At 40.3% G+C, this 461,373-nt stretch carries 393 protein-coding genes, 8 tRNA genes, 3 rRNA genes, 1 other RNA gene, 1 pseudogene, 1 riboswitch and 1 other annotated feature (1 of these 408 running past the window's edge); of the genes and pseudogenes, 147 read left to right on the top strand and 259 right to left on the bottom strand.

Going from position 1 to position 461,373, the window contains the following annotated elements; all coding sequences use genetic code 11:
• On the bottom strand, positions 1 to 576 hold the full coding sequence (locus G3341_RS06205) for a YecA family protein (RefSeq protein ID WP_154624321.1): 576 nt from the start codon (positions 574 to 576) through the stop codon (positions 1 to 3).
• Between the two features lie 174 nt (positions 577 to 750).
• On the opposite strand from G3341_RS06205, the gene zapA reads away from it, so the two are divergent.
• The 3 genes from zapA (at position 751) to G3341_RS06190 (ending at position 2,106) form a co-directional block, all read left to right on the top strand.
• Complete coding sequence (gene zapA, locus G3341_RS06200; RefSeq protein ID WP_154624322.1) at positions 751 to 1,080, top strand: cell division protein ZapA; 330 nt, start codon at positions 751 to 753, stop codon at positions 1,078 to 1,080.
• Positions 1,081 to 1,191: 111 nt separating this feature from the next.
• A non-coding RNA gene (gene ssrS, locus G3341_RS06195) (6S RNA) lies at positions 1,192 to 1,373 on the top strand.
• 142 nt (positions 1,374 to 1,515) lie between these two features.
• Positions 1,516 to 2,106, top strand: coding sequence for a 5-formyltetrahydrofolate cyclo-ligase (locus tag G3341_RS06190; RefSeq protein WP_163860912.1), 591 nt, complete (start codon positions 1,516 to 1,518; stop codon positions 2,104 to 2,106).
• 40 nt (positions 2,107 to 2,146) lie between these two features.
• On the opposite strand, the gene serA is transcribed toward G3341_RS06190, so the two are convergent.
• Positions 2,147 to 3,397, bottom strand: a complete 1,251-nt coding sequence (gene serA / locus G3341_RS06185; RefSeq protein ID WP_154624324.1) for a phosphoglycerate dehydrogenase — start codon at positions 3,395 to 3,397, stop codon at positions 2,147 to 2,149.
• A gap of 381 nt (positions 3,398 to 3,778) precedes the next feature.
• Entirely contained in the window at positions 3,779 to 4,435 is a 657-nt protein-coding gene (gene rpiA / locus G3341_RS06180; RefSeq protein WP_154624325.1) for a ribose-5-phosphate isomerase RpiA, read from the bottom strand.
• A 192-nt stretch (positions 4,436 to 4,627) separates the two neighbouring features.
• Here rpiA and G3341_RS06175 point away from each other — a divergent pair, with 192 nt between their 5' ends.
• Positions 4,628 to 5,530, top strand: a complete 903-nt coding sequence (locus G3341_RS06175; protein ID WP_154624326.1) for a LysR family transcriptional regulator ArgP — start codon at positions 4,628 to 4,630, stop codon at positions 5,528 to 5,530.
• Here G3341_RS06175 and G3341_RS06170 read toward each other — a convergent pair.
• The 4 genes from G3341_RS06170 to G3341_RS06155 form a co-directional block, all read right to left on the bottom strand.
• Complete coding sequence (locus tag G3341_RS06170) at positions 5,527 to 6,261, bottom strand: oxidative stress defense protein (protein WP_163860911.1); 735 nt, start codon at positions 6,259 to 6,261, stop codon at positions 5,527 to 5,529. The two genes, G3341_RS06175 and G3341_RS06170, sit on opposite strands and share 4 nt — an antisense overlap.
• A 113-nt stretch (positions 6,262 to 6,374) precedes the next feature.
• Positions 6,375 to 6,995 carry an arginine exporter ArgO gene (argO, locus tag G3341_RS06165; RefSeq protein ID WP_154624327.1) on the bottom strand — a complete coding sequence of 207 codons (621 nt, stop codon included), beginning with the start codon at positions 6,993 to 6,995 and terminating at the stop codon, positions 6,375 to 6,377.
• A gap of 207 nt (positions 6,996 to 7,202) precedes the next feature.
• Positions 7,203 to 8,078, bottom strand: a complete 876-nt coding sequence (gene mscS / locus G3341_RS06160; protein WP_154622356.1) for a small-conductance mechanosensitive channel MscS — start codon at positions 8,076 to 8,078, stop codon at positions 7,203 to 7,205.
• Between the two features lie 147 nt (positions 8,079 to 8,225).
• Positions 8,226 to 8,597 (bottom strand): YacL family protein, encoded by a 372-nt coding sequence (locus tag G3341_RS06155; protein WP_154622355.1) that lies wholly within the window; start codon positions 8,595 to 8,597, stop codon positions 8,226 to 8,228.
• A 216-nt stretch (positions 8,598 to 8,813) separates the two neighbouring features.
• Here G3341_RS06155 and G3341_RS06150 point away from each other — a divergent pair, with 216 nt between their 5' ends.
• Positions 8,814 to 9,191: a VOC family protein gene (locus G3341_RS06150; protein WP_154622354.1), complete on the top strand. Its 378-nt coding sequence runs from the start codon at positions 8,814 to 8,816 to the stop codon at positions 9,189 to 9,191.
• A gap of 90 nt (positions 9,192 to 9,281) precedes the next feature.
• Here G3341_RS06150 and G3341_RS06145 read toward each other — a convergent pair whose 3' ends face one another.
• The 15 genes from G3341_RS06145 to nadC all read right to left on the bottom strand — a co-directional run bounded on the left by G3341_RS06145 (position 9,282) and on the right by nadC (position 29,435).
• Complete coding sequence (locus tag G3341_RS06145) at positions 9,282 to 9,638, bottom strand: helix-turn-helix domain-containing protein (RefSeq protein WP_154622353.1); 357 nt, start codon at positions 9,636 to 9,638, stop codon at positions 9,282 to 9,284.
• Positions 9,639 to 9,716: 78 nt separating this feature from the next.
• Positions 9,717 to 10,397, bottom strand: coding sequence for a fimbria/pilus chaperone family protein (locus G3341_RS06140; protein ID WP_163860910.1), 681 nt, complete (start codon positions 10,395 to 10,397; stop codon positions 9,717 to 9,719).
• 42 nt (positions 10,398 to 10,439) lie between these two features.
• Positions 10,440 to 12,866 (bottom strand): fimbria/pilus outer membrane usher protein, encoded by a 2,427-nt coding sequence (locus G3341_RS06135; protein WP_163860909.1) that lies wholly within the window; start codon positions 12,864 to 12,866, stop codon positions 10,440 to 10,442.
• A 36-nt stretch (positions 12,867 to 12,902) separates the two neighbouring features.
• Entirely contained in the window at positions 12,903 to 13,535 is a 633-nt protein-coding gene (locus G3341_RS06130; protein ID WP_154622350.1) for a hypothetical protein, read from the bottom strand.
• Between the two features lie 25 nt (positions 13,536 to 13,560).
• A complete protein-coding gene (locus tag G3341_RS06125; RefSeq protein WP_163860908.1) occupies positions 13,561 to 14,268 on the bottom strand; it encodes a type 1 fimbrial protein in 708 nt (235 codons plus the stop codon).
• Between the two features lie 65 nt (positions 14,269 to 14,333).
• Positions 14,334 to 14,972 (bottom strand): fimbrial protein, encoded by a 639-nt coding sequence (locus G3341_RS06120; RefSeq protein WP_163860907.1) that lies wholly within the window; start codon positions 14,970 to 14,972, stop codon positions 14,334 to 14,336.
• A 62-nt stretch (positions 14,973 to 15,034) separates the two neighbouring features.
• On the bottom strand, positions 15,035 to 15,667 hold the full coding sequence (locus G3341_RS06115) for a fimbrial protein (protein WP_163860906.1): 633 nt from the start codon (positions 15,665 to 15,667) through the stop codon (positions 15,035 to 15,037).
• Positions 15,668 to 16,565: 898 nt separating this feature from the next.
• On the bottom strand, positions 16,566 to 19,163 hold the full coding sequence (gene acnB, locus G3341_RS06110) for a bifunctional aconitate hydratase 2/2-methylisocitrate dehydratase (protein ID WP_163860905.1): 2,598 nt from the start codon (positions 19,161 to 19,163) through the stop codon (positions 16,566 to 16,568).
• 561 nt (positions 19,164 to 19,724) lie between these two features.
• A complete protein-coding gene (locus tag G3341_RS06105; protein ID WP_154625093.1) occupies positions 19,725 to 20,078 on the bottom strand; it encodes a VOC family protein in 354 nt (117 codons plus the stop codon).
• A 365-nt stretch (positions 20,079 to 20,443) separates the two neighbouring features.
• Complete coding sequence (gene lpdA, locus G3341_RS06100) at positions 20,444 to 21,871, bottom strand: dihydrolipoyl dehydrogenase (RefSeq protein WP_154625094.1); 1,428 nt, start codon at positions 21,869 to 21,871, stop codon at positions 20,444 to 20,446.
• Positions 21,872 to 22,075: 204 nt separating this feature from the next.
• Positions 22,076 to 23,941, bottom strand: a complete 1,866-nt coding sequence (gene aceF, locus G3341_RS06095) for a pyruvate dehydrogenase complex dihydrolipoyllysine-residue acetyltransferase (RefSeq protein ID WP_163860904.1) — start codon at positions 23,939 to 23,941, stop codon at positions 22,076 to 22,078.
• 13 nt (positions 23,942 to 23,954) lie between these two features.
• Positions 23,955 to 26,621 carry a pyruvate dehydrogenase (acetyl-transferring), homodimeric type gene (gene aceE, locus G3341_RS06090; protein WP_154625095.1) on the bottom strand — a complete coding sequence of 889 codons (2,667 nt, stop codon included), beginning with the start codon at positions 26,619 to 26,621 and terminating at the stop codon, positions 23,955 to 23,957.
• Positions 26,622 to 26,786: 165 nt separating this feature from the next.
• On the bottom strand, positions 26,787 to 27,557 hold the full coding sequence (pdhR, locus tag G3341_RS06085; protein WP_154625096.1) for a pyruvate dehydrogenase complex transcriptional repressor PdhR: 771 nt from the start codon (positions 27,555 to 27,557) through the stop codon (positions 26,787 to 26,789).
• Positions 27,558 to 28,169: 612 nt separating this feature from the next.
• Entirely contained in the window at positions 28,170 to 28,292 is a 123-nt protein-coding gene (locus tag G3341_RS20850) for a hypothetical protein (protein ID WP_255427773.1), read from the bottom strand.
• A 243-nt stretch (positions 28,293 to 28,535) separates the two neighbouring features.
• The gene (gene nadC / locus G3341_RS06080) at positions 28,536 to 29,435 is read right to left on the bottom strand and encodes a carboxylating nicotinate-nucleotide diphosphorylase (protein WP_163860903.1); all 900 of its coding nucleotides are present in this window, start codon (positions 29,433 to 29,435) and stop codon (positions 28,536 to 28,538) included.
• A 252-nt stretch (positions 29,436 to 29,687) separates the two neighbouring features.
• Here nadC and ampD point away from each other — a divergent pair, with 252 nt between their 5' ends.
• From ampD to yacG, 7 genes are all read left to right on the top strand, one after another.
• Entirely contained in the window at positions 29,688 to 30,236 is a 549-nt protein-coding gene (gene ampD, locus G3341_RS06075; protein WP_163860902.1) for a 1,6-anhydro-N-acetylmuramyl-L-alanine amidase AmpD, read from the top strand.
• A gap of 399 nt (positions 30,237 to 30,635) precedes the next feature.
• Positions 30,636 to 31,061: a prepilin peptidase-dependent pilin gene (ppdD, locus tag G3341_RS06070; protein WP_154635759.1), complete on the top strand. Its 426-nt coding sequence runs from the start codon at positions 30,636 to 30,638 to the stop codon at positions 31,059 to 31,061.
• A gap of 15 nt (positions 31,062 to 31,076) precedes the next feature.
• Positions 31,077 to 32,477: an ATPase, T2SS/T4P/T4SS family gene (locus tag G3341_RS06065; protein WP_163860901.1), complete on the top strand. Its 1,401-nt coding sequence runs from the start codon at positions 31,077 to 31,079 to the stop codon at positions 32,475 to 32,477.
• Positions 32,477 to 33,664 carry a type II secretion system F family protein gene (locus tag G3341_RS06060; RefSeq protein WP_154635761.1) on the top strand — a complete coding sequence of 396 codons (1,188 nt, stop codon included), beginning with the start codon at positions 32,477 to 32,479 and terminating at the stop codon, positions 33,662 to 33,664. Before G3341_RS06065 ends, G3341_RS06060 begins: the two co-directional genes overlap by 1 nt.
• 156 nt (positions 33,665 to 33,820) lie before the next feature.
• Complete coding sequence (gene coaE, locus G3341_RS06055) at positions 33,821 to 34,426, top strand: dephospho-CoA kinase (protein WP_154622666.1); 606 nt, start codon at positions 33,821 to 33,823, stop codon at positions 34,424 to 34,426.
• Positions 34,427 to 34,435: 9 nt separating this feature from the next.
• On the top strand, positions 34,436 to 35,194 hold the full coding sequence (zapD, locus tag G3341_RS06050; protein WP_154622667.1) for a cell division protein ZapD: 759 nt from the start codon (positions 34,436 to 34,438) through the stop codon (positions 35,192 to 35,194).
• Positions 35,195 to 35,211: 17 nt separating this feature from the next.
• The gene (gene yacG / locus G3341_RS06045; protein ID WP_154622668.1) at positions 35,212 to 35,409 is read left to right on the top strand and encodes a DNA gyrase inhibitor YacG; all 198 of its coding nucleotides are present in this window, start codon (positions 35,212 to 35,214) and stop codon (positions 35,407 to 35,409) included.
• Positions 35,410 to 35,646: 237 nt separating this feature from the next.
• Here yacG and mutT read toward each other — a convergent pair whose 3' ends face one another.
• From mutT to secM, 3 genes are all read right to left on the bottom strand, one after another.
• A complete protein-coding gene (gene mutT / locus G3341_RS06040) occupies positions 35,647 to 36,036 on the bottom strand; it encodes an 8-oxo-dGTP diphosphatase MutT (protein WP_163860900.1) in 390 nt (129 codons plus the stop codon).
• Between the two features lie 53 nt (positions 36,037 to 36,089).
• Positions 36,090 to 38,801, bottom strand: a complete 2,712-nt coding sequence (gene secA, locus G3341_RS06035; RefSeq protein WP_163860899.1) for a preprotein translocase subunit SecA — start codon at positions 38,799 to 38,801, stop codon at positions 36,090 to 36,092.
• Positions 38,802 to 38,903: 102 nt separating this feature from the next.
• On the bottom strand, positions 38,904 to 39,428 hold the full coding sequence (secM, locus tag G3341_RS06030) for a secA translation cis-regulator SecM (protein WP_154622671.1): 525 nt from the start codon (positions 39,426 to 39,428) through the stop codon (positions 38,904 to 38,906).
• A gap of 106 nt (positions 39,429 to 39,534) precedes the next feature.
• Between secM and G3341_RS06025 the strand changes: the two genes are divergently transcribed.
• Positions 39,535 to 40,056, top strand: a complete 522-nt coding sequence (locus tag G3341_RS06025) for a DUF721 domain-containing protein (protein ID WP_154622672.1) — start codon at positions 39,535 to 39,537, stop codon at positions 40,054 to 40,056.
• Positions 40,057 to 40,114: 58 nt separating this feature from the next.
• On the opposite strand, the gene lpxC is transcribed toward G3341_RS06025, so the two are convergent.
• The 21 genes from lpxC to leuO all read right to left on the bottom strand — a co-directional run bounded on the left by lpxC (position 40,115) and on the right by leuO (position 65,355).
• Entirely contained in the window at positions 40,115 to 41,032 is a 918-nt protein-coding gene (gene lpxC / locus G3341_RS06020; protein WP_163860898.1) for a UDP-3-O-acyl-N-acetylglucosamine deacetylase, read from the bottom strand.
• A 99-nt stretch (positions 41,033 to 41,131) separates the two neighbouring features.
• Complete coding sequence (ftsZ, locus tag G3341_RS06015; protein ID WP_154622674.1) at positions 41,132 to 42,301, bottom strand: cell division protein FtsZ; 1,170 nt, start codon at positions 42,299 to 42,301, stop codon at positions 41,132 to 41,134.
• Positions 42,302 to 42,357: 56 nt separating this feature from the next.
• On the bottom strand, positions 42,358 to 43,614 hold the full coding sequence (gene ftsA, locus G3341_RS06010; RefSeq protein WP_008910356.1) for a cell division protein FtsA: 1,257 nt from the start codon (positions 43,612 to 43,614) through the stop codon (positions 42,358 to 42,360).
• Positions 43,615 to 43,650: 36 nt separating this feature from the next.
• Positions 43,651 to 44,460, bottom strand: a complete 810-nt coding sequence (gene ftsQ, locus G3341_RS06005; protein WP_154622675.1) for a cell division protein FtsQ — start codon at positions 44,458 to 44,460, stop codon at positions 43,651 to 43,653.
• 1 nt (position 44,461) lies between these two features.
• The gene (locus G3341_RS06000; protein ID WP_163860897.1) at positions 44,462 to 45,382 is read right to left on the bottom strand and encodes a D-alanine--D-alanine ligase; all 921 of its coding nucleotides are present in this window, start codon (positions 45,380 to 45,382) and stop codon (positions 44,462 to 44,464) included.
• Positions 45,383 to 45,386: 4 nt separating this feature from the next.
• Complete coding sequence (gene murC, locus G3341_RS05995) at positions 45,387 to 46,805, bottom strand: UDP-N-acetylmuramate--L-alanine ligase (protein WP_230085795.1); 1,419 nt, start codon at positions 46,803 to 46,805, stop codon at positions 45,387 to 45,389.
• Positions 46,806 to 46,906: 101 nt separating this feature from the next.
• Entirely contained in the window at positions 46,907 to 47,980 is a 1,074-nt protein-coding gene (gene murG / locus G3341_RS05990) for an undecaprenyldiphospho-muramoylpentapeptide beta-N-acetylglucosaminyltransferase (protein WP_154622677.1), read from the bottom strand.
• Entirely contained in the window at positions 47,977 to 49,170 is a 1,194-nt protein-coding gene (gene ftsW / locus G3341_RS05985; RefSeq protein WP_154622678.1) for a cell division protein FtsW, read from the bottom strand. The genes murG and ftsW overlap by 4 nt, the downstream gene beginning before the upstream one ends.
• Positions 49,170 to 50,486: a UDP-N-acetylmuramoyl-L-alanine--D-glutamate ligase gene (gene murD / locus G3341_RS05980; RefSeq protein ID WP_231131800.1), complete on the bottom strand. Its 1,317-nt coding sequence runs from the start codon at positions 50,484 to 50,486 to the stop codon at positions 49,170 to 49,172. Before murD ends, ftsW begins: the two co-directional genes overlap by 1 nt.
• 10 nt (positions 50,487 to 50,496) lie before the next feature.
• Entirely contained in the window at positions 50,497 to 51,579 is a 1,083-nt protein-coding gene (gene mraY, locus G3341_RS05975) for a phospho-N-acetylmuramoyl-pentapeptide-transferase (protein ID WP_154622680.1), read from the bottom strand.
• Positions 51,573 to 52,946, bottom strand: a complete 1,374-nt coding sequence (murF, locus tag G3341_RS05970) for a UDP-N-acetylmuramoyl-tripeptide--D-alanyl-D-alanine ligase (RefSeq protein ID WP_163860894.1) — start codon at positions 52,944 to 52,946, stop codon at positions 51,573 to 51,575. Before murF ends, mraY begins: the two co-directional genes overlap by 7 nt.
• Entirely contained in the window at positions 52,943 to 54,430 is a 1,488-nt protein-coding gene (murE, locus tag G3341_RS05965; RefSeq protein ID WP_163860893.1) for a UDP-N-acetylmuramoyl-L-alanyl-D-glutamate--2,6-diaminopimelate ligase, read from the bottom strand. The genes murF and murE overlap by 4 nt, the downstream gene beginning before the upstream one ends.
• A complete protein-coding gene (gene ftsI / locus G3341_RS05960) occupies positions 54,417 to 56,183 on the bottom strand; it encodes a peptidoglycan glycosyltransferase FtsI (RefSeq protein WP_154622682.1) in 1,767 nt (588 codons plus the stop codon). The genes murE and ftsI overlap by 14 nt, the downstream gene beginning before the upstream one ends.
• 15 nt (positions 56,184 to 56,198) lie before the next feature.
• Positions 56,199 to 56,516: a cell division protein FtsL gene (gene ftsL / locus G3341_RS05955; RefSeq protein ID WP_154622683.1), complete on the bottom strand. Its 318-nt coding sequence runs from the start codon at positions 56,514 to 56,516 to the stop codon at positions 56,199 to 56,201.
• A gap of 2 nt (positions 56,517 to 56,518) precedes the next feature.
• Positions 56,519 to 57,469, bottom strand: a complete 951-nt coding sequence (rsmH, locus tag G3341_RS05950) for a 16S rRNA (cytosine(1402)-N(4))-methyltransferase RsmH (protein WP_154622684.1) — start codon at positions 57,467 to 57,469, stop codon at positions 56,519 to 56,521.
• Positions 57,470 to 57,471: 2 nt separating this feature from the next.
• A complete protein-coding gene (gene mraZ, locus G3341_RS05945) occupies positions 57,472 to 57,930 on the bottom strand; it encodes a division/cell wall cluster transcriptional repressor MraZ (protein ID WP_154622685.1) in 459 nt (152 codons plus the stop codon).
• A gap of 695 nt (positions 57,931 to 58,625) precedes the next feature.
• A complete protein-coding gene (gene cra / locus G3341_RS05940; RefSeq protein ID WP_163860892.1) occupies positions 58,626 to 59,639 on the bottom strand; it encodes a catabolite repressor/activator in 1,014 nt (337 codons plus the stop codon).
• Between the two features lie 164 nt (positions 59,640 to 59,803).
• Positions 59,804 to 60,295 (bottom strand): acetolactate synthase small subunit, encoded by a 492-nt coding sequence (gene ilvN, locus G3341_RS05935; RefSeq protein ID WP_068445711.1) that lies wholly within the window; start codon positions 60,293 to 60,295, stop codon positions 59,804 to 59,806.
• 2 nt (positions 60,296 to 60,297) lie between these two features.
• Positions 60,298 to 62,025, bottom strand: coding sequence for an acetolactate synthase 3 large subunit (gene ilvI / locus G3341_RS05930; protein ID WP_163860890.1), 1,728 nt, complete (start codon positions 62,023 to 62,025; stop codon positions 60,298 to 60,300).
• Between the two features lie 307 nt (positions 62,026 to 62,332).
• Positions 62,333 to 64,165 (bottom strand): AMP-dependent synthetase/ligase, encoded by a 1,833-nt coding sequence (locus G3341_RS05925; protein WP_154623206.1) that lies wholly within the window; start codon positions 64,163 to 64,165, stop codon positions 62,333 to 62,335.
• Between the two features lie 236 nt (positions 64,166 to 64,401).
• Complete coding sequence (gene leuO, locus G3341_RS05920; RefSeq protein WP_163860889.1) at positions 64,402 to 65,355, bottom strand: transcriptional regulator LeuO; 954 nt, start codon at positions 65,353 to 65,355, stop codon at positions 64,402 to 64,404.
• 884 nt (positions 65,356 to 66,239) lie between these two features.
• On the opposite strand from leuO, the gene leuA reads away from it, so the two are divergent.
• The 6 genes from leuA (at position 66,240) to mutH (ending at position 74,166) form a co-directional block, all read left to right on the top strand.
• Positions 66,240 to 67,820, top strand: a complete 1,581-nt coding sequence (gene leuA, locus G3341_RS05910; protein WP_163860888.1) for a 2-isopropylmalate synthase — start codon at positions 66,240 to 66,242, stop codon at positions 67,818 to 67,820.
• Between the two features lie 2 nt (positions 67,821 to 67,822).
• Positions 67,823 to 68,914: a 3-isopropylmalate dehydrogenase gene (gene leuB, locus G3341_RS05905; RefSeq protein ID WP_163860887.1), complete on the top strand. Its 1,092-nt coding sequence runs from the start codon at positions 67,823 to 67,825 to the stop codon at positions 68,912 to 68,914.
• Position 68,915: 1 nt separating this feature from the next.
• Complete coding sequence (gene leuC / locus G3341_RS05900; protein ID WP_163860886.1) at positions 68,916 to 70,319, top strand: 3-isopropylmalate dehydratase large subunit; 1,404 nt, start codon at positions 68,916 to 68,918, stop codon at positions 70,317 to 70,319.
• 13 nt (positions 70,320 to 70,332) lie between these two features.
• The gene (gene leuD / locus G3341_RS05895) at positions 70,333 to 70,935 is read left to right on the top strand and encodes a 3-isopropylmalate dehydratase small subunit (RefSeq protein ID WP_154622662.1); all 603 of its coding nucleotides are present in this window, start codon (positions 70,333 to 70,335) and stop codon (positions 70,933 to 70,935) included.
• 318 nt (positions 70,936 to 71,253) lie between these two features.
• Positions 71,254 to 72,933, top strand: coding sequence for an HTH-type transcriptional regulator SgrR (gene sgrR / locus G3341_RS05890; protein ID WP_154622661.1), 1,680 nt, complete (start codon positions 71,254 to 71,256; stop codon positions 72,931 to 72,933).
• Between the two features lie 549 nt (positions 72,934 to 73,482).
• On the top strand, positions 73,483 to 74,166 hold the full coding sequence (gene mutH, locus G3341_RS05885; protein WP_154622660.1) for a DNA mismatch repair endonuclease MutH: 684 nt from the start codon (positions 73,483 to 73,485) through the stop codon (positions 74,164 to 74,166).
• Positions 74,167 to 74,339: 173 nt separating this feature from the next.
• On the opposite strand, the gene G3341_RS05880 is transcribed toward mutH, so the two are convergent.
• The gene (locus G3341_RS05880; protein ID WP_154622659.1) at positions 74,340 to 74,579 is read right to left on the bottom strand and encodes a helix-hairpin-helix domain-containing protein; all 240 of its coding nucleotides are present in this window, start codon (positions 74,577 to 74,579) and stop codon (positions 74,340 to 74,342) included.
• Positions 74,580 to 74,763: 184 nt separating this feature from the next.
• Here G3341_RS05880 and G3341_RS05875 point away from each other — a divergent pair, with 184 nt between their 5' ends.
• The gene (locus tag G3341_RS05875) at positions 74,764 to 75,633 is read left to right on the top strand and encodes an alpha/beta fold hydrolase (protein ID WP_154635629.1); all 870 of its coding nucleotides are present in this window, start codon (positions 74,764 to 74,766) and stop codon (positions 75,631 to 75,633) included.
• 39 nt (positions 75,634 to 75,672) lie between these two features.
• On the opposite strand, the gene G3341_RS05870 is transcribed toward G3341_RS05875, so the two are convergent.
• From G3341_RS05870 to speA, 4 genes are all read right to left on the bottom strand, one after another.
• On the bottom strand, positions 75,673 to 76,578 hold the full coding sequence (locus G3341_RS05870) for a sphingomyelin phosphodiesterase (RefSeq protein WP_163860885.1): 906 nt from the start codon (positions 76,576 to 76,578) through the stop codon (positions 75,673 to 75,675).
• Between the two features lie 371 nt (positions 76,579 to 76,949).
• Positions 76,950 to 77,729, bottom strand: a complete 780-nt coding sequence (locus tag G3341_RS05865; RefSeq protein ID WP_154622995.1) for an acetoin reductase — start codon at positions 77,727 to 77,729, stop codon at positions 76,950 to 76,952.
• 461 nt (positions 77,730 to 78,190) lie between these two features.
• Positions 78,191 to 79,111 carry an agmatinase gene (speB, locus tag G3341_RS05860; protein ID WP_154622996.1) on the bottom strand — a complete coding sequence of 307 codons (921 nt, stop codon included), beginning with the start codon at positions 79,109 to 79,111 and terminating at the stop codon, positions 78,191 to 78,193.
• A gap of 104 nt (positions 79,112 to 79,215) precedes the next feature.
• The gene (gene speA / locus G3341_RS05855) at positions 79,216 to 81,120 is read right to left on the bottom strand and encodes a biosynthetic arginine decarboxylase (RefSeq protein ID WP_163860884.1); all 1,905 of its coding nucleotides are present in this window, start codon (positions 81,118 to 81,120) and stop codon (positions 79,216 to 79,218) included.
• Between the two features lie 643 nt (positions 81,121 to 81,763).
• Here speA and metK point away from each other — a divergent pair.
• Positions 81,764 to 82,918, top strand: coding sequence for a methionine adenosyltransferase (gene metK, locus G3341_RS05850; RefSeq protein ID WP_154622998.1), 1,155 nt, complete (start codon positions 81,764 to 81,766; stop codon positions 82,916 to 82,918).
• A 349-nt stretch (positions 82,919 to 83,267) separates the two neighbouring features.
• On the opposite strand, the gene G3341_RS05845 is transcribed toward metK, so the two are convergent.
• The 5 genes from G3341_RS05845 to G3341_RS05825 form a co-directional block, all read right to left on the bottom strand.
• Positions 83,268 to 84,182, bottom strand: a complete 915-nt coding sequence (locus G3341_RS05845) for a LysR family transcriptional regulator (RefSeq protein ID WP_154622999.1) — start codon at positions 84,180 to 84,182, stop codon at positions 83,268 to 83,270.
• Positions 84,183 to 84,493: 311 nt separating this feature from the next.
• The gene (locus G3341_RS05840; RefSeq protein ID WP_163860883.1) at positions 84,494 to 86,173 is read right to left on the bottom strand and encodes a glycosyl hydrolase family 18 protein; all 1,680 of its coding nucleotides are present in this window, start codon (positions 86,171 to 86,173) and stop codon (positions 84,494 to 84,496) included.
• Between the two features lie 611 nt (positions 86,174 to 86,784).
• Positions 86,785 to 87,192: a DUF6691 family protein gene (locus G3341_RS05835; protein WP_154623689.1), complete on the bottom strand. Its 408-nt coding sequence runs from the start codon at positions 87,190 to 87,192 to the stop codon at positions 86,785 to 86,787.
• Positions 87,193 to 87,196: 4 nt separating this feature from the next.
• Positions 87,197 to 87,634, bottom strand: a complete 438-nt coding sequence (locus G3341_RS05830) for a YeeE/YedE family protein (protein ID WP_163860882.1) — start codon at positions 87,632 to 87,634, stop codon at positions 87,197 to 87,199.
• Between the two features lie 2 nt (positions 87,635 to 87,636).
• Positions 87,637 to 87,963 (bottom strand): ArsR/SmtB family transcription factor, encoded by a 327-nt coding sequence (locus tag G3341_RS05825; protein WP_163860881.1) that lies wholly within the window; start codon positions 87,961 to 87,963, stop codon positions 87,637 to 87,639.
• A gap of 102 nt (positions 87,964 to 88,065) precedes the next feature.
• Here G3341_RS05825 and G3341_RS05820 point away from each other — a divergent pair, with 102 nt between their 5' ends.
• Complete coding sequence (locus G3341_RS05820; RefSeq protein WP_154622146.1) at positions 88,066 to 88,599, top strand: SprT family zinc-dependent metalloprotease; 534 nt, start codon at positions 88,066 to 88,068, stop codon at positions 88,597 to 88,599.
• Positions 88,600 to 88,628: 29 nt separating this feature from the next.
• Here G3341_RS05820 and G3341_RS05815 read toward each other — a convergent pair whose 3' ends face one another.
• Positions 88,629 to 89,699 (bottom strand): magnesium transporter, encoded by a 1,071-nt coding sequence (locus tag G3341_RS05815; RefSeq protein ID WP_163860880.1) that lies wholly within the window; start codon positions 89,697 to 89,699, stop codon positions 88,629 to 88,631.
• Between the two features lie 74 nt (positions 89,700 to 89,773).
• Positions 89,774 to 89,947, bottom strand: a riboswitch (M-box (ykoK) riboswitch).
• Positions 89,948 to 90,561: 614 nt separating this feature from the next.
• Between G3341_RS05815 and G3341_RS05810 the strand changes: the two genes are divergently transcribed.
• Positions 90,562 to 90,798: a HEAT repeat domain-containing protein gene (locus tag G3341_RS05810; protein ID WP_154635590.1), complete on the top strand. Its 237-nt coding sequence runs from the start codon at positions 90,562 to 90,564 to the stop codon at positions 90,796 to 90,798.
• A 147-nt stretch (positions 90,799 to 90,945) separates the two neighbouring features.
• On the opposite strand, the gene hcr is transcribed toward G3341_RS05810, so the two are convergent.
• Both hcr and hcp read right to left on the bottom strand, forming a co-directional pair.
• Complete coding sequence (hcr, locus tag G3341_RS05805; RefSeq protein ID WP_163860879.1) at positions 90,946 to 91,950, bottom strand: NADH oxidoreductase; 1,005 nt, start codon at positions 91,948 to 91,950, stop codon at positions 90,946 to 90,948.
• Between the two features lie 48 nt (positions 91,951 to 91,998).
• Positions 91,999 to 93,651 carry a hydroxylamine reductase gene (gene hcp / locus G3341_RS05800; protein WP_154624039.1) on the bottom strand — a complete coding sequence of 551 codons (1,653 nt, stop codon included), beginning with the start codon at positions 93,649 to 93,651 and terminating at the stop codon, positions 91,999 to 92,001.
• A 318-nt stretch (positions 93,652 to 93,969) separates the two neighbouring features.
• Between hcp and G3341_RS05795 the strand changes: the two genes are divergently transcribed.
• The gene (locus G3341_RS05795) at positions 93,970 to 95,067 is read left to right on the top strand and encodes a porin (protein WP_154624038.1); all 1,098 of its coding nucleotides are present in this window, start codon (positions 93,970 to 93,972) and stop codon (positions 95,065 to 95,067) included.
• A gap of 65 nt (positions 95,068 to 95,132) precedes the next feature.
• On the opposite strand, the gene G3341_RS05790 is transcribed toward G3341_RS05795, so the two are convergent.
• Genes G3341_RS05790 through G3341_RS05770 form a run of 5 tightly spaced genes read right to left on the bottom strand, consistent with a single transcriptional unit; the run spans position 95,133 to position 99,401 of the window.
• Positions 95,133 to 95,555, bottom strand: coding sequence for an NUDIX domain-containing protein (locus tag G3341_RS05790; RefSeq protein ID WP_154624037.1), 423 nt, complete (start codon positions 95,553 to 95,555; stop codon positions 95,133 to 95,135).
• Positions 95,556 to 95,570: 15 nt separating this feature from the next.
• Entirely contained in the window at positions 95,571 to 96,830 is a 1,260-nt protein-coding gene (locus G3341_RS05785; RefSeq protein ID WP_154635591.1) for an adenylosuccinate synthetase, read from the bottom strand.
• A 16-nt stretch (positions 96,831 to 96,846) separates the two neighbouring features.
• Positions 96,847 to 97,500, bottom strand: coding sequence for an HAD family hydrolase (locus G3341_RS05780; protein WP_163860878.1), 654 nt, complete (start codon positions 97,498 to 97,500; stop codon positions 96,847 to 96,849).
• A gap of 9 nt (positions 97,501 to 97,509) precedes the next feature.
• Positions 97,510 to 98,604 (bottom strand): phosphoribosyltransferase family protein, encoded by a 1,095-nt coding sequence (locus G3341_RS05775; protein WP_163860877.1) that lies wholly within the window; start codon positions 98,602 to 98,604, stop codon positions 97,510 to 97,512.
• An 11-nt stretch (positions 98,605 to 98,615) separates the two neighbouring features.
• Entirely contained in the window at positions 98,616 to 99,401 is a 786-nt protein-coding gene (locus tag G3341_RS05770; protein ID WP_154624034.1) for a HisA/HisF-related TIM barrel protein, read from the bottom strand.
• Positions 99,402 to 99,743: 342 nt separating this feature from the next.
• On the opposite strand from G3341_RS05770, the gene clcA reads away from it, so the two are divergent.
• Positions 99,744 to 101,150 (top strand): H(+)/Cl(-) exchange transporter ClcA, encoded by a 1,407-nt coding sequence (gene clcA / locus G3341_RS05765; protein WP_154624033.1) that lies wholly within the window; start codon positions 99,744 to 99,746, stop codon positions 101,148 to 101,150.
• Between the two features lie 48 nt (positions 101,151 to 101,198).
• Here clcA and tehB read toward each other — a convergent pair whose 3' ends face one another.
• From tehB to G3341_RS05740, 5 genes are all read right to left on the bottom strand, one after another.
• On the bottom strand, positions 101,199 to 102,086 hold the full coding sequence (tehB, locus tag G3341_RS05760) for an SAM-dependent methyltransferase TehB (protein ID WP_154624032.1): 888 nt from the start codon (positions 102,084 to 102,086) through the stop codon (positions 101,199 to 101,201).
• 114 nt (positions 102,087 to 102,200) lie between these two features.
• Positions 102,201 to 103,280 carry a linear amide C-N hydrolase gene (locus G3341_RS05755; RefSeq protein WP_154624031.1) on the bottom strand — a complete coding sequence of 360 codons (1,080 nt, stop codon included), beginning with the start codon at positions 103,278 to 103,280 and terminating at the stop codon, positions 102,201 to 102,203.
• Between the two features lie 354 nt (positions 103,281 to 103,634).
• Positions 103,635 to 104,441 (bottom strand): topoisomerase IV, encoded by an 807-nt coding sequence (locus G3341_RS05750; protein WP_163860876.1) that lies wholly within the window; start codon positions 104,439 to 104,441, stop codon positions 103,635 to 103,637.
• 202 nt (positions 104,442 to 104,643) lie between these two features.
• Positions 104,644 to 105,222, bottom strand: coding sequence for a YceI family protein (locus G3341_RS05745; protein ID WP_163860875.1), 579 nt, complete (start codon positions 105,220 to 105,222; stop codon positions 104,644 to 104,646).
• A 14-nt stretch (positions 105,223 to 105,236) separates the two neighbouring features.
• Positions 105,237 to 105,794, bottom strand: coding sequence for a cytochrome b (locus G3341_RS05740; protein ID WP_154622051.1), 558 nt, complete (start codon positions 105,792 to 105,794; stop codon positions 105,237 to 105,239).
• Between the two features lie 396 nt (positions 105,795 to 106,190).
• Between G3341_RS05740 and G3341_RS05735 the strand changes: the two genes are divergently transcribed.
• On the top strand, positions 106,191 to 106,829 hold the full coding sequence (locus G3341_RS05735; RefSeq protein WP_154635592.1) for a glutathione S-transferase family protein: 639 nt from the start codon (positions 106,191 to 106,193) through the stop codon (positions 106,827 to 106,829).
• A gap of 136 nt (positions 106,830 to 106,965) precedes the next feature.
• Here the strand turns inward: G3341_RS05735 and G3341_RS05730 are convergent, their stop codons facing one another.
• Positions 106,966 to 107,583, bottom strand: coding sequence for a malonate decarboxylase holo-ACP synthase (locus G3341_RS05730; protein ID WP_163860874.1), 618 nt, complete (start codon positions 107,581 to 107,583; stop codon positions 106,966 to 106,968).
• Positions 107,584 to 107,799: 216 nt separating this feature from the next.
• Between G3341_RS05730 and G3341_RS05725 the strand changes: the two genes are divergently transcribed.
• Positions 107,800 to 108,768 carry an FUSC family protein gene (locus G3341_RS05725; RefSeq protein WP_154623864.1) on the top strand — a complete coding sequence of 323 codons (969 nt, stop codon included), beginning with the start codon at positions 107,800 to 107,802 and terminating at the stop codon, positions 108,766 to 108,768.
• Positions 108,769 to 108,961: 193 nt separating this feature from the next.
• A complete protein-coding gene (locus tag G3341_RS05720) occupies positions 108,962 to 109,603 on the top strand; it encodes an NAD(P)-dependent oxidoreductase (protein WP_163860873.1) in 642 nt (213 codons plus the stop codon).
• Positions 109,604 to 109,652: 49 nt separating this feature from the next.
• Here G3341_RS05720 and G3341_RS05715 read toward each other — a convergent pair whose 3' ends face one another.
• The 11 genes from G3341_RS05715 to G3341_RS05665 all read right to left on the bottom strand — a co-directional run bounded on the left by G3341_RS05715 (position 109,653) and on the right by G3341_RS05665 (position 125,881).
• Positions 109,653 to 110,765 carry a class II histone deacetylase gene (locus tag G3341_RS05715; RefSeq protein WP_154623866.1) on the bottom strand — a complete coding sequence of 371 codons (1,113 nt, stop codon included), beginning with the start codon at positions 110,763 to 110,765 and terminating at the stop codon, positions 109,653 to 109,655.
• A gap of 350 nt (positions 110,766 to 111,115) precedes the next feature.
• Positions 111,116 to 111,955 (bottom strand): 5-deoxy-glucuronate isomerase, encoded by an 840-nt coding sequence (gene iolB, locus G3341_RS05710; RefSeq protein WP_154622771.1) that lies wholly within the window; start codon positions 111,953 to 111,955, stop codon positions 111,116 to 111,118.
• 142 nt (positions 111,956 to 112,097) lie between these two features.
• Entirely contained in the window at positions 112,098 to 112,991 is an 894-nt protein-coding gene (gene iolE, locus G3341_RS05705; RefSeq protein WP_154622770.1) for a myo-inosose-2 dehydratase, read from the bottom strand.
• A gap of 32 nt (positions 112,992 to 113,023) precedes the next feature.
• Entirely contained in the window at positions 113,024 to 114,928 is a 1,905-nt protein-coding gene (locus G3341_RS05700; RefSeq protein WP_154622769.1) for a bifunctional 5-dehydro-2-deoxygluconokinase/5-dehydro-2-deoxyphosphogluconate aldolase, read from the bottom strand.
• A gap of 20 nt (positions 114,929 to 114,948) precedes the next feature.
• Positions 114,949 to 116,082 (bottom strand): Gfo/Idh/MocA family protein, encoded by a 1,134-nt coding sequence (locus G3341_RS05695; RefSeq protein ID WP_154622768.1) that lies wholly within the window; start codon positions 116,080 to 116,082, stop codon positions 114,949 to 114,951.
• Between the two features lie 275 nt (positions 116,083 to 116,357).
• Positions 116,358 to 117,062, bottom strand: a complete 705-nt coding sequence (locus tag G3341_RS05690) for a 3'-5' exonuclease (RefSeq protein WP_154622714.1) — start codon at positions 117,060 to 117,062, stop codon at positions 116,358 to 116,360.
• Positions 117,059 to 118,930, bottom strand: coding sequence for a DUF294 nucleotidyltransferase-like domain-containing protein (locus G3341_RS05685; protein WP_163860872.1), 1,872 nt, complete (start codon positions 118,928 to 118,930; stop codon positions 117,059 to 117,061). Before G3341_RS05685 ends, G3341_RS05690 begins: the two co-directional genes overlap by 4 nt.
• 16 nt (positions 118,931 to 118,946) lie before the next feature.
• Entirely contained in the window at positions 118,947 to 120,635 is a 1,689-nt protein-coding gene (locus tag G3341_RS05680) for a solute:sodium symporter family transporter (protein ID WP_154622712.1), read from the bottom strand.
• 123 nt (positions 120,636 to 120,758) lie between these two features.
• Complete coding sequence (gene iolG, locus G3341_RS05675) at positions 120,759 to 121,745, bottom strand: inositol 2-dehydrogenase (RefSeq protein WP_154622711.1); 987 nt, start codon at positions 121,743 to 121,745, stop codon at positions 120,759 to 120,761.
• Between the two features lie 674 nt (positions 121,746 to 122,419).
• Positions 122,420 to 124,357, bottom strand: a complete 1,938-nt coding sequence (gene iolD, locus G3341_RS05670; protein ID WP_195848148.1) for a 3D-(3,5/4)-trihydroxycyclohexane-1,2-dione acylhydrolase (decyclizing) — start codon at positions 124,355 to 124,357, stop codon at positions 122,420 to 122,422.
• Between the two features lie 12 nt (positions 124,358 to 124,369).
• Positions 124,370 to 125,881, bottom strand: a complete 1,512-nt coding sequence (locus tag G3341_RS05665; RefSeq protein WP_154622709.1) for a CoA-acylating methylmalonate-semialdehyde dehydrogenase — start codon at positions 125,879 to 125,881, stop codon at positions 124,370 to 124,372.
• Positions 125,882 to 126,168: 287 nt separating this feature from the next.
• Between G3341_RS05665 and G3341_RS05660 the strand changes: the two genes are divergently transcribed.
• Both G3341_RS05660 and G3341_RS05655 read left to right on the top strand, forming a co-directional pair.
• Positions 126,169 to 127,005: a MurR/RpiR family transcriptional regulator gene (locus tag G3341_RS05660; protein ID WP_163860871.1), complete on the top strand. Its 837-nt coding sequence runs from the start codon at positions 126,169 to 126,171 to the stop codon at positions 127,003 to 127,005.
• 401 nt (positions 127,006 to 127,406) lie between these two features.
• Positions 127,407 to 128,399 carry a hypothetical protein gene (locus G3341_RS05655; RefSeq protein ID WP_163860870.1) on the top strand — a complete coding sequence of 331 codons (993 nt, stop codon included), beginning with the start codon at positions 127,407 to 127,409 and terminating at the stop codon, positions 128,397 to 128,399.
• Positions 128,400 to 128,661: 262 nt separating this feature from the next.
• Here the strand turns inward: G3341_RS05655 and G3341_RS05650 are convergent, their stop codons facing one another.
• A complete protein-coding gene (locus G3341_RS05650; protein WP_154635594.1) occupies positions 128,662 to 128,916 on the bottom strand; it encodes a helix-turn-helix domain-containing protein in 255 nt (84 codons plus the stop codon).
• 721 nt (positions 128,917 to 129,637) lie between these two features.
• On the opposite strand from G3341_RS05650, the gene glgC reads away from it, so the two are divergent.
• The 4 genes from glgC (at position 129,638) to G3341_RS05630 (ending at position 136,478) form a co-directional block, all read left to right on the top strand.
• Positions 129,638 to 130,924, top strand: coding sequence for a glucose-1-phosphate adenylyltransferase (gene glgC / locus G3341_RS05645; RefSeq protein ID WP_154621994.1), 1,287 nt, complete (start codon positions 129,638 to 129,640; stop codon positions 130,922 to 130,924).
• Between the two features lie 11 nt (positions 130,925 to 130,935).
• The gene (glgP, locus tag G3341_RS05640) at positions 130,936 to 133,389 is read left to right on the top strand and encodes a glycogen/starch/alpha-glucan family phosphorylase (RefSeq protein WP_163860869.1); all 2,454 of its coding nucleotides are present in this window, start codon (positions 130,936 to 130,938) and stop codon (positions 133,387 to 133,389) included.
• 209 nt (positions 133,390 to 133,598) lie between these two features.
• The gene (locus G3341_RS05635; RefSeq protein ID WP_163860868.1) at positions 133,599 to 134,486 is read left to right on the top strand and encodes a helix-turn-helix domain-containing protein; all 888 of its coding nucleotides are present in this window, start codon (positions 133,599 to 133,601) and stop codon (positions 134,484 to 134,486) included.
• Positions 134,487 to 135,098: 612 nt separating this feature from the next.
• Positions 135,099 to 136,478, top strand: a complete 1,380-nt coding sequence (locus G3341_RS05630) for a sugar porter family MFS transporter (RefSeq protein WP_154621996.1) — start codon at positions 135,099 to 135,101, stop codon at positions 136,476 to 136,478.
• A 217-nt stretch (positions 136,479 to 136,695) separates the two neighbouring features.
• Here G3341_RS05630 and G3341_RS05625 read toward each other — a convergent pair whose 3' ends face one another.
• The 20 genes from G3341_RS05625 to napF form a co-directional block, all read right to left on the bottom strand.
• Entirely contained in the window at positions 136,696 to 137,442 is a 747-nt protein-coding gene (locus G3341_RS05625; RefSeq protein ID WP_154621997.1) for an SDR family oxidoreductase, read from the bottom strand.
• A gap of 461 nt (positions 137,443 to 137,903) precedes the next feature.
• The gene (locus tag G3341_RS05620) at positions 137,904 to 139,946 is read right to left on the bottom strand and encodes a TonB-dependent copper receptor (RefSeq protein ID WP_163860867.1); all 2,043 of its coding nucleotides are present in this window, start codon (positions 139,944 to 139,946) and stop codon (positions 137,904 to 137,906) included.
• Between the two features lie 131 nt (positions 139,947 to 140,077).
• Positions 140,078 to 140,452, bottom strand: coding sequence for a DUF2946 domain-containing protein (locus G3341_RS05615; RefSeq protein ID WP_375097492.1), 375 nt, complete (start codon positions 140,450 to 140,452; stop codon positions 140,078 to 140,080).
• A gap of 265 nt (positions 140,453 to 140,717) precedes the next feature.
• On the bottom strand, positions 140,718 to 141,749 hold the full coding sequence (locus tag G3341_RS05610; RefSeq protein WP_154622001.1) for a phosphotriesterase family protein: 1,032 nt from the start codon (positions 141,747 to 141,749) through the stop codon (positions 140,718 to 140,720).
• A 1-nt stretch (position 141,750) separates the two neighbouring features.
• Positions 141,751 to 142,716, bottom strand: a complete 966-nt coding sequence (locus G3341_RS05605; RefSeq protein WP_154622002.1) for a DMT family transporter — start codon at positions 142,714 to 142,716, stop codon at positions 141,751 to 141,753.
• Between the two features lie 124 nt (positions 142,717 to 142,840).
• Positions 142,841 to 143,578: a glutamine amidotransferase gene (locus G3341_RS05600; protein WP_154623976.1), complete on the bottom strand. Its 738-nt coding sequence runs from the start codon at positions 143,576 to 143,578 to the stop codon at positions 142,841 to 142,843.
• 25 nt (positions 143,579 to 143,603) lie between these two features.
• Complete coding sequence (locus tag G3341_RS05595; RefSeq protein ID WP_154635595.1) at positions 143,604 to 144,824, bottom strand: PfkB family carbohydrate kinase; 1,221 nt, start codon at positions 144,822 to 144,824, stop codon at positions 143,604 to 143,606.
• 627 nt (positions 144,825 to 145,451) lie between these two features.
• A complete protein-coding gene (locus G3341_RS05590) occupies positions 145,452 to 146,522 on the bottom strand; it encodes a cytochrome c-type biogenesis protein CcmH (RefSeq protein ID WP_163860865.1) in 1,071 nt (356 codons plus the stop codon).
• Positions 146,519 to 147,076 (bottom strand): thiol:disulfide interchange protein DsbE, encoded by a 558-nt coding sequence (dsbE, locus tag G3341_RS05585; protein ID WP_163860864.1) that lies wholly within the window; start codon positions 147,074 to 147,076, stop codon positions 146,519 to 146,521. Before dsbE ends, G3341_RS05590 begins: the two co-directional genes overlap by 4 nt.
• Entirely contained in the window at positions 147,073 to 149,004 is a 1,932-nt protein-coding gene (locus tag G3341_RS05580; protein ID WP_163860863.1) for a heme lyase CcmF/NrfE family subunit, read from the bottom strand. The genes dsbE and G3341_RS05580 overlap by 4 nt, the downstream gene beginning before the upstream one ends.
• Positions 149,001 to 149,480 carry a cytochrome c maturation protein CcmE gene (gene ccmE, locus G3341_RS05575; protein ID WP_163860862.1) on the bottom strand — a complete coding sequence of 160 codons (480 nt, stop codon included), beginning with the start codon at positions 149,478 to 149,480 and terminating at the stop codon, positions 149,001 to 149,003. The genes G3341_RS05580 and ccmE overlap by 4 nt, the downstream gene beginning before the upstream one ends.
• Positions 149,477 to 149,689 carry a heme exporter protein CcmD gene (ccmD, locus tag G3341_RS05570; RefSeq protein WP_154623891.1) on the bottom strand — a complete coding sequence of 71 codons (213 nt, stop codon included), beginning with the start codon at positions 149,687 to 149,689 and terminating at the stop codon, positions 149,477 to 149,479. The genes ccmE and ccmD overlap by 4 nt, the downstream gene beginning before the upstream one ends.
• Positions 149,686 to 150,426 carry a heme ABC transporter permease gene (locus tag G3341_RS05565; RefSeq protein WP_154623890.1) on the bottom strand — a complete coding sequence of 247 codons (741 nt, stop codon included), beginning with the start codon at positions 150,424 to 150,426 and terminating at the stop codon, positions 149,686 to 149,688. Before G3341_RS05565 ends, ccmD begins: the two co-directional genes overlap by 4 nt.
• 192 nt (positions 150,427 to 150,618) lie before the next feature.
• Positions 150,619 to 151,221, bottom strand: a complete 603-nt coding sequence (gene napC / locus G3341_RS05560) for a cytochrome c-type protein NapC (protein WP_154623889.1) — start codon at positions 151,219 to 151,221, stop codon at positions 150,619 to 150,621.
• 9 nt (positions 151,222 to 151,230) lie between these two features.
• Positions 151,231 to 151,680 carry a nitrate reductase cytochrome c-type subunit gene (gene napB, locus G3341_RS05555; RefSeq protein WP_154623888.1) on the bottom strand — a complete coding sequence of 150 codons (450 nt, stop codon included), beginning with the start codon at positions 151,678 to 151,680 and terminating at the stop codon, positions 151,231 to 151,233.
• Positions 151,677 to 152,540: a quinol dehydrogenase ferredoxin subunit NapH gene (napH, locus tag G3341_RS05550; RefSeq protein ID WP_163860861.1), complete on the bottom strand. Its 864-nt coding sequence runs from the start codon at positions 152,538 to 152,540 to the stop codon at positions 151,677 to 151,679. Before napH ends, napB begins: the two co-directional genes overlap by 4 nt.
• On the bottom strand, positions 152,527 to 153,222 hold the full coding sequence (gene napG / locus G3341_RS05545; protein ID WP_154623886.1) for a ferredoxin-type protein NapG: 696 nt from the start codon (positions 153,220 to 153,222) through the stop codon (positions 152,527 to 152,529). Before napG ends, napH begins: the two co-directional genes overlap by 14 nt.
• Before the next feature lie 6 nt (positions 153,223 to 153,228).
• Positions 153,229 to 155,715: a nitrate reductase catalytic subunit NapA gene (gene napA, locus G3341_RS05540; protein ID WP_163863504.1), complete on the bottom strand. Its 2,487-nt coding sequence runs from the start codon at positions 155,713 to 155,715 to the stop codon at positions 153,229 to 153,231.
• Positions 155,696 to 155,974: a chaperone NapD gene (napD, locus tag G3341_RS05535; RefSeq protein WP_196713400.1), complete on the bottom strand. Its 279-nt coding sequence runs from the start codon at positions 155,972 to 155,974 to the stop codon at positions 155,696 to 155,698. The genes napA and napD overlap by 20 nt, the downstream gene beginning before the upstream one ends.
• Positions 155,964 to 156,455 carry a ferredoxin-type protein NapF gene (gene napF / locus G3341_RS05530; protein WP_154623884.1) on the bottom strand — a complete coding sequence of 164 codons (492 nt, stop codon included), beginning with the start codon at positions 156,453 to 156,455 and terminating at the stop codon, positions 155,964 to 155,966. The genes napD and napF overlap by 11 nt, the downstream gene beginning before the upstream one ends.
• 755 nt (positions 156,456 to 157,210) lie before the next feature.
• Here napF and nrfA point away from each other — a divergent pair.
• From nrfA to G3341_RS05495, 7 genes are all read left to right on the top strand, one after another.
• A complete protein-coding gene (gene nrfA / locus G3341_RS05525; protein WP_163860859.1) occupies positions 157,211 to 158,647 on the top strand; it encodes an ammonia-forming nitrite reductase cytochrome c552 subunit in 1,437 nt (478 codons plus the stop codon).
• A 45-nt stretch (positions 158,648 to 158,692) separates the two neighbouring features.
• A complete protein-coding gene (gene nrfB, locus G3341_RS05520; RefSeq protein WP_154622026.1) occupies positions 158,693 to 159,259 on the top strand; it encodes a cytochrome c nitrite reductase pentaheme subunit in 567 nt (188 codons plus the stop codon).
• Positions 159,256 to 159,927: a cytochrome c nitrite reductase Fe-S protein gene (nrfC, locus tag G3341_RS05515; RefSeq protein ID WP_154622025.1), complete on the top strand. Its 672-nt coding sequence runs from the start codon at positions 159,256 to 159,258 to the stop codon at positions 159,925 to 159,927. The genes nrfB and nrfC overlap by 4 nt, the downstream gene beginning before the upstream one ends.
• Entirely contained in the window at positions 159,924 to 160,880 is a 957-nt protein-coding gene (nrfD, locus tag G3341_RS05510) for a cytochrome c nitrite reductase subunit NrfD (RefSeq protein ID WP_163860858.1), read from the top strand. Before nrfC ends, nrfD begins: the two co-directional genes overlap by 4 nt.
• Before the next feature lie 31 nt (positions 160,881 to 160,911).
• Complete coding sequence (locus G3341_RS05505; protein WP_163860857.1) at positions 160,912 to 162,789, top strand: heme lyase CcmF/NrfE family subunit; 1,878 nt, start codon at positions 160,912 to 160,914, stop codon at positions 162,787 to 162,789.
• Positions 162,782 to 163,879 carry a heme lyase NrfEFG subunit NrfF gene (gene nrfF / locus G3341_RS20940; RefSeq protein ID WP_163860856.1) on the top strand — a complete coding sequence of 366 codons (1,098 nt, stop codon included), beginning with the start codon at positions 162,782 to 162,784 and terminating at the stop codon, positions 163,877 to 163,879. The genes G3341_RS05505 and nrfF overlap by 8 nt, the downstream gene beginning before the upstream one ends.
• Positions 163,880 to 164,117: 238 nt before the next feature.
• Positions 164,118 to 164,546, top strand: coding sequence for a hypothetical protein (locus G3341_RS05495; protein ID WP_163860855.1), 429 nt, complete (start codon positions 164,118 to 164,120; stop codon positions 164,544 to 164,546).
• A gap of 691 nt (positions 164,547 to 165,237) precedes the next feature.
• On the opposite strand, the gene ascB is transcribed toward G3341_RS05495, so the two are convergent.
• On the bottom strand, positions 165,238 to 166,668 hold the full coding sequence (gene ascB, locus G3341_RS05490) for a 6-phospho-beta-glucosidase (protein WP_163860854.1): 1,431 nt from the start codon (positions 166,666 to 166,668) through the stop codon (positions 165,238 to 165,240).
• A 492-nt stretch (positions 166,669 to 167,160) separates the two neighbouring features.
• On the bottom strand, positions 167,161 to 167,304 hold the full coding sequence (locus G3341_RS05485) for a hypothetical protein (RefSeq protein WP_154635554.1): 144 nt from the start codon (positions 167,302 to 167,304) through the stop codon (positions 167,161 to 167,163).
• Positions 167,305 to 169,013: 1,709 nt separating this feature from the next.
• On the opposite strand from G3341_RS05485, the gene uidA reads away from it, so the two are divergent.
• Complete coding sequence (gene uidA / locus G3341_RS05480; RefSeq protein WP_154622915.1) at positions 169,014 to 170,825, top strand: beta-glucuronidase; 1,812 nt, start codon at positions 169,014 to 169,016, stop codon at positions 170,823 to 170,825.
• Complete coding sequence (gene uidB / locus G3341_RS05475) at positions 170,822 to 172,222, top strand: glucuronide transporter (RefSeq protein ID WP_154622916.1); 1,401 nt, start codon at positions 170,822 to 170,824, stop codon at positions 172,220 to 172,222. The genes uidA and uidB overlap by 4 nt, the downstream gene beginning before the upstream one ends.
• A gap of 196 nt (positions 172,223 to 172,418) precedes the next feature.
• Here uidB and G3341_RS05470 read toward each other — a convergent pair whose 3' ends face one another.
• From G3341_RS05470 to G3341_RS05450, 5 genes are all read right to left on the bottom strand, one after another.
• A complete protein-coding gene (locus G3341_RS05470) occupies positions 172,419 to 173,834 on the bottom strand; it encodes an NAD(P)/FAD-dependent oxidoreductase (RefSeq protein WP_154635555.1) in 1,416 nt (471 codons plus the stop codon).
• A 1,124-nt stretch (positions 173,835 to 174,958) separates the two neighbouring features.
• On the bottom strand, positions 174,959 to 175,531 hold the full coding sequence (locus G3341_RS05465; RefSeq protein ID WP_154622038.1) for a hypothetical protein: 573 nt from the start codon (positions 175,529 to 175,531) through the stop codon (positions 174,959 to 174,961).
• 733 nt (positions 175,532 to 176,264) lie between these two features.
• The gene (locus G3341_RS05460) at positions 176,265 to 176,453 is read right to left on the bottom strand and encodes a hypothetical protein (RefSeq protein WP_154623000.1); all 189 of its coding nucleotides are present in this window, start codon (positions 176,451 to 176,453) and stop codon (positions 176,265 to 176,267) included.
• Positions 176,454 to 176,867: 414 nt separating this feature from the next.
• A complete protein-coding gene (locus tag G3341_RS05455; RefSeq protein ID WP_154635574.1) occupies positions 176,868 to 177,623 on the bottom strand; it encodes a YnfC family lipoprotein in 756 nt (251 codons plus the stop codon).
• Positions 177,624 to 178,155: 532 nt separating this feature from the next.
• Positions 178,156 to 178,232, bottom strand: a tRNA-Arg gene (locus G3341_RS05450).
• 187 nt (positions 178,233 to 178,419) lie between these two features.
• Here G3341_RS05450 and folD point away from each other — a divergent pair.
• Positions 178,420 to 179,277, top strand: coding sequence for a bifunctional methylenetetrahydrofolate dehydrogenase/methenyltetrahydrofolate cyclohydrolase FolD (gene folD / locus G3341_RS05445; RefSeq protein WP_154623451.1), 858 nt, complete (start codon positions 178,420 to 178,422; stop codon positions 179,275 to 179,277).
• 18 nt (positions 179,278 to 179,295) lie between these two features.
• Positions 179,296 to 179,508: a ribosome-associated protein YbcJ gene (ybcJ, locus tag G3341_RS05440; protein WP_154623452.1), complete on the top strand. Its 213-nt coding sequence runs from the start codon at positions 179,296 to 179,298 to the stop codon at positions 179,506 to 179,508.
• 263 nt (positions 179,509 to 179,771) lie between these two features.
• Here ybcJ and G3341_RS05435 read toward each other — a convergent pair whose 3' ends face one another.
• The 9 genes from G3341_RS05435 to cysS form a co-directional block, all read right to left on the bottom strand.
• Positions 179,772 to 180,887, bottom strand: coding sequence for a hypothetical protein (locus tag G3341_RS05435; RefSeq protein WP_244316483.1), 1,116 nt, complete (start codon positions 180,885 to 180,887; stop codon positions 179,772 to 179,774).
• 61 nt (positions 180,888 to 180,948) lie between these two features.
• Positions 180,949 to 183,546: a fimbria/pilus outer membrane usher protein gene (locus tag G3341_RS05430; RefSeq protein ID WP_167520912.1), complete on the bottom strand. Its 2,598-nt coding sequence runs from the start codon at positions 183,544 to 183,546 to the stop codon at positions 180,949 to 180,951.
• A 74-nt stretch (positions 183,547 to 183,620) separates the two neighbouring features.
• Positions 183,621 to 184,373, bottom strand: coding sequence for a fimbrial biogenesis chaperone (locus G3341_RS05425; RefSeq protein ID WP_163860852.1), 753 nt, complete (start codon positions 184,371 to 184,373; stop codon positions 183,621 to 183,623).
• Positions 184,373 to 185,101, bottom strand: a complete 729-nt coding sequence (locus G3341_RS05420; protein ID WP_154623456.1) for a fimbrial biogenesis chaperone — start codon at positions 185,099 to 185,101, stop codon at positions 184,373 to 184,375. The genes G3341_RS05425 and G3341_RS05420 overlap by 1 nt, the downstream gene beginning before the upstream one ends.
• Before the next feature lie 5 nt (positions 185,102 to 185,106).
• Positions 185,107 to 185,712: a fimbrial protein gene (locus G3341_RS05415; RefSeq protein ID WP_163860851.1), complete on the bottom strand. Its 606-nt coding sequence runs from the start codon at positions 185,710 to 185,712 to the stop codon at positions 185,107 to 185,109.
• A gap of 16 nt (positions 185,713 to 185,728) precedes the next feature.
• Positions 185,729 to 186,280, bottom strand: coding sequence for a fimbrial protein (locus G3341_RS05410; RefSeq protein WP_154623460.1), 552 nt, complete (start codon positions 186,278 to 186,280; stop codon positions 185,729 to 185,731).
• The gene (locus G3341_RS05405; RefSeq protein WP_163860850.1) at positions 186,264 to 186,989 is read right to left on the bottom strand and encodes a fimbrial biogenesis chaperone; all 726 of its coding nucleotides are present in this window, start codon (positions 186,987 to 186,989) and stop codon (positions 186,264 to 186,266) included. The genes G3341_RS05410 and G3341_RS05405 overlap by 17 nt, the downstream gene beginning before the upstream one ends.
• 69 nt (positions 186,990 to 187,058) lie before the next feature.
• A complete protein-coding gene (locus G3341_RS05400; protein ID WP_244316482.1) occupies positions 187,059 to 187,574 on the bottom strand; it encodes a fimbrial protein in 516 nt (171 codons plus the stop codon).
• 670 nt (positions 187,575 to 188,244) lie between these two features.
• Positions 188,245 to 189,633 carry a cysteine--tRNA ligase gene (gene cysS, locus G3341_RS05395; protein WP_154623281.1) on the bottom strand — a complete coding sequence of 463 codons (1,389 nt, stop codon included), beginning with the start codon at positions 189,631 to 189,633 and terminating at the stop codon, positions 188,245 to 188,247.
• Between the two features lie 411 nt (positions 189,634 to 190,044).
• Here cysS and ppiB point away from each other — a divergent pair, with 411 nt between their 5' ends.
• The 5 genes from ppiB to G3341_RS05370 all read left to right on the top strand — a co-directional run bounded on the left by ppiB (position 190,045) and on the right by G3341_RS05370 (position 194,371).
• On the top strand, positions 190,045 to 190,539 hold the full coding sequence (ppiB, locus tag G3341_RS05390; protein WP_163860848.1) for a peptidylprolyl isomerase B: 495 nt from the start codon (positions 190,045 to 190,047) through the stop codon (positions 190,537 to 190,539).
• A 13-nt stretch (positions 190,540 to 190,552) separates the two neighbouring features.
• On the top strand, positions 190,553 to 191,275 hold the full coding sequence (locus G3341_RS05385) for a UDP-2,3-diacylglucosamine diphosphatase (protein ID WP_154623279.1): 723 nt from the start codon (positions 190,553 to 190,555) through the stop codon (positions 191,273 to 191,275).
• Between the two features lie 159 nt (positions 191,276 to 191,434).
• Positions 191,435 to 191,941 (top strand): 5-(carboxyamino)imidazole ribonucleotide mutase, encoded by a 507-nt coding sequence (gene purE, locus G3341_RS05380; RefSeq protein ID WP_163860847.1) that lies wholly within the window; start codon positions 191,435 to 191,437, stop codon positions 191,939 to 191,941.
• Positions 191,938 to 193,020, top strand: a complete 1,083-nt coding sequence (purK, locus tag G3341_RS05375) for a 5-(carboxyamino)imidazole ribonucleotide synthase (protein ID WP_163860846.1) — start codon at positions 191,938 to 191,940, stop codon at positions 193,018 to 193,020. The genes purE and purK overlap by 4 nt, the downstream gene beginning before the upstream one ends.
• 97 nt (positions 193,021 to 193,117) lie before the next feature.
• Complete coding sequence (locus G3341_RS05370) at positions 193,118 to 194,371, top strand: MFS transporter (RefSeq protein WP_154623276.1); 1,254 nt, start codon at positions 193,118 to 193,120, stop codon at positions 194,369 to 194,371.
• Positions 194,372 to 194,458: 87 nt separating this feature from the next.
• Here G3341_RS05370 and G3341_RS05365 read toward each other — a convergent pair whose 3' ends face one another.
• The 3 genes from G3341_RS05365 to ybbA all read right to left on the bottom strand — a co-directional run bounded on the left by G3341_RS05365 (position 194,459) and on the right by ybbA (position 199,105).
• Entirely contained in the window at positions 194,459 to 195,823 is a 1,365-nt protein-coding gene (locus G3341_RS05365) for an esterase-like activity of phytase family protein (protein ID WP_163860845.1), read from the bottom strand.
• Positions 195,824 to 195,974: 151 nt separating this feature from the next.
• Positions 195,975 to 198,422 (bottom strand): putative ABC transporter permease subunit YbbP, encoded by a 2,448-nt coding sequence (gene ybbP / locus G3341_RS05360; protein ID WP_163860844.1) that lies wholly within the window; start codon positions 198,420 to 198,422, stop codon positions 195,975 to 195,977.
• Positions 198,419 to 199,105, bottom strand: coding sequence for a putative ABC transporter ATP-binding protein YbbA (ybbA, locus tag G3341_RS05355; protein ID WP_154623273.1), 687 nt, complete (start codon positions 199,103 to 199,105; stop codon positions 198,419 to 198,421). Before ybbA ends, ybbP begins: the two co-directional genes overlap by 4 nt.
• Between ybbA and tesA the strand changes: the two genes are divergently transcribed.
• The 5 genes from tesA to G3341_RS05330 all read left to right on the top strand — a co-directional run bounded on the left by tesA (position 199,076) and on the right by G3341_RS05330 (position 202,922).
• Positions 199,076 to 199,714 (top strand): multifunctional acyl-CoA thioesterase I/protease I/lysophospholipase L1, encoded by a 639-nt coding sequence (tesA, locus tag G3341_RS05350; RefSeq protein ID WP_195848160.1) that lies wholly within the window; start codon positions 199,076 to 199,078, stop codon positions 199,712 to 199,714. The genes ybbA and tesA overlap by 30 nt on opposite strands.
• 68 nt (positions 199,715 to 199,782) lie before the next feature.
• Positions 199,783 to 200,568, top strand: coding sequence for an SDR family oxidoreductase (locus tag G3341_RS05345; RefSeq protein ID WP_163860843.1), 786 nt, complete (start codon positions 199,783 to 199,785; stop codon positions 200,566 to 200,568).
• Between the two features lie 59 nt (positions 200,569 to 200,627).
• On the top strand, positions 200,628 to 201,485 hold the full coding sequence (locus G3341_RS05340; RefSeq protein ID WP_163860842.1) for a co-chaperone YbbN: 858 nt from the start codon (positions 200,628 to 200,630) through the stop codon (positions 201,483 to 201,485).
• A 13-nt stretch (positions 201,486 to 201,498) separates the two neighbouring features.
• On the top strand, positions 201,499 to 202,446 hold the full coding sequence (locus tag G3341_RS05335) for an SPFH domain-containing protein (protein WP_163860841.1): 948 nt from the start codon (positions 201,499 to 201,501) through the stop codon (positions 202,444 to 202,446).
• Positions 202,443 to 202,922 (top strand): NfeD family protein, encoded by a 480-nt coding sequence (locus G3341_RS05330; protein WP_154623268.1) that lies wholly within the window; start codon positions 202,443 to 202,445, stop codon positions 202,920 to 202,922. The genes G3341_RS05335 and G3341_RS05330 overlap by 4 nt, the downstream gene beginning before the upstream one ends.
• Here G3341_RS05330 and cueR read toward each other — a convergent pair.
• Positions 202,876 to 203,286, bottom strand: a complete 411-nt coding sequence (cueR, locus tag G3341_RS05325; protein WP_154623282.1) for a Cu(I)-responsive transcriptional regulator — start codon at positions 203,284 to 203,286, stop codon at positions 202,876 to 202,878. The genes G3341_RS05330 and cueR overlap by 47 nt on opposite strands.
• Positions 203,287 to 203,424: 138 nt before the next feature.
• Here cueR and copA point away from each other — a divergent pair, with 138 nt between their 5' ends.
• From copA to G3341_RS05300, 5 genes are all read left to right on the top strand, one after another.
• Entirely contained in the window at positions 203,425 to 206,373 is a 2,949-nt protein-coding gene (gene copA / locus G3341_RS05320; protein WP_163860840.1) for a copper-exporting P-type ATPase CopA, read from the top strand.
• Between the two features lie 202 nt (positions 206,374 to 206,575).
• Positions 206,576 to 207,376: a TraB/GumN family protein gene (locus G3341_RS05315; protein ID WP_154623266.1), complete on the top strand. Its 801-nt coding sequence runs from the start codon at positions 206,576 to 206,578 to the stop codon at positions 207,374 to 207,376.
• Between the two features lie 17 nt (positions 207,377 to 207,393).
• Positions 207,394 to 207,870: a Cys-tRNA(Pro)/Cys-tRNA(Cys) deacylase YbaK gene (gene ybaK / locus G3341_RS05310; protein ID WP_154623265.1), complete on the top strand. Its 477-nt coding sequence runs from the start codon at positions 207,394 to 207,396 to the stop codon at positions 207,868 to 207,870.
• Positions 207,871 to 208,300: 430 nt separating this feature from the next.
• Positions 208,301 to 209,395, top strand: coding sequence for a 3-oxoacyl-ACP synthase III family protein (locus G3341_RS05305; RefSeq protein ID WP_163860839.1), 1,095 nt, complete (start codon positions 208,301 to 208,303; stop codon positions 209,393 to 209,395).
• Positions 209,396 to 209,582: 187 nt separating this feature from the next.
• A complete protein-coding gene (locus G3341_RS05300; protein WP_154623470.1) occupies positions 209,583 to 210,368 on the top strand; it encodes a nucleotidyltransferase domain-containing protein in 786 nt (261 codons plus the stop codon).
• A gap of 64 nt (positions 210,369 to 210,432) precedes the next feature.
• Here the strand turns inward: G3341_RS05300 and ushA are convergent, their stop codons facing one another.
• A complete protein-coding gene (gene ushA, locus G3341_RS05295) occupies positions 210,433 to 212,100 on the bottom strand; it encodes a bifunctional UDP-sugar hydrolase/5'-nucleotidase UshA (protein ID WP_154635642.1) in 1,668 nt (555 codons plus the stop codon).
• Between the two features lie 262 nt (positions 212,101 to 212,362).
• On the opposite strand from ushA, the gene G3341_RS05290 reads away from it, so the two are divergent.
• On the top strand, positions 212,363 to 213,586 hold the full coding sequence (locus G3341_RS05290) for an MFS transporter (RefSeq protein ID WP_244316481.1): 1,224 nt from the start codon (positions 212,363 to 212,365) through the stop codon (positions 213,584 to 213,586).
• A gap of 262 nt (positions 213,587 to 213,848) precedes the next feature.
• A complete protein-coding gene (ybaL, locus tag G3341_RS05285) occupies positions 213,849 to 215,591 on the top strand; it encodes a YbaL family putative K(+) efflux transporter (protein WP_154635641.1) in 1,743 nt (580 codons plus the stop codon).
• 640 nt (positions 215,592 to 216,231) lie between these two features.
• Here the strand turns inward: ybaL and G3341_RS05280 are convergent.
• The 9 genes from G3341_RS05280 to apt form a co-directional block, all read right to left on the bottom strand.
• On the bottom strand, positions 216,232 to 217,545 hold the full coding sequence (locus G3341_RS05280; protein WP_163863500.1) for an inosine/guanosine kinase: 1,314 nt from the start codon (positions 217,543 to 217,545) through the stop codon (positions 216,232 to 216,234).
• 98 nt (positions 217,546 to 217,643) lie between these two features.
• Positions 217,644 to 218,771, bottom strand: a complete 1,128-nt coding sequence (gene wzz(fepE), locus G3341_RS05275) for an LPS O-antigen length regulator Wzz(fepE) (protein ID WP_154624233.1) — start codon at positions 218,769 to 218,771, stop codon at positions 217,644 to 217,646.
• Positions 218,772 to 218,889: 118 nt separating this feature from the next.
• Positions 218,890 to 219,861 carry a ferrochelatase gene (gene hemH / locus G3341_RS05270; RefSeq protein ID WP_163860838.1) on the bottom strand — a complete coding sequence of 324 codons (972 nt, stop codon included), beginning with the start codon at positions 219,859 to 219,861 and terminating at the stop codon, positions 218,890 to 218,892.
• Between the two features lie 127 nt (positions 219,862 to 219,988).
• Complete coding sequence (gene adk, locus G3341_RS05265) at positions 219,989 to 220,633, bottom strand: adenylate kinase (RefSeq protein WP_154623576.1); 645 nt, start codon at positions 220,631 to 220,633, stop codon at positions 219,989 to 219,991.
• A gap of 192 nt (positions 220,634 to 220,825) precedes the next feature.
• Complete coding sequence (gene htpG, locus G3341_RS05260) at positions 220,826 to 222,700, bottom strand: molecular chaperone HtpG (RefSeq protein WP_154623577.1); 1,875 nt, start codon at positions 222,698 to 222,700, stop codon at positions 220,826 to 220,828.
• A gap of 293 nt (positions 222,701 to 222,993) precedes the next feature.
• Positions 222,994 to 223,593 (bottom strand): recombination mediator RecR, encoded by a 600-nt coding sequence (recR, locus tag G3341_RS05255; protein ID WP_154623578.1) that lies wholly within the window; start codon positions 223,591 to 223,593, stop codon positions 222,994 to 222,996.
• A complete protein-coding gene (locus tag G3341_RS05250; RefSeq protein WP_154623579.1) occupies positions 223,593 to 223,922 on the bottom strand; it encodes a YbaB/EbfC family nucleoid-associated protein in 330 nt (109 codons plus the stop codon). Before G3341_RS05250 ends, recR begins: the two co-directional genes overlap by 1 nt.
• A 49-nt stretch (positions 223,923 to 223,971) precedes the next feature.
• Positions 223,972 to 225,909 (bottom strand): DNA polymerase III subunit gamma/tau, encoded by a 1,938-nt coding sequence (gene dnaX, locus G3341_RS05245; protein WP_163860837.1) that lies wholly within the window; start codon positions 225,907 to 225,909, stop codon positions 223,972 to 223,974.
• Positions 225,910 to 226,004: 95 nt separating this feature from the next.
• The gene (gene apt, locus G3341_RS05240) at positions 226,005 to 226,556 is read right to left on the bottom strand and encodes an adenine phosphoribosyltransferase (protein ID WP_154623581.1); all 552 of its coding nucleotides are present in this window, start codon (positions 226,554 to 226,556) and stop codon (positions 226,005 to 226,007) included.
• 145 nt (positions 226,557 to 226,701) lie between these two features.
• Between apt and priC the strand changes: the two genes are divergently transcribed.
• Positions 226,702 to 227,250, top strand: a complete 549-nt coding sequence (gene priC, locus G3341_RS05235) for a primosomal replication protein PriC (RefSeq protein ID WP_154623582.1) — start codon at positions 226,702 to 226,704, stop codon at positions 227,248 to 227,250.
• Between the two features lie 42 nt (positions 227,251 to 227,292).
• On the opposite strand, the gene G3341_RS05230 is transcribed toward priC, so the two are convergent.
• On the bottom strand, positions 227,293 to 228,270 hold the full coding sequence (locus tag G3341_RS05230; protein WP_163860836.1) for an FUSC family protein: 978 nt from the start codon (positions 228,268 to 228,270) through the stop codon (positions 227,293 to 227,295).
• Between the two features lie 376 nt (positions 228,271 to 228,646).
• Here G3341_RS05230 and G3341_RS05225 point away from each other — a divergent pair, with 376 nt between their 5' ends.
• Positions 228,647 to 228,817, top strand: coding sequence for a YbaM family protein (locus G3341_RS05225; RefSeq protein WP_154623392.1), 171 nt, complete (start codon positions 228,647 to 228,649; stop codon positions 228,815 to 228,817).
• 6 nt (positions 228,818 to 228,823) lie between these two features.
• Here G3341_RS05225 and mscK read toward each other — a convergent pair whose 3' ends face one another.
• The 3 genes from mscK to acrR all read right to left on the bottom strand — a co-directional run bounded on the left by mscK (position 228,824) and on the right by acrR (position 233,305).
• Complete coding sequence (gene mscK / locus G3341_RS05220; RefSeq protein WP_195848165.1) at positions 228,824 to 232,201, bottom strand: mechanosensitive channel MscK; 3,378 nt, start codon at positions 232,199 to 232,201, stop codon at positions 228,824 to 228,826.
• Positions 232,202 to 232,287: 86 nt separating this feature from the next.
• Complete coding sequence (locus tag G3341_RS05215) at positions 232,288 to 232,641, bottom strand: DsrE/DsrF/TusD sulfur relay family protein (RefSeq protein WP_154623394.1); 354 nt, start codon at positions 232,639 to 232,641, stop codon at positions 232,288 to 232,290.
• A gap of 13 nt (positions 232,642 to 232,654) precedes the next feature.
• Complete coding sequence (acrR, locus tag G3341_RS05210; protein WP_154623395.1) at positions 232,655 to 233,305, bottom strand: multidrug efflux transporter transcriptional repressor AcrR; 651 nt, start codon at positions 233,303 to 233,305, stop codon at positions 232,655 to 232,657.
• Between the two features lie 132 nt (positions 233,306 to 233,437).
• Between acrR and G3341_RS05205 the strand changes: the two genes are divergently transcribed.
• The 3 genes from G3341_RS05205 (at position 233,438) to G3341_RS05195 (ending at position 239,001) form a co-directional block, all read left to right on the top strand.
• Positions 233,438 to 234,625, top strand: a complete 1,188-nt coding sequence (locus G3341_RS05205; RefSeq protein WP_154623396.1) for an efflux RND transporter periplasmic adaptor subunit — start codon at positions 233,438 to 233,440, stop codon at positions 234,623 to 234,625.
• A gap of 15 nt (positions 234,626 to 234,640) precedes the next feature.
• Positions 234,641 to 237,802, top strand: coding sequence for an efflux RND transporter permease subunit (locus G3341_RS05200; protein WP_154623397.1), 3,162 nt, complete (start codon positions 234,641 to 234,643; stop codon positions 237,800 to 237,802).
• Positions 237,803 to 238,065: 263 nt separating this feature from the next.
• On the top strand, positions 238,066 to 239,001 hold the full coding sequence (locus G3341_RS05195; protein WP_163860835.1) for a filamentous hemagglutinin N-terminal domain-containing protein: 936 nt from the start codon (positions 238,066 to 238,068) through the stop codon (positions 238,999 to 239,001).
• Between the two features lie 115 nt (positions 239,002 to 239,116).
• Here the strand turns inward: G3341_RS05195 and G3341_RS05190 are convergent, their stop codons facing one another.
• From G3341_RS05190 to dgt, 8 genes are all read right to left on the bottom strand, one after another.
• Positions 239,117 to 240,502 carry an SLC13 family permease gene (locus G3341_RS05190; protein ID WP_154623399.1) on the bottom strand — a complete coding sequence of 462 codons (1,386 nt, stop codon included), beginning with the start codon at positions 240,500 to 240,502 and terminating at the stop codon, positions 239,117 to 239,119.
• A gap of 279 nt (positions 240,503 to 240,781) precedes the next feature.
• Positions 240,782 to 242,083 carry a phosphopyruvate hydratase gene (gene eno / locus G3341_RS05185; protein WP_163860834.1) on the bottom strand — a complete coding sequence of 434 codons (1,302 nt, stop codon included), beginning with the start codon at positions 242,081 to 242,083 and terminating at the stop codon, positions 240,782 to 240,784.
• A 62-nt stretch (positions 242,084 to 242,145) separates the two neighbouring features.
• A complete protein-coding gene (gene pyrG / locus G3341_RS05180; RefSeq protein WP_154623401.1) occupies positions 242,146 to 243,783 on the bottom strand; it encodes a glutamine hydrolyzing CTP synthase in 1,638 nt (545 codons plus the stop codon).
• A gap of 601 nt (positions 243,784 to 244,384) precedes the next feature.
• The gene (locus G3341_RS05175) at positions 244,385 to 244,546 is read right to left on the bottom strand and encodes a secretion ATPase (protein WP_154623402.1); all 162 of its coding nucleotides are present in this window, start codon (positions 244,544 to 244,546) and stop codon (positions 244,385 to 244,387) included.
• Between the two features lie 104 nt (positions 244,547 to 244,650).
• The gene (mazG, locus tag G3341_RS05170; RefSeq protein ID WP_154623403.1) at positions 244,651 to 245,445 is read right to left on the bottom strand and encodes a nucleoside triphosphate pyrophosphohydrolase; all 795 of its coding nucleotides are present in this window, start codon (positions 245,443 to 245,445) and stop codon (positions 244,651 to 244,653) included.
• A 77-nt stretch (positions 245,446 to 245,522) separates the two neighbouring features.
• Positions 245,523 to 247,760: a GTP diphosphokinase gene (gene relA, locus G3341_RS05165; RefSeq protein ID WP_154623404.1), complete on the bottom strand. Its 2,238-nt coding sequence runs from the start codon at positions 247,758 to 247,760 to the stop codon at positions 245,523 to 245,525.
• 16 nt (positions 247,761 to 247,776) lie between these two features.
• Positions 247,777 to 249,108, bottom strand: coding sequence for a 23S rRNA (uracil(1939)-C(5))-methyltransferase RlmD (gene rlmD / locus G3341_RS05160; RefSeq protein WP_163860833.1), 1,332 nt, complete (start codon positions 249,106 to 249,108; stop codon positions 247,777 to 247,779).
• Positions 249,109 to 249,364: 256 nt separating this feature from the next.
• Complete coding sequence (gene dgt, locus G3341_RS05155) at positions 249,365 to 250,888, bottom strand: dGTPase (protein ID WP_163860832.1); 1,524 nt, start codon at positions 250,886 to 250,888, stop codon at positions 249,365 to 249,367.
• Between the two features lie 121 nt (positions 250,889 to 251,009).
• Here dgt and mtnN point away from each other — a divergent pair, with 121 nt between their 5' ends.
• Together mtnN and btuF are read left to right on the top strand one after the other, a co-directional pair.
• A complete protein-coding gene (gene mtnN, locus G3341_RS05150; RefSeq protein WP_154623406.1) occupies positions 251,010 to 251,702 on the top strand; it encodes a 5'-methylthioadenosine/S-adenosylhomocysteine nucleosidase in 693 nt (230 codons plus the stop codon).
• A gap of 72 nt (positions 251,703 to 251,774) precedes the next feature.
• Complete coding sequence (gene btuF, locus G3341_RS05145) at positions 251,775 to 252,608, top strand: vitamin B12 ABC transporter substrate-binding protein BtuF (protein ID WP_154623407.1); 834 nt, start codon at positions 251,775 to 251,777, stop codon at positions 252,606 to 252,608.
• A gap of 34 nt (positions 252,609 to 252,642) precedes the next feature.
• Here btuF and erpA read toward each other — a convergent pair whose 3' ends face one another.
• Entirely contained in the window at positions 252,643 to 252,987 is a 345-nt protein-coding gene (gene erpA, locus G3341_RS05140) for an iron-sulfur cluster insertion protein ErpA (protein WP_154623408.1), read from the bottom strand.
• Positions 252,988 to 253,209: 222 nt separating this feature from the next.
• Here erpA and hemL point away from each other — a divergent pair, with 222 nt between their 5' ends.
• Entirely contained in the window at positions 253,210 to 254,499 is a 1,290-nt protein-coding gene (hemL, locus tag G3341_RS05135) for a glutamate-1-semialdehyde 2,1-aminomutase (RefSeq protein WP_154623409.1), read from the top strand.
• Between the two features lie 109 nt (positions 254,500 to 254,608).
• Here hemL and mrcB read toward each other — a convergent pair whose 3' ends face one another.
• Complete coding sequence (gene mrcB / locus G3341_RS05130) at positions 254,609 to 257,122, bottom strand: bifunctional glycosyl transferase/transpeptidase (protein WP_154623410.1); 2,514 nt, start codon at positions 257,120 to 257,122, stop codon at positions 254,609 to 254,611.
• Positions 257,123 to 257,493: 371 nt separating this feature from the next.
• Here mrcB and G3341_RS05125 point away from each other — a divergent pair.
• Positions 257,494 to 258,188: pseudogene (locus G3341_RS05125) on the top strand (beta-eliminating lyase-related protein).
• A gap of 26 nt (positions 258,189 to 258,214) precedes the next feature.
• Here the strand turns inward: G3341_RS05125 and hrpB are convergent.
• Positions 258,215 to 260,710, bottom strand: coding sequence for an ATP-dependent helicase HrpB (gene hrpB, locus G3341_RS05120; protein WP_163860831.1), 2,496 nt, complete (start codon positions 260,708 to 260,710; stop codon positions 258,215 to 258,217).
• A gap of 59 nt (positions 260,711 to 260,769) precedes the next feature.
• On the opposite strand from hrpB, the gene sfsA reads away from it, so the two are divergent.
• The 8 genes from sfsA to panD all read left to right on the top strand — a co-directional run bounded on the left by sfsA (position 260,770) and on the right by panD (position 267,411).
• Positions 260,770 to 261,480 carry a DNA/RNA nuclease SfsA gene (gene sfsA / locus G3341_RS05115; RefSeq protein ID WP_163860830.1) on the top strand — a complete coding sequence of 237 codons (711 nt, stop codon included), beginning with the start codon at positions 260,770 to 260,772 and terminating at the stop codon, positions 261,478 to 261,480.
• A 197-nt stretch (positions 261,481 to 261,677) separates the two neighbouring features.
• On the top strand, positions 261,678 to 262,133 hold the full coding sequence (gene dksA, locus G3341_RS05110) for an RNA polymerase-binding protein DksA (protein WP_004922522.1): 456 nt from the start codon (positions 261,678 to 261,680) through the stop codon (positions 262,131 to 262,133).
• Between the two features lie 62 nt (positions 262,134 to 262,195).
• Positions 262,196 to 263,086: a tRNA glutamyl-Q(34) synthetase GluQRS gene (gluQRS, locus tag G3341_RS05105; RefSeq protein WP_154622203.1), complete on the top strand. Its 891-nt coding sequence runs from the start codon at positions 262,196 to 262,198 to the stop codon at positions 263,084 to 263,086.
• A 307-nt stretch (positions 263,087 to 263,393) separates the two neighbouring features.
• Positions 263,394 to 264,743, top strand: a complete 1,350-nt coding sequence (pcnB, locus tag G3341_RS05100; RefSeq protein WP_208852759.1) for a polynucleotide adenylyltransferase PcnB — start codon at positions 263,394 to 263,396, stop codon at positions 264,741 to 264,743.
• A gap of 1 nt (position 264,744) precedes the next feature.
• Positions 264,745 to 265,236: a 2-amino-4-hydroxy-6-hydroxymethyldihydropteridine diphosphokinase gene (gene folK, locus G3341_RS05095; protein ID WP_154622204.1), complete on the top strand. Its 492-nt coding sequence runs from the start codon at positions 264,745 to 264,747 to the stop codon at positions 265,234 to 265,236.
• A gap of 58 nt (positions 265,237 to 265,294) precedes the next feature.
• On the top strand, positions 265,295 to 266,086 hold the full coding sequence (panB, locus tag G3341_RS05090; RefSeq protein ID WP_163860829.1) for a 3-methyl-2-oxobutanoate hydroxymethyltransferase: 792 nt from the start codon (positions 265,295 to 265,297) through the stop codon (positions 266,084 to 266,086).
• A gap of 33 nt (positions 266,087 to 266,119) precedes the next feature.
• A complete protein-coding gene (panC, locus tag G3341_RS05085) occupies positions 266,120 to 266,983 on the top strand; it encodes a pantoate--beta-alanine ligase (protein ID WP_154622206.1) in 864 nt (287 codons plus the stop codon).
• Between the two features lie 47 nt (positions 266,984 to 267,030).
• Positions 267,031 to 267,411 carry an aspartate 1-decarboxylase gene (panD, locus tag G3341_RS05080; RefSeq protein ID WP_154622207.1) on the top strand — a complete coding sequence of 127 codons (381 nt, stop codon included), beginning with the start codon at positions 267,031 to 267,033 and terminating at the stop codon, positions 267,409 to 267,411.
• Positions 267,412 to 267,477: 66 nt separating this feature from the next.
• Here panD and G3341_RS05075 read toward each other — a convergent pair whose 3' ends face one another.
• The 12 genes from G3341_RS05075 to G3341_RS05020 form a co-directional block, all read right to left on the bottom strand.
• Positions 267,478 to 268,521, bottom strand: coding sequence for a fimbrial protein (locus G3341_RS05075; protein ID WP_154622208.1), 1,044 nt, complete (start codon positions 268,519 to 268,521; stop codon positions 267,478 to 267,480).
• Between the two features lie 14 nt (positions 268,522 to 268,535).
• The gene (locus tag G3341_RS05070) at positions 268,536 to 271,031 is read right to left on the bottom strand and encodes a fimbria/pilus outer membrane usher protein (RefSeq protein ID WP_154635639.1); all 2,496 of its coding nucleotides are present in this window, start codon (positions 271,029 to 271,031) and stop codon (positions 268,536 to 268,538) included.
• Between the two features lie 27 nt (positions 271,032 to 271,058).
• Positions 271,059 to 271,733, bottom strand: a complete 675-nt coding sequence (locus tag G3341_RS05065) for a fimbrial biogenesis chaperone (protein ID WP_230086010.1) — start codon at positions 271,731 to 271,733, stop codon at positions 271,059 to 271,061.
• A gap of 70 nt (positions 271,734 to 271,803) precedes the next feature.
• Complete coding sequence (locus G3341_RS05060) at positions 271,804 to 272,379, bottom strand: fimbrial protein (RefSeq protein ID WP_154635637.1); 576 nt, start codon at positions 272,377 to 272,379, stop codon at positions 271,804 to 271,806.
• Positions 272,380 to 272,952: 573 nt separating this feature from the next.
• A complete protein-coding gene (locus G3341_RS05055) occupies positions 272,953 to 273,495 on the bottom strand; it encodes a fimbrial protein (RefSeq protein ID WP_154624215.1) in 543 nt (180 codons plus the stop codon).
• A 1-nt stretch (position 273,496) separates the two neighbouring features.
• Positions 273,497 to 274,048, bottom strand: coding sequence for a fimbrial protein (locus G3341_RS05050; RefSeq protein ID WP_154624216.1), 552 nt, complete (start codon positions 274,046 to 274,048; stop codon positions 273,497 to 273,499).
• A gap of 12 nt (positions 274,049 to 274,060) precedes the next feature.
• The gene (locus G3341_RS05045) at positions 274,061 to 275,125 is read right to left on the bottom strand and encodes a fimbrial protein (protein WP_154624217.1); all 1,065 of its coding nucleotides are present in this window, start codon (positions 275,123 to 275,125) and stop codon (positions 274,061 to 274,063) included.
• 10 nt (positions 275,126 to 275,135) lie between these two features.
• The gene (locus G3341_RS05040) at positions 275,136 to 277,706 is read right to left on the bottom strand and encodes a fimbria/pilus outer membrane usher protein (protein WP_163860828.1); all 2,571 of its coding nucleotides are present in this window, start codon (positions 277,704 to 277,706) and stop codon (positions 275,136 to 275,138) included.
• 33 nt (positions 277,707 to 277,739) lie between these two features.
• Positions 277,740 to 278,420, bottom strand: coding sequence for a fimbrial biogenesis chaperone (locus G3341_RS05035; RefSeq protein WP_154624219.1), 681 nt, complete (start codon positions 278,418 to 278,420; stop codon positions 277,740 to 277,742).
• A gap of 136 nt (positions 278,421 to 278,556) precedes the next feature.
• Positions 278,557 to 279,108 (bottom strand): fimbrial protein, encoded by a 552-nt coding sequence (locus tag G3341_RS05030; RefSeq protein WP_163860827.1) that lies wholly within the window; start codon positions 279,106 to 279,108, stop codon positions 278,557 to 278,559.
• A 758-nt stretch (positions 279,109 to 279,866) separates the two neighbouring features.
• Positions 279,867 to 280,637 (bottom strand): ABC transporter permease, encoded by a 771-nt coding sequence (locus G3341_RS05025; RefSeq protein ID WP_154622523.1) that lies wholly within the window; start codon positions 280,635 to 280,637, stop codon positions 279,867 to 279,869.
• Positions 280,634 to 281,575: an ABC transporter ATP-binding protein gene (locus G3341_RS05020; protein ID WP_154622524.1), complete on the bottom strand. Its 942-nt coding sequence runs from the start codon at positions 281,573 to 281,575 to the stop codon at positions 280,634 to 280,636. Before G3341_RS05020 ends, G3341_RS05025 begins: the two co-directional genes overlap by 4 nt.
• Positions 281,576 to 281,833: 258 nt before the next feature.
• On the opposite strand from G3341_RS05020, the gene can reads away from it, so the two are divergent.
• Positions 281,834 to 282,487 carry a carbonate dehydratase gene (gene can / locus G3341_RS05015; RefSeq protein ID WP_154622715.1) on the top strand — a complete coding sequence of 218 codons (654 nt, stop codon included), beginning with the start codon at positions 281,834 to 281,836 and terminating at the stop codon, positions 282,485 to 282,487.
• Positions 282,488 to 282,609: 122 nt separating this feature from the next.
• On the opposite strand, the gene hpt is transcribed toward can, so the two are convergent.
• Entirely contained in the window at positions 282,610 to 283,146 is a 537-nt protein-coding gene (gene hpt, locus G3341_RS05010) for a hypoxanthine phosphoribosyltransferase (protein ID WP_154622716.1), read from the bottom strand.
• A 357-nt stretch (positions 283,147 to 283,503) separates the two neighbouring features.
• Between hpt and G3341_RS05005 the strand changes: the two genes are divergently transcribed.
• Positions 283,504 to 284,040 (top strand): hypothetical protein, encoded by a 537-nt coding sequence (locus tag G3341_RS05005; protein ID WP_154622588.1) that lies wholly within the window; start codon positions 283,504 to 283,506, stop codon positions 284,038 to 284,040.
• 189 nt (positions 284,041 to 284,229) lie between these two features.
• On the opposite strand, the gene cueO is transcribed toward G3341_RS05005, so the two are convergent.
• The gene (gene cueO / locus G3341_RS05000; protein ID WP_163860826.1) at positions 284,230 to 285,852 is read right to left on the bottom strand and encodes a multicopper oxidase CueO; all 1,623 of its coding nucleotides are present in this window, start codon (positions 285,850 to 285,852) and stop codon (positions 284,230 to 284,232) included.
• Positions 285,853 to 286,099: 247 nt separating this feature from the next.
• Here cueO and G3341_RS04995 point away from each other — a divergent pair, with 247 nt between their 5' ends.
• Positions 286,100 to 286,447, top strand: coding sequence for a YacC family pilotin-like protein (locus G3341_RS04995; protein ID WP_154622590.1), 348 nt, complete (start codon positions 286,100 to 286,102; stop codon positions 286,445 to 286,447).
• 39 nt (positions 286,448 to 286,486) lie between these two features.
• On the opposite strand, the gene G3341_RS04990 is transcribed toward G3341_RS04995, so the two are convergent.
• Entirely contained in the window at positions 286,487 to 287,530 is a 1,044-nt protein-coding gene (locus tag G3341_RS04990; protein WP_163860825.1) for an AbrB family transcriptional regulator, read from the bottom strand.
• 149 nt (positions 287,531 to 287,679) lie between these two features.
• On the opposite strand from G3341_RS04990, the gene G3341_RS04985 reads away from it, so the two are divergent.
• Entirely contained in the window at positions 287,680 to 288,090 is a 411-nt protein-coding gene (locus tag G3341_RS04985) for a GNAT family N-acetyltransferase (RefSeq protein WP_154623568.1), read from the top strand.
• A gap of 71 nt (positions 288,091 to 288,161) precedes the next feature.
• On the opposite strand, the gene G3341_RS04980 is transcribed toward G3341_RS04985, so the two are convergent.
• Positions 288,162 to 288,794 (bottom strand): TetR/AcrR family transcriptional regulator, encoded by a 633-nt coding sequence (locus tag G3341_RS04980; protein WP_154623569.1) that lies wholly within the window; start codon positions 288,792 to 288,794, stop codon positions 288,162 to 288,164.
• Between the two features lie 316 nt (positions 288,795 to 289,110).
• On the opposite strand from G3341_RS04980, the gene G3341_RS04975 reads away from it, so the two are divergent.
• Both G3341_RS04975 and G3341_RS04970 read left to right on the top strand, forming a co-directional pair.
• On the top strand, positions 289,111 to 290,334 hold the full coding sequence (locus G3341_RS04975) for a Tm-1-like ATP-binding domain-containing protein (RefSeq protein ID WP_154623570.1): 1,224 nt from the start codon (positions 289,111 to 289,113) through the stop codon (positions 290,332 to 290,334).
• A gap of 10 nt (positions 290,335 to 290,344) precedes the next feature.
• Complete coding sequence (locus tag G3341_RS04970) at positions 290,345 to 291,172, top strand: phosphoenolpyruvate hydrolase family protein (protein WP_154623571.1); 828 nt, start codon at positions 290,345 to 290,347, stop codon at positions 291,170 to 291,172.
• A 184-nt stretch (positions 291,173 to 291,356) separates the two neighbouring features.
• Here G3341_RS04970 and G3341_RS04965 read toward each other — a convergent pair whose 3' ends face one another.
• Together G3341_RS04965 and G3341_RS04960 are read right to left on the bottom strand one after the other, a co-directional pair.
• Positions 291,357 to 292,061 carry a hypothetical protein gene (locus tag G3341_RS04965; protein ID WP_195848170.1) on the bottom strand — a complete coding sequence of 235 codons (705 nt, stop codon included), beginning with the start codon at positions 292,059 to 292,061 and terminating at the stop codon, positions 291,357 to 291,359.
• Between the two features lie 213 nt (positions 292,062 to 292,274).
• Positions 292,275 to 293,171, bottom strand: a complete 897-nt coding sequence (locus G3341_RS04960; RefSeq protein WP_163860824.1) for a diaminopimelate dehydrogenase — start codon at positions 293,169 to 293,171, stop codon at positions 292,275 to 292,277.
• Between the two features lie 208 nt (positions 293,172 to 293,379).
• On the opposite strand from G3341_RS04960, the gene G3341_RS04955 reads away from it, so the two are divergent.
• From G3341_RS04955 to G3341_RS04900, 12 genes are all read left to right on the top strand, one after another.
• Complete coding sequence (locus tag G3341_RS04955) at positions 293,380 to 294,726, top strand: MATE family efflux transporter (RefSeq protein ID WP_154623573.1); 1,347 nt, start codon at positions 293,380 to 293,382, stop codon at positions 294,724 to 294,726.
• 207 nt (positions 294,727 to 294,933) lie between these two features.
• The gene (locus G3341_RS04950) at positions 294,934 to 296,253 is read left to right on the top strand and encodes a serine dehydratase subunit alpha family protein (RefSeq protein ID WP_163860823.1); all 1,320 of its coding nucleotides are present in this window, start codon (positions 294,934 to 294,936) and stop codon (positions 296,251 to 296,253) included.
• Positions 296,254 to 297,012: 759 nt separating this feature from the next.
• A complete protein-coding gene (locus G3341_RS04945) occupies positions 297,013 to 297,387 on the top strand; it encodes a helix-turn-helix domain-containing protein (protein ID WP_163860822.1) in 375 nt (124 codons plus the stop codon).
• A gap of 121 nt (positions 297,388 to 297,508) precedes the next feature.
• A complete protein-coding gene (locus G3341_RS04940; protein WP_154622804.1) occupies positions 297,509 to 298,045 on the top strand; it encodes a fimbrial protein in 537 nt (178 codons plus the stop codon).
• Between the two features lie 67 nt (positions 298,046 to 298,112).
• Entirely contained in the window at positions 298,113 to 298,643 is a 531-nt protein-coding gene (locus G3341_RS04935; RefSeq protein ID WP_154622803.1) for a fimbrial protein, read from the top strand.
• Positions 298,644 to 298,806: 163 nt separating this feature from the next.
• On the top strand, positions 298,807 to 301,341 hold the full coding sequence (locus tag G3341_RS04930; protein ID WP_244316480.1) for an outer membrane usher protein: 2,535 nt from the start codon (positions 298,807 to 298,809) through the stop codon (positions 301,339 to 301,341).
• Positions 301,342 to 301,410: 69 nt separating this feature from the next.
• Entirely contained in the window at positions 301,411 to 302,211 is an 801-nt protein-coding gene (locus G3341_RS04925; RefSeq protein WP_163860820.1) for a fimbria/pilus periplasmic chaperone, read from the top strand.
• Between the two features lie 134 nt (positions 302,212 to 302,345).
• Positions 302,346 to 302,852 carry a fimbrial protein gene (locus G3341_RS04920; protein ID WP_163860819.1) on the top strand — a complete coding sequence of 169 codons (507 nt, stop codon included), beginning with the start codon at positions 302,346 to 302,348 and terminating at the stop codon, positions 302,850 to 302,852.
• Positions 302,818 to 303,363 (top strand): fimbrial protein, encoded by a 546-nt coding sequence (locus G3341_RS04915; RefSeq protein ID WP_231131787.1) that lies wholly within the window; start codon positions 302,818 to 302,820, stop codon positions 303,361 to 303,363. The genes G3341_RS04920 and G3341_RS04915 overlap by 35 nt, the downstream gene beginning before the upstream one ends.
• A gap of 7 nt (positions 303,364 to 303,370) precedes the next feature.
• Positions 303,371 to 303,868 carry a fimbrial protein gene (locus tag G3341_RS04910; protein ID WP_163860818.1) on the top strand — a complete coding sequence of 166 codons (498 nt, stop codon included), beginning with the start codon at positions 303,371 to 303,373 and terminating at the stop codon, positions 303,866 to 303,868.
• Between the two features lie 8 nt (positions 303,869 to 303,876).
• Positions 303,877 to 304,398, top strand: a complete 522-nt coding sequence (locus G3341_RS04905; RefSeq protein ID WP_154623901.1) for a fimbrial protein — start codon at positions 303,877 to 303,879, stop codon at positions 304,396 to 304,398.
• 63 nt (positions 304,399 to 304,461) lie between these two features.
• Positions 304,462 to 305,343, top strand: a complete 882-nt coding sequence (locus tag G3341_RS04900; protein WP_154635726.1) for a hypothetical protein — start codon at positions 304,462 to 304,464, stop codon at positions 305,341 to 305,343.
• A 45-nt stretch (positions 305,344 to 305,388) separates the two neighbouring features.
• Here G3341_RS04900 and yjiA read toward each other — a convergent pair whose 3' ends face one another.
• The 3 genes from yjiA to G3341_RS04885 all read right to left on the bottom strand — a co-directional run bounded on the left by yjiA (position 305,389) and on the right by G3341_RS04885 (position 308,808).
• Positions 305,389 to 306,360 carry a GTPase gene (gene yjiA, locus G3341_RS04895; RefSeq protein ID WP_154622263.1) on the bottom strand — a complete coding sequence of 324 codons (972 nt, stop codon included), beginning with the start codon at positions 306,358 to 306,360 and terminating at the stop codon, positions 305,389 to 305,391.
• A gap of 23 nt (positions 306,361 to 306,383) precedes the next feature.
• On the bottom strand, positions 306,384 to 306,587 hold the full coding sequence (locus tag G3341_RS04890; RefSeq protein ID WP_154622262.1) for a YbdD/YjiX family protein: 204 nt from the start codon (positions 306,585 to 306,587) through the stop codon (positions 306,384 to 306,386).
• A gap of 70 nt (positions 306,588 to 306,657) precedes the next feature.
• A complete protein-coding gene (locus tag G3341_RS04885) occupies positions 306,658 to 308,808 on the bottom strand; it encodes a carbon starvation CstA family protein (protein ID WP_154622261.1) in 2,151 nt (716 codons plus the stop codon).
• A gap of 66 nt (positions 308,809 to 308,874) precedes the next feature.
• Here G3341_RS04885 and G3341_RS20510 point away from each other — a divergent pair, with 66 nt between their 5' ends.
• Positions 308,875 to 309,030, top strand: coding sequence for a hypothetical protein (locus G3341_RS20510; RefSeq protein WP_196713438.1), 156 nt, complete (start codon positions 308,875 to 308,877; stop codon positions 309,028 to 309,030).
• 167 nt (positions 309,031 to 309,197) lie between these two features.
• Here the strand turns inward: G3341_RS20510 and G3341_RS04880 are convergent, their stop codons facing one another.
• Complete coding sequence (locus tag G3341_RS04880; RefSeq protein WP_154622260.1) at positions 309,198 to 309,668, bottom strand: WG repeat-containing protein; 471 nt, start codon at positions 309,666 to 309,668, stop codon at positions 309,198 to 309,200.
• Positions 309,669 to 310,005: 337 nt separating this feature from the next.
• Here G3341_RS04880 and G3341_RS04875 point away from each other — a divergent pair, with 337 nt between their 5' ends.
• Entirely contained in the window at positions 310,006 to 311,613 is a 1,608-nt protein-coding gene (locus G3341_RS04875) for a GMC family oxidoreductase (RefSeq protein ID WP_163860817.1), read from the top strand.
• Positions 311,614 to 311,663: 50 nt separating this feature from the next.
• On the opposite strand, the gene purT is transcribed toward G3341_RS04875, so the two are convergent.
• The 3 genes from purT to G3341_RS04860 form a co-directional block, all read right to left on the bottom strand.
• On the bottom strand, positions 311,664 to 312,842 hold the full coding sequence (gene purT / locus G3341_RS04870) for a formate-dependent phosphoribosylglycinamide formyltransferase (RefSeq protein WP_163860816.1): 1,179 nt from the start codon (positions 312,840 to 312,842) through the stop codon (positions 311,664 to 311,666).
• A gap of 100 nt (positions 312,843 to 312,942) precedes the next feature.
• Complete coding sequence (gene rarD / locus G3341_RS04865) at positions 312,943 to 313,869, bottom strand: EamA family transporter RarD (RefSeq protein ID WP_163860815.1); 927 nt, start codon at positions 313,867 to 313,869, stop codon at positions 312,943 to 312,945.
• A gap of 113 nt (positions 313,870 to 313,982) precedes the next feature.
• Positions 313,983 to 314,927, bottom strand: a complete 945-nt coding sequence (locus G3341_RS04860) for an aminoimidazole riboside kinase (protein WP_163860814.1) — start codon at positions 314,925 to 314,927, stop codon at positions 313,983 to 313,985.
• Between the two features lie 239 nt (positions 314,928 to 315,166).
• Between G3341_RS04860 and G3341_RS04855 the strand changes: the two genes are divergently transcribed.
• Positions 315,167 to 316,621: a glycoside hydrolase family 32 protein gene (locus G3341_RS04855; RefSeq protein WP_163860813.1), complete on the top strand. Its 1,455-nt coding sequence runs from the start codon at positions 315,167 to 315,169 to the stop codon at positions 316,619 to 316,621.
• Positions 316,622 to 316,664: 43 nt separating this feature from the next.
• Here the strand turns inward: G3341_RS04855 and G3341_RS04850 are convergent, their stop codons facing one another.
• Positions 316,665 to 317,660 carry a LacI family DNA-binding transcriptional regulator gene (locus G3341_RS04850; protein ID WP_163860812.1) on the bottom strand — a complete coding sequence of 332 codons (996 nt, stop codon included), beginning with the start codon at positions 317,658 to 317,660 and terminating at the stop codon, positions 316,665 to 316,667.
• A gap of 479 nt (positions 317,661 to 318,139) precedes the next feature.
• Here G3341_RS04850 and G3341_RS20635 point away from each other — a divergent pair, with 479 nt between their 5' ends.
• From G3341_RS20635 to dhaM, 3 genes are all read left to right on the top strand, one after another.
• The gene (locus G3341_RS20635) at positions 318,140 to 318,469 is read left to right on the top strand and encodes a hypothetical protein (RefSeq protein WP_244316479.1); all 330 of its coding nucleotides are present in this window, start codon (positions 318,140 to 318,142) and stop codon (positions 318,467 to 318,469) included.
• Positions 318,420 to 318,770 carry a response regulator transcription factor gene (locus G3341_RS20630; protein ID WP_244316478.1) on the top strand — a complete coding sequence of 117 codons (351 nt, stop codon included), beginning with the start codon at positions 318,420 to 318,422 and terminating at the stop codon, positions 318,768 to 318,770. Before G3341_RS20635 ends, G3341_RS20630 begins: the two co-directional genes overlap by 50 nt.
• A 672-nt stretch (positions 318,771 to 319,442) precedes the next feature.
• Positions 319,443 to 320,888 carry a dihydroxyacetone kinase phosphoryl donor subunit DhaM gene (gene dhaM / locus G3341_RS04840; RefSeq protein WP_163860811.1) on the top strand — a complete coding sequence of 482 codons (1,446 nt, stop codon included), beginning with the start codon at positions 319,443 to 319,445 and terminating at the stop codon, positions 320,886 to 320,888.
• 199 nt (positions 320,889 to 321,087) lie between these two features.
• On the opposite strand, the gene G3341_RS20935 is transcribed toward dhaM, so the two are convergent.
• Both G3341_RS20935 and rimO read right to left on the bottom strand, forming a co-directional pair.
• Positions 321,088 to 321,735, bottom strand: a complete 648-nt coding sequence (locus G3341_RS20935; protein ID WP_419555471.1) for a helix-turn-helix domain-containing protein — start codon at positions 321,733 to 321,735, stop codon at positions 321,088 to 321,090.
• A gap of 242 nt (positions 321,736 to 321,977) precedes the next feature.
• A complete protein-coding gene (gene rimO / locus G3341_RS04830) occupies positions 321,978 to 323,312 on the bottom strand; it encodes a 30S ribosomal protein S12 methylthiotransferase RimO (RefSeq protein WP_163860810.1) in 1,335 nt (444 codons plus the stop codon).
• Between the two features lie 236 nt (positions 323,313 to 323,548).
• Here rimO and G3341_RS04825 point away from each other — a divergent pair, with 236 nt between their 5' ends.
• Positions 323,549 to 324,505, top strand: a complete 957-nt coding sequence (locus tag G3341_RS04825) for a hypothetical protein (RefSeq protein WP_163860809.1) — start codon at positions 323,549 to 323,551, stop codon at positions 324,503 to 324,505.
• A gap of 557 nt (positions 324,506 to 325,062) precedes the next feature.
• On the top strand, positions 325,063 to 326,271 hold the full coding sequence (locus G3341_RS04820) for a retropepsin-like aspartic protease (protein ID WP_163860808.1): 1,209 nt from the start codon (positions 325,063 to 325,065) through the stop codon (positions 326,269 to 326,271).
• Between the two features lie 129 nt (positions 326,272 to 326,400).
• Here G3341_RS04820 and G3341_RS04815 read toward each other — a convergent pair whose 3' ends face one another.
• Entirely contained in the window at positions 326,401 to 327,330 is a 930-nt protein-coding gene (locus tag G3341_RS04815) for a haloacid dehalogenase-like hydrolase (RefSeq protein ID WP_154625016.1), read from the bottom strand.
• 263 nt (positions 327,331 to 327,593) lie between these two features.
• Between G3341_RS04815 and G3341_RS04810 the strand changes: the two genes are divergently transcribed.
• From G3341_RS04810 to G3341_RS04785, 6 genes are all read left to right on the top strand, one after another.
• Positions 327,594 to 328,151 carry an iron transporter gene (locus G3341_RS04810; RefSeq protein WP_154625015.1) on the top strand — a complete coding sequence of 186 codons (558 nt, stop codon included), beginning with the start codon at positions 327,594 to 327,596 and terminating at the stop codon, positions 328,149 to 328,151.
• Between the two features lie 210 nt (positions 328,152 to 328,361).
• Positions 328,362 to 328,697, top strand: coding sequence for a cupredoxin domain-containing protein (locus G3341_RS04805; protein ID WP_154625014.1), 336 nt, complete (start codon positions 328,362 to 328,364; stop codon positions 328,695 to 328,697).
• An 11-nt stretch (positions 328,698 to 328,708) separates the two neighbouring features.
• On the top strand, positions 328,709 to 329,542 hold the full coding sequence (locus G3341_RS04800) for an FTR1 family iron permease (RefSeq protein ID WP_163860807.1): 834 nt from the start codon (positions 328,709 to 328,711) through the stop codon (positions 329,540 to 329,542).
• Positions 329,535 to 330,437, top strand: a complete 903-nt coding sequence (locus G3341_RS04795; RefSeq protein ID WP_163860806.1) for an EfeM/EfeO family lipoprotein — start codon at positions 329,535 to 329,537, stop codon at positions 330,435 to 330,437. Before G3341_RS04800 ends, G3341_RS04795 begins: the two co-directional genes overlap by 8 nt.
• 11 nt (positions 330,438 to 330,448) lie before the next feature.
• Positions 330,449 to 331,723 carry an iron uptake transporter deferrochelatase/peroxidase subunit gene (efeB, locus tag G3341_RS04790; RefSeq protein WP_163860805.1) on the top strand — a complete coding sequence of 425 codons (1,275 nt, stop codon included), beginning with the start codon at positions 330,449 to 330,451 and terminating at the stop codon, positions 331,721 to 331,723.
• A gap of 257 nt (positions 331,724 to 331,980) precedes the next feature.
• Positions 331,981 to 334,377 carry a beta-N-acetylhexosaminidase gene (locus G3341_RS04785; RefSeq protein ID WP_163860804.1) on the top strand — a complete coding sequence of 799 codons (2,397 nt, stop codon included), beginning with the start codon at positions 331,981 to 331,983 and terminating at the stop codon, positions 334,375 to 334,377.
• Between the two features lie 74 nt (positions 334,378 to 334,451).
• Here G3341_RS04785 and G3341_RS04780 read toward each other — a convergent pair whose 3' ends face one another.
• Positions 334,452 to 335,189: a vWA domain-containing protein gene (locus G3341_RS04780; RefSeq protein WP_163860803.1), complete on the bottom strand. Its 738-nt coding sequence runs from the start codon at positions 335,187 to 335,189 to the stop codon at positions 334,452 to 334,454.
• A gap of 453 nt (positions 335,190 to 335,642) precedes the next feature.
• Between G3341_RS04780 and G3341_RS04775 the strand changes: the two genes are divergently transcribed.
• Entirely contained in the window at positions 335,643 to 336,158 is a 516-nt protein-coding gene (locus G3341_RS04775) for a DUF2165 family protein (RefSeq protein WP_163860802.1), read from the top strand.
• Here G3341_RS04775 and G3341_RS04770 read toward each other — a convergent pair.
• Entirely contained in the window at positions 336,155 to 337,084 is a 930-nt protein-coding gene (locus tag G3341_RS04770) for a LysR family transcriptional regulator (RefSeq protein ID WP_163860801.1), read from the bottom strand. The genes G3341_RS04775 and G3341_RS04770 overlap by 4 nt on opposite strands.
• Before the next feature lie 194 nt (positions 337,085 to 337,278).
• Between G3341_RS04770 and G3341_RS04765 the strand changes: the two genes are divergently transcribed.
• Together G3341_RS04765 and G3341_RS04760 are read left to right on the top strand one after the other, a co-directional pair.
• Complete coding sequence (locus tag G3341_RS04765; RefSeq protein WP_163860800.1) at positions 337,279 to 339,072, top strand: adenine deaminase; 1,794 nt, start codon at positions 337,279 to 337,281, stop codon at positions 339,070 to 339,072.
• 15 nt (positions 339,073 to 339,087) lie between these two features.
• Positions 339,088 to 340,431, top strand: coding sequence for an NCS2 family permease (locus G3341_RS04760; RefSeq protein WP_154623103.1), 1,344 nt, complete (start codon positions 339,088 to 339,090; stop codon positions 340,429 to 340,431).
• A 34-nt stretch (positions 340,432 to 340,465) separates the two neighbouring features.
• Here G3341_RS04760 and G3341_RS04755 read toward each other — a convergent pair whose 3' ends face one another.
• The 4 genes from G3341_RS04755 to G3341_RS04740 all read right to left on the bottom strand — a co-directional run bounded on the left by G3341_RS04755 (position 340,466) and on the right by G3341_RS04740 (position 343,699).
• Positions 340,466 to 340,669, bottom strand: a complete 204-nt coding sequence (locus G3341_RS04755; RefSeq protein WP_163860799.1) for a hypothetical protein — start codon at positions 340,667 to 340,669, stop codon at positions 340,466 to 340,468.
• Between the two features lie 65 nt (positions 340,670 to 340,734).
• Positions 340,735 to 341,886 (bottom strand): lactonase family protein, encoded by a 1,152-nt coding sequence (locus tag G3341_RS04750; protein ID WP_163860798.1) that lies wholly within the window; start codon positions 341,884 to 341,886, stop codon positions 340,735 to 340,737.
• 390 nt (positions 341,887 to 342,276) lie between these two features.
• On the bottom strand, positions 342,277 to 342,681 hold the full coding sequence (locus G3341_RS04745) for a RidA family protein (protein WP_154623109.1): 405 nt from the start codon (positions 342,679 to 342,681) through the stop codon (positions 342,277 to 342,279).
• Between the two features lie 85 nt (positions 342,682 to 342,766).
• Positions 342,767 to 343,699 carry a helix-turn-helix domain-containing protein gene (locus tag G3341_RS04740; protein ID WP_163860797.1) on the bottom strand — a complete coding sequence of 311 codons (933 nt, stop codon included), beginning with the start codon at positions 343,697 to 343,699 and terminating at the stop codon, positions 342,767 to 342,769.
• A gap of 88 nt (positions 343,700 to 343,787) precedes the next feature.
• Here G3341_RS04740 and G3341_RS04735 point away from each other — a divergent pair, with 88 nt between their 5' ends.
• Complete coding sequence (locus G3341_RS04735) at positions 343,788 to 344,378, top strand: TetR family transcriptional regulator (RefSeq protein ID WP_163860796.1); 591 nt, start codon at positions 343,788 to 343,790, stop codon at positions 344,376 to 344,378.
• A gap of 135 nt (positions 344,379 to 344,513) precedes the next feature.
• Here G3341_RS04735 and mdlC read toward each other — a convergent pair whose 3' ends face one another.
• Together mdlC and nfsB are read right to left on the bottom strand one after the other, a co-directional pair.
• Positions 344,514 to 346,145 (bottom strand): benzoylformate decarboxylase, encoded by a 1,632-nt coding sequence (gene mdlC / locus G3341_RS04730; RefSeq protein WP_163860795.1) that lies wholly within the window; start codon positions 346,143 to 346,145, stop codon positions 344,514 to 344,516.
• 581 nt (positions 346,146 to 346,726) lie between these two features.
• Positions 346,727 to 347,380 carry an oxygen-insensitive NAD(P)H nitroreductase gene (gene nfsB, locus G3341_RS04725; RefSeq protein WP_154623990.1) on the bottom strand — a complete coding sequence of 218 codons (654 nt, stop codon included), beginning with the start codon at positions 347,378 to 347,380 and terminating at the stop codon, positions 346,727 to 346,729.
• A 263-nt stretch (positions 347,381 to 347,643) separates the two neighbouring features.
• Between nfsB and G3341_RS04720 the strand changes: the two genes are divergently transcribed.
• A complete protein-coding gene (locus G3341_RS04720; RefSeq protein ID WP_244316477.1) occupies positions 347,644 to 347,850 on the top strand; it encodes a winged helix-turn-helix transcriptional regulator in 207 nt (68 codons plus the stop codon).
• Positions 347,851 to 347,910: 60 nt separating this feature from the next.
• Here the strand turns inward: G3341_RS04720 and tet are convergent, their stop codons facing one another.
• Positions 347,911 to 349,101, bottom strand: a complete 1,191-nt coding sequence (gene tet, locus G3341_RS04715) for a Tet(A)/Tet(B)/Tet(C) family tetracycline efflux MFS transporter (RefSeq protein ID WP_154623989.1) — start codon at positions 349,099 to 349,101, stop codon at positions 347,911 to 347,913.
• 82 nt (positions 349,102 to 349,183) lie between these two features.
• Here tet and tetR point away from each other — a divergent pair, with 82 nt between their 5' ends.
• Positions 349,184 to 349,807, top strand: coding sequence for a tetracycline resistance transcriptional repressor TetR (gene tetR / locus G3341_RS04710; RefSeq protein ID WP_154623988.1), 624 nt, complete (start codon positions 349,184 to 349,186; stop codon positions 349,805 to 349,807).
• On the opposite strand, the gene G3341_RS04705 is transcribed toward tetR, so the two are convergent.
• From G3341_RS04705 to G3341_RS04695, 3 genes are read right to left on the bottom strand one after another with little or no spacing between them, the layout of a single operon-like run.
• A complete protein-coding gene (locus tag G3341_RS04705; RefSeq protein WP_163860794.1) occupies positions 349,785 to 350,474 on the bottom strand; it encodes an ArsR/SmtB family transcription factor in 690 nt (229 codons plus the stop codon). The two genes, tetR and G3341_RS04705, sit on opposite strands and share 23 nt — an antisense overlap.
• A gap of 6 nt (positions 350,475 to 350,480) precedes the next feature.
• Positions 350,481 to 350,867, bottom strand: a complete 387-nt coding sequence (locus G3341_RS04700; RefSeq protein WP_154623986.1) for an amino acid-binding protein — start codon at positions 350,865 to 350,867, stop codon at positions 350,481 to 350,483.
• On the bottom strand, positions 350,860 to 351,180 hold the full coding sequence (locus G3341_RS04695) for an antibiotic biosynthesis monooxygenase family protein (RefSeq protein ID WP_163860793.1): 321 nt from the start codon (positions 351,178 to 351,180) through the stop codon (positions 350,860 to 350,862). The genes G3341_RS04700 and G3341_RS04695 overlap by 8 nt, the downstream gene beginning before the upstream one ends.
• A gap of 443 nt (positions 351,181 to 351,623) precedes the next feature.
• Between G3341_RS04695 and gltS the strand changes: the two genes are divergently transcribed.
• The 4 genes from gltS (at position 351,624) to G3341_RS04675 (ending at position 355,579) form a co-directional block, all read left to right on the top strand.
• The gene (gene gltS / locus G3341_RS04690; RefSeq protein ID WP_163860792.1) at positions 351,624 to 352,829 is read left to right on the top strand and encodes a sodium/glutamate symporter; all 1,206 of its coding nucleotides are present in this window, start codon (positions 351,624 to 351,626) and stop codon (positions 352,827 to 352,829) included.
• Positions 352,830 to 353,017: 188 nt separating this feature from the next.
• A complete protein-coding gene (locus G3341_RS04685; RefSeq protein ID WP_154623289.1) occupies positions 353,018 to 353,923 on the top strand; it encodes a LysR family transcriptional regulator in 906 nt (301 codons plus the stop codon).
• A gap of 56 nt (positions 353,924 to 353,979) precedes the next feature.
• Positions 353,980 to 355,221 carry a D-amino acid dehydrogenase gene (locus tag G3341_RS04680; protein WP_163860791.1) on the top strand — a complete coding sequence of 414 codons (1,242 nt, stop codon included), beginning with the start codon at positions 353,980 to 353,982 and terminating at the stop codon, positions 355,219 to 355,221.
• A gap of 7 nt (positions 355,222 to 355,228) precedes the next feature.
• On the top strand, positions 355,229 to 355,579 hold the full coding sequence (locus G3341_RS04675) for a RidA family protein (protein WP_154623291.1): 351 nt from the start codon (positions 355,229 to 355,231) through the stop codon (positions 355,577 to 355,579).
• 180 nt (positions 355,580 to 355,759) lie between these two features.
• Here the strand turns inward: G3341_RS04675 and G3341_RS04670 are convergent, their stop codons facing one another.
• Entirely contained in the window at positions 355,760 to 356,029 is a 270-nt protein-coding gene (locus G3341_RS04670) for a DUF1471 domain-containing protein (RefSeq protein ID WP_154635558.1), read from the bottom strand.
• Positions 356,030 to 356,307: 278 nt separating this feature from the next.
• Between G3341_RS04670 and G3341_RS04665 the strand changes: the two genes are divergently transcribed.
• The 3 genes from G3341_RS04665 (at position 356,308) to miaE (ending at position 361,680) form a co-directional block, all read left to right on the top strand.
• Positions 356,308 to 357,963 carry an alpha-keto acid decarboxylase family protein gene (locus tag G3341_RS04665; RefSeq protein ID WP_163860790.1) on the top strand — a complete coding sequence of 552 codons (1,656 nt, stop codon included), beginning with the start codon at positions 356,308 to 356,310 and terminating at the stop codon, positions 357,961 to 357,963.
• Positions 357,964 to 358,352: 389 nt separating this feature from the next.
• The gene (mutS, locus tag G3341_RS04660; protein WP_163860789.1) at positions 358,353 to 360,917 is read left to right on the top strand and encodes a DNA mismatch repair protein MutS; all 2,565 of its coding nucleotides are present in this window, start codon (positions 358,353 to 358,355) and stop codon (positions 360,915 to 360,917) included.
• 1 nt (position 360,918) lies between these two features.
• Complete coding sequence (miaE, locus tag G3341_RS04655) at positions 360,919 to 361,680, top strand: tRNA isopentenyl-2-thiomethyl-A-37 hydroxylase MiaE (RefSeq protein WP_163860788.1); 762 nt, start codon at positions 360,919 to 360,921, stop codon at positions 361,678 to 361,680.
• Between the two features lie 95 nt (positions 361,681 to 361,775).
• Here miaE and rpoS read toward each other — a convergent pair whose 3' ends face one another.
• From rpoS to cysG, 12 genes are all read right to left on the bottom strand, one after another.
• Positions 361,776 to 362,762 carry an RNA polymerase sigma factor RpoS gene (gene rpoS, locus G3341_RS04650; RefSeq protein WP_154622360.1) on the bottom strand — a complete coding sequence of 329 codons (987 nt, stop codon included), beginning with the start codon at positions 362,760 to 362,762 and terminating at the stop codon, positions 361,776 to 361,778.
• A gap of 54 nt (positions 362,763 to 362,816) precedes the next feature.
• Positions 362,817 to 363,887 carry a murein hydrolase activator NlpD gene (nlpD, locus tag G3341_RS04645; RefSeq protein ID WP_163860787.1) on the bottom strand — a complete coding sequence of 357 codons (1,071 nt, stop codon included), beginning with the start codon at positions 363,885 to 363,887 and terminating at the stop codon, positions 362,817 to 362,819.
• 354 nt (positions 363,888 to 364,241) lie between these two features.
• Positions 364,242 to 364,868, bottom strand: coding sequence for a protein-L-isoaspartate(D-aspartate) O-methyltransferase (locus G3341_RS04640; protein ID WP_154622362.1), 627 nt, complete (start codon positions 364,866 to 364,868; stop codon positions 364,242 to 364,244).
• Positions 364,865 to 365,626, bottom strand: a complete 762-nt coding sequence (surE, locus tag G3341_RS04635) for a 5'/3'-nucleotidase SurE (RefSeq protein WP_163860786.1) — start codon at positions 365,624 to 365,626, stop codon at positions 364,865 to 364,867. Before surE ends, G3341_RS04640 begins: the two co-directional genes overlap by 4 nt.
• Entirely contained in the window at positions 365,604 to 366,653 is a 1,050-nt protein-coding gene (gene truD, locus G3341_RS04630; RefSeq protein WP_163860785.1) for a tRNA pseudouridine(13) synthase TruD, read from the bottom strand. Before truD ends, surE begins: the two co-directional genes overlap by 23 nt.
• Positions 366,619 to 367,131 carry a 2-C-methyl-D-erythritol 2,4-cyclodiphosphate synthase gene (gene ispF / locus G3341_RS04625; protein WP_154622365.1) on the bottom strand — a complete coding sequence of 171 codons (513 nt, stop codon included), beginning with the start codon at positions 367,129 to 367,131 and terminating at the stop codon, positions 366,619 to 366,621. The genes truD and ispF overlap by 35 nt, the downstream gene beginning before the upstream one ends.
• A gap of 12 nt (positions 367,132 to 367,143) precedes the next feature.
• Positions 367,144 to 367,866: a 2-C-methyl-D-erythritol 4-phosphate cytidylyltransferase gene (ispD, locus tag G3341_RS04620; protein WP_154622366.1), complete on the bottom strand. Its 723-nt coding sequence runs from the start codon at positions 367,864 to 367,866 to the stop codon at positions 367,144 to 367,146.
• A gap of 65 nt (positions 367,867 to 367,931) precedes the next feature.
• Complete coding sequence (gene ftsB / locus G3341_RS04615) at positions 367,932 to 368,234, bottom strand: cell division protein FtsB (RefSeq protein WP_154622367.1); 303 nt, start codon at positions 368,232 to 368,234, stop codon at positions 367,932 to 367,934.
• A gap of 400 nt (positions 368,235 to 368,634) precedes the next feature.
• Entirely contained in the window at positions 368,635 to 369,240 is a 606-nt protein-coding gene (gene cysC, locus G3341_RS04610) for an adenylyl-sulfate kinase (RefSeq protein ID WP_163860784.1), read from the bottom strand.
• Positions 369,241 to 369,245: 5 nt separating this feature from the next.
• Complete coding sequence (cysN, locus tag G3341_RS04605; protein WP_163860783.1) at positions 369,246 to 370,688, bottom strand: sulfate adenylyltransferase subunit CysN; 1,443 nt, start codon at positions 370,686 to 370,688, stop codon at positions 369,246 to 369,248.
• 13 nt (positions 370,689 to 370,701) lie between these two features.
• On the bottom strand, positions 370,702 to 371,610 hold the full coding sequence (cysD, locus tag G3341_RS04600) for a sulfate adenylyltransferase subunit CysD (RefSeq protein ID WP_154622370.1): 909 nt from the start codon (positions 371,608 to 371,610) through the stop codon (positions 370,702 to 370,704).
• 12 nt (positions 371,611 to 371,622) lie between these two features.
• Positions 371,623 to 373,035: a siroheme synthase CysG gene (gene cysG, locus G3341_RS04595; protein ID WP_154622371.1), complete on the bottom strand. Its 1,413-nt coding sequence runs from the start codon at positions 373,033 to 373,035 to the stop codon at positions 371,623 to 371,625.
• A gap of 300 nt (positions 373,036 to 373,335) precedes the next feature.
• Here cysG and treR point away from each other — a divergent pair, with 300 nt between their 5' ends.
• The 5 genes from treR to G3341_RS04570 all read left to right on the top strand — a co-directional run bounded on the left by treR (position 373,336) and on the right by G3341_RS04570 (position 380,679).
• Positions 373,336 to 374,301, top strand: coding sequence for a trehalose operon repressor TreR (gene treR, locus G3341_RS04590; protein ID WP_154622372.1), 966 nt, complete (start codon positions 373,336 to 373,338; stop codon positions 374,299 to 374,301).
• A gap of 122 nt (positions 374,302 to 374,423) precedes the next feature.
• On the top strand, positions 374,424 to 375,845 hold the full coding sequence (gene treB / locus G3341_RS04585; RefSeq protein ID WP_163860782.1) for a PTS trehalose transporter subunit IIBC: 1,422 nt from the start codon (positions 374,424 to 374,426) through the stop codon (positions 375,843 to 375,845).
• Between the two features lie 25 nt (positions 375,846 to 375,870).
• Positions 375,871 to 378,594, top strand: coding sequence for a glycoside hydrolase family 65 protein (locus G3341_RS04580; protein WP_163860781.1), 2,724 nt, complete (start codon positions 375,871 to 375,873; stop codon positions 378,592 to 378,594).
• On the top strand, positions 378,587 to 379,234 hold the full coding sequence (gene pgmB / locus G3341_RS04575; RefSeq protein WP_154635561.1) for a beta-phosphoglucomutase: 648 nt from the start codon (positions 378,587 to 378,589) through the stop codon (positions 379,232 to 379,234). Before G3341_RS04580 ends, pgmB begins: the two co-directional genes overlap by 8 nt.
• A gap of 53 nt (positions 379,235 to 379,287) precedes the next feature.
• Entirely contained in the window at positions 379,288 to 380,679 is a 1,392-nt protein-coding gene (locus tag G3341_RS04570) for a carbohydrate porin (protein ID WP_163860780.1), read from the top strand.
• Positions 380,680 to 380,743: 64 nt separating this feature from the next.
• Here G3341_RS04570 and G3341_RS04565 read toward each other — a convergent pair whose 3' ends face one another.
• The 3 genes from G3341_RS04565 to cysJ are packed head-to-tail and all read right to left on the bottom strand — an operon-like array spanning position 380,744 to position 385,010.
• Complete coding sequence (locus tag G3341_RS04565; RefSeq protein WP_163860779.1) at positions 380,744 to 381,478, bottom strand: phosphoadenylyl-sulfate reductase; 735 nt, start codon at positions 381,476 to 381,478, stop codon at positions 380,744 to 380,746.
• Complete coding sequence (cysI, locus tag G3341_RS04560; RefSeq protein ID WP_163860778.1) at positions 381,475 to 383,205, bottom strand: assimilatory sulfite reductase (NADPH) hemoprotein subunit; 1,731 nt, start codon at positions 383,203 to 383,205, stop codon at positions 381,475 to 381,477. Before cysI ends, G3341_RS04565 begins: the two co-directional genes overlap by 4 nt.
• Positions 383,205 to 385,010 carry an NADPH-dependent assimilatory sulfite reductase flavoprotein subunit gene (gene cysJ / locus G3341_RS04555; protein WP_154623484.1) on the bottom strand — a complete coding sequence of 602 codons (1,806 nt, stop codon included), beginning with the start codon at positions 385,008 to 385,010 and terminating at the stop codon, positions 383,205 to 383,207. The genes cysI and cysJ overlap by 1 nt, the downstream gene beginning before the upstream one ends.
• Positions 385,011 to 385,247: 237 nt before the next feature.
• On the opposite strand from cysJ, the gene queD reads away from it, so the two are divergent.
• Positions 385,248 to 385,610, top strand: a complete 363-nt coding sequence (gene queD / locus G3341_RS04550; RefSeq protein ID WP_154623485.1) for a 6-carboxytetrahydropterin synthase QueD — start codon at positions 385,248 to 385,250, stop codon at positions 385,608 to 385,610.
• A 34-nt stretch (positions 385,611 to 385,644) separates the two neighbouring features.
• On the opposite strand, the gene queE is transcribed toward queD, so the two are convergent.
• Complete coding sequence (gene queE / locus G3341_RS04545; protein WP_154623486.1) at positions 385,645 to 386,316, bottom strand: 7-carboxy-7-deazaguanine synthase QueE; 672 nt, start codon at positions 386,314 to 386,316, stop codon at positions 385,645 to 385,647.
• A 284-nt stretch (positions 386,317 to 386,600) separates the two neighbouring features.
• Between queE and G3341_RS04540 the strand changes: the two genes are divergently transcribed.
• Complete coding sequence (locus tag G3341_RS04540) at positions 386,601 to 387,983, top strand: amino acid permease (protein WP_154623487.1); 1,383 nt, start codon at positions 386,601 to 386,603, stop codon at positions 387,981 to 387,983.
• 66 nt (positions 387,984 to 388,049) lie between these two features.
• Here G3341_RS04540 and megL read toward each other — a convergent pair whose 3' ends face one another.
• The 13 genes from megL to rluD form a co-directional block, all read right to left on the bottom strand.
• Positions 388,050 to 389,243, bottom strand: a complete 1,194-nt coding sequence (gene megL, locus G3341_RS04535; protein ID WP_163860777.1) for a methionine gamma-lyase — start codon at positions 389,241 to 389,243, stop codon at positions 388,050 to 388,052.
• Positions 389,244 to 389,258: 15 nt separating this feature from the next.
• Positions 389,259 to 389,651, bottom strand: a complete 393-nt coding sequence (locus tag G3341_RS04530; protein ID WP_154623490.1) for a hypothetical protein — start codon at positions 389,649 to 389,651, stop codon at positions 389,259 to 389,261.
• 13 nt (positions 389,652 to 389,664) lie between these two features.
• Entirely contained in the window at positions 389,665 to 390,852 is a 1,188-nt protein-coding gene (locus G3341_RS04525; protein WP_154635562.1) for an NAD(P)/FAD-dependent oxidoreductase, read from the bottom strand.
• 676 nt (positions 390,853 to 391,528) lie between these two features.
• Complete coding sequence (locus G3341_RS04520; RefSeq protein ID WP_163860776.1) at positions 391,529 to 392,317, bottom strand: endonuclease/exonuclease/phosphatase family protein; 789 nt, start codon at positions 392,315 to 392,317, stop codon at positions 391,529 to 391,531.
• A 292-nt stretch (positions 392,318 to 392,609) separates the two neighbouring features.
• A tRNA-Asp gene (locus G3341_RS04515) sits at positions 392,610 to 392,686 on the bottom strand.
• 55 nt (positions 392,687 to 392,741) lie between these two features.
• A 5S ribosomal RNA gene (gene rrf, locus G3341_RS04510) occupies positions 392,742 to 392,857 on the bottom strand.
• Between the two features lie 119 nt (positions 392,858 to 392,976).
• Positions 392,977 to 396,062: ribosomal RNA gene (locus G3341_RS04505) — 23S ribosomal RNA — on the bottom strand.
• Between the two features lie 330 nt (positions 396,063 to 396,392).
• Positions 396,393 to 396,468 (bottom strand) — tRNA-Ala (locus G3341_RS04500).
• A 132-nt stretch (positions 396,469 to 396,600) separates the two neighbouring features.
• Positions 396,601 to 396,677: transfer RNA gene (locus G3341_RS04495), tRNA-Ile, on the bottom strand.
• Between the two features lie 65 nt (positions 396,678 to 396,742).
• A 16S ribosomal RNA gene (locus tag G3341_RS04490) occupies positions 396,743 to 398,282 on the bottom strand.
• Together the 16S, 23S and 5S rRNA genes with 3 tRNA genes alongside form the textbook arrangement of a ribosomal RNA operon.
• Before the next feature lie 637 nt (positions 398,283 to 398,919).
• On the bottom strand, positions 398,920 to 401,493 hold the full coding sequence (clpB, locus tag G3341_RS04485) for an ATP-dependent chaperone ClpB (RefSeq protein WP_154624344.1): 2,574 nt from the start codon (positions 401,491 to 401,493) through the stop codon (positions 398,920 to 398,922).
• Between the two features lie 126 nt (positions 401,494 to 401,619).
• On the bottom strand, positions 401,620 to 402,354 hold the full coding sequence (yfiH, locus tag G3341_RS04480; protein WP_163860775.1) for a purine nucleoside phosphorylase YfiH: 735 nt from the start codon (positions 402,352 to 402,354) through the stop codon (positions 401,620 to 401,622).
• On the bottom strand, positions 402,354 to 403,331 hold the full coding sequence (rluD, locus tag G3341_RS04475; protein WP_154624346.1) for a 23S rRNA pseudouridine(1911/1915/1917) synthase RluD: 978 nt from the start codon (positions 403,329 to 403,331) through the stop codon (positions 402,354 to 402,356). The genes yfiH and rluD overlap by 1 nt, the downstream gene beginning before the upstream one ends.
• A 138-nt stretch (positions 403,332 to 403,469) precedes the next feature.
• Between rluD and bamD the strand changes: the two genes are divergently transcribed.
• The 3 genes from bamD to pheA all read left to right on the top strand — a co-directional run bounded on the left by bamD (position 403,470) and on the right by pheA (position 406,373).
• Positions 403,470 to 404,201, top strand: a complete 732-nt coding sequence (gene bamD / locus G3341_RS04470) for an outer membrane protein assembly factor BamD (RefSeq protein ID WP_154624350.1) — start codon at positions 403,470 to 403,472, stop codon at positions 404,199 to 404,201.
• Between the two features lie 373 nt (positions 404,202 to 404,574).
• Positions 404,575 to 404,904, top strand: a complete 330-nt coding sequence (raiA, locus tag G3341_RS04465; RefSeq protein ID WP_154624347.1) for a ribosome-associated translation inhibitor RaiA — start codon at positions 404,575 to 404,577, stop codon at positions 404,902 to 404,904.
• Positions 404,905 to 405,044: 140 nt separating this feature from the next.
• Positions 405,045 to 405,173, top strand: a sequence feature (Phe leader region).
• Positions 405,174 to 405,200: 27 nt separating this feature from the next.
• Entirely contained in the window at positions 405,201 to 406,373 is a 1,173-nt protein-coding gene (gene pheA, locus G3341_RS04460; RefSeq protein WP_167520911.1) for a bifunctional chorismate mutase/prephenate dehydratase, read from the top strand.
• A 109-nt stretch (positions 406,374 to 406,482) separates the two neighbouring features.
• On the opposite strand, the gene G3341_RS04455 is transcribed toward pheA, so the two are convergent.
• The 8 genes from G3341_RS04455 to ffh all read right to left on the bottom strand — a co-directional run bounded on the left by G3341_RS04455 (position 406,483) and on the right by ffh (position 414,548).
• On the bottom strand, positions 406,483 to 408,033 hold the full coding sequence (locus tag G3341_RS04455) for a methyl-accepting chemotaxis protein (protein WP_163860774.1): 1,551 nt from the start codon (positions 408,031 to 408,033) through the stop codon (positions 406,483 to 406,485).
• A 288-nt stretch (positions 408,034 to 408,321) separates the two neighbouring features.
• On the bottom strand, positions 408,322 to 409,443 hold the full coding sequence (tyrA, locus tag G3341_RS04450) for a bifunctional chorismate mutase/prephenate dehydrogenase (RefSeq protein WP_163860773.1): 1,122 nt from the start codon (positions 409,441 to 409,443) through the stop codon (positions 408,322 to 408,324).
• A gap of 14 nt (positions 409,444 to 409,457) precedes the next feature.
• Positions 409,458 to 410,552, bottom strand: coding sequence for a 3-deoxy-7-phosphoheptulonate synthase (locus G3341_RS04445; RefSeq protein WP_167520910.1), 1,095 nt, complete (start codon positions 410,550 to 410,552; stop codon positions 409,458 to 409,460).
• A 478-nt stretch (positions 410,553 to 411,030) separates the two neighbouring features.
• A complete protein-coding gene (gene rplS, locus G3341_RS04440) occupies positions 411,031 to 411,384 on the bottom strand; it encodes a 50S ribosomal protein L19 (protein ID WP_154625119.1) in 354 nt (117 codons plus the stop codon).
• Between the two features lie 47 nt (positions 411,385 to 411,431).
• Positions 411,432 to 412,196: a tRNA (guanosine(37)-N1)-methyltransferase TrmD gene (gene trmD, locus G3341_RS04435; protein ID WP_154625118.1), complete on the bottom strand. Its 765-nt coding sequence runs from the start codon at positions 412,194 to 412,196 to the stop codon at positions 411,432 to 411,434.
• Between the two features lie 38 nt (positions 412,197 to 412,234).
• The gene (rimM, locus tag G3341_RS04430; RefSeq protein WP_154625117.1) at positions 412,235 to 412,783 is read right to left on the bottom strand and encodes a ribosome maturation factor RimM; all 549 of its coding nucleotides are present in this window, start codon (positions 412,781 to 412,783) and stop codon (positions 412,235 to 412,237) included.
• Between the two features lie 18 nt (positions 412,784 to 412,801).
• Positions 412,802 to 413,050, bottom strand: a complete 249-nt coding sequence (gene rpsP, locus G3341_RS04425) for a 30S ribosomal protein S16 (RefSeq protein ID WP_154625116.1) — start codon at positions 413,048 to 413,050, stop codon at positions 412,802 to 412,804.
• 136 nt (positions 413,051 to 413,186) lie between these two features.
• A complete protein-coding gene (ffh, locus tag G3341_RS04420) occupies positions 413,187 to 414,548 on the bottom strand; it encodes a signal recognition particle protein (RefSeq protein WP_154625115.1) in 1,362 nt (453 codons plus the stop codon).
• 407 nt (positions 414,549 to 414,955) lie between these two features.
• Here ffh and G3341_RS04415 point away from each other — a divergent pair, with 407 nt between their 5' ends.
• Both G3341_RS04415 and G3341_RS04410 read left to right on the top strand, forming a co-directional pair.
• Entirely contained in the window at positions 414,956 to 415,747 is a 792-nt protein-coding gene (locus tag G3341_RS04415) for a cytochrome C assembly family protein (protein WP_154625114.1), read from the top strand.
• Between the two features lie 50 nt (positions 415,748 to 415,797).
• The gene (locus G3341_RS04410; RefSeq protein ID WP_163860772.1) at positions 415,798 to 417,087 is read left to right on the top strand and encodes a CNNM domain-containing protein; all 1,290 of its coding nucleotides are present in this window, start codon (positions 415,798 to 415,800) and stop codon (positions 417,085 to 417,087) included.
• A 74-nt stretch (positions 417,088 to 417,161) separates the two neighbouring features.
• Here the strand turns inward: G3341_RS04410 and luxS are convergent, their stop codons facing one another.
• The 18 genes from luxS to gpt all read right to left on the bottom strand — a co-directional run bounded on the left by luxS (position 417,162) and on the right by gpt (position 434,605).
• Positions 417,162 to 417,677: an S-ribosylhomocysteine lyase gene (gene luxS / locus G3341_RS04405; protein WP_154625112.1), complete on the bottom strand. Its 516-nt coding sequence runs from the start codon at positions 417,675 to 417,677 to the stop codon at positions 417,162 to 417,164.
• Positions 417,678 to 417,834: 157 nt separating this feature from the next.
• Positions 417,835 to 419,394, bottom strand: coding sequence for a glutamate--cysteine ligase (gene gshA, locus G3341_RS04400; RefSeq protein ID WP_154625111.1), 1,560 nt, complete (start codon positions 419,392 to 419,394; stop codon positions 417,835 to 417,837).
• A gap of 182 nt (positions 419,395 to 419,576) precedes the next feature.
• Positions 419,577 to 419,653, bottom strand: a tRNA-Arg gene (locus G3341_RS04395).
• Between the two features lie 89 nt (positions 419,654 to 419,742).
• A tRNA-Arg gene (locus tag G3341_RS04390) sits at positions 419,743 to 419,819 on the bottom strand.
• A gap of 97 nt (positions 419,820 to 419,916) precedes the next feature.
• A tRNA-Arg gene (locus G3341_RS04385) sits at positions 419,917 to 419,993 on the bottom strand.
• A 12-nt stretch (positions 419,994 to 420,005) separates the two neighbouring features.
• Positions 420,006 to 420,098, bottom strand: a tRNA-Ser gene (locus G3341_RS04380).
• 390 nt (positions 420,099 to 420,488) lie between these two features.
• Positions 420,489 to 420,674 (bottom strand): carbon storage regulator CsrA, encoded by a 186-nt coding sequence (csrA, locus tag G3341_RS04375; RefSeq protein ID WP_004264815.1) that lies wholly within the window; start codon positions 420,672 to 420,674, stop codon positions 420,489 to 420,491.
• Positions 420,675 to 420,900: 226 nt separating this feature from the next.
• Positions 420,901 to 423,528: an alanine--tRNA ligase gene (alaS, locus tag G3341_RS04370; RefSeq protein ID WP_154625110.1), complete on the bottom strand. Its 2,628-nt coding sequence runs from the start codon at positions 423,526 to 423,528 to the stop codon at positions 420,901 to 420,903.
• Between the two features lie 447 nt (positions 423,529 to 423,975).
• Positions 423,976 to 425,043, bottom strand: a complete 1,068-nt coding sequence (gene recA, locus G3341_RS04365; protein WP_154625109.1) for a recombinase RecA — start codon at positions 425,041 to 425,043, stop codon at positions 423,976 to 423,978.
• A 94-nt stretch (positions 425,044 to 425,137) separates the two neighbouring features.
• A complete protein-coding gene (gene pncC / locus G3341_RS04360) occupies positions 425,138 to 425,653 on the bottom strand; it encodes a nicotinamide-nucleotide amidase (RefSeq protein WP_163860771.1) in 516 nt (171 codons plus the stop codon).
• A 21-nt stretch (positions 425,654 to 425,674) separates the two neighbouring features.
• Positions 425,675 to 426,865 carry a lysophospholipid transporter LplT gene (lplT, locus tag G3341_RS04355; protein ID WP_154625107.1) on the bottom strand — a complete coding sequence of 397 codons (1,191 nt, stop codon included), beginning with the start codon at positions 426,863 to 426,865 and terminating at the stop codon, positions 425,675 to 425,677.
• Between the two features lie 4 nt (positions 426,866 to 426,869).
• The gene (gene aas / locus G3341_RS04350) at positions 426,870 to 429,014 is read right to left on the bottom strand and encodes a bifunctional acyl-ACP--phospholipid O-acyltransferase/long-chain-fatty-acid--ACP ligase (protein ID WP_154625106.1); all 2,145 of its coding nucleotides are present in this window, start codon (positions 429,012 to 429,014) and stop codon (positions 426,870 to 426,872) included.
• Between the two features lie 108 nt (positions 429,015 to 429,122).
• Positions 429,123 to 429,623: a shikimate kinase AroL gene (gene aroL / locus G3341_RS04345; RefSeq protein WP_154625105.1), complete on the bottom strand. Its 501-nt coding sequence runs from the start codon at positions 429,621 to 429,623 to the stop codon at positions 429,123 to 429,125.
• Between the two features lie 138 nt (positions 429,624 to 429,761).
• Positions 429,762 to 431,015, bottom strand: coding sequence for a glutamate-5-semialdehyde dehydrogenase (gene proA / locus G3341_RS04340; protein ID WP_163860770.1), 1,254 nt, complete (start codon positions 431,013 to 431,015; stop codon positions 429,762 to 429,764).
• Positions 431,016 to 431,017: 2 nt separating this feature from the next.
• On the bottom strand, positions 431,018 to 432,121 hold the full coding sequence (proB, locus tag G3341_RS04335) for a glutamate 5-kinase (protein WP_154625122.1): 1,104 nt from the start codon (positions 432,119 to 432,121) through the stop codon (positions 431,018 to 431,020).
• Between the two features lie 116 nt (positions 432,122 to 432,237).
• Positions 432,238 to 432,639, bottom strand: a complete 402-nt coding sequence (gene crl / locus G3341_RS04330) for a sigma factor-binding protein Crl (protein WP_163860769.1) — start codon at positions 432,637 to 432,639, stop codon at positions 432,238 to 432,240.
• A 70-nt stretch (positions 432,640 to 432,709) separates the two neighbouring features.
• Complete coding sequence (frsA, locus tag G3341_RS04325) at positions 432,710 to 433,960, bottom strand: esterase FrsA (RefSeq protein ID WP_154625102.1); 1,251 nt, start codon at positions 433,958 to 433,960, stop codon at positions 432,710 to 432,712.
• Between the two features lie 180 nt (positions 433,961 to 434,140).
• Positions 434,141 to 434,605 carry a xanthine phosphoribosyltransferase gene (gene gpt / locus G3341_RS04320; protein WP_154625101.1) on the bottom strand — a complete coding sequence of 155 codons (465 nt, stop codon included), beginning with the start codon at positions 434,603 to 434,605 and terminating at the stop codon, positions 434,141 to 434,143.
• Positions 434,606 to 434,867: 262 nt separating this feature from the next.
• On the opposite strand from gpt, the gene pepD reads away from it, so the two are divergent.
• Positions 434,868 to 436,328 carry a beta-Ala-His dipeptidase gene (gene pepD, locus G3341_RS04315; protein WP_163860768.1) on the top strand — a complete coding sequence of 487 codons (1,461 nt, stop codon included), beginning with the start codon at positions 434,868 to 434,870 and terminating at the stop codon, positions 436,326 to 436,328.
• Between the two features lie 45 nt (positions 436,329 to 436,373).
• On the opposite strand, the gene dinB is transcribed toward pepD, so the two are convergent.
• On the bottom strand, positions 436,374 to 437,429 hold the full coding sequence (dinB, locus tag G3341_RS04310) for a DNA polymerase IV (RefSeq protein ID WP_163860767.1): 1,056 nt from the start codon (positions 437,427 to 437,429) through the stop codon (positions 436,374 to 436,376).
• A 172-nt stretch (positions 437,430 to 437,601) separates the two neighbouring features.
• Between dinB and G3341_RS04305 the strand changes: the two genes are divergently transcribed.
• The 3 genes from G3341_RS04305 to G3341_RS04295 all read left to right on the top strand — a co-directional run bounded on the left by G3341_RS04305 (position 437,602) and on the right by G3341_RS04295 (position 441,452).
• A complete protein-coding gene (locus G3341_RS04305) occupies positions 437,602 to 439,908 on the top strand; it encodes a TonB-dependent hemoglobin/transferrin/lactoferrin family receptor (protein WP_163860766.1) in 2,307 nt (768 codons plus the stop codon).
• 78 nt (positions 439,909 to 439,986) lie between these two features.
• The gene (locus G3341_RS04300) at positions 439,987 to 440,517 is read left to right on the top strand and encodes an RNA polymerase sigma factor (RefSeq protein ID WP_163860765.1); all 531 of its coding nucleotides are present in this window, start codon (positions 439,987 to 439,989) and stop codon (positions 440,515 to 440,517) included.
• 23 nt (positions 440,518 to 440,540) lie between these two features.
• Complete coding sequence (locus G3341_RS04295) at positions 440,541 to 441,452, top strand: glycerophosphodiester phosphodiesterase family protein (RefSeq protein ID WP_154623955.1); 912 nt, start codon at positions 440,541 to 440,543, stop codon at positions 441,450 to 441,452.
• Between the two features lie 127 nt (positions 441,453 to 441,579).
• Here G3341_RS04295 and nqrM read toward each other — a convergent pair whose 3' ends face one another.
• The 9 genes from nqrM to G3341_RS04255 all read right to left on the bottom strand — a co-directional run bounded on the left by nqrM (position 441,580) and on the right by G3341_RS04255 (position 448,882).
• Positions 441,580 to 441,807 carry a (Na+)-NQR maturation NqrM gene (nqrM, locus tag G3341_RS04290; protein ID WP_004923200.1) on the bottom strand — a complete coding sequence of 76 codons (228 nt, stop codon included), beginning with the start codon at positions 441,805 to 441,807 and terminating at the stop codon, positions 441,580 to 441,582.
• A gap of 16 nt (positions 441,808 to 441,823) precedes the next feature.
• Positions 441,824 to 442,855, bottom strand: coding sequence for an FAD:protein FMN transferase (locus G3341_RS04285; protein WP_154623956.1), 1,032 nt, complete (start codon positions 442,853 to 442,855; stop codon positions 441,824 to 441,826).
• Entirely contained in the window at positions 442,849 to 442,980 is a 132-nt protein-coding gene (locus G3341_RS20845) for a hypothetical protein (protein ID WP_255427370.1), read from the bottom strand. Before G3341_RS20845 ends, G3341_RS04285 begins: the two co-directional genes overlap by 7 nt.
• A 63-nt stretch (positions 442,981 to 443,043) precedes the next feature.
• Positions 443,044 to 444,270: an NADH:ubiquinone reductase (Na(+)-transporting) subunit F gene (nqrF, locus tag G3341_RS04280; RefSeq protein WP_154623957.1), complete on the bottom strand. Its 1,227-nt coding sequence runs from the start codon at positions 444,268 to 444,270 to the stop codon at positions 443,044 to 443,046.
• A gap of 15 nt (positions 444,271 to 444,285) precedes the next feature.
• The gene (gene nqrE / locus G3341_RS04275; RefSeq protein ID WP_154623958.1) at positions 444,286 to 444,882 is read right to left on the bottom strand and encodes an NADH:ubiquinone reductase (Na(+)-transporting) subunit E; all 597 of its coding nucleotides are present in this window, start codon (positions 444,880 to 444,882) and stop codon (positions 444,286 to 444,288) included.
• A 4-nt stretch (positions 444,883 to 444,886) separates the two neighbouring features.
• Positions 444,887 to 445,516, bottom strand: a complete 630-nt coding sequence (locus G3341_RS04270) for an NADH:ubiquinone reductase (Na(+)-transporting) subunit D (protein WP_154623959.1) — start codon at positions 445,514 to 445,516, stop codon at positions 444,887 to 444,889.
• Entirely contained in the window at positions 445,509 to 446,303 is a 795-nt protein-coding gene (locus tag G3341_RS04265; RefSeq protein ID WP_163860764.1) for a Na(+)-translocating NADH-quinone reductase subunit C, read from the bottom strand. The genes G3341_RS04270 and G3341_RS04265 overlap by 8 nt, the downstream gene beginning before the upstream one ends.
• Positions 446,296 to 447,534, bottom strand: coding sequence for an NADH:ubiquinone reductase (Na(+)-transporting) subunit B (locus G3341_RS04260; RefSeq protein WP_154623961.1), 1,239 nt, complete (start codon positions 447,532 to 447,534; stop codon positions 446,296 to 446,298). Before G3341_RS04260 ends, G3341_RS04265 begins: the two co-directional genes overlap by 8 nt.
• Positions 447,535 to 447,538: 4 nt before the next feature.
• The gene (locus G3341_RS04255) at positions 447,539 to 448,882 is read right to left on the bottom strand and encodes a Na(+)-translocating NADH-quinone reductase subunit A (RefSeq protein WP_154623962.1); all 1,344 of its coding nucleotides are present in this window, start codon (positions 448,880 to 448,882) and stop codon (positions 447,539 to 447,541) included.
• Between the two features lie 417 nt (positions 448,883 to 449,299).
• On the opposite strand from G3341_RS04255, the gene G3341_RS04250 reads away from it, so the two are divergent.
• Positions 449,300 to 450,037, top strand: a complete 738-nt coding sequence (locus G3341_RS04250; RefSeq protein ID WP_163860763.1) for a L,D-transpeptidase family protein — start codon at positions 449,300 to 449,302, stop codon at positions 450,035 to 450,037.
• Here the strand turns inward: G3341_RS04250 and G3341_RS04245 are convergent.
• Complete coding sequence (locus tag G3341_RS04245; RefSeq protein ID WP_154623964.1) at positions 450,008 to 450,775, bottom strand: class II glutamine amidotransferase; 768 nt, start codon at positions 450,773 to 450,775, stop codon at positions 450,008 to 450,010. The two genes, G3341_RS04250 and G3341_RS04245, sit on opposite strands and share 30 nt — an antisense overlap.
• Positions 450,776 to 450,800: 25 nt before the next feature.
• Positions 450,801 to 451,379: a D-sedoheptulose 7-phosphate isomerase gene (gene lpcA / locus G3341_RS04240; protein ID WP_154623965.1), complete on the bottom strand. Its 579-nt coding sequence runs from the start codon at positions 451,377 to 451,379 to the stop codon at positions 450,801 to 450,803.
• Between the two features lie 347 nt (positions 451,380 to 451,726).
• On the opposite strand from lpcA, the gene fadE reads away from it, so the two are divergent.
• Together fadE and G3341_RS04230 are read left to right on the top strand one after the other, a co-directional pair.
• A complete protein-coding gene (gene fadE / locus G3341_RS04235) occupies positions 451,727 to 454,192 on the top strand; it encodes an acyl-CoA dehydrogenase FadE (RefSeq protein WP_154623966.1) in 2,466 nt (821 codons plus the stop codon).
• 251 nt (positions 454,193 to 454,443) lie between these two features.
• The gene (locus G3341_RS04230) at positions 454,444 to 454,797 is read left to right on the top strand and encodes a ribonuclease G (protein WP_154623967.1); all 354 of its coding nucleotides are present in this window, start codon (positions 454,444 to 454,446) and stop codon (positions 454,795 to 454,797) included.
• A 378-nt stretch (positions 454,798 to 455,175) separates the two neighbouring features.
• On the opposite strand, the gene lysA is transcribed toward G3341_RS04230, so the two are convergent.
• Positions 455,176 to 456,435: a diaminopimelate decarboxylase gene (lysA, locus tag G3341_RS04225; RefSeq protein WP_163860762.1), complete on the bottom strand. Its 1,260-nt coding sequence runs from the start codon at positions 456,433 to 456,435 to the stop codon at positions 455,176 to 455,178.
• A gap of 117 nt (positions 456,436 to 456,552) precedes the next feature.
• On the opposite strand from lysA, the gene G3341_RS04220 reads away from it, so the two are divergent.
• The gene (locus tag G3341_RS04220; RefSeq protein WP_154623969.1) at positions 456,553 to 457,488 is read left to right on the top strand and encodes a LysR family transcriptional regulator; all 936 of its coding nucleotides are present in this window, start codon (positions 456,553 to 456,555) and stop codon (positions 457,486 to 457,488) included.
• Here G3341_RS04220 and G3341_RS04215 read toward each other — a convergent pair.
• Positions 457,462 to 458,382 carry a LysR family transcriptional regulator gene (locus G3341_RS04215; protein ID WP_154623970.1) on the bottom strand — a complete coding sequence of 307 codons (921 nt, stop codon included), beginning with the start codon at positions 458,380 to 458,382 and terminating at the stop codon, positions 457,462 to 457,464. The two genes, G3341_RS04220 and G3341_RS04215, sit on opposite strands and share 27 nt — an antisense overlap.
• A gap of 122 nt (positions 458,383 to 458,504) precedes the next feature.
• On the opposite strand from G3341_RS04215, the gene G3341_RS04210 reads away from it, so the two are divergent.
• On the top strand, positions 458,505 to 459,377 hold the full coding sequence (locus G3341_RS04210) for an MBL fold metallo-hydrolase (RefSeq protein WP_154623971.1): 873 nt from the start codon (positions 458,505 to 458,507) through the stop codon (positions 459,375 to 459,377).
• A 68-nt stretch (positions 459,378 to 459,445) separates the two neighbouring features.
• Complete coding sequence (locus tag G3341_RS04205) at positions 459,446 to 460,090, top strand: DsbA family protein (protein ID WP_163860761.1); 645 nt, start codon at positions 459,446 to 459,448, stop codon at positions 460,088 to 460,090.
• Between the two features lie 28 nt (positions 460,091 to 460,118).
• Here G3341_RS04205 and G3341_RS04200 read toward each other — a convergent pair whose 3' ends face one another.
• Positions 460,119 to 460,934: a prepilin peptidase gene (locus G3341_RS04200; RefSeq protein ID WP_244316476.1), complete on the bottom strand. Its 816-nt coding sequence runs from the start codon at positions 460,932 to 460,934 to the stop codon at positions 460,119 to 460,121.
• 280 nt (positions 460,935 to 461,214) lie between these two features.
• Between G3341_RS04200 and rsmE the strand changes: the two genes are divergently transcribed.
• On the top strand, positions 461,215 to 461,373 hold the 5' end (the start) of the coding sequence (gene rsmE / locus G3341_RS04195; protein WP_154624088.1) for a 16S rRNA (uracil(1498)-N(3))-methyltransferase. Its footprint extends 573 nt past the window's final position; 159 of the gene's 732 nt are visible here — the first part of the coding sequence; it begins with the start codon at positions 461,215 to 461,217; its stop codon lies beyond the right edge, outside the window.

Here is a 461,373-nt window from a genome sequence, read left to right as displayed (position 1 = left end):
TTAATGAAGAATAGGTTTATTATTCGCCGCTGTTTGCACTTTTTTGCCTTCGGTGAAAGAGATATAGCAAAGCTGTACAGCGACTCTGACATACTCCACCACCTCTTCCAACGCCTGTTCAAGCTCTTCTTGGTCTTCATCCTCATCGTAACCAAGCATGCCGATATTACGTAAATCAGTGATCACTTCACTGACTTCTTTTTTATCCGCTAATTTAGGTTGCGCCACACCAATTCCTAGTAAGAAATGATTAACCCAACCCGCTAAAGCATCCGCATGATCAAATACAGACGCATTGTCATCAGGAAAAAGCATAGAAAAAGCAAATTCGCTTTCATCTAACACTTGAAAAGTCGTATCGTAGAGTTCACGTAGCGGTTGAGCAACCGCTTGAGGGAAGGCTAAACCGTCATTAGCCAAATCATGGACTAATGTCTGCCAGCCGCCATCGCGGCTACCACCGCAAATCAGCCCAGTAATTAAGCCATGAATTTCTGCGGCGGTAAGTGCGATAGAATATTGTTGGAGAAGATTGTCCAACGTTTCATAGTTTGGTAAAGATTTTTGTATAGACATCTGAATTCGTCATGTTAGCTAATCATTCATGATATGCTACCATCAAGGATGGTCGCTGTACCAGTAAGCTTTTGAACTGTATTTTGAATAAAGCAACCAATACTAGTGAAATAACATCTATTACTTTACGCCGAGCATTGTATTTGCGGCGAGTCCTATTCGTATGGAGGTATCATGTCCGCACAACCTGTTGACATTCAAATATTTGGGCGCTCAATGAGAGTCAACTGCCCTGTCGAACAAAAAGAAGCCCTGATTGCATCAGCCCAAGAACTTGAGCAACGCCTTCAAGATCTTAAAGATAGAAGTGGGGTCACCAACACAGAACAGCTTATTTTTATCGTTGCATTGAACGTGTGTCACGAATTAACACAAGAAAAGACAAAAACGCGTGATTATGCATATAATATGGAAGAGAAAATAAAAATGCTGCAACAAACCATTGAGCAAGCATTACATGATCAGGTGAAAATTACTGAGAGGCAGGTTATGCCTATCGGCTAAATTTGCTTAATAATCATACATTAGTATAAAAAAATAAACAAAAATGGGGTTGCTTTTTCAATCCAAACTCATACAATGAAGTACATAGAGTAACGATATGTACTCAAACAAATTTCTCTGAGATGCTCGTCAGTGGGTAAGTCCCCTGAGCCGATATTTCAAAAAAATAGAATGTGGTTATTGCGCTGGTGAGCACGCCTGATTCGCTCAGGAAGCCTAAAGGTTGCTAAACTGCGTTCACCTTGAACCAAGGGTTCAAGGGTTACAGCCTACAACGGCATCTTGGAGACCCTCATTTTTCTGTGACACTTCCCCCTGAGTTTACGTCTAGTACTACCATCTCGCGCTCATTACGCTATACTTCCAACGCTTACTCACAAATTTATCAACCCTTTAATAATAATAGCGTTAATAGCCTCTGAGGTTGCGGATCTTATGGAAGATAAGTTATCAGTCATGCGTCAACAAATTCGCCAATCCGTTCGTCAATTACGCCGACAGTTGACTCCAGAGCAACAACAACTGGCCGCGAAAAACATCGTACAGCAGACTTTATCTCACCCTAAAATAGCTCAAGCGCAGCACATTGCTTTGTTTCTTTCTTTCGATGGTGAGATCCATACCCAGCCCTTAATCGATGCACTCTGGCAACAGGATAAAAAAGTCTACCTGCCTGTATTACACCCCTTTAGCCGTCATCATCTGCTGTTTTTAAACTATGCGCCAACGACGCAATTAATCAAAAATAGATTTAACATCGATGAGCCACCACTCGATGTCACTCAAGTGCTACCTATCAATCAGTTAGATATCATGATGATCCCATTAGTTGCCTTTGATGAACAAGGCCAACGTTTAGGCATGGGGGGTGGCTTTTATGATAGAACCTTAGCTAACTGGCAACAGAAAGGCTTTTACCCCATTGGTTTGGCACACGATTGCCAGCGCGTTCCCTTGCTCCCTGTGGCACATTGGGATATCCCGCTACCTGAAATTATTACGCCCCAAAAAATATGGCACTGGTGATCCAGTGCCATCATGTGTATTCAATCTCGTTGGTTAACGATTAATATAATAATCGTGCGCGGATCGTTCCCGGCAATTGTTTCAATTTAACCAAGATATCGTCAGCGTGGTCAGGTTGTTGAGTGATAATATCAATAACAACGTAACCTACATTTCCTGAAGTACGTAAATACTGACCAACAACGTTAATATTATTTTCAGTAAATACTTGGTTAATGCTATTCATCATACCAGGACGGTTTTCGTGAATATGCAGTAAACGGTTAGTATCTTCTGTATGAACTGGCAGAGAAACTTCAGGGAAGTTCACCGCAGAAAGCGTCGAGCCATTGTCTGAATATTTCGCTAATTTACTTGCGACTTCTAGCCCAATATTTTCTTGCGCTTCTTCCGTTGAACCACCGATATGCGGAGTCAAAATCACATTATCAAATTTGATTAGCTCACTAATGAAGGGATCATTCGGATCATTATTAGCAGCAGGCTCAGTCGGGAAGACATCGACAGCGGCACCCGATAAATGTTTACTCTCAAGGGCATCGGCTAAAGCAGGAATATCAACGACTGTTCCGCGTGAAGCGTTAATGAAAATAGCCCCTGGCTTCATCAATTCAAACTGCTCTTTTGCAAACATATTCTTGGTGCTCGCTGTTTCAGGCACATGCAAGCTGACCACATCACTCATGTTCAATAGCTCAGCCATTGAGCGCACCTGTGTCGCGTTACCAAGAGGCAGTTTATTTTCGATATCATAAAAATAAACATCCATACCAATGCCTTCAGCCAATATACCTAGCTGAGTACCGATATGACCATAACCCACAATCCCTAGACGCTTACCGCGCGCTTCAAAACAACCTTTAGCTTGTTTTTCCCAAATACCGCGGTGCGCTTTCATGTTCGCTTCAGGTATGCGACGTAACAATAACAGTAATTGACCAAGCACCATCTCAGCGACAGAACGGGTATTTGAGAACGGTGCATTAAAAACTGGGATACCGCGTTTAGCCGCAGCATCTAAATCCACTTGGTTTGTACCGATACAAAAACAACCAACAGCAACCAATTTTTCAGCTGCTGCAAAAATGTCTTCAGTCAGATGAGTACGGGAACGAATACCAACAAAACGCGCATCTTTAATTGCTTCTTTTAATTCTTCGTCCGACAACGCACTTTTGTGATATTCAATGTTGGTATAACCTGCTGCTTTTAAATTATCAACCGCGCTTTGGTGAACCCCTTCCAATAGTAAAAATTTAATTTTGTCTTTTTCCAAAGATACTTTGACCATTTACCCTACCCTATCATGCTTAAGATTTGTAACAGATGAACTGACCGTGTACCAACATAGCAAAAAACGGCACAGTATCAATACAATCGTTTGCCTATCCCCTCTCACTAAACGCGATGAAAAAGAAGTAATATGGTAGAAAATCAGGGTGAGTAACACAAAATAAGGATTTTGCCTGCACTATAAGCATTAGTGTGAGATATATCACCAAAATAATCATAAATAAAAATTAGTGAAATTTTTTACGGGTCAGTGATACCGCTAAAATAGATAACAAAAATCCATGCCACATAAAAAAATAAGCCAACCACATAATGGCTGGCTTATCAGATTGACGGCTAGGTAAGGCGATGACAATCAAATCATGATTATCATGCTAATTTATTTAATGGTTTTAACACCGGCAGACGTTCCCATTAAAACAACATCAGCACCGCGATTTGCAAATAGGCCTACCGTTACAACGCCTGCTATCCCATTGATTTTATTTTCAAGAGCAACGGGGTCAACAATGCTAAGGTTGTGAACATCTAAAATAACATTACCATTATCTGTCACAACATTTTGACGATATTCAGGTGTTCCACCTAACTTAACAAGCTCTCTCGCAACATAGCTACGCGCCATCGGGATCACTTCAACAGGCAGTGGAAATTTGCCCAATACATCCACTTGTTTTGACTCATCAACAATACAAACAAATGTTTTAGAAATAGCTGCAACGATTTTTTCACGTGTTAAAGCCGCTCCACCACCTTTGATCATATTCATATGATGGTCAATTTCATCTGCACCATCAACATAAACATCCAGTGAGTCGACATCATTACAGTCAAGTACAGGGATACCTAATGATTTAAGCTTAGCGGTTGATGCTTCAGAACTTGATACCGCGCCTTCAATTTGGCCTTTCATGGTCGCCAGTGCATCAATAAAATGAGAAGCAGTAGAGCCTGTTCCAACCCCCACGATCGTACCCGGTTTTACGTATTCTAATGCTGCCCAACCTACTGCTTTTTTTAGTTCGTCCTGAGTCATGCCCATGCCTTCTATTATTTTTCACAAGTAAATAAAGTTTGTTGAATAAGCCTATTATATAACGGACCCTTAACAAGGTCAGCTTTGTTCGTTGTATTCTGTGATTCACACATTGTCATCAATATTACAGGAGTTCTGAAATAAAATATGGCATAGTGAGTAGTAGAATAACAACAAGGAGAATACCCCCTAATGAAGCGCCCTGATTACCGCGCGTTGCAAGCACTGGATGCTGTCATTCGTGAAAGAGGATTTGAGAGAGCGGCTCAAAAACTGTGTATTACACAATCTGCGGTTTCACAGCGGATCAAACAATTAGAAAATCTATTTGGTCAACCGCTACTCGTTCGAACAGTTCCGCCACATCCCACAGAGCAAGGGCAAAAGCTATTAGCCTTACTCCATCAGGTAGAATTACTCGAAGAACAGTGGCTAGGTGACGAAAATGGGGGTTCAACGCCACTATTACTTTCACTTGCGGTCAACGCCGACAGTTTGGCCACATGGCTATTACCAGCCCTGAATCCTGTTTTAGGTAACACCCCCATTCGCTTAAACATTCAAGTGGAAGATGAGACGCGCACACAAGAGCGTTTGAGACGAGGTGAAGTCGTGGGTGCTATCAGTATCCAACCTCAAGCACTACCGGGCTGTTTAGTTGATAAGCTAGGTGCTCTAGATTATATCTTTGTTGCCTCTCCCGATTTTGCTAGCAAATACTTCCCTGAAGGGGTCACACGTTCATCATTGCTTAAAGCACCAGCCGTTGCATTCGACCACCTTGATGACATGCACCAAGCTTTTGTTCAGCAGAATTTTGGCTTATCACCCGGTAGTGTGCCCTGTCATATAGTGAACTCATCAGAGGCATTCGTACAATTAGCAAAACAGGGCTCTACTTGCTGTATGATCCCACATTTGCAAATTGCCGATGAATTAAAAAATGGTGAACTGATAGATTTAACACCGGGCCTATGTCAGCGCCGGATGCTCTATTGGCATCGTTTTGCGCCTGAGAGCCGCACGATGAAGAAAGTCACTGACGCCCTGCTCAAAACAGGACGTCAAATGTTAAAACAAGAAGATGAACTTTAGCGTTTTAATTCAAAAACCACATCAACTTGGTCATTAAAATCAATACTCTGCTGCTCATAGGTTTCATTCACATCTCTCTCTGGGGCAGCAGAGAGTGCCATTTTACCTCTGTAATTCATCACTGGTGCAGGATATGGTACCGCATCTGGCGCTCGATAATTTACGCTATATACAGGCCCTAATTGAACATTGAAGCCTTTCGCTAACGCATTCGCTTGTTCAATCGCATTTTTAATGGCTTTTTCACGTGCTTCATCGCGATATTGTTGAGGGTTATTAACACCGAACTGTACCGCATTAATTTCATTAAGGCCCGCTTTTAACGCGCCATCAAGAAGTGTATTTAATTGATCAAGTTTCGTCACTTTCACTTCAACAGAGCGAACTGCGGTGTAACCGACAATCGATGATTTTTGCGAATCTTTATCATATTCATATTTAGGCTGAGTGCGCACATTCGCGGCATTGATATCTTTTTTCTCGATACCATTTTGTTTTAAAAATTCAAAATACTCAGCGACACGCTTATCAACACCAGCCTTCGCTGCCGCGGCATCCTTTTCGGTCACTTCAACATTGATATTTAATGTGGCCATATCGGGTGCCGCTTTAATTACCGCATTACCTGATGTTGTAATATGTGGCCCTTCAGGAAGCGGATTAGCTTGTGCAATAGCTGGAACCGCAACACCAGCCATCATGGCCGCAAGAACTAGAGACTTTAACTTCACAGGACCTCCTAATAAATAATAATAAGAAAGTTGTAGTGACACATTATCTAGTCTACAACCCTGCCTAAACCTTAACACATCCTATGTGAAATTATTTTCGGATTAATAAGAAATTACCAATAACTTATCCCCTGTCTCGCTAATTGAAATGCGATGAACCACATGACCAGCCCAACAAAGAGATTAATGACCCGCTGTGAACGAGGTTTTTTTAATACAGGAGAAAACCAAGCTGCTAATAGTGACAAGGCAAAAAACCAACTAAAAGATGCGGTCAATGCTCCCGCGGTAAACCAAGGTCGTAGCTGGCTTTCTAGCTGCCCTCCTACACTACCTAACACCACAAATGTATCTAAATAAACATGAGGATTTAGCCATGTGACAGCAAATAGCGTTACCACCACTCGCCAACGACTAATGACCTTATTTTCTGCTTGAATAACCACATCATCGTGACTGATAGCTGTCCGAAATGCACCATAACCATACCAAACCAGAAATACGACACCAGCCCAAGTGATCAATTGCATTAACATTTCGGACTGACTCAATAACGCGCTTCCACCAAATACCCCCGCGACAATTAAAACGGTATCACTTAAAGCGCATAAAAATGCACTCATGATATGATATTGCTTGCGACTTCCCTGCTGTAAAACGAATGCATTTTGTGGCCCAAGAGGAAGGATCATTGCAGCCCCCAATAAAGCGCCTTGAATATAAATAGTAAACATGCATAAATTCCTAATAATTATTCATATTTTATACACGCAAATTCTAGCGAGAAAAAATTATTAGTGAAAATTATTAATTCTTATCGAACATTAGAAAAATTTATTTGGATAAATGAGTCAAAAACCGCAAGAAAGGAAGGAGAAAAGGTGAAAAAAAATGAGCCAATCCAATGAATCAGCTCATTTCTAAATAGTCTGCTAATAATCTTATTCAGCAGAATCTTTTTTTACCGCCACTGGATTTTGTTGATGCACATGCACATCCATTTGTGGGAATGGAATACCAATATCGTGCTTATCGAGTGCACGTTTAAAATTCTCCATCAGATCCCAATAGACTGGCCACGTATCACCATTTTTAGCCCAAAAGCGGACTAAATAATTTAATGAAGAAGGCGCCATTTCATGCAGACGAATCGTCACACCCTTATCATGTAAAATACGGTCATCTGCTGCAACAATATCACCTAATACTTTTTTCACTAGGTCAATATCGGAATCATAAGCAACACCCACAATGATGTCGGTACGACGGTCAGGTTCGCGAGTTACGTTAATAATATTATCTGCAATAATTTTACCGTTTGGAATGACAATGATGCGGTCGTCCGCAGTTCTTAATGTGGTTGAGAAAATTTGCACATTTTGAACTGTCCCTTCTACCGCGCCGATTTGCACATATTCCCCCGCACGTAGTGGCCTAAAGACAACTAACAATACGCCAGCCGCAAAGTTACCCAGTGAATTTTGTAAAGCCAAACCAACCGCTAAACCTGCGGCACCCATAACCGCGATCACTGACGCTGTTTGAACACCAATTTTGCCAAGTACGGCAATGAAGGTAAACGCGATGATGGTATAACGCGCTATCGCAGATAAAAAATCACTCACAGTAGGGTCGATACCACGACCTACCATCACACGATGTAACCCACGCCCTACCCATTTCGCCACCATCAAACCAACAATAAGGATGATAATTGCGGAAACGATATTCACCGCATACTGAACTAACAGATCCTGATTAGCTGCAAACCAGTTGGTTGCGTCATTCAACGCCCCTGTAACATCATCAGTATTCATAGAGTCCTCTAAATTTAAATTAAATTACTTTGTATATGAAACAACCACATCTTCCAAACAGTTAATCCTATTCAGACGAATCATATCGCATCATTATTAAATAATAACGACAGTCTCCGAAATCAGACAATCAACCAAAATTAAAGTTTATTTCACTTTGTTTTCTAAAACAAATCGTCTGTATTCATTTAGCATGCTAATAAAGTCGTCAATACCACAAAAAGCGACACTTTCGTTATCATAATAACTCATGCCTTCTTCTAGTCCCTCGGTCTCAAAAGCTAATTGATTAGCACGGATCATCACTTCTTCATCATCCAATAATAATGTATATTCGTGACCGATCAGCTCCCACTGTTTTTCGCTTCCTTTGATTAATGCGTAATTAGCCTCTATTTCATCCAATAAGCTTAAATCACCTTTAACTTCTTCATTAAGCCAATGGCCAATCGCTTCATGATCCATCGAAAACTTTGCCGATATCTCACCTGTTATGTCTTGAAAAAATTGGTACTCCATAATACACCTCGAAGCAGACTCTATTATTTATAATTATACCTCTAGTTAGATATTATTGTGTCCTCTTCACTGCGCATAAAAAGAAAATTATCGACAAAATCGGCAACATTGATACATCTTTGAGCATATTGATATTAGACTAAAATCACTTTGATAACAGACAACCCATCTATTATCAAACAACAATCACCTATAAATAATGGTAGGAACTCACAGATGATTGACTATTTAGACCACCTCGTATTAACAACAACCGATCAAAATGCCTGCATTGACTTCTATACCTCAGTACTCGGAATGGAGCTCATCACCTTTGGTACACAGCGTTATGCGTTGCAATTTGGTCAGCAAAAAATCAATATTCATCAATATGGTAAAGAATTTGAGCCGAAAGCACACTTGCCCGTTCCTGGCTCTCTCGATTTATGCTTTATTAGCAAGACACCCATTGAACAGGTGATCAAACATATTGAGAAACAAGGGGTTAAAATTATTGATGGGCCAATTAAACGAACCGGAGCGATGGGGGAAATCTTATCGATTTATGTACGTGATCCAGATTTAAATCTTATCGAAATATCAAATTATATCTAATCGTGATTCGCTACCATGCCACATACAGTGTGGCATGATAAATCATATTGAATGTTTAACATTCGACTCGTCGTTATTAGAACAATTTATCTACTCTTTAGTTTTGAGAAAATATTGTTCTATTTCATCGTATGTTCCCAGCTTATTAAAAAGTGGCTTAAATTTAGTATAAGCTGGAAGATTATCTCTTTCTATTTGATAACGTAAATAAGCAAAAAAAGAATCGAGATCACACTCAAGGATATATAATATATGCAATAACGTATCGACAGATATCGTATTAATACCTCGTTCATAACGTGAGTATTGTTGTTGTGAAATACCCAACTTATTTGCCAGTTTGGTTCCTGACATAGTATTTTCTTTTCTTAACCTTTGAATCTCTCGACCAATAATTTGAGTAAAAAAATTTTTAGGTATCGAGCTATCTAAAATTGATTCATTCATATTATCACTTCCCTACTAAAGAGCTATAAATATCATCCTTTGATACCAACACTGATTAATCTAAAACATCATTATTAATTAGTGTTTCACTTTTACATTGACATCACTTTCAAGTTTAAATCCATAACGGCTTAACGGTGCTATTGTTATATCAGTAGCATTACCTGTTATATTGACTGCTTTATTTTCACCAGGTCTAATATAAAACTGACCTATAGAATAAGTATGGTTTCCAGGAATAACACTAAAAGAGGGTGACAATCTAATAACTTGTTTACCTTCATTTTTAAATATTAATTGCTCACCTTTTTGCGTAACAGAAAGTGCATCCCAAGGTGTCAAACTCACATTCATATTTTCAGGCATTACTAACATTGCAACATCTTGGCGAATAGGCATTTTAGCTGCATTTTCCCTTTTAGCACCTACACCTTGAAATGATGCTTTTAAAATAACTTCATCAGATAATTTAACGCCATTTTTCAAAATGAAATTAATTTGTTGGCTCTCATGAGGCTCAATACGAATGATAGGAGGCGTAATCATAATATCACCGGCCAGTTTCGTTGAGCCTTCAAGATCTTCAACTTTTGTGGATAATAAAATAGGTTCACTCCCTGTATTTTTAACGTTAAACACCTTTCTATTTTCACCCGCATCCAATATCACTGTCATTGTTTCCAACTGAAAACTGGCCATAACATTTGCGCTTATCATTAATAAGCAAACTGAACCTAAAACTGTAAGTAACTTCTTCATAAATAACCTCTACATAAAACTCATATTGAATTTAGTGATAACTTATTGGCATACGGCATCAGCTTCTTCATAAAGATTTTCAGGTGAAAAATGATCTGAGACGGTATAACTCACAATACAATCATCTGAATTCACTGAACGAAGAATTAATTCATCACCAATTTGTTCATTCGTTAAAAGCGCATTTCCATTACCCATCACCGTTCCAATATACTTTCCATTTTTATTGACAAGACTTGCGCCATTAGGTGCTTCTGAACCATCTTTTAGGGTAATACTAAGTAATAGTTGTCTCATTTCCGTTGCTTTGATCTCTTTTGTGATCACACTACCTTTAGCCACCGCAACATCAAATGTGGTTGTATCAAGTCGAATATTTAATGGTAAATCTTGCGTATCAAGCTGAACGGTTGTTTTCCTATTTGTTGGTAATGCTGAAATAGCAGCAGTTCCAAAATGGTTCGTTATCGTTGTTCCACTTCCTAACGCACTAATCTTAACATTTGGCTGATTTGGAATATAAACAATGCCAAATGTATTGCTTAAAGGTAATGGTGAAGTTGCAACTAACCCATTAGAATACGCAATCGAGCCTGAAGCCGATGACATAAATGAATAAACATCATTTTCTGTCATAGAGGCATTTAGTGACAGTTGTGAATATGCATTTCTATTACTCACGCTACCATTGATACGATTAGTATCACTACTGCGACCTGCTCCTAGGGAATAATTCCATCTATCATTTGGCCGATAATGGTAATTCGCCATCAGAGTGCTACGGTCATCATAATATTGGCTTTGTAAAGTGACATTCGAGCGCTTATTTATTGGTATCGATGCATTTAAGAAATAGCGCTCCCCTTGCTCACGGCTAGATTGAAAAGAGAAATTCAACGAAATATCATAAAATTTTCGCCCATAAGCAACTGTGTGACTGACCGAATCAGGTGTATTTCCATAATAATTGTTGTGGTTCAGGCTATAACTGAAACTTCCCCACGTCATATTACCCCAGCTAGCAAACAGAGAAGTCGATGACTGAAGTTCACCACTAAACCATGGCCAATCAAATCGCTCGTCTTCAATAATGGGGAGATCTTTTTGCACTGTATCATCCAACGTTGGATACTCATTACTACGATAGAGAAATGAAGTTCCTAATGATGCACCACCGCTGGAAACTGATGTATTAAAATCAATTTGGTTACCTTGCTTTTTATCATTACGGGACGCTGTCGCACTAATGCCACCACTAACCACCACGTCTGAACCGTACGACGTATTTGCTCCACCACTCATCGATTGATATTTATCTGAATAAAGCAACCCTGCTGAATAATCTATTTGCTTATACTGCGCACTTAATTCCAAGCTACCAATCAACGGTGTATCAACTTTTTGATCACGATTAACACGGCGATACTGACCAAGAGCAAATTGATAAGATAAAGGCGATAAATTATCGGTTGCTTGATTCGATGTCAGTACTTGATATCTCTGACGTTCACCATTGTCTTGAATAATAGTGACATCGACAGGCACACCACTACTAATATTATTAATTCTATTTAATTCAAATGGACCAGCCGGTACGATAGTTCGATAAAGCAGACGACCATTTTGCTGCACTTCCACTGTTGAGAGTGAATTTGCTACTCCTGTAATTGGAACAACCAAGCGGCTATTAAGCTGTAAGGCACTATCTGAATAAATTTGAACACCATTAATTGGAATACCAGAATAATAATGACCTACGCTATTTAACTGACCAACTTCGAATTGTGACTTTAATGACTCGATACTGCGCGACAGTACTGTCTCGTTAAACTGGTATTCTGAGTTTCCTTTACTTGATGAAAAGCTACTATTATTTCGTAGAACCCAATTATTCCAATTTGCGCCAGTCTCAAACTGCCCTTGATAAAAATTTTGATTATTAGTTCCATTAATCTTCATACCATAAATACGGTAATTATTGACTAAACCAAAACCTCCATAGGTCAACTCACTCCCCTGTAATTTAGGATCAAAGTTATCCTCAGAAACAATAATATCAATAATGAATTCATTTGGACGCATCACAACCTGTGAATCAGGATAAACATCCTGAAAAATATGACATCGCTCACCAAGATGAGTCGATTTTAGTCTCAATGTTTTCTGCAAACTTTCATCGATACAAAGGTTACCACTATCATCTATTTTAGCATTTACAGAATAGCTATTGCTCCCATTTAATTTTATTGTGACATCATGATTACCAGGAAGAAACTTACTCCCTTGCATAAAAAAATCAGCGACTTCTTCACCATAGCCAAGCGCTTTCAATGAATCAATATCAAAGTCTACTTTTGAATTCTTATTTAACTTATCGCTATTCGATGAATAAGAGGACTCATTATAAAATATGAATATCAATGCAATAAAAAAATAGTAACATCGTGTTTTTTTATTAGTATATAACATACATGCTCATTGTTTTATTAGATGATTATTAAAACATTAAATACCAAATGAAAAAATCAACTCAGCATTACCATCCAGTTCAGCGCCATTAACAATAGGCCCATCCGTTTCTTTTAACGAATTCAGTTTAGCTGAAACGGTAATGTCTACAGAAAACACTTTTCCTGAAGCTGGCGTATTTTCTCCCAGCAGCCAGCCATAAGTTTTATTTTTTTTCACGGTCATAGAAGATGCTTTAGAGGCAGACATATTTTCACTTAAGAACATATCAGCTCTTTCATTATCAACGCTGGCATGACTTAGTGTTAATTGATAATTACCTATTTTACCCTGCCTATTAACATGACCTAAGCCAAAATAGCTTTCATTATCCATACGTGAAGAATCATGGCGATTATCGACTATTTTAAGAAACAGACTTACCGGTGTATTACATAAAACCTGCCATGTTTTTTTTACTTCTGGAATTTCTGTTAACTCATTTAATTTAAAATAACTAGCATGAAGCTGTGAAAATTGATAATTTCCATCATTCGGTGGAATAATGTCACAACTTGGTGGTATCACAGTTTCAGCCGGAATATTTTGGGCATATATTCCCTGGGCTTTTACAAAAACACTCAAAAAGCACATAAAAAACAACGTTACTTTTAATGAAATTAAACGCATAGATACGTGCCTAGTTTATTTATAATTAGATGCCAAAGTTAAATGTAACCACAGCTTCAGCGTTATAATTTATGCCATCATTTAGATTAATATTGGCTTTAGATAAGTCAGTTCTTGAATTAATAAACGCACCACCTTGTTTAAATGATACGGAAAAGACTTTCCCAGGAACGAGTGATTCTTGAAATTCAGATGTATCAACAGTTTCCTTTGCTACATTAGCCCAGCCATAATATTCATCTTTGGTCAGTGTATTGTCTCTAATCCCAGAAGTGGGCTTTATATTGCTATAAAGGCGACGAGCATAAACAGCCTTGTTATCTACTTCTAGATCCTCAAGTAAAAAATACACTCCACCTAGGGCTTGAGGCTCCCCCACATTAAAACGGAAATAGATATGACCGTATGATGACTTTAACGGAGTAGCCGGTAAGTTTAAGCTTTGGTATGTATCATTCGCCATAAACGTTAAATAGGTTGTTGCGTCACATGTCACTGTTACCGTGTTTTTAACTAATGATTCGCTAGGGAATATATACATATCAGATACCGGTATGACATCAAGAGATAATTTTCCCATATCATAAATAATATCTGTTTTTTCCATCCCATTAACTAAACATGTTGGTGGCTTAATATCGCCATTAACTTTTAAGTTTGCATTAATATCACCATAACTCATGCCTGAAACTAATAATGGAAATAGTGTAATGCATTTTGTCAACTTATTCATGAATAAATCAATAACCTCAGTCACTTACATAATAGATAGAATACATAATTAACTTCAGCATTAGATTAAATAGAAAAACTAAACGCTAAAGTGGCATGGCCATCTAAAGACACATCACCAGAAAAATCCTTTAAAGCACCATTTAATACTGGTATTACTTCAAAATCAGCTGCAAAAATTTGCGCAGCAGCGAATTGTGCAAATTTAGATGCCCAAAATACTTTTTTTCCAACATAGACATCTAATTGCGAATCATTAAAACTATAACCAGATGCAATCCCGACTTTAGTTTCCTCAGCATCGCTATTTGCTTTCGTTGTCGCATTTTTCATCTTAATAGAATAATAACCAATGTTTTTGCTATTATCAGTACCATACTTACCTAAACCAAATAAATTACGAGTACCTTTAATTAAAACACTATCGCTACGATTATCTGTCGCCATAAAATTTAAAACTGTTGTAGCATCACAAATTATTTCAATACGTTTAGTTTCTGGTGCTAGATTTAAATTATCTATCGTAGGAAACATTTGTGGAGATACCGTAAATTTATATTCAATATCACTTTCATCTCCATTATTAATACTACACGTTGGTGGTTTTACTGTTCCCATAATTTTTAAATTTGCATCAACATCAGCATAGCTTGCACTTAAAAAAAATAATGGTAATAACGCTACATATTTCACTGAATTGTTCATCTTTATCCGTAACCTTATTCAGTAAGGTAGGCCCCACAAGGCCCACCTTTATCTATGTAAAATTAAATAGAAAAACCAAATGACAATGTTGTATGACCATCTAAAGATACATCACCAGAATAGTTCTTTAGTTCTGCACTTAATGTTGGTTTCACTTCAAAGTCAGCTGCAAAAATTTGTGCAGCTGCAGGTACCTGTGAGGCTAATCCCCAAGATGCTTTTCTATTTTTCACTACTGAAAGCTCAGTTGCATTATAGATTGTTCCAACTAACACACCTACTTTCTTTTCTGTTGCATCAGCATTTGCTTTGGTCGTTGCATTTTTCATAGCGATAGTATAAAAACCAATGTTTTTATCATTATCAGTACCATATTTACCTAAACCAAAGTTACCATTTCCTACCGTCATAACGCTATCACTACGATTATCTGTAGCATCAAAACTTAAATAGGTTGTTGCATCACAGACTATTTCAATTCTTTTAGATTCAGGAGGTAAAACTAAAGCACCAGTAGCAGGGAACATCTGTGGTGCAACATCAAATTTATATTCCACATCAATTTCATTTTGATTATTAATAGTACATGTCGGTGGTGTTATTGAACCTGTTACTTTTAAATTAGCAACTGGAGCAGATAAAGCTGCACATGAAACAGAAATTAACGACAATGCACACAAAGTTTTCTTAAACATTTTTTTGACCTTTAATTTAATATAAAAAAAATAAAAACAAAACCCTAGCTAATAATGAATATCAGCCATTAATAAGACTACATAATCAGTAATAAAAATTACTTTCATCCAATAAAGATTATATTCAGACGCTCATTAAATTTTAATAACAAATAAAACATCACTCTTTTTTAGATGGCTTATAAACAATGAAAATTTAATGAATAAGATTTATCTCACCTTCAAATTTATTAATTCCCCTACTGCTTCACAGATGCAAACATTATAGGCAATTTATACACTAATTCATATTACACCTAATAGACGTAAAACCTAGATAGACAGATACAAAAACAAATGTAACAAAAAATTTCATCATGAAAAACAGGACAATATACTACTTTCTTAATTTCACACGCCATCCCATCTAGTTTATAAAATTAAAAGTGACGTATTATGAATAAAAAAATAATATTAAACTCTTTATTTATTTTTATTTAACAGTTGTTAATATTTACTAACAAATTATACGCAAATGGAGTGTATAATTATCGATAAAAACATACATATATTTAAATTCAATATATTTAATTATATTTATCAATGAGATAGAAAGGTCATATATCATTACTTTATTTATCAGATGTGAGAGTAACATTATTATATTGACTATTTTAGTCATTCAAAATAAGACGGCATTTGTAATAACACTAACAATTTATTAAATTCATGTTCTTTATTATTTAATCGAATAATGATGAATTCTATAAATTTTATATTTATAAATTAACTTATCTAATAGGATAACTTCATCCTTTCTCTATTACTGCTGTACATAAAATAGGTAATTAATATCATTTTTAGAGTAAAAAAAAGCCCCGAAATAAATTCGAGGCTTTTACTTTCTTCCAGATGAAAACTACACGGCGGTTTGGAAAATCACGCCATCAGCCTTCTCGGTGTACTGTTCTAACTGATCAAAGTTTAAGTAACGATAAGTATCAGCAGCAGTCTCATCAACTTTATCCATAAACTGCAAGTACTCTGAAGGCGTTGGTAAGCGACCTAATAGAGACGCTACAGCGGCTAATTCAGCAGAGGCTAAGAATACATTAGCGCCTGTACCTAATCGGTTAGGGAAATTACGTGTTGAAGTTGATACAACTGTTGCACCATCGGCAACACGCGCTTGGTTCCCCATGCATAACGAGCAGCCAGGAACTTCGATACGCGCCCCGCTCTTACCAAACACACTGTAATAACCTTCTTCAGTTAATTGCGCTGCATCCATCTTAGTTGGCGGAGCAACCCATAGGCGTGTCGGTAACTGACCTTTATGCTGATCGAGCAATTTACCTGCTGCACGGAAATGGCCAATGTTAGTCATGCAAGAACCAATGAAGACTTCATCGATTTTTTCATTTTGCACATCAGACAGTAAGCGAGCATCATCAGGATCGTTCGGCGCACATAAAATTGGTTCTTTAATTTCATTAAGATCAATTTCAATCACCGCGGCATATTCAGCATCAGCATCAGCTTCTAACAATTGTGGATCAGCTAACCAACTTTCCATGCCTCTAATACGACGCTCAATCGTACGACGATCGCCATAACCTTCAGATATCATCCATTTCAATAGAACAATATTTGATTGCAGATATTCAATGATTGGCGCTTTATCCAGTTTAATCGTACAGCCCGCGGCAGAACGTTCAGCAGAGGCATCTGCTAGTTCAAAAGCTTGCTCGACTTTCAGCTCAGGTAAACCTTCAATTTCTAGAATACGGCCCGAGAAAATGTTTTTCTTACCTTTTTTCTCAACCGTCAATAAACCATCTTTGATTGCATATAGCGGGATCGCATGCACCAGATCACGCAAAGTGATCCCCGGCTGCATCTCACCTTTAAAACGCACCAATACTGACTCTGGCATATCAAGCGGCATGACGCCCGTTGCAGCAGCAAATGCCACTAGGCCAGAACCGGCAGGGAAAGAAATACCAATTGGGAAACGTGTATGTGAGTCACCACCTGTACCAACTGTATCAGGCAACAGCATACGGTTTAGCCATGAGTGGATGATACCATCCCCCGGACGTAAGGAAACACCACCACGGTTCATAATAAAATCAGGGAGCGTATGGTGAGTTGTCACATCGACAGGTTTTGGATAAGCCGCAGTATGACAGAATGACTGCATAACCAAATCAGCGGAGAAGCCTAGACATGCTAAATCTTTCAGCTCATCGCGAGTCATTGGACCCGTAGTATCTTGCGAGCCAACAGAAGTCATTTTCGGTTCACAGTATTCACCAGGGCGAATACCAGGACGACCACAAGCACGACCTACCATTTTTTGCGCTAAAGAGAAGCCACGATGACTTTGTGCAACAGATTTAGCATGACGGAATACTTTGGTCGGTTCTAAGCCGAGAGATTCACGGGCTTTGGCTGTCAAACCACGACCAATAATCAGAGGAATACGGCCACCAGCACGAACCTCATCAATTAAAACATCCGTTTTCAGTGCAAATGTTTCAAGTAATTCACCCGTTTCATGGTGACGAACTTCACCTTTATAAGGATAGATATCAATGACATCACCCATATTCAGCTTAGACACATCGACTTCGATCGGCAGTGCACCCGCATCTTCCATCGTGTTAAAGAAGATTGGGGCAATTTTGCCACCAAGTACCACGCCACCACCACGTTTGTTTGGTACAAATGGAATGTCGTCACCCATAAACCATAGCACTGAGTTAGTCGCTGACTTACGAGAGGAGCCCGTACCAACAACATCACCCACATAAGCTAAAGGAAAACCTTTCTCGCTCAAAGCTTCGATTTGTTTAATTGGACCAACATTACCCGCATCATCAGGTTCAATACCATCACGTGGGTTTTTCAACATTGCTAGCGCATGCAATGGAATATCTGGGCGTGACCAAGCATCTGGTGCAGGGGAAAGATCATCGGTGTTTGTTTCACCAGTTACCTTAAATACGGTCACGGTTAATTTTTCGGCGAGCTCTGGGCGCTCTAAGAACCATTCTGCATTTGCCCAAGATTCTATAACTTGTTTGGCGTATTCATTTCCGGCTTTCGCTTTTTCTTCAACATCATAGAAGTTATCAAACATCAGCAGAGTATGTGACAGTGCTTTAGCGGCTATTGGCGCAAGCTTCGCATCGTCTAACGCTTCAATGAGTGCATGAATATTGTATCCGCCCTGCATTGTACCAAGCAGCTCAATCGCTTTTTCAGGGGAGATAAGAGGTGAGGCGGTTTCGCCTTTCGCGATAGCCGCTAAAAAGCCGGCTTTAACATAAGCTGCTTCGTCAACACCAGGGGGCACACGGTTGGTCAGCAGGTCTAACAGGAAATCTTCTTCACCTTTAGGTGGGTTTTTCAGTAGTTCTACTAGTGCAGCTACTTGTGCAGCATCTAATGGCTTAGGGACAATCCCTTGAGCGGCACGCTCGGCTACGTGCTTACGGTAATCTTCTAGCACGACGTTCTCCTCGCTTCATTGTAATTTATATACCCGGCTGTCTGCACCATCTTGAAAAAACATCATCCGGTGCCAGGTCAGAGGAATTTGCTCGCATAATCTCAATGGCAGTAAAATTATGTCCAGCTTCGGGCACTCAGCATAGCAGAGTTTAAATAGAATGTTAATTCATTCACAAGAAAGCAACATACTTCTACTTACTTTAGGCCCTAATCATCTATTACAGGTTGTTTTTAGTTTAAGATTCTATAATCAGTCACAAAAAGCAGATATAAACTCTAGTTAATTCAAGGTGCAGCTAGGCGACCAGTGAATCAGTCGCAAGGCGCATCAAACCCCGATGACGAGCATGACAACACCTTAATTAAAAGCGCACAACTGGCAGTAGAGCCTATAGCCACACTTTTTATAATGCATTTATACCGTTAACGCACCCTCTTTTGTGTCCTTTTTCATTAGTTATCACAAATTATATCTTTTATCGTAATTTTATTTATCTCTCTAATTGATAAGGAAAATCATTACGATTGGTTATAATTTTTTTAACGGTTTTAATTGATTTTATTGCCCTTTTAAACCAATTAAATTACCAAACGGATCTTCAAGCTGACACATTCGGTTGTTACCATCGATTCGCATTGGTCCTCGGTATAGTTTCGCACCTAAAGTGATTAGATGTTTCATTGCAGCATCTAAAGATGCAGTTTGCCAATAAAGCACGGTTCCCCGCTTACCTTCTCTGACCTTTTCATCCGCTTGCACAATTTCAATGGTGAAATTCCCTATATGCAATAACGTAAAATCAAACTCAGGGAGATACTCGGCTACCGCTTGCGAAAAAGCTTGCTGGTACCAAGCTAAACCTACGGAAACATTAGGAACATGAATTAAAATTGCAGCGGGTATCAGTTTCATGGCATTTGCTTATTGATATACGTTATGAGGATTAATCTACACTCTAAATAATTCGAGGTGCAACTATGTGACTAGTGTGAGTGAGCGCAGTCAACAACGCTGCGACTTGAAGTATAAGCGTAATTAGCGCAAATAATGTAATATTTCATGAGCCAAATACGCATTATCATTAATATTGATTTATCTTTCACTCTTAAAGACGCTTTTTATTTAAGAAAACTATTTAAATGAATATGATAATCACCCCAAAAATATAACTATCTATATACAAAAGCAAAAAGCCAATGTGCTTCCACATTGGCTTCTATCTACTTTACTGATAAACAGCGAATTAAAAAGGCTGTTTACCAAAGCGACTTAAGAAATTATTTTTTCTTTTTCGCTTTAGCGTTTGGTAAGTCAGTAATGCTACCTTCGTAGATTTCTGCCGCCATACCAATTGATTCATACAGTGTTGGGTGAGCATGGATAGTTAATGCGATATCTTCTGCATCACAACCCATTTCAATTGCTAGGCCAATTTCACCTAACAGTTCGCCACCGTTAACACCAACAACCGCACCACCGATAACACGGTTAGATTGTTTGTCGAAAATCAGTTTGGTCATACCTTCTGAACAGTCTGAAGCAATTGCACGACCTGAAGCAGCCCAAGGGAATGTTGCGACTTCATAGCTGATGTTTTTCTCTTTCGCTTCTTTCTCTGTTAGACCTACCCATGCAACTTCTGGCTCAGTGTAAGCGATAGATGGGATAACTTTTGGATCGAAATAGTGTTTCAAGCCAGAGATAACTTCAGCTGCCACGTGCCCTTCATGAACACCTTTGTGTGCCAGCATTGGTTGACCAACGATGTCACCGATAGCAAAAATATGAGGAACATTCGTGCGCATTTGCTTATCGACATGGATGAAACCACGGTCATCAACTTCGACGCCAGCTTTACCTGCATCAAGGTTTTTACCATTTGGTACACGGCCGATTGCAACAAGCACAGCGTCATAACGTTGTGGTTCAGCAGGTGCTTTTTTACCTTCCATAGAAACATAGATGCCGTCTTCTCTTGCTTCAACAGCCGTCACTTTTGTTTCTAATAGTAAGTTGAATTTTTTACTAATTTGTTTGGTGAATACTTTAACCACATCTTTGTCAGCCGCTGGGATGACTTGGTCAAACATTTCAACAACATCAATTTGAGAACCCAGAGCATGATACACAGTCCCCATTTCCAGACCGATGATACCACCACCCATAACTAACAAACGCTCTGGAACTTCTTTCAGTTCTAGTGCATCCGTTGAATCCCAAATACGTGGATCTTCATGAGGAATAAATGGTAACTGAATAGGACGTGAACCCGCAGCTATGATCGCATTATCAAAGTTGATCGTTGTGCTACCGTTTTCGCCTTCAACAACCAGTGTGTTAGCACCAGTAAATTTACCAAGACCGTTAACAACGTTCACTTTACGGCCTTTTGCCATACCAGCCAAACCACCTGTCAGCTGATTAATAACTTTTTCTTTCCACAGGCGAACTTTGGAAATATCCGTTTTTGGCTCACCAAAAACAATACCATGTTCAGCGAGGGCTTTAGCCTCTTCAATCACTTTAGCTACATGCAATAGTGCTTTAGAAGGGATACAACCAACGTTCAAACAAACTCCACCCAGAGTTGAATAACGTTCAACTAAAACAGTATCTAAACCTAAGTCAGCGCAACGGAAAGCCGCAGAATACCCTGCAGGGCCTGCACCAAGTACCACTACTTGGGCTTTAATTTCAGTACTCATCATGACCTCTTTTTGTTTTGTCCAGCGGGCTGCCGAAAAAACGAATTATTCCACCGGAAAATACACACCGCGAGCAGTTTACAGAATTGTTAACATCCTGAAAAGGCTCATTACGTGACGTGACTCGCAACGTTTCGGATGAACAGTAAAAAATTCTGCCCCAGCCTAAATAAAACAGACCGGCCTATTAGCCGGTCTTATTTATTACATCACCAGTCGGCGAATATCGCTCATCAATTGACCTACTAAGGTGATAAAGCGAGCACCATCAGCACCGTCAATCACACGATGGTCGAATGAAAGTGACATTGGTAGCATTAAACGAGGTACAAACTCACTGCCATTCCATACTGGTTTCATGGAAGAGCGAGATAGCCCCATAATAGCTACTTCAGGCGCATTAACAATTGGTGCGAAACCAGTTGTTCCGATACCACCAAGGCTAGAAATCGTGAAGCATCCGCCCTGCATATCAGAAGCCGTCAATTTACCTGCACGTGCTTTCTTAGAAACTTCCATCAGTTCGCGAGAAAGTTCCATGATGCCTTTTTTGTTCACATCTTTGATAACAGGAACAACAAGACCGTTAGGTGTATCAACCGCAATACCAATGTTGATATATTTCTTCATGAATAGGCGTTGCCCATCTTCAGAAATAGAGCTATTGAAACGTGGCATTTCTTCAAGCGCACGAGCCACAGCTTTCATGATAAACACCAGTGGGGTAATTTTAACACCTAGCTGTTTCTTCTCTGCTTCTTTGTTCTGCTGCTTACGGAACTCTTCAACATCAGTAGTATCAACGTCTTCCATCAGCGTAACGTGAGGGATCATGACCCAGTTACGGCTCAGGTTAGCACCGGAGATTTTTTGGATACGGCCCAGTTCAACTTCTTCAACTTCACCAAACTTGCTGTAATCCACTTTTGGCCATGGCAGCATACCTGGCAGGCCACCACCCGCTGCGGCAGGCGCTTCAGCACGTTTGATCGCATCTTTAACGTAAGATTGCACATCTTCACGCAAAATACGACCTTTACGACCAGTACCTTTTACCTTAGCAAGGTTAACCCCAAACTCACGAGCTAAACGGCGAATAACTGGTGTCGCATGAACATAAGCCTCGTTTTCAACGAATTCATTCTTGCTATCAGCCGCTTTCGCTGGCGCTGCCGCAGGTGCCGGAGCCGATGATGCAGGAGCCGGAGCTGGAGCCGCAGAGGCTGCTGCCGCTGGTGCTGCACCTGCCACTTCAAAGGTCATGATCAGCGAGCCAGTTTTCACCTTATCACCTGTTGCGATCTTAATTTCTTTGACTGTACCTGCAAATGGCGCTGGTACTTCCATTGACGCTTTATCGCCTTCAACAGTGATGAGTGACTGTTCTTCTGTAACAGTATCGCCAACTTTAACCATGATTTCAGTGACTTCAACTTCATCACCACCGATATCTGGTACATTCACATCTTTAATTGCAGAAGCTGCTGGAGCAGGTGCAGATGCTGACGCTGCTGGTGCAGGTGCTGCCGCTGGTGCAGAACCGGCGACTTCAAAGACCATAATTAGCGACCCAGTTTTCACCTTATCACCTGTTGCGATCTTAATTTCTTTGACCGTACCTGCAAATGGAGCAGGAACTTCCATAGACGCTTTATCGCCTTCAACAGTGATGAGTGACTGTTCTTCTGTAACAGTATCGCCAACTTTAACCATGATTTCAGTGACTTCAACTTCATCACCACCAATATCAGGTACGGATACTTCTTTTAACTCAGCAGCAGCTGCCACCGCCGCTGGTGCAGCCGGAGCCTCAGCAGGAGCCGCTGGAACGGCACCTTCTGCTGATTCAAATACCATAATTAATTTACCGGTGGTAACTTTGTCACCAACTGCAATTTTAATTTCTTTAACCACACCCGCTTGTGGAGATGGTACTTCCATAGAAGCTTTATCACCTTCAACAGTGATAAGTGATTGCTCTGCTTCTACTTTATCACCAACTTTGACCATCACTTCGGTGACTTCAACTTCATCAGCACCGATATCAGGCACTTGGATTTCAATAGACATTGATTCTTACCTCTTATGCCAGACGTGGGTTAACTTTTTCTGGGTTGATGTTGTATTTTTTAATCGCTTCTTCAACGACGTTAACATCAATCTCACCACGTTTAGCCAATTCACCTAGCGCCGCAACGATTACATAAGATGTATCCACTTCAAAGTGGTGACGTAGGTTTTCACGGCTGTCAGAACGACCGAAACCATCAGTACCCAATACACGATAATCGCTTGCTGGGATGAAAGTACGAATCTGTTCTGCAAACAGTTTCATATAGTCAGTTGATGCAACAGCTGGCGCATCATTCATCACTTGAGCAACATAAGGTACACGTGGTGCTTCAGATGGGTGCAGCATATTCCAACGCTCACAATCTTGACCATCACGCGCCAACTCAGTGAACGAGGTTACGCTATAGATATCAGAACCGATACCGTATTCAGTCGACAGCACGTTAGCCGCTTCGCGAACATGGCGCATCATTGAACCAGAACCTAACAGCTGAACTTTACCTTTACTACCTTCAATTGAAGCCAGTTTATAGATACCTTTGCGGATACCTTCTTCAACACCTTCTGGCATCGCTGGCATATGATAGTTTTCATTCAGAGTCGTGATGTAATAGTACACGTTCTCTTGTTTCTCACCATACATACGCTCTAAACCGTCCTGCATAATGACTGCAACTTCATAGGCATAAGCAGGGTCATAAGAGATACAGTTAGGGATAGTCAGTGATTGAATATGGCTATGACCATCTTCGTGTTGTAAGCCTTCACCATTTAAAGTTGTACGGCCTGAAGTACCACCAATCAAGAAACCACGAGCTTGTTGGTCACCTGCTGCCCACAATAGGTCGCCGATACGTTGGAAACCAAACATGGAGTAGTAGATGTAGAATGGGATCATCGGCAGGTTATTCGTGCTGTAGGATGTTGCAGCCGCTAACCATGATGCACCTGCACCCAGTTCGTTAATTCCTTCTTGTAGGATCTGACCTTTAGAGTCTTCTTTATAGTAAGCCACTTGCTCACGATCCTGAGGCGTATACTGCTGACCTTTCGGGCTATAGATACCAATTTGACGGAACAGACCTTCCATACCGAAAGTCCGTGCTTCGTCAGCAATGATTGGAACTAAACGATCTTTGATAGAGTTGTTTTTCAACATCACGTTTAACGCACGAACAAATGCGATAGTGGTTGAAATTTCTTTTGATTGCTCTTCTAGCAATTGGCTGAAATCAGACAATGTAGGGATTTCTAATTTCTCATCAAAGTGAGTACGACGCGCTGGCAGATAACCACCTAATGCTTGACGACGCTCATGCAGATATTTGTATTCTTCAGAATCTTTTTCAAACGTAACATATGGCAGTTTTTCGAGTTGATCATCAGCCACTGGCACGTTGAACTGATCACGGAAGTGACGAACGCCATCCATGTTCATTTTTTTCACTTGGTGAGCAATGTTTTTACCTTCTGCTGTTTCACCCATACCATAACCTTTAATGGTTTGAGCTAAAATAACAGTTGGTTTACCTTTAGTTTCTGCTGCTTTTTTAAATGCGGCATAGACTTTCTTCGGATCATGACCACCACGGTTCAGAGCCCAAATCTCATCATCAGTCATGTCTTTAACTAATGCAGCTGTCTCTGGATAACGATTAAAGAAGTGCTCGCGAACGTATGCACCATCACGTGATTTAAAGGTCTGATAGTCACCATCAAGGGTTTCGTTCATCAATTGGACAAGTTTACCGCTAGTATCTTTACGTAGCAGCTCATCCCAACGATCACCCCACATAACCTTAATAACTTGCCAGCCAGCACCGCTAAAGATACCTTCTAGCTCATTAACAATTTTGCCGTTACCTGTTACAGGGCCATCTAAACGCTGCAAGTTACAGTTAATAACGAATACGAGGTTATCTAGCTTATCGCGAGTTGCGATAGTGATTGCACCTTTAGATTCTGGCTCATCCATCTCACCATCACCTAAGAATGCATAGACTCTTTGTGCAGAAGTATCTTTCAAACCGCGGTTATCAAGATATTTCAAGAATTTAGCTTGATAGATTGCGTTAATTGGACCAAGACCCATTGACACTGTTGGGAATTGCCAGAAATCAGGCATCAGTTTAGGGTGAGGATAAGAAGATAGACCTTTACCACCAATTTCTTGACGGAAATTGTTCATCTGCTCTTCAGTTAAGCGCCCTTCTAAGAATGCACGAGCGTAAATTCCTGGAGAAATATGACCTTGGAAGAAGACCAAATCCCCGCCATCATTATTGTTATGAGCGCGGAAGAAATGGTTAAAGCAAACTTCATATAAAGTCGCTGAAGACTGGTATGATGCCATATGGCCACCCAGTTCCAAATCTTTCTTAGAAGCACGCAGTACAGTCATCACTGCGTTCCAACGAATTGCGGAGCGAATACGGCGCTCCAAATCCATGTTACCAGGGTATGCAGGCTCGTCTTCAACAGCAATTGTGTTGATATAATCAGAACTACCAGATGCACCAGCAGCAATGTTTACACCGCCTTTACGCGCTTCGCTCAATACCTGTTCGATAATGAACTGAGCACGATCAACACCTTCTTCACGGATGACCGATTCAATCGCCTGTAGCCAGTCGCGAGTTTCAATCGGATCCACGTCATTTTTCAACATATCTGACATGGTGTATTCCTTATCTGTTATCTATTTTTTAATGTTTATGTGGAGCCTATCTTCGCGCTACTTTGCAGAAAATAGCGGGAAGATAGGCCCTGCTGTTGTTGCCGCTAGAACTCTCACAGAGAGTAGTCACAGTAATACAGACGCAGCAGTCAGTAATCTGCATTACTAATTTAATTCAGGATGTTGTTGCAACCGACGTAAAGAGCGTTCACGTCTTGTTTGTTCACGGCTAATATCCAAAAGTAACTCTTCAATAAATGCTAAATGACGATGAGAAGCTTCTCTTGCCTTCTCAGGTTCTCTTGCCATTATAGCGGAGAATATCTGAGCACGATGTTCACTAACTGCTTTATACATTTCTTTACGGGTATATAAAAACTCAAAGTTCTGACGAATATTCTGTTCCAACATCGGCACCATACAGCGTAATAAGTGCAGTATGACTACATTATGTGCTGCTTCTGTGACAATAAGTTGATATTGCAAAACCGCATTAGATTCCGCATCAATATCCCCACTTTGTTGAGCTTTTATGATCAATTCATAACTTTGTCGAATACGTTCTAAATCCTCATCAGTACCGCGTAATGCGGCATAATAAGCCGCTATACCTTCAAGGGCATGACGAGTTTCAAGAAGATCGAATTGAGATTCAGGATTACCGGTAAGGAGTTCGGTTAGTGGGTCACTAAAACTTTGCCACATTTGTTTTTGAACATACGTACCACCACCTTGACGGCGTGATAATAGCCCTTTGGCTTCGAGGGTTTGGATAGCTTCACGTACTGATGGCCGAGAAACGTCGAACTGTTTTGCCAGTTCACGCTCAGGAGGCAGCTTTTCGCCGGGGCGTAATGTCCCTTCGAAAATAAGATGCTCGAGGCGCTGCTCGATGACATCCGATAATTTTGGTTGGCGAATTTTACCGTAAGCCATAACCTGCCATGATCATTAGTGATTAATTATTGATTAGGTATCACTCAGTGTTAATTGGTAATACCAATTTCATTATGGATTAATAAAGTAACAAAGTATTCACTAACTGTCCATAAAGACCTTGCGCTAAATCATAAAATCCTGCAAATTTTAACAGATTTTTTTAAAATTTAGCATGTTTTGATAACCAATTCGCCTATCACAAACACGCCAATTTAACATTTATATCGAATTTATATGCTTAAACAAAGAAGCTGAAACGATATAGTTGCAGATATTTTGAATTTAAATTCATAAAAAATGAATATTCTCTTACTGCTCTCAATCAAAGCGATACGCGCAAGAAACATACATGAGTTGGAGTGAAGAATATCGCTAACTATTCATACTATTTGTTGTTTTACTCAATATAAGAGTTGTATGGATTCACTAAAATAGCAAAATTTAACCATACAAAAATCTACAAGCAACCCGATTACATCGTATTCAGACAAGAATGCAGCCCAAAGCGTAGCCGTGTCGTTATTTTAAGCTCTCTCCACATAGATAAGCCAAAATGTCGTTTAACACCCTGAAATAAATATGTACTCTGCTTATAACTTGGTCAGTCGGTTAACCGGTTGGTTGATTGGTTGATTGGTTGATTGGTTGATTGGTTGATTGGTTGATTGGTTGATTGGTTGATTGGTTGATTACAATAGAAATAAAATCAACATCGTCAACGCATTTTGTCATGCTCAATGTTCCTTCCCTAGAAAGTCACTTCAGTGCACCAGTAAAACAATCAGTCGGCACCGTCTCTATTAAATAACGATATAGAAATCGAGGCTCACTCAATGACACCAAAGCCAGAAAATAAGGCACTTTCTCGCTTTGGTCATTCTCTTACCTAGCCATCAAGGACGAGAGTTTTGCTGTATATACAGAAGGTTAAAACTCATAAATAGGTTAAATCTACTTCCATCTATCAGTGCTTACTTATTTTTCTTCCGCAAAACGCATCGATAGATCCATCGCTTTAATGTGTTTCGTGAGCGCACCGACAGAAATGAAATCAACGCCTGTTTCTGCAAACTCTTTGATCGTGTCTAATGTTACATCTCCTGACACTTCGAGGGCGGCTTTACCAGCCGTTAGCACCACGGCTTCTTTCATCATATTAACGGTAAAGTTATCGAGCATGATGATATCTGCATCTACTTTTAATGCTTGCAGTAATTCATCTAAATTTTCAACCTCAACTTCAATTGGCACTTCAGGATGAGCTTGTCGTGCCAACGTGACAGCTTTAGCTACTGAGCCAGCAGAAATAATATGGTTTTCTTTAATTAAATAAGCATCTGATAAACCAAGTCTATGGTTATATCCTCCTCCCATTAGCACTGCATATTTTAAAGCGCTTCTTAGCCCTGGAATAGTTTTACGCGTATCTAAGAGTTTTGCTTTAGTGCCTTCAAGTTGTGCCACATATTGCGCGGTGACCGTGGAAACTGAAGACAACGTTTGAATAAAATTTAAGGCCGTTCTTTCACCAGTCAATAGGACGTGCGAAGGGCCTGACATTTCACAAAGTAGCTGGTTTGGAACCACTTTATCACCATCATTAACATGCCATGTGATATCGATTTGCCCACCAAGCTGCTTAAATACTTCCTCTAACCATTTTTGACCACAAAACACACCATCTTCTCTCGTGATAATACGAGCAGTTGCGTGGGCTGCTGGCTGTAACAGTTGCCCCGTGATGTCTTGTCGAACATCTACAATTTGGCCAAGGTCTTCTTTTAATGCATGAGTGACCATAAAAGGAATATCAGTATTTAATTTTTCAAACAGTGCTTCACGTCTTTGATTTTCGTCATAACGCCTTGTCGCCATCAATAAACTCCAATACCTGTATTGTGCTATTCGCCATCTATCCTGTCACTTCAAGGCACATGGCATGTGTGATAAACCTATCTCTCGCTTAATCAACCAAATTACTTTAGCATCTTCTTCGCTTTAACAAAAAAACACGTTATTGAATACAAACATACAACTCGAATTATTCTATGTATATGCTAATCTTTCTTCCTCACAGCGATGTTTGCAAATGAAGAATAGATAGAAAGGAATACTATGGCACTGGATATGAAAATACATAATGGTTGGTTGCAAAATGTGACCCATATCCCGTCACCACATCATGATGAACGACCAGAAAATGTGTCCCCTTCTCTTTTGGTGATCCACAACATTAGCCTCCCGCCAGGGCAGTTTGGGGGGCCTTATATCAACCAACTTTTTACTGGAACACTTAATCCAACAGAGCATGCCTTTTTCGACGAAATTAAACACCTTCGTGTTTCTGCTCATTGTTTAATTCGCCGAGATGGCGAAATTATTCAATATGTTCCTTTTCATCTACGAGCGTGGCACGCAGGACAATCGAGTTATCAAGGTAAAGAAAAGTGTAATGATTTTTCTATTGGTATTGAACTAGAAGGTACTGATTTTGAACCTTTTACTACTGCACAGTACGATTCATTAACCAAACTCACGTGTTCTCTTATCACGCTATACCCTGAAATCAGGAACCACATCACGGGGCATAGCGATATCGCCCCCAATCGAAAGACAGATCCTGGACCTTATTTTGATTGGCAACGATTTAAAACACAGTTAGCCACACACTGTTAATAAACACTATTATGAATTAACATCTCGCGGCATCTTTTGCCGCTTTTATTTATCCACTGTTTTAATCGCACCATAGCGTTTTTCAAATTGGATCTATCACATATCTTGCTAATCTCGTTTAATCGCAATAAATAATAGAAATATATAATAAGGTTCCTATTATTTTTATAATCAACTTATCCTATTTATTCTTTATACATATTATAGCTATCATACTCGCTAATAAATAAAACATGTTATTTTCCATTCAATCTGTATTTGCGAGGCTCCTCCCAAGAAAATGTAATATGTGTCATTTTCAATTTTTCATTTACATAGCCTTTCGCAAAATGAATTTTATTGAATTAAATAATCATCCCTTCCATTTTAAAGTATCCCCTCACCCAACAAGGAGGCTATATGAATCAAAAAGGATTTTCTTTAATTGAAATCATGGTCGTTATTGCAATAATTTCCATATTAAGTGCTATTGCTATCCCCGGTTATCAAGGTTATATGCAAAAGGCCGCCATAACCGATGTATTGCAAACTATTTTACCTTATAAGAATAATATAGAGATCTGTGCCTTTAATAGAGGAACACTCGCAGCCTGTAATGCAGGGAGTGAAAATATCCCCAACAATATAAAAGGAAAATATATAAAAAATATAGATGTAGCATCCGGAGTGATAAATTTCACCGCAGACAAAAATCTCGACAGTTTATCCGTCACATTAACACCAACAGTCCCGACTGATAGCTCCCCCTTTCAATGGCAAGTCATATGTGAAAGCAGCAATGATAATAAATTAAAAACGTTATGTGAAAATACATTTGTATTCTGAAAAATAGGATAAATTATGATGACCACCAGGGAACAGGATTTTATATTCAAAGAGCTTAAAAGTGTCTGTGACAAACATTATATTATTATTGTAGATTATAATAATAAACGACTGTCTATCGGTGTACCTAAAAAACCTCATGATAATGTTCTTGCGACTTTACGTTTTATTGCTGGTGTGCCTGTATGTTATGATATATGGCCAAAAGAAAAAATTGACCACTACTTCAATAAAAAATATGCAGAGATTCAAGAACCAGAAACCGTATACCATAGCCAGGAAAAAGAACAATTAGCTATCACTTCTCCAGCCGTTGATTTTGCTGAAAATATGTTGAAAGCCGCAGTAAGAAAACGCGCTTCTGATATTCATATTGAACCGACAAAACAGGGGCTGAAAATCCGCCTACGCGTTGATGGTAAACTCTATTTTATTCCATCCCCACCATTAGAAATCAATAATGAAATTATTGCACGCATAAAAATACTAGCAAAATTAAATATTGCGGAAAAACGATTACCGCAAGATGGGCAAATGAATTGGTATTTTGATGGACACAACTACAGTATCCGTTTATCAACGATTCCAACGCTATATGGAGAAAAGTTGGTTCTACGAATACAGAATACTCAGCTAAAATATTCTATTGAACAAATTGGTATGAATAATCAGTTACTGGTCAGTTTAAAGAAAAAATTATTGCAGCCACAGGGGTTAATTCTCGTGACTGGGCCTACCGGTAGTGGAAAAACAGTCACACTCTACAGTTCATTAGAATATCTCAATCAATCTTCACGTAATATATCGACTATTGAAGACCCGATTGAAATCCCATTGTCAGGCATTAATCAAATACACGTTAATGATAAATATGGGCTAAGTTTTGCACATATATTACGCGCGTTACTTCGACAAGACCCAGATATTATTATGATCGGAGAAATTAGGGATGAGGAAACAGCCCAGATTGCAACCAGAGCTGCACAAACAGGGCACCTAGTATTATCGACTTTGCATACCAACTGCACGTTAAGTGCCATTGATAGAATGACTCAACTCGGGGTGAGTAAATCACAACTCAGTTCGTGTTTAAAAATGGTCATTGCACAAAGACTCGTACGTCGATTATGCCCTAACTGTAAAGTAAAACAGCCAAAGGTCGTGCAAATAAGTGAAAATATCTCAATTAAAGAATGGTCATCGGCTGGATGTGATCTCTGTTTTGCGGGTTTTATGGGAAGAACAGCAATCTATGAATATCTGGAACAAAATGTGCTTAGCCAAATTTTTCATTATGAAAAAAATCATACTAATCATTTTCAAACGCTTTTTCAAGATGGTTTAAATTTAATCGATAGCGGAGAAACAACGCTACAAGAGCTATATTCAGTCATCGGATATGGAGAGGAATTATAATGTTTATTTATTCCTATATCGCGTTATCTCATGAAAATAATCTTATTAAAGATACCATTATCTCTAGAAATAAAAAATCTGCATTTATTGAGTTACTCGAGTCTGAACACACGCCTATTCAAATCCGTTTTAGATCGTTATTCATTCTGAATAAGAGCAACATTCATTATCGCGTCCATTTTTTTTATCAATTAAATACGCTCCTCTCCTCTGGAATTAATTTATTGCAAAGCCTATATATTTTACAAAAAAATATAAAAGATCCATTGTGGAGAAAAATCATCGCATCAGCAATTTATGATTTAAAACGTGGGAATAATCTTTCCAATAATCTTGAGAAGCACCCGAACATATTCACTCCAACAATTATCAGTTTAGTAAAAGTAGCCGAAAAAACAGGAGATTATGAAAAAACCTTTAAAATTATCGCTACCATGCTAAAACACGATGCTGAAGCCCAAAAAAAGGTTATAAAGTCACTGAGATATCCGTTAATACTCGTGTTATTGTCAATTGTGTTAGTTTTTATTATGTTAATTTATGTACTACCTCAATTTGAAACTATTTATCATAGTTTTCAACATGAGTTACCAGCGATCACTAAATTAATGATAAGCATTTCTAATTTAATCACTCAGTATTTAGTTTATTTACTGCCGATTACCCTAATTTCCTTATCACTTATTTGGCGGTTTAATGCTTATTTTTCAATATTCATGGCGAGTTTACTGTTTTATATTCCCCCGATAAAAAAACTCATTGAAATAAATAATCTCAATATATTTTTTCTAACCTTATCCTCTACACTAGGCGCGGGACTGCCATTAACAGAATGTCTGAAATGCACAGCAGAGACGATCCATACACCAATCTATAAAAAAACTAGCTTATTGGTATATCAATCTGTGTTAAAAGGAGAATCATTGTCTAATGCCGTTAAACATAACTCTTTTTTCCCCGCAATAGTCTATCAATTGATTGCGGTGGCAGAAGAGTCAGGCCAACTACCTCACTTTTCACAATACTTATTTACTCATTTTTCAACTCAACATACCGCCCTCATGGAAAAATCACTCAAAAACTTAGAACCCATATTGCTCCTATTAATGGCCTTACTTGTTGGGAGCATAATGGTCGCAATGTACCTCCCTATATTTAATTTAGGAAATGTTATAACAACCATTTGATATAGTTAATTATAGGATAGCATTTTATCTATTTATGCTATAAAACTACCTACTGACGGTAAGTCCGGTAAGCTTACAGTGCGTATTATCTCCTGAGTGAAGACAAACAGGAGAAATCCGTGTAACCTATTATTTTTCAAAACAATGAATACGATTATGGCCTATATTGTTGCACTAACAGGAGGAATTGGTAGCGGAAAAACAACCGTTGCTAATCAATTTGCTAAGCTAGGGGTACCACTGGTCGATGCCGATATTATTGCTAGAAAGGTGGTAGAACCTAATTCGCCTGCTCTTGCAGCGATTAAAAACCGTTATGATGAAAACATTATTCAATCGGATGGTTCTCTCAATCGCCAGCATCTTAGGAAAATTATTTTTTCTAATGAATCTGAAAAACAATGGCTAAATGCCCTACTTCATCCCCTCATTCAGCAAGAGACACAAAGACAATTACAACAAATTACCAACCCTTATGTCATTTGGGTTGTTCCTTTATTATTTGAAAACAAGCTATCACACCTAGCGGATCGGGTTCTTGTCATTGATGTTACCCCTGAAGAACAAATTCAGCGCACAATGCAAAGAGATAATGTTAATCAAGAACATGTAGCTAATATTATGCAATCGCAAACTAGCAGAGAAAACCGCTTGTTACAAAGTGATGACATTATTACAAATCATGATGGTGAATCTGATATTGCTGAAAAGGTCGCTGCACTCCACGAAAAGTATATGACGCTAGCACAACAGAACAAATAGGAAATCAATATGAGTGAATCAAACACTGTAAACTTCGTCACTTACGAGTATCCATTGAATGAAAAAATTCGCTCATGGCTAAGGCTCGAAACACTGCTAAATCAAGTTTATGAACTTAGCCACATTACCTCCTATACATCCGGTATTGCTTTTTTCCGTTCCGTATCAGAATTAATAGAAATTCTTGATAGGGGCGAAGTGCGATCTGATATGATCAAAGAGCTTGAAAAGCAACGTAGACGTTTATCTGCTTGGTCCGATGCACCGAATGCAGACAATCAGCTTATTTCATCTCTACTTAACGACCTTGCAACTAAAGCCGCAAATATCACAACGGCACCTAGATTTGGTCAACAGCTAAGGAACGATAAAATCATTAGTATGGTTCGCCAACGATTAAGTATTCCCGGTGGATGTTGTAGTTTTGATCTCCCCACACTCCAATTGTGGTTACATATGCCGCAAGAACAGAAAGAGCAAGCTATTAGCGGTTGGCTTAAAAGCCTAGCCCCTTTGAAAGATACGTTAGATACAATCTTGAACCTTATCCGTCAAGCGGGCTCTTTTGAAATTAAAGAGTGTCACAATGGCTTTTATCAAGATAGTGTCGAAGATAAAGAGTTATTAAGGGTGAGGCTATCAAGCGATAAGCTGATTTTCCCTCAAATTTCAGGCCATAAAACACGATTTGCAATTCGTTTTCTTCACATTGACAGCGAAAATGGTATTGTACCCGCAATGATGACTTTTGAATTATCCTGCTGTTAATAAGGGGGAAGTAGTAAATGACGGAAAAAATTGAAGTTAATTGTCCAACATGCCAGAAAATTGTTATTTGGGGAGAAGAAAGCCCATTTAGGCCATTTTGCAGTAAGCGATGCCAACTTATCGATCTTGGTGAGTGGGCGGCTGAAGAAAAACGAATTGCCAGCCAAGGTGATATTTCTGACAGTGATAATTGGAGTGAACAACCTGAACATTAATAGCAACAAGCAAGATAGCTATTGCTGTTAATGACATGCCTTATATCCTGTTGTTAATAAATTAACGGGAATATAAGGCATTATGCGAATAACTCGCGCCATTTCACTTTAGCGTAAACCGCTTAATAAACGAAAGCTTACCTTACTTTTACTCACAGCCTGATTTTAATCACCCTCTTCTATCAGCACAGAAATGATGATTAATCCCCTCTTAACAGACGGTGAGTTCAGGGAAAATTATTTTAGCATATCAATAATAATACGATTCGCAGGTGGGAACTCACTAGCCACTAAATCTTTCTGATCGACCCAACGGCTTTTTTGTCCCTCTTTCCCATAAGGCTCATTTTCCCAACGAGAAACCATATAAAAGTAGAGAGTCACACGGCGTTCATCAAATTCATGTTCAACACAGTGAAAGAGCTCACATTCAGTGACAATTATCCCTACTTCCTCTTCTAACTCGCGAATTAACGCATCTTCAGGCTGTTCCCCGTGTTCTAATTTTCCGCCAGGGAATTCCCAAAAACCCGCCATATGAGTGCCACTTGGGCGCTCAGTAATAAATATTTTGTGGTCATCATTACGGATGATGCCAGCGGCAATATACAGATGTTTTTTTTCCATAATTTCTTCGTTAAAAAGGCGGGTTACCCCGCCTTGTGTGATGTGATATTAAATTACTTTAAGCGACCATGACATTGCTTATATTTTTTGCCTGAACCACAAGGACAAGGATCATTACGACCGATTTTATGGCCCTGTGTGGCTATCTGTGCTTCAGCTTCAGACATCAATGATTCAGCGCCGGCATCATGACTCAACTGCTGTTTTTTCGCTAAGCGTTCTGCTTCTTCTTTACGCTGTTGTTCTAAAGCTTCAACTTCTTCAGGTAAACGAACCTGAACTTTAGATAGTGTACTGATAACCTCGTATTTCAACGATTCAAGCATATTCGCAAACATGTTGAAAGATTCACGCTTATATTCTTGTTTTGGATCTTTCTGCGCGTAACCACGCAAATGGATACCTTGACGTAAATAATCCATCGAAGCCAAATGCTCTTTCCACAATGTATCTAACGTCTGTAGCATGACACCTTTTTCGAAATTACGCATCATTTCCGCGCCAACGATCTCTTCTTTTTTCTGATAGATTTCAATGGCTTTTTCCATAATACGCTCACGAAGAGTTTCTTCATGTAATTCAGGCTCTTTATCCAACCATTCTTTGATTGGTAAATCTAAATCGAAATCACTGACTAAGCGTTTTTGTAGCCCTTCAATGTCCCACATTTCTTCCAAAGATTGTGGTGGAATATAGGCATCAATAGTGGTCGTGAATACATCTTGACGAATGCTATCTACCGTTTCTTTAATATCACCACCGTCAAGCAGCTCATTACGCTGAGTATAAATAGCACGACGTTGGTCACTCGCTACATCATCATATTCAAGCAGCTGCTTACGAATATCAAAGTTACGGTTTTCAACTTTACGTTGCGCATTTGCAATAGCTTTCGTGACCCATGGGTGTTCAATCGCTTCACCCGGTTTCATGCCTAATTTACGCATCATGCCTGTGACACGATCAGAGGCAAAAATACGCATCAATGCATCTTCCATGGAGAGGTAGAAACGTGAAGAACCGGCATCACCTTGACGACCCGCACGACCTCGTAACTGGTTATCGATACGACGAGATTCATGACGTTCTGTACCGATGATATGTAAACCACCAGCAGCAAGTACCGCGTCATGACGCTCTTTCCAACGCGCCTTGATTTCATCAATTTGCTCTTGAGTTGGCGCTTCCAAAGCTGCAACCTCAGATTGCCAACTACCACCCAACATAATATCCGTACCACGACCAGCCATGTTAGTCGCGATAGTAACCGCTCCAGCTTGACCTGCGTTCGCAACAATATCCGCTTCTAAAGCATGGAATTTCGCGTTCAATACATTATGTTCAATTTTTGCTTTTCTCAATGCATTAGAAATCAGCTCTGATTTCTCAATTGAGATAGTCCCCACGAGCACGGGTTGACCGTTTTGTGTTCTTTCACGGATATCTTCAATAATCGCTGCGAATTTATCCTCTTCAGTCATATAGACTAAGTCAGGTAAATCCTTACGGATCATAGGACGGTTAGTTGGGATAACAATGGTATCTAATTTATAGATAGAGCTAAACTCAAATGCCTCGGTATCCGCGGTTCCCGTCATACCCGCCAGTTTTTCGTATAAGCGGAAATAGTTTTGGAAGGTAATTGATGCCAGTGTTTGGTTTTCATTTTGGATCTCAACACCTTCTTTTGCTTCCACCGCTTGGTGCAAGCCATCAGACCAACGGCGGCCTTCCATTGTACGGCCTGTATGTTCATCAACGATGATAACTTGACCGTCTTTAACAATATAATCCACATCCAGTGTAAATAACGCATGAGCGCGTAAGCCTGCCATCACGTGATGCATCAGCATAATGTTTGATGGAGAATACAGTGATTCACCTTCTTCCATTAAGCCTTCTTCCGTTAACAGTTGCTCAATCAGTACTAACCCACGCTCAGTCAGCGTGACCTGACGTGATTTCTCATCTACTGAGAAATGCCCTTCACCTTGGAAAGTGTCAGAGTCTTCCTTCTCTTGACGCACAAGTTTAGGAATTAATTTATCAACTTTTTTGTACAGTTCTGAGCTATCTTCAGCCGGACCAGAAATAATAAGTGGTGTACGCGCTTCATCGATAAGAATTGAGTCAACCTCATCCACCAATGCGTAGTGTAATTTACGCTGCACGCGCTCTTCTGGGCTAAATGCCATGTTGTCACGTAAGTAGTCAAAGCCGAATTCGTTGTTAGTACCATAAGTAATATCAGCCGCATAAGCTTCACGCTTAAGTCCTGCAGGCATACCTGGAAGGTTTATACCAACACTCAGGCCTAAAAATTCGAATAATGGACGGTTGTTTTCAGCATCACGTTTCGCCAAATAGTCGTTAACTGTAACAACGTGAACCCCTTTACCCGTTAATGCGTTCAAGTAAGCAGGGAGAGTCGCTGTCAGTGTTTTACCTTCACCAGTACGCATCTCAGCGATACAGCGCTCGTTCAAAACCATCCCACCAATCAGCTGTACATCAAAGTGACGCATACCAAAAACACGTTTACTGGCTTCTCGAACAGTTGCAAACGCTTCAGGAATGATGCTTTCAAGGCTTTCGTTTTTACTCAGACGCTCACGGAATTCTTGGGTTTTAGCTTTGAGTTCATCATCACTTAACTTTTCAAACTCCGGCTCAAGACGATTAATCTTTTCGACTTCTTTACGTAGACGGCGGAGGGTACGGTCATTACGACTACCAAAAACTTTGGTTAATAATTTTGTTAACATATTTATATATTCTCAGGTAATTCAGTTAATTACTAAACAATTAAATCATGTAATTTGCTTAGAACATAGTGCATATCTCAAGATCGACAATGTTATTGCTAATTAACTCATAAGAGGACCGGCACGGATCCCATGAACCTGAGCAACCCAAATTGCAGGTTGATATGCTACAAAATGTGGAAAAGCGTAGCGTTCCGGTTGGGTAACATTGTCACCCCATTGAAGTGAACGTTGTGCCAGCATGGCATACAACGTATCAAGCATGACTTGTGGAGCTAGTAGTGAACCTTTAGCTTCATCTTGTAAATTCGTATCGCCATCTTCAGTGTTTGAAAAAGCGAAAGTCAGTTGTCGAATGACATTCCTAACCGCATGTTGCTGCCAATAATTCACAGAATACGACGAGGACGGTGAAGAACGTTGGGGTTGTTGTTGTGCAAATAAGTTATCAAAAGCACTAACCGCTTGATTTTGGCGATTAACAGACGAATTAAACTGGGTTTGCTGAGCATCTGATAAGGCATTTAAAATCGCAGGCATGCCAATCCCTGTAGCGACAAGTCCTAATAGGAAATGAGACCACAAGTATCTTCTACCAAATTGTCGCCAAAGATTTAAAATGCCCATCAAAGTCTTATATTATGTTGCTGTTACACTATTTTTATTCAAGTTCGCGTTATACTACTCAAGCTATACTTAAGAATAAACCTAACACATTAGGCGGAGCCGAAAAATGAGAGATAGTCACCCACAAGCATTATTCGATGTCCTTGAGGAGTCACTCGCTAAAACGAGCAGCCCCCTATTAACTATTCAGCGTACTGCTAACGCGATTAATCGGCTTAACAAAGCTGTTAAAGGATTGCTCCCTAGCGAACTTAAGCCGATGTGCCGCGTTGCAAACTATCGTAACAGCATTTTGATTATCGAGGTTGCTAATGCAAGCTGGATGACCCGATTAAATTACGAAAAACTTAATCTACTTTCTGCATTACGAGGCTCTATTCTACCATCTTTATCTTCCATAGACATCAGAATCAATCCTACTCTTATGCGAAAAAAGACTGAAAATAGCTCACTGAATAATCAAACAGTTAAAAATATGCAAACTAGGAATGAACGGAGAATAAGTGCGGAAACGGCTAAGCATCTTTTACGTTTAGCAGAGAATAGTTCAAAAGATTTAAAACAGAGACTAGAGCGGCTGGCTGCGCTGGCCGGAGAGAGTACCAGCACAACCAACAGAAAAGATTAACGCTGACATTCACGTTTTATAACAACAACTGATTCAACTGTTTACCAACTTAACTTGATTAAGCGTAAGCCGTTGAAGGTGCTTTGAATGCCACGGGTAATTCAGCTTCATCTTCAAATGTCACCAAATCCCAAGCAGATTCTTTAGCCAGTACCGCTTGTAGAAGTTTGTTATTCAATGCATGACCAGATTTATAGGCAGTAAATGCACCAATAATATTATGTCCACACATGAATAGGTCACCGATAGCATCAAGTGTTTTGTGACGAACAAATTCATCTTCAAAACGCAAACCATCTTCGTTGAGGACACGATAGTCATCAACAACGATAGCACAATCGAAACTACCGCCTAAGCATAGGCCTTGAGATTGCAGATATTCAATATCACGCATAAAACCAAATGTACGCGCACGGCTAATTTGGCTAACAAAGGCTTCAGCAGAAAAATCGATTTTATAACGCTGCGTACTGCTATCAATAGCAGGGTGATTAAAATCGATAGTAAAATCAAGGCTAAAACCATTATATGGTGTGAATTCAGCCCATTTATCACCATCTTCTACACGCACTTTTTCTTTAATACGTACGAATTTTTTCGCACAATTCAGTTCTTCAATACCTGCATCTAGCAATAAGAAAACGAACGGTGCTGCACTGCCATCCATAATCGGGATTTCAGGCGCATTGACTTCAATAACAATGTTATCGATACCTAATCCTGCCAAAGCAGCATTCAGATGCTCTACGGTCGAAATACGCACGTTATCTTCATTAACTAAACAAGTACATAACATGGTATCACGGACAGACTTAGCATCAGCCGGAAAATCAACCGGAGGATTTAGGTCAGTACGACGGTAGATGACCCCGGTGTTTGCCGCCGCTGGACGCAGAGTAAGCGTGACTTTCTTGCCAGTATGTAAACCAACACCAGTCGCTTCAACTATACGTTTAAGTGTCCTTTGTTTGATCATCGTTTTTTTCTCGCAATGTTATCCGTCCTGCTGATTATCATACTAGATAACCAGCAGGAAAGTTTAGCACAAAAAGCGGAGAAACCAATATAATTAAAATTAATCGGCCTGTTTACGCAAAAATGCAGGAATATCCAAATAATCAGGTTCTTTATTTGTTTGCGTATTTTGGTCATTCACCGCTTTCGCCGCAGCTGGTTTTTCTTCTGTCAATGAAGACATAGAAGACATGCTACTTTGCATTTGCTGGTAGCGCTGTTCCATAGAAACCTGCTGTGACATTTTGTTATTGACCAGTGTAATTTCTGGACGCTTGTCCATCCCAATACCTGTTGCAACAACAGTAACACGTAGTTCATCATTCATCTCAGGGTCGAGTGATGTACCAATAACAACGGTCGCATTATCAGATGCGAATGCACGAATGGTATTACCGACCGTTTCAAACTCATCCAAACGCAGATCGAAACCAGCGGTAATGTTGACAAGAACGCCGCGCGCGCCAGAAAGGTCGATATCTTCTAGAAGTGGACTTGAAATAGCCATTTCAGCCGCTTCTTCAGCACGATCTTCACCACGAGCAACACCTGAACCCATCATTGCGTAGCCCATTTCTGACATAACAGTGCGTACGTCAGCAAAGTCCACGTTCATCAAGCCAGGGCGTGTGATCAGTTCTGCAATCCCTTGAACGGCACCTTTAAGGACATCGTTTGCAGCACCAAAAGCATCCAATAAAGAGATACCACGACCTAAGACTTTTAATAGTTTATCGTTCGGGATCGTAATCAATGAGTCAACATGTTTTGATAACTCAGTAATTCCCGATTCCGCAAATGCCATACGCTTTTTGCCTTCAAAATTGAAAGGCTTAGTCACGACGGCAACCGTTAGTATACCCAGCTCTTTAGCAACTTCAGCCACGACTGGAGCAGCACCTGTACCTGTACCACCACCCATACCGGCTGCAATGAAGACCATGTCTGCACCATCAAGTGCATTGCGTAAAGCTTCACGATCTTCTTCAGCGGCATTACGACCTACTTCAGGGTTTGCTCCTGCACCTAGGCCTTTAGTAATACCAGTACCAATCTGGATTGTTTGTCCGACTGCGGTTTTGCGCAGTGCCTGTGCGTCAGTATTGACGGCAAAAAACTCAACGCCTTCAATACGCTCACGCACCATGTGTTCAACGGCGTTACCGCCGCCGCCACCAACGCCGATGACTTTAATCACCGCATCGTTGGTTAGCTCCATTGGTTCAAACATAATGTCTCTCCGTTTTGTGCTTACTTCGAAGCTAATAATATGCTTCTGAATAAAAATTAAAATTCTTTTCTCAGCCAACCAGTGATTTTACTAAACCACCCTTTAACTGAAGCACGTTTTTCCGTTTCGGTATCATCGCCAAGATGGCTTTCTTTACCGTAATGCAGAAGCCCAACCGCAGTTGAATAGTATGGCTCCTGAGCATAATCCGTTAAGCCTGTTATATTGAGCGGGGTACCAATCCTGACTTGTGTATGGAAGACTTTTTGTGCACATTCGACGAGACCGTCTATTTGCGCAGCGCCTCCAGTAAGCACGATCCCCGCTGCCAAATGGTGTTTGACACCTTGTTGACGTAACTGTTCCTGTAAATTTAAAATTTCTTCGTTTACGAGGTTTAACAGCTCTGTATAGCGTGGTTCAATGACCTCCGCTAAAGTCTGACGTTGCAGACTTCTTGGTGGGCGTCCTCCCACGCTAGGTACTTCCACCGTTTCATCTTTGCTGACTATCGAACCGACAGCACAGCCATGACGAACTTTGATCGCTTCTGCATCACTTGGTGGAGTTCCAAAAGCATAAGCAATATCGCTGGTCACAACATTGCCTGCATAAGGAATCACTTTGGTATGACGTAATGCACCACCGGTGTACACCGCCATATCCATCGTGCCGCCGCCAATATCAACGACACAAACCCCCAACTCCCGCTCATCTTCCGTCAAAACAGAATAGCTAGCAGCAAGTCCAGCAAAAATTAACTGATCAACTTTCAGCCCACAACGTTCAACGGCTTTCACGATATTTTTTGCCATATCGTTGTGGCAAGTGATCAAATGAACTTTGGCTTGCATACGTACACCAGACAAACCAACAGGGTTCTTAATACCTTCTTGATAATCAATCGCGAATTCTTGCGGTATAACATGAAGAATGCGATGTTCATCGCGAACTCGGACTGATTTAGCGGTATGAACAACACTGTCAACATCTTCTTGTGTCACTTCTTCTTCCGACACAGGTACCATACCAATTTCATTTTGACAGCTAACATGCTTACCCGATAACGCAAGATAAACTGAAGAAATTTGGCAATCTGCCATCAGCTCAGCCTGATCAATCGCCCTTTGTACACATTTAACGACTGACTCCAGATCGTTAACGCCACCTTTGTCCATTCCACGAGATGGACAACTTCCCACCCCGATAATATTCACCATACCATCGGGCAGAATTTCGCCTACAAGGGCCGACACCTTGGAAGTCCCAATTTCAAGGCCTACAACTAATTTTCTGTCCGTCGTTTTGATCATTTGCTTCTGCCTAGTCTGAGTTATTAGCAATATTCATTATTGTAACTCCAGTGGTGCATCCACTAATAAAGGAGCCCACCCCACCGCAGCGCCACTGGTATAACGAAGATCGACATAATCAACACGTTTATCTGTGGTTTGCTGCAACAGCGGATAAAGTTCAAGGAAACGATTTAACCGCTCAAGTACATCTTTTTTTCCAAGTTCTATTCGAACATCATTATCTAAAATAAGTTGCCAAGCATGGCGTGCAGTCATAGAGACTGATTTCAATTTTAAATTTTGTTCTGCCAGTATTCTTTTAAATTCAACATACTCTTTGATAACTTCTTTTTGGCTACCTTGAGGGCCATAAAGTAACGCATAATCGCCTTTGTTACTCTCACTCGCGGGGAGGCTAAAAACTCGCCCTTCACTATCAACCATGTTCTGATCATTCCAACGAGCGTAAGGAACATATTCTACCAGATGAATCTTTAACTCATCAGGCCACTGTTTACGAACTGTGACTTGACGTATCCATGGCATAGCACTGATCTGATTTTGAATGGCATTGACATCCACGGTCATAAACGTGCCCGGTTGACCAAGTGCTAATATCGCTTTTCTGACATCATCATTCGTTGTGTAATGACGCTCCCCCGTCAGTACTAACTTTGACATTGGCAGCCTGTCCGCATCTTTCATCCAATTCATGACGGTCCAGCCACTCCAAATGATTGTTCCAACAACCATTAAGAAAAAAATCAACCCACCAAGAAATGCCCCATTACTTGGGCCTGAGTTTGGGTCATTGCTGCCATCATTATGCTTATGATGTCGAACATTTAATGCTGCCTGTGACATATCAGTTAGCCAATTCCAAAATACGTACCACCAACTGCGAAAAATCCATACCTGCTTGACGTGCGGCCATCGGAACTAAACTGTGGCTCGTCATGCCTGGTGAGGTATTCACCTCTAATAAATAGAACTGACCATCACTGTCTTGCATCACATCAACGCGTCCCCAACCACGACAACCAACAGCTTGATAAGCACGTACCGCCAATTGTGACAACGCAGCTTCTGATTTTTCATCTAAGCCGCTTGGGCAAAAATACTGTGTTTCATCTGAAAGATATTTCGCATCATAATCGTAAAATACCCCAGCAGGTTGAATACGAATAGAAGGGAGCGCTTGCTCACCAATCATCGCCACCGTAAATTCCGGCCCACTTAACCACTTTTCAATTAATACTGTTTCATCGAAACGAAATGCTAATTCCAACGCGGTTGATAAATCATCCATGTTATCAACTTTGCTCATCCCTACACTTGACCCTTCTAAGCTCGGTTTGACAATAAGGGGGAGTCCTAGATGTGACACTAATGTTGAAATTTTTGCTTCCGTCATCTGACTAAAGCTAAATTGACTCAATGAAACGTAAGGTGCGACCGATAAGCCTGCGCCTTCCCAAAGTTGTTTGGTTCTTAATTTGTCCATACTGAGAGCAGAAGCCATTACGCCACTCCCCGTATAAGGTAACCCTAAGAACTCCAACATCCCTTGTATAGTACCATCTTCACCACCACGACCATGAAGGGCGATAAATACTTTATCGAATCCTTTTTCCTTAAGTGTGATAACAGGAAAGTCTTTCGTATCAATTGGATGAGCGTCAACACCGGCCTGACGTAAACCCGCAAGTACTGCCTGCCCAGATTGCAGAGAGACTTCACGTTCAGCAGATGTACCGCCAAATAACACCGCAATTTTTTCGGCCATGAGTTTACTCCTCTGCCATTGGTGGCTGTAATTTTGTCTCGGCAAGATTACGGGCTATTTTACCAATATTTCCAGCACCTTGAACCAAAATTAAGTCATTAGGCTCCAGTGCTTGAGCGAGCAGTTGTGCGACTTGTTCAGGCTCTGCCACATAAATCGGGTCAAGTTGACCACGACCACGAATTGTTCGGCATAATGAACGGCTATCTGCACCGGGTACAGGTTTCTCCCCCGCTGGATACACTTCCAACATCAGTAACACATCAACTTGGTTGAGAACATGTGCAAAGTCGTCATATAAATCGCGAGTACGTGAATAGCGGTGTGGCTGAAAAACCATCACAATTCGCTTGTCAGGCCAACCCGCCCTTGCCGCTTTAATCGTCGCATCCACTTCAGTTGGGTGATGACCATAATCATCAACCAACATCACTTCCCCTTCTTTACCATTAACATGGCGTAATGAATAATTGCCTAAGAAATCAAAACGACGCCCTGTCCCCTGAAACTCTATAAGTGCAGAGAGAATATGCTGATCATCAATCCCTTCTTCCGTTGCTACCGCCACAGCGGCTGCCGCATTAAGGGCATTGTGTCGACCTGGTGCATTAAGAACCACCGTCAACTCAGGCATATTTTCACGGGCGATAGTAAAGAAGCCTTGATTACCTTTTTGTTCATACTTAACAATACGCACATCCGCATCGTCACTAAAACCATAAGTCGTCACATAACGGCTTACACGCGGTAATAAAGAGCGGATCACCGGATCATCAATACACATCACTGCACGACCATAAAATGGTAAGTTGTGCAAAAAGTTGATGAACGTATCTTTCAAGGTTTCAAAATTACCTTGATAAGTGTCCATATGGTCAGCTTCAATATTGGTCACTACCGCAACCAAAGGCTGCAAATGTAAAAATGATGCGTCACTCTCATCCGCTTCAGCAATCAGATAACGGCTACTTCCTAAACGAGCATGAGTCCCCGCAGATTTCACTAAACCCCCATTAACAAATGTTGGGTCTAAACCTGCTTGAGCATAAATTCCTGAAATCATAGCCGTCGTTGTCGTTTTACCATGCGTACCTGCGACAGCGATACCATGTCGATAACGCATTAATTCAGCCAGCATTTCAGCACGACGAATAACAGGAATACGCAACTCGTGTGCTGCCTGAATTTCTGGATTATCCGCAGAAATGGCCGTTGAAACGACAACAACACTCGCATCTTCAACATTTTCAGGGCGATGATTAAAATAAATCGTTGCTCCTAAAGCGGTCAGTTGCTGAGTCACTGCATTTGGCGCTAAATCAGAACCACTGATTTGATAACCTTCATTAGCCAGTACTTCGGCAATACCACCCATGCCAGCACCGCCGATACCGACAAAATGGATGTGCCGAACTCTTCTCATTTCAGGCACTGCTGTTCTTAATTTCGCCAACTGTTGTGTATTCACTCTATGTCTTCGCTTTTGTTAATTCTATATCAATGTCGTTTTATCGATGATCGCGGCTATTTAGCCACTTCACTAATCACCGCCGCGACTCGTTCGGTCGCATCGGTAATCGCACAAGAACGTGCTTTGATAGCCATCGATAATAATTCTTGTCGATCCCACTGCTCCAGCAGGCTAGCGACGTTATCCGCAGTAAACTGAGGTTGCTCAAGTATTTTGGCCGCCCCCGCTTTTTCTAACGGTAAAGCATTCCAATATTGCTGACGATCTTTATGTTGAAAAGGTACGAAAATAGCAGGTAACCCTGCCGCAGCGATTTCACTCACTGTTAAAGCACCTGAACGACAGATCACAATATCCGCCCATGCGTAAGCTTGAGCCATATCATCAATAAACTCAGTAACTTTATACTCGGAATTAACTGAATTTTTTAGCCTTTCATTATACAACGCTTCGGTAGATTCTTTACTTCCTTTTCCAGCTTGGTGCCAGATATTTAACTGTTTGCCGACTTTTTCAGCAACTTCAGGCATAATTTGATTCAAAATACGCGCGCCTTGACTCCCACCTACTACCAGTACGCGTATTCTCTCATCGCGATTCGATAATCTCTCTTCTGGCAATGGCAGTGCCAATACATCCTTACGAACTGGATTTCCAACAATAGGGGCATGCGGAAAAGCGCCCGGAAATGCCTGTAAAACACGTTTAGCTATTTTTGAAAGCCATTTATTGGTTAAACCGGCTATACCGTTTTGCTCGTGCAGAATGACGGGCACTCCCGATAACCATGCCGCAATTCCACCGGGACCAGAAACATAGCCCCCCATCCCCAGCACAGCATCGGGTCGATACTGCTTAATAATCGCTTTTGCTTGGCAAACTGCCTTGCCTATCCGCCAAGGCGCGGCCGCTAATGCCATAATGCCTTTACCTCGGAGCCCTGATATTCGGATAAACTCAATGTCGATGCCATGTTGCGGCACTAGTGTCGCTTCCATACGGTCGGCAGTACCTAGCCAGAGGATCTCCCAGCCTTGAGCCTGCAAATAATGCGCCACAGCTAAACCTGGGAAAACATGTCCCCCAGTCCCACCCGCCATGACCAGTAACCTTTTTGCTTGACTCATTTAGCACTCCTTACAAACGCCTGGGCTTTTTCCAGACGCGTTTCAAAATCTACACGTAATAATACTGCGATAGCCGCGGACATCACGAGCAAGCTCGACCCACCGTAGCTAATCAATGGTAAGGTTAACCCTTTAGTTGGCAACATACCTGCTGCTGCCCCTACGTTTACTAATGCCTGAAAAGTAAACCAAATACCGATTGAGCAAGCTAAATACCCAGCAAATAATTGGTTAGCTAGCAATGCACGACGACCAATCATCATCGCCCTAAATGCCAACATGAAAACCATCAGTAAAACCAAAACAACACCAACATACCCCAGCTCTTCCGCTAAAACGGAAAAAATAAAGTCAGTGTGAGCCTCTGGTAAATATTCAAGTTTTTGCACCGAATTACCCAGTCCCTGACCCAATAACTCACCTCTACCGAATGCCATCAACGATTGGGTTAGCTGATAACCACTTCCAAATGGGTCTTCCCATGGATTGAGAAATGATGTCACACGGCGCAAACGATAAGGTTCCAACCAAATCAAGGCGAGTACACCAACAACACAAGCGGCAATCCCAATAATAAAGGGGGCTAATCGTGCTCCAGCTAAGAATAGTAACCCTAATGTCGTAACGACGAGGACGATAACCGTTCCTAAATCCGGTTGTAACAGCAGTAATAACGCCATGATAATTAAAATACACATGGGTTTTACAAAGCCTAGAAAGCGAGTTCTTACTTCGTCTGATTTTCTCACTAAGTAGCTGGATACATAGCAAAATAGCGCGAATTTAGAAATTTCTGCTGGCTGAATTTTTACAATCCCAACATCAATCCAACGTGATGCACCGTTAACGGAGCTACCCGCTACCAGTACAACCGCTAACAGTAAAAGAGAAACCATCAACAACACAAAGCTGTATTTTTCCCAAACAGCCATGGAAACTCGCATCACGCCTAAAACTAAGATAAAGGCGACAGCTAAATACATGACATCACGTTTAGCAAAATAAAATGGGTCGTCAGTCAGTCTCTGCCCAACAGGCATCGATGCCGATGTCACCATAACAAAACCGATAGCGGCTAATCCCAAAGCCAGCCATACCAAGGTGCGATCGTAGAGTGTAGAGCCAGCGATGACACCCCCTTTCTCTCCAATCACCCAATTCTTCAAACGTAAAGCACCCGGTATCGTCATCAGCCTAGCTCCTTCGCTAACTGAGCAAAAATGGCACCTCGTTGCTCAAAATTCTTAAATTGATCGAGGCTTGCACATGCCGGTGAGAGTAAAACCATATCCCCTGATTTTAGATTCGGAGCTAAATAACGCATGCTCTGTTCCATTGTCTCAGTCAACACGGATTTTTCAGGTTCCAGCTGAGCTAGTGCTTTACCATCACGACCAAAGCAGTACAGGCGCACATTGTCCTGAGCAAGATAGGGCTTCAATGGTGTAAAATCTGCCGATTTACCATCGCCCCCAAGTAGAAGATGCAGTGTACCTTCTACTTTTAAGCCATTCAGTGCCGCTTCAGTGCTACCCACATTGGTTGCTTTGGAATCGTTAATCCAACGCACCCCGTTATTCAGTAACACCAGTTGGAAACGGTGCGTTAATCCTGCATAATTTTTCAGCACACTTAAACTTGCATGGCGAGCTATACCCGCGATATCAGCAAGAGCAAGAGCCGCTAATGCATTGGTATAATTGTGTTGTCCCGTTAAGTGCATGTCATCAACCTTGATCAGCACTTCATTTTTTGCGACCAATGTCCGCTGTTGTGTATCAAAATAATAATCGCCACTATCAACACCAAAGCTAATGCATGCTTCCTCATCGGTATGCTGTGGTAACGTCAATGGATCTTGAGCATTAACAATACAATTCAACGCATGATGATAGATACGTAACTTCGCTTCGCGGTACTGTGCTAGACCTAGCGGATAGCGATCCATATGGTCTTCAGTGACATTCAAAACTGTTGCTGCAAGGGCTTTTAAGCTGGATGTCGTCTCTAATTGAAAACTAGATAGCTCTAACACATACAGTTGGTGACCTTGATTTAACAAAGACAATGCTGGAATACCGATATTTCCGCCAACACCAACGGAGATACCCGCAGCTTGAGCCATTTCCCCCACCAAAGAGGTCACGGTGCTTTTTCCATTAGAGCCTGTGATCGCAATAACAGGCGCATCAACTTCGCGGCAGAACAATTCGATATCACCGACAATTTCAATACCGTTATTCGCCGCTTGCTGTAATTCAGGTGTCGCTAATGCAATACCGGGGCTGGCAACAATTAAGTCAGCCTCTTGCAACCATTGGTTGTTTAAACTACCGCGATGGCATTCCACCTCTTTCGGTAATTGTTCAACGCCCGGAGGAACAGCTCGGGTATCCATCACTCGCGGAATAACGCCGTGTGATAAGAAAAAGTGCACACAAGATAGGCCAGTTAACCCCAGCCCAATGATGACCACTTTTTTACCCTGATACTGTTTACCCTGCATACCTGCCATTTTAACGTACCTTCAGTGTTGCCAGTCCAATCAGTACCAGCATTAAGGAAATAATCCAAAAACGTACAATTACGCGTGGTTCCGGCCAACCTTTCAGTTCATAATGATGGTGAATTGGCGCCATACGGAATATACGTTGACCACGTAATTTGAAAGAACCCACCTGTAGGATGACGGATAATGTCTCAACAACAAAGACGCCTCCCATAATGACTAACAAGAACTCTTGGCGTAATAAAACGGCAATCGTACCGAGTGCACCACCAAGAGCAAGGGAGCCAACATCGCCCATAAAAACTTGCGCAGGATAAGTGTTAAACCATAGGAACCCGAGCCCCGCCCCCACTATCGCCGTACAAACAATAACTAATTCACCCGCATGTGGTAAAAATGGAATATTTAAGTAACTAGCAAAGTTGACGTTACCCGTTGCCCACGCCACTAATGCAAAACCGGCTGCCACGAAAACCGTTGGCATAATCGCTAATCCATCAAGGCCATCCGTTAAGTTAACCGCGTTACTGGTACCAACAATCACAAAATACGCCAACAAAATATACAGCAGCCCAAGTTGTGGCATGATGTCTTTAAAGAACGGCACCACTAATTGCGTTGCAGGGGTATCTTTCCCTACTGCGTACATTGAAAATGCAACCACAAGTGCAATCAGTGACTGCCAAAAATATTTCCAACGAGCAATCAACCCTCGGCTATTTTTTCTGACCACTTTCAAGTAATCATCCGCAAATCCGACAAGGCCATACCCGACTAACACGAGTAATACACACCAAACGTATGGGTTATCTAAACGCGCCCAGAGCAATACTGAGATGCTGATCGAAAACAGGATCAGTATTCCTCCCATTGTTGGCGTACCACGCTTACTAAAATGCGATTCAGGCCCAACATCACGTACAACCTGACCAATCTGCATTTTTTGTAAGTAAGTAATTAAACGTGGCCCCATCCATAACGCAATGGCAAGTGCTGTCAGCAAACCGACGATGGCTCTAAACGTCAAATATGAGAAGACGTTAAAGACAGAAAATTGATGCACCAATATTTCGGCAAGCCAGACTAACATGCAAAGCACTCCTTCAATGCATTCACTACATCTTCCATCGCGGAGCTGCGTGAACCTTTAACTAAAATAGAAACAACTTCATTCTGCTGTACTAGCGGAATCAGTCGGGTTAATAAGTCTTTTTTGAATGCAAAGTGCTCTCCACATTCACTGAATTGACTGATCATTTCGCTCAGCGTACCGACACTCAGTACTTTATCCAGACCTGCATCTTTTGCGGCTATACCAACTCGTTGATGACACTCTTTTGCATAATCGCCGAGTTCACCCATATCTCCGGCCACTAAAATGCGATAACCGGGCATTTTAGCTAAAACATGAATGGCTGCAATCATTGAGCCGTCATTGGCATTATAAGTGTCATCCAAGACAACTTTTGTCTCACTCAACTGCACTGGATATAAACGCCCCGGCACAGCTTGAGTTGTGGCTAGCCCCTGACGAATATCTTCCAGCGTTGCGCCCACTGAGATAGCCAAAGCACTAGCCGCCAAAACGTTAGCAATGTTATGCATGCCTGGCAGAGGTAAAGTGATAGCAACCTGTCCAACGGGTGTATGCAAAGTAAAATCGGTTGAAAGCTGCTTGACCTCAATGTCAGAAGGATAAAAATCCGCTTTATCTTGCGCTGTTAATGAATAACACCACACCGTTTGGCGTGGCTGAAACTGCCATTTGGCAGAACAACTATCAAGATTAACAATTGCGGTACCTTCATCCGGTAGACCTTGGTATATTTCACCTTTTGCCCTAGCAACGCCTTCAGGTGAGCCAAATCCAGCTAAATGAGCCGCGAACAAGTTATTCACAAGAGCAGTTTGCGGCTTAACGATATTCGTGGTGTACGCGATCTCATTAGGGTGATTCGCCCCCATTTCAATCACTGCATATTCATATTCGTGAGTTAGCCTAAACAACGTTAAAGGTACACCGATATCATTGTTTAAATTACCCGCGGTATACAGTGTTTTACCGCGTTGCGACAAAATAGAGGCCGTCATTTCTTTTACCGATGTTTTCCCCGACGACCCCGTTAAGCCAACCACTTTGGCTTGGCTTTGTTGGCGTACCCAAGCAGCAAGCTGCCCCATGGCCAGACGCGTATCTGCGACAACGACTTGAGGGCAATCAATATCAAGTTGACGCTCAACCAGCACAGCCGCTGCACCGCCTTCAGCCACTGAAGGCACAAAATCATGGGCATCGAAACGCTCACCTTTCAACGCAATAAATAAGCTGTTCTCGCCAATTTGGCGGCTATCCGTGCTCACATCGCTTAATACTCGTGTTCCTGCATCAACGCCATCGGCATGATACAGATATCCACCCGTGATAGCGGCGAGTTGAGACAACGTTAGCGGGATCATGCTACCACCCCCAATAATCTAGCGACCGTCAATCTATCTGAATAATCTAAGCGGCGATGACCGATAATTTGATAATCTTCATGGCCTTTCCCCGCAATAACAATAACGTCATCCACGTTAGCTTGCATGATAGAACTGGTCACGGCTTCAGCACGTCCCGGAATAGCCAGAACTCGGCTAGAGTCAAGAATGCCAGCCATAATGTCATTGATGATATCTAATGGCTCTTCGCTACGCGGGTTATCATCAGTAATGACAACATTGTCTGCCCACTCTTCAGCCGCCGCCCCCATTAATGGACGTTTACCTTTATCGCGATCCCCCCCGCAACCAAATACACACCATAATTTTCCTTTACAGTGTAAACGTGCCGCTGCTAATGCTTTCTCAAGCGCATCAGGGGTATGCGCATAATCAACCACCACCGTTGGTTTGTTCGGCGCACTAAAGACTTCCATACGACCACACACCGGCGATAAAGATGATGATGATTCCAAGAGTTGCGTTAATGGATAATCCATCATCAGCAATGTACTCATTGCTAACAACAAATTACTGACATTAAATGCCCCCATTAATGGACTTTCTAAGGTGCCGTTACCCCATGATGAGGTAAATTGAATGGTGGCTCCACGGTCGTGATACTCAACCGTTGTGGCTTGTAACCATGGCCCTTGCCACTGTTCAGGAATACGCTGTTCCATTGAAACAGCACAGGCTTTTGGTAAGCGTTGCAGCCATTTCAAACCGACATCATCGTCAGCATTAATAATTTGCGCTTTTGTTTGATGCGTGGAAAATAATAGCCACTTCGCGGCTTCGTAATTTTCCATATCACCGTGGTAATCTAAATGGTCACGGCTTAAATTAGTAAATACAGCGGCAGCAAACGGTAAGGCAGCAACACGACCTTGAACTAAGCCGTGTGAAGAAACTTCCATTGCGGTTAATGTCGCCTGACATTTTAATAATTGGGTTAATTCAACTTGGATATCCACTGCTGAACCCGTGGTATTTTCACTCGGCGCGACCTGTCCAAGTAGACCATTCCCTACAGTTCCCATCACCGCGCTGGTTTCACCCAACCCTTTTGCCCACTGAGCAATTAATTGTGTTGTCGTCGTTTTACCATTGGTTCCTGTCACACCAACCAACTTCATTTTTGCACCTGGATGCTGATAAAACTCCGCGGCCAATGCAGACAAACGATTATTCAGGTCATTCAAATAAATAACAGGAACCCCATGAACGTAACGAATTTCACCTTCATCCGCTTCGCCATTCGCTTCTGCGATGACAGCTGCAACACCTTGAGCGATCGCTTGGGAGATATAGTGCCTACCATCCGATTGATGGCCTTTAATTGCAATAAACAGATCACCAGCCGCTGCTTTACGGCTGTCTAACGTCATCTCATGTAGTGAGATATTTGCTGTGCTAACGCCAAATGGCGAAAGAAGATCACAAAGATTACGATCTGCCACTTTTAACCTCTTTTTTATTGATCACTATGTCGCTTTTATCATCTGCTTGTAATGCATCTGGCTCAACATTCATCATTCGCAAAACACCGCCCATGATGGAACCAAATACCGGTGCGGATACTGCACCACCATAATATTTACCCGCTTTAGGCTCATTGATAAGAACGACAAGGGCATAACGTGGGTTACTTGCAGGTGCAACACCTGCTGTATAGGCAATATATTGATTGATGTACCGCCCTTCAGGCCCGACTTTCTTCGCAGTACCTGTTTTAATCGCTATTCGATAACCTTTTATCGCAGCACGTGTTCCCCCGCCTCCCGGTAGAGCAACACTTTCCATCATATGAACCACTGTACGCATGGTTTGTTCTGGGAACACTCGGGTTCCTGGGACAGGTGGATCCACTTTGGTAATGGATAATGGGCGATATATTCCAAAGCTACCAATTGTTGCATAGGCACGGACTAATTGTAACGGAGTGACCATTTGTCCATACCCAAAAGAAAAGGTGGCCCTATCTAAATCAGACCACCGTGTTTTTTTACTTGGAAAGATGCCACTACTTTCCCCGACTAACCCCAGATTAGTCGGCTTGCCAAACCCAAAGCGGCTATACACATCCACCAGCTCTGTGGCAGGCATCGCTAACGCCAGTTTTGAAACACCCACGTTACTCGACTTCTGTAAAATACCCGTTATTGATAACTCCGCATAACGCGCAACGTCCTTAATTTCATGGCCATTGACGCGATATGGATAGGTATTCAGCACGGTATTTTCTTTGATAATTTTGTTGTTTAACGCACTCATGACAACAAGTGGTTTCACCGTCGAACCAGGCTCGAAAATATCGGTTATCGCGCGGTTACGCATGGCATCCATCGGAGTACCCGCTAAATTATTTGGGTTATAGGATGGACTATTAGCCATAGCTAAAATCTCACCGGTATGCACATCAACTAAAATAGCAACACCAGATTCAGCTTTATTCTCCTGTACGCCCTTAGTCAGTTCACGATAAACAATGGATTGAATACGCTCATCAATACTGAGCACGAGGTTATGCGCCGCTTGACTATCAACGGAGGAAACCGTTTCAATAACACGTCCATTACGATCTTTACGAACTGTTCGTTCACCTGGAGAGCCTTTTAACCAGCGCTCAAAGCTTTTTTCAACGCCTTCAATGCCTTCGCCATCAATATTGGTTACGCCAATTAAATGCGCGGTCACCGGACCTGAAGGGTAATAACGGCGAGATTCTTTACGTAGATAAATACCCGGTAATTTTAATTTTGTGATGTATTCACCAATAGAAGGGTTTACCTGACGAGCAAGATAGACAAAACGACCTTTTGGGTTCGCCGAAATTTTTGTTTTGATTTGTTCTAGTGGGATTTCAAGCGCATCCGCTAACGCTTTCCAATGTTCATCGTTATTGATCCCACCTTTTTCAAACACCACTTTGGGATCAGCCCAAATGGCATTCACAGGCACACTGACAGCAAGTTGGCGTCCTTCTCTATCACTGATCATTCCGCGTGCAGTAGAAACTTCCTGTACACGTAAAGAGCGCATATCGCCCTCTTTAACCAGTTTTTCAGGTGCGATGATTTGCAGATAAGCAACACGCACTAACAGCCCAGCTAAAGCTAGCAGGATACCGCCACACAGCAAAGCAAAACGCCAGCTCACAAAGCTGGTATTTTCTTCCTGTTTCTTGTTTTTAGCTGACTTAGGTGCTTTCATTCGTAACCTTATCTACTACTTAGAAACAATAATATTTTCTTGAGAAGGCTCAACGTGAACCATTTGTAATTTTTCCACAGATAAACGTTCAACTCGGCTATGGCTGGCTAACGCGTTTTCTTCTAGGATCAAATTACGCCATTCGATATCAAGTGCGTCCTTTTCTTCGTATAGCTTGTCTTTTTCCGCCGTCAGGAGACGTGTTTCATGCGCTGTCGTGACCACAAAGACAGCGCTGATAATAATGGCGGCTAGCAAAATCAATGGAATAATCCCATAACGGAAAAGGTCACGACCAATCACTTTTCCAAGACTATGCCTTTCAGGAACCATTTTTATGCCATCCTTTGTGCAAAACGTAGTACTGAACTACGTGCTCTAGGGTTTTCGTCAACTTCCGCGGCTGAAGGTTTCATCTTGCCCACTTCACGCAACTTAGCCGTACCCAGCGCTTTTATTTGAGCTTCCGTTAATGGGATCCCTGCGGGAACACTGGGCCCTTTGCTATTTTGACGAATAAACCGTTTTACTAATCTATCTTCCAAGGAGTGAAAACTAATCACTGAGAGACGCCCTTCGGGTGCTAGCACGGATACAGCCCCTTCCAATGCCTGCTCAATTTCTTCTAGCTCACTGTTAATATAAATACGTATGGCTTGGAAGCTGCGAGTTGCTGGATGCTTATGGCGCTCTTTGATTGGGCTTACTTGAGCGATCAATTCAGCTAGCTCACGTGTACGGGTCAACGGCGTCTCTTCTGGATTGTGGTTACGTTCAACAATCGCCCTAGCAATGCGTTTTGCGAAACGTTCTTCTCCAAATGTTTTCAACACCCACGCGATATCATCAGCTTGCGCAGACATGAGCCATTGATGTGCTGATTGTCCTTTAGTTGGATCCATTCGCATATCCAATGGCCCATCACGCATAAATGAAAAACCGCGTTCAGGATCATCTAATTGCGGTGATGAAACGCCTAAATCCAGCAATACGCCATCAATCTTGCCAACTAACCCTTCTTCCTCAACATATTCAGCGATTGCAGAAAATGGCCCATGTTTAATCATAAAGCGCGGGTCATTAATGAGTTGCGCTGCTTTAATGGCTTCAGGGTCGCGGTCAATCGCAATCAAGCGTCCTTGGTCATTTAACTGACTCAATATCAGCCTTGAGTGCCCCCCTCGCCCAAATGTTCCATCAATATATATGCCGTTTGGTTTGATATTTAGGCCATTTACTGCTTCATCAAGCAGTACTGTTACATGTTTAAATTGCTGTTGTGTCATGTTTATAGTGACAAATCCTGTAAGCGGGCTGACAGGGGTTCTTGGGTTTGTCGTTCAGCATTAATGTCTTCTTCCACTTGCTGATACCAAGTCTGTTCATCCCAAAGTTCAAATTTATTTATTTGGCCCACTAGCATGACCTCTTTTGTTAGCCCTGCGTGTTGACGTAGTGTGTTAGCTAACAAAAGACGTCCGGCACTGTCCATTTGGCATTCGCTGGCATGCCCTAATAAAAGCCGTTGTACTCTTCTTTCTACTGGGTTCATGGTTGAAAGCCGTGAGAGCTTCTCTTCAATAATTTCCCATTCAGGTAACGTGTAAAGTAATAGGCATGGCTGGTGGAGGTCGATAGTACATACCATCTGCCCCTTAGATTCCTCGCTCAACATTCCCCTATATCGGGTAGGCACGGTTAGACGCCCTTTGCTGTCGAGATTTACCAGTGTTGCCCCACGAAACATACCCAGTAAAACCTCTTTATTTCCTATTAACCCACTTTACCCCACAATTCTCCACTTATAAAGTTTACGAATGGTAGGAAAACGTTGTCAAGCCAGACACCTGTAGCTTTTGCTTTATTTACAGAACAATTCAGAAAAGATAAGAGAGGGTAAAATCGAGCGCAGAGATAAAATGAGGAATAACGGATTGATATAATTCATTTATTTTCAACAAAACAATAAATACAAGGTTAATTCTATTTTATTGATGAAAAAACACTCAAATGATGATATTTCCTATACCCGTCTCATTTTTAATCAGCCTACCTATAACCGATTCTTTACTTTTTAAATAACGGTAAATGCTAATTAACTACAAATATTATCAATAACGGCCCCGTAGAAAAATAAAAACAATAAATTTCAACATGTTAAAATACTGTTTTAATAGACAGTGTTATAACTCAAATATGCGTTCATATGACTTTTATTTATTTAACTGCCATTTCTTAAATTAAATTTTTTATTTTGTTTTCCTTGCGAGAGAAAATTAAATACATCCAGTTAAGAATAGTCCTAAAGTTAAATATTTACGTATTTTTAGCATCAAATAAAAAGCCCCTTTTGCATAGGGGCTAAGATAATAGCGATAAACGTGATCAATATCACTCTATATTCAACCAGACATTTTGTCTGGTTTTAATTATTTTTTATATTTATTGCTGTTTGCGGCCAAGACTACCACGACGGCAGAGATCACGACGGATACGAGTAATTCCTGCGTCTGGTTTTTGTTTTTCATCAAGGCTCGCCAACACCAATTCCAAGATTCGCTCAGCGATATCTCTGTGGCGCTGTGCCAATGATAAAACGGGGCATCCTAAGAAATCTAATAACTCGCTATCGCCAAATGTGGCAATCACCATGTCCTCCGGTAGACGACCATCACGTTTTAGCGCCACATCCAGTACTCCCTGTAGCAACGAAAATGACGTCGTGAATAACGCATCAGGCATGGAGTTACCTTTATCTAGCCAATCAGCAAAAACCTCAGCGGCAGAAGCCCTCTCATAACTATTTGCATACAGATAATTCACTTCACGGGAGTCGCCTTGCCAACCTTTCCTAAAACCTTGCTCACGAAGATAGCTTACTGATAACTCAGGTAAAGCCCCCAGATACAATACGGATTCTGCCGAGAATTTTCGTAATTCAGCAGAGATCATAAATGCATCTTCTTGGTCATCACCGACCACACTAATAAAGTGATCTTTTTCCAATGCTCTATCAAGGGCAATGATAGGCAAAGAACGGTTCGCCCAACGCTGATAGAAAGGATGCTCAGGAGGAAGCGCGGTTGAAACTATAATGGCATCAACCTGACGCTGTAAAAGATGCTCGACACAACGAATTTCGTTATCAGGCTGATCCTCGGAACACGCGATCAATAATTGATAACCACGTTGCCGTGCTTGACGTTCAAGATAATTAGCAATGCGAGTATAACTTGTGTTTTCGAGATCGGGGATCACTAGCCCTATCGAACGTGTTCTCCCTGCTCGTAGCCCTGCTGCTACAGCATTTGGATGGTAATTGTGCTCTCTGACAACAGCCATCACTTTTTCTACAGTTTTATCGCTGACTCGATACTGCTTGGCCTTGCCATTGATCACATAACTAGCCGTTGTGCGGGAAACCCCTGCTAAACGTGCTATTTCATCCAGTTTCACGTTAACCTCTTTGTGTTATCATATAAAACCAACTCATTGATTTTACTATTTATTTTTTACAGTCCCTGATTACCGCTGCAAGGCAAAAATAGCTGCCAACGGTCAGAGCCCCGAATCAATCGGGGCTCTATATGACTACATTCTACCTTTAGAAGACAAATTTTTCATCGCATAATTTTATCGCCTCGTGAAACTCCTACAATACCTGAACGTACAACTTCAACAATTTCAGCAACACCACGCACCGCTTCAATAAATGCATCCAGTTTATCGCTTGTTCCTGCTAGCTGAACGGTATAAAGCGTTGGTGTCACATCAACGATTTGTCCACGAAAAATATCGGAGCAGCGTTTGATTTCATCGCGGCCATAGCCTGAAGCCTGCAATTTTACTAACATGATTTCACGCTCTATATGTGCTGAAGCGGTAAGCTCGCTAACGCGAAGCACATCCACTAATTTATGCAGCTGTTTTTCTATCTGCTCAAGAACCTTCGCGTCCCCTTTCGTTTGAATGGTCATACGTGACAAGGTGGGGTCATCCGTGGGGGCTACGGTCAAACTTTCAATGTTGTAACCTCGTTGAGAAAACAGCCCAATCACACGGGACAATGCACCAGATTCGTTTTCGAGTAAAACTGATAAAATACGACGCATGCTCAGGTCCTCTCTGTTTTGCTCAGCCACATTTCATCCATTGCACCACCGCGGATCTGCATTGGGTAAACATGTTCAGTTTCATCAACATTGATATCAACAAACACTAGGCGTTGATTTTGGTTCACTTCAACCAAGGCTTGTTGCAATTTTTCTTCTAATTCATCAGGAGAATGGACCGCGATGCCAACATGACCATACGCTTCAGCCAGTTTAACGAAGTCAGGGAGCGATTCCATATAAGATTGAGAGTGGCGACCTTGATAAATCATATCTTGCCACTGTTTTACCATTCCTAAAAAGCCATTGTTTAAATTCAGTACGATAACAGGCAAGCCATACTGTAGCGCCGTAGATAGCTCTTGAATATTCATTTGAATACTGCCATCGCCTGTCACGCAAACAACCGTTGACTGTGGGTGTGCGAGCTTAACCCCTAAAGCCGCAGGTAAACCAAATCCCATCGTGCCTAATCCGCCTGAATTAATCCAACGACGCGGCTTATCAAATGGGTAATAAAGTGCCGCAAACATTTGATGCTGCCCAACGTCAGAAGTCACATAAGCCTCACCATGAGTTAAACGATAAATCGCTTCAATCGCCTGTTGAGGCTTCACTTTCTGGCTATTTTTTTCGTAATTGAGGCATTTTTTCTCACGCCAAGTTTCAATCTCTTTCCACCATGCCGCTAATGCTTGGCTATTTTGTGTCGCTGAGACTTGCTCTAATTGATTTAATATTTGCTGAAGCGTCAGTTTCGCATCCCCAACAATCGGGATATCCGTATTCACCGTTTTAGAGATCGAGGTGGGATCTACATCAATTTGAATAACCGTGGCATTTGGGCAATATTTTTCCAAATTGTTGGTCGTTCTATCATCAAAACGGACACCCACAGCAAAGATCACGTCAGAATTATGCATAACCTTATTCGCTTCATAGGTTCCATGCATACCAAGCATCCCTACAGAAAGATGATGCGTTTCTGGAAATGCACCAAGCCCCATCAGTGTTGATACAACAGGAAGCTGTAATTTTTCTGCTAATGCAATAATTTCCGGCGAGCAACTTGCATTAATAGCACCACCACCAACATAGAAAACCGGCTTCTCCGCCGCAATCAGTTTGGATAACGCTTTTTTAATTTGCCCTTTATGTCCTTGGAGAGTCGGATTATAAGAGCGTAGAGATACGGATTCCGGATAACGATAAGGGTATTTATGCGCTGGACTAACGGTATCTTTGGGTAAATCAATCACCACAGGGCCTGGCCGGCCACTTGACGCAATATAGAATGCTTTCTTGATGGTTTCAGGAATATCTTCTGCTTTTTTAACCAAAAAACTATGTTTTACAATAGGTCTGGATATCCCCACCATGTCACATTCTTGAAAAGCATCATTGCCAATAAGGGAGCTTGCAACTTGTCCTGATAGAACAACCAAGGGGATTGAATCCATGTATGCCGTCGCAATACCAGTAATCGCATTTGTCGCTCCGGGTCCTGACGTTACCAACACCACTCCAACATCGCCAGTTGAGCGTGCATAACCATCAGCCATATGAACTGCCGCTTGTTCATGGCGAACTAATATATGATCAATGCCTCCGACTGTATGCAGTGCATCATAGATATCTAAAACAGCACCACCTGGATAACCAAATACGTGCTTTACACCTTGGTCAATCAAAGACTTGACGACCATTTCTGCTCCCGACAACATCTCCATGAGTTTGCCCCCAGACTATTTTTATCCGTTAACAGAGGTATGACTGTCCTCTTATTGTGTATTGTCATTCCTGTCATAGTGATGACAACTATTAACATATCGTTGTGCTGGAGACGACGCAAACACCATTTCTTAAGCAAAAATGACAACATTCAACATCGTCTTTATCTTTTACGATAATTAGTTAAATTAACCAAGAAAATAAAAAAAAGTGGAAATTTTCACTATAAACAGATGAAAAAGAGTACAAAGAGAAGCCGGATATCATCAATATTCTATCCGGCTATATGAGATGGTGATAATTTAACTATTCGCGATACATTGATTCTATTTCTGAATGATAGCGTTCAGAAATAATTTTTCGACGTAGTTTTAGCGTAGGCGTTAGCTCACCTTTTTCCATAGAAAAATTCGCTGGGAGTAAGGTGAAACGTTTAACTTGATGAAAAGTTTCAATATTCTTCTGTAACTCTTTCAAGCGACTTTCAAATAAAGCCACAATGTTGGAGTCTCTTAATAGCTCTAGGCGATCACGATATTTTAAATTAATAGAACGGGCGTACTCTTCTAATGAATCATAACAAGGGACAATAAGCGCAGAAACGAATTTACGCGCATCCGCAATAACAGCAATATGTTCAATAAACTGGTCTTGCCCTAATACACCTTCAATCATTTGTGGTGCTATATATTTACCATTTGATGTTTTCATCAGGTCTTTCAAACGGTCAGTAATATACAGGTTACCTTTAGCATCAATTTCACCTGCATCCCCCGTTTTTAACCAGCCATCAACCGTGAATGCTTCATCAGTATCTTGAGGGCGATTGTAATACCCTTTCATTACGACAGGTCCTTTGACCTGAATTTCATTGTTATCGCCGATACGCACTTCTACAGAAGAAAGTGGTGTACCAATAGAACCTAATGGATAATGCCCTTCTTCCCAACAAGAGACTGTGGCACAGGTTTCGGTCATCCCATAACCGTATTTAATATTGATTCCTACAGCAAGGAAAAAGGCAATGACGTCATCATCCAAACGAGCCCCCGCCGCTGGCATGAATCGAATACGTCCGCCTAATAACTGACGCAGCTTAGTTAACACGAGCTTGTCGGCTAAATTAAATAGAGATTGATTGAATGCGGAAAGTTGCTCACCTCTAGCCAGTGATTGAGTTCTTTTATTGCCCTGTGCGATCGCCCATTTAAATAATAAGCGGCGCATAAGAGGGGCTTTGGCAACTTTACCCTGTACTGCACTATACACTTTCTCGTAAAAACGAGGGACTGCACACATCACTGTCGGTTTAACATCAGCAAGCGCTGCCCTAACCGCATTGGTATCCGTTAAATAAACATTACGTGCACCTGTGTGCATCACATAGAAGCTCCAAGCGCGCTCAAACACATGCGATAGAGGAAGAAAGCTTAAAGAAACATCCTCATCGGTCAGTTTTAAACGCTGGTCATGAAGGTAAAGTTGGGCGGCCATGTTGTAATAATCTAACATCACCCCTTTGGGTTCTCCTGTTGTGCCAGAAGTATAGATAATTGTGAACAGATCACTAAGATGATGGGCGGCAATACGTTGGTTTAATTCCTCTTGGTATTTAGGTTCAGCTTGGGCCATAAAATGAGCCAAATGCACTGAATCTACCCCACACTCTACCAACTCGACATCGTTATTAAGCACGACAATCGTGGTAAGTTGAGGACAAAAAGCCTTCAGTTGACAAGCAACATGATACTGTTCTTGCTCACCAACAAATAGAATTCGAATATTTGCATCATTAATAATATAAGCAGCCTGTTCTAGGCTACTTGTCGCATATAAAGGGACAGTAACGGCTTTTAGTTGTAGCACAGCAAGATCAACCAAAGACCAATTCATACTGTTATGCGCGAATAATCCAATATTTTCTTGTACCTCAACATTAAGGGCTAACAGACGGTGAGCAATCGCAGTCGAATGCGTTTCAACTTGTTGCCATGTGAGCTCACTTTGCTGTCCATTATGCCATTGACTGAAAGCTATCCGATTCGCTGAATCAGCGGCACTAAACCGACTGTGTAAGCGATTGACCAAATGGTATGGATATAGATTTTCAGTAATCAAAGTATGTTTCCTATAATACATGTGTTAACGGAAGACACTCGGTAAACACACGACGTGCTTCGCCAGTTAATTATTTCAGCTTACATCTGTTAGCTGAACAACTTGAGTGTATAGACGAAAGAGGATTGTGAAAAGGGGTAGAATGTAAATATTCTGCAAATGTTATATAGGTAGCATAACTCATCACAGAATTTCACCATGATGAGTTAGCGGTAAATAAAGCGATAATCACAATTTAAGCGAGTGATTCAAAAGCCTTAGGTCAACAAATCAGTGATCAGCTGACAAAATTGTGATTTCATCCATTGATGTCCTTTATCTCGAGCCGTCGATTCATGCCAAGTCAAATAGCAAGGACGAGTATTCTCTTGCCATGGCAATGCAACCATCTGTAATTGATGCTTGTAACTTGAGTTTTCAACCAGCCACTTCGGAACAATAGCCACCAATTCAGTTTGAGAAACGATATTTAAAACACTGTTCAAATCGGTTCCTTGGTAACTAATCGTGTGGGATAAATCCGTATTACTATAATAAAGTTGGCTGAAAGAACCTATATTATCCATTGACATTACCGCATGTTTTTCACTATTCAACAGACTTTGCGTCACATTATTCACAATACGAGGGTGATTTTTCGCGACAACGAGAACCAATTCATCATTAAATAAAACTTGTTGTTGATACTCGCTTTTTTCGAATTGATTATAACTCACCGAAAAATCAGTTTCTTGATATTTTAATTTATGTTCAATGTTATTATCTAAGAAACAATGAATATGGATATTAATATTAGGCGATATATCTTTAAATTTTTCGACGATAACTGCGGCTAAACGAATATCTAATGGAGAACAAATAGATAAATTGAATACTCGATCACTCAGTTTCGGGTCAAAACCTGCCCCCGGTAACTCATTATGCACTAGTTGTAGTGCTTGTCTAACAGGCCCAAAGAGCTGTTTAGCGCGGGAGGTCGGTTGTATTCCACGACCATACCGAACAAAAAGCTCATCATTAAACATTGATTTTAAACGAGATACAGCGTTACTCACGGCAGGTTGAGACATACCTAATACCTGCGCTGCCCGTGTGACATTTTGCATCTGCATGACCACATCAAAAACCGTCAATAAGTTAAGATCAACATTTCGCAAATTAATATCACAATTCTCTTTTTTAGCTGGTGAAACCGCATCAAAATCAGTCATTATTTACTCCAATAAAGATATCTATCATTTTTATTAATGAAAATAATCTTCTCCTAAATAAATAAGGATTTTATAAATTCATTAAATATTATTCTTCGAACAACTTATCAATGATAAGCTATTTCGCGTTCCCTGCATTTATTAAAACGACGCTTATATTATATTATCTATCAATGTAACAACACACTAAAGATGTTATAACAAAACGAAGGTATTCATCGACATAATGATTTTAAATTACGCATTTAAAATCGTTATTATTAACTTAAAAATAATAAAACAAATTTAAAAATAAATCATAATAAATATCATCAACAACCATAAAATGGTCTTATTATCAGATTAAATTTAAATTATTCATTTATTAAATAATTTGTTTAATAAAAACTATAATTAGAGCTTATTTTTATATCTAACGTTATAGTTTCCCCTATGACAAACTGTACAAAATTTAACCCAAACCATCAGTTTATGCTATATTTCCATCTAGTTATTTCATGAAAAGAATTTTACCCCTAACTTATCGATAAAATATAGAGAAAAACATCACTAAATATAGTGAAATTAGTCACAATCACTAACTATGGCTAATGATGCATAATTCTCCAAAATTGCCGGAAAAATCTAAAGTTGACAGCAAAGAAAAGATCACGTATCAATAAATACAGATTAGTTAAAAACCTATTTAGAGACTGTGAAAATGACAACTTCTATTCGCCTACTAAGCCTACTACTACTCGCATCCAATGTGCGCGGTATGCTTATGGACGGAAGATAAAAACTCACAGTCCAGAAACATAAAAAACCCGCGCCAGCCGCGGGTTTTTTTATGCCTGCCGGCATCGCAAAGCATAACGATAAAATCTGTATAAGAGGAACACAACATGAGCGATCAAGTCATTATCTTCGACACCACCTTACGTGATGGTGAGCAGGCATTACAGGCAAGTTTATCTGTAAAAGAAAAATTGCAAATCGCATTCGCATTAGAACGCCTCGGTGTTGATATTATTGAAGCTGGTTTTCCTGTTTCCTCCCCAGGTGATTTCGAATCGGTACAAACCATCGCGCGTGAAATTAAAAATAGTCGCATTTGCGCGTTAGCGCGTTGTGTTCAAAATGATATTGATGTTGCGGCAGAATCACTGAAAGTGGCTGAGGCATTTCGAATTCACATCTTTTTAGCGACCTCGAATTTGCATGTCCAAAAGAAATTAAATAAAACATTTGATGGTGTCATGGATATGGCTATCGATTCGATTAAACGCGCGAGACGCTACACCGATGATGTTGAATTTTCATGTGAGGATGCCGGACGTACCGATATTGATAATTTATGCCGTATCGTTGAATCAGCCATCAAAGCTGGCGCCACCACCATCAATATTCCAGATACCGTTGGTTACACAACGCCTTATCAATTCGGTGGCATTATCACCTCTTTATATGAACGCGTCCCAAATATTGATAAAGCGGTCATTTCTGTGCACTGCCATGACGATTTAGGTATGTCTGTTGCCAACTCGATTACGGCTATACAAGCAGGTGCTCGTCAAGTCGAGGGAACAATTAATGGATTAGGTGAACGTGCAGGTAACACCGCCTTAGAAGAAGTCATCATGGCCATCAAATTGCGCGAGCAAATGATGAATGTACATACCAATATCAATCACAAAGAAATCTACCGTACCAGCCAATTGGTCAGCCAATTATGCAATACCCCAATCCCTGCTAATAAAGCCGTGGTCGGTAGTAATGCATTTGCGCATTCATCGGGAATTCACCAAGATGGCGTGCTGAAAAATCGTGAAACCTATGAAATCATGACGCCTGAATCAATTGGCTTGAAAGCAATCCAATTAAACTTAACATCTCGTTCAGGCCGTGCAGCCGTTAAGCATAGAATGGAAGAAATGGGCTACCATGAAGGGAAAGATTTTAATTTAGATGAATTGTACACCGCTTTCCTGAACTTAGCCGATAAGAAAGGACAAGTGTTCGATTATGATTTAGAAGCGTTGGCATTCTTTGCTAACCAACAAGATGAAACGGATCACTTTGTCATGGATTATTTCAGTACCCAATCAGGCTCAAGTGTTGTTGCTACTGCCACCGTGAAAATGCGCTGTGGGGAAAGTGAAAAATCGGAAGCCGCAACAGGAAATGGCCCTGTTGATGCGATTTATCAAGCCATCAATAAAATTACCAATTATCCAATTAACTTAGTCTCTTATAAGTTGTCTGCAAAAGGACAAGGGGAAAATGCGTTGGGTCAAGTCGATATCGTTGTCGAATGCTTTAATCGTCGTTTTCACGGCATGGGCTTAGCAACCGATATTGTCGAATCGTCCGCCAAAGCGATGGTGCATGTGTTAAACAGCATTTGGCGCTCTGAACAAGTTGAAAAAGAAAAACAAAAAATATCTCAAAAAGAATCACAATCAAATACAAAGGAAGCTGTATAACAATGTCTAAGAGCTATCATATTGCCGTATTACCTGGAGATGGTATTGGACCAGAAGTCATGGCTCAAGCCAATAAAGTGTTGGATGCAATCCGCCAGCGTTTTGCATTATCTATCACAACCAAAGAGTATGACGTTGGCGGTATCGCAATTGACCGCCACGGCAAACCGCTACCTGAAGAAACTGTCGTAGGTTGTGAAAATGCAGACGCCGTTTTGTTTGGTTCCGTTGGTGGCCCTAAATGGGAAAACTTGCCACCAGATAGCCAACCCGAACGAGGAGCACTGCTGCCATTACGCAAACACTTTAAATTATTCAGTAACTTGCGCCCTGCCCGCTTGTATCAAGCGTTAGAGGCATTTTGTCCTCTGCGTGCCGATATCGCAGCCCAAGGTTTTGATATTCTCTGTGTACGTGAATTAACAGGCGGTATCTATTTTGGTCAGCCAAAAGGCCGTAAAGGTGAAGGGCAAGATGAATACGCTTTCGATACCGAAGTTTATCACCGTTATGAAATAGAACGTATCGCACGCATTGCTTTTGAGTCAGCACGGAAACGTCATCATAAAGTGACCTCAATTGATAAAGCTAACGTATTACAAAGTTCTGTTTTATGGCGAGAAGTTGTTAATCAAATCGCTAAAGAATACCCCGATGTCGCTGTTAGCCATATGTATATCGATAATGCAACAATGCAAATGATTAAAGCACCATCTCAATTTGATGTTGTTTTGTGTTCAAACTTGTTTGGTGACATTATTTCTGATGAGTGTGCCATGATCACTGGTTCAATGGGGATGTTACCATCGGCAAGCCTAAATGAAGATGGCTTTGGACTCTATGAGCCAGCAGGAGGTTCCGCGCCAGATATCGCAGGTAAAAATATCGCGAACCCAATCGCTCAAATTTTATCGGCAGCCATGCTGTTAAGATTCAGTTTAAATCAGAATGACGCCGCTGATGCCATCGAAAGAGCTGTGAATAAAGCGTTAGAAGAAGGCCATCGTACCGCAGATTTAGCCGGTGGTGGCAAGTCCGTCAGTACTAGTGAAATGGGTGACATTATCACCCGTTATATCACCGAAGGGGTGTAACATGGCCAAAACTTTATATCAGAAATTATATGATGCGCACGTTGTACGTGAAGTCGATAATGAGATACCCCTGATCTACATTGATCGTCATTTGGTTCATGAAGTGACATCACCTCAAGCCTTTGATGGCTTGAGAACCAAAAATCGTCCATTGCATCAACCAAGCAAAACCTTTGCAACCATGGATCATAACGTATCAACACAAACAAAAGATATTAACGCTTGTGGTGATATGGCACGTATCCAAATGCAAGAGTTGATGAAAAACTGCAAAGAGTTCGGTGTGACCTTATATGACCTTAACCATCCTTATCAAGGTATTGTTCACGTGATGGGGCCAGAACAAGGCATTACTTTACCGGGTATGACCATCGTGTGTGGGGACTCGCATACTGCAACTCATGGTGCATTTGGTGCATTGGCTTTCGGTATCGGTACTTCTGAAGTTGAGCATGTCATGGCGACCCAAACCTTGAAGCAAGCTCGCGCCAAAACCATGAAAATTGAAGTTATCGGTAAAGCACCGGTCGGCATTACAGCAAAAGACATCGTCTTAGCCATAATTGGTAAAACAGGCAGTGCTGGCGGTACAGGCTATATTGTCGAGTTTTGTGGTGAAGCAATTGAAAACCTCAGTATGGAAGGTCGTATGACCGTTTGTAATATGGCCATTGAGTTGGGGGCGAAGGCAGGTATTATCGCTCCAGATGAAACAACGTTTAGCTATATGGAAGGTCGTCAATTTGCCCCTAAAGGAAAAGAGTGGGATGAGGCTGTTGCGTACTGGAAAACCTTAAAAACCGATGAAGATGCGCAATTCGATAAAATCGTCACATTGCAAGCCAGTGAAATCGCGCCACAAGTCACTTGGGGAACGAATCCGGGTCAAGTTATTGCCATTAATGAACCAATACCTTCCCCAGAATCTTTCAGTGATCCTGTGGAACGGGCATCTGCTGAGAAAGCTTTAGCGTATATGGGGTTAAAGTCTGGTATCAAGCTGTCTGACGTAAAAATTGATAAAGTGTTTATTGGTTCTTGTACTAATTCACGTATCGAAGATTTACGTGCTGCGGCAGCTATTGCTAAAGGTAAAAAAGTGGCTTCTGGTGTTCAAGCGATCGTTGTTCCCGGTTCAGGCCCAGTTAAAGCTCAAGCGGAGCAAGAAGGGTTAGATAAAATCTTTATCGAAGCGGGTTTTGAATGGCGTTTACCTGGTTGCTCCATGTGCCTTGCAATGAATAATGACCGTTTGAACCCTGGTGAACGATGTGCATCAACCAGTAACCGAAATTTTGAAGGTCGCCAAGGTCGAGCTGGACGTACTCACTTAGTTAGCCCTGCAATGGCTGCGGCAGCGGCGATTAATGGTCATTTTGCGGATGTCCGCGATATTCACGCCTAAAGGAGCATTTATCATGGAAAAATTTATTACCCATACAGGCATTGTGGCCCCTTTAGATGCGGCGAATGTGGATACAGATGCGATTATTCCAAAACAGTTTTTGCAAAAAGTCACCCGTACAGGATTTGGACAACACCTGTTTAATGATTGGCGTTTTCTTGATGACGCCGGACAGCAACCAAACCCAGATTTTGTATTAAACAAGCCAGTGTTTAAAGGTGCGAGTATTCTACTCGCCCGCGAAAACTTTGGCTGTGGCTCCTCTAGAGAGCACGCGCCATGGGCCTTAACTGACTTTGGTATCCAGGTGGTTATTGCACCTAGTTTTGCTGATATTTTTTACGGTAACTCTTTCAATAACCAATTGTTACCAATAAAACTGAGCGATGCAGAAGTTGACGAAATGTTTAACTATGTGCAAAACAATGAAGGTTGCCAATTCACAGTTGACTTAGAGCAGCAAACGGTTCAAGCAGGCGATAAAACTTATCATTTTGAGATTGATAGTTTCCGTCGTCACTGCATGATGAATGGCCTTGATAGCATTGGTTTGACCTTGCAGCATGCTGATCAAATTAAGCAATATGAGCAGAAAATTCCTTCATTTATGCGCTAAGCATTAACAACCACTTTCTAAACGCCCACCTTCTGTGGGCGTTTTATCTTATAAATAGTGAATAAGCCTACCCCTACATCATGATTTACTCTAAAATCATCCTCATTATTATGTAGACTAAATCCAATAACAGTATTCAAAATAAAGGCAACAAAAAAAGCCGATAATGCTGCTATCGGCTGGTAAATTACCATTACTCAATAATTCTGGGAGTCAGCCTGCCAGTTAACAGGCCTAACGAGCTACTTACTGGTGTCTATTATCAAATGGATATTAGGAAATAAAAATTGATGTAATCATTGCCGGAGTTCCTCTTTTATGTCCAGTTCTCGCTTACAAACACAATTCGTCCGTCTTTGGCAACACTTTCAGGGTCAAGATAGTGAAACCACATTGCAACATATTGCCGATACACTGTTTTGCTCTCGACGCCACGTCCGCACTTTATTAAATAGTATGCAATCTCATGGGTGGCTCAGTTGGCAAGCCGAAGCAGGCAGAGGGAAACGTTCAACCTTACTCTTTCATGTTAATGGATTAGAGTTACAGCAAGCCCAAGCGGAGCGTTTGCTAAAAGAAGAAAGCATTGAAAAACTTGTTGCTTTAGTGGGAGATAAAGAAACAATCCGCCAAATGGTTCTCTCTGAATTAGAACGCAGTTATCGGCAAGGTAAGAATCTTTTACGCATCATCTACTACCGTGATTTCCCTAATTTGCTACCAGGAACCCCCATGAGGCGTTCTGAAATTCACTTAATGAGTCAGATATTTAATGGATTAACGCATATAAATGAGGAAAAAGGGGAAGTCGAAAATGGTATCGCTCATTATTGGCAAATGATAAATGACACCGAATGGCGTTTTTATTTAAGACCCAGTATTTACTTTCACCACGGTAGAGAGATGCTAGTCGATGATATTATTAGTTCATTGATGCGTTTACAGCAGTGCTGGCCATTATTTTCACATATTAAATCTGTCACCTCCCCTCTTCCCAATGTCATTGATATTCAATTAAGTGAAGTCGACAAGCAGCTACCTTTACTATTAGGAAGTCCTCATGCTGCCATTCTCCCCAAAGAGTGGGAGTCTTTTGACAATTTTGAGCAAATACCTATTGGTACAGGCCCTTTTTTGGTTGAAAAAAACTTACCGCAAAAACTGACAATCACTGCATTTGACCGCTATTTTGGCTACCGTGCACTACTTGATGAGGTCACTATTTGGGTCGTGCCTGAATTATCTGAGCAAATGGTGTGTACCACATTAAAGATGGACAGTGACAGCAAACCAAATGATTCGTTAGAAAGTCGTATGGAAGAAGGATGCTACTTTTTATTGATGGATCAACGCTCTGCCCTAGCGCAGCGTTGTGATATACGTCAATGGCTATGCAGTTTTTTAACACCAATCAATCTGCTCGCGCATTGTGAATCATTTTATCAGCGGCACTGGGCTCCCGCTTATGGGCTATTACTGCATTGGCATCATAGTCGCATGTTAACGCTATTACCTAAGCCAGCTGATTTAACCGAATTGACGGTCACTTTCTATCATCAACACCACGAGTTTTATGCTATCAGCCAAATAATGAAGCGTGTATTGAAAACGCAAGGTATCGAATTAAAAATAAACATTGTTAATTACCCTGAATGGTTCAATGGCACAGCAGAAAGTGATATTTGGCTTGCGACAGCCAACTTCTTTAAACCTCTCGAATTTTCAATTTTTGCTACTTTATATGAAATGCCATTATTTCGTGAATGTTTAGGCTCCCCCCTCAAAGAGGAGCTGTCAAATTGGCGACAACAATCACTTAATGTCGAAGCATGGTGTGAAAGCTTAGTTGATTCACAGATTTTTCATCCAATCTTCCATCATTGGCTAGAGCTTCAAGGACAAAAAACCATGCGTGGAGCAAGGATGAATACGTTCGGTTGGTTTGATTTTAAATCGGCATGGTTTCAACCTTCTGAGGATAATGCACAGAAATCATAAAAGTTATGAACACCATAGGTGAATAATAAGGATGTTATTCACTTTTTCTGTGGATATCCATGTGAACAACCCGATAGTAATCAGGGTATATCCTACAGGTCACTTCTTCAAGAAAATCCTCACGCATTACTAACTCATTTTAAAACAATAAGATACTTACATTCCATCCTGTTATCTCCTGTTTATGTTTTCGACTTTATTCATTAGGAGTTCAAATGAACAAAGATCAATCAATGTATGATTTATCCACAAGTAATGCGCTTAACTTAGGCAAGTTGTGTGATTAGGTTCAAAAAAACAGGTAAGTCAAGCCTGTAAATGCACACAGTAATTAAAGTTTTTCACAGTTATCCAATAAATCTGTGGATAACCTAGTGAATGATCCTGTGATTATTATGGGATGAACGTGAATAACCTATTTTTCATTAAAGATAATGTGGATAAGTCTTCTATTATTATCTTATATATCAATGCATTAATTATCTGGTGTAAAAAGTGATATACTTTCTCTACCCTGTGAACTTTTTTTGATTATTATTTAATCGCATTATGCCATTTTTACCGCCACCACCACCTGAAAATGAGTCTGTTTTAATGGCGAGAGCGCAAGCCCTTGCTGGTTATACGCTGGGCCAATTGGCTGAATATGCAGGATTACCAATCCCCCCTGATTTAAAGCGCGACAAAGGCTGGGTCGGCATGTTGCTAGAGTATTTTCTAGGGGCTAGTGCAGGAAGTAAGCCTGAACAAGATTTTGCTGAAATTGGCGTCGAATTAAAAACGATTCCTATCGATCGTCATGGTGTGCCACTGGAAACAACATTTGTTTCCGTTGCGCCTTTAACGGGTAATAGTGGGTTGACTTGGGAAAACAGCCATGTTTGTCGAAAACTGTCTCGGGTACTGTGGTTTCCTATTGAAGGAGAGCGCCAAATTCCTCTTGCACAGCGTCGTGTGGCGACGCCTTTACTATGGAGTCCCTCACCACTGGAAGAGCAATTACTACGTCAAGATTGGGAAGAATTGATGGATCTGATTGTTCTTGGGAAGGTTGAAACCATCACTGCACGGCATGGACAAGTGCTACAAATACGCCCTAAAGCCGCTAACAGTAAAGCATTAACAGAAGGAATTGGTGAGTTTGGGCAAACTATCATGACATTACCGAGAGGCTTTTATCTTAAGAAAGATTTTACAGCCCCTCTTCTCGCTAGGCATTTTCAACTCGGTTAAAAAGAAAATGTATATATGATGACACCGCTATCCGCGCTTACTCAAGATACGCCGGTAACAGCTCAAGCCAAGATAACTAAAGTCTCTATTTGTTATCAACACATTTTATCGTTCGCGAATACGGCTGGGATCACATTCGCTTATTCATCAATCAGGAGCCTTGAAACCACTCGCTATTTAGTGGCCATCTTAGCGGCGTTAATGGCTCCTTCCACTGCTTTCTTAGCCTGTGGGCTGTTTTTCCAACAGCTAGACCCTGTGAGTTCAGCGCCTAACCGCAAAATTTCCTCATAGGATGCTTCACTTAGCTGAGATAACGTCGAGAATCCCATTTGTTCTAATCGACTCATCACCGTCGGCCCTACCCCTTTTACCGCGAGTAAACACTGTTTGTCCGCTTCTGAAAACCCCATATTCGTTCCTAATTAAATGAGTAGCTTATCTTTTTTTTAATGAATAGCTTTGCAATATACCTCATTATTATTTTACTATTCTTTTATGGCTATTATTATTTCAATAAAATCTCCTATATCCTTTGTGTCACTCATCACATTTATGGTAGTACACCCTCGATTTAGCATAAGTTAGGAATTAGCAATGTATACTCGTCAGCTCACCACGACACGCCATAATTCACTCCAACTGCCTGATGGCCGTCATTTGAGTTGGTATGAGTCTGGGCCGAAAACCGGTTTTCCAGTTATTTTTTGTACTGGTGCAGGTATGAGTGGGACACTCGGTTTTGGCATTGAATTCCTCAACCGTTTTGGGCTGCGATTGATTGTGCCTGAACGAGCGGGTTTAGGGGACTCTTCCCAAGATCCACAAAAATCACTTTCTCGTTTTGCCGCAGATGTCGCTGTGTTGTTGCATTCTCAGCAAATTAAACATTACTCAGTGATTGGTTTTTCTCAAGGCGCTGTATTTGCCATGGCACTGGCTTTTTATGGCACTCCGAATGCATTATCCATCGTCTCAGGCCAAGACCAATTTGAACATCCAGCAACGAGAGAACGACTACGCTCTGATGTGATTAATATGCAAGAGCAAGCCATAAATAGCCCTGAAGCGCTCGCTGACTGGTTGAAAAAAAATGTCAGCGCACCATGGCTATTGGCATTTATTCTCAATTGTAGTGCTGAAATCGACCAACAGCTTTATCATGAAGCCACCTTTTTAGAAGCTTACACCGAATGTATGAACCGTGCTTTTGTACAAGGTAATTTAGGCTATGTTCAAGATTTACTGATTACGCTACAAGCATGGCCTTTCCAACCTGAACAGATCCAATGCCCTGTATCATTATGGTATGGCCAAAAAGATGAAAGTTCTGTGCACTCACCCGATTTTGGCCATATCCTTGCCACTCGCTTTCCTCATTGCCAACATTTCCTGTTTAAAAATGAAGGGGGTTCTCTATTATGGACCCAATCAGAAGCGATCTTAAAAAATTTAAAAGCTGAATAAGTAAATATAAATTAATAACTGGCTGAATGTTGAATATTATCATAATTCAATTTCAGCCACGACTGGATAATGGTCTGAATAATCATAATAAGCATTATTATTATAATAATAAGCTGTTTTCATTTTCACCTGTCTGGTTTGTTCTTTGATTGAAGCAACATTTTTTGCAAAAATATAATCTAAATGCCAACTCTCTTTTTCATCTGGATGCGCAGCTTTAATGATATCATTGCTTGTGACATCCCACGAAGGAGTCGATGAAACATATTCAGGTTCTCCCCAGCCAATAATATCCAAAGCTTGTATATATTCCCTTTGCGTATAATTGATATTAAGGTCACCCCCTAAGACGACGGCTAAATTCTCTTCTGAAGCGATGCTATTAGCCCAGTTGATTAACTGATTAAGCTGAGTTTTACGATGATCTGAAGGGGTTGTCATTATACAATAATGATCATCCGACTGCATATGTGTACCAATAACATTGACCTTACTGCCCTTAAAGTCAATAACGGCCCTCACTCCTCCTTTAGCACTAAAACGGTCAGCACCACAGCCCGAATCATCAAAAAGATGATATTCACGATAAATAATGGGATAACGAGAAGCAATAGCGATACCTGAGTTAACTTGCTGAATAATATCCCATGTTCCTTTTTTATTATTCCAACAATTATTCGAGTCACAATAAGCTAGGATAGATTCATTATATTGAGCCGCAACCGGTGTGTGATAAATAAACCCCAACTCTCTCATTCCTGAAAATAATTTCTTTTCAGAATCTTGGCTAAAAACCTCTTGAAAAATAACAATGTCAATATCAGAAAAAATATTATCTCTAATCATCGCATTAATTCTTGTATTTCTTGTTGATGCACCAATACTAAAAAGAGGAACATGCAATAAATAAGTATTAAATGTCATCACTTTAATTTTATTTGGCATAGTTTTTCCTATCATGTCATTGATTAATAATATATAAATTACATTATCATTTTAAAATAAAGGCTATTTCAGTAAACACATTGTGTTTGACAATGACGACAAGAGCTATGCTAAACCATATCAACAATAGCGAATAGATTATTTCTTATTGTATAACCAAAAGGATTTTATCAGTAATCGGAGCTAATTAAATAATTAGAATAATATTTAAGATATATAAAAGAGATGATAGCGAGAGGATAATATTGATGACAAGCGTTCATTACCCATATTTTCTTGTTGTACAATATAGCCATTGCGCCCTCCGCTATATTTATAGCTTCAGGCGCAATTTAGGCATGAGTTTATGTAAAAACTAATCGCACCACGGATTAGCGATAAACAATACCGCCATCAGTTAGGATTGATTGTCCAGTAATGTAGTCTGAGTCATCACTTGCTAAAAATGCGACCAAGCCCGCCACATCTTCTGGAGTTTGTGCTCGACCTAATGCAATACCTTCAACATATTTTTTATAGGTTTCACCTTTTGGTGCACCTGTAATTTCAGCAAAACGCTCATCAATTTCTACCCACATATCGGTACCCACAATACCTGGGCAATATGAGTTAACAGTAATGCCTGAGCTTGCATACTCTTTCGCTGCCGCTTGAGTTAATGCGCGCACTGCAAATTTAGTTGCAGAGTAAACACCTAGCATTGCAAAACCATCATGCCCTGCAATAGAAGAGGCATTAATAATTTTCCCCTTCTGTTTACGTTGTTGGAATTTCTCACTGGCTGCTTGGATCCCCCACATAACACCATCAACGTTAATTTTGAAAATTAAGTCCATGTCTTCTTGGCGTACATCGGCGAGAGGTTTAACTTGCGCAATCCCCGCATTATTAATCATGACATCGAAACCACCTAATTCAGCTTCAGCATGCGCCACTGCTGCAAACACTTCCTCACGTTTACTGACATCTGCTGCAAATGTTGTCGCTTTACGGCCTAATGCTTCAATTTCCTTCGCCACATCCGCTAGCTTATCTTTTTTAAGATCCACAAGTGCGATGTCGGCTCCCTCTTTCGCTAAACGTAATGCGATACCACGACCAATACCTTGTGCTGCGCCAGTAACCAAAATGACTTTATTATTCAGTGCCATGAGCTATCTCCCATTAGGATAGTTAAAATAAATGACTCTAACTAAACAATACGTTAGCAAGATTGCGAATAAGTTACAAAGTTATGATCTTAAACTGTTTTAGGTGAATATTGTAACAGATACAACTCTATTTGATTGATTATCACTCGCATTTGCAATAGAAATGACTACAAAAAACCAAATAATAATTAAATTGAGGTAGAAATACCCATTAAGGGGTATAGCAAAAAATGCTATTTATAAAAATCTGTTCAAATAACAAACTCTTTTTTAAGAAAAAAATAGGCTGACAAACCTATTATGTTTGGCGGCAAGTCGGATAGGTTTTGAAAATAAACGAGGATAATCAATTTATTGATTTTCGACTGACAACACAAAGTGGGAAAAATCACGCTTTTATCCCGCTTTGTCAACAACCTTAGGCTGCCCATATGGCAGCCTAATAATAAAGCAATGACGGCTTATTTTTTGGATGCTTGCAAGTACAGCATATCCAATGCAATAGAAGCCGCGGCTAATGCTGTGATTTCTGATTGGTCATAAGCAGGAGCCACTTCGACCAGATCCATACCAACAATATTTAAGGGTTGTAAACCACGCAGTAGTTTCAACGCGCGGTCAGATGTTAATCCCCCAACAACCGGTGTCCCTGTTCCCGGTGCAAATGCAGGATCAAGACAATCAATATCGAACGTCAAATAAACAGGCATATCACCAACAATTGATTTGATTTGTTCAATCATCTCATCAACACCACGGTCATTAACCTGAGCCGCATCAAGTACCGTAAACCCATTGTCGCTGTCATGTTCCGTACGAATACCAATTTGCACTGAACGAGTCGGGTCGATCAACCCCTCTTTCGGAGCATGATAGAACATCGTTCCATGGTCATACTGACTCCCATTACCATAAGTATCAGTATGTGCATCAAAGTGAACTAAGGCCATTTTGCCAAAGTGCTTTGCATGAGCACGCAGCAGAGGAAGCGTCACAAAGTGATCGCCACCAAACGTTAAACAACGCTTTCCAGCCGCGAGGAGTTTTTCAGTATGCGCTTGTAATTTATCGCACATATCCTGTGCATCACCAAAAGCAAAGACAACGTCACCACAATCAACAACGTTTAAACGCTCGGTTAGCTTAAAGTTCCATGGCCAGCGATGGCTTTCCCACGCTAGGTTTGTTGATACTTGGCGAATCGCTGCTGGCCCATGACGGCTTCCCGCACGGCCTGAAGTTGCCATATCAAAAGGAACACCGGTGATCACCCATTCAGCATCAGAGCTATATGGTTGAAAATTCAGTGGAAATCGTAAAAAGCCAAATGCGTTAGAAACCAGAGAGTTATCAATCTGGTTACCTAATGTGCTATTAATCATCACTCTTCCTCTATCAGCATTTGTAATCTGCAAATACTTTTATTATTTAGGCTCACGGGTAGCTTTACGCCACCCGTGATTAGCCACCGTTCATTTAACGCTAATTATTCGTCTTCTAAGTAAGTATAGCCATAGAGACCATTCTCAAACTCATCCACAAAATCTTTTTGTAGTTGTTCGCTTAGCCCAGTACCTTTAACTTGCTCGATAAAGCTTTCCAATAAGACTTCTGGTACTAGCTTGACGTATTGCAGCATATCCGCAACGGAATCCCCCTCTTCACTTTGCAGATAACGCACATTACCTTGGCTATCAACCCAAACGTCAATTGCCGCCGTATCCCCAAATAAGTTGTGCATATTTCCCAAAATTTCCTGATACGCACCTATCATAAAGAAGCCAATCATTGGTGGATTTTCTGGATCATATGCAGGCATTGGCATAGTTGTTTCAACGCCATCTCCGTCAACATAGTGATCAATAATACCATCTGAATCACAGGTGATATCCAATAACACCGCTCGACGGTCAAGTGGCTTATCTAAACCTTCAATGGGTAAAACGGGGAAAACTTGGTCAATCCCCCATGCATCAGGTAATGATTGGAATAGCGAAAAATTCACATAGAACTTATCGGCCATACGCTCCTGTAGTTCATCAATAATAGGGCGATGAGCGCGATTACTCGGATCCAGATCTTGCTGAATGCGACGACAAATATTTAAATAAAGTTCTTCAGCCCAAGCACGTTGAGTTAAATCCAAAACGCCATGCGCATATTGTGTATGTGCTTCTTGCAAATCGAATTGACTATCATGAAGCCATTCGCGCAATGAACGACTGTTTCCTTGATGCTGCATCGATTCCCACGTTTCCCACAACGAAATCAATGAGCGTGGCGCATCTTCATCTGGGGGAGATGTTTTCGTAAACTCGTTACGTTCAACCCCAATCACATTAGAAACCAAGACAGTATGATGAGCAGTCAGTGCGCGTCCTGATTCTGTGATCACCGTTGGATGAGGTAGGTCATATTCTTCACATGCATCACCAATTGCCCAAATCACATTATTGGCATATTCATTTAGACCATAATTCACTGAGCAATCTGACTGTGAGCGAGTGCCCTCATAGTCTACCCCTAATCCACCACCAACATCGAAACATTGAATTTTGACCCCTAAGCGGTGTAATTCAACATAAAAACGTGCTGACTCACGGACCCCTGTCGCAATATCACGAATATTGGCCATTTGCGAACCAAGATGGAAATGCAGCAGTTGTAAGCTTTCTAGGCGGTCGGCATTACGCAGGATTTCAACAAGCTGCAACACTTGTGTCGCTGCCAAGCCAAATTTAGATTTTTCCCCCCCACTGGCTTGCCATTTACCTGACCCTTGTGACGCTAAACGAGCACGTACCCCTAATCGAGGAGTCACATTCAAGCTTTCCGCTTCTTTAAGCACCATCTCAATTTCAGACATTTTCTCGATAACAAGATACACCTTGTGACCGAGTTTTTCCCCGATAAGCGCTAAACGAATATATTCACGGTCTTTGTAACCGTTACACACAATCACAGTACGGGTACGGCCGGCATTCGCTAATACCGCCATTAATTCGGCTTTCGAACCTGCTTCCAGTCCAAGAGGCTCTCCAGAATTCACTAATGACTCGATAACGCGACGCTGTTGGTTAACCTTAATCGGATATACCAAAAAGTAATCGCCTGTATAACCATAAGATTCACGAGCACGTTTAAACGCCGCATTAATTGAACGTAAACGGTGCTGTAAAATTTGAGGAAAGCAGAACAATGCGGGTAAACGCAAATGCTCTTGTTCCTCTTGAACTTGATAAACAAGTTCAGCTAAATCAATAGACGTGTCTGGGTTATCAGGATTAGGGCAAACACAGACATTTCCGCGCTCATTCACCTGATAGTAACCACCGCCCCAATACGCGATGTTGTACGTCTGGCGCATTTTGCGAGCGATATTATCATTCATAACAAACTCCTTTATGGAGGGGTGAGTGACGCTTTCTCCGGCCAGAAAGTCGCCCGTCATTAGACGTGGCACTGCTGGGCAGTTATGTCGGGGAAACAGCTATTACTCGGATTAATTAAAGTGCTTAGAACATCTAAACGGTGACAAATACGACCATTTGGCAGACAGTTACCGACTGGTAGCCAAAGGTGTACTAAGAAGATGATGGTAACTTCGAGAAGAAGTAAACAAAGGCAGGAAAGTAAACGCCAAAGACACGCGGCGATCCGCGTTCAGCTGTTGATTACTGTTATTCAGTAGATTATGGATCATTACCCATTAACCCCCAATATAACTGTTTAATCTTTATCAATAACGAAAAAGATAAACACTCCTGATCGATAGCAGGCACATTGTCTGCCTACTGGTGTATAACGGAAAATTTTTAACTAACCGTCACGGTCGCTGTTTATACATTGATTAGGCAGAAATTGCAAAACGTTATTGCCCTAATAGAAATAAAATTTGTCAGTAACGTCTTTTCACTCACTGTTTTTCTATCAAGAACAAAAACAGGTGGCACTTTTTTTGTTAAAATATTAAAATAGACGTCTAGATGTTAAAACATCCAATTACAATCAGCGAATTCTAAGGTATTAATCTCATGGCTACACATCTCTTTACTTCTGAATCTGTATCGGAAGGGCATCCTGATAAAATTGCCGATCAAATCTCTGATGCGGTTCTTGATGCGATTCTTGAGCAAGATCCAAAAGCTCGCGTTGCTTGCGAGACCTACGTCAAGACAGGTATGGTGATGGTTGGGGGAGAAATCACCACCAGCGCTTGGGTTGATATTGAAGAGATCACACGTAAAACCGTTCGCGAAATTGGTTATACCAGCTCAGACATGGGTTTTGATGCGAACTCGTGTGCGGTTTTAAGTGCGATTGGTAAACAATCACCAGATATCAACCAAGGTGTTGACCGTGCAGACCCATTAGAACAAGGTGCTGGTGACCAAGGTATTATGTTTGGTTATGCGACAAATGAAACTGACGTTCTTATGCCTGCACCAGTGACTTATGCTCACCGTTTGGTACAGCGCCAAGCTGAAGTCCGCAAAAATGGCACATTACCATGGTTGCGCCCAGATGCGAAAAGCCAAGTAACATTCCAATATGACGACAACAAAATTGTTGGTATTGATGCTGTTGTATTATCAACTCAGCATTCTGAAGACATCAAACAGCAAGATTTACATGAAGCGGTGATGGAAGAAATTATCAAACCCGTTCTTCCAACTGAATGGTTAGCTCCAACAACAAAATACTTTATCAACCCAACAGGTCGTTTTGTTATTGGTGGACCAATGGGTGACTGCGGTTTAACTGGCCGAAAAATTATCGTTGATACATACGGCGGTATGGCTCGTCATGGTGGTGGAGCATTCTCTGGTAAAGATCCCTCTAAAGTCGACCGTTCTGCTGCTTATGCGGCACGCTATGTTGCAAAAAACATTGTTGCAGCTGGTTTAGCGGATCGTTGTGAAATCCAAGTATCCTATGCAATTGGTGTGGCTGAGCCAACCTCTATCATGGTTGAAACATTTGGCACAGGTAAAGTTCCAGAGGCACAACTGGTTCTGTTAGTACGTGAATTTTTCGATTTACGCCCATACGGACTCATTCAAATGCTGGACTTGCTACACCCTATTTATCAGCAAACTGCATCATATGGTCACTTTGGTCGTTCTCAATTCCCTTGGGAAAAAACTGACAAAGCGGCTATTTTACGTGAAGCTGCCGGTTTGAAATAAAACAAAAGGCTCTGATAATAAAAATAGGCCCCACAATGCTGGGGTTTATTTTTTAACGCCAATATGTTCGATTATTTTGCTACTCATTGAAATGTAGATTTAATATTTACACACGGTGAATAACCCTAAAATATCCGCTCTCCTTCAATCTAGTCACTGTCACTCCGTATTAAGCATAGAATACCAGCTCAATTCAATAAATGAATTGAACTAATTTAGTAGAAAACTCAATAGTTCAATATCTAAATAATAAAATAAGCCAACCCTAGAGATAGGTTGTATCATAATAACTAGGGTAGCTCAGCATAACTCAGCCTCACAAACCGAAAAATATTTAATATATCTTCTATTATGATTTAGACAAATTTTCGACAAAACTTGATGTATCTATTTTTTTGATTAATCGCTCTTTCCACCAAGAGAAATTGCCCCCCTTACTTGAGGGATGCCAAGCTAACCAAATAAATTGATCATCTTTAGGTATTTCTACAGGCACAATAACGAGTTCTTGATTTTTTAACTCGTTCTTTATATGTAAGGGACAAATGAAACCATAACCAATCCCGCGTTTCAGTAATATTAATTTACTTTCTAAATCACAAACCAGTATTTGTCGCTCCAATGTCATTTCTTTTTCTTTATTAATTGATAACTCATGGCTACTATCCGCAATTTCCACATAAATATCATTGAGTAATTGTTTTCTAGTAATTATTTTCCTTTGTGATGCGAAAGGATGTGAAGGAGAGACACAAAGTGAAAAACTAATTTTGCCAAGGAGTTGAGTACTGGCTTTTATATTTTCAGGGATATAGCCTAGAGCAATGATAAAATCGGCTCTATTCTCTTTTAATGCATCCCATGCCCCCGTCATTGCCTCCCTTTGAATAGAAATATGAACATCTCCGTTCGTATTAATATAATCTCGAATATCTTGCACAAAGATATCGAGTGGTAAAAATTTTTCCACCACAATACGGATTTGATTATCAAGCGTGGGGATGTTCCTTACTCTATTTTCAAGATCTTGCATTGCATTTAAGATCCATGCGCCTTCTTGCAATAAAAACTCCCCTTCTTTAGTCAAACGCACTATAGGCCCATTACGGTGAAAAAGCTTCACATTCAAACGGCTTTCTATATTCAATACTTGATATGAAATTGCTGAAGGTGTTTTATGTAATACATCTGCGGCCGTTGAAAAGGATCCTGTTTTTTTGATAGTACTTATTATATTAATTGCATCCACGGATAATCTACTCATATAAGCTCCTATTAATTTAAAATAGCTAATACAATGATTTCAGCGCATGAATATTAAATTAATTCAGATATAGAACTATCATAATGTCGATAATAAACAATCAAGAAATATCCTAATCTATTTATTTAATAACAACCAACCTTTTTACTTGATATATAATTAATAAATAAAAACACAACAAAAAATATTGATTAGATAAAACAATTAAAAAACCCCAAAATATATATTTATTATCAATGAAAAAACTAACATTCAAACAATCACCAATATAGAGGGAAATATTCTCCCTCTATATTAAATCATACAATCACTTATTTAGAGAGACTATTACCTAAGCTAGAATTCATATTATTCAAAATATCACCATTATCTGCATCAATTTCCCATGCAAATAATCCGCCGAGTTTTTTATCTAAAACATATTTTCCTTTCGCTTGTACTGAGCGTTCATCATCAAACGTAATTAAATCGCCTGTTGATGCTTTAAATACATATGGAGCCTCCGCTACAGCATCATAGCTATATACCCATTCTCCACTCATATACTGATTTTTTATTTGGCGATAATCAACAACCCCATTTTCCCACGTTCCCGCTATTGGGCCTGTCGCTTTGCCCGTGAAAGGGTTACCCGCAGTATAGCCATTTACGCCAGTCCAACCTCGGCCATACATCGTTGCACCTACCACAATTTTCCCTGGATCAACACCTTGTGCTAATAATGCATTCACACCATTGACTGTTGTATATTCAGTATCAGGCCGCCAGCTTGATGCATTAAGAGCGGTTTGATAACCCAGTGTATTTAAATCAAAAGCACCGTAAAAGTCATAGCTCATCATAAAGAAATGATCGACTGATTTTTGTACCAACCCAAAATTAACTTTATCAATTTTCACTTTGGCCGCACTGATTGCGGAAGTTAATTGATATTGGCGTCCGGTTTCTTTTTCTAATTCATCCAACATAGCACGGAGTTCTTGCATCAGTAATAAATAGGTTTCACCATCCTTATCTGACGCTAATGTCACACTGGCTCCATTTGCACCGGGATATTCCCAGTCAATATCAACGCCATCAAAAAACTTCCATGTTTGTAGAAACTCTTTTACTGAACTGACAAAAGTATCCCGTTTCGTTTTATCTTTTAACGCATAAAATGGATCTGACAATGTCCATCCACCCACCGAAGGTAATATTTTTAAATCTGGATAAGCACGTTTGATTGCCATGAGTTGACCAAAATTCCCTTTATATGGATCAACAGTACCAGTTTGCCCTAATTGAAGGGCAGCCCATGGGTCATGAATACTAACCTTGTAATCCTCTCGACCAGAACATGATCTTTGTAACGACTCAAAGCTACCTTCAATTTCTTTTAAGCTATCATTAATTCCATTACCACCACACATAGGAATAAAAGCATATAAAATATGGGTTAGATTTTGTACGGGTATCTTATCAACTGGAAATTTCCGCCCGTAAACGCCCCACTCAACAAAATAGGCGGCAATAACTTTGCCTGAATTTTGTGTATAAGCTTTATTATTTTCTAATAACTGCGGCTTAAGCGGATCAAGATGGCTTCCATCGGTGTCTTTAACGATAATTTCTTTTGCATCACTTAGATTGCATTCATCTCCATTACATAACGCAACTTGTAATTGATATTTACCCCCCTTAGAAATTGAGATTGTAGCTTTACCTGATGCACCTGTGGATGCGCCACTCCATACTTCTTTACTATCTAAATAAACCTTAGCTGTCGTTCCATAATCACCATTCCATAGAGCCCAGCTCACTTCAACATCAACGGCAGTTTTTCTTGTCACCAACTTTTCATAAGCGGTCGCATCACTAGAAACAGTGACTAGACTGTAAACGCTCTCTCCCCACTGAATAGAGGGTTTACCCGGAAGGGCAGCATACGAAAATTGGCTAGCAAAATGACTTACAAGCATGGTAAGAAGTACTTTATATAGTTTAAGCATATCTAACTCCTCAATTTAGCCGGAAATACCAACTATTAATGCCTGTTGGTATCGCGTTTATTCCTACATTAATGGCAGATATGACATCACTGACTGATTCACAAAAAGCATTTGCAGAATCATAAACATTCCATACGGCAAGAATGACGCAATACTCAGTGCAGTCATCGGATACTTACGTGCCACAATTTGTACTTTTTAGCTCCGTTGTGTGATGAGCTGAAGTCAATAGACTCGGCATGGTAAAACAGTGGGATAACCATGAGCGAAAACAGATTGAGAAGCTATCAGTAATAATGAACATAAACAGTTTAAGGAAAGGACTTGCTGAAATTGCTTTTTCATAACCCACCTCTGATATTCACTTAAATAGATTTTTTTGAACAGTTCATTCATTTATGAAAGCGCTGTTCATTTATATTATTGTGTGTTTAACAAGGGTGTTTTATGAAAAGTTCAATAGGAAAAGTGAAATATTTATCATGATAAGTATATTTTTAAATAAGCTTATATTTATTTTCATATGATAAAAAAAGAAGGGGATCAAAAGTTAATAGATATTTTTAATTTACGAATAAAGGCATAAGCCCCGCTTGTCATGGGGCTTATATTTATTTTTTGGTTATTTGAAAAATAGACATTCCCGCTATCATTGCTAACGTGAAAACGATGCCTTGAGTTATCCCCATTCCCGTTAATAATAGTGCTGGTCCAGGACAAATACCCGCTAGCCCCCACCCCAATCCAAATAACACACTACCTATAATGAGTGGCTTATCAATTTTTTGATTTGTTGGGATCTGCATTGGACACGCTAATAAACTGACTTGGCGTTTTTTCGCGACAGCGAAGGCAATCGCACTCATTCCCATTGCAACAGCCATTGTCACTAACAACGATGGATCCCAATTTCCTGTAATATCTAAAAATCCCAGAATTTTTGCTGGATTTCCCATACCCGCTAATAATAATCCCAAGCCAAATAATAAACCTGAGATTAAGGCGATAACGATAGGCATACCTTTATCCTCTTAAATCAAAGAAATTTATCAGTGCCACTGTCGCAAATGCCACCAGCATAAAAGTCACCACCGCAACAATAGAGCGACGAGAAAACCTTGCCATGCCACAAATACCATGGCCACTTGTACATCCACTGCCCATTCTTGTACCAAACCCAACCAGTAATCCTGCAAGAATAATAATGGGTGTGCTTGTGGTAATAGTGACTTCAGGTGAAAAAAAGAAGAGAATAAATAAAGATGGAGCAATCATAATGCCTAATATAAATGCAACTTTCCAAGCCGTATCACCGGCGATAGGTTTCAATACTCCACTTAAAATGCCACTGATACCGGCAATCCTGCCATTTAAAAGAAGTAATAGTGAGACCGCGGCGCCGATCAATACTCCTCCTGCGGCGGCTGACCACGGAGTGAAATTAGCCCAATCAATAGACATTGTTATTTCTCCTGTACAGGACAATAAAGTTGATAGAGTGTATTTAGCAGTGTAAAAAGCTTTTCATCCGCAATAGCGTAATAAATACGCTTCCCCTCACGGCGTGTTACCACAAGGCCTTCATGACGTAACACCGTCAATTGTTGAGAAAGCGTGGGTTGTTGTATACCTAATGAGGCTTCTAACTCGCTCACACAGGCCTCTCCCTGCGTTAACTGACACAGCAGCAACAGCCGATCAGGGTTACCTAATGTTTTCAACAACGACGATGTTTGTATTGCGGCCTGCTTCATTGCAGAGAGCACGAGTTCTGAAGAATTATCGCTCATGATATACCTCTATATATTATATAATTAAACAATATATTATTTAATATAATGATAGTCAATAAGACTTGTTTCTCTAGGTCGGGTTATATTATTCTTGCCATCATGAAAACAGTACGCGTCCCTATCTATCTTCAACAGAAAGTCATGCATACACTGCGTGAAAAGCTTCACTTAGCACAACAAAAACTGGAAAAAACATTTCCAGAACCAACAGTTAACTATAAACAACGAGGCACAACGGCTGGCAGCGCATACTTAAAAGAATGGGAAATCCGCTTAAACTCAATCCTACTGATTGAAAATGGTGATCTCTTTATTGAGCAAGTCATTCCCCATGAATTAGCGCACTTATTAGTCTATCGCATGTTTGGCCGACAAGGTATTGCACCCCATGGCCATGAATGGAAATGGATGATGGAACAGATTTTGGAAGTTCCAGCGAATCGAACTCATCATTTTGCAGTTTCTTCAGTGAAAAGCCGAACTTTTACTTATTATTGTGCTTGTACGACATCACATGAATTAACGATCAGAAGGCATAATAAAGTTGTTAGAGGGGAGAATCAGTATTTGTGTCGAAAATGCGGTGAAGTCCTAAAACAGACTATTTCGTTGGTTGCGGCAGATGTTAAATAACACTGCCGCATCATATCGATGGTGTGTCTTTAGGCGAACTCCGTCATCACCAATTTGGCAATTTCAAAGTAAATAATTAAACCTGTTCCATCAATAAAAGTCGCAATAAATGGCGCTGATACAACAGCCGGATCCACTTTTAATTTCTTCAATACCATTGGGATAATAGAAGAAACAATCGCACTCCACATAGTAATTGCAACAATCGTTAAACTCACAACAATAGTGACTTCAGCCCCAACACCTAAAATCCAGGCCCTAATCAAAGCAGCGGCACCGATAGTTATTGCCACTAAAAACGATGTTGATACTTCTTTTTTCAGGACTGCACCTAGATTACGTAAGCTAACCTCACCTAATGCCATCGCTCTGACAAGCGTAGAAGTGATTTGTGTTCCGCTATTTCCCCCTGTTCCAATCAGTAATGGAATAAAGAAAGCAAGAGAGATTGCGGCTTCTAATTGCTCTTCAAAAGCTTTTAACACTGTGCCTGTATAAGCCTCTGCAACAAATAGCATCAATAGCCATACAACACGTTTACGCCATAATGTCACTGGGCTTGTTGCTAAATAAGGCTCTTCAAGTGGTGTTGTCGCACCTTGAAGTTGTGCATCTAACGTATTCTCATCTTCTATCAATTCAGCGATATCTTGAGGTCTTAAAACCCCCATCAATTTGCCAAATTGTACAACCGGTATCATGTCTAAACCACTATGATTAATCAAATCATAAACATCATGACGTGATTGCTCAGGAGAAACTGAAAAGTAGTTGTGACGCATAATATCAGACACAAGCAAATTTTCTTCAGCTGCTAATAATGATTTAACGGAAAGGATACCATTTAAATAATTTTCCTGATCCACAACGAACAAATACGTAGGAATTTGCTCACCCTCTAAATGTTCGATCAGATTTTTTTTCACGCAATCAACTGAATCTGCAATAGAAACAGGCAAATAAGATTGGCTCATATATGCACTGACAGTTGCGTCGTCAATTTTTGGTTGCTGAGTGTTGTTGGTATTCAGGCGTGCGCCTTTCATTGCGGACTGAGCGATTGCTACAGATCCCGCTTTGTTCTGGGTAGTGAATGTCATTTTATTAGTCCCTAGTTACTGTTGTTTACTCAAACAGTACTCACATAGGGGCGAAACCAGATGAGAGAATGCGATGGCTATCTCTACGTCTCGGTTTTAGCACTATACAACGTATCCAACACATATATTGGAAGTTACATGGGGATATACCTTCGGTCGATATATCCTGTCCTGATCTTGGGCGTCTCTCGACGTCGTCAGATCAGTAACCTGTGTTTGTATAGGAGCCTCGCCTAACGAGATACTGCACTTTTGATGCGACGCGAATTATAACCATAAGATGATTAATTACCACCCCGAAAATACGGTTAATTTCCGATGACCATAGCCTTGTTTAAGTTTTGTTTAGGTTTATGTATAACAACAATTCTTGGTGTTACAAAATGTAATCATTGATGTTTTTTTATTTTTTCTCCTAGTAAATAATACGCTATTTACTGCTATTGTTCATAATAACCAATAGAAATAGCACTTGAATAGTTATCTTCATAACCCCATAAGAATAAAGGCAAAAAAAATTTTCTTCGCTGTTTTATATTATTATGAGATGTTCGCTAAACGAATAAAACTGAACATATTAATTTAGCTCATTAGAATTTATTGAACGAAAATAAATAACAATAAAATCCATAATACAGGTAAATTTATTCAACGATAAATTTACTTACTTTAATTAACTAACTCAATCAAAGAAAATAAAAAAAATAAGAGAATGCACTTAATGCATTATTTAACTCGAAAAAAAGTCTCATTTTTGATGTTTTCAAAATAAAAACATTAAATAAACGATCAATTTGGAAGTTAATATATATAATTTTAATTTAAAATATCTTCAAGTTAATTAAAGAGTGAAGTTTTAATTATGGACAGAACTATTGTCGGTATGCTGACGAATCTAACATTTCGCGTTAATGATGAGATCAAAATCGCTGCAATAGCAGCTTTGGGAGATTATAAAGCAACGATTGAATACCAAGAAGCGATTGTTCGTATTATCAATCTTTGCCAAGACCCAAATAAAGAGATAGCCGTCTCAGCTATAAATGCATTAAGTAAATTATCGGTTTATTTTATGCCTGAAGGACCCGTTTTAAAGTAAACAAATTTAACGCTAATAAAAATTACATAGTGATTTTTATATAATAACTTATAACTACGTATGTATAGTTATTTAATAACTTGTCTATAAGTCACTGTCTCATTATTAGTGGGATATATAATGAGACAGTTCATTTAATTGTTTTATTTACGCAATCTCTGTATCGCCTTGTAATTGACAACTACAAGCCAAAACATACCCTGCGGCAATCTCTTCCTCTGTTAATGTCATCGTACTGGTCGTTGTATAATTTCCTGATAATACTTTTGTTTTACAACTCCCACAAACACCAGCGCGACAAGCAGCAATCACTGGTTGTTTATTTTGTTCTAAAGCCGATAACAAAGACGTTCCCACCGGAACCTTAAAATCAACCAAACGTTGACGAATTTTTAAGGTAATGGTCTCTTCACTGGCAATCGGTTCCGGTTCTAGCGAGAAGCGTTCCATGAAGAAGTGTTCAGGTGGCACACCTAACGTTTTTGCAAATTGCTGGGCATTTTTCATATAAGGTGTGGGCCCACACGTCATGACGATGCGAGAACAAATATCTGGCACTAATGCAGATAATTTTTCAAGGGTTAAACGCCCTTCCGCAACCCCTCCATGATCAGGAGATTCCTGCATAATACATAACTGTAATCGTGATGGATATTGTGCAATTAATTGTTGCCACTCATCCGCAAAAATAATTTGCTGCTCATCTCGCACATTAAATAAAACTTTTACGTTAGCTTGAGAGCGGTATGCCATTAACCAACGTACCATCGACATAATTGGCGTTACACCACAGCCAGCAGCTAACATCAAATATTGATCACTATTTAATTCAGCACAAGTAAACTCACCCTGCGCATCTGAAAGCCATAGATAATCACCTGGCTTCACCGAGCTCGTTAACCAACATGACCCCGTTCCTTGCTCTAATCGTCTGACCGTAATAGTAATAAAACGACTTTGTCCAGGGGTCGATGAAATCGTATAAGCACGCATGATTTCATCGCTATTTTTAATACTAACAAGAGCGTATTGTCCCGGAGAATAGGTATAAAAGTCGTGATTAATTAAATTAATCGTCCATACATCGGAAGTTTCTTGATGGATAGAATGTATCTGCATTCTATTTGGACATAAACTACTCGGCATTGTCATGGTATCACTCCAATTAGGGGAAATAAATTTCCCCTATCACACTTAATATTATGCAGGCAGAATTTCAGCTAGATCTTGTTCAACAGTCGTAATACTACGCATTCCAAATTTTTCATTCAGTATGTTTAATAGGTTTTCAGTTAAGAATCCTGGTGCTGTTGGGCCGGTATAGATATTTTTAACACCGAGCGATAATAGCGTTAATAAAATAACAATCGCTTTTTGCTCAAACCAAGATAGGATTAAACTCAACGGTAAGTCATTAACGCCACAACCTAATTTTTCTGCTAAGTTTACAGCAAGCATGATTGCGGAATATGCATCATTACATTGTCCAACATCTAATAAACGAGGTAAGCCTTCTAAAGTACCAAAATCTAATTTATTAAAACGATATTTACCGCACGCCAATGTGAGAATTAAGCAGTCTTCAGGTACACTACGCGCAAAATCAGTGTAGTAGCTACGCTCACCACGGCTACCATCACATCCCCCAACCAAAAATACGTGACGTAGTTTTTTCTGAGAAACAAGATCAATCACTGTATCAGCTGCACTCAATAATGTTTGACGCCCAAATCCAACCGTAATTTTGTGCTCAATTTCTGTGTATGGAAAACCATTCATGGCTAAAGCTTGGTTGATCATTTCAGAGAAATCATCACCGGTTAAATGTTTGGCTCCAGGCCAACCCACAATACTACGAGTCCAAATACGGTCTTTATATTGCCCAACATCTGGGTCAATAATGCAGTTTGAGGTCATCAGAACAGGACCTGGAAATTTAGCAAACTCGGTTTGCTGATTTTGCCAGCCACTACCATAATTACCGACAAGGTGTGAATATTTCTTCAGTTCCGGATAGCCATGTGCAGGTAACATTTCACCATGGGTATAGATATTAATACCTGTACCTTCGGTTTGCTCTAATAGCATTTTCAAATCTTTTAGATCATGCCCTGAAATAAGAATACATTTCCCCGCAACTGGGCGAACATTCACTTCTGTTGGCACTGGATGACCAAATTCTCCAGTTTCTCCAGCATCGAGAATTTCCATTACCTTAAAATTCATCATGCCAATAGCCATCGCATTATCAAGCAACTCATTCATATTTGCGGGTAACGTACCTAACCACGCCATAATTTCATGATATTGGCGATAGATATCATTATCATATTGGCCTAATACATGCGCATGCTCCATATAAGCCGCTGCACCTTTTAAACCATATAAACAAAGCATGCGTAAACCATGAATATCATCACCAACTTGTGCTTTATCAATATCAAGTGCAAAATCTTCAGCCTGTTTTTGCAATGCAATAATATCATTACCTTTAAGCTGAATATTAATTAAAGGATGGTTAAATACAATAGCACTATTTTTTGCTTGGCATTGCTTGATTAATTTATCTCTTAAATAAATAGCTTCTCGAGCATAACCAATAATACGTTCTGAATCGAAATTAACATTTGTCAATGTTGAGAAAAACGCTCTAGGCGCGAAACTATCTACGTCGTGATCAATAATACCTAATTCACGTGCTGTTACAGCGCTAGCAGAGAGACTTTGTAACACCGCAACTAATAAGTCTTGTAGATCTGACGTTTCTGCTGTTTTACCGCACATACCCTGTGCGTATGCACAGCCATTTCCAGCTGGAGTTCTAATTGTTTGTTCACATTGCACACAGTACATGTTCATTGCCTCATAAGTTGCATTTTATATACAACATTAAGATTAAACCTTTTTCGATAATAAGGAAGAGGGATTTGAAGCTTATCTGAAGGTTTATTGATCTATATTAATGTTTTCATTGAATGAGAACTATTTACATCTATCTGCCTAATAAAATAGGGAAAATTAGCCTTATTGCAGTGTACTCAATGTATATAGTGTCATTTTTAGTCTAATTAGTGCTTGCAAGATTTGATTTATTCACTTGATAATACCCTCGCTTAACTTGTTAGATAGGCAAAATTTCACTTATATAGTTATTGGGTTAAAGGATTAGTCATGAAAAAAAATAATATTATTACGATAGCGATCCCAGCGTTATTCGCTGCTGGTGTTGCTAATGCCGCTGAAGTCTATAATAAAGATGGCAATAAGCTCGATGTGTATGGTCAAATTGACGTTCGACACTATTTTGCAGATGCTAAAAGTGGTGAAGATGGGGATGATTCACGCGTTCGTTTAGGCTTTAAAGGTGATACTCAAATTACTGACCAACTCATTGGTTTTGGCCGTTTCGAATGGGAAACAACAACTCATAAAGCGGAATCGGATAACGAAAACCAGAATCGATTGGCCTATGCAGGATTGAAATTTGCCGACTTTGGTTCAGTGGACTATGGCCGCAATTATGGTGTGATCTATGATACGAATGCTTGGACCGATGTATTACCTCTGTGGGGAGCAGACACTATGGACCAAGAAGACACATATATGATGAGTCGTAACCGTAATTTATTAACCTATCGCAATAATAATGCATTTGGTTATATTGATGGTCTGAGTTTTGCTCTGCAATATCAAGGTAAAAATGGTGACCAAAACAAATCAACTGGCGACAGCTCATTAGATAATAATGGTGATGGTTACGGTTTTTCTACAGCCTATGAACTAGGTTGGGGTATATCTATCGGTGGGGGTTATTCGAACTCATCACGTACGCCAAGTCAAAAAAATGGTTCTGTCGGGGCAACGGGTAAACGTGCTGAAGCATGGAATATTGGTAGTAAATTAGAGCTTGATGAACTCTATTTAGCTGCAATGTATGGTCAAACCCTAAATACAACTCGCTTTGGTGGTGATGATTCTGAATCTATCGCAAATAAAACAGAGAACTTAGAAGTTGTTGCATTGTATTCATTCGATTTCGGTTTAACCCCTTCTCTTGGTTACAACCAATCTAAAGGTAAAAATCTCGGCACCTACGGTAGTCAAGATTTGGTGAAATATATTGCAGTTGGTGCTGCTTATGATTTCAACAAAAATATGACCGCTGTTATTGATTACAAAATCAATCTATTAAAAGATAAAGAATTTACTCGTGATTATGAGATCAATACTGATAATGTACTTGGCTTAGGTCTCATCTACCAGTTTTAAATTAAATAATTCACCCCCATTTTGATAATCATTATGGGGTGAATTCACAAGACTTCGGATTTTTATTAACGACAATCTATTGTTAATGGTGTATCCAAAATAATTTTTTGGTCCTGAGATAATGGAATTAACCAAGCTAAATTAGCAATTTTGTTTTTTGGTAATGACGCTGTGTGATGAACACTGACTTCTTCCTTCTCAACTGTCTTAACCTGAGTAAATTGTTCACTATAAGTAGAAAACATATATATACGATATTTATCAGGATTTGTAAGAATTAAAAAACATCGCCAATCGGATACGGCTGTTATTACCCCTGTTTCTTCCAAAAATTCGCGCCTCATAGCCTCCTCTGGGGTTTCTCCTTGATGTATTTTTCCGCCTACACCATTAAACTTCCCTTTTTGCCATTCTGGTTGACGTTTTTTTATCAGCACAACCTGAGTTGCATCTGGTGAATACATAAAACCAGTTACATAATTTATCATAATTTTCTTCTTAACTTAATGACAAATAATTGTTTTATCTCTATCGGCCCCATACGAAATGTAACGAATTTTTTTATTTGTATGCTCTTCAATAAATGATAAAAATAAACGTAATTCTACAGGCAATTCTAATCGGCTATGATAGTTCCCCTTTAATTGAGGCCAACCACGAAATGTATAATATATTGGTGTCACCTCTGATAAATTTAATAAAGCCGCTTCACAAGTAATAGGCTTATCTTTTTTCATATAATTTATAGCAATTTTAATTTCATCTACATTTGCTAATACATCCACATTTGTTATCGCTAATTCTGTTACACCATTAAGCTCAATAGCCTGTTTGATTAAATTCAGATCTAACCATCCGCAACGCCTTGGCCTCCCTGAAACCGTACCATACTCATTTCCACGTTCACGAATATTAATTGCTGCATCATCATGTAATTCGGTTGGGAATGGGCCATTACCAACTCTGATCATATAAGCTTTCATTACTCCTAAAACATGAATCGGTGAAGCAGGTATACCGATAATAGAAAAGCAACTTTGCACCAATGTTTGATAAGCAACGGTATAAGGATAGGAACCAAATGCATTATCCAAAAAGGTCGCTTGAGATGTTTCAAGCAAAACATCCTTATTATCTCCAAGCAATTGACGTATTTTTTTATCCGTAAAAGCAAGGTAAGGTTTAATATATTGACATTGTTCATATAAGCGTTCTACAACATCTTCAAACTCTAGCGTTAATGTGTCATTAAATACATATGTGATCTGTTTTTCCCTTAAATCCCACAGGAAAGCTAATTTTTCACGAAGTTTTATTTTATCAAGCGCATCATAGAGACGAATGCCATGCCGATTGGCTTTATCTTCAAAGCATGCACCGATCCCAAGCCCCACAGAACCAATCTTGCGACTTCCTTTGAATTTTTCGGATGCTTGATTCAATGAAGCATGAATCGGTAATACAATATGACATCGATAATCAATATAAATGGAGATATCTTGTCTAATTTGCTTAAGACGCTCTATTTCGCTAATTAAAATTTCAAGACTGATTAATGCCCCTTGGCAAATATACATATTTCCTTGATATAAGGTAGCGGGTAGCTGTGAAAATGACTGTCGTTGATTTTTTACTTGTACACAATGACCAGCATTGGCGCCGCCATTAAACCTTGCGATATGTTTTATTTTTCCCGCAAGATAATCAACAAACTTGCCTTTGCCTTCATCCCCAAACTGTAACCCAACCACTGAATACAACATTTATCCTCCTATCTATTTAAACAATATCTTCTGCTAAAATTGCAGCTCCTAAAAGCGAATCAACAAGATAGGCTCCTGTCTTAGCTAAATTCTCAGCGCAATGAGTCCCACCAGTATAAAGAATCGCTTTAGCTCCTACTTCAAAAGCAGATAATGCATCATCTGCGGCATCACCAACCACAACACACCGTGATGGTAAAATATTTAATTTTTTTATATGCAATGAAAGTTGTTCGGATTTTCCCTTTTTTAATAAAGGTAATGTCCGCCCTTCCACTAAATTAAAATATGAAGATACCTGTGTATCAAAAATACTTTGGTTAAGTTCGTCTTGTTCCATTAAAGAACAAACTGATTGAGTGAACTTGTTTTTATTTCTATATTGTAATGCTTCAATAGCCCCTCTAGATAAATAGGCCGTTCTAACATTGGGTTTATAATATTGGTTAAATACATTACCTATTGTTTGCCATTCCGATTTAGTCGGTTCTCTCCCCATCACATTATGATAAAAAATGTTCACCGGAACAGAGTAGTTCTCTCGATATTCATGTAAGCTTAACTCTTTAAAGCCTAACTGATTAAATACTTTATTTGCTGCAAGAAGAGAGATATGAACATCGTCTAAAAGCGTACCATTCCAATCCCATATTACATGTGACTTCCCCATAATTGTCCTTTATTGGTTATTGATCATGAAAAGTTCAAACTTGCTTTTCAGGTTTAATAAATATTTTTCTTCTGGAAGTATTTTTTCTAATAGCGAAATAATCGTCAGCGAATAATCTATCCAGTCGGCTGTTGTGATACGTGCCGTTTCCGTATGATATTTTTCTTTTTTCCTTAACAAATTTATTAATTCAAAATGTCGAAAACACCAAGGCGAAAGCTCAGTTAGCGTTTTAGGATTAAAGATATTCTCTGGATGCTGATAGACTTTTTTTCTAAAAAATTTTTCCCAATGTAACTCTGTTGCAAAAATTGAAATATCATTCATCGTGACTTGTTTGAGATATTTTTTAGCATGACTCAGGGTTCGCCCACTTCCACAATTATCATCCACTAAGAGTATCTTACCTGCCCCTTCCCAACTACGATAAAAGGGTATTTTCTTGTTTATATTAACCTCATCATAATGAGATAGCTTAATTATTCCTAAAGGCTTTTTTAAATAGCAAGATATGAGCGCAGAGCACCCTACTCCCCCTAATGCAATACCAACGATATAATCATATTGTTCAGTTAACCATAATGCAGATGTTAATGAAATAAAATGATTATCTCCCTCTATTTGTTCTCTTGGATACTTTAACCCTAAATTTGAATTTATACTGAGACTCTCCATTTCACCTAGATATTTAGGTAAATCAGTTCCCATGATGAAATTTATAATCACTGTCGCACACCAATCAATTGCTTTTATATATCCGTTAATAACATCCCTATCCTCATCATTATTACCAATAATAAAGTCTAACATTTTTAGCAGTTTAGAAAACATATGGTCAGCAATGACATACTTTATGACCTTCTCAGATTCAATATCTGGGACCATTAAATATTGATTTTTCAATTCCATTAATTGATAAATAATTTGATTACAATTCAATTTTTGATAATAAACTTCTCCTCGGCTATTAATGACACCATTTTCATAATAAAATAACTTTGGTAAATATCGATATGCTTTATAAAAGCGAGCATTAGTTACAGGAGAAATCAAACTGCCTAATAAGCTAATATTTTCCGCACTAACAGAAAATAACTGACTCATAAATAAGCTCTCTATTCAATATCGTGACTCTTGGTAGCCAATAATGCATTAGGTAAATCTATTAAGCCTATATGAAGCGCTTGACCAAGGATGACTCCTTCAATACCTTGCCTACGCATAGTCGATAATTTTTTAATATCATCAAGTGAAGCCACACCACCACCAGCGATAATCGGAGAAGCCGTTTTATTACAAACTTGCTGTAATAAATCAAAATTAGGAGAGGAAAGCATCCCACCTCTGTCAACGTCGGTTACAACATAACGTTGACAGCCTATTTTGTTCAGCCTTTCTAAAACGGGCCATAGCATTTTATTGATGATATTCCACCCTCGGCTTGTAAGATAATATTGTCCTTCTATTTGTTTAACATCCAATGCTATTGCGATCTTGTCGCCATATTCCATAAGCACCTTTTCGCACCAAGCTACATTTTCCAGCGCTGCCGTACCGATATTCACTCTTTGGCAACCTAAATTAAGTGCTCGAGATAATGTTTCATCGTCACGTATCCCCCCACAAATTTGCACTTGCGCATTCGCTTTAACAACGGCTTCCTTAATGGATTGATAATTGTCACCTTTACCAGCAGCCGCATCCAAATCAACCATATGAACGTATTTGGCGCCAGCATTTTGCCAGCGATTAACGACTTCAACTGGGGTTCCAAGGATCTTGTTATCAACTTGTGCTTTATTATAGTGTTTACCCTGCGTTATTTTAATTGCAGTCTGAGAAACCATTGCATAGCCAGATACAATATCGATTGAAGGATAAATATCTAAAAATTTAAGCATCGTTAAACCTAATTATTCGTCACTAACGGAGCTAAATATTAGCTTACTGATTATTTAAGTCACAATCTCAATAAAAATTAGAGCATTACTTATTATTATTACGCTTAAATAGCTTAAAGCACCCTCTATAAATAATTAGCTATTAATCTTCATAATCTTTTTCTTAATCATTCATAACTCATCATTATCCAATAGTTTAAATTAGAAAAATTTCGTTTGGTTTACGTTATCTTTTAAATAAAATACCTAACAATAAATTTATGGTATGGTTTAGCGAACTTACTGTTGTGCTAAAATAATCACTATTTGTTACTCATTACCAATATAGAGAGTCATAAAAAGATGTCCGAACAAAGTCCCATTAGCCAATCTGCAATGAAATATCGTTTTGGAATACTCAGACGATTGAAAGAGTCTAATAAGACACCAGTGACGATTTTACTTTTAGCCGCAGTCATTGGCGCATTTGTGGGCCTTATTGGTTCTTTGTTTGAATTAGGGACAACTTGGGTAAGCAACTACAGAAGTAGCACTGTTGGTGAACTGGTCACTGATAAATGGCTAATAATTCCAGCCATGTTTGCTGTATCTGCCATATTAGCGATGGTGGGATACTATTTAGTGAAAAAAATATCTCCGGAGTCTGGAGGCTCAGGTATCCCAGAAATCGAAGGGGCTTTGCAAGATTTACGCCCAGTCCGTTGGTGGAGAGTGATCCCCGTTAAATTTTTTGGTGGACTAGGGGCTTTAGGTTCCGGAATGGTACTGGGCCGTGAAGGCCCTACCGTACAACTGGGGGCTAATATAAGCCAAATGTTTTATGATATTTTTCGCGTTAAAAATAATGAGTCACGTCACACCCTATTAGCCGCAGGCGCAGCAGCTGGTTTATCAACAGCCTTTAATGCACCGCTTGCTGGTATTTTATTTGTCATTGAAGAAATGCGCCCACAATTTAAATACAGCCTGATCTCCATCAAAGCTGTCTTTATTGGCTCAATCACGTCTACGATTGTCTACCAGTTAATCAGTGGCCAAGCAGCGATTCTAAACATCGGACAATTTTCATCTGCCCCGCTAAACACGCTATGGCTTTATTTAGTCTTAGGGCTGTTGTTTGGTGTCGTGGGTATTTGTTTTAATAATTTTTTACTCTACCTGCAAACTAAGTTTCTCGCCTTCTATCAAAATAAAGTATCCCGCTTTGTATTAATGGGGGGGTTAATTGGTGGTAGCTGTGGTGCTATTGGCGTTTACGCGCCTGAAATTGTGGGTGGAGGCTTTTCAATGATCCATCAGATGATGGCGGGAAGCTTTACAATCTCCCTTTTAATTCTATTTTTTGCTTTACGCTTTCTAACATCAACGATCAGTTTTAGTTCTGGAGCCCCAGGAGGCATTTTTTCACCCTTACTCGCATTAGGCACACTTTTTGGTGGGATCTATGGTTACTGTGTTTTAGAAATTTTTCCTGATTATCAAATTGAAATAGGGACTTTTGCTATTGCGGGTATGGGAGCATTATTTGCAGCAACCGTTAGGGCACCATTAACAGGGCTAGTTCTTGTCCTTGAAATGACCAGTAATTATCAACTGATTTTACCGATGATTATTACTTGTTTAGGTGCAACTATGGTCGCACAACTACTCGGCGGTAGACCGCTTTATTCTGTTTTATTAGAAAGAACATTACAACGAAGTGCAGCAGAAAAATCAGAAGAGCAAACAAAAACGGTAAATCAAGCCTAACTCATTGGCGGGATGGTATACATCCCGCCATCATTAACCAATAAGCACTTATTTCTTTTTCGCGATTAAGGTAGCGAAATTGAGTTTAATACGCTGACCTTGTGCATCAGTTCTATGAAGATGACCTGGATCCTCATTATATTTTAGAATTTCCCAATCTTTATAATATCCGCTTAATTCCCCTGCTTTAAGAAAACATTTAAATGGAACTAAGTCTAAAGGTGCGTTCGGTGTTTCTACTGCACAGACAATGACATTAATACCGCCAGGTAATGTGTGAGCTTGCATATCGGCAATGATATCGGCTATGTTTTCACGCTGTAAAAACATTAAAACGACGGTTGAAACAATTAAGTCATAATCACCTTTGATTTGGTGGCTATTGATATCATAAATTGCGGTTTTAATGTTTTCTATACCCGCTTGTTTTTTCACAAAATCAATAGCTTGAATATGCTGTGGATTAATATCTACCGCAGTGACATCATAACCTTGCAGCGCAAGATAAAAACTATTACGACCTCTTCCTGAACCTAAGTCTAATGTTTTGCATGGTTGAGATAGTTTATTTTCACATAAAAATCTGACTTCAGAATGTGGGATAGTTAATCCGTGTTCTTTATAGAATTTAATGTCAGGATGGCACAAGAAAGAGAGTTGGCATTGCATATCATCACTACAGGATGAAATTCGATGCCAAACTTGTGGTTCAATTACGGGAGGTTGATTATCAACATCAAATGTGAATTTTTGCTCACTCCCATCATCAGCAAAAATAACAAAATCAAGTGAACCTTTTAGTACTTTCAGTTGCGCGTAAGTCTCTTCTTTTGTGTTGTGGCGCTCTTGGAACATGAGAGGCAGAGAAGCTTTATCCCATACCGGCATGGTTTTATAACAAACTAACTCGCTCATATCATCACCTTTAAGTTGCATATTAAATGCATCTTATAATGTTATTCGATTACCTGCAAAGGTTTCATAAGGTGATAATAGATAGCTTGATCAAAATCAACCTTCAGGACTCCCAGAAGGTTGATGACGATAAATTTAATAACCGAGTTGTTTCGCTGATAACCCTAAAAATTCAAAAGGCTTGCTATCCACATATTCATTGGTCGCATCACCTGAAAAAATATTGCTCTGCTCAACGCCAAGACTTAATTTTTTCACCTTGCCTGTTTCTGCTGAGAAATCAATTTTTTTAAGGTCGGTCCAGAATATATTTGGGGTTAATGCTGACTCAAAGAAATATAATTGACGCTTATGGTCAACCAGCGTTCTCCAGCGTGTCGATGAAATTTCAGGGGAGTTTTCAGTCGTTAATCCATATGGAACTGACACATTACGGATCACCCCAAACACGCTTGCTACAGCCTTATTAGGCGTGGTTTGTTGTGGGATAGCATTCACATAAAACTGTGCGCGTGCAAACCTATCTGCTGAACGGTTTGTGCCGGGTAGCATCACCGTACCACCAATGCCCTGCCAATATTCCTGCATAGCTAACTGTTTTTCATAGGTAGGAGAGTTGGTCATAACTTGGTAATTACGGCTATGATGAATAACTTGTTTACCATCAATGTACTCAATAATCGCGCTATCACCACTTGCATCAGACAAGGATAAATGTAATGTCGCCAAGCGATCCTGCCCTGGTACATTATCTGTCATGACTAATAATGGCGTTTTTTCCAATGCAGCGACTGCTTCAGCAACCGTAGCATAGTTATCTAGCATATATTGAGCCCATAATGAGATCGATAATGCCGGTTGTTTATCATTTGCTTGCGGATATTTTGATTCAGCTAACCATAATAAGTTAGCCACTAAACCTTTTTCATTAACCCCGTCTGTCGTTGAAATATCATAACCTGACGCGATCACGCTGCCATACTTTGATTTCCATTTGAGGGAGTTAGGTCCGGCAATACCATCCCTATCCATACCTCGTGGGAGGATCCATAAATTGGTTCCAATATCATATTTCCAATCCATCGTTCTAGCGGTCATGGTCTGCTGATCCTCACCCAAATAAACCACTCGAGTACAAGCTTGAGTCACGACTGAGGGAACATAAACCGCAGCCGCAGTGAGTAAGGCGACCATGCTTTTCTTAACAAATGACATCTTTCCTCCTAGATACAAAGACTTACCGCCGATAGATTTTAAACATATCATAGCCAAAAAATTGATGGATCAAATAAATAAAATATATCAACTGAACTCAATAACAATATTCACAAACTTAATGAATATAAAATGACACTCTGACGTTAAAAGTATAGAAGAATTACCGCGTAATCACACGGTTGATTCATCATTTGAAACACACAATAACAATTACATGCTATTTAGTCGCGGAAGTTAATTATGATGAGTGAGAAATATTTTCGGATAGAAAAAAGCATGCTAGAGAAGATAAATTGGTTGAAAACGCAATATCCCATCATTTTTTCATGGGATATTGCAATCCATAATCAACTAATTAGCGGCTGAAAATAGCGCTCGTAAAAAAGCAGCTTTTTTCTGATTGTCAGGTATAGCGAGAATTTGGTCGTAAAAACTCATCGTTATACGACAAGTCACTGCTGGCTGCTGTTTCGCTTTATCTAAATTTTCAAGCAATAATGTTTGATCGCCATATTTTGCAACAAGCTTTTTCTGAATGCCGTCCAAAATTGCAGCTTGTTCTTCACGTAAGACCATTGGCTGTTTGATGCCTGATTCAGTTGAAAGTAATAAATCATTAGTTGCTTCCAACTGTTTAAACAATACCGCATGACTTTTTGCTGGGGGAATTATCGCTGCCGAATCCCGTAAATATGGAAATAGAGAGTAGAAACATGTTTTCCCTGAAGGGTCAGTTTCTAACAACACATTCAAATAATCATTTACTTTACTCGTAAAGTTGATAACTGATTTATCTGAAGCATAAGGTATACGCTCAATAACTAACTGCATGACACTGCCAACGATCTGGTCAAATATATGGCGAGTCAGTAATTCATTCGATGGCTCATAGTCACGAACAATTTGTTCAAAACTTGAATACGCTTCTGGGCTTAATTTTTTAATTGTGCCAATGACAGGCATTTGTTTTTCAAGCTTAGCTAATGCCTCTACTTGAACAGCGCTTAATGGTGCCTCTAAAGAAGTTGTCTGAGCTTCAGCATCCGTTTGCGTCGATAATGTATTATTATCTTTACCTAACCAATAAAAACCGAGCGCAAATGCAATAAAAATAATAACAACAATCAATGCTGTTTTGCGTGAACTATTTGTCTTCAAGGGCCCCTACCTTTATAACAGTGCCTATAAATAAATAACCTTAATTGACTTATCTAAAATATTATTTTTTAAGTCAATTAATTATTAATACATTCTACCCCTTTATAAAGTGAATTAGCTATAGGAAAAAAGGAAATTACCTAGCTAAAAAAAAGCGCCCAGTGACAAAAGGACACTGAGCGCTTTTTAGCTGAAAAATTAATTACTTGTCTTGTACGCCCTCTACTGAAATCAGTAGTTCAGCTTCTTGGGACTTAGGTCCTAAATCAGATTTAATGTTAAAGTCTTTCAGCTTAATATTGCCTTGTGCTTCAAAACCTGCACGATATCCACCCCATGGGTCTTTACCTTCACCCATCAATTTTGCATCTAATGTAATGGGCTTTGTAACACCATTTAATGTGAAGTCGCCTGTGATCTTGTAAACATCACCTTTTTTCTTCACTTCAGTAGAAACAAATTTTGCTTCTGGGTATTTAGAGGCATTCAAGAAATCACCACTACGTAAGTGTTTATCACGTTCTGCATGGTTGGTATCGATACTGCCTGTTTTAATTGTTACTTCGACTTTATCTTTTGATGGGTCTTTCGCATCATAAGTAAAACTACCATCAAAATCCTTAAAGCTACCATATACCCAGCTATAGCCTAAATGTTGGATACGGAATTCGATAAATGCGTGCTGACCTTGCTTATCAAATTTATAGGTTTCCGCTAATGCAGAACCCGCTGTTAAAAATAATGCACCTGTTGCCAGACCAAGAACCGTTTTCTTCAACATAATTATCTCCACGTTTATTTATCGGGATTAAAACCCAACATTCTTTTTAAAGTAATATCACGGTCAAAAAAGTGATGCTTAAATGCCGCAAAAGCATGTAAAACTGATAACAAAACAACTGCCCAAGCTAAATATAGATGAATTTCACCCGCGGTATCGGCTTGCGTTGCCGCCCCAGTAAATAAAGCCGGCACATCAAACCAACCAAAAACACTTATTGGTTGACCATCCGCAGTAGAAATTAAATATCCACTTATCAAAATGCTAAACAAGATGATATAAATCAAAATTTGAGCAGTTGCAGAACTTATTTTGGTTAAACGGCTATAACTCTCAAGAGGTTTAGGTGGGGGAGAAATAAAACGCCAAACCACACGAAATGCCATAACAATAAATAATAAAATACCTATACTTTTATGAATTTCAGGTGCTTGATGATACCAGCTATCATAATAACCGAGAGTCACCATCCATAAACCCAATGCAAACATTCCATATACAACAATTGCAACTAACCAATGTATGAGCAGCGATAAATGCCCATAGCGAGTGGTACTATTTTTCCATTGCATAATTAATAACCCTACAAATTAAAAGGCGATCACTTTTTAATAACCTACTGTAATCATAAGGGGATTTAAAAATTATTCCTATCCCTAACTTAAACAAATATTTTGTTGAAGATATTCAAATACTATCAACATAATCATTGTTTTCTAAAAAAACATTTTTTGTCTAGCCTAAATAATTAATGTAAATAAAATTAACTTCAGTTTATGTAAATAATAGAAACCATTTATTTAATTACTCGTATCTAAGGTGACTTTTTTATTATAATTTTAATTCATAGCATATACTTTTAATATATAAGACTACTGTATTTATCTTTCTTTAAATTTTTTAACATGCTAATTTTAGGAGCCTTCTTAATTTCTATGACTCTTCGCTGATCATCCGGTAGGTATATTATGTATAAACTTTGGATTGCTAATAAAAATTATTCTTCGTGGTCACTCCGACCCTGGGTATTACTCAAAACTTTAGGTATCCCTTTCGAAGAAAACCTTTGCTATTTTGACATTGGAAGCGGTCACAATAGCTATGACAAATTTAAAGCATTCTCTCCCTCAGGCCTCGTCCCCTGCCTTATTGATGGAAAACAAACAGTTTGGGATTCCCTAGCGATTTGCGAATATGTGTATGAAGCGTATCCACAAGTATGGCCTAAAGATAAACACGCGCGGGCATGGGCGCGCAGTGCGAGTGCGGAAATGCATTCTGGATTTACCACCCTTCGTAAAGAATGCGCAATGAATCTTTCTCATCATGCCCCACTAGAAAAAATTTCCCGAGAACTACAAACAGATCTCAAGCGTCTCCAACAATTATGGCAAGAAGGCCTCACAACCTTTGGTGGGCCGTGGCTAGCCGGAGATCAATTTACTGCCGTAGATGCCTTTTATGCCCCCGTTGCGTTTAGAATTCGCAGTTATCAATTACCGATCAGCAATGCTGCTCAGCAATGGGTTGACCGTATGGTCGCATTATCGGCGATGCAAGAGTGGCTTCAAGCGGGATTAGCTGAACCTTTTGTAGAACATCTATGATACGTGCGTTTGGGCTGAAAACAGCCCAACTCACGACTTTCTATCGATTAGAAAAAAATCATCTGTACGAACATCAAAATTAATTTTTGCGCAACACGAACAAATAACAAGCATAATCAGTCTGTTATGCCATCAATTACAAATTATCATCCCATGGGTCCGCCGTTATGACTGCTCCTCGCGGTGTATGGAGTGTCACCTGTTCATTTTTAAACCATTCCGCTAATGAGAAGCCACCTTTTGGCGTTTCAATATGAATATCAATCCGACATAAAGGTGTATTCGCTTTAATCGCGAACTCAGCAAAATCTTCTTTTTTATGGCGTGTAGGACAACGGATTAATACGTCAAGATCACAATCGGCAAGCATGCTTTGAATGTCAGTCACTAATGTATAAGCACAGCTTCCGGTCACAGCCCACGCCCACGGCCAATTATGCTGTGAAAGTAATAACAGTACTTGTACAGGCGGTAATGCGATAAACATAGAACGTTGCAATTCACGGGAATTCGCAACTAATGATTCTACATTCATAATGTGAGTAATAGCTGACTTATCAATTTGCGTGATAAAGCGCTGACCCGGCTTTATTCCTCGAATTCCCACTGAAAGTTTTTCTTGAGCCGTTGCCTCTCTACGCACAACCAATGGTAGTTGCTTATTCCATTGAGAAATAACCCATTCAGGCAGTGATTCCTTCGGCAAATCATCAAGGCTACTGATCCAGACAAAATCATGGGGATTCACTTGCATCACTTATTCCTTATTTTCATAATAACGACATGCTCTGCCGTTATTATGCATTTTTTAGCATGCAAAAAATACCGTTAGCTTTATTTTGGCTGAAGTTTGCCTTTTGTCTGTGAATTCAAATGGATTGATTGATAGACAGCGTTTAACTAAGATCTGTGTTAGTATAAATTACCTTAATAAATAATAACTTACACTGCAAATTGTGAGCATCTTTTTATGAGAAAAATACCAGCGATTCATGACGGTCTCATGTTTAGTGGCTGTATGCTATTAAGTGCAGCAGTCGCTTTTGCTATTATGGATGTGCAAGCTTCTATGTGGGCCGCTTTCTCAACCTTATATGCATTTAACCTTTTTAATGCCGCGAAAGAGTACAAGAACTATTTCTATACCGCTTTTTGGCTTGCCATGATCATGGCTGCGATTTTTATCGGGGATACATTACGGTTAGGCACAGGTTTTTATATTTATCTCGCCATTTTTTCATTTATTTATTACCAGTTGTATGGCACGGATCCTGTGATGGATTTGACCATGAAATTTATGATTATCATGTCAACCATCGGCACTATTTTACCTGATATTTCAAAAAGCCTTGCGCTTGGTTTTTTAATCGGTAGTAGCGTCACTCTAATGACTTGTTATCTCTTAAGCCAAAAGATGCATCGTCACACTATCCTAACGGGCAGCCTTGTTGAACAAAACCTATTCACACTACGTAAGTATATCATTCCTAGATCAATGACTTACGCGATAGGTTTATTGCTTTCGTTAGCCATACCACGAATGTTAGATCTGGGCCATTTCTATTGGACGTTACTCACCTTTGTATTTGTTTTACATCCAAAATCACAAAGTATTATTCATATAACACTTCAGCGTGTAGCGGGAAGTTTACTTTCAGTTATTTTACTTTATTTTTTATTCAATACACCGCTAATGCCCTATATCGGCCTAATTTCCATCGTTGTTTTTGCATTTCTAATGCCGATGAGCTTCCATCACGGCTATACTTTTATGACTTTTATTGTAACCAGTTTAATTCTTTCGGTTCTCGAACAAGTCATCTATTGGCGGCATCCTGCATACGTGCTGCTCTTTGATAGAGTATTAGAAACCGCGCTAGGTGGTGCCATCGCCATTATCACGAGTATCGTCTTAAAACTATTTCGAGATGCCAAATAATGCGTTGCAAGACGGTCCGATTGCAACGCAATGAGATGCAAAGCGGCTCGTAATGTTCAGTAAATTGATAAGGGAATACCACTATAGTCATACAGAATGAGATATACTCAAAGAAAGCTACGTAGAAAATCTGTATCAATTATGGTTATAAAATGACTATAACTCATATTGTCAATCAATTGCGGGGCAAAAGATGAAAATATCAATTATTGGAGCAACAGGTTTTGTTGGTAAGCCATTGGTTGAAGAAGCACTGCTACGCCAACACCAAGTGACTGCCATTTCACGTCACAGTAATAGACTTCCACAACATGCCCATTTGATAACCTCTTCTGGTGACATTACTGATATTTCATGGCTAACAGCCCGACTGAAAGGACAGGATATTGTGATCAGTGCTTTTAATGGTGGCTGCCAAAATCCTAATCTATACCAAGATACCGTGATAGGTAATCAAGCTATTTTACAAGCGGTCAAGCTATCCGGTGTCAAGCGATTAATTGTTGTTGGCGGTGCCGGCAGTTTAGAGATAGCCCCCGGTATAGAATTGATTGATTCTCCCGATTTTCCTGAGGAAATTAAACCTGGTGCACAGGCTGTAAGAGAATTTAAGCAGGTACTACAGAATACGCCGGAACTGGATTGGACCTTTGTGTCTCCCGCGGCCATATTAGAATCAGGAGAGCGTACTCAAACATTTAGGCTTGCAGGTAACCAGTTGCTCATGAATGGTCATGTTCCAGCCAAAATTTCCGTTGAAGATCTGGCTGTTGCTATTCTTGATGAAGCAGAAAAGCCACAGTTTATTCATAAACAATTTACCGTCGCTTATTAATAAATAGGGGCTTTGCATCACATTAGCAAACAGCCCCTATCGAATAAGATTACAAACCAAATTTTTCTTTTAGTTTATCTAATTGTTGCTGTTGAAAGCGTTCAAATTCATCCCTTGGCTGCTGAAGACCAATAAAATCTAATAGCGGGTCAATCACCTCAGTACGGACGCCACTCATCTCTTCTATGACAGCTAAGCCACAAAATGGTACGTAAGCTTCTGAATAACCGCCTTCATGAACAATAACCAATTTTCCATCACACAGCCTATCCGCGGCATCCATCACAAGCTGTGTCATTTCTCGAAAGCTTTCACTATGAAGTTGCATTCTTGCTAACGGGTCCATTGCATTGGCATCATAACCACTGGCAACAATGATCAGTTCAGGCTTAAAGCGTTCTAAAGCAGGTATAACGATTTGCTTCATTGCATAAATATAGCTATTGTGGCCTGCCCCCGCTAACAATGGGATATTCAAATTGAATCCTTCGCCTTCACCGACCCCAATATCATCTTCACCGCTATACCCCGGAGGGAAACATCCATCTTGATGTAGCGAAATCGCTAATACATCGGCGCGATCCCAAAAAATATGCTGGGTCCCATTACCGTGGTGAACATCCCAATCAATCACAGCAACGCGTTCTATGTTAAAACGCTCTTTTGCATATTCAATTGCCAAGGGAATATTGGCAAGAAAACAGAAGCCCATTGATTCATCAGGTAGACAATGATGCCCCGGTGGACGAGAAAGGCTATAAGCATTATCCAACTCACCTTTCAGTACAGCTTCAACGGCTGCACAGGCTAACCCCACTGACAGTTTAGCGATTTCATAGCTTCCTGGACCTAATGGAGCCTCTTTACCCAATAAGCCACCGCCGTTATCACTCACCTGTTTGAAACGCGTTAAATATTCTTGAGGATGGATTTTGAGTAGGGTCTCTTCGCTCGCTGGCTCCGCAGAAGACAAAATAAGAGAGCGGCTTAGCCCTGAGACATCCATCAAGCTTTTTAGACGCCTTTTGGTTTCCGGTGATTCAGCATGAGAAGCGCCTGACGGAGGCTGAACCCAACCACCAACAGGCAATGTGGTTGCATGCAAACCAGTACTATGCCAAAAACAATGCTCATCAAAGAAAAAACCTGTTTTGCGCTTCATTCACACCTCACTCATTGTGTTTTTTGTTTACACAAAATTAACACAACGGAAACATTCGAACAGATTAATATATTAATAATGTGATTGACATTACAATTCAGATTCAACCATTGACATGCTTTATAACTGATTCAATAAGAAAAAATTATTTATTAATATGGTAATAAATAAAAAAGCCGGTAATACATTACCGGCAAATAGTAGATAACAGATTTTGGTTTTGGTACATACTCTAAAAATTCACATTGTCTCTAAATAACCGATCAAAGCGCGCTAATTCGTAGACCACATATACGGTATACCGTGCCTGTGAGAGGCTATTAACAAAACAAGCTAAACTCTCTGAGTTTTCACGACGACTTTTTATCACGATGTTTAGCAGCATACTCTTCACTATTAACCCAGCTATGGTCTTTTTCCCATGTAAATAACCATTTACGTGTCGGACCAGCCATAACGTTAAGATAATAGTTGTCGTAACCTGCCATTGTGGCCATTGGGTGATATCCTTTCGGCACCATGACGACATCTTTGTTGTAAACAGCCATACACTCATCTAACTCACGATCATCAGTGTAAACTCGCTGCATACAGAACCCTTGTGGCGGATTCAAACGATGGTAATAGGTTTCTTCTAGATACGTTTCTGCTGGCTCATTATCGGTATCATGTTTATGACTTGGATACGAACTTGTACATCCCTCATCGGTAAAGACTTCAACCACCAGTAAGCTATCAGCAGATTTATTATCAGGTAGGATGTTATGAACATAACGTTTGTTATTGCCATGGCCACGTTGCTCTGCACCAATGTCATCAGGCCCAATCAAACGTGTAGGATAAGTTCCTTTCCCTTTTGCTTGGCATACTGCTAGCTCTAGCGCCGTTTCTGCGGTTACTTCAACCGACTCTTGTGCTGTCACATAAACCGCATACGGCTTTTTGCGCTCAAAAGGATCCATACGGTCGCCAATATTTTCGAATGTCTGCTTTGGTGTTTTCACCGTTGCTTTACCCGCAACCAACACTAGACAAACTTCATTCTCAGATGCCGGCAAGGAAATAGATTCACCTTGTTTGAGTTCATACACATCAAAGTGCACATATCCCCAGTTAGCGGATTCAGGCGTAATATGCTGAGTACGCTTGTTTTCATCTGGAGAATGATACTTTGATAATAATTTTGACATATCGCTTACCTCGGCCTCTAAAACAAACTTTAAGCTGTGGAAGCTCAGTTACCCGAATCCTCGAAAATTATCGATTCATCGGGATAACTTCACTCTTCAATAACCTGTAACTCAAGTCATTGAGCTTCACTATGATGATTCGTTAGATCAGTCCTGCATCTTTAGCAAATTTATGCAGGTTGTTATAACCCATTGTTGCATATGTTAGTGGATGAGCAATAGCTGGGTCTTGTTCTGCTTCAACCACCAACCAACCATTTTCATATTGACTATTTTTCAATACTTTAAATACTGCTGGATAATCAACGCAACCATCTCCTGGTACAGTAAAGACACCCGCTAATACCGCATTCAAGAAACTGGTTTTACGATTTTTCACATCTTTAAGTACATCTGGACGAACGTCTTTGCAGTGAACGTGATTGATACGCTTAGCCCAACGCTTAGCAACTTCAACGGGATCAGCGCCAGCGAAAGTTAAGTGTCCAGTATCAAGCAGTAATCCCACTTCATCACCGGTGTGTTTCATTAGATTATCAACATCTTCTGCTGACTCAATCACTGTCCCCATGTGATGGTGGTAAGCAATTTGTACCCCTTGTGATAGGGTATATTTTGCAAATTCAGTCAATTTTTTACCGTATTCTTCCCACTTGTCCGCAGGGAATAAAGGGCGCATATGTACCGGTTTGTCTTGATCGCCGTGTATGCAATGAGTCACTTCTGCGAAGACCATCACTTTAGCCCCCAAATCACGGAGTAGTGCTAAGTGCCCTTGTACTGCTTCAATTTCTTCTTCCACGCTGCGAGTCAGTAATTCACCTGAATACCAGCCTGAAACCAATTTAAGGTCATGTTTTTCTAAAATTGGGCCCAGAATTTCAGCCTTACGCGGAAATTTATTACCCAATTCAAAACCTGCAAACCCTGCCTGACGGCCTTCAGTTAAACATGTTTCCAGTGGCGTTTCTGCGCCCAATGTTGGTAAATCATCATTGGTCCATGTCAAAGGGTTAATTCCGAGTTGGATTGCCATGATGAAGCTCCTGTGTATAGGTAAAAGTAAAATTATTTACGCTGACGCCATAGGGCGATCAGGTTGTGGTAATTTGATTTAATCGTCTGTACTAGCGCATCATCGTCCATTTCACCTTTCATCCATGCGAGAGAAGGTTTAGCAAATAATGTGCGACCCACTGCGAACCCTTTTACAACCGATTTGCCCGCAGCAGCATTGAAGCCGGCTTCTAATTCAGCTTGTGGTGCATCTAGACCCAATAGCACAACACCACGGCAATACGGATCACGTTCTTGGATCAATGCATCCACTTCATCCCAATTTTCAGCTTTCAATGGCGGTAATTTCCACCAGTCAGGTTTAATACCTAAGTTATAGAAGCGTTTGATTGCTCTGAGATAAAGTTCGTCATTACGTTCCATATCGGCTGGTAGAATGACTTCAAGTAGTAATTCATGACCTGATTGACAGCAAGCGCTATAGACCTCTTGAACGGTTTTTTCCTGCTCAAGGCGTAATGGATGATTATCTTCTGGGTGGAAGAAAACTAAACATTTCACGATATGCTCTTTTGGCCAACTAACTAGCTGTGAGCCAATATTACCGTGCTCTAAACATAGTGGTCTTGACGCGGGTAGTTCAATAGGACGCCCTATCCACCAACCGCGACCAGTCACATCATTCAGCACATCTTGGCCAAAAGTACTGTCACACAGTAGTCCTGCTTTGCCTTGCAAGTTAGCCTCTTCCGCCACTTCACAGCTTGCACGGAAAATCAATTTTTTCAGGTATGGAATACATGAAATATCAGCACCAGCAGCACGCGCCATATCGACAAATTGAATACGATGATCAAAAGCCATTACGCACAATTCTTCCCAGTGTGTGGCTCGCGTTGTCACACGATGTAAATGATTAAGCATCGGATCCAAGTCTGGTCGAGGTACAGCAGCGGCTCGTTCAAGATAGTTATCTAATTCAATTTTGCTTGGCATCGCTGGTGCACAACCATGACGAGAAACGACTAACGCCCCACAAGCATTCGCATAAGTACAGGCTTTTTCCCAACCTTCACCATTGAGATAACCACGCAATAACCCCGACATAAAGGCATCACCAGCCCCTAATACATTCAGGACTTCAACGCGTACACCTTTTACAGTAATTCCTTCATCCAAGGTTTCTGGGATCACATCGGTAAATACTGAGCATCCCAATGCGCCACGCTTACAGACTAATTCCGCCTTGGTTAGTTTTCGGATATTTTTTAATGCTTGGATGGTATCGGTCGAGCCGCCTGCAATGTGAAACTCTTCCTCGGTGCCAACAATCAAGTCAAATAGCGACAATACTTCTTGCAGCTGCTCGGTCACTTTGTCTGACTCAATAAAACGTGTCTCTCCGTCACCCAGTGAAGTCAATCCCCAAAGTACAGGGCGATAATCAATATCGATTGCGGTTTTCACGCCATTGCGTTTTGCATAGTCTAATGCTTTAAGGACCGCTGCACGGGTTTTAGGATGGGATAAGTGAGTCCCTGTGATAGCAAGGCAACGTGCTGAAGCAATATACTCTTCACTAAAGTCATCTGGCGTAATCGCCATGTCGGCACAGTTTTCGCGGTAAAAAATCAGAGGGAAAGTATCTTCATCTTTAATCCCTAAGATCACTAATCCTGTTAGCCTATCTTTATCGGTGATCAGGTGGCTGGTATCACAGCCTACACGTTGTAACTCTTCGCGAATGAAGCGTCCCATGTGCTCATCCCCAACACGGGCTAGCATCGATGATTTCAAACCTTGTATTGCCGTACCATACGCAACGTTCCCAGAAGATCCTCCGAGATACTTAGCAAAGCTACTCATATCCTCTAAGCGCGCACCAATTTGCTGTCCGTAAAGGTCAACGGCGATACGCCCCATGCAGATAACATCTAACTTCTTCTGCTTATCCATTAATTACCCCTTGAACAGAATTAATTGATTTCAGTGACTTTAACCCAGCGTTGTTCTTCATAAGAACGTGCGATAGCATCAAGAATACGCGACACTTTCCAGCCTTCCTCAAAGTCAGGCCACATATTTTCACCGGTCGCAACACCATCAATTAAATCGCGTACTTCAACTGTTTTTTGGTCATTAAATCCAATACCGTGCCCTGCACCATTACAAAACGGCGCATAATCCGGATGTTCTGGCCCAACTAAAATCGTTTTGAACCCTTGACGGTTTGCAGGCTCATCGTGACGATAGAGTTTCAGTTCAGCCATACGCTCTTGGGTAAAGGATAAGGTGCCTTTTGTGCCTGTTACCACATAAGTCAGCCCCATCTTACGCCCGGCCGCAATCCTCGATGTTTCAATCACGCCCATTGCACCACCAGCGAAACGCACCATGGCATGTGCTTGGTCTTCATTTTCAACATCAACCATCACTGAAGAACCTATTTTTTCTGGGCGTTTTTTAATTACTATTTCCATATCGCCACAGACTGTTTCAATATCGCCCACTAAGAATTGAGCCATATTGACAATATGAGCAGACAAATCCCCTAAAGCACCCAAACCGGCTTTTTCTTTAAAACAGTGCCAATGGATCGGTGCGGTTGGATCAGCCATGTAATCTTCATTATGTGTGCCATAAAAATGAATCACTTCCCCAATTTCACCATTAGCAATAATTTCTTTAGCTAACTGTGCAGTTGGGTTCTTCATATAGTTAAAGCCCACTAACGTTTTCACCCCTGCTTTTTCAGCCGCGGCAACCATTTCTTTGGCATCTTGAGAATTTAATGCGAGAGGCTTTTCGCAATAAACATGTTTGCCATGTTTAATCGCTTCCATTGCCATTTCTTTGTGTAAAAAGTTAGGAGAGCAAATATCAACAACATCAATATTTGGGTCGGCAACCAGTTTGCGCCAGTCATCGGTTGAACGATTAAAACCTAACTCTTTTGCGCGCGCTTCAGCTAATTCAGGGGTCACCTCTGCCACCATCTCGCGAACGAGTTTTCCTTTTAATGGAAATACGGTTGGTGCTTGCGCATAAGCTATTGCATGGGCACGGCCAATGTAGCCAGTACCAATCAGACCAATGCGGATTTCTTTCATTCTGTATTCTCCCTTCATGCAGCTCATCATTTATAGTGCAAGCTAGTTTGATGTCTGTGTCTGATGTTTTTATTTAATACTGATGTTATACGGAATATTTATTTCATTTTCAACATAACGAGAAATATTAATTTCATTATGTGATCTAGCCTGAGTTTTTTATGTAATCATCTAATTTATAAAGAAATAAAAATAAAACGCTTCGTTAAGAATGATATAAATGAAATAAAACAGCGTTGAAAATGAAATAAAAATTTCAAAAAAACAGATAAGCGCTACAGTGAACGCTTATAAAGTTGTTTAATAACAGGATGTTGAGAGGGATAAATGACTTTAGATTGGGCGAGAAATAATTCTGCGGTGGCAATCGCATCTGAAAGCGCATTGTGTGCGTCATAATCAGGCAACTGATAATGGTTTCTTAATGCCGATAAACTGAAATCATTTCGATTAATATTTTTATGGCTTAACACGCTTTTTTCGATATTCAGTGTATCAAACCAAATTAATGGTAATTCTTTTATATTTAATGCGTTAGAAAGAAAGGCTTGCTCTATGGCACCACCGTGCGCCAAAATGCATTTATCTTTTGCTTCATGTAAGAAAAAAGCGACAGCATGAGATAAAGAGATGCCACCACTTAATTGCTCTGGCGTTATATGGTTAATTACCGCAGTTTCCGCTTTAACAGGTTCCACATCATTCACATAATAATGTTGAGCACTTTTGAGGAGAATTTTATTCTCTGCAATAGTAACCATCCCAATACTCAAAATTCGATCTTTTGCGGGATCCAACCCTGTTGTTTCTAAATCAATGGAAAGAATTTTTTGTGTTTTTAATGGGCTATCATCAGTAGGTAAAGGTGCTTCCAGCACTTCCTGCAATAATGTGGGTAGCTGACGAGTACGTAATAATTTTGCTCGCCGACGCGCTAAACGGGTCAAAGGTTGATGATAGCACAACAATGAACCTATCATTTCATTATCCCTTTAGCATGATAACGTTGTTCCGCAGCTTCTTGAGTCCTCGCGATGATACGAAACGCATCTTTTAAGTGGTTTCGCTCAAATTGGGTGAGCCGTTGGGGAACGATTAAATTGGAGAGTACATCCCCAGCTAATAATGCCCTACGCTGGCAGCCAAATCTAACCTGATTGATAAATAAATATGCTTCAGTTAATTCTTGGCAGGAAGCAGCGCTAATAATGCCTGAATCTCGGGCAACTTCAAAGCGAGTCATTGTTGATGGTGTCAACACTCCCGCCTCTAATGAATATACGCGTGCCAATTCGACTAATAGGTTTACCGCTTGTTTTTTAATATTAAATACACTGTGGTTTTCGCCATTTTTGACCAACACAAACTGCCTAAACATGCCCAACGGTGGATTGATTCGCGTGGAGTTGGCAACTAGCATCGACAGTAATCGCTTATTACCTTTTAAATGAGATTCCGCGGAACGAAGCAATGAGTTGAAAAGTACTTGGCTACCATAAAGAAAACGAATATCTAAAAAAACAGAAATATTTAATAAAGCAAGCTGCTCAGGCTCTTTTAACCACTGCTGATAATAAGCTTGCCACTGAGTCAAAGGCTTACACCATTTCGGGTTGGTTGCCATAATATGACCGGGGCAGAGAGAATACCCACACTCATCCAAGCCATAGCAAACATACTCTGCTAGTTGCCTAAACCAGCCCTCTTCTTCTTTAGTCACTTCACGAGCTAAAATGATGCCATTATCTTGATCGGAAAGGTAATGCATCTCTTGTCGCGCTTGTGATCCAGCAGCAAACCAGCAATAGTCACAAGGGGGCTCCCCGAGTTCTCGCTCAGCCAGTTTCAAAAGCTGTTTATTAAAGGCATCAGCAATTAATGTCATCATCAATTGAATCGTGTGCGATTGAACCCCAGCCTCTATCAGAGATTCAAATACCGCTTGCCGTTGCACGCCTAATGCCTTCAAATCATCTAAGCTATCTTGACGATAAATTCGGCTAATTAAGTACACCGCTTGCATGCTGTTTTTTTGCACTAAGCTTGTTGCGGTTAAAACCCCCGTAATACGGTGGTTCGTCATCACCGGTAGGCTACGGATGTTATGTTGCATCATCAGCTCAATGGCATTTATGATGGGGGCGTTCGCCGCAATTGTAATTGGATTTTCTGTCATAATCTTACTGACCGGCGTTTTAATATCTAATCCCAAAGCAACAACACGCTTTGTGAGATCTCGGTCAGTAATAATGCCTAATAATATTTCCCCATCCATCACTAATGCCGATGAACGGTGCTTACGTACCATTTCTTGAGCGGCATCTTGAACACTCGTTCCCGGAGTAATGACGACGATATTGCCATTTTCTATCGAGGATACTGGGTTTAAATACAACAGACTATCTTCTGTCAGTTTATCGACCTTAGGGCGTGATGCTAACCGTTCACCTTCTTCACAAGCAAAATGATGACGAACAGCTTGGTTTTGCTCCATTGCTAACAATAAAGAAACCCTCGGAATACAGTAGAGTAATGTATTCTCTATCGCGATCACTTGATACTCGCCTGGGGAATCCGCTGTTTTATTTAACACACTGAAACCAAAAACATCACCGGCCCCCAGCCTTGCTCTTAAAGAGCCATCAGCGTAACGCTGTTCCACCGCCCCAGTTCTCACCAGATACAAACCTTGGCCAGCAATTTGTTGCGGTTTTAACACCTCCCGTTGTGTCAAATAGCTAATTTCAACACTATTGACTAACTGGTTTAATTGCATTTCATCTAAGCGATCAAATGGGTCACGCTGCGAGATGAATTGCTTAACCATCGGGATAAGTGATGGCTCCATAATCTGTTACTCTCCTTTATGCATTCACTGATTGTGTTTTGCCTGCTAGCCATGCTTTTGAAAATTTATAAATAATAAACGTTAACAAGATGGCAGCGAAAATATAGTAACCAACCATGACGTAGCTTGGTGCACCTTGAGCTAAATAGACGTACATTGAAATTGCGCCCAACACGATTAGACAAGCTACAGGCGTTGCAAAGCGCCATGGCGAAATGTCCACTTGCTCTGTATACACTTCTTCATAAGGTTTACCGGGGAAGAAATAGCCAATCGTCAACATAAAGATAATATTAGCAACGAACAGAATACCGACTAAATGGAAGAAGTGAATATTCAGGTCTAAGACAAAGTTGCAAATTAAATAGGCCGACATTCCAAATAATAGCCCTAATTTTGCCGCAATAGCAGGCACGCGTTTAGTCATTAAACCAACTAACACGACACTTAAAATAGGTGCGTTAAAGATACCTTGTAATTGCTGAATTAAATAAAACAACCCATCCGGTGCATTAGCCACTAAAGGTGCAATAATCATTGTCGCCAGCGCTAAAGCAATACCTAAATATTTACCGACTTTCACGGTTTGAGCTTCAGTAGCATTCTTATTGATGCGATCTTTATAGATATTCACAGTGAATAAAGTGACGGATGAGTTCAAGCCACCACTGAAGGTGGAGAATACAGCACCAACAACCACCGCGGCGAAAAAGCCAACTAAAAACTCAGGCAGCACCATGTGTACTAATACAGGGTATGCATTATCAGGATTATCAATTTCACCACTAAGAATATGGAATGCAATGATACCAGGCAGAATAATAATAGATGGGATAATTAACTTAAAGAATGCGCACAGCATCACCCCTTTCTGCCCTTCAGCTAAGTTCTTCGCTCCTAACGACTTTTGTACAATTGATTGGTTGGTACACCAGAAAAACATATTGGAAACGATCAAACCAGTAAATAGCGTCGAAAAGGGTACCAGTGAATCTTCGTCACCAATGGAGTTAAACTTATCAGGGTGAGCTTGATAAACTTCACTTAGACCCGCCCACGCATTACCATCACCAACATATAATAATGCAAATATCGTGACTAATAGCCCCCCGATAATAAGCCCTGCACCATTAACGGTATCTGCAATCGCGATTGCTTTAATACCACCAAAAATAGCATAAATAGCACCTAAACCACCGACACCCCATACCATAATCCACAATGCTGTCGTTTTATCGACATTAAAAACATGTGAAACTTGGAATAAACTTTCAAGGGCAATCGCACCTGTATAGAGAACAATTGGTAGCAAAGAAATAACATACATTGCTAAAAATAGAATGGATGTAATTAACAAGGTGTTTTTGTCAAAGCGGCGTTCTAAATATTCAGGAATCGTAGAAATACCTAATTTAAGATATTTCGGTAAAAAATAAATGGCGAATAACACAATAGTTAATGCCGCCATGACTTCCCAAGCCATAACAATAAAGCCGGTTCGGAAAGATAAACCGTTAAGCCCAACAAGATGCTCTGTCGATAAGTTCATTAGCAGCATTGAGCCACCAATATATAGGCCTGTCATAGAACGACCGCCTAAGAAATATCCTTCCGCAGAAGAGGTTAAATGAGCATTTCGTGTTTTGTAATAGGCAATCCCTGCAACTAATAAGGTAAAGCCGATAAATGAAAGTAGAGCCAGCATTAGTACCCCCAAGCCTTTCTATTTATAATTAGCGCATAAATATATGTAAGGTGACTGATGAAGCGGGAGTATGATTTCCCGCTTTTTATAGTTAGTAATCGGTAAATAAGAGGTAATTAAAAGTTAAAGTTGAACTTCTTTGCCTGTTTTTAATGACTCAAGCGCTTTATCTGCTAGATACAGTGCCAACTCACCATCGGTACCCGTTGTTTCTGACTCAGCACGACCGGCAAGAATATCAACAAAGTGATTCCACTCCGCTTTATAAGCTTCGTGATAGCGCTGTAAGAAGAAAAACTCTGGTTTCGCTGATAAGCAACCGACATCGCTTAAAAACTCAACGCTATTCTCTTTGATATTACCTGCGGTTAAGAGACCTTTCTCGCCATGTAATTCAATACGCTGGTCATAGCCATAACCTGAACGACGACTGTTAGAAATTGTTGCCATGGCACCAGAAGGGAATTTCAAAATAATAAATGCGGTATCGATATCCCCTGCTTGTCCAATCGCTGGATCAACAACATTGCTGCCTTGCGCATAGACAGAGCATGGATTTTCTCCGATCATAAAACGCGCCATGTCAAAGTCATGAATCGTCATATCTCTGAACATACCACCGGAAACTTTTACGTATTCCGCTGGTGGAGGTGATGGGTCCCGTGATGTAATAATTAAAGATTCAGCTTTACCAATCGCGCCTTGTTCGAATAAATTTTTCAGGTGGCGGAACTGTGGGTCATAACGGCGGTTGAAACCAATAAATAAAGGCACATTGTGTTCTTTAACGCTTTTGAGGCACTGTCTCACTCGTTCAAGATCTAAGTGAACGGGTTTTTCACAGAAAATAACCTTGTTGTTTTTTGCTGCCAATTCGATTAAATCCGCATGAGTATCCGTTGCAGAAGCAATCAGAACACCATGAACATTTGGATCTTGCATCGCTTCTTCTGTTGATTGCACTTTTGCTTGATACTTTTCAGCCAATGCGAGGGCGTTAGGCTGATAAGGATCAATCACAGAATAAAGTGAGGTTTCTTTGTGGCCGGCAATATTGACAGCATGAACCTGTCCGATACGTCCTGCGCCAAATAGTGCTATATTGAACATTGAAATGCTCCTTGAGGCTATAAATCCACTATTAGGATATGATGAAATATAACAAATAAAACATTCATTTCAATTTATAATTAATTGAAAATTATGTTTTTGAGCGCTAGGTAACAATTGCTATAATTAAGTGGATTTTTAGTGTTATTTCGATCACAAAATAACAATGTAAACTCAAGCAATTAGGCTAACAGCAGTGTAATTAGTCACAATGAGAGTAAGCCTTAAAGCCACCAACATGAGACTTAACGGCTATTTTGAAATGTATATTTCATTAACGATGATTTTATTACAGTTACTCTCTTTTATTTTTCTGTTTTTTGCCCTTATCAACAGATAAAAAGTTAACTAACCGCCAAAAAACAAAAAACCCAGCTTTCGCTGGGTAACAAAAAATAACTTAATGACGTCAACCACTTTAATCGTCAAATTGCAGCCAATGCATCCATGCAAACTTCCCGATAAATAACCTTACGTTGTTTAACTCAATTCAAGCTAATCCCGTGTTATTGCAAACTGGACTCTGCTTAAGGCTAGGATGACGACATCCCCTTAACAAGGGTATCAATTCCCCCATCCTTAATCAGCTATCGATGCATCAAAGAATGATTTAAGGCGCGACTATCGGGCGGCAAGCCGCCCTTAGCCCATGACTCTCCCTACAGAGCCATGCGCTAGTACTGCCGTACTCGATTTGCGACCATATCCTTAATTTTATCTGCTGCTGCAACAACTTCTGGTTTTTTCGCTACCTGAGCGGTTCCTGTACGCCACCAAGCTTCATAACCATTAGTCATGGTCTTAGGTAGCACTTTGATATCAATTAAGACACAACCAGACTGTGATTTTGCCTCTTCGATAGCCGCAATTAATTGTGCTTCATCATGAACACGATAGCTTTTACATCCATAACTCTCGGCATTTTTAGCAAAGTCCACTTTAACTAAAGGACCGTCCATTTGCCCCGTTTTAGGATTACGGTGACGATTCTCTGTGCCAAAACTGCCCATTCCTTGACTCATTTGCAGGTTGTTAATGCAGCCAAATCCTGCGTTATCAAATAACAGAATGGTAATTTTAATGTTTTCTTGGATGGCGGTTTGTAACTCGCTGTGTAACATCAGGTATGAGCCATCTCCTACCATCGCATAAACAGGCTGATCTGGTGCGGCAATTTTCGCCCCTACCGCAGCGGCGACTTCGTAGCCCATACAGGAATACCCGTATTCCAGATGATAAGTATCAGGATGTTTAGGTAACCAAATGCGTTGTAAATCACCGGGTAACGAGCCTGCTGCACCAACAACAATAGCGTCATCCTCCATATACTGTTGCATTAGCCCCAGCACACGAGTTTGGGTCAGTTCAGAGCCTAAAACCTCACGGTACTCTTCTAACTTATCATCCAGATGCCCCGCAATTTCAGGAATAAAATTCAATGGGTTATACTGAATTGAAAACAGTCTTTCTAACTCAGATTGCCATTGTTTTTTGGCCTGCTGAATACGCTCACCCCACTGAGCCTGATAGCCACAATCTTGTAGCAAGGCATCAAGCGCTGTTAAGCCTTCTTTTGCGTCAGCAATGATTTTTAAGGCATCTAATTTACAAGCATCAAACTCAGCAACGTTAATATTTAAAAACTGGACATCAGGGTGACTAAATAAGGATTTGGATGCCGTCGTAAAATCCGTGAAACGCGTACCGACACCAATGATTAAGTCTGCTTCTTTCGCTAATAGGTTAGCTGCCAAGCCGCCTGTTGTACCAATACCACCGACATTCAACGGATGATCGGCCACAATGGCACTTTTACCCGCCTGAGTCTCTCCAAATGGGATCGCATAATGTTCAGCAAAAGTACGAAATGCCTCATGCGCCTCGGAATAGCGAACACCACCACCACAGATAAGTAATGGTTTTTTCTTACTACGAATTAAATTTACAGCATCGGCTAAACTCACCGTCGTTGCAGGACGGCGTTCAATACGATGAACACGCTTGGCAAAGAAATAATCAGGATAGTCCCACGCTTCACCTTGAACATCTTGCGGTAAACAAATTGTCACTGCGCCAGTATCAGCGGGATCGGTTAATACGCGCATCGCATTGATCATCGCTGCCATTAATTGCTCAGGGCGAGACACGCGATCCCAATAGCGGGAAACAGGTCGAAAGCAATCATTCGTGCTGATCGTACCATCACCATACTGTTCCACTTGCTGTAAAACAGGATCCGGCTGGCGGGTTGCGAAAGTATCACCTGGCAGCAGTAACAGAGGGATACGGTTAGCGGTCGCTGTCGCGGCCGCTGTCACCATATTTGCCGCTCCCGGCCCAACAGAAGATGTGACGGCACAAATTTGCTTACGTTTTTTCTGTTTTGCAAAACCCGTTGCGATGTGTGCCATCCCTTGTTCGTTGCATCCTTGATAAACTTGTAGGTGTCCAGGCGCCTCTTCCAGCGCCTGTCCTAAACCTACCACGTTACCATGGCCGAAGATGGTAAATACTCCCTGAATAAACGGATACTGCTCACCATCAACTTCAACATATTGTTGGTTCAGAAACTTAACTAATGCTTGAGCTGTGGTCATTGTCTGCTTATTCATATGGGGCTCCATTTATTCCATAGTTGGCATTGTGAAACTACTTTCATGATGCTCCAGACGTACACTTGCAGGCCAACGGCTGGTAACCGTTTTCATACGTGTATAGAAGCGAACACCATCATTACCATGAACGTTCAAAGGTCCAAAGATAGAGCGTTTCCAACCACCAAAGCTATGGAATGCCATTGGGACTGGAATTGGGATATTGATACCGACCATGCCTGCCATGACATTTTCTTGGAATTCACGGGCAGTTTCACCATCGCGCGTGAAAATAGCGGTACCGTTGCCATACTCATGTTGGTTAATTAATTTCAACCCTGTTTCGAAATCAGGAACACGAACAATCGCAAGTACGGGTCCAAAAATTTCATCTTTATAGATATCCATTTCAGGGGTGACATTATCAAACAGGGTCGGTCCAACAAAATAACCGTTTTCGAAGCCGGCGACTTTAAAATCACGGCCATCAACCAACAATTTAGCGCCTTGTTTCTCACCGCTGGTAATGTAATCACAAATTTTCGCTTTATGCTGTGCAGAAATCACAGGCCCCATATCATTTTCTTTACCTTCAACAATGCCAGGGCCGACAGTCATTTTAGCGATTTGCGCTTCTAAATGAGTAATCAATGTGTCCGCAGTTTCATCGCCAACAGCCAGCACAACAGATAGAGCCATACAGCGTTCACCCGCCGCACCAAATGCAGCGCCCATAATTGCATTTGTCGCCAGATTCATATCCGCATCAGGCATCAAGATACAATGGTTTTTCGCACCGCCGAGAGCTTGGCAACGTTTGCCATGTTCTGAAGCCGTTGTATAAATATACTCAGCAATTGGCGTTGAACCAACAAAGCTAACCGCTTGAACTTCAGGTGCTCTTAAGAGTACATCAACCGATTCTTTATCACCTTGTACAACGTTAAAGACACCATCTGGTAAACCTGCTTCTTTTAACAATTTTGCTAGCGCAATAGCGAGAGAAGGATCTTTTTCAGAAGGTTTAAGTACAAATGTATTTCCCGTAGCCAACGCAACGGGGAACATCCACATGGGGACCATGGCAGGGAAATTAAAAGGTGTAATACCTACACACACACCTAATGGTTGCATTAACGAGTGGCTATCAACACCTGTTGCAACATTCGCTGAGTGCTCACCTTTTTGTAAATGTGGGATACCACAAGCAAATTCAACAACTTCTAGACCACGAGTTAACTCGCCAACCGCATCGGAAAAAACCTTACCATGCTCTTGAGAAATTAAACGCGCTAAATCATCCATATTGGCTTCAAGTAGTGCCTTAAATTTAAATAGGATACGAGCACGTTTGAGTGGTGACAGTTTTGACCACTTAGGGAAAGCTTTGTGGGCGACCTCTATTGCCTGTTTAGTTTCAGCGGCACTGCTCAACACAACTTGAGCTATTTGTTCACCTGTTGCAGGGTTAAATACGGGTGCAAAACGCCCACTTTGGCTGGATACAAGTTCACCGCCAATGAAATTCTGAATCTGTTGCATGTTGCCTCTCTTTAGCTGATAGAGTTACCTTGTTGCTAAAGATATATGAAATATTCATTTCATTTTCAACTAAAACTGAAATAACATTCAATTTATGTGATCCAGACTGAGTTTTTATGAAATTGTCGATTGAAGATAAAGACAGATGTTTTAAAAATCGTTTTAATCAGCCCTCAGTATGAAAGGCAATATGAATTGATTATTCCATTTGGTCGGATTAGTTTTTCAAAAACATTCGACTAACGGCTGAAAATAACTACAATCAATAGCCTAGTCACGGAGGTTTTATGTCAACTGCATCGAATTTGAATGAATTTCAGGAGCAAGTTCGCTCCCGTTACGATGAACTAAGTAAACGGCTGCAACAAGTAGCACGCTATGTGCTGGATAACACGAATAGCGTGGCATTTGATACTGTGGCGGTCATCGCTAAAGAAGCCAATGTTCCACCTTCAACTTTAATCCGCTTTGCCAATGCATTTAATTTCAGTGGATTTAATGAAATGAAACAATTGTTTCGTATGAATTTAGTTGAAGAGACAGCAAGCTATACTGATCGCGCTCGCTTATTTCGTGAAATGGATAGTGACCAAGAACTCAGCGATGATCCCGCTCAGATCTTAAAAGAATTTGCACTCTCCAATGCGCAAGCATTGCAACAAATGGCGGCCAGAACGCCAGCAGAAGATTTAGAAAAGGCAGTAACGCTTTTATCTGAAGCAAATAATGTTTATATCATTGGCTTACGCCGTTCCTTCAGTGTTGCCACTTATTTAAGTTATGCTCTTAGCCATTTAGAGTGCCGCCCTCAATTAATTGACGGTCTTGGTGGTATGTTCAAAGAGCAAATAAGTCGAATTGGTGAAAATGACGTTGTCATTTCAATTAGTTTTACACCTTATGCTGAAGAAACCATTATGGTCAGCGAAAAAGCAGCACAGACTGGTGCCAAACAAATCGTGATCACGGATAGCCAAATTAGCCCACTCGCAAGTTTTAGTGATGTTTGCTTTGTTATCAAAGAAGCGCAGGTTGATGCATTCCGTTCACAATCCGCAACACTTTGTCTAGTACAATCGCTCACGGTTGCGCTGGCTTATCGACAAGGCAGTAAACTGGTTTAATCGAAAATGGGCTTTACTCACAAATACCTCCGTTGTGACTAAGCCCAACAGACTCACGTTATATTAAACGCCTTTCTCTACTCCCCACATGATAAAATTAATTAATTTTTTAAATATCAATAAGATATAATAAAAAAATACGATTATTAATCCTTATTAACAGCAGAAAGACCGATAAATATCGAAACACACAATAGATTTATAGATTAAAAATATAATAACCAATTGAATATAGAGAGTTTATTTAATCCAATATGGATTTATTATCAGCGATAATAAAATTGTGATACCCATCAGAAAACATCAATTTCAATAAAAATAATAATGGAATTATTATTCCACGCTGTTATGTTGAAATAATGTAAACACCTGAAACTAATCTTTCGGTGAGGAATGATCACATGAATACGCACTTTCTCTATCTCTTTGGCCACCTTCGCTTGCTTGAACAGCAACATGCGCTTGTTTCGTTAAACAAGACGGGTATTGGCCTTATCGGCTCGCCTAGGCATAACCAATGGTATACGCAGGCAATATTACATAGCCAACACCATTGTGAACTTAAATCCGTCTGTGTGCTTGAGTCTCCCCTTCCTTCCGCTTCTTACTTCATTTGTCAAAAAAGAAAAATTGAACAGCTGATAGAAAATGATGCTGTTGATACCGTTATTGTCACCTCCGTCTGTAGTGATGAATTATTAAAATTTATTATTCAGGCCACTATTCATTCAGGTAAAAATATATTACTTAATAATGTTCCAAATTATGGAACTAATGAATTTAACGATTTATTAAAATTAGCCAAACAAAACGATGCTAATATTTGTCAAAGTAACGTATTACTCTTTTCTAACCAATACGACAAAGTTAAAGCAATATTATCGAACAAAAGTATACCCGATAGTGGCTTATTACGTTTATCAGCCCATAGGCAAATTGATCAAAATGACCCGCTTTCTAAAGCTAAATTACGCTCATTAATTGCAGAAAAAGTGACGTTATTACTCAATTCACTTCCTGACTTTAAATTCGATACCTCATCTGTTCAATACTCTCGTCCGCTATCTAATATTGAAGCCGGCGATGTATTAATTATTAACCTTAAAAATAATGATGGCTTTCTCGTTTCATTTGAACTGTTTTTTAATACAGGTAATGTTTCAGATAAATTGTCGTTAAAACAACACCATCATGATCTTCAATTCGAGAATTTTCTAATGTTCAATAATCAAAATTCAATTATTGACGAAAACTCATTGATGATAAAGCAACTTGATTATTTCATATTAAGTTTACATAAAATAAACAAAATACGGGTAACTACTCAGTTATTACTGGTTAATCAAATGACTGAGTCTATTTTAACACAACTTGAATTAAGTAAATTTATTTAATGATTAAAAACATAATCAATACGAATTAATAACATTAATAATTATAACTTTATTGATTGTTTTTTTTGATTAAATCTAGATTAATTAAGTAATATTACTATATTGAACAATCAAGCCCGGAAGAAACAGAGTAACCGCAGACGCTCTGTAATTTCTTCCGGTCCGATTAACTTTCTCATAGTATCTCGCTATGTTTAATCCTAGTAGTTTTACTGATAGTGCTCACAAGATATTTATACCTTCCTTGCGATATGTTATCCCTTTAATGGAGAGTGCACCGAGTACCTACGTTAACGTTAACAACCCCATATAGAAACGTGGTTGGCTCTAAATTAAATAAGCAGGCAAACTGAAATAATGAATCGACGTCAATACAACTTTCGCCACTTTCAAAACGGCACATTTGATCCTCTGAAACACCAATCAATCGCGCTGTTTGCTTTAACGTCATTTTATGACTTTCTCTTTGTTTACGAATTTTGATACCTAGCATTTTTGCAATATTATCTTTTTGCATAATAACCCCCTAAAATATAATCGAAGTGCAGTTAGTTTTATGGTGCGTAAATTAACATTCAATCCCTATAATTTAATTGATTTAAATTAAACAATTACGCTAAAAAAACCTTCCAATTACGATTATCCACAAAAGAATAATACTAGAGATAAAATAATAACAACTTGAATTACATTAGAAAAAATCAAAAGCAAGCTATATTATTACCGAAAACGTATTGTGACACTAATCACAAAAAAAACGTATCCTAATTTCGTATTATTCAATTTGGGAATGTCTTTAAAAGACTATAACACATATTTTTAATATGTTTATTATTAATATTTTATTTCCATTTCGAAAAGTAACTATAAGATTAGTTCTATATTATAATCAAATTAAGTAAGTTTACCTTTAAATTTTGTGACATTTTATGTCTATTGATTTCAGACTATTAATTTTTTTAATAAAAAAACATTTAAAGTCATATTTTAATTCTCAAAGTCTAGTATATTATTGATGATAAAAAGCATAAAAATCAAAAATAGTCATCATTATTAGATAAATAACCGTCATAAAATGATTTCAAAGATTTATATTATATTTGGAAAGTTATAACCAATTGTAAACAGTGAATAACACAATAGTTAGGTCACTGAATTAAAAAGAACAAATATAAAATATATGCAGCAACTGGGGAATCTTTAAATAACAATTTGTTCATTTTGGAGAGTTCTAAGGTATGTCTCATAATGATATGAATAATATGATGATGTTAGCACGTCATTTACCTCAAAAATCAGTTGCCCTAATCCTTGCTGGTGGTAGAGGTACACGTCTTAAAGGTTTAACCCTCAAACGCGCTAAACCCGCCGTTCACTTTGGGGGAAAATTTCGTATTATCGATTTCGCATTATCCAATTGTCTAAATTCTGGAATTAGACGTATTGGTGTCATCACCCAATATCAATCTCATTCATTAGTCCAACATATACAAAGAGGATGGTCTTTTTTCAATGAAGAGATGAATGAGTTTGTCGATTTACTTCCGGCACAACAGCGAGAAATAACAGATCACTGGTATAAAGGCACCGCTGATGCCGTCTATCAGAACATGGATATTATTCGTAATTATGATGCTGAGTATGTCGTGATCCTTGCCGGTGATCACATCTATAAGATGGATTACTCTCGCATGTTGCTCGATCATGTAAATAACGACGCAAAATTTACCGTTGCTTGTATTAAAGTAAAAAAAGAAGAAGCCCATCAATTCGGTATAATGGAAATTGATGATAACCGCTGGATCACTCAATTCCATGAAAAACCTCAGCATCCTCCTGTATTAAAAGCATCTCCCGATTCATGTTTAGCCAGCATGGGGATCTACATTTTTAATAGTGATTATCTCTACAAAATGCTTGAGGACGATAGTATTTGCCCCAATTCGAGTAATGATTTCGGAAAAGATATCATTCCCAAAATTGTTGCTCGCCGAGAAGCTCTCGCACATCCCTTTGAATATTCATGCGTCACAAGTAATAGCAATGTTCCCCCTTATTGGCGCGATGTCGGCACCTTAGAAGCTTATTGGTCCGCGACACTTGATCTAGCATCTGTGACACCTGAGTTGGATATGTATGACCGAAACTGGCCGATTCGAACTTATATGGAACCATTACCGCCAGCAAAATTTGTGCAAGATCGTTCTGGAAGCCATGGAATGACGATGAACTCGCTGGTTGCAGGCGGCTGTATTATTTCAGGCTCTATTGTTATCCATTCCGTATTATTCCCTCGTGTAAGAGTTAACTCATTTTGCAATATTGAATCTTCTATTTTACTCCCCGGCGTCAATGTTGGACGTTCATCACGTCTGCGGCGTTGTATTATCGATCGAGGCTGTATTATTCCTGAAAATACAGTCATTGGTGAAAATCCTGAAGAAGATAGTCAACGTTTCTACCGAACTGAACAGGGTATCGTTCTTGTCACAAAAGAAATGTTAGATAATTTGAATAATGAATAAGGAATGAAATTGTGAGCACCCATTTTGTTTATGAATGTCATTCTCCCCAAGTGACACAAGAGGCACTAAAAAGCTCGATTATCTATAAATTGAAATTTGTGATTGGCAAAGAACCTTATATTGCAACGCAAAGGGAATGGTTAGAGGCTATTTTATTGGCGATACGCGATCGGGTTGTAAACCGTTGGATGACAACTAATCGAGCGACCTATTCGCAGCAGGTTAAGCAAGTTTACTACTTATCGATGGAGTTTTTACTTGGGCGATCATTATCCAATGCATTGATTTCAATGAATATGTATGATGACCTGACTCAAGTAGTGACTGAACTCGGATTCGATTTCGAACAGTTGTTAGAGCAAGAAACAGACCCAGGTCTAGGTAATGGGGGTTTAGGGAGGCTAGCAGCTTGCTTTTTAGACTCTCTAGCCACACTGAACCTACCCGGTGGCGGCTATGGCATTCGTTATGAATACGGCATGTTTAAACAAACCATTCGTAATGGCCAGCAAATTGAATGTCCAGACGACTGGCTTGCTCATGGAAATCCTTGGGAGTTTCCTCGAACAGAAAGTCGCTATCAAATACAATTTGAAGGCCATGTAGTCGAAGAAGAAGGTCGTTATCAATGGGTAAAAACTAACGATATTATCGCCATTGCTTATGATCAAATCATTCCCGGCTATAATACTGAAGCAACCAATACGCTCCGTCTATGGAGTGCTAAAGCAAGCGATGAGTTCGACCTACAAATTTTTAATGATGGCGAATATTATTCAGCGGTAAAGAAAAAAAATGACTCTGAGAATGTTTCCCGCGTTCTTTACCCTAACGACTCTACCTATTCAGGAAAAGAACTACGCTTAAAGCAAGAATTTTTTCTTGTTTCTGCTTCAGTTCAAGACATACTTTATCGACACTGGCTAGTGTATAAACGTTGGGATAACTTAGCGGACAAAGTAGCCATTCATTTAAATGATACGCATCCTGTTCTTGCTATTCCGGAGCTTATTCGACTACTGGTCGATAAACACCAAGTGAGTTGGCAAGAAGCAATGACTCTGGCAAAAAGAGTATTTTCTTATACAAACCATACTTTAATGAGTGAAGCGCTGGAAACTTGGCCAGTTGAAATGATCCGTAAAATTCTACCGCGCCATTTGCAAATCATTTATCAAATTAATGATGAATTTTTACAGCATGTTAGCCAAGAGTTTCCACATGATTATGAACTTCCTCGACGTGTTTCCATCATTAATGAAGAGCATGGACAGCTCGTTCGAATGGCTTGGCTAGCAGCTATCGTCAGCCATAAAGTGAATGGTGTCTCTAAACTACATAGCCAGCTAATGACGGATTCTCTCTTTGCTGACTTTGCTAAAATTTTTCCCAATAAATTTTGCAATATCACCAATGGCATTACACCTAGACGTTGGTTAGCCATTGCGAACCCTGAACTCACGTCGATGATAGAAAGTTATATTGGCCAACAATGGTTAGTTGACTTACCGCAGCTCTGCGAACTGAAACAATGGATAGATTACCCACAGTTCTTAGACAAATTGAGCCAAGTGAAAAAAAACAACAAAATGAAATTGGCGCACTTTATTGCACAAACTCAGCAAATTGTTATCAATCCCGAAGCCTTATTTGATGTACAAATCAAACGCATCCATGAATATAAGCGCCAGCTATTAAATTTACTGCATGTCATTACTCGCTATAATCGAATATTAGCTAACCCTGAAAAAAATTGGGTACCTCGTGTGGTGATTTTTTCAGGTAAAGCGGCCTCATCCTATAGCGCGGCTAAAAAAATTATTCATCTCATCAACGATGTTGCTACCGTTATTAATAATGACCAACGCATTGATTCACGGCTAAAAGTCGTTTTTATCCCTGATTACAGTGTCAGTTTGGCACAAAAAATTATCCCTGCGACCGATCTTTCTGAACAAATATCTCTCGCAGGTACTGAAGCGTCGGGAACGGGTAATATGAAATTTGCGCTAAATGGGGCGTTAACAATAGGCACATTAGATGGCGCCAATGTTGAAATTCGTGAGCATGTCGGTCCTGATAATATTTTCATATTCGGGAATACCATTGATCAAGTGAAACAAATCAAGCAAAACTACTATTACCCACGCTGGTATTATGAAAATGATACGGAACTAAAACAGGTCATAGACCAAATTGCGAACGGCTATTTTAAACCTGATACCCCTAATTTTTATCAAGATTTAACGCATAGCTTATTAGATGGCGGCGATCAATATTTACTCTTTGCAGATTATCGTAGCTACATTAATACGCAAGAACAGGTCGATCATCTATATCAAGACCCATTAGCTTGGCAAGCCAAAGTTGCACAAAATATTTGCAATATGGGATTTTTTTCGTCAGATAGAACGATAAAAGACTATGCTTCTCAAATTTGGCAAATTAACCCTATCATTTTGTGAGTATATGATTTAGATTGGACTAATAATTTAAGTTAGGTGTGATTTTAGTCATAAACTTACTTAACTTCACAACTATTTAAAAAAATTCTCAGTCGGCATGCTATCCTGATGCCGACTGGAATGTATTTTGGTATAGCCTAAAAAGTCCAAATCATGTTCACTCTATCTTTATTTTAGATCTTGGACAAAGCCGATTTAAAAGGGTCATCATGCTTCAAGAAAGTGTTATCAGAGAAATTATTCTTTGGATCGAGAAAAATTTAGAGTCTCGCCTATCTTTAGATACTGTTGCTGAAAAATCAGGATATACTAAATGGCATTTCCAACGCCTATTTAAAAATCAAACAGGGCTTGCCTTAGGTTCCTATATCCGTGCTAGGCGTTTATCTTGTTCAGCAGTGGCTCTTCGGCTCACAAACGATAGCATTATGGATATCTCTTTGCGTTATCGATTTGACTCGCAACAAACATTTTGTCGAGCCTTTAAAAAACAGTTCAATGTCACACCTTCTGAGTATCGCAAAAGAACAGGCTGGAAAATTGAAGGCTTTTGTTTGCCATTAAGGGAAAGCAAAGAATTTAGTGTTGAGGTTAGCCTAACCAAGTTAGAGCCCATTACACTTATCGGCAAACAGCACCGGTATACAAAAGGGATTAATGAGTGGAATTTTAAAACCGAAGAACTCAGACGCTATTACTGGCGAGAATTCCTCAGTGAAACCCAATGCGTTACCACTAATTTATATGCAATTCATGGCGTTGATACGATCGACTCGCAGGAAGGACAATTTTGTTATACCACTGCATTGGATGAGGATGACCTTGATACTGTCGCCTTTAATCCCAAAACGATGACTCTCCCTGATGGTGACTATTTACAAATTAAGTTTACCTGCGATGAGCTTCATGGCATCGATTACAACGATATCATCTACACTGTTTATGGGAAAGTCCTCGCGAGTATGGATATAGCGAGAGGAGAAGGCTGTGACATTGAAAACTATGTCTTAAAAACTAAGCCTAATTACCAATCATTTCTTAATAGTCCTCGTACCTACCTTAAAGAGCTAAACTATTATATTCCCGTCATTATCTGACACTATCATTGCCCTTCGCAACGCGAGGGGTTATGACTCCCATCCTGAACGTTAATAAAAAAACAAAACAACCGCAGTAATATTGCCGATAATACATATTCGTTTATATGGACTGAAGCAATAAAAATACATCAATAATAAATTCAAAAGCTCCTCAAATAGAATGATGGCTCATTATCAACCATCATCATAAGCTCTATCAATTACCGATAAAATCGTCATTCAAATGTAGTCTATTATTTAATTTAATATATTGATGATACAAAAAGACATTTTAGATTTAGAATAAAATGTTCATGTGAGTTAATCGTTAATTCCCCATCTTCTGTATACAGCTATTTTGACATAAATAACGTTGAATACTTTTATGATCATTAACATTAATAAATATCAATTTCATTATCAAAACAAACATCAATAAATGATATTCCAATAACGACTACATTGTATCATTCCACATATTTATTTGAATGTTGTTTAAATAAGGTTAATATTTAATATAACTATCTCCCATTGAAAATAGATAAATATCGCGTTAGGATAAATCTGAGTCTTATCTTTTGAAAGGACAGATAAATAATAATCTAACTTTACGATAAGGGACTAATGATCATGGTTAAAAATAATACACCAACGGGTCTTATGGTTATCTTTGTCGGCTTACTCGCCGCGCTAGCAGGCCTTTTTTTTGGTTTAGATACCGGTGTTATTTCTGGCGCCCTTCCCTTTATAAGTCAGCAGTTTGATATATCTTCAACCCAACAAGAACTCGTCGTTAGCTCAATGATGTTCGGTGCAGCCGCCGGTGCAATTATTAGTGGCTGGTTATCTTCTTTGGGGGGAAGAAAGAAAAGTTTATTAATTAGCTCAATATTATTTATTATCGGTGCGTTAGGTTCTGCTTTTTCACCCAATGCCAATATACTTATTTTTTCAAGAGTCATATTAGGACTCGCTATTGGTATTTCATCATTCACGACCCCCGCTTATTTATCAGAAATTGCACCTAAAAAGATCCGGGGTGGGATGATCTCTATGTATCAGTTAATGATTACTATTGGTATTTTACTGGCTTTTATTTCTGATACTGCTTTTAGTTATGATCATGCATGGCGTTGGATGCTCGGAATAACCGCTATTCCTGCTGTTCTGTTATTTATTGGTGTCACTTTTTTACCCGAAAGCCCTCGTTGGTTAGCCAGCAAAAATAGGTCTAATGATGCCAAAGCTATTTTATTAAAATTAAGGAAATCAGAAACTGAAGCAATACAAGAATTAGAGGATATATTTAACAGCTTAAAAGTAAAACAAACTGGATTTGGATTATTCAAAAGCAACAGTAATTTCCGCCGCACTGTCTTTTTGGGGATTGCATTACAATTTATGCAACAACTGACCGGTATTAATGTCATTATGTATTATGCGCCCAAAATTTTTTCGCTCGCTGGTTTTGAAAGTACCGTTCAGCAAATGTATGGCACCGTTCTCATTGGTCTCGTCAACGTCATCGCCACTATTTTTGCGATTTCGATTGTTGACCGTTTCGGGCGGAAAAAATTATTAACCTTTGGCTTTAGTGTCATGGCAATCAGTATCGGTTTTCTTGCCTACTTATTGTCATTCGATGCTCACTCTCAATTATCACAGTACACTAGCATCGCCTTTTTATTAATCTTTATTATTGGCTTTGCTGTGAGTGCAGGACCCGTTATGTGGGTGCTCTGTTCTGAAATTCAACCTTTGAGAGGACGTGATTTTGGTATCACTTGTTCCACTACATCAAACTGGATAGCCAATATGATTGTCAGTGCAACCTTCCTAACATTGCTATCAACATTAGGAGACACCAATACATTTTGGGTTTACGCGGCACTGAACGCCCTATTTATTATTGTCACACTCTACTTTGTGCCTGAAACAAAGAATGTTTCATTAGAGCATATTGAAGAAAATTTAATGAAAGGTCATGCCCTAAGAGATATTGGCCGCTAACCATATTTAGCGCTATCCATCGTTCTTTTATAAAATACCCGATATCACTATCGGGTATTTTAGACCACTGACGAGCCTCATGCTTTTTGCATGGGGTTTATTCGCCGTTCAACGACTGACATCATTTCGTTCCAAGGGAAAAACTACCATGACTCCCATATGCGATCCCGATGGTATTTTGTCCCTACTGTAGGGGCTTTTTACTCTGAAAGAAAACTTATTTGCACACTGAAACGCCACCATCAACATACAGTGAAGTCCCAGTCATAAAGCTCGACATAGAGCTCGCCAGAAACAACGCTGAAGATGCAATTTCTTCCGGTTCAGCTAACCGCTTCATTGCATGTAAATTGGCAGCCCATTCACGCTGTTGCTGATCTCCTGCCATGTCCGTGTTAACCCCACCCGGTAAAATAACGTTTGCCCGTATTTTCTTATCGGAATAATCCGCAGCGATACCTTTAGCTAATGCCAGCAAGGACGCTTTTGCCGTACCATAACTGCTCATTCCGGGAAGCCCAACACGACTGCCAACAAAACTGGATGTGAATATGATCGAGCCACCACCCGATTTAACCATCAAGGGTATCTGGTGTTTAACCCCTAAGAACGCAGCGGTAGAGTTTGTATTCTGAACTTGATTCCATTCATTGAGATCGAACTCGGCAACGGGTTTTATTGGCCCGACCATACCGGCATTGTTAACCGCAATATCTAACTGACCAAACTCTTGAGATATTAGGTCTGATATTCCCTTATGCGTTTTTTCTAAACACACATCTCCAACATAATAAATCGCCGTTCCCCCCGCAGAACGGATCTCACTTACCACTCGCTGAAGCTCTTCTTCACGCCGGCCAGTCAAACAAACAGAAGCCCCGTTCTGTGCGAACATGATGGCAATAGAGCGACCAATGCCTGAAGATGCGCCAGTAATAATTGCCGTTTTACCTTTAAGTAGCATGTTAGATACCTCATTGACGATGATGAGCTCAATGTACCGTGCTTTGAAAGTGTAAAAACTCTGGTTATTGCTTTTTATTTTGCCCAAAAGTCATGGTTTATTGTGTGACAATCAGGCCTGCGTTTTTATTTTCGGCGGGACAATCACTGACACTGTCCGCAAAAAAGCACTGACCGCAATGAAAGAGAGGAAGCCACCCTGTATTGCGAAGACATCAAAATAAATTCAAGCCTCATCGCGATATCGATTTTTCTAACAAGGCGCTCTTCAGAAATCAGTTCATTCACCGCAAGGGCTGCGAACTGATATTGTTGGGGGAATGCTTCTTTTAACCAATCGGTTAGCTCATTATTTATACTGACCTTATAAGATCAAAGCCCTCAAAAAACGAGGGCTTTGTCAGTAGTTTGAAATACCCGATATCACTATCGGCTATGTTACTTTCAATCCGTAATATCTAATTAAAAAGTTAAGTTTAATTTAGCCCAAAACGTTCTACCAGGCTCATTTACAGGTTCATTAGATGAATAACCAAATCCACTATTACCTGCTAAATTGAGGTGTTCGCTATAGTTTTTATCAAACAGATTATCCACACCAGCACTTAACTTCATATGATCGTTAACACGATAAGCGGTATTAAGAGAGAAAATAGTAAAACCAGCACTACGACCAAAATCTTTACCCACGACATTACCATCATTGATTGCAACACGATGTTGGCTGCTAACAACACGCATTAACCCTGTCGCAGTCCAATCATTTTTCTCCCAAGATAACCCGAAACGCGTCTCTAATGGAGGCATCTGTGGTAATGGTTGTCGATCACTACGATTCTCTCCCCAAGCATAGGCAAGACTCACATCCGCTTTCCATTCATCCGTTAATTTATGAGCAACACCCAGTTCTCCCCCCATAATCATGGCATTAACGTTTTCAACTTGGCTTTCTCGTGAATTATGTGGGTTATAACGGAATAAAATGAAGTCATCCACACGGCCAATATAAGCAGAAACCCATGCACTGGTTTTTTCGTGATGATATTTTGCACCGATATCTAACTGAGTCGTTTTTTCAGTTTTTAAATGATCAAATACATTCGTTGTACCATCAGGGCCATAGGTTGGTGAAAACAGCTCCCAATAATCAGGGAATCGCTCGGTATAACCCACCCCCGCGTACAACATGACTGGCATATCCGGCAACGAATGTTCATAACGCACAAAACCAGCCGGCATCACGGTATTACGGCCAGATGAGCCAATCGTAGTATCATTATCCACTAAGACCCTATCTGCTCGGGCACCTGTAACAACTTTTCCATGTTCGTTGGCATCCCATGTCAGCTCACCAAAAATACCGTAATCTTGAAATTGTGCATCTTTATTCCAGTGATCATTGCTCTCTTTACGATGTGTGTTACTTTGCATATCAGCACCAGCGCGCAGTTCATAATCACTCCACAGCCAAGTTCCCATGACCCTACCACCGACGGTTTTACGATCAACACGCATCTTCATTGGCATGTTCATCATGCCATGACCACCGCCCATCATATGTCCCATATGACCTGAGCCACTTCCCGCAGAGCCACTGGTATCACGCAATGAGTAATTATCCATGATATGGTCCGCGTAGTTGTAATACAGGTTGGCTTCTAACTTATCAAAATGAGTACTAATGTTCGTTTTTTCAAAACGCATACCTAAGCTTTCACGCTTAAATTGCGAACCATCCATTCCACGGCCGGCATAACGCGCTTCTCCATCCCCTTTCCCCGCGGTAAGTTCTAATAACGTATACTCGTCAGGGGTCCAACCAAGGGCTACATCGGCATTCCATTTATCCCATTTTGATGGCACCTTATTACCATCCCCATCTTTATAGTCATTCGAACGCGATTTGTTACCAATCAAACGTAAGTAACCCTTTTCATTGCCCATACTGACATCCGCATTCGTATCCCAACGCTGATTTGATGCGACTAACGCACTCGCATTTCCTTGAATGCCCGCTTTATCAAATACTGGCTTTTCACGCTCAAAACGGATAGTTCCCGCTGAGTTTCCAGGTCCCCACAAAACAGACTGTGGCCCTTTAATCATTGTCAGTAAGTCAAAGTTTTCTGGTGATATATAAGACGTAGGAGCGTCCATACGTGATGGACAAGCCCCCAACATTTCACTGTTGTTGGTTAAAATACGTAATCGAGAGCCAAACATACCTCGAAATACTGGGTCGCCATTGGTTCCACCATTACGAATCTGCGAAAAGCCGGGGATGGTTTTTAAATAATCAGAACCATCACTTGCAGGCACTGGCTGCCGAGGTATTTTTGGTGATGTACTTATCAGCAGTGGTGAATCAACAGGTGCTGTCACTATCATCACCGCGCTGTCTGAGAATTTACTTTGATTTTCTTCATGAGCGAATGCTGTATTTGCAATAAGCGCAGTAGCAACCCATATTGCGACAGGTGCGATGACCAAATTTTCTTTTTTCATTATTTTGCCTAGTTCTTTTCTTTATGACGTAACAATGCCGCCTGAATTGGCCAAGCCAAATTCAAGATAAAGCGCACCCTTTGCACTTAATACGGCAAATGTGACAGATTAAATTTAATATTTTTCAATAATTAAGAAGAAAAGTGTGTAGGCGGCGCTCGTGCAAAGCGTAGAGACCAAGGTCGAAATAGATAAAGGCGAACACAAGGTTCTAAGGGTAAGTCAATCGTTAAAGTGAGCAGTTGGCGAATAACCACTGCAATAAACAAAATGATAAATGGGAAATGAATCAATAGCTGACAATAGCCACAAGCAATGTCTTCCATTGGAGATAACCCAACGCCTGACATAAGCAGGTGATTCATCATACCACTTGCATGGCATTCTTCTGGCAATGGCATCCCTTGATGCGCATGGTGCATCGCATGTTGTGCCTGACTATCCACAAGAGAGCAGTCTGCCATCTGCATCATTGATTTTGATATCAATGGGGCAATAAACAGCATTGCGACAGCAAGAAGCGCAAGATAAGCGGCGAGTTGTCTATATTTAGCTTGCAGGTGCAACGTTTTTCCGTCATATCTGTTTTTATTTTTTAACGGGCAAAAGTGTATCCTATTTACCTTCTGGTTGTTATCGTTTTTTGTCAATAATGTTACCCATAAGATAGAAAATGTGCTTCACGCTTCGTTTCAAAAGATCCAATAAAAAGCGGCAATCGCTATTACGCTATCGCCGCAAAATAAAAAACGAATAACAAAGGGTGACTGATTAAGTGAGTAAATTAGCTGGGTTATCGATACATAAACGATCTAGCGTTGCTTTATCAACACCTTTTTTCGCCAATAACGATAAGAAAACATTGGGAACAAATCCCCAACCATTTCCACCATTTTTAGCCCACATCTGTTTTAAGAAAACATCGTGACTTAAAACAATCTGGTTACTGTATCCCAACTCGATCAGTTTATAGACTGCATCAACCGTTTCAGTAACGGTTGGCGCAACCCCTTCTTTTGGAAAGGAAATATCAAGACCTATCATATCGAATTCAAGCCATACGCCTCTGTCCAACATACGACGTTGATAATCGATATCCTTTCCGGAGGGATCTGAATGTGCCAATGAGATTTTAGCGGGGTTAACGCCCATTTCTTTAATTAAGATATCCAATACCTCATCACCACGACGTTGCCAGCCTGGCATATGAATATTCATAGAAACATGGTCGTTGGCTAGCTGTGCTACAGATGCTGCTCTAAGGCTATTTTTTTCGCCCTCAGTAAAAAATGGTGACACCCCAATCTCACCAATCATACCTGCTCGAATATCCGTGCCATCAATACCAATATTTAATTCATCATCGATCATTTTGGCCATCTCATCGATGCTTTTAACCAGACGCTCGCCTTCAAATTTCTCGATATATAGCCCCGAGGAAGCAACAACATGAATACCTGTTTTTATCGCCACTTCACGTAATTGACGGACATCACGACCAATCGCTTCAGAGCCTGTTGCATCAACTAAGGTTTTCCCTCCAAGCTCTTTGAAGTTATTCACTTCATAAATCACATCATCGATGGGTTTTTTATCCATATTGTCACAGCAGCAATATGGATCATGTTTAAGCCCCCACTGAATATCCGCACTGACTTTTTTATCGACTAAGACATGTGAGAAATCATAAAAAGGTTCATCGACTACCGTTGATAAATCGTTAAACAGATGTTCATGGGGAAGAGTCAAACCCATATCTTCTTTTTTAACTGGCCCAGTTACTGTCTGAATATAACCTTTCATTTTATACTCCTGCTGTTTTTGCAGCCTTTGCTTCTTTAAATTCAGGAATAGTCGTAATAATCGCACCGACGAGTGCAAATAGAGTTCCAATGATCGTCACTAGATAAACAGTATTTCCCAGTGATGGCAGCAATAAATCAATCAGCACAGAACCGAGTAATTGCCCTGCTGTTGATGCCACCCCTAACATTAACAATCCTAATCCACGAACCAAGATAGCCATTAATGCGATAGACATAAGTCCTAATGGTCCACCGAGATACATCCACCACACACCTGGTAATTCAAGGGTGATGTGACCCAGCGCCATACGAATCACCAGCGCGACGGTTAAAACGGTGAAGCCAACAATAAAGTTCCAGGTGATAGAGACCATCATTGACCCTGTCGCTTCTGCAACTTTCGAGTTACCCGCAGGCTGCCATCCAGCTAAGAGACCGGCTAAGAATGGAAGAATGGCTAAGTAAATCGCTGACGTCGAATGCCATTGCGGTGAAACAACAAATAAGGTGGCAACAACAGCAAAAACAGCCCCTAATACACGGAAAGTGGTAAACGGTTTTTTCTCGTCAATACCGATCCCAAAACGGTCACACAGTAAGCCTGATAATAATAGTGCTGAAATCAATGCGGTTTGGAATGTTGCGATCCCCAGAGCACTCGCAGAAGCCCCTTCAGAGAAGACGACCATTGCGCCACATAAACCTGCAAACCAGTTCCATAATGGAATTTTACGTTGTTTAATTAAACTGGGAATGGCAGCAAATTGTTGTCTGGTCTGTTTTTTAGCTATGATAATAAAAAACATCACAACTAAACCGCTGGCGAAAGAAATCACAGCGCTGGCATTACCGTCTTTTAATACATCCCCTAGTTGCCCATTAACAGCAGATTGCATTGGCGATAACATACCGGCTAAAACCGTTGCTATCATCAGTAAAGGTGTAGAATAACTTTTTGCACTCATAAAATATTCCTTTTGGATTTTTGACTATGAGTCATTATTTTTGTAATCGGAGTACAAAGTGCGGGGGAACTCCCCACACTTAATTTCTTATTTTTTTGCTATTTTACTTTTGATGATATTTTAATTAGCGAGCGATCTGTTTTAGAATATTTACCCACATATCAGAGTAATGTTCCCAAGCCATAAATTCTTTACTTCCCCAATGTGGTGAGCAATCACTCATAAAACAGGCTGTTTTACCTTTTTCATATTCGCCGAAAACTAATAATGGATCTTCGCCAATATTTAGAACCGTTTCAGTATTATCTTTAGCTTTAACTTTGTTATAGCCTAAGAACATTGGCCAATTGCCAAAACCTTTAACTGAATCGTGTGCAGAATTAACTGGCGTTGCAAAAATACCTTCTGGTGTTTCAACACGGTCATCACCGTCTAACATTTCAACTGGCAATACATCCGCCAATAGCGTATTTTTATAATTCGCTTTAGCTTCAATACCCATAAAGGATAAATAGCCACCAATCATTAATAACCCACCACCATTAATTACGTATTGCTTAATTAATTGCAGTGCATTTGGTAATACTTTCATATTATAGAAAGTATCATTCTGTAATAAGAATGTATTTGCACCAATATCGCTGATGACAACAACATCATATTTTTCCAATTCCTCTACCGTTTTAGGAAATGCCATTTGAACGGTATGAGCAGGCATATAATCAATTTCGACATTTTTATTTCTTAGGCAGCTTAATAAAAATGTCGCCCCCTCTTCATATTTACTCGAAGTAAAACTGTCGTAGCCTTTAGTATGAATCATATGAATGTGCCATGACTCACCAATAAATAAAATTTTCATTTTTATTCCTCTTTCAGAATATGAATTATTCAGGGGACTGAGTAACAACCTGCGAGTAGGTTGTTTGGTTAATACGATACATCACATTAATATCTTCAGGCATTTCTGAAGCATTACTGGTTTCTACGGCAAGCGATGAAAATGCAGAGGCATAACGCAACGCATAAGAAAACTGTTTTCCTTTCGCTAATGATGCGGCCAACGCACCATTAAACGCGTCTCCTGCACCTGCGGTATTTTTAACGACAGCCGTATAAGCGGGGGAGTAAATGAATTTATTGCCATCATAAGCAATAGAACCTTTACTTCCCAGCGTTATGACAACCTTCTTAACACCTTTGGTATGAATAATTTCTGCCGCTTTTTTTGCAGATTCCATATCAACAACATTGACACCTGAGAGCAAACTCGCTTCAGTTTCATTTGGCGTTAAAATATCGACCTTTTCCAATAGCTCAATCGCAATGTCACTATAAGGTGCTGGATTTAAAATAATTGGGATATTATATTCATTACCTATTGAAATAATTTCCCTTAATGCCTCAATATTGGTTTCAAGCTGCAACAGGATAATATTAGAATTAATAATCTTATCTTTTTGGATTTTCACTTCATCTGAACTAATATCCATATTCGAGCCAGGATAAATTGAGATGATATTTTCGCCACTATTTTCCGAAACAAAAATTGATGCTGTACCTGTTTGGAATTTTTCGGTCTGATAAATAGTTGATGTCTTAATTTTTGATGATGAAATAAAATTCACCGCATAATCACTAAATTGGTCAGTACCAATTTTAGTAATAAAGTGTACCTGTGAGTCTGAATAACTTGCAGCTAAGGCCTGATTACATCCTTTGCCACCCGGTGAAAATATAAATTTATTTGATAATAATGACTCGCCAGCCTCTGGTAATCGAGGCAAATAACTTATCATATCAACATTAAATGAACCTAACACACAAACTTTGCCGTTCACTGAATCATCCTTATTGGTAATTTCATTAAGGCTATCGTTACATTCAAGAAATTGTATAATTTCTTTTTTTGCAACTTTATCTAGGGATTCAAATTCAATGAATGCGCCACCATGGCAACGGCTAACAATTCCTTTTTTTGCCAAAGAATTTAAATCTGCTCTAATGGTTTCTTTTGTGACATTCAGTTCTTTCGACAAAACAGAAACTTTTGCTGAGCCTGCATTTTTTAAAAAATTAATTATTTTTTTATGTCGTTCTGCTTTCATGCCATTTTACCTCATGGCATTTACTCTAATTCAGATAATGTTATTTTAATGTGATAATAATCATATGTTCCCAAGACAAAGCAAAAAAAAGCAAAAAACACAAAAATAAAAACAAAAAAAAGCAAAAGCATATTACGTTAAGGTAAATTTAATTTTAAATACAAAATAAAATAAGAAAACATTAGCTAATTTAATTATCATTTGATTTAAGATTAAAATAACATCTATATGATTTATTATAAAAAAACAAAATTAAATGAAATTAGACATTTATTTCAATCAATTATAAAAAGAAAAATAAACTTATCACTAATAGTTAATTATAAAGAGTTTTAAATAAATAAATTACTTAATTTTCAATTTTAACCCGCTAAATTCAAAATTGAATCGATTCAAATTTTTGCATTTTCATTGATTTTATTTTTTCCTATAAATGTCATCAGTAGACTAAAAAGTTCGGTTCCACTCCAATCAGTACCCTGTCACACGTTGCCTGACCAGAAAAATGATGGCTAATACAACTCACAGTAAAAGGTAACCTATTGACATTAAAATTAAATCTATCGTGAAAAATAAAAAAAGGGAGCTTTAGCTCCCCTTTTTTATTTCGTTGAAAAATTTAACCCGCTACTGCTGAGCCGCTTTTTTCTCATGTATCATCATTAATGCTTGCTCAATACTACGTTCAATAACATGTCTACGCTGATCGTTTTCAGGCAATAGCTTCAGCATCATCTGCCAAGCCGAGATTGCTTCAGCGTAACGTTCTTGTTCAAATGCATTAAAGGCAAACATACTGAGCGCCTTCACATTCATTCGATTTTCAGCGATCAATTTGCGTAATAACTCGCCCCCCAACCGATTATCTTCCGGATCAGAAGAACGGGTTAAAACCTCGGCATAGCCTAATGCAATGTTATCATCTGTGGGTTTAAGACGGTAAGCACGCCCATATGCATCTGTCGCCATTGTTGCGTTATTTAACGCCATGCCTATGCGACCTAACATCACCCATGCATCCACATTCAAAGGTTCATCCTGTAACCGAGAACGTAGTCCTAATGCAAGGCGTTCCATTTCTTCATTATTTAATGGCGGCTCTGACGGATCTAATGCCCTATCGAGTAAAGCTGGAGCTTGCTGGTAAGCCAAATCCCAATCGGTAACTTTGCTATAATTTCCTACCTGATAATAAGCTGCAATCCCAATACCAACCGCAATAATCACTCCAGGAACATATACCCAACCACTTGCGCGTGTTGATTCTAGTGCATCAACCAGTTGCGGCTCATGCTCAGCAACACTCTTTACACGTATTCGCTTTTTAGAACGTGCATAGATAATCCATCCACCCACAATAATAGCGGCAAAAGGTAAGCCCCATAACAACAGTGTTAATGGCGTCAACGGCGGATTATAAGTGACAAAATAACCGTACCGCGCCACCATATAATCAACAATTTCGTCACGGCTTTTGCCTTCTTTCATTAGCTCATACACTTTTTGGCGTAAGTCTAACGCGATCATAGAATTTGAATCAGCGATACTATTATTTTGACATTTAGGGCAGCGTAGCTCCTCGGTTAATTTACGAAACTGCTGCTCCTGTTGCTCATTATCGAAGGTAAAAACCTCTGTCGCTGCAAAAGTATGCGTAGCGGTCAGCAGAAACATCAAAAAGCCAATAAGGTATTTCATTGATTGGCCTCCTTGCTATATCTATCCCACAGCGGCTTCATTTCCTTATTCCAGACTTGCTCATCCATCGCTCCTGCATGGCGATAGCGAATAATACCATTGCCATCAATCAAAAAAGTTTCTGGTGCTCCGTAAACGCCTAAATCAAGGCCTAACATGCCTTCACCGTCAAATAGGCTTAAATCATAGGGATTACCTAACTCGCGTAACCAAACAATGGCTTTTTGCCTATCATCTTTGTAATTGAGGCCTACCACTCGTACCCCCTGAGCTGCAAGTTCATTGAGGTACTTGTGCTCTGCACGACACGTAGGGCACCATGTTGCCCACACATTTAATAAAATAGGTTTACCCTGTATCAAGACATTAGATTCGTAATGTTGTCCAGGGTTTTCCAAAGACTCTAAACGAAATACAGGCACAGGTTTTCCGACTAAAGCAGACTCCAATAAGCGTGGATCATCACCTTCCGCATTCCGCATTAATTGCCATAATAAAACCGCAGCAATAGCAGCAAAAATAACCAATGGGATCAAAAATACTTTGCGGCTCATACAGCCTCCGGCACAGGTTTACGGCGACGATAACGTGGATCGAACAGGCAGAACAGTGCACCAACAGCCATTAAGATGCCGCCAGACCATATCCAACGTACAAATGGTTTATAGTAAAGACGCATCGTCCAAACATTTGGACCGATTTCTTCACCTAATGCCGCATACAGGTCTCGGGTAAAACCACCATCAATAGCCGCTTCAGTCATGACTGCACGACTGGTATTATAAAAACGCTTTTCAGGCTGAAGTTTTGTCAGCAGTTTGCCGTTTTCTTTAACATCAATATTACCAATAACACCTTGATAGTTAGGGCCATCTGCTTCATGTACCCCATAAAATACAAAAGTATAATCACGGATAACCACACTTTCGTTCGGTTTCATTTTAACATCACGTTCAATGCTGTAATTTTGGCTAAAGGCAATTCCAACAATCGTCACCGCCAAACCTAGATGTGCAAATACCATTCCCCAATAGCTCGGCGTCAGCTTAATTTTTTTGCTAATACGCACTCGCATTTCAGCGACGGCTAATATCGCTATCCAACAAGCCATCATCAAGCCAAGTATGGTGAGCGCCTCAAATCTATCTTGCATGAGCCACGGTAACAGAAATGACAAAATCAACGTCACTAACAATGCAATCAGTAATAATTTGCGAATTGATGCGGGGCGATCTCGTCCCCAACGTACCAGCGGCCCGATACCTAATAACAGTGCGAATGGCACCATCAAGGCAATAAACATGGTGTTAAAGAAGGGTTCGCCTATCGAAATACTTCCAAGGCCGATTTGTTTATGAACCAGCGGTAATAATGTGCCTAATAACACCACTAGCATGGCGGCTGTTAAGATCACGTTATTAGCCAATAACATCGACTCTCTCGACCAAAGCGCATTATTAACGCGTGAACGCACTTTGTGCCCTCTCACTGCGAACAGCAGCAATGAACCGCCAATCACTAACACCATAAAGGCTAAAATAAATAACCCTCTGGAAGGATCTGAAGCGAAAGCATGCACAGAAACCAATACGCCAGAACGAACGAGGAAGGTACCAAGTAAGCAGAGTGAGAATGCAAAAATAGACAACAATAGTGACCAAGCCTTAAAAGTGGCTCTCTGCTCAGTGACTGCCAATGAATGTATTAACGCGGTTCCGACTAACCAAGGCATAAATGAAGCATTTTCAACAGGATCCCAGAACCACCAGCCTCCCCAGCCTAGCTCATAATAAGCCCAAGCTGAACCTAGCATGATCCCTAATGTTAAGAAAAACCAAGCTGCCATCGTCCATGGCCGAGCAAAGCGCGTAAACGAACTATCTAAGCGACCACTTAATAGTGCTGCAATCGCGAACGCAAAAGCCACCGAAAATCCGACATAGCCCATGTACAATAATGGTGGATGAAAAATCAAACCGGGGTCTTGCAAAAGTGGGTTGAGGTCACGACCTTCAATTGGGAAAGACGGTAATGTGCGTGAAAATGGGTTAGAGGTAAAAATAATGAATAATAGAAAACCTACACTGACCATTCCCATCACGGCTAAAACGCGTGCCACAATATCCAGTGGCATACGATAGCTACACAAGGCGACCGCAAATGTCCAACCACTCATCAACAGTACCCATAACAGCAAGGAACCTTCGTGAGCTCCCCATGTTGCCGCCACACGGTACCAGATCGGCAATTGCGTATTGGAATTATTAGCGACGTAAGTAACAGAAAAATCATTCACAACGAATGCATTGACCAAGACCAAAAAAGCGCCCGTGACACACAAAAATAGTAGCCAAGCCAAAGGCCTAGATGAACGCATCAGTCGTTCATCATGCCGCGATACGCCCCATAATGGATAGACAGACAGTAATACTGCAATCCCCAATGCTAGACATAATAATAGGTTTCCAACCTCAGGGATCATGACGCGTTATCCTTATAAGCAGCCGCGGGTCTGCGGTGATTTTCTTGCATCGCTTGCTCAACTTCTGGTGGCGTATAATTTTCATCATGTTTAGCGAGTACTTCTTTCGCAATAACATGGTGATTTTCAGCCAACTCGCCCTGCACAACAACGCCCTGACCTTCACGGAATAAATCAGGCAAGATACCGTCATAGCTGACGTCAACTTCCCCTTCAGCGTCATACACGGTAAAAGTGACTTTGAGTGAATCAGGATCACGCTGCACAGTGCCCGGCATCACCATTCCACCAACACGTAAGCGTTGTCCGACTTCGGGTATCTGTTGTGTTTCCCGTTTTCCGTAAATAATCTCTCCGGGCGTATAAAACAGATCAATACTGGAGCGAAGTGCATAAAGTAATAATGCTACCGTTAACCCCACACCAATCAGGATTGCACAGACTAGCCATAATCTATTTTTACGACGAATATTCACTCAACCTCCCGACGCGCTCGTGCCGCTTTTTGTCTCGCTTCTCTTGCTTGCTGTGCAATAATTGAGTTAATTATCATTTTTCGTTGTAACACCGTGTGAATACACAGCAACAACAATGGGGTAATCGTCAAGGCGACGGCTAGCCATACATAAAATGCATAGCCTCCCATCGCAAAAAAATCGCTCCAAGATGCAAATGCACTACTCATGATTTGCGCCCCTTCTTGTTCACAATATCAAGAACCCACGGGCGATTACGTTCCAGTAGTAAGAGTTGATTACGTAAACGCACCAGCGTCAGAGAAATAAATAAAAATAGGTAACCTAGAATCGCTAAGCGCAATGGCGTGCGCATCGCAGGATTAATACTTTGCTGCATGCGTGTTGACGGCTGATGCAGTGTATTCCACCATTCAACAGAATAGTGAATAATCGGTAAATTAATAACACCAATTAACACTAATATTGCAGCCGCTTTTCCGGCTGTTCGACGATCATCGAATGCATGCCAAAGAGCAATAATACCGACATAAAGGAAAAAGAGGATAAGCTCAGAAGTTAAACGTGCATCCCACACCCACCATGCACCCCACATCGGTTTTCCCCATGTCGCCCCAGTGACTAAAGCGATAAAGGTAAAAACAGCGCCAATTGGCGCCATGGCTGCAATCGCCAGTTCAGCGACTTTCATCTGCCAAACTAAGCCAGTAAATGCGATGATCGCCATCGTGGCATAAATTCCCATGGACCACATTGCAGCAGGAACATGGATGTACATGATGCGATAGCTATCACTTTGCTGATAATCAGTTGGTGCAAACCCGAATCCCCACCCCCATCCTAGTGCTAAAAAAATGACACTGAGAATAATAAACCAAGGTGTCAATCGTCCACATAATTGATAGAGGTTGACTGGGATGGCAAGTTGGTGAAGCTTTTTCCACATATTTAAGGGCTCCGGATCATATCGCTGGCAAACGTTATGCTGCTGCAATATACCATACACGTATTAACGATGGGTTTATTGATATAACACAAATATAACTTGAGGCTAGTCAAACAATTAACTGTTCACTAGCCTCGGTGCTTGTCAGACATAAGCGGATTCAAGCACTCGTCATGAACCCGCTTTTTTCATTTAAAAACCAGGTTCAACGTCACGCATATCAGGTAACTTATGCGCTATCCCTTTATGGCAATCAATACAGGTTTTTCCATCAATAATGGCTTGGTCATGCATTTTAGCAGCGACCCCTTTTTGGGCTGTAAAATCCATATATTCAAAGTTATGGCAATTACGACATTCCTGTGAATCGTTATCTTTCATCCTTCGCCACTCATTTTGCGCCATCGCTAAACGATGCTCTTCAAATTTTTGTGGGGTATCAATGATGCCAAATGCCTTACCATAAAGTTCTTTACTCGCTTTGATCTTTCTGACCATTTTAGGCACAAATTCATGGGGTACATGGCAATCAGGGCAAGTTGCTCTCACACCACTACGGTTAGTGTAGTGAATAGTATCCATGTACTCTTCATAAACATTCTCACGCATTTCATGACAACTAATACAAAACTCTTCTGTATTCGCCATTTCCATGCCCGTGTTGAATCCGCCCCAGAAAATGACGCCACTCACAAAACCAATCAGTAACAACGTTCCCAATGCCAAGCGGCTTGGACGTCGCCACCACTGCCATACTCGACGGATCAAACCCGGTTTTTCATTATTCTTAGCCATGAGTGCCCCTTATTGACCAAAGCCTTTGGATGGGGTGAATGTGTTATCCACAATGGGTGAAGTATCTGACTGTGGTACATGACACTGCAAACAGAAATAACGGTTTGGTGCTACCCCGCCCAGCACCTTACCCGTCGCATCCATAAAGTGAGTTGGACTCACGCGAGGTGCCCCTGTGGTGCGATAGTTTTCAACACCATGGCATTGCAAGCAACGGTTTGTGTTGGTGGTAATTTGATATCCTTCAACACTATGTGGGATCATTGGAGGTTGATTCACATAGTTTAATGCCATTCTTTCCTGCTCTTTAGGGATATGAATGCTCCCCTCTTGAGTACCAGACACTTCTGGTGACTTAGAAAGATCGACGCCATTTGCAGCCCAAGTCAGGCTCGTCGCAATGAGGGCCATTCCAACCATCCAACGGCTCGCTGTCTTAATCAGGGCATGGATTTTCATGATTTCGCTCCCGAACTCCATCGTAGTGTTATTTTAAAAACATCCTCAGAACACACATCAATACAACGACCGCATGTAATGCAATCCTTATCAGATATCATGACTGGGGCTTGTTTATCTAAAACCGACGCTCGCAGTACTTGCGGCTCCGGACAAATGTGGAAGCAATCCATACAGCGGGTACAGTTTTGTTTGTTCATCGCTGCAACGGTGATAGCCCCTTTACAGCCCGCGATGCCATATAACGCACCGAGCGGACATAGATGGCCGCACCAGCCATGCTCCACAACGAGTAAATCAAATAAAAATAAGGCGAGCAGTAGCAACGCTCCGCTGCCAAAACCGAATATTAGACTTCGGCCCATTAATGAAACGGGGTTAATCCATTCCCACACTAAAGTTCCCGTGACCGCGGAGCCTATCAAAATCACGATAAGCAACACATAACGGATATAGCGCGGTATCGTCGCGGATTGATTAAAATCGAATTTACGACGTAGCCACGCCGCGGCATCTGTCACTGGATTAATCGGACATACCCAACTGCAAAAAATGCGTTTTCCTAAAAATGCATAAACCAGTAATACAATGGCAGCGCCAATTAATGCTGAAATGGCTGGCAAATAGCCACTTGCAAGGCTTTCTAATGTAATCAGTGGGTCGGTTAATGGCACGGTATCTAACAATAAACTACTGCTATAGTTACCGTGTAAGATCCATACCCCAAACCAAGGCCCACTCAAAAACATCGCTAACACCAAAAATTGGCTGACCCGACGCATCCACAACCATTTGTGACTTTGCCACCACCCTTTTTTCGCCAGTGCCTCACGCCCAGCATCGCGTTTACGATTTGCCATCATTTCCCTCCAACCAACCAAAGCGGTAGTGATGTCCTAACTCCCCTTTAGCCAGCGTTAATGGAAGCACTTTGATTGCCGCCTCTTCTAAAACACAAGCTTGCTCGCATTTACCACATCCAGTACAAGCACTGCTATGCACTGTAGGTAAAAAGCGAGCATGTTTGCCGGTACGGTGGTTTTGCTCTATTTCTAGGGTAATTGCTTCATCAATTAACGGACAAACGCGATAACAGACATCACAGCGTAGTCCTTGAAAATTGAGGCAGTTTTCCTGATCAAGTAACACTGCCAGCCCCATTCGAGCGTCGTTGATGGAGTCGATCTCTTTATCCAATGCACCACTTGGACACACTTTGGCACAAGGAATGTCCTCACACATTTCACAAGGGTTTTCCCGTGCAATGAAATAAGGCGTTCCCGCCGCTAATCCCGAGGCTAGTGTGGCCAGTTTTAACATGTCATAAGGACAGGCTTGCACGCATTGACCACAACGAACACAAGCACTTGCAAATGCATTTTCATTAATGGCTCCCGGCGGACGAAGACGAATTCCGCTCGCTCGGGAGGTTTGCTGTTGTAACCCCAGTACCACACCAATAGCGGCCAATCCACCTGCCGCGCGAACGGTATCACGCAAAAAACGGCGGCGACTATTTTGAAGTTTCGGCTTCTGGGACATGAGCAATTACACCTTCTCTAGCTTAACGGCACATTTTTTGTAATCCGTCTCTTTTGAAAGCGGATCGGTAGCATCTAGCGTTAAGTTATTCACTAACTGAGATGCATCAAAGAAGGCCATATACACCAGTCCTTTCGGTGGCCGATTGCGCCCGCGTGTTTCAACGATAGTCGTCACCTCACCACGACGCGAAACGACTTTCACTTTGTCACCACGGCGCAACCCTCTGTCTTTCGCATCTAATGGATGCATAAATACTTGTGACTCAGGAAATGCACGATGTAACTCTGGTACACGACGCGTCATACTGCCTGTATGCCAATGCTCTAATACTCGACCCGTCGATAGCCACAAGTCATATTCTTTGTCTGGTATTTCTGCGGCTGGCTCAAATGGCAGAGCAAAAATGACCGCCTTGCCATCGGGCTTGCCATAGAATTGGTAGCCACTGCCAGCTTTGACATACGGGTCATGCCCTTCGCTATAACGCCATTGTGTCTCTTTACCATCAACCACAGGCCAACGGATACCACGTGCTTTGTGGTAGTCATCGAATGGTGCAAGGTCGTGACCGTGGCCTCGGCCAAAACTTGCGTACTCTTCAAATAAGCCTTTTTGCAGGTAGAAACCGAGTTCCCGCGACTCATCATTTAATTGGCCTTCTGCCAACTCTGAAATCGGAAACTGAGTAACGGCTTGGGTTGCAAACAGAACATCATAAAGCGTCTTACCACGGTATTCAGGTTTCTTAGCCAGTAACTCTTCAGGCCACACTTCTTCTGTTTTAAAGCGACGAGAAAATTGCACCATCTGCCACAGGTCAGATTTTGCTTCGCCTGGCGCTTTAACTTGTTGACGCCAAAATTGTGTCCGACGCTCTGCGTTACCATAAGCACCTTCTTTTTCAACCCACATTGCAGTCGGTAAGATCAAGTCAGCAGAGATAGCACTCACGGTCGGATAAGGGTCTGAAACGACGATAAAATTGCGCGGATCACGCCAACCCGGCATGCGTTCTTCGTTAATATTTGGGCCAGCTTGCATGTTGTTGTTGCACATTACCCAATAGAAGTTGAGTGTACCGTCTTTTAATGCACGATCTTGCGCTACCGCATGTAGCCCCACTTTTTCTGGGATCGTACCAGCGGGTAATTGCCAAACTTGTTCGACTTTCTCACGATGTTTTTCATTGGTTACGACCATGTCTGCGGGTAAGCGGTGTGCAAAAGTGCCTACCTCACGAGCCGTACCACATGCTGATGGCTGTCCTGTCAATGAGAAAGGACCACAACCTGGTTGTGAGATTTTTCCGGTCAATAAGTGCAAGTTATAACAAAGGTTATTTGCCCAAACACCACGAGTGTGCTGATTAAAGCCCATCGTCCAGTAAGAGACTACTTTTATGTTTGGATCAGCATACAGTTTAGCTAATGCTTCTAACTGATCTTTAGGAACTCCCGTCATTTCGGCGGTTTTGTCTAGCGTATAGTCAGCAACGAATGCCTTATACTCATCCCATGTCATTGGTTCTGAAGCATCTGAACCTGGGTTTTTGGCACTTTGTTCTAAAGGATGAGTGGGTCGTAAGCCATAACCGATATCCGTTGCACCACGGCGTAAATTAACGTGTTTATCAAAGAATTCCTGATTAACCGCATTATTTTCAATAATATAGTTAGCAATATAATTCAGGATCACTAAGTCAGATTGCGGCGTAAACACAATGCCGTTATCCGCCAATTCAAAACTACGGTGTTTAAAGGTAGAAAGAACCGCAACACGCACATTTGGGTCAGATAAGCGGCGATTGGTGATCCGAGACCACAAAATAGGGTGCATCTCTGCCATATTTGAGCCCCAAAGCACAAATGCATCGGCTTGCTCGATATCATCATAGCAACCCATAGGCTCATCCATACCGAAAGTACGCATAAAGCCAACAACCGCAGAAGCCATGCAGTGACGTGCATTCGGGTCTAAATTATTAGAACGGAACCCCCCTTTGAACAATTTAGAGGCTGCATAACCTTCCCACACGGTCCACTGACCGGAGCCAAACATACCCACGCCTTCAGGGCCGCGCGCTTTTAATGTCGTTTTGAGTTTTTCTTCCATGACATCAAAGGCTTTTTCCCAAGTTACAGGGGTAAACTCACCATTTTTGTCATATTCACCGTCTTTCATACGCAGCAATGGCTGAGTCAAACGGTCTTTTCCGTACATAATTTTAGGTAAGAAATACCCTTTAATGCAGTTTAAACCCCGATTAACCGGCGCTTCTGGATCGCCTTGGCTCGCCACTATACGGCCATTTTGGGTTCCTACAAGTACACCGCACCCTGTACCACAAAAGCGGCAAGGCGCCTTATCCCATTTGATGTCCTCTTGTTGCCCGACGACTGCCTTAGCGAGACTCGGTGCACCAATACCTGCCGCCGCAGCAGCGGCCGCAACAGCATTGGCTTTCATGAAGCTACGACGACTGAGTTTCATCATTTTCCTCACATTGCTCATCCTGCTGGTGGTAAACCAGCGAAACAGACAGCACGCCTTCAACATTGCGTACTGAATCAATAGTATCAATCAGAGTGCGACTGTGTTCTGACTCAACAACAACAATCAATTTGCCTGTTTCAGGTGAGCTAATCGCCACCTCGCAACCAGGCAATTGATTCAAAGCCGTCGTCACAGTGCAAGCCTGTTCACATTTTACTTGTACAATCAAACTACATACTTGCCAGCTATTGTGCATTTTCATGCTCCAAAGTAATGGCTGATACAGGGCAACTGGCAACACAGGCGCCACAACCTGTACAACCCTGCTTATCAATCTTGGGCTGATAGATTCCAGTCAGTGATGGACGAAAAGAGATCACTTGCGGCTCACAATTGTCTTCGCAACGTCGACATTCAATAGAACGGTAGGCCAGACAGGTTTGAGCAATAGAAATGGAAATATCCCAAGGCTGAGACGTTTGCGGCAGAAATATTGGTTCAGGACACGCGGTAGCACAAGCATAGCAGAATGTGCATTCCCCTTGTAAAAAATCAACGACAGGATAACCGCCAGGGCCGGAAACGAGAATTGCAGTTTCACAATGTGTAAGGCATTCGTTGCAACGAATGCAACTTTCAATAAAGCGATCTTCACTACCACTCCATGGCGGTCGAACAACAGGCGTCGCACTGCGCCACGCACCTGTTAATACTCCCCGACGGGTGATATCAACCATGTTGATTTCCTTAACATTGCCCAAACAAAATTAATGCAAAAATTGAAAATTAACCGCAAATTTTATATGTGTATTAATGACAAATATTAACGACTGAGGGTATAAAAATACATACTACTAAGTAGGTAACATTAATTATTATATTAATTGAAAAAAAATAGTTTACTTGGAAAGTATTTTGAATTTTATTAGGTAACTTGCTGACTAACCCTTATATTATATTTAGAGTAGTAAAAAGTTATTAACATTTTTTAAATAGGGTAAACCAAATTAAACCTAAACCTTCATGAAATATTCATATCTATAACAGATAGAAATACTACTAAAGAGGTATAAGAGCAATTCTCTTTATTCTTTTCATATCGAAAATATTAGAACTAATGCACATTTTATTTTTCATTCTATAAATCGAAAGCCTTGCGGACTCATTGAACACTGTCATTCACAACGCATTATCGTCCTCATTATTATCGCTGATAATGAGAATAAATCTTAACGGCTGAATACCTCTTTTTATTTTAGACTGTTTTATGTTTTCTTTCCTAATTTACATCCATGATCAGATATTACTCACATTATCTTAATCACACTTCTTTTAATAAATTTAGCTTTGCTCAAAAACAATATTTTGAGTGTGGTTATTTGCTAGAGCTATTAACTAGGCATGTCATGATGGCAATCATCTATTTGCCATCACTTATAAATAATAATATTACAGCCAATGGGATGGCTGGCTTACATCACTCGAGGCCCTTATGGCAAAGATAAGAAATAGTATTCTGTGCTTACTGAGTTTGCTTGCAGGAATATTTCTATTTAGTAACTCTATCCACGCACAAACAGAATCAAAGGAAGCATCATCAACCATTAATACCAAAAATGAGTCCTTTGCTCAGTCACATCCTGATCAATATCATTCATGGCGTGCAACCTCTGAGCAAGCACAACGTGAAGACGCTCTTGCTGAGGATCCACGCTTAGTGATCCTTTGGGCTGGTTATCCTTTTTCTCGTGATTACAACAAGCCTCGCGGTCATGCTTACGCACTCATTGATGTGCGTGAGACACTAAGAACTGGGGCACCTAAAAACGCACAAGATGGCCCACTTCCTATGGCATGTTGGAGCTGCAAAAGTCCTGATGTTGCCAGACTGATTCAAGAACAAGGCGAAGATAACTATTTCCATGGTAAATGGGCAAAAGGCGGCCCCGAAATCGTTAATGTATTAGGATGTGCTGACTGCCACAAAACTGACTCACCTGAATTTGCTCAAGGTAAACCTGCGCTTACACTCACACGTCCCTATGCCGCAAGAGCTATGGAAACCATTGGAAAGCCTTTTGAGCACGCGAGCCGTTTCGAACAACAATCTATGGTGTGTGGTCAATGCCATGTCGAATATTACTTTGCAGGAGACAATAAATCCGTCAAATTCCCTTGGGATAACGGTACCAAAGTAGAAGACATGGAAGTGTATTATGACAATATCGGTTTTTCTGATTGGACAAACTCACTGTCAAAAGCCCCCATGCTAAAAGCACAGCATCCTGAGTTCGAAACATGGAGTGCAGGTATTCACGGAAAAAATAACGTCACCTGTATCGACTGCCATATGCCTAAATTGCAAAATGAAAAAGGTGAACTCTATACCAGCCACAAAATAGGAAACCCTTTCGATAACTTTGAACAAACCTGCCGTAATTGCCATACCCAAAGCAAACAAGCGCTACAAGCTGTTGTCGCTGAGCGTAAACAAGCGATCCAAGAGATGAAAATCAAAGTGGAAGATCAACTCGTGCATGCCCACTTTGAAGCCAAAGCAGCTTGGGATGCTGGTGCGACAGAAAAAGAAATGGCACCTATTTTAGCTGATATTCGCCATGCTCAATGGCGTTGGGACCTCGCGATTGCGTCTCATGGTATTCATATGCATGCGCCTGATGAAGGCCTACGTATGCTAGGTGGAGCGATGAATAAAGCTGCCGATGCACGGACTAAATTGGTGCGCTTGTTAGGTGCGAAAGGCGTTACCCATGAAATTGCTATTCCTGATATTTCAACCAAAGAAAAAGCCCAACAGGCAATTGGTTTGGATATGCAAAAAATCAATGCTGAAAAACAAGAGTTTTTGAAAACCATTGTACCGGAGTGGGATGATCAAGCTCGTAAAAACAATCTGCTAAGCCAATAACCGCAATCCGCCTCTGCAAAGTGGCGGCATAACAATGGAGTCAATATGAGCGTACTACGTTCGTTATTAACTGCTGGGGTGCTGGCGTCAGGCTTGTTATGGAGCATTGCCGCATCCGCAGCGACACCATCCACACCAGAGAATGGTGAACGCTGGGTTGTCACTCAGCAACGTAATCCCGATGCTGCTTGTTTGGATTGCCATAAACCCGACAAAGAGGGTATGCATGGAACTCATGCATCCGTCATCAATCCTAACAATAACCTTCCAGTGACCTGTACTAACTGCCATGGCAATCCAGGTCCTCACCATCGTGAAGGGGCGAAAGATGTCATGCGTTTCAACCACCCTATGTATAGCGTGGAGCAACAAAATAGTGTTTGCCTATCATGTCATTTACCCGAACAGCTACAAAAAGCGTTCTGGCCACATGATGTGCATGTGACCAAAGTCGCCTGCGCAAGTTGCCATGATCTTCATCCAAAACAAGATACGATGAAGGTTCTCAATGACAAAGGACGCATAACAATTTGTGTTGATTGCCACTCAGAGCAACGCAACAACCCTGATTTCAATCCAGCGGCGGTAAAATTGCGTAAGGAGCAGCCATGAGTTGTTCGCGTCGTCAATTTATTATCTATGCAGGAGTGTTAGCTGCGTCTGGAGGGACGACGGTCCATACTCTAGCAAATACAATGAAAATTAATGGGCTACGCTATGGCATGATTCATGATGAAGCCTTATGTATTGGCTGTACAGCTTGTATGGACGCTTGCCGAGAAGTCAATCACGTGCCTGAAGGCGTTTCAAGATTAACGATTATCCGTAGTGAACCAATTGGCCACTTTCCTGATATCAAATATCGTTTCTTTAGGCATTCATGCCAACATTGTGAGCATGCCCCTTGCGTCGATGTCTGCCCGACAGGGGCCTCATTTATCGATAAGACAACCGGTATTGTCGATGTTAATCCAGACTTGTGTGTCGGTTGCCAATACTGCATTGCGGCATGCCCTTATCGAGTACGTTTTATTCATCCTGTTAATAAAACTGCCGATAAATGTGACTTTTGCCGTAAAACCAATTTGAAAAAAGGTCAACAACCGGCTTGTGTTGAAGCATGTCCAACAAAAGCGCTCATTTTTGGTAATTTGGATGACCCAAACAGTGATATTGCAATCATGCTCCGCCAAAAAACAACCTATCGCTATAAAATTGCACTTGGTACTCGACCCAAAGTCTATCGAGTTCCATTTAAGTATGGGGAGGTGAGCCAATGACAACCGCTTCTGCTTTCCATTTTGAATCGCTGGTCTGGGATTGGCCAATCGCTGTTTATCTCTTTTTAATTGGAGTTTCAGCGGGGTTAGTGGTACTCGCCATTTTATTACGTCACTTTTACCCTTCCGAAGCGACGAGTAACAGCACGCTAATGCGAGCCACTTTATTACTTGCACCAACGACCATCATTCTTGGTTTACTGATTTTGATTTTCCACTTAACCCGACCTTGGACTTTCTGGAAATTGATGTTCCACTATAGCCCAACCTCTGTGATGTCGATGGGGGTTATGTTATTCCAAGTGTATATGGTTGTGCTCATCGTGTGGTTAGCCAACGTTTTTCAATCTGAGCTAGTTGAATTGCAACAAAAATGGCTACCCCGTTTGGGTTTTATCCAACGGCTATTCCCCCTATTTACACCCGCCATGCGCGTGATTGAAGTCACCATGCTCGTCTTAGCAGTATTGTTAGGCGCCTACACGGGATTCTTACTTTCAGCTTTAAAATCATACCCTTTCTTAAACAATCCTATTTTGCCTGCATTATTTCTCTTTTCAGGGATTTCATCCGGCATTGCTGTTGCACTGATAGCCTTAGCGTTACGCTACCGTAAAAATATCCACAACCAAGAAGCTCATTTTCTACATCGCGTTGAAAGCTTTGTCGTTTGGTTAGAAATCTTTTTGCTGGCAGCATTTTTTATCGGTTTAGCACTTGGGGATGATGGCAAAATGCGCGCCCTAATTGCCGCATTGGGTGGTGGTTTTTGGACATGGTGGTTTTGGATTGGTGTTGTAGGAATAGGTTTTATTATCCCTTTGAGTTTGAAAAAATGGGTGAATAAAAGCCAAACAGCATCTCGGGTTATTTTAGTCAGCAGTGCTAGTCTCATTGGTGTCTTTTTACTGCGATTCTTCGTACTGTATGCAGGACAATTGACGGTCGCTTAATCACTACAATCAACATAAACAAGGTGCTTCATTGGAACTGATACTCCCTGAAATTGGCTTTATTAGCTTACTGCTAACACTGTGTATAGCCAGTTTCCATACCTTGTTTGGGTTGGTTGGTTACGATAAAAAGACGCCTAATTCCGTAAAATTAGGCGTCTTTTGGTCCACTTTACAATTTATTTTTTTAGCTATCGCCTTTCTTTGTCTTACCATCAGCTTTATTGAAAGCCATTTTTCTGTGGTCTATGTCGCTCAACATAGCCATCGTCTATCGCCAATGGCTATCAAAATAGCCGCGGTTTGGGGCGGACATGAGGGTTCATTGTTATTATGGGCGTTATTCTTATCTGCTTGGAACTTACTTGTTGCCTGGCGATATCGTAAACAAAAACATCCATTCTTTGCGCTAGCCTTAATATTCCTGTCAGCCATGACTGCGGCATTGCTGTGGTTTATCGTCTTTTACTCCGATCCTTTTGTGCGGATTTTTCCACCTGCGATTGAGGGGCGTGATCTCAACCCCATGTTGCAGCATTGGGGGCTGATCTTACATCCTCCTCTACTTTATCTTGGTTATAGTGGTCTCATGGTCGTTACCTCATTAGTCTTAGCGGCTCTTGTTGCGGGTAATTTTAGTCAAACCATTGCATGGCTTTGCTGGCGCTGGGCCGTACCAAGCTGGTGCATATTAACTTTAGGTATCACACTCGGTTCATGGTGGGCTTACAGTGAATTGGGATGGGGTGGCTGGTGGTTTTGGGATCCTGTCGAGAATGCCTCATTATTACCATGGCTAGCAGCAACCGCCCTACTACACAGCTTATCTGCATCACGAAAACAAGGAAATTTCCGCCACTGGTCAATGATGTTGGCAATTATGGCGTTTATTTTATCACTACTTGGTACACTGATCGTCCGTTCAGGCATACTCGTTTCAGTACATGCCTTTGCCCTTGATAATGTTCGTGCGTTACCGCTATTTTTGCTATTTATAATCATGAGTATGGTGGCCTTATTTATTTACAGTAGCAAAGCTCAAACCTTACCATCACGGGCCAAAACTACACTCACGACAAGAGAAATCTATTTACAATTATCTTTGATTTTATTTGTGGTGGTCTTATGTATCGTACTCCTTGGTACCCTATATCCAATGCTCTACAGCATGTTTGGCTGGGGGAAAATATCTGTTGGCTCACCTTACTTTAATCACGCTTTATTTCCTTTTGGGCTATTAATGCTCGCAGTTATTGGCGCTTGGGCGCTACATTACCCAAAAATATCTCCTCGATTTTTTTACTGGCGTTTATCTCTCCTTATTATCTGTACGATTGGCATTACGCTGTATTTTTGGCGTGAAGGAAAGCTGTTCTCCAGTATGATGGCTATCATGGCTGCATTACTGCTTCTTTTGTGGTTGCGACCATTTCGAGATATACAGCGCCAATTATCCTCCTTAATTTCACACTCAGGTGTCATTATCTTCGCTATAGGTATTGCTTTCTCAACAGTGAGTAAACAAGAAGTTAGTGCAAATATGACATTAGGGCACTCTATTTCACTATCAGGGTATCAGTTTACGTTTCAACAGCTACAACTTGAGGCGCAATCTCATTACACAACAGAAAAGGCCTTAATCACTGTTGTTCAAAAAGATAAATTAATCAGTACGCTTATGCCTGAACGTCGATTTTATACCGCCCGAAAAGAACTCATGATTGAGCCAAGTATGCATTGGGGATGGATACGAAACTGGTATGCCGTTTTAGGCGAAAAAACAGGAAATAACCGTTATGCACTACGCTTTTATGTGCAAGATGGTGTTCAATGGATTTGGGGTGGCGCTTTGATCATGTGCATTGGACTTTTTTGGGGTTGGATAAAAGGAAGAGCTAAGCATGTTTAAATTACACTACACCCCTTTATTCATTCTACTGTTCATGGTCACCTATATTGCAAAAGCTGATATCGTAGATACTTGGCAATTTACTCACCAAGAGCAACAATCTGTTTCATTACAAATAGCGTCACAATTACGTTGCCCACAATGCCAAAACCAAAATCTGCTCGAATCCAATGCCCCTACCGCTGTTAGCATGCGCCATCAAGTTTACAAAATGGTTGCTGAAGGCAAAACAGAAGCAGAAATTCTCGCTTTTATGACTGAGCGCTACGGTGATTTCGTTCTCTACAATCCGCCCCTGCGCATAGGGACGCTAGTATTGTGGCTATCGCCATTTATCGCTTTTATATTGATAATAATCCTAATTTATTATCGATATAAAAGCAGCCTCCCTAAGATTAAAAGACATTATCAAGACGTCATTACTCAACCCGCCTCACCGCAATGTCAGTTATCAAAACAGCTGACATCTGAACTTCCATTCAAAGTATCGCAAAATAGCGGTTCATGGTTGTTATCGCCTATTTCGCTGAATTTCACCCTCTTATTACTCTTATTTTTCACCGTTTCGGGTTATTTTTTATTGCCGCGTTTTAGTGAAAATTATAAAGAATATCAACGCACTGCTGACCCGTTGTATTTATTGACACCAATACAACAACAGCAAAGTGATCTTGCACGTCTACAAGATAATATCCGTAAGTCACCTAAAAATGGGGAGCTTTGGGCCATTCTCGGTGAATACTACCTCTATCAAAATAATTATGAAGATGCATTAATAGCCTATGGGCAAGCACTGAAATATACAGGAGAAAATGCACAACTTTATTCAGCTATTGCGACAGTCCTTTATTATCAATCAGGGCAACAAATGACGGAGATGACCGTAAAAATGATAGATAAGTCATTATCAATTGATAAAAATGAAGTTACCGCCTTAATGTTATTAGCTTCAGATGCATTTATGAATGCGAATTATGAAAAAGCAATTAGCTTATGGCAACAATTACTAGATAGTAATAATGATAGAGTTAATCGCTCACAATTAATAGAAGCTATTAATATGGCTAACACAATGAAAAACAATCGCTAATTTTCCTACTTTTAATTTATTACTCGCATTCCCATTAACTTTAAAATAAGAAACCAGTAAATAAAATTAATTATTTTAATTAAATTAACCATAACAATTTATTATAAATTGTAACTCTTTGTCTTTATTTGAGCATTGTTATTACATCTTCATATAAATACCCTTCTACTTATGCTATCTTAAAATAGCCTAATTCATAAGTAACTATTATTTATAATAATATAGAAAGAGTAACGCCATGAAAAAGAATATATTTTCATATTTAATTATTGCTCTTATTGCTGGAGGATCATTTGTTGGAGGTATGATGGCTAATTATACCCCAGATCTTGATATCGTTAAAAAATCACAAAAGGCTGTAGAGGACTTCCTCCCTTTTCCAGAAACGGCTGAGTATAAAAATGTGAATTACTATGAAATTCGTGAAACTCTTGATCATGGTATCCTTGGGTATGTATGTGGTGAAGTTCTTATCTTTAAAAGTGAAAATTCTTTTAGTTATAAAAGGTTTCTTGTCAAAACGTATATGCATAAAGATGGAAGAAACGTCGTTTCTATCCCTTTAATTGATCGCTCAGATAAAATTTTTCCTAGTGAAAATTTCAATTTTATCTGGAATCAATTCTGTCACGAAAGACCTAATAAAGAAGGGAGCAATAACAGATAAAATTATTAACAATATTTAATTTTTTCTGTGTTTATACACCATTACCCTTATCTTAGAATTCTCTTGGTTATTGTTGATTTCTTTCAATTCATGTCGATTTATTACAGAGATAAAAAATCAACAAATTGAATTTAAAAGAAAATTTAGCATAAGTCAGTGTAGGTTAACTTAATAATATTAACACTTGAAATGTATTTTGATACATAGATCACATTTTTATCATCCAAATTATATTGTACATTAGTATCCAGATAAGGGATGAGTGATGACAGCTGATCATTCAATCACAGAAATATTATGATATTGATAACATGGCATGCTTATATCATAGCAGATAAAGATACAACCAATTTACAAACACGCTATGCAAAATAATGCCTAAGTAAAAAAATAGCGAAATTATTGCCAAACAATAATTCAATGAAGTTAATCACGAGCCTCTCACCAAGAAGCGTATATTAAAGAGTGAAAAAGATAACGCATGATAAAAGAGCGCTCTAGACATCGAATTCACTCACTTGGCACTTTAAAGTTGCTACAAGTATAAGTAAATCTGACATCATGTATGATATAGTAGTGAAGAAAATAACCATAATACCGCTGTAAATTAAATCATGTAGTAGTGATTTCATTTGGTTAGAGTCCCTAAAGGGACTCTTTTTTTTATCTACAAAATATAAGAAAGTGTAATTTACTCTAACTCTCGACCATGCGTCTGTATTACTTTCTGGTACCACCAAAAGGATTTTTTACGTATTCGGGCTAATGAGCCATTTCCGTGATCATCTTTATCAACATACACAAATCCATATCGTTTACTCATCTCCCCCGTAGAGGCAGAAACCAGATCAATACACCCCCATGAAATATAGCCCATAACCGGTATACCATCCGCAATCGCTTCCGCTAATGCTTGGATATGTGCTCGATGATAGTCAATTCGGTAGTCATCAATAATTTCACCGTTTTCATCAAGCTTATCGTGAGCCCCTAAACCATTTTCAACTAAAAACAACGGTTTTTGATAGCGATCGTAAAGCATATTCGCTGTTAGCCGTAATCCCAAAGGGTCTATCCCCCACCCCCAATCACTATGTTGAATATAGGGAGAGGTCAATGATTTTTCAGCGTTAACTGACTGATTTTCATCTCTTTCCATATCCGATGCAGCGCAACGAGAGGCATAATAGCTGAAAGACACAAAGTCCACTGTATTTTTAAGAAGTTGCTCATCTCCTTCCACTATTTCTAGCGAAACCCCCTTTTCACGAAAAATACGTTGGGCATAAGCAGGATAAATACCACGTACCTGTACATCAATAAAAAACAAGTTTTCACGATCCTTTTCCATTGCCGCCCACACATCAGCCGGTTTAGGAGACCAAGGATAATAACCTCCGCCCGCTAACATGCAGCCAACTTGATTTTTGGCGTTAACTTCATGAGCAATCTTAGTCGCTAATGCACTTGCAATTAATTGATGATGAGCAGCCTGATATTTCACTTGCTCAATATTTTCATCTGCTTCAAACCATAATCCAGAAGACGAAAAGGGGGTATGAAGTAATAAATTAATTTCATTAAAAGTGAGCCAATATTTAACTAAACCATCAAAAGCTTCAAAGCAGGCCTTGGCATAAGTTGTGAAAAAATCAATCATCTTACGTTCACGCCATGAGCCATATTCAATCACCAAGTGCATCGGCACATCAAAATGACACAGGGTAACCAGTGGCTCGATATGATATTTTTTGCATTCATTAAATACGGCTTGATAATAAGCAATACCTTCTGGGTTTGGCGTAGTTTCATCACCTCGTGGAAATAACCGACTCCATGCAATTGAAGTTCTAAAAACCGAGAACCCCATTTCTGCCATTAAAGCAATATCACTTTTATATTGATGATAAAAATCAATGGCATCATGACTAGGATAATATTCATCTCTTTGTAACTGAAACCGTTTTTCTCTACCGATTTTTATGGGATACCTTTTTTCTCCATAAGGAATAACATCTGCGGTACTTAAGCCTTTCCCTCCTTCACTATAAGCACCTTCAGCTTGATTCGCTGCCATTGCTCCTCCCCACAAAAAACCTTGAGGAAATATCGTTTCAGACATGGTTACCCTCATATTTAAATAAGTTAACTATCTTTTTCAAAAATAGTAGATTCTATTTATTCCATCTAATTGTGGAATAATAATTTTAATAGGAGCACAAAAGTAAATTATTATCAAAATATAAACCAAGATAATATAATTAATATTTTATATAAATATATTTATAAGCCCACAATCACTTAAAAGAAAACTAACAATATATCGTCATTGAAAACAACTCAACAATGAGAAATAATTCTTTTTTGTGATTTTCCACACAAAAATAATCCATATCAAAATGCTTTATTTAATAAGATAGCCAAGAGATCAATTTATATTAAAAATAAATGACAGTCTTACAACGCTGACAAGGCGGAGAAAAGAGGAAAGAAAAAACACAAATAATTGATTTTATTAGAAACAAACCACAAAAAACCATAACATAGTCATTGATTGGGTAAAATTTATAAATAAATTTCACCATCAATGATAATACTTAAGTTAACATCAAAATTAATAGACGAAGAATAGTGTTAACAACGCACTGACATCACCAATAATATTGGTCTGATAAAAGAACTCAAATGGCGTACAAACCATTTTTATGCTAGAAGCAATGGAGTAGCCTAATAGTTCTGTCATATCAATAGATGGCATAATCTGTTCCTTGTTATCGAAAACATTACAATAGTGACATTGATTGTAATAATCAATCAGAATAGTGTTAAAATGCCGTGCTGTACTTTTAAAACCACATAAAAATCACTCGCTATAACGAAGTGAATACCCTTTTCGTTTACGCTTACTTTTAGCTATTATCTTTTCTTTTCAATGTGGACTCACCAATAACCGCATAAAATTACAACTTATCTAAAATAAAGCAGCTATGTATTAACGATGCTGTTTTAAAATCCCCCCTCTAAACAGTCATTAATAGAATACTTATATTAAATAGACAAAGTATTTAAACATAATAAAATAATTGTGATATTAATCACTTTCTAAATAGTTAAAACACACTAGGTAGTAACACTTAATTGTTTGATTTGTATTTTTTCATGAAAATAGGCCACAGCAACACACTAAAAAATTACATAAAATAACAATTTCTTTTCAAATCAATCGATTAAAATAAATTATACATCAGGTAATAAAACAAAATGTGTAATTAAAGTTCCATACCTTAATGTAATTATCAATATTATAAATCATTTTACCCATCATTTGAGTTAAATGTGCTAAAAAACAACAATTCTGATAAGTGATTTTAATATTAAATAGCACGAATAGCTAATAAAAGCTTCAATATTTTATTTAAATCATATACACTCATCGCGGAACTATAAAAAGGAATTGTTATGTTTAAAGTTATTGAATCATTTTTTAGTGAATTGTCTAATGCAATGACGGCAAATAGCCGGCGTATTATTGTCACCATTCTCGCGGTTGCAACACTCTTTACTACAGTTACAGTGGAGGCCATTAATATCTATTTTATTGCTGCATTCTTATTCATTAGCTTTTCCTTATATCTACCTGAAATATATAAGTTTATAATGAACAAGATAAACTAAAAGTTAGCCAGATAACACACATGCACTTATTTTTTGTTATTAGTTAGCAACTTATTACGTATTAACACCTAATTCACTTTATCCTAATACAAAATACAATACGTAATCAGTAAAAACAGCCAATATAAGCCGTCACTAATAGCACTAACAGGAATAAGAAGGATAGATGTTCACTCTAGTCTCGGTAACAGACTAAAACCACGCCTACTTTAAGTTTTCTTAAAAAATTGACATGGGCGCACTGTCCCACTCAACGAATCATGCCTGACCTAGTCCCTGAATATAATTGGTTAACCAATTATACATTAAACACTTAGCGATAAACCCTATCAGAATAGCTGCCTATTTAAATTTAATCATAGCTATTAGTCATATTTTATAAGTGAACACTCAAATAAACCATAATACTAAAAAAGAACTCATAACATCATACTTTTATGATCTTCAGCTTCAAAAACAAAAAAATAATACACTTAAATATCATATAGATACAGGCAAAAACCTCTTTAATGAATTCAATCAAATTTATTAAAATCACGATAATTTATAAAGAGATTAAATAATAAAACCACTTATTAATAAACTTCATCTTTAAATAAAAGTTTAATTATTTGTGATTTATTCCACATAATATTAATGATTTTTTTTTAATACATGATCCACTCATCAAATTTTACCTCTTTTCATTTTTCATAGTTGTATTCCTCATAGCGCACACCTAAAAATTGGTAAACCAAATAACAAAATTGATAAACCAAATTTATTCCATCCTATTCGAAAGGAAATAATAAAATGCTACGCCCTATTGAAACATCAACCCGAGAGATCAAAAAACTGGATGGCCTTTGGTCATTTTGTTTAGATACAGCAGATCTCGGTATTACCGCACAGTGGTGGAAATTTCCTCTGCCTGACCACCGAACCATTGCCGTACCGGGGAGTTTTAACGACCAATTTGCGGATAACACTATTCGTAATTATGTCGGAAATGTTTGGTATCAGCGCGAAGTCTACATTCCAAAAGGTTGGGAACATCAAAGAATCATCTTACGATTTGATGCCGTAACACATAATGCCATGGTATGGCTAAATGACCATTTCCTAATCCAACATCAAGGAGGTTATACCCCCTTTGAAACTGATATTAGCCACTTAGTTTCAACAAATGAAAAAGTACGAATTACCGTTTGTGTCAGTAATGAACTCACATGGCAAACCATTCCTCCTGGCATAGTGACTCATGACGAAAATGGCAAAAAAACACAAGTTTATTTCCATGATTTTTTTAACTATGCCGGAATCCATCGTAGCGTCATGCTCTATAGCACGCCAAGAGTATTTGTCGACGATGCCATTATCGTCACTGAGCTATCCGATGATAAAAGCCAAGCCTCAATTCATTGGGAAATCATCGCTAATGGTGAAGTCGCCATTGAGTTATACGATCAAGATAAAAAATGCGTTGCTTTTGGGAATGGCAAACACGGTGTATTGCAACTCAGCTCACCTCATCTGTGGCAGCCGGGTCATGGCTACCTATATACCTTGAAAATATTCGTTAATGATGCAAATCACTATGATGAATACCCTCTAAAAATCGGTATTCGCTCATTAAACATAAAAGATGAGCAGTTTTTAATTAATCATCAACCTTTTTATTTTACTGGGTTTGGGCGACATGAAGATGCGGATATTCGCGGAAAAGGCTTTGATTATACGTTTATGGTACATGACCATGCATTGATGAATTGGATTGGCGCCAATTCTTATCGTACCTCCCACTACCCCTATGCCGAAGAAATGCTTGATTGGGCAGATGAACACGGCATTATCATCATCAATGAAGTGGCAGCAGTCGGACTTAATTTAACTCTTGGTGTTAGCTCCGATGTTTGTCAGAAACCCCCCGTATTATTCAGTGATGAAACCGTCAATAGCGAAACCCAGCAAGCCCATTTACAAGCGATACAAGAGCTCATCAACCGCGATAAAAACCATCCTAGCGTCGTCATGTGGAGTATAGCAAACGAACCAGACTGCCAAGCCAAAGGCGCTAGAGCATACTTTGAACCATTAGTGCAAGCCACACGCAAACTTGATCCCACTAGACCCATTACTTATGTCAATGCCATGTCTGGAGACATTGAAAACGACATGATTATGGATCTTTTTGATGTTATTTGCCTAAACCGTTACTACGGGTGGTACCTAAAAAGTGGCGATTTAGAACGCGCCGAAAAAGCACTAGAAACTGAATTATTACAATGGCAAGAGAAGTTTCATCGCCCCATCATTATCACGGAGTATGGGGTCGATACCCTGCCCGGACTGCATTCCATGTATACCGATATGTGGAGCGAAGAGTTCCAATCTGCTTGGTTGGCAATGTACCACCGCGTTTTTGATCGCGTTAAAGCGGTTACTGGCGAACAGGTATGGAACTTTGCTGACTTTCATACCGCACAAGGTGTTTGGCGTGCTGGAGGTAATCGAAAAGGGATTTTTACTCGAGACAGAAAACCTAAAGGCGCAGCTTATTTATTAAAAAAACGGTGGAGTGAAATGAATTATGGGCAAAAACCTTTTCAAGGAGAAAAACAATGAATCAACAACTCTCTTGGCGTTCAATTATTGGTTATGGCCTAGGAGATGTTGCCAATAACTTTGCCTTTGCTATGGGGGCAATGTTTTTACTCAGTTATTATACCGATGTCGCCGGTATTGGTGCCGCAACAGCAGGTACCATGTTACTGGTTGTTCGAGTTTTTGATGCTTTTGCTGACGTTGCCGCTGGCCGTATTATTGATAAAACGCATACACGATGGGGGAAATTTAGGCCTTTCATCTTATTTGGTTCTGCCCCATTAATGTTCTTCAGCGTGCTGGTTTTTAGTGTTCCAACCGAATGGGCTCATAGCGATAAGGTCATTTATGCCTATGTCACTTATATGGCCTTAGGTGTTTGCTATAGTCTAATCAATATTCCCTATGGTTCCCTTGCTACGGCGATGACACTACAACCATTATCCCGTGCCAGATTAGGTGCAGCCCGAAGTATTGGGGGAGCCGTTACGGGTATCTTCCTGACACTTTTAATTACTCCTTTTGTATCAAGTGCTGGCGCTAATATAGCGTCAATTGAGATGGAAAAGGTCTATTTTTACGTGACATTAGGCTTAGCTTTCTTTGGTGTAGGGCTCTATTTTGTCTGTTTTAAATCTACCAAAGAAATTATTGTTAGAACTGACGTTCAACCATCACTAAAAAATAGCTTAAATACGATAAAACAAAATAAAGCATTAATGATCTTATGTTCAGCCACAATATGTGTGCTCATTTCAGGTTTTACCGTCAGTGCTTCATCTCTATTCTATGTTCGATATGTCCTCAATGACGTAACCTTATTCCCTATTATTTCATTAGTTCAAGGGATATTTGGTGCAATCACTTCAGCCTTGATCATGCCTATACTCGTTGCTCGTTTTGGCAAAAAAAATACATTTCTAATCGGTGGGATGATAGCCATCCTCGGTTATTTGACCTTCTATTATCTCTCGATATATCCACCAATGATTGCCCTTACCTCATATACAATAGCATCCATTGGGATGGGGATCGTCGTTACCGTATTATGGGCAATAGAGGCTGATACTGTCGAATACGGAGAATATAAAACAGGTATTCGCATTGAGGGCCTAACATATTCTTTATTCTCTTTCACTCGCAAATGTGGCCAAGCCATTGGAGGGTCAATTCCTGCCTTTATTCTCGAATACAGCGGTTATATTGCCAATCAAATACAAACACCAGATGTTATTTTTGGCATACGTATGTCAATTGCACTTGTACCATGTATTTTCATGTTACTCGCATTTGTGATCATCTGCTTTTATCCGCTGACGGATAAAAAGCATGCAGAAATTGTTGCCAAAATTGAATTGCGAAAAAAAGAAAAACTTGAGCAGGTCGAGACGGTAAAAAGCGAGTCATTAACGACATAGTCACTATTATATTTCACGGATCGGTTGAAATAGCGCCCGATTTAACTGATCCGATTCTTAAAATAGCAAATCCATCTTGTCACAATCAAATATCAATAAACGCATTGGCGCCCAAAGTAACATCTAGAGATAAAATTATCATTGAGTATGAGTAGAAAAGCCCTCATAAAGAGGGCCATCATCAAATAAGTTTTATCTAAAATCGATAAAGACTGAATGGTTTCACATCTAATGCAGGTTCTTTACCAAGCAGAAGATCTGCGGTAATTTCTGAAGAGACTGGACTTTCTGTCATTCCCCAACCTGTCGCTGTATTGATAACAAGGCCTGGATACTCATTAACTTGTGAAATGATTGGGTTTTCATCCGGCGCTATTGCCATAGCACCACTCCACTGATCAATAAGCTTAGAATCTTTAAATGCAGGAAATTCAGTTTTCAGCTTCTCGAGTGAAGCATTTAGCTCAGGGATATCTGGCAGTGCAGTCATATTTCGATACTGTTCGAACGGCGAAACCTCGTCTAAATTCCAATGTGTTGACTGCATAAACGAGTTAATTAACTGTTCGTTTAGTGAAATATGCACAGGGAAGTCAGGCATTGACAGTAATGGCAAATATTTATATCCATAAATAAAGGATTCTTTGACAACCGGAGCCACAATAACACGCGGAGAAGTGGCATAAGTGCCATCTGCTTGCTCGCGGAAGAAAATATTGCCCGGTAAAGCGACATTTCCACCTGGCGCAGTAGGTGAACCACTGATTAATTGTTGAGACTGGTAAGCAGGTAATGTTGGAACATCAACATTAAGATTTTGCATAAAGAGTCTAGACCATACCCCCCCTGCTACAACGACTCGTGAGGTTTTTATTGCCCCTTTCTCTGTCACAACATCAGAGATAACGCCTGCTTGGGTCTCTAAACCTCTCGCCGCACAATTTGTGTAGATTTTAACGCCTATCTTTTTAGCGTAATCAGCCATCACAAAGGTTGCAATTTCAGCGTCTAAACTACCGGAATCCTCTTCAAAACCAGCAATAGTCCAATTCGATGTAGCTCCGCGAAGACGTTGATTTAGTTCAGCACCTTCAATCATTCTGGTTTTAAAAGGAATATCGGAACCAACATTTTTGCTTCTTGCATCAATCCATTTTTTAACATTTTCTAAATCCTCTTCATCAAGAGGTACTTCCACTCTTCCTTGTGTACGATAACTGGTATCAACGCCGACTTTTGCATTCATTTCTCTCCAGCGCTGTTTACCAATATGGTGAAGGAGGAATGTTTCGTCAGGCATTTTATAAGTGATAACTTGGCCATAGAACCTAGAAGATTGTTCTCCCGCGATATTTCCTTTTTCTACGATCACAACAGACAATCCCCGTTCAACAAGGTTAATTGCCGTCATAATGCCTAAAATACCGGCACCAATAACGACAACATCTGCCTGCTTAGGTAGTGCCCCGGGAGTTCCTTCAACAAAACCATGTCTCGGTGTACCTGGAACAAATCGACCTTCACGCGTTAACATTGGCGTTAAAATTCCTGCACCGCCAGCTACAGCGACAACAGCCCCGCCGATAAGAAACTTTCTTCTCGTTATTGCCATTTAAATATCCTTTCCACAGACAAACTATATATCGAAATATAGTCATCACTTAATAATATTTGTAATGCAATTGTATTCCAAATTTAAATAAAATTAAATTTATTTGTTAAAAAATATTTTATTGAATGTTTATTCAAATAATGAAATTGATATAACGACAGGATATTTCCGAATAAAATCCGAGCAATTATCCAAACTAAAGCCTGATAAATTAGGCATTAAGAGTTTATGAGGAATATAACCTTAACGAGATACAACAAATAAATTATAAATCACTATGATTAAATATTTATTCACATAAACATGTAAAAATAAGCAAACAAAATAAACCTTAAAAATAACATAGGTATTATTTTTAATAGCATAATGTTTATAAAACGATCACTACTATGTAGATTTGAAATAAGCGTTCACTCATTCTTGCTCATTAAATTGACGATATCTATCACTGAACACATAAATAAAATCCGCCTCCCTTCCATAGGGGTAAATACTTAAATCCTTTATTGGAACGCTTTAATTTTATGCTGATTGTTTAATGAATAACCATGGATATTCTCATGAAATTGTTCATGAGGAAGTTGAATAAGAGTCATCATTAAGTAAATACACGAATAAACGGTAGCAATTCTCTTTTTGCCTACCGTTTATTTATTGAGCTTTTTGCGTTTTTTTGAGGCATTGTTTTAAGGTATTGTTTGAAACAGAGAGGGAATATCACTCTTTAGATAAAGGCAGGCCATCATCAACTATTTGCTTATTTAAAATAAATCCTTTGTACCATGCCTTATATTAAGAATAATATTGATACTAAAATAACCGTAATTATTAAAGGGATATTACTCGATTTCCAGCACAAGTGGCGTATATCAATAGTAATTTCAATACCGATATTGTTTCACTATAACATTCCTGTCAGAACGCCCACCGGACTATTCTCGACAAGCCGCTTATTACTCCTACGTTGATTGTTCTCTACATCACAAAAACCATATATTGAATATGGTTTTTATCACTTAAAACGATTTCTATGAGTTAGGGGAAATTTTTCCGCCTAACGCATTTTAGATACGAACAAGGATATTTAGATTATTTTTCTAAATACCCTTAACCTGTCAGCAAAATTATGACTGGTATTTTTTATAAAAATTTTCACCGCACATGACTTTAATAAAGTCACCACTCACTGTCGTGACAGATAGAGGCTTATCTTTAGCAACATAGATAAATTGCTTTCTGATCTTATCTTCTTCTTTGACCGCTTTTACTTGGCCATTCTCCATACGATCAGAATCATAATTCACACAATAACCAAGTGTATTTGATGATTTCTTATCCTTAACCACCATGATTTCATTATATTTAAAACGATAGCCTTGGTTTTCTTTAGCCAATTTATCTTTGGCTTTATCACTTCTGGCAAAAGGCGAAGATAAACGATTCACCGCATCCGCATATTCAGCATCCATTTTATGACTGACAAATTGCTGATCCGCTGAATTCGCCTTACTGTAAACAACACCTTGCTGGGTTGTTTTTATGCTATACGCTTCCCAGTCTTCTGATTCTTTAACAATAGAGCTAGAATCAGTCAAGATATTGGCGAATTCGCCCCACATATCTTTATTTGAACTACAGCCTGTAACTAGCAGTGTAGCAGCGCTAAGTAGAGTAATTGGTAGAATATGTTTTTTCATTTTGATCCTAAAAGTTATAATTAATACTGCACAAATAAATTGTACTTAATGATATCTTTAAAGATTTTTTATTGTATATAGTAAATATATAATCTGCAAACATACTGATTATCATTGTCCAAGATTAAACTAAAACAAAGCGCTATATATTGAAATAAATTTAGAATAAAAACCAATAATTCCAATTTAATTCGCAGTATAAAAAAAACGAGTGTCATCAATTTTAATTTAGATATTGATTCTCACAGAAAGCTAGCATTATAGTGACTTAGCTCTTATTCCCCAGATTAAACCCTGACAAAAATTTGATAAAAATTTGACATAGGAGCAAGATGAATAAAACATATAATGATGGCTTTATTTATATCTATTAATTACCATAGGAAAACAAATTTATCGGATATATCTTAATTAACTTAGATTTAATCTAACCGTCACTATCTATCGTTTTTAACATAGCGTACTACTTCAATAATTCTTGTCATCGATCTTAATCATCATTTTGTTTTATTTGCTAAGAGAGAGAAAGATGTCTAAAAGGTAAATAACTTTATCTTTTTTGGGTAAGCCATTGATAATCAGGAAGTATATCTTATTTTTACAGCAAATAGTAATAGCCCTCAAACTGAATTTGAGTTAACACTATTATTGATAAAATTGATTCGAGCAATCGGCTCATGAGCAGCTATTCCATTGCTGCATATTCTCTTATTGCTTATTCCAAGTGATGACATCAAGTATTAGATTCATTATCGCATAGTGCCAATTGAGTTGTTATCCACTGGCAAAATACTTTTGTTAGGAGATGATTTTCACTTTCTTGATGAATTAACCATGCCCAGTTAGCTCCCATAATACGCTGTTCAGTTAAAGGGAATAACGGTCCTATTGCACATGCCTTGTAGGCGAGTAATTGACTCATAAGGCCCACACCAAGCCACTGAATAACAGCATCGAATAACAAACTGGGATCTGAAAAATTTAAACTACCAGTGTTTGCCCTACATTTTCGCCACCACGTATACTTCCATTACGCCAATTCATCGAATTAATTTGATTTTTGGTATTGATCTAAGCGGGGAATGCCAATAGCTAATTGCAGCAACATACTGTGCGTACCGATATGAAAACCTAGCCCTATCTCCGAGAGTACTAGACTACGTCTTTGACGAAAAATAGCGATTATTCAAGAAAGCGGCCTAAACGAGCTGTGAGCTTCAAACACGCATCACGCATTTAAAGGCGGTTAATATTTTAACATCGCTGACAAGCCTATCTAATCAACACTCCGCTAATTATATCGCCAGATTTTATAGGCTTTGTCATCACCCGCAGCTCAATAGAACGTCACCTTTGTGGTACTGTTTTTTTTCAGATGGATCTTCTTACCATTCGAGTCGAGCGTTAGAACAAAATTACATTGAGATGGAATATTTTGATGATCATAATGACACTTAGAATCGACTTGCAATATAGTCTGACCTAAAGCCCGAATTTCCATTAAATGGTCAAAAGCTTTGCTCATATCTTTACCATAGGTGATTCTAGTTTCAGAAATGACATCATCACCTTTGTAATATTTTATTGCGATAGGTAATTTAAACTCATTGTAAATATTTTCACCAAATTTTTCTTTGGTGTCAGCCAGTATTGAACCGGTAATAAAACCATCTTTATTGTATTGATATATCAATTCACCATTAGTGTCCTTCCTTGATATTATCTCACAGTTATTACCTATGGTCATTTCTACTGGCCCATTAGCATCCATACCTATTAACTTATTTTTTACTCTTTCTACAAAAAGGTAATTATGAAGACCACTCAGGTACTCATCTTTTTTCTGATTTAAGCTAAAACTCTCTACACAACCATCACGGCCAATTTTTAATTTTGATTCATAGTTGATAGTCTTATCTTCATTATAAACCGTTGATTTTATTTCTTTAACATTACCTTTGACTGGATTGAAGTCATATAACTCTGCCATGTTGAACACAACAGGATTGTACTCTTGTTTGTCAAATGCTGAGGATTCAAAAGATATAAAAAAAGTTAACGGTACAACTAACGCTATATATTTATTATTCATTTAATTTTACACCTTTAATCTACTAATATGCTGTGAGTCATTCTTAATTATAATCATGTTGATTTATTGTTAATATTGTCGATTTTTATAGGCTGAAAATAACATAGGTAAATTTACTTAGAGCAAAAGATTTCAATGTATATATTTAAAAGTACGTATTTTTATTACGCTATTATACTCATAAATTTAACAAATTATTGTAAAAAGATCATTAACGATAAGAGCTTTGAAGGTTATTCTTGCGGTATATAAAAAGCTTAGAATTCAATAGAAAAGCGGTTATTTATTGGTAAAATTCCCCTTGTGAAGGAAAAGATTGCCAGCAGCCCTTTAATTTGAACACTTTATCTGTCTTAGCGATTAGACTCTTTTGAGCAAAAACCGCAGTGCCTAATCAATCATTCTTTCTAATTATGCCCACACATACGTAGATTTCAATAGGCTAAGTCACCCTAAATATAGGGTAATAAAACTAATTTATTGATTTATTTTAAGTTTTTAAGGGAGTTAGTAAAATCGGGGAACATCGAAATGGTACGCCCTACAGGGTTCGAACCTGTGACCTACGGCTTAGAAGGCCGTTGCTCTATCCAGCTGAGCTAAGGGCGCATCGAAAAATGCTTCAACCTATCTGGCTGATAGCGTGGGATTATACGGTTGCTACGCGCTGAGTCAATGAGTTTTCTCTACTAAAATAACTATCTGCTCATTTTATGTTACAGATAGAACTGACATTAACGCGAACTTCTGACAAAATAGAGGTATCCCCAAGTCTCATTTATGGATTAAGTCACAGATGTTAGCAAAAATTATTGATGGGAAAACGATTGCGCAGACAATTCGGCAGGAAGTTGCCCAAAAAGTACAACAACGCATAGAACAAGGAAAACGCGCCCCTGGTCTTGCAGTTATCTTAGTCGGTGCAAACCCTGCTTCACAAATTTATGTTGGTAGCAAACGTCGCGCTTGTGAAGAAGTTGGTTTCCTATCTCGTTCTTATGATTTACCAGATACAACCACAGAAGCAGAACTCCTGAAACTGATAGATGATTTAAACCAAGACCCTGAAATTGATGGTATTTTAGTTCAATTACCGCTTCCAGCAGGTATTGATAACGTAAAAGTCATTGAGCGCATTCATCCAGATAAAGATGTTGATGGGTTCCATCCGTATAATGTTGGTCGTCTATGCCAGCGCGCACCTCGTCTGCGTCCTTGCACACCAAGGGGGATTGTTACCCTATTAGATCGTTGTGGTATTAATACCTATGGTCTAAATGCCGTTATTATTGGTGCTTCAAATATTGTTGGTCGCCCAATGAGCTTAGAACTTCTGCTTGCTGGCTGTACAACCACAGTAACCCATCGTTTTACGAAAGATCTCGAACAACACGTCCGCAATGCGGATTTATTAGTTGTTGCTGTCGGTAAACCTAACTTTATTCCCGGTGAATGGGTCAAACCTGGCGCCATCGTGATTGATGTCGGTATTAACCGCCTTGAAAGCGGTAAAGTGACAGGAGATGTTGACTTTGATGAAGCTTCAAAACATGCATCTTGGATCACCCCCGTTCCTGGCGGCGTAGGGCCGATGACAGTCGCAACATTAATCCAAAATACGTTACAAGCGTGCGAAGAGTATCACGATATTTAATTTAATCAGGGAGCTGTCATGGATATTTTTAAACTTGAAGGTCACCCACACATTGAATTGTGTGATTTGCTGAAAATAGAAGGCTGGGCGGAAAGTGGCGCAATGGCTAAAGCGATGATCGCTGAAGGTTTAGTTCAAGTTGATGGCGTGGTAGAAACGCGTAAACGTTGCAAAATCACCGCTGGGAAAATCGTCTCTATGGACGATCAAAAAATCAAAATTCAAGACTAGTTAAAAAATAATAAAGTAAGCTGATCTTCCATTTCGGCTTACTTTTATATTTCACGTGCTATTTTTAAGCACGATCATACATAATGATACAACCAAGTAATACAATTATAAAAATAGCGATTTATCATATAATGAATCAAATCACTGAAGAACCAACCCCTACATAAAATGAGTATGTTTCGATCACCCCTTCCCTTTACTTAAATCATATTTGTAAAAATAGTTTTATGCACTTCTCTGATTATCGTATTGCTTTAAAACACTTATTTATAGACAACATCAAGCTCCGCGGTTCCCGTTGCTTTACCTGGTTTTTCAGTGCCATTAGGGCATAACGACCAAACGAGAGGTTGCGTCTGTGAAGCTCCGGACGTATTCGCCCCCAATAGCATAAAATTTAAACCTTGGTTCTTTTCTGAAAAAGGAATGCTTGACGCTCTATCCAAACAACCAACAGCGTCAGTTGCTGCATTACTACCTATATAACCGCGGACTAATCCTCCTATTGTGCCATCACCATAATGCAAACTAATTGCATGAGTTCCCACTAACATTGATGGCGCGACAGGTGTTCCAGAAATACCAATTTGAAAAGCTCGGCCATTATTAATGCCACAGTTAACCGTGATTGAAGATGTCGGATTAATAACAGGCAGCCCTTTTGTCGTATCGAATGTCACTTCTGTCGGCGTAGATATAGAGCAAGGGGGATAACTAACGGTTAGTGTTCCACCTTCAAAAATTTGTTGGTTGACTAAATCACCGTTACTTGTAGCCGCTTTTATGAGATAAAGATTCGGTAATGTATAAGACCCAGGCTTTGCATTAGGCCCTACATATAAAAAGAGTTTACCTTGTATTGAAGCCTTATTATTTTTTTTCTGTGGATTCCATACGTGATCCGTTGGTTCTGGCCAAGCAGAGCCACACCACATTGCAGATGGCACTTGTGTTGGAGTGACAGTATAACTACCGTTACTACTCCATGTGCCTTTTACAGTAATATCTTTATAATTTGCAGATGCGGGTTGCGCTCCAGCGCCAACTGACGCTACCCCTGTTGCATTGGTACTTTGGAGACCAATAATGATATCTTCCGCGACTTTATAACCTTTCATATTACCGACAACAGCTTCATTCGAATTTGATAAACAGTTGTATGCTGTTGAGGATGTATGCACCGCAAAACCATCGGCCCTATTTGCCGCAGCTGAGAATGCACTACTAATTGATGTTAATGTAACTTCTGCATTTACATTACCAAGCGATATAACACTTTCACCCGGTGTCGCGTTAATATTGACTGCCAATGCAGAAGAAGGCATAAAACTAAATGCTATCACTGCGCTAGTAACATATTTATGAAGTACTAAGCTCATAACGGCTTTATATTTTAAATAATGATATTTCATAATCAGTCAAATACCTTAATGCGTTTTGTTATTTTACCGGAGCACATGTGTAAGTTACTTGGCGTATTGGTTGATCGACGTCTAACGTCACATTCGTTAAATCAAAGCTAACCGTGCATTGTTTTTCTGCGGATTCCCCCCATTTAACGAGAAGTTTCCCTTTTTCCGGCAATCCAGTTAAATAAACTAATCCTGCATCACCCACAATGCTGCTGTAGTTATCCGTTGTATGTTGGAGACTGGCTATGGCACCAAACGGAACTGGACTATTATTTTTAATAATCGTCATTAATACTTGGTAGCCTTTTTTGGTCGTGAAATTAACGGGGACAACAGCCCCTTTACTTGGATAGATATTGATATTCGTTTGCGCCACATCGACATCATCAGGCAATGTCGTTGGATCGATACTAATGCTATTTCTTCTATAATCGGAAAGGTAAGGCGCTATACCATAACCTCTCCAGTCAGAACGAGCAGACCCATTATTAATGCTGACATCCGGTGCATCAGGTAAGTAAACCAGAGCTACCGATTCCCCCATATTTTTTGCTAATGTCAGCCCACCAGAATGGAGTAATAAGCCGCCATTTGCGTTCATATTAAATGTTTGAGTCTCACTGCTATGACTATAGCCAGCAGTAACGCTGCCCTTACTTCCTTGGTAACCAACGTTAATATTGCTGTTATTAACACCGTCTTTGTTTTCCCAACTTTGGGAAGCGCTATAGGTTAAATCACCACTCATTAAACTGCCATTAATCCCTGTTTGGATTTGCGATCGTCCATTATTATCGCGAGTGTAGTAGCTAGTTGAATAAATAGACTGTAAAGACTCCGAGTGGCCAAATATGCTAAATGGGATACTTATATTAAAGGAAATTTGCCTATTTTCAGGCCAACTGCCATTATCATCTTTAATTCTATCGATACTATAGTTAGCACCGTAACTTATCCCCTTATAATTATTACTGTAGCCAATCGAGCCACCCGTTTGCGTTCTAGAACTCCCCCAATAATCATCGCGAGTTGCTCGCACATAAAGGGTTCCCCAATCTCCCATGCGTTGACTGACTTGAGTTTGAAAACTACTACGCCGTCTTTGCATTGCCCATGGGTAAACGCCCTCTTCAAGCTGATAGCCTTCAGAGTTAAATTCACTGAAATTATAATAATTGCGTGTTGAATAACGTAGTGCAGTAAGGTCAATGGAAGTTCCAGTGCTCATCATACTTTTCGAGTAACGAAGACGATAAGATTGCCCCGTTTTTCGTGAATCACCGTTTAGTTTTGCAATAGATGATGTAACATCAAGTGAAACAGCACCTATACTGCCTAATGAAATTCCCGCCCCTATGTTGGCCGCTTGATAGTCTTCAGCCGCTAATACACCACCATAAACCGTTGTATCATTCGGTAATCCGTAAACCGCCGTGCCTAATAAAAACTCTGCCTCACGAGAACTATTTGTCACGTTTCCATCGTAGCGGCCAGCAGTAATTTCATATTTCCAACCACCAGGCCTTAGCATCACTGGTAATGATGAATAAGGCACAATAAATTTTCTCTCTGTGCCATTCGCTTCAGTGATGGTGACATCATAGTCCCCTGAAAGCCCAGCTTCTTGAATATCATTAATATAAAAGGCGCCAGGCGCGACATAGGTTTCATAAATAACATTACCATTTTGACGTACAGTAACCCTTGCATTACTGTTCGCAACACCTTCAATAGGAGGTGCATAGCCACGTAATTGACTGGGTAGCATCTCTTCACTGGAGCTTAATTTTAAACCGCGAAAAGGAACGCTATCAAAAACATCCCCCCCAGTGTTATTTTCACCCACTAATAAAACTGAACGTAATGCAAATAATTCACGATACAGATAAGTATTGGTAAAACGCGTATAACGTTGATGTTCCTTCTTTTGCGCTTGACCATCCGTATTCTGTTGGCTATGAGTAATGGTGCTACGTAAACGCCATGCCCCGGCATTAAGACCGGCTCTCACCGTTGCAAAAAAATTATCGCTTTTTCTATTTGAACTCAGTTTTGATTTATTTTCAGTATGTCCATAGCTGAAACTATAATTAGCCATCAGTGCAGGTACGCCATAATCCAGCAAATCAGGATCTAATGATTCGTTATGACTTGCTTTCATGGCGACTTGAGGGATGCTAATTTCTAATTCCAAAATAGCGATATTAAAATGCGTCGATGCATCTGGAATTAATGCCGATAAGTTATCAATAGAATAATTTTCTGGTAAGTCTTTTGTTTTTGGTAATTGTTTAATGTTCACCCCATATTTCTCTAAAAATGCGGGGGTTAATACAGGTGATACAACTCCCTGATTATTTTCCTTGAATGTAACGGGCAGTTGCCCAATCCCAACTTGGTTTATATAAACAGAAACGAGATATTCACCCGGTGCAATACTGCCTTTTTTAGCATAGGCAGATAAGTCAACTTGATCCGTTTCGCCCATCGCTTGTAAAAATGCCGGATCAAAATAATCCTCTGCTACCGCAGAGTGAATGCTTAACATCAAGCACAACGCAATAGGATGCCATACAAATTTAGTAGGACTTACGCAAACAGGTGATATGTGCTTATTTCTATTCATATTTATATCCATTGACTTATCAATAGCAAAATGAGGCCTAAAGCAGTAAGTGCTCTTTTTTACTTGTTTTCATTTCAATAAAGAGAACTGAATAATGACAATTCGCTCGTATATTGCTGTGTTACCCCACCGTCCCGATCAATTAACGTCCATATCAGTTCACCTGTAGTATTTTCAGGTAATGGATATTGTTGTTGCCCCATTGGTGGAACCATTTCAAATAAAGATGAGGGGTCTATAATGTTATTTCCCACCTTAATTGAATCGAAAGTCACATAATAAGGTGTTGGGTTTTTTACGACTAAACGACCTTTATCTCGATAAAAAACGAGTTTCTTTGATATTTCATCATCACTATATTTTGGTAATCCATCTGGTCGATAAAACAGTTTTAGATGGTTTTGTGTTGCAATAATAATTTGTGATCTTGCTGCATTACCCTCTTCTTTTTTCTGATTCGGTATTGCTCTTATATTAAGAGTAAATAATGACTCACGATCTTTGGGCATTTTATGGTTAATCGCTTTAATCATTAAGACTACTGAGTCTTTTTCATTAACTTTTTCTAATGGTGGCAGTACAATAAAATCAGGTTTCTTTTGCCCGCTGGCATTTGGTTCTGTTACCTGAGACTGCAATAAATAAGCCATATTGCTGTAATTAGTCACTTTAAACGCGACGCCCTTTTGAGCAGACTCAGGATAAATGACTCTCGTGGATTGCATTGCAATTCCATCATATTTAAGCGCGTTTTGGCTGTTTGATGTGATTGGCAATAGCCATATAAAATGAAAAAATAACAAAGCACGCCATGATGAAAATTTCATTATTTTTTCTCTCCACCTTTCAAGGCTTGATGGTATTCTCGACTTTCTCCACCAAAATCATTCATCACTCTCCAAGTTATATCTTTAGCCTCTTGGTTAATTTGGTATTTTATGTCTGAAAAAGGAGCAACCATCATTCCTGCACTTTGATTATCTATTTGCTTTCCATTTACCTTTAGTGAAGAGAATGTCTGAAAATAAGCCGTTGGATTATTCACAATCAAGACATTTCCTTTTTGCTGATAAGTCAGCTGTGATGGTGCCTGATTTACGCCGCTAATAATATTTTCGGGTCGGTAAAATAACTTAATAACCATTTGTAAGCCAAAAGAGACTTGCGAATAACTTTCACTACTTTCTGTTAATTCATTCTTTGGTACGCTTGGTATCGCTAAAAAACTTAAATAAAAAACAGATTCTCTATCAGTAGGTAGATGCTTTATTTGATTAGGCATAATCACTACTGTATTTTGGCTTTGTGATTCCATTCTAAATAAAGGTGGATTCACTAAAAAAGGTGCTTTTTCTTGACTGTCAGGTGAAATCAATGCATTAACCTTAACTAAATAGGTATTATTGCTACGATTTTCTATTGTTGCCTTTGTGCTCTTCGCCGTCCCTAAAAAAATAACACGTGTTTGGTTCAGCAATACGCCGCCATCCGCAATAGCGATATTAAATATGCAACTAAATAATAAAGTTAATAACACTAAAAAAAGTTTCATCATTATTTTCAGTCATAAAAAAATTGAAATGTTACTGTGCTATGGAGTTTTCCACCTTGTAATTCACCGCTACAATTCCCACATGAAATTGTTGTCGTAAACGGTATTTTCGTTTTATTTAATATCGATAATGGGCTATTAGCCGTCCAAGTCGCATTAACCCACCCTGTTTCAGCTAAATTATTATTTGCTTTGAAATAGCTGTTTCCCTCTGTAGTGAGTAAAAAACCATATCCTTTCGCTGTTGAACTGGCTGAATTTACATATAAAGGGCTACCACCAAGTGTTAAGCTTTCACCTGATACTTTAATTTTAGGTGTATAGTGAGTTAAGCTTTTACTATCACAATTAATAAAATCTAAGGTAAATTTTTCTTGTACCGCTGTTCCATTCTTCACATTCGAGGTCAAAATACTTGCGCCGTTATTAAATTCAATAATCGGCTGGCTGACACTAATTTCGCATGTGCCTTGAAGATACTCCGCTGAAAAATGAATGCGAATTGGCTCTGCTTTTACTAAGGCTATATGCCCCAGATAGTTTAATGTAATGACCAACAAAGCAAATTTCATAATCCGCTGTAATTGTTTATGCAAGATGAAAAAATTCTGCACAGTTGCCCCTTACTTCTCACTGAAAAAGAACGGTAAATGTAATATTGGCTTTTAAAAAATCAGGAGTAACCGTGTTCTCTACGCTGACAAGCCCAATTTCAAAATACTCCGTACTTGAGAATTGATTCGATGAATTTAATGGTGTTAAGGCAACCTGCTTACCTTGATTTTCTAATGCGTCATCATTATAAAAATCATTTAATCCACGTGTTTTTATCTTCCGCTGGATCATAAATCCTGTTCCATTAGGAGCGCCGTCTAAAAAAACTTTATTATTACCGCTATACGGCGTTATGCCTTTTAAACTTAATAACGGTGTTGTATTCCCACCTTCACATGAAACTTTTGCTGTAATCGGTTGTATTTCAACCGTTGTTTTTGCCGTTGGAAAATCGGTAACACTGTAAGGCTTAAAGTCCAGTGACTTTTCTGATAACTCAATAGCGCAGCTACCATCAACTAAAGACGCTGATAAATCGACTTTTGCAGTACTCTCTGCATGAGCATGACTGATATTTACCAACATCAATGCCAGAAATATCGATGACAGTTTATTGAACCGAGCCATTGAATTGATCCCTTCCGCCAAAGTCATTGATTGCGCTCCACTGCACCTTGCCTTTTTGGTGAATATCTTGATACACCACATCACTAAAAGGGGCGATCATGGTATTACCTAATTTGGGATTAAGCTTAACCAATTTATTAGCCACTTTAATTTCACTGAGCGTGATGTAATAAGGTGTCGGGTTGGCCACTTTTAATCCATTAGAGTGCAGAGAGAATTTCAATAACCCCATCGCCTCTTTTTGGCTAATAGAAAACTTAACAGGTCGATAAAATAGTTTGATCGTATTTCCCGTTGCAATTTGCAATGTCCCTGCCAAGTTAGGGTTTGCTTTATCATCAAGCTTATCTGTTGCTGGTAATGCTATTGCTCTAAAATAAAAAATAGATTCACGATCTTTTGGTAAATCATTTTTAATTCTGAGAATTTTAACCTGATTTAAATTATTAGGTTCCAAGCGAAACATAGACGGTGTTGTCACAAATTTATCTTGAGCGACTTGTCCTTGTACATCACGATAAATTTGTGTACGAATTAAATATGGCGTATTCGAATTGTCTTCGCTTTTGATAGTAATGTTCGCACCTACATTGTCCCTACTCTCATTATAAATAATGCGAGTTCCATGCAATATAATCCCCGCTATTGCTGAGGTTGAACTCAGTAATAATAACATTGTTCCAATCATGCCAAATACTTTTACTATCATATCCCTACACCTAATAATTTATTTCACATTAAAATGAAGCGCAGAAATCTGCGCTTCAAGTATTACGAGTTACTCAGATGCATAAGCAATAATAATTGGCGCTGAATATGAACCAATAGCAGGCACAGCATCAGTCGAACCCATACCAACCTTGAAAGAATAATTAGTTGGTTGTGTTGCAGATACCGTTACAGGAATGGCTTTATTAGCAACAACTTGGTCTGTTTTGCCATCTTCTTGCAACATAAAGCCAACTGTAGGGTCGCTACCGATAAAGATATTTTTTGCTGTGTTAGCCGTCGTGGTTGTGCCTTGTACATATAAAGCACCTTTATCTGAATCCGCACTACAATTTTCTAATGATACAACAAGCGCCGTATCACCATTTTGTACATTGGGTGTAAAGCTATTTTGAGCAAAAGTACCAACATTAAATACTGAGTTGCCACCATTTGCAGTGACATTACAAGTTACCGCGGTAATTACACCATTCAGTGTAATATTATCGCTATTATCACCAGCAGCAGCACCAAAGCTGACGCCAGTAAATAACATCGCTGTAATTAACTTAGTTTTAAAAGCCATGATATTCCTCATGAACAAGTAGTGATTAATAGAGCTTAAGTAGCCTCATAATAAATTCAAAATAAATAAGAAATAAAAGATCAGTGTAAGTAGAAATAATATTTACCCCTACCTATTAAAATAATAAATAAAAATACATTTATGTAAACACCTGCTTTTTTAATAATGATAAAACTAAAGCTCATTATATTATTTTAACATTTATTTAAATCTAAATTTTCATTTAAAATACTATCAGTGAGCCAACCAAAGCAAAAATAAAGAAATCTAAATCCATAATAGTCAGTTTTAGACTATAAAGTTGAAATATAAAATTATATTTCATTAATTTGGTAGTTTTTTGTGTTAATTAAGTATTAACACTTAATTTTGTGAGTTTATAGTCACTCTAGATAATTAAATAATGTTGCTACTTTTGAAATATTATTTATCAAAATAGCTCAAAAAATTAATTAAGCCCGTTGCGTTACTATTAATAACATTTGAATTTTTATACTATTAATATTTTAAAAGCCGATATCTTTTAAGTGACTTAATTGGAATTTTTTAGCTGAATCGATACCAGCTTTATTTATTAATCCATAAATAAAGTGGGATGTTAAATGCAGAAAAAGGGAATAAAAAAACCCGTTAAAAATATTTTAACGGGTTAATCTAATCGTATGAGAGGTTATTTACGGCGCCAAGTTGTTCCTTGTGCACCATCTTCTAGCACAATTCCCATTGCCGTTAATTCATCACGGGCTGCATCGGCTAAAGCCCATTCCTTATTTTTACGGGCGTCATTACGCTGTTTAATCAGTGCTTCAATTTTAGCAACTTCTTCATCGCCTTCACTTTGTGCATTACCTTGCAAAAAGGCTTCCGGCTCTTGTTCAAGTAATCCTAATACACTGGCTAATTGACGCAATTCCGCTGCCAATTCATTCGCAGCAACCATGTTTTCTGCTTTTAAGCGGTTAATTTCGCGAGCCATGTCAAACAGGACGGAATAAGCCTCTGGTGTATTAAAATCATCGTTCATCGCTTCTTCAAAACGGTGCTTAAATACTTCACCACCCGCAGGAGCCACTGATTTATCTGTACCACGAAGCGCGGTGTATAAACGCTCTAAAGCCGTACGAGCTTGCTTTAGATTCTCTTCAGTATAATTTAATTGGCTACGATAATGGCCAGATAATAAGAAATAACGCACGGTTTCAGGATCGTAATATCCTAGTACATCACGAATAGTAAAGAAATTATTCAGTGATTTAGACATTTTTTCACGATCAACCATCACCATCCCTGAATGCATCCAGTAATTCACATAAGGACCATCATGAGCACAGGTAGATTGCGCGATTTCATTTTCATGATGTGGGAACATCAAATCAGAACCCCCACCATGGATATCAAAGTGATTACCCAATGCTTTACTGTTCATCGCGGAACACTCAATATGCCAGCCAGGGCGACCTAAGCCCCATGGTGATTCCCAGCTAGGCTCACCTTCTTTTGACATTTTCCATAGTACAAAATCCATTGGGTTACGTTTAACATCAGCAACTTCAACACGCGCCCCTGCTTGTAGTTGTTCTAGATCTTGACGAGATAATTGCCCATAATCTTTATCTGTTTTCACCTCAAACATCACATCACCGTTTTCTGCCACATATGCATGGCCACGTTTGATCAGTAAGTCAGTGAGCTCGATAATTTCTTTAATATGCTGTGTTGCGCGAGGTTCACTATCAGGTCTTAGGATATTGAGAGCATCAAAATCCTTGTGCATTTCAGCTAGCATGCGAGTCGTTAACGCATCAACTGTTTCATTATTTTCAGCAGCACGTTTGATAATTTTATCGTCAATATCCGTTACGTTACGTACATAAGTGAGGTCATAACCCAGATAGCGTAAATAACGGCTAATGGCATCAAAAGCCACAAATGTACGACCATGACCAATATGACACAAATCGTAAATGGTGATACCACACACGTACATCCCTATTTTCCCTGGGTGAATGGGTTTAAACTCTTCTTTTTGGCGACTCAGTGTATTAAAAATCTGTAGCATCTGGACTATTCCGTTAAATGTGTACGTGTTTATCACCCATATACTCGACTCACTCCCAGTTACCGCGCGACGGATAGCATTCGCTCATCCTATGCTAGTATTTCGGAAGCTGCTCGCGATAGACCTATCGTGAATTCGCATCTCAAACTCTTTGGAGTATCGCTGGTTCAAGCTATTAAGGGATATTTCAATAAATATAAGGTATCTACCTACAAAATAGAATGATATTGAACCCTGAACACTATCAGAATGCAAGAAATACACATGATCTTTGTCATACTATCGCTATCGTTCAACGCATTGATAACCTAGACAGTGACTTCAAGTCGGGTTTTATCTGTGATATAAACTTCCTGACAACCACGCCTTCAACAGAAGGCGCAATAAATACAATTATTCAGGATAGCTATTATGGTGACTTTTCATACCAATCACGGTGACATTGTTATTAACACTTTTGACGATAAAGCTCCAGTAACCGTCGAAAACTTTTTGAATTACTGCCGTGAAGGTTTCTACAATAATACCATTTTCCATCGTGTCATTAATGGTTTCATGATCCAAGGCGGCGGTTTTGAACCTGGCATGAAACAAAAAGCAACAAAAGCACAGATCAAAAACGAAGCTAATAACGGCTTAAAAAATAATCGTGGTACTTTAGCCATGGCTCGTACTAACGATCCACACTCAGCTACAGCACAGTTTTTCATTAACGTTGTTGATAACGACTTCCTTAACTTCCGTTCAGAACACCCTGATGGTTGGGGCTACTGTGTATTTGCAGAAGTTGTTGAAGGTATGGACGTTGTTGACAAAATCAAAGGGGTTTCAACAGGTCGTAGTGGTTTCCACCAAGACGTTCCACGCGAAGATGTTGTGATTGAAAAAGTGACTGTTAACGAATAATTCGACGCATAATATGTCCACTTATATCATTGCAGACCTGCATTTGAGTGAAGATGAACCGGCGATTACCGCCGGTTTTATGAATTTTATTCACCAACAAGCTATTGATGCCGACAGCCTGTATATCCTCGGCGACTTTTTTAATTATTGGATTGGTGATGACGATAAGACTCAGCTCCATCAACAAGTGGCTGAAGCCTTAAAAAGCCTTACTGACCGTGGTATCCCTTGTTACTTTATTCATGGAAACCGTGACTTCTTACTAGGCAAACGTTATGCCAAGCAATGTGGCATGACGATACTTAACCAAGAAACATTGCTTGAACTTTATGGTCAACGCGTGTTGATTTTGCATGGCGATACACTGTGTACCGATGACCAAGCTTATCAACGTTATCGTCAAAAGGTCCACACACCATGGATCCAACGTGTATTTTTAACTTTACCTCTATTTATCCGCCGACGTATTGCTGAAAAAATGCGTAAAAATAGTCAATATGCTAGCAGTATGAAAGCCGAATCAATTATGGATGTCAATCAGCAGGCCGTTATTGCAGCGTTAGAACACTATCAAGCGGACTGGATGATACATGGTCATACCCATCGCCCCGCTATTCATGAAATTGATGTCGCTGATAAACGTTATTATCGCGGCGTTTTAGGTGCATGGCATCATGAAGGCTCAGCATTTGTGATAAATGAACAAGGTATTGAGCTCATTTTTTTCCCTTTTTAATCTCTGATACGGTAACTCAGTAAATTGCTCAACCCGCATTCGTTTGCTGATATTTTAACCACGCAAACGTTTTCCTTAGCGAATTACCATGATATGATCGGGGCAATTCATTTTTCCCACCTCACGGTGAAAATTTATTAACCACAGGGATTACACAAAATGACTGCTCAATCTGCGGCAAAAATCGCTATTGTTATGGGTTCTAAAAGTGATTGGACAACCATGCAACACGCTGCCGATGTCTTAACCGAGCTGCAACTGCCTTTCCACGTTGAAATTGTCTCAGCACATCGTACCCCCGACAAACTATTCTCCTTTGCGGAACAAGCAAAAAAAAATGGCTTTGAGGTGATTATTGCAGGAGCCGGCGGAGCCGCTCATTTACCGGGTATGCTTGCAGCAAAAACCTTAGTTCCTGTGTTAGGTGTTCCAGTACAAAGCGCTGCGTTGAGTGGTGTCGATAGTCTCTACTCTATTGTACAAATGCCTAAAGGTATCCCTGTAGGTACACTGGCAATCGGTAAGGCCGGTGCTGCAAATGCGGCACTACTGGCCGCACAAATTCTTGCGAATACTGATAAGGCGCTATTTGCTCGCTTAGCCGCTTGGCGTGAGGCGCAAACGAATGATGTGCTTAACAACCCTGATCCTCGGGAGGCACAATGAAACCCGTCTGTGTCCTTGGTAATGGTCAATTAGGCCGCATGTTGCGTCAAGCAGGTGAACCGCTTGGTATTGCTGTATTTCCTGTTGGGTTAGATGCGGAACCTGAAGCCGTTCCCTATCAACAAAGTGTTATCACCGCAGAAATTGAGCGCTGGCCTGAAACACCACTGACTAAAGAGCTAGCACTTCATAATGCCTTTATTAACCGAGATATTTTTCCTCGTTTAGCAGATAGATTCCCACAAAAAAGCCTCTTTGATTCGCTGGGTTTAGCCACCGCACCTTGGGCTTCTCTTGACGCTAAAGCGCAATGGCCTGAACTCTTTGCAACCCTCGGTGATTTCTTGATCGTCAAACGTAGAACGGGTGGCTATGATGGCCGTGGTCAATGGCGTGTTTCACCCGGCAACGAAGCGAGTCTACCTGATGAAATCTATGGGAACTGTATTGTCGAGCAAGGTATCCCTTTTGATGCAGAAGTATCCGTTATTGGCGCGCGTAATCGTGCGGGGGAGTGTGTATTTTATCCTATCACCCATAACCTACATCAAGAAGGTATCTTACGCACCAGTGTCGCTTTCCCCAACGCGAACCATTCACAGCAGCAACAAGCTCAGGCTATGTTAAGTGCTGTCATGAATGAGCTAGATTATGTTGGTGTTATGGCAATGGAGTGTTTTGTCGTTGGTGATAAATTACTTATCAATGAATTAGCTCCACGTGTGCATAACAGTGGTCACTGGACCCAGAACGGTGCCTCTATCAGCCAATTTGAATTGCATTTACGCGCTATTTTAGATTTACCAATGCCATCGCCGACAGTATTTAATCCTTCTGTTATGGTGAATTTAATTGGCACTGAGCTCAATCAACAATGGTTAAGTTTACCGTTAGTTCATCTGCACTGGTATGAAAAAGACGTTCGTCCTGTTCGTAAAGTTGGTCATTTAAACCTGACTCACAGCTGCCCAACTGAGCTTGCTGACAGCCTAAATTCGCTAGTAGAGCTGTTACCAAATGAGTACAAAAGTGGCATTGACTGGGCGAAAGAAAAATTAAACTGGTACTACAGCCAATAAATAGGGAAAATAGCGCCATACGATGCCCGATATTTTCGGGCATTTTGCATTTATATGGCTGCTTTTTTTACGAAAAGGCAGAGTTACTGGAGTTGACATGGCCGCGACAGATTCCCCATCCTTATTTAGCCCACTCTATCAGTGGAGTATCCTCATTCTTTTAGGGATGGTTTATTTTTTAGCCACTGCAACCACCTTTACGTCATTGGGTGTTGTCCTCCCCAGTATGATCGAAGAGCTGAAATGGAGCTGGACAGAAGCAGGGTTTGGTTTCACCTTATTAGGGTTAACCTGTGGTCTTGCAAGTTTCCTGCCCTCCTTGCTCATCCGAAAAATCGGCGTTCGCCTGACACTCCTTCTCGGTACGCTGATCTTTATTGCCGGTTTTTATAGTTTATATTCAACAGAAACCATTAACCGCTATTTTCTTGGCACAGCACTCATTGGTGTGGGTTTCACTTTACTGGCGACCGTTCCTGGAACCTATGTGCTTTCTCGCCTATTTGAAAAGCAGTCATTAGCCTTTGGTTTATATTTTACGATTGGTGGATTGGGTGGTGTCGCTGGGCCTTGGATCTATTTTTATGCATCAAATCAGTTAGGTTCGTGGCGTATGCATTGGGTACTCTGCGCTGTTTACCTTGGCATTGTGACATTCATTACCCTGTTAGCATTGCGTGAAGGTAATCGAGAACGAGAACATGCTAAACATGTGATGCAAAAACAGGTTAGCGACGGCAGTAAACCGATTTATCGCACTACAGAGGTATGGACAGTACGTCGTGCTTTGCGCACTTGGCAGTTTTATTTAATAGCAGCAACCTATACTTCATTTTTATGGTGCGGTATTACTGTTAACAGTTTCGCGGTTGCCCATATTGAAGAGCGCGGCTTTGGTATCACTATTGCCGTTTCATTACTCAGTACAATGGCTTTTGTTAACGCATTTTCAAGATTTATTGGTGGTGCCGTTGGAGAATGGTTGGAGCCCAAAAAACTGTTAATTGTTAGCCTGATCATTATGGTATTTGGGGTTATTTCATTAAGTATCGCAACCTCATGGTTATGGTTGATATTATTTGTGCTCTGTGTCGGTATCGGCTATGGCATGACTTTCTTAGCCTCCAGCGTTTTATTATCCAATTATTTTGGTCGTGGCCCCTATTTAGAGTTATTTTCCGTGGTGAATTTAATTTCTACTGTGGCGTGTTTAGCGCCATTTATTGCGGGTGCGATTAAGGATTATACAAGTAGTTTTACACCTGCATTTCTTATTATCGCCGCCCCTGTTGTCGTGATCCTCATGCTAACGTTAATGATGAAACCGCCTGTTTTATCCGCTAAAAAATGATGCCATTTATCACTGTAAGTCGTGAGTAATAAAATAAAAAAGCTCGGGCTACACCCCGAGCAAAAAAATCAAAATAGACAAGGAAAATTAAGGATTTAACAACGCAGGCACCTTTAATAAGATAAATTCATTATCATCCGCTTGATTAGGGTCACGGCTCGATGAAAATGGATAGTTATTATCATTACCGACAATAATATGTTCACTATCGACAACATCAACATTTTCAATCGTAAAGAATGGGAAAGTGAATACGCCATTATTCAACGGTTTCTTTGCCATTCCTTGCGGGTCTTTTATATTCATTAAATCGATATAGGCTTGCTTATCAACCGGTTTGCCTTGATTGGTATCCGAAAACTCAATACGATAAACACGCTTAAACTTCGCTAGTTGACTAAAACAATTTTGCGTCTCTGTGGCACTTTCAGGACAGGCTTTATCGGCTGTGCCTTCTCCATTATCACGCTCAATAATCAAACCGTGTGTATCATCAATCATATTGAAATCGCCGATGGCATTTTGATTATCTTCAAAGACATATAACCAACTACGTCCACTCCATTGCTGTTTTTTCACATCAAATTCAAGGATACGAGCGGCACGCTTGCCATCGACATTTTCATAATCTTGTTTCTCTTCATCCCAAATAGCCCCTTCAAGCATAGGGTATAGCTTAGTGCCATCTGGTGATGAGGCCATGCCTTCAAAACCTTTTGAACGGTTGACTTGAAAATGAATTTTATCCGTAGGTTTAGCAGGCGTGGTAACTTGATAGTGATCAGGTGAAATCACTTTTTTGCCATCAACGTGAGTTTCAAATAATGCGAGAACTTTGCCATTGAGGTCCATCTTAATTAAATAAGGACCAAACTCATCCCCTACCCATAATGCGCCATCCGCAAATTGAAAGCTTTCAGGATCAAAATCACTCCCTGTTAGATAACGCTTATCTGTACTTTCATTCATGATATGAAATGGAATGATTTTATCCGGGTCGTGGAAGAAAACAGTATTGAGTGGATTGGCTTGGCCGGTTTTAAAATCAATGTCGTATTGAGTTAAATACAGCATCGAGTCTGGTGAATTAACCTTATTGCCATAACCATTGTCGGTCAGTACCCAATAGGTGCCATCGGCCATACGTTTAATACCGGAATGTCCCTGTCGAGGTTGACCTTTAATCGGTACATGCATCCCAGTTGGACGATCAGCAGACTTCCCTTCAACCTTACCGAGTTCGTCAATACGATTTCCTGTCGTATATTTTCCGCTAACCTGTAAATCTAGTGGTGCATCAGTGGGCGCTGGTACTGTAGAATTGACCGATAAAATAGCGTGTCCTGCTAGTGTTGCAGAGACTTCTTGTTGAGCATACCCTGTGTTGGAAAATGCAATCAATGTTGCAAGTAACGATAATGTACGTAATTTTATGGTGCTGCGAGGCTGCATTATTATGTTCCCATCAAATAGTTAATCATTTATTGACTCGGGAATCATAAGCAGGATAAATGACAATTTAGTGATGGAATTAAGACAGTTATTTGAACGGCTTCTTACTCCTGCACTAGTCAAAAATAAGAAGCCGTATTCATAAAATAAATTAGCTATTTGGCATGCGACGATGTTGATTGCCAGTGCCTAACAAACGAATGCCAAGCCAGCTACCACAAATCGATAGCAGTAGCGCTGCACATAATGGCAATAATAACCACATTGACCACTCTGGCTGCCAAGGAAAATCAAACACTTTGGTTTGTAATAACCATAAAGCAACCTCTGCACCAAATGCCGCCGCAAGTCCCGCCATTAAGCCAAGTAAGGCAAATTCACTCCATAAGGTACGACGCATCAATTTTTTACTTGCCCCTAACGTGCGATAGACCACTAACTCGCGTTCTCTTTGGCTCATTCCGACTTGAATTTGCGCTAATAAAAGTAGTAAACCACAGAAAATCACGAGTACTACCATGACTTCAAGCGCTTGACTTACTTGTTGTAAAATTTGCTGGATTTGTGCGATCAAGGCACCAGTATCTAATACATTGATAGTAGGATAGTTACGGCTCAAATCCGTTAACAATTTGCCATTGCCATCATAGTAAAAACTGCTCATCCATGTCGCGGGGATATCGTTTAAAGTCTCCTCTGAGAAGATAAAGAAAAAGTTCGGTCGCAAACTTTCCCAGTCAACAGTACGAATGCTACTGACTGTTGCACTAAAGACTTGAGCTCCCGCATTAAACGTCAGTTTATCCCCTATTTTGATTCCTAGCTGTTTCACCACAGTTTGTTCAATGGAAACTTCTCCCTCTTTAGGCGGCCACGTTCCTTCATTCACCACATTGGCGTCAGGTAGAGAGGATTGCCATGTGAGGCTTAATTCACGTCGCACCGTATTATTGTTAGGGTCTCTCTCATCAGCCCACTCTATTGCAGAGGTATTATTTATTTCAGACAAACGAGCTAATACTACCGGATAAAACTCTGTCGGCTTCACTTGGTGCTTCGCTAACAGCTCTGTCACCGGTTTTATCTGTGACTCATTCATATTAATTAGAAAATAATTGGGGCTGTCTGCTGGCAGTTGCTGCTGCCATCTATCCAATAAATCCCCCCTCACTAAGATCAATAGTGCCAGCAACATGAATGAGAGCGAAAATGCACTCATTTGCGTAATTGTTTGTAGCGGTTGACGCAATAAACGGCTAACTGAAAGACGTAAACTCAATTGCTTAAACTTCAATTGCCGCAATAGCCACAAACCTAGCCACCCAATTAATGCCAATAAAACCGCGACGATCACAATACCAATCAAAATTGACCATAAAAGAGGGTTAACTCCGGCAAACAGAAAGAGTCCCCCAACAACGATCAAGCTGACGATTGGCAAATAATAATACAGCGGCCAAACAGGTGAAGGAGCATCTTCCCGTAAAACTCGTGATGGTTGCGTAGCCATCAATTGGCGATAAGGACGGATCCCGACAATTATGGCAATTATAAATAGCGTACCAATAGCCCAAACCCATGGCCATAAACTCGCTGAAGGAAGTGCTTTAGGTAACATTGCGCCCAGTATTTGCATCAAAATACCTTCGAACGCTAATCCTAACAGCGACCCTAATAGCGCCGCCGCCATTAATATCACTAACCACTGACCAATAACCCATTTTTGTAATGCTGAACGCCCAGCCCCCAACGTTTTCAATACCGCGATTAGTTGGTGACGACTACGACAATAATGGGTCATCGAGACAACCACTGCCGCGATTGCTAACAACAAGGTCAACAATACCGACAGCAGTAAAAATTGCTGAGCGCGTTGGAACGTTTTCCCTACTGCCCCGCTATTTTCTTTTAAGGTATACCAACGTTGGTCAGTTCTGAGTTGCTTATCAAACTGAGCCTCAAATGCATCAATAGCGGCACTATCGCCCGCAAACATATCGCGATAAGTTAAGCGGCTCCCTACCTGAACTGCTCCTGTCGATTCTGCATCGTCCAATGCAATTAACACTCTAGGGGCAATTTGAAATGGGTTAAAACCACTATCAGGCTCTTGAATTAATTTACCTGAAATTTTTAACGTGGCATCGCCAATATCAATATCATCGCCAATCTTTAAATTCAGTAACTCCAATAAACGAGGGGTGACTAAAATTTCCCCTTTCGTTGGGCGCAGCCCTGCTGGCTCAGTAATGAGCTCACCATACAATGGATATGCCTGATCCGCCGCTTTCACTAGGACTAGTTGAGGGCGTAACGCTTCATCTACCGTTGAGTATGCCATGGTAGAAAACGACATTTGCTGGCTTAGCGTTAAGCCGTTATCTTTGGCTTGTTGTAACCAAGAGGGATCACTAGGATGAGATGAACGTAGCACCAAATCGCCTGCCAACAGTTCACGGCTTTGATAGCTCATGCTGTTTTCAATACGATCGCTAATGCGTCCTAACGCTAAAACACATGCCACTGCCAATGTTAGCGCAAGCCAGACAATCAAAAGTGATGGCGTTTTCCATTCTCGCCAAAACCAACGCCAAATCATGCCTCTTCCCTCAATACACCATCCACTAATCGTAAACGACGTTGGCAACGAGCTGCCAATTCATTGTCATGGGTCACTAAAATCAACGTCGTGCCATATTCTTTGTTCATTGAGAATAATAAGTCTGCAATTTTATCGCCGGTATGACGATCAAGGTTGCCAGTCGGTTCATCTGCAAACAGAATTTTAGGGCGACCATTAAATGCTCTCGCTAAGGCGACACGCTGTTGTTCACCTCCTGATAATTGAGCTGGCATATGTTTTAATCGATTACCTAACCCCAATTCAGTCAATAAACTCGCGGCTTGTTGATAACTTGCAGACTCGGGCTCTCCGCGCAATAAGGCGGGTAACTGCACATTCTCTAGCGCATTGAGTGAAGGGATCAACATAAACGATTGAAAAACAAATCCAACACTCTGAGCACGGAGAAATGCCCGTTGTTCTTCATCCAGTTGAGTAAGATCTTGGCCTAACAGGCTAACGCTACCGCTGCTGCCATCATCCAGTCCAGCAATGATACCGAGCAGTGTCGATTTACCAGAACCTGACTCGCCAATTAAAGCAATTGTTTGACCGGACTCGACAATTAGCTCAACACCTTGCAATATAGTCAATTCATGTTCACCTTGACCAACACGTTTAATGAGATGATGAACTTCAAGAATATTTTCCGCCGACATTTACTGGTATTTCTCCTGTTATTTGGCGCGAGTGGACCAGCACTCGCCACCACAAAACTATTGATCCTGGGTGACAGCCTAAGTGCAGGCTATCGACTACCGGCAGAGCAAGCTTGGGCATCCTTACTCGCCGAACGTTGGCAGAAATTGTCACCGCCCGTTATTGTTGTTAACGGCAGTATCAGTGGAAACACCTCCGCACAAGGACTGGAGCGTCTTCCTGCCTTACTGGAACAAAATAAACCCGACTGGGTGTTGATCGAGTTAGGTGCAAACGATGGTTTGCAGGGGTTATCTGTTCAACAGATGGAAAACACACTACAACAAATTATCGAACAAATAACGCAATCGGGCGCTAAACCGCTTTTAATGCAAATTCGTATACCGCCAAACTACGGTAAACGCTATACTTCTAGTTTTGAAAAAGTCTATCCGACGCTTGCGCAAAAAAACGCGGTTCCACTGCTGCCTTTTTATATGGAAACCATTATTACCAAGCCTGAATGGATCCAACAGGATGGTATTCATCCAACAGAAGAAGCTCAACCTTCTATTGCTGATTTTATGGAAAAACAATTGCAACCTTATTTATTTTCACCATCAGAATAAAGGTTTAAATAAGTGAGTAATAATAAAGCAATTTTTATCTCAATTTGAGCCTACAGGTAGGTAAAGTTATGCAAAAATCGGTATTTATCACTGGTGCATCTAGCGGTATTGGGTTGTGTGCAGCTCAAACCCTTCGCCAACGCGGCTATCATGTGATTGTCGCTTGCCGTAAAGAAGCCGATATTTTACGTCTCAAAGGATTGGGATTTGATGCTGTAGAGCTCAATCTTGATGATAACCATAGCATAGATCGCGCTGCGGATGAGGTACTCAGCCTCTGTCATGGTCGGCTTTTCGGATTATTCAATAACGCGGGATTTGGCGTCTACGGTGAACTCACTAGTATTAGCCGCCAGCAGTTAGAAGCTCAGTTTTCGACTAACTTTTTCGGAATACACCAATTGACCTTGCGTCTACTCCCAGCGATGCTAGCACATAATGAAGGGCGGATCGTCCAAACTAGCTCAGTAATGGGAATTATCTCTACGCCCGGCCGTGGCGCTTATGCAGCCAGTAAATATGCATTAGAGGCTTGGTCAGATGCACTACGTCTCGAATTAAAAGGGACCAACATCCATGTGAGTTTAATTGAACCGGGACCTATTCATACCCATTTCACCCATAACGTAGAACAGACTCAGCAGGATAAACCGGTTAAAAATCCAAGTATCGCACAACGTTTTACCTTAACCCCAGAACATGTGGTGGAAAAATTAGTGCATGCCCTTGAAAGCACTCGTCCGCGTATTCGTTATTCTGTTACGTTACTGACTGTTGCGGTACGTATTCTAAAACGACTCTTGCCGGACTGTTTAATGGATAAAATACTGGCGGGTCAGGGAAAAAAAGCTTGAAAAAAAACAAATTAGCCCCACGTATACAATATTAGAAACTTATTTGAAAGAGATATCTTATGCAAGCTTTTGCCCAAATCATCGATGTTAATGAACAAAACCTGCACCAAGTCGTAGAACAATCAATGCAGATACCTGTTATGTTCTATTTCTGGTCAGCACAAAGTCCACATTGCCAAGAGCTTGGCGCAACGCTCGACAAAATTGCCAATGACTATGCCGGCCTATTTATATTGGCTCGAGTTAATTGTGATGTAGAACAAAACGTTGCCGCTCAGTTTGGTCTTCGAGCAATCCCTACTGTCTATGTATTGCAAGAAGGTCGTCCTGTTGATGGTTTTCAAGGCCCTCAACCCGAGGAAGTCGTGTTAGAGATACTTTCACGCGTTTTACCAAGCCCTGAAGAATTAAAAGCAGCACAAGCAGCAGAATTGATCGCTGAAGGTAAGCACCAAGAAGCCTTACCATTACTGAAAGAAGCCCACCAGCTCAATGCTAAAAACAGTGAAATCACATTACTGCTGGCTGAAACGCAAATCCAACTGAATCAAGTTGATGAGGCTGAAACGACATTGTCATCCGTGCCAATGCAAGATCAAGACAGCCGTTATCAAGGCTTGCTTGCCCAAATTGAACTGTTAAGACAAGCTGCTGATACACCAGAAATTCAACAGCTACAACAGCAATTTGAAGCGGACCCGAGCAATGCGGCTTTAGCAGTGCAATTAGCCCTAAAATTGCATGAAGTCAATCGTAATGAAGAAGCATTAGAAATATTACTAAACTTCTTGAAAAAAGACCTCAGTGCTGGAGAAGGCGCTGTGAAAAAAACCATGATGGATATTATGTCAGCGATGGGAACGGGTGATGCTGTCGCCAGTAAATATCGTCGCCAAGTGTATTCATTACTTTATTAAGTAAGGATTAATAATGGACTTGTTCGCGTTTGGTGCTATACCCATAATCATTTTTATCGCCATCGTTATTGTTTTTACCTGCGTAAAAACAGTACCGCAAGGATACCAATGGACTGTTGAACGTTTTGGGCGCTATACCCGCACATTACAACCGGGTCTTCATATCATTGTGCCTTTTATGGATAAAATAGGTCGTCGTATCAATATGATGGAACAAGTCCTTGATATTCCATCACAAGAAGTTATCTCACGCGATAACGCTAACGTAACGATTGATGCTGTTTGCTTTATTCAAGTCGTTGACCCAGTCCGTGCAGCCTATGAAGTCAGCAACCTTGAGCTGTCTGTACTGAATCTCACCATGACCAATATCCGTACCGTTTTAGGCTCAATGGAATTGGATGAAATGCTGTCACAACGTGATGCGATTAACTCTCGCCTGCTTCATATCGTGGATGATGCAACCAACCCTTGGGGCGTGAAAATTACCCGTATTGAAATTCGTGATGTAAAACCGCCTAAAGAGCTTATTAACGCGATGAACGCACAGATGAAAGCGGAACGTACTAAGCGTGCTGATATTCTTGAGGCAGAGGGTATCCGTCAAGCCGCGATCCTAAAAGCCGAAGGTGAAAAACAATCACAAATTCTCAAAGCTGAAGGGGATCGTCAGTCTGCATTCCTGCAAGCAGAGGCTCGCGAGAGAGCCGCTGAGGCCGAGGCTAAAGCCACCCAAATGGTGTCTGAGGCTATCTCTGCCGGTGACATGCAAGCCATTAATTATTTCGTTGCTCAGAAATACACCGATGCACTTGCTAGCATTGGTGCGGCAGATAATAGTAAAGTCATCATGATGCCTCTTGAAGCCAGTAATTTAATGGGGGCGATTGGCGGTATCTCTGAACTTATCAACCAGAGTAAAAACAGCAATAACAACACTGAAAAGCAGGAAAACTCATGATAGAACTTATCAGCGCTCAACCTGCTTGGTTTTGGCTATGCCTTGGTGGTTTATTGCTGATTGCTGAATTACTCGGCACCGGAGGTTATCTATTATGGTCAGGTATCGCCGCGGTAGTCGTGGCGATCACGGCATTGCTCCTGCCTTTCCTTGGGTGGGAATGGCAAGGCATCTTATTTGCCGTCTTCACCATCGCTTCCGCGATATTATGGCGGAAATGGTTAAGTTCACGCAAAAATGTGCCCGCTGATGAGATAAACCAAAAAAGCCATCAACTTATTGGCGTCAAAGTTCGTTTACTCTCTGATACTGAAGAGGGTTTTAGCCGTGCACGTCTAGCGGATGGCAGCTGGCGAGTCTATAGTGAATTACCATTAAAAGCCGGAACTGAGGTGATTATCACCTCAGTTGATGGTATCACATTGCATGTTAAGCCTTGTCATGATGACAACAGCTCCGTGCAAGGTGATCAATAATCGGGCAATCAGCGCCCTCATCACCAGGACAGGCATCCACTAATTCTTGTAAGGTATCCTTTATGGCAGACAATTTTGCAATTGTCTGCTCTAATTCAGCGATTTTAGCCATCGTCGTACTTTTTACGTCAGCACTGTGTCTCGCTGGATTACGAAACAAGCCTAGTAATTCGCCACACTCCTCTAAGGTAAACCCAACATCTTTTGCTTGCTTCAATAAGCCCAATTCATCGAGATGTCTATCCTGATAATAGCGATAACTATTTTCGCCCCGCTCAGGTGGCGTAATTAAACCTTTTTCTTCATAAAAACGAATGGCCTTTGCGGTAAGGCCTGTTTTTTTGGCAATTTCGCTAATATTCATCATATCTCTTGACCTTAACCTTGAGGGAAGGTTTAACCTTTTCTATATATCAAAATTTATATGATTTAAAAAACTCATTGAATTCTGTCATGATAATAAAAAAGACGGAATCAGTCATGAGTTTAGGAGATTTAACTTATGAGTAGCAAAATCATTCTCTCCCTGCAAGGACTAAGTTGCATGCACTGTGTGAATACAGTGACCAAAGCGCTCGAAGCTCGTTCAGATATTGAAAATGTCAAAGTCACGATCGAGTATGCCGTTATTGAAACTAATGCCAGTGCACAGTCGTTGATTGAAACCATTGAAGCAGCAGGTTATGAAGCCAAAGTGGCTGAAAAACCGGATGTAACGCTACAGCTTTCCGGCCTAAGTTGCATGAACTGTGCAGGTAAAACTCAGCAAGCTCTTGAAGCCGTTGACGGTGTTGCCGCTGCTATTGTAGATACCCAACAAGCTAGCGTTTATGGCAATACAACCGCAGAAGCCTTAATTCAAGCCGTTGAACAAGCTGGCTATAAAGCGCAAGTCGCTGTGCCAAACCGTGTGAATTTAGCCTTATCAGGACTGAGCTGCATGAAATGTGCAGAAAAAACTCGCCTCGCCCTTGAAGCCGTTGAGGGGGTAGAGAAAGCGGATGTGAATACCGAGTCGGCTGTTGTCTACGGTAATGCTCCGGTAGAACAGTTAATTGCAGCAGTGACGGGAATAGGCTATCAAGCAACGCAGAGCGATGAAGATGACACGACTGCCCCAAAAACTGAGCCGCTGACCATACCAACTGAGCAACCGGAAACAAGCTCAGCGGCAATCTGTGATATTCCGGCACAGCAGTCTGACGTCGATCAACAACCTGAAATATCGCCAGCTGATGACAGTATTCAATTGCTATTAGATGGCATGACCTGTGCGAGTTGCGTTAATAAAGTACAAAAAGCGCTAACCAGCGTAGCAGGGGTCGAGAATGCACGGGTTAATCTTGCTGAACGCAGTGCGTTAGTCACTGGTACAGCACAACCCGCAGATCTCGTCGCCGCTGTTGAAAAAGCCGGTTATGGTGCAGAAATTATTCAGGATGAAGCGAAACGACGTGAACGCCAGCAACAAGTTGCAGATGCCAATATGCGTCGCTTTCGTTGGCAATCAGCACTGGCATTAGCGCTCGGTATCCCAGTCATGATCTGGGGTATGATGGGCGATAATATGATGTTAAGCCCTCAAAACCATTTCATTTGGCTGACAATTGGTATCTTAACCTTAGCTGTAATGGTATTTGCAGGTGGTCACTTCTATAAAAATGCATGGCAAAGCCTCAAAAATGGCAGTGCGACTATGGATACCTTAGTCGCATTAGGAACTGGGGCGGCTTGGTTATACTCGATAGTGGTTAATCTATGGCCTGAGCTGTTTCCAGAACAAGCTCGCCATCTTTATTATGAAGCCAGTGCGATGATCATCGGTTTGATTAACTTAGGCCATGCTCTTGAACAGCGCGCCCGTCAACGCTCTTCAAAAGCGCTGGAAAGGCTACTCGACTTAACGCCACCCACAGCGCGTGTGGTAACCGAGCAAGGGGAAGTCGATTTGCCTCTCGAACACGTTAAAAAAGGCATGATATTACGCCTAGCAACAGGGGATCGTGTTCCTGTTGATGGTGAAATCATAGAAGGCGAAGTTTGGTTAGATGAAGCTATGCTGACAGGAGAACCGATCCCTCAACAAAAAACCAAAGGGGATCAAGTTCATGCAGGTACTGTTGTGCAAGATGGAACAGTTCTTTTCCGTGCGGCAGCCGTCGGTAGCCAAACCACGCTTGCACGTATTATTCACTTAGTTCGCCAAGCACAAAGTAGTAAACCACAAATTGGCCAATTAGCCGACCGCATTTCCGCTGTATTCGTGCCTGTGGTCGTTGCAATTGCCGTCATCTCCGGCCTCATTTGGTATTTTGTCGGTCCTGCACCACAAATTACTTATGCCTTAGTGATTACAACCACGGTTCTGATCATTGCTTGCCCATGCGCATTAGGGTTAGCGACACCGATGTCGATTATTTCTGGTGTCGGGCGGGCAGCCGAGTTTGGCGTATTAGTACGTGATGCCGATGCCCTCCAGCAAGCCAGTGAATTAGATACCATTGTTTTCGACAAGACTGGGACGTTAACGGAAGGAATGCCCCAAGTTACGGATATTCATACCTTTAATCATTTTTCTGAACATGAAGTGTTGCAAATTGCCGCCTCACTTGAAAGTGGCTCTAACCACCCGCTTGCTCGTGCCATTACTCAACGGGCTAAAGGACTTTCACTCCCAGCCAATGAGCAATTTAGAACATTAGCGGGTCTCGGTATCAGTGCAGTCGTTAATGGTCAAACCGTTTTGCTCGGAAATCAAAAACTCCTTGCACAAAGCGGTGTTAATACGAGCGAGATCGATACGGTCTTACATCAACAGGCTTCACAAGGGGTAACGCCTGTATTATTGGCTATCGATGGTCAAGTGGCTGCTTTGCTGTCCATTCGTGACCCATTACGTGAAGACAGTGTCAGTGCGCTAGCTCGACTGCATAAGCAAGGTTTCCGTTTAGTCATGTTAACGGGAGATAACCCCGTCACCGCGAAAGCCATTGCGAAAGAAGCCGGTATTGATGAAGTCATTGCGGGTGTCATGCCAGACGGTAAATCAGCCGCAATTGAATCATTGCAAGCTAAAGGCCATAAGGTTGCCATGGTTGGTGATGGGATCAACGATGCTCCGGCATTAGCCCGTGCAGATGTTGGTATTGCTATGGGCGGAGGTAGTGATATTGCTATCGAAACAGCTTCCATTACCTTAATGCGCCAAAGTTTACACGGTGTGGCCGATGCGGTTGCTATTTCTAAAGGTACCTTGCGCAATATGAAACAAAACTTGTTCGGTGCTTTTGTGTATAACTCATTAGGCATTCCAATCGCCGCGGGTATTCTTTATCCATTAACAGGCACCCTATTAAACCCTGTCGTTGCGGGGGCTGCCATGGCGCTATCATCGATTACGGTCGTGACTAATGCCAACCGATTATTACGCTTTAAACCGAAACAAGACTAGTCGACAAGCTAAACCGCCCCAAGAGTGAGTTATTCCGCTATTGGGGCGCTTCATGTTGAAGCTTCCTAGCGCATATCCATTTTACTGCCATGAATCAGTCTCGTAATATTTCGAAGAAAAAATAGCGCAAAGTGAGTCGCCAAACGGAGTCAGATTGTTTAATCTAACGGATTGATATCTAAATATGAGATGAGGAAATGACATGGCCAAGCTGCTCGAAAGTTTAAAGAACTGGTTACATACGGAAGCAGCCCCCGTCTATCCTTATCCTGCCGTTGATATTCGTTTATCAAAGAAACTCAAACTGCATATTGTGGGCAGTATTCATATGGGCACTGAAAATATGTTCCCCTTGTCTGAAATACTGCTTGAGAAGCTTAACCAAGCCGATGCTTTGATTGTTGAATCGGATATCACTGATATGCGTTCACCTTTCACTGCGGGTGAAAACGCTCACGTACCGTTACAAGAACGCTTAACGGCTACTGAGTACGCTTTGTTACTAAGCCATTGCCAAGAAATACACCAAGAGCCAACACAGTTTGATTCCCTTCCCTCATGGCAAGTTGCTTTAATCCTACAAGCAACCCAAGCTCAAGGCCTCGGTTTACATGGGCGCTATGGGATTGATTATCAATTATTATGTAATGCACAATCCCAACAAAAAAAGATCATTGAACTTGAGGGTATCGATACTCAAATCGAGTTGCTATTAACATTGCCTGAGGAAGGCCTAGCCTTACTAAGAGATACGCTGGTACATTGGCGTACTAATGCCCGCTCGCTACAAACTATGATCAGTTGGTGGTTAGATTTCCAACCAAATAATGACGTGACATTACCTAAAACCTTCAGTGATGAGGTGTACCACATACTGATGGAACAACGTAACCAAGCTTGGAGCACTAAGCTTAGATCATTACCTGATGGTTATTATGTTGTCGCGGTTGGAGCGCTACATTTGTTTGGTGATGGCAGCTTAGTTGACCATTTACGCAATTGAAAAATACAGGTAAATATATGACTCCTGCTGTCAATCTACTGGAAAAACAAAAGATAAATTTTAAGCTTCACCCTTATGAACATGACCCGAATGTCCATAATTTTGGGGATGAAGCCGTGAATAAGCTCGGTTTAGATGCAAAGCAAGTCTTCAAAACCTTATTGGTCGCTCTTAATGGTGATCAAAAAAAATTAGCCGTTGCGGTTACCCCTGTGTCGGGACAATTAGATTTAAAATTGGTCGCCAAAGTCTTCAACGTGAAAAAAGTTGAAATGGCTGATCCACAAGTCGCGCAAAAAACAACGGGCTATTTAATCGGTGGCATTAGCCCACTCGGCCAAAAAAAACGTTTACTGACTGTCATCGATAGCCAAGCTCAACAATATCCGACGATATTTATTTCTGGGGGAAAAAGAGGATTAGATATTGAGTTAGCGCCACAAGATTTAGCTAATGTGCTTAATGCTAGCTTTGCAGAAATAAAAAAACTTTAACAGCTTGATTATGTGACTTCGCACCATCGTTTTTACCTTCTATATATTGCCCATTAATATTTGATGGGCCCCCCTCTTCGAGATAATACATTAACCCATTGATTTACATAGAGGCATTGATTATTCATCAATAGAAAAGCCTATTATTTCATTCAGATTATACATAATATAAATACCAACTTAATTATAAGTTCTTTAATAGTTAATATATAAAAGTTTTATTTTTATTAATGTTCTTGAACTATAAAATTTACCATCTAATATTTATTTAATCTTTATTTTTATATAAAAAACACGATTATTAATGGTGATAATATTCAGTCATTATAATTTATATATTGTCTAACTTGGGAAATATCGTTTTATTTTATTGGTGTAAATGTAACGACTCGCAATTAGCTTAATTATCAACATCACTAAAGGAGAACATATGTTATCCGTTGGAATTCAATCGATTGCAATTCATTTACCTGAAGGAGTACGTACCAATGGATGGTGGGATAAAGACGCTATCGTTCGTCGTAAACCTTCCCTTTCTCGATCTCAACCCTCCCCCCCTCATTTTTATGATGACGCAATGAAACCTTATCTATCTGACACTTTTCTCGGTAGCGTGGAACGTCGAGTTGTCATCAATCATGAGAGTGCCTCATCGCTTGGTATCAAAGCCGCCACGAAAGTGTTAACAGCGGCCAAAATACCCGCAAGTGATATCGATTGTCTCATCGTGACCTCTCTCTTTGACGATAACATCGGTTTCGGAGATGCGGGGTATATTGCTCATGCATTAGGGATTGGTGGCGGCGCATTCAATATTTCAGCCACCTGTAATGGCTCAATGTCGGCTTTCCTCACAGCCTGTGGGTTAGTCCAAAGCGGACAAAAAAAGAGAGTATTAGTGATTGCGACGGCCCAATTTTCTCGCCTATTTGATGCAGATGATCCCGCTTTGCGCTTTTATGGCGATGCATCTGCCGCTTTCATTGTTGGTTCAGTCGAAAAATCATTTGGCCTGCTTAGCACTGAGTCTATTCATCTGGGGGAAACATGCGGAACGTGGCACTTAGATGTCATTGAAGGTCAACAGACTCCCATATCTCAACGTCTTCGTTTACGTATCGATGATACTGTGTCTCAAGTACTACGCGCCACGTCAGAATATTACCTGAAACGCACCGTTGACAGCGCGTTGTTAAAAGCCAACGTGACGATTGAACAAATTGATTGTGTTGCACTAAATACACCTACAGCTTGGCATGCAGAGTTTTCTGCCAATGCGTTAGGCATAGCAAAAGAGCGAGTGGTGAATACTTTTCCTCAGAACGCGTATAGTGGCCCCGCAATGGTTCCTATCCATTTATACATGGCTGCCACACAAAAACTGATCAAACTCGGCTCACTCGTTGTCTTATACGCCTATGGGGGGCACTCTGAAGCGTCTGCCGCTGTACTACGTTGGTCCGATGTTAGCCTTGGCGAGCCGCCAGCGCCCGCTTTCGTGGTTGATCACGAGCTAACCTTGTGATTTACTTTTATATATCAACACGATTTGATGCGTGTAAATAATCTCTTGTTGGCATTATCTTTATTCTACATAATTATTTTATGTAGAATAATATCGCGGTAGGCTGCTTAGGTGTGTACCGATGACATCGACTCATCGCTCATTATGTCAACGCTCCATGACTAAAAAGATCTAAAAGGGATTTATCATGGCAGTTGATGAAAATGGTTACATCAGCACACTAAACAATAACACCACCCAAACCACATACCAAGGCATAGTATCCTTTGTTCAGGCGGAGCTTTTGGCTGAGTATGGGGAGGCTATTTGCAGTATTTTTATTTATGGTAGTGTAGCGCGTGGTCATGCTATCCCCTCTATTTCAGATCTCGACTTGTGTGTTATTTTCAATAACAACATCAGTGAAAACGAGACGCTAGCTCTTGAACACATTGCGCAAAACAGTATTCAGCATTTCCCTATCATACCTAAAATTGATTTTGATATTGCCACCAAACAGGAGGTTCTCGCCCCCAGTAATATCAATAGTTGGGGATACTGGTTAAAACATCATTGCCGAATCATTTATGGCGAAGACCTTTCTCTCTTCTTTCCGCGATTCCGTCCATCAAGGGATATCGCATTAGCCGTTAATAGTGACTATCATTCTGTTCTTTTAGAATATCGCCAAAAAATAGCCAACACAGACGATCACTCGACATACTTAACATTATCAAAACAAGCCGCCAAAAAACTAATACGCTCTACCAATATCTTACGAACATTTCATGATAATGATTGGCCTGATACGCTCAGTGAACATGTCAGTCGATTGAGTGGTAAATACCCTAAGTTAGAACAGCAATTACCCTTTTTTATTGAACAAATTCAGTTAGGCATTCACTCGAAACACGACTTCATTGCACATTTACAAGCCGCCTTAACCTGTTTATTACAAGAAGACAAAAGCATAATGCCATATGAAAAAACCTGATCCCAGCCACTGGCTAAGATCAGGTTTTATAGACTATATCGGCTTGGTAAAATTAATTAACCAATTATTTTTTATAAATAATTTCACCTTTTGGCTCATAGTCTGCCGCTTTTAAAGGTGAGTGTTTCTCAATATAACCTTTCAATACCTCCGCATCGACAAATCCTGTATTAACATAATTAGGATGATTGTCGATTTTTGGATAACCATCTCCTCCAATCGCATTGAAATTTAATGTCGCCATGCGATAGGTTTTTTCAGGATCAAACGGTTTGCCATCAATTTTGACATCGCTAATGCTACCGTCTGTGTTTAACGTCAGGCTAACATGATAGAATTGTGCATAAGCCCCTGAATCAGGCTTCATATTCGCAGCGGCCTGTAAATACTCGAGTACTTCATCCCCTTTAAAATCGATATAGACCAATTCATTCGTAAAGGGTTGTACTTTTAAAACATCTTTGTACGTAATATCACCACTTTCAATCGAGTCACGTACACCGCCACCACTCATAACAGCAAAATCAGCATCTGCACGCTCTTTTTGTGCCGCTAACAACAAATGCCCCATGTTAGTCTGGACAAAACGGACTTTACTGCGATCGCCTTCAAGCTTCCCTTCAACAGAACCGACTTTTACATTCAGTTGCTCACCCCCTTTTTGTTGATAAGGGGTCAATAACTTCATCATGTCCTCATTGTGGGCTATTTCTTGAGTGTAATAGACACGCTCGCTGGTTCCGTCCTCTTTCGTGATTTTCTTTTTCAAATTGATCGGGATCAGTTGGTAATGTTTTAGCGTGAATTTACCATTCTTAAATTCAAAATCAGCACGCCCCACATATTTGCCCCATTCATGAGCCTGAACGATCCATGTGCCATTTTGGTTATCAGGCGCACAAGGGGTACCAGGAACATAATCGACTTGTTTATAGTTTTTGTTCTCGCTGGACATACAGACGGGATCTTGTGAGTGACCGCCCACAATCATATCCAAATAGCCTTTAGGTAAGCTACGAGCCATTTCTACGTCACCGGGAGCATTTGAGCCATGCTGACCGTTGTCGTAATGCCCCATATGGGTAGCCGCGATGATAATATCTGGTTTTTCTGTAGCGCGGAGTTCTTCAACCACTTTTTTCGCTTCAACCGCCGGTGTTCTAAACTCAACATCTGGGAAGTTTGCAGGATTCCCTAGTTTCGCCGTATCGTCAGTGGTTAATCCTAGAACTGCAATTTTGACACCTTGTTTATCGAATATTTGGTAAGGTTTAAATAGACGCTCACCTGTGCTGGTTTGATAGATATTGGCTGATAAGAACGGAAAATTAGCCCATTTTTCTTGTGTACGTAGTACGTCTAGTGGGTTATCAAACTCATGGTTACCCAGCGCCATTGCATCATAACCGACTAAGTTCATCCCTTTAAAATCGGGCTCAGCGTCTTGCAGATCAGATTCGGGGACACCGGTATTAATATCACCACCGGAAAGCAATAATAAGCTGCCACCTTGCTTAGCCACTTCATCACGAATTTCATCCACAACGGTTTTCTGTGCTGCTAAACCATATTCACCGTGATCGTTATGCCAAAAATGACCATGATGGTCATTCGTATGTAAAATCGTGATATTGTATGTTTTATCTTTTTCCCAAGCATTTGCCTGTGCGATAGGCAACAGTGCCAAAGATACCGTCAATGCGCATACCGATGCTTTAAAGGTTAAATTCATCTTTTTCTCCCTGCCTATATCTCAAATTTTTATGGTATGTTTAGGTTCTAGCCCTAATAGTAAATGCTAATTTATAGCATAAAACTGCGATCATAATTGGATAACCTATGCGTTAAATGGTGCTTGTTTCATTAAACTGAGACATTAATCAACATTAATAACGATGGTGACTTTTTTTATCGTGATATTTATTAGTTCAATTAAATGACAAATACGCTATATTGATAACAATTTAGCAACACAACTATGAAAGTTACTAATTATGAGTGAGCAAACAACCAACCAAAGTCATACCCCTGCCGCAAAACCTATTAGTAAAACAGGTAAAACTGTTTTTAGCATTCTTACTGCCATTAGCTTCTCTCACTTGCTGAACGATATGATTCAGTCATTGATATTAGCTATCTATCCACTCTTGCAGTCTGATTTTTCACTCAGTTTTGCACAAGTCGGTTTGATTACATTGACCTACCAAATTACAGCATCATTACTGCAACCTGTCATTGGCTATTATACCGATAAACATCCACAGCCTTATTCATTACCTATCGGGATGGGCTTTACACTAACAGGATTGCTATTACTTGCTATGGCTGAAACATTCCCCGTTATATTATTAGCTGCCGCACTAGTAGGAACGGGTTCTTCAGTCTTCCACCCTGAATCATCTCGTGTCGCACGCATGGCATCAGGCGGTCGTCACGGCCTTGCACAGTCTTTTTTCCAGGTTGGTGGAAATTTAGGGGCATCTTTGGGGCCATTACTTGCCGCACTGGTTATTGAGCCTTACGGTAAAGGTAATGTCGGTTGGTTCTCTTTGGCCGCCTTATTAGCGATTGTCGTATTATTGCAAGTAAGCCGTTGGTATAAGCAACAACATCGAGCTGTCAGTAAAAAGCCAGTATCTCACGTCGAAATCAACATATTGCCTCGTAAGGCTGTCATTGGTTCATTAGCTATATTGCTGATATTAATTTTTTCTAAATATTTTTATCTCGCAAGTATTAGTAGTTATTACACTTTTTACCTTATTGAAAAATTTGGTGTCACCGTACAGAACGCGCAGATCCACCTATTTATCTTCCTTTTTGCTGTCGCCGCTGGAACCATGATAGGCGGGCCTGTTGGCGACAAGATTGGGCGTAAATATGTAATTTGGTTCTCTATCTTAGGGGTCGCGCCGTTTACATTGCTGCTGCCACATGCCTCTCTGTATTGGACGAGCATTTTAACCGTTATCATTGGGTTGATATTAGCCTCAGCGTTTTCGGCCATTTTAGTCTATGCACAAGAGTTGATCCCCGGTAAAACCGGAATGATATCTGGCCTGTTTTTTGGGTTAGCATTCGGCATGGGAGGTGTTGGCGCCGCAGTATTGGGGCAAATCGCAGATAAAACCAGCATCGAACAAGTTTATCAATATTGTGCATTTCTGCCTTTATTGGGTATTTTTACCGTATTACTACCAAATCTAGAACAAAAATAGTCATTTCCCTTTATTTAACCCATACTTATTGAAAAATAAGTATGGGAACTTACCTCTATATCTCACTTAAAATTCAACAAAAAATCACACAAATGACATCTTTGTAACGATTTAGCACTAATAAACCACTTTTATTTGAAAAACATTTAAATTTTTTAAGGAAATTTTTCTCAAATAACGATAAAATAGAATTATATGCAAAGTGCATTCCAAAATATGGGAACTTGATTCCTAAAAATTCAAATCAATCAAAGGAGACTAAATGGAGCATTCTACGCCCTTAATCACAACCATTGTTGGTGGTCTCGCCCTTGCATATTTGTTAGGTATGATCGCTCAGCGATTAAAAATTTCCCCTTTGGTGGGCTATCTTGCGGCGGGTGTTTTAGCCGGTCCTTTTACTCCGGGTTTTGTTGCCGATACAACGCTTGCGCCAGAACTAGCTGAAATTGGTGTTATCCTTTTGATGTTTGGTGTCGGGCTACATTTTTCACTAAAAGATCTCTTAGCCGTTAAAGCCATCGCCATTCCCGGAGCGATTGCACAAATTGCAGTCGCCACTCTTTTAGGTTTAGGCCTTTCCATGCTATTTGGCTGGGGAACCTTTTCAGGTATCGTTTTTGGCCTCTGTTTATCAACAGCAAGTACGGTTGTATTACTTCGTGCCTTAGAAGAACGGCAACTGATTGAAAGCCAACGAGGCCAGATTGCTATCGGTTGGTTAATTGTTGAAGACCTCGCGATGGTTCTGACGCTAGTTCTATTACCCGCTGCTGCTGCAATTATGAATTCTGAGCAAGCGAGCTTTAGTGAGTTACTTATCGGACTTGCATGGACTGTGGGGAAAGTGGTCGCCTTTATTATCATTATGATAGTTATTGGTCGTCGTGTGATCCCTTGGATTTTATCACGTACCGCATCCACAGGTTCTCGTGAATTATTTACACTTGCTGTGCTCGCTCTTGCACTGGGTATCGCCTATGCTGCTGTTGCATTATTTGATGCATCATTTGCACTCGGTGCTTTCTTTGCGGGTATGGTGTTAAATGAATCAGAACTTAGCCACCGTGCAGCACAGGATACGCTCCCGCTAAGAGACGCGTTTGCTGTACTCTTCTTTGTTTCCGTTGGGATGCTGTTCGACCCTGTCGTACTGATTGACCATCCATTAGGTGTGATTGGTGTTCTCGCGATTATTATCGTCGGTAAATCTGCGGCCGCATTAATCCTTGTTCGCCTATTTGGCCATTCAAGGCGAACGGCATTAACCATCTCTGTTAGCTTGGCGCAAATTGGTGAGTTTGCCTTTATTTTAGCAGGCATGGGAATGGCACTTGGTGTCATGGACAAAGAAGCACAAAACTTAGTGTTAGCAGGTGCGATAGTTTCAATTATGCTTAATCCTGTACTCTTTAGTTTACTCGATAAGTACTTAGAAAAAACCGAGACTATCGAGGAACAACTACTCGAAGAGACATTGGAAGAAGAAACCCAAATTCCTGTCGATATTTGTGGTCATGCCATCATTGTCGGCTACGGGCGTGTTGGTGGTATGTTAGCTGATAAACTGCGCCGTCGTGATATTCCATTAGTCGTCGTGGAAGACACTCGAGCTAAGTTTGAAGAGCTGGCTGAAAACGGGTTTAGCGCTATCCTAGGTAATGGTGCGAATAAAGACATTATTAGCCTTGCTCGCATTGAGTGTGCGAAAACTTTGCTACTCACGATTCCAAATGGCTACGAGGCTGGTGAAATCGTGACTCATGCAAAAGAGTTGAACCCGAATATTACCGTGATCGTCCGTGCTCACTATGATGATGAAGTTAGCTTCATTAAAGAACGTGGGGCCGACCATATCATCATTGGTGAACATGAAATTGCTAAAGCCATGGCGACTTTTATGTGTAACGACGTGACCGAGTATGGCTGTTCAATTGATGATGAACCATTATCAAAAGATACTGAAGGCAAAAACCTCGATGAGTATCTAAAACCATCTCACTAAAATAATGTTAAAGGGAAGTGCAAACTTCCCTTCAGACTGCCGCCAAACATATGATGTTTGGCGGAAAGTCGAATAGGTTTTGAAAATAAGAGAGGGAAATCAATTTATTGATTTTCGGCTGATAACACAAAGTGGGAAAAACCACGCTTTTATCCCGCTTTGTCAACAACCTCAAGGGAAGTGCAAACTTCCCTTTCTTTTAGGCGCTAATTTCATACCAAAACAACATTAAGCGCTTCCATCGTCTGCGAATCAAATATCCCTTTCTCTAAGCAAGATGTAAGACGTCATATCGGTTATTCATCGTGATTAACCAATCTATGCCCACGACACTCAAAAAACCTTAAATTCAATTTGATATGGCTTACCCGTTCCTTGCAATAATATCGTAATAACATTTTTATCTGTTTATTAGTCTAAAATAGAACAATTAACAATAAATGGATTCATATTTCCTCCACTTTTTAGCCCCTATAAGGCGCTATACTCCATTTCGCCTAAACCATTATTGATGATATTTTTTGTGTCCTACTTCCCCCACTGTGTGGGGGGTTTTTTCTTCACTATCTAAAAAAACACCCCACTGTTTTATTATCAACAATGAGGTGCTATCTGACGCTATTTAAGAAAAAACCAACAACTAGCGTTCCCAATATGACTCTTCTAGACTGTCTTCTTTTTCAGGTAAACCACGGGTTAAACGCGGTGAATGCTGAGTTAGCACTTGATAACTCACCCGATTCGCATATTTGCATACTTGGGCTAATGAAGAGTAAGTCAGATACTGACGCGCATGTTTACTGGAATTCGGTACGTTCATACGATGGTATGAATTCGCAGTGATATCATGTAACAACGCCGATAAAGCGCCGTCACCGGCCCCATTGGTATTCATAATTTTTTCTGGGCCACCCATATAAGGTTCTATATGGGAATAGATACGCATAGGAACTTCACAATCTTGCCGGCGCATAGCTCGGCTAAATTCATAGAGGTTAAATTCAGGGATCGCCCCCAGCAACAGAGGATGCTGTGTAGTGCGTTTAAATGCTTCTTCCGTATAGCCAGCCATATAAAGGCCTGAAGGCCCCGCCGTGCACAACACAAGATCAACCCAATTAAGGGCCATATCCGATGCTAACAGTGGATCATTAAAGCCCGTCAACTCCAATGCTTCATCTTCATTCATCGCCACGACAGAAACATGTTCAGCGAGGAAATCACGCCAAAATTGAGGGTCTTGGGCTATAACAAACTTAGTTCCAAGCGTTAATACCACAGGAACATTATGCTTCTTAGCATAGCTGATAGCTTGCATCGTAGCCTCGGGCATGGTTTCACCCGGTTTACAACGCACTAAATACGCAGTAAGTACCAAGGCCGATGCACCAGCAATAATCTCTTCTGGAATACTGTCAGGACGAAGTCGATTCATATGCCCAGGGCTAATCGCAAAAGTTCGTTCACCATTTTCTGCAATCAGTGTAAAGCAACGTCCTATAGGCCCATCAACCCCTTGTAAATAGTTAAGATCCATTCGGCTCGATGTGTGGCATAAATAGCGATAAGAATAGCTACCTATTTGAATGTTATTACACATGGTACCTAACAATACAGAGCGATCATCCGCCAACACAGAGTAATTATGCAAAGTATTGCCGATGGTTCCACCTGCAAACTCATGAGTTATCAATGCATTACTTGTTAGCTCTGCATATAACGCTTCTGCAACATCATCTTCTATAACTAAAGAATGCCCTTTGCTTAATTGATAGCGTTCAATAAATGCATCATCGACCTTGGCTTCAATATCGACAAGTGTTTGATCGATACCCACGATATAGGATCGACAGTTTTCACCCTCATCCATCCGCTCTTTGATAGGTTGTAACAGTGGATCTCTTAAACTAACAGGAAAATAATGCTTTGATTTACGTTGACCGGGGAATTTCATAATGAACAAATTAGCGAGTAGACATGCCGCTATTCTAGCATGATAAACATAAACCAGCACCTGCGATCAAGGTGACAATTTATGTTTATCGTGATCGATTATGAATGTGACGCCGTCTTCATTGTATAATCGCGGTATAGCTCGCGAGTTAATACGTATGCGCTGCTCAAGATCAGGCCGAGGATAGCACTCAATGCGATGATGAGTGTCGATTTTGGCGAATCTTTCTTAGCGGGTAAATCAGGTGCAAGAATGAATTTAGCAGGTAAAAAGTCGATAGTATCAATCTTTAATTCTGACAAGCTATTGATGTAGTGTTGACGAATTTGTAAATCTTCACTCAACATTGCAATATCACGGTTCTGCAACTCTATCGCTAATTTTTTCTCTAGCGCTTCAGTTCCTAACGCAATAGGATAATCAGGATCATCACTAATGATGGCAGAATCCGTCACTATCGGCTTACGAACGCCCGCCGCTTTTGCGATATCAATGGCACGTTTTAATCTTTCCACCTTAACATCGTATTCTGTCCGAATTTTTGTCACCTCTTGTTTAAAGGTTTCATTTGCACGGACTAACTGTTGGGCTATCGCATTTTGAATATCTTGCTTAAATTGCTCCCTGACTTTTGTTGCTGTATAGCGAACATAGCCAGCCAACAGATCTTGAGCTTCTGAAGGCGTCGGTGCAATGAAAGTGAGTATAATGTCATTCGATGTACTATTTTTTTCTTTTGACTGGTCTGTAATATGAATACTGTTGGTAATAATGTTATTTACCAGTCGTTGCTCACCATTTTCTTTATCCGCTGGATCAATTTTTTTGGCGAGTTCTTGAAAGTAGTTCGTGCTACGAACATAGGCTTCTTGATTAACTTTTGACCGATACTGCTCAATAAATGCATTAAAAATTTGTTGTGCAGATAAATCAATTTTCACATCAAGAACACTGAGTTGCGCACTGAGTGTATTAATATCTTTAATTTCTTCAGAAGATGGGGGAACAACAACCGCTGTACTGCTCCATTTTTGGGGGAGCAGGGATACCACAAGAGTACTAATAAGCGTAATAGCAACAGTGATAGCGATAATAATAAATTTATTTCTTATTAAAACAGCAAACAAAGCCATCAAATCAACTTCATCGCTTTGCTGTAAGTTAAATTGCGAGATTTGCATCTCACTTGCTGTTTTATCATTCCGTGATTCTCTATCAGTGCTCATAATAAATTCCAGTTAAGTACCAAATTAATAATGCATCAACCCTTTATATCAGTGAGTATAATAGTTTTCTCGATTTATGATATATCGATAAACACCATATTTAATATTAATTTAAACTTTAAATTGTTTTTATTAAACCATTAATCAGGATTTTGAATAAGTTAATACTATCCTCACTGTCATTTAATGCGGGTATATAATGATAGGATTCTCCCCCTTGGCTTTTGAAAAAGTGTTGATTTTGTTCACTAATTTCTTCTAGTGTTTCTAAACAGTCCGCAGAAAATCCGGGACAAATCACTTGAACTGATTTTACGCCTTGTGAGGGTAATTGATTCATTGTCTCATCGGTATAGGGCGTTAACCAAGGCTCACGACCAAAACGAGATTGATAAGTCATCAATACACGTTCCGCTGGAAAATTCAACGCCTCTTTAACTAAACGAGTTGTTGCTTCACACTCTTGTGGATAAATATCGCCAGTATCCGCATAACGTTTAGGAATACCATGGAACGACAAAATCAGTCGGTCAGGTTCACCATGCTGAGCAAAGCTTTGCTCAATTGAGTTGACTAGGCCCTGAATATAGGCAGGATGCGTCGCATAACTACGGATAAAATGTAACGACGGAATTGTACGCATTTGCTTGAGAATCGCGGAAATACCATCATAGACAGCCGCTGTCGTCGAACAGGAGTACTGAGGATATAAAGGAAGTACGATTAATTCGGTCACACCTTGGCACATCAAGGAGTCAATTGCACTTTTCAGTGACGGTGAGCCATAACTCATCCCAACTTCTATTGGTATATTAGGAAAACATTCAGCTAACTTAGCTTTCTGCTTTAACGTATAAGCGAGTAAAGGTGAACCATCTTCGGTCCAAATTGATTGATAGAGTTTCGCAACCTTAGGCGAACGAAATGGCAATACAATGCCATATAAAATAGGTTTCCAAATCGCACGAGAGACATCAATAACACGGACATCACTCAAAAATTCTGCAAGATAACGTTTAACTGCCGGAGTCGTTGGGGCATCAGGCGTCCCTAGATTAACCAATAAAATACCGAATTTATTCTCTGACACAATGATACTCCTTAAATGATAATTATTCCCAACTTTATATCATAAAATGCAGTCTTTATTTATCTTCTTATGCGACAAAAGCAAAGGCAGCGATTATCGCTGCCTTTGTTGATAGCTATCATCTTTATTAGCCGAGGATTTTTGCTAATTCTTCACTCACTTCAGAAACTTTGCGAGTTCCATCAATTTTGAAATACTGAGTGTTACCCGCAGCCGCTTCTTTTTGATAATAAGCGACCAAAGGTGCGGTTAAATCATGATATTCAACCAAACGCTTACGAACGGTATCTTCTTGGTCATCTTTACGAATAGTGAGCTCTTCACCTGTGACATCATCTTTATTTTCAACTTTAGGTGGGTTGAATGTCACATGATAAACACGACCTGAAGGTGCATGCACACGGCGACCAATAATACGCTCAACAATGATTTCATCAGGTACATCGAATTCTAATACGAAATCAACATCAATACCGGCTTCCTTCATTGCATCAGCTTGAGGAATGGTGCGCGGGAACCCATCCAACAAGAAGCCATTGCGGCAGTCATCTTGTTTGATGCGCTCTTTAACTAATGCAATCACTAATTCATCAGTCACTAACTTACCATTATCCATTAGCTCTTTTGCTTTTAAACCTAGCTCACTACCTGCTTTAACTGCTGCACGTAACATGTCGCCAGTTGAAATTTGTGGAATACCAAATTTCTCCATAATAAATTGAGCTTGAGTGCCCTTACCGGCGCCTGGAGCACCGAGCAGAATGATACGCATTGCGTAAACCCCTTGCTATTTAGTTTTTTATAATTTGAAAAGAAAACAAGATACCATACCATTAGGATGGCGCTTTACTCAAGAAGACACGTAAACGTTTTCGCATTTTACTTCTTTCGTAAAAGAAAAAAACCACGCTAAAGCGCTGGCTAAAACGTGGTTTTTGCTCAAAAACGAAAATCAATTAGCGAATTATTTCATTAATAATTCGTTGATTTTACGAATGAATAAATTTGGATCTTCTAATGTACCGCGCTCAGCTAATAAAGCTTGGTCTAACAAAACATTAACCCAATCAGCAAACAGTGCATCATCCGTCACTTCTGACGCTTTCTTAACCAGTGGATGTGATGGATTAAGCTCAAAGTTATATTTCACTTCAGGAGCCGCTTGACCTGCCGCAGCGAATAACTTCGCCATTTGTGTGCTCATCTCATCGGCATCGGTGGTGACAATCGCAGGTGTATCCGTCAAACGGTGAGTCAATTTGACCTCTTTAACGCGATCTGCCAACAATGTTTTCACACGCTCAACAAAAGGTTCTAATTGCTTATCGGCTTCTTCTTGCTCTGCTTTATCTTCATCTGCGAGTTTATCCAGCGACTCATCGGCTTTGCTAACCGATTGGAAAGGCTTACCATCAAACTCGGATAAATAGTTCATCATCCATTCATCAATGCGATCAGAAAGCAGTAGTACCTCAATACCTTTCTTACGGAACAGCTCTAAATGAGGGCTGCTCTTAGCCGCAGCATAGCTATCCGCCGTGATGTAATAGATTTTCTCCTGCCCTTCAACCATACGGCTAATATAGTCTTCTAAAGAGACATTCTGCACGTTGCTATCATTATGTGTTGATGCAAAACGTAGCAGTTTCGCAATAGCTTCACTATTGCTCATATCTTCCGCAGGTCCTTCTTTCATCACTAGACCAAATTGCTGCCAGAAAGACTGATATTTTTCCGCATCATTCTTCGCCAGTTTATCTAGCATTTGCAGGACACGCTTGGTTAATGCGCCACGCAAGCTACGAGTTAATGCGCTATCTTGCAGTATTTCGCGAGATACGTTGAGGGGTAAATCGTTTGAATCCAATACCCCACGCACAAAGCGCAAATAATTTGGCATAAACTGCTCAGCGTCATCCATAATAAACACACGCTGAACATACAGTTTTAATCCATGGCGCTGCTCACGATTCCAGAGATCAAACGGCGCCTGTGAAGGTATATACAATAAGCTAGTGTACTCCTGCTTACCTTCAACACGATTATGAGACCAAGTTAATGGATCCGCATAATCATGGGAGATGTGTTTGTAAAACTCGATATACTCTTCATCAGAAATTTCAGACTTATTACGCGTCCATAGCGCTTTAGCTTGGTTGATTTTCTCCCAAGTTATTGTGCCATCTTCTTCATTTTTAACTTCAATTTCTACAGGTAGTGCAATATGGTCTGAATATTTGCTGATAACTGAACGCAAACGCCAGTTATCTAAAAACTCTTTTTCATCTTCACGCAAATGTAACGTGATTTCAGTGCCACGATCCGCTTTTTCAATGTCGGCAATAGTGTATTCACCTTCACCAGCAGATTCCCAAAATACGCCTTGGTCTGCCGATGCACCAGCAGCACGGCTACGAACAGTCACTTTATCAGCAACGATAAAAGCAGAATAGAAACCAACACCAAACTGACCAATCATTTGACTATCTTTTGCTTGGTCACCACCCAGAGATTCTAAAAAGGCTTTAGTGCCTGATTTAGCGATCGTTCCTAAGTTATCAATAACTTCATCACGGCTCATACCAATACCGTTATCGCTAATTGTGAGTGTCCCATCTTCTTTATTTGCGCTAATGCGAACACGCAGTTCCCCATCATTTTCATACAATTCAGGTTTTGAAAGTGCACGAAAACGCAGTTTATCTGCCGCATCGGATGCGTTTGAAATAAGTTCACGCAAAAAGATTTCTTTGTTTGAGTAAAGAGAGTGGATCATCAACTGGAGCAGTTGTTTGACTTCAGATTGGAACCCGCGAGTTTCTTGTCCTTTCATACTCATTAATGCCTCTATATCATCAATCTAATGGGATAGTTTTGACTTATCGATGAGATTGAATTGGGGGCAAAAAACAGAAATTCAAGCGCATGAAAGAAAAAATGTCTCCGCGAAGACTCAGCGACGATAAGTCACTCAAGGGGATAACTAAGTGATACTAAAGAATAAAAAAGCGAAGAGATTCGAATTATGTGAAAGGACTGCGACAAAAACAATAAGCGATGCTTCTGGTAAGACATTGCGGTGATTAAAGCTACAGCCAGTCAACCGCCCGTAGCTTAAGATGTTACCTGTTACTAGAGGCGCTGCCTACCCGCTAATGAGTGAGATAACGTGGTACCATCGACCATTTCCAGCTCACCACCAACAGGTACGCCATGTGCGATTCGGCTTGCAGTAATGCCATATTGAGCACACATCTGCGCAATATAGTTTGCTGTTGCCTCACCTTCTACCGTTGGGTTAGTCGCAAGTATCACTTCAGTAATGGTTTCAGAAGATAACCGCTCTTCTAATCTATCCAGTCCGATATCCATCGGGCCAATACCATCAATCGGTGATAAGTGCCCCATCAGCACAAAATAACGCCCTGAAAATTGACCCGTTTGTTCCACAGCATAAATATCCGCAGGGCTTTCAACCACACAAATCAAACCGTTCTGTTGACGACGCGGATTTTCACAGATATTACACACATCCTGTTCGGTAAAAGTACGACAATCACGGCAGTGACCGATTTCTGACATTGCTCGAGTCAGTGACTGCGCAAGGCGCATGCCACCACTACGATCACGCTGAAGCAGATGAAAAGCCATACGTTGCGCTGACTTTGGCCCAACACCAGGGAGACAGCGCAAAGCTTCCATCAATGACTCTAGAAGCGGACTCGTTTGCATTAGAATGGCATCTTAAAGCCTGGTGGCAGTTGCATGCCACTTGAAACACTTGCCATTTTTTCTTTCTGCGTTTCTTCAATACGGCGAGCTGCATCATTAAATGCTGCGGCAATCAAATCTTCCAGCATATCTTTATCATCTTCAAGAAGACTTGGATCTATCTCAACACGGCGGCAGTTATGTGAGCCGTTGATGGTAACTTTGACTAGACCAGCGCCAGATTCGCCTGTTGCTTCTAGATTGGCGATTTCTTCCTGAACTTTTTGCATTTTTTCTTGCATTTGTTGGGCTTGCTTCATTAGATTGCCCAAACCACCTTTACCAAACATAGTTATCTCTCACTACTGAGGCCACAGCTTGCTCATAGAGACTGTAGCGTTAAACGGGGCGAATACTTTCTTCATCTAACTGCGCATCAAACATCGAGCGTAGTTTTTGAATCGTTTTATCCGCAATAATTGACTGACGCGCTTGCGCCAGCTTTTCTTCATAAATCGCCTGTCGCCATTCAAGCGGCGTTTTCACTTCGGTATTATCATCTTGAACGATGTTTAGTTCAACAGGATGACCGCAGTGTTCACTCAAGGCACTTTGTAATGCGTCATGTGCCGACGGCTTATTAAGATGACGCTGCGCGGGTCGCAAATGAAGAACGATTTGTGACTCACTGATTCTTTCTATATATGAATTCAAAGCTAATTGTTCAACTAGCTTAGGGATATTTAATTGCGCTATTTCTGCTGACCAGCTATCCCGCTCTCGACCTTCTTCAATAATCTTAGCCGCTAATTCAGGCGTTTTTTCATACTCTAACGCCTCTTTTATTTCAGTCGGTGTGGTAATCGTTTCTTTAGCTTGAGGTTCTTCAAACTGAGGCCGCCACTGATAATGCTTTGGTTTTGTCGATTTTTTAGCGTCAACAGTTTGGTTAACACCCTTTTTTTGATGCTGGCTAGTGACCGCGGCCAGCCTCTCAAGTGCTGACATCGCCGGCTTAGCCTTTTCAGGCGCGGCCGGTTTATTCTTTTTTCCGTCAGATACCTCATCTTGTGAGGACTGTAGCGCTTCCTTAGCCTTTAATAATTGAAAGGTAGGACTATTTTCTGCTATCGGCGCATTTGCCGATAACGATGATGAAGCCGGTGTTGGTTTCGATGCAACTGAGCGAGTCGGCATCACAGAAGCAGGCTGTACGGCCACCGTTTGTGCTACGGGTTCTTCAATAATGCTTTTGGGGTGAAACGCCAAAGCACGTAACAAAGCCATTTCAATGCCCATACGGCGTTCTGGTGCGTAAGGGAGGTCTCGACGACCAATCAGTAATGTTTGATAAAATAATTGCAAATCTGCTGGAGAAATTATTCGCGCTATTTGTCTGAGACGCCCTTCCGTCGATGAAGGATCCGTTTCTTTTCCTGCGGGTAATAGCTGGATCATGGCAACGCGATGCAACAATGACAATATTTCTACCAGAAGATTTTCCCAATCAGCGCCACGGGTTGCTGCATGCTCGACTTCTTCCATGACAGCAATACCATCAGCACGCACCAAAGCTTCAATGATCGCAAGCGGCTGCTCATCATCAAGCGTACCTAACATCTGACTGACAATATCTGCTGTAACCTGACCTTGCCCCATCGCTATCGCTTGATCTGTCAAACTCAACGCATCACGTAAACTACCATCAGCTGCGCGAGAAATGAGCTGGCGCGCGCGCGAATCATGTTCAATGCCTTCTGCATTTAAAATATGTTCAAGCTGCTCATTAATTTGAGTGACATCTAACGCTTTTAAATGAAACTGCAAACAACGCGACAAAATCGTCACCGGTAATTTTTGTGGATCGGTTGTTGCCAGTAAAAATTTAACGTGCTCAGGCGGCTCTTCTAGCGTTTTTAATAACGCATTAAAGCTATGGCGCGATAGCATATGCACTTCATCAATAAGATAGACTTTAAAACGCCCGCGAGCCGGCGCATACTGCACGTTGTCTAATAATTCTCGCGTATCTTCAACTTTTGTTCTCGATGCCGCATCGATTTCGATCAAATCGACGAAACGCCCCTGCTCGATCTCTTGGCAATTGGTACATTTTCCACAAGGTGTTGCTGTGATCCCCGTTTCACAATTAAGACCTTTGGCAAACAAACGGGCAATTGTCGTTTTACCGACACCACGAGTGCCAGAAAAAAGATAGGCGTGATGAAGCCTCTGGTGTTCCAGACCATTTGCTAATGCGGTCAATACATGCTGTTGACCGACAACATCTGAAAATTTTTGGGGGCGCCACTTACGGGCAAGTACCTGATAGCTCATGAATTATGCAGTTTCTTAACACGGTGATAGCACCATGCTACCACAGCCTCGCCCCTTACGGCGAGACTGTGATAAAAATAGTGAGGAAAATAGGATTAGTGGCCTGGGAACTCAACTAAACTAAATGAGTTAACGCCCTCAGCAGCAAGGCGCTCTACGCCGCCTAAATCCGGTAGGCTGATAATAAAAGCGGCATCGACAATGTTCGCGCCTAGTTGCTTGATCATTCTTACTGTTGCTTCAACAGTACCGCCTGTTGCAAGTAGATCATCGATGACTAATACATTATCTTCAGGCTGAATACTGTCACGATGGATCTCCAGCGTGTCAGTGCCATATTCTAAATCATAGGTCATACTTAATACTTCGCGAGGTAGTTTCCCTTTTTTACGTACAGGAACAAAACCAACGCCTAAGCGCAACGCGACTGGTGCACCAAACAGAAAACCGCGCGCTTCAGTACCTACAATTTTGGTGACATCTTTATCTTTATAATGCTCAACCAACAAATCGATGGTAGCTTGATAAGCTGCCGGGTTATTTAACAGTGTGGTAATATCGCGGAATAATACCCCTTCTTTTGGGTAATCAGGGATAGTTGCAATACTTTCTTTAATCAATTGCAGTTGTTGCTCTCTAGCAGTCATAATAAAGTGCCAATCAATAGTAAACACGAAAAGGTAGAATCTATTTAAAGTACCATAAAAATGCAATAAGGAGCCGCTTATTTGCGACAAGTTTTATTGCTACATATCAATTTTCCATGATTTTTCACTAGTAACGAGAAGAAAAATGAAAATACAGGCTCTTTTAGATGCGCTAAAAACGCAAATTGACGCATTGCAAACCCGCATAGCACCTATCGCTGATCAGGAATTTTCACATTCCCGCTTTGATTCGCAACTGTTTAGCACTAAATCAACGCATCTAGGGGATTGCCAAAAAGAGTTAAATAAACTGTACCAACAACTTTCCCACAGTGTGTCACTTGGTCATATTGAACAAGTTAACTTTCTGACAGAGAAAATAACGCATCAAATCCAAGCGCTTTCCCGAGAACTGTCTACTCAAGCATTACGCCAAAAAGAGACCTCTTTTCAAGAAAAGAAAGAACACGTCGATCTGTATGAACGGTTGGCACAGCATCAAGATTATGAACGCCGATTACTCGCCATGGTCAGTGAACGTGAATTGCAACTCAATGGCCTGACCGATCACGTAAAACGTCACCAATGCCAAAAAGATATTGCAGCATTAGCGGGAAGGCTATACCGTTGCCGGCAAGCATTGATACGTATCGAAAAAGCCATAGAACATCAAGAAAACCAATTTTTGGACTAAATTATTAATGGGTGTAGCCTCAGCTCCCATTGTAAGGCGACCTCAATAAATTGATTTATTCTTCATGATTAATTTTATGCAGTAACTGCATACTACCGCAAATAAGCCACCAATGAATGTTTCCATGATCCTTTCTGACAATAAATGATAATCAACATTATTCAGATAAATTGACATTTCAATTAATGACAAGACTAACCCAGTCAAACAAATTGTCCCGAATACATTATTTTTCTTTGTATTACTGATAGGGATTAAAAATGAAAACAAGAGAATTAATGTAAAACCTATGTATGGCATTAAGATAGATGAGTTAAATGCCAAATAAAGTATCAAAACAACAATCAGTGTTCCAATGACCCTATCACGCGTTAATTTAACGATATTTGTTAATTTAGGATTTAAGACAAAGATAAAGGTTAATGGCGCCCAAAAAAAATGGTCTATATTGATGGCTCTTGATGATAAAACACAAAAAATTAAGCCCGTCGAGTAGATCAATGATTGTCCCACTAAGGGAACAGTGACTCTATCTCTTTTTAAAAAGATATACTTCTTTATCTGGTGAATCGTAATTGTTTTCCGTTTGCTCACAGCGTAACAGAACGCAAGTGTCACCACCGTTCCTATCAGTAAACCTATCACCAAGCCGTTGAAGCTCGACTTATTTAAGGTTGCCCCTATGATAAAGAAAATCATAAAGTACTTAAACGACATCTCTAAAGAGGAATCAACATTATAAAGTTGATAATAGAAAAAAGGTGATAGAAATAATACGATAAAGAACAAGTAACTAAAGCCTAAAGAATAACCAAGAGCCGTCCCTACAAACACAAATAATGAACATAATAATGAATAAATAATATTTTTATAGCGATTCGCTTTATTAAATATCGTATAACCATGAAGCGCTGACAGTGAACTCCATAAAGTTGCATCAATACCTGCAATATAATAAGTGATAATAAAGCTTAGCACGATACAAAATGTTAAATAGAGGCTTTCCGATAATTTCGTCACAAAATCACCCAGTTATACCATTACCAATAGGTAATAATACTAACATGCACGTAATACCATAACAATCAATAAACTACTTCAATATCATTGATATAAATGATATTACTCAGCTACTCTATTTTCACAAATCGATTAATGACGGGTTATTTTATTATTTACTACACATATTAGAATTATAAAAACTATTGTAGATTTTAACTCTCCCCTTCACGATAAAATGTCAAAGGCACGTTAATTTCTCGTCGCTATTCTTATTATTTTTTTATCATTGCGTAATATCAACTTGCTCCTATTTCGATTAAAAACTAATATCTATCAATGTCGCTACTAAAAAAATGCGTACGATAACTCGCTAAGTCGATACTAAGGAGCCAGAATGGATTCTCTAAAAAATGCCCCCAAAGAAACTCAGCTTGCCGTTGATCTTATCTATTTACTTGAAACTTCAGACGTTGAAACTGACGTGGTACTTAAAGCGCTTGAAATTGTAAAAAATGACTATCTCACTAAACAGGCTGCCGAAGCAACCTGCTCATCGAGCAATTAAGTCATATTAATTACCATCATCTTTTTTTACGTTAGGGTCACGTTTTATTTCTTGAATTTCGTCACCTCGCTCGTTATGAAGGTGAACCTCTAACTGGTTAAATGCAATATTAATGTCATTTTCACGACACAACTTATCTATTGCACGATGCACCTCATCACTCGTCGTTCCTCTATCGCCTATTTGGCGAACATAAAAACGCAATTCATGGTCAAGGGTGCTCGCACCAAACCCAGTGAAATACACCGCAGGTGCAGGGTCTGTCATCACCTTACTATTTGAGGTCGCAGCACTTAACAGCACTTGCTTCACTTTATCAAGATCAGAACCGTAAGCCACACCTAATGCTACTGTAATCCTCGTCACTGTATCCGAAAGTGACCAGTTAATGAGACGTTCAGTCACAAACGCTTTATTCGGGATGATCACTTCTTTGCGATCAAAATCAATGATAGTGGTTGCACGAATACGAATTTTACTTACCGTTCCCGAATAACTGCCAATCGTTACGGTATCACCGATACGAATCGGCCTTTCGAATAACAAGATAATCCCCGAAACAAAGTTCGCAAAAATTTCTTGTAAGCCAAACCCCAAACCAACTGTTAATGCCGCGGCTAACCACTGAAGCTTACTCCATGTAATACCGAGCATCCCCAATGACGTTATCGCACCAATACCGACAATAATGTAAGTTAAAATCGTGGTGATGGCATAAGTCGAACCTTGTCGTAATTTTAAGCGTGACAGAACTAAAACCTCTAATAAGCCCGGTAAGTTACGTGTCATAATCCATGCTACAACGATAATCACCATCGCCAAGATTAAATTGGCTAGCGTGACTGATTGTAAAGTATTGCTACCTTCAGCGGTTGTTGCGGTGTAATGCCATAAATCAACACTGTCTAAAAATGAAAATATCGTAATAAAATCAGACCAGATTGCATAAAAAGCTAAAGCAAAAATGATAAATAATACCATCGTGGTTAAACGCAATGACTGTTGACTGATTAATTCAATCGTCATTGGCGGTTCTTTGATGGGTTCGTTTTCACTCTCTTCTTGATGCTGGGCCTTACGACGTTCGATAGCACGTTGATAAGCCAGTTTACGAGCCACTAGAGTCAGGCTGCGCAAACACGCATTATAGGTAATATACCAAAGCAGTAATAAATACAGGCTATCTAACCAACGATTAGCCAGACGTAATGTGGTGTAGTAATACCCCGCCATCATTAAACCAATTAAGATTAGAGGAGAAAACGTGAGCAATGTTACCACGACAGAACGAGTTAAATGGCTGCCTTTTTCTTGCCAGATATGTTTGCAAAATGGCAATGTAAATATAAATAACATCAGTAGTGACAGTAAAACAATTAACTGCCCAATCACATCTTCAGAAACTTTTAGAGGATTAATCACGCCATAAGTTGAAAAATAAATTAATGGTAACAATGGCAGTGATAAACGCGCGACTCGGCGACGAGTTTGTGCGGCAAGTTTTGGCTCAATACTAAAATGCTTTTCTGCTATCCCTCTTGGCTTTAATACCCTTAACGTTAATTCAAAAAGCACCCAAAAAATGGCTAATTGCTGGCAAAGCGCCCACACAAATTCACCTTGAGCATTGCCTGTTTTTAAAAACCAATAGCCAATAGCCAGTAATACCAAAGCCGTCGGTAATGTTTGCAACAGCGTAAGTAATAGCGCAAATGGCGTATTTAATAAACTATCTTGTCTTAAACTGGAAAGGCTTTGAGTGATTTGCTGTAAACGTTCAGCGATTTTTCGGTATAACCAAATAAACACTAATGCCAATACCAATAATGGGATTACCACGAATAATGAATTGGTGATCCCCTTTTTAATATTGCCCTTTGATAAGCTAAAATCAAAACTATTGATTTGTTGTGTTGCCGCCTCTGGAAACGTTTTAACCCAAGTAAGGTCGATCGGCTTATTACTGTTTACCCAAAAGATTTGTTGTGCGAGAGTGTGTTCTAGCGAACTAATCACACTCAATAATTGATTTTGATCGAGTTGTAAATTAATCGCTTGAGAAATTTGATTACCTAATTGTAGATTAAGCTCATCTAATAGCTCACGCCTTACATCCAATAATTTAGTTAACGCTTGTTTATCTTCATCCGACAACAAATAACGACTGTCTTGTTCCCCACCTGACTTTTCCGCTAATTGTTTCTCCAGATTCAAGATGTAATTATTCATTTGATATAACGCATCACGCTGCTGATTAACATCAAACTGTTCAAGGCGTAGATCCGCAATGGTATTAGGCAAATTTTTAGTTAAAATATCATCTGGTAAATCAATTTGTTGTTGAAACAGAATACGTGATAACAATAAGCTACCCCGTAATACATTGATTTGTTCTTTCAAGTTACGTTCAGACTGCGTTGCTCGTTCAAGCCAAGTTTTCACACGGATACTATTTTGTACCATGAGATTATTACTCTGAGTCACTTCGATCAAACGTTCGCTAAGCGCATTATTAATCGCTAATTCTTTTTGAATGATAGGATTTTGCTTTAACTGTAGTTCATTATCCGTGGAGGTTTGTGCCTCACGCGCTGTAGCTTCAGAATCATTAAGCCGTTTACTGCTTATATAGGATTGTAGTAATTGAATACGGTTTTCAAGCTGTTCAATATAATAAATCGTGTAGTCACGTTGTTTTTGTAATACATCTTGCAACTGGGTGTTGCCCTGTAACACACGTTTTTGATAATCATTTTGTTGCTGTAAATAGTTCTGTTCTATTTGCAGTAATTCAATTTGTGTATCTCGTAGTTTTGTCGATTCATTAAAAACACTATTAAGCTCATTACGTATTTCTTGTAATCGCCGAGCATTCTCCAGCATCACCGCTTGCGCTCTTTCTGGCTGAGTTTGCAAAGTAATTAAATAGCTATTGTAATTGGCAAGGTCATTCTGCTCAGCTTGTAATTGTTCTAATGCATGACTGAGCATAGCTTCTAACTGTTTTTGTGACGCATTCTTGATGCTATTGGTAAAATTCCGTGTTTCTTCTTCACTGTTATTTTTAAGTTGTTGTAATGCATTCACCGCATGTTTAGCATCATCACTCGCCCTATCGAGACTTTTTTGCAGTTCATCCGACTTACTATCCAGTTTACTTAGCTCATCATAAAAAATAAGCGACTTTTCAATATCAGCAATAGACAGCTTATCTTCAGCACTTTGGTTACTTTTTTTACTCAATACATTCAGTTTATTTTGAATGTCATTTTTGCTTGGAAGAGAATTACTTATTGCAGCATTAGCATAGCAAGAAAAGAAGAAAGCAAAGAGTACAAAGATAACCCTGAATTGCCAGTCTCTTAGATTTTTCAGTGTCCGCATGGATGAACCCATAAGAGGTTTTTTGATTCTGTTTAGATAAAATAAAGCGCGCTGCTAGTAAAGACTAACAGCACATTGAGTCCTAATTAAAACGTTAGAACTTTTTCTGCTTCTAATGTCCAAGCAGCGAGCTCAACTAATGTACCAATCTCGACACCATCTGCTAGGGCTAATTCACTAACGCCACGTGCATCGGTACAGGTTTTGCATAATTTCACTGGCACCTGCTGTGCAGTCAAAATTTCTAACATTTGCTGAATATTATAACCTTCTTTTGGCTTTTGCGCTTTAATTCCCGCCGTAACGGCATCCGACATTAAAAATAACTTCAGTTCGGTTTGCGGATGTTGTTCTTTTAGTGTGATTGCTAACCGTAATGAGTTAAATAACGTTTCGTTACCGTAAGGAGCACCATTAGCAATTATTAAAATTGATGACATAACCTCTCTCCAATTATTCTGGCTGTTCTGTCTTTAGCCGTAAAGATGGACTGTATTTCAATGCGTCTAACATGGTTTCTACCAGCATTTCAGTACGTTTTTGTATATTAAAACTATCAGGCTGTAATAACCAGTTCTCCAATAGCCCCGCCATCATCGCTCGTACCATAATAGCACCACATTCTAAATCAAGGTTCGCAGGTAATTGTCCTAGTTCAACACAACTACGCAAATGTTCAATAATACGATAATGGCTCGCCATATAGTTTTCTCTTTTTAAATCCACAATAACAGCCATTTCACCTACCAATTCACACTTATGGAAAAGAATATCCATTAAAGCGCGATTTTTAGGGCTTTCTATAAAATCTGTCAAAATATAAACTAAAATTTCTTTTAGAATTGCTAGTGGATCATTACTATACTTCTGACGATAATAGTTTTCGGCCTGTAATATCTGGCTATCACTAAATTCACAAGCTTGGTGGAATAAATCGACCTTATTTTTGAAGTGCCAGTATATCGCACCGCGGGTTACACCAGCGGCCTTTGCAATATCGGCTAACGATGTCGCCGAAACACCTCGTTCAGAGAAGGTTTTGATGGCAGCATCTAAAATTTCCTGACGGGTTTCTTCGGCCTGTTGTTTAGTTTTTCGTGCCATTGTAACTCGTTTATATACAAAGCTGATTTACATACATTCGTGTATGTTTGTACTATAGCATAGTGATAAATCTTATTGTTTACCATTTTCTTGTATTGTTTTTTACTCATGTTGATTAATTGAGGTTAACTTATGCGAAAAAACAGAGGGGTGTTACCTCTGGCTCTGTTGGTTCTTTCAGGTGGCTTAGCTTTATCAGGTTGTAACGATGAACAGAAAGGTGGCGGTGAACGCCCGGCGCCTGAAGTAGGAATTGTTACGCTTAAAGCCGAACCTCTGACTATCAAGACTGAATTACCAGGTCGTACGTCTGCATATCGTATTGCAGAAGTTCGCCCACAGGTAAGTGGCATTATACTCAAACGTAACTACAAAGAAGGTAGCGATGTTGAGGCCGGAACGTCTTTATATCAGATAGATCCAGCGCCTTTCCAAGCCACTTTTGATAGTGCTAAAGCGGAACTTGCTAAAGCGCAAGCTAACGCAAACTTAGCGGGTTTGACTGTAAAACGCTACAAACCACTTCTAGGCACTAATTATATTAGTAAGCAAGAATACGATCAGGCCACCTCAACTTATGCTCAAGCTTTAGCAGCCGTTAAGGCAGCAGAAGCAGCCGTTGAGACTGCGCGTATTAACCTAAACTATACCAAAGTTACTGCGCCTATCAGCGGTCGTACTGGCAAATCTAATGTCACAGAAGGTGCATTAGTTGCTTCAGGACAAGCGACTGAGTTGATGCGAGTTCAACAGCTAGACCCTATCTATGTTGACGTTACGCAATCCAGTGAGGATTTCTTACGCCTACGTAATGAGATAGAAAAAGGTGCTCTCCAAAAAGAACCGGGCAAAGCCCCTGTTAGCTTAGTCATTAATAATGGCCAAGAGTATGCCCAAAAAGGAGCTCTGGAATTTTCTGATGTCACCGTGGATGAGACAACAGGTTCAATCACGATGAGAGCAGTATTCCCGAACCCAAATAAAGAGCTTATGCCAGGAATGTTTGTGCGCGCTATCTTAGAAGATGGTGTTATGGAAAAAGCGATTCTGGTTCCTCAGCAAGGTTTAGCTCGTACGCCACAAGGTGACGCTCAAGTCATGGTTGTTGGTGCCGAGAATAAAGTTGAAGTCAGAAAAGTTAAAGCAGCACAAGCTGTAGGCAACAAATGGCTGGTGACTGATGGCTTGAAGGATGGCGATCGCGTGATTGTGATTGGCCTACAAAAAATCAAACCCGGTATTGTTGTCGTTCCTAAGGAAGCTAATTTAGAAGCGCAAACCATAGACAATCAGGCTCAACCTGAACAAAAGTCTAAGTAAGGGAGCGGTTGATTAATGCCTAAGTTTTTTATAGATAGACCAATTTTTGCATGGGTAATCGCGATTATTACTATGCTTGCTGGTCTGTTGGCAATTATCAAGTTACCTGTGGCACAGTACCCGACTATTGCACCGCCGTCCGTTTCTATTTCGGCAAACTATCCGGGCGCAGATGCATCGACGGTACAGAACACAGTGACTCAGGTTATCGAACAGAACATGAATGGTATCGATAACTTGGTGTATATGTCATCAACCAGTGATTCATCCGGTTCTGCAAGTATCATGCTGACGTTCGAAGCAGGTACTGATGGTGATATTGCTCAGGTTCAGGTTCAAAACAAACTGCAACTTGCAATGCCATTACTACCACAAGAAGTACAGCAGCAAGGTATCAGCGTTGATAAATCTACCAGTTCATTCTTGATGGTAGCTGGTTTCGTTTCTGCCGATGGCTCTATGGGGCAATATGATATTGCCGACTATGTAGGTTCAAACATTAAGGATCCACTTAGCCGAGTCAATGGTGTTGGGGAAACCCAGTTGTTTGGTACGCAATACGCGATGCGTATCTGGTTAAAACCAGAACAGCTCGTGAAGTACAACATGACAACAAATGATGTTATCAATGCCATTAAAGTGCAAAACAACCAAGTTGCGGCAGGTCAGTTAGGGGGAACACCTCCAGTTGATGGCCAACGCTTGAACGTTTCAATCATCGCGCAAACACGTTTAAACAGTCCTGAAGAGTTTGCCAATATCCTGTTACGTGTTAATCAGGATGGTTCTCAGGTGCGTTTAAAAGATCTTGCAACGGTTGAGTTAGGTGCTGAAAACTACAGTACTATTGCCCGTTTTAATGGTAAACCTGCGGCGGGGATCGGTATTAAACTCGCAACAGGCGCTAACGCACTAGATACTGCTAACAACGTTCGTGCTGCACTGGCGAATATGGAACCGTTCTTCCCTGAAGGACTAGAAATTGTTTATCCATATGATACAACGCCTTTCGTTAAAATTTCGATTAACGAAGTAGTTAAAACGCTAGTCGAAGCGATCATGTTGGTTATCGTGGTTATGTATCTGTTCTTGCAGAATATTCGAGCCACATTAATCCCAACAATTGCTGTACCCGTGGTTTTACTTGGAACGTTTGCTGTTTTGGCAGCTTTCGGTTATTCGATAAACACCTTGACCATGTTTGCGATGGTGCTTGCCATCGGTCTTCTTGTGGATGACGCCATCGTTGTTGTCGAAAACGTTGAGCGTGTTATGCAAGAAGAAGGTCTACCGCCAAAAGAAGCGACTAAAAAGTCCATGGGACAAATTCAAGGCGCGTTGGTCGGTATTGCGATGGTGCTATCAGCGGTATTTATCCCAATGGCTTTCTTTGGAGGGTCAACAGGGGCAATTTACCGTCAGTTCTCAGTAACCATCGTTTCGGCAATGATCCTGTCCGTATTCGTTGCAATGATCCTGACCCCTGCACTTTGTGCCACTATGTTGAAGCCAATTGAGAAAGGCAGTCATGGTAGCCAAAAAGGGTTCTTTGGTTGGTTCAACCGTACATTTGAAAAGCAAGCGCATCACTATACCGATAGTGTTAGCCGCATGCTCAATGGTACGGGCCGTTACCTGATCATCTATCTCATTTTAGTGGCAGGTATGGCATTAATGTTTGTTCGTCTCCCATCTTCATTCTTACCAGAAGAAGACCAGGGGGTATTCTTAGCGATGGTTCAATTACCACCGGGATCAACGCAAGAACAAACACAAGCCGTGTTGGATGAAGTTAACACTTACTTCCACACCAAAGAAGAGCGTAACGTTGAATCTGTATTTACCGTTGGTGGCTTCAGCTTCGCAGGTCAAGGCCAAAACATGGGTCTAGCGTTCGTCGTTCTGAAAAATTGGAGTGAACGTAAAGGCGATGAAAACCATGTTGAAGCCATTGTTCAGCGTGCTAACATAGCGTTATCTCAGAAACAAGAAGCCATGATCTATGCCTTTAACCTACCTGCTATTGTTGAGTTAGGTACTGCAAACGGTTTTGACTTCGAGCTCGTTGACCAAGGTAACTTAGGGCATGATGCCTTAATGGCTGCACGTAACCAATTACTTGGCTTAGCAGCTCAGCACCCTGAGATTTTGCAAGGTGTTCGTCCGAACGGTCAGGATGATACGTCACAGTATCGAATCTACATTGACCAGCAAAAAGCACAGGCTCAAGGTGTTGCTATCGCGGATATCAACGCAACGCTAAGTTCCGTATTTGGTGGTACTTATGTAAACGACTTTATCGACCGCGGTCGTGTTAAGAAAGTTTATGTACAAGGTGATGCAGAAAGCCGTATGTTGCCATCTGACATTAGCGCACTGTATGTTCGTAACGCCCAAGGAAACATGGTACCTTTCTCGGCCTTCTTGGATGAATCCCAAGACCCTTGGAAATATGGTTCGCCACGTTTAGAGCGTTATAACGGTGTACCTTCAATGAATATTCAAGGGCAAGCAGCACCTGGTCAAAGTACCGGTGACGCAATGCTGATGATGGAGAAACTCACCACTGAAAACCTACCAAAAGGTATTGGCTATGAGTGGACGGGGATGTCATATCAGGAACGTTTATCAGGTAACCAAGCACCTGCTTTGTACGCTATCTCACTGATTGTCGTCTTCCTGTGTCTCGCGGCATTGTATGAGAGTTGGTCTGTACCATTCTCAGTCATGTTAGTCGTACCATTGGGTATTATTGGTGCATTACTGTTTACTTCTGTTCGTGGACTGTCTAACGATGTTTACTTCAAGGTCGGTCTGTTAACAACCATTGGGTTATCGGCGAAAAACGCAATCTTGATTGTTGAATTCGCCAAAGACTTGATGGAAAAAGAAGGTAAAGGGTTAGTCGAAGCGACACTTAACGCGGTTAAGATGCGTTTACGTCCAATCCTGATGACATCATTAGCCTTTATGCTTGGGGTTATCCCTCTGGTATTTAGTAATGGTGCAGGTTCTGCGGCACAGAACTCGGTAGGTACTGGTGTACTGGGTGGTATGTTCGCTGCAACCTCATTAGCTATCTTCTTTGTTCCAGTCTTCTTCGTGGTGATCCGTCGCCGCTTTTCGAATAAGTCTGAAGACATCGAACATAGTCATTCACCAGCAAAAACTGAATAACCATTTCAGTTAGAATAAATCGTAAAGGGCCACTGTATATGTGGCCCTTTTTATTATGTATAAACCAAGTGAGTTACGTCTGTAGCGTCAAAAAATGATATAGAAAAACATAGAAAAGCTGAGTTTAATATGATGCTTATTTAAGTGAAGTGATATTTTATTTTTTAACAGAACATTCTATTTTTTAGCCAAACTGAAAGAGTTAAACGGAGCTATACTACCAAACAGTAAAAGGGATCTTTCACTGCAAGGAGCTTCACTCAATGAAATTATTAACCGTCCAAATATCATCATTTGTATTATTGTTTGTCCATACTCACTTATCGGCTTCTACTCTTGATATCAACCAAGCTAAAACGATCAATATTGCCGCCCCGCTTAAAAACCATATTTCATTCAATAGCTTCGAAACACTCTCTTCTAATGAACATGGTTTAGTTTTTAATAATGATATTCAAGATAATCGCACTCTTGATGGTAAGGCCGCTAAAATGATCCTTGCGGAAGTGACAGGAAGTGAAGCGACCAATATCCAAGGCGTTATTGCGATTAAAGGTAAAACGGCCAACCTTGTGATTGCTAATCCTAATGGCATCACTTGGCATAATGGCTCCGCAAGTAATATTTCTAGTCTTTCATTGATAGCAGGTAACTTCGAAAGGCAATTTATTAAAGATAAAACAGACCAAGATAAACTTATCCCTAAACCCCTTGAGGATTATAAGCAATTAAAATTCTCTGTATCTCCAGGTAGCCAAGTCATCATCAGCCAGCAGCAGGCTGTGCCTATACAGTTATCTAAAATTAATGTGTTTGCTGATCGTATCAAACTACAAAATGCAGTCAATATTACCTCAGCAGTTCAAAACTATCTCAGTAGTTCAGGCAATGCTTACTTGTCTATTAGTGAAGGTTTACTCCATTCAGGTGCTAAATACCGTTCAACAACTTTGCATAGTGAGGGAAGTCACTTTGAATTAAGTGAAAATGCCAAACTTATGGGGCGTTCAATTTTGCTCGAAAGTCATCGGTATCAATGTAAAGACAGTTTTATGTGTCCACAAAATAGAATTGATATTAATGGGTTAATTGAAGCGATGAATTTTTCATTACAAGGTGAGAATCAGTTGGCTATCACGGGGCAATTACGTTTAGGTAGTAACCAACAAACCTTAGTCGGACAAAGTGCCAATTTTTAAAAGAATCACTAAAGTCACTATTAAAAGAATAAAATACACGCCTTATTAAACACTAGCGGCCTCACTTGAGGCCGCTAGGGGATAAAAATTTAATCTTGAACTCACTATTGGGTCATTATAACCAGAAGAACCAAGCAAACAGTGAGATCACAATGATACAAGCTACGTTCAATACCGCGCCAACACGGACCATTTCTATCTGTCTAATATAACCAGAACCAAAGACAATAGCGTTCGGAGGTGTTGCAACAGGTAACATAAAGGCACAAGATGCACCAATACCAATGATCATCGTTAATACCATTGGAGGCATGCCTAATGCTTCAGCGACTGTGGCAAAAATCGGAACTAATAGCGCCGCACTCGCCGTATTACTGGTAAATTCTGTTAAAATAATGATGAATGTAGTCACCGCTAAAATAATAACAAACCAGTGGCTTTGACCAAATGTCATTTGCATCCAGTCAGCCATTATCTTACTTGCTCCAGATGAACTTAAAATCGCGCTCAGTGTTAAACCACCACCGAACAGCATCAGTACACCCCACTCAGTATTTTTCTGAATTTGAGCCCAGCTAGCAACACCAGTAATCCCAATTAGAATTGCTGCACTTACAGCAATAATGGTGTCCAAGTCTTTAACACCACCTAACGCATCACTAATAAACGTACTCGTAATCCAGCAAACAACCGCAATTAAGAAAATGATCATGGCAGTGATACGTTTACCATTCCACTTCACATGCTCAAGTTCTAATTCAAAGCGGTGCTTCAGATTTGGTCGTAACATCATAAACATCAGCACAAACATCATAGGCAGTAATACAACCATGATCGGAATGCCGTATTTCATCCATGATAAAAAGTCTAAACCAAGTGCAGATGCTGCGATTGCGTTTGGAGGACTACCAACAATAGTCCCTAACCCACCAATACTGGCACTATAAGCAACGCCGAGTAACACAAACACGAATGTATTACGTTCATGGCGAACATCTAAATTAGAGAGAATACCTAATACAAGTGGTAACATCATCGCCGCAGTCGCAGTGTTACTAATCCACATCGAAAGTAATGCAGTAACACCGAACAATAGCACCACTGCAACAGATAAGCGCCCACGGGCAATCATCAACAAACGGTTAGCAATCAGTCTATCTAGACCTTGAATATGCAAAGCCGTTGCCAAAGCAAAGCCACCGAAGAATAGAAAAATGATTGGGTTAGCGAAGGATTTCAACGCATCCCCAGTGTTCATTAACCCTAGCCCTACCGCTAGAATTGGAATACATAATGCAGTGATAGTCACGTGTATAGCTTCAGTTAACCAAAGCACACCAATAAATACCATCATTGCTAGGCCTGCATTTGCTTTATCATCAAAAGGCAAATACTTTAAAAGTAAAATTAGCAATACGATATCAATAGCTAAAATCACCCAGCCCCTAACATTGGACGGGGTTGGCCCCACAGAAGGTTTTAGGGATTCAGAAGCATCCATGTTAACTCCATTGGCTCATCAGTGCGGTAACACATCAAGCTCTTGTTAATATTTATTTACAGTGGAGGAAATATAGAGTTAATTGAATGGAATGAAAATGTGGATAATCAAAAATTGAGATCTGAAACGCGCAATTTAGCTATTTTTTCATTTGATACATAAAAAATTATCGCTTTTATCGACAGATAAGCGGAATCCCTACAACGATTCAATATATTGAATAAAAAAACGGGAAGCCTGAGCCTCCCGTTTTCTTTAATGACTGAGCCTAATATCTAATTACGCTTGGCCTTTAACTTCTTTTAAACCATTGAATGGCGCACGCTCACCCAGAGCTTCTTCAATACGGATCAGTTGGTTGTATTTAGCAACACGGTCAGAACGGCTCATAGAACCTGTTTTAATTTGACCCGCTGCGGTACCAACTGCTAGGTCAGCAATGGTTGCATCTTCAGTTTCACCTGAGCGGTGAGAGATAACAGCAGTGTAACCCGCATCTTTCGCCATTTTAATTGCAGCCAGAGTTTCAGTCAAAGAACCGATCTGGTTGAATTTAATCAAGATAGAGTTAGCAATGCCTTTCTCGATACCTTCTTTCAGGATCTTGGTATTTGTAACGAACAAATCGTCACCAACCAATTGGATTTTGTCATCAAGTACTTTAGTTTGGTATGCAAAACCATCCCAGTCGGATTCGTTCAACCCATCTTCGATAGAAACGATTGGGTATTCTTTGGTCAGACCTTCTAGGTAATGAGTGAATTCTTGTGAAGTAAAGGTTTTACCTTCACCTTTCAATTCGTAGTTACCTGTTTCTTTGTTGTAGAACTCAGAAGCCGCACAGTCCATAGCCAGAGTAACATCTTTACCTAAAATATAACCAGCTTGTTCAACTGCTTCTTTAATCGCAGCCAAAGCAGCAGCGTTAGATTCTAAGTTTGGTGCATAGCCACCTTCATCACCCACAGCTGTATTCATACCTTTAGACTTCAGTACTTTAGCTAAGTGATGGAAAATTTCAGAACCCATACGAACAGCTTCTTTCAGCGTAGGAGCGCCAACAGGCTGGATCATGAATTCTTGAATATCAACGTTATTATCAGCGTGCTCACCACCATTGATGATGTTCATCATTGGCAGAGGCATTGAATATTGACCGTGAGTACCGTTCAGGTCAGAAATATGCTCGTAAAGAGGCATACCTTTTGCCGCAGCGGCTGCTTTTGCGTTAGCTAAAGACACAGCCAGAATCGCGTTTGCACCAAATTTAGATTTGTTATCAGTGCCATCCAGATCAATCATGATCTTATCGATAGCTGCTTGGTCTTTCGCATTTTGACCGATCAGCGCTTCTGCAATTGGACCATTCACTGCCGCAACTGCTTTCAAAACACCTTTACCCAGAAAACGTGATTTATCACCATCACGCAGCTCCAGTGCTTCACGAGAACCTGTAGATGCACCTGATGGCGCAGCAGCTAAACCAACAAAGCCACCTTCTAAATGAACTTCAGCTTCTACAGTTGGGTTACCACGAGAATCAATGATTTCACGACCGATCACTTTAACGATTTTGGACATTAGGTTTTCCTCAGTACAAGTTAAATTGTGGGAGATAGGCCATTGACCTATCCCGCCATATCTTATTTCAACTCACCTTTCTGGTAGCTACCAGCGGCTTTAACAAAACCTTCAAACAATGGGTGACCATCTCTTGGTGTTGAAGTGAATTCAGGGTGGAACTGGCATGCTACAAACCATGGGTGGTTTGGATTTTCAATAATTTCAACCAGTTTATTATCCACTGAACGACCTGCAACTTTTAAACCAGCATCTTCAATGCGTTTTAGCAGCATATTATTCACTTCATAACGATGACGATGACGTTCAATAATTGTATCTTCGCCATACATGTCACGAACTAAGCTGTCTTTCACTAAGTGGCATGGTTGACCACCTACACGCATCGTGCCACCAAGATCGCTCTCTTCAGAACGCACCTCTAGATTACCATTTTCGTCACGCCATTCAGTAATTAACGCAACAACCGGATATTTACACTCCGCATCAAACTCAGTTGAGTTCGCCCCTTCCATGTTGGCAACATTACGTGCAAACTCAATTAAAGCAACCTGCATTCCCAAACAAATACCTAAATAAGGCACTTTGTTTTCACGTGCATAGCGCGCTGTCATGATTTTACCTTCAATGCCACGTTCACCAAATCCACCAGGAACGAGAATTGCATCTAAGCCTTTTAACAGTTCAACGCCACGTGTTTCTACATCTTGAGAATCAATCAGTTTAATATTGACGGTGAGGCGATTTTTTAAACCACCGTGTTTCAACGCTTCAATCACGGATTTATAAGCGTCGGGTAATTCTACATATTTACCAACCATACCGATGGTAACTTCACCAGTAGGATTAGCTTCTTCATAAATGACTTGTTCCCATTCAGAAAGATTCGCTTCGCGGCAATCCAAGTTGAAACGTCGGCAGATGTACTCATCCAAGCCTTGTGATTTCAACATACCAGGGATTTTATAGATAGAATCAACATCTTTCAGTGAAATAACGGCTTTTTCAGGAACATTACAGAACAAAGCAATTTTCGCACGCTCATTCGCAGGAATAACGCGGTCTGAACGACAAATCAATACGTCAGGCTGAATACCGATAGAGAGCAGCTCTTTTACTGAGTGCTGAGTCGGTTTCGTTTTAACTTCGCCTGCTGCTGCCAGATAGGGCACTAGCGTCAAATGTAGATATAAAGTGCGCTCACGACCAACTTCAGCCGCCATTTGGCGAATCGCTTCTAAGAATGGTAGAGATTCGATATCACCAACCGTTCCGCCGACTTCAACGAGAACAACATCATGACCTTCACCACCACGGATAATGCGGTCTTTGATTTCATTAGTGATATGAGGGATGACTTGGATAGTTGCGCCTAGATAGTCGCCACGACGCTCTTTGCGTAGTACTTCTGAATAAACACGGCCAGTCGTAAAGTTATTACGGCGTGTCATTTTGGTACGGATAAAACGCTCATAATGACCTAAATCCAAGTCAGTTTCAGCGCCGTCTTCTGTTACGAAAACTTCCCCGTGTTGGGTTGGGCTCATTGTACCAGGATCAACGTTGATGTACGGATCCAGTTTCATAATGGTGACATTGAGTCCACGGGCTTCGAGTATAGCCGCCAAAGAGGCTGCGGCAATGCCTTTACCCAGAGAGGATACGACCCCGCCGGTCACAAAAATATAATTAGTTTTCATGCTGAACCTGAAAGTTTAGGTTTAAAAGATGATGGATATAACAGGACGGGAAAACAGTATACCCGAACCTTAATTTCGCTACAAATGTTCTAAGCATAATAAGGTTAACTTTCCTCTATATTCCATTAATATCAGCTAGTTAAAATAAAAAATATTTTCTAGCCCCAAACAAGGTTGATTAACATGCAAACAGCAACAGTGCGAGACTCAAGCTGTTTAACCTATTAAGTGACTTTGCTTAGCCTAGTCTTCAAGATACGGCCGCTTAAAAACAGTTTTCCTTAAAGTAAAATAGCAATGTGAGTTCACTCATCATATACCTATTTTAGGTTAGCAAATTTGCGTTATCATGCCACTCTTAACACTTCATCTCTCTTCAATTCCATGTCTCCCCATAGAAACATCTTCTAAGGCTAGCATATTTTTCGCAAAAGCTAAATCCTTTCAGCAAAACTAGCGAGAACTAAGATGGTTTTATTAAATTAGGTGAAATTTTTTGTATGATGCGGATAAAAGAGCGGCAATCTGACATGTATTAAGCACACATTATAGGTTAACAGCGGTGTGCTTTACCGCAGTGGTGATTTTCCCAACAAGATAATCAATCATACGGTGACACCCAGCGATTTAATTGCAGATTAAAAACCTTATCTGCCGATTTTATCCTTTCTGGGCGATGAGCGACAAAAACACGAGTAATTTGCAGTGAGGCAATCGCCTCCGTTATTTTACGTTCATTTTCTACGACAGCTAAGTCAGTCAAACTCGTTATACTTTTACGAAAACCCTGATAATCACTTATCGCTTTGCATCACAAAGAAGATATGCCCACTGAATATTTTGTTGGTATGAAATTACAAACAACAGTTATTCCGCGAGCTTAATTTGCTGCCAATGCTGTTCCATCTCCTCAAGCGTTGCGGTTTCTGTGGTTTTACCTTCTAGTGCAAGGCGTGACTCAATTTGGCGAAAACGCTTTTCAAATTTCTGGCAGGCCTTGTTTAGCGCCATTTCGGGCTTATGGCCTAGGTGGCGAGATAAATTCACAGTAGCAAACAGTAAATCGCCAATTTCTTCTTCTAGGCGCTGTTCATCAACAACCACTTGAGTAGCCTCTTCCATCACTTCATCCAACTCTTCACGCACTTTATCGACCACAGGACCGAGTGTATCCCAATCAAAACCGACCGACGCGCAACGTTTTTGTATTTTATACGCTTTCATTAATGCAGGTAATGCGCTTGGAATATCATCAAGTACCGAAAATTGCGCCTTTTGTGCGCGTTCAGCAGACTTACGTTTTTCCCATCCAGCCAGTGCAGCATCACTATCAGGGTGGTTTTCGGCGTCAAAAATATGTGGATGGCGCCGTTCTAGCTTATCACTAACTGCTTGGCAAATATCATCAAAATCAAATCGTGATTGCTCTTTAGCCATCTGTGCATAAAACACCACTTGAAAGAGCAGATCACCTAATTCCCCTTTTAAGTCGTTAAAATCTTCGCGTTCAATGGCATCAATCACCTCATATGTCTCTTCTAGCGTATACGGTGCGATGGTTTTAAACGTTTGCTGAGTGTCCCATGGACAACCTGTTTGCGGATCACGCAGTTTTGCCATGATATCCAGTAAACGTTCAATTTGTGGTGTGCTTGAACTCATATTTTTTGACCTTTAAATATAAAAAATCCCATGAATCAAAGGATAACATGGGATCTTGGGTTATTCACTAAAACCTATTATTGTGAATGGCGTTTGGCTTCAATCACATCTGGTAGTTGATTGAGTTTCGCTAACACTCTCGCTAAGACTTGCAGATTGTATATCTCAATCGTCATATCAATCGTGGCTAACTGCTGCTTAACATCACTACGGCTGCTCACGCCGAGTACATTCACTTTTTCATTCGCTAAAATGGTAGTGATATCACGCAATAATCCACTTCTATCGTTAGCGACAACACGTACGACTAGCGAATAGCCACTGGAGTAGTTTTCTCCCCAGACCGCGTCAACTAAACGTTCTGGTGCATGACTCTGTAACTCAGCAAGCTGTTCACAATCAACACTATGGATTGAGATCCCTCTTCCCTTAGTGATAAAGCCGACAATATCATCACCGGGAATTGGCTGGCAGCAACGCGCAATATGGTGCATAAGGTTACCAACCCCTTCGACCACAACTCGTCCACTACTGTTAGTTTGAGATGTTGGACGTGGTGCTGCCGTTTTACTTTCCAGTGTTTTTAGTGCTTCACGATCAGCTTCTTCGGCTGTGGTCTTCTTAAATTTACTTTGTAAGAAGTTGACTAACTGGTTGATACGAATATCACCGCCACCAATACCGGCAAGGACTTCATCAAGGGAATGAACGTTATAGCGCGTAATCAGCAATTTTTCGGCTTCTTTGATACTGATATCAAGATGCGCCAATTCGTTATCAAGAATTTGACGTCCCGCTAGGATATTTTTGTCACGATCTTGCTTACGGAACCAATTATGAATTTTGGCGCGACCACGACTCGTTGTGACATAACCTAAGTTAGGATTCAGCCAATCACGACTTGGGTTTGGATGTTTTTGGGTAATAATTTCAATTTGATCGCCCATCTGTAATTGATAGCTAAACGGCACAATACGGCCACCAATTTTAGCGCCAATACAGCGGTGTCCAACATCACTATGAATATGGTAGGCAAAATCAAGCGGTGTTGAGCCGGCAGGCAAATCAACCACATCACCTTTAGGCGTAAACACATAGACACGGTCATCAAAGACTTGGCTACGCACTTCATCAAGCATTTCACCTGAATCAGCCATTTCTTCTTGCCATGCGATCAGTTTACGTAACCACGCAATACGGTTTTCATAACTGCTACCTTTGCCTATACCAGTCGCACCCTCTTTATATTTCCAGTGTGCGGCTACCCCCAACTCTGCATCTTCATGCATTTGTCGAGTCCGGATTTGTATTTCCAGCGTTTTTCCATTCGGCCCTAACACCACTGTATGAATGGATTGGTAACCATTTGGTTTGGGGTTGGCAACATAATCATCAAATTCATCAGGTAGATGACGGAAATGGGTATGAACAATTCCTAATGCCGCATAGCAATCCTGAAGACGTTCCACCACAATACGTACAGCTCTGACATCGAACAATTCATCAAATGCCAGCGATTTTTTCTTCATTTTGCGCCAAATGCTGTAAATATGCTTAGGACGCCCATAAATTTCTGCTTGAATATTTTCTTTCAGCATTTTTTTACGCAAAACACTCACAAAATTATCAATGTAGTCTTCGCGGTCGATACGGCGTTCATGCAATAGATTCGCAATTTTTTTGTATTCTTCTGGGTGCAGATAACGAAAACAGAAGTCTTCTAATTCCCATTTTAACTGACCAATTCCTAAGCGATTGGCTAATGGCGCATAAATATTTGAACACTCTTTTGCTGCCAGTACGCGCTCATCTTCGGTTGCATCTTTAACTTCTCGTAAATGTGCAATCCTTTCTGCAAGTTTGATGACAACGCAGCGAAAATCTTCCACCATCGATAAAAGCATACGACGAACGTTATCGACTTGAACAGAGCTCGTTTCCGCTGATTGAGTTGCTTTTAATTGACGGATCGCATCCATTTCCAAGACGCCTTTAACAAGCTCATAAATCGATTTACCGAAATCATCGATGACAGCTTGTTCATCTAGCTGATTCTCTTCAACTAATGGGAATAGTAATGCCGCTTGTAGACTGCCAATATCCATGCTCAGCGTTGACAGAATTTCCGTCATTTCAATCCCACGCCATAGCAATAAAGCGGCTATTTCTTGCCCTGCTAATTTATCATGACAATACTGCCAGGTATGGATGAGCTTTTGTTCTGATTGTGGATTATTTAGCCCCAGTCCGCTTACCCATTTTTCAGGGGCAAACTCACCTGCTGGGGTAAGATGTGCACTTCTTACAGCAACCATATATTCTCCCTACCTGTTAACCCTCTGGGCTATTGATAAATAGCGCCATTGATTCCAGATGGCTGGTATGTGGAAACATATCCAACATCCGCAATTGTATTAACTGATATCCAGCCTCAAGCAAAACTTTGCTATCCCGCGCCAAAGTGGTGGGGTTACAAGAAACATAGACAATTTTTTCGGGCATCAGTTTAACTAAATGTTCCATTACACCAGCGGCCCCTGCTCGAGCAGGGTCTAAAAGCACTTTATTAAACCCTTCAGTTGCCCATGGTTGTGTATGGATTTGCGCCTCTAAGTTTTCATTATAGAAGGTCGCATTAGCAATTAAATTGCGCTCAGCATTATTCTGAGCTTGTTTGACTAAATTTTCGACACCTTCAACCCCAATGACTGATTTTACCTGCCTCGCTATTGGTAAGGTAAAATTTCCCATACCGCAAAATAAGTCTAAAACACGATCATGAGGGCTCAGCTCAAGCCATTCAAGAGCTTGGGTAACCATTTTTTGGTTAATTTCACCATTAACTTGTATAAAGTTTAATGGACTAAACTGCAAGGTTTCTCCAGCCACTTGATATTCAGGTAAAACGGCGGTTTCACTCAGTGGCTGTAAGTGATGATCCTCCCCTGCTAACCAAACAGAGACCCCATACACGCTTTCAAAATGCTTAAGCTGTTGTTTATCTGAAGATACTAAGGGGGCAAGATGGCGAAGTAACACGATCAGGCTATTATCCGCACGGATCAGTTCAACATGGCCAAGTTTTGGAGCCACTTTTAACTGATTTAAACAGTCAGATAACGGTTGGAGCAGCTGATCAAGATCATGATGTAACACTGGACACTGTTTGATGTCCACCAGTGTATTCGATTGAGTTTGACGGAATCCCATCAAAAGATGCTGACTTTTGTTATGGTATTGCAGCCCTAGACGCGCCCGACGACGATAACCATAAGGCTCACCAAAAATAATCGGCTTCGCTTCTTTTATCACGCCTGTTTCACGCGCGATCAAGTGTTGCAATGCTTGTGCTTTGCTTTCTCTTTGTAATGAAATATCAACATGTTGCTGCTGGCAGCCACCACATTGATTGAAATAACGGCATTGCGGCTTAACGCGTTGTGGACTGGTATTGAATCGTTTAATGACTTTGCCCTTTGCAAAGCGACTTTTTTCCTCAACCAGTTCGACCTGAGCCTGCTCCCCAGGTAGCAACCCCGCAATAAAAATAGCTTTGCCATCAGAGCGCGCAACGCCTTGGCCTGAAGCATCTAAACTATCAATTGTAACCGTTATTTGACGGCGTTGGGTGGTACGGCGGTTTGGCGAGTAAAATTGGGCCATAATTCGTCACTACGAGGCGTTAAGTTTTAGAAGATAATTTTGTTTGCTTTCTCTGTTTCAAAAAAGCGCTATTTACTCGCATGTTAGATGTGAAGTAAAAAGCGCGCCTATAATAGCAGTTTTTTTGCCAAGATGAGTTATCACTTTTTCACTTAACGTATATTTTTTTATTATTTTGTTCTTTTTTATCAACTTATTTCTAAATAAATCGCTGCATTTTCCGTCGAAAATCCGCTTATGGCGCATAAATAAACATTCAATTAGACACCGTACTTTTACGGTACTCTTCATAGGCATAATGATCAGTCATTCCACTGATATAATCCTGAATTAACCGCGCTCGGTAGTAAAATTCAAGGATCGATCTTTCTACTTCATTGGTTGCGCAGATGCCTTCAATCGCTTCACTGTATGACAATCGATGTTTATTAGAGAGCTTATGAAATAAACGCGTCTCGATAAAAAATTGTTTATGGTAGTTATTTTCAACTAATGAGGCGAAATCGTTTCTATCTAGCATCAATAATGGACGGTAAAAATCTAGCAGCCCGCCGATAATACGATAACCTTGCAGCTCAAGCTCTTCCACCTCGTGATGGCTGAAAACATGCTTGAATGCCACCGTTTTCAAAACCTTTAGTAGCCGATGTTCTGGGCTTTTATCTTCGAGTAACGCACTATTAAAACGTCCTGCATAGATTTCAGGGAGGTTTTGAATAAAACGCTGAGCACTGTAACGAGCCAATTTGCTAGTAATATTGACGCGTAAATACATAAAGAATTGGTCTTGCTGAATACGTCTCGTATGATTATCACTGATATTATTAAAAGCACTCATGATTGTTTCATCAAATAAGTCACCTTTTTTGACCGTTCCCCACTCTGCTTGTAAATAATCAATTAATTGCTCAACGGTAAAAATACCTTTTTCCGCCGCATCATCTAAATCAGCAATACAGTAAGAGATATCATCAGCGGCTTCCATGATATAAGAAAGAGGAAAACGGCAATATTTCTCCATATCAAGCTTTTGGCTTAGTTCATTAATAAAATGTAACTCAGACCAGTAATAACCGGGCTTTTTCATTAAATAATCAAACTGTTCAGGAATAGGCTCGAGATCATAAGCGCCACGGGTATACTTCAGAATTGCCCCAACCTGAGCATAAGTCAGATTCAATTTCAGCAAGCGATGAACCATGCGTATTCCTTGTGCATTCCCTTCGAAAGAGCACAAATCCTGTTTTAATTGCCGACGGAATAGGTCGAGTCGCTCATCCCCTGTCAAACGCATTGCCGCAATCCTGCAAGGATCTGGAGATTCAGGAGTGAATTGATATTGAGGAGCAAGAAGCTGGCTAAACCAACTTTGGATTGCCGCTTCACCAAAGTGCCCAAAAGGCGGATTACCAATATCATGCATCAAACATGACATTTCCACGAGGCTTTCAAAAGCATCACAACGTTCCTCTAAACCATATTTCTCTAACAAATTTTTCTTTTTTAGTTCATGTAAAACGGTTTTGCTGATATAACGCCCAACTTGCTGTACTTCTAATGAATGAGTCAAACGGCTACGTACAGCGGCATTTTGTTCTAATGGAAAAACTTGCGTTTTTTGCTGTAAACGACGAATTGCTGCTGAATTGATGATACGCCCTCTATCGCTCTCAAATTGACGATTGACCGCATCTTCATTGTGAGCTGAGATTTTAGGGCTTTTCGAACTATTATAGTTCCGTTGATAATTCAGTTTAGTCAGAAAATTAATTGCGCTCACGCCAACTCCTCATCCTTTCTGTACAGACTAAAATAAAAGGCAGAGAAAATAGGCCGTTCAATGCTACACTTTAGCCATCTCAACCTTAAGTGTCTAATTAATCAACAGCGAGTATGACATAATGAAAGTCGGTATCATAGGTGCAATGGAGCAGGAAGTTGCCATCCTGCGTGAACAAATTGAAAACTGCCAAACAATTAGCCGCGCTAGCTGCGAAATTTATACAGGAAAAATTAATGGCGTTGATGTTGCACTACTAAAATCAGGTATAGGTAAAGTTGCAGCAGCAATCGGTACAACTTTACTCCTCGAACATTGCCAACCGGATATTGTGATTAACACGGGTTCTGCTGGCGGTTTAGATGCCAAACTTAATGTCGGTGATATCGTGGTTTCAACCGAAGTTCGCTATCACGATGCTGATGTCACTGCTTTTGGCTATGAATATGGTCAAATGGCACAATGCCCACCCGCCTTTATTGCAGATGCAAACTTGATTAGCCTTGCCGAAAAATGTATTCAGCAGCTAAATATGAACGCGGTACGCGGCCTTGTGTGCAGTGGTGATGCCTTTATTAATGGCTCAGAGCCTTTAGCGCGCATTAAACAGCATTTCCCACATGTTGCCGCAGTTGAGATGGAAGCAACCGCTATCGGCCAAGTTTGCCACCAATTTGGGGTGCCGTTTGTCGTTGTACGAGCCATTTCAGATGTAGCAGATAAAGAATCGCACACCAGCTTTGAGGAGTTTTTACCTGTTGCAGCACGTCAATCATCATTGATGATAGCGGCTATTTTAGCTGAATTAGCTTAATCTTTTTCAATATAAAAAAGCATAAATGCTTAATATTTATGCTTTTTTGTTACTTTTAAAGGCAATCATCCCATGAAATGGCCCTTCAATGCATTCAGAGCGATACTGGCCTTATTGCTACTCTTATTTTTTAACTCATCAGTCATTGCAGAGACAAAACATCGTGTGATCAGTCTTTCACCGGCGAATACTGAGTTAGCTTATGCGGCTGGCTTAGGAGAAAGTTTAATTGCTGTCAGTGCCTATTCTGACTATCCGGCTGAGGCTAAACAATTAGAACAAGTGTCTGATTGGCAGGGCATCAATGTCGAACGAATCATTGCATTAAAACCTGATTTGATCTTGGCGTGGCGAGGAGGTAACCCTCAGCGTCCACTAGACCAGCTCGCCGCTTTAGGGATTCCAATTATCTATTTTGACCCAAATAATATTGAGTCCGTCATTTCTGCTGTAGAACAACTAGCGAATTACAGTCCAAAACCTCAGATTGCAGAACAATCTGTTGCTGGCATGCGTGAACAACTCCACCAATTACAACAACGCTATGCACAACAAGCACAGCCTAAAAAGTCGGTATTTATTCAACTCGGTACCCAACCTCTATTTAGCACAGGTAATAACACGATTCAAAACGATATCGTTTCCCTGTGTGGCGGTGACAATATCTTTAAAAATAGTGCAGTACCATGGCCTCAAGTGAGTCGAGAGCAAGTTCTTGCTAGAAAACCTGAAGTGATCGTGATGAGTGGGGATCCAACACAAGAAAACGCAGTACAGCAATTTTGGCAGACACAACTGCCTATCCCTATTATCCGTTTAAATGAAGATTGGTTTCATCGCGCTGGGCCACGTGCATTATTCGCGGCGCAATCTTTGTGTGAACAACTATATCCAGACAATAAATGAGTGAGAGGGGGATTCCCCTCTCAACAGGTAGGTTTTAAACGCTGAATGAAGAACCACAACCACATGTCGATTTGGCATTTGGGTTGGTGACAATAAAACGAGAACCTTCTAGGCCTTCAGTATAATCAACGCTTCCACCAACTAAATACTGTAGGCTCATTGGATCAACAACTAAGGCAACACCTTGTTTTTCGATCGTCATATCGCCATCATTTATTTGGTCGTCAAAAGTAAAGCCATACTGGAAACCACTACAACCACCACCGGTAATGTAAACACGTAGACGCAGGTTTGGGTTGTCTTCATCAGAAACTAAGTCTTTTACTTTAATTGCTGCCGCATCAGTAAACTGCAATGGCAGAGCTGCATCATCACTCATTTTGTACTCCAGACCGATCAAGCGGTAATTCAGTGTAAGCAGATAGCCTACTCAGATCAATGAGCTAATTATCCGCCAGCTTAGTCATTGATTCAAGCCCTGTGACATAATTCAACACATTGTGCATAGCAATCAATGGATTTGGTTTAATTGGTTCAGTGCTTTAGAATAGAGCCACTATTTTATTCAGCTTATTTATCAGTCCCTATTCAGGAGCCCTGCATGAGCCAATCTTTAAACCTATATAATGAAGCGCAACAGCTTATCCCTGGCGGCGTCAACTCACCTGTCCGTGCTTTTAACGGCGTTGGCGGTACACCTCTGTTCATTGAACGTGCTGACGGCGCTTATATTTTTGATGTTGATGGTAAAGCTTATGTCGACTATGTCGGCTCATGGGGCCCAATGGTGCTCGGCCATAATCATCCTTCTGTCCGCGATGCCGTAATCAAAGCGGTCAACAAAGGCTTAAGCTTTGGCGCCCCAACGGCTGCTGAAGTTGAAATGGCTAAATTAGTTTGTGAGTTAGTGCCTTCTATCGATATGATCCGTATGGTGAACTCAGGAACTGAAGCGACAATGAGCGCTATTCGACTTGCGCGTGGCTACACCGGCCGAGATAAAATTATTAAATTTGAAGGCTGTTATCATGGTCACGCTGACTGTCTGCTCGTCAAAGCCGGATCAGGTGCATTAACCATGGGTGAACCCAATTCTCCGGGGGTGCCCGAGGATTTCGTTAAACATACACTAACATGTACCTATAATGACCTTGCATCTGTCCGCCAAGCTTTTGAAAATTACCCAGAAGAAATTGCTTGTGTGATCGTGGAACCCGTTGCTGGCAACATGAACTGTGTGCCGCCAACGGCTGAGTTTTTACCTGGTCTACGTGCATTGTGCGATGAATTTAATGCATTACTGATTATTGATGAAGTGATGACTGGCTTCCGTGTTGCTTTGGGCGGCGCACAAGACTACTACAATGTACAGCCAGACCTGACGTGCTTAGGTAAAATTATTGGCGGTGGTATGCCTGTAGGCGCATTTGGTGGCCGCTATGAAGTTATGGAGAAGCTAGCCCCTATTGGCCCTGTATATCAAGCAGGTACACTGTCGGGTAACCCTGTAGCGATGGCGGCTGGATTAGCTTGCCTCAATGAAGTCTCTCAGCCTGGGGTTCACGCTCGACTCACCGAGCTTACCGAAAAATTAGCTCGTGGTTTAGAGCGCGTATCGAAAGAGCAAGGTATCCCACTGGTCATCAACCATGTAGGTGGTATGTTTGGTATTTTCTTCACTGACGCTAAAACCGTCACTTGCTACCAAGACGTCATGAAGTGTGATGTTGAACGCTTTAAAACCTTCTTCCACCTCATGTTAGAACAGGGAATTTATTTAGCCCCTTCTGCATTCGAAGCCGGATTTATGTCAATTGCGCATAGCGATGAAGACATTGAAAAAACAATCGAAGCCGCAGAAGCTGCCTTTGCTAAAATGGCTGCTGCTTAATTTTCTTGCAGCAAATAAAAATGCCCCTTAACAGGGGCATTTCAGACTGCGGACAAACCTATTATATTTGGCGGCAAGTCGAATAGGTTTTGAAAATAAACGAGGAAAATCAATTATTTCCAAACATCTCTTTTACCCAGTCAGGCGCATCATCTTGTGCTGGCTCGGCATGATTATTCAAATCCCACACAGGTTCTTGATGCGAAGACGACTGACATAAAGCATCAGGATTATCTGTCCAGATCGGTAGAACACGGCCACCACCAAACTCTGAACAGTTAAATTGGCCATCTGGCATGACTTTCATATCAACGATCCCTTCAGGAGGACGATTAAACAGAGCCAGTGGGGCTTGGTTATCTAAATAACGTTGATAGACCCTCAAAGCACCAGTTGAACCTGTTAATTGTGTTGGTTCATTGTTATCTCGACCAATCCAAACTATCGCGACTTCTTTACCGTCAATTCCAGCGTACCAGCTATCACGTAAATCGTTTGTGGTACCTGTTTTCCCAGCTAGGTTGTATTTGCCAAACTTGGAGAGTAAGACGCGCCCTGTGCCTTGTTGAACCACTTGTTGCATACCGTATAGGGTGAGATAAGCCGCTTGTGAAGGTATTGCACGTTCCGCAGATGGGTAACTTTGATAAATTTCAGTTCCATCACCATCAATAACAGAGCGCAGCGCAGACAATTTAGCGCGGTTACCATTACCACCGATCGTTTGATATATTTGAGCCACTTCAGCTGGCGTTAGGTTTACAGCACCAAGTAGCATCGCGGGGACTTTTTCTATCGCCGCGGCTGGAGCACCTAAACGAACAAAAATATTCACGATCTGATCAAGGCCGACTTCTAACCCTAAATTGACGGTTGGAATATTTTGTGATTTTGCGAGTGCATCAACCAACATCATTCCACCAGTGAAATTACGGCTATAGTTTCTCGGTTTCCACGTCTGGTTACCGACTTTCACCGATAAAGGTTCATCTTTCAGCCAAGTATTTAAACGAAAACGGTCAGGCTCATTCAATGCGGCTAAATAAACGGGCGGTTTCGCTAATGACCCGATGTTACGGCGAGCATTCAGTGCACGGTTAAAACCAGAGTATTGCGGCTGTGAACCGCCTACCATCGCTCGGACTTCACCGTTAATGCGGTCAACCACAACCATCGCACCTTCAATATCATTTAGCTTACGATCTTTACGTAACTGAGCCACCCCAGCTTCAACTGCATTTTCTGCTGCTGTTTGCGCGACAGGATCTAGCGTGGTAAAGATTTTAGCGCCTGACAGCTCTTTAACTTTATCACCTAATTTTTCATTCAGTTCCTGACGAACCATTTGCATAAAAGCAGGCTGAGAAGCGACCAAACCTTCCCTTGGTTTCACACCTAAAGGACGTGCGCTAAGAACTTGATACATTTCATTGTCGATAACATGGCGAGTTTCCAATATTTTCAACACAATGTTACGGCGTTTTGTCGCGTTTTCCGGTTTCGTCCAAGGGTTATAAGTTGACGCGCCCTGCACCATGCCAACAAGTAGAGCTTGCTGGTCTAAACTTAATTCATTAATTGGGCGTCCAAAATAATACAGACTTGCTAATGGGAAACCACGAATTTCATCATTACCGTTTTGCCCTAAGAAAACTTCATTCAGGTACAATTCGAGAATACGGTCTTTGCTATAGTTGTAATCCAACAACACAGCCATAATGGCTTCGTTAGCTTTGCGCTTAAAGGTTCGCTCATTGGTTAAAAATAGATTTTTTACCAACTGTTGCGTCAAAGTACTGCCCCCTTGTACAGATTTACCTGCCACTAAGTTCGCGACTACTGCTCGACCGATTGAGTAAAGGCTTACCCCATCGTGTTCATAGAAGTAACGATCTTCAGTCTCAAGTAGAATTTTCACCAAAGACTCAGGAAAATCAGACAAAGGTAAAACTAAGCGCTGCTCATTATTAGCCGATTGCATCATCGTGATGAGCTTCGGATCTAAACGGAAAAAACCAAATGAACGGCCATTTTCCATATTTTCGATCTTCTTCAGCATCCCTTGATCAAATACCATACGTGCCAATATCTGACCTTCTTTTTGATCAGGGAAATTAAATGGGCGACGCAGAATTTCAATCGTATTGCCTTTTACTGAAAATTCACCTGAATTGGTGATTTTGGTGACCTTACGGTATTGCATACCTTCAAGTAAACGCACCATTTCAGCTTGGCTATAATCCATGCCTGGTTCAAGGTTAACCATTCGGCCATATACAGCAGCAGGTAAATCCCAAACTTTGCCATCAAGGCGTTCCTTGATTTGCTGGTTTAGGTAAAATGCATAAGCGCCAAGTAACACGGCAAGGACAATAAAAATTTTAACGAGCAACCAAAACCAACGCCATTTACTCTTTGGTCGGCGGTTTTTATTACCGTTATTTTTTTTCTTAGCCATTAGCTCGCCCTCTTCATCATCGAGGTCTTGCTCATCAATATCATCGTCATCAAATAACTTTTCATCATAATCATAGTCGTCACGGCGGCGACGTGAATTTAGCTGTTTCTTTTTGGTTGACGGTTTTTTACGTCTACCGATAGGTTCTAAATCTTTACCGGACATGGTCGCTCCATATCACCCAAATTCTGCACTGACTTCCCGTGATTTTGACTCAATATACTCAAGTGTTCACAGAAGAAAGCTCTTAATTACATTTCATTACGTTACCTTGCGAGACATTATTCATCCGTCGCAGATATCTATTAGAGCACAAAACAACCTCATTTCGCACTTATCTTTATCATTCGCTGCATAGGCACCACTGAATTTTATCCCAAAAATCGCCAGCGACATACCAACACGCCAAAAAAAACAAAATTCCTTATAGATTACTAATAAAAAAAGAATATTTTCAACTTTCATAAATTATTTTCTAATCAAAAATAACCAATGAAGTGTTTTTTAAATAATTTATTAACCTGTGGAGTGTTATTATGCTGTATCCAGTAGAACCTTACCGAATAAAGAGTGTTGAAACACTATCAATATTGTCGCGACAAGCAGGCAAAATAAAAATTCATGAAGCTGGCTATAATCCTTTTCTGTTACGTTCGTAAGATATTTACATCGACTTATTGACTGACAGTGGGACGAATACAATGTCTGACAAACCGTGGGCAAGTTTGATGACTGGAGATGAGTCCTATGCTGGCAGTCAAAACTTTTATCAACTTGAACACGCCGTACAGCAGCTCTTTGGATTTAAATAGTCATTCCGACACATCAAGGATGCAGAGCTGAAAAGCAAGCCGCGAATGTTCCTATTATTGAACCTATTGGTGGACATGGCGTCTTTTTAGATACTCAGCGTTTTTGTCCACACTTAACACAAGATCAATTTCCAGCACAAAGCTTATCTGCAAGTATCTACCTTGAAACCGCTGTACGTACCGTGGAACGCGGTATTATCTCGGACGGACGAGATAAAAAAACAGGGAAAAACCTTCGACCAGCATTGGAAACCGTTCGTTTGGCCATCCCTCGTAGAGTCTATACCTATGCACATTTAGATTGGGTTGCTAACGGTATTATTCACTTATACCAACAAAAAGAAAAAATGAAAGAGCTTAGATTTACCTATGAACCCAAGCGGTTACGCTTTTTTACAGCGCGTTTCGAGTATATTTAGCGCTGTATTTTTCTATTCGCATTCATTTAATGCTTTTCAATGTTATTTAGCGCTTTTTTAGTTTTATTCGTTGGTCGCGTATTAACAGGGTCATCTGGCCATAAATGTTTTGGGTAGCGACCTTTCATCTCTTTTTGTATCTCACGATAACTGCCTTGCCAGAATGCGCCCAAATCTTGGGTAATTTGTAATGGCCTCATTGCAGGTGACAATAAAGACACCGCCACAATCACCTTACCATGAGCAACGGTTGGGTTAGAGGCTTGTCCATACATTTCTTGCATACGAATTTCCATCATCGGCGCTTTATCTAAAGAGTAATGAATATTCACAGAACTCCCTGAGCCTGATAAATAGTGTGTCGGTAATGCATCATCTAACCATTTTTTCTGCTGCCAATCTAAACGATGCGCTAAGAGTGCTCCGACATCAATCGCTTGCAGTTGTTTACGATGAGTAATACCTCTGAGATAAGGTGCTAGCCAAGACTCTAACGAATCCAACAAGGTCGCATCATCAACATCCGGCAAAACGACATCAGGAAACCATTGTTTCGCCAATTGGCAACGAATACGTAGCTGGTGAGCAGAAGAATGCCAATCCAAACTACTCAAACCATTCTGGCGTAACCAATGCAACAATGCCTGTTCAATCTGTTTACTATCAGGATTGGTCAATCTTTCTGAATGTACCACTAATTGGCCACATTGCAGCCGCCGCCAAGCTATCAATGTGCCTTTTTGTTCATCCCACTCCACCGTTTCTTGTTGAAAAAATAAATGGGGGCATGCCTCTCGCAAATTGTCTATTTCAATCGCAACCGCTAAGGCTATTTTTGCATCTGCTGAGCTTTCTGGCAGCCATAGCATAGGTGCAATCAGCCATTCTCGACCTGATAATGTATCCTTCTCATCTAACGATGCACCTAACCCACTCGCTAATTGATAACGACCTTGATTATCTCTATTTTTGGCTATCCGATCAGGGAAACCAACGGCTAGCAAAGTAGGTAACCACTCACTAATTAAAGCATGTGCTTTTCTTACAGCAGCCGTCACTTTATGGCCACTCAACAAGGAAGCACGTCGACACCAATTTTCAGTTGGTCTTTCTAAATAGTCGTGAATATCACATCTTCCCTGACGAGGGGGCTCTTCTAAAATAGCCACGAGTAAAGCGGCTAGCTTAACGACCTCATCGTTCTGACTTTGTTGAGCCTGATATAATATCGCCGCTGTCCGCACCGAGCTGCCTGACTCGGCCATTCCACGACCTACCGACGTTAATTGCCCATGTATATCGACAGCCTCTAATCGGTACAGTAAATCTTTAGCGGCGGCAATCGCGGGGCGAGGTGGTGCATTCAGCCATTGTAGCTGCTCCGTATCTTGGCAACCCCATTGCAACAGCGATAACCATAGGGAGCTTAAATCACTGTGTAATATCTCTGCCTCACTGTATTTCGCAGCTCGTTCAGCCTGTTCTTGGCTAAATAAGTGCCAACAAACCCCCGCCTCTAAACGTCCTGCTCGCCCTGCTCGCTGCACCATAGAAGCTTGGCTAATCCTTTGTTTAACCAGTTTAGTCAGCCCCGTTCGAGGGTTAAAAACCCCTATTCGTTCAAAACCACTATCAACGACCAACCGAATGCCTTCAATGGTAAGGCTGGTTTCTGCAATATTCGTTGCTAAAACAATTTTACGCTTCCCTGCTGGCGCGGCTTGAATAGCCAGTTGCTGCTCTTTTATAGACAGTGCACCATACATCGGACATAAAAGTATGTCCTCACTCACTATTGAGGAGAGTTCTGTCAGTGTTCGCTCAATTTCACCTACCCCAGGTAAAAACAGTAACAACGATCCTTTCTCTCTTTGACACAGTTGCCAGACCGCATTAGCGACCTCTTTATGAAATAGTTTATTGCTATTTATAGGGTAAAAATACCGTTCAACGGGGTAAGTACGCCCTTCTGATATCACAATAGGTGCATTTGGGAACAACCGGTTCAACCCTTGGTCATCCAAAGTGGCTGACATTAATAAAATCTTTAAATCATCGCGTAATGCCTGTTGTGTATCCAACAATAGTGCTAGCCCTAGATCCGCCTGCAAACTGCGTTCATGAAATTCATCAAGAATGACTAAACCAATCCCTTCTAACATTGGGTCACTTTGCAACATTCTGGTCAAAACACCTTCAGTCACGACTTCAATACGCGTATTTGAGCTCACTCGGCTTTCCGAACGCATACGTAGCCCTACTGTGTGACCGATTTCTTCACCTAATTGCTCAGCTAAACGCATAGCAACACTACGTGCGGCAATACGGCGTGGTTCTAGCATGATAATACGCCCCTCAATCACACCACTGTTCAATATAATTAGTGGTAAAACAGTGGATTTACCCGCACCAGTTGGGGCATGCAGTAGAACTTGAGGTGACTTTTCTAAAGCGGTGAGTAAGGAATTACTAACGTCATGAATAGGTAACACGCGGATGATAGCTCCAATGAGGTTTAACATTTGCTGATAAAGATTGTAGCATTGCCGATTATTTTCTGAAGACTTATTGCGGAGACGATATGGAGTTTATTCCCTCGTTACAGCCAGCCACACTGATTAAACGCTACAAGCGGTTTTTAGCAGACGTCATCACGCCTGAAGGTCGTGTGATGACCATTCACTGTGCAAATACGGGTGCGATGACGGGTTGCGCGACACCTGGGGATACTATTTGGTATTCAACATCAAATAATACAAAACGAAAGTATCCCCATAGCTGGGAACTCACACAAACCTCGCAAGATCATCTCATCTGTATTAACACGTTACGCGCAAATCAGGTAGTCGCGGAAGCGTTGTCGCAAAATAACATTCCAGAATTATCCGAATATAGTGTAATAAAGCCTGAGATGAAATATGGCTCTGAAAATAGTCGTATTGATTTCTTTTTATCTGGTGATGGGTTACCTGATTGTTTTATAGAGGTTAAATCTGTTACTTTACTGGAAAACAATTGCGGTTTTTTCCCTGATACCGTCACTGAGCGAGGACAAAAACATTTACGTGAATTAACAGTAATTGCTAAAGAAAAAAAAAGAGCCATACTGTTGTTTGCAGTTTTGCATACGGGAATCTACGAAGTTTCGGCTGCGGCTCATATTGATAAGCAATACGCAAAACTTTTGGGTGAAGCTATCGAAAATGGTGTCGAAGTTCTTTGTTATCACGTAGATATCAATACACAAAAAATGCTATTGGGTAAAAACATTAAGTTTATAGCTGTTAAATAATGGTCGTTATATCGCTTAACAAAGCGAGGACGAATGGGTTCTGGGGGCTTAAAAAGGAATAAACACGCGCGCCTTCACAGCATTACAAAACTCATTGCATGAACGATTGCCAAGAGGGCACTCTTCTGCTATTTATAGCGACCTTAATTTTTCCCCCTTTGGGGTTTTGTGAAATTTGCGTGTGTAGGAGAAGCATTATGCAAGAAGGGCAAAAACGTAAGACATCGTCCTTAAGCATTCTCGCCATTGCCGGGGTTGAGCCCTATCATGAAAAGGCTGGCGAAGAGTACATGAACGAAGCCCAGTTGGCGCATTTTAAGCTCATTCTCGAAGCATGGCGCAATCAACTCAGGGATGAAGTAGACCGGACAGTTACTCATATGCAAGATGAGGCGGCTAACTTTCCAGATCCTGTTGATCGGGCAGCCCAGGAAGAGGAATTCAGCCTTGAATTACGCAACCGGGACCGTGAACGTAAGTTGATTAAGAAAATCGAGAAAACGTTGAAGAAAGTCGAAGAAGATGATTTTGGCTTCTGCGAATCTTGTGGAGTGGAAATCGGTATCCGTCGTTTGGAAGCCCGCCCTACCGCAGATTTGTGTATCGACTGTAAAACATTAGCAGAAATTCGCGAAAAGCAAATGGCTGGCTAATCGCTAATTATGGAGTCCTTAACGGCGCACCTCACATTGCGCCGTTATAAGGAAGTCTAATAATGAAGATCCCCTCGTCATCCTATGTTGGTCGCTTTGCACCCTCTCCCTCTGGTAATCTTCACTTTGGCTCTCTTGTTACTGCCTTAGGTAGCTATTTGCAAGCTCGTGCCCAGCAAGGTAAATGGCTAGTGCGTATTGACGATATTGACCCGCCCAGAGAGGTGCCTGGAGCTGCTGCAAACATTTTAAAAACATTGGAACATTACCAACTGTATTGGGATGAGCCTGTACTGTATCAATCAAAACGTCATGATGCTTATCGAGCCGCATTAGATAGCCTGCGTCAGCAAGGAAAAAGTTATTACTGCACCTGTTCACGTCAACGCATAAAAGAGCTGCAAGGGCATTATGATGGGCACTGCCGTAATTTGTACCTGCCTAATCACGACGCTGCCATTCGCTTAAAACAAACCCACCCTGTTTACCAGTTTACGGATCGATTGAGAGGAGAAATTTACACTGAAGCCAATATTGCTGAGGAAGATATTATTATTCATCGAAAAGATGGCTTGTTTGCTTATCATTTAGTCGTGGTTGTTGATGACCACTATCAAAATGTCACGGAAGTGATCAGAGGAGCCGATCTCATCCCCGCCACCTCACAGCAAATTTCGTTATATCACCATCTTTCATTACCCATTCCTGATTATGCCCATTTACCATTAATCCTAAATCATGATAATAATAAGCTCTCAAAGCAAAATCATGCTACAGCACTACCTATGACAGATCCTCGCCCAGTAATATGCCATGCGTTAAAGTTGTTAAATCAGCCTTCAATCGAGCATTGGCGGGACTTAAGCACGAGTGAGATTTTAAAAATCGCAACCGATAAATGGCAACTCAAAGCGATCCCATCTCATGATATTATTGATGATGCTTATAACTGAAAATGACTTTTATGCGTTTAAGCATTCTCAAAGAAAGGCCAGTAGGCTATGATTAGCCGCTTATTTTGTTTAATGAATATTAGTAACGATATCGAGGTGTACTATTTTTAACCGAGTAGCAAATTTCTGCCGCAATATTTTATCGCGAAATGACAAGGACACGCGTGACGCACAGGCAGCCGGTGAAAGGCCAGTCACTTATTCTGATACTGCGATAGCAAAGTCCGTAGAGCAGAACACTAAACAAACAAAAACCACGGTTCGTCATTCCAAGCGTGCCGGCATTCAGGCAGAGAAACCAGAGACAATGACGACTGATACGGATGAAAACATCACCATAATTCCGCGTTCAGAGCATACTATTTCACGCAGTGATATTAGTGATAATGCTTTGAAGGTACTTTATCGCCTAAATAAAAGTGGTTTTGAAGCCTATCTTGTTGGCGGCGGCGTGCGTGACTTACTCCTTGGTAAAAAACCCAAAGATTTCGATATTACCACTAACGCAACCCCAGAACAGATTCGTAAATTATTCCGTAATTGTCGGTTGGTGGGTCGTCGATTCCGCCTCGCTCATATTATGTTTGGGCCTGAAGTGATTGAAGTGGCGACTTTCCGCGGCCATCATGACCAAAATGAATCCGAAGACAAAAATCTCTCTCAGCAAGCCAAAAATGGTATGTTGCTACGCGATAATATTTTCGGTTCAATCGAAGAAGATGCTATCCGTCGAGATTTTACTGTTAACAGCCTCTACTACAATATCGATGATTTTTCTGTTCGTGATTATGTCGGGGGATTAAACGATCTTAAAGCGGGTATTATCCGCCTAATTGGTGATCCTGAAACGCGCTATCGTGAAGATCCTGTTAGGATGTTACGTGCGGTACGCTTTGCCTGTAAACTCAATATGCGAATTGAGCCAAAAACGGCTCAACCTATCGAACGTCTTGCTCCGCTATTACGCGATATCCCTTCCGCAAGGCTTTTTGAAGAATCATTAAAGCTATTACAAGCCGGACAAGGCTACGCAACCTACCAGATGCTAAAAGAGTATCATCTATTTGAGCAACTCTTTCCGGTTATTAGTAGCCGCTTTAGTAGTAACAATGATTCTCCAATGGAAAAAATCATTGAGCAAGTGCTCAAAAATACTGATTTTAGACTAAAAAATGATAAGCGCGTTAACCCTGCATTTTTGTTTTCAGCCATGTTATGGTATCCGGTTACTGAACATGCTGAAAAGTTATCTCAAGAAGGTGGCCTAGCTTACTACGATGCCTTTGCACTCGCGATGAATGATATTCTTGACGATCAATGCCGTTCGATTGCCATACCAAAACGGATCACCACAACCATGCGTGATATTTGGCAACTACAATTACGTCTACCTCGTCGTCAAGGGCGTCGCGCCAATAAATTAATGGAGCACCCTAAATTCCGTGCTGCATTTGATTTATTAGAATTAAGAGCTAACGTTGAGCGTCGAAATGAGCTACAAGAGCTTGCTATATGGTGGGATGATTATCAGCGTTCAAACAACACCAAACAACGTGAAATGATTGCAGAATTAGGTAGTGCGCCAGTGCGTAAGCGCCATCGCCCACGTAAATCCTCATCTGGCGCTCGTAAGCCTAATAAAACTCAGGAGTCATAGAATGGAATTGGTCTATATTGCAATTGGCAGTAACCTTGGTGAGCCGTTAAAGCAAGCTCAACAGGCTATTGAAGCTTTAAATGCTATTCCAAAGAGCCGTGTAGCCAAAACATCGTCTATCTATCGCACCAAACCACTCGGGCCACAAGATCAAAATGATTTTCTCAACATAGCGGTGCTACTTGAAACTGAGCTTGAGCCTGAGACGTTGCTTGACCATACACAACGTATCGAACTTGAGCTTGGTCGAGTACGCAAAGCTGAACGCTGGGGTCCGAGAACACTTGATCTCGATATTATGCTTTTCGGTCATCAAGTTATTAATACACCAAGACTAACCGTACCTCATTATGGGTTAAAAGAGCGTGAATTCATGTTATATCCGCTCTATGAGATCGCCCCTAACCTTATTTTTCCTGATGGTGAACAACTATCAGAAAGGCTCACACATGTTCCACGTAACGGCCTCACTTATTGGGATATCACCGTCTAAACAGTGACCTTCCTAATAGAAGGGGTCATTCGTGGGATCTTTTCCGGAGGTTATTATAATGAAACCCATTTCTCTGGCTACTCTGGGTCAGTTCAAAAAAGACAAACACAAATTCGCAACCATCACGGCCTATGATGCCAGCTTTGCGCAGTTATTTGCAGAGCAAGGGATCCAAGTCATGCTTGTCGGTGACTCTCTGGGCATGACCGTTCAAGGCGAAACAAGCACGCTTCCCGTTACTGTTGAACAAATTGCTTACCATACTCGCTGTGTACGCAAAGGTGCTCCTGACGCATTTATCATCGCAGATATGCCATTCATGAGCTATGTAACACCAGAGCAAGCCTGTGCAAATGCGGCTGTTTTAATGCAAGCAGGGGCTAACATGGTAAAAATTGAAGGTGGCAGTTGGCTTTGTGATACCGTCAAGATGCTATGTGAACGTTCTGTACCTGTTTGTGGACACTTAGGACTCACACCACAAGCCGTTAATGTACTTGGTGGTTATAAAGTCCAAGGGAGAGATGAGGTCACCGCTAACCAATTAATGAAAGATGCCATCGCCTTAGAAAATGCAGGCATTCAGCTTTTGGTCCTTGAATGTGTTCCTACATCACTTGCGAGCAGCATCACTGAAGAGCTTCTGCTTCCTGTGATTGGCATTGGTGCAGGAAGTGGTACTGATGGACAAATTCTCGTCATGCATGATGCATTAGGCATCACAGCTCGCCCACCTAAATTTGCCAAAAACTTTCTTGCCCAAGCAGGCAATATGCAAGATGCTATCAGGTTATATATTCAAGAAGTTGAAGCGGGGATCTACCCAAGTGAAGCTCACTCGTTTGAATAATGTCATTATGGCTCAATAATAAGGAATGCACACATGCTGATCGTCGAAACGTCGCCAATCCTCCGCCGTGAAATCCGCCGCTGGAAGCTAGATGGTAAACGTATTGCTCTTGTACCAACCATGGGAAACCTGCATGATGGGCATCTGACTTTAATTGATGAGGCAAAACAACAAGCCGATATTGTTATTGTTAGTATTTTTGTTAATCCCATGCAGTTTGATCGTCAGTCTGATTTAGCCAACTATCCTCGCACTCTGCAAGAGGATTGTGAGAAACTGAAACGTCGTGACATCAATCTTGTTTTTGCACCGTCAGTGAAAGATTTTTACCCAGAAGGAATGGATCAACAGACCTTTGTTGAAGTACCTGAATTATCATCAATATTGGAAGGTGCTAGCCGTCCGGGGCATTTCCGTGGTGTTTCCACCGTCGTGACCAAGCTCTTCAACTTAGTCCAACCTGATTTAGCGTTTTTTGGCGAAAAAGATTATCAACAACTACAACTGATTCGCAAAATGGTACATGACCTTTCATTTGATATACAAATTGTCTCTGTCCCTACCGTTAGGGCCAAAAATGGCCTGGCACTCAGTTCGCGCAATAATAACCTTTCCGCTGAAGAGCTAAAAATAGCCCCTCAATTGTACAATATCATGAGACAAACGGCAGATAAGCTCAGTGCAGCTCCAGAAACCGTTGATACATTGCTTCAAGAGACTGAAGATTTACTACGGCAAGCAGGTTTCACGCCTGATGAACTGTTTATCCGTGATGCAGAGACACTCGCCGCACTCAATGCGAGAAGCAAAAAAGCGGTGATTTTAATGGCGGCATGGTTAGGTCAAACTCGGCTCATTGATAATTTACAGGTTGACCTACCCGCTGTTTCAGCTTAAAAAAATAAGCAAACACAGCATAAATATTAAGATGGCAGATAACAATTATGTTTAGAAAAATGCTACAAGGTAAGTTACACCGAGTCAAAGTAACACAAGCCGACCTTCACTACGAAGGATCATGTGCGATTGATCAAGACTTTATGGATGCAGCAGGGATCCTCGAATACGAAGCTATCGATATCTATAATGTTGATAACGGCGAGCGCTTCTCGACTTACGCGATCGCTGGGGAAAGAGGCTCTAAAATTATCTCGGTCAATGGCGCAGCTGCTCGCCGCGCTGCGGTTGGTGATAGGCTGATCATCTGCTCTTATGTGAGTATTAGCGATGAAGATGCGCGCCAACATAAACCAAAGGTTGCTTATTTTGACGGCGATAACGTCATGAGCCGCATAGCTAAAGCCGTTCCGGTACAAGTCGCTTAATCTCTTTAACCCCCAGCGATGAGAAACTCACTGGGGGTTATACTTTTTCATCGTGGTCAAATTAGCTTAGTCAAACTGCAAAACAAATTGTGCCGTTGCTTCCGCTTTCCCCGCTTTTATCGAATGGCTATAACGATAATATTCCGCCTTCAGAGGAACCATCGTTTCCCCTTTCTCTAAATCCGCTAATTTAACGAACGTTTGATTAACCAAAACATTATCATTACTTAATGGTGATTTCACCACGTAACCAATCCCACTTGCATTACTCCCCTGCCCTTCATTATCAATCTTAATAACCGCATCTTTGCCATCATAACTTTCGGTTTTATTAGCTATCAATTTGATCTTAGCTGAAACATTTCCCGTACAAACGATTTTGATATTCTCTTCAACAGCGGATGACTGAGAAGGAAAGCCTATTGACGAAAATGCGGTTATGGGTAAACGAGGCAATGTAAACGTCAAATCGGTATTTTGAGCAGAACAAGATGTGGGTGCACTTTCGACCTTACCTTTTAATCGATAAGTGAAACCGACTTTCGTTGACCCACCACCTGACTCAAAACGTTTAATTAACACTGAACCAATCACTGAGTTAGTAAAGGTAGTCGGTGTTGGATTATCTTTTGCGGCATAGAAAATAACTGTCGCATCAAGTGGCATTAATGACCCTTCAGGTACGGGTAACTCTTGCCCTGGACGATTACGAAAAGGGAGTCCGGTTCTATTATCAATCAACACATAAACAATATTTGCAGGTCCACCCGCGTGAACATGATAAGCAGGTCGACCGTCAATATCCCCATAGTATCGAGCATAAATACCGCTACCTTCACCATACGTTGCGTAACCATAAACTTGTGAATCAGGCCCGCACTGAGCAATACCACCACGCCCACTCTCACGTTCGAAGGTGTAGCGCCCAAGTTCATCATGTTTTTTGATCACGCCACTCAATTTAATATCAATCGTGGCACGCATTGCTGAATGATCTTGTCCATCCCCGCCAGGGAGACAGTCCTGAGCAGAAAAACTTTTATTTATACCAACGAGCATTAAAATTAAGCTCAGTACCAAAACACGACCTAAATGTATTTGTTTTTTCATTGCTAGTGCTCCTTTTAACGGCACTCTGAATTAAGCATATAAAGCCCATTCGTTGGTATAGCCTTTTCGATGTTATAATTCACAGTACAGGATTCATTAACACCATCATTTGTCCAATTAACCTTAATTTGGCCTTTCGGTTTATCCGCGACTAAATACAGCGTATTAAAATTAGAAACTAAATGAGTCGCGTCGTCTTCTGTCACCGCTTTCGCTCCAACAGGTAATTCTTTATTCATTGGAAGCTGTAGCTTAAATAATAACTTGTAGCCTTTCTTCGCTTCAAAATCCGCGAGTATTAATGCGCCTTTTGTCGGAATAACATTATTAATAATATTATTCTCAATTTCGGTATCCTCAGGAATTGTTTTCGTATCAATCGCTAATGTATTTTTACGATACGGAGCAATACCTGGCACAACCGCCAAACCAGATGAGTTAGTTTCTACAGAATGTCCATTAATGACACCAACCCCAGCGGCATCTTTCGTCAAGATCAACGCACTCGTATCTTGCATTGACGGGGCTAGCACCATGCCATATTGCGTACCAACTAATGATCCGCTAATACCATAGTTAAAGTTTTTGTTATTATCGTTGTAAGCATATCCAGCATTCACCACCGCATAAGGAGAGCGATAAGAACTGCTTAATCCACCTGAATATCCAACACCTTTATTACTGTAACTTTGATAAATATCCCAAGTACCACGATATGATTCACCGTAGCTTCCATTTAATCGTGCCGTTTGTGATGTCCTATGCTGATCATCTGTTGAGATCCCATAATTGACATACACAGTATTATCAAATACATCAAATGGCACACTGATATTTAAACTCAGGTTATATGAGCTTTTATTATCATTTTGGAACTGCCTACCTTTTGAGTAAGTGTAATAGACACTATAATGCACCTTATCTATATTGCTGTTAAAACCCGCATTATAAGACTGTTGTTTATTACCACTTGCATATTCATAAACAACAGTGTTTAAGTTAATAGAGCTAGCACTTCCCAAAATTGGCTGAGATAATGATGCAGTATATTCATTTTTCAATTTATCATAACTGCCATGGTCTTTATTCTCATAAGAGAATGCATCATCAATATTTAAGAAATTGTTATCAAAGTGACGAAAACCGGCCAATGATAAACTGGTATTGGTCATTTCAATACGTTTTGAGTAATTAACTCTAAACGCATTTCCACTTAATGTCGTTTTATTTTCAACATTAGCGCGAGAATGTACCATATCAGTCGTAATTGCACCGACATTTCCTAAGTTAAAACCCGTACCAATTGCGTAAGATTGATAATGTTTAGAATACAATACGCCACTAAAAACTGTGACAAAATCTGTCAGCCCATAATAAACTTCAGCTTCATTAATATAACGACCATCACCTTTGTTATTACCGTCATACTGACCACTAGAGAAACTGTATTTTAACTTTCCTTTTCTTTCTAAAAACGCAATGGAAGAAAAAGGAACAATAAAATTCACTTCGTTACCACTCGCCTCTTGCACTGTAACATACAAATTACCACCATTACTCATTGGGTAATAATCAGTAATTTCAAAAGGTCCTGCTGGTACACTTTTCTTATAGATAACCTGTCCATTTTGAACAATGGTTACCACTGATTCAGAGTTGGCAATACCATTCACACTCGGAGCATAATTCGTTAAATCGTATGACTCCATTTGTCTGTCAGTCGCTAACTTAACCCCTTTAAATTTAAAGGAGTCAAAGAGCTGTGAGTTTGTATATAAATTCCCTAGTGTTAGCTCACTTTTAATTGTATTAATATTTCTTGATAGCGTGTTACTGATGCTATTCCACTTATTTTTTTCTCTCTCATTGTTTGACCAAGTTGAATAATTACGATAACGCCACGCACCTATATTGACTTTACTTTGGATATTACCGTAATAATTATCATCAACTTTGCCATTTTCATAAGTGTTAAATGCTGAAAATGAATAATTAACGAATATCGCTGGAATACCATTATCCCACTGTTCTTCTTCTATTTGCTTGATACGCTGTTTATTAATCATTAACTGAGGAACAGTTAATGAAAAAACTTTGGTATTTAAATCAAGATAATGGCTAACATATTCAATATCATTAATATTAAAACATTGCTGCTCATCTTTTATCTGTGACTGGAAATCAATACCAAAACTTTCCCACTCAGAAAAACTAAAGCAAGGTGTTAGCTGTTCACCGCCATTCGCAGTAGACATCATGACAAAATTGATATCTTTAGTAAAAACTAAATTATTATTAATAAAAAACTTCACATGATATTTCCCTGGTGAAATATCATTTTCTCTGAAAACATCCAAGTCTTCATTCGTGAGCTGTGTTCCCATTCCTGCTATATTTAATAAGCTAGGTGGATAGTAATCAGCAGCACGCATATCTAATGAATATGATGCAAATAAAACAGCCATAACAATAGGCGAGCATGGATATTTTTTATAAAAAAAACGATTCATAGGCCTTTACTCAGCTTTTTGAGATTATTATTTTATCGTATAACTGCTATCTAACCCTTTACCATAATCATTGATATAGTTCAGAGAAATTGTATGCATACCTGCACCTAATTTAGGAATATTTATAGTCGTTTCAGAACGAGGTTCTAAATAACTTGGTGCTTCAACTTCTTTACCATTCACCTTAAGTTTCGCTATATTGATATAAAAAGGTGTCGGGTTGTTGACTTTTATACCTGATGCCGCTTTAGACCAAGCCAGTTCATTTACTGACTCTTCTACTTTTTTATCTGATAATGCTGTGGGACGATAAATTAATTTTATTTTATTTGTCATTGAATAACGTAAAACGTGTTCTAGATCTTCACTGCTAGGCGCGACAAATTTAACATTAAGCCAATATAATGATTCCTTATCGCTTGGTAATGTCGACACTTTCATTAGCTGAATCGTATTTTTTTGTTCAGCTCTTAATTTTACTAATGGTGGTGTTACCGCGAAATCTTGTGTTACATTACCCTTTTTATCTTCTACCCAAGATTGAAGTAAGTAATTCCGATTTTTATCCGTATTAAATGCAACAACGCCTTCACTTTTATCTTTTTCATGATAAATCACACGAGTAGTTTCTAAACCAAACCCAGCATAGCTTGATGAAATAGAAACACAGAATAGCGATAATGCAGAAATTATTTTCTTCATAAACATAGGCCCCATGATAGAAAAGTTAACGCAGATTAATAATTCATAATTAATAATCTGCGTTAGCAAATTATTTATAAGTAATTTTATAATTTAATGTTGCGTTAGCTTGGCCTGCTTCTACTGTATCATCCGTACTAACGTATTTTGCGATGAAAGTTCCACGCCATTCAGAACTAGAACCATTCACTTTAATATCTTCACTTTTACTACCATTGACTTTTAAAGCTCTAGATGGCTGATCTTCACGATAAATACGGATACCAATATTTTTTGCTACATTAGTACTACCTTTATTATCTAATTCTAAAATAGTGTCATCATAGCGATTTGCATTACCCGTCAAATTAATAGAAACGGTTCCTTGGTCTGGGCAATCAACTAATTCAACTTTTAATTTACCATCACCACCGGTACCACCAACTTCATCACCTTCATCACTAAACTCACTCGTTGCAAAACGTCCCATTTTGACTTCAGCATTCGGTGAATAACTATCGTTTAAGTTAATGGTACAAGTCGCATTATAAATAAGCCCTTTAAATGAAATTGTGCCATTTTGTTCTGCTGCTGTAGCAGTAGCTGAAAATGCAAATGCGGAAGCAATAACAGCCATAATCATTTTTTTCGTTGATAATGTTTTCATGAATATACCTTTATACTCTTATCAGTAAATGTAACTCTATTAGTCATTTATCAATGAATTAATAGGGCGCATCAGACAATACTCTCCTAAAGCTTAATTGATAAATTTCAAAAGCATTTTGAGTAAAAAAAAGAATCAATGTTATTAAATCTTGTAACCCACATTATGAGTAACAAGTAAAGTGAGTATATAGGATAGAAATGATGATGAGTTTATGTAAATTTTTCTAAATGTAAATTTACGATGCTCTAAAAAATACTTTAGAACTCTATAATTCATTGTTATAAATGACTTTTATTTTTTGATCGACATCAAAAAATAAACATAAAGTGTTAGGATTGAAAAAATAGAATAATATCAATATGTTAGTCATATGGGATTGTACTTATAAATATTCTGACCTTTACTCTTTTTTGTATTATTTTTTTACACTTACTTTAAGTAACCTTAATAATAACGATTATTGACAGTCGCATTACGACAGCAAATGATTGTAGTGAACCCCAAAAACAAAAACCAAGATAAGCGTCACAAACTTTATCTTGGTTTGAATCGTCATCATCAAATACATGGTTATTGATAAACAATGTCGATTGTCATCGATGCATTCGCGCTACCTGAGGTCACTTTCTCTTCCATTTGCTTATAATAGCCACGCATTAAAATCGCAATATCACCATCCTTCTTAACCGTTTTGATGATTTCATTTCGTTTGTTTAGCTCTAATACTTTCCAGTTACCACTTTCTGTAAAATATTCAGTCTCTATACCGACTCCCGTCGCACTGCCGCTTTCTGCGTTGAGAGCAAGTACACTTGAATGCCCTAAATAGCTATTCCCCTCAGGTATAAAAATCACCGGAATATCACTTGGGCATTTCAACGTAATCGACCAATCTTTTTTTTCACTGGTAGAACCAATATTGCCACCAAATCCTGTTGAACTGAGATAAATATCCCCTAATTTAATATCTTCACTTTCCTTTGAGGTAAGATCACAGGTGGCTGCTTTGACTGAACCTGTAATATTCACTAGCGTGTGATATCCATACGCTTGATTGAGTGTCAGTCCCAACAAGCCGACCAACGCAATACCGAGTATTTTTTTTATCGCCATATTAATTTGCCTGTACGACAAAGGTAACCGACGCATTAGCCTTACCTTGTGTAAGCTTAGTATTGGTTTGAACATAACGCGCCCTAACCTTTAACGACGTATTACCTTTATTAACCGCTTCATTTTTCATGAAGTTATAAAGCGTATTGATATTTCGATTGACCCAGCGATGAGACGCATTTTCATAACTTTGTATTTCAATCGCTGCTCCTGTCGAATAACCATTACCTTTATCGAGAGATAAATATTTTCCACTGGACTCTGAAGCACCTTGAAATTGGCCATTCAATAGACTCATTGAGTCAGGGCACTCAAACTCAAGTGTAAATTCAACCCAATCTGATTGGGTATTTTGTGCACTGCCAAAACCATTTTGGCTTTTCGTTAGCCATGTGCCCAAATCAACATTGATATTCTGTGTTTTAATGCCACAAGTGGAGTATTTAATACTCCCTTTATAATGAATATTCACCATTGCCGTGGCATGATTGACCATGCAGGAAAGCAGCGACATGGTCAGAAAATAACGTATCAATTTATCGCGCTGTTTCATGACATCAGGTCCTTAATCATAGACAAACGTCATTGTTAATGCCGCATTTCCAGAACTAGGTTTGACGGTATAAGCTGTTTTTATATATTTAAAAATAAAGGGGACGCTATAAAGCTTATTTCCTTGTTCGGAACGAAATAAAAATCGATGGTATTTACCAATCACATTGCTGTCCCCACCAATTTTTAATGGCGTAGGGTCATCCCCATGAAAAACCTGCACGCCATAACCGGGAGAATTAGAATTATCAGTTAACTCAATGACATCTCGGCCTATACTCGGGGTTCGTCCATATTCGCCAATAGAAACATACACCCGAATACCCGCATTACATCTCATATCAACATTTTCTTCCGCTGATCCAAAATGTGATCCCGTAGATAATTTATTAACTTCGTTAAGGTCATGTTCACCCAAGTCAACATTTAATCGTCTCGTATCAATCTCGCAAGTAGAGGCTGTTGATGTCAAATCAGTATAACCATTACTGACATAACCATAGTAAATGATATTTTTGTTATCCATTTTATAACATTGGATAAATGCTCGAGCATCTCGAGTAATGTTTGTCTTTCCAAGAGGGGGAATACCGTCAACTCTCACCCGCGCATAAGCAATTTCAAGATTTAATCTAGGGCTCGGCTTATGTATTTCATATTTAAGGCCATTAGTACCATGTAAGAGGGGTTGCCATTTCCGTTGGCCTTCTTCCCTAAACCCCCATGCATAACCAATTCCTTTAACAGTACTCGCATAAACAGGAAATGACACGCCATCATAATTTATCGTTAGCCCAGTCTCTCGTGAAGAGCCATCACGTATCATAAAATATTCGAAGTTTTCTCTCTCATTAGGATTATTTAGATTACTGTCACAGGCTATTCCTGAGTAGATTTGCCACCCTTCACCGATTATTTCTCCTGATGCCATTTCAGCTTCCGCAGTACCAAAAGATAATTTAGAATCTGGTATATCAATGTCTGGACTTATATCTGAGGCCCTAGCCATATTCATGCAGCTAAATAGCAATCCCAGCACAAACAGGATAAATGGTGTTTTTGAAATTAATCTATGCATTAGTTTCCCTTTATTCACATATTATCTGTAATGATGCGACTGGCATTTGCTTTTCTTTATCATTCAATTGGTAATGTGCTGTACATTGCTCGTTAGAATGATTCCCCCATTTAATATGGATTTTCCCTTTTTCTGGCATGCCACTTAGATAAATATCGCCATTATCGCCAACAATGCCACTGCTACTGATTTCAGGGTGATCCGAAACTAATTGCCCAACTGAACCAAAAGGAATCGCTCTAGCATGATAGGAAACATTGAATAAAATCCGATATCCTGTGTAAGTTTTAAACTCTGCTAGCATAGCCGCACCTTTTGTCGGTATTAGCGTGGCTGAATTTTTTTGTAGGTCAACATTATCCGGTAATGAGGTTGTATCTAATGAAATTTCATTCTGTGCGTAGGCATTTAAATAAGGGACGATCGCATAGCCACGGCTATCGGTACGAATCCCTGTTTTATTTTGAATTTTAACGCCTTCTGCTCCTGGCGCTTTAACAATAGCGAACGAGTCATAAATAGGTTGTGATAATGTCACGCCGTCAGAATGTACAACAATGGCGCCATTTAAACCGTAATTAGCGCGCTGTGAAAATCGGTCATAACTATAACCGGCATTCGCTATCCCATAACCACTTTTATAGGATAATGATGCATTACCTTGGGCTCGCTGGTTACGATTACCATACGACTGCTGAACGGAATAGTTTAGGTTCTTATCTTCTAACAATGAGCCGCTTAAACCGGCCATATAATTGCTATCGCCATGGTTATTACTACTCATAGACATATTTAGCATGCTATCACCAAAAGCAGATCTACTAAGAGGTATACTTAAGGAAAAGACAAATTGATGATCAGCTTTGTTATTGCCTGCAAAATCCGAGTAACTATAGTTAAATGTGTATAAATAACCTTTGTGGCTATTGCTATAGCCTGTATTTACCGTACGCTCTTGCCCTCGTTGATTCCAAAAATCCTGCTGGTAAGCAGAGGCATAAATATTGCCATAGTCCCCTAAACTTTGGTTAATCATGGCTTGATAACGATTTTTTTTGTTATACAGGCGGTCATTATAATTGTTTGAATTGGCCTCTGAGAAAGTATAAAAACCCTCAGTTGAATAACGGTAACCCGCAAAAGTTAATGTTGTACCTGTCGACAACATATTTTTAGTATATTGAAAACGGTATGACTGCCCCGTTTTTCGTTGATGATTAAATTGTGAAAATTTTGTTTTTGCTTGAGTAACATCTGCTGATAACGCGCCTACATAGCCTAAATTTAACCCCAAACCCGCTGCGTATGATTGATAATCGTCTGAAAACAGTCCACCACCGTAAGCTGTGACCCCTTTTGGTAAACCATAAATAGCCGTCATTTGCGCAAAATTAGGTTCTTTACTACTGCTATTTTGTTTAAATTTCCCCCCAGTTACCGAATATTTAAATTGCCCTTCACGTTGCATAATCGCGAGAGAGGAAAAGGGAACAACAAACGAGCGTTCACTGCCATCCGCTTCTTTGACTGTCACGGTTAAGTCGCCACTGGTTCCCGTTGAGTAAAGGTCATTAATTTCAAATGGGCCTGGTGATACATAGGATTGGTAAATAATGTAGTCATTTTGTTTGATGGTCACTTCAGCATTGCTTTGTGCTATTCCCCTAATTATCGGCGCAAAACCCCGCAATGAGCTGGGGATCATTGATTCATCAGAGGCCAGTTTTATCCCGCGAAATTGAAAACCATCAAATATATCACTCGGTGTTGAGGTATCCCCAATCGTTAATTGGGATTTTATTGAATTAATACCACGTTCAAGATAGGTTTCGATATTTTGCCATTGGCTTCGATTATCCTGATAAGAATAGGTCGAATAATTTTTTAAACGCCAAGGACCAATATTTAGCCCACTACGTAAATTAACATAATGGGAAGAGCTGTCCGCACTGGAGGATTTATACCATGTATTAGAGCCTCGATAGAAATAGCTCAGTACCAGTGCAGGAATACCATCATTCCATAAGCTAGGATCAACCGTACCTGACGCTTTTTTGCTCATCGCTATTTGCGGAACAGATATCATCAGCTTCTGCTGGGTTAATTGAAGCCGTGTATAAGCATCTGGTATATAATGAGAAATATCATCAATGGGCTGATCATCTGATAATTTATCAAAACTAGCGATATGTTTTACATCCACCCCCCAATTTTCTAGTTCACTTTTAGTTAAAACAGGGACGAGTTTGTGATTTTCCCCATTATTAATAAACATAAGGGATTCAGAGCCGACTTTCAGCCCATTTAGTATGATATCGACATGATATTCCCCTGCCTTCTGCCCACCCGGTGTCGAGAATTGCTCTAAGCTTTGTAATTCAGCAACATCTTGTCCATTAACAGGGGTTAATGAATGCGGGCTGAAGTAGTCATCAGCAAAAGCTCCCGAGACAAATACCACACTCACCGGTATTGTTAAGCTCGCGATAAATTTGCCAAACAAATGAGGATTCATCTTTCTAAATTCAAATATGGACACTAAATTTTGTTGTATTAACGCTTTTTCTCTAAAAATTAGCATAGTGGCAAAATTCCATACCTGATATGGTTTTTATTATTTTAGTGTTTGCTCTTGGCTATCGGTAATAGCGCCCGCATCAGACACTGCCTTCCACATAACTTTATTACCTTGTGCACCGGAAATATTCCATGATTGTTCACCCATAGGAGGAAGCATCGCGGGTTCATTGATAGACTTATTTCCTACCTGCAAATCACTGAAAGACACATAATAAGGTGTTGGATTTTTGCCCACTAACATATTGCCATTTCTTTCAAATGTGACTTTTTTATAGGCGTTTTCGGCGTCTGAGTTAAATAAAGATTTAGGGCGATAAATTAATTTAATTCTATTGTTAATTGAAATAGTTAAGTTATTTTTTGCTTTTGGATCCGTTGGGGGAATGGATTTTACATTTAGCCAAAAAATAGACTCTCTATCTTCGGGAAGATCTTTGCCTGTATAGACAATCCGCAAAGAGTTAGTTGATTCTGGTTCGATACGAAATAATGGTGGTGTTATTACAAAAGGTAATTTGGCTTGATTTTGTCCCTCAAAGTTATCAATCCATGATTGGATCAAGTAAGGGCGTTTGTCATTATTACGTACAGAAATTGAAGCTTCTTTGCTGTTTGCATCATAAATAACGCGGGTACCACCAAGAACAACACTTGCATATGCTTGCGTCATCATCAAAAAAAATGCAACAACCGCTGATATTACTATTTTAAACATAACATATCCTATAAATACGGAGTAAATTTACTCAATGGTTAGCGGAAAACCAACCTAACTCCGTTAATGCTTATTCGACATGGTTAAATTAATGTGGGAACAATCTCCCACATTAATAATGGCTATTCATCTTGCATTATTGGTTATAGGAAATAGTGACAGTAACATCTGCGTTAGCTGCGCCCGCTTTAGCGGCCTCTGTTGTGACATAACGCGCGTAGTACGCTTTTTCTCCGCTATTACTTGCACCAGTAAGTTCAATTTCACCCGCTGGCTCACCAGGAGTAATATAAGCTGCATCACTCTCATTATGGGTAATACCAATTCCAGCGCCTACATCTGTTGTCGTTTTATATAAGCTAGGGTTTGTTGCGTTAGCTGTACCAGAGAAAGTGATTTTGGCTTTTTTAATGACATCAGGGCAGCCATTCAATGCGATCACAAATTTTGTTGGTGTTGTTGTCTCATTTGCATTTTGCAGATTGCTAACAAGCCACGTACCTAATTGTACAGTTCCTTCATTAGAATTTTCATTATTTGTTTCGATCGAGCAAGTAGAATCAACAAATTGCCCCTTAAAATGAATAGTTCCGGTTTCTTTACCATCAGTGACATCGGCATTTGCAGCACCGACAAATAAGGACATAGTAATAGCTGAAGTAACTAATAAGACTTTATTTAGTTTCATCTTGATGACTCCTAAAATATATAATTTATTATCTTAGTTTTTATTGCCATATAACTATGAAATTACATAGTTTAATGAAGTTATTTTCATACCTAAACACCTAAATGGAGTATATTCAATTTATATTGAAAATCCAGCTTATCCGATAAAAATAAACATTTGCAATAGGTCACCATAAAACACCAACAAAACAAAAATCAAAACACAACAATAAAAATTAAACCCCTAAAAATGACAAATACACAAACAAATAATCCACCACAACCATCGTAATCTATATTATCTAAAAATACATAAATGTAACGCAATATTACCCTATATTACACCAACAAAAGAGATATTTTAGATGCAATAATTCACAAAAAAAATAAAAGCCAATATAATCAAAAGTTTTTTATGGAAAATAATTTTTGTTAGCTCGAAAATAAACTTAAATTTAATATTTAAATTCTTCTAATTTTTTTTGTTCGTTACATTTGAACACACATAGCCAATGCATCATTATTTTTATTTTTCTTATTAATGGATGTTATTATTTCTGTAGGGCACTATTTTTGAGAGAGATTAAATAAGTAAAAACACTTAAAATTTTCTGTGTATATTTAACAGTCATTGGTTTTGGTTAAATATCAACATTCACACAGCGATAAATAGGGCTTTAAATATCGAGTAGTGTACAAAAAATAAGCCTCCAAACAATTGATTCTCAACTATTAGGAGGCTGTATTATTGAACTTTTATAGAATAAAACGATGTTATTAGCTTCTTAAGCCGCGACCCTGTTCAATTAAATACCAAGTCAGCGCATAAAAAACAATCAAAAAGACCAGCAACACGCCTAATGTCACTGCAATTGATACATCCGCAATGCCTAAAAAACCGTACCTAAAGCCACTAATCATATAAACAATTGGGTTTAATTTTGATACGGCCTGCCAAAACGGCGGCAATAATGAAAGCGAATAGAAGACCCCCCCTAAATAGGTTAACGGCGTCAACACAAACGTAGGAACGATACTAATATCATCAAATGTTTTCGCAAAAATAGCATTCAATAAGCCTGCAAGTGAGAAAACTATTGCCGTTAATAGCAACGTGATGACGACCATTCCCCAAGAATGCACTTGTAGAGGGATAAAAAATAGCGAAACGATAGTCACCAATAATCCAACTAAAATACCACGAGCGACGCCTCCCCCGACAAATCCCGCAATAATGACATGCGTTGGTACAGGTGCAACAAGCAACTCTTCAATATTTTTCTGGAACTTAGAACCAAAAAACGAGGAACAAACATTGGAGTAGGAATTGGTGATTACGGCCATCATAATCAAACCGGGGACAATAAACTGCATATAGTCCACCCCGCCCATATCACCAATTCGCGAACCGATCAGGTTCCCAAAAATAACAAAATAGAGAGACATGGTAATGACTGGCGGTAATAACGTTTGTACCCATATGCGACCAAAACGGGTCACCTCTTTTATCCAAATAGTTTTTAATGCAACCCAATACAGAGAAATCATTGTGCTTCCTCCATATGCGTAGCATCACTGTCTTTTTTGACTAAATTCACAAAAAGTTCTTCCAATCGATTGGCTTTATTGCGCATGCTCAAAATTTCCACACCTTGTTCATTAAGCTGGCTAAATACGCCGTTAAGCCCTTGCTCTCTTTTGACATCCACTTCTAAAGTGGATGTATCCAGTAAACGCGTCTCATATCCCTTCAGATCAGGTATTGGGCTTCTCGTTCCCAAATCAAAAATAAACGTTTCTGATTCCAACTGACTTAATAACTGCTTCATACTGGTGTTCTCAACCAGTTCGCCGTGTTGAATAATGCCGATATTGCGGCAAAGCATTTCAGCTTCTTCAAGATAATGTGTCGTCAAAATAATCGTCGTGCCTTGAGCATTAAGCTTTTTCAAAAAACTCCACATAGAGCGACGTAATTCAATATCGACCCCTGCTGTAGGTTCATCTAAAATTAATAACTTAGGTTCATGCATCAAAGCTCGTGCAATCATTAAGCGGCGTTTCATCCCCCCTGATAAATTACGAGCACGCTCATTACGTTTTTCCCATAAATCCAGCTGAGTTAGGTATGTTTGGGCACGTTGATGCGCGACTGCACGAGGAACACCGTAATAGCCAGCTTGATTCAATACTATCTGTAACACCGATTCGAAAGGGTTAAAATTAAATTCTTGAGGAACCAATCCTAGTTGTTGTTTGGCTTGCACGACTTGTTTGTCTAAATCATAACCAAAAACCTTAACAGACCCACTCGTTTTATTGACCAATGAGCTAATGATTCCTATTGTGGTGGACTTACCCGCGCCATTAGGGCCAAGTAACGCATAAAAGTCACCATCTTCTACGCTTAGGTCAATCCCTCGTAAGGCTTTCACCCCACCGGAATAGGTTTTGGTTAGCTGCGATAACTCAAGTGCGTAAGTCATATTTAAAAAACACCTTTATTCTTGGGTAGGTTTAGGAGCAATATAATACTATGATGCCATTTTTTCCTGATCACTGTTATGCAGAAAAGAGAAAATAGGTATATGCTAGCTAATTCAATTGGTTAGCTATATCAATATTGTCTAATCAGAATGAAATATGCATCATAGGAATGTAAAAATTAATATAACTGAATATTAATTAATAAATAAATGTTGTATAAGATTTTACCGTAAAGTAACACAACTAGGCTATACGTCATGATGAGAAAAATTGAAGAGCTGTTTGCTAACAACGAAGCATGGTCAGCTTCTGTAAATGAAAAAAATCCTGAATTCTTTAAAGAGTTATCTAAAGCTCAAAAGCCAAGATTCTTATGGATAGGGTGTTCAGACAGCCGAGTACCTGCTGAAAAATTAATTAATGCGGCGCCAGGTGATCTTTTCGTTCACCGTAATGTTGCTAACTTAGTTATTCACACTGACCTAAACTGCTTATCGGTCATCCAATACGCTGTTGATGTTCTTCAGGTTGAGCATATTATCATCTGCGGCCACTATGGATGTGGTGGTATTGAGGCTGCTGTTGACAATACAGAGCTTGGCTTAATCAATAACTGGCTACTGCATATCCGTGATATTTGGTACCGACATAGCTCGATGCTCGGTGAACTAAAACCTTGTGAACGTTTAAATCGGTTATGTGAACTAAACGTTGTTGAGCAAGTTTATAACCTTGGTCATTCAACCATTATGCAGTCAGCTTGGAAACGCGGGCAAAAAGTGATGATCCATGGTTGGGTTTACGGTATCAACAATGGTCGCTTGCATGACCTACACACAACAGCGGATAGTCGAGAAAGACTTGAATTGTGCTATCGTGAAGCTATCGCCAAACTGACAAACAAAAAATAAGTTTTATGCTTTAGCTAACGAAAAGGGCTGTTTATCAGAACAGCCCTTTTTATGAGGTAACTCGTACAAGTGAGTACTAACACCAAGATTGTTGTGCGCCGTATGACGAGTAGCGTGAGTGATTACTCTTCGATCAGTGTAACGTGACCAATATAGGGTAAATGACGATATTGCTGCGCGTAATCGATGCCATAACCCACCACAAATTTATCTTCAATCGAATAGCCAATCCATTCAACTGGCACATCCACTTCACGGCGTGATGGTTTATCGAGTAGCGTACAGATAGCCACTGATTTTGGACCACGCAACTCAAAAATTTCGCGCACCTTATTTAAGGTATTACCTGAATCAATGATATCTTCGACAATCAAAACATGCTTTCCACGAATATCTTCATCTAAATCTTTGACTATCTTAACATCACGACTTGAATTCATCGCATTGCCATAACTTGAAACAGTCATGAAGTCGACTTCATGAGGCGCGTCAATTTTACGACATAAGTCAGCCATAAAAATAAAGGAGCCTTTTAACAAGCCGACTAATACCAGCTCGCCTTCAATATTTTTATAATGCTCACTAATTTTTTCAGCAAGTTCACTGACTCGCTGGCTGAGCTCTTCTTCAGAGATCATAACTTCAAGAGTATGTTTCAATTTACCAATACCTATTTGTTTTCAATACTAAAAATCATATTTCATATCAAAGAATTCGCACATTTAAGAACGAAAAAGTAATAACATACAAAATATGAGAACAAAATTTTCAGCAAGTATAACAGAACTCACCATTTGTCGTAAAAGAGGATCCTGTGACTTGTTATAAATTTTATCAAATACGTAGAATGATATTCAAAACACATTGATATAAAAATCATCAAAAACAAAATAAATAATTACAAAACAATTGGATATAAATTTCGATTAACGTCAAGAAAAGAGAAATTTAAGGCTATTGATAACGTTATTTAATGAATAAAATAAAAGCTCACAAACTCAAAAAGGAAATTGTTGATGCCTTTACCACAAAGATTAGCCCCTCAAAAACCCCAGAAACAGAAGATTGCTCGCCTGAAAACGCTATTAGAACTAATCACACATGAAATCCAACACCATCAGCGTAATGAATGCGATATAACTGTACAAAAACACATTTCACAATGGAATGAAATTGCAGTCAGGACTTTCGAATTTCATGAGTTTAGAGATTACCCTTCATGGATCAGCGAACAAGACTTTATCTGCTCCGCACTCCTTCAATCCTCCTATATTGATGACCTTAAGTTCGATGAGCTTGTCATGATTGTCGATTTTATTTGCAGTGCGAAAGGAAGCGAAGCAGAGCAAGGCCATGCATTGGAATTGCTAGATATCAATTTTCCCAATGCAAATGCTTCAGATTTGATTTATTGGCCAGATGAATGGTTTAACAATGAAGAGATAGACGATGAATTCAGTGCTGAAGAGATTGCTTGTTACCTTTGTCTTCATTCCGGTAGGATCCTCGCTAATACACCAGAAATTGCGTTACGCTACCCTTTACCCAAATAACCATTATTGACCTAATGAGTGACATGCCTATTTTCACTCTCATCGCAGTGCCACAGACCATGCCGTATAAGCTATAAATAATAACAACAACCAAATGGCTTTATTGTTCACTTTCTAATTGTTAAGGGCTAACAGTATCCACAATAGTCAGCCCCTAACATACTCAACAATTAATGAACCGTTAGCCTGTTAGCTAACAGTGAATCCCATCATCATGCCTGTATCTTCATGCTCTAATAAATGGCAATGAGCCATATAAGGATGCTGTTTAGTGGCGGGATGTTTGAATTCAACTAATACCTCACTGACTTGGCCTTCAACCTTAACGATATCCTTCCAACCTTGTCTGTGTGGTTCCACGGCTCTACCATTCTCTTTCAATATACGGAAACGTGTCCCATGAACATGGAATGGATGCAACATCATATCCCCACGACCCGAAATCACCCATATCTCTTGTCGATTCATGGCAGCATCAAAGGCTGCTTCTGTCATAGAAAAGGCTTGTCCATTAATCGTATTGGCGTTGTATATATCTAGCTCACCTGAATTTGTTCCACAATGGCCGCCACTATTACGTATTCCCCCCATATTACCATGGCCCATATTGCCATGATCCATACCACTGTTCTGCATCATATGACCTTGCATCATGCCACCATGGCCCCCCATATTGCCCATAGCTTGGTCACCATAGCGCTCACGTAGCATCATCATACCTTGCATATCCAAACGCATATCCATCATTAAATGGAAACGACGACGAGTTAATCCAGCTAATGAAGGCAGTGCTGGTAAACTTGCCAACTGAGTCGGTAGCTGCCCCTCACTCGCACTCATCGTGGTTTCGACATGCAGTACAGGTAAAGGTTGATCAAATGGTGCAAGCGTCATTCCCATTTGATTAACCGGTAATGTCACTAAATCGAAAGAGCGGCCATCCGTTGCATCAATTAAGATTTCAAACCTCTCCCCCATAAGAATCGGCAACTCTGTGACTGCGATAGGTTCCGCAAGTAATCCACCATCACTCGCCACCACATACATTTTGCGGCCATCACTCGTTGAGATATTCAAGCTACGTGCGTTACAGCCATTAAGTAGTCTGAAACGTAACCAACCTTTCGGCGCGACGTGCTTAGGGAATACCGCACCATTGGTTAACATGAGATCACCAAACCAACCTACCGCTGCGCTCATCACATCTAATTGATAATCAATTTGTCCATCATCCTTAAGACGCTTGTCCTGTAAAATCACAGGGATATCATCAACGCCCCAGGTACTCGGCAATCCATGCTTATTGCTTTGCTCATCTTTAATGATAACCAGACCCGCAAGCCCCATGGCGACTTGATGGCCTGTTTTTCCGTGTGTATGAGGGTGGAACCAACAAGTGGCTTCTGGTTGATCTACAGTGAAATTAACTTTGCGGCTAGCTCCCGGCTTAATAATTGCCTGCGGTCCACCATCCTGTTCTCCTGATATTTCAAGGCCATGCCAGTGAACGGTCGTCTCTTCCGGTAATTGATTAGCGATATGAATATTGACGTTTTGACCATTTTTCAAGCTAAGTGCTGGCCCGAGTAGATCCCCGTTATACCCCCACGTTGTTGTTTTCTTACCCGGAACAAATTGAGAAACCCCTTGTTTAATCGCAAGTTGAAGATTACCTTGCGCATCAGGTTCTATCAGAGGTGGGATAGCCAGTGTCGGGTAATTGTCGGCAGCCACAGCGATACGGCTCCACACAGGCAGTGCACTTGCAGCATAAGCGATAGCACTTAGCTTAATGAAATCGCGACGTAACATTGATAACCTTCCTTTTATTTATCAAATTAAAAACCGAGTAAAAATTCTATGGCACTGTAGGCTATTACCGTTTAGAGCCAAAATATGGTTTAATATCTAAAAATGATAAAGCTTCCCCTTACAGGAAGGTCAAGGAAACCATAGGGTTGTTAGGGGTATATTACACTTATTTAAGAAAAATATACTTGACTAACAATTCTATTATTATGTTAACGTTACTTGACATAAAAAACAGATAGAATATTGAATGCGCAAATTTACTGTGATTTTTTACATCATTACTCTGTTAGGGATAACACATTCTGCCAGAGCACTGACCCCCAATGAAGCTGAAGATCTTGCCGATCTGACGGCGGTTTTTATCTACCTAAAATATGATTGTGGCTATTCACAAATCCCTGATAGGGAAATTGAGCGCGCAATTGTCTATTTTGCCCGTAGTAATAAATGGGATCTTGGTGATTACGATTCTCACAAGATGACCATGCTCAACAAAGAAAGCTACAACGACCTAAAAGGTATCCCGCTATCACAAGAATTTAAGTGCCAATCTCTTGCCCGGGATTCATTAGGCTTGTTTGCTTATGTGAAATAATTCCCTCCCCTTCACTAGGGGAGTTATCATTATTTCACTTCAACCTTCCTTTTTCTTCACGCGTCTTTCTTGCCAAAACATCACTATCGAAGGGATACTTTGAATAATTACCATCCTAATGATGTGATTTGACATGACAAATCCAGCATCAAGGTTCATGGTGATCGCCGCAAATGTCATCGCTTCCATGCTTCCTGGCGCCCAAGCCAGCAGCAATACCGATAGAGGATAGCCAGTGACCCATGCAGCAAACAGTGTGATCAATAAGGTTAAAAAGATATTAATCACCACCACTTGGGCAGATGAATAGATATTTTTGATCAATGACGACAGTGGAAAAACAATAAAGTGGTTACCAATATTCATCCCGATCAAAACCATACTGAGCTCAGTGATCATCACCGGAAAATGAATTTGTACATCAAGCCAGCCTTGGATCAACGTCGCGGCACCTAATGATGTCAACATAAAGGGGGCAGGAACATGCATTCGCTGCAATACCAAGCCTAATCCTAGTCCTGTTAATACAATCACCGTTAACCAGAAGGTCGCTTCCAATGTTAAGGATGGTAGTACAATCAGAGGCTGAGGATCCCCATGACTACCTACCACAATTCCTGCCAATAGAATTAAAATAATGAGACGGATCGTATGAGAAATCACGATTTTTTGTGGAGGCGTATGCGTATGATCTATTAAGGCTAATATGGCAGCCATGGCTCCCGGAACAGAGCCCAGCATCGCTTCTTGTTTTGTCCATCCGACTTTGCGGTGAAACCAAAAATAACTGAATGAAAATTGGACAGCCAAGCAGACCACCAACAGCAGAAGAAGTAGAAATAGATTCTCTGCTTGCCCTAATGAGACTTGATTAAACATCAGTCCCACAGACGTTCCTAATGATATCTGAACAAATGTGAGGGTATATTTGGGGATAGCAAATTGAATGTTGAAGCGATTAAAAACAATCACTGCAATGATTGGGCCAAACATAAGAGCGAGAGGTACGCCAAGATAAGTGAGGGTTCCACCAATTAAGGCACAAATAGCAATGCCTAAGCCCATTTTCAATAATCTTATCATCGCGAAATCCTATTACTCTAAGAGCACTTAGCGCATCGATATCATCTGTAATAGTCTTAATAGTATCTTCTTAATACTTTAAATTCATTAAATTATTAAATAGTATATAAACTCATAAATTATCATTACATTGAAAGATAAGAAAAATTATGGCAATACGCGTCACAACATCCCCTGCTAAATCTGAAATTGCACATATACATCAATCATTGATTAACTATAACTTACAATTTTTCAGTGAAGATATTCATTCTCCATTAGCCGTATTTTATGAGCAAGAAGAGGCAATATTAGGCGGAATAACAGGTTCAATACTCGGAAATTGGCTACGAATTGACTACTTTTGGCTTGAAGAATCATTGAGGAAGCAAGGCATCGGTTCACAATTGCTACAAGCGATGGAAAATAAAGCGAGAGAGTTAGGTGCCAAATATGCTCAAGTCGATACGTTCAGTTTCCAAGCAAAACCTTTTTATGAGAAACAGGGCTATCAGGTGATCTCAACACTCATTGATTACCCAATTAAACATGAAAGATATTATTTTATGAAATCTTTGTAACTCCACCTATTTTGTAACTCCACCTATAAGGAACGATAGGTTTTCCCCTACCGTTCTTTTAATGCGATACCTCAGCATTCTCGGGCATTTTTATCTGCTGTGGCTTGGTTAATAATCGCTTTCGCCATCCACTGTGCAATTTCAATCACCTCAGCGTCATCTTGCTTCCAAATATCTTTGAGTACTAGAAAGATTTCAGAGCCATAAATGACTGAAAATGCTTTGATAACTTTATCAATAACATCTTGCGGATAGTCATCTTTCATTGGCGCAGTAACCATCGCGAGGATATTTTTACGGTTTCCTCTTTCCAGTGGTTTTTCTTTAGGATCTTGCGTCAGAGCGCGACTTTGTGCCCACTGCTGTAACGATACTTGTAATGCGGCTCTCAAGACGCCTTCATGCTCAAACATTCTAGGGAGTGCATATGTCAGCAACTCCTCAATACGCTCTTCCGTTTTTTCACTTTGCGGTCGCCATGTCAAAATGGGCCCTAAACTGGCATTAACAGTTGCCGCAATCAAATCACTTTGCGTTGGAAAATAGCGATAAGCTGTCGCTCTTGATACGCCCGCCTCAATAGCAAGCTCCGAAATAGAGGGCATATCCCCTTTTTCAAAAAGAGCCAGTGCCGTATTCACCAATAAGTTATAAGTTCGCTTCCTTGTTCCTTTATATTCATGATTAGAATATGTGAATGACATCGTTTCCCTCCCTTTAAAACATGTTCGCTACTATAGTGAATGGGTGACTCATCATGACACTTTACAATGGCTACAGCTACTGCTTATTAATAACGATGAGAATGTTATCGTTCGTCTGTTATAAAAAATGCGGTTTTTAATATGCCATTAAAATTTTAAAATGCTTATTTATCATTGAGATAAAAATATAACATCATGATATTTAAATAAACCCCAAAAATGAGACTACAATCTCATTTTACTTTTATCCAAAATGATACTATAGTCTCATTCAGATGAGAAATTAAACATCTTCCTAACCTGTAAGGATTTTCCGATGAAACAGCATCAGGGATACATCTATATAGCAACCACGCTAGATACTAAAAGCGATGAATTGTTCTATGTCTGCGATTTGATCAAAGAAGCAGGTTTATCTGTACGTTCAGTAGATTTGACGACGCAACCAACTCAACTAAACAGAAATGCAGATATTAAGGCTCTCACTGTTGCGGCTTACCATCCTTCCGGAGCTGAAGCCGTTTTTTGTGGTGATAGAGGAAAAGCCATTGAAGCTATGTCACTGGCTTTTAGTCTGTACCTCAGTGCCCAAGATGATGTTGCCGCTATTTTAGGTTTAGGAGGTTCCGGTGGTACAGCGCTAATTACTCCAGCAATGCAAGCGCTCCCTGTTGGCATACCTAAACTGATGGTTTCAACGATGGCGTCAGGGGATATATCCGGTTATATCGGTGCAAGTGATATTTCAATGATGTATTCGGTCACCGATGTCTCAGGCTTAAATGTTATTTCTCGTAAGGTATTAAAAAACGCTGCAAATCAAATTGCAGGTGCCGTTTATTTTAATCGTGAAGATAAATATGAAGAGGCATCAAAACCTGCTATTGCACTGACTATGTTTGGCGTCACTACCCCGTGTGTTCAACAGCTAACCGAGCAACTTGAATCACAATATGACTGCTTAGTTTTCCATGCGACGGGAAGTGGCGGTAAAGCCATGGAAAAATTAATTGATAGCCACTTATTAGATTCCGTATTAGACATCACGACAACGGAAGTGTGTGACTATCTGTTTGGTGGCGTTTTAGCATGCGATGAAGATCGTTTTGGCGCAATCGCAAGAACACAAACACCTTGTGTACTGTCATGCGGGGCGCTAGATATGGTCAATTTTGGTCGCCCATCGACAGTACCAGAGCATTATCGTGACCGGTTATTCTATAACCATAATTCACAAGTTACGTTAATGCGTACAACAAAAGAAGAAAATCAACAAATGGGTCGTTGGATTGCCGATAAGCTTAACCGCTGTGAAGGGGAAATTCGCTTTATTATTCCAACAGCCGGCTTCTCTGCACTGGATATTGAAGGTGCCCCATTCTGGGATCCAGAAGCAGACCAAGCCTTTATCAATGCATTAACCGAAAATCTTATAACAACAGAAAAACGCAAACTTATTTTGAGTCCGTACCATATCAACTCAATTGAGTTTTGCGAACAAGTTATTCAATTACACCAGGAAATTTTGAACAACAAGTAGAGGTTCATCAATGAAACATAATCGCGAAAGCTTACTGAAAAAATTCAGAGAGATGATCGCTCGAGGCGAACCAATTATTGGTGGTGGTGCCGGTACCGGCCTATCCGCAAAATGTGAAGAGGCTGGCGGTATAGACTTAATCGTTATTTATAACTCAGGTCGCTACCGTATGGCTGGACGCGGTTCACTCGCGGGCTTACTGGCTTATGGTAATGCTAACGAAATCGTGATGGACATGGCAAAAGAAGTCTTGCCTGTTGTAAAACACACACCTGTACTTGCTGGAGTTAACGGTACGGATCCTTTTTGCCAGTTTGACCACTTTCTTGACGAGATCAAAGCAAAAGGGTTTGCTGGGGTACAAAATTTCCCAACCGTTGGCCTAATAGATGGTAACTTTAGGGCTAACTTAGAAGAAACCGGCATGGGATATGGCTTAGAAGTCGATATGATCCGTTTAGCCCATGAAAAAGGGTTATTAACCACCCCTTATGTTTTCAGCCGTGAAGATGCGATAGCAATGACCGAAGCCGGTGCTGATATTATTGTTCCTCATATGGGCTTAACCACTGGGGGGAATATTGGCGCAGAAACGGCACTAACACTTAAAGATTGCGTACCTTTAATCAATGACTGGGCCAAAGCGGCAAAAGCAGTACGCGATGATGTCATTGTTCTGTGCCATGGTGGTCCAATTGCAACACCTGAAGATGCGGAATATATATTAGCAAACTGCCCTGAATGCCATGGTTTTTATGGCGCTAGCTCGATGGAACGTTTGCCAACTGAAGTCGCACTCACTGCAACAACCCAAAAATTCAAAACCATTAAGCGTTAATACGCAAAATAATATAAGCATAGGCTGCAAGCAAATAACGTTCATCAATCATAATTATTAAGCCGCTTTAATCACAATGAGACTTTGTCAACACCAGGGCACCTACTTCGGTAGGTGCTTTTTTATTTATTTTACCCTGTTGGCCTTGTGGCATATGAAGATTATTACCTAATTAGACATTAGCCTATTTTTTACTTAATAGTTTAAAAAATAGTGGTAACACGACAGGTAAACCAAAATATAAAACACCAAAAGCAAAGGCAACGTGTGGTTTTTCAGGAAATTCTCCACCGTGTGGGATTGTATTATAGTAGTCGATTGACGATAAATAATTGGGCGTCAGTCCACCATAAGGGACTAGCGAAGACACGATGACTACCAGAACGATGCAAAACATAAAATTTACCGCCATCATAGCGGAATTCCCCAAATTCTCTTTACGCTCTTCATCAGTTCGGCTACTAAAACCGTATAATATGCGATTTAATATGGTGAAACTATATAAATAAAGGATCAGCGGTGAATCACCAAGCACGGAGTAATTAAACGCAAAAGCAAACAGTCCGTACAATAATGCAAACCCTATCAACACCTTGATATTATTGGTTATTGACATAAAAACACCCGAGTGTACTAAAATAAACTCGAAGATAAGGATCAGCGTTAAGTTATAAATTAAAGCAACATCATAATATTCAGGAAAAAACCAAACAGAAAAAATAAAACCAACATAAAAAAGAGAAAAACACACACTTATTATTTTTGACAAAAAACGCAATACACTAAATGCATGTTTATTTTCTACAACTGTTTGTGGGGTGCTTTTTGCTGAAAAGAATGTTTTTGTCTCTGTGGTGATATTATTTTTTCTTTTTGAATTTTTAGCCATGATAAAGTCCTTTTTTATCTCAAACTATCTAGCTGACCTCATTGAGACAACGTCAATCATCCCATAAACTATCCACTAATAAGGTAAATGACAACATCGTTGCGGATAAAGAAGAATATAACGAGCTTTCTTAATACGATGCGAAATTTGAAGTATAACGCGTATCAACGGAACTGGCATGAGTGCATTCATTACAATCATGCCATCCAGTGATTACACTAACTTAGCAATCAAATTATCAAGATCACCTTGTAAGAAATTCACTGGTGGAATTTCAATCACAGTATATGCCCCTGGTGATTGCTTCATCGTTGCTCGTGCTGCGGAAACCATAAACTGAGAAGTTAATGCTGGATTATTAATACGCATTGAGTATTCAAATAGTTGATTGTGTGTCGCGCCAGAAACACCTTTATGCGTCATATGTACACCATGACCAACGTCTTTTAGTGCATCCACACTATCCACTTGGCGAATATGTGTTTCATCGGAAGCAAAATAGCTATCCGCTTTAATGGCTTTAGCCACTTCATCAAAATTTGCATTTGCAGCGAGTTCCACATAAACCATGCGGCGATGCACTCCGGTACCCAGTGGAATGGTGACCGATAAGGCATCCTTCACCCCATCAATCGCTTTTGCTGCAACACTGTGCCCCATGCTCATTCCTGGGCCAAAATTAGTATAAGTAACACCTTTTGGTGCCATCGCTAACATTAAGGCACGCATAATGGAGTCAGAACCAGGATCCCAACCAGCAGAAACAATGGCAACGCTATCGCGTTGTTTAGCAGCCTTATCTAAACGTTTTTTTAATGCCACGATCTCTGAATGGACATCAAAGCTATCAACCGTATTAATCCCCAGATTTAAGATTTTCTCCGCTAAATCACCAATTACACGAGTCGGAGAGCACAGCAGCGCAACATCTACTTTGCCTAATTTTTCAATATCATCGACAACAGTATGCCCTACTAACTCTGCTGGGATATCTTGTCCATTTCGACGAACTACGCCAACAAGTTCAAAATCTTCAGCTGCCAATACCGCTTCGAGTGCATAGCGGCCAATATTGCCGTATCCCACTATTGCGGCTTTAATTTTTGTCATTGTGACTCCTTTACTATGCTGATGTTGTTTTTTGCATTGATAAAATGAATATCAATCTAGAATAAATTAGCAGAATCATCATTATTAAACAAAAGATTAACTTCCTTTTAAATAAGCGTATTTAAACTCTATTAACTCAACATAAATGCGGGTAGAATCAGCCTACTTCTCTGGTATATCACTTTTTAAATTATTTTGAAGGTTCTTAATGCATCAATCTGATGTCACTGAGAGATCACTCTTTTCTCTCAGTTGGCCAATATTTATTGATATTTTTCTTCATTTGGCCACATTACTCATCAACACCTATATGGTGAGCCATGTTTCAACAGCCTACCTAGCGGCAATGGGGGTGGGAAATCAGGTATTTGATCTGTTTATCACCATTTTTAACTTTATCAGTGTGGGGTGCAGTGTTGTTATCGCGCAATATTTAGGGGCTGGGCGACGTGAAAAAGCCAGCCAAGCTATCCACATCTCTATCGCTTTCAATTTTTTATTAGGTTTTTCCAGTGCCCTGATTGCACTCTTTTTTGGTTATAAAATTCTTAGCATCATGAATACACCATCTCATCTTATGCAAGATGGTTATGCATACTTACATATTCTAGGAATCTGTTTAATCCCTGAAGCGATATCCATTATTCTTGCGGCTTGTTTGCGCGTCTATGGCAAAGCTCAACCTGCAATGTGGGTAACACTGATAGCTAACGTCATCACTGTATTTGGTAACATGATTGTTCTTTATGGCTTTTTTGGCCTACCTCAATATGGCCTTGAAGGCGTCGCCTGGTCAACCGTCGTAGGGCGGGTTGTGGCTGTTATACTGCTATTTTGCTTATTATTTTATGGGCTAAGAATTAAGTTCTCCCCACAATTACTGATACGCTGGTCACGTAATATGTTAGGAAAAATCCTGCATATTGGCTTGCCATCTGCCGGCGAAAACTTAGTGTGGATCCTACATTTTATGACCGCATCTGCGTTTATCGGTTTAATGGGCGAAACATCGTTAGCGGCACAAACACTTTATTTCCAACTCTCACTTTTTATTATGCTATTTGGTATTTCAATCAGTATAGGTAATGAAATTATGGTGGGGCACCTTGTTGGTGCTAAACGTTTCGATGATGCTTACAAACGCGGGCTGAAAAGCCTCAAAATGGGCTTTTATGTCACGATTGGCGTAGTCTTTTTCTTCTGGTTATTCCGAGACCCTATTCTTGATAATTTAACTGAAGATCAAAGTATTATCCATGTGTTACTGCCTCTGTTCTTACTCTCAGTCTTTTTAGAACCGGGTCGTACCATCAATATTGTTATGGTTAACGCATTAAGAGCGTCAGGTGATGCGCGTTTCCCACTGTGTACCGCCATTATTTTTATGTGGGGAGTTGCGATTCCACTAGGCTATTTTCTTGGTATTAAAATGGAAATGGGCTTACTGGGTATCTGGATCGGCTTCTTTGCTGATGAGTGGTTACGTGGTTTAACCAATGCATGGCGTTGGCGTTCTCGGCGATGGCAAAATAAACGACTCGACCTCGAAAGTTGAGATTAACGTCACCTTACTCCTGCCTAAATATTTAGGCAGGAGACTTTGTGATAAAGGTCAAACTTAAAAATACTTTCTATTTTTAACTGAATTCACAGAAAATATTTCTATAAAATTTAAACTTCCCCCCTAACATAATGAAAATTTTCTCCTCATAATTATTTAAAATACCCTTATTAATACGATGTTCTTGAAGGGGAATTTACGATGCAAACTCAAGCCCAGCCACTTCTTTGGCAGTACTTTATCAATGCAGTCAAACAAGAAGTTAAACCTGCTTTAGGTTGCACCGAACCCATTTCATTAGCACTCGCGGCAGCAAAAGCAGCCTCTTGTATTGAAGGTGATATTCTTCGAGTCACCGCATTAGTCTCACCGAACCTAATGAAAAATGGGATGGGTGTAACTGTGCCAGGAACAGGTATGGTGGGTCTGCCTATTGCTGCGGCATTAGGCGCTCTTGGTGGCGATGCGGATGCCGGACTTGAGGTATTAAAGTCAGCGTCAACTTCGGCTATTGAGTCGAGTAAAAACATGCTCGAACAAGGCTTAGTGACTGTGGATATTAAACAACCTTGTGATGATGTCATCTATTCAGAAGCGACAGTGTTTACTGACAAAGGTTCTGCAACAGCGATTATTGCAGGGTCACACACCAACCTCGTAAAGATGATGGTTAATAATGATGTCATTTTTGATATCAACCAAAAAGCACCATTAAACACTTCCCCTGTTGATTGTGCTGCCGATGTCGCACTCCCTGAGGTGACCGCAAAAGCCGTTTATCAATTCGCAACCCAAGCCCCATTTGAAGATATTCGCTTTATTTTAGAAGCTGCACAGTTAAATGATGCACTCTCGCAAGAAGGGTTACGTCATGTCTATGGCTTGCACATAGGAAAAACACTCCAAGCTCAACGTGATCGTGGATTACTATCAAAAGATCTTTTATCTGAAATTATGATACGGACATCCGCAGCATCTGATGCTCGCATGGGAGGGGCGATATTGCCCGCGATGAGTAACTCAGGTTCAGGCAACCAAGGGATTGCTGCCACCATGCCCGTTGTTGTCACGGCAGATTATTTGCATTCAACAGAAGAACAATTAGCTAGAGCATTAATGCTATCCCATTTAATGGCTATCTATATTCATAATCAATTACCTGCCCTTTCCGCATTATGTGCTGCGACAACTGCCGCGATGGGTGCCGCCGCAGGTATCGCATGGTTGCTAGAATCACGCTATGAAGTCGTCGCAATGGCAATATGCAGCATGATCGGTGATGTCAGCGGTATGATTTGTGATGGTGCATCGAATAGTTGTGCCATGAAAGTTTCAACAAGTGCAAGTGCGGCCTACAAAGCCGTTTTAATGGCGCTCGACAACAGCTGTGTAAGAGGCTCTGATGGCATTGTTTCCGATGATGTCGATCAATCGATAGCAAATTTATGTTCGCTAGCGACAGGCTCAATGCGCCATACCGATGTGCAAATTATTGAAATCATGGCAGCCAAAGCCCGTTAATCCTAAGTAAGTCAAAAAAACAGACAACTGTAGATGTTGTCTGTTTTTTTATGTCACCTGAAAAAAAATAGCAAAAAAATAAACAATGCAGGTTATAAAAAATAATTGTTTTTTAATTTGCTTTGCTGCTAACCCACAATGATTAATGATAAATGCCATTCCTTTTTAAATATCTATTCACCTATAAAAAGTAGGTAATTAAAACAGATTCAACTTATAATCAAATGGTTGATTTCTAATATTTATTACATTTTCTAAGCCATATAAATTGTATGGTTAATAGACTGATTTTTTTATCTCGCTGATAAACAATCCATTTTATTGTGAGTAATCAATAATTCATTACAAATAGACAATAATAGATACAAATTAACATGAGAGTGTTGCGAATGGTAACGGAAAAAATAGAAAGTATGAGTTTTTAATTATTTTGATATTTTATCTTTAATTGCTTCATTGAGTCTGTATTTTTAGCATTTTATGCTAGATATTTACCAACAAAAGTATGCCACAAAGGATGAATACATTGATTTTATTATCCTTTAATAAATTCCTTAGTTACTCCAGTTGAGAGTTTTTTATAAAAATAAAATAATTGCTATTTATAGAAGGTTTGATCTTAAAAAATACGTTTTATATTTGCTTAAAATCAGCACATTTAAATAAAACTTACAAAGAATAAATCGTATAGAAATAAACTCTTAAATAAATATTCATTATGTTGAATATTTTTACTTTATCCAACAAGGGGAAGAATCAATGAAAAAGAGTGAAGATATTAATATAAATGATTTTTTTTCATTTATCTCATTAGCTATTGGAAGAACATTAAAAAGGATAAGAAAAAGCCAAGGACTCACGGCGGGACAATTTGGAAAATTAGTTAATTTAAGCCAACAACAAATGTCGCGTTATGAATGTGGAAGTAACCGCATAAATGTATGCTTACTACTGCTATTATTAGATAAAATCGATATTACTATCGATGAGTTTAACTTATTACTTATTGAAGAAATAAATATAGCATCTATTGAAAAATACATTGATTTAAATAAGGTGCTAAGTACATCCGTTTTCAATAAGGTCAATAATGATAGCAGTCCAACCTCCAGTTCACCGGTTTTATTCGGATAGAACTTTATTCAAACAAAAATAACAATCAGTCTCATGACGCTTCCTTTACAGTAATATCAATACTGTGGGGTTAAATTCTGCGACTTTCTAATAACAACCTACTTTTTTAAAGGAGATTCTTATGAAATTAAAATTTATTTTACCGATTTTATTATTGTCTGTCTCTGCGGTTGGAAATGTTTATGCGCTACGCGATCAGGGGCATGGCCAAATTAAATTTAAAGGCTCCATTATTGATGCACCTTGCTCTATTTCTCCAGAGACTAAAGAGATTATCGAACTGGGTCAAATTTCAAATATGGCATTAGTCATTGGCGGTAAATCAACTCCGCGACCGTTTGAAATATTATTAGAAAACTGTGATGTATCAAAATTAACTAAGGGGGTGCAATTAACCTTTAGTGGGGCAGCAGCCAGTTTTGATACAACCAATAAAACATTAGGAATTGTTGGTACAGGGTCAGGAGCTGGTATTCAAATTGCTAATGGCAGTGCTGGCGTGATCACGTTAGGGCAACCCACTCCATTCCAAAAGATCCAAAATAGTAATAATACCCTACAATTTTCGGCCTATCTGGTGGGGAATGGCGGTGATATCGACACGATAACTGTAGGTGAATTCTCATCGGTTGCAGATTTCACACTCAACTACGAATAACACACTCTTTCCACTGACAGTGAATAATTAAGAAAAATAAGTGGGAATTAATTTAGACAGAGGGCGAATGTTGAAATCAATGAATGTTTTTTTCGGTAGCTTTCTGCTCATAGGTACTGCAAATATGAGTACAGCCGTTACTCCCATTAAAATTGGTGGAAGTATTGTAGAAACAGCATGTTCAATTGATATGAGCAGCCGAGATCAAACTATTGATATAGGAACTCTTCCATTGACTCAAATTAGACGTAATGGAGAGAGTTCCCCTCATAAATTTACCATTCGTCTAATCAATTGTTCAATTGAGCGCACTACCTCGAATGATATTAATAAGCTAGGTTGGAAATATTTTCACATTACGTTTGAGAGCACCCAAGATAAAACATTGGTTAAAGATTATGGCGGTTCAGGCGGAATTGCACTAAGACTTAATGACCAATTTAACCGTATTATTATTCCTGATGTTCCTATACCAACACAAGATATCACTCAAGGCATTATAAACTTAAACTACCAATTAACATTGATTAATCGTGAAGAGAATTTACCGTCAGAGCTATATTACACTCAAATTCGATTTAAAGTCGACTATGACTAAAATATAAATAAAAAAGAAAAATAACAGTATCTTTAATTTTAATTTATTAGCAACACATTGACATTAGGGGAAACATATTATGGTCGCTATTCAACCGTACATTACGACCTGGCTTAACATAAAGACAATAATTATACCCTTACTGTTATTATCTTCATTCTCAATGAGCACGCAGTTAAATGAAATTGAATTCAACAGTAATATGCTTGATATTAATGATCGAGCTAACATTAACTTAGCACAGTTTTCAAAACCTGGTTATTTAATGCCAGGAGAATACAGCTTCACTATTTATATCAATAATAGCTCCTTTAATGATGAGACAGTCTTTTTTTATCTTGATCCGAACAATAATGATGAGTCTACCGCTTGCGTATCGCCGGAAATCGTTAAGCAACTGGGTTTAAAGGCTGAATATAATGATGCATTAACATGGTGGCACGATAATCAGTGTTTAAATTTAAAGAGCCTGCCGGGTATGGAAGCCCGAGCCGATCTGCCTAAATCCGCCTTTTATATCAGTGTACCACAGGCCTATCTTGAATATACGGCAGATAATTGGGATCCACCTTCACGCTGGGAAGAGGGAATTTCAGGTTACTTATTTGATTACAATCTAACTTCCCAAATTAATCAACAAACACATAAAACCAATAATACGACCTACAGTATTAATACTACCGGCATCACGGGATTTAATACTGGCGCTTGGCGTTTTCGTGTTGATTGGCAAAGCCGTATTAATAAAACGCAAGGACAACAGCAGCAAAATGATTTTGATTTGAGCCGTTATTACAGTTACCGAGCAATTAAATCACTTGGCGCAAAGTTAACACTAGGTGAAAACTACTTTACTTCTGACATTTTTGATAGTTTCCGCTTTAGCGGATTTAGCCTTATTACCGACGATAATATGTTACCGCCAAATCTTCGAGGTTATGCGCCCGAAATCACTGGTGTCGCGAAAACCAATGCAACTGTCATTGTTAGCCAACAAGGTCATATTATTTATCAAACCCAAGTTCCCGCAGGGCCTTTTCGAATTCAAGATTTAAATGATGCGCTCTCAGGAGAGATACGAGTAACGGTTCAAGAACAGGATGGCAGTACGCAAACTTTTACCCTTTCAACTGCTACTGTGCCTTATTTAACTCGTCCGGGGCAAATTCGTTATAAACTTGCTGCGGGCAAAACCTCTGATTATCAGCATCGGATCAATAGCGATATCTTTGCGAGTGGTGAATTTTCGTGGGGAATAAACAATAACTGGTCATTGTACGGCGGCAGTGTCACCGCTAATAACTACCTCTCAGCCGCCTTAGGCGTTGGCCGTGACCTAACGATATTTGGCGCCCTCTCCTTTGATGTCACTCATTCTAGAGCCAGTCTAACCAATATGTATGATATTGGAGACAAAATATATCAAGGTAGTTCTTATCGATTAAGTTATTCAAAGCGCTTTGATGAGGCAAATAGCCAAGTGACGTTTGCTGGTTATCGGTTTTCGGAAGAAGGTTTTATGAGCATGTCGGAATACCTTGATGCTCAAACCAGTGGTATTCGTCAATTTAATAGTAAAGAGATGTACACCATTTCGTATAACCAACAGCTAACCACGCTGGGTTTAAGCGCTTATTTAAATTTCTATCACCAATCCTATTGGAATAAGCCAAACAGTGATCGCTATAGTTTATCATTGGCAAAATATTTTGATTTAGGGTCTTTTAAAAACTTAAGTTTAAATATGACTGAATTTTATAATCGCGCTGATCAGCAAAATGATTATGGCACGTACTTTTCTTTATCAATTCCTTGGGGTGAATCAAAAACCATTTCATTAAGTAGCAATTGGAATAAAAATGATACTTCGAATCAAGCCAATTATTACAGCCGATTAGATCAAAGCAGTCATTACAGCCTTAATTCAGGCATAAACCGCGATGGCACATCGATTGCCGGTTCATATAATTATGATGGCAGCTATGCAGCAATCAGCACCAATACTAGCTATCAATATAACCGCTATCGTTCCGCTGCACTGAGTATTAATGGTGGTCTCACTGCCACTAAAGAAGGTGTTGCATTACATCGTATTAATCAAATGGGTGGTGCTCGCATCCTAGTTTCAACCGATGGTGTAGAAAATATACCGATACAAGGATTTGGTGCAGTCGTTAACACCAATTCCTTTGGTTATGCAGTTATTAATGACATCAATAGCTACTACCGCAATCAAGTACGTATTGATGTCAATAAATTGCCGGATACCGCGGCGATTAGCCAATCCATCAAACAAGCGACACTGACGGAAGGAGCGATTGGATATCGCCAATTTGAAGTGGTCTCTGGCACGAATGCAATGGCAATAATTCGCTTAGCAGATAATAGCTTTCCTCCATTCGGTTCCACCGTAACTAATACGCGAAAAAAACAAGTTGGGATCATTTCCGATGACGGGAGCATCTACTTAACTGGCTTAAAAGCTAGTGACACATTAGATGTCACATGGAATGGCAGCGTTCAATGCCAAATACACTTACCAGAAACCTTTCCCGATGAAAGCGTTTTGATGACCAACTGGTTATTACCTTGTGTGAGCGAAAATCAGCCACCACCACCATTAGAAAAGTATTTGGAAGTCTCTCCAATGCCAATTAGCCCCAAATCAATTAAACCAACACGCTGGCTAACAAAGTAGCGCGTTAAAAAGAATACCTATTTTAAGCAAATAACAATGATTAGAAATTTATTAATAAAGAGATTTGATATGAAAAAGTTACTTATTAAAACAGTAAAAAATCAATATTTACATCGACACCACTTAATTAGCACGCTTTTAACGACGATAATATCCGTCAATTTTTCAACTGCACAAGCTGCAATCGCACTGGATCGTACTCGTGCTATTATCACGAGTGACGACAAGTCTATTTCATTAAATATTAGCAATGAAAATAAACAATTACCTTATTTAGCTCAAGCTTGGCTAGAAGATGGCAGTGGAAATAAAACCAACCTTCCCTTTACAGTGATTCCCCCAGTGCAACGGCTCGAAGCAGGCACAATAAGCCAGATAAAAATACTTGCGCTTCCACCTAGTATCAAACATTTACCCTTAGACCGCGAGTCTGTATTTTATTTTAATTTGCGTGAGATCCCACCAAAAAGTGATAAACCAAACACGCTTCAGCTTGCATTACAAACGCGTATAAAACTGTTTTATCGCCCAACAAGTATTATCCCAACAAATGGAGCAATGAGCGAACCATGGCAAGAAAAACTAACCTTAACACGTCAAGATGGCCAATATATTGTCAATAATCCGACGTCTTTTTTTATTACCATTGTCGATGCGAGCTCCCGTAAAAAGGGTCAATCAATAGCAAATTTTGAACCCATTATGATTGAGCCTAAAAGTTCGGCTCCTCTCAATTTAACAATTAAAGCATTAGGGGATACACCTGTTTTAACCTATATCAATGATTACGGTGGCCGCCCCACCTTGATATTTAATTGCCAAAACACGCAATGCAACGTTATTCCCGATAAGAATAGTGAAGGGAATTAATACCATACTCAGTTGCAAGGCGTTTTTTATGAACGCGGTAAGCCGTTCATATTTCCTGCACTGGCTATAGTTCTCACAATACTGAAGGTTTGTATTTTCGCTCAATGAGCGTTCGATAGTGATTAGGAGGAAACATGCGATATTTTCATCAAAGAATTATTATTGCATTAGTCACTTTTTTTTTATTATTCCCTGTATTTTCAGCGATAACGTCTGCTGAGCAACAAACGCTTCATTTTTCAATTGTCGTGAGTCAAGAGCCAGAATGCAGTGTCATTAATAGCATCACAGATATCGGTGATATATATGAAACATTAATTGATGGTACTGATTATAAAAAAACGCGAATTAATTTTGATTTAACCTGTAAACAGGTTCTCATTAACTCATTTAAAATGACATTATTTTGGCCATCAAGTGCAATCATGGATGGAAAATCAGTCGTCTTAACGAGTATCCCCAATTTGGGTTTAGCTATTTATAACGAAAATAAACCGCTAAACAATAACGCTACTCTTAATTTCACCTATGGAAATCAACCCCCTGTGTTATTCGCTGTTCCAATCAAACCTAGTGGAGTCTCACTACAGCGTAATGGAACTTTCAATGGAACAGTTGTTATGTCCATCGATTATCAATAAGGAAAACACAATGATACTTTACCCAAAACGCATTATTTACCTTTTATTTTTGGGGTTATTAATTTCGAATAGTTATGCGGCATCTTACAACCTTACTATTAAAGGAAATTTAAAAATAGAATCCCCTGAGTGTCTATTAAATACTAATTCCCAAAAATCCGTTAGCTTCGGTGATGTTTTATTAACAAGGTTAAATGGTGCCAATTATAAACAAACGATTCCTTTTGAATTAACATGCCATAACATATTAAAAAACAATTTAAAATTAAAAGTGATTGGTAATCCAACCCGCTTCAATAGTTATGGTGGGTTGAGCACCTCTAATAGTAAGATTGGGATTGTATTTTATATTGATAGCATTCAGCAGCCAATCAATACATTACTCGATTTTAACTATAATCACCTTCCTAACATTGAAGTTGCTCCAATAAAGGATATGAGTGCGAACTTTAGTGATACCGATGGTGGCCAATTTTCGGCTACAGCTATGCTTCAAATTGAATATCAATGAGGTTATTATGAAAAAAACAACCTTATTAACCTTGATAATGATAACGGCATCATTCCCACTGATTGTACTCGCCAATTGGGAATTTACCGGTAATTTGATTATTCCGCCAATATGTCAACTTGCTGAAGAAAATCCATTGCAAGTGTCATTTGGTAAAATTGGGATCCAAAAAATTGATGGCGATGCTTTTCGTAGACAAATTCCATTTACACTTAATTGTAATAAAAATACGCATCCATTATGGGATGTTAAATTAACCTTCAGTGGTAATTTAGCTGGCCGAGGATTTGATGACTCAACACTTTATACTCAGACCCTTAAAAATAATGGAAAGATAGGGATCCAAATACAGGTTGATGGTGTACCACAACCTTTAAATAAGCCTTTCTCTATTAATATTAATGCACCACCTATTATTTCGGCTGTCCCTGTAAAGCTCGCTAATACCAATCTGATTGCTGATGAGTTTACGGCTTCGGGTTATTTAACTATCGATTTTCAATAGGAAAAATCATGATCCCGTTTAATACTATTTTAGGCCTCCTATTTTTCGCAATGGCAGCGCCCAGCTTTGCCACGAATATTAATTTTGATGGTCAGCTTATTGAAGATGCTTGCGATATTTTCCCTGGTGATGAAAATATTGAAATTGATTTTGGTACTGTCGTTAATCAATATCTGTACACATACACAAGAACAAAAGGCATCCCTTTTAAAATACGCTTAATTAATTGCGACTTAGAATTAAGTAAAAGCGTCACGATTAAATTCAGTGGTACAGAAAGTTCAATATCCCCGGGGCTAATTGCCCTTACACCATCAAGTTCGGCGAGAGGAATTGCACTTGGTATAGAATCACAAAGTGGTGATTTAATTCCTATAAACAAAGGAAGCCACACGAATAGGATATTAACTAAAAATAATTCATTAGCACTACAGGCTTTTATTCAAATAGACCCTGAAGCACTATCAAATAAATCACTGATATTAGGCGATTTTATTGCAACGGCAACTTTTGAACTTGATTACAATTAATTCAGTATAAGATGACATCTTCCTCATAGAGTCATTTCATTAAATATTAATGAGATATTAGTTATGACAAAGAGAAAACAATATTTAATATTTATACTATTTATCAGCCTATTATTTATAAATTTTTCGGCTATCGCCGCATCTTCATGGGCGAGCCCTTATCAAATCGTTAGGGTTGGCAATCAAGTTCAGCTTCGATTTGATTGGGGGATCGATTTATCTGGAGAGGCTAATGGCACAATTTCTTGCGGTAGTCTTCAATGTTTTTTTGGCCCAATCCCGAGAACTGGGTTAGGTCCCTCAAATATGGGTACCGACTGTGACCAAGGTGGATTCTGTAATGGTAGGGCAGCGTTGATAAACCAATCCATGATATTGGTTCCTAACAACATCACTTATCAAGAAGCCTATCAGCGCTATGTCAACGCTAAAGGAAGTCGTGGCACCTACCAAATTAGCGAAGGAAATCGATTCATCTGGTCCTCACCTGCAACAAAGTGGGGCTCACTTTGTATTGGATTTGCCTCAGTTCCGCAGAATAAAGTCTCTGTGTCAGTCCTTGCACAAAATGCAACTTGTGGCGTCGTTACCCCCGCCAATCTGTCATGTAGCGCGACCGTTCCTAATTCACTTGATTTTGGTATTGTAAAAGCAGGAGAGCCTATTTCAAGTACAGCGATTGGTACTGGCTCTGTAAAATGCGACACGACTGCCAATGTCCGTGTTTCCGTCCTCGGCAACATGCCAAAGCTCGATGGCAAAACAATTCAACTTTTTATCAACAATACTCCAATCATCAATCAAACCAACACTGGAGGTTCAACGGGAGCGATTGTTGGGCGAGGTCAAAATGTCACTCTTGATTTTCGAGCTAATATTGATGGCGTTTTCTATAATGCAGGTCACTTCACCTCATCAACGGCAATACTCTTTTCTTATGACTGATATTTTCCCTTCCCTAAATGGGAAGGGATGTTAAATACGGTTTCGTTATTGACTCTCAGCCTTGTTAAGTTGAGAAAACTTTTCGCGAATTTCCTTTTCTGGCAAATGGATACCAATAAAGACCAGTATGCTGTTGCGCGCTTCTCCGACTTCCCATTCTCTATCCCAATCTGCACTATAAAGGCGTTGTACCCCTTGGAATAGTAAACGTTTAGGTTCATCTTTAATCGATAAGATACCTTTATAACGCAATAAGTTATCAGCAAAACCGAGTAACAGTTCTTCCATGACCTGTGATACCGCCATTAACTCTACAGGATAATCAAATTCAACCACTATCGACTCAACTTCATTTTGCTGTTTTGGCGTAAATCGGAATGTTGGCTGATTGACTTGAAGTTGTGAGTCTAATAAAAAACCTTGAATATTAAATAATAAATCAAGGTCGATAGCACCATGGATCACTGGGTAAATTGGCGCACGAGCGTTAATACGCTGTAAGCGTTCAATGAGTGCTTCATGATGAGGTTGTATATCGGTTTTGGTGAGTAGAATTCTATCTGCATAGCCGATTTGCGCTTGTGCTATCGCAAAATCATTCAGTTGCTTGTCTGCATGAAGAGCATCGACCAGAGTAATAATACCATCTAACAGATAACGTTCGCATAAGGCTTCATGCGAAAAAAAAGTTTGCGTAATAGGACCTGGATCCGCCATTCCTGTGCATTCAATCACTAACCTATCAAAATCTAACTTGCCATTATCTAACGCATCTAACAAATCTAATAAGGCATTTTCTAATTCATTGGAACGGCTACAACAGATACAACCATTACTCAATGTGGTGATTTGTGTTGCGCGATCACCAATAATGGCATTATCAATCGGTACTTCACCAAACTCATTTTCAATGACCGCGATTTTATGGCCATGATCAGCTTGTAGAATATGACGTAATAAGGTGGTTTTTCCAGCGCCGAGAAAACCCGTTAAAATCGTTACAGAGATAGGTTTCATTGTTATCCTCATTATGTCATCAATTAACAGCAGCGAAATCCACCTTTACCGCTACCACCATAACGCGCATCTTGGCGTTCGCGAAAGAACTCTTTGTACGTCATGACAGGCTTATCAGGATGATTGTCTGCCATGTGCTGTACATAAGTATCATAATCAGGGATACCCACTAACATACGCGCAGCTTGCCCAAGGTATTTACCTGTTTTGCCTAAATTTCCAAACATAATATCACTCCAATACAAATGCCCTACATCGTGTTTATCACCATGCAGGGCACCGTTTATCGACTAAAGATTAGTGTGATGATGTTTTCACACCTTCTTTAGGTACTGGCACATAAGGTGTTTCTGCATCGGTACGTTCTGGGTTTTTATATGCCTTCATTGCCGTTCTGATACCATAGAAAATAATACCGTAGACGACAACTAAGAACAGGATACTTAGACCCGCATTAGTATAGTTATTAATAATAATGTGATTCATGTCGGTGATTTGCTGTGCAGTTAAATCAGCACCACCCGCAGCAATTTTCTCTTTATACGATTTCGCAAGATAGAGGAAACCTTCAAGTTGAGGATTGTCACTGAATAGTTTCAATCCTAATGCCCATGTAGTACAAATCAATAACCATACCGCCGGCAATACGGTGACATAGATATATTTACTCCGTTTCATCTTGATTAAAACGACAGTACTCAGGACTAAAGCAACCGCTGCCAACATTTGGTTCGAAATACCGAACAGTGGCCATAGGCTCTTAACGCCACCTAATGGATCGACAACACCTTGATATAATAGGTAGCCCCATAGACCAACACATCCCGCCGTTCCAATAATACCTGCAATTAAGGAGTCGGTTTTTTTCAGGAATGGAACGAAGTTACCCAATAAATCTTGTAGCATAAAGCGGCCTGAACGTGTTCCCGCATCCAACGCTGTTAGGATAAATAAAGCTTCAAAGAGAATACCAAAGTGATACCAGAAGCCCATATTGGCAGCAGGCATAATTTCATGGAATACATAAGCGATACCAACCGCTAGTGTTGGTGCACCACCAGCACGGTTCAGGACAGAAGGCTCACCGATATCTTTCGCCGTTTGCATGATCTGCTCAGGTGAAATGACGAATCCCCATGAACTGACGGTTGCAGCTGCATGCACAGACACATCTTTTAGCTGTGCCATAATTGCAGCACCATCTGGACCACCAAGCTCATGTAAATTAGGCATTGTGATACCTAAAGCAGCTGGCGGTGTATTCATGGCGAAATAAAGGCCTGGTTCGATAATGGAAGCAGCAACCAATGCCATAATCGCAACAAATGATTCCATCAACATCGCACCATAACCGATGTAACGCGCATCTTTTTCGTTAGCCAGTAGTTTTGGTGTTGTACCAGATGCTATCAAAGCATGGAAGCCGGATACTGCGCCACATGCGATGGTGATAAACAGGAATGGGAACAGCGTACCCTTCCAAACAGGACCTGTACCATCCACGAATTGTGTCACTGCTGGCATTTTCAATTCAGGATTTAAAATCACGATCCCAATAGCCAAGCCAACAATAACCCCAATTTTCAGGAAAGTAGCCAGATAATCACGAGGAGCTAGGATCAACCAAACAGGTAATAAAGCCGAAATAAAAGCATAACCAACTAAAACATAAGTAATGGTCGTATCTTTAAAGGTGAGAGCAGGTCCCCAATATGGGTCATGCGCGATCACTCCACCAAACCAGATAGATAAGATCAGCAAAGCAATACCAATGACTGAGACTTCCCCGACACGTCCGGGGCGGATATAGCGCATGTATATCCCCATAAACAGTGCAATTGGAACCGTCGAACAGACAGTAAATACACCCCATGGACTTTCAGCCAATGCTTTAACCACAATCAGCGCTAATACTGCAAGAATAATAATCATGATCAAGAAACAGCCAAAAAGGGCAATCGTCCCTGGAATTGGGCCAAGCTCTTCTTTGACGATTTCCCCTAATGATGCACCATTACGGCGTGAAGAGATGAACAACACCATAAAATCTTGCACCGCTCCCGCCAGTACCACCCCAGCGAGTAACCACAATGTTCCGGGTAAATAACCGACTTGGGCTGCTAATACAGGTCCTACTAATGGCCCCGCCCCCGCAATAGCGGCAAAGTGGTGACCAAATAACACGTTTTTATTAGTCGGTACATAGTTCAAACCATCATTATTAATCACGGCGGGTGTCGCGCGCGTTTCATCCAGCTTCATCACTTTTTTGGCGATATATAAGCTGTAATAACGATAGGCTATAAGGTAAACAGCAACGGAAGCCACAACTATCCATAATGCGCTAATGTGCTCCCCACGTCTGAGTGCGACTACCCCTAAACAGATCGCACCAATTATCCCCAGTATCATCCAAGGAATGTGCTTTAAAATACCATTTTTGTTCATAGAACACCCTTCTAAGGTAAAACGTACTTTTTTCGTGTTTTATTGACTTATCAAGGACAAACTAATTTGAAAGAGCGTAATGTTGTCGCAGTTAAGTCTGTTTTTGGCAGCCGTTATCACCATGTGTTAAGAAAAAGTTTGAGCTCTGCCATGGTTTATATGGTAGAAAATATCTATTTAAGAATGGCTAAAGTAAGCGTGAGCGGTTACATACAAAATTAAGCGGTCAAATTTTCACTGTGAATGGTTTTATTAGAAGAAAAAAGACCGCAGAAGTGTGATTTACTTAACAATAAACATTTATTATCAATAAGTTAATCATATTAATTGAAATGATAAAAATAAAACAATTTGTTACGTAGAAGCAATATAAACATCGCTATCATCATTTAGTGATTGGGCTTTACCGTGCGACCATTCAAATCAATCCATTTCCATTGACCGCCAGTCCACCAGCTATGTTCACCAGCCGTTTCGGTTTTGCAGCCTATCCCCACATTCGCGATACCATTTTCAAATGGATAAGCACAATCATATTCTGCGGCGATGACAATATCTCCTGTCTTTGCGTCAGCAAAACCAATTTTGTCGCCCTGTCGAATACGATAAACCCCCTCCTGAGCTTCATCAGGCCAATTATCAAAATAATAAGGTCGGTAAACCTCATTCCCCTGCCGGTCAATCACAATTACGCCCTGTTTAGGCTGGTTTTTTAAACAATAACGATAGGCAGAATCGGCTTCAAAACAGTTTAATGGTTTATCAGGTTGCTCCAGAAACTGAGCAAATTGTTCCGACAATGAATTGGCAAATGATATCGCGGGTATCACGATTAACATAACTATTAAACGTTTAATCATTTTTATTTCTTTTTAGAGCTAAATAAGTTGACCTCAATATACTGGGTATTACTGATCGTTAAACTAAGAATAGAATGAAAATGAGCCAATCAGATCATGGAAAAATTCCCCCAATAAATTCATTTACTTATTAATAATAATAAGAGAAATACAATTTTAAGAATTACATTAATGAGAAAAAACAACAGCATAATAGCTTCAGTAAGCCATTTCCGAGTAGCCAATTTGAACCACTTCACATAAACATCATATTATTCACACGTTAATAAAATAAAGAGTTATTGTTAATAAAACAAAATTCAATGATGACAAAAATGTCACTTCGTCAGGGGAATCTATGAATAATAACAATTATGATTACATCATTGTTGGAGCAGGTTCTGCGGGATGTGTTATTGCCGCACGCCTTATCAAAGAAACACAATCACGGGTTTTGCTCCTTGAAGCCGGCGGCAATGACAATCATCTGTATATCCGTATGCCTGCGGGCGTTGCCAAAATTATTGCTCAAAAGAGCTGGCCTTATGAAACCGAGCCTGAACCTCATGCAAACAATCGAAAAATGCAGATAGCACAAGGCAAAGTCCTTGGCGGTAGCAGCTCGGTCAATGGCATGATTTATATTCGAGGCCAAAAACAAGACTATGATAACTGGGCCCAAATCTATGGCTGTGATGGCTGGAGCTATCAAGACGTTCTACCTTGGTTTAAAAAAGCAGAACAAAATGAAAGTTTATCTGATAGCTATCACGGCACCTCAGGCCCTCTGCCTGTCAGTGAAAATCGTTATCGTCACCCTCTTTCCATGGCATTTATTCGGGCAGCCCAAGAACAGGGTCTACCCTATGTCAGCGACCTGAATGGTGAAAGCCAACAAGGGGTCAGTTTCTATCAAACAACGACTAAAAATGGAGAGAGAGCCAGCACCTCAAAAACATACCTCAAAAGTGTAGCTCAAAGCGATAAGCTCACTGTAAAACTCAATAAACAAGTTAACCGTATCATTATTCGTGATGGGGAAGCGGTAGGAGTGGCTTATCAAGGAAACGATGGTCATGAAATAGAAGCATTCGCACAGAAAGAAGTTATTTTCTGTGCCGGCGCAATGGGCTCCGCTAAGTTATTAATGTTATCAGGGATTGGTCCACAAGATCATCTTAGTACGCTCGGTATTAAAACTATCGTGGATCTTCCTGTTGGCAAGAATTTCCATGACCATCTACATATGTCTATTAATGTCACAACCAAAGATCCCATTAGCCTTTTCGGGGCAGATCAAGGGATTAATGCCTTGAAGCATGGATTTCAATGGCTCGCTTTTCGCAGTGGTTTATTAGCCTCGAACGTACTCGAAGGCGCTGCATTTATCGATAGCTGTGGTCAAGGCCGCCCAGATGTGCAAATCCATTTTTTACCTATTCTCGATAGTTGGGATGATGTTCCTGGCGAGCCGCTTCCCGCTACACATGGATTTACCTTAAAAGTGGGCTATTTACAGCCGAAATCACGCGGGGAATTACTGCTGCGTAGTCAAGATCCTCAAGCCCCTCTGAAAATTCATGCCAACTACTTAGCTTCTCCAGAAGATATGGAAGGTTGTAAGCGTGCCGTCAAATTCGGTTTGCAAGTTCTTGAATCAGAAGCTTTGCAAGCGGTCAGTAAAGAAACACTGATGCCACCAGCACAAGTCCGCGATGATGATGCGGCATTAGAAGAGTTTGTACGTAATTTCTGTAAAACGGTCTATCACCCCGTTGGTAGTTGCCGTATGGGAAAAGACGCAGCAACCTCTGTTACTGATTTACGCTTACGAGTTCATGGTATCAACAAACTCCGTGTTATTGATTGCTCTGTTATGCCTGAAATTCCAAGTGGCAACACCAACGCACCAACAATCATGATCGCTGAACGCGGTGCTGCCATGATCATACAAGATAATCACTAATGAGCGAATACTAAGCCACAATTTATTCACTCATACATTGTGGCTTTTCGTTAACCACTCACATTAACCGTTTGAGCCGCTTTTTTCGCCATATCGAGCGCATTATCAATCGAATCAGCTATTGCGAGTGCAACCCCTAAACGGCGAGTTCCTGCTATTTCAGGTTTTCCAAATAGACGCAATTGAATATCAGAACCCAGCGCTTGTTTAAGCCCTGAAAAAACAATATTTTGACTATGTAATTCAGGCAAAATAACCGCTGATGCACTGGGTCCATATTGGCGGATCATGCCAATAGGTAAGCCTAAAAATGCACGCACATGTAAAGCAAACTCGGATAAATTTTGTGAGATGAGTGTGACCATTCCAGTATCATGTGGTCGGGGAGAAACTTCATTAAAAATGATATCGTCACCACATACAAATAACTCGACTCCAAACAAACCATATCCACCTAATGCCGTAACAATCTTTGCAGCGACCTCCTGCGCATTTTGCAACGCTTTTTCGCTCATATGCTGTGGTTGCCATGATTCACGATAATCACCTTTTTCTTGGCGATGCCCAACAGGTGCACAAAAATGAATACCGTCACTTGCGCTGACCGTTAACATGGTGATTTCAAAATCAAAATGCACCATTTTCTCAACAATCACACGTCCTTGACCGGTGCGCCCACCCTCTTGTGAGTAGTGCCATGCAGATTCGAGCTCTTGTTCACAACGAATGACACTTTGTCCTTTACCTGAAGAGCTCATGACTGGCTTCACAATACATGGAAAACCTATCTCATTGGCAGCATTGATAAAATCAGTTTGCGTTTCAACAAACCGATAATCTGAAGTGGGCAAACCCAGTTCTTCTGCTGCAAGTTTACGTATGCCTTCACGGTTCATTGTTAAATAAACAGCATGTGCAGAAGGCACCACTTTTTGTCCTTGCTGTTCTAATTTCACAAGGGTTTTTGTCGCGATGGCTTCAATTTCTGGAACAATAAAATCGGGTTTTTCTTGCGCTACCAGCTGGCGAATCGCATCGCTATCTAACATGTTAATGGTATAGCAACGATGAGCAACGTGCATTGCAGGCGCATTGTCATAACGATCGACCGCAATAACCTCAATGCCCAAACGCTGACATTCAATAGCCACTTCTTTTCCTAGCTCACCTGAACCGAGTAACATAACTTTTGTTGCAGAAGGACAAAGTGCTGTACCTAATTGATTCATGATAGATAACCTTGTATGCAAATATGTCAATTTAATGGCGAAGATTATATACGCAATCGTTTGCTTTAACCACTAAAGATCTGAGCAATCTCTCCCTACATTACAGTTTTGGTGTTTTATCGCGCCCAGTAACGTAAGGAACCCGTTTATGGTATTCGTTGTAACGCTTATGCAATAAAGCAATAATGCAGCAGAGTAACCCCAACCAAATTAATGAGAAACTGACTCCTTTTACCCAATCAAATAGCTCATTAAATAAGAATACCGCCAGTAAAAATTGAATTGTCGGTTCAATATATTGTGCCAGTCCGATTACCGTCAATGTCGTGCGCTTAATTGCGGCGGTAAAAAACAGTAATGGAATAAACGTGACAGGAGCAGCGAGCATATAGAGTAGTTTAATTTGCCAATCCCCTGCGGCTACAGCACTACTCTCATTAACAGAGAGCCACCACGTGATCCCACCAGCGACAGGCAGTAACCAAATGGCTTCAATAAATAGTGAAGTAATAACATCGAAACGAATGAATTTACGGATCAAACCATAAACCGCAAAAGCACTGCCCATCACCAATGCAAGTAAAGGTAATTCACCATACTGCAAAATTTGAAAGCAAACGCCCGAAAAAATGAGCAATACCGCCATCTTTTCCGCGACAACAAGCCTTTCGTGTAAAAAAACAACGCCGAGTAAAATGGAAAATAAAGGATTAATAAAATAACCAAGACTCGCGGCTAGCACTTGCCCATGGGTTAAAGCATAGGTGAATGCGCCCCATGATATCGCCATAATCGCCGAACTAAATAGGCACAAAATTATCGAACGTTTATCCGCCCATACTTGTTGCCAAGCCGTTTTATTTTTAATCAGCAGACGGATCAGTAATAAAAAAGGGATCGACCAAATCACACGTTGAGCCAATAACTCTAAAGGTTCTGCTCCGGGTAATAAACGGTAAAAAAGTGGCGTGATCCCCCAAAGAATATAAGAAAAGATAGCTAATACTACCCCTGATCTTAGTAGCATAATTAATCCAAAATAGATGTTTTACAGATAAATTTTTACTGCCAGTATCATACGCTTTTATCTATTAATTTGAATTAATTAACATCACTATTCACATTAATATAGTCTTAGTTTTAAAGCTCTCGAATATGTAATGGTGGTTGCTGATTAATAAACAGAGTTAACTCTTTCTGCGTTGGCGCCGCGCTTATTGCCCCCTTACGCGTCGTTGCTAGCGCCCCACAAGCAGTAGCTTGAGTGATAATATTCATCAAATATTCCTCATTATCACTTAACCCAGCCTGAGCAATCGCTGCAAGCAGTCCTGCCATAAATGCATCTCCCGCCCCTGTGGTATCAACACTTTCAACCCGAAATGCACTCATACCTATTTGTTGGTTATGCGTCAAAACGATGCAGCCTTTGGCTCCTTGAGTGATAACTTTCAAACGAGCAGGATACCGTTTAAGCTTCTCGATGGCATTATCTAAGCTAAGGTCATCAACCAACCACAACAGTTCTTCTTCTGAAAGTTTCAGTATATCCGCCTGATAAGCAAATTGGTCGACCCTTGTCTGCATTTCAATAGGATCTGACCACATTTGAGGACGAATATTAATATCAAAACTGAGTAATCCCCCCGCTTGTTTAAGTTGCTCAATAGCCGCGGTTAATGAAGTGCGACACACAGAATGCACCAGTGCCAATGAACAAAAATGCAATATCGCTTTTTCAAATGCTGGTAGATTTTTATGACTTAAGAACTGATCCGCCGACGGCGAGACTAAAAAAGAAAATTCACGTTCCCCATTTTCTTGTAAAGACACTAAAACGGTGCTGGTATGATATTTTTCATCAAATTCCATCGCACGGGTATCGACCCCCATATCAAATAACGTCTTTTGCATAAAATGGCCAAAAGCATCTTCACCAACACGTCCAATAAAACCGCTAGGCTGTCCTAGCTTAGCAACTCCCGCTGCAACATTGACAGGAGCGCCACCAGCACAAGCTTCATATTGCATACTGTGCAAAGGAATTAAATCAACGACTGCATCTCCTAAAGACCAAACTTTCATAGGCTCTCCATCTCGACAATGAGTGACTCAACTAGCAATCATCACAATTAAAACAAATTAATGCTAGAAACTGCTTTTTGTTAACGTTAACATGATTTTTATTGAGTATAAATAAAAAACAGTTCGTAACGCGTGCGTTAGGTCACACCATCACATGATACGAATCACACTCCATTAAATAACCCACTATTCCACAACGATTGTATAGATAGAAATCATTAGTAACGAAAGGAACCATGATGAAACAGCGTATTCACCAAGCATCGATAGCACTTGAAATAGCGAGACAATCTCTCAACAGGCAGTTTTATCCTGAATATCATCTTGCAACCTACGCCGGCTGGCTGAATGATCCTAATGGGCTCATTTATCATGATGGGTTATATCATGCATTCTACCAGCATCATCCTTACAGCGCTGACTGGGGACCTATGCATTGGGGACATGCGACAAGTAAAGATATGATCCACTGGTCACATCAACCTATCGCGCTTGCTCCTGGTGATGAATATGATCGTGATGGATGCTTTTCAGGATCAGCCGTCAGTGATCAAGGCAAGTTATACTTATTTTATACTGGCCATATTTGGTTATCCAATGCAGGAAATGACAGCCAAATCTATCAAGCGCAATGTTTGGCCATAAGTCATGATGGTATTCATTTTGAAAAACACGGCGTCGTGATCCCTTCGCCTGAAGGTTACATGCATTTTCGAGACCCTAAAGTTTGGTTTCAGGATTCACGCTGGTGGATGGTTGTTGGCGCAAGAGATAGTCTCGATCAAGGACAAATTTTGCTCTTTAGCACCGATGACTTACTGAATTGGCCTGAAGAGTACCAAATACTGGCTAAAACAGACGATAAAAATGTTTATATGTGGGAATGTCCTGACTTTTTCCCGTTAGGCGAGCAATTCATCACACTATTTTCTCCTCAAGGAAAAAAACCATCTGGGCATCAATATCGAAATCGCTTTCAAAATGGTTATCTCGTCGGGAATTGGGCACCCGATCAATCTTATGAAATAACCAATCATTTTGCTGAAATCGATTTTGGTCATGATTTTTATGCGCCACAAACTTTTTTAGCTGAAGATGGCCGCCGTATTGCTATCGCGTGGATGGATATGTGGGAGAGCCATATGCCAACAAAAGCGCACGGCTGGGCAGGCAGCTTTACTGTACCTAGAGAATTAACGTTAAACGCCCAAGGAAAGGTGCTGGTCAATCCGATCAAAGAGTTACAATCATTAAGACAACAAGCAGTTAACCTCTCCGCTTGTACACTGGAAAAAAATAGCACGCTACCGATTTACCATGATGCTATCGCGTGTGAAATTGAATTAATTTGGGATTTACAAAACAGTCCCGCTGAAAAATTTGGTTTTTGGCTTGGTAACGGTACACAGTTTTTTATTGATGGACAGACACAGCAATTAACCTTATCCCGCCACTATCCTGAACATATCATCAGCGATTACCGTAGCGCCCCACTCCCACAAACTCGCTATCTCACCATACGTGCTTTTATTGATAGATCGAGCCTTGAAGTATTTATTAATGAAGGTGAAATGTGTTTTACCAGTCGAATTTATCCACAAGAAGGCGAGCGGGCTTTGACACTGTTTACAATTAACCAAAGTGCAAAGTTGATCAAAGGAACATTGTGGCCACTAAAAAGTGTCGCTGAATAATATGACCTGCGAGGATCGCTGATATCAGAGCGATCCTATCTCGTTAAAGAGATTCCCTATCGAGTAAATCACAAGAGACATATTGTGTCCCATTATTTTTCCTTTGCTCAATAATATGTAATGCGGCTTGTTGCCCTAATTGATAATGCGGCAATACAACGGTGCTTAATGGCGGATAAAACAGCTCTCCTACACCGATCATATTGTCATAGCCTAATACAGCAACATCCTCTGGGATACGTAACCCCTTACTCAGTAATACCTGATAAGTTAAAAAAGCAATACGGTCATTACCACAAACCACCACATCAAAATCAGGTTTCGCTTGCTTGCAATGTCGATTGATAAGATCAATCACATCACGATAGTGTTCATCCCCTAATGCTAAATGATACTGCTTTAAGGACTCTTCCCGTAGACCAGCACAACGCCATGCAGACTCCACAGCCTCTCTACGCGTTTTTCCTGCCACTGTTTCTTGCGGAATATATAAACAAAGGGGTTTTCTATAACCTTTTTCAATCAGCCGACATATCGCCTGATATTGACCATTGTAGTCATCAGGAATATAGGCAGGAAAACGATTTTGAGGGTCGATGCAATTCGCCAGCACTAAATGACTTTTATGCAGTCCTTCTGGAATAGTGACTTCACGTAATCCCATCGTTGTATAAATAATACCATCCGGCCGCTGAGACAATAATTGCCTTACGGCTCGTTCATTGTCTTCATTTGATGTGATGTTAACCACAAAACTACTCCAGCCAAATTGCCTTGCTGTCTGTTCTATTGAAAGAATGACCTCGACTGAGTATGGTGTCGTCGCTGTATCAAGCGCTAAAACACCCACGGTAGATATTTTCGAGCCTTTCCCTCGAATTTTTCTAGCCGAAAAATCAGGAACATAATTTAATGTTTGAATGGCTTGCTGCACCTGCTTAAGCGTCTCAGGTTTCAGCAGCTCGGGATTATTGATAGCTCTTGACACGGTCATTAGTGAAACATTAGCAAGTCGAGCTACATCTTTTAAAGAAGCCATTAAGTATTTTCACTCAGCCAGATATTAATAAATAAAAATTCTAACATGATAAAGATAAAAATCACCTACAGGAGTGATTAAATAACCTTGTTATTATCACGAATGAAACTATACTAAAATCTAGCAATAAGGCTTTTTATGACTACTATTTTACGATATTATCGTTCCATTACATAAAAAATTTTTATAACATGTCAGTAATATTTGATGTAGTTAATAAAAAGTAAGTGTAAATACTTATTATTTTGTCAGTCATTTATTAATTCTTACTCACTGACACAAACGTTAACCATTATTTCTACTTTTATATTAAATTTACCTAGCTGTGAAATATAATATAAATTAAGGTCTGTAAATACATTAATAATAAAACTAAAAAATTAGCAAGAAAATATTACCATTGGCTTACTTAGCCATCTGGTTCTACCTATTTTTTCAAAATTATATGAATATCAAATCAGTGTAACAGGAGTATGGTGATGAATAACACCATTCACGTAATCATAGAAAATGATAATGTCATTAAGAATAAACTGAAACTAATGATGGAATCTTTTGGTTTTAATTTTAAGTTCTATAATGACGAAACGTTATTTACAAGTAATTATACGTACCCTCAAGAAGAAGGAGCTAAAGAGTGTGTATTAATATTCTTAAACAATGAAAATAACCATATTGGCAGATTGAATAATATCGACGGCTCACTCGGTATTATCCCATTTATCGTCCTCTCCGAAAAACCATCAGTAGAACTTTGCCGTGAAAGTTTTAAATCTGGTGCCTTTGATTTCTTTTCATTCCCATTTTAAAGATTCTGATATCGTCCATGCGATAAACAATGCGATGGAACACTTTGTTAGTGAACATGCAGAACTCAATAAATACAACAAATTAACCGATAAATTTGATCGGCTTTCCAATCGAGAAAAAGAGATCATGGACATGATCCTTGAAGGCAATACAAGCAAGGAAACCGCTGAAAAATTAGCCCTTTCCCCTAGAACCGTTGAAGTACACCGATCAAATATTTATACAAAACTCGGTATAAAATCGTTACCGCAATTAATACAAGAATATGAGTATATAAATACATACTCTAGGAATTTATGAACTCATTGTTCATCAATGATTACTGTAGATAAAATTAATTTAGCTATTAATTAATCAGAAAATTTAACTATTTAATATAGTTTTATTTCAAATATTAAGATTTTACAGCTTTAATCACTATAGTTCATTTATATGGCTAGATTAATGGCATAGGCTGTCGTCTGTTTACTTACAACGTACAGCCTTCTTCGCTTATATCGTAATCTTACTTAGAAAAATTATTACTTACGTGATGAAATTATTTCGCGTATTATTTCTATATCACTAAGTAATATTAATCATGGCCGTACAAGTTACAGCCATTAATTTTAAAACTAAGTTACCGCTTTGTGAAATGTTATTATCTGAAAATTCACTTAGTATAAAAAAAAACAGTTCAAAATCGATATCTTAACATCAATCGTTAGTCAATAATTTTACCCTCCCTTCATTTTTAAATGACGATATTCATTAGTTGGAAACTTTAATATTACATCTAAAGTGAAATAAAACATTTTGTCTCCAAATGGCTATGCCATCGTCATTATTAAGAATATTCGTTAAATTATTTGTGATTTGTAAGTGTCTTAATCTTTATTGCTAAATATCAGCAGAAGCTCTCTCTTTTTTTCGTAACATTACTTATTATAAATCGATATCTATCGCCGCTAAGACTCACCAGAGGAGAAGAATATGATTGGTCTCATTATTGTTTCTCATAGCAAATTGCTTGCTGATGGAGTGCTCCAACTCGCAGAGCAGATACAGAATAAACAGCATTGTCAGATAATCACTGCGGCGGGTGTTGATGATGACACCCACCCTATTGGTACAGATGCAGTGAAAGTCATGGAGGCGATCGAAACCCTAGCAGATGCTACAGCGATTATTTTATTAATGGACTTAGGTAGCGCATTACTCAGTGCAGAAACTGCTCTCGACCTCATTGACGCTGAATTGGCAAAAAAAGTGCATTTGTGCAGTGCGCCTTTAGTCGAAGGAGCCATTGCTATCACTGCCTCTGCATCTACTGGTGCGTCAATTGATACAATTTTAAATGAAGCACGCCAAGCGCTTTATCCAAAACAACAGCAATTGAATGAGGCTAACGACATAACAGAGAAAGAAACACCAGCGCCTAGCAGCTTCTCTGAAAAAGCCATGATGACGGAATGGTTGGTACAGAATCCTTCAGGACTTCATATTCGCCCTGCGGCTAAATTGGCAACATTACTTTCAGGTTTTAAAGCAAAACTAGAATTACAAAACAACGAAAAGCGTGCGGATGCTAAAAGCATGAACCAAATCGCGCTATTACAGGTTCATCAAGGGGATAAAATTAGGCTTATTGCAGAAGGAGTGGATAGCCAAGAAGCTATCGACGCATTTAATCAACTGGCACAACAACACTTTGGTGATAATATCAGCACATCAAATGCGAATTCACTGATAGGAAAAGCCGCTTATGTTCCTTCCGTAACCGGATTTGCCTATCATATCCCTGAAAATAGCAAACTTTGCACTTTCTCTTATCAAGGCAGTAAACATGAGCTAGAGACGGCAACTCAAGCCATTAAAAGACTACAAAGACAGTTAAATACCCTAGCTGATTCACTCGCTGAGACTTATGGAAAAGAGATTGCCAATATTTTTCATGGCCACAGTGTATTATTAGATGACGATGATCTTATCGATTCCATTAAGCAAAAAATAGAACATGAATCGATAACGGCCTATGATGCCATATCCCAGGTATTTAGTGAAATATCAGAACAGTACCAACAACTCGATGATGACTATTTGCAAGCGCGATTTATTGATATTGATGACTTAAAAAACCAGCTACTTATGTCAATATCGTCGGCCTCCTCCTCCCCTTTGGTGCTTTCTGAGCCGACAATCCTTCTGACTCATCACTTAGGTCCTTCAGAATTACTGCACTATAACAACGCTAACGTGGTCGGAATTGCTCTCGCTCAGGGGTCCCCTTATTCACACACCTGTATTATTGCAACCAAAATGGGGATCCCCATTTTAGTCAATCTTGGTGAGAAAATTGATGAAATTCCCGAAAATGCAAAATTAACGCTATCCGTTGCAACAGAAACATTAACTATTGAGGCGCCTATTTCTGCATAAATAAACGATACGGCTTGCGATGTTTTAAAATCAGCATAATGTTCAACCATCGCAAGCCTCAACACAAGTCAGCCCAATGATGCGCAACAATACCTGCTAGCATTAACCCAAAATGATCCTTTTAAGCTTGTTAAGAAGACTGATGTTATCAAACCTATTTCCCCCTCTTCTAATGGCGTGAAACCGCTGCATCGAATTGCTACTTATATTCCTTGATGTCGATATCATACTGCTTCAACTTACGCCAGAGAGTCGTTCTTCCCATATTCAGCACTTGGTACATTTGCTGAATTTTTCCGTTACATACCTTAGCAGCCTCAATAATTGCTGATTTTTCAATTTCATGAATATTCAGTTCTCTAACGCAGGTAGCGGCACAATTATCAAAAGTCATATCCTGCATCTGAAGGTGACACTTAATTTTTTCACTGATTTCACGGGCGATCGATTGGGTTAACGCAAGAAGAAGGGTGTTATTTACCGTCTGAGATGCCAAAATAATGATGGCAACGAGAGTTTCATTTTCACTAAGAATAGGCGCGAGATAATAAAAGGTTCCCTGCCATTTGATTGGATGCTTAAACAAGCTAAGTGGGGTTTCCTGCATATCACAGGTTGCTAAAATATTGTGAATGAAAAAGGAGTTCTTCCAAATACGATTGGACCACAGCATCTCACCATAAGGTTCGATTAATGCAGTATCTATTACCAAATCGTTGATAGGTGACAAACCCTTTTCGATAGCAAGACTCGCAATATCAATTAACACGTCGGATGAAATAGTTCTTGCTATCTCTTCCTGTTCAGGAAAAATCACTGGAGATGAAAAATCAACAGACATAGCCATCCTTATACACCGATAAGTTATACTTTGATTATGTCTATTTTTTATTAAATTTTAATATCTCAAATCAAATAATCTATTGATAGATTTTTATCTATTGATCTAGAACAAAAAGTCAGGACATATCCAAATCAGAGATTATTACTGTCGCTGAGATAAAACGATTTCTTACTTATCCGATAAGAGTAAAATGCCCCAGTGATTGACATTCCAACGATTAGGGCACTTTACTGTTGATGTGCGGGTTATTCGTTAACGATCGACCCCCAGAGGTCATACTCATCAGCGTGTTCAATCAACACGTTAACAACATCACCGGGTTTCACTCCGAATTCACCATTCAAATAAACCATACCATCAATCTCAGGAGCATCAGCCATACTACGACCAATCGCGCCTTCATCATCGACTTCATCAATCATTACTGGTAAACGGCGGCCTATTTTTTCTTGTAATCTTTCGGTTGAAATCTGTTGCTGCAATTGCATAAAACGATGATAACGCTCTTCTTTAACATCCTCAGGAACTTGATCAGCAAGTTCGTTCGCTTTCGCCCCTTCAACTGGACTATATTTAAAGCAGCCTACGCGATCAAGACGAGCCTCTTGCAAGAAATCGAGCAACATTTGGAAATCGTCTTCCGTTTCGCCGGGAAAGCCCACAATAAAGGTCGAACGTAACGTTAATTCAGGGCAGATTTCCCGCCAACGCTTGATGCGTTCGAGAGTTCTTTCTACTGCCCCAGGACGCTTCATTAACTTTAAAATCTTTGGACTCGCGTGCTGTAATGGAATATCCAAATAAGGAAGTACTTTACCTTCCGCCATTAAAGGAATGACATCATCAACATGTGGGTATGGGTAGACATAATGCAAACGTACCCACACGCCAAGTGATGCGAGCTGTTCACATAATCCAACCATACTGGTTTTTACCGGTTTACCATCCCAAAACCCCATGCGATGCTTAACATCAACACCATAAGCAGAAGTATCTTGAGAGATCACTAATAATTCTTTAACCCCTGATTCAACCAAGCGCTTTGCTTCATTTAATACATCCCCGATAGCACGACTATCTAAGTCACCACGCATTGATGGAATAATGCAGAATGTACAACGGTGATTACAACCTTCTGAAATTTTAAGGTAGGCATAATGTTTTGGTGTTAATTTAACACCTTGCTCAGGAACTAAACTTAGGAAAGGATCATGTTCTGGCTTTGGTACATAGTGATGAACATGATTGAGAACTTGTTCATAGCTATGAGGACCTGTGATTTCCAGCACTTTAGGATGAACTTCGCGAATTTGATTTTCTTTAGCGCCAAGACATCCAGTCACAATTACTTTGCCGTTTTCATTTAATGCTTCACCAATCGCTTCAAGCGATTCTTGAACCGCACTATCAATAAAACCGCAAGTATTAACAATAACCAAATCAGCATCATCATAACTTGGTACGACTTGATAGCCATCCGTACGTAGTTCAGTCAGGATGCGCTCAGAATCAACAAGATTTTTCGGGCAGCCAAGTGAAACGAAGCCAATTTTTGGCACCGGATTAGTATTTTGCGACATAACTCACTTCTTTTATTGTTTTAAAAAATGGGCTGGATTTTACCTGAAGTATAGTAGGAATTGTATAAATTTTTATCTATAAAACTATTTTTATTAAACGATTTATGCTTGGCGGATTTTGTCGATATAAAGCCAAAAACCATGAGCGCCTTTCTTGTTGATAGCTACAAAATTTAGCTTATGTTACCATTTGAATTCACTGAAAATAATTGATTACAACGACTCGCCTTTAGAAAATGAAAAAATACAATAACAAAAAACGTAAAAACAAAAGTCGAAATAGAAACCACGATAGCGACAACCGTCATATTGTTAGCACTGATAGTCGGAATCGTGATAATAGTACTCGCAACGAGCATCGTCATTACACCCATTTAGAAACAATGGCTTACCCATTACCTAATGAATTAAAACTTCCTATAGCATCGATCATTGGACATGGTAATCAAACATTTACTTATTTTATATGGCTATTTTGTACTTTAATATGTGCATTGACTTCTCTTATTCTATGGAATGTTATCTCAGGAAGGTTCCTTTTTGTCACTATTGAGATCGTCCTATTAGTTTCATTTTATACTCTACTAAAACGATTTAATAAAACTGTTAGTTATTTTTCTATCGATAATAACGGATTTCGCTTTATTTGTGATCCATATCCAAACATGAACGTTGAAATACTCTGGGAAAATATTTGCTCTGAATATGTTGTTCATATCGAAACAGGCGGTAGATATAGTCCTAACTATCTTGTTTTTCAGTATAAAAACGCCTCAAATGAGAGTAAAGAATATAAATTACCCATCGAAAATTGGATTAACTATTCCCCCTTCTCTCCAGTAGAAAAAAGAAAATTGATGCTCAAAGCGCTACTTAAAGGGCTTGCGAGAATTCCTGATATCAAAATCAACCAACGTGTATTCACTAAACTCGATATAGACCCACAAACATTTAAATTTGCACCATCAAAGAGAAGGTCAGAAAATATATATTGCATGATTTTGACCATCATCGTTTTAGGAATTTCATTGATGTTATGGCTATTTTGGGTCACAATTTTACCGCTTTCATGGGCTTTAGTTTTGTGCTTAGCTTCAACTGTGCTTATCGCTATTGGGGTAATTCTATTCTTTACTTGGCTTTATCCCGAATTCGAAGGCAATATCCGCTATATCAATGATATTAATAAATAATCATCTTAACTGTAGCATTTTTTTCATTTGGGCAACCAAGTGACATGAAGCCAATTTTTGGCGCCGGATTGGTATTTTGCGACTTAACTCACGTCTGTTATTGGGTTAAAAATGAGCCGAGTTTTACCTGACGTATATTTTAGCGCTATAAATCGCTTTTTCAGCAGAACCATAGACTCTTATAGCGGCTCAATTCGCAGTTCATCTGTAGTGATCACATTAGCCGTCCGATAGATGATTGTTCTATTCTGAAAATCTTTCCGCGAGATAACCTCCCCTTAATTGATCGTAACTCTGTCTATAACGAGAATAAAACATCCTTAATCAGCACGATAACGAGTTAAAAAATAAGCTTATTTATACGAAAAATGATGAATGTTAATAAAGTGAGATAGAGTAAAGTATAAAAAACTCGAACTAAAATTTATATTTAGCGGAAATTTAATCGTGTAACTAATGCTAAAAAGTATTGATTATTGAGTTCTCGTTTATAAATTTATTCGTATAAAAAGCTATTATTTCATTGTGTGATAGATCATAAGATTATAGGGTAAACAATGCAAAACAAGGAGCCTGTCTTGGTAAAAAAATCCAATAAAATAATAAGTTACCTAGCGTTATTAATGATAACGGGTTGCTCTAACACGATAAAAAACCATGACCCTATACTTGTTAACGATTTTCAAGACCAGTATGTTGATTATATTTTAGTTCCCGTCACGATAAATGGTAAGAAATACACATTTTTATTAGACACTGGCTCATCAACATCTGTTATTGATCAATCCTTGGTCAACAAATTAACAAGCAACCTTGATGCACCACCCGCCTTTTATCAAAAATACTTTAATGTCGTAAAAACTGTCAGTGATAATAAAAAAATGGCGGACGTTAATTTTGTTAATCCCATTTCCTTTTATATTGGGGAAAAGTACTTTAATGGCGGAGACTTCTGGGCTGCAAATGATCTTAGCCTGCTATCACAAATGGTAGGCGAAAATATTTCAGGGATACTCGGTATTGATATTTTTAGACGATTAAATTGGGAAATCGATAACAAAAATAAAGTATTAACGCTCTATGATAATCCTCCTAATATCAATAACTATGAGCAGTGTATTACATATGATGATTACACGCTTGGAGCTCCCTCTTTCAATGCTTACTTTGATGATAAGACCTATGTGAATGTTAAATTAGATACTGGATCCAAAGTGAGCTATTTGTCTTCTGAATTTTTAGATTATCTAAAAGAAAATAAAATCAATAAGATGGAAAAAATAGAACAATTTGACAATGCAATTACCATCGATTTTTCTGGTGTGAATAACAAAAAAGAAGATCTGTATCGAATTCAGCAAGTTCAATTAAATGATACTACACTCATCGACCAAAAATTTGCTGAAAATAATAATAATGCTTATGCTATTGGCATGTCTGCATTAGCTTCATTTGATAAATATCTATTATCGCCAGATAGAATGCTCGTCTGCTATAATAGTCATAAATCCCCAGAGAAAGAATTGGAGGATATTAGAAAAATAAATATCCGGATGTTTAATAACAATATTGAATTCTTTTATAATAATGAGGATACCCTCGCTAAATACCCTATTCAAAATGGGGATGTTTTAATGAGTCTCAATGGGGTTTCATACCCAACAAAGGCTTTAGTCAAAGTGCAACATTTGATCAATACATTACCCAAAGGACAGCTATCTTTGGTTTTACGTCGACAAGGAACGTTAATAAAAGTCGATTTTTAAAATCCATATTGTTCCAATTTGATTAATCAAATACCATTTTAAAATATTTAAATAACAAATAGATAGCTAATAGAAATAATCCGAATCACACCGTCAGATGATGTGATTCGGATTGCAAAATATGATTGATTAACGATTAATCGAACGAGCAATACGCGAGTAAGTGTGTCTCACACCACGGATAACAATGCCATAATTAAGAATGTTTTCAGGTAATGCAATACCGTTATAGCCTGAATCACCAATATGATGTAGATCTGTTCCTGCCATTTTGCACATCAACGCAATTTGACGGATGGTTTGTAAATCAGCGCCTTCTTGTGATGTTCCAATCGCTGTCATTGTTAATACACCTTGAGAATGACAGTAAGCCACCATCCTTTGCACAAATTCAGCTGAAATACCGGGTACCGTTCCCGGCGCGGGCAAAAGGATCACATCGGCACCGCTATCAATAAAACTTCGAATATCAACTTCTGTAATCAACTGCTCTGCTGACTCATTGAGAACACCAGCAGCGTGCATTTTTCCGGTAATTAAAATGACCTCTTCACCAACAACCGCTTTTAATTCTTTTAGACTTAAATTGATTTCTTGATTGGTGACTCCATTACCTGGATTGCCCGTTAGCACAATAATGTCAACGCCCATCTCCTTTAATTTTATTGCGTTTTTTACCGTGGCTAAACGGCCTTCAGAAATCTTCCACTGCACATCCTGATTGGGATTATTAAACCCCGCAGGAACAGGTTCCAGATTTACACCAATGGCTCGACCTGTAAGGTGTTTTAAAGTCCGGATAATCTCTTGTGGTTCTATATTTGAAGGGAGACCTTGCACAACCGGATTATCAACATCAAAAATATTCAATAATAAAATATCCGCCCCTTGACTTGCGGCGAGCTCCGCATTTGTCACATTCATTAAAACAGGCTGTATCGTACCAATGGTTTCAGAAACCAAAAGGCGCCCTTCACTCCCCTTAATGGCTTCTAATAACGCCTTTTTATTCATGCGCGATATTTCAGAAGCGGTACAATCAAGATAACGTTTTTGCATGCTTTACACCTTTATTTATTCGTAGGCTAATAATAAATAAACTCTGTTCAATTTATCGTGACATATAATCAATAAGCTGAATACATTTTGGCGCAAAAGATATTTTTCAAAAAATAATAACTTTCCTACTGTAACTATTTTTCTAAAACTTTTCATATATTTGGCTATAAATTAAATTTTTGGCCTCAAACTTTAACTTGAACAGCATGAATAATAATGATTATCATTGCGTTCCAATAATAAATAATGGTAAGGACAAGACGATGAAACTCGCTTATCAAGCAGCTGTTTCGGGTTTAGCTTTATTCTCAATCACTGCTTTTGCTCAAGAATATCCTTTAGGACAACCTATCATTAAAGATGGAATGGAGATTCAAGGGGTTTATCTTCAACCAATAACAATGGATACAGAAGAAGGCCATCAAGGGATGTCCCACCTTGCTGCCGATAAAGCAGATATCCATTTAGAAGCAGATATCCATGCGGTTGAGGATAATCCAAATGGATTTGCTGAAGGTGATTGGATCCCATACCTCACTATCGAATACACAGTCAAAAAACTCGGCGATAAGCCACAAACTCAAACAGGCACATTCATGCCGATGGTCGCTAGTGATGGCCCTCATTATGGTCAAAACATCAAATTGGATGGCAACGGTAAATACCAAGTCACCTATAAGATCTATCCGCCATCCCATAATAAACAAGTCGCATTTGGTCGCCATATTGATAAAGAAACAGGGGTAGCTCCATGGTTCAAACCTTTTGAAGTTTCATGGGAGTTTGACTATGCGGGTGTAGGCCGAAAAGGTAGCTACTAACCCACAGATCGATACTCAGCGTTATTCTCGACGCGGCAAAACGACAAGCATATGCAACACGGGAAATAGCTAGAAACGATCCCCCCGTGTACAGAAAGGAGTCAACAACGCTGCGACTTGCAATATAACGGGTATATCATTTCAGGGCTAGCCGCTGCTTAATTGCTGCGTATAGCCCTTTTATTTGTCGTTATGTTTAGAGCCACTAAAATGAAAACATTACTAAGTTTAGCCCTTTTGCTATTTTCAGCACTCATACCCAATGCGGCTTTCGCAGCAGAAAAATTTACCGTTGAATTAGAAATGAAGAACGGTGATTTAATCCCACGTGTGCTTGAAGTTCCTGCAAAAACGATTATTCGTATCAAAATAACTAACACAGGAACTGAACCCGCTGAGTTTGAAAGCACACAATTGCGTAAAGAAAAAGTTCTCGCGCCGGGAGCTAGCTCTGTTGTGGTTATTGCTCCCCTAAAACCGGGAAGTTATACCTTTTTTGATGATTTCCACCTGTCTCACCCAAAAGGTGAGATCATCGCGAAATAGAAGGATAAATTATGGGGCAAGTTCTATTTGTTGTCTGGCGAGAAAGCTTTGAAGCATTGCTAGTCATTGGCATTATTTATGCTTGGATAAAACACCATCCTGACTCTCGCAATGGCATGAAGTTTTTATGGGGGGGAGTTGCCCTCGGCCTTATCGTTTCTGTTCTATTAGCACTATTGATTTATGGTGTTTTTAACGTTCTCGATGATACGGGTCAATCTCTATTTATGATCTTTATGGAATTGCTTGCCTGTGTTTTGATCGTCCAAATGGTATATTGGATGAATAAACATGGTCGGTCCTTAAAATCTGAAATTGAATCGGGTATTAGCCGTAATGCAGCACACCACAATTGGTGGGGAGCTACGCTGATTATTGCCATTGCCATTGCTCGCGAAGGAAGTGAAATTGTTGTCTTCCTGTCTAGTTTTATCATGTCATTAAATGCTGAAAATGCCTCCGAATTTACGATAGAAGTTGCTGCCGGTATTTTAATTGCAGGTTTGACACTCTATGCCTTCTTACTCACTAATCGTTTTGTTTCATGGAAGATATTTTTTAAAGCGACAGGCGTCATTCTATTATTTCTTGCCCTCTCTCTCTTACTCAAAGGGGTTGAAGAAAGCGCTAACTTATTCATTGAATACGATTATCCTATCCCTGAATTTTTAATTTATCCTGCATGGGATACCACGGCTTTGCTTGATGACTCAAATATTGCCGGTAACTTTATTTCTTCTTTCTTTGCTTATCGGTCACAGCCTATATGGTTAAGTGTTATTACATTTGTGCTTTATTGGATTATCGTTATCACGCTGTTTTCTCGAGGTAAAAAACATGCGTAATACAAGAATATCTACACCAATACTATTGGGTATAAGCTTAGTTTTAATGATGGCGATGCCTACCTCTGCGCTGGCCAAAGCATTGAGGTCCCCAGTACAAACGGGTGATGATATCATTATCGCTAAGGGGGATATCCCAACCCCTGAAAAATATCATCCTGCTATCAGAGCCTATTTAGACTATACGCGTACTCAATTACAGGACATGTTTTCTCAGTTAGAAATCTTAAAGAGCAGCCTTAAAGTCGGTGATTTAACCGCAGCCGAGCGAGCTTACATCCAAGCTCATCAATATTATGAATCCGTTCGTCCTATCATCATTCTATTTGGTAATACTGACCGCATAATCAATGCAAGGGCTGACTATTTTCTTGATAAAGAAAAAGATTATCGTTTTACTGGTTTTCATCTCGTTGAATATCAATTATTTGATCGCAAAGATAATACCGCTGCGATGCGTGCAACCGATGAATTACTCATGAAAGCACAAGATTTGCAAAAGCGGGTTGCCACTGAAAATATTGAAATCCCCAAATTGGTTCAAGCATCAGCAGATTTTATTGAGATGATTCTAGAAACCAAAATGGCTGGCAAAGAAAATATCTATAGCCAATCTGATTTAACGGATATTGCTGCAAATCTACGTGGCTCACAAGAAGTGATCAACGTACTGGCTCCTTTTATCGAGCCAAAACAACTTCAGCGCATCCAAGATAATTACCTAGAAGCCTATCGTATTATCAAACCATATCAATTAACACCTAATCATTATCAGAGTTATAAGCAGTTTGATAAAAAAGACATGATGACGCTTTATTCTGTATTAACACAACAGGCTGAAGATCTTGCACAACTTCGATATCAGCTCGGTGTTGATGTGTATTACAAGTATTGAGGTAACAAGCCATGAAGGCGAAATCACATAACCATGCTACGTCAATTAGCTTTTCTCGACGTAATGCACTAAAAACCTTAGCTGTTGGCAGCTTTATGGCAGCAGCCCCAACCCTGGCAGCAAATACTCGTCAAAACCAATGCCAATCTTCCTATGAGAAAACCATCCCTTATGAAGGTTTACATCAAGCAGGGGTATTAACGCCAGAACAAAAAAATGCTTCATTTATTGCCTTTAATGTCACTGCCGACTCACTTGATAAATTACAAAAACTGTTTGAAATTTTGACAAATAGGATTGCCTATCTCACACAAGTACAAAAAGCACCTAACACTCACAATGATCGTATGCCACCAGCCGAATCCGGCATTCTTGGGAGCAACCTCCAACCTGATTCCTTGACTGTTACCGTTTCATTAGGTCATAGCCTATTCGATGCTCGATTTGGTTTGGATAAAATCAAGCCTCGTTACCTTGTTGAAATGACAAGCTTCCCCAATGATAGACTGGAACAGCAATGGTGTGGCGGGGATATTAGTTTACAAATTTGCGCCAATAGCCAAGAAAGTGTCATCTATGCATTACGCGATCTCTTGCGCCATACCGCTCCGTTGATGTTCCCTATCTGGAAAATAGATGGTTTTTTACCTTCACGAGATATTGATAACCACTCAACGCCAATCAATTTATTTGGTTTCAAAGATGGCACTGGCAATGCCCCAACCAGCGATAGCCAACTGATGAATGAATTGATTTGGGTCACAGAGGATAACAAAGAACCTAAATGGTGTGTTGGTGGCACTTATCAAGCAGTGCGCCTTATCCGGTTTAATCTTGAATTTTGGGATAGAACGCCCCTCGAAGACCAAGAAAACGACTTTGGTCGTCATAAAGATAGCGGCGCGCCTATTGGTATGAAGCAGGAACATGACGATCCTGAATTTGCTAAAGATCCTCATGGCGATCGCATATTGTTTGATTCTCATATGCGCCGTGCTGAGCCTCGCAACCCTGAGCGTTATACGGCTAAATTAAGGCGCCGTAGCTATAGTTATTCTCTTGGTTTAACAACTAATGGGCTACTCGATATGGGGCTAATCTTTGTTTCATATCAAAAAAATCTTAAAACCGGTTTTATTGATACCCAAAAACGCCTTAATGGCGAGCCACTTGAGCGCTATATTAAACCTTTTGGTGGCGGTTACTATTTTGTTGTGCCTGGTATTCAAAATACGTCAGAGTATCTCGCTCAAGGCATGTTTGAGGCACTCAAACAACCCCGTTAAGCCTTAATCCATCGCGGGAGAATTAATACTTCCGCGATAAACTCATTGTCGATGAAAATACATCACTTTCCTTCCTACATTCCATACAAAAAATAAACAATAAAAATCAATTATCTAGATTTAATATTACCTTCCACACTTAATTCGCATCAAAAAAATAGTGTGAGCCATGTCATCTCCTCATCAACTAAGTTGGACTTCATAGCTTTATTTGTGTTCAAAATAGCATTCACTATTACAAATAATAAGGGATCTCTATGATTAACAAACTTACGTCTGCTATCGTCATCTCTTCACTGATTTATGCGTTACCAAGTGGTGCTCAATCAATCTCTGAATTGCCCTTAATGCCTTGGCCTCAGCAGATTGAAATAAAAAATGCGAATGGAAAATGGCTACTGAATAATGAACTCGATATTTATATTGAAGGTGATGATTTAGATGACGCGGTACGTCGTTGGCGCGATAGAATAGAGATCCAAACGGGCTGGCAATTAACGCCACATCAAGCAAAAAATAGCCATGCAGCTATCAAAATTTTCATCGAGAAAAAAGTAGCCGAATTACCCGCTATTGAGATGGACGAAAGCTATCAAATCATTACCGATGATAACGGTGCCACCATCAAAGCTGCGACTCGTTTTGGTGCTATGAGAGGAATGGAAACCTTATTGCAATTGATCCAAACGGATGGCGAAAATACGTTTGTGCCACTGTTGAGCATTAATGATAATCCGAGATTTAGTTGGCGTGGTGTGATGCTGGATTCTTCGAGACACTTTCTTCCGATCAACGATATCTTGCGGCAAATCGATGGTATGGCAGCCGCAAAATTCAACGTATTTCATTGGCATTTAACCGATGATCAAGGATGGCGTTTTGAATCGCTTCGTTATCCAAAACTGCAACAGCTCGCCAGTGACGGTCAATATTACACACAAGATCAAATGCGCCAAGTTGTTGAGTATGCTAAAGAACGAGGTATTCGTGTCGTACCAGAAATTGATTTTCCAGGTCATGCCTCCGCTATTGCGGTTGCATATCCAGAACTAATCAGTGCCGCGGGTCCATACCAAATGCAACGCCATTGGGGGGTTCACCCTCCCCTGCTCAACCCAACCCAAGAGAGCGTCTATCAATTTACCGATGCACTCATTGGTGAGTTAGCCACCATTTTCCCTGACGAATATATCCACATTGGTGGTGATGAAGTCGACCCAACACAATGGCAAAATAATCCATCCATTCAAGAGTTCATGCGAAAAAATAATTTAAAAGATACCCATGCGCTACAAGCTTATTTCAATCAACGCCTTGAACAGATATTAACCCATCATAACCGTAAAATGGTTGGCTGGGATGAAATACAGCATCCAACGTTATCAAAAAATATCGTCATTCAATCATGGCAAGGGCAAGACTCACTCGGACATAGTGCTCAAGAGGGGTTTAAAGGACTCTTGTCGACGGGCTTCTATCTCGATCAATCGCAAAGTGCAGCTTATCATTATCGCAATGAAATATTACCTCAGCCATTTACTGTAGATATCAATGTTAAACAAGGTGAACAATTCCAAAGTTGGCAATTTGAAATTGAAAGGCTTAAAGGCAGCCCAGTAAAAGGTAGCTTTACGTTAATAAAAGGAGTGGATGGCTGGCGTGGATTTATTGATTTTGCAGGTAAATCACGACGAGCTATCAATAAAATTGAATGGCGCTCACCACAACAAGTCAGCTTTTTTGTAGATACTTGGATGGGAGAAACTCGTCCAGTCGTTACATTAACCAATGGAAAGCTGAGTGGCTACACGATTATTGGCAATGCACGCTATCCAACAATAGGCTCTCAATTAACCGCAATCCCCAAAGGTATTGCACCAACAACCCCTGACAGCAATAAAATGCCGAATATTCTCGGGGGAGAAATTGCTTTATGGGCGGAAAATATTCGCGCACCGATCATTGATACTAAGTTGTGGCCACGAGCCTTTGCGGTTTCAGAGCGTTTATGGTCAGCAAAAGATGTCAATAATGAAAATGATATGTACCGTCGTCTGCATGCAGCAGATGCTTGGTCGACCCTCTCTGTCGGTTTACAACAACACGCACAAACAGCGCGTGAATTTACACGATTAGCAAATGGTGTTGATATTGAACCTTTAATCATCTTATCTGAATCTGTAGAGCCTGCGCATTATTATACGCGTCACCATTTGAAATTCCGTGAAAATCAATATCATCAATACGAACCACTGAACCGGTTTGTTGATGCTTTGCCCGCCGAAAGTACGCAAGCAAGAGCTTTTAAACAACATATTGATACATTGATCGCTAAACCCGATGATCAAGTGACTGCCCAGTGGTTAACACATAAATTAAAACGTTGGCACAATAACATTCCACAGGTGCAACAGCTGATAAAGCAAAACGTCAATTTAGCACGTTTAGCGCCTGTTGCTGAAAATGTGGAGCAATTGTCCACAATAGGCATCGAGTTAATTGAACATTACACAGCCAATACCCCCCTAACTGCCAGCCGTAAAGCAGCCATGGCTCAGCAGTTAGAAAAGAGTGCTGAGTTACAGGATGAATTAGTGATTGCGATTGTTGAGCCACTCGAGGCATTGCTTCGCCATATCCCAACGAAAGATTAGTGCAAAAAATACCCCCAATAAACTTCATTGGGGGTATATATACCGCTTATTGGTAGCCTTAACCTCTTGCTACTCTATTTTTTAGCGCGATCCATCGCATCGGCTTCAACATCCTTTTTCCACTCCTCTGATATTGGTGCAGCTTTTTTCTTTGACTCAACGGCATTATTTACCGCTTTATAAGCTTTATCGTAACCCACATCATCTTGTACGTAAGATGTTGCTTTTGACCTGCTAATACCAATATTATCAGCGGCTACAATGGCATCCATATTGGCACCGAGAAAGATGAAGTCCCATTTATCCTCGATCTCCGCCGACTTAATCATCGATTTAATCTTATCTTGACTGTATTTACGGCTACTATTTTCTTCACCATCAGTAATAATGACAAACAGGACATTATTATTCTTCGTTAATTTACGGTTTTCTTGCATTTTGATAATCGTATCGCCAACCGCATCTAGCAAAGCAGTGTTACTGCCAACTTTATAGTCTTCTAGTGTTAAATTTGAAACCTTATTAATAGGTTCTCTATTGTGTAGTAATGTGGTTTTATCATTAAACAAAACCGTCGTAATAAAAACATCCCCTTTTTTATTACGATTTTCTGTTAATACACTATTAAAGCCGCCAGTCGTATCCGATTCAAAGCCTGACATTGAACCACTTTTATCGAGTATAAAAACTAAATCTAATACTTCTGCTTGTGATTTCTTCTCAATCACACTCTGGCCGCTGACAATAGAAGAAAACATCAGCAAAATAGACATAACGATCATGCCAAGAAACGACTTTAACTTTGAATTCATTTTGTTATTCCTATAAGAAAATACATCTTGGACTAATAACCATTATTAGTTTACTACGCTTATTTCACATAAGAATACTCTGGTTACCTTTTAAGTATACTCTTAAAATGATTTATTCTAACAACGAAATGGATTTTACAAACATCTAAATAACATACGCCATCAACAAATAAAAATACACCATTCATTCTTTTTGCAGCATAAAACACAAACCTCTGCACTCAATTTAAGTACATTTTTATGTTTGATACTTTTACTTTTAATTACTCACACAATTAACTATCTACAGATAAACATTCCTCATTTCCATACCTTCCCATAATTTATTTAACCCATTGATACAAATATACATTTCATCTGATATTGACAACAAACAATCGTAAATAAAATATCAAAATGCTATTTTAAAAATAGACATAAACATTATAAGAATAATTATTTTCAAGGGGAAATATGATAATTCGAGTTTCTAAATCATTATGTGTTTGCGCCATAGCCTTTTTTATTTCATTATCTGCATTCAATAACTTAACAGATTACAATATTAATTTTACTTTTATACAACATGTTTTAACGATGGATTCAATATTTTATGATGCGACTATTAAATATCGTGCCATCGATTCCCCAATACTTCATCATCTTGCTTACATTACTATTATTATGCTTGAAATTATTTCATCTTTAATTTGTTGGTGGGGTGGAATTAGACTTTTTCAAAACAGAAACAAAAGTGCTGCCATTTTTAATCGGAGTAAAAATATGGCTATTATTGGCCTAACACTCGCCTTTGTATTATGGCAGACACTTTTTATGTCTATCGGTGGTGAATGGTTTGCAATGTGGATGTCTAAACAATGGAATAGTGTACCTAATGCATTTCGTTTTTTTGTCACGGTGCTTTTAGTATTAATTTATGTCGCTTCACAAGACAGTGACAAAGAATCCACTTCCTCAGTTACCTACTAACTATTTATAGGGTTATCTTTTAATGTCTTGAGTAATACCATAAATGCCGACTCGACCATTGGCGTTAATACTTGACTGGTTCTCATCAACGATACAGTGCGTGTCAGTGCGGGCTGTTGTAACTGTAGCACAACCAAATCAGGCTCACGTAAGTGAGCCGTATAGAGCTGAGGGAGGATAGCTACCGCTAATTTAGAACGAACTAGCCCATAAAGAGTTTCAATATAATCGACTTGATAACGCACATTTAGCTTCAAACGATGGCTTTCGATGGTCGCTAAGACCAAACGTTGAATATTCCCCTTAGAGAATACCGCGATATCACGATTATTTAGCATTTTCCAAGGGAGATGAAAACCATTTGCTAATATATCTTCGCGGTGAACAACGGCAACGAAAGGATCATCTTGCAATGTAAAGAGTTGCAGTTCACGAGGCACTGAACTGTCAAGGACCCCTACGCCAAAATCGATTTCATTATTCATTAACTGAGAAACGAGTGAATCATTTGTCTTATCGTAGAATTCAACATTAAGCCGAGGAAAATGTAAATTTAGCTGAGTAGGAACATTAGGAAATAATAATGAGCTAACGGAAGGAACTAACCCAATACGCAACGTACCGTCTCCCCCTTCCTCAATAATTTGTTGGATATCGCTAAAAGCACGATGCGACACACTCAAAATACGTTCAGCATGCGGTAAAATCGCCGCCCCCAATTCAGTGAGTGTGACCGAAGATGCTGTACGGTTAATCAATTTACCGCCAATAACATTTTCAATTTGACGCAGTGCACTACTCAACGCTGGCTGACTAATCGCTAATCGACTGGCTGTATCAGTAAAATGACGTAAATGAGCCAATGTCACAAAATATTGTATTTGCTTTAACGTTAATGCGGGTAGACGCTGCCAAGGTTCTGCCATGTTATCAGTACACACTCTATTTTTAGGTAACGTATTGTTAAATATATTTATTTAACAAATATAATGCCTAACTGAATTCAATAGGATAATTATCATTATAACCCTTTCTTATGATCTGATAAGTTTTATCATCTTGGCAAACGTTTGCGTTGCTCATAAAGTACAAACCAATAATCTTTTATTGATGGTGATTTATGAGTGTAACTGACTACAGCAGACGCCGCGCAATACAAGCAGCCAAAGGTGAAATTCCCTTTGATCTCCTCCTAACACAAGCCAATATCGTTGATATGGTGACGGGTGAAATTCGCCCTGCTGATATTGGTATTATCGATTCTTTGATTGCCAGTGTTCATCCTACAGGTAGTCGCCTCGATGCAAATGAAGTGCATAATCTCAACGGATATTTTATCTCTCCCGGACTGATTGATACTCACGTTCATCTAGAGAGCTCCCATCTTCCGCCTGTACGCTACGCTGAAATTGTTCTCACTCAAGGAACCACCGCCGTATTTTGGGATCCACATGAACTGGCGAATGTACTTGGTTTAGAGGGGGTTCGCTACGCAATCGAGGCAAGCCGTCATTTACCATTACATGTTATGGTTGCCGCCCCCTCTTCCGTTCCTTCAACACCTGGCTTAGAAATGTCTGGCGCTGATTTCGCGGGCAAAGAAATGTCAACGATGTTGAGTTGGCCTGAAATCCATGGCGTCGCTGAGGTAATGGATATGTTTGGTGTACTTCATGGCAGCGAGCGCATGGAGGAGATCTTACACGCTGGTTTAAATTGCGGTAAGTTGATTGAAGGACATGCAAGAGGGCTAAAAGGTGCCGACTTACAAGCATATCTAGCGGCTGGGGTCACCTCCGATCATGAGCTCACTTCAGCAGAAGATGCCTTAGAAAAACTGCGTGCTGGGCTAACGCTTGAGATCCGTGGCTCACATCCGTATTTATTACCTGAAATTGTTGCCGCACTCCAGCAATTACCGCATCTTTCATCACAAATCACTGTATGTACTGATGATGTTCCACCAGATATTTTAATTGAAAAAGGTGGCATTATTGCCTTACTCAACCTATTAATTGAACAGGGTATGCAAGCAACTGACGTCTTACGTTTTGCTACCTTAAATGCCGCCATTCGTTTACAACGTAATGACCTAGGCTTAATTGCAGCTGGACGCCGTGCGGATCTGGTCATCTTTGACTCCCTCAAACAACTCAAAGCACAACGCGTTTATGTCGCAGGCCAACAAATCGCTGAGAATGGTCAATTATTAACGCCTCTCGCCACGAGCCAAGATGTGCTCCCGCCAAGAGATACCATGCATTTATCACCAATCTCGGCCGAGGACTGCCAATTACACATTAAAAATATCGTCAATGGCAGTGCTCGCTTACGCCATATTCGAGGCGCTCGTTTCACACAATGGGGTGAAATCGATGTGCAAATCAATGATGGCAAAGTGCAACTACCGAGTGGCTTTAGTTTAATTCGCGTTCAACATCGCCATGGTCGCCATGATGCCAAACCACAAATAGCATTATTAGAAGGATGGGGAGAACTACGAGGAGCAATTGCCACTAGCTACTCCCATGATTCTCATAATTTAGTTGTACTCGGTCGTGATGCTAATGATATGGCTCAAGCTGCTAACTTGCTGATTGAAAGCGGTGGTGGAATGGCATTAGTTCAGGATGGGAAAGTATTAGCCCACGTTGCGATGCCGATCGCGGGTATGTTGTCAGATTTACCTGCTCATCAACTCGCAGAACAGTTTCGCCAGTTACGTGAGCTTAGTAGTAAGATTGCAGACTGGGAACCTCCTTATCGCGTTTTCAAAGCAATCGAAGGCACTTGCCTTGCCTGTAATGCAGGCCCTCATTTAACGGATCTCGGACTTACCGATGGCACGACTCGTGAAATTGTTAATGCGGTCATTGAATCGAATGAACACGAATACAAACACAATAATAAATGATAGGAGAGCCAACTAATGGCTGACAACATGCTTCAAAAGCCAACATCAGGGAGTTGGTTAGAAAAACGTTTTGCGTTGCACTCGCGTGGTAGCAGTATCAGAAGCGAATTTTTGGCAGGCATCACAGGCTTCCTCGCGGCAGCCTATTTGTTAGTTGTGATCCCAGGGCTACTTGCCGCAGGAGGGATGGATAAAGGAGCCGCCACAACAGGAACCATTATCGTATTTGTACTTGCCAGCTTACTCATGGCGTTTTATGCCAATCTGCCTTTTATTGTCGGTCCAGGGATCGGTGGCTCTGTACTGGTTGGCATTACTCTCGCAGGTAGCGAAGGGATCAATTGGCAAATTGGTTTAGGTATTGCTTGTTGGTCAGGAATTTTATTTTTCTTGCTCACAAAGTTCGGTTTACGTGAAGTCGTGACACGGTCGGTTCCTCAATCAATCAAACTGGGATTAACCGCCTCTATCGGCCTATTTGTTGCCGTTCTAGGATTTCGTAATGCAGGTTTAGTTCTGGCTAATCCCAAAACAAATGCGTTGATGTTGGGAGACTTTTTATCACCCGGTGCACTTGTAGCATTAGCAGGTTTCTTTTTAGCGATTGCATTACAAGCTAGACGTATACCGGGAGCTATCTTATGGGCAATACTTTTCGCTACCATTGTTGGCATTCCTTTTGGCGTGACAAAATTACCTGATAGCTTTTTTGGTATTCCTCATTCGGTTGCTCCAGTATTTGGTGAAGTTGATTTAATTGGTGCTTTGAATATTGCGTTTCTTCCTTTTTTATTTGTATTCTTTGCCGCCGAATTCTTTTCAACCATGGGAACCACTCTTGCCGTTGGCGGTGAAGCAGGCTTACTCGATAAAGAAGGCAATATGCCTAATATAAACCGTCCCTTTATTGTCGATTCTATTGCCGCAGCTTTAGGGCCTTGGGTTGGTATTCCCGCAGCAACGGCTTTGATCGAATCGTCAGCAGCCGCGGAAGCGGGAGGTAAAACAGGTTTAACAGCACTGGCAGCAGCCTTTATGTTTTTCTTAATGCTGTTATTTACCCCCATTGCTCTAATGATCCCTGCTCAAGCCACTGCACCCGCACTGATTTTGATTGGTTTAAACATGTTCAGTGGTTTACGTAAAGTCGACCTTGCCAACTTTACTGACGGTTTACCGGTTTTGCTAATGGTAATGATCACGTTAATCGCGAATAGCTTTGGTACCGGTATTGCCGGTGGGTTACTCTTTTATATTCTGATTAAAGCGGTTGCTGGAAAATGGCGAGAAATCCCAATTAGCCTATGGGTTTTAGCTGTACCACTCGTGTATTACTTCTCCACATTAGTTAAACATTAATCACTTTCAGCACTCGGCAATAGCTGGGTGCTGTTCAATCAACTTTAACCACAAAACAGTTACAACCGCAGTGAAAACGCACCACTTGAGGTAATTTTGGTTTTTTACCTTTGCGTTTACTCTTTGAGTTTTCAATTTCAATAGCATGCTTAATTTCATTAATTTCAAATCTTGATAAGCGCTTATTATTTCCCGTAGCACTTCGAAAACGTTCATCACCAAATTTTACGCCAGACATTGCTATTCCTCAGAAAAAATAATATGGGTAACGTTCATAAGCATTACCCATTAATCTCACTCGTGCTATTTTGTCTCATTCATAACCATTTGTGAAGGCGCGCCAATAGGTAGGTAATCATCGACAAAGACAAGCTCCCCTGTATTAGGCATCACCTTAAATCGGGTGATATTATCGCTACGTTGGTTCATTACATATAAATATTTGCCATCAGGAGATAACGTTAAGGTTCTAGGATAATCACCTCGTGTCCACGTTTGTTTTGCTTGACTTAACGAACCATCTGCATTGACATTAAAATGCGCAATACTGTTATGTAAACGATTTCCAATATATAAATGTTTACCATCTCGGCTTCCAACTATCCCTGAAATAAAATTTGTTCCCTTATAATTTTCAGGTAATGTCGATACAGTTAAACCTTCTTTTAATGTCCCTTTTTGTTTATCAAATTGATATTGTGTTAATGTCGAGGCTTCTTCATTCACTAACCAAACTCGCTCGCCTATTTTTGAAAAAATAAAGTGGCGAGGACCTGCACCTTTAGATGACGCCATAATATACGGGGGATCATTAGGGATTAATTTGCCATTTTTAGCATCAAACTGATATTGGTAAATACGATCTAACCCTAAATCTGTCGTCAAGACATATTGTCCCGAGGGATCGGCTGATATCATATGTGCATGAGGGCCATTATGGTCACTCATTGCAAAACTGCCTTCAACCGCAGCTTCAGGATATGCGGCCCCCGCTGGCCCATGATGTTGAATAACATCACTTGCGGGTAATAAGCCACCATCTTCACGGATAGGAAGAACAGATATTACACCACTATGATAGTTAGCCACTAATAAATGACTGCCATCCGGTGTTATGGATAAATAAACGGGGCCATCTCCCCCCGATGAAACCTGATTTATTGCTTGCAGAGAACCATCCTGATGGATTTTCCATGCATGAATCGTACCTTTTTCAACTTCACTTCCGGCATAAAGCACTGTGCCATTATTTGATAATACCAACTGTGCTGCATTGGTAAGTGGAGCCGCTAATATTTTATGACTTAATTGACCTGTTTGATTATCCACATTAAAGCGGTATACCCCTTCCCCATTAGGGCTATATGTACCAACCCAAGCAAATTGAGGCGACGCTATCACAGCAGTACTAGCAAACATCAATGATGCCGCCCAAATAGATAACTTATTTGACATAATAAATTTCCAAGTTAATGACAATGCAAACCTCATATCTTGGTACAAAAAAATATGAGCATTAAATCTAACGACAGCATTTTCAGAATAGAAAAATCATTAGAAACTGTGCAGACACATTATTTCCATTTATGAGTGGAAATTATTAACTGAATAGTCTTATCCATTTCCATTTGTTTAATGCTCATTATTTAACACTATTTTTGAGGGTAATCTTAAACGTTAGATTCAGTTTTGGTGGGCAATTTAACTTTAGTGTGAAATTCCATTTTTGAGATACCGGTCGATATATTTATCACCACTCATCATTATTGGATGATTGGCGGAGATATCACTAGCTATGGTTTAGATTAGTAAAAACCGATAATCAAATATTACCGGTTATCCTTTTTAATTGAGCACTGCATGTGCTTCAATTTCAATCAACCACTCAGGTAGTGATAATCCTGTGACAATAATCCATGATGAAGCAGGAGGTGTCGACGTGAATTTCTCTTTTAGCGCCTGAGATATCGCTTGTTGTTCTTCTTCGCTATCAGCACCTTGCTTAATATAAATTCGTAACATAACAACATCATCTAACGTTCCGTTCGCCGCTTTTAAAACATGCTTAATATTTTCAATCGATTGGATGGTTTGCTCATACATTCCTCCTGCAACAGTACGCTGGTTTGCATCAACGCCAACTTGCCCTGAAAGAAAAATTTGACGTGAACCTTGAGTTTCAATCGCTTGGCTAAATCCATACTGTAATGAATTAAAAACAGCATCAGGGTTAATCAATTTTTTTGACATATAATCTCATTTTTAACAGTGATTGTTGATAACAGCTCAGATTACTCATGTGTATAAAAAACAAAGAATAAAATGATTTGGTAACTTAATAGATAGGAACAAAATATTCGATTTCAATGTCATTTAAGGGAAATTCAACATTTTCTTTTTGATTAATATACTTTTCAATATCCTCCCCCTCACGGCGAAATAACCCTAAAGAAGGAAGCGAGTAAAGGTAAAGATTTAAGTTAAAATCACGATACTCAGCTAAAGAACCTTTAAATGAGAATTTAGCGTACTTACCACTTGGTAAATTAATTTCCCTAAATTCTTTCTTATCAACGATAGAATCTGTTGCCTTTAATCCTATTTGATAAAAAACCTGCACCATGTGTGACCTCTTTTCCGTTTTTTGGTAGTCGATCAGCACATAGCATTCTTTTATTTTTAAATTAGTGGATTTAAAGAAATCAGCCCAAAATGTTTCTCTGATACTTTCATGCAACAACCCAACTTCATCGAGTGAAGACAAATATTGATAGTCTTTAACATATAAAGTGTATGGTAGACAATCAACAATTTGCGGAATAGCTAAGTAGTTAATATCAAAGTTAATAGGAGGCTGCATAGCATCCAAATTCCACAATTTATTTCGTCGATAACAACTTGGAATAACCTTAAAAATGTATTTAAATCGGCGAGTAAAAGATTGCTGTGAATCAAATTGGTATTTTAGCGCTATTTCTAAAATCGTCTTTTTAGTTAACCTTAGCTCCACAGCCGCTTTAGTCAAACGACGAGCTCTAATATAAGCCGCTAAAGTGATTCCCGTCACTTTTTTGAATAAGCGCTGAAAATACCACTTAGTATAACCGGCTTTATTTGCAACATCATCAAGCAATAAAGATTGATCTAGATTATGCTCTATCCATAATAAAACATCTTTAATAACAGTTATATGAAACTGTTCATCGTCCCATCGTAATTGGATGCTATTGGCTTTATTTTGATAGCGAGAGTGCTGTTCAATATACATAAAATAACCTAAATGCTTTCAAGATTGTCACGGCTATACCATCGTGATATTATTAACATACTGTCGGTATGTTATTTTTATATCTATCATGGAAAATAGAAATCAGCAACAAAAAAATTTTAAAAGCACTCACCAATTACTGGTAGATTCAGCACGAATCTTATTTGTAGAAAAAGGCTATCAAACGGTTTCAATCGATGAGATTTCAGCAAAAGCCTTGGTAACCAAAGGTGCTTTTTATCACCACTTTAAAAATAAAAAGCAGCTGCTCTGTGCTTGCTATAAACAACAACTCACTATTATTGATAATTACATCACAACAAACGTAGATTTAATGGATAGTTGGTCAGCTTTAGAACGTGTTTTTGAGTGCTACCTTGATTATATTATTGCTAATAATCATACACTTATTCCTATTCAAGAAGTCATGCCTGTCATTGGTTGGAATGAGCTCGAAAAAATAAATCTGGAATATACTTCAGGTCGGGTCAATGCAATTATCGGTGAATTAATTCAACAACATCAGCTGAAAGATTACAGTGATGACGTGCTAAAAAACTTACTAAATGGCTGGTTCATGCATATTGCAATACATGCAAAAAATATTAAACAAATTGCAGAGCAAAAAAATCAGTTTATCGCTATTTATCGTGACTTTTTGTTAAGTTTAAAAAAATAACATAACGCCATTATACTTAAATTTAATTTATTTACTCAGTCATCCTTTTCAAAAATAAAGCTCCCTCTTAAAGTTAAACAACAACTTTAAGAGGGAGCTTAAGAGATTTAATGCATAAAAACACGCTGTTATTGGTTAAATCAATGGGGGAATTGAAGGCAAAATAGGAACTTCAATCACCGTAGGCCCCTGCCGCTTAAATGCGTCCTCACATGCGGCTTTAACCTGTTCTATTGTTTCAGCCCTAACGGCAGAACAACCATAACCTTTCGCTAATGAAACAATATCCAGCCCTGGGATATCAAGACCCGGCACTCCCGGCGTTTGCTCTAATACCGAAAATGATTTCAAAATGGCGTATTCATCATTTTTAGGGATCACAAATATAATGGGTAATTGCTGTTGCGCTGCACTCCAAAGCCCTTGAATGGAATATTGCATTGAACCATCGCCAATAATTGCCATTACAGGCCTATTACGACCACTATCCTTCTCTCCAAGAGCAATACCGACACTCGCAGGTAAATTCCATCCCAAAGATCCACTCGCAAAAGTATAAAAAGAATCAGGAGTCTCTATCGGCCATTCACGATGTAATTCGCCTAAATTAGATGGCGATTCTTCCACCAAGATTGTTTCTTTTGGAGAAACAGCTCTCAAGGTTCGAAATAACGCTGCCGCACTCAATACAGATTGCTGCGTTTCTGGCTCAACGGCTGCTGGATGTGGAGCCATATTATGGGTTTGTTTAATAATTGTTTGTGATGGGGCCGTTCTTGGGCTAACAAGCTCAGTTAAACCTTCAATCGCTAAGACTGCATCACTTAAAAGACTGTCTCCGACTGGCGCTCTGCCTATTTCAATAGGATCATCCGTTATATGCAATAAACGTAACCCTTCAGGAATATAATGACCTGATACATAAGGATAATAACGAAAAACAGGCGCACCAATGACCACCGCTAAGTCATGCCCTTGCAACTTTTCTGATAAAGGTTTAATCGCAAATGGTAACCCTCCCGCATAAAGAGGATGAGTCTCAGGAAAAGCAGGACGTTCTGAAGCTGGGGCGGCCCAAACAGGGATATTTAATTTTTCAGCAAGTTTGATACCTGCATCCCATCCCTGCCCACGAGCAATCGCTGAACCATAAATCAAAACCGGATTTTTGGCAGCCATGATAGCATCAGCAAACTCTTCCAAACGTACAGGGTCATAACCGATACGCTGTGGTATAGAACGCACAACGGCGTGCTCTTCTAAAGCCGCTTTATCCCAATCATCCAGAGGAATCGATAAAAAAACAGGGCCTGCCGGTGGTTGAAGCGCCATTGCGTATGCACGCATAAATGCCGCGGGAACATCTTCCGCCCGTGCAGGTTGATAGCTCCATTTAACCCATGGTTTAGGTAAGGTTTCCGGTTCAATATTTGTCAGCCATGGTTCCATAAGTAACATTTCACGAGTTTGGTTACCCGCAGTGACAATGAGTGGCGTTCTATTCATATAAGCCGTTAAGATGTTACTCATTGCATTACTCAGTCCAGCGGAGGTATGCACGTTGACTAAAGCAACTTTACGTGTCGCTTGCGCATAACCATCAGCTGCCGCAACGGCTGAGGCTTCCTGTAAAGTTTGGATATAACGAAAATCGCTCGGAAAATCTTTAAGGAATGTTTCTTCTGTCGAGCCAGGATTTCCAAAAATAGTCGTGATATCCAATTCACGTAATAAATCGAATGTCACTTGGCGGATCGTTTTTTTCATCTTACAACTCCAATAATAACTATGGCTCTATGAGATAAATACATAAAAGACGTTGCTATTGTTGCTGACGATGAACGTAATTATCATAATAACATCATCAACAACGGTATCCTTCACTGCCAATGAACACAGGCATAATCTAATCACAGCTGAGAAGATATTTTTATTAGAATAAGTATTAAAATAATAACATTGCTGGTCATTTTTTGAATAAAACGCTTTTATCTAAAAGAGAACAGGTTTCGTTTTTTATCTTTAATACGTTTAAAATTTTAATCTATTTTTTAAAATTTAAAACTATTAAATTAAAATAATAAAATTTAGCTATCTTAAAATAACAGACTGTTAAAACATTTTATATTGATGAAAACAGAATAAGTTAAATCTAAATCATCTTTAATAGATGATAACAGGAATATAAATAATAAAAATACACGATAAAAAAGAACAATAAATAATAATGCATCTAAAAACAGATAACTTTTACACGCTACATGACTTATCGTGTCATTCACTAAAAAAACAAAAAGGTAATTCATATTAATGAGTTACCTTTTACATTAAAGAAGAGTTATGTTTATTTAAATAACGGTCATGATCTCTTTTTCAGGTAAACGCGACTTGGTTAACTCAGCATTAAAATCATCGACAGCACGGTATCCTAAAGCAACCATCGCAATAGGCTCTAACCCTTGTTCAGTCAGCGTAAATTCGCGATCAAGAATAGCAAAATCCATACCTTCCATTGGTACTGCATCCACACCTAACGCAGCAGCCCCCATTAAAAAGCTTCCTAAGTTAATAAAAGTTTGATTTTTCAGCCATTGAGACAAGTCTTTTTGCGTATTTCGATGATAATTCACAAAGAAATCCCTTGCTCCTGCCATCATCGTTTTATGTTCATCTAATGCATAACGGCCATCGAATGCTTCTTGTTCAAGTATCTTATTCATATAAGCTGTATCAACGTTAGTTTTGCTACAGAATAAGATGACATGAGACGCATCAAGTATTTTTGGAGTATTAAACGCATAATTAGCTGCTGTTGATTTTGCCATGCGTTGTTTAGCGTCACTGCTTTGCGCAATAATAAAATACCAAGGTTGGATATTAACACTAGAAGGGCTGTACCTTAACAACTGTTTAAGTTTTTCAACCACATCATCAGAAATGGTTTTAGTTGGATCAAATGATTTTGTTGAATAACGTTTCATAGCGACATCAATGATTGACATAACTTTTATCCTATCAATAACAGCAATAACAATGGGAAAGTTAATATCATAACCAATACTACCTCTTTAACAAGTACGTACATTTTTGATATATAGTCACATAATGGATACTGTAAAAAACCTCGCTATGATACTTATGAATATGATGGCTGCCCGTCGAAGCTTCATTAAAGCTGATTGATGGTAAAGGGAAAGGCATGATCCTTTACTAGCTTACTGACCAAACGTTGAGGTTTAAGGAATAACAACGTCGCCTCAAATTTATGACTCATCGTATACTCACCAAACAATTACACGGGTTGGAATCAGCGGGATTAATTCACCGAGAAGTATTTCCTGTCGTCCCCCCAAAAGTTGAGTATAGCCTGACAGAAAAAGGTCAATCTCTAAAACCTATTCTGTTGTTACTCAAAAGCTGGGGAGAAGAACATGCATTTCCCTTACTGATTTCACAAAAAAGCACACCATAATAAATCTCAAATCGTGCCATTCTTTGAATGATTAGGCGTAGATTTTCTGCATATTAATGCTTAAAGTGCATTTGCACGCTTTGGCATATAGCTTATCGACAATAAAATGATAATCAAATAGAGCATCAATCCTATTAGCCAAACCCAACCATCCCAAATAGCGAGAGTTTGATTATAAATAAGCGCAAACATTAAAGGACCGATAACACCACTTGCATTCGTCAAACTGACTAATAACCCTTGTAACGCACCTTGCTGGTGATGATTTGCTTGAACCGACATCGCCCCCTGTAATGCTGGTAATGCAATCCCTCCGCCAGCAAGCAGAATTAAAACAGGAAAAATTAGCCATCCTTCTGAAATAAATGCTAAAAAAATAAAAGCGCTACTATCTGCAATAAATCCTACAAGTACCGTTGTTTTCTCCCCCCACTTTTTGGCAATTTTTCCAGTTATAAACGCTTGAAATAGAGCATGTAAACAACCAAGTCCAGCCAATGAAAAACCAACCATCATACTGTTCCAACCAAAGCGATTCTCAGTAAACAGCACCCATACTGTTGCTGGAATTTGTCCAATCAATTGGGCTGAAAAATAGATGACCAGTAAAATTGGCATCGTTTTAAAGAGCGTCATAGACACGGAACCGGATTTAATCACGGCCTCTTTATCTTTATTAAGATTGGCATCTTCCGCAGTTTTTCCAGTTTCATTGAAGTGAATCATGACAAAGAAGAAAGTCGTTATATTTAAAAATGCGGCAATAAAAAATGGGCTATGGGGTGAAATATCTCCCGCTAATCCACCAATAATGGGACCAGCTATGAGTCCAATACCAAAACTTGCCCCTAACCTACCAAACCATTTCACTCGTTCAGAAGATGACGTGGTATCTGCTATTACTGATGCGGCGACGGCTCCAGTCGCTCCCGTAATTCCTGATAATAGACGCCCTAAATACAACATCCAAAGCGCGCTTGAAAAAGCCAATAATAAATAATCCAAAGACGCACCAAGGAGTGATAATAATAAAATGGGACGACGACCAAATCGGTCAGACATCTTTCCAAGCCAAGGTGCAAAAATAACTTGCATTAATGCATATAAAGCCAACAACACACCAAAATGATTGGCAATATTTTCTGGCGCAATAAATTCACGTAATAAGGTGGGTAAGACTGGCATAATAAGGCCAATCCCCATGGCATCGAGTAACGTAATTACCAATGCAATCTTTGCTGATTTGTTCATTTCACTCAACTCTATCACTGATAGGGAGTGGTAAAATAACTCTATCAGTGATAGAGTGTCAATCATAAATTAGGAGTTAATAATGGCAAGATTAGATAAAAGCAAAGTCATTGATAGTGCACTAGAGCTACTTAATGAGGTTGGAATAGAGGGGCTAACAACGCGTAAACTGGCTCAAAAATTGGGTGTAGAACAGCCTACATTATATTGGCACGTAAAAAATAAACGGGCTTTACTCGATGCATTAGCCATTGAAATGTTAGATAGGCACCATACTCATTTTTGTCCTTTAGAAGGAGAAAGCTGGCAAGAATTCCTACGTAATAATGCTAAAAGTTTTCGATGTGCTTTATTAAGCCATCGTGATGGGGCAAAAGTACATTTAGGGACAAGACCAACAACAAAACAGTATGACACTATCGAAAAACAACTCGCATTTTTATGTCAGCAAGGTTTTTCTTTAGAGGACGCATTGTACGCACTTAGTGCCGTTGGCCATTTTACTTTAGGCTGTGTATTAGAAGATCAAGAGCATCAAGCAGCTAAAGAAGAACGAGAACACCCTACCACAGATACTATGCCCCCATTACTACGACAAGCTATCGAGCTATTAGATAATCAAGGAGCAGAACCCGCCTTTTTATTTGGCCTTGAACTTATTATTAATGGATTAGAGAAACAACTTAAATGCCAAAATGGGTCTTAAAAGCAGCATAGCCTTTTTCGTTAATCGTCACTTCACGATAACCTATATGCCGAGTTAACCAACCTTTAGATTGGTAAAGTGTAAATAACGCAGCGCCGATATAGCCACCTAAATGGAAACGGCGTTCGCTCCAATCTAAACAGGCACAACAGACTTTACGGGAATATTTGGTTGGTAGATCTATACCCATATCATGAAAATATTGGATTCCCTTTAGTGTGATCATTTCACCATTTTCAGTGATCCATTGCTGATGACAAAGAAAATCATAAATTTTAACGGCAATCTCTCCAGCTAAATGATCATAGCAAATACGAGCTTTGCGTAAATGCACAGGCGTTGAAATTTTAGCATGCACACTATAATTCAATGATATTCCCATCATGCTCTCAATTAATTCGGCAATCTCTTTCCCCGCTAATTGAAAATAGCGATGCCTCCCTTGAGCGATTACTATAATTAACCGACTATCTACTAATTTAGATAAATGGCTGCTAGCCGTTGAAGCGGATATGTCTGCAACAGAACTTAGCTCCGTGGCGGTCCAGGCTCGACCATCCATTAAAGCACAAAGTATTTTTACTCTTGAAATATCAGACATCGCCGCACCTATAGCAGCTATTGCAGATTCAAAAGTCATATCTTGTTGAATGAGAGATTTAACCATAGTCGTTCACTTTATTGCCCAAGCAAGCGTGACAGATGCGGCCATATTATCATTGTCGGTTATTAGGATCAGTTTATTTGCATGGTCACTGTACTGCACTAAAATATTAATGCCATTTTCTGCTAACACGCGTGCTATTTCTCCGAGTTCCCCCGGCCTTTCTTGCTTTAACTGACGAATTAACGGGGTATGGATCGCTCGTACTGATAATCCAATCTGCTCTAATACAACCTTAGCCTGCTCGCCCTGTTCAACGAGAAAATGAGCATGACACTCATCGCCAATCGTAAATATTCCCCCTCCTTCTAATCCAATACCATGATGACCTAATGTTTCTCCTAGTAAGGCTAATTGACCTGCTTGATTATCTAAAACAACATGAATATCAAACATTATCATTATCCTTTTTAAATGAATATTCACGGACTAGATGAGTAATGCTGATTTTATAATAACTAAATATCGATTCTCGACCTTCTTGTTGAGCTTTCGCATGTAAAACGTGATTTTTCCATTGTAGAACCGCATCTTCATCTTTCCACCAAGATAGCGATAACATTTTTCCTGCTGTTGATAAACTTTGAAAGCGCTCAATAGCAATAAAGCCGGATACGTTAGTTAATAGGGTTTTTAACTCCTCAGCCAAAGCTAAATAGCGGGTTTGTTGGTTGGGTTGTATTTGTACTTCAAATATTACAGCTATCATATTTTTCTCCGTTGTTTATCTACGAACAGAGTAGTTCAGCCAAAAATAAACGCTTCGATAAGCAACGAAATAAAGGAAAACAACAAGACTGTTTTATGTCACACATCACACTTCTTTAAATTACTCAATATCTTCTTATTACAGCCAACCCTCAGTATAAAATTGATGATTATTTATACTTTTTTTTATTTTTCAATTTATACAGTATTATGTCAAAACCGCATGCGATTAGGCCTATCACGAAATATACCCCATTCCATTTGCCTTAATTTTTTCATATTTACTGTGTGAAATAACCTCTAAATTATCTCTCTATTAACTAAAAGTTATGGATACCCAAACAAAACTCATTGTTAAATATTAGTTAACCAAAGTAATTTAATTTTTCACTAATGTTAAATTGTTATAGTGAAAAATCTGGTAAACTAATAGAGGTAAAAATAATGATCCTAGATGCCAGTTATACATTATTAGTCGCATGTATCGCGCTATTGATTGGGATGTTTGTTGTCAAATTTACCCCATTCCTACAAAAAAACCATATTCCCGAAGCGGTTGTGGGAGGTTTTATTGTTGCTATTATTCTGTTAATCGTTGATAAAACGTCAGGATACACTTTCACTTTTGACTCATCATTACAGAGTTTATTGATGATCGCCTTTTTCTCGTCTATCGGCTTAAGCTCCGACTTTTCTCGGCTGATTAAAGGCGGAAAACCCTTGGTACTACTCACTATTGCTGTAACAATCCTCATTGCTATACAAAATACCGTTGGTATGGGTATGGCTGTTATGATGAATGAAAGTCCATTTATTGGATTAATTGCGGGTTCAATTACTTTGACTGGGGGTCATGGTAACGCAGGTGCTTGGGGACCAATTCTAGCGGATAAGTATGGTGTTACGGGCGCGGTAGAACTCGCTATGGCATGCGCAACACTTGGATTAGTTCTCGGTGGACTTGTTGGGGGGCCAGTTGCACGCCACTTATTGAAAAAAGTGACAATCCCTAAGACAACAGAGCAAGAACGTGACACTATCATTGAGGCTTTTGAGCAACCCAGTGTCCAGAGAAAAATTAACGCCAATAATGTCATTGAAACAATTTCAATGCTGATTATCTGTATCGTCGTTGGTGGTTATATTAGTGCGCTATTTAAAGATACTATCCTACAATTACCAACCTTTGTATGGTGCTTATTCGTAGGTATTATTATCCGTAATATCCTGGCTCATGTATTTAAACATGAAGTATTTGAACCTACTGTCGATGTATTAGGTAGCGTTTCCTTATCACTGTTCTTAGCAATGGCATTAATGTCATTAAAATTTGGACAGTTAGCAAGTATGGCTGGACCTGTATTAATCATCATCGCTGTGCAAACTGTTGTCATGGTATTATTTGCCTGCTTTGTTACCTTCAAAATGATGGGTAAAGATTATGATGCCGCCGTTATTAGTGCTGGTCATTGTGGTTTTGGAATGGGTGCTACGCCAACCGCCATTGCAAATATGCAAACGGTGACAAAAGCATTTGGTCCTTCACATAAAGCCTTTCTCGTTGTTCCTATGGTAGGTGCATTTATTGTGGATATTTCAAACAGTATTTTGATCAAAATATTTATTGAGATCGGTACTTACTTCACTTAATAATTCGCTTCTCTTTGGTGAGCTTCCCATAGTAAAAAATAGATGAGGAAGTTCACCACTTCGCTTTTTCCTCGCTATAAATTGCACTTATTACCGACAATTCAATAATTCATTGACTCAGTTATCTGATTATTTTTTATTTATCCGTTAGAATGCCTACAAAATGAATAGTAGGTAGGCTACATAGAATGAAATTAAGACATCTTGATATCTTTTATGCTGTAATGACTTGTGGTTCTTTAACTCGTGCAGCGGAAGTTTTGCACATTTCACAGCCAGCTGCCAGTAAAGCGCTAAAACATGCAGAGCAACAATTAGGGTTAGTATTATTTCAACGAATTAGAGGTAAATTATTACCCACGGATGAAGCTTTACTGCTCTTTGATGAAGCAAAAGAAGTTTATCGAAATTTAGATCGCCTAAGAATATTAGCACAAAATTTATCCAAAAACCCTCAAGGGAAATTGGCGATAGGTTGTTTACCAAGCCTTGGTCTGAATTTAGTTCCTGAAGTGACAGCGCTGTTCATAAAAAAACATCCGAACATTAAATTGACAATTGGTACCCACCATACTGTCGATATTATGCAGTTATTAACTCAGCAAGACTTAGATATTGGTATTGGTTTCAATTTATCCATTGAAGGCGGTATTACGGTATTACCTATCGCCGAAATACCACTCGTTTATGTTGATCACCAACAGCACCAAGGGCCGATTTCATTAGCTGATATTGACCAAAATCGCTGGATCCATCCAGGTTCAGACTCTCTTGCTCAATTATTACAGCAATACCATGAATTTTCTGTTTCTAATATTAGCGTACATACTTATCACATGGCCGCTGAGTTTGTTCGTGCTGGATTAGGTTGCAGTATTACGGATATTTTCTCTGCTGAACACACATTACCAAAATCGATGATCCATCCATTGAAAGAGGATCTACATTTAGCCGTTTCAGTATTTCATCGTGCAGATAGGCCCTTGACCAAAGCCGCCCAAAATTATGTAAACACGTTGTCACTGACCCTAGAAAAAAGAAATAAAGTAGTTAACCAAAAGTTATACTCCTGCAATGAAAACTCAATTGTTTAGTTAACTTATTCGCCGTTAAATAATAACTCTCCTGTTATTATTGGTTGCGGATAATTATGAAAAAACATGTGGTGGTGATTGGTGCAGGTGTTATTGGTCTCAGTACCGCATATGCTTTAATAAAAGCGGGTCATGCCGTCACGTTATTAGAATCAGAATCTGATGTCGGCATGCAAACCAGTTTTGCCAATGGTGGGCAACTTAGCTATCGTTATGTTGCACCTTTAGCGGATGCAGGAGTGCCATTACAAGGTTTAAGTTGGATGGGAAAGGATGACTCCCCTTTAAATTTAAAAATTCAATTTTCCCTTCAACAATGGGCGTGGCTAACCCAATTTACCCTCGCTTGTAACCGAAAGACTAATAAAATTAATGGTGCTCACCAGCTTCGCTTATCATTACTCAGCCAAGAAATAATGAATAGTTGGCGAACCAATGGTGATATTGGTGATTTTGCTTGGGAAAAATCAGGAAAGTTAATTATTCACCGCGAACAAAAAAGCTTTAATAAAGCTTGTGAAACTATTGATAGCCAATTTCAAAAAGTATTAACTCCTGCTGAAATTACTGAATTAGAGCCTTCACTAAAGAATATTCAATCACAACTCAAGGGAGCAATTTATGCGCCTGATGATGAAAGTGCAGATTGCTACTTATTCTGTAAAAATTTACTGCAATTCTTATCAACTCAAGCTGATTTTAAACTCTGTTTACAACATGCTGTGCTTTCATTTATTAAAAATAAACAAAGAATCACAGGTGTTATAACTAATCAAGGCACTATTCTTGGTGATGATGTCATTGTTTGTGCAGGTAATGGAAGTAGAGAACTATTACGTCCACTAGGTATTCATGTACCTATGCTTGGTCTAAAGGGATATAGTCTTTCAATTCCCTACCCAGAAAAAGAACACATCGTACCAAAGATTAATGTTACTGATTACGGTAATAAAATTGTTTACGCAAAATTAAATCAACAGCTTCGTATCGCAGCAATGGTAGATATTGGCTATGATAAATTAGGGTTACGTGATAACCGTATTCTTGCGCTAAAAAATATTATAAGCAAAACCTTTCCTGAATTGACGCATCTCGATGATGCCGAAACATGGTGCGGATTGCGCCCATCGACCCCCAAAGGCCCCCCTATGTTAGGTAAAACTGAATACGATAATCTTTGGCTAAATATTGGCCATGGTAGTCTAGGCTTTACATTAGCAGCGGGAAGTGCAGAGATCCTTAATCAATTAATTTCAGGAAAAACTTCACCAATCTCTTTAACTGGATTAACAAGGTAATACAAATATGATAAAGCGTAATAATCCCAAACCACGTTTAGCAGATAGCGTTGAATATGCAGGTTTAGTTTATTTATCAGGGCAAGTTCCAACTGATTTATCTGGTGATATTACCTCTCAAACCCAAGAAGTTCTCGCAAAAATAGATGCTTTGCTAGCTGCGAGTCATAGTCATAAAACTCGAATCCTTTCTGCTCAAGTATGGATTAAGGATATGAAGCGTGACTTTGCTGCATTTAATACGGTTTGGGAATCTTGGATGCCAGCTGAGTATAGTCCTGCACGTGCGGCAGTGGAAGCAAATATGGCGAGAGAACAAGTGCTTGTGGAAATTATGGTTATCGCTGCGCAAAATTAATTTTTATTAACAGCAACTGTCCAATTTTACTCACCATTATTAATGAAAACGCCTTTTTATTCTAAAGGCGTTTTTTATTCTCTGAAAAATACGATATACAAAAGAGTTTCTATTCTATATAGAACAACACCATACTATATAGTAAAAATATATATTATTAGATGCGACTACTTATCATTACTATTTTTTGTATAGGCTTGCTGTAACAGAGACATCATTACCGCTTCCTTCAGATTCAATGGAAGTGATAACAAAATACTCGGCCCCTTTCTCATCTGCCTTTTGAGAAATAGCTTTTACATAATCTGCCGATACACCATCGTTCATGACAACATTTACTGTGCCAGCAAATTTTAAATAAAGAGATTTAGTATAATTAATCTCCGTTGCACCAAAAGCGATTGGACTTAATAAGGCTAAAGATAAAAATAAAACCTTCAATCTATTCATCGTCAAGCCATCCTAAAAATTAATTGATTTATATTTTCTAGGACACTAATAAGTTACGTGTTTTTTGTCAATGACACACACCATCATATCTGTACGCTCCTTTCAAGAATAGAAATATTATTAGTACTTAACAAACAAAAGATTACCTCCTAATTTATATTTTACGCTTTATTATATTATTTCATTTATACAACGCGGATCACATCGAATAACTCATATTGAAACCGTCCACAAAAGACTGCTTATTAACCATTATTAAATAATTAATGGAGAGAAAAGTGAAAAAAACAGTTATACAGTATTTATTGTCGCAGCTCTATGATTTAGGTATTAGTGACATTTTTGGTATTGCTGGAGATTATTCATTTCCAATTAATGATGCTGTCTGTGAGCATAACGAACTACGCTGGGTTGGTTGTTGTAATGAATTAAATGCTGCCTATGCCGCAGATGGTTATGCCCGAGTAAAAGGTATCGCTGCACTCTCAACAACATTTGGTGTTGGTGAATTAAGTGCGATTAATGCCATTGCAGGTTCTTATGCCGAATATTTGCCTATTTTTCATCTCGTGGGCATGCCTTCAAGTCGAATGTTACAAAGCCAAAAATTAATTCATCATTCACTCGGCCATAGTGACCATACTCTATTCTATAAAATGTATCAGCCATTGAGCTGTGCACAGGCAATTCTTACCCCTGAAAATTGTGTCGAGGAAGTAAAAAGATTAATTACATGCGCTTTATCTGAGCGTAGGCCTGTTTATATTGGCATTCCAGCCGATTATGCACAAATGGCAATCCATACAGATATGCCATACCCACCAGCGATAAGTCCCCCCAAAAGTCATCAGGAAAATTTGGCTGTCGTAATTACCGCTATCTTAAATAAGCTGACAAACAGTAAAAAAATAAGTGTACTCCCAGGGATTTTAATTGCGCGTTTAGGGCTCGAAAATGCCGTGTTATCCCTAATCAATAAATCCAATCTGCCTTATGCTTCTATGATTATGGATAAAGGAGTATTAAGTGAAACAACCCCCAATTATATGGGAGCCTACTATGGTAAATTAATGAATCAACATGTTTATGAATATGTTGAAAGTAGTGATTGCATTATGAGTATTGGCGTCATGATGACGGATATGAATACAGGCTGTTTTACCGCGGATATTCCCGTCGAAAACCATATCAGCATTATGCCAGATCATGTCAATATTGGTCCTAATCACTACCCTCACGTTTATATGAAAGATGTGCTTAACGCTTTGCAAGAACAAATCCCTGTTTTCCATCAAATGCCCCCTAGTGTTCAACCTTTAGGTGAGACCCCCGTCACCGATAATGAATTAATATCAGCTGAATACCTCTACTCTCGATTGGAAAAAATGTTTCAAGAGAACGATATTATTATTACTGATACAGGGACGTCATTAATGGGATTACTCTCTGCACAACTTCCGAAAAACGCTCAATTCTATAACCAAGCATTATGGGGGTCTATCGGATGGTCTACTGCCGCTGCATTTGGAGCTGCTTTAGCTGCACCGCATCGTCGGGTCGTATTAATCACAGGAGAAGGTGCACACCAATTAACCGCACAAGAAATCTGTCAGTTTGCCCGTTTTGGATTAAAACCCATCATCTTCATCATTAATAACGATGGATACCTCTTCGAGCGACTCATATGTAAAAATCCCGATGCTTATTTCAATGATATTGCTCAGTGGAATTATGCTCAATTACCTGCGGCACTCGGCTGCCATGGTTGGTATTGTCAAAAAGTCACTTGCTGTGATGAACTTGACTTAGCTATTACTCAAGCTGAATCACATGATAGTGCCTCATATATTGAAATCATTACGGGGAAATATGTCGCCCCAGAGCTTGCGCATAAATTGCGCTCTTCATTAGACTCGTTATATTCAGATGAATAAATTTCAACCACTGGTCACGGAAGATAAGCTCACGGGTAAAGTGGCTAATTTTTAAACACACTTAAACATAAAATTTAAGGTTATTACTGGTTAAAAACAGCCATTTTCTCCGAACATTCACGAGAGAGACAACGTACAATTTGAGGTAGAGTCATGCCAAATTGGCACAGACTCTTTTTCTATTAACCTAATTTCTGCGAATCTTTTCCTAAATTTTTACTCATATCCATGTTTGCGGATGAATTTCTAACAAGACGTTATACAATAGGCCAACGCTGAATCACTAATTGGGCTAACTCTGTGATACTGTAACAGTGATAAGTAAAATGCAATCAGGTAATAATACTCGTAAAACTCCATAAACTCATTAAGTAACAACAGACAATGCTATGACTGACAACCAAAATTTCGAATCCCATACACCAATGATGCAGCAGTATTTAAAACTAAAAGCACAACATCCCGATATACTGCTGTTCTATCGTATGGGAGATTTTTACGAGCTTTTCTTTGATGATGCCAAAAAGGCGTCTCAATTATTAGATATTTCACTGACTAAGCGTGGGCAAACTGCGGGTCAGCCTATACCTATGGCGGGAGTTCCGCACCACGCCGCGGAAAACTATTTGGCAAAATTAGTGCAAATGGGTGAATCTGTTGCAATCTGTGAGCAAATAGGCGACCCAGCAACCAGTAAAGGGCCTGTTGAACGAAAAGTTGTACGTATTGTGACCCCAGGAACAATTACTGATGAAGCATTACTGAATGAGCGTCAGGACAATTTACTGGCTGCAATTTGGCAAGAGCCACAGGGTTATGGCTTTGCCACCTTAGATATTACTTCAGGCCGGTTTATGATCAGTGAGATCGATGATGAAGAAGCCTTACAAGCTGAATTACAACGCACTCGTCCTGCTGAGTTACTCTATCCTGAAGACTTTTCCAGTATGACTCTGATTGAGAACTGTAAAGGGCTACGTCGTCGTCCTTTATGGGAATTTGAATTAGAGACAGCGAAGCAGCAGTTAGGTCTACAATTCGGCACAAAAGACCTTATTGGTTTTGGTGTTGAAAATGCTTCCAGAGCGCTACGAGCAGCAGGCTGTCTTCTTCAATATGTTAAAGATACACAACGCACTGCACTGCCCCATATCCGTAGCATTATCATGGAAAGGCAATCCGATAGTGTTATTCTTGACGCGGCAACGCGCCGTAATCTCGAAATCACCCAAAATTTATCGGGTGGAACAGAAAATACATTAGCAGCCATTTTAGACCTATGTGTAACCCCAATGGGGAGTCGTATGCTAAAACGCTGGCTACATACACCGTTACGTCATATTCAAACCCTTAATAATCGTCAACAGGCTATCACGGCGCTACAACAGTGTGGCTTTGAGTTATTACAGCCCCTACTTCGCCAAATTGGTGATTTAGAGCGTGTACTCGCACGATTAGCATTACGTTCAGCTCGTCCCCGTGATTTAGCGCGTATGCGCCACGCTTTTGAGCAATACCACGAAATTCATCAAATTCTCAGCCAATCCAACAGCGAATATTTACAAAGCTTACAAAAACGTATTAATCAGTTTGATGAATTACAAGATCTGTTACAACGCGCTATTATTGATGCCCCCCCAGTGCTCGTACGTGACGGCGGTGTTATTGCCCCCGGCTATAACAGTGAGCTGGATGAGTGGAGAGCGCTTGCTGATGGAGCAACAGATTACCTTGATAGACTGGAAATTCGAGAGAAAGAAAAGCTCGGCATTGATACGCTAAAAGTTGGCTACAATGCGGTGCATGGATATTTTATTCAAGTTAGTCGAGGTCAGAGCCATTTAGTCCCTATTCATTATGTACGCCGCCAAACGCTGAAAAACGCTGAACGGTATATTATTCCCGAATTAAAAGAGTACGAAGACAAAGTACTAACATCGAAAAGCAAAGCATTAGCGATTGAAAAAGCGCTTTACGATGAGCTATTCGATATGCTTTTGCCCCATTTAGCCAATTTGCAAATCAGTGCGGAAGCACTAGCTGAACTAGATGTATTGAACAACTTAGCAGAACGAGCTGAAACGCTTGGCTACACTTGCCCACAACTGACAGATAAACCGGGCATTCATATTACTGAAGGTCGTCACCCTGTCGTAGAGCAAGTACTCAGCGAGCCATTTATCTCTAATCCGCTTTCGCTGTCTCCGCAACGCCGGCTCCTCATCATCACAGGGCCCAATATGGGGGGTAAAAGTACCTATATGCGCCAAACTGCGTTGATTACTTTGCTTGCTTATATTGGTAGCTTTGTTCCCGCGACTAAAGCCGTTATTGGCCCTGTAGACCGTATTTTTACGCGCGTTGGTGCTTCAGATGATTTAGCCTCTGGGCGTTCTACTTTTATGGTTGAAATGACCGAAACCGCTAATATTTTACATAATGCGACTGAACACAGTTTGGTCCTTATGGATGAGATTGGCCGTGGAACATCAACTTACGATGGTCTATCTCTAGCTTGGGCTTGTGCAGAAAATTTAGTCAATCGTATAAAATCGATGACCTTATTTGCAACCCATTATTTTGAATTAACAACACTACCTGAGAAATTAGAAGGTGCTGTTAATATCCATCTAGATGCGATGGAACATGGTGACACCATTGCCTTTATGCATAATGTTCAAGAAGGTGCGGCAAGCAAAAGTTATGGTCTCGCTGTTGCTTCTCTTGCGGGCGTGCCTAAAGAGGTCATTAAACGCGCGAAACAAAAACTTAAAGAGCTAGAGTTCATTTCCAATAATACCAATGCTAGCCATGTTGATAGCGCACAATTAAGCTTTTTAGCGCCTGAAGAACCGTCACCAGTTCTCAGTGCATTAGAGACTATCGACCCTGATAGATTAACACCGAAACAAGCATTAGATTGGTTATATCGTTTAAAGGAAATGGATAAGTAGTATGCAAGATCACGCTGAGCTACTGGCGCCTATCAGCGCGTTTTTACATTGTGAAACGCCTGATAGTTGGGTTAAAAAAGCAAGTGAGCCTGAAAGTTTACCTATACTCTTAAAAGACCACCTTTTATGTGAATTAAAAGCGGCGCAAAGCGCAATGTTTTTGATCCGTAAATATGCCGTTGATAAAGAGAGTGCCGCGACACTGCTTGCTTGGTTTAAACCTTATGAAGACTTTGCCTACGATCGTATAGGAAATGTTGATACTTTAAAGCATAAAAACCAAATATCAAAACAGATCCTAGCAAGAAAACAGTCTCCTTATAGCCAAGATTTAATTGATAAAATGGTACTCTTGATTAAAGAGGAACTTCATCATTTTTATCAAGTGTTAGAAATTATGCACCAACGAAATATTCCTTATGATGGCATAACAGCAAGCCGTTATGCTAAAGGTCTGTTTAGCCATATGAGTGGGCATGAGCCGCAAACATTGGTCGATAAACTGATCATTGGTGCTTATATTGAAGCCCGATCATGTGAACGCTTTGCTAAGCTAGCCCCTTTTTTAGATGATGATTTAGCTAATTTCTACGTCTCATTATTGCGTTCGGAAGCGAGACACTATCAAGATTATCTGCAACTAGCACAATCTATCAGTAAAACAGATATCAGTGACCGCGTTAAAATGTTCGGTATTATCGAAGCACAGCTTATTCTGTCTCCCGATAATGATTTCAAATTTCATAGTGGTGCGCCAATATAAAGCCTAAGGCGACAAACCTCTTTTGACATATTATCCATAAAAAGAAAGCCCTCAGTTTGTCGCTGAGGGCTTTGATAATCTACTGTTAACGATTTTTACATATTAAATAAGGCTTCCAAAGAAAGATCCTCACCTTGTAAAATATCTTTTAACCTTCTTAACCCTTCCACTTGAATCTGACGTACTCTTTCCCGTGTTAATCCAATTTCTCGACCAACCTCTTCGAGCGTTTCTGCCTCATAACCCAATAAACCAAAACGTCGTGCTAATACTTCACGCTGTTTAGGATTCAATTCAAATAACCACTTCACAATGTTTTCTTTTAAGTTGTTATCTTGAATTGTATGTTCTGGGCCTGATTCATTCTCATCAGATAGAACCTCAAGTAAAGATTTTTCAGAATCACCGGCAATAGGCGTATCAACCGAGGTAATACGTTCATTTAAACGTAGCATACGGCTAACATCTTCTACTGGCTTATCTAACTGTTCGGCGATTTCTTCAGCGCTAGGCTCATGATCAAGTTTTTGCGCTAATTCTCGGGCGGTTCGAAGGTAAATATTGAGCTCTTTGACGATATGAATAGGGAGGCGGATGGTTCTGGTTTGATTCATGATGGCACGTTCAATCGTCTGGCGTATCCACCACGTCGCATATGTTGAAAAACGGAAACCTTTTTCAGGATCAAATTTTTCAACTGCGCGAATTAACCCTAGATTACCTTCCTCAATGAGATCAAGTAATGCTAGGCCCCGATTATTATAACGTCGAGAGATCTTAACAACTAAGCGAAGATTACTTTCTATCATGCGTTGACGTGAAGCAATGTCACCACGCAAGGCTCTCCTAGCATAGAAAACTTCTTCTTCAGCTGTCAGGAGCGGAGAGAATCCAATTTCACTGAGATAAATTTGGGTTGCATCCAGAACACGTAAATTCGTGCTCTGGAATAAGTCCATTTCATCGTCTAGTTCTGCAACCAGATCCTCTTCTTTGAATTGACTCTCATCAAAAGCATCATCCATCATGCTGTCGTCGAGGTCATTGTATAACTCGTTAGCTTTCAGCGAACTTTGGCTCATCAGTGACTCCTACCCTTGATAATGAGGACAGAATGTCATTGCATTCTGCCCAGTTTATCGCTGCGGTAAGTAGCGCAGCGGGTTTACTGATTTTCCCTTGTAACGAATTTCAAAATGTAGCCTAACCGAGCTTGTACCGGTGCTACCCATAGTTGCAATTTTTTGCCCAGCAGCGACATCCTGCTGATCACGCACAAGTAACGTATCGTTATGCGCGTAAGCACTTAGGTAGTCATCGTTATGTTTTATTATTATAAGATTTCCATATCCACGTAGTGCATTTCCTGCGTATACCACTTTACCGGGAGCAGCAGCGAGTACAGGTTGGCCTCGTGAACCGGCAATATCAATGCCTTTATTTCCACCTTGCGCATCAGAGAAACCTTCTATCATTTTCCCTTCTGCTGGCCAGCGCCATTTTATCGATGAGCTATTTGTACTGCTTGCTGTCGTCGTAGAAGTTGTAGAAGCAGTCGAGGTTGTTGCTGTAGAAACTTGCGTTGCAGGCTTCTTATTATTAGGCAACATTTTACCCGTATTTTGACCGCTTCCATTTGCAGGATACGCATTAGTTGTTCGAAGATCAACCGGTTGCTGGTTACTATTTGATGAATTTGATGCTAATTGTCCGTTTGAGTTCACATTTCCATTACCAATATTGATCACCTGCCCAACATTTAGGCTATAAGGCTCTGGAATATTGTTTTTCGATGCTAACTCACGGAAATCATTGCCCGTTATATACGCTATGTAGAATAACGTATCGCCACGCTGTACCGTGTAAGTACTACCGCTATAACTGCCTTTTGAAATACTGCCATAGTCACGGTTATAGATAATACGGCCTTGTCCATCCATATTCACTGGGGCCGACGTGCGAACAGATGATGAAGAATTTGCAGACAAATTAGGCCGTGAAGAAGGCATCGCAATACTCGTCCCACCACTATTGCTTGATGGTGTTCTTTGAACTGTTTGTTGACTTGATTGATTTCCTTGACCTTCATTTACGCTAGTAATCGGCGCAGCTGTATGGTACGGAGTTGAACATCCAGCCAGTAATGCCCCGCCAAATGAAAAGATCACCGCCCATCGAATTCTGTTTATTGGGCTAACAATTTTCATGCATCTTCTCCCGTGAAGAAAAATCTGACATCACAACTAAATTTGCGTCAGTAAAACATTCGAGCCTATTATTCTCATCATACTTCAAGTTGCAGCATTGTTAACTAGGTTTATGCGCATAGGTCACCTCTTTTATAGGCCCTGCATCACCTAGCTACAGCTTGAATTATTTAGAACATTAAAACTCTTAAACGAAAAGTATTTGGCTTATTAAAACAGAAATATAAATTATTGAACAAGCCAAATATATCAAAAATATAACAATTTGAGATTATGACTTAATAGAAAATGCGACTTACTCAGTTTTAGAGCAGTCAAGGTCATATTTTGTCGAAGATCATCGCCACTAAATCGCTAAGCTAAGTCACCTGAAACTAAAGGAACAAAGCGCACTTTCTCTATGACATTTGCGTGATAATCATTTCCTCGACGAATAATCAACTTGAGGGCTTGGTCTTTATCCCCAACAGGTAAAACTAAACGCCCACCTTCTTTTAATTGCTGTAATAGCCGAGGAGGAATTTCACTGGGTGCTGCGGTGACGATAATCGCATCAAAAGGCCCTTTTGATTGCCATCCTTCCCAACCATCACCGTGACGAGTAGAGATATTATGCAGATCAAGTTGTTTAAAACGGCGTTTCGCCGTCCATTGTAAACTCTTCACCCTTTCGACTGAAAAAACATGGTCCGCTAAATGCGCTAAAACAGCCGTTTGATAGCCAGAACCTGTGCCTATTTCTAAAACATGATCTTGCGGTGTAACCGCAAGCAATGCGGTCATTTTAGCAACAATATAAGGCTGAGAAATAGTTTGCCCATAACCTATAGGTAATGGGATGTTATCATAGGCCTTATGTGAAAGCGCTTCATCCACAAAACGTTCACGCGGAACTCGTGATAAAGCGTCTAATAGGCGCTCATCGTGAATTCCCTGTTGGCGTAACTGTGCCAATAGTTCTTTCATGAGCCCTGTTTTCATTCTACTTTCACTCCTGATTTCTCTAGCCACTCTTCAATCAATGAATGTGCTTTATAAGCTGTTAAATCCACTTGTAAAGGCGTAATGGAGACATAACCTTGCGATACCGCCTCAAAATCGGTACCAGGCCCTGCATCGCGGATTTCCCCCACTGGCCCAAGCCAATACAGCATATTACCTTTAGGATCTTCGAGATTGTAAACCTCAGAGGCGGCATGACGACTGCCACAACGAGTGACTTTAATCCCTTTCACTTCATTGTAAGGAATATCAGGTACATTGATATTCAATATATTGCCTGCTCGCAATGGATTTTTTTGTAACAATGCCAATATGTCACAAGTCACTTTTGCGGCGGTTTCAAAATGCGTGTCACCATCAAGAGAAACTGCTATGGAAGGTAAACCTAAGTGTCGACCTTCCGTCGCTGCCGCAACGGTACCTGAGTAAATGACATCATCCCCAAGGTTAGGACCACAGTTAATGCCAGATACAACAATATCAGGCCTTGGTCTCACCACTTTGTTAACACCAATATAAACACAATCTGTCGGCGTACCTTCTTGTACTGAAAGGTCACCATTAGCCAGTGTTTGGATCCTTAAAGGTTTATCTAAAGTTAATGCGTTTGATGCACCACTACGATTACGATCAGGTGCGATCACTTGCACCTGATAATATTGGCGTAAAGCAGCTGCCAGTGTTTGGATACCAGGGGCTGTCACACCATCGTCGTTACTCAATAAAATTTTCAGCATCGGCACTATCCTGATTAATAAGTTCTCGCACCACGCTCGTTGCAAAACTTCCCGAATTAAGGAAAAAACACATTTTTAATGTCGTTTGATCAACCCATTGCCATTGAAGGTTTTGAGGTTTCATCATCATCGCCCTACGTGTTGAGGATACCCGTTCCGTTTTCATCAATGTTATCAAGGCGCGATAATTCTCTAAGCAACCCGTCTCAAAGGCTAGCGCATCTTCTTGCGTACCTAATTCACCATCACCGGGCAAAGGTGCCGTGATGCTAAGTTCAAATGTATCAACTCGGGGTTGTAATGAAGAAAATTCTTCTGTCGTTGCCACAAACCAACTGCCACGCCCTGTCAATTGAAGAGCATCACCTAATAACACTTGATTGACGGTCTGGTTCGCAATACGCTCACTCGTCACGTGGTTAAACATCGCACTGCGTGCAGCTGACAGATAAAAGCTTCGTTTGTTGCGCTCACGAACAGTAATTTCTTGATTTGCCCAGCGTAACGCTTGAGTTAAATTCTGTCCATCTCGACCAAAGCGTTGTTCACCAAAATAGTTAGGAACGCCTTGCTCTGCTATTTTCTGTAAACGCAATTCGACATCGTCAGGATCAGAAATCTCCCGAATGGTCAATTCAAATTGGTTTCCTTTCAAGGTGCCAATGCGCAATTTTCTTTTTTGTCTCGTTGTCGCAATCACTCGACAGCCATCAAGTTGCCACAAAGAAAAATCAGGTGTTTCTTTACCTGGCATCTGCAAACAGAACCATTGTTCCGTCATCGCATTGCGATCTTTTAAGCCAGCATAGCTTACTGCTCTTGCTGAAATTTTTGCGAACTTAGCGAGCTGCTCGGCAACAAATAGCGTGTTATAGCCAATCTTTTCAACACGAACCATAACATGCTCGCCTTCTCCATCAAGCTCAAAACCTAAGTTTTCCTTAACGATGAAGTCTTCAGGCTGACTTTTTAGTTTACCGAATGATAGCGGCTTACCATGCAGGTACTGTACATTCATGATTTTCACTACCATTATCTTTAACAAGTAATACTACCGCAGCACATGCAATACCTTCTTTACGACCAACAAAACCTAATTGTTCAGTTGTCGTCGCTTTAACATTAATGTCATCCATATGGCATTCTAGGTCTTCTGCAATATTGACACGCATTTGTGGAATATGTGGCAGCATTTTAGGAGCTTGTGCCATGATAGTGACATCAATATTACCGATACTGTAACCTTTTGCACGTACATGACGATAAGCTTCTTTTAGTAGCACACGGCTATCAGCACCTTTATAGGCCGGATCGGTATCTGGGAATAATTTACCAATATCCCCGAGTGCAGCAGCCCCTAAAATTGCATCCGTTACTGCATGTAATACAACATCACCGTCAGAGTGAGCTAATAAACCTTGTTCATATGGAATACGAACCCCACCAATAATGATGGGACCATCACCACCGAACTTATGTACATCGAACCCGTGCCCAACTCTCATGATTTATTCCTTTTATTTCATTTTAGAAAGATAAAATTCTGCCAGAGCAAGATCTTCTGGTCTGGTCACTTTTAAGTTATCTGAACGCCCTGAAACCAATACAGGTTGATAACCACAATATTCAAGGGCAGAGGCTTCATCTGTGATAACCGCATTTTCTTTCAAAGCTTTACTTAAACAATCCCGCAATAACAATAATGGAAAAAACTGTGGGGTTAATGCATGCCATAATGCTTCACGTTCAACTGTATGATCAATAAGAGCAGACGTTTTAAAACTCCGCTTCATTGTGTCTCTAACAGGCGCAGCAAGAATTCCGCCACAACACTCTTTTGTTGATAGCTGAATAATTTTATTTAAATCATCTTGATGCAAACAAGGACGTGCTGCGTCATGCACCAACACCCACTTATTTTGCATGCTTTCGTTTTTGGCTAAAAGGTTTAACCCCGCCATCACTGAGTCCGCGCGCTCTTTTCCACCGTTTACTGTGGTCACTCGCGGATCTTGTGCAATATCAAGCTTAGCAAAATAATCATCATCCGGGCTGAGTGCGACAACGATATGGGTGACGCTAGGGTTGAGTAACAATGCACTAATCGTGTGTTCAATGATTGTTTTCCCTGCGACTTGTAAATACTGTTTTGGGCAATCAGCATTCATACGGCTGCCAATACCTGCCGCGGGAATTATTGCAACAATTTGCGGGTTTTCCCCAATGATTGAGTTATTCATTATGTTGGATCTTACATCGAAATTAATGGCCAATCGCGATAATAATTCATGAGCAAATACGTTATTTATTGATTATTAGATGCTTTCTGATTATTACTTTCTTTGACCATTCTATAAAATGATTCGCCAGGTTTGATCATTCCGAGTTCTGTGCGAGCTCGTTCTTCAATCGCATCTTGACCATCGTTTAGGTCATTAATTTCAGCAAATAACTGCTCATTACGCACTTTTAAGCGAGAATTGATAATTTCTTGCGCTGCAACATCGTCTTTTACTCGCACATAATCATGGATACCATTTTTTCCTAACCATAGAGAATATTGCGTCCAAGCTAATACTGCGATTAATAGAAGCGTTAATTTGCCCATTCTGCCCCCTGAAATGATTTGCTAATCATCCCATAACTCAGCTCATGACGCTACTAAGAAGAAAGTAATGTCATAAAAGTCAGAGTAAATCACATATTATATGATTAAAATTCACTCAACTTAGTGTTGATCACGCTGTTTTTGTTCCGTTTCTCACTAGCAAATTATAGGGTACCTTGAATCATAAAAATCACTATTACCAATCCAAGTGAAATTTGCCAACAAAAATACGAGCGCCAAGACAATATTGATTGTACTTTCGTGCAACATCTTAATAGAAAAAGGTTATTTTATCAGCGTGAAAGTAAAAAGAAGATACCATTAAATGTGATTTAACGGCGTCGTTGATGAAAAGATGCTACTCAAGGCCATTCAGCAACATCTTTTTGAGAATAACAGATTAGGTTTTAATAACTTGTTGAGTTTTCAGCAAGTGGAGAATTTGCGTTATTGAATCAGCGATGGGCTGCCGTCCATCAATGCGTAACTCCGGCTGTAATGGCTCCTGATACGGAGAGTCAATCCCTGTAAAATGCGTTATCTTCCCCTCTCTCGCTTGCTTATACAGCCCTTTTGGATCGCGTTGTTCACAGATGTCTACTGGTGTTGCTACGTGCAATTCAAAAAATTGATTTGCTTCAAACAATTCACGAACCCGTTGTCTGTCCTCTCGATAAGGAGATATAAACGCTGTCGCAACTATCAGTCCAGCATCAACCATCAGCTTAGCCACTTCGCCAATGCGTCGAATGTTCTCTTGCCGATCTTCCTCGCTAAAACCAAGGTCTCGGCATAATCCATGGCGTACATTATCACCATCAAGCAAGTAAGTCTTAATCTCCATCTCGGCTAATGTTTGTTCAATTGCACCAGCCAATGTTGACTTACCTGAGCCAGACAGCCCCGTAAACCATAGCACTGCCCCCTTATGACCATTCGCTCGCTCTCTAAATTGACGCGTAATGGCATGTGGATGCCACACAATATGTTCATTAATCAAATCCATGATAGTTATTTTCCACCCAGCAAATCACGAGCTCCCCAGTGAGGGAAGTGGCGCCTAATTAACTTGTTCAGCTCGATTTCAAATTCACTAAAGTGATCATCTTGCCCAATGAAATCTGCTTTAATTTCACGAACGAGCCCCGCGCCTGCTGTAACATTCGTTAACCTATCAATTAAGATCATGCCGCCGGTATCCGCATTATGTTGATAATTATCCAATAACAGGGGTTCATCAAACGAGAATTCAACAAGGCCAATACTATTTAGCGGTAACTCAGTCGCGACCTTTTGCGTCAAATTATTCACATCAACTTGATATTGAATATTTTCTACCTTCGCTCGACTTCTTTTGCCTGCAATTTTGATATCTAACTGCTGTCCCTGCACCAATGGTTGTTCTGACATCCAAACAACATCGATAAGCGCTTGACGCGTGCTTGTTAGCGTATCATCCTCGGCAACAATTAAATCTCCGCGACTAATATCAATATCATCTTCCAAGACCAACGTGATGGCTTCACCGGGTATTGCAAAATGTTGTGAACCCTCGAAAGTGACAATATCTTTGATTCGCGATAACTGCCCAGAAGGAAGCACTTTAACAGACTGCCCAATATGAATTATTCCTGAAGATAAGGTGCCGCTATAACCTCTAAAATCAAGGTTAGGCCTATTCACATATTGAACGGGAAAACGTAATGCTTGCTCTGAGGCTTTTTGCTGAACTTGAACATTCTCTAAAATTTGCAGTAACGTCTCACCTTGATACCAAGGTAGATTGTGACTTTTATTAACAATATTATCGCCATCAAGTGCCGAAATAGGCACAAACCATACATTAAGGTCGATAGGCAACTCAGTCGCAAAAGACTGATAATCTTGTTTAATTTTTTCGAATACGCTTTCGCTATAGTCCATCAAATCCATTTTATTGACGGCAACCACTAAATGGCGGATACCCAGCAATGTGCTGATAAAGCTATGACGCCGCGTTTGCTCTTGAACACCTTTTCGAGCATCGATCAACAAAATAGAAAGTGAGCATGTCGATGCGCCCGTTGCCATATTTCGGGTATATTGCTCATGCCCAGGCGTATCTGCAATAATAAATTTACGCTTTTGCGTGGAGAAATAGCGATATGCGACATCAATAGTGATGCCTTGCTCACGTTCAGCTGCAAGACCATCCACCAGCAACGCAAGATCTAACTTTTCCCCCTGTGTTCCTATACGTTTACTGTCATTTTGCAGAACAGAAAGTTGATCTTCATAAATTTGCCGTGTGTCATGAAGTAAGCGACCAATGAGCGTACTTTTACCATCATCCACATTCCCGCAAGTCAGGAAACGTAATAGCCCTTTCTCCTGTTGCGCTAACAAATAAGCTTCCACACCACCTTGTTGCTTGATTTGCTCCGCAATTGTTTCATTGTATGCGACATCTGCCATAACGTTTCCCCCCTTAAAAATACCCTTGGCGCTTTTTTTGCTCCATTGATGCTGACTGATCGCTATCAATTAATCGGCCTTGACGCTCACTGGTTGTCGATATCAGCATTTCCTCGATAATCTCAGGTAATGTTTCTGCCTGTGATTCAACGGCTCCAGTTAATGGCCAACATCCTAAAGTGCGAAAACGGACTTTACGTTTAGCAATAACTTCGCCCGCTTGTAAGTCAATACGGTCATCATCGACCATTAATAATGTGCCATCACGCTCCAACACAGGGCGTTCTTTCGCAAAATAAAGGGGAACGATGTCGATATTTTCCAAATAGATATATTGCCAAATATCCAGTTCAGTCCAGTTTGATAAAGGAAAGACACGTATACTTTCACCTTTATTTATTTGTCCATTGTAGTTATGCCATAACTCAGGGCGTTGGTTTTTGGGATCCCAGCGATGAGAGCGGTCTCTAAAAGAATAGATTCTTTCTTTTGCTCGTGACTTTTCTTCATCACGTCTTGCACCGCCAAATGCCGCATCAAAACCATATTTATCGAGCGCTTGCTTCAATCCTTCTGTTTTCATGATATCAGTATGCTTTGCACTACCATGTATGAATGGATTGATCCCCAGTTTAGCCCCTTCTGGATTACGATAAACTAAAAGCTCAAACCCATAATTTTTCGCTGTTTTATCGCGAAACTCATACATTTCACGGAACTTCCACCCAGTATCAACATGTAACAGCGGAAATGGCAATTTACTCGGATAAAACGCTTTTCGCGCTAGATGAAGCATGACGGATGAATCTTTGCCTATTGAATAAAGCATTACCGGGTTTGCAAACTCAGCCGCGACTTCACGTAAAATATGAATGCTTTCGGCTTCCAGTTGCTGCAAATGAGTCAATCGTTTTTCATTCATGATGGCCTCCTTTTAAGCCAATTCCAGCACGGCGGAACGCCATCTGTTTTCCACGCCATGATGACCAAACCAAGCTAATTGTTGATGCAATGCAACAACCTCGCCAATCACCAATAAAGCAGGGGAAGGTGCTTGCTGAGCAAGTGTCTCTAATTCATGTAACTGCCCGCTAAGCACCTGCTGATTATTGCGTGTTCCGCAACCAATGACCGCAACAGGTGTGTTTGGGGAACGTCCAAACTCAATCAGTTGTTTACTGATATATTCAGCTTTTACCGTTCCCATATAGATAGCTAATGTTTGATGTCCGCTAGCCAGCGCTGGCCAGTCAAGGTCGTTACCATTATTTTTGCAATGACCCGTAATAAACGTGACGCTTTGAGCATGTTCTCTATGTGTAAGCGGGATCCCCGCATAGGCGGTTGCACCAATCGCGGCTGTAATACCAGGAACCACTTGGAAAGGAATTTGAGCTTCTGCCGCAACCTGAAGCTCTTCACCACCTCGCCCGAAAATAAACGGATCCCCCCCCTTTAATCGAACAACTTTTTTTCCTTGTTTAGCCAATTTGACGATTAATGCATTCGTTTCTTCTTGTGAAACCGAGTGATGATGAGCCCGCTTTCCGACACAGATTTTGTCTGCATCTCGTCGCACTAAATCAAGTACTTCCTCACTGACTAAGTTGTCATATAAAACAACGTCCGCGTTTTGCACAACTTGCAAGCCTTTTAACGTTAACAAGCCCGCATCACCAGGCCCTGCGCCTACTAGGATAAGTTCGCCGCTATTATCCCTTTCAGATAATTGCTTCTCTAATTGCTGTTCGGCTTCAAGGAGTTGACCTTTTTCAACTAACGAGGCAAAACGACCATTAAAGCTTTTTTCCCAAAAGCGTTTTCGTTCGCGCATGCTCGTTATCGATGATTTGACTTTTTCTCGCCACCGCCCTGCTATTTTTGCCATATGCCCTAACGAATTCGGCAACATGGCTTCAAGTTTTTCACGCAATAAGCGAGCAAGAACCGGCGCTGTTCCCCCAGATGAGATGGCGATAACAACAGGGTCTCTGTCAATAATTGACGGAACAATGAAAGAACATAATGGTTTCTCATCCACAACATTAACTAAAATTTGTTGTGACTCCGCATCATGAAAAACTTTCTCATTCAATGCAGGTTGGTCTGTTGCAGCGATCACTAGATAAGCCTTTTCGATATGAGAAAAATGATACTCTTCCTTAACCCAGATAAATTTTTTTTGCTCATAAAGACGTTGTAAAACCGGACTTAATGTAGGAGATATGACCATAAGCGCTGCATCGACTTTCAGTAACAGCTCTGCTTTACGTGCCGCAACATCACCACCGCCAACTAGCACAACTTTACGGGATCGCAGATCCACAAATAACGGTAAATATTCCATCTTACTCTTCCGGTGTTATATCACTTTTTTATGACAACGATTTAAATTGACTATATGGCGTGCAAGTTGGGTTATGAAATGCCAAAAATTCATTAGATGTAACGCAAAGGAATAAGTCATTACTGAGTCAATGGCAGAGACCAAATAGGTCAGTGAATACGGAGAAGGGTGATAACGGATGTTGATCGCTTCTTTTATACAAATATCTTGAAAAAAATGAGTTAGACTAAGATCATCAATAGAACAAAAATATAAATTATTTAGCCTTTATAAGTATTCAGCCAATTAAGACGAAACATCATGATAAATACTGATAAAAAAAAATTAACCATCAATGATATAGCAAAATTGTGCGGTGTAGGTAAATCAACGGTTTCACGTGTCATTAATCAAGATCCAATGGTTAATGAAGAAACTCGACAAAAAGTTAATCAAATAATCAAAAAATATCAATTTACGCCATCAAAATCGGCTCGTGCGATGCGAGGATACTCAAATCGTTCTTTTGGCATCATCATGACTCGTCTAGATTCTTATGCAGAAAACCAAGCTGTCAGCTCCATGCTACCTATTTTCTATGAAAATAATATCGACCCGATTATTTTAGAAACCCAGTTTAAGCAAGAGAAAATAGAAGAACATTTGAAAATGCTTGCTCGTCAAAAAGTTGACGGTATTGTGCTCTTCGCTTTTTCAGGTATAGATACCAATAAATTGGTCGAGTGGAAGCAAAAAATGGTGGTCATTGCACGACCTTTAGAAGGGTTTGTTTCAATCTGTCACGACGATGACAATGCAGTTAAAAACTTAATGCATTATTTTCATGGACAAAAAAAACATGACAAAATCAGTTATGTTGGGATCAATATTCATGATGAAACAACGGGCTTACTTCGTTATCAATCCTACTTACAATATTGCGAACAGCATCATTTAACCCCTCATGCACGTCTAGGTGAGCTAAATTATCAAAGTGGTTACCTGCTCGCTAAAGAAATAGTCACGACATCCCCACAAGCTATCTTATGCGCAACAGATTCTTTAGCATTTGGCGTTCAAAAATATTTGTCTGAACAAAAAATGACGCATATTGATGTTGCCTGTATTGGTCGCAACGACTTACTGACATTTTTATTTCCTCAAACTAAGTTTTACCGTTTAGGTTTTAGAGAAAGTGGGAAAGAAGCAGCTAATATATTGATCAAAATGCAAAAAGAAACAATTCCCCCTCAAAAAATCATTATTTCTAGCGACAGCTTAAATTAATAATTTTCAATAATTAATGATTATGACATGTGATCATCGTCTAGTTATGGGAACGTTCCCGTTTGAATAAGTCAAATAACGATATATATTAAAAAAAACGAAACCATCACGAGAAAATGAATATGTCTAGTGCCAAAGATTTAAAAGCCATTGAAGAGCTTATTGTGCTGATTGGCGGTAAAAATAATATCATTAGTGTTTCTCACTGCTTAACAAGGTTACGCTTTGTCCTTAATGATTCCAATCTTGCTGATATAGATAAAATAAAACAAATTCCTTTTGTTAAAGGCTGTTTTAATAATGCAGGTCAATTTCAAGTTATTATTGGTATAGAAGTTGAAAGCTACTATAAAACACTTTCTAATTGTTTAGAGTTAAAAACAAAAAGCAAAGATGAGGTCAAATCTGACGCCAAAAAAAACATGAGCTTTTGGCAAAGGCTGATAGCTAATTTGGCCGAAATATTTGTTCCTTTATTACCAATTTTAATTTGTGGGGGCTTACTTTTAGGTTTACGCAATGTCATCGGTGAAATGCCGATATCAGAAAATAAACCATTAACCTATTTTTATCCTTGGCTACAACCTATCTATGAATTTCTATGGTTACCTTGTGAAGCGATATTCCATTTTTTACCCGTGAGTATTTGTTGGTCTAGTACTAAAAAAATGGGGGGTACCCCAGCTCTCGGTTTAGTACTTGGTATTACATTAGTGTCACCTCAGCTGATGAATGCCTATAATTTAGGTTCCCAAGTGCCTGATATTTGGAACTTTGGATTATTTACCATTGCGAAAGTAGGCTATCAAGCTCAAGTCATTCCTTCTATTTTGGCTGGATTATTTTTAGGTTGGTTTGAAACCCGCTTACGCCGTTATATCCCCGATTATTTAAAATTGGTTATTGTTCCAATCGTTACCCTAATTGTTTCTGTTTTTGTTGCCCATGTTATTTTAGGCCCAATAGGCAGAGGGATCGGTAATGGTATCGCTGAAATAATCAAATTATTAATGTTAGGTGACTTCGCCCCTATTGGCTCTGCTATCTTTGGTTTCTTCTATTCGCCAATGGTGATTACCGGATTACATCACACAACCTTAGCCATTGATCTACAAATGACTCAGAGCTATGGCGGTACACCTATTTGGCCAATTATTGCACTCTCTAATATTGCTCAAGCATCTGCGGTTGTTGGTATTATCATTGTCAGTCGTAAAGTCAATGAACATGAAATTACTATTCCTGCGGCTATCTCGGCTTATTTAGGTGTCACTGAACCCGCCATGTATGGGGTTAACTTAAAATATGGATTTCCAATGCTATGCGCAATGATTGGATCCGCACTTGCGGGGTTGATTTGCGGTTTAAATCATGTGTTATCAAATGGTATTGGCGTTGGTGGTTTACCTGGCATTTTATCGATACAGCCTACTTATTGGTTAGTTTATCTATTTGCCATGATTGTTTCTATTATCGTTCCGATTGGGTTAACGATTATTGCCTATCGCTATAAAGAAAGAAAAGGCACGCTACAAGCTAATTAATGTATCATTAAATTTAAGGTTTATTATGAATTACTTACTTATTATTTTTTCAGATATCAGCGTGTCTGTTGAAGACAAAAATAAAAAACAACATTACTCATTTGATTTTTTAAATAATACTTATCATGACTGGTTAAACGTTGTTGAAAAAATAAAAAATGACTTTCCTCTGATGCATGGAGGTATTATAGCTCCTCCTTTTGATCCGGATGCTGAAAAAAATGCTATTATTAAAACAAAAGATAATAAAACAATTAACTTAGCAAACTTTTTCTCTGAGACGTTTAACTCTCCCTTTATTATAGAAAAAACGAACTCATTAAATCAGTTAACGAATATAGCAGAAAAATTAGCTGATAAAGAAAATGAATTTACATGGGCTATCGAATATTCAGGGCTAACGTCAGGTAAAGATGAATATTGCCAAGAGTCACTATTGACTGTTGCAAATGGTTATATCGGACTACGCGGCACATTACCTGAAATGACCGCCAGCGAAAATTACTACCCAGCAACCTATGTGGCAGGATTATATAATCAAGCAACATCCCAAATAGGTGATCATCAAGTTATTAATGAAGATTTCGTTAATGCGCCGAATGGACAATTTATCTCCCTTAGAATCGGTGACTCTGATTATATTCATCCTAATAACGTAACGACTCACCGCCTCACCCGTCATTTAGACATGAAAACCGGAGTGATGTCATCTGATTGGCTGATTGAAACTGCGGATGGAAAGCAATTGAGTATTCGCTGCTTCAAGTTTACCAATATGGCGGATATGTCCCACTATTGTCTTCACTACCAATTTACGCCATTAAATTTCTCCGCGGAAATAACCGTAGTCACCAGATTAGAAGGAAATACGGTTAACGCCGGAGTGGAACGTTATCGTAGTCTTAATCAACATCATTACCATGTGTTAAAAACAGGTGCAAAACAACAAACAGCTTACCTATTAGCAGAAACAAATCAGTCAAAAATAGGGATAGGTTTGACCTCAAATATTTATGGTGATTTTTTTACAGACAAAGACATTGTTTGCCATGTTTCTGAATCCGTGGTTGATCAAACAATTACCTTTAATGCCAAACAAAATATCAGCTATACATTAGAAAAATGTGTTGCTATGACAACCTCTACCGCCTACCCACATCATTGGCATGAAATTGTAAACTGGCAACTTCCTACCTTAAAAGCGCAATTATTAGAGACTAAACAAGCATGGGCAAGCTTATGGAATAGCGCTGATATTGTTGTTTCAGGCGATTTAATGACGCAAAAATTGTTGCGTTTACACACCTACCATCTGCTTGCATCGGCTTCACCATTTAGTAATGAAAAACATCAATTAGATGTATCTGTAACAGCAAGAGGCTTACACGGCGAAGCCTATAGAGGGCATATTTTCTGGGATGAAATTTTCATACTGCCTTTTTATATCATGCATTTTCCTAACACCGCTCGCCAACTTTTACTCTATCGCTATCATCGTTTAGAAACGGCGCGTTCAGCAGCCAAAGCGGCAGGTTTTCAAGGAGCCATGTTCCCATGGCAATCAGGGCATGATGGTAGTGAACAAACACAAGTGCTACATCTCAATCCACTCTCTGGACAATGGGATCCGGATCATAGTTGCCGTCAACGCCATGTTTCATTAGCGATTGCTTACAACGTCTGGCTATATTGGCGCAATACTCTTGATCATCAATTTATGGCGGATTACGGTTTAGAATTACTCAATGAAATTACCTTATTTTGGGTAAGCCTATGCCAATTTGATGAACGAGATCAGCGTTTTCATATTAGTGGCGTTATGGGACCTGATGAATTCCATGAAAAATATTCTGACTCACAAGAAGGTGGTTTAAAAGATAATGCCTATACCAATTTAATGGTCGCATGGCTATTTAATGAAATAGTGACACTGTATAGCAATAGCCACTTTACCCATAAATTCACTGAATTGGGCTTTGATGCAGATCTCATCCAGCAACTTAACCATATTAGAACCCAACTGGCCGTTACGCTTAATCAAGATGAAGTGATTGAACAATTTTCAGGTTACTTTTCGTTGAATGAATTGGATTGGGAAAGCTATCGCCAAAAATATGGCAATATTTATCGTATGGATCGGATATTGCGTAAAGAAAATAAGTCAGCCGATGATTTTAAAGTCGCTAAACAAGCCGATACGCTGATGTTATTTAATAATCTAGATAAAGCGACCGTCAAATTCTTAATTGAGTCTCTAGGCTACTCATTGTCTGACGATTTCGCTGAAAAAAACCTTCAGTATTATCTTGAACGAACGTCTCATGGTTCAACGTTATCTCGTATTGTTCATGCCTATTTAGCCGAACAAATACAAAGACATGACCTGTCATGGAAACTTTATCAGGATGCCTTATATTCAGACTACAATGATATTCAAGGTGGAACAACTGCTGAAGGAATTCATACCGGTGTCATGGCCGCAACGTTAAATACCACGATTATGGCTTATGCGGGTGTGGATATTCGTCAAGATACTCTCAATATTACACCATCATTGCCAAACCAATGGCAGAGACTGAGTTTCCATCTAAACCATCAAAATGTTTTGTATCACATTAACCTAACTCATAATGACATTACTGTTACGAGCGATAAAGCCTGCATAATATCCATTAATCATCATCAATATCACCTTATTGATAACACGGCTTTTTGTTTAAACTTCAATGAGGATAAAACTAATGGTTAAAGGTCTGATATTCGATTTAGATGGCGTTATTGTGGATACCGCTGGCTATCACTATTTAGCATGGAAGAAATTAGCGAATGAAATTGGTATTGAAATTAATGAAGAGTTCAATCAAACCTTAAAAGGTATTAGCCGAACAGAATCATTAGATAAAATATTAAATTATGGTAATAAGCAAAACCTTTTTTCTGCTCAAGAGAAAAGTGAATTATCAGAAAGAAAAAATAACTACTATGTGAAGTTATTGGATAACATTACGCCAAAAGATATTTTACCTGGTGTGTTAGAATTAATTGAACAGGCCTATCAATACAATATTCCTTGTGTTATCGCTTCAGCATCTCAGAATGCACCAATGATATTAAAGAAATTAAATATTGATAATTATTTTCAAGCTATTGTTGACCCTAAATCCTTAGCAAAAGGAAAGCCTGACCCAGAAATATTTTTAAAGGCAGCACAACTTATTCATGTCCCCGTAGAATTTTGTGTTGGCTTTGAAGATTCAATAGCAGGAATACAATCTCTAAAGAAAGCAGGGATTTATGCTATTGGCATTATTGCTGAAGGGTTATTACCCGAAGCAGATCTGGAAGTAAACTCATTGACTGAAATAAATATACAGACACTACTCCAATAATAAAATATCAAGTGGGAAATATATTTCCCACTTAGGTATAAAAGGAATAAAGAATGAATATGAAACTACTCGCTATTGCTATTAGCTTGGGATTAACTGTACCAACAATAACCTTAGCTAATACAAACTCTCTATCAATAGAACAACGTTTAGCCCTATTAGAACAACGAACCCTTGCAGCTGAAAAAAGAGCCGAACTTGCTGAACAAAAAGCTGCCCATTTAGAAAATGTATTAAAGAATAATACTACGATTAGTCAACCAACTAATGACCAACAAATAGTGACTAAAAAAACACCTGAAGCGCCTAATTTAATTGAAACCAATAGTCAATATGGAACCCTTAAGTTGTATGGTGATGTCGAATTTAATACAGATATTGCTAGTAAAAAAGGACAACTTACTTCAATTAATACCCAAGCAGGAAAAGACAAAGATTTTGGTGACTATGATAAATGGGGAATCAATGGACGAATTCTAATCGGTTTAGATGGTGAACGAGTATTAGATAATAAAAACTATGCGGGTTTTTCTGTCCAACCTCTCGCTAAAATTGATGGAGATGTGAGCTTAGATGATGCTGAATTTCATTTTGGTAAAAAAGAGAGTTGGCAAATAAAGCTCGGTCGCTATGAAGCCTATGATATGTTCCCATTAAATCAAGATACCTTTGTTGAGTATTCAGGCAATACCGCCAATGACACCTATAGCGATGGGTTTGGCTACATTTATATGATGAAAGAAGGTCGAGGAAGAACCAATAGCGGCGGCAGCATGATGTTTAATACGAAATATGACAATTGGTATTTCGAAACAAACCTGCTTATTGAAGATGGTACCAGTATCTTTAGCAATAGTGAGTACCACGGACGAAAACTGATTAATAAAAAGAATGTTGTCTATGTCCGTCCTGTTATCGCTTGGGAAAAAGATAGCTTTAAAATTGCTGCTGCGCTAGAAAGCAATATCGTGAATAATGCCTATGGTTATGAAGATAAAAACACAGGCCAATTTAAAGATCAGTCTAAACGCAATGGCTATGGCTTAACATTGGGCTGGAATAATTTAAAAAATGATCCAACCAATGGCTTGACGATAAATTGGAATACCGCCTATTTAGATGCCAGTCATGAAACTGATTTTACGACAGGTGCAAATATTCTATGGCGTCGTTTACAGTTAGGGTATATCTACGCTCATAATGACATCAAATCCTATGCATTAAATTATGATAACAATATTGATAATGAAGTCATCTTTGGTCCTGGCAAATATGATATTCATACCCTTTATACCTCTTATGAGTTACCGGATATACTTGATATGAATAATTTTAAAATTTATATCGGGGCATACTATTCAGTCATTGATGGAAAAGATATTGAAGTGAAAAATAGCGACAAAGATCGTTACGGCACAAGAGTGAGATTTAAATACTTATTCTAGAATAGATTAATGATGATATTGAGTGGCTAATTTAGTAGTCAGCCACTCAATATATTGATATCGCTTAACCTTCATGAAGCCCACATTCTCTCTTTAAACCAAAGAAGCGGGTTTCTTCTTCACTCATACCCGGTTCCCATTTTCGAGTGGTGTGGGTATCCCCCACGGACAAATATCCTTGTTCCCACAATGGATGATAAGGTAGGTTATGCTGTGTCAGATACTCATGTACTTGCCGATTATTCCAATCAATAACAGGTAAGACTTTAAATATCCCTTTACCTATATTCAATACCGGCAACATAGCACGACTCGCCGACTGCTCTCTACGTAATCCAGAAAACCAGCTTTGTGCTTTCAATTCCTGCAAAGCACGGTTCATCGGCTCAACTTTATTGATTTGATTATATTGCTCGATTCCTGATAGTCCTTGTTCCCATAAGCGCCCATAAACAGCCTCTTGCCAAGCAGGAGACAATGGCGAACGGTAAACATGCAAATTTAACCTCAGCCTTTCCGTCAATTCCTCAATAAAACGATAGGTTTCAGGGAAAAGATACCCTGTATCGGTGAGGATCACTGGAATATCAGGAATGACTTGAGTGACCATATGTAGCGTTAAAGCGGCTTGTATTCCAAAACTCGATGACAATACAAACGCTGTAGGTAAATGGTTCATTGCCCATTCGATTCGTTTGATAGCATCATATTTTTCTAACTGGGTATTAAATGCAGATAAATACTCGTCTTGTTCTGCTTTGTCTAATTTTAATACCTCAGCGAGTTCAAGCTGGCTCATACGGCCTCCTTAACCTCATAGAAATCAACCGCAGAGTTCAGCACCGGCTTCACCACATCCGTGCGTATTAAGAAATCACCAAATCCTTCTTGTGCTTGACGCCCTCTAGCCCAATCACCAATCAAGGTATCTAAAAGAGATAAAATTTCGGCTGAACTAATGTTTTCACGATACATACGAGGAATGCGAGTACCAATCCGGTTTCCCCCTAAATGTAAATTGTATCTGTCGAGTGCTTTACCCACGAGCCCAACTTCCGCCAGCATTGCTCGACCACATCCATTTGGGCACCCCGTAACGCGTAAAACAATATGCTCATCACCAATGCCGTGTGATTGCATGATTTTTTCAACCTCAGTAACAAATTCAGGTAAAAAACGCTCGGCCTCTGCCATCGCCAGTGGACACGTTGGGAAAGAAACACAAGCCATTGAGTTTTCACGCTGCGCAGTCACTTCTGCACTCATCAAACCATGTTCACGGGCAATCGCCTCAATACGGGCTTTTTCCGTTTCAGGTACACCAGCAACAATTAAATTTTGGTTTGCCGTTAAACGAAAATCCCCTTGATGAATTTTTGCAATTTCTGCTATACCTGTCTTTAAGGGCTTATTAGGTAAATCAATCAGGCGGCCATTTTCAATAAATAACGTTAAATGCCAATGATTATCTATCCCTTTTAGCCAACCAATTTGATCACCACGTTGAGTAAATTGATAAGGCCTAATGGTTTCAAATGTCACTCCCGAACGCCGTTCTACTTCTTGCTTAAATGTTTCTACACCAACCCGTTCAAGAGTGTATTTTGTTTTGGCGTTTTTACGTTCAGTACGATTTCCCCAGTCGCGCTGAGTCGTCACAATCGCTTCCGCAACAGCTAACGTATCCTTCAAATAAATAAACCCGAACTCACTGGCTAACCGTGGAAAAGTCGCTGTATCACCATGAGTCATGGCTAGGCCACCACCAACCAGTACGTTAAAACCGATAAGCTCACCATTTTCAGCGATCGCCACAAAGTTCATGTCGTTAGCATGTAGATCTACATCATTTAAGGGTGGGATCACTACCGATGTTTTGAATTTTCTCGGTAAATAGGTTTTCCCTAATATAGGCTCTTCATCTGTGGTTGCGACTTTCTCTTTATCAAGCCAAATCTCCGCATAAGCATTGGTTTTAGGCAATAGATGCTCCGATATTTTTTTTGCCCATTCATACGCCTGCTGATGCAACTCAGACTGCACAGGGTTAGATGTACATAACACATTACGGTTGACATCATTGGCCGTTGCTAAAGCATCCAACCCGACGTGATGTAACATCTGATGCGCTGGCTTGACATCCCCTTTTAAAATGCCATGAAATTGAAAGGTCTGCCGATTAGTAATACGCACGCTACCGTACAACGTATGTTCAGAGGCGAATCTATCGATGTCCAACCATTGCTTTGGCGTAATAATTCCACCTGGTAATCGGCAGCGTAGCATCATCGCATGGCGAGGTTCTAATTTTTGCTCCGCCCGTTCCGCGCGAATATCGCGATCATCTTGCTGATACATACCGTGGAAGCGAATGAGCAGAAAGTTATCCCCCTCAAAACCCCCACTCAGCCCATTTTTAAGGTCTTCTTTGATAGTTCCACGCAGATAATGACTATTATTTTTCATACGCTCACTATCAGCCAGTTTGCCTTCTACGACCAAAGGCCCGTATTTTTTATCGCTCATTAGTAGACATCCCTCTGATACCGGCGCTCTACGCGCAGCTCACTCAAAAACTCATCTGCCGATTCACTATCCATGTTGCCGTATTGGCTAATAATATCCAACAACGCATGTTCCACATCACGTGCCATGTGATTCGCATCGCCGCAGACGTAAATATGTGCGCCATCTTCAATCCAGCGCCATACCTCTTCCCCTTGTTCGCGTAACTTATCCTGTACATAAACTTTTTGGGCTTGATCTCGAGACCAAGCTAATGAAATGTTGGTCAATAAGCCATCTTTGACATAGCGCTGCCATTCCACTTGATAGAGAAAATCTTCAACAAAGTGAGGATTACCAAAAAACAACCAGTTTTTACCTGTCGCTTGTTCATTATCACGTTGCTGCATAAAGGCTCTAAATGGAGCGATACCGGTTCCTGGGCCTATCATAATGACAGGTTTCGAGGTGTCAGCTGGAAGGCGAAAGTTATCATTATGTTCAATGAATATACGTACCTCGTCACCTTCTTTAAGGCGATCAGCTAAAAAACCAGAAGCGCCACCCGTACGAGCTCGTCCATCAATGTCATAACGTACAACCCCTACAGTGACATGTACTTCATCCTCTGTTTCAGCTTGTGAAGAGGCAATTGAATACAGTCTTGGAGTAATCGGCCGAAGAATATCAACAAACTCTTGGGCTGTCGGCTGAGAAGCAGCCTGCCTAACCATATCAACAATAGGGGTTGTCTGAGCGTAATGTAACAGTGCTTGTTTATCGCTGATCAAACCAAGTAATGCATCGTCTTTTGCTAAATTGGCATATTTTTCAACAATTAGATGTGTGTTTTGAGTCAGTTCTAAATGGTGTATCAATGCATCACGTAATGGATATGATTGTTCAGCCACCTGAACTGGTTCATCACCTGTCAGCCATAATAAGCCTATCAATTCATCGACAAGGGCTGAATCATTATCGAACCACACACCGAGAGCATCTCCCGGTTGATAACGTAACCCTGAATCGCCAAGGTCGATTTCAATATGACGAACATCTTTTAGCGATCCACGCCCAGTAATTTTTTGATTGACGAGTAATGACGCGGTCAGAGGCGCTGTCTTTGTATAAGGCGATGAATGTATTTCATCAACACTGCCCGCTTGGGTTACCACCAATTGCTGATCACTTTGCGTAGGCACTCGCTCTTTAAGGCGCTGCGTCAAATCCTCAATCCATGCTTCAGCGATGGATTGATACTCGACATCGGCATCAATCCTCTCAAGCAATGATGTCGCGCCTAATTGCGATAATTGAGTATCAAAATCTTTCCCTGCTTGGCAAAACTTTTCATAAGAAGAATCACCTAAAGCAAAAACAGCATATACCGTACCACTCAAATTGGGTGCCTTTTTAGAATGCAAGTACTTATATAAAGCAACCGCTTCTTCGGCTGGCTCTCCCTCTCCTTGAGTTGATGCTACGACGACTAACACTTTTTCTTGTGAGATTTGTTTAAATTTATAATCTCCCGCGTTAACTAAGTTGACATTCAGTTTTTCACTTATGAGTCGTTCTCTCAGTTGCTCAGACAAACGTCGAGCATTCCCTGTTTGTGAAGCTGAAATAATCGTAATAGTTTCATCTTGTGGTACTTCAGCACTCATAGGCACGTTAGTGACTGTATTTTGATTAACCATTCCCCACAAATAACCAGACAACCAAGCGAGTTGGTGAGATGAAAAGTCATCGACAGCCGTCTGCAAACGTGAAAGTTGTTCCACCGATATTGGCAATGCCGATATGGGAGACTGTTTTTTTGTCATTATTCTATAACCCCAGAGTTGCTTATCTAAAATTACTACCCCGATAGTTTGTCAGGTTATAACACCCTTGCTAAACGGGATAAGAAACGATCGCCATAACTAATAGCTAAAAAGCCTAATGAAAATAGCTAGTGAATCATACTCATAAAAATGGTTAGCAATAATTCGATAAAATAAGATGCTCCGAGCACAAATTTCAGTAGAATACACTGCGTTTTGATTTATACGGAGTTGGTTATGAGAACAAGTATCTATAAAGATTTTCATTTTGAAGCAGCCCATAGGCTTCCTTATGTTCCTGAAGGTCACAAATGCGGGCGCCTCCATGGACATTCTTTCATGGTGAGACTAGAGCTCACAGGTGAAATCGATGAGAAAACAGGCTGGCTAATTGATTTTAGTGATGTTAAAGAAGCGTTTAAGCCAATTTTAGATCAGCTCGATCACTATTATTTAAATGATATTGAAGGCCTCGAAAACCCAACCAGTGAAGTCTTGGCAAGTTGGATTTGGCATAAAACCAAACCCCTATTACCTTTATTAAGCGCCGTAACGGTGAAAGAAACCTGTAATGCTGGATGTATTTATCGCGGCGAATAGTCATTCACTGATATGCCGTGAACATCGCGGCACATCAGGCGATATTGAGATATTTGTGTGTTTGAATGGAAAGTCGCCAATTTCGCGCAATACAGGTATCAATACATAGCTTAGTGGCTGCGCTTTTTTGGCTAATCGGCTGTAACGCAACAACCGCAGCACTTTTTTCTGTGCGTTTTGATAATAAATTATCCAACTCTTCAATATCTTTTTCACGCGCAACTGGATGCTTGATTTCATTCGCTCGATTGATTGACTCCGTCAGTACCTGTAACCCACCTTTCATAGCCACTTTTGGCGACACCGTCACCCAGGTTTGACTGGAACATTGAATAGGATACGTACCACTGGTTTCAATTTGACATTGATAACCTTGGTTTTCTAATTCCGTCGTCAGAGGTACGAGGTCATAAATACATGGCTCGCCACCCGTAATGACAATATGTTTTGCCGTATACCCTTGCTTATGCATAAGAGCAATCAATTCATGGCTATTGGCTAACGACCATGAATCTGTATCCATCGTTTTCACGACGATATCGCCAAGTGTTGTTTCTTTGTCAGCGTCTTTATCCCAAGTATGTTTTGTATCACACCAGCTACATCCCACAGGACAGCCTTGTAAGCGAATAAATACGGCGGGAACGCCAGTAAACACACCTTCCCCTTGTAACGTTTGAAAAATTTCATTAATTGGGTATTTCATAATTCTCTCTAGCATTGTCAGCTTCATGCGTATTATATACCCTAACGCATGCAAGTTGCATGCGGACGACAACGAGAATGTCCCATTCAACTGCACGCGTTATTCGTTCAAAATCTTTTCGCCTCGTGAACTTCATATAATTTGGTGTATGGCGCGTATATTGCAAGATATCTATCCCGCGAACCATACGCTTTATGGTAATGTAATCAGCTTGGTTTCAACAAAGTGCATCTAATAGAGAAAAAACCGGAACAATATTCGGTAATTTTAAGACAGGAAACAAAATGCAAAGTAGTAAAACAAATCAACTCAGAAAGGGATTGAGTGTCAGACACATTCGCTTTATGGCTTTAGGGTCAGCGATTGGTACCGGCCTGTTTTATGGTTCTGCGTCAGCAATACAAGCAGCAGGCCCAGCCGTTTTAATTGCTTATATGATTGGTGGGGCCGCCGTTTTTATGGTCATGCGCGCGCTCGGTGAAATGGCTGTTCATAACCCTGTTCCAGGCTCATTCTCCCACTATGCAAGCCATTATATGGGCCCACTAGCTGGCTTTTTAACTGGTTGGAACTATGTTTTCGAAATGCTTGTTGTCTGCCTAGCGGATATCACCGCTTTCGGTATGTATATGGGCTTTTGGTTCCCGCATGTAGACCAATGGATATGGGTGCTAAGCATTGTGTTATTTATTGGTGCACTAAACCTATGCCACGTTAAAATATTCGGCGAGCTAGAATTCTGGTTATCCATCGTGAAAGTCACGGCGATCATTGCAATGATTGTCGGTGGTGCGTTCTTAATGTTTTATGGTTTTGGCAAAGAAACTGACCATGCTGTTGGTATTCAAAACCTCTGGGAACACGGGGGTTTCATGCCGAATGGCATCGCGGGTGTCATCGCTTCTTTAGCTATTGTCATGTTTGCATTTGGTGGTATTGAAGTCATTGGTATCACAGCAAGTGAAGCACAAAACCCAGAAAAAACCATCCCGAAGGCAATCAATGCCGTGCCGATTCGTATCTTGTTATTCTATGGATTAACACTCTTTATTTTAATGTGCATCTACCCATGGAACCAAATCGGGCAAAATGGCAGTCCATTCGTACAAATTTTTTCTAGCTTAAATATTACTTCTGCTGCCAACATACTTAATATCGTGGTGATTACCGCGGCGATTTCCGCCATTAACAGTGATATTTTTGGTGCGGGTCGAATGATGTATGGTATGGCTCAAGATAAACAAGCCCCAAGAGTTTTCACTAAACTCACCCGCAATGGTGTACCTTGGGTGACCGTGCTTGTGATGTCCGTTGTCATGCTCCTCGGTGTCTATCTAAATTACCTTCTACCTGAGCGAATTTTCGTGATTATTGCGTCAATTGCGACTTTTGCAACTGTCTGGGTATGGTTAATGATCTTGCTTTCACAAGTTGCGATGCGCCGACAAATGAGCAAAGAAGACGTTAAGAAACTTAAATTCCCAGTGCCATTCTGGCCAATAGGTCCTGCAATAACAATTGCATTTATGGTATTTGTTATCGCATTACTTGGCTTCTTTAAAGAAACACAAGTGGCTTTACTGGTTGGCTGTATTTGGGTTGTAATACTCACTGTCGCCTATTTTATTATGCGTTCATTCCAACATAACCAAACAAATAACAATTAACCATAGCGCATTAAATAGAACACAACATCAAATAACGCCCCTGCTAAACTTCAGGGGCGTTTTATTTTAACTTTCTAATTGCAGAGCTTGATCAAGGTCTGCTATCAAATCATTAACGTCTTCCAACCCAATCGATAATCTAATTAAGCCATCACTAATACCATAAAATAACCGTTCTTCAGGTGTATACGTCGAATGAGTCATACTGGCGGGATGCTGTGCTAGAGATTCACAATCCCCTAAACTTACAGCCCGAGAAAACAGATTTAAGCGGTTTAAAAAACGCTTACCTGATTCAATCCCACCTTTTATTTCGCATGCTATCATCCCACCTGGCAGCTTCATCTGCCGGCAGGCCAATTCATACTGTTTAAAGCTATTTAAACCAGGGTAGACCACAAACTCAATCTGCGGATGGGATTCTAAATATTGTGCGATTCGCTGAGCATTTTTCACTATACGCTCCATGCGAATAGGTAACGTTTTCATCCCGCGTATAATCAAACTCGCATCATGTGGCGATAAACATGCCCCTGTCATATCTTTTAAGCCAACTAACCTAATTTGTTTGGCTATCTCTTTTGTCGTAATCACTGCGCCAGCGACGACATCACCATGGCCACTCATGTACTTAGTCAGCGAGTGAATAACAATATCAACACCTAATGTTATTGGCTTTTGTAAGTAAGGGGTACAATACGTATTATCCACGACGACCATGATATTATTTTTTTTAGCTAGCTCACTGACGGCTTTTATATCCACTAAACGCATATCAGGGTTAGCGGGTGATTCAAAGAATATCATGCGCGTATTTTCGCTGATTGATTGCGCTACAGTTTCAAGGTTGCTCATATCAATATGACGCACATGAACACCAAATCGTTCCAATCCGTGATGAAAGAAAGAATAAGTGCAACCATAAACAGTCATATCGACCAACAATTCATCCCCAGGATTCATTAAAGACCAAAAAGTTGACGTAATGGCCCCCATACCTGAAGAAAACACAATCGCGGCTTCTCCCTCTTCTAAATCAGCAATTCTCTTTTCTAATAAATCTAAGGTTGGGTTATTAATTCTTGTGTAGATAAAACCTTCTTTCTCACCACTAAAACAAGCTGCTCCCTCTTCTGCATCTTTAAACGAATAGGTTGCAGTTTGGTATATAGGTGGTATTAATGAACCTTTATTTTCCCTCTGGTTATAAAAGCTGTGTATTATACGAGTATCAAATGCATTTTTTGTATCTAAGCTCATACCACTCTCCTAAAATTACTTGTCACTGGATTGAGGTATCCTAGACCCCATAATCTGCAAGGTCCTTAATAGGATGCTCACTCCCCGTAATGTATTTGGATCTTTTAATAAGCTATAAACCGAACGAAAACTTTGATCTTTATTATCATAAATAGCTTCCATCTTAGCCATGTTATACGCTGTTCCTAACTCCCAAACCGGCGTTAACGTGTCTTCAAATGAATTAGCTAATTTTTCAACTGTGCCTAAATCGAGAATATCCACAAGGTCAGACAGTAAAGACAACAGGTCAACAATATTGTCCAAACGTTTTAAATGTAGAAGTGGTGAAATTTTTTCAGCTAAATGATCCGCAGACTCTGAATTAAGTAATTCAATAAGTTTCGCTTGTGTATTTTCATTTGACATCATCATGACCCTCCTACACTAATCCACGAATAGCAGCCCAATAAATTCCCCTATTGAAACCATTTCGGAGCAATCCCCCCACTTTAGTCGCAGGTATCGGCAACACATCATGTTTATAGTCGTACTGTAAAGGCATCCCTGCATTTAACCCCATTTGTGCAACAGCTTGAACTCGGCCGTCATAAATTGCCGCTGGGTAACCGTAAGTCAATTCGCCAACGATATTATCAGCGATAATTGCAGCCTGATTATGGCAGCTACCACCCGCCTTACTTATGGGTAAATCAACAGTGTCACCAATAACATAGACACCTTCCGTACCGTAAACTTGTAGCGTTTCATGATCAGTTGGCAACCAACCTTCACCATTATTATGTTCACTTAAACCTGTATTCACGACGGCTTCTACCGCAGTAATTGGCGGCGTACTAATTAAAATATCAAAAGGCTGTTCATCACCTTCTTTTGAATAAGCGACCTTTTTATCTGGGTCAACTTTACTTAAAGTAAAGCCACGTTGAGATTTAATATTCTTTATATTAAAAATTTCAGGAATCGCTTCACAAACAGGTTGTTGAAGGAAAAGACAATTACGTAATAATTGAGATACTGTAGGGTAAGTATAGACAATCTCAATATTATCTCTCACACGCCGCTTACGTAAAAATTCATCTAGCATAAGCGTTGTTTCCATGGGCGCAATACCGCATTGATGAGGGACATTCGGTGTTTCAGGAAAAGATACCGTTATAAAAATCCGACCTTTTTCAATTTTAGATAATTGATCGGCTAATTTTCTCGCGGGATCATAAGCATAAAAATGATGACCTATTTCTTTTAATCCTTCAATTCTATCCGGTCTAGGAACACATCCTGTTGCAATAACAAGATAATCATAATTTAAAACTTTACCACTACGTGATTTTAACTCTTTATTTTTAAAATCAAATGCATCGATTTTATCGATAACCAAATCTATTTCTGGCCTTAATAATGAACGCTCATGACGACTTAGCTCATCTTTAAAAAACAAATTAAATGCTATATACATAAAGGCAGGTTTGTAATAATGAATAGGATTATCAGTAACTAATGTTATTTTTATTTTCTTAGCAAAAATATCGCTATTTAATTTCCTAGCTAAAATGTTGGCTAACATTGTACCACCTGTCCCACCACCAACTATTATGATATTTTTCATATTATTAACCACCTATATTTAAATAGTTTTTAAATAGACAGCGTATGACTAAGTAAATATAGCTGATATTCAATAATTCGCCACTCATATATTTGGCAATTAATGTTAATTTAAAAAATATATATTAATCACAATGATAAATATATCAACCGATGGAGAATCAATTTAATTATAATTAATCATATAATTTATCACTTAATGAAATAATAATATTCTTTTTTAGATTTGTTTATTACCCCCTCTGTAACGACCAACAATTTAACAATGAAATAATACATCTTATAAAATTTTTTCATCTCCAATATTATGGATAATAAGATAGTGTTACTTATCTATTGCTCTATACATCTCTTTATAATCGCAATATGCCGTTAATCCCTATCTCAAATATCAATAGCCAAATCGTCTCTGTATTGGCAGTAATTGGTTTAATGATACCTTTACGATAAAAGATTCGAGATGCAACAATGAACGGGATGGGGGAGCTATTTTTTGCTCTTATCAATATTAACTTGGCTATTACTAACCGGTTTCTTAATCGGGGTAACGAGTCTATCGAGAAAAGTGCTATAAAGAAGAGTTGAAGATATTAAACTCCCTTCTGCATAATAAGAATACCACTAAAGTATAAGGTGAAAATAACAATTAGAAAAAGAGACGGTTAACGCCAATAAAACTAAACGAGTTCAAATTGAGTTATAATCGGGTTATGGTCGGAAGCATCGGTATTTGTAACGTAGCTATCCTTTACCTTCAGCCCTCTATAAAATAAATAATCTAAAGGTCTTCCAAAGGCTTTAGTTCGTTGGTCATGATCATAGCCAACTTCTTTTAACCCAACACTCCTCACAAAGCGTTTTAATGCATTCACTCTTTGCCGACTCCAAGCATTAAAGTCACCAGCTAGCAATACAGGACCAACATGTTTAGCAATGTGGTCACCTAATTTACTTAATTGTCGTGTGTAAACATCGACCCCAAAACTAAAGTTAATCGCATGTACATTCGCTACCATCAGATGCTTTCCATTCGGCAGCGGATACACCGTTATTAATGCAGATTTTGCTAAACGCAATAAAGGCTCTTTTTCTCGTAGTGGACAACAATATATAGGATGAGAAGTCGCAAGTGTCATTACGCCAGCAGGATGCGGAGAGAAAGGCAAAGCAGGCACTTGGTCTGCAATTAATTGATGCGATGCCGCAAATGAAACAAGCTCTGGGGACATTTGTGCTTCTTGCAGTAGGATCAGCTTTTTACCTTTAACAAGCTCATCTAGCACAATCTTCCAATTTGGACGTTGCTGCTTATAAATATTCCATGTCAGAACATCTAAGGTTTCACCTGCTGCAAATAAAGGTAATCCGACGGGTAGTGATTCTCCTAACATATGTACAGGCATGGGTTGGATACGTTTAGCGGGTTGACCTGCAATATATCTAACAGAATAGGTTCTTTTCGCCACGTTTTAAATCCCTACAAAAATGAGAAGTTAACCGTATTCTAACAAGTTTAGAAACGACATGGCTTGTAGTATATCAAAGCTATCATGTTATATCTTATGAAGTTAAGACTAACCCCCCTTATAATGACTGTATACTAACCATTTTTGAGTGCTTTATAGAATATTACAAGATGCCTCTTTATCATTCACTATAACGGCTAAATAAGGAAAGCATGAGCAAAGAAATTGCAGAGCAAAACTGATTTTACAAATAGTAAAAAGCCCCGTGAGAAATCTCACGGGGCTTAATAAGTGGCGGAACGGACGGGACTCGAACCCGCGACCCCCTGCGTGACAGGCAGGTATTCTAACCAACTGAACTACCGCTCCACTATTCTTTCGCCTAACGGCTGCTTATCGCTTCGCAATAAGTCTTTAATTTAATGTCTGGCAGTTCCCTACTCTCACATGGGGAGACCCCACACTACCATCGGCGCTACGGCGTTTCACTGCTGAGTTCGGCATGGGGTCAGGTGGGACCACCGCGCTATTGCCGCCAGACAAATTCGGTTTTCGTTCCCGTCGGCTTACACCAACCAGAACAGCAATCTTGAACAAGCTAATTTCTCGCACTCTGCGTGCGCTTCACAACGTTCTCTCTAAAACACCTTCGGTGTTGTCAGGTTAAGCCTCACGGTTCATTAGTACTGGTTAGCTCAACGTATCGCTACGCTTACACACCCAGCCTATCAACGTCTTAGTCTTAAACGTTCCTTTAGGACCCTTAAAGAGTCAGGGAAGACTCATCTCAAGGCAAGTTTCCCGCTTAGATGCTTTCAGCGGTTATCTCTTCCGCACTTAGCTACCGGGCAGTGCCATTGGCATGACAACCCGAACACCAGTGGTGCGTCCACTCCGGTCCTCTCGTACTAGGAGCAGCCCCTTTCAATCTTCCAACGCCCACGGCAGATAGGGACCGAACTGTCTCACGACGTTCTAAACCCAGCTCGCGTACCACTTTAAATGGCGAACAGCCATACCCTTGGGACCTACTTCAGCCCCAGGATGTGATGAGCCGACATCGAGGTGCCAAACACCGCCGTCGATATGAACTCTTGGGCGGTATCAGCCTGTTATCCCCGGAGTACCTTTTATCCGTTGAGCGATGGCCCTTCCATTCAGAACCACCGGATCACTAAGACCTACTTTCGTACCTGCTCGAGCCGTCACTCTCGCAGTCAAGCTGGCTTATGCCTTTGCACTAACCGCATGATGTCCGACCATGCTTAGCCAACCTTCGTGCTCCTCCGTTACTCTTTGGGAGGAGACCGCCCCAGTCAAACTACCCACCAGACACTGTCCGCACCCCAGATGATGGGGCCACGTTAGAACATCAAACATTAAAGGGTGGTATTTCAAGGTTGGCTCCATGCAGACTGGCGTCCACACTTCAAAGCCTCCCACCTATCCTACACATCAAGGCTCAATGTTCAGTGTCAAGCTATAGTAAAGGTTCACGGGGTCTTTCCGTCTTGCCGCGGGTACACTGCATCTTCACAGCGAGTTCAATTTCACTGAGTCTCGGGTGGAGACAGCCTGGCCATCATTACGCCATTCGTGCAGGTCGGAACTTACCCGACAAGGAATTTCGCTACCTTAGGACCGTTATAGTTACGGCCGCCGTTTACTGGGGCTTCGATCAAGAGCTTCTCCTTACGGATAACCCCATCAATTAACCTTCCAGCACCGGGCAGGCGTCACACCGTATACGTCCACTTTCGTGTTTGCACAGTGCTGTGTTTTTAATAAACAGTTGCAGCCAGCTGGTATCTGCGACTGGCTTCAGCTCCATCCGCGAGGGACTTCACCTAGCGCCAGCGTGCCTTCTCCCGAAGTTACGGCACCATTTTGCCTAGTTCCTTCACCCGAGTTCTCTCAAGCGCCTGAGTATTCTCTACCTGACCACCTGTGTCGGTTTGGGGTACGATTAATGATAATCTAGAGCTTAGAGGCTTTTCCTGGAAGCGGGGCATGAGCTACTTCGCCACCGTAGTGACTCGTCATCAGACCTCAGCATGTAGTGAACCGGATTTGCCTAATTCACCTGCCTACATCCTTAAACCGGGACAACCGTCGCCCGGCCAGCCTAGCCTTCTCCGTCCCCCCATCGCAATTATCACCAGTACAGGAATATTAACCTGTTTCCCATCGACTACGCATTTCTGCCTCGCCTTAGGGGTCGACTCACCCTGCCCCGATTAACGTTGGACAGGAACCCTTGGTCTTCCGGCGTGCGGGTTTTTCACCCGCATTATCGTTACTTATGTCAGCATTCGCACTTCTGATACCTCCAGCATGCCTCGCAGCACACCTTCACAGGCTTACAGAACGCTCCCCTACCCAACAACATTTACATGTCGCTGCCGCAGCTTCGGTGCATGGTTTAGCCCCGTTACATCTTCCGCGCAGGCCGACTCGACCAGTGAGCTATTACGCTTTCTTTAAATGATGGCTGCTTCTAAGCCAACATCCTGGCTGTCTGAGCCTTCCCACTTCGTTTCCCACTTAACCATGACTTTGGGACCTTAGCTGGCGGTCTGGGTTGTTTCCCTCTTCACGACGAACGTTAGCACCCGCCGTGTGTCTCCCGTGATAACATTCTTCGGTATTCGTAGTTTGCATCGGGTTGGTAAGTCGGGATGACCCCCTAGCCGAAACAGTGCTCTACCCCCGAAGATGAGTTCACGAGGCGCTACCTAAATAGCTTTCGGGGAGAACCAGCTATCTCCCGGTTTGATTGGCCTTTCACCCCCAGCCACAAGTCATCCGCTAATTTTTCAACATTAGTCGGTTCGGTCCTCCAGTTAGTGTTACCCAACCTTCAACCTGCCCATGGCTAGATCACCGGGTTTCGGGTCTATACCCTGCAACTTAATCGCCCAGTTAAGACTCGGTTTCCCTACGGCTCCCCTATACGGTTAACCTTGCTACAGAATATAAGTCGCTGACCCATTATACAAAAGGTACGCAGTCACCCCATCCTCAAATGTCCCGCTTGTCTTTGCGGCCAATCTTGCCCGATTTTTTAACTTCCGCTGCTCGTGTACTTCTATGTACACTGCGCTGCGGCTTGAAAAAATCAGCCAATCTTGTTTGCAAATCCTGCGCTGTTCTTGTGGTGGTTGTTTAAACCCTCACTCAATTGCCGAGGCACTTGAGTGATGGGGCTCCCACTGCTTGTACGTACACGGTTTCAGGTTCTATTTCACTCCCCTCGCCGGGGTTCTTTTCGCCTTTCCCTCACGGTACTGGTTCACTATCGGTCAATCAGGAGTATTTAGCCTTGGAGGATGGTCCCCCCATATTCAGACAGGATAACACGTGTCCCGCCCTACTCGTCGAGTTCACAACACCAACACCTTCGGATACGGGGCTATCACCCTTTACTGCCGGACTTTCCAGACCGTTCTCCTGATGCTGATGCTGATTAAGACTCTGGGCTGCTCCCCGTTCGCTCGCCGCTACTAGGGGAATCTCGGTTGATTTCTTTTCCTCGAGGTACTGAGATGTTTCAGTTCCCTCGGTTCGCCTCGTTTGACTATGGATTCATCAAACGATAGTGCAACGAATTGCACTGGGTTTCCCCATTCGGACATCGTCGGCTATAGCGGTTCATATCACCTTACCGACGCTTTTCGCAGATTAGCACGTCCTTCATCGCCTCTGATTGCCTAGGCATCCACCGTGTACGCTTAGTCGCTTAACCTCACAACCCGAAGGTGTCTTTTCGTGTCGTTCTGACCGGTAATGGCTGCGCGTGGTGAACTTCTGCGTTGGGCAGTGCTCGCAATGCTCACGTACCAATGTACGCTGCGCTTGCTGTGCGCTGTCCGCCTTGAATTTCACACTGCTCGCTCATTACAGTTGCCATCATGACAAAACAGCATTCGCGTTGAGATTTTTGAGAGACTCTCACATTGTTTAAGCGATAAACAATGTGCGTTGTTTCAATTTTCAGCTTGTTCCAGATTGTTAAAGAGCATAATTATTCGCAATAGACTATAACTAATCTATTCTGAATAATTCAAAAGTATTATGGTGGAGCTAAGCGGGATCGAACCGCTGACCTCCTGCGTGCAAGGCAGGCGCTCTCCCAGCTGAGCTATAGCCCCATAACAGGTTTAACAGTATCGTCTTTTCTTTAATCAAGAAATTAAAAGCCAAATCGAATTTAGACAAGGCATAACTTGGCGACGTTTACGCGGGTAAACGAGCTAAGTTATAACGCAGTATTAATTCGATTTTGGTAGGCCTGAGTGGACTTGAACCACCGACCTCACCCTTATCAGGGGTGCGCTCTAACCACCTGAGCTACAAGCCTATTGATACCGTTGACTCTATTTCATCAGACAATCTGTGTGAACACTTCACAAAACACTTCAATGGTAAGGAGGTGATCCAACCGCAGGTTCCCCTACGGTTACCTTGTTACGACTTCACCCCAGTCATGGATCACAAAGTGGTAAGCGCCCTCCCGAAGGTTAAGCTACCTACTTCTTTTGCAACCCACTCCCATGGTGTGACGGGCGGTGTGTACAAGGCCCGGGAACGTATTCACCGTAGCATTCTGATCTACGATTACTAGCGATTCCGACTTCATGGAGTCGAGTTGCAGACTCCAATCCGGACTACGACGTACTTTATGAGTTCCGCTTGCTCTCGCGAGGTCGCTTCTCTTTGTATACGCCATTGTAGCACGTGTGTAGCCCTACTCGTAAGGGCCATGATGACTTGACGTCATCCCCACCTTCCTCCGGTTTATCACCGGCAGTCTCCTTTGAGTTCCCGACCGAATCGCTGGCAACAAAGGATAAGGGTTGCGCTCGTTGCGGGACTTAACCCAACATTTCACAACACGAGCTGACGACAGCCATGCAGCACCTGTCTCAGAGTTCCCGAAGGCACCAAAGCATCTCTGCTAAGTTCTCTGGATGTCAAGAGTAGGTAAGGTTCTTCGCGTTGCATCGAATTAAACCACATGCTCCACCGCTTGTGCGGGCCCCCGTCAATTCATTTGAGTTTTAACCTTGCGGCCGTACTCCCCAGGCGGTCGATTTAACGCGTTAGCTCCGGAAGCCACGCCTCAAGGGCACAACCTCCAAATCGACATCGTTTACAGCGTGGACTACCAGGGTATCTAATCCTGTTTGCTCCCCACGCTTTCGCACCTGAGCGTCAGTCTTTGTCCAGGGGGCCGCCTTCGCCACCGGTATTCCTCCACATCTCTACGCATTTCACCGCTACACATGGAATTCTACCCCCCTCTACAAGACTCTAGCTGACCAGTCTTAGATGCCATTCCCAGGTTAAGCCCGGGGATTTCACATCTAACTTAATCAACCGCCTGCGTGCGCTTTACGCCCAGTAATTCCGATTAACGCTTGCACCCTCCGTATTACCGCGGCTGCTGGCACGGAGTTAGCCGGTGCTTCTTCTGTCGGTAACGTCAATCGTTGATGATATTAGCATCAACGCCTTCCTCCCGACTGAAAGTACTTTACAACCCTAGGGCCTTCTTCATACACGCGGCATGGCTGCATCAGGCTTGCGCCCATTGTGCAATATTCCCCACTGCTGCCTCCCGTAGGAGTCTGGGCCGTGTCTCAGTCCCAGTGTGGCTGATCATCCTCTCAGACCAGCTAGGGATCGTCGCCTAGGTGAGCCATTACCCCACCTACTAGCTAATCCCATATGGGTTCATCCGATAGCGCAAGGCCCGAAGGTCCCCTGCTTTGCTCCTTAGAGATTATGCGGTATTAGCCACCGTTTCCAGTAGTTATCCCCCTCTATCGGGCAGATCCCCATACATTACTCACCCGTCCGCCGCTCGTCAGCGAGAAGCAAGCCTCCCCTGTTACCGCTCGACTTGCATGTGTTAGGCCTGCCGCCAGCGTTCAATCTGAGCCATGATCAAACTCTTCAATTAAAAGTAGTCTGATGCTCAAAGAATTAAACTGTTTATCAATTCGCTTCTGTTCGGCTAACATTGTCGGCTTCGCTCCGCTTTCCTCGCCGTACCTCAGTACTGTCTCGGAAATGCTCACTCGCCTTCGCGTTATCCTTCCACAATCGAATTGCACATTGTTAGTTCATATATGAATTAACGTGTTAGTCACTCTTCAAGACTTAAAATCAAATATTTTTTTGATAGTGTCCTGTGAGTGCCCACACAGATTGTCTGATAAATTGTTAAAGAGCGTTGCGACTTTATCTTTCGATATTAACCGTTTAGGTCATTGTCGCGAGGTGGCGTATATTACGCTTTCCTCATCGAGAGTCAAGCTTTTTTTTCGCTTATCTTTTCAGATTCTCTCGCCTGCCGTCGTTAGCCTTTTGGGCTTGCCATCACATTCTGTGTTGGCTCATCGTCGGTCAGTGGAGGCGCATTATAGGGAGTCAGAAAATTCTAGCAAGTCTTTTTTTTAAAAAATTTGACGACTGATTATTTTTTACACTTTTGGTGCGTTTTTATAGCAAAAAGGGCCTCTTTTCATGAAAAAAGGTGATAAAAAGGCGACCCTAAGGCCGCCTTGGATTCTATTACCTAATTGAAAAGCGAATAGTTACTGTTTAGCGACTATCTCATCATTCTCCACATCTAAGACTATTGGTTTACCTGGGATCAATTTACCTGACAATATTTCTTGTGCCAGAGGGTTTTCAATCTCTTGTTGGATTGCTCTTTTCAATGGACGAGCACCAAAGATTGGGTCAAACCCTGCTTCACCAATTTTTTCCAATGCCGCAGATGATGCGGTAACTTCATAGCCGTGTTCTTCAAGACGTTTATATAAACGACCAAGCTGGATATTCGCAATGTTTGTAATATGTTCTTTACCTAATGGATGGAACACGACCACTTCATCGATACGGTTAATAAATTCAGGTCTAAAGCTATGTGCTACAACCTCCATAACCATATCTTTCATTTCTGAATAACCGATAGTACCAAAACGTTCTTGAATTAAATCAGAACCGAGGTTTGATGTCATAATAATAACGGTATTACGGAAGTCGACCGTACGACCTTGGCCATCCGTTAAGCGCCCATCATCCAATACCTGTAATAAAATATTAAAGACATCTGGGTGTGCTTTTTCGACTTCATCCAAGAGAATAACAGAATAAGGGCGACGTCTAACGGCTTCAGTTAGATAACCACCTTCTTCATACCCCACATATCCTGGAGGAGCCCCCACTAAACGTGAAACGGCATGTTTTTCCATAAACTCGGACATATCGATACGAACCATCGCATCATCACTATCAAACATAAAGTTTGCCAGTGCTTTACATAATTCCGTTTTACCAACCCCAGTTGGCCCCAAGAACATAAATGAACCTATTGGGCGATTAGGGTCTGACAAACCTGCACGGCTACGACGAATAGCGTTCGATACCGCAACTACCGCTTCATCCTGGCCTATTACGCGCTGGTGTAATTGCTGTTCCATACGTAATAGTTTTTCTCTTTCGCTTTCCAACATACGAGAAACAGGTATACCAGTCCAACGAGCTAGAATTTCAGCGATTTCGACATCAGTCACTTTATTTCGCAGAAGTTTCATACTCTTATTTTCTGCTTTAGTCGCTGCATCTAACTGTTTTTCCAACTCAGGAATACGGCCATATTGCAGTTCAGACATTTTTCCGAGGTCACCACTACGACGTGCTTTCTCCATTTCGTAGCGTGCGTTCTCTAACTCGGCTTTTATATGCTGTGTACCTGTTAATGACGCTTTCTCTGCTTTCCATTCTTCTTCTAATGAAGAATATTCACGCTCTTTTTCCGCTAACTCTTCTTCGAGCATATCAAGACGTTTCTTACTCGCGTCATCGGACTCTTTTTTCAGGGCTTGCTGTTCCAATTTGAGCTGAATGATACGGCGCTCTAAACGGTCAAGCGATTCAGGTTTCGAGTCCATTTGCATACGCAAACTCGCACCAGCTTCATCAATTAAGTCAATCGCTTTATCCGGTAACATACGATCCGTAATATAGCGATGAGATAACGTTGCCGCTGCGACGATTGCTGGGTCCGTAATCTGCACATGGTGGTGCAACTCATAGCGCTCTTTCAGACCACGTAAAATAGCGATTGTGTCTTCAACGCTTGGCTCTGCAACATACACTTTTTGGAATCGACGTTCTAAAGCCGGATCTTTTTCTATATATTGACGATACTCATCAAGTGTTGTTGCCCCCACACAGTGCAATTCACCGCGTGCTAATGCAGGTTTCAACATGTTCCCCGCATCCATGGCACCGTCCGCTTTACCCGCACCAACCATGGTATGCAATTCATCAATAAATAGAATGACATTACCTTCTTGCTTAGCAAGGTCACTCAGTACGCCTTTTAAACGCTCTTCAAACTCACCACGGTATTTAGCACCTGCGATTAAGGCTCCCATATCTAAGGATAAAACACGCTTGTTTTTCAGACCTTCAGGCACTTCACCATTCACAATACGTTGCGCTAATCCTTCAACGATCGCGGTTTTACCAACGCCAGGCTCACCAATCAGCACAGGGTTGTTCTTTGTACGACGCTGTAATACCTGAATAGTACGGCGAATTTCTTCATCACGACCAATCACTGGGTCTAACTTGCCTTGTTCCGCACGCTCTGTCAGGTCAACAGTAAATTTCTTTAACGCTTGGCGCTGGTCTTCAGCACCTTGGTCATTCACTTTTTCGCCACCACGCATTTGTTCTATTGCCTTATTTAAATTCGCTTTATTGACACCGGCTGCTTTAAGCATATCCGCAAGTGATGTATTCGCTTCTAAAGCTGCAAGAAGAAATAATTCAGAGGAGATAAATTCATCACCATTTTTTTGTGCTAGTTGATCACATAAATTTAAATGACGGATCAAATCACTTGAAGGCTGCACATCACCGGCAACCCCTTGCACTTGCGGTAAACGCGAAAGCGCTTCTTCAATTTTTTGTTGCAACTGCCCGACATTGACACCCACCGTTGTCAAAAGAGGTCGTACAGAGCCACCTTCTTGATTAAACAGTGCACTTAATAAATGAATAGGTTCAATAAACTGGTTTTCGCGCCCAAGGGCTAATGACTGGGCGTCAGCGAGAGCTTGCTGGAATTTATTAGTTAAACGATCCAGACGCATAACACCTCCACTAAAAATGAGATTAAAATTGCTTCTGGAGAATAGATGAGGTCTATTTTTATTTATTCAAGTTTATAAATGAATTATTTCATCCATATGGGTTAATTCAGAATAACTCACTAAACACTAGTTATTTACCCATATTAATGAGGCCATGCGCCCCGTTTTTCCCTCACGACGGTAGGAGTAAAATCTGTTTTTGTCACTCACGGTACAAAACTCCCCACCATAAATTGAAGTTACGCCAACGGCTTGCAACTTTTTACGTGCCAATAAATAGATATCCGCTAAAAATTTGTCGCCATGAATAGCAAAACCTGCGGCCAGCTCAGTTGACTGCTTGATAAAAGCGTCTCTGACCTCTGGCCCGACTTCAAATTTGCGGGGGCCAATTGCAGGGCCTAGCCAAGCCATAATTTGATTTCTGGGGCACGAAAACTGAGCAACTGTATTTTCAAGAACACCATCGCATAACCCACGCCATCCGGCATGAGCAGCGGCAACTTCTTGTCCATCATGACTACAAAAGAGAACCGGCAGACAATCTGCCGTCATGATGGCACAAACAACGCCCGTTTGATGAGTGTAAACGGCATCAGCTTGTTTATTTTCAATGTCGCTGCCATCTAAGCATAATACTTTTGTACCATGGACTTGTTCGAGCCATAACGGCGGTTGTGGCAACCCTGCTAATGCCTGAAGGCGGTAACGATTTTCACTGACGGCCATTGGCTCATCACCAACATGATCACCCAAATTTAGGCTATCAAATGGAGATGAGCTGACCCCACCAATACGTGTGGTGCTACAGCATGAGACCTTTTTAGGTTGTGGCCAGTCAGGAAAAATCAATGAGTTCATTACCAATCCATATCGTCTTTGTGCAGTTGATAGTCTGCTTTTAAGGCTTCAATAAGCTCAACCATATCATCTGGCAGAGGCGCATGCCACTCCATTTGAATACCAGAAATTGGGTGATACAACCGAAGCATCGTGGCATGCAGCGCTTGACGGTCAAATTTACGCATCACCTCAAAAAATGCTTCACTCGCCCCTTTTAACGGACGTGGACGCCCACCATACAGAGGATCACCAATAAGAGGATGATTGATATGTGCCATATGGACACGAATTTGGTGTGTTCTACCGGTTTCTAAGCGTAGACGCAAACGTGTATGAGCCCTAAAGTGCTCCATAACCCTATAGTGTGTCAATGCGGGTTTTCCCATTGGATGAACAGCCATATGTGTGCGTTTAGTCGGATGCCGTGAGATAGGCTCCTCCACCATGCCGCCAGCCGTCATTCTCCCAACCGCAACTGCTTCATATTCACGTGTAATTTCACGTAATTGTAACGACTCAACTAAACGAGTTTGTGCAGGAACTGTTTTTGCCACAACCATCAGCCCTGTTGTGTCTTTATCTAAGCGGTGCACAATACCTGCTCGTGGCACATCGGCAATCTCAGGGTAACGATACAATAAGGCATTTAATATCGTGCCATCTGGATTTCCTGCGCCAGGGTGTACAACTAATCCACGAGGCTTATTAATCACGAGAATATCATCGTCTTCATAAACGATATCAAGAGGAATATCTTGTGGCTCCCAACGATTGTCCTCTTCAATTAATGCATCAACTAAAATTTCTTCTCCGCCTAAAACTTTTTCCTTTGGCTTATTGATAACTTTCCCATTAACCTGCACTCTATCATCTAAAATCCACTCTTTTATACGTGAACGCGAATAATCAGGGAACAATTCCGCTAAAGCCTGATCTAAACGTTGACCGAGCTGTGATTCAGCAACAGTTGCATTAAGTTGTACTTGTTGAGCCATAAATTAATCTACTTTTTTAGTGTTTGTGTTTTGACGGCAGTGCCGTTTTATTTAAAATGTATGCTATTGTAACTCGAATTTTGCCGGGAGCCTTACGGATAGTCTCCCTCGAAACACTCAGAGGATAACCAACACGTGATGATACGTATAAAATATCTGGTGGCTGCTGCCACGTTGAGCCTGGTACTCACCGGATGCTCCAGCAATAATGAAGTCAGCCCTGATAGCACTCCGGCTGAAATGTACAGTATTGGTCAGCAAAAGTTGCAGGATGGTAACTACAAAGCAGCCATCAAACAACTGGAAGCATTGGATAACCGTTATCCATTTGGCCCTTACGCACAACAGGTGCAATTAGATCTGATTTATGCTTATTATAAATCAGCTGAGCTACCAATGGCGATAGCAGCAATTGACCGTTTTATGCGTTTAAACCCAACTCACCCAAATATTGACTATGTTCTTTATATGCGCGGGTTAACGGCAATGGCACTTGATGACAGTGCACTGCAAGGTTTCTTTGGTATCGACCGTTCAGACAGAGATCCTCAACATGCACGTGTTGCCTTCAAAGATTTTAGTCAGTTAGTTCGCTATTATCCTAACAGCCTCTATGCTAACGATGCTAGTAAACGTCTTGTTTATTTAAAAGATCGCTTAGCAAGGTTTGACCTTTCTGTCATTGAATACTACAACAAACGCGGGGCTTATGTCGCGGTTGTCAATCGTGCTCAACAAATGTTAAGGGATTACCCAGATACTGAAGCTACCTATAAAGCACTAAAATATATGGAAATAGCTTATAAGCAGATGGGGTTAGATGTCGAAGCTAATAAAGTTAATAGCTTACTCGCCGCCAATGCAAACTAACGCTAGTCAGTAACGATTGAAAACGGCAGCCTCGGCTGCTGTTTTTTTTATTCCAGTATGGCGTGATAAAGATAGGTTCATCCCGAAATAAATTCGGTTCTGTTGATTTTCCAGAGTATTTTTCGCATTTTACGCCAATTGCGAATTTTAACCCAAAAAGAGTACCGACTATTAACCGTATTGATAGTCAACTATTTCAGTTTCGCCCAAGAACCTTAACTTGGCAATCCCTTTCCCTTTCTTTTTTATCCTGAATCACAGTTCAGATCACGAAGTGTAACTGCATTCTTCAAGTGTGACCTATGTCAAGTTTTTTAGATAAATAGTCAGTATTCTGAATACATCAAAGGCGGAAACAATGAGAGGTAACTATATGATAGTGAACATAACTAGCAAACAAATGGATATTACCCCAGCTATCCGAGATCACATTGAAAGCCGTCTGACTAAACTTGAAAAATGGCAAGTCAATTTAATTAGTCCTCATGTTGTCTTATCAAAAGAACCACAAGGTTTTATGGTAGATGCCAATATTAAAACAGCCACAGGAAAACTCGTTGCTAGCGCAAAACATGAAGATATGTACGTTGCCATAAATGAATTGATTAACAAACTCGAAAGACAACTTAATAAAGTGCAACATAAAGGAGAATCAAGAAGAGCCAGCAATAGTGTAAAAGAAGCGAACCTCGTTACGTTATAATTTTATATTATCTACAAACTTATCTTGAAACCTTGCCAACGCGCCTACCATAGGCGCGTTTTTAGTTGAACAGCTTCTTTTTTGTTGACATCTGCTCTTGTATCAGGTCTATTTAAAGACTAGACAAACAATGGTGATATTATTATGCATATGAATTTTGTTTTCTTTTCTTTCTTTAGCTTTAGCCACTCCTATTAGGGGCTTTTGTCGTTTGAGAAAGAAAAGATGACAAGATTTGCAAGCCCCCTAAATTAGGGGGCTTTTTTGTTTCAGCGATGTTTTATAGGGCGGGTAGGATGGATAACAGCACTAATTTACTGAAGATACGAAAAAAAATTAGCCAATTGGACAGCGAACTTCTCGAACTCCTAGCCAAAAGGCGTGGATATGCCGTTGAAGTTGCACAGACAAAATTAGAAGATAACCGCCCAATACGGGATAAAGAACGTGAACGTCAATTATTAGATGTGTTGATTAATAAAGCTAAACCACTAGGGTTAGATGGTTTTTATGTGACACGTCTCTTTCAAATGATCATTGAAGATTCCGTACTTACGCAGCAAGCCATCTTGCAGCAATATTTAAACTTAACACCCAATGACTCTGCGCGTTTCGCATTTTTAGGCCCTAAAGGTTCATATTCTCATATTGCTGCACGCCAATATTCAGCTCGTCATTTTGACCAATTGGTTGAGTGTAGTTGCCATAAATTCCAAGATATTTTCTCTCTCGTTGAAAGTGGCCAAGCCGATTATGGTATTTTACCAATAGAGAATACTAGCTCAGGTGCAATCAATGATGTGTATGATCTATTGCAAAACACCACATTATCGATTGTGGGTGAAATTCGTCTCCCCATCAATCACTGCCTGCTTACCGTTGGGGGCACTGATCTCAGTAAAATAGAAACGGTTTATAGTCATCCGCAGCCATTCCAACAATGCAGTCAATATTTAGCTCAGTTCCCACATTGGAAAATTGAATACTGTGATAGCACTTCAACCGCGATGCAAAATGTCGCCCAACAAAACTCACCGCATGTTGCAGCGCTCGGTAGCGAAGCGGGTGGTGCCTTGTATGGTTTACAGGTTCTCGAGCATAATTTAGCTAATCAGCAAATTAACATGACGCGTTTTATTGTCGTTGCTCAACAATCCATTGAAGTTACAGAGCAAGTACCTGCAAAAACCACATTACTTATCACAACAGGCCAACAAGCAGGTGCCCTTGTTGATGCACTTATCATCTTAAAAAATAATAAGATTATCATGAGTAAGCTCGAGTCTCGTCCTATCAATGGCAAACCTTGGGAAGAGATGTTTTATATAGATGTGCATGCCAACCTACGTTCTGGGAATATGCAACAGGCATTAAAAGAGTTATCAGCCATTACACGTTCTATTAAAGTTCTTGGTTGCTACCCTTCTGAAAATATCGTTCCTGTTGAACCCGAGAAAATCGCGCCATAATCGAGTGACATTGCAAAATATAAAGCCAGTCAATACACACTGGCTTTATATCATCACCAACCTATTTCAATGACATCATCAATAACACCATTATTTTGATTTAATAATGTTATCTATTTGCAAAGTCGATACGGAAATAGTTCACCAATTGTTTAAGGTGCAATGCTTGTTCATTAAGTGACGCCGCTGCGGCAACGGATTCTTCAACTAAACTCGCATTTTGCTGCGTTGTCGCATCAAGCTGCCCAACTGCACTATTGATTTGCAAGATCCCCGAACTTTGCTCATGGCTTGCTTGGCCTATTTCTTGCAAACGTTGATCGATTTCATCGACATTTTTAACCATGTCATTAATTTGAGATTCAACATGTTCAACTAATTCCATGCCTTCCTTCGTCTGAGCGAGAGAATTTTCAATAAGGCCTCGAATATCATTCGCTGAATTCGCACTTTTTTGCGCTAATAATCTCACTTCACCTGCAACAACGGCAAAACCACGCCCATGCTCACCAGCCCTTGCGGCTTCAACAGAAGCGTTTAAAGCAAGAATATTGGTTTGGAATGCAATCGAATCAATGAGATTAATGATATCTGTCATCTGGCTTGATGAAGAATGAATAACCCGCATTTTTTCTGTCACTTGATTCATCATTCGCCCATTTTTGGTTACAGCAACAGCAGTATCTGCCGCAAGCTGCGTCGCTTGATGGGTATGATCAGCGGTATTTTGTACCGTGGATGTAATTTGCTCCATAGAACTCGCCGTTTCTTCTACGGATGTCGCCTGCTCTTCTGTTCTTGCCGCTAGGTTTTGGTTTCCTGCCACAATTTGGCCTGCGGCAGCTGAAATACTCTCGGAGCCATGTTGAACTTCTCTAACTATCTCAAGTAAGCGTGTTTTCATTTCAACTAACGCTTGTAATAGTATACCTGTTTCATCGCGATATCTGGCTGCAACATGTTGTGTTAGGTCTCCCGATGCTATCGCTTGAGCAAAACCAACGGCTTGGCTCAATGGGCGTGTGATCGATTGTGCAATAAACCAGCCCATACCACAGCCTGTTGCAATGCTAATAATCACAAGAGTCGCTAATAACCATTTATTAAAATTATAATTACTTTCTACAACCCCAGCAGCTGCTTGCATGCGTCTATTCTGAACTTCGATGAAGTTTTGAACTCTTTCACGGTACTCACGTTGAATAGCTGACGTATTATTCATCATCTCATCAATAGCAGCACTGCGATTGTTATTATTTAAGAATTCATTTAAGCGGGCCTGAGATTGTAGAAAGCGCTGACGAACATCACGGATCTGAATTAGCCCCTCTTTAGAGGGCTCATCCATTGCGTTTTCATCTAATTCCTTCAAAAGCTGGGCGACGTTTGAACTAATTTTTTTTAGTTCATTTCGACGCCTATCGCTATCTCGATCATCCAGAAGTATCAACTCCTGTATGCCAATATAAGAATAAAAATTATCCATTAGCTGATTAGCTCTAACAGTCATTGGATAATCTTTATAGATGATTGTTTGAATACCGTTGTTGGCTTTGTTCAAGCTGACGAAAGAAAACGCCGAACTCACTAATATAAGTAAAATAAAGAAAGCGAACGCAATGGATAATTTTGCGCTAATTTTCATATCCTTCAAAGACATAGATTCCTCACCGATAAAACTGTCACTTTATGAGAATTAATATCGGTAAATTATTCACTAACTTTATCAGTTAAATCGTTTAATTTATAAATATTCACTCTATAAATAGATATTATTAAAAAATAGCAATATAAATAACTATACAAGTAAATGAGTACAGTATTTTTAATTACAAAAAATCAAAATAAGTGAAATTACGTGTAGATGGTAAAGATCAGGTAGGTAAATTGCGGCGAATTTTTGACGACACATAAAAATGACTCCTTATATAGGAGCCATTTTTAAAAGCTACTTGCGGTTGTCGTTGGCTCTTTGCAACAGCGATTGGCTTTCTTTCATAAAATGGTGAGCATCTTCCCCGAACCAATCGCTTACTTCATTAAATTGTCGAATAAATTCGGCCTTATCTTTACGTTCGAGCATCTCTATAGATTGGCCGAGTAACTGATAGTAACGGCGAATTAATTCAATATTTTCATCGGATGACATAATAATATCAGCGTACAATTGAGGGTCTTGAGCAAATAGACGCCCAACCATTGCCAGTTCCAAGCGATATATAGGCGATGACAACTCTAACAACTGCTGTAGATCCACATGTTCCTGCGCTAAATTTTGACCATACGTAAAAGTTGTAAAATGGCGCAACGCCTGAATAAAACTCATATTACGGTCATGATCACTGGCTGTAATCTTTTTCAAGCGGGCTCCCCAAACCTGTAATTGCTCTAGGAACCACTGGTAAGATTCGCTATCTCGGCCATCACAAAAGGCAAATACTTGTTTAGCAACACTTCCTACATCAGGACCAAACATGGGGTGTAAGCCTAAAACAGGTCCTGCATGCGCTGCTAACATCGCTTTTAAAGGCTTATCTTTAACCGATGCAATATCTATGAGGACTGTTTCTTTATCCAATTTTGGCAGTCGTTCAATTACCTGTACTGTCAAATGAATCGGTACACTGATAATAACAACGCTAGCACCAGAAAGAATTGACTCTGCTTGCGCCCAATCCTGTTCACCCAGCGTTTTAACTTGATAACCTGAGAGTGTCAGTAAACGATTAAACAAGCGCCCCATTTTGCCATCACCACCCACAATCACAATTGGGCCAGCATCAGGTTTCAGGGTTTTAAATCCTTTATCATTTTCGCGAGCGTAAGATTCTCTCATCACGCGGCGAAGAATATCTTCTATTAAATCAGGCGGTATCCCCATCCGTTCTGCTTCTTGGCGGCGAGCAGCCAACATGCTTGACTCTCGTTCAGGGACATAAATAGGCAAACCATGTTGGCTTTTGACTTCACCGACTTCAGCAACCAGTTGTAAGCGTTTAGCCAACAAATCTAATAACGATTTATCAACCTCATCAATTTGTTCTCTCAGATGAGATAATTCAGCAGACATACCTATACCTTGTATCAACTTGCAATTTCAAATTTTTCAGCACGTTCGTCAAGCACTGGCTGCAATGCATGATGGAGCTTACACAATACTGTTTCGGTTGTTTCCCAATCAATGCAAGCATCGGTCACTGACACGCCATATTTCATTTCGCTACGTGGCTGTTCAGAACTTTGATTGCCTTCATGTAAATGGCTTTCTAACATAATACCGGTTATTGACTTATTTCCATGAGTAATTTGCTCGATGATAGAGTCAACAACCAACGGTTGACGCCTGAAATCTTTATTCGAGTTACCGTGGCTACAATCAACCATCAATGACGGTTCAAGTCCAGCTTTACGCATTTCAGCTTCACAGGCAGCAATATCTTCTGGGCTATAGTTTGGTGTTTTACCGCCACGCAAAATAACATGTCCATTTTCATTGCCTTTTGTATGCAACAAACTCACTTGACCTGATTGATTAATTCCCATAAAACGGTGAGGCATAGACGCCGCTTTCATCGCATTAATCGCTGTCGATAAGCTACCGTCGGTACCATTTTTAAATCCTACAGGCATTGATAGACCAGATGCCATTTCACGGTGTGTTTGCGATTCTGTTGTTCTTGCACCAATGGCAGACCAACTGAAAAGATCACCTAAGTACTGAGGATTATTAGGATCCAAAGCCTCTGTCGCCAAAGGTAGCCCCATATTAACAAGGTTTGTCAGCAAGTCGCGAGCAATATGTAAGCCTTTTTCCATATCAAACGAACCATCCATTAATGGGTCGCTAATTAAACCTTTCCAGCCAACAGTTGTACGAGGTTTTTCAAAATAAACACGCATCACAATATATAAACTGTCATTCAATTCAGCAGCAAGTTTCTGTAAACGTTGGCCGTATTCAATAGCCGCATCGACATCATGAATAGAACAAGGGCCGCATACCACGAGTAAGCGTGGGTCGCGTTGATGAATAATATCAGCAATGACTTTACGCGAAGCCGCGATGGCATGCAGGTTGCTGTGACTCAGTGGAAATTTTTGTTTTAGAGCCTCAGGTGTAATTAATACCTGTTCATCACGAATATTCACATTATTGAGTACATCTTTTTGCATGATCATTTTTATTACCTGCTTAACTGTTTATATATTGTGTTTGTGTGCTGGTTAATAACATACCATGGAACGTAAAGATTACAATCCAAAACTGTAAAATAATTACAGTGATGTAAATAAAAATGAACACAAAGATAACCAATTGAAAAAGCAAACAATAAAATATCCACCTCTTTTATTAACGCTCAAAAAACACACAAACAGAAAGAGAGTGTAATCATAAGTTTACAATTTGGTAATGGTATGAAATGAGACAGATCAAATTAATAATATCTTAATAAATAAGAATCGGAATCCTTAATGATTGTTGAAAAGGATCACTCTTATCTGTCCATGTTGCCGGTAAGCAGTGTATAAGTGAGATATTGAGGGATTGATATAGCTGAAGGAGTGCAACCAGCAATGTACGGGCCGAAAGATGACAGAGATATAAAGGCCCGCACTGGGGCGGGCCTTATATTCTTTCGGATGTAGCGAAAGCGTATTACTTGGCGTTCAGACGCTCTTTAATACGAGCTGCCTTACCAGAACGCTCACGCAGGTAGTACAGTTTAGCTCTGCGAACGGCACCACGACGTTTAACAGTGATGCTATCTACGACTGGAGAGTGAGTTTGGAATACACGCTCAACACCTTCGCCGTTAGAAATTTTACGAACAGTGAATGCAGAGTGCAGACCGCGATTACGAATAGCAATAACCACGCCCTCAAATGCCTGCAGACGTTTTTTAGAGCCTTCTACGACCCATACCTTAACTTCCACAGTATCACCCTGACGGAATGAAGGTACGTCCTGCTTCATCTGCTCTTGTTCAAGTTGTTTAATAATGTTGCTCATAATAATTCTCTTACCCTAGGTAAACTGATATATGTTAGACAATTATTTTAATTGTCTGGATTCACTTGTTGCTCAGACCAATATTCATTTTGAAATTCAGTCAGCAACATCCTCTGCTCGTCAGTCAGAGCTAGGCTTTCCAGAAGCTCAGGTCTTCTAAGCCAGGTACGGCCAAGTGATTGTTTCATACGCCAGCTATCTATCTTTGCATGGTTACCGGATAATAAAACATCAGGTACTTGCATGCCGTCTAACACTTCAGGACGGGTATAGTGTGGACAATCAAGTAGTCCCTCTGCAAAAGAGTCTTCTTGTGCAGAAGCTTGATGACCAAGTACTCCCGGAATAAACCGAGACACCGAGTCAATCAACACCATCGCGGGGAGTTCCCCACCACTGAGAACATAATCACCGATTGACCATTCTTCATCAATTTCGGTTTGAATGATTCGCTCATCAATGCCTTCATATCGACCACAAACAAGAATTAGCTTCTCATTCGTTGCCAATTCGCAAACCCCCTCTTGGCTGAGTTTGCGTCCCTGAGGTGACAGATAAATAACTTTCGCACCCTCACCAGCCTCAGTTCTTGCTGTGTTGATAGCATCCTTTAAAGGTTGCACCATCATCAGCATGCCTGGACCACCACCATAGGGGCGATCATCAACTGTCTTATGTTTATCGTGAGTGAAATCGCGTGGATTCCAACACTCGACAGACAGTAGGCCATTTTTCACTGCCCGACCAGTTACCCCGTACTCGGTTATTGCGCGGAACATTTCGGGAAACAGGCTAATTACACCAATCCACATTATTTAGTCCCACTCATTAAAACCGTTCAACCGGAGATTTAAAAACCAGGATCCCAATCAACTTCAATGAGTTTAGATTTAAGATCGACTTTCTTGATAACCTGCCCATCAAGAAACGGAACCAGCCGCTCCTTGATGCCAAATGCATCTTTTAGATTTGCCTTAATCACAATGACATCATTAGAACCGGTTTCCATCATATCGGTGATGGTCCCGAGATCATAACCTTGCAGTGTCACTACTTGGCAGCCCATAAGGTCTTTCCAGTAATATTCATCATTATCTAATTCAGGAAGTTGCGTTGAATCAACGACTATTTCAAAATTAGTTAACAACGTTGCTGCATCGCGGTCATCGACCCCTTTAAGTTTAATAATGATATCTTTGTTATGGTGTTTCCAATCTTCCAGTTCCACATGTTGCCACTGACCTGAACGTTGAATAAACCAAGGCTGATAATCAAAAATACTTTCAGCATGTTCGGTGGAGGAAAAAACTTTGAGCCAACCACGAATTCCATATGCAGCGCCTAATTTCCCCAAGACGATTGGGTGAGTAGGAGTCGCTAGATTTACTTGCTTGCCCATAGTTACCACCGTGACAGATTAAGCTGCTTTTTTAGCTTGTTTGACCAGTTGTGCAACACGGTCAGAAATAGTTGCGCCTTTACCAACCCAGTGCTCAACACGATCCAAGTCTAAACGCAGTTCTTCTGCTTGACCTGAAGCGATTGGGTTGAAGAAACCAACACGCTCGATGAAACGACCGTCACGCGCATTGCGGCTATCGGTTACAACGATTTGGTAGAACGGACGCTTTTTTGCGCCGCCACGAGATAAACGAATTGTTACCATAACATCCTCATTAGTTAATAAAACAACCAGACTCCATCGAGGGATAGAGTCCGGCTGTCATATAAAAAGCCCGAAAATTTTACTCGCTTTGACGTAAAAATCAATCAAAAGTGCATATTCTTTCTAGCTTTGTTGCTTAACGCCCCGGAAAACCCGGAGGCATCATTCCTTTCATGCCACGCATCATCTTGGCAAGACCGCCTTTTTTCATCTTTTTCATCATGCGTTGCATATCATCAAATTGCTTCAAAAGGCGGTTGACTTCTTGAACACTCGTACCTGAACCAGCGGCAATACGACGTTTACGTGACCCCTTGATAATTTCAGGTTTTTCACGTTCTTTACGCGTCATTGAATTGATTATCGCTTCCATTCGGATAGTGATTTTATCATCCATTTGCGACTTAACAGCATCTGGAACTTGAGACATTCCAGGTATCTTACTCATCATACTCGCCATGCCGCCCATATTGCGCATCTGTTTTAACTGACTTAAAAAGTCATTTAAATCAAAACCGTCACCTGTTTTCAGCTTTTTAGCAAGTTTTTCTGCCTGATCGCGGTCAACTTTGTGTTCGATCTCTTCAATAAGAGATAACACATCTCCCATACCTAAAATACGGGACGCTACACGTTCTGGGTGGAAAGGTTCTAAAGCATCCGTTTTTTCACCAACCCCTAAGAATTTGATTGGCTTACCTGTAATTGAGCGAATGGATAAAGCCGCACCACCACGCGCATCACCATCAACTTTCGTCAACACCACCCCAGTAAGCGGTAGCGCTTCATTAAAAGCTTTAGCCGTATTCGCGGCATCTTGACCTGTCATCGCATCAACAACAAACAGGGTTTCTACAGGATTGATAATGCGATGGACCTCTTTAATTTCGTCCATCATCGCTTCATCAACGTGTAAACGACCTGCGGTATCCACCAACAACACATCATAGAACTGTAGCTGAGCGTGTTTTAAAGCTTTCTGTACGATTGCTGCGGGTTTTTCTTTGGCATCTGAAGGGAAAAAATCAATACCAACCGTTTCTGCCAATGTCTCTAGCTGTTTAATCGCTGCTGGGCGATAAACGTCAGCAGAGACCACTAAAACTTTTTTCTTTTGTTTCTCTTTTAAAAGCTTACCCAGTTTTGCAACGCTTGTGGTTTTACCCGCACCTTGCAAACCAGCCATCAAGACAACCGCTGGTGGCTGCGCCGAGAGGTTAAGTTGATGGTTTTCATCACCCATGGCTTTGGTCAGTTCATTCTGAACAATTTTGATGAACTCTTGACCTGGAGTTAAGCTTTTATTGACATCTTGGCCAACAGCGCTTTCTTTTACTTTTTGAATAAATTCACGGACAACGGGAAGCGCTACGTCTGCCTCCAGCAAAGCCATACGAACTTCACGCAATGTATCTTTAATATTCTCATCAGTCAGACGCCCACGCCCGCTGATGTTGCGCAAAGTGCGCGATAGTCTGTCAGTTAAATTATCAAACATATGTCTTAACTCAATTCTGTTTATGGGCCTACTGTCAACACTCTATCTGGTTATTGATACTTAAAAATACAAGTACGCAATGGCTAATTTAGACAACACTCACTCATTATTTTTCAAAGGTGCATAACCGATGACAGCCACAACTGAAACCAACGCCGAAATTTTTCGCCACAGTGTATCACACCTGACGTTTATTCGCTTCACTCTGTTAGTATTGATTTGACTGACTGAATAGTAAAATCAGATTTCAATCATAAAATGAACAGTCATACTCCGTGAGAGGCGCTCTTATCATGCGATTAACGATTAAGAAGAGGCTTATTAACTGTACCAATGGTTGGAGCCGGCAGCTCCACGAGTTATACTACACAATATAATCCACTTAAAATGAATAACGACACTATACTATGCCAGTATTTGCAGTCATAGCAGTTTGTACATACCTATTCAGCCTATCGCTGATCGTACCCGGCCAGGTTCGAAAACAACCTGTCTATCGCCGACTAGCCCTTTTATTGGCCGTTATTGCACTGATAACTCATGCAATAACGCTAAAGTTACTGATTTTTCGTGGTGATGAAGGACAAAACCTCACATTATTAAACTTAGGTTCCGCCGTGAGTTTACTCATGTGTATTATTATGACCGTCGTGGCTTATAAGGGCAAAGCTTGGTATTTGACGCCGATTGTCTATAGTTTTGCTGTCATCAATTTAATGTTATCCACCATTATGCCCGGTGAGTTTATCACCCACCTAGAAGGCAGTGTCCCCCTCTTCATTCATATTGGTTTAGCGTTACTGAGTTATGCGACACTCTTAATCGCTGCACTATATGCATTCCAAGTTGCACTCATAGACTTTCAACTAAAGAATAAAACCCTGAAATTCAGTTCAGATATGCCGCCTATGATGGTCATTGAGCGCAAAATGTTCCATATCACCCAAGTTGGTGTGATCCTACTCACCTTAACCTTATGCACAGGCTTTATTTATATGGATAATATCTTTGATAAAGAGAATATCCATAAATCTGTCTTATCGGTTATCGCTTGGTTCGTCTATATTATTTTACTGTGGGGCCATTTCCACGGTGGTTGGAGAGGGAAGCGAGTTCTATTTTTCCACGTCGCTGGAGCCTTTATTCTAACAATGGCATTCTTTGGCAACCGGTTGATGCAACAAATTCTGGTATCTTAACGCTAAGACGAATAAAATCATCTTATCTACACAGTATAAGGAACCTAGTTTTGGATCACGTATCTACCGGTACGCTCATCATTATATTAATCATTTTAATTATCATGTCCGCATATTTTTCTGCGTCAGAGACAGGTATGATGACGCTGAATCGCTACCGCTTAAAGCACCTTGCCAAACAAGGTAACCGGTCAGCAAAACGTGTCGAAAAATTACTTCGTCACCCCGATAAACTCATTAGTTTGATTCTTATCGGCAATAACCTAATCAATATTGTTGCCTCATCCCTAGCGACTATTGTTGGTATGCGCCTATATGGCAATGCGGGTGTCGCAATTGCCACGGGTATTTTAACCTTTGTGATATTAGTCTTTGCTGAAGTGATGCCTAAGACTATCGCGGCTTTATACCCAGAAAAAATTGCTTTCCCAAGCAGCTATATTTTAAAACCTCTACAAAAAATTATGCTGCCAGTGGTTTGGGCCTTCAACAAAATAACATTATTATTTATGTTTCTTTGTGGCATAAAACCCCCTGTAATACGCAGTGATGCAGTCAGTAAAGATGAACTGAGAACCATCGTTAATGAGTCAAAAGCTAAACTCAGCAGACGAAATCAAGACATGCTGTTGTCGATTTTAGATCTTGAAAAAGTGACTGTTGGCGACATTATGCTACCAAGGAATGAGATCGTCGGTATTGATGTTAATGATGATTGGAAATCTATCATTCGGCAACTGACCCACTCACCTCATGGCCGCATCGTGCTGTATCGTGACTCCCTTGATGATGCGATTGGAATTTTGCGTGTCCGTGAAGCCTATCGTTTGATGATGGAGAAACGGGAGTTTACCAAGCAGAATTTGATCAAAGCAGCCGACAGTATCTACTTTATTCCAAATAGTACGCCACTAAGTACTCAGCTAATAAACTTCCAACATAATAAAGAAAAAATAGGCATCATTGTTGATGAGTATGGTGAGATTCAAGGGCTGATTACGGTTGAAGATATCCTTGAGGAAATCGTCGGCGATTTTACCACGTCGATGTCCCCTTCATTGTCTGAAGAAGTTTTACCGCAAAGCGATGGTAGTGTACTCGTTGATGGTACGGCAAATATTCGTGACTTGAACAAAGCCTTTGATTGGCACCTTCCTGTCGATGGGCCGAGAACAGTGAATGGTATGGTGTTAGAAGCGATTGGCGATATCCCTGAGCTGCAAGAAAAAATCGTCATTTCACACTATTTAGTCGAGGTCCTGCTCATTAGCGATAATATTATTAAGCAAGTCAAAATTACCCCTATCGCAACGAATGCTTCTACATCTGAAGCTCATTAAACATCAATAAAAAAACTGCACCTTAATGTGTTATTCGCTAACAAGTTAGGTGCAGTTTGTTGCATTAACGTTATTTAAACATGCAGTTCAGTCAGCTTTTCAGCCGGTAATGCAAGTTCATCATTTTTGTTAATTCGAATTTCTGACGCTAGGACATTGCGTGCAATTTGTTGAGCTTCGTCTAGTGAATGCATCTTATACGTGCCACACTGAAAAATATTCAGCTCTGGGATCTTATTCTGATCTTGCACTTTTAATACATCTTGCATTGCACTTTTCCAAGCATCGGCAACACGTTGCTCATCAGGTGCACCAATTAAGCTCATGTAAAACCCAGTACGGCACCCCATTGGAGAGATATCAATAATCTCAACACCATTGCCATTGAGATGGTCTCGCATAAACCCTGCAAATAGATGTTCAAGGGTATGAGTGCCTTTTTCAGACATGGCTTCCTTGTTAGGCACGGTGAAGCGCAGATCGAAAACGGTAATCGTGTCTCCGCTAGGTGTTTTCATCGTTTTTGCTACACGAACCGCAGGCGCAGCCATACGCGTATGATCTACAGTAAAACTGTCTAATAACGGCATTTATTGACCTCCTGAAAAAAAATTATTTTATTTGCAAAATAAATGAAACTATTTGGCAATCGCTGAGTCTTAATCTATGAAAGACGCGCAAATTTGTTATCATCCCTAATTCTCTAAGAGATTTTATATTTGGCCACTTCGCTGTGGCCATTTTCTTTTAGCGCCCTGCATGCCTCCGCAAATAATCCTCAAAGCTTTCAGTTTCATCTTTCTCTATCATAGCCTGTTTTTCTATGGAAGCTAATCGAGCAGCTTCAAACTGAGCTTCGGTAATCACTTCGTAAGGTTCACTAACCAATTGCGCATAGTATTTTTCAGCTAATTCTAATCCGTAGCCACCAATACCTTGTTCAACCATTTTATCCATCACTAATGCAGAATACGTCCGAGTTGGATCTTCAAACATTGAAATAAATTGGTGACAAACTTCCTGATATTTGGCATCACAACAGGTATCGAGGACTTCAGCAACACGGATTAAGTCATCAAATAACTGCTGCCCTACTTCCACCAATGGTTTCATTTCACTACCACAACCAATACCGATAACTTGACCCGGTTTACGCCCTTCAAGGATCACGCGGTTCCAGTTCTGGCGACTGCAATCTAATTCTTGAGCATTCATTGCTGGTGCATCAGCTAACACGCACCAAATCAAAAACAGGTCTAGGAAGCGCGTTTGCGTCTCATCAACCCCAATCGCGCTAAACGGGTTAATATCCAACGCACGAACTTCAATGTACTCAATACCACCGCGCAACAATGCATCAGATGGTGACTCATCACCTTTTGGCACACGCTTAGGTCGAATAGGTGCATACAGCTCGTTTTCAATCTGCAACACATTGGTGTTCAATTGAATATACTTACCTGCTTTTTTCACACCTAGCGCGGCAAATTCCTCAGACGGCTTATAAATCGCTTTTTTCAAACCAGCCACATAGCTATCTAAATCATTAAAGGTAATGTTTAAATCGCTCTGAGACTTATTCGTATAGCCTAAATCACTCATTCTTAACGACGTCGCATAAGGTAAGTAATACGTTCCCGTAGCTGTCTTTTCAAAGGTTAATTTAGTCTCTCTATCTTTAAGGAATGAGCCACAAATAGCAGGAGATGCCCCAAATAAATAAGGGATCACCCAGCCAAAGCGATAATAGTTTCTAATCAGGCGTAAATAACCATCAGAAATTTGCGCTTTACCGCTCTGTGCATCTTTAACACCTGCCCACGCCTGCCAAAATTCAATTGGCAATGAAAAATTATAATGAACACCAGCAATGGTCTGCATTAATGCGCCATAACGGTTTTTTAGCCCTTCACGATATAAGTTTTTGAAGCGGCCTACATTCGATGTACCGTATTGAGCAAGCGTTATTTTATCTTCGTTTTCGATAAAACAAGGCATGCTTAATGGCCACATCCTTTCATTGTGCAGATGACGAGCCGTATAACGGTGTAAATCCCTAAGAAAAGCCAAACTGTGCCTAGTACTTTTATCCACAGGTGTAATGAACTCAAGTAAAGACTCAGCAAAATCTGTCGTGATCCATTTATGTGTTAATGCTTTCCCCAATTCTTCCGGATGCAAAGTTTCAGCAATAGAACCTTTCGGAGTAACACGTAATGTTTCACGTTCGATACCACGTTGAATACCATTCAGTGCTTCTGGGTGCGCCTCTAACCATGAGAGCGCTTTAGATACGTCCGGGATCAAATCGACCTCCCGCCTGTGATGTAATTTTATTTTAGTAAGAAGCTTACTTTAGCGTAAATGAAGGAAATTGTCGCTGCTTAGATGTGTGGTTTATATAAGATACGCATTTGGAATAACATCAAATTATGATAAATCTGATTGATAGACGAAAAAAAAGCCCCTCTATGAGGAGCTTCTTGTTCTGGTGCATCCGGGAGGATTCGAACCTCCGACCGCTCGGTTCGTAGCCGAGTACTCTATCCAGCTGAGCTACGGATGCTTAATTCGTTCATTGAATCGTTGATTCAATAATTAGCCATCGTTTTGATAAAGGAAATTTTGATACACTAGACAAGGACTAGCTGAAGATGGTGCATCCGGGAGGATTCGAACCTCCGACCGCTCGGTTCGTAGCCGAGTACTCTATCCAGCTGAGCTACGGATGCATTACAATATCAAACTCTACACTTCATACCTACTGCTTGTTTTTAGTCGCTAAAAACTAAAAACCAACCCCACCAGTTTTACTCATAGGGTTAAATATGGTGCATCCGGGAGGATTCGAACCTCCGACCGCTCGGTTCGTAGCCGAGTACTCTATCCAGCTGAGCTACGGATGCAGCTATCTAAAATGGCGGTGAGGGAGGGATTCGAACCCTCGATGCAGCTTTTGACCGCATACTCCCTTAGCAGGGGAGCGCCTTCAGCCTCTCGGCCACCTCACCGTTTTTAGTCACAGACGATTTGTTTTGAACATCTCGTCTCTGTGTGGCGCACATATTACTTTCCTAGCTTTAGAAGTCAAACAATTTTTCCAAACTTTTTGGTTTATAATGACTGTTTGCACATTTCACAAGCAAGATGATTAGTTTAGCACCGAAAATCGGATTCATCACGGGGTAATTTCACAAAATTTTACCCGATAAAAAATGATGAATTGAAAAATGAATTCTCGAAAAATAGTCAGCGCTGCGTTCAAATTGGTATCGTGGTAAGTTAAACCACTCGCTTGAAGGCCGAATCAATTAAAATATAGTGGGGTTAAGAATGAGGTCAAATGAAAGACAAGCGTCCATCTTTGCTGTGTGGTTCAAGATATGGACGCTTATTCATTATTATTGATTATCTGGTTGAGTCTTTTCAGCCTGGATCCGTTGATAAATTTCTTCACGGTGAACAGAAACTTCTTTTGGGGCATTGACACCAATACGAACTTGATTGCCTTTTACTCCCAGTACAGTAACTGTTACCTCATCGCCTATCATGAGTGTTTCACCAACTCGACGAGTCAGAATAAGCATTCTTTGCTCCTTGAAATATTAAAAGAGTCGGGTCTCTAGGTTTCCCCCGCTATTGTCCATCACACACCGTGAAAACGTAAAGCAATGATATACACCTAAAGCATCGATGCCATCAAGGCAATCATTTTAATTATATACGTACAAAATATAACACTACCCACAACATATTAACAACGTTGCAACAGATAAAGTTGCCTCACGGTGCATGAGGCAACCTAATCAGCGCTTATAGTCGTGAGTTAACCCACTCTTCTACACTGGCCATCGCCGCTGGTAACGCACTCACATCCGTACCACCCGCTTGAGCCATGTCTGGGCGCCCACCACCTTTACCACCGACTTGCTGTGCAACATATGATATCAAATCACCCGCTTTTATTTTAGCAGTCAAATCATTAGTTACACCAACAATTACACTGACTTTATCACCACTCGTTGTTGAAAGCACGATAATCGCCGATTTCAACTGATTTTTGAGATCATCAACCATCGTTCTCAAAAGTTTAGGTTCAGTGTTACTTAATTGGCTAACAAGTAATTTAATCCCTTTAATATCTTTTGCTTTACTACTAAGTGAAGCACTTTCTTGGGATGCTTGTTGATCTTTTAGTTGCAAAATCTCTTTTTCTAATTGGCGAGATTTTTCCAATGCAGACTTAACTTTTTCAACTAAGCTATTCATATCACCTTTTAAGAGGTGAGCTATCGCATTCAACTGATCAGATTGGTTATGTACGCTTTCAATCGCGCCTTCCCCTGTGACAGCTTCAATACGACGAACCCCCGCAGCCGTACCTGATTCACTGGTGATGCGGAATAAACCGATATCACCAGTACGGCTTGCATGTGTCCCACCACAAAGTTCGATAGAAAAATCGCCCATACTCAGAACACGTACACGTTCTTCGTATTTTTCACCGAATAATGCCATCGCACCTTTTTCTTTTGCACTTTCTAAATCCATAAGCTCCGTTTCAATTGGTGTGTTCTTACGAATTTGTGCGTTAACAATGTCTTCCACTGCGCGTAATTGTGCAGGTGTCATTGCTTCAAAGTGTGAAAAATCAAAGCGGAGATATTTATCGTTAACTAAAGAGCCTTTCTGTGATACATGCTCACCAAGTACTTGGCGTAATGCCGCATGCAACAGGTGAGTTGCTGAGTGATTAAGGCGTATTGCATCACGTCTTTTCACATCAATTTTAGCATCTATACGGTGGTTAATGACTAGTGAGCCAGACTCTACCTGACCAATATGACCAATTGCCTGACCATATTTTTGTGTATCAGTGACAGTAAAATGACCACTCTCATTACGCAGTACACCCGTATCGCCAACTTGACCACCCGATTCAGCATAGAATGCAGTCTTATCAAGGATCACAAGACCTTCTTCACCAGCATTCAGGGAATCTACTGACTGGCCATCTTTATAGATAGCAGTGATAGTGGCTAATTGTTCATTATAGGCATAACCAGAAAATTCGCTGTGTTTTTCAACCTTAATTAACGAATTATAGTCGGTACCAAAACCACTCGACTCTCTTGCACGGCGGCGCTGATCTTCCATTGCGCGCTCAAAGCCTTCTTCATCAACTTTGATGTTACGCTCACGGCAAACATCCGCGGTAAGATCGATAGGGAAACCATAAGTATCATATAAACGGAACGCAGTTTCGCCATCTAAGGTGTCACCTTTAAGAGCCGCAAGTTCTTCATCTAATAATTGAAGACCACGCTCTAATGTACGTGCAAATTGTTCCTCTTCCGTTTTAAGCACTTTTTCAACCATAGCTTGTTGACGAGCAAGTTCATCTGCTGCTGATCCCATCACTTTAATCAGTGGAGCAACCAGCTTGTAGAAAAAGGTCTCTTTTGCCCCTAGCATATAGCCATGACGTACAGCACGGCGAATAATCCGGCGCAATACATAACCACGGCCTTCATTCGATGGGATGACGCCATCACTCACGAGGAATGCACAAGAGCGAATATGGTCAGCAATAACACGAAGTGATTTATTTGATAGGTCGCTAGCACCTGTAGCCTTTGCAGCCGCAGCGATAAGGTCGCGGAAAATATCGATATCATAGTTAGAGTTAACATGCTGCAATACAGCCGCAATACGTTCAAGCCCCATACCAGTATCCACAGATGGCTTAGGTAATGGTTCCATCGTGCCATCTGATTGACGGTTAAACTGCATGAAGACGATGTTCCAAATTTCAATATAGCGATCGCCGTCTTCTTCAGGACTTCCTGGAGGCCCACCCCAGATATGCTCACCATGGTCATAGAAAATTTCGGTGCATGGGCCACAAGGACCAGTATCCCCCATCTGCCAGAAGTTATCAGAGGCGTATGGTGCACCTTTGTTGTCGCCTATACGAATAATGCGTTCAACTGGAATTCCGACTTCTTTGTTCCAAATTTCATAGGCTTCATCATCGGTTTCATACACGGTAACCCACAATTTCTCTTTTGGTAGGTTAAACCACTCTTTTCCAGTTAATAGCTCCCAAGCAAATTTGATCGCATCATGTTTGAAGTAATCGCCAAAGCTAAAGTTACCGAGCATTTCAAAAAAAGTATGGTGACGGGCTGTGTAGCCAACGTTTTCTAAATCGTTATGTTTACCACCTGCTCGCACACATCTTTGTGCCGTAGTCGCTCGGGAATATGCTCTTTTATCCAGACCAAGAAATACATCTTTGAACTGGTTCATCCCTGCGTTAGTGAACAATAATGTTGGGTCATTATTTGGTACTAGCGAACTGCTACTTACCACCTGATGACCTTTTGTATGAAAAAAGTCGAGAAACGCTTGACGGATCTCAGCGGTGCTTTTACTCATATTTATCCCGATTTCAAGCTGGAAACTGAATTACGAATTGTTGAGATGGAATGTAACATCACCTCTAATCAACTCTCCGATTAAAAAGTGACTGATAAGATAAAGTCTCTTTGCGTAGAAGTAAAATTTATACTCTTCATACTGTAAGTTTCAGTACAGTTGATGACATTCATTCGCATTAGTCACACATTGATGAATGTTCCTATTGCCTATTTGGTCACTTAACTGCAACTTGAGCGTTTTAAAGTATAGATACATCCATTCGTGGCTTTCATTGTAAAGCGTCTGAGTATTTTCTGAAAGTATGTTTATACCTTTCAGTTGGCTATTTTTCCACTGGAAAACTATTGTTTACTCCCAGTATAGTGCAAATGAAAAATAAAAAACGCCACTCTTTTTGGGAGTGGCGTTAATAATCTGCTTATTTATCAAACCAATGAATCAATATTAAAATTCTTCAGGCGATTCATTTTCTTCGGCTTCACTGATGTAATCAGTGGCTGCACTGCTAAATTCACCAGTGTGAGTTAGTAGCATTTCACGCAGTTTTTTATCAATTTCTTCGGCCGCTTCAGGGTGCTCTTTCAGATATATGGTTGCATTCGCTTTCCCTTGACCAATTTTATCACCGTTATAGCTATACCAAGCACCGGCTTTTTCAATCAATTTATGCTTAACACCTAAATCAATTAATTCACCGTAGGTGTTAATCCCTTCACCGTACAGGATTTGGAATTCAGCTTGTTTAAATGGTGCAGCGACTTTGTTTTTAACGACTTTAACACGCGTTTCGCTACCAACAATCTCTTCACCATTTTTCACAGCACCAATACGGCGAATATCTAAACGTACGGAAGCATAGAATTTGAGAGCATTACCGCCCGTTGTCGTTTCAGGGTTACCAAACATAACACCAATCTTCATACGAATTTGGTTAATGAAGATCAACAGCGTATTTGAGTTTTTCAAGTTACCCGCTAATTTACGCATTGCTTGGCTCATCATACGAGCAGCTAAGCCCATATGAGAGTCACCAATTTCACCTTCAATTTCAGCTTTTGGTGTTAATGCTGCAACGGAGTCAACAATGATGACATCAACAGCCCCTGAGCGCGTCAACGCATCACAGATTTCCAGTGCTTGCTCACCGGTATCAGGCTGAGAACACAGCAGGTTATCAATATCAACGCCTAATTTTTTTGCATAAATAGGGTCGAGAGCATGTTCAGCATCGATAAATGCACATGTTTTACCACTGCGCTGTGCGGCTGCAATAACTTGCAGTGTCAGTGTTGTTTTACCAGAAGATTCAGGCCCATAGATTTCAACAATACGCCCCAGCGGCAGACCACCAGCGCCTAAAGCGACATCAAGAGATAAAGAACCCGTTGAGATAGTTTCAACATCCATTGAGCGATCTTCGCCAAGACGCATGATAGAGCCTTTACCAAATTGCTTTTCAATTTGACCTAGCGCTGCTGCTAATGCTTTTTGTTTGTTTTCATCGATAGCCATGTTCACTCCCTTTGATGCAGTGAAGTTACCCACTGCAAATAGAACGATTGAATTCGGTTTGTTAATGCTAAGTATACTGTATAATCATACAGTATCAAGAAGATTTTTCACTTATGATTTGTAAAAGTGTTTCAAGTGCATAAGCTGTTGATTGTAAACGTACAGAATTTCTATCACCTTGGAATATACAGTGCTTAACCGTCACATGAGCTCTGCCTGTAGCGTTTTTTTGGGCGAAACCGAACCAAACCGTTCCCACCGGTTTAGCGTCACTTCCGCCACCTGGACCTGCTATGCCACTCACTGAAATCGCCAAATCAGCAGCAGCTTCAGTTAAAGCACCGAGTGCCATTTCAGAAACCACTTGCTCACTCACTGCCCCAAATTTTTGCAGTGACTCATTTGTCACACCAATCATTTGATGCTTTGCTTCATTACTGTAAGTCACAAATCCTCTATGAAAGTAATCCGAACTACCCGCAATATCCGTCAATACCTTAGCAATCCATCCGCCAGTACATGATTCTGCACAAGTAATCGTTTTACCTTGTTTTTTGAGGACTTCAGCAAGCTGAATACTCAATGTTTCGAGATAACTTTCATTTATCATGTGATTTTTACCTTCGGATAATTACTTTTTGCGTGCGCGATCCCAAACCCATAAACCCGCAATCGCTATAGCAAATACGCTACCAAAACCGACACCAACACTAATAACGGATAATCCTGCTTTCATGGCTAGGGAATATAATCCTAACATAATTAGCATTGCACTATTTTCACCAAGGTTTTGCACTGCAATCGCGTTACCAGCCCCAACGGTTTCCTTGCCTTTTTCCTGCAATAACGCATTAAGAGGAACGACAAATAGCCCGCCAAAAATACCGAGTACCGCTAAGATAGCATAGGATGGTAAGAGATTGGTTTGTAACGCAAGTAATACCACCATGATACCAATGACTACCCCAGCAGGAATACAGCGTGACACCGTTTTTAATGTAATGAATTTAGCAGCCACCCCAGCACCAACCACAATCCCAACGGCAACAGCGGCATTAAGATAGGTTGGCGTTGCGTTATCTTGTAGACCTAATGCAAACGGTACCCAAGCCACCAGTAAAAAACGTAATGTGACGCCCGCGCCCCAAAACATACTGGTTCCCACCAGTGAGAAACGGCTTTCTTGGTTTGCCCAAAGTGTACGGCAAGCAGAGACAAAATCGGTGAAAAGTTTCTTAAAATGCCAGCCTTTACCTGGGCGAGCAGCAACTAAATGCGGAATATAGAAGTTGGCAATCACCGCTAATGCGTACAATACCGTACAGGTACCCAACGCTAAAATAAGGCTAATATCCGATAAAATACCACCGACGACAGAACCAATCAAAATGGCCGCGATAGTTGATGCTTCCATCACGCCATTGGCCTTCACTAAATTATCACCACCGGTCAATTCACCTAAAATACCGTATTTTGCTGGTGAGTAAGAAGCCGCACCAATCCCAACCAACCCATAACAAAGAAATGGGTTAAGCCCTAAACAGATCCCCAAAGCCCCTAAAAATTTAAATAGGTTTGAGAACAACATGACACGCCCTTTAGAAAAGCGATCGGCAACTTGACCAACAAACGGTGCCAAAATGATATAAGTAAATACAAATACCATTTGTAGTATTGGATGGCTCCATTCAGGGTAAAACTCAGCTTTTAACTGCGCTAAAATGGCAAATAACAACGCGTTATCGGCAAAAGCGGATAAAAACTGTGACGTTAGCACAGCCTTCATTCCTCGACTCATCAATGGCGCATTCATTTCTTGCATATCATCAATCCTCTAACGCCATTTGTTTCAGTGTCACAAAGTCTGTTTTACCGGAACCGAGTACAGGTAGCTCTTTCACCAAACGAATATCACGGGGAACGGCCAATTCCGTTAAGCCTTTACTTTTAGCGGCAGAAGAAAGTGCGCTTCTATCGAGGTCTTTATCCGTCGTAAACAGAACTAAAGCTTCACCTTTACTGCTATCAGGTTTAGTGACAACAGCATGATGTGCATTAGGGGACAAACTCAGGACCATCTGTTCAATGCTTTCGAGGGATACCATTTCTCCCGCGAGTTTTGCAAATCTTTTTACGCGGCCTTTAATAGTGCAATAATTAAGCTCATCAAGTACAACGATATCCCCCGTGTCATACCAACCTTTTTCTTGTTCCCCATGTTGGTTTTCCGCTGATGGCGCTTCAAGAATGCCCGGTGCCTCAACACGCAAATACCCTTTCATGATATTAGGGCCTTTTAATTGTAATTTCCCCCCATTTTCAATGCCTGAAATAGGGATAATGCGAGATTCCATTTGCGGCAATATTTGCCCTACTGTTCCTTCTTTAGAGGCCATTGGCACATTGATAGAGACAATCGGAGCGCATTCTGTAACACCATAACCTTCAAGAATACGGATACCAAACTTGTCGAACCAAATTTTCTTAGTGCTATCCGACAATTTTTCAGCCCCAGCAACGACATAACGTAATCTTGCAAAATCATATTGATGAGCAAAACGTGCGTAATTAGCTAAAAACGTTGATGTACCAAATAGAACAGTGCAATTTTTGTCGTAAACCAATTCAGGAATGATTCGATAATGCAATGGGCTGGGGTAAAGAAAGACTCGGCTACCAGAAAACAGTGGAATAAACAGCCCAACCGTTAAGCCGAAAGCATGAAATAGGGGCAATGATGACATAAAACGATCACGTGGTGTAAAGTCAGCGATCGTTTTGATTTGTTCCACATTCGCCATCAAACTTGCATGGCTATGTACCACCCCTTTAGGTGTTCCTTCTGAACCTGAAGTAAACAGGACGATAGCTTCATCATCGGCTTTACGCGGTATCACCGCTTTCGCTGGCATCAATAAGTGTTTAACGATCCAGAGTTTATCCCGCAGCGTGACCGTATCTTTTAAATCTTCAAGATAAATCCAATTCGCCTCGGTGACCTGCTCAGGAATATGGGTCAAATTCCCTTTTTCAAGGAACTGCCGTGATGTAAAGACAACTTTAGCTTGAGAAGCTTTGAGTGCATTACTGATACCATGACTACCCGCCGTGTAATTGAGCATCGCAGGCACTCGCCCACGCATTAATGCCCCAAAAATAGCGGCTGCCGTTACTGTTGTATTTGGCAATAATAAACCGATACGCTCATTTTCATGGGTATAGCGCTCAATGATTCTCCCTACACCTAATGATTTCTTTAACAATCCTTGGTAATTATCTTCTTTAAAATTAATGTCTTCAATACAAGGTGCACGGCGTCCAAAACGTTTTACGCTATCAATAAATTCTTCAACCAGTGTGACTTGAGGGCGACAAGCCATACGTGCTGATTTCATGATGTGATATAAGTGAACACCCGCTAAATGACGACGCTCAACCGCTTTAGGCGCTTCTGGCATCGGAATCATTTCAGCAGGTAAAATATGCAGGGTAATTTTAGGAAACCATTTAAGGGGAATGATGCCTTTTAAACGGCTAAAGTGACTACGTTCCGCCCCTTCAATACGAATAGGCACAACTTTTGCACCGGATTTGGCAGCGACAAACGCAGCACCATCATATATTTTCATCAAAGAGCCATGCACCGAAATACGCCCTTCCGGAAATATCACTATCGGACGGCCTTTTTCAACTTCTTTAACTAACTGACGTATGCCTAAAGGGTTTGCAGGGTCAAGAGGAACAATATCAACATAAGGTTTTAGCAGTTTGATCATTCTTGGTGTTGCGAACGTAGAATAAACTGCAAATACTGGCTTAATCGGTAAAAATAGCGCGACCAACACACCATCAAGAAATGAAACATGATTTGGTGTAATTAAGCATTTGTCTTGGTAGAGCGCTTTTTCATCCCCAACTAAGCGGACTCGAAATAAAAATCTGAGTACTGTCCTCAGCATGTTTGCCAGCATAATAAATCCCTATTATTTGATTTCATTTATCACTTAAGCGGATGATTATGTCGTAAAAACCCGTATAAAACTAAGTGTTTTATTCCTAAAATACCATTCAGAACAATATTATTTATCAAACTGAGTTAATTGATGAATAATTGATTCAATCGGCAACCCTGCATCAATCACATAGTGTGCCGTCTCCCGATAAAGAGACTCTCTTTGTGACATGACCTCTTCTATCTCTTCTAGTATCGATTTCCCTGTCAGACTTGGTCGTTGCTCTGCTTGAGGTTCTGCGGCAAGTCTCGCGGCTAAAATCTCAGGTGTAGCACTTAGATAGATAACCGTTCCATTCGTACGCATGACACGTTGATTTTCTTTTAATAAAATAATACCGCCTCCCGTTGAAACGACGGTATCTGAGTGCGAGATTGATTTTAATACTTCACTTTCTAAATGACGAAAGTGTTCCCAGCCATATTGTTCTACAATCTGTGCAATACTGCTTCCTGCTCGCTCAACGATTAATTTATCAGTATCAACGAATTGGCACGATTTCTGTTCAGCCAATTTTTTTCCGATTGTAGTTTTTCCTGAACCTCTTGGACCTATAAGGTAAAACATCTGCATTCATCCCATCGTCATCATTATTATGGTACATGTGCCACTTGTTATAGATTTAATGGCTCAGTCTAAAAATGGCAAATCATCATAAAAACAAAGCCACACGCTAAGTGTGGCCTAATTATTGTTATTGAATTATTAAGCTCGGTTCAGGAAGTCGCCGTAACCAATCCATTTATAGGTAGTCAACGCATCCAATCCCATCGGCCCTCGAGAATGAAGTTTTTGTGTACTTACCGCTACCTCAGCCCCTAACCCAAACTGCCCACCATCGGTAAATCTTGTGCTCGCATTCACATATACTGCGGCTGAATCAACACGCTGTACAAAGTAATCTGCTTGATTAATCGACTCCGTTAAAATGGCATCTGAATGCGCGGTACCATAAGTGCGAATATGATTAATTGCAGCATCAATTCCAGCAACCACCTCAACGTTAAGGTCAAGAGATAACCACTCGTCCACTAAATTTTCAGGCGTGACAGCAACCACTTTCGCTGGGCCATTTTGTAAATACGGCATCGCTTGTTGGCTGGCATGCAGAGTCACCTGTTGCTCCGCCATTTTTTGGCTCAGTAGTGGTAAAAAATCACCCGCAATTTTTTCGTGAACAAGTACTGTTTCCAGTGAGTTACAAGCACTTGGGCGCTGAACTTTAGCGTTAATCAGCACATCAATGGCTTTATCAAAATTCACTGACTCATCAACAAAAGTATGGCAAACACCAATGCCCCCTGTAATAACAGGGATCGTTGATTGTTCACGACATAATTTATGCAGACCTGCTCCACCACGAGGTATTAACATGTCCACATAACGATCTAATTTAAGTAATTGAGTCACTAGTTCACGATCAGGATTATTAATCGCTTGGATCGCATTTGCGGATATCCCACAATTTTTCAGTGCTTTTTGGATCACTTCAGTGATAGCCAAATTGGTATTGTGAGTTTCTTTACCACCCCGTAAGATCGCTGCATTACCTGTTTTTAAACATAATGCCGCAACATCAACAGTGACATTTGGACGCGCTTCATAGATAACACCAATCACCCCCAATGGCACACGACGACGCTGAAGATTTAGGCCATTATCAAGTTGGTTTCCATCAATAATTTGCCCTACAGGATCTGCTAATTGGCAAACTTTTCTCACATCAGAAGCTATATTTTTTAAACGTTCAGATGTCAGTAATAAGCGATCTTGTAATGCAGGCGACATACCCGTTGCCTGTGCTTGTTCAATATCTTTTTTATTCGCCTCAAGAATGACACGACTTTCTTGTTCCAGCAGATCAGCTATCTGCTCTAACACCGCATTTTTCTGTGTGGTATTTAATTGAGCGAGTTGCCATGAGGCTTCACGAGCCGCTTTTCCCATTTGTTCTAACATAATTAACCCACTATCATATCATCGCGGTGGACTGCAACAGAGCCGTGTTCATACCCAAGTATGCGGCCTATCTCTTGTGAATGATGACCCGCAATCATTCTTAATGCATCACTATTATAATGACTTACCCCATGAGCAAGGTCTTTGCCGGCCATGTTGCGTATTCGCACGACGGCACCACGAGAAAAGTCACCTTCGATTTTCTTGATCCCTTTTGGAAGCAGGGAACTGCCTTTTTCTAAAATGGCTAGTTGTGCACCGTCATCGATATATATATCGCCAGCAGCAGGGGCGCCGAAAATCCAGCGTTTGCGGTTTTCCATTGGGTTTTTCTGCCCATAAAAGCGCGTTCCTACCGGTATATTCTCAATAACGGCACTAATCACATCAGGTTTATTACCCGCTGCAATGATGACATCGATTCCGGCTCTTCCTGCCACATCCGCGGCTTGTAGCTTAGTGGCCATACCGCCTGTACCGAGGCCAGTAACACTTCCGCCTGCCATTTCTCGTAGCTCATCATTGATTCCATACACTTCGGGGATCAATTTAGCATTTGGATTACTGCGAGGATCTGAATCAAATAATCCTTCAATATCCGTTAATAGTAGTAACTTATCTGCATCTCCAAGAATTGCAGCAAGGGCGGATAAATTATCATTATCCCCAACTTTAATTTCTGCTGTTGCGACTGCATCATTTTCATTGATAACGGGCACAATGCCATTATCCAGCAGCGCTTGCAATGTATCTCGCGCATTCAAAAAGCGTTCTCTATCTTCGAGGTCGGCACGCGTTAATAACATTTGCCCAATATGGATGCCATAAATAGAGAATAACCTTTCCCATAATTGAATAAGACGGCTCTGCCCTACTGCGGCCAGAAGCTGCTTCGATGCAATCGTTGCGGGAAGTTCGGGATAATTAAGATGTTCGCGACCCGCTGCTATTGCCCCCGATGTCACGATAATAATACGGTGCCCTTTTTCATATTGCTGTGCGCATTGCCTGACTAGCTCGACGATATGCGCTTGATTCAATCGACGTGAACCCCCTGTCAACACACTGGTGCCTAATTTAACAACAAGTGTCTGGCTATTTTTCATCATTTTTCTGCCATTAAGATTAAAGAAACACAAACTAGCTATTATTTTTATCAGCTGGAGCGCGTTATGCCAACAGGCATAACGCTAAATTAAACAAAAGTTAGTTTAAAACAATTTTATACGCTTAATTCCAGCTTAAATTCTGCCATTTTTGCAGAAGGAAACAAAGAGAGCTCTAATTCCGCAAGCTGTTTTGAAAGAGATTGGTGAAAGGCGATGAGATTCTGTTCAATAGTATCAATGGTTGTATTGTCTTTTAAGGTCTTTGCTTGCCAATTACCTTGGCTATTATACAGACCAAAATGGTATAAATATTCAAATCCATTATCATTTGGCGATAGCTGCATCCACCATCCCCAAAATTCACGCTTTTCCGGCGCAATATTGACATTAACACAAACAGTGAGACTATCGAAAAAATAGCAACCGTCGACACATTGCTTTTCTCGTAGATAAGGTCCTAAAGCCGCAAACTTTTTTAAATACTTTCCATTAGAGTAATCATTAGGTAACGCCATGTAAGGATCTCCTTTTTGAGAAGATCCCTTTTTAGCAAAAGTTAAAAAATAATCAAGTCATTAAATAAAATTAAACTATTTTACTTTTTAACCAATCAACTGTTTCGCTGAGTGCTTTTTGATAATTCACAAAAATCGGTGTTGTGGGTAAAGTTAGCATATGACCGTCCATTGATGAGCGCATAATCAAATCCGATTCCGCTTTAGGGCTATAAATGTCACCTTTCCAATATACTGACATCATAGGTACTCGGCAGCGCCGCCCTAACAATCCTTGGTTTTTCAGTGAATAGCAACTTAGCTCATGACGTAACGCTGCACCGTCAACGTGATAGATACCTAAACGGCTAGCAAAAACGTCCAATTCCATACGCGGAATATCCCGCTGATATTTATCTTCATGCAATAAACTATGCACGATAGGACCTAATACCCCAACCGCTTTAATTTTTTCAGGACACATATAAGCTAGCCTTAAGGCTATATTTGCCCCAAAGCGTAATCCAACCAGCCCAAAACGTGTATGGTCGATCCATGGAATGGTATCTAATTGACGCACGACTTGCTCATGCAAGGCACTGGTCTCTTGAGATAGCTTATATTTAATGGAATAACCTATTGATGGCATATCCAATGTCAGCATCGCAATGCCGAGCGGCTCAAGATAATCACGGAAAAAACGGCAATAGTCGATTTGTAAACTATCGAGAGTTCCACATACCATCACCGTTGGGTAAGGACCTTGCCCAGTTGAAGGTATGTGTAAAAAACCACAAACTTCTTTATTACCATCAACCTTAAATGCGATTTTTTTCAACTTATAACGAGAAAATTGTGCTGCGCTGTCATACGCTTTACAGGCTAATAAGACCGCTTGATCGGCTAATTCATCGCCTTTTATGAAAGGATAGGCGGCAATACTGTATAAATTCGCGGCGCGTAACCATGCTTTACTTGCCGCTTCTCCACCTTCAAACTGCAACGCTTTTTGTTGCCATTGCATCGCTTGATGAGACCATTCAAAACACCAGTTTCCTCGGCGGTTACCAATGACTGTATCAAGCAAATTATCATCACTTCGTTCAGCGTCAGTTACCGCAATACGGCTCAACACCTCTTCAATTTCTAACGCATCTATGCCTCGCCAAATCCACAATAAACGATTAATCATGCGATACCAGCCGGCATGCTGCGAGCCACTCAATACAGAATGGTTATTGATGATAGGCGCACTATAGGCTGAATAAGAAACGAGTGTCGATGTTTCAACCTGCCTAACTTTTGGTTTGAACAGTTTTTCGGAGAGATTTTGTTGAGTCATCCTAATAACCTGTTGGTTGATCTAAATAAAAAGGGAATGCCATCGCATCCCCTTATCTTATCGTTTTGTATTGAATTTTATTAGGTAATAATGTTTTAAGCATAATGTATAAAGGGATTCTCACCCTATATTAGCGTTATTTTTACCTATCATTTAGATCTAACTCAAAACAATAAAAGTTTATTTTTCTTGTTCACACAGAGGCTTAACAAATACAACCCCCATATCCCATGGCTGTTCAATCCATGTGTTTTGTGGGATATCGACGACGTAATCATCCACTAATGGACGACCCGCAGGTTTAGCGAAAATCGTGACAAAGTGTGCTTTCGGGTACATCTCACGAATAGCTTTTGCGGTACCACCAGTATCAACAAGATCATCGATGACAATGAAACCTTCACCATCACCTTCAGCGCGTTTAATCACATTCAATTCACGCTGGTTATCATGGTCATAGCTTGAGATGCACACAGTATCAACATGACGGATACCAAGTTCGCGTGCAAGAAGTGCGCCTGGAACAAGACCACCGCGGCTAACCGCGATAATACCGGTCCATTGGTCTACAGGTAATAAACGTTGTGCGAGTTTACGGGCATGTATTTGCAACATATCCCACGTTACGACATATTTTTCGCTCATAAAATTCGGGTCCCGACTACTGAGTAATACTGAAATGTGTCTTGCGGAAAAAAGGTTGCGCGAGATTATAGTGATTTGACGCAGCAAAAACCAGCAAAAACGGATAATTGTGATGAATTAATATTATTTGCACTGACTATTTATAACAATTAGGTGTATGCTGAGAAAATTAATCGTGTGGCCTGAATATCTGTGCTACGCCTTTTAAGCAGAATAAGTTGCTAAAAATAGATAAGACCAAAGTCGCTTAAGGAGATCCAACGTGTCTGAACTAGCCAAATTGTCACCACAGCCATTATGGGATATTTTTGCCAAAATTTGTTCAATTCCCCATCCTTCTCACCATGAAGAAGCGCTAGCAACACACATTATCGAATGGTCAAAACAAAAAGGGTTTCATGTAGAACGTGATCAAGTGGGTAATATTTTGATCCGCAAACCCGCGACCTCTGGTTATGAAAATCGTAAGCCTGTTGTTCTGCAAGCCCATCTTGATATGGTTCCACAGAAAAATAATGACACTGTCCATGACTTTACCAAAGACCCTATCCGTCCTTACGTGAATGGTGAATGGGTTACTGCTGAAGGGACAACCTTAGGTGCCGACAATGGTATTGGCATGGCATCTGCCCTCGCCGTCTTAGCTGATGACAGCGTTGAGCATGGGCCACTTGAAGTGCTATTAACCATGACTGAAGAAACCGGTATGGATGGCGCTTTTGGTCTACAAGCAGGATGGCTACAAGCTGATATTTTGATCAATACTGACTCAGAAGAAGAAGGCGAAATCTATATGGGTTGCGCTGGCGGTGTGGATTTTACAGCTACATTTGATCTGACTCGCGAAGCGATACCACAAGGTTACAAAACCTTTACCCTGACATTAAAAGGCCTAAAAGGCGGACACTCTGGTGGTGATGTCCATTTAGGTTTAGGTAATGCCAATAAATTGTTAGCGCGTTTCCTTGCTGGGCACCAAGAAGAGCTAGGCTTGAAACTGCTAGAATTTACAGGAGGCACAGTTCGTAATGCCATTCCACGTGAAGGACATGTCGTTATTGCGATAGCCGCAGATAAAGTTGCTGAATTAACCGCACTCAGAGCGCGTTATGAAGCTATCTTGCAAAATGAACTCGCTGTTGTTGAACCCAACTTAGTTCTGCTATTAGAAGAAACTCAAACAACATTAACGGCACTCACTGAAGAGTGTCAAAAACGCTTTGTATTCTTCTTAAACGCCGCACCAAATGGGGTGATCCGCATGAGTGATGTGGCGAAAGGCGTAGTGGAGACATCGCTCAATGAAGGCGTTGTTACCATGACAGAAGAGAAAGCAGAAGTGATCTTCTTAGTTCGCTCCTTAATCGATAGTGGCAAAAACTATGTTGTGAATATGCTCACCTCTGTGAGTCAACTGGCGCAAGCTAAATACCGTGCAGAAGGCAGCTACCCAGGCTGGCAACCTGATGCAAATTCCCCCGTTATGCATCTCGTGAGTGAAACTTATCAAAAACTGTTTGGTAAGGTGCCGAACGTTATGGTGATCCATGCAGGCCTTGAATGTGGTCTATTCAAAAAACCTTACCCTGACATGGATATGGTTTCTATTGGACCAACCATTCGTGGTGCGCACTCACCCGATGAGCGTGTCCATATCGCAAGTGTTGGTGAATACTGGAAACTATTGACTGCGGTTCTAAAAGCAATCCCAGTTAAAGGCTAATGAACGACGGCTAATCAAAGTATCCGCTCTACTGGGGCGGGTACTTTAAAGTTCTAACAATAATTGCCTTTCTAATTGTGGGCTTTGCAAAGTCACATGCAAACCAACCAGCCTAACCCCTCGATTTTCGCGACGATTTTCCCAAACCTGTTTAGCCAAAAGTACAAGGTCTTGCTTATCGAGTATTGGATAAATATGTTCCTGAGTTGTTTGCTGGAAATCATTAAATTTTATTTTTACGCCTTGGCGTGCAATACGCCGGTCAGGTTTTACTTTTGTCAGCCTGATTTCCAACTCTTCATATAACTTATCCAATAATGGCAAACACTCCTCCCAGTGATAAATATCCTTCACCAGAGTCCGTTCAACACCGACAGATTTACGCAATCTATCAGGATTAACGGGCCGTTCATCAATACCATGGCAGCGTTCCCATAAGACCTGCCCAAACTTCCCCATCGCTTTAATTAAAGTGACAGCATCATAATGTTGCACATCCGCACACGTTTCCAATCCCATATCTGATAACTTTTGCGCCGTGACTTTGCCAACCCCCGGAATTTTTTTCAACGGTAATGACAACACAAACTCCGGTAAACGTTGAGGTGTGATGACAAACTGCCCATTGGGTTTATTTAAATCCGAAGCAATTTTGGCTAAAAATTTTATTGGTGCGATCCCTGCTGAAGCAGTCAGCTGTAGCTCATCAAAAATTTGCTGACGAATAGCTTGAGCAATCAGTGTTGCTGAGCCATGACAGTATTGGCTATCTGTCACATCTAGATAGGCTTCATCCCATGACAGGGGTTCAATTAAATCGGTATAACGAGAAAAAATTTTATGGATATGCAAAGACGTTTCTTTATAGAGAGCCATCCTACCCGGTAGAACTTTTAGATGGGGACATAACCTTAATGCAACCGCTGTTGACATGGCACTATGTACACCGTAGCGCCTTGCCTCATAGTTGGCTGTACTAATTACACCACGACGCTCAGCACTCCCCCCCACGGCAATAGGAACATTACGTAGACTAGGGTCGTCACGCATTTCTATTGCGGCATAAAAGCAGTCCATATCAATATGAATTATTTTACGCATTACAATCTCACCGAATAGATACTGTTTAAATATACAGTTTATTTATTGGGTGTGCAATTATTCCTCAAAAAAACCGTCAATATAAAAATAATTATCATTTTCATTACCGGAAAAACGTTCTCAAACGACTAATAGTAGATATTGATAAGAATGGTGAATTATCGAGAATATAATGAATAAAAATTCCACTCAGCAAGTAAAAATAGATAAACCAACACGTGCTTTTTTGTCTAGGCTCAATCGTCTCTCCTTTGCGAGTTTACTGATCGCTACCACAGCAGCCTCTGCGGACGGAGCAGAAACCGTTCTTGAGGCATCGCACAAACAAGAACAAGATCAACCCATTCAATTTCCAGCCCTATCTGTTGTTGGTCATTTAAATTCAAGTGTTGGCGCAGGCAGCTCAGTGCTTAAATTAAAAGATATCGAACGTACCCAAGCCAATAATCTGGCCGAGCTAGTCGATCAGTTGCCGGGGGTCTCATCATCCGGTTCCCCTCGCCCTGGAGGGCAAACACTCAATATTTGGGGGATGGGAGATATGGAAGACGTTAAAGTCACTCTTGATGATGCGCCCAAGGGCTTTGAAAAATACCGCCAAGGTTCAGTGTTTATCGAACCTGAACTCATCAAACGTATCGATGTTGATAAAGGTCCACATAACATTATGGACGGCAATGGCGGCTTTGGTGGAACCGTCAAAATCACCACCAAAGATCCTGAAGACCTGTTACGGACAGGACAGCATTTCGGAGCGATGTTTAAATACAGCTATCACACCAACGACCGTCAAAATATTTATAGTTCAGCCTTATATGGCAAAACGCTTAATGGGATTGCCGATGGCTTATTGTATGTCAGCAAAAGAAAAGGGGATGATTTACGTCGTCCTGATGGGAGCCGATTCGGTTTTTCTCAATCAGATCAATTATCTTATTTAATTAAAAGCAATATTTACCTCAATGACCAGCACACTCTCAGTTTATCTGCAATGCGCTCAGAATCGGATAACTTAGTGCCTTGGGCTGCAAAACGAGATGAACTGAGCACACCAACACAAAGAGAGATCGACCAATATGGCTTTGATGGTGCGATCAAACGTAAATTGGTACAGCGAGATCAGCAAGATCAAAACTACAGCGTGAAGTGGAATTTTATCCCTGAAAATAGTGATTTGATCAATCTAACAGCCACATACGCATGGTCAAAAACCAAGCAGCATGACACTAGACCAGAAAATGCGTCTAAATTCTTAACGTCCAGCCTAGGTAATAAAAGCTGGGTTAACTATATAGATCAACTCTTTGATATTCATAATGAAAGTGTCTTCGATACGGGGAGGTTAGAACACCAAGTTACCATTGGTGCAAGATGGCATAAGAATGATCGTGGCATTTTGATGTTCGATGCAGGAAAAGCCAATAAGCCTGAATATAATTATGGCTATTTTCAACCGCAATTTATGCCTGCTGGAGTCCAAGAAACCACCAGCGCATATATCCAAGATGCAATAACTTGGAATAGGCTAACAATCACTCCGGGCGTACGCTACGATTATGTTACCAACAAGGGTAAAGGTAATTTAGCTGCAACCTATATGGAGCAAGACCCTCTCATCGGCCATGATTATCGTTCCGTCACTTATAGTGGTATCTCGCCTCATTTGGGGCTCCTTTGGAAAACAACACCTAACCTCACGCTATTTGGTGATATTAGCCGTACATGGCGTGCACCTGTTATTGATGAACAGTATGAAGTGCAATTCGCTAATAGCAGTTTAACCGGCAGCAGCCGCAATCTAGGTAAAGAACGTATGCATGGAATTCGTTTGGGTGCAATCGTCGACTTCGACCAAGTCATACAAGCGGATGACCAGTTACAAATACGTACCACGCTATTTCGTAATAGAGGAAAAGATGAGATATTTCGTCGCCGTGGTGAATATTGTGAGGCAAAAAAATACGGTACAGGCGATTGCGGGAGACCCCTTTCGAACTATCGTAATTTACCCGGCTACACCATTGAAGGCTTAGAGATTGAGCTATTTTATGATAGTTCCAATCTTTTCGGTAAAATGGCCTATTCCACAATCAAAGGTGAACGTGATGCCTCTCCTCGTGACCCCTGGTTTGGACAAAAAACATGGATAGGTGAAATTCCACCCGATACCTTACATGTCATGTTAGGTTACAAATTACCGCAATGGCATACTCATTTTGGTGTAACAGGTGACTTTGTCGGACATCAAGTCCGTTCACCCGCAGATAGAGACCCTAAAGCCGACTCATGGGGATACCCAAAATCCAAAGGCTATGCGCTGTATGGCGCATTTGCGCAGTGGAATCCTGAATTTATTCCTGATACAGAGATCAGAGTTACTGCAACTAACCTTTTCGAGCAAGATTATTATCCATATCTTGGCGAATCCGTATCCGGTGTGGGTCGAGATGTACGTTTAAGTATCACCAAATATTTTTAATATCGCGGATGGACTCTCTTTTTTGAGGGTCCATAATTGACTTTAAAATAAAAATGATAATAATTATTATTTTTATTTATGACTACACCAATTTTCTCTACTAATAGTACCTCACGAATAGAAGAACAGCGTCTCTTTCAGCAATATGCCCCTGATCTCCTTAGGTATATTCTTGCTCGCACCCCTAACGACGATATCGCAAGTGAAATTTTACAAGATGTCTTTGTTCATACGATTGAAACAAATCGCTGCCAAACTCTACACTTTCCAAAAGCATTTATGTACACGCTGGCACAACGCAATATTGCCAATTTTTATCGTCGACAACACATAGAAGCTAAATATCTCAATCTGCTGGTGGAGCCTGAGCCTGAGTGGCACTTGGAAACACAATTGGTACTAGAGGAGCAGTTGCAACGCATGTTTGAACAACTTGCTAAGCTACCGACAATCATTGAGCAAGCCTATCGGCTAGCCCAATTTGAAGGAATGACCTACCAACAGATTGCGGCGCAATTAAAAGTTAGTCCTAATTCAATCAAGTACTACTTACAAGAAGCCAGAAAAGTATTACAAAAAAGGTTCGCTGAATTCAATTTAACTTATTGAGATAATTATTACAGGTAATACATATGATAAAAATAACAACACCATATATTAAAAAAGGGATATTCGCTGGTTTGTTAATTCTTTCCAGCCAAAGTTGTTTCGCCCACTCGCTACAAATTGTTGCTCATCGGGCAGGTACTGCGGATGCGCCTGAGAATACGCTTTACGCAATTGAGCTCGCCAAACAAAATAATGCTGACATCATTTGGATAACCGCCCAACTGACCAAAGATAAACACGTTGTTTTATATAGGCCGAGTAACTTAGAAGCCTTAACCGCGCAAAAGGGGCTAATATCTCAGTACACCGCACAACAACTCGCCACATTCAATGCCGCTGAGCAATTTAACAAAAAACATCATCGTCAATTACCCATACTACAAACAACGATCCCAACACTCGAATCCGTATTAAAAAAATACCCTAACACGCAATTTTATGTTGATTTAAAATCCCCTGATGCAGACCCAACCACGCAAGCCGATATTATTTATGCATTACTTGAAAAAAATAATGCGTTTAAAAATACGCGCTTTTATTCAACTAATGATGCATTCATCAAAGCCTTAACCAAACGCTCCGATAAAATTAATACCTTTGAAGGCCGTGATGAAACACGCACCATCTTAGCTAATAGCGCTATGAATCATCATTGTTCAGCCCCCACCGATAGACAATCTAAATCACGTTGGTATGGCTTTGAATTACACCGTAAAGTCGAGGTCGTGGAGAAATACACATTAGGCGAGGCTCGCTCACCTGCCACATTATCATGGGATAAAGAAGCTATTGATTGTTTTAGAAAAAATGGCCAAGCCCATATTGTTCTATTTGGTGTCAATAGTATGGAAGATTATCAATTAGCCAAAGACATTGGCGCAGATGCGGTGATGGTTGATTCCCCTAAAAGCTTTAAAGACGCAATCAGTAAGTAGTTCTTAACTTGCTTTATCAAAGTAGCCTAACGCTATGAGCATCAACTCTAATGCATAGCCTCTAAATAAAAAATAAGCCTTAACTGTGACAGTTCACAGCTAAGGCCATCATTATACTTATCAGATTTTAAATAATACGGTGTTTTTCAAGTGCCTTTTGGCGAGCCTCTTCCCGTGCCATACGCTTCTTACGTGCATCACAAGGCTCTGGGCAATCACACACTTTTTCAACACCAATGCTGCTTAATCCACCACAGCTACCTTGAATGCTCTTGCGCTTAATAATGTACCCAAGTGACATACCGAGAAATGCCAGTAGGAACAGGACGAAAGCTGCAATAAAAACATTTAGCATTCTTACACCCTCCTAATTACTGCTTTTTCTGTAAAAATGGCTCGAATGCCTTAGTGTAACGCTCTTCGAAACCTTTTTCTGTCTTGATGATCATAAACACAGGAATATCCAGCTTTTCAGCTAAGGCAAAACCCTCAACGGGTCCGAGCACATTAAGTCCTGTCGATAAACCGTCCGCACTCATGCAAGTTGGAGCAAGTACCGTTATTGATACCAAATTATGTTTAATTGGCATCCCTGTTTTTGGATCGATAGTATGGGAAAAACGGACACCATCTTGTTCAAAATAGTTACGGTAATCGCCCGATGTCGCTATAGACATATCACCCGGTTCGATCACTTCCTGAGCGGTTTGATTCACCCCATCAGTCGTCGGCTTTTCAATCGCAATACGCCAAGGAGCATCTTTACCATTTTTCCCTTTCGTACGGACTTCACCACCAATATCAACCATATAGTTATTAATATTGACTGACTCTAAATACTCAGCAACGACATCGACACCATAACCTTTCGCGATAGAAGATAAATCGACATAAAGCTCAGGGATCGTTTTAATCAGATTATTACCTTGTACAGATAATTTCTCTATGCCAACCCATGCACGACGTTTTTCTAATTCACTGTCTGTTGGTGCTTTGGTGACTCGCCCCTCAGGACCAAATCCCCACAAATTAACTAAAGGACCAACCGTGACATCCAGCGCCCCATTAGTTAACTCATTAATACGAATGGCTTCTTTCACCACTTTTGCTGTTGCAGCTGAAACAGGAAAAGGAACATTAACTTCTTTGAACTGGTTGAAACGGCTTAATTCCGAGTCAGGACGATAAGTTGACATTTGGTCATTCACTTCTTCCAAACGTTTATCTATCTCTGCTTGGATTGATTCACTACTTGGAGAGGAAGAATCAGCCACATATTTGATGGAATAGTAAGTTCCCATCGTCTGCCCCTGAAGGTTAGCTTGTTCAGGTCCGCCGCAAGCCGCCAATAATAGTGTTGCTGCAAACAGCAGCACTGGAGTTATCACTTTTCTGTTCAGCATAATTTTCTCTGCTTCAATAATAAGCGCCCACATAAGCGGGCGCTATACTCATCATATTGTTGATTGCCGTGTTGCTGACTACGTTCATTCGCACTAGTCACAGGAATTAACCTGTTCTTAGACACTCATTCTCTTGTCACCTAACTGCACCTCAACTATGTAAGTATATACAAACAACTAAGGGTTACTTAACCACCGAAATCATCCAGTAAGATGTTTTCATCCTCCACACCAAGATCTTTGAGCATCTTGATAACTGCTGCGTTCATCATTGGAGGTCCACACATATAGAATTCACAATCTTCTGGTGCGGGGTGATCTTTCAAGTAGTTTTCATACAGAACATTATGAATAAATCCTGTATAACCATCCCAATTATCTTCCGGCATTGCATCGGAAAGTGCAACATTCCAAGTGAAATTTTCGTGTTCAGCGGCTAATTGATCGAAATCTTCTGTATAGAACATTTCACGTTTAGAACGTGCGCCGTACCAGAAACTGATCTTACGCTTAGAATCTAAACGTTTTAATTGATCGAAGATATGTGAACGCATTGGTGCCATACCAGCACCACCACCGATGAAGACCATTTCTGCATCCGTCTCTTTCGCGAAGAATTCACCAAATGGACCCGAAATAGTCACTTTATCACCTGGTTTCAACGACCAAATATAAGAAGACATGATCCCTGGTGGAACATCTGGATTACGTGGTGGAGGTGTTGCAATACGCACGTTTAACATAATAATACCGTGCTCTTCTGGGTAGTTCGCCATTGAATAAGCTCGAACCGTAGGCTCTTTTACCTCAGAAACATAACGGAATAGATTGAATTTATCCCAATCTTCACGGTATTCCTCTGGTACATCAAAATCTTCATATTTCACCACGTGTGGCGGGCATTCAATCTGAATGTATCCACCTGCACGGAATGGTACAACTTCACCATCAGGAATTTTCAATTTCAGTTCTTTAATGAAAGTTGCTTTATTATCATTAGAGATAACTTCACATTCCCATTTCTTAACACCAAAAATTTCTTCAGGTAATTCAATTTTTAGATCTTGTTTGACGTTCACCTGACAGGCTAAACGGCAACCTTCTTTTGCTTCACGTTTGTTAATGTGGGAAAGCTCGGTCGGCAGAATATCACCGCCACCTTCTTTAATGTGCACGCGGCATTGGCCACATGAACCACCACCACCACAAGCAGATGAAACAAAGATCCCTTGGTTAGATAACATACCTAACAGCTTATCACCCGCTGGAGCTTCAAAGCTCTTATCAGGATCGCCGTTAACTTCAACTTTGATGTTCCCTGTATTGACTAACTTGGACTTAGCAAACAGGATTAAACCTGTTAGCGCCAAGACAATCAGGGTAAACATCACTACGCCTAGAATAATAATATCCATGAATTCTTCTCGCCTTTATAGCTGCACACCGGAGAAGGACATAAAGCCCAGTGCCATCAAACCGGTGGTGACAAAGGTAATACCTAAGCCTTTCAGACCCGCCGGAACATCTGAATATTTCATCTTTTCACGAATTGATGCTAACAACACAATCGCTAACATCCAGCCGATACCTGAGCCAAATCCATATACGATAGATTCGCTAAAGTTATAATCACGCTGAGCCATGAAAGAGACGCCACCAAAGATTGCACAGTTAACGGTAATCAACGGCAGGAAGATACCTAATGCGTTATAAAGTGACGGGAAATAACGATCTAGAATCATTTCCAGAATTTGTACGAGTGCAGCAATAACCCCGATAAAGGTAATGAAGTTAAGGAAAGATAAATCAACTCCCTCAACCAGTGCCCCATCACGTAGAACTAGGTTATACACTAGGTTGTTTGCTGGTACTGAAATACCCAAGACAACCGTCACTGCAATACCTAAACCGAATGCAGTTTTAACATTCTTCGATACCGCCAAAAACGTACACATACCGAGGAAGAATGCCAACGCCATATTTTCAATAAATATCGCTTTTACGAACAGGCTAATATAATGTTCCATAGACTTAATCCTTCTCTACCTGAGCCGGTTTCAAGGTACGTAGTCCCCAAATCAGCATACCAATGATAAAGAATGCACTAGGTGCTAATAGGAACAGACCGTTAGGCATGTACCAACCACCATTTTGCAATGATTCCATAACGGTAATACCAAACAGTTTGCCTGAACCAAATAGTTCACGTAAAAAACCAACGAGGATCAGAATAACACCATAACCGAGGCCATTACCAATACCATCCATAAAGCTTTCTACAGGTGGCGCTTTCATTGCGTAAGCTTCAGCACGCCCCATAACAATACAGTTTGTAATGATAAGACCAACGAATACAGAGAGCTGTTTGGAGATCTCATAAGCATAGGCTCGCAAAATTTGGTCAACAACAATAACCAAAGAAGCAATAATTGCCATCTGAACGATAATCCGCACACTATTTGGAATATAGTTACGAATTAATGAGATAAAAAAGTTAGAAAATGCAGTGACCAAAGTTACTGCAATCGTCATCACTACAGCCGTTTCCAGCTTGGTTGTTACTGCTAATGCAGAACATACACCAAGAATCTGTAGTGCGATTGGGTTGTTATCAAACAAAGGCCCAAGCAGTACGCGTTTTACTTCTTTAGAATCAGCCATTATTCAGCGCTCCTTCACGAACTTTTTTCAGGAACGGACCAAAGCCGTTGTCGCCTAACCAAAAATCAAACATGTGTTGGATACCGTTTGAAGTTAGCGTTGCACCTGAAAGGCCATCGATACCATAAGGGCTATCTGTTGAGCCACTACGAACAATTTTTATCGCAGGAACACCCTGCTCATTAAAGAGTTTTTTACCCGGCCACTGAGCTTTCCATTGTGGGTTATCAACTTCCCCCCCTAGACCCGGTGTTTCACCGTGAGAGTAATAAGTAATACCACGTGAAGTTACGCCATCAATGTCGACTGCAACGAAGGCATACATGACAGACCACAGCCCTGAGCCATAAACAGGTAGAATAATTTGTGAAACTTTACCTTGATCATCTTTGACAAGATAAATCTCAGCACTGTTTGCACGACGACGAATTTTCGCAATGTCTTCAGCAGGTGAAAGTGCAATGCTCGTTTCTTCACTGCGCAATTCGCTATTAAGATCATAGCGACTGGTGCTGTCGGAAAGTTCATTAGTTTTGAAGTTCAATAATTTAGGCTCAATACGTTCGCCATAAATTTTTTGCACTTCTTCCGCTGTCATCTTCGGTTGTAAGAGACCAGCAACACTTAAAATATTCCGTTGCGTATCTAATAAAATTTGTTCTTGCTGTTTAGACTTTAAACCTACAGCAGAACCCGCTACGACGATAGAACACACTAGACATAGAATAAAAACGACTATGAACGTTCTGCCGACGCTATCTTTATTGGTTGTTTTTTCATTAGCCACGGGCTTTTCTCCGTTTAATATTTGCTTGAACGACCAGATAGTCAAACAGAGGAGCAAACAAGTTGGCGAACAGGATTGCTAGCATCATACCTTCCGGATATGCAGGGTTTGCAACACGGATAAGCACACACATAACACCGATCAAAATACCGTAAGCCCACTTACCTTTATCTGTGAAAGAGGCAGAAACAGGGTCTGTCGCCATAAAGATCATCCCGAACGCAAAACCACCTAAGACCATATGCCAGTACCATGGCATTGCGAAGAGAGGGTTTGTATCCGAACCGATAAAGTTAAAGAGATAAGACATCGCGATCATACCAGCCATAACACCAGCAACGATACGCCATGAAGCAATACGGAAGAAAATGATGAATGCACCACCGATAAAAATCATCAATGTGGAAACTTCACCAATAGAACCAGGCATATTGCCTAAGAATGCTTGCATCCAAGTGATAGGTTCACCTGATACTGTATTCATTAGAGCATGTTCACCGCCAGTCGCCCACTGAGAAAGTGGCGTTGCACCAGAGAAACCATCAGCAGCCGTCCAAACTAAGTCCCCAGAAATTTGAGCGGGGTAAGCAAAGAATAAGAAAGCACGTCCAGCAAGTGCAGGGTTAAGGAAGTTACGCCCTGTACCACCGAAAATTTCTTTCGCTATCACCACACCAAATGTAATCCCTAATGCTGCCTGCCATAATGGAATGGTAGGCGGAACAATTAATGCGAACAAAATGGAGGATATAAAGAAACCTTCGTTGATTTCATGGCCACGGATAAGAGAAAACAGAATTTCCCAAAAACCACCAACCGCAAAAACAACCGCGTAGATAGGCAGGAAATACACTGCACCAAGCAGCATTTTACTTCCCCAACCTGCATCAGGCGTAATGGATGCACCTAAGAACTGAGCAACACGATAATGCCAGTCTCCAGCCAATACTTGCTGTAACTCAGCACCACTATATAAGTGATAAAGAGCAGGAATAGCTTGGTTTCCTACATTATACATTCCCCAAAACATTGCAGGGAACACCGCTAACCAAACAAGGATCATCATACGTTTAAGGTCTATCGTGTCACGAACGTGAGAGCGACCTTTGGTGACGGTACCTGGTGTATAGAAAACTGTCGAAACAGCTTCAAATAATGGATAGAGTTTTTCTAACTTTCCACCAGGCTCAAAATGATGCTCATTCTTTTCAAATAAATTTTTCAACCCCATGGAATTACCCTTCTAACTCAATCTTGGTGAGTACATCACGAAGTACTGGGCCATATTCATACTTGGCCGGACATACATAAGTACACAGCCCCAGATCTTCTTCATCCAACTCTAGACATCCCAATTCCTGAGAAGAATCCGTATCTCCAGAAAGGAGGTCACGTAGGAGGTGGGTTATCATAATATCGAGAGGCATTACCCGCTCATAGTTACCAATTGGCACCATTGAACGCTCTCCACCATTCATCGTTGTGGTGAAATTAAAGCGTTTATTTTTCAAGAAATGCCCAACGGTTGTACGGGTGATAGTGAATTTATTGAAACCAGGCCAAATCCAACCAAACAACTCTTTCTCACGACCTTCACGTAACACGGTGATCTGATTATGAAAACGCCCTAAATAATGATGCGCTTCATCACAGGTTACGCCCCATAGCACAGAGCCAGAGATAATACGGTTTTCGCCTGCTTTGAGTTGACCTTTGGTTAATTCATACAGATCAGCGCCAAGACGTGTTTTAATCAAACGCGGTTTTTCAACCTGAGGGCCGGCAAGTGATACTACGCGATCAGTATATAGATAACCTGTAGTGAATAACTTCCCAAATGCAATCACGTCCTGATAATTAAGATGCCATACCTTTTTCTGAATGCTGACAGGCTCCAGAAAATGAATGTGAGTACCAACTAACCCTGCTGGGTGAGGACCCGCAAATTCGCTATAAGCGACTTGCGGATGATTACTAGACTTAGGTAAATCCCCTGCACCATGACATACATGCACTTTACCTTCAGTCAAATGACACAGAACGGTTAACCCGTCATTAAAGGCTTCTTGCTGAGCACGGATGACAACCAGCGGATCAGCCGCCAGTGGATTGGTATCCATTGCTGTCACAAAAATAGCGGCAGGCGAGGTGCCTAGTTCAGGTGAACGGCTAAATGGACGGGTTCTTAATGCTGTCCATAAGCCTGATTTAACCAAGTTTTCTTCGACTTGTTCACGAGTCAAACTTGCCAATTCATCCCTATTGTAAGAAGCAAAGGTCTCTTGTTCGTCACCATCAATTTCAATAACAACGGATTGGAGGACACGACGCTCACCACGATGAATCGCAATAATTTTACCGCAGGCTGGGCTAGTGAATAACACTCCTGGATTCTTTTTATCTTCAAAAAGAACCTGCCCTTTTTTTACGTGCTCACCTTCTTTCACCAGCATAGAAGGACGCATTCCGACATATTCTTCACCTAGCAATGCTACGTGTTGAATTTTCGGGCCGTCTTCTATTACTTGGGCTGGCTCACCTGCAATAGGAAGGTTGAGGCCTTTTTTAATTTTAATCATAAGATCTGCACAAGTTTCTAAGTTAACCCTAAGCTAATGATCCGGTGAAGGACCATAGCGACTCAGTAAATAAAAACAGCTCAAGTTACTCCCATAACTCAAGCAAATAATTCTCTCGATATTTTGACACTATTCTCTTATTCTGCCGTTCGTAATTTTACCAGTTCCCCCGACTTCTGTCCGGATATTCAAGTGACTTAGCTCAAGCAAATAACAATAAATTTTCAATTTTTCTTGCAATCATTCGTAATAAACGAGGTTTTAGCTCACATTTATCGAACGCTGTCCGTTTTTCACACAATATCGATTCATCACTAAATTATTAATGGACTATATCAAATCACTATCTGCTCGTTTAAAATATCGCTAAAATGATTTTTTTTTAAACAAAAAAACTCAACCTTATTTGGCTTAAGCATGAAAAAAAATACCTTTATTAGCTTTAGTTTTATCCTATTTTCTCTACAAGCTCTCGTTGCTGAAGCGAATAATCATTCATTTTTACTTAATAGTAAAACGATTAACCAACAAGATTCGACCCTCTTTATTCAAATATTTAAGCAAGAAGGCATATTAGAACTCTATAAAAAAGCGCCAAATGGGAAGTATAATCTGTCTAAAACTTACCCAATTTGTAAGTTTTCTGGCGGGCTAGGTCCGAAAAAGCTAGAAGGCGATTTAAAAAGTCCCGAGGGATTCTATCAAATAACCGCTTCTCAACTTAATCCAAACAGTCGGTATTACCGATCTATCAATTTAGGATTCCCTAACGAGTTCGATCGAGCGCAAGGCTATGAAGGTAACTACCTTATGATACATGGTGACTGCGTGTCTGTTGGATGCTATGCAATGACCGATAAATATATGAGTGAAATTTATCAAGCTGTTGAGACCGCTTTTAAAAATGGTCAAAACACTATTGATGTCAGCATCTATCCTTTTCGCATGACAAAAGAAAATATGTTACTTCATCGAAACTCAAGCCATTACGCTTTCTGGCAGCAATTAAAACCTGCTTATGATTACTTTCATGATGTAGGCAAGCCCGCACAAATCTCTGTTACATCAGGAAAATATGCCGTTAATAGCTTGCCAGAAACACAAGATAAGTTATTGAGACTTCGATCACAATATACGCTGGCCGAGGTGAAATAGCACAAAACTACCCGGCTCAATTTTATGCCAACTTTCATTTCCAGTAAGTGGCTGGGTAGCTATCACCGAAACAATATCCGTGGGTGTTGTGCAACTTTCAAAATCAATCTCAACATCCTGATCGAGTAATTTCGCTTTACCAAACGGTGCTTTACGCGTGATCCAGTAAAGGTTAGTGGAGCAAAAAGCCATTAAATAACGCCCGTCAGACAATAGCATGTTAAATACGCCTTTACGGCGTAATTGTTCAGCTAAAATCGCAATAAAACGAAAAACAGCAGGCCAATTAGCGGGGGTTCGCGGGTATTTCATGGCGAGTTGGTTTAACAGCCAACAAAATGCTTTTTCACTATCAGTTTCACCAATAGGCCGGTAATTCCCTGTATTCAGCGAGCGATAACCTTTTAATTGCCCATTATGAGCGTAAGTCCAATTACGTCCCCACAACTCTCGTGTAAAAGGATGCGTGTTGGCTAATGTAACGTCTCCACGATTTGCTTGGCGAATATGTGCGACTACCGTTTCCGATTTAATCGGGTATTCCTGTACAAAACGTGCGACTGGAGACATAAAACTCGGTTGAGGATCTTTAAACGTACGACACCCTAGCCCCTCATAAAACGTGATCCCCCAACCATCTTTGTGTGGGCCTGTTTGCCCCCCTCGGGATATCAGTCCACTGAGACTAAAGTTAATATCTGTTGGCACATTTGCGCTCATGCCAAGTAACTCGCACATTTTAAGACCCTCTCTTGCCAGAGAATTATTTAACCATCTCTTTTTCAATCAATTGGATCAGGATATGAATCACTTTAATATGAATTTCCTGAATACGATCTGCATAACCAAAATGTGGCACGCGAATCTCAATATCGGCGCTCCCCGCCATCTTGCCGCCATCTTTCCCAGTTAACGTAATCACTTTCATGCCTTTTTCACGAGCAGCACTAATTGCTTTAATGATGTTGCCTGAATTGCCTGAGGTTGAGATCCCAAGAAGAACATCTCCTTCTTTACCGACAGCTTCAATAAAGCGAGAGAATACATATTCATAACCAAAATCATTACTGACACAAGATAAATGGCTCACGTCAGAAATCGCGATAGCTGGATAGCCCGGACGATTTTCACGATAGCGTCCTGTTAGCTCCTCAGCAAAGTGCATAGCATCACAGTGAGATCCGCCATTACCGCATGACAGGACTTTCCCCCCCGCTTTAAAGGAGTCTGCTAATAATACAGCAGCCTGTTGAATAGCCTGAATATTTGCATCATCACTAAGGAATTTTGCCAACGTATCGGCTGCTTCTGATAGCTCACCACGGATCAGATCTTGATACATGAGATTTCCCCTTAAATTTAACGGTTTCTGAGCCGTGATAAACGGCCTGAAGATAGGTAATTAATCTTTACTCCTCAGATTGTTACACAGGGTACATTTTCTTTCTACATCTGATTATGTTTGATTTAAGCATTTAGCACTAATCCGTGCTTTTTATCCCTTTTTATCGCTTTGACGCTTTTTTACGACGTTATTTCTTCTTTTCTGAAACTGTTACAGGGCGTTACTTGGTGATTTTGTGAGCCAAGTTGTAATTAAGATGTAAATGTGTTGCTAATTCTTTATTAAAGGTTATAGATTAGATAAACAACAGGTCAGACCTCTTACAAGTATACAGGAGTTTTCCTATGACCCTACTCAGTATCATTCTATTTCTCGTATTAATTGGTATTCTCTGCTACCACAAAACATCATTGGCGCTTAGCACTGTACTGTTACTTGCCTATACCGCAGTGATGGGCGTACTCGATATCTGGAGTTACTGGATGCTGCTACCGGTTGCGCTAGTCTTATTTCCATTTGTCTTTACGCCAGTGCGCCAATCACTATTTTCAGCTCGCGCCCTGAAAATGTTCCAAAAAGTGATGCCTCCGATGTCTCGTACCGAAAAGGAAGCTATCGATGCTGGAACCACTTGGTGGGAAGGCGACCTTTTCCGCGGTGCGCCTGATTGGAATAAATTACATAATTACCCTAAACCTCAGCTAACGGCTGAAGAGCAAGCCTTCATAGACGGCCCCGTTGAAACCGTTTGTGGCATGGTTAATGATTTTGCTGTCAGTCATGAATTGTCTGATCTTCCTCCTGAAGTTTGGCAATATTTACGTGATCACCGCTTCTTTGCCATGATCATCAAAAAAGAATACGGTGGCCTTGAGTTTTCCGCCTATGCGCAATCTCAAGTCCTACAAAAACTGGCTGGTGTTTCAGGTATTCTTGCTATTACTGTCGGTGTACCTAACTCCCTTGGTCCCGGTGAGTTACTACAGCATTACGGTACCGAAGAGCAGAAACAGCGCTACTTACCGGGCCTGGCGACCGGTGAAGAGATCCCTTGTTTCGCACTAACAAGCCCTGAAGCTGGCTCCGATGCAGGCGCCATTCCTGATACAGGCGTGGTTTGTATGGGAGAATGGCAAGGTGAACAAGTTTTAGGTATGCGCCTAAGCTGGAACAAGCGCTATATCACGCTTGCGCCTATCGCAACAGTACTTGGACTTGCATTTAAATTGTCAGACCCTGATCGCTTACTGGGGGGTGAAAAACAATTAGGGATCACTTGTGCCTTGATTCCAACCAATACCCCAGGTGTTGAAATTGGTCATCGCCACTTCCCACTGAATATTCCGTTTATGAATGGACCTACTCGTGGAAAAGATATTTTTGTTCCTATCGATTACATCATTGGTGGTCCAAAAATGGCAGGGCAAGGCTGGCGCATGCTGGTTGAATGTCTATCTGTTGGCCGTGGTATTACTCTGCCATCCAACTCAACGGGTAGCTTAAAAAGCATTGCAATGGCAACGGGAGCTTATGCCTATATCCGTCGTCAATTTAAATTACCTATCGGTAAAATGGAAGGTATTGAAGAACCTCTCGCACGTATCGCGGGTAACTCCTACCTAATGGATGCAGCGGCGACATTAATTACCTCTGGTATTATGTTAGGCGAAAAACCTGCGGTTCTCTCTGCTATCGTTAAATATCACTGTACTCACCGAGGACAACACTCAGTGATTGATGCAATGGATATTACCGGTGGTAAAGGTATCTGTCTTGGCCCATCTAACTTTGTCGGTAGAGCTTATCAAGGTGCTCCTATTGCCATTACCGTTGAGGGTGCGAATATTTTAACCCGTAGCATGATCATCTTTGGCCAAGGCGCAATTCGTTGTCATCCTTATGTACTGGAAGAGATGGCCGCAGCTCAAGATAATAATCTACATAAATTTGATAAAGCCGTGTTTGGTCATATTGGTCACGTTATTAGTAACCAATTCCGCAGCTTCTGGTTAGGTTTAACCAATGGTCGTGGAAGTAGTGCCCCAACAAAAGATGAGACACGTCGCTACTATCAGATGTTAAATCGCCAAAGTGCAAACCTTGCTCTACTCGCTGACATTTCTATGGCGGTGCTAGGGGGAAGCTTGAAACGTCGTGAACGAATCTCAGCCCGTTTAGGTGATATTCTGAGCCATCTCTATTTGGCGACAGCGACACTGAAGCGCTATGAAGATGAAGGACGTCAAAAAGCGGATTTACCATTAGTCAAATGGGCCGTGGAAGATTGTCTGTATCAGTCTGAAAAAGCGATGGACGATTTATTGAAAAACTTCCCAAATAGAATGGTTGCAGGCTTGATGCGTATTACGTTATTCCCTACAGGTCGTGCTATGTCAGCGCCATCGGATCGCCTTGACCATAAATTAGCACAACTGCTAATGGAACCGTCTGAAACCCGCGACCGAATTGGCCGTGGGCAGTATCTGACACCAACAGAGCATAACCCTCATGGTTTAGTGAATCAGGCACTGTATGACATTATCGCGGCAGAACCTATTTTTGAACGAATTTGTCGCTTGAAAGAACGTAAATTCAGCTTCACTCGCTTAGATAAATTAGCTGAGCAAATGTTGCCTGAAAATATTATCACCCAAGAAGAAGCAGATATTCTGCGCAAGGCTGAGGCTAGCCGTCTACGTACCATCAATGTTGATGAATTTGATTTTGAAGCATTGGGAACAGCTAGTACAAAAAATCCTCATACTGAAGGTGAAAATGACAAGCAAGCTAAAAAGAAACAAGCTGCTTAATTAGGTTATTTTAAATTAGACAAAAACTAGCCCTTAATATTGGGCTAGTTTTTTATTATTTTTCATCAAACCGCCTCGCCACTGTCACTATCCAACGATAAATATCTCCACTAAAGAGTAATTACATCTTTAGTAACATTATTATTACACAAATAAATTTAACTTAAGAATTTCTTATATTAGAATACGAGACTATTTTTACTATGGTTAGTGAAATCAATTATTATCATTTTTAGAACTGGAGATATAAAATGTCTTATTCGAATAAAGAAGTACCAGAGGGAATTAAGCGTTGGAACTGGGGTGCATTTATGTTCAATATCATATGGGGGTTTGGAAATAAATCGTACTTGCCGTTATTAATGCTAATTCCATTCTTTAATCTAATATGGATGTTTGTTTGTGGGTTCAAAGGTAATGAATGGGCTTGGAAAAATGGTGATTATGATTCAGCAGAAACCTTCATGAAAGTACAAGAAACCTGGAATAGAGCTGGATTAATTTATTTTATTATTACAGTTGTATTTTCTGTGATATTTTTCTTATTCTTTTTCTCGACGATGATGGCGACGTTAGCAAGCATTGCATCACAAAGCCAACACTAATAGCTAAAACTAGTATTACATTGTCATAGTGGTTTTAATCATTCTAAATCACTTAAAATCACTATGGCTAGCGACATACTATTTTTGTTTATGTCAAAGTCTATTCTATTAACAATATCCAACCAATCTTGTTGATACCCGTAAATACTGGATATATCCCCGCGTTTACACCCATATCAACCTAGAATTTAGTTTCCTTTATTTTATTATCAACGAGTTTTTTCTCGGTCAAGAAACATTAACCAACAATTTAATTGCCTAATTTTTTGTATTTTCCATTCAGCTCAACAGATTTCTTAAGCACAATAAAATGCTCACTGAATACATAATAAGTACAGCGGATACTACCAATCAAGGTAGTATCCAAATCAAAAAGAATTAAAGCTCTAACGCCAATAACTCTTCGATGGTTTGACGGCGACGAATAAGTTTTGGTTTACCATTAACGAGTAGCACTTCGGGTAATAATGGGCGACTGTTGTAGTTAGAAGACATTGAAGCACCGTATGCACCGGTGTCATGAAACACTAAATAATCACCAACTTGCACTTCTGGTAATAAACGCGTTTCCACCATGCCGCCTTCTTGTTGAGTAAATACATCACCTGACTCACACAAAGGCCCAGCGATAATCGCTTCTTTTTGTGGTGCATTATCCAGCGAACGCCCATCCGCAGGCAGGACTGAAATATGATGATAGCTTCCATACATGGCTGGACGCATTAAATCATTAAAACCACTATCCACTAACACATAATAGCGGCTCCCCATGTGTTTAACTGCCCTAACCTCTGCGAGTAACACACCAGACTCTGCCACTAAATAACGCCCCGGTTCTATTTCCAACTCAACGGTATGGCCTAAATGCTGCTCAATACGTTGGCGAGCACGATTCCATAAGCTGAAATAATGCTGGACATCGATCAACTCATCTTCTTCCCGATATGGCGTTGATAATCCACCACCCGCTGAAATAGCCTGAATATCCACACCCGATGACACGACTTGCTCAACCATTGCATCACAGACATTCGCTAAATGTTGATAGTCAACCCCTGAGCCAATATGCATATGTAAACCAACTAACGACAGGTTATAACGACGAATTTGGGCAAGAGCTTCAGGCAGATCTTGATGCCAAATACCATGTTTACTATTTTCACCACCTGTATTGGTTTTTTGTGAGTGACCATGACCGAAACCTGGATTAATACGTAACCAAACTGGATGACCCGCTTTTCTCTCACCAATTTGGCTTAACATATCAATAGAGCCAGCATTGACCGGAATATCCAGCTCAGTCACTCGAGCCAACGTCGCTCTATCGAGCACATCAGCCGTAAACACAATTTCTGCATTTTCACGACCCGCTTGAAAACCCGCCACAAGCGCACGCTCTATTTCACCCAGTGAAACAGAATCAACTTTAACGCCCTGCTCACGCATTAGTCGTAGAATATGGATGTTTGAACATGCCTTTTGAGCGAAACGCACGGTATCAAAGATTTTCAATTGATTGATACGTTCAATAATCACTGAACTATCGTATACCCATACAGGTGTACCGAATTGCTCAGGTAAGGAGATTAAATTTTCAGGTGTTAAATATGAGCTTGTGGTGCTTGCAAATGAGGTCATGTTTTTCTCGCCGATAAATTTTTATTCTATCGTTCCATTATTCAGAGAAAGGCAGGGAAAAAAAATATCTATTTTGCTAAAATCTATTCATTTCTGATATAGGATGGTCAATACACTATGCAAACTCTCTCTTGGCGACACCTTGAAATTTTTCGTGCAGTTATGACCACCCCAAATCTGACGGAAGCCGCGTTATTGCTGAACACTTCACAGCCGACGATTAGTCGAGAGTTGGCTCGCCTAGAACACCTACTACAATTTAAATTATTTGATCGTATCAAAGGCCGATTACGCCCTACAGCACAAGGGCTACGTTTTTTTGAAGAAGTTGAACGTTCATATTATGGCTTAGAGCGAATAAAAAATTCAGCACAAACGATCCGACGCTTTGATAATACACAGCTCTCGGTTATTTGCTTACCGGCTTTTGCTCAATCTTTACTGCCAAATGTATGTCAAACCTTCATGGCTGATTACCCAGACGTCAGTCTTACCGTGATCCCACAAGAATCTCCGATTCTGGAAGAATGGCTCTCTGCACAGCGTTATGATTTTGGTTTAACTGAGCATTTACAACCCCCTCCGGGTACCGAACAACTCACATTAGGGTCACTTAATGAAGTGTGTGTATTGCCAGCAGGACACCCTCTTGAAAAGAAAGGAATGCTAACGCCTACTGATTTTCTGCATCAACCTTTTATTAGTCTGTCGCTGACAGATAGCTATCGGCAACTGATCGATACCATTTTTACCCAACATCAAATCGAAAGAAAAATGGTGATGGAAACTCATTCTGCATCCTCTATCTGTGCAATGGTTCTCAAAGGCATTGGTATTTCTATCGTAAATCCAATAACAGCATTGGATTTCCACCAGCAGTCCGCAGGTAAATTAATTATTCGCCCATTAAGTTTTTCAATTCCTTTTACTGTGAGTTTCATTAAGCCTGTTCATCGCCCGTCATCACAACTCTCTGATATCTTCACTCAATATTTAAAAGCGTCATTTGCTCAAACTGAGCGTGATTTAAGCGCCGCGTTGCTGCATCAATGACAACCAATATTCAGAGGTGGCAAACCAATGACCCAGAAAATCCAATACGGCTCTTAATGTTGTCGGCATGTTTTGACGGCTAGCATATACTGCATAAATACCTAACGGCTGAGGTTGGTAATCAGGCAATAGTTGAATTAACTCGCCTGACTCCAGATATTTTTTGACGGACAAATAAGGTTGCAGTGTAATTCCCGCCCCATTTAGCGCCGCTTGCGCTAAAAAGACAGATTCATCGGCACTGAGACGCCCCCCGACCAATACAGAAAAAGGCTCATTCGCTTTTTCAAAATGCCAAAGGCTACGACCAAAAAAATGGTAAGTTAGACACTCTAAGGGCGCTAGATCCTCTGGTTTAGTAGGGAGTTTTTTATCTTTTAAGTAAGATGGCGCAGCACACACCACAGAATGGCAAGTTGAAAGTGGCTTGGCGATCAGACTGGGTTCTAATTGGTTAGTAATTCGTATCGCAACATCAATGCGCTCTTCAATCAGGTTCACCGATTTATTCGTCACACTGAGGTCAATTGCCATATTCGGATAAGAGTGTAAAAACTCCGTTATCGCAACCGAGAGGGCCTGACTGGCAATAGATTGGGCGCAACTAATACGCACTAACCCTGATAGCTGATTCGCATCATGCTGTTGTTGAACAGGTAACGTCTGAGAAAGTGCATTCAATTTTAACGCTTGCTGATAAACGCCCTCACCAGCCGATGTTAAACTTAATCTTCTTGTCGTGCGATTTAACAAGCGTACTCCCGCCCACTGCTCCATTTCAGCCAAATAGCGAGTTACCATTGCCCTCGACATATCCAATTTATCAGCAGCACCACTCATACTGCCCTGCTCAACAATACTAATAAACACTTGAACCGCTGTGAGTCTATCCATCTATTTGACCGATTTATGCAACAAACATTTGCTAATTATGACGTTTTTCTCATCATTATTGCAATTTAATATACATCTCATCGAACCAAACACGAAACAAAGATAATAATGAGGAATAAAGAATGAAACTCCGCACCGTCGCTCTAACGGCATTCGTTACACTAACGACCGCGTTTACCCAAGCCGCAACACTAAAACTGGATGTGTATAATCCCGGAAATAACAGCATCTTCCCTGTCTCTTCTGAAATCATCAGCGGCGATAAAGAAGTGATACTAATAGACGCGCAATTCCAAAAAAACGATGCTCAAGCGCTTGTTAACCAAATCAAAGCGCTCAATAAAACGCTAACAACCATTTATATCAGCCATTCTGACCCAGATTATTACTTTGGGTTAGACACCATTATTAAAGCGTTTCCCGATGCAAAAGTGGTCGCAACCCAAGAAACTGTCGAAGCTATCAAAGCGTCAAAAGAGAGTAAACTCGCGTACTGGCGGACAATACTGAAAGATGAAGCGCCAGCAGCTCTCATTGTTCCCGATGTAATACAAGGAGACCGTTTTACTATCGAAGGTGAAACATTATTGATTAAAGGAAGTGATGGCCCAGCCCCTGAACGTACTTATGTTTGGATCCCATCATTGAAGGCTGTTGTCGGTGGTGTCGTTGTCTCGGACAACATTCACGTTTGGGTTGCAGATACGCAAACCAAAGAGTCACGCCAACATTGGCAACAAACGTTAGAAAATATTCAGGCTTTGAACCCTAAGATTGTTGTACCGGGGCACTTTACAGGAAATTCAAAAAGGGATCTAACGTCAGTCACCTTCACCCAAAATTATTTAAAGACTTTTGAAACAATGGCTGAACAAAGTCAGGATGCCAAAATGTTAACGAGTAAAATGGAACAGGCTTACCCAAATCTTGATGACAAATCGAGTTTAGAACTAAGCGCTAAAGTTATTAAAGGCGAGATGCAGTGGCCACAATAAGCTCATTTTGATTGGTCTATTCCCATAAAAATAGACCAATCAAACCAAACAAAACCTAAGGATGACCGATGAATAAAATCACTTTACATTATATTTATGACCCCCTGTGTGGCTGGTGCTATGGTGCTTCACCACTTATCCAAATTGCCAATACCCATCCTGATATTGCTTTAGCACTACATGGTGGAGGTATGCTCGCTGGCACTTCACGCCTACAGATGGATAGCCAATTTCGTGAACATATCATCCAGTCCGATAAACGTATTGCAGCCATGACAGGGCAAACTTTTGGTGAGGGTTATTTAGCCATGTTGCATGAGCCTGACCTCATACTTGACTCAGCCCCTCCGTTGTTAGCAATACTGGCGGCCGAAAAACAGCATCAAGCACTTACTATGTTGCAAGCCATACAGCAAGCGCATTATATTTCTGGGCGCCATATCAGCGACCCTAAAATATTATCAGAAATCGCACGGGAAATTGGGTTAGATACCACACAATATCTTTCAGACTATGCACAATTCACAGGTGAAAAGCTGCATTGTCACATTCAGCATAGCCGCCAATTACTGACACAATCAAACTCGTCAGGCTTCCCTACTTTACTCATAAAACAATCGGATAAATGGCTACGCATTCCACTACAGAACTACTTAGGTGAGCCGAAAAAATGGCAGCATTTTTTAGATTCTTTAGTGGCTGAAAATCAATGATAAGTCACTCATTTGTAGCATCGATAAGTCATGAGTTTATCAACAGAAAAAATAACCAATAATTTGCGCTGATAATAATTGCAGGGCCAAATGGAATATGGGTGATTGTTTTATGCCGATAAAAGAGATAAACACCCCCATAATAAGCACAACCAAGGCCCGCTGCCAAAGCAAAAAACTTAGGTAAATCCATAAGGCCCAACCATGCAGCGCAAGCGGCTATAAGCTTAAAATCGCCTCTCCCCATTTGTGGGGATTTCCGAATTTTTTCCACCATAGTGGTTATCAACATAATAGAGAGGTAACTGACCACCACGGCATAAATTGCTGAAACGACATTGCCTTGAGAAGCACATGTTTGATACAGCAAGCCTATCCATAGTAAGGGATAAGTTAACACATCCGGTAAATAACCTATTTTAATATCAATAATAAACAAACTAACAATTAAATTATAAAAAACACTCAATAAAATAATTAAAATCACTTCATGATTAAATAAAAAAACACTCACAACCAAATGTAAATAGACTAAATACAACCATTTACTACTAATATTAATTTCATTCTCATTAAAATACTTAACAGGTATATTCTTTAGAATCCATCGTGTGATTTTTACTGATAAAACAAGGATAAAAAGCAAGAATAAAAGTTTATAACCACATGTATTTAATAAAAAATAACCTTCAACACCGACACCTGTTCTTATGGGACAAAAATAATTTCGACATACGGTAAAAAATGAAAAAATAGGCGCCATAACACTATCAATATAACCAAACGATAATATAGATAAATTATGGATAATTTTTTGGTAGAGCCTTTCAACAAGTAATATCACATGTTCTCCTTATTCCCTTATGGAGTCATAGATGAATATACCGTAACTTTATGGTTCCCCCTACACTATTATTCCGACAAAAATGCTCGCTTTATCCATTATAATTCTACATAGCTTTGCATAGTTGACGGCTATTCACTCAACAAATACAACTCAAACCAGACTACAAAAATTTATGAGATCACGATAAACTAAGACACTAACCTTGTTTTTGGGGATTTCCCCCCCATATTTTCACTTTGTTATCGGTATTTTAACCTTGTATTTTTAAGGAAACCTTATGCGCATCCCACGCATTTATCACCCAGAGCCACTACACATTAACACAACAATCGCTCTTGGCGATGATGCAGCCAATCATGTCGGGCGCGTACTTCGTATGACCGCTGGCCAAAAACTGGAACTGTTTGATGGCAGTAATCAGGTATTTTGTGCTGAA

The organism is Providencia vermicola, assembly GCF_010748935.1.
GTDB lineage: Bacteria > Pseudomonadota > Gammaproteobacteria > Enterobacterales > Enterobacteriaceae > Providencia > Providencia zhejiangensis.
Note: the sequence above shows the minus strand (reverse complement) of the source record. Positions and strands in the feature narration are given on the sequence as shown.

Coding starts and splice junctions, on each gene's coding strand:
- G3341_RS05685 (WP_163860872.1), bottom strand. CDS start 118,930: ATGGAGCCATCACTTATCCCGATGGTTAAGCAATTCATCTCGCAGCGT.
- nadC (WP_163860903.1), bottom strand. CDS start 29,435: ATGGCGACAAGGCGTTATGACGAAAATCAAAGACGTGAAGCACTGTTT.
- G3341_RS05045 (WP_154624217.1), bottom strand. CDS start 275,125: ATGCATAGATTAATTTCAAAAACACCATTTATCCTGTTTGTGCTGGGA.
- G3341_RS05595 (WP_154635595.1), bottom strand. CDS start 144,824: ATGAAAGCAGAACGACATAAAAAAATAATTAATTTTTTAAAAAATGCA.
- G3341_RS05065 (WP_230086010.1), bottom strand. CDS start 271,733: ATGAAGAAAATAATTTCTGCATTATCGCTATTCTGTGTTTCTATTTCA.
- G3341_RS06125 (WP_163860908.1), bottom strand. CDS start 14,268: ATGAATAAGTTGACAAAATGCATTACACTATTTCCATTATTAGTTTCA.
- G3341_RS04745 (WP_154623109.1), bottom strand. CDS start 342,681: ATGTCAAAAAAATTGATTAACCCTGATGCTGTTTTTAATTCATTACAG.
- G3341_RS04300 (WP_163860765.1), top strand. CDS start 439,987: ATGACTACACCAATTTTCTCTACTAATAGTACCTCACGAATAGAAGAA.
- G3341_RS05200 (WP_154623397.1), top strand. CDS start 234,641: ATGCCTAAGTTTTTTATAGATAGACCAATTTTTGCATGGGTAATCGCG.
- G3341_RS04525 (WP_154635562.1), bottom strand. CDS start 390,852: ATGAAAAATATCATAATAGTTGGTGGTGGGACAGGTGGTACAATGTTA.
- yjiA (WP_154622263.1), bottom strand. CDS start 306,360: ATGAAACCTATCTCTGTAACGATTTTAACGGGTTTTCTCGGCGCTGGA.
- G3341_RS06065 (WP_163860901.1), top strand. CDS start 31,077: ATGATGACCACCAGGGAACAGGATTTTATATTCAAAGAGCTTAAAAGT.
- G3341_RS05485 (WP_154635554.1), bottom strand. CDS start 167,304: ATGCCATCTATTGATATGACAGAACTATTAGGCTACTCCATTGCTTCT.
- G3341_RS04295 (WP_154623955.1), top strand. CDS start 440,541: ATGATAAAAATAACAACACCATATATTAAAAAAGGGATATTCGCTGGT.
- G3341_RS05430 (WP_167520912.1), bottom strand. CDS start 183,546: ATGAATAGAAATAAGCACATATCACCTGTTTGCGTAAGTCCTACTAAA.
- G3341_RS05650 (WP_154635594.1), bottom strand. CDS start 128,916: ATGCAAAAAGATAATATTGCAAAAATGCTAGGTATCAAAATTCGTAAA.
- G3341_RS05625 (WP_154621997.1), bottom strand. CDS start 137,442: ATGCTACTTAAAGGTAAAACGGCAATTATTACTGGCGCATCTTCAGGC.
- G3341_RS04890 (WP_154622262.1), bottom strand. CDS start 306,587: ATGTTTGGAAATTTAGGCAAAACAGGTAAATACCTTGGGCAAGCTGCG.
- G3341_RS04455 (WP_163860774.1), bottom strand. CDS start 408,033: ATGTCTTTGAAGGATATGAAAATTAGCGCAAAATTATCCATTGCGTTC.
- G3341_RS04970 (WP_154623571.1), top strand. CDS start 290,345: ATGAAACATAATCGCGAAAGCTTACTGAAAAAATTCAGAGAGATGATC.
- nrfA (WP_163860859.1), top strand. CDS start 157,211: ATGGCAAAGATAAGAAATAGTATTCTGTGCTTACTGAGTTTGCTTGCA.
- G3341_RS06155 (WP_154622355.1), bottom strand. CDS start 8,597: ATGGAGTACCAATTTTTTCAAGACATAACAGGTGAGATATCGGCAAAG.
- G3341_RS05610 (WP_154622001.1), bottom strand. CDS start 141,749: ATGAAAGGTTATATTCAGACAGTAACTGGGCCAGTTAAAAAAGAAGAT.
- pncC (WP_163860771.1), bottom strand. CDS start 425,653: ATGATAAATGAAAGTTATCTCGAAACATTGAGTATTCAGCTTGCTGAA.
- coaE (WP_154622666.1), top strand. CDS start 33,821: ATGGCCTATATTGTTGCACTAACAGGAGGAATTGGTAGCGGAAAAACA.
- mrcB (WP_154623410.1), bottom strand. CDS start 257,122: ATGTCCGGTAAAGATTTAGAACCTATCGGTAGACGTAAAAAACCGTCA.
- purE (WP_163860847.1), top strand. CDS start 191,435: ATGACTGCTCAATCTGCGGCAAAAATCGCTATTGTTATGGGTTCTAAA.
- napC (WP_154623889.1), bottom strand. CDS start 151,221: ATGGCTAAGAATAATGAAAAACCGGGTTTGATCCGTCGAGTATGGCAG.
- ispD (WP_154622366.1), bottom strand. CDS start 367,866: ATGAATAACTCAATCATTGGGGAAAACCCGCAAATTGTTGCAATAATT.
- G3341_RS06150 (WP_154622354.1), top strand. CDS start 8,814: ATGATTGACTATTTAGACCACCTCGTATTAACAACAACCGATCAAAAT.
- mutT (WP_163860900.1), bottom strand. CDS start 36,036: ATGGAAAAAAAACATCTGTATATTGCCGCTGGCATCATCCGTAATGAT.
- G3341_RS06000 (WP_163860897.1), bottom strand. CDS start 45,382: ATGGCCGAAAAAATTGCGGTGTTATTTGGCGGTACATCTGCTGAACGT.
- mraZ (WP_154622685.1), bottom strand. CDS start 57,930: ATGTTTCGTGGGGCAACACTGGTAAATCTCGACAGCAAAGGGCGTCTA.
- zapD (WP_154622667.1), top strand. CDS start 34,436: ATGAGTGAATCAAACACTGTAAACTTCGTCACTTACGAGTATCCATTG.
- tehB (WP_154624032.1), bottom strand. CDS start 102,086: ATGCAACTTAAAGGTGATGATATGAGCGAGTTAGTTTGTTATAAAACC.
- nrfD (WP_163860858.1), top strand. CDS start 159,924: ATGACAACCGCTTCTGCTTTCCATTTTGAATCGCTGGTCTGGGATTGG.
- G3341_RS04925 (WP_163860820.1), top strand. CDS start 301,411: ATGAAAAAGTTACTTATTAAAACAGTAAAAAATCAATATTTACATCGA.
- G3341_RS04795 (WP_163860806.1), top strand. CDS start 329,535: ATGCGTAATACAAGAATATCTACACCAATACTATTGGGTATAAGCTTA.
- recA (WP_154625109.1), bottom strand. CDS start 425,043: ATGGCTATCGATGAAAACAAACAAAAAGCATTAGCAGCAGCGCTAGGT.
- G3341_RS04205 (WP_163860761.1), top strand. CDS start 459,446: ATGAATAAAATCACTTTACATTATATTTATGACCCCCTGTGTGGCTGG.
- G3341_RS04260 (WP_154623961.1), bottom strand. CDS start 447,534: ATGGGGTTGAAAAATTTATTTGAAAAGAATGAGCATCATTTTGAGCCT.
- tesA (WP_195848160.1), top strand. CDS start 199,076: ATGAACTTCAAGAATATTTTCCGCCGACATTTACTGGTATTTCTCCTG.
- G3341_RS05335 (WP_163860841.1), top strand. CDS start 201,499: ATGGACTTGTTCGCGTTTGGTGCTATACCCATAATCATTTTTATCGCC.
- G3341_RS04945 (WP_163860822.1), top strand. CDS start 297,013: ATGAAAAAGAGTGAAGATATTAATATAAATGATTTTTTTTCATTTATC.
- G3341_RS05195 (WP_163860835.1), top strand. CDS start 238,066: ATGAAATTATTAACCGTCCAAATATCATCATTTGTATTATTGTTTGTC.
- G3341_RS04530 (WP_154623490.1), bottom strand. CDS start 389,651: ATGTCAAATGAAAATACACAAGCGAAACTTATTGAATTACTTAATTCA.
- G3341_RS06205 (WP_154624321.1), bottom strand. CDS start 576: ATGTCTATACAAAAATCTTTACCAAACTATGAAACGTTGGACAATCTT.
- cysJ (WP_154623484.1), bottom strand. CDS start 385,010: ATGACAAAAAAACAGTCTCCCATATCGGCATTGCCAATATCGGTGGAA.
- iolD (WP_195848148.1), bottom strand. CDS start 124,357: ATGAATAAGCAGACAATGACCACAGCTCAAGCATTAGTTAAGTTTCTG.
- glgC (WP_154621994.1), top strand. CDS start 129,638: ATGTCTCATAATGATATGAATAATATGATGATGTTAGCACGTCATTTA.
- G3341_RS05365 (WP_163860845.1), bottom strand. CDS start 195,823: ATGCAGCCTCGCAGCACCATAAAATTACGTACATTATCGTTACTTGCA.
- G3341_RS05680 (WP_154622712.1), bottom strand. CDS start 120,635: ATGCTGGCTCTACTTTCATTTATCGGCTTTACCTTATTAGTTGCAGGG.
- efeB (WP_163860805.1), top strand. CDS start 330,449: ATGAAGGCGAAATCACATAACCATGCTACGTCAATTAGCTTTTCTCGA.
- G3341_RS05695 (WP_154622768.1), bottom strand. CDS start 116,082: ATGAAAGAAATCCGCATTGGTCTGATTGGTACTGGCTACATTGGCCGT.
- megL (WP_163860777.1), bottom strand. CDS start 389,243: ATGAGCTTAGATACAAAAAATGCATTTGATACTCGTATAATACACAGC.
- napB (WP_154623888.1), bottom strand. CDS start 151,680: ATGAAAATCCATGCCCTGATTAAGACAGCGAGCCGTTGGATGGTTGGA.
- mutS (WP_163860789.1), top strand. CDS start 358,353: ATGACTGACAACCAAAATTTCGAATCCCATACACCAATGATGCAGCAG.
- G3341_RS05600 (WP_154623976.1), bottom strand. CDS start 143,578: ATGAAAATTTTATTTATTGGTGAGTCATGGCACATTCATATGATTCAT.
- G3341_RS05420 (WP_154623456.1), bottom strand. CDS start 185,101: ATGATGAAACTTTTTTTAGTGTTATTAACTTTATTATTTAGTTGCATA.
- ascB (WP_163860854.1), bottom strand. CDS start 166,668: ATGTCTGAAACGATATTTCCTCAAGGTTTTTTGTGGGGAGGAGCAATG.
- ybbA (WP_154623273.1), bottom strand. CDS start 199,105: ATGTCGGCGGAAAATATTCTTGAAGTTCATCATCTCATTAAACGTGTT.
- G3341_RS05730 (WP_163860874.1), bottom strand. CDS start 107,583: ATGCAAGTGAATCCCCATGATTTTGTCTGGATCAGTAGCCTTGATGAT.
- G3341_RS04950 (WP_163860823.1), top strand. CDS start 294,934: ATGCAAACTCAAGCCCAGCCACTTCTTTGGCAGTACTTTATCAATGCA.
- dnaX (WP_163860837.1), bottom strand. CDS start 225,909: ATGAGCTATCAGGTACTTGCCCGTAAGTGGCGCCCCCAAAAATTTTCA.
- G3341_RS05780 (WP_163860878.1), bottom strand. CDS start 97,500: ATGGGGAAGTCACATGTAATATGGGATTGGAATGGTACGCTTTTAGAC.
- recR (WP_154623578.1), bottom strand. CDS start 223,593: ATGCAAACGAGTCCGCTTCTAGAGTCATTGATGGAAGCTTTGCGCTGT.
- G3341_RS04990 (WP_163860825.1), bottom strand. CDS start 287,530: ATGATAAGATTATTGAAAATGGGCTTAGGCATTGCTATTTGTGCCTTA.
- ilvI (WP_163860890.1), bottom strand. CDS start 62,025: ATGGAGATGTTGTCGGGAGCAGAAATGGTCGTCAAGTCTTTGATTGAC.
- G3341_RS05830 (WP_163860882.1), bottom strand. CDS start 87,634: ATGTCTATTGATTGGGCTAATTTCACTCCGTGGTCAGCCGCCGCAGGA.
- ftsB (WP_154622367.1), bottom strand. CDS start 368,234: ATGGGCAAATTAACGCTTCTATTAATCGCAGTATTAGCTTGGACGCAA.
- proA (WP_163860770.1), bottom strand. CDS start 431,015: ATGTTAGAACAAATGGGAAAAGCGGCTCGTGAAGCCTCATGGCAACTC.
- G3341_RS04780 (WP_163860803.1), bottom strand. CDS start 335,189: ATGAATTCAAAGTTAAAGTCGTTTCTTGGCATGATCGTTATGTCTATT.
- tetR (WP_154623988.1), top strand. CDS start 349,184: ATGGCAAGATTAGATAAAAGCAAAGTCATTGATAGTGCACTAGAGCTA.
- ybcJ (WP_154623452.1), top strand. CDS start 179,296: ATGGATATTTTTAAACTTGAAGGTCACCCACACATTGAATTGTGTGAT.
- speA (WP_163860884.1), bottom strand. CDS start 81,120: ATGAATGATAATATCGCTCGCAAAATGCGCCAGACGTACAACATCGCG.
- can (WP_154622715.1), top strand. CDS start 281,834: ATGATGAGAAAAATTGAAGAGCTGTTTGCTAACAACGAAGCATGGTCA.
- G3341_RS05060 (WP_154635637.1), bottom strand. CDS start 272,379: ATGAAAACATTATCAACGAAAAAAATGATTATGGCTGTTATTGCTTCC.
- treB (WP_163860782.1), top strand. CDS start 374,424: ATGTCTAGTGCCAAAGATTTAAAAGCCATTGAAGAGCTTATTGTGCTG.
- cueR (WP_154623282.1), bottom strand. CDS start 203,286: ATGAATATTAGCGAAATTGCCAAAAAAACAGGCCTTACCGCAAAGGCC.
- dsbE (WP_163860864.1), bottom strand. CDS start 147,076: ATGAGCCGCAAAGTATTTTTGATCCCATTGGTTATTTTTGCTGCTATT.
- G3341_RS04920 (WP_163860819.1), top strand. CDS start 302,346: ATGCGATATTTTCATCAAAGAATTATTATTGCATTAGTCACTTTTTTT.
- G3341_RS05470 (WP_154635555.1), bottom strand. CDS start 173,834: ATGGCAATAACGAGAAGAAAGTTTCTTATCGGCGGGGCTGTTGTCGCT.
- G3341_RS05635 (WP_163860868.1), top strand. CDS start 133,599: ATGCTTCAAGAAAGTGTTATCAGAGAAATTATTCTTTGGATCGAGAAA.
- hrpB (WP_163860831.1), bottom strand. CDS start 260,710: ATGTTAAACCTCATTGGAGCTATCATCCGCGTGTTACCTATTCATGAC.
- ccmD (WP_154623891.1), bottom strand. CDS start 149,689: ATGAGTAGTGCATTTGCATCTTGGAGCGATTTTTTTGCGATGGGAGGC.
- mutH (WP_154622660.1), top strand. CDS start 73,483: ATGCCATTTTTACCGCCACCACCACCTGAAAATGAGTCTGTTTTAATG.
- G3341_RS04255 (WP_154623962.1), bottom strand. CDS start 448,882: ATGATTAAAATTAAAAAAGGCCTCAACCTTCCTATTGCAGGTGAGCCA.
- panC (WP_154622206.1), top strand. CDS start 266,120: ATGCTGATCGTCGAAACGTCGCCAATCCTCCGCCGTGAAATCCGCCGC.
- frsA (WP_154625102.1), bottom strand. CDS start 433,960: ATGACTCAACAAAATCTCTCCGAAAAACTGTTCAAACCAAAAGTTAGG.
- G3341_RS04230 (WP_154623967.1), top strand. CDS start 454,444: ATGTCTTATTCGAATAAAGAAGTACCAGAGGGAATTAAGCGTTGGAAC.
- G3341_RS04565 (WP_163860779.1), bottom strand. CDS start 381,478: ATGAGCCAGCTTGAACTCGCTGAGGTATTAAAATTAGACAAAGCAGAA.
- hcp (WP_154624039.1), bottom strand. CDS start 93,651: ATGTACTGTGTGCAATGTGAACAAACAATTAGAACTCCAGCTGGAAAT.
- G3341_RS04220 (WP_154623969.1), top strand. CDS start 456,553: ATGCAAACTCTCTCTTGGCGACACCTTGAAATTTTTCGTGCAGTTATG.
- nrfC (WP_154622025.1), top strand. CDS start 159,256: ATGAGTTGTTCGCGTCGTCAATTTATTATCTATGCAGGAGTGTTAGCT.
- G3341_RS04965 (WP_195848170.1), bottom strand. CDS start 292,061: ATGGCTAAAAATTCAAAAAGAAAAAATAATATCACCACAGAGACAAAA.
- G3341_RS04940 (WP_154622804.1), top strand. CDS start 297,509: ATGAAATTAAAATTTATTTTACCGATTTTATTATTGTCTGTCTCTGCG.
- pyrG (WP_154623401.1), bottom strand. CDS start 243,783: ATGAAAACTAATTATATTTTTGTGACCGGCGGGGTCGTATCCTCTCTG.
- rimM (WP_154625117.1), bottom strand. CDS start 412,783: ATGGGCAAGCAAGTAAATCTAGCGACTCCTACTCACCCAATCGTCTTG.
- lpxC (WP_163860898.1), bottom strand. CDS start 41,032: ATGATCAAACAAAGGACACTTAAACGTATAGTTGAAGCGACTGGTGTT.
- G3341_RS05620 (WP_163860867.1), bottom strand. CDS start 139,946: ATGAAAAAAGAAAATTTGGTCATCGCACCTGTCGCAATATGGGTTGCT.
- ftsZ (WP_154622674.1), bottom strand. CDS start 42,301: ATGTTTGAACCAATGGAGCTAACCAACGATGCGGTGATTAAAGTCATC.
- cysS (WP_154623281.1), bottom strand. CDS start 189,633: ATGCTACAGATTTTTAATACACTGAGTCGCCAAAAAGAAGAGTTTAAA.
- nqrF (WP_154623957.1), bottom strand. CDS start 444,270: ATGGATATTATTATTCTAGGCGTAGTGATGTTTACCCTGATTGTCTTG.
- G3341_RS05030 (WP_163860827.1), bottom strand. CDS start 279,108: ATGAAACTAAATAAAGTCTTATTAGTTACTTCAGCTATTACTATGTCC.
- G3341_RS05075 (WP_154622208.1), bottom strand. CDS start 268,521: ATGAAAAAACAAATACATTTAGGTCGTGTTTTGGTACTGAGCTTAATT.
- G3341_RS20635 (WP_244316479.1), top strand. CDS start 318,140: ATGAATAACACCATTCACGTAATCATAGAAAATGATAATGTCATTAAG.
- G3341_RS05215 (WP_154623394.1), bottom strand. CDS start 232,641: ATGTCATCAATTTTAATAATTGCTAATGGTGCTCCTTACGGTAACGAA.
- G3341_RS05835 (WP_154623689.1), bottom strand. CDS start 87,192: ATGCCTATCGTTATCGCCTTAATCTCAGGTTTATTATTTGGCTTGGGA.
- cysD (WP_154622370.1), bottom strand. CDS start 371,610: ATGAATGAAAAACGATTGACTCATTTGCAGCAACTGGAAGCCGAAAGC.
- trmD (WP_154625118.1), bottom strand. CDS start 412,196: ATGTGGATTGGTGTAATTAGCCTGTTTCCCGAAATGTTCCGCGCAATA.
- cysC (WP_163860784.1), bottom strand. CDS start 369,240: ATGGATTTGATTAATGAACATATTGTGTGGCATCCACATGCCATTACG.
- G3341_RS06115 (WP_163860906.1), bottom strand. CDS start 15,667: ATGTTTAAGAAAACTTTGTGTGCATTGTCGTTAATTTCTGTTTCATGT.
- G3341_RS05330 (WP_154623268.1), top strand. CDS start 202,443: ATGATAGAACTTATCAGCGCTCAACCTGCTTGGTTTTGGCTATGCCTT.
- G3341_RS05755 (WP_154624031.1), bottom strand. CDS start 103,280: ATGTCATTTGTTAAGAAAAGCATGGTCGCCTTACTCACTGCGGCTGCG.
- G3341_RS05865 (WP_154622995.1), bottom strand. CDS start 77,729: ATGGCACTGAATAATAAAGTCATTTTGGTTACTGGCGCAGCACAAGGT.
- nqrE (WP_154623958.1), bottom strand. CDS start 444,882: ATGGAACATTATATTAGCCTGTTCGTAAAAGCGATATTTATTGAAAAT.
- priC (WP_154623582.1), top strand. CDS start 226,702: ATGAAAATACAGGCTCTTTTAGATGCGCTAAAAACGCAAATTGACGCA.
- G3341_RS04980 (WP_154623569.1), bottom strand. CDS start 288,794: ATGTCATTCACATATTCTAATCATGAATATAAAGGAACAAGGAAGCGA.
- G3341_RS04305 (WP_163860766.1), top strand. CDS start 437,602: ATGAATAAAAATTCCACTCAGCAAGTAAAAATAGATAAACCAACACGT.
- folK (WP_154622204.1), top strand. CDS start 264,745: ATGGAATTGGTCTATATTGCAATTGGCAGTAACCTTGGTGAGCCGTTA.
- nrfB (WP_154622026.1), top strand. CDS start 158,693: ATGAGCGTACTACGTTCGTTATTAACTGCTGGGGTGCTGGCGTCAGGC.
- iolE (WP_154622770.1), bottom strand. CDS start 112,991: ATGGCAATCCAACTCGGAATTAACCCTTTGACATGGACCAATGATGAT.
- G3341_RS06025 (WP_154622672.1), top strand. CDS start 39,535: ATGAGAGATAGTCACCCACAAGCATTATTCGATGTCCTTGAGGAGTCA.
- ilvN (WP_068445711.1), bottom strand. CDS start 60,295: ATGCGTCGTATTTTATCAGTTTTACTCGAAAACGAATCTGGTGCATTG.
- G3341_RS05400 (WP_244316482.1), bottom strand. CDS start 187,574: ATGGCTTTTAAAACTAAGTTAATTACAGCGATGTTATTTACTGGCGTC.
- leuA (WP_163860888.1), top strand. CDS start 66,240: ATGAGCGATCAAGTCATTATCTTCGACACCACCTTACGTGATGGTGAG.
- G3341_RS05700 (WP_154622769.1), bottom strand. CDS start 114,928: ATGGATAAGCAGAAGAAGTTAGATGTTATCTGCATGGGGCGTATCGCC.
- G3341_RS04935 (WP_154622803.1), top strand. CDS start 298,113: ATGTTGAAATCAATGAATGTTTTTTTCGGTAGCTTTCTGCTCATAGGT.
- proB (WP_154625122.1), bottom strand. CDS start 432,121: ATGAAAAATAGCCAGACACTTGTTGTTAAATTAGGCACCAGTGTGTTG.
- G3341_RS05340 (WP_163860842.1), top strand. CDS start 200,628: ATGCAAGCTTTTGCCCAAATCATCGATGTTAATGAACAAAACCTGCAC.
- ybaK (WP_154623265.1), top strand. CDS start 207,394: ATGACTCCTGCTGTCAATCTACTGGAAAAACAAAAGATAAATTTTAAG.
- rsmH (WP_154622684.1), bottom strand. CDS start 57,469: ATGACACAACAGCAATTTAAACATGTAACAGTACTGCTTGATGAAGCA.
- G3341_RS05815 (WP_163860880.1), bottom strand. CDS start 89,699: ATGACATTCACTACCCAGAACAAAGCGGGATCTGTAGCAATCGCTCAG.
- G3341_RS05720 (WP_163860873.1), top strand. CDS start 108,962: ATGAAAATATCAATTATTGGAGCAACAGGTTTTGTTGGTAAGCCATTG.
- napA (WP_163863504.1), bottom strand. CDS start 155,715: ATGAAACTCAGTCGTCGTAGCTTCATGAAAGCCAATGCTGTTGCGGCC.
- hemL (WP_154623409.1), top strand. CDS start 253,210: ATGAGCCAATCTTTAAACCTATATAATGAAGCGCAACAGCTTATCCCT.
- G3341_RS06140 (WP_163860910.1), bottom strand. CDS start 10,397: ATGAAGAAGTTACTTACAGTTTTAGGTTCAGTTTGCTTATTAATGATA.
- G3341_RS04805 (WP_154625014.1), top strand. CDS start 328,362: ATGAAAACATTACTAAGTTTAGCCCTTTTGCTATTTTCAGCACTCATA.
- murD (WP_231131800.1), bottom strand. CDS start 50,486: ATGCAGGGTAAACAGTATCAGGGTAAAAAAGTGGTCATCATTGGGCTG.
- acrR (WP_154623395.1), bottom strand. CDS start 233,305: ATGGCACGAAAAACTAAACAACAGGCCGAAGAAACCCGTCAGGAAATT.
- uidA (WP_154622915.1), top strand. CDS start 169,014: ATGCTACGCCCTATTGAAACATCAACCCGAGAGATCAAAAAACTGGAT.
- ftsQ (WP_154622675.1), bottom strand. CDS start 44,460: ATGTCACAGGCAGCATTAAATGTTCGACATCATAAGCATAATGATGGC.
- G3341_RS04640 (WP_154622362.1), bottom strand. CDS start 364,868: ATGAAAACAGGGCTCATGAAAGAACTATTGGCACAGTTACGCCAACAG.
- G3341_RS06120 (WP_163860907.1), bottom strand. CDS start 14,972: ATGAACAATTCAGTGAAATATGTAGCGTTATTACCATTATTTTTTTTA.
- G3341_RS04900 (WP_154635726.1), top strand. CDS start 304,462: ATGACAAAGAGAAAACAATATTTAATATTTATACTATTTATCAGCCTA.
- G3341_RS05435 (WP_244316483.1), bottom strand. CDS start 180,887: ATGAGCTTAGTACTTCATAAATATGTTACTAGCGCAGTGATAGCATTT.
- leuB (WP_163860887.1), top strand. CDS start 67,823: ATGTCTAAGAGCTATCATATTGCCGTATTACCTGGAGATGGTATTGGA.
- G3341_RS04285 (WP_154623956.1), bottom strand. CDS start 442,855: ATGCTGAACAGAAAAGTGATAACTCCAGTGCTGCTGTTTGCAGCAACA.
- G3341_RS04415 (WP_154625114.1), top strand. CDS start 414,956: ATGCCAGTATTTGCAGTCATAGCAGTTTGTACATACCTATTCAGCCTA.
- argO (WP_154624327.1), bottom strand. CDS start 6,995: ATGTTTACTATTTATATTCAAGGCGCTTTATTGGGGGCTGCAATGATC.
- G3341_RS05190 (WP_154623399.1), bottom strand. CDS start 240,502: ATGGATGCTTCTGAATCCCTAAAACCTTCTGTGGGGCCAACCCCGTCC.
- G3341_RS05845 (WP_154622999.1), bottom strand. CDS start 84,182: ATGAGTAGATTATCCGTGGATGCAATTAATATAATAAGTACTATCAAA.
- secA (WP_163860899.1), bottom strand. CDS start 38,801: ATGTTAACAAAATTATTAACCAAAGTTTTTGGTAGTCGTAATGACCGT.
- G3341_RS05605 (WP_154622002.1), bottom strand. CDS start 142,716: ATGAGTGCAAAAAGTTATTCTACACCTTTACTGATGATAGCAACGGTT.
- sgrR (WP_154622661.1), top strand. CDS start 71,254: ATGTCCAGTTCTCGCTTACAAACACAATTCGTCCGTCTTTGGCAACAC.
- murC (WP_230085795.1), bottom strand. CDS start 46,805: ATGAGAAGAGTTCGGCACATCCATTTTGTCGGTATCGGCGGTGCTGGC.
- hcr (WP_163860879.1), bottom strand. CDS start 91,950: ATGACAATGCCGAGTAGTTTATGTCCAAATAGAATGCAGATACATTCT.
- bamD (WP_154624350.1), top strand. CDS start 403,470: ATGATACGTATAAAATATCTGGTGGCTGCTGCCACGTTGAGCCTGGTA.
- G3341_RS04850 (WP_163860812.1), bottom strand. CDS start 317,660: ATGGCTTCTTTAAAAGATGTAGCTCGACTTGCTAATGTTTCACTAATG.
- rarD (WP_163860815.1), bottom strand. CDS start 313,869: ATGCTACTAAGATCAGGGGTAGTATTAGCTATCTTTTCTTATATTCTT.
- yfiH (WP_163860775.1), bottom strand. CDS start 402,354: ATGAACTCATTGATTTTTCCTGACTGGCCACAACCTAAAAAGGTCTCA.
- ftsA (WP_008910356.1), bottom strand. CDS start 43,614: ATGATCAAAACGACGGACAGAAAATTAGTTGTAGGCCTTGAAATTGGG.
- aas (WP_154625106.1), bottom strand. CDS start 429,014: ATGCTGGCAAACATGCTGAGGACAGTACTCAGATTTTTATTTCGAGTC.
- G3341_RS05665 (WP_154622709.1), bottom strand. CDS start 125,881: ATGCAACAGATTCAGAATTTCATTGGCGGTGAACTTGTATCCAGCCAA.
- G3341_RS05225 (WP_154623392.1), top strand. CDS start 228,647: ATGGATTCTCTAAAAAATGCCCCCAAAGAAACTCAGCTTGCCGTTGAT.
- G3341_RS04580 (WP_163860781.1), top strand. CDS start 375,871: ATGAATTACTTACTTATTATTTTTTCAGATATCAGCGTGTCTGTTGAA.
- mraY (WP_154622680.1), bottom strand. CDS start 51,579: ATGTTAGTCTGGCTTGCCGAAATATTGGTGCATCAATTTTCTGTCTTT.
- purT (WP_163860816.1), bottom strand. CDS start 312,842: ATGAATCAATTAGGTACAGCACTTTGTCCTTCTGCAACAAAAGTTATG.
- ppiB (WP_163860848.1), top strand. CDS start 190,045: ATGGTGACTTTTCATACCAATCACGGTGACATTGTTATTAACACTTTT.
- ftsL (WP_154622683.1), bottom strand. CDS start 56,516: ATGGTTCCTGAAAGGCATAGTCTTGGAAAAGTGATTGGTCGTGACCTT.
- G3341_RS04245 (WP_154623964.1), bottom strand. CDS start 450,775: ATGTGCGAGTTACTTGGCATGAGCGCAAATGTGCCAACAGATATTAAC.
- nrfF (WP_163860856.1), top strand. CDS start 162,782: ATGTTTAAATTACACTACACCCCTTTATTCATTCTACTGTTCATGGTC.
- G3341_RS04210 (WP_154623971.1), top strand. CDS start 458,505: ATGAAACTCCGCACCGTCGCTCTAACGGCATTCGTTACACTAACGACC.
- G3341_RS06135 (WP_163860909.1), bottom strand. CDS start 12,866: ATGTTATATACTAATAAAAAAACACGATGTTACTATTTTTTTATTGCA.
- G3341_RS06145 (WP_154622353.1), bottom strand. CDS start 9,638: ATGAATGAATCAATTTTAGATAGCTCGATACCTAAAAATTTTTTTACT.
- surE (WP_163860786.1), bottom strand. CDS start 365,626: ATGCTGAAAATTTTATTGAGTAACGACGATGGTGTGACAGCCCCTGGT.
- uidB (WP_154622916.1), top strand. CDS start 170,822: ATGAATCAACAACTCTCTTGGCGTTCAATTATTGGTTATGGCCTAGGA.
- G3341_RS04875 (WP_163860817.1), top strand. CDS start 310,006: ATGAATAATAACAATTATGATTACATCATTGTTGGAGCAGGTTCTGCG.
- dhaM (WP_163860811.1), top strand. CDS start 319,443: ATGATTGGTCTCATTATTGTTTCTCATAGCAAATTGCTTGCTGATGGA.
- mdlC (WP_163860795.1), bottom strand. CDS start 346,145: ATGAAAAAAACGATCCGCCAAGTGACATTCGATTTATTACGTGAATTG.
- miaE (WP_163860788.1), top strand. CDS start 360,919: ATGCAAGATCACGCTGAGCTACTGGCGCCTATCAGCGCGTTTTTACAT.
- eno (WP_163860834.1), bottom strand. CDS start 242,083: ATGTCCAAAATCGTTAAAGTGATCGGTCGTGAAATCATTGATTCTCGT.
- G3341_RS05305 (WP_163860839.1), top strand. CDS start 208,301: ATGTTATCCGTTGGAATTCAATCGATTGCAATTCATTTACCTGAAGGA.
- apt (WP_154623581.1), bottom strand. CDS start 226,556: ATGACTGCTAGAGAGCAACAACTGCAATTGATTAAAGAAAGTATTGCA.
- iolB (WP_154622771.1), bottom strand. CDS start 111,955: ATGTCAAAATTATTATCAAAGTATCATTCTCCAGATGAAAACAAGCGT.
- cysI (WP_163860778.1), bottom strand. CDS start 383,205: ATGAGCGATAAAAAATACGGGCCTTTGGTCGTAGAAGGCAAACTGGCT.
- tet (WP_154623989.1), bottom strand. CDS start 349,101: ATGAACAAATCAGCAAAGATTGCATTGGTAATTACGTTACTCGATGCC.
- murG (WP_154622677.1), bottom strand. CDS start 47,980: ATGAGTCAAGCAAAAAGGTTACTGGTCATGGCGGGTGGGACTGGGGGA.
- clcA (WP_154624033.1), top strand. CDS start 99,744: ATGTCCGAACAAAGTCCCATTAGCCAATCTGCAATGAAATATCGTTTT.
- mtnN (WP_154623406.1), top strand. CDS start 251,010: ATGAAAGTCGGTATCATAGGTGCAATGGAGCAGGAAGTTGCCATCCTG.
- G3341_RS05070 (WP_154635639.1), bottom strand. CDS start 271,031: ATGAATCGTTTTTTTTATAAAAAATATCCATGCTCGCCTATTGTTATG.
- G3341_RS05775 (WP_163860877.1), bottom strand. CDS start 98,604: ATGAGTCAGTTATTTTCTGTTAGTGCGGAAAATATTAGCTTATTAGGC.
- metK (WP_154622998.1), top strand. CDS start 81,764: ATGGCTACACATCTCTTTACTTCTGAATCTGTATCGGAAGGGCATCCT.
- serA (WP_154624324.1), bottom strand. CDS start 3,397: ATGGTCAAAGTATCTTTGGAAAAAGACAAAATTAAATTTTTACTATTG.
- nfsB (WP_154623990.1), bottom strand. CDS start 347,380: ATGTCAATCATTGATGTCGCTATGAAACGTTATTCAACAAAATCATTT.
- pcnB (WP_208852759.1), top strand. CDS start 263,394: ATGACGACTGATACGGATGAAAACATCACCATAATTCCGCGTTCAGAG.
- relA (WP_154623404.1), bottom strand. CDS start 247,760: ATGGTTGCTGTAAGAAGTGCACATCTTACCCCAGCAGGTGAGTTTGCC.
- G3341_RS05875 (WP_154635629.1), top strand. CDS start 74,764: ATGTATACTCGTCAGCTCACCACGACACGCCATAATTCACTCCAACTG.
- sfsA (WP_163860830.1), top strand. CDS start 260,770: ATGGAGTTTATTCCCTCGTTACAGCCAGCCACACTGATTAAACGCTAC.
- G3341_RS05280 (WP_163863500.1), bottom strand. CDS start 217,545: ATGAAATTCCCCGGTCAACGTAAATCAAAGCATTATTTTCCTGTTAGT.
- ftsI (WP_154622682.1), bottom strand. CDS start 56,183: ATGAAAGCACCTAAGTCAGCTAAAAACAAGAAACAGGAAGAAAATACC.
- htpG (WP_154623577.1), bottom strand. CDS start 222,700: ATGAGTATGAAAGGACAAGAAACTCGCGGGTTCCAATCTGAAGTCAAA.
- ftsW (WP_154622678.1), bottom strand. CDS start 49,170: ATGACGATACCGGGTGCTTTACGTTTGAAGAATTGGGTGATTGGAGAG.
- G3341_RS04675 (WP_154623291.1), top strand. CDS start 355,229: ATGATAAAGCGTAATAATCCCAAACCACGTTTAGCAGATAGCGTTGAA.
- G3341_RS05745 (WP_163860875.1), bottom strand. CDS start 105,222: ATGTTGAAGAAAACGGTTCTTGGTCTGGCAACAGGTGCATTATTTTTA.
- G3341_RS05580 (WP_163860863.1), bottom strand. CDS start 149,004: ATGATCCCTGAGGTTGGAAACCTATTATTATGTCTAGCATTGGGGATT.
- gluQRS (WP_154622203.1), top strand. CDS start 262,196: ATGAAGATCCCCTCGTCATCCTATGTTGGTCGCTTTGCACCCTCTCCC.
- fadE (WP_154623966.1), top strand. CDS start 451,727: ATGACCCTACTCAGTATCATTCTATTTCTCGTATTAATTGGTATTCTC.
- ushA (WP_154635642.1), bottom strand. CDS start 212,100: ATGAATTTAACCTTTAAAGCATCGGTATGCGCATTGACGGTATCTTTG.
- G3341_RS05825 (WP_163860881.1), bottom strand. CDS start 87,963: ATGAGCGATAATTCTTCAGAACTCGTGCTCTCTGCAATGAAGCAGGCC.
- G3341_RS05025 (WP_154622523.1), bottom strand. CDS start 280,637: ATGATTTCTCTGTATTGGGTTGCATTAAAAACTATTTGGATAAAAGAG.
- G3341_RS04740 (WP_163860797.1), bottom strand. CDS start 343,699: ATGTATATTGAACAGCACTCTCGCTATCAAAATAAAGCCAATAGCATC.
- G3341_RS05425 (WP_163860852.1), bottom strand. CDS start 184,373: ATGAAATTTTCATCATGGCGTGCTTTGTTATTTTTTCATTTTATATGG.
- G3341_RS05630 (WP_154621996.1), top strand. CDS start 135,099: ATGGTTAAAAATAATACACCAACGGGTCTTATGGTTATCTTTGTCGGC.
- treR (WP_154622372.1), top strand. CDS start 373,336: ATGATAAATACTGATAAAAAAAAATTAACCATCAATGATATAGCAAAA.
- rimO (WP_163860810.1), bottom strand. CDS start 323,312: ATGTCGCAAAATACTAATCCGGTGCCAAAAATTGGCTTCGTTTCACTT.
- raiA (WP_154624347.1), top strand. CDS start 404,575: ATGATAGTGAACATAACTAGCAAACAAATGGATATTACCCCAGCTATC.
- G3341_RS04915 (WP_231131787.1), top strand. CDS start 302,818: ATGGAACAGTTGTTATGTCCATCGATTATCAATAAGGAAAACACAATG.
- mazG (WP_154623403.1), bottom strand. CDS start 245,445: ATGAGTTCAAGCACACCACAAATTGAACGTTTACTGGATATCATGGCA.
- G3341_RS04960 (WP_163860824.1), bottom strand. CDS start 293,171: ATGACAAAAATTAAAGCCGCAATAGTGGGATACGGCAATATTGGCCGC.
- G3341_RS20935 (WP_419555471.1), bottom strand. CDS start 321,735: ATGGCTATGTCTGTTGATTTTTCATCTCCAGTGATTTTTCCTGAACAG.
- G3341_RS05810 (WP_154635590.1), top strand. CDS start 90,562: ATGGACAGAACTATTGTCGGTATGCTGACGAATCTAACATTTCGCGTT.
- G3341_RS20850 (WP_255427773.1), bottom strand. CDS start 28,292: ATGACAAAATGCGTTGACGATGTTGATTTTATTTCTATTGTAATCAAC.
- G3341_RS04680 (WP_163860791.1), top strand. CDS start 353,980: ATGAAAAAACATGTGGTGGTGATTGGTGCAGGTGTTATTGGTCTCAGT.
- cueO (WP_163860826.1), bottom strand. CDS start 285,852: ATGTTACGTCGCGATTTCATTAAGCTAAGTGCTATCGCTTATGCTGCA.
- mscK (WP_195848165.1), bottom strand. CDS start 232,201: ATGCGGACACTGAAAAATCTAAGAGACTGGCAATTCAGGGTTATCTTT.
- napF (WP_154623884.1), bottom strand. CDS start 156,455: ATGGTTGATATCACCCGTCGGGGAGTATTAACAGGTGCGTGGCGCAGT.
- G3341_RS05495 (WP_163860855.1), top strand. CDS start 164,118: ATGAAAAAGAATATATTTTCATATTTAATTATTGCTCTTATTGCTGGA.
- G3341_RS04750 (WP_163860798.1), bottom strand. CDS start 341,886: ATGTCAAATAAGTTATCTATTTGGGCGGCATCATTGATGTTTGCTAGT.
- lplT (WP_154625107.1), bottom strand. CDS start 426,865: ATGCAAGAAATGAATGCGCCATTGATGAGTCGAGGAATGAAGGCTGTG.
- rpsP (WP_154625116.1), bottom strand. CDS start 413,050: ATGGTAACAATTCGTTTATCTCGTGGCGGCGCAAAAAAGCGTCCGTTC.
- gpt (WP_154625101.1), bottom strand. CDS start 434,605: ATGAGCGAAAAATATGTCGTAACGTGGGATATGTTGCAAATACATGCC.
- aceF (WP_163860904.1), bottom strand. CDS start 23,941: ATGTCTATTGAAATCCAAGTGCCTGATATCGGTGCTGATGAAGTTGAA.
- G3341_RS04735 (WP_163860796.1), top strand. CDS start 343,788: ATGGAAAATAGAAATCAGCAACAAAAAAATTTTAAAAGCACTCACCAA.
- G3341_RS04995 (WP_154622590.1), top strand. CDS start 286,100: ATGCGCAAATTTACTGTGATTTTTTACATCATTACTCTGTTAGGGATA.
- G3341_RS04810 (WP_154625015.1), top strand. CDS start 327,594: ATGAAACTCGCTTATCAAGCAGCTGTTTCGGGTTTAGCTTTATTCTCA.
- G3341_RS04800 (WP_163860807.1), top strand. CDS start 328,709: ATGGGGCAAGTTCTATTTGTTGTCTGGCGAGAAAGCTTTGAAGCATTG.
- G3341_RS05785 (WP_154635591.1), bottom strand. CDS start 96,830: ATGTTGTATTCAGTGGTTGGGTTACAGTTTGGGGATGAAGGCAAAGGC.
- ispF (WP_154622365.1), bottom strand. CDS start 367,131: ATGAGAGTTGGGCACGGGTTCGATGTACATAAGTTCGGTGGTGATGGT.
- lysA (WP_163860762.1), bottom strand. CDS start 456,435: ATGACCTCATTTGCAAGCACCACAAGCTCATATTTAACACCTGAAAAT.
- G3341_RS05020 (WP_154622524.1), bottom strand. CDS start 281,575: ATGACTTACGCACTTGAGTTATCGCAGCTAACCAAAACCTATTCCGGT.
- yacG (WP_154622668.1), top strand. CDS start 35,212: ATGACGGAAAAAATTGAAGTTAATTGTCCAACATGCCAGAAAATTGTT.
- G3341_RS05655 (WP_163860870.1), top strand. CDS start 127,407: ATGAATACGCACTTTCTCTATCTCTTTGGCCACCTTCGCTTGCTTGAA.
- G3341_RS04700 (WP_154623986.1), bottom strand. CDS start 350,867: ATGTTTGATATTCATGTTGTTTTAGATAATCAAGCAGGTCAATTAGCC.
- rplS (WP_154625119.1), bottom strand. CDS start 411,384: ATGAGCAACATTATTAAACAACTTGAACAAGAGCAGATGAAGCAGGAC.
- G3341_RS04695 (WP_163860793.1), bottom strand. CDS start 351,180: ATGATAGCTGTAATATTTGAAGTACAAATACAACCCAACCAACAAACC.
- G3341_RS04670 (WP_154635558.1), bottom strand. CDS start 356,029: ATGAATAGATTGAAGGTTTTATTTTTATCTTTAGCCTTATTAAGTCCA.
- G3341_RS04540 (WP_154623487.1), top strand. CDS start 386,601: ATGCAAAGTAGTAAAACAAATCAACTCAGAAAGGGATTGAGTGTCAGA.
- aceE (WP_154625095.1), bottom strand. CDS start 26,621: ATGTCAGATATGTTGAAAAATGACGTGGATCCGATTGAAACTCGCGAC.
- rlmD (WP_163860833.1), bottom strand. CDS start 249,108: ATGGCCCAATTTTACTCGCCAAACCGCCGTACCACCCAACGCCGTCAA.
- G3341_RS05455 (WP_154635574.1), bottom strand. CDS start 177,623: ATGAATAATAAATATATAGCGTTAGTTGTACCGTTAACTTTTTTTATA.
- cysN (WP_163860783.1), bottom strand. CDS start 370,688: ATGGCAGATGTCGCATACAATGAAACAATTGCGGAGCAAATCAAGCAA.
- G3341_RS04270 (WP_154623959.1), bottom strand. CDS start 445,516: ATGGCTGATTCTAAAGAAGTAAAACGCGTACTGCTTGGGCCTTTGTTT.
- dinB (WP_163860767.1), bottom strand. CDS start 437,429: ATGCGTAAAATAATTCATATTGATATGGACTGCTTTTATGCCGCAATA.
- G3341_RS06175 (WP_154624326.1), top strand. CDS start 4,628: ATGAAGCGCCCTGATTACCGCGCGTTGCAAGCACTGGATGCTGTCATT.
- G3341_RS04815 (WP_154625016.1), bottom strand. CDS start 327,330: ATGCAAAAACGTTATCTTGATTGTACCGCTTCTGAAATATCGCGCATG.
- G3341_RS05715 (WP_154623866.1), bottom strand. CDS start 110,765: ATGAAGCGCAAAACAGGTTTTTTCTTTGATGAGCATTGTTTTTGGCAT.
- panD (WP_154622207.1), top strand. CDS start 267,031: ATGTTTAGAAAAATGCTACAAGGTAAGTTACACCGAGTCAAAGTAACA.
- ppdD (WP_154635759.1), top strand. CDS start 30,636: ATGAATCAAAAAGGATTTTCTTTAATTGAAATCATGGTCGTTATTGCA.
- zapA (WP_154624322.1), top strand. CDS start 751: ATGTCCGCACAACCTGTTGACATTCAAATATTTGGGCGCTCAATGAGA.
- G3341_RS05840 (WP_163860883.1), bottom strand. CDS start 86,173: ATGCTTAAACTATATAAAGTACTTCTTACCATGCTTGTAAGTCATTTT.
- G3341_RS05205 (WP_154623396.1), top strand. CDS start 233,438: ATGCGAAAAAACAGAGGGGTGTTACCTCTGGCTCTGTTGGTTCTTTCA.
- G3341_RS05565 (WP_154623890.1), bottom strand. CDS start 150,426: ATGTGGAAAAAGCTTCACCAACTTGCCATCCCAGTCAACCTCTATCAA.
- copA (WP_163860840.1), top strand. CDS start 203,425: ATGAGTAGCAAAATCATTCTCTCCCTGCAAGGACTAAGTTGCATGCAC.
- luxS (WP_154625112.1), bottom strand. CDS start 417,677: ATGCCGTTATTAGACAGTTTTACTGTAGATCATACGCGTATGGCTGCG.
- G3341_RS04855 (WP_163860813.1), top strand. CDS start 315,167: ATGAAACAGCGTATTCACCAAGCATCGATAGCACTTGAAATAGCGAGA.
- G3341_RS04685 (WP_154623289.1), top strand. CDS start 353,018: ATGAAATTAAGACATCTTGATATCTTTTATGCTGTAATGACTTGTGGT.
- queD (WP_154623485.1), top strand. CDS start 385,248: ATGAGAACAAGTATCTATAAAGATTTTCATTTTGAAGCAGCCCATAGG.
- G3341_RS05725 (WP_154623864.1), top strand. CDS start 107,800: ATGAGAAAAATACCAGCGATTCATGACGGTCTCATGTTTAGTGGCTGT.
- G3341_RS05790 (WP_154624037.1), bottom strand. CDS start 95,555: ATGATAAATTATGTAACTGGTTTTATGTATTCACCAGATGCAACTCAG.
- G3341_RS04930 (WP_244316480.1), top strand. CDS start 298,807: ATGAGCACGCAGTTAAATGAAATTGAATTCAACAGTAATATGCTTGAT.
- gltS (WP_163860792.1), top strand. CDS start 351,624: ATGATCCTAGATGCCAGTTATACATTATTAGTCGCATGTATCGCGCTA.
- G3341_RS05370 (WP_154623276.1), top strand. CDS start 193,118: ATGGCCGCGACAGATTCCCCATCCTTATTTAGCCCACTCTATCAGTGG.
- G3341_RS04885 (WP_154622261.1), bottom strand. CDS start 308,808: ATGAACAAAAATGGTATTTTAAAGCACATTCCTTGGATGATACTGGGG.
- G3341_RS05820 (WP_154622146.1), top strand. CDS start 88,066: ATGAAAACAGTACGCGTCCCTATCTATCTTCAACAGAAAGTCATGCAT.
- G3341_RS05250 (WP_154623579.1), bottom strand. CDS start 223,922: ATGTTTGGTAAAGGTGGTTTGGGCAATCTAATGAAGCAAGCCCAACAA.
- G3341_RS04985 (WP_154623568.1), top strand. CDS start 287,680: ATGGCAATACGCGTCACAACATCCCCTGCTAAATCTGAAATTGCACAT.
- G3341_RS05385 (WP_154623279.1), top strand. CDS start 190,553: ATGTCCACTTATATCATTGCAGACCTGCATTTGAGTGAAGATGAACCG.
- G3341_RS05880 (WP_154622659.1), bottom strand. CDS start 74,579: ATGGGGTTTTCAGAAGCGGACAAACAGTGTTTACTCGCGGTAAAAGGG.
- G3341_RS05035 (WP_154624219.1), bottom strand. CDS start 278,420: ATGTTTAAAATAGTAATATCAGCGGTTGTTGCATTTTTTTTGATGATG.
- G3341_RS04860 (WP_163860814.1), bottom strand. CDS start 314,927: ATGAAAGTTTGGTCTTTAGGAGATGCAGTCGTTGATTTAATTCCTTTG.
- nqrM (WP_004923200.1), bottom strand. CDS start 441,807: ATGCTAAATGTTTTTATTGCAGCTTTCGTCCTGTTCCTACTGGCATTT.
- mscS (WP_154622356.1), bottom strand. CDS start 8,078: ATGAATACTGATGATGTTACAGGGGCGTTGAATGACGCAACCAACTGG.
- aroL (WP_154625105.1), bottom strand. CDS start 429,623: ATGTTTTACCTTATAGGTCCAAGAGGTTCAGGAAAAACTACAATCGGA.
- G3341_RS04825 (WP_163860809.1), top strand. CDS start 323,549: ATGAAAAAATACAATAACAAAAAACGTAAAAACAAAAGTCGAAATAGA.
- G3341_RS04955 (WP_154623573.1), top strand. CDS start 293,380: ATGCATCAATCTGATGTCACTGAGAGATCACTCTTTTCTCTCAGTTGG.
- G3341_RS04880 (WP_154622260.1), bottom strand. CDS start 309,668: ATGATTAAACGTTTAATAGTTATGTTAATCGTGATACCCGCGATATCA.
- G3341_RS05740 (WP_154622051.1), bottom strand. CDS start 105,794: ATGCAATGGAAAAATAGTACCACTCGCTATGGGCATTTATCGCTGCTC.
- G3341_RS04765 (WP_163860800.1), top strand. CDS start 337,279: ATGAGTGTAACTGACTACAGCAGACGCCGCGCAATACAAGCAGCCAAA.
- napG (WP_154623886.1), bottom strand. CDS start 153,222: ATGTCCCAGAAGCCGAAACTTCAAAATAGTCGCCGCCGTTTTTTGCGT.
- leuD (WP_154622662.1), top strand. CDS start 70,333: ATGGAAAAATTTATTACCCATACAGGCATTGTGGCCCCTTTAGATGCG.
- pheA (WP_167520911.1), top strand. CDS start 405,201: ATGGATAACAGCACTAATTTACTGAAGATACGAAAAAAAATTAGCCAA.
- G3341_RS05345 (WP_163860843.1), top strand. CDS start 199,783: ATGCAAAAATCGGTATTTATCACTGGTGCATCTAGCGGTATTGGGTTG.
- G3341_RS04905 (WP_154623901.1), top strand. CDS start 303,877: ATGATCCCGTTTAATACTATTTTAGGCCTCCTATTTTTCGCAATGGCA.
- G3341_RS05005 (WP_154622588.1), top strand. CDS start 283,504: ATGCCTTTACCACAAAGATTAGCCCCTCAAAAACCCCAGAAACAGAAG.
- rpiA (WP_154624325.1), bottom strand. CDS start 4,435: ATGACTCAGGACGAACTAAAAAAAGCAGTAGGTTGGGCAGCATTAGAA.
- pgmB (WP_154635561.1), top strand. CDS start 378,587: ATGGTTAAAGGTCTGATATTCGATTTAGATGGCGTTATTGTGGATACC.
- secM (WP_154622671.1), bottom strand. CDS start 39,428: ATGGGCATTTTAAATCTTTGGCGACAATTTGGTAGAAGATACTTGTGG.
- G3341_RS05690 (WP_154622714.1), bottom strand. CDS start 117,062: ATGATAGGTTCATTGTTGTGCTATCATCAACCTTTGACCCGTTTAGCG.
- lpdA (WP_154625094.1), bottom strand. CDS start 21,871: ATGAGTACTGAAATTAAAGCCCAAGTAGTGGTACTTGGTGCAGGCCCT.
- G3341_RS04910 (WP_163860818.1), top strand. CDS start 303,371: ATGAAAAAAACAACCTTATTAACCTTGATAATGATAACGGCATCATTC.
- G3341_RS04705 (WP_163860794.1), bottom strand. CDS start 350,474: ATGGTTAAATCTCTCATTCAACAAGATATGACTTTTGAATCTGCAATA.
- csrA (WP_004264815.1), bottom strand. CDS start 420,674: ATGCTTATTCTGACTCGTCGAGTTGGTGAAACACTCATGATAGGCGAT.
- murF (WP_163860894.1), bottom strand. CDS start 52,946: ATGATCCCGCTAACGTTGTCTCAACTCGCCGCTATCACGGGTGGATAT.
- G3341_RS05615 (WP_375097492.1), bottom strand. CDS start 140,452: ATGCTGTTTATTGCCCCATTGATATCAAAATCAATGATGCAGATGGCA.
- nlpD (WP_163860787.1), bottom strand. CDS start 363,887: ATGAAAATTGTTAGCCCAATAAACAGAATTCGATGGGCGGTGATCTTT.
- cysG (WP_154622371.1), bottom strand. CDS start 373,035: ATGGAATATTTACCGTTATTTGTGGATCTGCGATCCCGTAAAGTTGTG.
- G3341_RS04820 (WP_163860808.1), top strand. CDS start 325,063: ATGCAAAACAAGGAGCCTGTCTTGGTAAAAAAATCCAATAAAATAATA.
- dksA (WP_004922522.1), top strand. CDS start 261,678: ATGCAAGAAGGGCAAAAACGTAAGACATCGTCCTTAAGCATTCTCGCC.
- clpB (WP_154624344.1), bottom strand. CDS start 401,493: ATGCGTCTGGATCGTTTAACTAATAAATTCCAGCAAGCTCTCGCTGAC.
- G3341_RS05290 (WP_244316481.1), top strand. CDS start 212,363: ATGAGTGAGCAAACAACCAACCAAAGTCATACCCCTGCCGCAAAACCT.
- G3341_RS06105 (WP_154625093.1), bottom strand. CDS start 20,078: ATGAAACTGATACCCGCTGCAATTTTAATTCATGTTCCTAATGTTTCC.
- btuF (WP_154623407.1), top strand. CDS start 251,775: ATGAAATGGCCCTTCAATGCATTCAGAGCGATACTGGCCTTATTGCTA.
- rpoS (WP_154622360.1), bottom strand. CDS start 362,762: ATGAGCCAAAGTTCGCTGAAAGCTAACGAGTTATACAATGACCTCGAC.
- napD (WP_196713400.1), bottom strand. CDS start 155,974: ATGCACAATAGCTGGCAAGTATGTAGTTTGATTGTACAAGTAAAATGT.
- G3341_RS04250 (WP_163860763.1), top strand. CDS start 449,300: ATGAAAAAAAATACCTTTATTAGCTTTAGTTTTATCCTATTTTCTCTA.
- leuO (WP_163860889.1), bottom strand. CDS start 65,355: ATGACTGATTTTGATGCGGTTTCACCAGCTAAAAAAGAGAATTGTGAT.
- G3341_RS05040 (WP_163860828.1), bottom strand. CDS start 277,706: ATGCTAATTTTTAGAGAAAAAGCGTTAATACAACAAAATTTAGTGTCC.
- G3341_RS05770 (WP_154624034.1), bottom strand. CDS start 99,401: ATGCTTAAATTTTTAGATATTTATCCTTCAATCGATATTGTATCTGGC.
- G3341_RS04775 (WP_163860802.1), top strand. CDS start 335,643: ATGATAATTCGAGTTTCTAAATCATTATGTGTTTGCGCCATAGCCTTT.
- G3341_RS04755 (WP_163860799.1), bottom strand. CDS start 340,669: ATGTCTGGCGTAAAATTTGGTGATGAACGTTTTCGAAGTGCTACGGGA.
- pdhR (WP_154625096.1), bottom strand. CDS start 27,557: ATGGCTTACGGTAAAATTCGCCAACCAAAATTATCGGATGTCATCGAG.
- ampD (WP_163860902.1), top strand. CDS start 29,688: ATGAAAATACATAATGGTTGGTTGCAAAATGTGACCCATATCCCGTCA.
- adk (WP_154623576.1), bottom strand. CDS start 220,633: ATGCGTATCATTCTGCTCGGTGCTCCAGGCGCCGGTAAGGGCACTCAA.
- G3341_RS06060 (WP_154635761.1), top strand. CDS start 32,477: ATGTTTATTTATTCCTATATCGCGTTATCTCATGAAAATAATCTTATT.
- G3341_RS05925 (WP_154623206.1), bottom strand. CDS start 64,165: ATGTATTATAGGAAACATACTTTGATTACTGAAAATCTATATCCATAC.
- erpA (WP_154623408.1), bottom strand. CDS start 252,987: ATGAGTGATGATGCAGCTCTGCCATTGCAGTTTACTGATGCGGCAGCA.
- G3341_RS06190 (WP_163860912.1), top strand. CDS start 1,516: ATGGAAGATAAGTTATCAGTCATGCGTCAACAAATTCGCCAATCCGTT.
- G3341_RS04720 (WP_244316477.1), top strand. CDS start 347,644: ATGACTCATCGTATACTCACCAAACAATTACACGGGTTGGAATCAGCG.
- leuC (WP_163860886.1), top strand. CDS start 68,916: ATGGCCAAAACTTTATATCAGAAATTATATGATGCGCACGTTGTACGT.
- purK (WP_163860846.1), top strand. CDS start 191,938: ATGAAACCCGTCTGTGTCCTTGGTAATGGTCAATTAGGCCGCATGTTG.
- G3341_RS05300 (WP_154623470.1), top strand. CDS start 209,583: ATGGCAGTTGATGAAAATGGTTACATCAGCACACTAAACAATAACACC.
- panB (WP_163860829.1), top strand. CDS start 265,295: ATGAAACCCATTTCTCTGGCTACTCTGGGTCAGTTCAAAAAAGACAAA.
- G3341_RS04570 (WP_163860780.1), top strand. CDS start 379,288: ATGAATATGAAACTACTCGCTATTGCTATTAGCTTGGGATTAACTGTA.
- tyrA (WP_163860773.1), bottom strand. CDS start 409,443: ATGTCTGCTGAATTATCTCATCTGAGAGAACAAATTGATGAGGTTGAT.
- G3341_RS05795 (WP_154624038.1), top strand. CDS start 93,970: ATGAAAAAAAATAATATTATTACGATAGCGATCCCAGCGTTATTCGCT.
- G3341_RS05465 (WP_154622038.1), bottom strand. CDS start 175,531: ATGAAAAAACATATTCTACCAATTACTCTACTTAGCGCTGCTACACTG.
- queE (WP_154623486.1), bottom strand. CDS start 386,316: ATGAAATACCCAATTAATGAAATTTTTCAAACGTTACAAGGGGAAGGT.
- folD (WP_154623451.1), top strand. CDS start 178,420: ATGTTAGCAAAAATTATTGATGGGAAAACGATTGCGCAGACAATTCGG.
- napH (WP_163860861.1), bottom strand. CDS start 152,540: ATGGCAAATCGTAAACGCGATGCTGGGCGTGAGGCACTGGCGAAAAAA.
- rluD (WP_154624346.1), bottom strand. CDS start 403,331: ATGGCTCAACAAGTACAACTTAATGCAACTGTTGCTGAATCACAGCTC.
- G3341_RS04215 (WP_154623970.1), bottom strand. CDS start 458,382: ATGGATAGACTCACAGCGGTTCAAGTGTTTATTAGTATTGTTGAGCAG.
- G3341_RS06130 (WP_154622350.1), bottom strand. CDS start 13,535: ATGCGTTTAATTTCATTAAAAGTAACGTTGTTTTTTATGTGCTTTTTG.
- G3341_RS05870 (WP_163860885.1), bottom strand. CDS start 76,578: ATGCCAAATAAAATTAAAGTGATGACATTTAATACTTATTTATTGCAT.
- G3341_RS05460 (WP_154623000.1), bottom strand. CDS start 176,453: ATGAGTCAATTACTCGCCTACAAGGCATGTGCAATAGGACCGTTATTC.
- G3341_RS05050 (WP_154624216.1), bottom strand. CDS start 274,048: ATGAAACAGCGCGATAAATTGATACGTTATTTTCTGACCATGTCGCTG.
- G3341_RS04760 (WP_154623103.1), top strand. CDS start 339,088: ATGGCTGACAACATGCTTCAAAAGCCAACATCAGGGAGTTGGTTAGAA.
- lpcA (WP_154623965.1), bottom strand. CDS start 451,379: ATGTATCAAGATCTGATCCGTGGTGAGCTATCAGAAGCAGCCGATACG.
- G3341_RS04445 (WP_167520910.1), bottom strand. CDS start 410,552: ATGATCATGCAAAAAGATGTACTCAATAATGTGAATATTCGTGATGAA.
- G3341_RS04785 (WP_163860804.1), top strand. CDS start 331,981: ATGATTAACAAACTTACGTCTGCTATCGTCATCTCTTCACTGATTTAT.
- G3341_RS05660 (WP_163860871.1), top strand. CDS start 126,169: ATGTCAACTGCATCGAATTTGAATGAATTTCAGGAGCAAGTTCGCTCC.
- G3341_RS05590 (WP_163860865.1), bottom strand. CDS start 146,522: ATGAAATACCTTATTGGCTTTTTGATGTTTCTGCTGACCGCTACGCAT.
- ffh (WP_154625115.1), bottom strand. CDS start 414,548: ATGTTTGATAATTTAACTGACAGACTATCGCGCACTTTGCGCAACATC.
- G3341_RS04770 (WP_163860801.1), bottom strand. CDS start 337,084: ATGGCAGAACCTTGGCAGCGTCTACCCGCATTAACGTTAAAGCAAATA.
- G3341_RS05405 (WP_163860850.1), bottom strand. CDS start 186,989: ATGATAGTAAAAGTATTTGGCATGATTGGAACAATGTTATTATTACTG.
- G3341_RS05315 (WP_154623266.1), top strand. CDS start 206,576: ATGGCCAAGCTGCTCGAAAGTTTAAAGAACTGGTTACATACGGAAGCA.
- alaS (WP_154625110.1), bottom strand. CDS start 423,528: ATGAGTAAAAGCACCGCTGAGATCCGTCAAGCGTTTCTCGACTTTTTT.
- iolG (WP_154622711.1), bottom strand. CDS start 121,745: ATGTTCAATATAGCACTATTTGGCGCAGGACGTATCGGACAGGTTCAT.
- crl (WP_163860769.1), bottom strand. CDS start 432,639: ATGGCGTTACCTAATGATTACTCTAATGGAAAGTATTTAAAAAAGTTT.
- G3341_RS05055 (WP_154624215.1), bottom strand. CDS start 273,495: ATGGCGATAAAAAAAATACTCGGTATTGCGTTGGTCGGCTTGTTGGGA.
- ybbP (WP_163860844.1), bottom strand. CDS start 198,422: ATGATTTGGCGTTGGTTTTGGCGAGAATGGAAAACGCCATCACTTTTG.
- G3341_RS05735 (WP_154635592.1), top strand. CDS start 106,191: ATGTATAAACTTTGGATTGCTAATAAAAATTATTCTTCGTGGTCACTC.
- ybaL (WP_154635641.1), top strand. CDS start 213,849: ATGGAGCATTCTACGCCCTTAATCACAACCATTGTTGGTGGTCTCGCC.
- G3341_RS04975 (WP_154623570.1), top strand. CDS start 289,111: ATGAAACAGCATCAGGGATACATCTATATAGCAACCACGCTAGATACT.
- G3341_RS05410 (WP_154623460.1), bottom strand. CDS start 186,280: ATGGCTCGGTTCAATAAACTGTCATCGATATTTCTGGCATTGATGTTG.
- speB (WP_154622996.1), bottom strand. CDS start 79,111: ATGATTAATAGCACATTAGGTAACCAGATTGATAACTCTCTGGTTTCT.